This window comes from Sphingomonas sp. M1A8_2b (genome assembly GCF_053345535.1).
Window position 1 is genome coordinate 788,801 of record NZ_JBKFAH010000001.1, and the last position, 455,274, is coordinate 1,244,074.

Genomic DNA, 455,274 nt, shown 5'->3' on the forward strand with positions numbered 1-455,274 from the left:
GTGGCATCGGTCGCGGGCAGACGGCGGATCGCCTTGCGATGCTGCGCGGAGGCGAAATCGGTCCAGGCGCCGCCGGCTGTACGGATGCGGAGGTGGATGTCGCCGATATGGACATAGCCGTCGGCGGCACGCTCGGCTTCGCGGGCGCCGGGGACGAAGTCGAAGCTAGGTTCGGCGGCGGGGGACAGCCGGGCGAGCGTCTGCGTGTCGGTGCGGAGCGCGAGGCGGAAGGCGGGGGTGCGAAGCGTGGTCTGCACGATCGGACGGTAGCTTGGCTTGGCGGGCTTGGCAGGCTTAGGTTCCGCATACCCGGGCAGCGTCGCGGTGCCGAGCAGGAGGAGCGCGAGGAGGGGGCGGAATGCGGTCATGAATGGCTCGCTCGGGCTCGACGGTGGGTGCGAAATGGCACTTGCGCCACTCCTCTCGACGTATAGTATACGATATCCGAATGGAGATAAAGATGTTCGCAAACCGCCGGGATGTATTGATGGGGACGACGGCGGTGGCGCTGTTGTCGGTGGGCGAGCAGGCATTTGGCGAGGGGGCGGCAACGCTGCCGGCTAGCGCGAAACCTTTGCCGCTGTCCGCCGTGCGGCTGCTCCCTTCCGCTTACGCGAACGCGGTCGAGGTCAATCGCGCGTATCTCCTACGGTTGAGCGCGGATCGGCTGCTGCACAATTTCATGGTCTATGCCGGGCTGCCCGCGAAGGCGCCGATCTATGGCGGGTGGGAAAGCGACACGATCGCCGGGCATACGCTCGGTCACTATCTGACCGCGCTGGTGCTGATGCATGCGCAGACCGGAGATGCGGAGTGTCGCGCGCGAGCCGATTACATCGTTGCAGAACTGGCGCGGGCGCAGGCGAAGCGCGGCACCGGCTATGTCGGCGCGCTGGGGCGCAAGCGGAAGGACGGGACGATCGTCGACGGCGAGGAGATCTTCCCCGAAGTGATGCGCGGCGAGATCAAGTCGGGCGGGTTCGATCTCAACGGCTCGTGGTCGCCGCTCTATACCGTGCACAAGGTATTCGCAGGGCTGCTCGACGTGCATGCTGCGTGGGGCAACACGCAGGCGCTGAGCGTCGCGACCGGGCTCGCGACGTATTTCGCGAAGGTGTTCGCGGCGCTCGACGACGCGCAGATGCAGACATTGCTCGGGTGCGAATATGGTGGGCTGAACGAGAGCTATGCCGAGCTGTCGGCGCGGACCGGGAACAAGCAATGGCTCGACGTGGCGGAGCGGCTGTACGATCGGAAAATGCTAGATCCGATGGTCGCGGGCGAGGACAGACTGGCGAACTTCCACGCCAATACGCAGGTACCGAAACTGGTCGGGCTGGCGCGGATCCACGAGCTCAACGGCAAGCCCGCGCCCGCCAACGCCGCGCGGTTCTTCTGGAACACCGTCACGCAGCATCACAGCTACGTGATCGGTGGCAATGCCGACCGCGAGTATTTCTCCGGGCCCGACACCATCGCGACCCACATCACCGAGCAGACGTGCGAGCATTGCAACAGCTACAACATGCTGAAGCTGACGCAGCAGCTTTATGGCTGGGCGCCGGACGGCGCGATGTTCGACTATTACGAGCGCGCGCATCTGAACCACATCATGGCGGCACAGAATCCGAAGACCGCCGGCTTCACCTATATGACGCCGCTGATGACGGGCACCGCGCGCGAATATTCGACGCCGAAGGACGACGCGTTCTGGTGCTGCGTCGGCACGGGGATGGAGAGTCATGCCAAGCACGGCGAGGCGATCTTCTGGGAGGGCGACGGCACGCTGCTGGTCAACCTCTACATCCCGGCGGAGGCGCGGTGGCAGGCGCGGGGTGCAGTGCTCAGGCTCGACACACGCTATCCGTTCGAGCCGGAGTCACGGCTGACACTGACCAAGCTGGCAAGGCCGGGGCGATTTCCGATCGCCTTGCGCGTTCCGGGCTGGGCGAATGGGCGTGCGACGGTGACGGTCAACGGTGCCGCGGTCGAGCCGGTTCTGGCGAAGGGCTATGCGATCGTCGAGCGGCGGTGGAAGGCGAGCGACGTGGTTGCGATCACCGTACCGCTCGACCTGCGGCTGGAGAGTGCGCCAGGCGATGTCGATACGGTCGCGGTGCTGCGCGGGCCGATGGTGATGGCCGCCGATCTCGGCTCGACCGAGGCGAAATGGGAGCAGGCCGATCCGGCGATGGTGGGGGCGGATCTGCTCGCCGCGTTTACGCCGACGGCTGGCGCGGGCTATGCGACGAAGGGGATCATCCGGCCCGCCGACCTCAACTTCGTGCCGTTCTACAGCCAGTATGATCGACGCAGCGCGGTGTATTTCAAGCGCTTCAGCGAGGCCGCGTGGAAGACCGAGGAAGCGGCGTTCCTGACCGAGCAGGCGCGGCTGAAGGATCTCGCCACGCGGTCGGTCGACGTGATGCACCTCGGCGAGATGCAGCCGGAGCGCGATCATGCGCTGACGTCGGAAATCTCGTATCCGGTCAGCTATCGCGGGCGGAACGGGCGCGATGCGCGGTCGGGCGGATTCTTCGAGTTCGCGATGAAGACGCGGCCGGGGCCGCTGGTGGTGCAGGCGACCTATTGGGGCGACGAGCGTGCGCGCGATTTCGACATCCTCGTCGACAACGTGAAGGTCGCCACGCAGCATCTTGAGGCGGACCAGCCGGGCAAGTTCTTCGATGTCGAGTATCCGCTGCCGATCGGGCTGACCAAGGACAAGGCGACCGTGAAGATCCGCTTCGTCCCGCATGATCGGTCGTCGGCGGGGCCGGTGTTCGGGGTGCGGATGGTCGCTGCCAAGCCGGGTGGGGTCGCGTGAGCGGCGTGGCAAGGTTGGTCCGCAATCCGGCGGCAGCGCTCCCTTCCTTGTTCTCCCGCGAAGGCGGGAGCCCAGTCTGGATCCCCGCCTTCGCGGGGAAACAAGTCTTGCGCGCTGAGGGTGGATGCAACCGCGGAGCCTTTGCATGACCGACGCGCAGGCAGACGGCGTTCGCCTATCGCTCGACGAGGTGCGGGCGTTGGCGCGGAAGGTTTTGCTCGGGGCTGGCCTGTCTCGCGCGCATGCCGAGGCGGTCGCGGAGACGATGGTCGCGGGCGAGCGCGACGGTTGCGCGAGCCACGGCATCTACCGGCTGCTGATTGCGGCGAACAGCATCGCCAAGGGTGTCGTGGCGGTCGATGCGGAGCCGGTGGTGAGCGAGCCGGCGCGCGCGCTCGTCCGGGTCGATGGCGGCGGCGGGTTTGCGCAACTCGCGTTTGAGCGGGGCCGGCAACGGTTGGCGGAGAAGGCGCGCGCGTATGGGATAGCTGCTCTCGCGTTGAACAACGTGGTGCATTTCGCGGCGTTGTGGCCTGAGGTCGAGGCGCTGGCGGAGGACGGACTGGTCGCGCTCGCGGTAACGCCGAGCCATGCCTGGGTCGCGCCGGCGGGGGGCACCGAACCCGTGTTCGGGACCAATCCGATCGCGTTCGGCTGGCCGCGGCCCGGCCGCGAACCGTTCGTGTTCGACTTCGCGACCAGCGCGGTCGCGCGCGGTGAGATCGAGTTGCATCGGCGCGCGGGGAAGGCGGTGCCCGACGACTGGGGTTATGATGCAGACGGGCAGCCGACGACCGACGCGGCGGCGGTGCTGAATGGCGCGATGCGGACGTTCGGCGGGCATAAGGGGTCGGCGCTGGCGGCGATGGTCGAGCTGCTCGCGGGGCCGTTGATCGGCGACATGACCAGCCGGGAGTCGCTGGAGGCCGACGCCGCGCGTGGCGGATCGCCGATCGGTGGGGAGTTGATCATCGCGATCGATCCTGCCGGGTTCCTCGGCGATGCGGTCGCCGAGCACCTTGCCCGCGCGGAAGCGATGTTCGGGGCGATCGAGGGGCAGGGCGCGCGCCTGCCGTCGCAGCGGCGGTACGCGGCGCGGGCGCGGGGTGTGATCGAGGGTGTGGTTATACCCGCCGCACTGTACCGCGACATCATGGCGCTGGTTCCAGGAGAATGACGATGAAGGCTTTGATCCTGTTGCTGGCGCTGGGCTCGACTGCGGTGGGGGCAATGCCTCCAAAAACTCCGAAATCGGCGGCGGCGACGTCGGCGGACGCGCGGTTCAAGGCGCTCTACACGGCGGAATATGCGTGGCGGCAGCTCCAGTTCGCGCAGGGCGAGGACAACCCGACCGCCGCGGCGCGCCTCCCCGATGTCGGCCCTAAGGCGCAGGCGGAGCGGCTCGCGCGGTGGACCGACGTGTCGCGGCGACTGGCGGCGATCTCACCGGCGACACTCTCGCCTGCCAATCGCGTCAATTATGCGGTCTATGCGCAGCAGATCGACGCCTTGCTCGCCGAGCAACGCTATCGCGATTACGAAAAGCCGCTGACTGCCGATACGAGCTTCTGGGGTGACGTCGCGGAGAGTGCGCGCGGCACTTTCAAGTCGGTGAAGGACTATCGCGACTATATCGCGGTGATGCGCCAGATCCCGCGCTATTTCGATCAGCAGACCGGCAACATGCGCGCCGGGCTCGCGCGCGGGTTCACGCCGGCGCGGGTGACGCTGACGGGGCGTGACAATGGCGTCGCGCAGGTCGCCGAGGCGAAGACGCCGCAGGACTCGCCGTTCTACGAACCGTTCAAGAGCTTCCCGTCGACGATCCCCACCGCCGATCAGGCCGCGCTCAGGGCCGAGGGGGCCGCGGCGATCTCGCAGGCGGTCGTCCCCGCCTATGCGACGCTGCTGAACTTCCTGCGCACCGAGTATATCCCGCATGCCCGCGAGGGGCTGGCGGCGTACGACCTGCCCGACGGCAAGGCCTATTACCTGTCGAAGGTCCGCGAATACACCACGCAGGATATCACGCCCGAGCAGATCCACGCGCTTGGGCTCGCCGAGATCGCCAAGATCCGCGGCCGGATGGACGGCGTGATGCGGAGCGTGAAGTTCCAGGGCGATCTGCAGGCGTTCTTCAATCACCTGCGGACCGATCCGCAATTCTATCCCAAGACGCCGAACGAGCTGCTGTACCGCGCCGCGTGGATCGCCAAGACGTTCGACGGCAAGGCATCGTCGTGGTTCGGGCACCTTCCGCGCAGCCGGTTTGCGATCAAGCCGGTGCCCGCGGACATCGCGCCGTTCTACACCGGCGGGCGCGGCGGGCCGGGGATCTATCTGGTCAACACCTACGACCTTCCGTCGCGGCCCTTCTATTCGCAGGTCGCGTTGACGCTGCATGAGAGCGCGCCCGGCCATGCGTTCCAGATGCCGCTCGCGTCCGAGAACAAGACGCTCCCGGCGTTCCGGCGCGACACGTATCTGTCGGTCTATGGCGAGGGCTGGGCGCTGTATTGCGAGACGCTCGGCGAGGACATGGGGATGTACGAGACGCCGTACGACCTGTTCGGGATGCTGAGCTATCAGGCGTGGCGCGCGGCGCGATTGGTGGTCGATACCGGGATCCATGCCAAGGGCTGGAGCCGGAAGCAGGCGCAGGACTATCTGCACGACAATACCGCGCTGTCGAACCACGAGATCGAAACCGAGGTCGACCGCTACATCGCGTGGCCGGGGCAGGCGCTGTCCTATTACATGGGGCAGATTGCGTTCCAGACCGCGCGGAAAAAGGCGCAGGACACGCTCGGCGCGAAGTTCAACATCCGCGCATTCCACGATGCGATGCTGGAGATGGGATCGGTGCCGGTGCCGGTGATCGAGGCGCGGACCGACCAGTTGATCGCGGCAGGCGGCAAGGGGCCCTATCCTGACGAAGAGTAAGCGCTGGCTCGCGGCGCTCGGGCTGATCGCCTCGGCCGGGCTGGCGCAGGATGTGCCGCGGGGGACGCGCGTCCATGCGCCGGGCAATCCGATCCTCGCCGACGGGTATTACTCGACCGATCCGGCGCCGGTGGTGATCGGCGATACGCTTTGGATACTTGCCGGGCGCGATGAGGCGGCGGCGGACGTCAACGACTTCGTGATGAAGGAGTGGCAGCTGCTGTCGACCCAGGATCCCGCGTCGGGCGACTGGATCCATTATCCGGCGATCGCGCGGCCCGAAACCGTGTTCGGCTGGGCCGAGCCGGCGCGTGCCTATGCCGGGCAGATCGTGCAGGCGCGGAACGGGCGGTTGTATCTGTACGCGCCGGTGGTCGAGAAAGGCAGCGATGCCGAGGACCGGTTCGCGATCGGCGTTGCGGTCGCCGACAGCCCGACCGGGCCGTGGCGCGACGCGCATCCGTCGGGCCCGATCGTGTCGCAGCGCGTGCCGGTACGCAACGATATCCAGAACATCGATCCGACCGTGCTGATCGACGATGGCGGCCGCGTGTATCTCTATTGGGGAACGTTCGGCGAACTGCGCGGCGTCGAACTCGCGCGCGACATGGTGACGCCGATCGGCCCCGAGCGGCGGATCACCGGGCTGACCGGGTTCTTCGAGGCACCGTGGATCATGACGCGACGCGGCGTCTATTACATGCTGTACGCCGGCAACACCGCGGGCCCGGGATCGGACTGTACGGCGGCTATCTATCACGCATGCATCGCTTACGGGACCGCGCCGTCGCCGATGGGGCCGTGGACGTATCGCGGCGTGGTGCTGAAGCCGGTGTCGTCGACCACCTCGCATCCAGGCGCGGTGGCGTTCAAAGGGCGCTGGTATCTGGCGTATCATACCGCCGATGCGGTCGGCGGCGGGCATTTCCGGCGCAGCGTCGCGATCGATCCGATGACGTTCGACGACAGCGTGACGCCCGCCGCGATCCTGCCGGTGGTGGCGACGCGACGCGCTCGGCCGGCGCCGCTGCCGTCGCGCAATATCGCCGGTGCGGCGACGGTCGAGGCGTCGAACGAGCCGGTGGCGGTGCGCTACTGGCTGGCGGCGCTGAACGACGGGATCGTGCGGGCGAATCCGCTGCCGCCGGATATGTGGGGGAGCCGGGCGGGGCCTGCACGGCAGTGGATCGCGTATCGTTGGGACAAGCCGGTGTCGCTCGATGGCGTGCGTGTGCGCTTCTGGGGGGATCGGGCGGCGGGGTCGCGGACTGGAATCGCGCCGCCGAAGCGCTGGTGGCTGGAATATTGGGATCGCGGCTGGAAACCGGTGCGGGGAGCGCGTGGGTTCGGTACCAGGGTGGAGGGGTTCCAGCCTGCGAGCTTTGCGCGGGTTACGACACGCTGCTTGCGTGCGATATTCGAGACGTCGGGCGATGCCCGCGGTCATGCCGGCGTCGCGGTGCAGGAATGGGAGGCGCTGGCCCCGCATTCACAGGCGGTTGCGGCACGCGACCCGGCTACCAAGCCTGCGCCACCCTGCGACTGATCCCCGACTAGGCAATCCACCCCCGCCAGGGGGGGGCGCCGTAGGCGACGGAGGGGGAGGGCACGGAACAGCCGTTACCCTTTCCTCCCCCTCCGTCTGGCAAGCGCCAGCCACCTCCCCCTGGCGGGGGAGGATTGCGCCTCAGTCGAACGGGCGGTCGATCGAGCGTTGCGGGTCGGTGAACCAGGCGGCGCCGGTGTCGGTGACGTGGAAATGATCCTCCAGCCGGATTCCGAAGCGGTCCGGTACGACGATCATCGGCTCGTTCGAGAAACACATCCCCGGTGCCAGCGGCGTGCGGTCGCCGCGGACCAGATAGGCGGGTTCGTGGATCGACAGGCCGATGCCGTGGCCGGTGCGGTGCGGCAGGCCGGGCAGGCGGTAGTCGGGGCCGAGGCCGGCTTTCTCCAGTACCGCGCGGGCCGCATAGTCGATCGCCTCGCACGGCACGCCGGGCTCGACCGCGGCGAACGCGGCGGCTTGCGCCTCATGCTCGATGTCCCAGATCGCGCGCACCTCGTCGCCGACATTGCCGAACGCATAGGTCCGCGTGATGTCGGAATGATAGCCCTCGACCTGGCAGCCGGTGTCGATCAAGACGAGCTGGTCCTCTTCGAGCAGCTGGTCGCCGGGGATGCCGTGCGGGAACGCGGTCGCGTGGCCGAACTGGACGGCGCAGAAATACGAGCCGGCGGATCCGATCGCGCGGTGCGCCTCGTCGATGAAGCGGATCACCGCGCTGGCGGCGATGCCGGGGTGGAGGATTCGCGCGGCGCGGCGCTGGATTTCCAGCGTCATCGCCTTGGCCTGGCGCAGCAATGCGAGTTCGGCAGGGCTCTTGATCATCCGGCATGCGTCGATCACCGACGCGCCATCGGCAACATCGAGCCGGGTGGCGGCGAGCGCGCTGGCCATGCCGTAGGGAAGCTGCGGGTCGAGCAGCAGACGGCCGCCGACCGCGTCGGCTACCAACGCATACGGGCTCTCGTCCTCTTCCCAGAGCCGCAGGTCGGCGTCGATCTCGACCGCGGCCTCCAGCGAACCCTGTTCGAAGCGTGGGCAGATCAGCATCGGCTGCCCCTTCACCGGCAGCAGCAGCGCGACCAGCCGCTCGGTCGCGCCCCACGGCACACCCGCGAAATAGCGCAGGCTCGCCCCCGCGCCGATCAGCAGCGCGTCGGCGCCCGCCGCCTCGGTCAGCGCGCGCGCCTTGTCGAGCCGCGCAGTGCGTTCGGCCAGCGTGATCGGTGGTGCACGGTCCGCCCAGAGGGCGATGGCCGCCAGCTCTTCGGGTATCGATGATCCGCCGATGGTCATGCGTCAGGTCCTTTTTTACCGAAGCGGTCGAGGTCGAATGGCGCGAGCGGCACCGCCGGGGTCTCCCCCGCCAGCATCGCCGCGACGAGCGTCGCGGTCACCGGCGCGAGCGTCAGCCCGAGATGTTGGTGGCCAAAGGCATAAGCGAGATTTGCGTGGCGCGTCGAGCGGCCGATCGCGGGGAGATAGTCGGGCAGCGTCGGCCTTGCCCCCATCCAGCGCGTGAACGGCCCCTCGATCGGCAGGCCGAGCGTGCGGACGTGATGCTCCAGTCGGTCCCATTTGCGCGGATCGGGCGGACCGTCGGGATCGCCGAGCTCGACGAAGCTCGCCGCCTGGACGTACTCCGCATAGCGCGTGACGATCATCGAGCGATCCTCGAACACGACCGGCGGCAGGTCGGCCGGCCAGCCATCGGCACGCGCGCGGATATGATAGCCGCGCTCGGCGATCATCGGCACGCGGTAGCCGAGCGGTTCGAGCAGTGCGCGGGAGCGGACGCCAGCCGTGACCAGTACCCCATCGAAATCATGCCCGGCGATCGCGACCCGGTCGCCGTCTTCCACCAGCTGAGCGGCCTGGCGAACGATGCGACCGCCGCGCGCCTCGACCGCGGCTTCGAGCGTCGTCGCCAGCCGACGCAGGTCGGCGATCTGCCCGCTGCCCGAGAAGCGGATCGCGCCCCCGACCGGATCGGCGATGAAGCCGAGCCGACGCAGCAATTCGGGTTTGACGTCGGCGATCCGCGCGGTGCCGATCGCGGCGCGCGACCAGCGCTCGCGGCCACTCTGCGCGCTCGCGGGGGTGTCCCAGACGACGATATGCCCGTCCTCACGAAGCAGCTCGCGCGCGCCGAGCATCCCGACCAGATCGCGCCACGCCGGCATCGCCCCCGCCAGCAACGGCGTGAGGGCTGCGGTTCCCGCCGCGAAGCGCGACGGCGTGGAGGCCGCGACCAGGCGTGCGGCGAACGGCAGCCAATGCCCGGCCATCGACGCCGGCAACGCGAGCGCGCCGCCCGCGCTGAACACGCGCTTCGGCACCGAGCGCAGCGCAGCGGGCGACGCGAGCGGCTCGACCTGCTCGACCGCGATATGCCCGGCATTGCCCCAGGATGCGGCGTTGTAATCAGAGTCGCGTTCGAACACACTCACGCCGTGCCCGCGATCGAGCAGCGCGAGGGCACAGCACAGCCCGACCACGCCGCCGCCCACTATCCCTGTCGTGGGTCCGATCATTTCCAACCCATTTCTCCTGTTGCACCGCATTACGCTTTTCGTATACGGTATATATATTGAAACGCAGGAAGGTCGATACAGAATGTCTGTCGAGTGGAAGGGTGTATTTCCGGCCGTAACGACTCAGATCCGCGAGGACATGACCGTCGATCTCGCCGATACGCAACGGGTCGTCGACGATCTCATCCGCGACGGTGTGACCGGGGTAATCGCGCTCGGCACGGTCGGCGAGAACAACTCGTTCGACTATGACGAAAAGGTCGAGGTGCTGACCGCGATCGTCGAGGCGGTCGACGGCCGCGTGCCGGTCATCACCGGCGTCTCCGAATATGATACGCGCCGCGCGGTGCGCTATGCGCAGGCGGCGGAGAAGGCCGGCGCGGACGGCCTGATGCTGTTGCCGCCGATGGTCTATGTGCCGAAGCCGCATGAACTGGTGGCGCATTTCAAGGGCGTGGCGGAGCAGGTCGGTCTGCCGATCATGCTCTATAACAACCCGCCTGCGTACCGGACGTTGATCGACAACGAGGTGCTCGCGGCGCTGGTCGACGTGACGAACATCGTCGCGGTCAAGGAATCGGCGCCCGACACGCGGCGTTTCACCGACGTGAAGACCGCGTTCGGCGACCGCTACGTGCTGTTCGCCGGGCTCGACGACGTCGCACTCGAGGGGCTGTATCTGGGCGCGCAGGGCTGGGTCTCCGGACTTACCAACGCATTCCCGCGGGAATCGGTCGAGCTGGTCAACGCGTTCGCGCGCGGCGATCATGCCAAGGCGATGGAGATCTATCGCTGGTTCATGCCGCTGCTTCATCTCGATGCCGAGCATGACCTGGTCCAGTCGATCAAGCTCGCCGAGCAGGTCATGGGGCGCGGTTCCGAGCGCGTCCTGCCGCCGCGCTATCCGCTGATCGGCGAACGCCGTGCCGAGGTGATCGCGATGGTCGAGCACGCCGCGGCGACGCGCCCGACGCTCTCGCCGGCCGCACCGATCCTCGCGACGGCCTGATGCGCCACACCTTCTTCTGCATCGACGGCCACACCGCCGGAAACCCCGTCCGCCTCGTCGCGGGCGGGGCGCCGTTGCTCAAGGGCGCGTCGATGTCGGAGCGGCGGCAGGATTTCCTAAACCGGTTCGACTGGATCCGCACCGGGCTCTGCTTCGAACCGCGCGGGCACGACATGATGTCGGGCGGGTTCCTCTATCCGCCGACGCGCGACGACAGCGACATCGGCATCCTGTTCATCGAGACGAGCGGGTGCCTGCCGATGTGCGGGCACGGCACGATCGGGATGGTGACGTTCGGGCTTGAGCACGGCCTGATCCAGCCCGCCGTCCCGGGGCGGTTGCGGATCGAGGTGCCGGCGGGCGTGATCGATGTGGCTTACGAGACTGAGGGTGCAAAGGTAACCTCGGTGCGGATCACCAACGTGCCGGCGTATGTCGCGGCCCGCGGAATCGAGGTGGACGTCGACGGGATCGGCCCGCTGAGCATCGACGTCGCCTATGGCGGCAATTACTACGCGATCGTCGAGCCGCAGGGGCGGTATACCGGGCTCGACGACTTAGGCGCGGCGGAGATTATCGCGCTCAGCGGCCGCGTTCGCGAGGCGGTGCGGGCACAGTTCGAGCCGGTCCATCCCCTCGACCCGACGATCCGTGGCGTCAGTCATGTGCTGTGGGCGGACGTGCCGCGCGGCGCCTCCGACCCTGGGGCGGCGGACGGGCGCAACGCGGTATTCTACGGCGACAAGGCGATCGACCGCAGTCCATGCGGCACCGGCACCTCCGCCCGGCTCGCGCATCTCGCCGACAAGCGGCGTCTGTCGGTTGGAGACCGGTTCGTTCACGAAAGCTATATCGGCAGCCGTTTCGTCGGGCGCGTCGAGGCGGAGACGATGCTGGGCGAGACCCCGGCGATCATTCCGTCGATCGAAGGATCGGCGATCGCGACCGGATTCAACACGATCTGGATCGATCGCGCGGATAGTTTCTGGGAAGGTTTCCAAGTTTCGTGAATTACCGGCTATGCAGGTCCGGTATTCCCGTTTCCGGAGCCTTCCAACAATGAGTATCGTCGTCCGCACGCTGTCCGAGCAAGTGTTCGAGATCGTCCGCGAACAGATCGTCACCGGCAAACTCGCCGGCCATACTGCGATCCGCCAGGATGCGCTGGCAACTGAACTCGGCGTCAGCAAGATCCCTCTCCGCGAGGCATTGGCGCGGCTGGAGCAGGAAGGTTTGCTGACCAGCCACGCAAACCGGGGCTATTCGGTGCAACCGATGTCGGCGGACGAGGCCGACGACATCTTCGCATTGCGGCTTGCGATCGAACCGCAGGCGGCCGCCTACGCGTCGACCGTCGCCAACGACGACGACCGCAACGCCGCGATCCTGGCGTTCGAGGAACTCGACAGCGCGGCGAGCGAGCGGCTGGCCGAGGTCGCGATCCGCAACCGCGTGTTCCACACCGCACTGGTCCGGCCGGGCCGCCGCCTGCTCACCACGCAGATGGTCGAGCGGCTGGCGATCCTCGCCGAGCGTTACGTCGTCGCGCATCTGCGACCGGCGGGGCGCGAGGATCGTGCGCATCTCGAGCATCGCCAGTTGCTCGACGCATGGCTCGCGCGCGACGACGATCGCATGCTGGTGCTGCTGACCAGTCATATTCAATCGACGCTGACCGATCTGCGCGCGCAGTTCGACACAGCGCGCGACTAGAGATCACAACCGGGGATGGGCATGTTTGGACCGCGTAAATCGTTCGAATCGTCTGCCCATAACCGCGAACACAGCCTCGCCAAGACGCTGAGCTGGCCGCATCTGATCGCGCTCGGGGTGGGGGCGATCGTCGGCACCGGGATCTATACTTTGGTCGGCGTCGGGGCGGAGCGCGCCGGGCCGGGCGTCATTCTCGCCTTCGTGATCTGCGGGGTGATCTGTGCGTGCGCGGCCCTCGCCTATACCGAGCTCGCGACGCTGATCCCGGCCGCGGGGAGCGCCTATACGTTCAGCTATACAGCACTCGGCGAGACCGTCGCCTGGGTGGTCGGCTGGAGCCTGATCCTCGAATATTCGCTGGCGTGCTCGACCGTTGCGGTCGGCTGGTCGGGCTATCTGGTCGGCTGGATCGAGGCGGCGGGGATTCATCTGCCGCATGCGCTGCTGGTCGGTCCGCATGGCGGCGGGATCGTCAACATGCCCGCCGTGCTGGTGTCGCTGGCGGTGATGGGGATGCTGATCCTCGGCACGCGGCAGAGCGCGACGCTGAACATCGTCCTCGTGCTGATCAAGCTGGTCGCGCTGACGATCTTCGTCGTCTACGCGGCGCCCGCGTTCAAGGCCGACAACCTTCACCCGTTCATGCCCTACGGCTTCGGCTCGACCGAGATCGGCGGGCACAAGAGGGGCGTGATGGCGGCGGCGGCGATCGTGTTCTTCGCCTTCTACGGCTTCGACGCGGTCGCGACCTCGGCGGAGGAGACCAAGAACCCCAAGCGCGACCTGACGATCGGCATCGTCGGCTCGATGCTGGTCTGCACGGTGATCTACATGGCCGTCGCGGTCAGCGCGATCGGCGCGCTGCCGTTCACGCAGCTCGCCAATTCGCCCGAACCGCTCGCGCTGGTGCTGCGCCAGTTAAGCCAGCCGTTCGCCGCGCAGCTGATCGCGCTGGCCGCAGTGATCGCGCTGCCGTCGGTGATCCTGGTGATGATGTACGGGCAGAGCCGGATCTTCTTCGTGATGGCGCGTGACGGGTTGCTCCCGCGCGGTCTCGCCAAGGTCAGCAAGCGAACCGGATCGCCGACGTTGATCACGCTGCTGACGGGCCTGTCGATCGCCGCGGTCGCGGGGTTCTTCCGGCTCGACGAGATCGCCGAACTCGCCAATGCGGGGACGCTGATCGCGTTCATCTCGGTCGGTGTGTGCCTGATGGTGCTGCGCCGGACCGCGCCGCATCTGCCGCGGCTGTTCCGTTGCCCGGCGGCCTATGTCGTCGGCACCGTGACCGTGCTCGGCTGCCTGTATCTGCTCGCGAGCCTGCCGACCTCGACGCTCGTCCGGTTCGTGATCTGGAACGGCATCGGGCTCGCGCTGTACGCGGCCTATGGGCGACGGAAGAGCGATGCGGGACAGGCCGCGCCCCGATAGGGCGATAGCGCTTTCCACCTGCGCATCGACGGACTAAGCGAGGCTATCCCCGGGGGGCCGCTGACGCGCGGCTGAGAGGTGGGCAGCAGCCCATGACCCGCTGAACCTGATCCGGCTTATACCGGCGTAGGGAGGGTCCGCGGCTGGCCCGTCGTCCCTCCGATTGGAGTGGACGTGAGCGTTTTCGGTACTGGTTTTCCGTTTTTGAACTCCGCCTCGCCGTCCTGGCGATCGCGTGTCCGGTCGGGCCGCGTCGCGTTGAGCCTGTCAGTGACGATGGTCTCTGCGCCTGCGTTCACGCAAATCGCCCCCGATCCGGCCGAACCCGCGGAGATCCGCGTCGTCGGCACGCCCGATCCGGCTGGGCTGCTGCCCGACCAGCGCACGCCGAAGGCGCAGAGCGCGATTTCCGCCGACTTCATCGTCAAGCAGGCGCCGACGCTCAACGCGTTCCAGCTGGTGACGCTGCTGCCCGGCGCGAACGTCGCGTCGAGCGATCCGTACGGCCTCTCGACCAGTTCGAGCCTCACCGTCCGCGGGCTCGGGCAGGACGAGATCGGCGTGCTGATGGAAGGCGCGCCGCAGAACGACATCGGTTATTATTATGCCTATCCGTCGCAGTTCGCCGACCCCGAGAATCTGCGGCGGATCACGCTGGCACAAGGCGCGGTCGATATCGATTCGCCGACGCTGGGCGGTGCCGGCGGGCTGTTGTCGCTGGCGCTCGACGATCCCAAGGCGCGTCCCGGCGGGCTGGTCGACCTGTCGCTCGGCAGCTACGCGGCGCGGCGTGCGTTCGTGCGCGTCGACACCGGCACGATCGGCAACACCGGACTAAAGGCGTTCCTGTCCTATTCGAACACCCGCGCGGACAATTGGCGCGGCGCGGGCTACGACACGCGCCAGCATATCGACGCGAAGCTGCTCGAGGAATGGGGCGCCGGCAACCGCGCCAGCCTCGCGCTGTCGTATAACGATGCGGACTCGTCGAGCTACCCGAGCCCGACGCTGGCGGAGTGGAACGCGCAGGGGCGCGGCTTCAACTACGACAAGCGCTATACTGCGGGGAACACCAACTATTGGCGGCTGTACCGCGCGCCGTTCCGCAACCTCTATGCCGCGGCGCCGGTGCATCTGGTGCTGACCGACCGGCTCGCGCTGGACACCACGAGCTATCTCCAGTTCGGCTATGGCAACTCGCCCTATGGCACGCAGCTCGCCACCACCGGCAATTTTCTCGGCACCGAAGAGCTGGCCCAGCCGATCGCGCTGCCCGGTGCGGTCGACGGCGTGGCGACCGTGCTCGGCAATTATACCGGCGACCAGATGCGGACCGGCAACGTCAGCAAGCTGACGCTGAAGACCGGCGTGCACACGCTTACCGCCGGGCTCTGGTTCGATTACGGCACCGACCGCGTCACGCAGTCGTACACGTCGATCGATGCGGACGGGCAGCCGACCGATCGTTGGGGGTATCGCGCGAAGGCGATCCGCACCGCCGACGGTCGCCTGCTCGCCTATGAGAACCAGCGGACCGTCACCGTCACGAAGGGGTTCTTCGTCGCCGACAGCATCGCGCTGACGCCGCGGCTGACGATCGACGCGGGGTTCAAGGGCGTCGACGTGCTGCGCAACGGCCGCAATTACCTGCCGGGGCCGCAGACCGACGTGCGGCTCGACAGCTTCGCGGCGCTGCCGCGCGCCGCGGTTCATTACCGGCTCGACGATCGCCAGCAGGTGTTCGCCAACATCACCACCAATTTCCGCACGCCCAACGAGTTCACGCTCTACAACAGCTATTTCGGCGGGGTCGTCGCGACGCAGGGCACGACCGCGCTGGAGAACGAATATTCGATCTCGCAGGAGCTCGGCTATCGCTTCATCGGCGAACAGCTCTCGGCGTCGGTTACCGGCTTCCACTACAAGTTCCGCAACCGCCAGTTGGCGACCGTCATCGACCAGGGCGGTGCGCTGATCAGCGGGACGCTCAACGCCGGCGGGCAGACCTCGTACGGGGTCGATGCGGAGGTCGATTACCGGCCGGTCGCGGGCGTCAGCCTGTATCTCTCGGGGGAATATCTGCACGCGCGGATCGACGACGATCTGCCGGTCGGCGGGGACTTTCTCGCGACGCGCGGCAAGCATGCGGTGTCGAGCCCGACCGTCCAGTTCGGCGCGGGCGGGACGTATGACGACGGCCGGTTCTTCGGCAGCGTCGCGTCGAAATATCTCGGGCGGCAATATGCGACCTTCGTCAACGACGAGCGCATCAAGGGCTATGCGACGCTCGACCTGTCGGTCGGTGTGCATCTGGCCGAGTGGCTCGACGGCAAGCGCACCGATTTGCGCGTCAATGCGATCAACGTCACCGATCCGCATGTCCTGGCCGGCGTGCAGGCGGTCACCACCAACGCGCAGGACTCGATCGGCCGCAACGGCACGGTGATCGCGGGCACCGCGCCCGCCTATTATATTGGCAGCGGCAGGGCGGTGATGGCGACGGTGTCGCGTGCGTTCTGAGATGACGTCGCTCGCTTCGCCCGCAGGCCATCTCGTCCACGGGATGGGCACGGAGTGGGAGGTGCCGACCTGGCCCGCGATCACCGCTGACGACGCGGAAAAGGCGCTCGCGCTGTTCCCGAGCGTAGGCGCGCTGACGGACTTGCGCTGGCACTCCCCGCGACCGTTTTCCGCCGCCGCGCTGGTGCAGACGACGCGCGGTGTATTTTTCCTGAAACGGCACGATTATCGTCTGCGCTCGCTCGACGGGCTGGCCGAGGAGCATGCGTTCATCGCGCATCTGGCGGCCAACGGCGTATCGGTGCCGGACCTCGTGCGCACCATCGACGGGGCGACTGCGGTCGCGGTCGGCGATTGGCGGTACGAACTGCATCGCACTGCGCCGGGGGCGGATCTGTACCGCGACCGGATGTCGTGGACGCCGTTCCTGTCGCTCGACCATGCGCATGCCGCCGGCGTCGCGCTCGCGACATTGCACCGGGCGGCGCGTGGCTTCGAGGCGCCGGCGCGGCGTCGGCAACCGCTCGTCGCCAGCTTCACGATCATCCCGGCGCGCGATCCAATGGCGGCGACCGAAGACTATGTCGCGGCGCGTCCCGTGATGGCGGCATTTCTGGCGGATCGGGATTGGCGGCGGCAACTCGCACCGTTGTTCGCGACCTTGGGTGAGGGGCTGTCGACCCTGTTGGCCGAGCAGGCGCCGTTGTGGACGCACAACGACTGGCATCCGTCCAACCTGCTCTGGGCGGAAGACGACAGCGTGGCGACGATTTTCGATTTCGGACTCGCCGACCGGACCTGTGCGGTCCACGATATCGCGACCGCGATCGAACGTACCGCGATCCGCTGGCTCGACCTAGGGCAAGGCGTGGATAACGCGATTGGCGATCCGGCAGCGGCGCGCGCGCTGCTGGCGGGCTATGCCACGATCGCGCCGCTGAGCCGTGCCGACCTGACCGCGATTCTGCGCCTCGTGCCGCTGGTCCATCTCGAGTTCGCGTTGTCGGAGATCGACTACTTCACGAGCGTCGTCGCCGATCCTGCCTCCGCCGCGCTGGCGTGGGACGGCTATCTGATCGGCCATGCCGAGTGGTTTCGCTCGGCTGCGGGGCAGGACTTCCTGCGGGCCATCGACGTCGCGGCGAACGATCGATGACGGTGCTCGAGATCGTCGCGGTCGTGGTCAGCTTCGCGGGCATCTGGCTGACCGCGACACGCCGGATGCTATGCTGGCCGGTCAGCCTGGTCGCCTGCGCGCTGTATTTCAAACTGTTCCTCGACGTCCGGCTGTATGCCGACATGGTGCTCCAGGCGCTGTTCGGCCTGGCCATCGTCTATGGCTGGATCGCCTGGACGAAGGGTCAGGACGATGCGGGCGAAGTCGTCGTCGCGCCGCTACGTCCAGGGCGATTGGCCGCGGGGCTGGCGGCTGGCGCGGTCGGTGCGATCGCGATCGGCTGGTTCACGAGCCGCTATACCGATGCGGCGCTCCCGTGGATGGACTCGGGTCTGACCAGCTTCAGTCTGGTCGCGCAATATTGGACCGCACGCCGCCACGCCGCCAGCTGGCTGCTGTGGATCGCGGTCGACAGCCTCTATGTTGGGATGTTCGTGTTCAAGGGGTTGCTGCCGACTGCGGGGCTTTATGCGGCGATGATCGTGCTGGCGGTGGTCGGCTATCGGCGTTGGCGCGCGGCGGGCCGTAAGGACGCCTCAATAGCCATAGCCTAAGGTCGCGGTTCCGTTCGACGGCACGGTCGATGTCCACGTCTGGACACCGTCGACGCGGCGGAGTGCGGCGGTCGGCGCTGCGAACGCCTTCTGCCCGGCACCGCCGATCCCGATCTCAACCGCAACGGGGAACGGATTGGCGTTGCTCAGCGTGACGACGGCGTGGCCCGTGCGGTCACCGACCTGGCGCACCAGGACCCCCGGGCTCGTGCCTGCCGCTAGCGTGAAGCGCTGGCCGGTGGGGGTATCGGCAGCGCGACCGAGGCCGATCAGCCTGCGCGCGCCGTCACGCTCGACGTACAACGCGGTCGAGCCGGCGGGGAGGGGCAGGCCGAGCCCGGCGCGCGTTTCGTTGTGCATGCGCAGTTCGATCCGGACCGGCGTCTCCGCGATCGTCTGGCCTGGCTGCACCTGGCTGCGATAGCGCCGCTCGAACGGGACGTGGGTTTTGCTCAGCAAGGCGACCTGTTTCATCTGGTTCGCGGCGACCGTGACGGGCTCCGGCACGCGGTAGAGTTTCAGATCGCCAAGGTCTTCCGGCGGGGGTGGCGGCGGCGGCGGCGGAGGCGGAGGTGCTGGCGGGGCCATCATCATCACCGGCGCTCCCATCAGCGACCCGGTCACGACGATCTCGTCGCGCTCGGGGGCGCCTAAGGTCTGGAGATCCGACGTCGTGGTTCCGAGCGGATAGCAGTCGAGCCGGAGACGCGCGACGGCGGCGCGGTAGGCGCGGATCTCGCGGCGTTCGAGCCGACCCGCGACGACCTGGACATCGGCGTTCGCGAAGCTCTCCGCATTGCCGTTGGCGAGCGTCATCCACGCGAACAGATCGAGCGTGCCGCCATCGGCGGCGATCGTCGCGACATAGCTCGCCGCCCAGTCGAATTCGGACGCCAGATACGAGACGGTGACCGTCGCGGTCGTCGCGCGAGGACTGCGGGTCGTCACGCTGAGCACGGGTTGCGCCGACAGGCCCGCTGGAATCTTCGCGTACACCGGTCTCTCGGGCAGACCCGAACAGCCAAGAGCCTCGACGCCCTGCGCGGTCCGCACGACGACCCCGCCCGCCGGCCCGGCGACGATCACCGCATCCTCGCTACGCACCGCGCCGGTCGCGCGCGAGGTGCGGGTCAGTGTGACGTGGCGGCCGAGCGATCCGTCGATCAGCGCGGCCGGCGACAACAGCCGCGCGTCGCGGTTCTTCTCGACCGTGCCGCCGGGCAGCCCGGTGACGATCGCGCTGGCGGGGACGATCCCGCCCGCGACCCCTGCGAACGTCACGATCGCTTCGCCCGCCGGCAGTCGTATCGTCCGGGTCTCGGTCACCACCGCGAAACCGCCGAGATACCGCAGGTCGGGTGCCTGACCGCGCTCGCGCTGCGGGTTGCGATAGACCGTGACGGAGACGTGCCGCGGGGGCGACGCGGCGACGGTCTTCGAGGTCGGTATGGCCGCTTGCGCCGTGAAGGGCATGACCGGAACGCCGACCAGCATCGCCAGCAGGGCGACGACACCGCGCATCAGTTGCGGGTGTCGAAGCTGGCCGTAACGACCGCAGTTCCGTTGGCGGGCACCATCACATGCCAGAGGGCGCTGTCCGCATTCTGGCGCTCGCTCTTCTGGCTCTCGGCCTGAACGCGCGTATCGGTCCACGACCAGTCGAGCCCGGCCTGGATCAGGTCGACCACGACCGGCTTCGCGCGCGCGTTGCTGAGCGTGTAGCGCATCGTCGTGCGCCAGTGATATTCGGACAACCTGGTATGGGCTTCCACGACCGGCAGCACCTTCACGTCGAACGCGTCGCCGGTACGCAGGCTGATATCCGAGCCTTGCGGGGTATGCTCGATGCGGTTCTCGCCGGTGAATTGCGGCTGGCCGCGCTGATCGCGGACATAGACGCGTACCGTCCCCGCGGGCAGCGCATCGCCGAGGCCGCCGGCCGCCGAATTGGCGAACCGCAGCATGCTGTCCGCGCTTTGCGGTTCGGTCTGCGTGCCGAGCCAGGCGTTGCGATATTCGTAGCCCGCGCTGGCCTTCGCGCCTTTGACGTCGAGAAAGCTGACCTGCTTGGTCTGCTTGTCGGCGATCGTGGTGCGCTCCTTGAGCGGATAGAGGTAGAAATCGCCGAGCTGTTCGCGGTTCGCGCTTTCGGTGCCTGCGCGTCGCATCGGCGCAGGGCGGCGGTTGGGGCGGAAGGTCTGGTTGTCGTCATCGGAGGCGACCTCGCCCGCGACGAGCAGTGTCTTGGCGCTGTCGAAACTGGTGCCGGTCGCGTTGCGCAGCGTGATCCATCCCTGCACGTCGATCGTGCCCGTCTTGTCGTCGAACAGCGTAACATAGTCCGCCTGCCAGCCGAGCCCGCGCGTCAGGTACGACAGCGTCGCCAGCCGCGACCCGGCGCGGGTGCTCGCCAGCGTCACCGACAGCGTCGGCCGCGCGCGCAGATTCGTCGGGATCTTGTCGAAGATCGCGCGGACCGGCAGGCCGTCGTCGCGCAGCACTTCGATATGGTCGGCGATCTGCAGCACCACACCGCCGTTGACCGCGAGCACCTTCGCCCGTTCGCGCGTTTCGGCACCGGTCGCGGGATTGGTCCGAACGAGCGTGATCGTCTCGCCGACCGCCTTTTCCATCAGGCTCGACGGGGTCAGCAGGTCGTAGTCGAAATTCTGTTCGACGACGGCCGTGTCGGGCGCGCTCAGCGATACCGTTTCGGGGCGGATCGTCGCGCTGACGTCGGGGAACGACTGGCGCGTGCGACCGGCCGGGAGATCGAGGCGCCGGATGTCCTGGATGAGCGCGATATCGTTCGTGTAGATCGTCGCGGACACATCCCCTTGCGCAGACCCGCTGGCCGGCACCGGGGGATCGGATTGCGCGATCGCGGACGCCGATGTCGAGACAGCCAGCAACAAGACTGCGATGCGTACCGTGACCATGTGATCGTCCCCTTTGGCGGCAGCATGACGGAGCGGCGGGACGACGACAATGCATAGCTTAGCCCAACGTTGCGAAACCAACGCAGCGGTTCGACCGGATAAGATGTACGATATGGCGAAACATTGCCGTGCGTAACGAGACTGTAGCAAAGCCTTCGCGAAACTGACCCCGAACGAACCTAGTGGCGCCGGTGGTGGCACACTGGCCGCAGGGGACGTCTTTCAATGCGTAGTTTCAAAGGCCTGCTTCGGGCATCGGTTTCGCTCATCCTGGTCGCGGGTGCCGCTACGGCACAGGCGCAAACATCACCTGCAACAACGCAGGACCAGGCAGCGGTCGCTCCGCAGACGGGCACGACCGCGGGCAGCGACGACGCTGGCGAGATCGTCGTCACCGGCACCTATGCGCGCAGCCTGAAGGCGGCGACCGAGACCAAGCGCCGCGCCGATTACGGCGTGGATTCGATCAGCTCGACCGACATCGGCAAGTTCCCGACGCAGAACGTCGCCGAGGCGCTGCAGCTGGTGCCGGGTGTGACGATCACCCGGCCGCGCGGCGAGGGGCTGTACGTCAGCGTCCGTGGCCTCGGGCCGCAGTTCCAGAGCACGTTGCTCAACGGCAGCACGGTCGCGCTGAACGACCTGATCGAGAATGGCGGCGCGAACGGTCGTCAGTTCCGCTTCGAGATGCTGCCCGCCGAATTCACGTCGAGCATCGATGTCGTCAAGACGCCGACCGCGAACATGACCGAGGGCGCCCTGGGCGGCAATATCGACGTGAAGACGTTCCACCCGCTCGACGTCGGCACGAAGACGACGGTCAATCTGCGCGGCACGTATACGAGCCAGACCGACAAGGTGAAGCCGAACGCGACGCTGATCACCAGCTTCGCGAATTCGGCGGGCACGTTCGGTATCCTCGCGGGCGCGCAATATTGGGCGAAGTCGGTCCGCAACGATCGCTTCATCAACTTCGGCTGGAACCTGGACAAGTTCACGTCGGCCGCCTCGGGCGGGCTGCCCGCCGGGCTGTATACGCCGACGCGGACCCGGCCAACGGTCGAGACCGAGGATCGCAAGCGGATCTCGGGCATGCTGTCCGCGCAATGGAAGCCGAATGCGGAATTCGAGACGACGTTCGACGTCCTCGCGACCCGGCTCGACGTCGCCTATGACGAGTTCGGTCTCGACGTGTATCCCGATGATTCCAGCGTGTCGGGGCACCGGCCCGTCATCGTGCCGTCCAGCGTGAAGCTCGACGGCGATACGGTGATCGCCGCGACGATCAACGACGTGCGGTTCATGGCGTCGCGCGAATACAGCCTCAACCGCCACGACCTGCTCAACATCGGTCTGCGCCAGACCTGGGACTCCGATGCCTGGCACGCATCGGGTGCGGTCAACTGGTCGAGCGCGCACAGCTATCACCCGAACTACGACGAGGGCACGGTGCGCAGCCGGGCGATGTTCTTCGCGCCGCTGACCTATGATGCGTCGGCCGGCTACAAGGCGATCCCGACCTTCACCACGACGGTCGATCCGACCAACCCGGCGAACTACCAGCTGTACCAGTTCAACATCGCGCCGAAGAACAGCAAGGACTGGGATTTCTTCACGCGCGCCGATCTCGCGCATGATTTCGACGGCTTCATCACCAAGCTGGCGGCGGGCGGCGAGTATCACTGGCGCAAGCGCGACTATGCGCGGCGCGACTTCATCGTCAATCCGGCGCCCAACACCCCGCTATCGAGCCTCGGCACCGGCGCGTACGAGCAATTGCCGTACGACGATTTCCTGAAAGGCGTCCCCGGCAACACGCTGCGCAATTTCCTGGTGCCGGTGACGCAGGCCTATCTCGACAAATTCTTCACCCCCGCGGTGCAGGCGTCGGCGTTGACCCCCGCGGATCTGCGCTCGTCGTTCGTCGTCACCGAGAAGGTGCTGGGCGCCTATGCGCGCGCCGATTACGGATTCGATGCCGGAAGCGTGCCGGTCACCGGCAACATCGGCATCCGCTATGTCCATACCGATCAGGTCGCGAGCGGCACGTTGACGACGGGCAACGTCGCGACGCCGGCAAGCTTTCCCAAGACGTTCAACAACTGGCTGCCGAGCTTCAACCTGCGCGCCGAACTGACGCACGATCTGGTCGGCCGTCTCGCCGCCAGCCGCGTGCTGACCCGGCCCAACGTCACCGACAGCGCGCCGCGCATCACCGTCTCGACCGATGCGCCGACCGCGAGCGGCGGCAATCCGCAGCTGGTGCCGTTCCTGGCGACGCAGTTCGACGGATCGCTCGAATGGTATTTCAACCGTGCGGGGTCGCTGACGGGGGCGGTGTTCTACAAGGCGATGGACGATTACATCACGCAGCAGAACGTCAACATCGACATTCCCGGCCGCGGCTCCGTGCTGCTGTCGACGCAGGTGAATGGCGGCGATGCCAAGGTGTACGGCGTCGAAGCGGCGTACAATCAGGTCTTCACGTTCCTGCCGGCGCCGTTCGACGGCTTCGGCGTCCAGACCTCGTATACGCACACCTCGGTCAAGGCGAGCTACACCGCGGGTGCGCGCCCGATCCGCGACGAGCTGATCGGACTGTCGAAGAACAGCTTCAACATCGTCGGGTTCTACGACAAGGGCCCGCTGTCAACGCGGCTGTCCTATGTCTGGCGCGACCGCTATCTGTCGGGCACCGGCAGCACGACGCAGGCGCCCGTCTACACCGCGCCGTTCGGGTCGCTCGACGGTAACATCTCGGTCAAGGCCAACGACTCGGTGACGTTCAGCCTGGAGGGGATCAACCTGTCTGGCGCGCATCTCTACACCTATAACGACGACGAGAACCGCTTCGGCGAGATCAACTATTGGGGCCGAACGATCCTGTTCGGCGTGCGGGCGCAGTTCTGATGCGCGCCCGTCATGCCATGCTCGCCGCTCTCGTCCTCGCCAGCGGCGTCGGTGCGCAGACCGCTAAACCGCTGCGGATGAACGACATCCAGGTCGTCGGGTCGCACAACAGCTTCAAGGCGCAGATCCCGGCGGCGGTGATGGCCGCGCTGCGCCAGCGCGATCCGAAGACCGCGGCGGCGCTCGATTATTATCACCTGCCGCTGTCGGCGCAGCTCGATCACGGCTTGCGGCAGATCGAGATCGACATCTTCGCCGACCCCCAGGGCGGGCGATATGCGAACCCGAAGGGCGAGCAGATCGCCAAAGCGGCGGGCGAGAAGACCGCGTTCGACCGCGCGGCGATGCTGCGACCGGGCTACAAGTCGTTTCACGTTCCCGACATCGACTATATCTCGACCTGCGTGACGCTGCAGCGCTGCCTTGGCGAGGTGACCGCGTGGTCGCGCGCGCATCCGCGGCATCTGCCGATCATGATCACGATCAACGCCGCCGATACGCCGCAGTCGCCGTTGGTGGCGGCGCCGTTGCCGCTCGACGACGCGACTTTGCTCGACTCGCTCGATCGCGAGATCCGCCAGGCGATACCGGGACGGCGGCTGATCGTGCCCGATGAGGTCCGGGGGAATGCGGCGACGCTGGCGGGCGCGGTGCACGACAAGGGCTGGCCGACGCTGGAGGCTGCGCGGGGGCGCATCTACATCCTGTTCGACGTGCGGCCCGCGGTGTCGAATGCGTACCGGGTGGGCCATACTTCGCTGCGCGGACGGGCGATGTTCGGCTGGTATCCCGACGGCGAGCCAGAGAGCGCGATCCAGATCGTCCAGGATCCGCTGGTCGACGGCGCGCGGATTCGCGATCTGGTCAAGGCGGGCGTGATCGTGCGGACGCGGACCGACGCCAACACCGTCGAGGCACGGGCGCATGACCTGGCCAAGGCGAAGGCGGCCGCGGACAGCGGCGCGCAGGCGGTCAGCACCGATTATTATCCGGGCGCGCCCGATCCGGCGGGGCTGAAGTTCGCGGTGACGTTGCCCGGCGGCGCGATGGCGCGGTGCAATCCGGTGCTGGTCACCACGCCGTGCAAGGTTGCGCCCTGACATGAAGCTTTCGGTACTGTTCGCCGTGGTGCTCGGCACCGGGTTCGCGCTCACGGGCAGCACGGCGCAATCGCCGACGCGCCCGGCCTTCGTCACCGAGCGCGCGGTGCTGGTCATGCGCCACGGCATCCGCGCGCCGCTGTCGGGTGAAGTGCCGGACGGGACGCGCACCGCGACGCCCTGGCCGAAATGGAGCGTCGCCGAAAGCCGGGTCACCCCGCACGGGGCGCGCGCGCTCGAGATCGTCGCGGGCGAGGACCGCAAATGGCTCGCCGCGAAGGGCCTGCTCGACACGCAGGGCTGTCCGACGGCGGGAGCGGTGCGGATCGCCAGCAACAGTTCGGAGCGAACGATCGACAGTGGCGTGGATTACGCGAAGGGCTTCGCGCCAGGTTGCGCGATCACCGTCGAGCATCGCCCGGTAGGGACGGTCGATCCGATGTTCGAGCCCTTGCGCGCGCACGCGACCGCCTTCGATGCGAAGGCGGCGATCGCCGGTATCGAACGCTCCACCGGTGGCATGACCGCATTGGTACAGCGGCACGCACGCGAGATCGCCGAGCTCGACCGCGTGCTGGGCTGTGGCAGCGGGTGCGTACCGGGCGGGCCACCGCGCGTGTCGGCCGAGGACGACGGGCACGGCATCGCGTTGGAGGGGCCAATCCGCGGCACGTCCGGCGTCGCGCAGGTCCTGCTGCTGCAATATGTCGAGGGTCTGCGCGCGCGCGATGTCGGTTGGGGGCGTGTCGATGCCGCCGGGCTGAAGCGGCTGGGCGCGCTGCACGCCGCATTGTTCGCCGTCTTCACGCGGCCGCCGTACATGGCGGCGCATCAGGCGGCTCTGCTCGGCAGGCGCGTGCTCCAGTCGCTCGAGCGCGGACCCAAGCTTGACGTGCTGATGGGGCATGACACCAACGTTACCGCGGTCGCGGCGGCGCTCGACGTCGATCTCGTCACCGCGGGCTATGCGACCAACGACGTTCCGCCGGGTGGTGCGCTGCTGATCGAGCGCGTCCGCGAGACGCGGAGCGGGCGGGCGTTCGTCCGCGTGTCCTACCGCACGCAGTCTCCCGAGGCGCTGCGATCGGGCGGCCATGCGATGACCGTCGCGCCGCTGCGGGTCCCCGGATGCGGCGGCGAGCTTTGCCCGGTCGCAGCGTTCGAACGCGTGTTGTCGGCGCGCCTGGCTGCGGTCCGCTAGAAGTCGTACACGCCCCCCGGCACCGCGGCAACGAACCGGTCCGGGGGAATGTCGGATGCCGCCAACGCCGTCGCGAGCGCACGCGGCGGCGCATCGCGCGCCTCGTCGGTGAGCTGGAACGTCCCCCAGTGGATGCCGAGCGCACGACGCGCGCCCACATCGCGGAAGATGTCGACCGCTTCGGCCGGATCGACATGCTGCGCCGCCATGAACCAGCGCGGTTCGTACGCGCCGATCGGGATCAGCGCGACGTCGGGCGATCCCAGCCGCGCGCGCACCTCGCGGAAGATCGCGCCATCGCCGTACGCGGTATCGCCGACGAACCAGATCGTGCCGGCGGGGGTGGCGAGGTGATGACCCGCCCATAGCGCCATCCGCACGTCGTTCGGCCAGCGGTTCGCCCAGTGGCTCGCGGGCGTCAGCGTCGTCGCGATGCCGTCGCCGATCGGCAGCCGGTCCCACCAGTCGCCGACGACGCACTTGGCATCAGGGATCGCGGCGCGGACGATCGTGTCGTTGCCGAGCGGCATCGCCATCAGCGGCGCGTGGACCGCCTGGATGCGCCGAAGCGTCGCGATATCGAGATGGTCGTAATGGCAGTGGCTGAGCAGCACGACGTCGATCGGCGGCAGGTCGTCGAACGCGATCCCCGTCGCGGCGACGCGCCTGGGTCCGGCGAACGAGACCGGGCTGACCCGCTCCGACCAGACCGGATCGGTCAGGATGTTGCGGCCGGCAACCTGGACCAGCAGCGAGGCGTGCCCGACCATCGTGATCCGCAGGCCATCGACCCGCGGCGATGGCTTGGCCGGGGTGACGGGTACCGAGCTCGGCCACCGCGCCGCACCCCCCGCCAGCTTCCACCGAAGCACGTCGCCGAGACCGCGATCGGTCGGCGATTGCCCGGGATTGAAGAACCGCACACCGTCGAAATGGTCGCTCGGCGGGCCCTGATAATAGCGGTTGCGCGGCATGATCGCGTGGTAGCGGGAAAGCGGCACGAACGCGATCCTTCGCACGAATGCTACGCTTGCCCGGTCCGGATTTTCGCGCGGATGTTGGGTCCGAAGTGCGTGGCCCCTGCGCAACGTGATCGAGGTTATTCGCAGCAAACATGTTTCAAATTGCAATATTGTCTTGCTTGATTGCGGCAATGCGGCATCATTTGGTCATAATAGAACACCTGGGGAGGTGGCGTCAGGTTTCACACGGGGGGATTTATGCGAACATCGAAGAGTTTTTTGCGTCTGGGTAGCGGCGGATTCGCGCTCGCGGCGATGCTGGCCGGACCCTCGGTCTATGCGCAGTCGGTCACGACCGTTCCGACCGACCAAGCCGCAGCGGCGACCGACGAGGCGCCCGGCGAGGATATCGTCGTCACCGGATCGCGCATCCGTCGCAGCCCGCTCGATCAGCCCTCACCGGTCGTGACGGTCGATGCGGAATCGATCCAGCGGACCGGACTGTCGTCGGTGGCGGACGTACTCCAGCGGCTGCCGAGCGCGGCCGGCGGTCTCAATTCGAAGGTCAACAATTCGGGTAACATCGGCAATCCGCCCGACGGCGGCGGCGTCGGTGCAGGCTCGGCCGAGATCGATCTGCGCTATCTCACCGCCAAGCGGACGCTGGTGCTGGTCGACGGCCTGCGGTTCGTCAACGGCGCGTCGGCGAGCGGTATCCCCTCGACCGTCGATCTCAACACGATCCAGGTCGGCTCGATCGAGCGGATCGAGATCCTCCAGTCGGGCCAGTCGCCGCTCTACGGCTCGGATGCGCTCGCGGGCGTCGTCAACATCATCACCAAGTCGCAGCAGAAGGGCCTGAAGGCGTCCGCGCAGTTCGGCACGTTCCGCCAGGGCGATGGCCATACGCAGGACTATAACGTCAGCTACGGCATCCAGGCGCCGCGCACGAGCGTGGTGTTCGGCGGCAGCTATGTGAAGCAGGAATCGGTCAGCACGCGCGACCGCGCGATCTCGCAGTTTCCCAACCCCGGCCAGACGTCGTGCAGTGACCCGATCGGCGGGTGTTCGGGCGCGACCCCCAATGGTTTCTTCCAGGTCGGCGGCCGGAACCTGACATTGAAGTCGGCCCCTATCCTCGGACGGCCACGCTACGACGCCGCCAACCCGACCGGCCCGAACAGCGATTTCAAGGAGTTCACCTCCGCCGACCGCTTCAACTTCGCACCCTTCAACTATTTCCTGACTCCGTCCGAGCGCTACGGCTTCTTCGTCAGCGCCAAGCAGGAACTCACCGATACCGTGAACCTGCGCGTGAAGATGAACTACACGCGCCGCAATTCACAGAACCAGGCGGCGTTCCTGCCGCTGGTGATCGGGCCGGATGCGGGCAACGGCAATCTGCTCGACACGATCTCGGTGGACGCCACCAATCCGTACAACCCGTTCGGCTACACGCTGTCGGCTGGGGGTGCCGGCAACGGTCCGGCAAACTATTCGACGGTCCGCCGTCGTCTGGTGGAAGCCGGCCAGCGCACCTATTCGCAGACCGTCGATACGATGTCGGCGACCGCCACCTTGGATGGCTCTTTCCATCTCGGCGAGCGTAAATTCTATTGGGACGTCAACGCGGTCTTCGGCTTCAACGACGCCAAGCAGCTGTTCACCGGCAACATCAACGCCGCCAATCTTGCCCAGGCCCTAGGTCCGGTCGCGAACTGCACCGGGGCGTGCGTACCGTTCAACATCTTCGGTGGCGCAGGCTCGGTCACGCCGGCCATGCTCGGCTATATCGCGTTCGACGAGCGTGCGCGCAGCGCGCAGAGTCTCGAGGACTATACCGCCAACATCTCGGGCGAACTGTTCGACCTGCCCGCCGGCGCCGTCGGCCTCGCCGCAGGCTATGAGCACCGCGTCCAGTATGGCAGCTTCACGCCCGATCCCCTGATCACCGCCGGACTTGGCGCCGACATCCCGGCGCAACCGGCGCGCGGGCATTTCAATTCGGACGAGGTCTATGCCGAGTTGCGCGTACCCTTGATCCACAACACGCCGCTCATCCAGTCGCTCGAAGTGGGCGGAGCGGTGCGGCATTCGAACTATTCGATCAGCGGCAGCAACACGACCTATACCGGCAGCGGCCTGTGGAAACCGTTTAGCGACCTGCTGTTGCGCGCGTCCTATGCGCAAGGCTTCCGCGCGCCGAGCATCGGCGAATTGTTCGGCGCCGAATCGCGGAACGATGCGTCGATCGACGATCCCTGCACCAATGTCGCCGGCTCGCCCTACCAGTCGTCGGCGACCGTTCGCACCAACTGCATCGCCAACGGCGTCCCCGCGAACGGCAGCTATCAGGAGCCCAATGGCGGTCAGCTCAGCGTTCTGACCGGCGGGAACCAGGCGTTGAAGCCCGAGACGTCGCGGACCTGGCTGTTCGGTGCGGTCTATGCGCCGAGCTGGGCACGGACCAGCGGGATCGCCAGCCAGCTGAGCATCGAGGGCAATTACTACGACATCAAGGTCGACGACGCGATCGCGGCGACCGATGCGACGCTGACGCTCAGCCGTTGCGCGCAGGCCGCGGACGCACTCAGCTGCGCGGCGATCACCCGGACGCCGAACGGCCTGATCTCGCGGATCAACGCGCAGTTGCAGAATATCGGCGGCATCCGCACCCGCGGCGTCGACGTGACCGCGGTCTACCGCTCGCCGCAGACGTCGGCCGGGACGTTCGGGCTTTCGCTCAACGGCAACATCCTGCTGAAATACGCCGAAAGCTTCCCCGCGACGGTCGGCTTCACCACCACCAACTACCAGGGTACGACGCGTGGGTCGCCCGAGCAGTCCTATCCGAAGTTCAAGGGCAATGCGGTCGTCGACTGGGACATCGGCCTGGCCCGCGCCTCGTTCACCGGCCGCTACATCAAGAGCGTGAAGGAAGCCGACGGCAAAAAGCTCGACAACACCTTCTACGGCGACGTCCAGCTGACGCTGGCGCCGGGCTGGCTGGAGAACCGGCTGGGGCTGACGATCGGCGTGAACAACGTCTTCAACCAGGATCCACCCGCCTGCTTCAGCTGCACCGGGCCGAACTATGATCCGACCACCTACGACGTGCCGGGGCAGTTCGGTTATGTCCGGTTGTCCTGGGGGCTCTGACCGAGTCCGTCAGCGACGCAGGCGAGGGGGGCGGGCGTGGAGCGATCCACGCTCGCCCTTTACCGTTCGGCCCGTCGTCTTCGGGACACGAAGCAGGCCGCGCGCTGCCGGGTGCTGCACACCGCGCATGGTAATCCGCGCCATCGCCCCCATCTGGCGCACTCGATAGAGTGAGCGATGGAGAACGACATGAACATCCTGATGGTGCTGACCTCGCATGATCGCCTCGGCGATACCGGCGAGAAGACCGGCTTCTGGCTCGAGGAATTCGCAGCGCCCTATTACGTGCTGAAGGAAGCGGGCGCGGCGATCACGCTGGCGTCGCCGAAGGGCGGCCAGCCGCCGCTCGATCCCAAGAGCAACGACGAGAGCGCGAAAACCGCCGAGACGCGCCGGTTCGAAGCCGACGACGAGGCCAAGGCGCTGCTCGCGACGACTCACCGTCTCGATACGGTGTCGATCGCGGATTTCGATGCGGTCTTCTATCCGGGTGGTCACGGCCCGTTGTGGGATCTGGCGGAGGACGCAACGTCGCGCGCGCTGATCGAGGGGGCGATCGCCGCCAACAAGCCCGTGGCCGCGGTCTGTCATGCGCCGGGTGTCTTCCGTCACGTCAAGAACGCGGACGGCAGCGCGCTCGTGGCGGGTAAGACAGTCACCGGGTTCACCAACACCGAGGAAGCCGCGGTCGGGCTGACCGAGGTCGTACCGTTCCTGGTCGAGGATATGCTCAAGGAGCAGGGCGGCATCTATTCGAAGACCGGCGATTGGGGCGTCCATGTCCTGCGCGACGGCCTGCTGATCACCGGGCAGAACCCGGCGTCGTCTGCTGCTGCGGCGCAGGAGCTGGTGAAGGCGCTGGGGTAAGTATCGGGCGGTCTTCGCGCCGCTCGTGATAATCTGAGTACGGCCCCCTGTAATGATCGCTGTTCTCCGCTGAGGCGGGGACATTCTCGGAGGCCTGCAATCATCGCGTCTCCCCTCCCTGAAAGGGAGGGGCAGGGGGTGGGTAGGCCCGCTCGTGCCGCCGGCGGTCGACGATGCGGAACCCGACCCACCCCCGCCCCCCCTTTCAGGGAGGGGGAAGTGCAGAGGCCGGCGCGTCGGATATAGGTCGTTCAAGCTGGTAGAGACTCCTGCCTGCACGGGAGCAAAGGTTGTGGGCAGCGCCCGATCGCAGGAATCCGGTATTCGCCTGCTGCGCAACCGATTAAGGCCCTCACGGTAACTCCGTTCGAGGATCGACCCTGCACGCTTCCGTCCTTCTGAAATGGGTCCGTCGGCGTGTCCGGGCGAGCGAAGTCGCGTTCATCGTCCTCGCAACCGTGGTCGGCGCCGGGGCCGGGCTGTTCAGCGTCCTCCAGGGGGCGATCGCGCGGACCATGCAACGCGTCCTGTTCGACCTGCCGCTCGGCGCGCGTCTGAGCGCGGTGCCAGCGTTGCCGCTGACGGCGCTTCTCGTTCTACCGATCGGCGGCGCGATCCTTGCCGCATTCTCCTGGGCGACGCGCGCGCGAACGCGGCGGATGGTCGATGCGGTCGAGGCGAATGCGCTCCACGGTGGCAGGATGTCGGTGCGCGACAGCCTGATCATATCCGGACAAACGATCCTGTCGAACGGCTTCGGCGCCTCGGTCGGGCTGGAGGCCGCGTATGCGCAGCTCGGCGGTGCAGTGGCCTCCGTCGTCGGCAACGCCTCGACGCTGCGGCGTGCCGATCTGCGCAATCTGGTCGGGGCGGGCACAGGCGCAGCGATCGCGGCGGCGTTCGGCGCGCCGCTCGCCGGCGCCTTCTATGCGTTCGAGATCGTCATCGGCGCCTACACGCCGACTGCACTGGCGCCAGTCATCGCCGCTGCACTGGCCGGCACGCTGGTCGCGCAGCAGCTCGGCATCCAGCCCTATGTGATCGATGCGGCCTCGACCATGTCGACCGAGTCGCATCATTATCTGATCTATGCGGGGTTAGGCGCGATCTGTGCCGGGGTCGGTATCGCGCTGATGCGCGCGGTCGGCTTCGTCGAGGCGGGAACGCGGCGGCTGCGCCTGCCCGAGTGGGTGCGACCCGCGATCGGCGGGATGCTGCTGATCCCGATCGCGCTGATGTCGCCGCAGGTCCTGTCGGCCGGACATGGCGCGCTTCACGCCGATCTCGCAGTCGGCGCGCCGTTGCTGTTCATCCTGACGATCTTCCTCGCGAAATGCGCGGCGTCGATCGTCTCGCTTGGCTTCGGCTTTCGCGGCGGGCTGTTCTTCGCGTCGCTGTTCCTCGGCACGCTGGTCGGGCATCTCTTCGCCGGCAGTATGGCCGCATTCGCCGGGCATGACGTGATCGATCCGCGCAACGCAGCGCTCGTCGGGATGGCGGCACTGGCGGTCGCGGTGGTCGGCGGGCCAATGACGATGGTGATGCTCGTGCTGGAGGCGACGCATGACTTTGCGGTGACCGGCGCGGTGCTGGCGGCGGTGCTGGTGTCGTCGACGATCGTGCGCGAGGCGTTCGGCTACAGCTTCTCGACGTGGCGGCTTCACCTGCGCGGCGAGACGATCAAGAGCGCGCGCGACGTCGGCTGGGTCAAGACGCTGACCGCGGGGCGGATGATGCGCCGCGAGACCAAGGTGATGCGCGCCGACCTGACGATGGCGGAGTTCCGTCGGCAGGTGCCGCTTGGCGCGACCAGCCGCGCGGTGCTGGTCGACGATGCCGCGCGCTATGCCGGGATCGTCCAGACGCCCACCGCCTATGCCGAGGGCCATGATCCACAGGCCCCGGTCGGCGGGCTGGCGATCAACAAAGACGCCGCGCTCGCACCGGCGATGGACATCACCGAGGTCATGGCGCGGTTCGACGCGTCGGGTGCGGACGAACTGGCGGTGCTCGACGACGACCGGCGCGTGCTCGGGCTGTTGTCCGAATCGTTCGTCCGCCGGCGCTATGCCGAAGAACTGGAAAAGGCGCAGCGCGAACTGTTCGGCGAGCGGTAAGCGCGCGCCGCGAGGTGCCGAGACGCCCGCCCGCGCGTTGTTCCTGTACTCTCAATCAGGAGCGAGCCCATGGCCGAAGACCGCGTCACCATCGACAGCAAGACCATCGACGACAATACCGACCTGCGCCGCGTCGAGTTCGACGGCGAACTCAGCGGCGAGCGTTATCCGTTCGCGGTGCTCTACGACGTGCTCGAGGCATTGAGCGCGATCTCGCCCGAGACGGGTGCGGTTGCGCTGTTCCGGCAGCATTCGGACGCGATCGCCGCGATGGGCGCCACCGCGCTCGCGCGCGATCCCGATCAGGATATCGTCGTAATCAGCGAGAACGATCTGGACTAGCGGCGGCGGTGGTACGATCGTGCGCACGGGCCCGGCGATGGCGTCGGCCGCGAGGAGACGGATGATGAAGGCCATTTGGATGGGCGCGGTCGTGGCGATCGCAGCCGTTGCCGGACCGGCGGGCGCGCAGAAGGCGAGCGCGGTCGTGACCAAGGCGCTGGCGAACCCCGCACGCGCCGACCAGCAGGGCGACGACGCGCGGCGCAAGGCCGCCGACGTGCTGGCGTTCTCGGGCGTGAAACCGGGCGACGTGGTGGTCGATTACCTGCCGGGCGCGGGATATTGGACGCGGATCTTCACCGGCATCGTCGGTCCCAAGGGTCATGTCTATGCGCTGTGGCCGGCCGAAGGCGCGAAATACGCCGAGAAGTCGCTGCCGGCGTTGCAGGCGCGCGGGCTCGGCAACGTCACCGCCGAGGTCCAGGCGACCAACCTGCCGACCTCGCCCAAGCCCGTCGACCTGTTCTGGACGGTGCAGAACTATCACGACGTCGCCAACGACGGCGGCGCATCGGCGTTGCGCGCGTTCGATACCGCGGTGTTCCGGATGCTCAAGCGCGGCGGCACCTATGTGGTGATCGACCACGCCGACGCGCCGGGCAGCGGCATAAGCGGCACCAGCACACGGCACCGCATCGATCCGGCGGCGGTCAAGACGCAGGTCGAGGCGGCAGGATTCAGGTTCGTCGGCCAGTCGCCGGTGCTGCGCAACTCGGCGGACGATCACAGCAAGGCGGTGTTCGACCCCGCCATCCGCGGCAAGACCGACCAGTTCGTCTACAAGTTCAGGAAGCCGTAAGCGGCGCTGTCATGGGTGGTCCGCGCTGGTCGACGTCGCTTGGGATACGTCGACCAGCCGGGGAATACTGGTGCTGCCGGTGAGGATTGAACTCACGACCTCAGCCTTACCAAGAGCCAGCCGACTACTTCGACGGGTTCCGACGACACCCGAAAACCCTAGCTTTTCCGCGGCTCCCAGCTAAATCCGGTTCCGAGAGATCACGGTTTGTTCTCACCCCAACCGGACTGTCCCGCTACCCCGGGGCTACCCCGGGTAGCGAGGAACTCGGAATGGCGACGGCAGCAGAGACGGTCAAGGTAGGGCATCAGTCGGCCCGGGAGCGACTGACGGACAAGCGGGTCGAGAAGCTCAGCGCACCATCCGGCAAGCGCATTGAGATAGGCGACACCATCGTCCGTGAGTTGAGGATGCGCGTCAGCGACAAGGGCGCGAAGAGCTGGTCGCTGCTCTACCGGGTGGCGGGCGCCGGGGACGGCGAGACGCGCGGGGCGATGAAGCGAATGACACTCGGCGCCTACCCACTGGTGAGTCTTGAGAAGGCGCGCGACAAAGCCCGCGAGGCGCTCGACGCGGCTGATCGGGGGATCGACCCGGCCGCCCAACGCGACGACGAGCTCGTCCAGCGCAAGGTGCGGACATTCGCGGCGGTGTTCGAGCGGTTCGTCGACCTGCACGTCAAGCAGAACACGAAGGAGGGGCGCTTCGCGAAGGATCGCGCCGCCGCCCTCGTCGCCGCGCAGGAGGGTAAGGCGAGGCCCAAGGGGCCGACGAGCAAGCTCGGCCGTGTCGCCGCCGAGCGCATCATCGCCGACCACGCGCTGCCGCTGTGGCGGGACCGGCTGGTCGAGACGATCACCCGCGCCGAGGTGCACGACCTGCTCGACGACATCGTCACTGACAAGGGCGAGGCGCTCGCCCGCGAGCTCCGCAAGCACCTGACCAAGATGTTCAACTGGGCCGCCGACCGCGGCCACCTCATCGCCAGCCCGCTCGCTGGCATGCGCCGCCCGGAGCTCGGCTACGTCGCGCGCGAGCGCGTGCTGTCGATGGAAGAACTCCGCCGCATATGGGACGCGGCCGGCTCCGGCGACGCCGGTCTGGGCTACCCATTCGGCCCGATGTACCGGCTGCTCATCCTCACCGGGCAGCGCCGGTCCGAGGTCGCGGAGCTTGAGCGCGGCTGGATCGACGCCCAACACCGCGCCATCGAGATACCGGCCTCCCGCTACAAGACGAAGCGGCCCCACGTCTTCCCGCTCTCGGCCCCGGCTTGGGCGCTCGTCGACGCCCTCCCGCACTGGAATGAGGGGGACTGCATGTTCACGACGACCAGCGGCGTGCGCCCGGTGAGTGGCTTCTCGAAGGCGAAGGTTCGGCTGGATGAGTTGGTCGCAGAGGCCGGCGCGAAGCAGGGCCTGCCCCCGCTCGCTGAGTGGACTGTCCACGACATCCGCCGGTCCGTCGCGACACACATGGCGCGGCTCGGCGTCCAGCAGGAGCACATCGAGCGTGTCCTAGGGCACGTCGTGCAGGGTGTCGCTGGGACGTACAACCGTTACAGCTACCTCGATGAGAAGCGCGTCGCGCTGGAACTGTGGGGAAAGTCGTGGAGCTAAGCGAAGCCCAGCGCGCCGCACTAACGGCGGTCGTCGAGCGCCACGTCGGCATCGCCTACGCCCGGGCAAGCCGCCCGTCGACAAAGATGGCCTACAGGGCGCAGCGCACGCGATTGAAGGCGCTCCGCGACGCTTGGGCGGCCATCGACCACGACACGCAGATGCACCTGCTCGTCGCTGTCCGACTGATGTGGGAGGATGACCGAGACGATGCCCCGGTGCCGGACCTCTATCACGCCATAGGCGACCTACTCGACGGGATGGAACTGTCCGCGCACAGGCCCGAAGAGCTCCCGGGCCTGAACGAGGTCGTTCTCCTTCTCTGGTCAAATTGGTGTGCTGAGCAGCCACCCGGGGAGGTCCCCATCGGACAAGCCGCCCAGCAGGCCATCGGCGCCGAAGTCGCCGTCCTGTTCGGTGTTCCCGCCGATGATGCGCGACGTCGGGTCAACACCGTCCTGCGCGGCCTTGACCAGCAACTCAGGCTCCCCAATCGGGAAGGATACGCGCCTGAGACCCTTCCCGTAAGTCCGTAGCTGAGGCTGCACGACTTAGCCGAAACCCCGCGTGACCGCTCGAAAGGCGGCGGACCACCGGAGGCAAGTATGAACACCGACGACAAGATTGTCCTCGACATCAAGGGCGTGATCGAGCTGACCACGCTGTCACAGACGACGATCTACGACATGGCGAAGCGCGGCGAGTTCCCCAAGCAGGTTCGCATCGGGCCGAACCGCGTGGTTTGGCGTCGCGCCGATGTGTTGGGGTGGTTGGAGCGGAAGCTCGAAGCAGCCTGAAAGTGGTCCCACCCCCGGGAGAATAGGGGCGGGACCGAGTTCCGACTGACGGCACCACAGAGACCAATCAATGGGGCCGGGCGTAGGATAGCCGCCCGGCGTGGCGGGGCCGAGGCCCTTCCATTGATCGAATTGCCGCAGTCCTGATCGGACCGCTCCGGCCCCCGGGCAAGAGCGAGTATTTGATTATGAGCGATGAGCTCAAGACCAACCTAGACGAGGCCGCGCGCTTCCTCCTCTGGGCCCACCCCCGGGGTCCGTGGGTCCTCACGTCGATCCCGGTCGAGGGCGGCCGCACGACCACGGAGACGTTTTTCGACATCGGCGCGGCGCGCGGCTGGATTGACCAGAAGTCGGGCAAGGAGAACGTCTACTGGACCGTCAACCGGGTCCGCGGCTCGATGGACAGCAAGCCGAAGAAGGAGCACATTGAGGAGGCGGTCATGCTCCACGTCGACCTCGACCCGCGCAAGGGCGAGGACGTCGCCTCGGAGCAGGCCCGGATCATTAAGCTGCTCAACGACTTCAGCCCGAGCCCATCCGCCGTCGTCTACTCGGGCGGCGGCTATCAGGGCTTCTGGCGTCTCGACGAGCCGCTCTACGTCGGCGGCGACCCCAACCGGATCGCGGACCTGGAGGCGTACAACCGCCAGCTCGGGATCGTCCTGCTGGGCGATAACACCTGGAACATCGACCGCATCATGCGGCTCCCGGGCACGATCAACCTTCCCGACAAGAAGAAGCGGGACAAGGGACGCGTCACTGCCCTCGCCTCGATTGTCGAGCTGAGCGACGCCGCCCACCCCCTCGCCGACTTCACGCCGGCCGCCGAGGTCCAGTCGAGCTCGGGCGGCTCGGGCGTTAAGGTCCAGATCAGCGGCAACCTTCCCCGGCTCAAGGACCTCGACGAGCTGCCGGAGGCCGTGACGCAAAGGACGCGGATGCTCATCGTCCAGGGCGACGATCCCGACGACCCGACGAAGTACGGCTCCCGGTCCGAGGTGATGTGGGCGGTTACGTGCGAGCTCATCCGGGCCGGCTGCGAAGACGACATGATTGCGGCCGTCCTGCTCGACCCCGACTTCGGCGTCAGCGACCACCCTCTGCGCCAGAAGCGCTCGGTGGAGTACGTCGCTCGCCAGATTGAGAGGGCGCGGGAGGAGGTCAGCGAGCCGATGCTGGCGCGGTTGAATGCTGACCACGCGGTGATCGAAATGTACGGCGGCAAGTGCCGCGTCGTGTCTTGGCGGTCGAGCGAGATTGATCCCAGCAGGCAGGAGTTGGTGCATCAGTCGTTCGAGGACTTCCGCAACCGTTACATGAATATTCGGGTCCAGACTGGCACGACTAAGGAAGGAAACCCAGTCTACTCGCCAGCCGGAAAGTGGTGGTTGGAAAACCCGATGCGCCGTCAATATCGCAGCATCGTGTTTCGGCCCGACGCCAACGGCGAGGACGGGAACGAGTACAACATCTGGCGTGGTCTCGCTGTGAAGCCTGCGCCGGGTCCGTGGCCGCTTCTTCGTCAATTAATCGAGGAGGTCCTCGCCGCGGGTGATTTCGCCGGGGCGGACTACATTCTCCGCTGGGCCGCCTATGCGGTCCAGTATCCCGAGCGGCAAGCGGAGGTCGCGCTCGCCCTCCTAGGCGGCAAGGGCACGGGCAAGAGTACCTTTGGCCACATCATGCGGCGCATCTTCGGTCAGCACGGCACCAGCATCGCGAGCTCGAACAGCATGACCAACAACTTCAACAAGCCGCTGCATGACTGCTGCTTACTGTTCGCGGACGAGGCTGTCGCCCGAGGTGACGCGAAGGCCGAGGGCATCGTGAAGAGCCTCATCACCGAGCCGACCATCATGATCGAGCCAAAGGGCGTCGACGCCTTCCCGGCGACGAACCGCGTCAAGGTCATCATTGCGTCGAACGATGACTGGGTGGTGTCGGCCAGCGCGGACGAGCGCCGTTTCGCTGTCTTCAACGTCTCGCCACATCTCGCTGCACCCCCGGGCAGTCCCGTCGATGACGAACGCGTGCAATGGTGGAAGGCCCTCAATGCCGAGATTAATGGCGGCGGCCTTGAGGCGTTCCTGCACGACTTGCTCGCGCTTGATCTTGGAGACTGGCACCCGCGCTACAGCGTCCCGCAGAATGATGGCCTGATCGGGCAGAAGGCGGCGTCGCTTCGTGGGCTGGAACGCGTCTGGTATGATATTCTAAGTGCCGGTACGCCGCCAATCGGGGCGGGCGCGATCCGCCTCGGGGATGACTCCTACGTCCTGCCGACAGAGGGGATGCAGAGATACTGCACTAACTTGGCGAGACGGTTTGACGTGTCACCGAACGCCATCGCCGACCTGTTCGGCACGGGTCGCAAGGTGCGTAACGGCTGCATTCCGCGCCGGGGCATGGGCTTCGACAAGCGGGATCATCCTCGGCCGCGGGGGTGGATCGTTCCGACGCTGGGGGAGGCTCGGCGCCGATGGGACGTCGCGCGCTGGCCGGGGGAGTGGGACGCGTCCGACAATTGGGCGTTTGATGAAGAGGAGCGGCCAACCGGCGACGGCTCACGTCTCTGGGGTGACGACCCCTACTGAACCGACCCATTGGCGAGGCTACCGGCCCATCGCCGACCCATCGTGCGCGTAAGCCCACAGAACGTGGCGATTACCGACCTAACCGACGCAACCGGCCCAAACCAGTCAGGCGGCAGCGTCGTCGGACGGAGGCGAAGGGGCCAGCTTCCCGGATGACTGTGAATAGGTCGGTTAGGTCGGTTAGGTCGGTAAACCGGCGGAAAAGATGGAGTTAGAGACTACCGACCTAAAGCCGACCCGACCGGCCTATCTCTGCTGTGTTGGGCTATGTCGGTGGGACGAACGGCGTCAACCGTCCAAACCGGTGTGCCTTCGCGCGCGGGCGCGCGACAGGTCGGAACAAAGCTGGCCCTATGCTAGGATGGGGTCGGCGGTGGCCAAGCCACGTCTTCTTGGGCGTTAGCCGCTAACCGATGACTCGGGGTAGCGGCCGGGGACGCGGACATAGGTAGGAGGCGCGGACCTCGATGCCGAAAATCCGCGCCCGCTCGATTATCAGCGCTTCTTCGGCGCCTGCCCCGAGGTCTGGTCCTGCCCGAGGGCAGTGGCCGCGAGGCTGTTGATCTGGGCCTTCGTCGGGGTGACGCGGCCGGCGAGCACGTTGGATGCCAGGGTCGAGACCTTGCTGGAGGTCTGACGCGGCGGGGTCGGCTTGGACATAGCGGTAAGCTCCGTTTTTGACTTGGTAACTCGTGAAGGATAGACGGAGCCCGGAGGCGCGCCGCTTGCGACGCGCCCCTCGGGCATCAGCTAACCGCTCTTGTTCGGGCCATGAACCGCATGGCGCACCTCCTTTCCTCCGGGAAGGACATCCGCACGCATCCGGCCAAGGTTCGCCGTGCGGTGTCAGGGAGCTTGTGACGGCGGCTGGTCATCCGATCAGCCGCCGTTGTCTTGTGCGGGAGGCAAGGGAGCGGCCGGGGCCGCATCACCGCCGGACACCTTGATGGTGCCCTCTCCCGAGTAAATGAGCTTGAACATCGTTGCCGCAGCCGTCAGCCAGTCAACGCGCTTGTCTACGGACCAAGCCGTCTTGGCGGGCGGCAGTTCGTGGAGGAGGCCGACGATGAAAGGATGCAAGCCCGGCGGGAGTTCCGAACCAATGCCTCCCCCCTGACTGGGTCCACTACCGTTGTTGCCGTTACCGTTGTTGCCGTTCCCGTTGCCCTCGCTCTGTCGGTCTTCGATGCGCTCAGGCGGGGGCGATGGTGCAGCGAACGCCGGCTTGGTCAACCGACCGGTCTGCGCGTCGATGTAGCCCGAGTACTGCGCCGACTTCGTGAAGGTCTGCCGGGCGCGATCCTTCTGCTTGGGCGCGACGCCCATGCCCTCCATCTGACTCTCGATGGCTTGTGGCGGCGGCAGAGCGTAGCCTTTGTACTTCTCGTACATCTGCCGAAAGAGCGGGACCCGGAGGAAGGCCTCGGCGAGCGCTGGCGCCGCGCGGTCGCCGTCGATGGCATCTAGGCCCATAGACGTCACCGTGACATGCGGTCCGTTCGTCTCGATCAGGCCGTACATGCGACCGGCGGAGAGGCGCGACCGGAACCCGCCGCCAGATGCCGTCTGGTTCATCCACGCGGCAAGCTGGACATCCTCGCACTGGGTACCGGCCTTGGCGTGGAGGGTGCGGACCATCTCCACCGTCGACTCAAGATCGCTGTAGGGGAACTCAATCGTGGAGCGCTCGCGAGTCCTCTTGGCCGGTGCCTCATCGGGGCCACAGCCTAGCAACTCGTCGAAATCGTCTCCAACCTGATCGGTCATTGTGACCCCCTACTGATTCGCGGTTTTTCTTCCGCCGCAACCTTCATATGCGACTCCGCAGACGCCCTGTCAACACTGACAGCTATTTTCGCATTATGGCGCAGACAAAGACGCGGCCGCTCGGGTCTGGCTGACCAGTTGAGACGGCAAGCGGGGATAGCGCAATCCTTAACCGTCGGGTTCTGACCGGTCGCCAGCTATCGTCGTCGGCATGGACCGGATGCCCCTCAACGCCGACCGCAAGGCGACTTTCCTAGCGGAGCTGTCGCGGCACGGCATCACGATGCGCGCCGCCCGGGCGGCCTCGCCACACAGCGCGACGGGGTGCCTGTCGACGTTCGCCGACGAGCGCCAGCGCGACCCCGAGTTCGCGCTCGCGTGGGACGACGCCATCGACAGTGCGCGCGCCGAGGTCGAGCACGAACTCTACCGCCGAGCGCAGGAGGGCGTCGAGGAGCCGGTCTTCGGCGGCAAGTACAAGGAGACCGTCGTCGGCACGGTCCGCCGCTACAGCGACCGCCTCCTCGAAATGCGCGCCCGCGCCATGCTGCCGGCATACCGCGACACGAGCGCGGTGCACGTCGCCGGCCGCGTCTCGCACAGCCTCGACGTCGGCTTGTTGGGCGACGCCGTCGCCAGCGTCGCCATGAAGCTCGCGCAGACGTTCCGGCCCCCGGCGCAGCTGGTCGAGGCGTCGCCGACGGTGACCACGGATGAATAGCGACGCCGCCCTCGACGAGCTGGCGTTCAGCGTCGGCCTCCGCCTGATCGGCCCGGACGAGCGCCGCCGCCTGCGCATCGCGCTCGGCCGGGACCCGTCGTTCGGCGGCAACCCGGGCTTCGAGGTCGAGGCCATCGAGCGGCTGGACGATCTGGCCTCGGGCCGACGCCTGCCGGACACGCTGCAAGACCGCATGGACCTCAAGCGCATCGAGCGCGAGCGATCGGAGCCGCCATTCTCGGCGGCCTTCTGGGCGTCGCGCGGTGCCGACCTGATGCGGTCCGGTTTCGACGCGAACACGTCGAGTCAGATCATCGCCGAGGTCCGGCGGCGCGTCGAGGCGGTCAACATCACCATCACCGAGGGAGACGAAGATGCTGGGCAGTTTGAAGCGGCGTAAGATCATGCGCGAGCGTGAGGAGGCGGTCGGGTTGCGCGAGACCGCGGCGCGCGACTTCGTGGCGGCGCTCCGCGAGGCCGAGGCCGCCCTCAATGCGCTCCGCGGCGCCAACGACAAGTTCTACCGGTCCGACGTGGCGGCCGAGCAGGTGGGGCTTCAGGAACTGCGGGGCAGTCGTGAGCGCATGTTCGCATTCCACGCCGCGCGCGACGTCGTCGCCGAGGCGCCGCACCTCGCCCGCGTGCTGAACGTCAAGGTCACGCCGGTCCAGACGATGCCGCTCGTCGACTGGATTCAACACACGTCGAGCCTCGACCTGAAGCTGGTCGAGCCCGCCAATCAGGGAGACCGTCAATGACCCACGCCTCGAAGCGCTTCCGCGTCACCAACCTCAAGCTGCGCGAGATCAGCACCGTCGACCACCCCGCACAGGCCGGCGCGCTTGCCGTCCTCATCAAGTCAGCAGGAGCATTAAGCATGACCGACATCGACATCCGCAAGAACGCCGCCGCGGTCGCGAAGGGCGAGCCGGCGACCTTCACCCGCCTCCAGTACGAGGACGCCTTGCTCAAGCGCGCCGAGGAGCTCGCCGACAAGCAGGGCGTCACGCCCGAGCAGGCGCTGTCCGCGAACCTGACGACCGACAGCACGATCCGGGACCTGACCAACGCCTACGAGGTCGCGAACGCCGCGGAGTACGGCTCGACGATCCGCAAGCGCTACGCGGGCGCCGGGGCGTGACCGAGGAGCCGACTTCGGCCGAGCGGATGGTGGGCGGGTACGACGTCCTGTTCCCGCCGCTCGTCCGCGCCGCGCATCGGGCCTGCCTCGAACACGCGCGGCTGACCCGGGAGGAGGCTTGGCCCACCATCGAGTCCTGCCTCGCCTTCGCGACGCTCTACGGTGTCCCGGGGGCGGAGCTCGCCGCGTTTTTCGGCTACCTCAGCTACCGCGAGGCCGGCCGCACGGTCTGGGTCGACGCCCTGCGTGGGCCGATACCGAGTTGGACCGCGCGGCAGCAATCGACGCGCGAACAGGCCATCGCCTACGGCTTCGTTTGCGCGTTCACCGAGACCGGGGCCGAAGGCGCGACACATTGAGCAACGCGGGCAATCGGGGCTTCGCCGGGCGGGAGCTCCGCGACGAGGACCGGCCTGCGCCGGTGACGCGGTCGTGCTTGCGGTGCCAGAAGGCCTTCGCGTCCGCGGGGATCGGGAACCGGCTCTGCACGCCGTGCCGGGCTAGGTCATCGGAGCTAAGCCCGTACGCCGTTTGAGACTCTCGCCTCAAAGTCGTTGGCCGTAGGCTCGCATCGGCCTATATTCGCAACATGGCAAAAACGACCTCCAAGAGCTGGCTTCCCAAACGCAGCGGGTCTTCCGGCCGGTTCCTCACCGCCAAGGAGGGGAGTGACAGCCCACGAACAACGATGGTGGAGAAGAGCGGCGGTAGCAGTGGTACCCATTACCGCAGCAGCGTGTCGGGCCGCATTGATCTTCCAAACGGTCAGTTCATCACCACGGTGCGTAAAGACGTGATGGATCGGGCGTTAGGCCGCGGCGAATTCAAGAAAAAATGAGCGACGTTGCGCCGGATCAGGAGGCGCAAGCCCCCGCACATAGCCGAGCCTTCGAGGCACTCGTCCAAGGGGCCGACGATGTTGTCGGTCTCCTCGCGTATGCGACCTATAAGCAATCGCTTCGAGAGGCCGCTCTTGCTGGGCAGGCTCTTCCCGACCGCGCTTCGCGGAGCCTACCACCCGCACTTGTGACGGCTCTCCGCTCGTCTGCTGAGCAGACCCTTACGAGAGTGGTAGGTGACGGTATCGCGCAGGCTACGCCCGACATCCAGAACACCGCCACGATTGCAATCCTGGGCACCAATCAGGCGGAACTCTTAACCGCCTTACAAGGCGAACGTCAGCGAATTGAGGGCCATATCACCGCACGTACCGGGGTATTGTCTTCATTCCTGACGAACCTAGCCGCTTGGGCTGTTACCTTGGTGATCGCGGTCGCCATCCTGTACCTTGCTAACCGTCCGTCAGTGGAGTCAACCATCCTAAAGTCGATGGACAAGCCTGCAGCTTCCCCGCCGCGGCAAGGTGAACTTCCGCCGCCGCCTCCTAAGAAGGGATAATCGCGTGTTACTGGGCATCGAACGTGTAATCGCCAACCACGAGATAGAGCCCGGGCGGTTCTACCTCGCGCCGCACTACGACGGTGAGCCTGTGTTGTTTCAGTGCATCCGGATCGGGGAAACGAGCGAAGGTCAACCTGACCTCAAGGCGTTGAGGTTCTCGCCCGGCACGCAGTACCCAATATCACTCGAAAGCATCCCCCACGACGGCCCGCTGGTCGCCCTTCCTGAGGTCCACGTCCGGATAGATGCGCCCTCGCTCACTGCGACGAACCACACGTCCAGTGTCCGCTCCGGCATGTTCCTTGTTGCTGGCAACGAAGCGTTCGTCGCCGCTCCTCAGGGGTTCCGGGAGTGGGCCCTAATAAACATCTCGACCGGTCGCCCGGCCGTTGGACGCTGGCGAGAAGATTGGGCAGCGTTCTCACGCTGGCTGCTCGTAATCGAAGACAACGGCGAAGAGATACCTATCGCCGATTTCACGGGGACCGAGACCACCTGAATCCGGCTGCTAACAGGCCGGGCTTATCCGCCGAGGTATATTCGGCGGGGCGCGTTTCTCATATTACCCCGGGAGCTACCCCGGCTAAGGCCGCCCCGAGGGGCGGCCCTACAAACTAGCTGATCTTCTGGAAGAAAATGGTGCTGCCGGTGAGGATTGAACTCACGACCTCAGCCTTACCAAGGATGCGCTCTACCACTGAGCTACGGCAGCACTCGCTGGCATCGCTGCCGGCGGAGTGGGGCTAAGAGACGAGGGCGGCGCGGTTGTCAAGCTGTCGTGCCGCGATGTAGGGCGGATTTATGGATGATCGGGATCGAAAGGCGGCGGAAAAAGCAGAGCGGATGGCCGCCGCGCTGCGCGAGAATCTGCGCCGCCGGAAGGCGCAGGCGCGGGCGGTGAGCGCCGCGCCCGCGACCGGGGACGAGCCGGTCAAGTAAGCGGCGCGCATTTGACGGCGAGCCAGGCGAGGTCCGCCTCGTCGGTCATTTCCGGGGTCAGAACCGCCAGCACCTTCGCATGATAGTCGTCGACCCACGCACGCTCCTGCGGGGTCAGCAGCGCGCGCTCGATCAGGGTGCGCTCGATCGGGCAGACGGTGAGCGTCTCGAAGCCGAGCATCGCGCGGTCGGCGCCGGGGATATCGCGGGGCTCGATCAGGATCAGGTTCTCGATGCGGATGCCGTATTCGCCGGCCTTGTAATAGCCGGGCTCGTTCGACAGCATCATGCCGGCGCGTAAGGGCTCCATCGCCGCGCCGCCGGGATAGTTGGGCGCGGCGATCCGCTGCGGGCCTTCGTGGACCGCGAGATACGCACCGACGCCGTGGCCGGTGCCGTGGCCGAAATCGAGGCCGGCTTCCCAGAGCGGACGGCGGGCGAAGGCGTCGATCTGGCCGCCCATCGTGCCGTCGGGGAAGACCGCCGTGGCGATGCCGATGTGACCCTTGAGGACGCGGGTGAAGCGGTCGCGCATCTCGGCGGTCGGTTCGCCGATCGGCATCACGCGCGTGACGTCGGTGGTGCCGTCCGCATATTGGCCGCCGGAGTCGATCAGGTAGAGCTGGCCGGGTTCGATCGGCGCGCTCGATTCCTCGGTGACGTGGTAGTGCGGGATCGCGCCGTGGGGGCCGGTGGCGGAGATCGTGTCGAACGACGTGTCCTTGAGGAGTCGGGTCTGTTCGCGGAAGGCGAGCAGCTTGGCGGCCGCGCTGAGTTCGGTCTGGCCGCCCTTCACGCATTCGGTTTCGACCCAGCGCAGGAAGCGGGTGAGCGCGGCGCCGTCGCGGGCAGAGGCTGCGCGGTGGCCGGCGATCTCGACGGGGTTCTTGATGGCTTTGGCGAGGACGACGGGGTCGCGGAGGGGGAGGATCTTGGCGCCGCCGGCTTGTAGGGCTTGCGTGATCGCGGCGACGGCGCGTTCGGGATCGGCGGCGACGCGCTTGCCGGCATAGGTGCCGAGGGCCGCTGAGAACGCGCTGCGATCATGAAGGCGGACCGCGTTGCCGAGATGCTGGCGGACCGCGTCGTCGAGCTTGTCGGGGGCGACGAACAGGTCGGTGGTGCCGTCAGCGCCGACGATCGCATAGGATAGCGCGACGGGGGTGTGATCGACGTCGCCGCCGCGGATGTTGAGCGCCCACGCGATCGAATCGAGCGCGGTGAGGACGACCGCGTCGGTGTTGTGCTCGGACAGCCAGTCGGCGATTTTTGCGCGCTTTTCAGCGGAGGAGGCACCAGTGAACGCGTCGGGCTGGACGGTGAGCTTGGCGGACGAGGGGGCGGGGCGGTCGACCCAGATCGCGTCGACCGGGTTGGCATCGACCGCGACCAGCGTGGCGCCGCGATCGGCGAGCGCGGCGGTCGTGTCGGCCACCCAGCCGCCGGTGTGGAGCCACGGATCGTAGCCGATCCGACCGCCCTCGGGTGCGTGCTGGCCGAGCCAGGCGGCGGGGCTGGTCTGCGGCACGTCGGCATATTCCCACAGCGCGCCGTCGACCTGCTCACGGACCTGGATCGTGTAGCGGCCATCGGTGAAGATCGCGGCGCAATCGGCGAGGACCACGGCGGTTCCGGCGGACCCGCCGAACCCCGTGAGCCAGCCTAGCCGCTGCGCATACCCGCCGACATATTCGCTCATATGCTCGTCGGTCAGCGGGATCACGAAGCCGTCGAGGCGGTCGGTCGCGAGCTGTACGCGCAGGGCGGCAAGGCGGTCGGTCGGGGTCGGCATGGTCGGGGATCTCTGGTCTGAAATGGCGTGTGGTGATCGGAAGACAGCGATAGCAGGTAGCGTGGTTCCGGGCGACAGCTACGGGAAACGGCAGCGAGACCGATCCACAGTAGCGGGGCGGTTCGGGCATCGATCCGTATCTTCTGCCATCATCGGGGTGCCTGCGCGGCGCATAGCTCGGCCCGCGCAAATACCGCCGAACGGAACCCGTGGCATCGCGCGCGAGGCGCGTCGCCAGACTGCGGGATTGTTCAACCCGGTCAAGGCGATCCCCCCGCAACCGATGGTTCGCCTGCGAAATAGTCGAGTATAGCGGCGCAACGCAGTCGATATGCAAAACTCCGTCCGACCGTGATAGGGGCGTGAAGGAGACCGTCGTCACGCGAGATATCTATGCCACGTATGCACACGAGTGAAATCGACCGATACGTCCAGGCGGTCGATGATCGTGGCGGCGATCTCGAGTGCTCAGCAGTTCGAGAAGAGTTTTATCCGATCGATCTCGCCTTCGACACGGTCGTCGATCAATCTCTCGATCCGTTTTCGGCGGACTATTTTGCGCAGCAGGTGGATCTCTATCGTGAAATAGCGGCCCGTGATCTCGATCAATGTTCGGGCGAATTGCACGACGATGATCTTCAGCCGTTATGGATTGCCGCAAATCCTACCGGCATCACCAACGTCGCGGTGATGGCGGAGAATGTGCGTGCGTTGACGACCATGCTTTCGCTGTCGATCCTAGGGGTCAGTCCGCGCATACTCGACCTGGGCGCAGGCCATGGACTTAGCTCCGAAATATACGCGTATGCGGGCTGCAAGGTCCACGCGATCGATATCGATCCGGCGTTAGGGGAGTTGAGCCGGCGTCGTTCATCAGCACACAATCTGGATATCACCCGGGATGAGATGAATTTCGACGATCTCGGCGGGATTTCCGACAGCGCCTACGATGCTGCGTTTTTCTTCCAGTCTTTCCACCATTGTTTACGTCCATGGGATCTGATCGAGCAGCTCAAAGCCAAGATTCTCCCGGGTGGAATTATCGGTTTCGTCGGAGAACCCGTTCAGAAGAATTGGTGGGATAATTGGGGTATCAGACTGGATCCGGAGTCGATCTACGTCGCGCGCAAGCGGGGCTGGTTCGAGAATGGATGGTCGCACGGGTTCATCAGGGAGTGCTTCGCGCGCAATGGGCTGGCGCTCGCGTTTTTCACTGGAGGATTGGTGGGCGGAGCAATCGGTATCGCAACGGATAGTCCAGAACGACTCGATGCCGTGCGCCAGCAGGCACGCGGGTTGGGTTTGTCGGAAATCTACCGTGTCGACGACCTCGCGATCCCGGATACGTTGTTTCTGTCGCGATCGGGCGCACCCACATCCTTGATGGGCCGCTCGGCGTTTGTTCAACTCCCGGATCGGAAAGGCGCATTGATCCACGGTCCGTACGTCGATCTGGAGCCGGGGCTATATCAGGTCTCATTGATCGCGCAGCGATCGACGGTGCGTAGCGGGCCGGGCATACCGATGGTGACGCTCGATGTCCGAGCCGAGGGTGCTCCTGCCCCCTTGTTCAAGCGCCGGCACCTGAGACTGTTCTCCGCTGAACCGATGCTCGTTCACCACCAATTCGAGATCAAGACGTTGGCCCCGCGCGTGGAGATCAGGGTTTTCGTCACCGGGAAAGATTGGACTGCAACCTTGCCCGTCATCAAAAAGCTTCGCTGACGACGGCCTGCCGATTCTGGACCCGGCACAGCGGCGAGGGGGGACGAACGTTGGCTTCCGTCGGCTGCCCGGCTAACACACCGGCATGACCACGCCCCCCATCGCCGAACAGCGCCCGCACAGCTTCACCACGCACGGCGTGACGATCGAGGATCCCTATGCGTGGCTGAAGGATCCGAACTATCCGGAGGTCGATGACGCCGACGTGCTGGCGTATCTTGCCGCCGAGAACGCATATTTCGAAGAGCAGATGGCGCCGCACACTGCGCTGGTCGATACGATCTACGAAGAGATGAAGGCGCGCATCAAGGAGGACGAATCCTCGGTGCCGCAGAAGGATGGCGACTGGCTCTATTGGACCGCGTACGAGACTGGCGGGCAGTACAAGAAATGGTGGCGGAAACCTATCACCGGTGGTGACGACGAGCTGTTGCTCGACGAGCCGGCGCTGGCGGAGGGGCATGAGTATTTCCGGCTCGGGGCGTTCTCGGTCAGCAATGACGGGCGCTATCTCGCCTATGCGATCGACGACAATGGGAGCGAGCGGTTCGAGGTTCGGGTCAAGGACCTGGATACCGGCGAGCATCTGCCCGACGTGATTCCGGGGATGCTCAGCGAGATCGTCTGGACCGCGGACGATGCGGGCTTCTTGTACGGGCTGGCGAACGAGCAGTGGCGGACGGACAATGCGCGGTTCCACCGGTTGGGGACGCCGATTTCCGAGGACGTCGTGCTGTTCCACGAGGAAGACGAGGGCTTTCGCGTCGGCGTCGGCGAGACGAGTTCGCGCAAGTGGATTGTGATTGCGACCAGCGATCATGTGACGAGCGAACTGTATCTGCTGCCCGCGCATGAGCCGCTGGCGGTGCCGATCCTCGTTTCGGCGCGGAAGGTGGGCCGCGAATATGATGTAGACGAGCATGACGGGACGCTGTTCATCCATACCAACGACGTCGATCCCAATTTCCGGCTTTGCACCGCGCTGGTCGAGGAGCCGGATGCGTGGAGCGAACTGATCCCGGCGAGCCCGACGTTCTACATGACCGGCGTGGAGTGTTATCAGGACTTCTTCGTGGTCGACGGGCGCGAGGACGGGCTCGATCAGATCGCGATCCACCGGTACGAGACGCCGACCGAGGGCAAGCGGATCGACTTTCCCGAGGCGAGCTACGTCGCGGGGCTGGGGGACAATCCCGAGTACGACATGACGGTGTTGCGGCTTGGGTATGAGTCGATGGTCACGCCTGGCACCGTGTACGACTATGACGTCGATACCGGTGAGCGGACGATGCTCAAGGTGCAGGAAATCCCGAGCGGGTACGACCCGGCGAAATACGCGACCGAGCGGCTCAAGATTACCGCGCGGGACGGGACGGAGATTCCGGTTTCGATCGTGTATCCGGCGGGGTTCGTTCGCGATGGGTCGGCGCCTTTGTTCCTCTATGCGTATGGCGCGTACGGCTATGCGATCCCGCCGGGCTTCTCGACGGGGCGGATGAGCCTGCTCGATCGCGGGTTCGCCTATGCGATCGCGCATATCCGCGGTGGCGATGATCTCGGCCAGCAATGGTATCTGGACGGCAAGCTCGAGAAGCGCGCGAACACCTTCAACGATTTCGTGGATGTGGCGAAGGCGTTGGTCGACGCGCAGTGGACGTCGGCGGGGAAGATCGCGATCGCGGGGCGGTCCGCGGGCGGCGAGCTGATGGGGGCGGTAGTCAATTCCGATCCCGAGCTGTGGGGCGCGGTGATCGCGGATGTGCCGTTCGTCGACGTGCTGAATACGATGCTCGACGAGAGCCTGCCGCTGACGCCGGGCGAGTGGCCGGAGTGGGGTAATCCGATCGAGGACGAGGCTGCGTTCCAGCTGATCCGGTCGTATTCGCCGTACGACAACGTGAAGGCGCAGGCTTATCCGCCGATGTTCATCAGCGGCGGGCTGAACGATCCGCGCGTGACCTATTGGGAGCCGGCGAAGTGGGCGGCGAAGCTGCGGTTGATGAAGACCGACGACAATGTGCTGCTGCTCAAGACCAACATGGGCGCGGGGCATGGCGGCAAGTCGGGACGGTTCGAATCGCTGCGTGAGGGTGCGGAGGAACACGCGTTCGTGCTGTGGCAGCTGGGCGTCGCGGGGTGAGCCGGTTCACGCTCTCGATTACGGCGCAGGACGCGGATATCGACGAGCTTGGGCATGTGAACAATGCGGTCTGGGTGCAGTGGATCCAGGCCATCGCCACCGCGCATTGGGACGCTGTCGCGCCGAGGGAGCACAAGCTGGCCTATATGTGGGTCGTGACGCGGCATGAGATCGATTACCGCGCGAGTGTCGTTTCGGGGGAGACGGTCGTTGGCGAGACTTGGGTCGAGACGCCGCCGAAGGGGGCTCGGTTCGACCGGCATGTTCGGTTTTTGGGCGGTGACGGGAAGGTGAAGCTGGAGGCGGTGACGACCTGGGCTTTGCTCGACCGCGAGACCGGGCGGCTGATGCGCGTGCGCGAGGATGTGGCCGCGCCGTTTTACTCATAATTCCCCTCCCGCTTGCGGGAGGGGTTAGGGGAGGGCGCGACGTACGTACTGGCGTCCGGTCTCTTGGACACGCCCCTCCCCCGACCCCTCCCGCAGGCGGGAGGGGAGCAGATTTAGCCGCTGTTTCTTAGGGCCGTCGCGATGGCGTTGATGGATAGGAGGATGCCTTCGCCTATCCGCGGGTCGTCCTCGCCGGCGCGGCGGCGTTTGATAAGTTCGATCTGGAGGAGATTTAGCGGCTCGATATACGGCAGGCGGAGGCGGATCGAGGCGTCTAGGGCGGGGTGCTTTTCGAGGAGGCGGGACTGGCCTGTTACCGCGAGCAGGCCGTCGTGGGTCTGGTGCCAGCCGTCGCGGATCGTGGTGAAGATCTCGCGGAGCTTGTCGTCTTCCACGAGCCCGGCATAGCGTTCGGCGATGCCGATGTCGGACTTGGCCAGCACCATCTCGAGGTTGGCCAGCGCGGAGGCGAAGAGCGGCCAGCCTTGCGCCATGTCCTTCAGCAGCGCCTTGTCCTCGAAATCGGCGATCGCACGGCCTACCCCGTACCAGCCGGGGAGCATGACGCGCGCCTGCGCCCAGCTAAATACCCAGGGGATCGCGCGGAGGTCTTCGATGCGGTCGGACTTGGTGCGGCTGGCGGGGCGGCTGCCGATCTTGAGGCCGGCGATCTCGGCGATCGGCGTCATCTGGCGGAAGAAGGTGCGGAAGCCCTCCGTACCGTAAACCAGGTCGCGGTAGTTGTGGAATGCGGTGTCGCTGAGCGTGTCCATTGCGGCGGAGAAGCTCGCGTTGTCGGCGTTTGACAGGCGTTCGGGTTCGAGGCTGGCGAGCAACGTGGCCGACGCGATCGCTTCGAGATTGGTCATCGCGGCGTCGCGCGTGCCGTATTTGGCGGCGATGACCTCGCCCTGTTCGGTGATGCGGATGCGGCCCTGGACGGTGCCCGAGGGCTGCGCGCGGATCGCACGGAACGCCGAGCCGCCGCCCCGCCCGACCGCGCCGCCGCGGCCGTGGAACAGCTGCATGCCGACGCCGGCCGCCGCGAAGACGGGTTTTAGCGCGGTCGAGGCTTTCGAGAGTTGCCAGGTGGAGGTGAGGTACCCGCCGTCCTTGTTGCTGTCCGAATAGCCGATCATCACTTCCTGATGGCCGCGCGCCTTGGAGATGGTCGCGATCTCGGGGAGTGCGAACCACGCGGTCATGACGGCGGGCGCGGCTTCGAGATCGCCGATCGTCTCGAACAGCGGGACCGCCATGATCGCGGCGGTCGGGGTTTCACCGGGGCGGTACAGGCCGACTTCCTTGAGCAGGAGGTTCACTTCGAGCAGGTCGCTGACCGACTGCGCCATCGAGACGATGTAGTTGGTGATGCACGCCGGGCCGTAGGCGGCGTGCGCGTCGGCGGCGGCCTGGACGATTGCGAGTTCGCCGGCGGTTTCCTCCGAATATTCGGCGAAGCGCGAGGTGAGCGGGCGGGCGTTGGCGAGTTCGCGGCGGAGGAGCGCGACGCGGGCATCTTCGTTGAGCGACAGGTAATCGGCTTCGACGCCTGCGACTTTCAGCAGTTCGGCGACGACGCGTTGGTGGACTGCGCTGTTCTGGCGCAGGTCCAATGTGGCGAGGTGGAAGCCGAACGTCTCGACCGCGCGGATCAGCCGGCCGAGCGCGCCGCCGGTCTTCAGCGCGATGCCGAGGCCGTGCGCGAGCGTGACGAGGTCGGCGCGGAAGTCGGCGGGGTTGGCATAGGGCTCGCCGACGAGGCGGCCGGGGCGGGGGGCGTGCTTGCCCGTGAGCGCGTCGTGCGTCGCGGACAGGCGGGCGTAGATGCCGGAGAGCGCGCGGCGATAGGGCTCGTCGCTGCGGCTAGCGGCATCGTCGCCGCTGGCGTCGGCAAGCGCCTGGACCGCAGCATCGGCGGGGGCGTGCTCGGTCGAGATCGAGAGTTCGGCGCCAAGTGCGTGCACTGCGTCGCAATAATAGCCGAGCACCGCTTCGCTGGCCTTCGACAGCGCAGCCTTCAGCGAGTCGGCGGTGACATAGGGGTTGCCGTCGCGGTCGCCGCCGATCCAGCTGCCGGGACGCAGGAAGCTGGGCGTGCGTTCGCCGAGTGCGCGGTCCCAGCGCTGGTAGAGCGCGGGGAGCGCGGGGAGAAACACGTCGCGCAGATAGCTGAGCGCGGTGTCGACCTCGTCGGTGACGTAGAGCCGGTCGCGGCGGAGGACGCGGGTTTGCCAGAGCAGCGCGATCTGGCGGAGGATCGCGTCGTCGACGGCGTCACCATCGGGCGTGGTGTCGCGGCCGAGATCGCGCAACGCCATCAGTTCGGCGATGCGGTTGCGATGGTCGATCATGCTTTTGCGCCGCACTTCGGTCGGGTGCGCGGTGAGGACGGGGGCGATCAGCGCGTGGTCGAGCAGCGCTCGGATCTGCGTGCGCGCGATGCCTTCGGATTCGAGCTGGGCGATCGCGGAGGCGAGATCGGCGCCATCTTCCGCGGCGATACCCTGGCGGTCCTCGGCGAGGTTGGCGAGCATCGAGAACAACATGAAGCCGCGGACGAAATCGAGCGTCTCGTCGAGGCTGAGCTTTTCGAGGCTGAGATCGACGGCGCGGTCGTCACCCGCCTTGCCCTCGGAGGCGTCGCGGTGGCGCTCCACCGATGCCTTGCGGATCGTCTCGGTCGCTTCGAACAGCGCGTCGCCGCCATAGGCGCGGATGACGTCGCCGAGCAGTTTGCCGAGGAAGCGGATGTCGGAATTGTTCGCGATTGCGGGAAGGCTAGCCATGACTCCCTGCTGCGCTGCGGCAGGGATCAGGTCAACCTCATACAGTAGATTTGTCGCGTTGGTCCGACTATCGCCGACACATAATTACACCGCTTAGCGCTTGCGCGACTCCGCACGCTCTTCGGACGTGACGGTGCCGTCGTGGTTCAGGTCCATCCGGTCGAACCAGGCGAGCGTGCCTTCGCTCCATTCGATCGCGGTGATGACGCCGTCGTTGTTGCGGTCGAACGCCTTGATCCGCGCGTTGGGGGCGGGCAGCTCGTCCTTGGTGATACGGTCGTCGGCGTTGCGATCGAGCGTGCGGAAGCGGCGTTCCATGCTCGCGCCGAAGTCGAGCCGCGACGTCACCGACGGTGGCACGAAGCCGGACGCATTGGCGTCGGCCTGCGCGCGCTGCTCGTCCTTGTCGCCGCATGCGGACAGCATCAATCCTGTCGCGACGAGTGCCGCTCCGACCATTACGCGCATAGTATCTCCCGTCGTATCGAAACAATCCGGTGGCGCCCGTTACGGCTCCAGTTCGATGTCCCAATACAACCAGTCGTGCCATGTGTCGTGCAGGTAGTTGGGCGGAAAACTGCGGCCGTGTTCCTGGAGATGCCAGTTGGTCGGCCGGATCGCCTCGATGTGCAGCGGCATGCCCGCCTGCTTCGGCGTGCGGCCACCTTTCTTGAGGTTGCAGGGCGAGCAGGCGGTGACGACGTTCTCCCACGTGGTACGCCCGCCTTGCGCACGGGGGACGACATGGTCGAAGGTGAGATCGCGCAGCTTGCCGCAATATTGGCAGGTGAACTTGTCGCGCAGGAACAGGTTGAAGCGGGTGAAGGCGGGAAATTGCGACGGTCGGACGAACTGCTTGAGCGCGATCACCGAGGGCAGCTTCAGCGCGAAATTGGCGCTGCGGACTTCGCGTTCATAGGTGGCGACGATGTCGACACGGTCGAGGAAGACAGCCTTGACCGCGGTTTGCCACGGCCAGACGCTGAGCGGATAGTAGGAAAGCGGCGTGTAATCGGCATTGAGCACAAGCGCCGGACAACCATCCGGGTGACGCATCAGATCGGGGTGAAACACGGCTCCTCCCACTCAGGCTTCGCAGAGCGCCCTATGGACGACAGCGATGACATTGGCATGACAGCACGGCGCGTGTCGTCAGGTCAAGCGCGGTGAGCGGCGAGACGGTTGTTACCCGGTTCGCGCCGAGCCCGACCGGGCGGCTGCATCTGGGGCATGCGGTGTCGGCGATCCGGTCGCATGATTTCGCGCGCGCGCGCGGCGGGCGGTTCGTGCTGCGGATCGAGGATATCGACGGGACGCGGAGCCGGGCCGAATTCGTCCACGGCATTCTCGAGGATCTGGCGTGGCTCGGGTTGCGGTGGGACGCGCTCGTGTTTCAGTCGGCGCGGCTGGCGACGTACGAGGCGGCGCTCGATCGGCTGAAGGCGCGCGGGCTGGTTTATCCGTGTTTCTGCACGCGCGCGGAGATCGCGGCGAGTGCGTCTGCGCCGCAGGGGGATGTCGGGCCAGCGTATCCCGGGACGTGTCGCGGGCTGTCGGCGGCGGAGATCGACGCGCGGACGGGGGCGTGCTGCTGGCGGCTGGATATGGCGAAGGCGTTGCACTCGACGGGCGCGCTGACGTGGCACGATGCGACGGCGGGGGACGTGGTTGCCGATCCTATGCCGCAGGGCGATGTCGTGCTGTCGCGCAAAGATGCGCCGGCAAGCTATCACCTGGCGGTGACGCTCGACGATGCCGCGCAAGGGGTGACGGACGTGGTGCGCGGGGAGGACCTGTTCGCTGCGACGCACGTCCACCGGGTGCTGCAGGCGCTGCTCGGCTTGCCGGTGCCGGCCTATCATCACCATCCGCTGGTGCTGGACGCGAGCGGGCGGCGGCTGGCCAAGCGCGATGGGGCGAAGTCGTTGGCGGAGATGCGGGTTGGTGGAGAGGATGGGGTGGCCTTGGCGGCGCGGTTGCGGGGGCAGTTTAGGTAGCGCCCGAAGCAACGACCGCGCCCACTATCGATTCCCACCACCCCGGCCTGCGCCGGGGTGGTGCTCTCTGTTTGAGGTGGTGCGCTAAAGCTCGATCCCCAGTCTCGGCGGCGCCCACGTCATCGCCGCGTACAGCGCGATCGTCAGCACGCAGCCTGCGAGCAACGACAGCCAGAACGGCGCACCATGTCGCAACATCACCGGGATCAGCAGGAACATCGGCAACGACGGCAGCACGTACCAGAAGGTCGCGCCGGCGTGCGCGGCCATGGTTCGCGGATCGGGTTTGTCGTGCCAGAGCCAGATCATGCCCAGCACCGAAACCAGCGGCAGCGAGGCCACCAAAGCGCCGAAACCGGGATAACGTTTCGCCAGTTCCGACGCCGCGGCGATCAGGATGCCGGAAATCAGGGCCTTGAGTGCGAGGTAGAGCATGCGCCATGTGCGCGTATCGAACGCCGTTCCGCAATATCGGATGGCGCGCGGCATCGGCAGTTTCACGATATCGATACGTGGTAACATCGGTCATTTCGGGTCCGTGGGTATGCCATTGCTACCCCGCCGGTGCGCGCTTACACTCGACCCATGAACACGTTCCTCGTCATCCTCCTGATCGCGGCCATGATCGCGACCGTCGTGGCTCTCGTGCGGGGCGTCGTGTCGTTCCTGCAGGAGGGCAGCGCGCAGGTCCGCGACGGCAACGGGCCGAGCGCGGCCTCGCTCAAATCGAACCGGATGATGCAACAGCGCATCTTCTTCCAGGCGCTCGCGATCCTGATCGTCGTCGTCATCCTGTTCGCGGCGGGTCGGACCTAGGTCGGGAGCAACGACCGATGGTCAAGCTGAACAAGATCTACACGCGGACCGGCGACGACGGCACGACCGGCCTGGTTGACGGATCGCGCGTGTCGAAGTCGAGCGCGCTGATGCAGGCGATCGGCGATGTCGACGAAGCGAACTCGGCGATCGGGCTCGCGGTGATCGCGCTCGGCGACCAGCCGATGGCGGCGGCGTTGACCCGGATCCAGAACGACCTGTTCGATCTCGGCGCGGATCTCGCGACCCCCGCGGGCGCGGACGAAGCCGGCGCGGAGGACTTCACGCCGTCGGAGATGGTGTTGCGGATCGTGCCCTCGCAGGTTGAGCGGCTGGAGCGCGAGATCGATGCGATGAACGCGCACCTCGCCCCGTTGCGCAGTTTCATCCTGCCGGGTGGTTCGGCCGAAGCCGCCGCGCTGCACCTGGCGCGTGCGATCAGCCGGCGCGCGGAGCGATCCGCGGTCGGTGCGAGCGAGACGCAGCCGCTCAATCCCGCCGCATTAGCGTATGTTAACCGGTTATCGGATTTCCTGTTCGTGGCATCGCGCGCGGTGAACCAAAACGGCGCCGGAGACGTTCTTTGGCGACCGGGGGCTACGCGCGACTAGGCGCGTATCGTCGCTCGCGTTCCAACGTCGCATCGGTCGACGTAGAACTGAGGAGAGATCGATGCCCAGTCCCGTCCGTCCCGATCGCGCCGCGGCGTCGCAAGCATCCCATCTAGCCGAACGGTTTGCAGCAGTCCGCGATCTGACGCTCTCACTCGCCGCGCCGCTATCGGATGCCGATGCGACGGTGCAGTCGATGCCCGACGCATCGCCGACCAAATGGCACATGGCGCACACGACGTGGTTCTTCGAAACGTTTGTCCTGCGCGATCATGTCACAGGCTATGCGCTGCACGACGAGCGGTTCCCGTTCCTGTTCAACAGCTATTACGAGGCCGAAGGGCGTCGCCATGCGCGCGATCGGCGCGGAATGGTGACGAGGCCATCGCTCGACGAAGTGCGGGCGTACCGCGCGCATGTCGATGCGGCGCTGCTTGCGGCGCTGCCGACGCTGTCCGAGGACGCGCAGGCGCTGGTGGCACTCGGCTGCCACCACGAGGAGCAGCACCAGGAATTGCTGGTGACCGATATCCTCCACATGTTTTCTGAGAATCCGCTCGAGCCGGCGATGTGGCCGGCCCCGCGAAAGGTGCCGGTGGCGATGCCAGGTCCGATCGGCTGGATCGAGCGTGGCAGCGAGATCGTCGAGATTGGCCATGACGGCGAAGGCTTTGCGTTCGATTGCGAGGGGCCACGTCATGCCGCTCTGGTGCCGCCGCACGCGATCGCCGACCGGACCGTGACCAATGGCGAATGGGCGGCGTTCATCGCCGATGGCGGCTACCGCGACGCACGGCACTGGCTCGCGGATGGTTGGGCCTGGGTGAAGGCGGAAGCGATTATCGCGCCGCTCTATTGGGAGGAGCGGGACGGCGGCTGGACCCGGTTCGGGCTCGATGGTCGCCGCGCGATCGATCCGGCCGCCCCGGTAACGCATGTGAGCTTCTTCGAGGCGGACGCGTATGCGAGCTGGGCTGGCGCACGGTTGCCGACCGAGTTCGAATGGGAGGCGGCGGCGTCGTCGCATGATGCGCGCGGCGGCAACCAGATGGACGTGGCGGGGCCGGTCGAACCTCGGCCTTCGGCAGGCGGTCCGGCGTTCTTCGGCGATGTCTGGGAATGGACCGGCAGCGCGTATCGACCCTATCCGAAGTTCGCCAAGGTCGACGGCGCGGTCGGCGAATACAACGGCAAGTTCATGAGTTCGCAATTCATCCTGCGGGGCGGCAGCTGCGCGACGCCGCGCGGTCACGTGCGCGCCAGCTACCGCAATTTCTTCTATCCGCACCAACGGTGGCAGTTCACCGGCGTGCGCCTCGCGAAAGATATCTGATGTTGAAGCCTGAAATCGAGGACGGCCAGCAGACGCTCGCCGATCCGCAATTCCGTGCCGACGTGCTGGACGGCCTCGCCCGCCGCCCGCGCGCGATCCCGGCGCGGTGGTTCTACGACCGGCGCGGCTCGGAACTGTTCGAGAAGATCACCGACCTGCCGGAATATTACCCGACGCGGACCGAGCGCTCGATCCTCGAGACCGCGTGTCCGGAGGTCGCCAGGATCGCCGGCGAGGGCCGTGCGGTGGTCGAGTTCGGGTCGGGATCGTCGACCAAGACGCCGATCCTGCTCGATGCGGTCGCACCGTCGGTCTATGTGCCGATCGACATTTCGGGCGATTTCCTGCGGGAATCGTCGAAGGTGCTGGGCGACCAGTTCCCCGACCTGCTGGTGCTGCCGTTCGAGGCCGACTTCATGCGGCCGTTGAGCCTGCCCAAGACTATCGCCGACACGCCCAAGCTCGGGTTCTTTCCGGGCTCGACGATCGGCAACATGATCCCGCTGATGGCCGTCGATCTGTTGCGGGCGATGCGGACATCGCTCGGCGTTGGCGCGATGCTGTTGATCGGGATGGACCGCATCAAGGGCGAGGACGTGCTGGTCCCGGCGTATGACGACGCACAGGGCGTGACCGCTGCGTTCAACCTCAACCTGCTCGAGCGGATCAACCGCGAACTGGACGGCGATATCCCGGTCGAGGCATTCCGCCACAAGGCAGTCTGGAACGACGATCGCGCGCGAGTGGAAATGCATTTGGCGGCGACGCGCGACGTCGCGTTCGAGGTGGATGGGCGGTCGTTCGAAATGACCGAGGGCGAGACGATCCACACCGAGAACTCGCACAAATACGGCGCGCGCGATGCGCGGATCCTGCTGCGGTCGGGCGGGTGGACGCCAGTGGCGGCGTGGACCGATCCCGAGGGGCTGTTCGGCGTGTATCTGGCCGAGGCTCAGGTGGAGCGGCCGGCGCCTTGAGCGGCGCGGAGCACGACCACGAAGATCGCCAGTCCGACCAGGATCGCTGACAGTGACGCCTCGGGACCAAACGCCCCGCCGCTGAGGATCGCGGGCGAACCGGCTATGGGGGCACTGGCAAACAGGCTGCCGGCATCCGTGCCGCCTGAGACGCGGGCACCGAAGATCGGGCCTTGTGCAAAATTCCATGCGGCATGCACACCGATCGCCGTCCAGATACGCCCCGTGAGCAGATAGAATGCCGCGAGCATCAGCCCCGCCTCGACCGCGATGGCGATTGCCGCAAAGACGCTCGCATTGGGGTTGGCAAGATGCAGCGCACCGAAGAGCAGCGCCGATATGACCAGCGCCACCGACACGCCGAACGCACGGATCAACAGGCGGAACGCGATCAGTCGCAACAGCAGTTCTTCGGCGAACCCGGTGCGTAGCGCATCGACGATATCGTCCTGCCAATCCGTCCAGTTGCCCGCCGTCATGGTATAGACCCCAAGCAGCCTCAGGCTGGCGAAGACCAGTGCGAACATGCCCAGCCCGATCGCGATCCCGAGCAACAGTTCGGGTAACAGCGGGCGTGGCGCGATCTCGACGGGTCGCCGCCGCTCGCCCAAATGCACCGCGGCCGCATACCCGAGATAGGCAAGCAGCACCGCCACCACGCCGAGTATTCTCCGGTCGACGCCCGGCAGTTTGAGCCATCCGGGATAGAGCAGGAAGGAGGTGGCGACGAACAGCGCTACCATCCAACCCAGCGCGCGCAACCAGCGCAACCGTCCGGGCGCGAGCAGCCCCGCGTTCCCGATGACGATCGATGAGGTCATTGCTTGACCACGTTCGCGCGCCAGGTCGTGATGTAGTCGACGTTGCCGCGGCACTCGCCCATCTCGGATTGTTCAGACAGGCGCAGTCGGGTGCCGTCCCAGACGAAGCGCTGCGTGACGCCGCAATCGCCGAGTCCGCGCCCCTTGGCGTAGCTGGTCAGGACGCCGTCCTTGAAGACGCCATTGATCACGCTCGCCACCGCCGAACCCGAGTCGGCGCCGGTTTCGGCGAAGCCGGCCGGGGCGTCCGTCTGTGCCGGGGTGATTGTCGTGCCGTCGACCACGAACAGCGCGGCGATCATGTTGTACGCCCCGGTCGAGCACGGGAGCAGCACGAGCGTCTTGCCGCCGCCGAGCGCATGCGTTTCGGGGTCGAAGGTCGCGGCATCGGTACCGGTGGCGACATCGTTCAGCGAGCAGGTGGCGCGTTTGCTCATCGTCACGATTTGCGCCTTGGTCAGCTTGGCGGGGACACCCGAGGGAGCGACCGCGGCGATGACCGGAAGCGGTGGGCGCGCCGCGGTGGAGGCGGCGGGGCCTTTCGCGACGATCGCGTCGATGCTGCCCGCGCGGCCCTGTTGTGCGTCGATGTAGCGGAGTGCGGCGGCGGCGCCCTTCAGCGACAAGGTCGCGAGGCTGTGGCTGTTGGCGGCGCGCACCGTCAGCGTCGTGCCGTTGGCGATCGCCGAAGCGAGCCCGGCGGCATCGGTCAAGCCGATCGACTTGCCATCGACGGCGAAGCTCGCGGGCGGGGCTGCCTTCGCCGCCCCGTCGAACGCATCGACCTTCACGGAGAGCGCGCCGGCCGGACCGGACTCGCGCGTGATGTTGAGCGTGACCGTCGACTGGTTGCCGGCTGCAGGGAAGCCGTCCTCGGGCAACAACGCGCCCAGCGTGCATCGCAGGCCGTTATCGCAACCGACCGTCCAGTCGCCGAACGTCTTGAGCGTGCCCGGCGTCGGTTTGACATGGGTATCGGCGGCCGCTGTGGGGGCGGACGGTGTGGCCGATACCCCTGGCGGTGCCGGCGGCGACGTCGGCGCGCTCGCGTTGCCCGCGTCCTTCGCTTCGGGCTGCGACGGGGACGAACAGCCGGCGAGCGCCGCGACGATCATCGAGCAGGGCAGCAGGATCGATTTTTTCATCATGCGTCGACGATAGCGCTCCAAGGGCGCCCCGCAAACCCATGCGGAGGACAGCGTCATGTCAGGCCGCCACGATCGACGGGTCATGCCGTCCGTCGAGCAACAGGTGGATGACGCCCGGCGCGGGGCGGGCGACAGCGTGGATGCCGAGCGCTTCCAGCGCCGCGATCGAGGCGCGGTCCGCGTCGTCCAGCCGGATCCGGACGCGCGTGCCGTGGCGGCTCGCGCCCTGGACATTGCCGGCACCGCCGAGCGCCGCGATCGTGGCGGGGGTCAGCTGGATGTCGGCGACACCGGGCAGGTCGGGCGCGACGGCTGCCGGAGCGGGTCCGCCCCCGGCGATCGCATCGCGGATCTCGACCGCGACCGAGTCCGCGATCGGGCCCAGGACGATCTGGAGCGCCTTGTCGGACGGACGGATCAGGCCGCGCGCGCCCAGTGCCTTCAACCGTGGCTCGTCGACCAGCGACTGGTCGGCGACGATCAGGCGCAGGCGAGTCGTGCAAGCGCCGACGCTGGTCAAGTTGGCGGCGCCGCCGAGCGCTTCGGCAAACGCTGCCCCACGCTCGCTCTTGGCGACCGCCGCAGCGGCGACCGGCGCATCGCGCTCGCGACCGGGGGTCGGCAGGTCGAGGCGCTTGATGACGGTGCGGAACAGGACGTAATAGACCGCCGCATAGGCGAGCCCGACCGGGAGCAGCAGCAGCGGCTTGGTCGCCTTGCCGTAGTTCAGCACATAGTCGAACAGCCCGGCCGAGAAGCCGAATCCGAGCTTGACGCCGAGCGCGTTCATCAGCGCCATCGACAGCCCGGTCAGCACCGCGTGGATCGCGTAGAGCACCGGTGCCAGGAACATGAAGCTGAACTCGATCGGCTCGGTCACGCCGGTCAGCGCCGAGGTCAGCGCGAGGCTCAGCAGCATCCCGCCGACCGCTTTCCGGCGCTCCGGCAACGCGGCATGGTACATCGCGAGGCAGGCGGCGGGCAGGCCGAACATCATGACGGGGAAGAACCCGGCCATGAAGGCACCCGCGGTCGGATCGCCCGCGAAGAAGCGCCGGAGATCACCGGTCGTCCCCTGGTAATCGCCGGCGACGAACCAGACGATGTTGTTGAGCAGATGGTGCAGCCCGGTGACGAGCAGCAGGCGGTTGAGCAACCCGAAGACGAACAGGCCGAAACCACCCGAACCGCTGATCCCGTAGCTGAGGCCGTCGATCCCCGTGCTGAGCGCCCCGAAGCCGAGCCCGACGATCAGCCCGAGCGCGAGCCCGGCAACACCGCTGACGATCGGCACGAACCGGCGACCGCCGAAGAAGGCAAGGTATTCGGGCAGCGCGATGGTCGAGAAACGGTTGTAGAAACTGCCGCCGATCAGCCCGGAGAGGATGCCGATCGGCACGTCGAGCCGGGCGATCGCCTTGGCTTTCCACGCCGCGGAGGCGAGCGCGATGGTGTCGCCGGTCAGGCCCTTCAGCGCATCGGCGGGGACGGTCATCAGCGCCTGCGCGCCCTGCGTCGAGACGAGGTAGCAGACCACCCCGGCGAGACACGCGGCACCGTTGCCGTCGCGCGCGAAGCCGGTGGCGACGCCGATCGCGAACAACAGGCCGAGGTGCGAAAAGATCGCGTCGCCGGCGGCGCTGAGCACCGCGATGTCGAGCAGATCGGGCTGGCCGAGCCGCAGCAACAGCCCGGCGACGGGGAGCACCGCGATCGGCAGCATGAGCGCGCGGCCGAGCGGCTGGAGGGCTTCGAGCAGCGACTTCATGGGCGAAACTCCCGGGCGAGCGTTCGCACGTCCGCGGCTGAAATGCAGTTCATGGCGGCGGCGGCATGCGCGCGGCAGGCGTCGATCGTGAGCGTCGCGACCAGCGCCTTGATCTCTGGCACGAGCGCAGGCGCGGACGACAATTCGGTGACGCCGAGCCCGATCAGGATCGGTACCGCCAGCGGATCGGAGGCGAGGCCGCCGCACACGCCGGTCCATTTGCCGTGAACCGCACCGCCTTCGCAGGTGCGCGCGATCAGGCGGAGGACGGCGGGATGAAGCCCGTCGAGGTCGCTCGCCACCGCCGGATTGCCGCGGTCCATCGCGAGCGCATATTGCGTCAGGTCGTTGGTGCCGATCGAGAGGAAGTCGGCTTCCTGTGCGAGCAGGTCGGCGGTGACCGCGGCGGCGGGCGTCTCGATCATGATGCCGAGCGCGACGGGATCGGTGTGGCCGGTTGCGGTGGCTGCGGCGTCGAGTGCTTTGCGAACTGCGCGGAGTTCGGCGAGGCTCGCGATCATCGGCACCATGATCCGGCACTGGCCGGCGGGGCGAACCGCCAGGATCGCGCGCAGCTGGGCGTCGAGCATCTCGGGATGCGCGAGGCCGACGCGGATGCCGCGCAGGCCTAGCGCCGGGTTCTCCTCCGCGGCGATCGGGAGGTAGGGCGCGGGCTTGTCGCCGCCGATGTCGAGCAGGCGGACGATCAGCGGGCGGCCGGCGAGCGTGTCGGCGATGCGCTGGTAGTCGGCGGTCTGTTCCTCGACGCTGGGCGCGCTGTCGCGTTCGAGGAACAGGAATTCGGTGCGAAGCAGCCCGCAGCCCTCGGCGCCGTTACGGACCGCGGCTTCGGCATCGTCCGCCGAGCCGAGATTGGCGAACGCTTCGATTCGCACACCGTCCTGCGTGCGGCATTCGCGCGCGGCGTTGGCGAGCGCGGCGCGGCGGCGTTCGATTTGCGCGTCGTACGCAGTTTGCGCGGTTGCGCGCGTGTCTGCATCGGGGGCGACGTGCAGCAGGCCGGCACCGGCGTCGAGGATCAGCGGGGTGCCCGCGGCGATCTCGGCGAGGGCTGGGCCGACCGCGACCAGGGCAGGCAGCCCCATCGTCGCGGCGAGGATCGCGACGTGCGAGGTGGGGCCGCCGCGCTCGACGCAGAAACCGACGATCGTCGCGGTGTCGAGCCCGAGCAGATGCGACGGGAGCAGGTCGTCCGCCAACAATATCGTGCCGGGCGGGAAGCTCAGGCGCTCGTCGAGGTCTTCGCCGGCGAGCGCGCGGAGCAGCTGGCGTTCGAGGTCGAGCATGTCGTCGGCGCGCTCGGCCAGCCGCGCGTCACCGGTGGCGTGGAGCGCGTCCGCCTGCGCACGAATCGCGATGCGCCAAGCGTAGGCGGCGCTGTCGCCTTGCGCGATCGCGGCATACGCGGCGTCAGTGAGCGTGGGATCGTCGAGAAGCGCGGCGTGTGCCGACAGGATCGCGCGCTCGGCGCCGGTCGCGGTGGCCGATTTGGTGGCAAGGCGGGTGGCGACGGTGGCGAGCGCCTCGTCGAGCGCGGCGCGTTCGCTGGTCGGGTCGGCGCCTTCGCGGACGACGGCGATCTCGGCGAGGCGGAAGAGGCCCGCCTGGCCGATCGCGATGCCGGGGGACGCGGTGACACCGGGCAGGCGGCCGTCGGCGGGTAGGGTCGCAACCTTCGCAACGGCTCCAGCCGGTTCCCCCGCGGAGGCGGGGGGCCAGGACCCAGCAGTGCCATCGTTTTTGGCTCCTGGGCCCCCGCCTTCGCGGGGGAACACGGAGGGGGAGGGGGATGCGGCGGATACGTTGACGCCCGCTTCCGCCTTCTCGCCCATGCCGCCGAGGATCAGGTCGCCGATCGCGGCGAGCGCGTCGGCGGCGTCGGGGCCGGTGGCGGCGAGCGTGATCTCGTCGCCGAGCTTCACGCCGAGCGCCATCAAGGCGACCGGGCTGCGAACATTGCCGTCGCGCTCGTCCTTAGTGATCTTCACCTCGGACACGAACTTCCGCGCGATCTCGCCGATCCGGGCCGCCGGCCGCGCGTGGATGCCGTGGACCAGCGGCACGACGATCGTGCGTCGGACCGTGTCGCCCTCGATCACCGCCACGTCGGCGGCATCGCGGGGTTCGAGCGTCATCATCGCCTCGCCGACGCCGACCAGCTTGCCGGTTTCGCGCCGGACGATCGTGAAGCGCTCGGGGTTGGTGACGATCACCGGCGTGATTACCGCGCGCGCCTCGCAGACCAGCAGATCGAGATCGAAGCGGATCAGCGGATCGAGCCGCTGGACGCTCGCGCCCTCGGCCACGCAGGGCGTGAACCCGCGCCCGCCGAGCGCCACCGTGTCGAGCCCGATATGCATCAGGATTTCGGCGCCCTCGGGGGTGCGCAGCGTGATCGCATGGCCGCTGGTATGGACGCTCAGCACGACCGCGTCGCACGGCGCGTGCAGGCAGTCGCCGGTCGGATCGACCGCGATCCCGTCGCCCATCATCCGTTCGGCGAAGACCGGGTCGGGGACCGCCTCGAGAGGCGATGCCCAGCCCTGGAGGGGCGACGTCAGGATGATCGGCTTCATGGACTAAATTCCGTCTGCGATCTTGAGGCCACCGATCCAGGTGCCTGCTGGCCTCAGGTCGGCGGTGAGCGCGACCCAGTCGGCGCGCAGGCCGGGGGCGAGCGCGCCGCGTTCGTGCGACAAGCCTAGGAACGCCGCGGGGTTGGTCGCCGCCATCGCCGCCGCGGCAGGCACGTCGGCCTGCGTGCGCGCGACGAAGTTGCGGACCGCGCCGGCCATGTCGAGGTCGGAACCGGCGAGCGTCCCGTCCTCGCCGAAGCACTTGCCGTCCTCGACATGGATCAGGCGGCCTTGCAGGCGGAAATCCTTGTCGATCGCGCCGACCGACGGCATCGCGTCGCTGACCAGCATCAGCCGGTCGTGCGGACGCGCGTTGAGCGCGAGGCGCAGCGCGGCGTCATGGACGTGCAAGCCGTCGGCGATCAGCCCGCAATAGACGTGGCGGTCGTCGAGCGCGGCACCGACCACGCCGGGCGCGCGGTGCAGCAGCGGCGACATCGCGTTGAACAGATGCGTGATTCCGGTCAGGCCTGCGCCGACCGCCTCGATGATCGTCTCGTAATCCGCGTCGGTATGCCCGGCACTGACGATCACGCCGCCCGCGACCAGTCGCGCGATCGACGCTGCATCGGTCAATTCGGGCGCCAGCGTCACCATCACGCGGCCCTTGCGAGGCCGGATCAACAGCTCGATCATGTCGTCGTCGAGCAGCCGGAACTTGGCGGGATCGTGGATGCCCTTGCGCGACGGGTTGATCCACGGTCCTTCGATATGCGCGCCGACTACGCCTGGCACCCCCGCCAGAATCGCGGCGTCCATCGCGTCGAGCGTCGTGGCGATCACCGCGGGCGTGTCGCTTATCAGCGTCGGCATGAAGGCGGTCGTGCCGTAGGGCATATGCGCAGCGCCGATCGCGGCGATGCCATCGACGGTCGGCTGGTCGTTGAGCAGGACGCCGCCGCCGCCGTTGACCTGCGTGTCGATGAAACCGGGCAGCAGCCAGCCGCCGTCCAGATCGATCGCTTCGGACGGGATCCGTTCGAGCGGGGTGATCAACGCGATCCGGTCACCGACGATCCGAATCGTCGCGCCGTTCATCAGGCCATCGCGGGTTACGACGATGCCGTTGGCGACGTGCAACTGGGACTCGGTCCTGTCCTGCGCGCTCATACTGTCTTCGTCACCTTGCTGAGGTGGAGCGGCGCATCGGGATCGAGCCCGCGCCGGAGCGACAGCGCGTTGGCCATCCGGTAGAAGCTCTGGATCATCAGGATCGGCTCGATCGCCGGGTGCGCGGTGAACGCGACCGGCGTCCCGGCGGCATCCGCCTTCGCATCCGCCAGGCACACGACCGCACCCCGTGCGCGAAACTCCGCCGCCGCCTCGCGCACGCCGTCACCGGCCGCGTCGGAGGTCGCGAAGGCGATCACCGGGAAGCCCTTGTTGACGATCGCCATCGGCCCGTGGCGGACCTCCGCGGCGCTGAACGCCTCGGCATGGAGCGCGCAGGTTTCCTTCAGCTTCAGCGCGGCTTCCTGTGCGATCCCGTAGCCATAGCCGCGGCCGATCACGAACAGGTTGTTGGCGTTGGCGAGCGCATCGACGATCGGCGACCAGTCCGCGCCGAATGCGAGCGTCAGGAGGTCGGGCAGCGTGTCGACGGCGTTCGCCAGCGCCTCGTTCTGCGACCACGCCGCGGTCAGCGCCGCGAACGCCGCCAGCGCGCAGATATAGGATTTGGTCGCGGCGACCGATTTCTCCGGTCCTGCCTTCAGCGCGATCAGCGTGTCGGCCATCTCGGCCAGCGGCGACGCCTCGTCGTTGACGAACGCGACGACATAGGCGCCGGCATTCTGATAGGCGGTGACGGTCGCCAGCAGATCGGGGCTGCGGCCGCTCTGCGATACCGCGACGACCAGCGCGGTGCCGGGCGCCATCGGCGCGGCATAGACCGACGATACCGACGGCGCGGCGGACGCGACCGGCACGCCGAGCAGCGTCTCGATCAGATATTTGCCGTAGGTGGCGGCGTGATCGGACGAGCCGCGCGCGCAGGTCACGACGACCGCCGGCGGTGCGGCCCGCAGCCGTTCGCCAAGCGCGGCGAGCGCATCGCGATTGGCGGACAGCAGCCGTGCGACCGCGTCCGCGGCCTCGGCGGCCTCGCTGAACATCAGCGTCTGGGTTTCGTCATGCGGCGTTTTGTTTTTCAGCGTGGACGCGCGGTCCTGGATAGTATCGTTCACTTCTTGCCCCCCGGCCGACGCGCGTGCGCCGACGTCAGATGTCGTTCAGTTCGGCGACGAGGTCGTACGCGTCGCCACGGTAATAGGATTGGGTAAATTCGGCCGCCCGGCCGTCGCGGAGGAACCCGCGGCGTTCGATGAACAGGCCCGCATGGCCGGCATCGACGCCGAGCATCTTGGCATGTTCGGCGCTGAAATGGACCGCACGCAGGCGCTGCAAGGCGCGAACCTGGCGATTGCCGGCGGCTTCGAGCGCCTCGTAGAGCGAATCTTCGACCGAATCGATCGACGGCAGGCAATAGCCGGCGATGGTGGTGTATTCGAGCGCCATCGGCACGTCGTCGGCGTAGCGGATGCGCTGGAACCGGTAGACCGCGGAGCCCGGCGAGAGCCCCAGCGACAGCGATTCCTCGGGCGTGACCATGCCCATCGTCCGGCTGACCCAGGCGCTGCTCGGCGTGCGGCCGCGCGAGATCATGTCCTCCGAAAACGACGAGAGTTTCGAGAAGCTCTTCTCGACGCGCGTCGCGACGAACGTCCCGGCGCCGCGACGTCGCGTGAGCAGGCCTTCCTCGACCAGTCCGCCGATCGCCTTGCGCACCGTGATGCGCGACACGTCATATTCCACCGCGAGATCGCGCTCGGCGGGAATCGCGTCGTCCTTGGCCAGCACGTTGCGGTTGATCGCGTCGCGGATCAGCTGCTGAAGCTGGACATAGAGCGGGGCGGGGTTGCCTTCCCGGAATCGGCCGATGCTTGTGGAAAAGGACATGAAGGCGACTTTCGCTGATGCCGGAGCGGGCCCCCGATAGATGCGGCCCGGCAACCGATCTGGGATACGTTATGTATTGGTATTGTTCAAGCGTGTTGACGCATCCTGCCGCTCAATACCGTCTTGAGAGCGCGAACGCGCGTCACGTCGGTGCGGCGTTGCCGCGTGGTCGTGAAACCGAACAGGCGTTCGCGGTCGGTTGCATCGGCCCCCGGAATGGCTTCCGTCACTGGCACGGGGGAACCGCACGAGGCGTGGATTTCGACGATGCCGAGCGCCAGGAACGCGGCGACGTTGTCGGCATCGATGCCGCTGCCTGCAAGGATGACGATCCGTCCCGCGGCGCTGCGGTGCAAGGTGGCCAGCCTGTCTAGGCCGTCGATGGCCTTCGGTTCGCCGCCCGACGTCAGGACCCGGTCGAACCCGAGCGCGATCGCATCCTCGAGCGCCGCCGGCATGTCGGGGCACAGATCGATCGCGCGGTGCAGCGTCAGCGACACCGGGCGACCGCGCGCTTCGCCCGCCGATCTTGCGTGGGAAACGAGCGATCCCAGCGTCTTGGTGTCGAGTGCGTGGTTCGCGAGGCTCGCACCGATCACGACTCCGGCAAGCCCGGCTTCGGCTGCCGCGGTAATATCGTCGGCGATCATCGCGACCTCGCGCGCGCTATAGTGGAACCCGCCCTCGCGGGGCCTGGCCAGCAAATGGACCGGGATTGGCGCGTTTGCGGCCGCGGTAATCAGCGAGGGTGGCGGCGTCAGTCCGCCCAACGCGAGCGCGGCGCAGAGTTCGACGCGGTCGGCTCCACCGGCGACAGCGGCATCCAACCCGGCGATATCGTCGACGCAGATCTCCAGCGTCATGGAAGCTCTCCCGGCCATCGTAATTATATTACGTTTGGCCGATCGAATCGCTGCGTTCAATCCCGAAGCGACAGTTTCTTGTAAGAAGTGGTATTACAATAACTTGGCCGCAGCGCTCCGCGCGCCCGCCGTAGAAGTGGGTCCGATTCGGCTAGGTCATTGAAACCGCAGGATATTATACGATCGCAAATCAGGCAATCGTGCCGGGTAACCAAACTGTAATTTCCGATGGATTCTCAAATTGAATTGGTTATACATTCTGCCGACCAAGCCACGTAAATAGTAACCAAAACAGTACCAGGTGGCGGGTGATCGAAACGGCGCCGAGGGCGTCGGGGGAAGGCGCTGCGGCGTCGATTGGGAAGGGGTTTCGACAATGAATTTCCGTAAGCAGATTTTGTTGGCGTCGAGCGCGATGGTATGTGTCGCGGTGGTTCCGGCGGCGTTCGCGCAGACCGATCCCGCCCCGTCGACGACGGCCGCCGCTCCAGTCACAACGCCCGCCACCCAAGCCGCGGCACCCGCCGCGTCCGGCGACGATATCGTCGTCACCGGCATCCGCGGCAGCCTGCGCAGCGCGATCGCGGTCAAGCGCAACGCCAACGCGGTCGTCGACGTGATCTCGGCCGAGGACATCGGCAAGTTCCCCGATCGCAACGTCGCGGAATCGCTCTCGCACATTCCCGGCGTCAGCATCGACCGTCGCTTCGGCGAGGGCGAGAAGGTCGCGATCCTCGGTACCGACCCGGCGCTCAACCGCATGCTGCTCGATGGCCACGCGCTCGCGTCGGCCGATTGGGGCGGCAACGACAACGATCCGTCGAGCCGCACCTTCAACTATTCGCTGCTCGCACCCGAGCTCGTCGATCGGCTCGAGGTCTACAAGTCGCCCGAGCCGCGCATCGAAGAGGGCAGCCTCGGCGGTACCGTCATCGTGCGCACGCGTCGCCCGCTCGACCTGAAGGCCAATGCGGTCTTCGGCTCGGGCGGCTACACGTACAATGACCGGTCCGATAAGGGCAATTTCCGCGGCTCGGGGCTGTACAGCTGGAAGAACAAGGACGAGACGTTCGGCTTCCTGGTCGCGGCCACCTACGACAAGCAGAGCCTGACGCGCGCTGGCGTCGAGTTCTTCGGCTACGACAACGTCGCGCCGAACGCGGACGGCACCTACAACAGCCCGTTCGTCAACCGCGCCGCCGACGGCACGCTGAGCCTCAAGAGCCCCGGCGCGACGATCACCGGCGGGACGATCGCCGATCTCTACAAGGCGGCGTCGCCGTTCGGCATCAACTACGCCTATTTCCAGCAGACCCGCGAGCGCAAGAGCGTGTCGGGCACGATGCAGTATCGCCCGACGTCGGAGCTGACCTTCACGCTCAACGCGCTGCACATCAACGGCAACTACAACAACTACAGCCAGTCGATGTACACGATCCCCGGCGCGTGGACCGGCGACGTGCTGCAGTCGGCGAACATCAGCAACGGCGTGGTCAACGCGGCCTCGTTCGGCGCGGCCAAGAACCAGGCCGCGCAGCTCGACACGCTCGTGCGGAAAACCAAGCTGAAGACCGACAACATCAACTTCTTCGCCGATTACGAAGGCGACGGCGGCGCCAAGGTGTCGTTCGCGGGCGGCTGGAGCAAGGCGGTCGGCGGGCGTAACCCCGAATATCTGTTCAACGTGCAGACCAAGCTGCCGTACAGCTATGCGTTCACCAACACGACCTCGACGGTGAACTTCGTCGGCGACCAGACCAACCCGGCGAACTATTTCACCAACCCGAACAACAACCCGGCGCAGATCGAAGGGCGCCCGGTGATCGTCAACGGGACTCAGCTGAACGCGGCGCAGATCGGCGGGCAGGACTTCAGCGTCACTACCGACCGCGACATCTTCGGCGGCTACGACGCGACGATTCCCGTCGACTTCGGTCCGTTCAAGGAGATCCTGCTCGGCAGCCGCGTGACCGACCACGTCAACCGGATCGATGCGCGCGGCATCAACACGTACCTCCAGTCGTCGCAGACGATCGCGCAGCTCGGTGTGCCCGCGCTCGTCACGCCCGACGGCACGTTCGACGGCAGCGGCGGCCTCGGCAACGCGACGTCGTATCTGAACCTGCCGCAGCAGTCGGTGATCGATATCCTGTCGGGGGCGATCAACACGCCGCTGGTGACCAAGGTCGGCGCGTCGACCAAGGTGCAGGAGACGGTCGTCGCCTCCTATGCGCAGGCCAATTTCGACCAGGGCGGGTTCCGCGGCAACATCGGTGGCCGGATGGTCTATACCCGCGACATCTCGAACTACGCGACCACGCCGAGCGCGCAGGTCAACCCGCAGCCGGTGCCGACGCGGACCTCGACCGATTACCTGAAGTTCCTGCCAAGCCTCAACATCGCCTATTCGGTGTCGCCGACGGTGATCGTCCGTGGCGCGGTGGCCAAGGTGATCTCGCGGCCGCGCTACCAGGATCTGGCCGCGGCGACCACGCTCAACGACGTCACGCTCGACGGCGGTGGCGGCAACCCGAACCTGAAACCGTATGAATCGACCAACTACGAACTGACCGCGGAATGGTACCCGCGCTCGGGCACGCTGCTGGCGGTCGAGCTGTTCCGTCGCGACATCAAGAACTACATCATCAGCTTCCGCCAGAACGTCGATTACTTCAACGCGCTGCAGAACCGGATCACGACCTACAATGTCAGCCAGCCGGTCAACGGCGCCAAGGCCAAGGTCAACGGCGTGCTGGTATCGGGCCAGACCGAGATCTGGGGCGGGTTCGGGCTCCAGGCGAACTATTCGTACCAGGACAGCAGCACCTCGTCGGTCGATGTCAGCGGTGCGGCGCTCAACCTGCCGTACCTGTCGAAGCATACGGTCAACGTGATCCCGTATTTCGAGAGCGGGCCGTTCCAGGCACGACTGAGCTACAACTACCGGACCGCATATTTCCGGACGATCGGTCGTCTCGGCTCGCGCGAGATGGTGGCGCCGTACAACCAGCTCGACTTCTCGGCCGGGTTCAACGTGACTCCGGCGGTAACGCTGTCGGTCAACGCGCAGAACCTGCTCGACGAGACGTATCTCCAGTATAACGCTACGCCGGATCGTCCGACCGCGTTCTACAAGAACGGCCGTACCTTCTCGGCATCGCTCTCGTTCAGGATGTAGCATTACCGGGTGGCGCGCCCTCGCGGTGCGCCACCCCCGTCCAAAGGGGGCACGATATCGCCGCATGACATCGGAATGGATCAAGGCAGTGCGCAAGCGGATGAGGCATCTCGGTGTCCTGTCCGCGTTTCTCGTTCCGATGGGTCTGGCGACGCCGGCCGCGGCCGAGCGGATCGATCTGGATGCGGGGTGGACGTTCTGGCTGGCGAAGGACGCGCCGGCCGATCCGACGTGGCTGAAGTCCGATCCCGCAAAGGTCGAAAGCGTCAGCGTCCCGCATAGCTGGCCGCTGTCGCGCGGTGCCAATTCCGAAGGCGTCGGCTGGTACGCGCGGACCTTGGTGGTGCCAGAGGCGATTGTCGGCAAGCATCTCGAACTGCATTTCGACGCGGTGTTCTACGCGGCGCGCGTTTGGGTGAACGGGACGCTCGTCGGCACCCATGAGGGCGGGCATACCGCGTTCGATCTCGACGTCTCGAAGGTGTTGAAACCCGGCGCGAACCGAATCGTCGTTGCTGCCGACGATCGACCGGGGTTCGCGACGATTCCGGGCTATGCGATGCGCCTCCAGGCGTCGGAGAACGTCTGGTACGACTGGTGGCATAGCGGCGGGATCACGCGCGACGTGTCGCTGCGGATCGCCGAGGGCGGGCTGATCCGCCGCCAGCGTATCCGCCAGGTCCTGAAGCCCGACAGCGCGACCGTCACGAGTGGCGTCGCGATCGAGAATGTCGATGCCCAGCCACACACATATTCCCTGACGTCCGTCGCGATCGATCCCGATGGTCGCGAGGTCGCGCGTAGCGAAAAGAGCGTGTCGGTGGCCGCGTCGTCCGCCGCGACGCCCGACGCTGCGCTGACGATCACCAAGCCGCAACTGTGGCAGATCGGCGCAGGCAAGCTGTACCGGATCGTCGCCGAACTGCGCGACGAGCAAGGCGTGGTGCTCGACCGGCGCGAGGACACCGTCGGTCTGCGCACGCTCGCGCTCCGCGACCGGAAACTCTACGTCAACGGTGTCGCGGTGCGGCTGACCGGGGTGACGCGGCATGAGGATTCGCCGTGGGAAGGCGCCGCCGAAACGCGCGGCACGATCCTCCACGACATGCGCGATCTGAACGCATTGCACGTCACGCTGACGCGGCCGGTGCATTACCCGCAGCCGAAGAGCGTATTCGACGCCGCCGACCGCGCGGGGATGCTGCTCGTGCCTGAAATCCCGATCTGGCAGATGACCGCGGCGCAACTGGGCGATCCCCGGCTGCTGGTGCGTGCCAAGGCGATGATGGCCGAGATGATCGCCGAAAGCGGCAACCATCCGAGCGTGCTCGCGTGGAGCGTGATGAACGAGAGCGAGGCCGCGACGCCGCAGGGGCTCGCGTTCGTGAAGGCGATGAAGGCGCATATCAACGCAATCGATCCGGGCCGGTTCGTGACGTTCGCGGATTCGAAGATCGCGGAGCGTGCCGTACGCGTACCCGCCCTGGTCGAGGCGGACTTCGTCATGGCCAATGCCTATTTCGGAACCTGGAGCGGGGGCGCGGATAAAGTCGGGCCGTGGCTCGACGCGTTCGACAAGGCGTATCCCGACCGGATGTTGGTGATCTCCGAATTCGGCTGGCCGGGGCCGTTCTCGCACGATTCCGCGAGCGCGGACGTCGCGCGTACCGAAAACCTGAAGGACCAGCTCGCGGCGTTCGCGACGCGGCCCTGGGTCGGTGGCGCGATCTTCTGGAGCTATGCGGACTATCGCTCGAACAAGAACCTCTTCGCCGGCATGGCCGATGGCTATGTCGATCACGGTCTCGTCGATGCAGATCGCCAGCGCCGACCGAGCTATTTCGCGTGGGAAGCCGCCAACCGCGACGTTTCCGCGAAGGTCGATCTGACGATGGCGGGCGAGACGCCGACCGGCTTCATCGCCACCGTCATGGGCGCGGCCAAGGCTGCATTGCCCTCCTATCCGCTGGTCGGCGCGCGGCTGCACTGGCGCGCGATCGGCGGCGATCGCGTCGTGCTCGGCGAGGGCGAACAGGCGCTTCCGGTCATCGCGCCGGGCGGCACCGCGACCGTGTCCGCGGCCTGGACCGGTCGTCTTACGCCCGTCACGGTGACCGTCGATATCCTCACCGCGGAGGGTGCGCGCGCAGGCGGCGTCGTCCGCGACTACGAACCGTTCAAGGCCGGCTCCGCCGTCTATCCACCCGATCCAGCGCAATTGCCGAAGGACCCTAAATGATCCGTTTCCGCCCTCTGGTGCTCGCGCTGCTGATGTCCTCGACCGCGGCGGTGGCCGAAGGGCCGAAGCTGATCCCGATGCCCGCGTCGATCGAGCCTCACGCGGGCACGCTGACGATCGGCGAGGGGGCAGGGATCGTCGCTGGCGACGCGGGCGCGAAGACCGCAGCCAAGCTGCTCGCGCAACAGGTCAAGGTCGTGCGCGGGCTCTCGCTCGCGAGCGACGCCGGCAACGGCCCGATCCGCTTCGTGCGCGACGCGAGCGTGGCGGGTGACGAGGCCTACACGCTGACCGTCGATGCGAAGGGCGTGACGATCGCGGCGAGCGGCGATGCAGGCCTCGTCCACGGCGCGATGACCTTGGCGCAGTTGCTCAGCCCCGATGCGGCGGTCGGCAAGCCCGTGACGCTCGCGGCGATGACGATCCGCGATGCGCCGCGCTTCAAATGGCGCGGGCTGATGATCGATCCGGCGCGGCATTTCGTGCCGATAGCGACGTTGTACGCCATGGTCGATCAGCTCGCCGCACAGAAGATGAACGTGCTGCATCTCCACCTGACCGACGATCAGGGCTGGCGCGTCGAGATCAAGCGCTATCCTGACCTGACCCGGATCGGCGCGTGGCGGACGCCGCCGTCTGCGGGCGGTGCGCCGGGCGAGAAGGTCGGCGGGTTCTACACGCAGGCCGAGCTGAAGGCGCTGGTCGCGTATGCGCAGGAGCGCGCGATCACGATCATGCCGGAGATCGACTTGCCCGGCCATGCGCAGGCGGCGGTGGCGTCGTATCCGGCTGAAGTCGGCGTGCTCGGCGATCGGCCCGCGGTCGGTCACGACTGGGGCGTGAACCCGTGGCTGTTCAGCCCCGAGGATCGCAGCATGACCTTCATCAAGCACGTGCTCGACGAGCTGATGGAGGTGTTCCCGTCGCAGTTCATCCATCTCGGCGGCGACGAGGCGGTCAAGGACCAGTGGGAGCGTTCGCCCGCGGTGCAGGCCAAGATGAAGGCGCTCGGGCTGAAGACCGAGATGCAGATGCAGAGCTGGATGATCGACCAGCTCGGCGAGTATCTCGCCAAGCACGGCCGCCGCCTGATCGGCTGGGACGAGATCCTCGAGGGTGGGCTGCCGCCATCGGCGTCGGTGATGTCGTGGCGCGGCGAGAAGGGGGCTGTCGATGCGGCGAACCAGGGGCATGACGTCGTGCTGAGCCCCGCGCCGATCCTGTATCTCGACAGCCTGCAGAGCAATCGCAGCGACGAGCCGCCGGGCCGCATCGCGAACGGCGATGCGATCGTGCCGCTCGCGCGACTTTATGCGTACGAACCCGAGCCGGCGGGACTGGCGCCCGACAAGGCCAAGCATGTGCTGGGCGCGCAGATCAACGCGTTCAGTGAATATCTGGTGACGCCCGAGCAGCTTCAGCACGCGACCTTCCCGCGGCTGTCGGCGCTCGCCGAGCGGACCTGGTCGCCGAAGTCCGCGCGTAATTTCGACGACTTCGTGGCGCGGCTCGAGCCGCAGATGGGCCGCTATGCCCGCGCTGGTATCGCCGCGGCGGACAGCGCGTTCGCGGTCGACTTCGCGATCCAGGGCACGCGCGGCGATGCGTTGCGTCGCGGCAAGGTCCCGGTGACGTTGGCGACGCAGACGGGCTACGGCACGATCCGCTACACGCTCGACGGCAAGGCGCCGACCGCGCGATCGAAGGCCTATGCCACGCCGTTGTCGGTGAAGCCCGGCGTCACCATCCGTGCCGCCGCCTTCACCAGCGACGGTCGCCCGACCGCGGAACCGCGTCTGTTCGAGACGAGCCGGGTCGCGCTGCTGCGCCGGTCGAGTTCGGAGCTGGTCGCGTGCCCCGATGGCGCGATCGGGCTGCGCGTGCCGCTGACGTCGGAGGCGACGGGGAATACGCCGGTATTCAACGTCAACATCTTCGACACGTGCACGATGTATCCCGCCGCCCCGCTGGATGTGGCGCGGAGCTTCACCGTCGATGTCGCGCGGTTGCCGCGGCATTACGGGCTCGCGCATGACGAGAAGGCGCTGCGGCGGCATTATGCGGTGACGACGTATGGCGAGCTCGTGGTCCGCACCGGCGGGTGCACGGGCACGATCGCGGCGACCTTCCCGCTGCCGAACCCGGCGACGAGCCCGAACCGCATGAGCTTCCGCGGCACATTGCCCGAGGGGAAGGGCGATGCGGATATCTGCCTGTTGTTCACGGCGTCGATGGAGTCGCCGTTCTACGCGGTCGAATCGATGCAGCTGTCGGAGAAGAAGTGATGCGGCGCACAGCTGTTCTGCTGCTCGCCGCGATCGTTGCGACGCCCGCCTGGGCGGCACCGCGAACGAGCGTCGTGCTCGACAAGGGCTGGTCGATGCGGATCGATCCGGCCGATGCCGCTGTGGCGAAGGCGCACCCCAAGGCCGCACGCTGGCTTCGCGCGACCGTGCCGGGCAGCGCGCAGACCGACCTGATGGCCGCGAAGATCGTCCCCGATCCGTACAAGGGCCTGAACGAGGCGAAGATCCAGTGGGTGGGTCTGACCGACTGGCAATATCACAGCGTCGTGCGTGCGACGCCCGAACTGCTCGCGCGCGATCATATCGACTTGGTGTTCGACGGGCTCGACACCTTCGCCGAGGTGCGGCTGAACGGGACCCGGCTGCTCGCCGCGGACAATGCGCACCGGCGCTGGCGCGTGCCGGTCAAGGCGGTGCTCAAGCCTGGCGCGAACGAGCTGCTCGTCACGTTCCGATCGCCGATCCGCACGTTGCAGCCGATGGTGCTGAAGGCGAAGAATCCGCTGCCCGGCGAATATGATTCGATCTACGGCGACGAGCCGATGGGCAAGCAGACCTCGCCCTATATCCGCAAGCCGAAATACCAGTATGGCTGGGACTGGGGTCCCCGGATCGTCACGCAGGGGATCTGGCGTCCGGCGCGGATCGAGGCGTGGGACGACGCGCGGATCGAGGCGTTTCGCGTAACGCAGGAAGGGCTGACCAAGTCCGAAGCGCGGTTGTCCGCCGAACTCGACGTGGTGGCTGGCGAGGAGCGGCCGGTTACTGTGCAGGTCGCGGTCACCGGTCCCGATGGTCGCGTGACGCAGGCGGCGCGGACCGTCACCGTCGCGGCGGGCGCGAGCCATGTCGCGGTGCCGGTGAGCGTTGCCAATCCGCAACGCTGGTTCCCCGCGGGCTACGGTGCGCAACCGCTCTACACCGTCAAGGCTACTCTGACCGACGGTACCGCGACGATCGACACCGCGCAGCGCCGCACTGGCCTGCGCACCGTCGAACTGCGTCGCGACAAGGACGCGCAGGGGCGGGGATTCGCGTTCGTCGTCAACGGCATCCCGGTGTTCGCCAAGGGCGCGAACCTGATCCCGTTCGACATGTTTCCCGCGCGCGTGCCCGAGAGCCAGATCCGGACCGTCATGGCCGGCGCGCGCGACGCCAACATGAACATGATCCGCGTGTGGGGCGGCGGCTATTATCTCGACGACGCGTTCTACGACCTTGCCGACCAGATGGGCTTGATGGTGTGGCAGGACTTCATGTTTGGCGGCGCCGTCACGCCCCCCGATCGCGACTTCCGCGAGACCGTCCGCATCGAGGCGGAGGAACAGGTCGACCGGCTCCAGGCGCATCCCTCGATCGTGCTGTGGTCGGGCAACAACGAAGTGCTCAGCGGCTGGGCGAACTGGTCCGACCGGATCGCCTTCAAGAAGGCGGTCGGCGCGGACGAGCAGGAGCGGATCGGCGTCGGCATGGCAGTGATCTTCGACCGCGTGCTGCGCGATGCCGCCGAACGCCGCGATCCCGATGCGGTTTATTGGCCGGGTTCGCCGAGCAACAATTACGAGGACAAGCCCGACATCGATGGCGATGGCGACCGGCATTACTGGGACGTGTGGGGCGGCAAGAAGCCGGTCGAGGCGTATCTCGACAGCTGCCCGCGGTTCATGTCCGAATACGGCCTGCAGTCGATGCCCGAGATGAAGACGATCCGGACGTTTGAGACCGACGCCGACTTCTCGCCGACCTCGCCAGTGATGAAGGCGCACCAGAAGTTCCTGAAAGGCGAGGGCAACGACCGGCTGCTGTTCTACATCCGCGAGAAATACCGCGAGCCGCGCGACTTCGCCGAGTTCGTGTATCTGAGCCAGGTGATGCAGGCCGAGGGGATCGAACTCGCCGCGCTGCATCACCGCGCGTGCCGGCCGGTGACGATGGGATCGCTGTTCTGGCAGATCAACGACGTCTGGCCGGGCGCGTCATGGGCCAGCATCGATTATTACGGTCGCTGGAAGGCGCTGCAATTCCGCGCGCGGCATTTCTACGCGCCGCTGGCGATCGCCGCCGAGCGCAAGGATGGCGCCACCAAGGTCAGCCTGATTTCCGACGCGACGGTGCCAACCGAGGCGGTGTGGCGGATGCGGACGCTCGACGTCGACGGCAAGGTTCTTGCGACGACCGAGACGCCGGCGACGTTGGCGCCGTTGTCCGCCACGCCGGTCGCGACGTTGCCCGATGCGACGCTGTTCGCGGGCGGCGATCCGGCGCGCACGATCGCGGTGGCGGAGTTGCTCGTCGATGGCCGCGTGACGTCGCGCGTGCTGGTGTCGGCAGCCCCCAAGACGATGACGCTGCCTGATCCAGGACTGGCCGCGACGTGGGCGGGCGATCGGCTGACGCTGTCCGCGACCAGGCTGGCGCGCGCGGTGTGGCTCGACTTCGGCAAGGTCGAGGCGACGCCATCGGACAATGCGTTCGATATACTGCCGGGGGAGAGTGTTACGGTGACTGTAGCATCGAAGGGTTCCGAGGCGGCGCTGAAACGCGCGCTGACGATCCGGACACTGGCCGGGCAAGTCGTTCCCAAGTGATCCGCGTCGGTCGAATCCTGCTGGTCGTGATCGGCCTGGCGATCGCGGCCCCGGCGCTGGCGGAACCCGCGGCGGGGCCCGCGGCCGAGCCTGCGGCGGCGCCGATCACGCGCACGCTGGACACCGGATGGGAGGTTCGCCTCGCACCGGGCGATGCCAACGCGGCCGCGCACAAGGCGGCGACGCGCTGGCTGCCCGCGCGCGTGCCGGGATCGGTGCAGACCGACCTGCTCGCCGCGCACCTGCTCGCCGATCCGTGGGTCGGCGAGGGCGAGCGTGCCGCGCAATGGGTCGGGCTGTCCGACTGGCAGTATCGCACCGTCTTCACGCTGGATGCGGCGACGCTGGCGCGCGCGAATGTCGATCTCGCGTTCGACGGGCTCGACACGTTCGCGACCGTCCGCGTCAACGGGACGGCCGTGCTCCGCGCCGACAACATGTTCCGCAACTGGCGGGTCGCGGCCAAGGCGCTGCTGAAGCCGGGTCGCAACGTCATCGAGATCGATTTCGAATCGCCGATCCGCAAGCTCCTGCCGCGCGCGCTGGCCGAGAAGGTGCCGTTGCCGGGGGCCTATGACAGCGCGTTCGGCGACGAGCCCAAGGGGCGCCAGACCGCCAATTACGTGCGCAAGGCGGCCTATCATTATGGCTGGGACTTCGCGCCGCGGATCGTCACGATCGGCGTCGGCAAGCCGGTCCGGATCGAGGCATATGACGGTCTGCGCCTGAGCGACTTCCATGTCGCGCAGGTGCATCTCGACGACAGCGTCGCGGTGCTCGATGCGGCCGTGGAGATCGACGCTGCGACACCGCGCACGGTCGATGTGCGCGTGGATATCGCCGGCCCCGATGGCAGCACGCAGCATCTCGACCGTCGCGTGACTTTGTTTGCGGGGCTGAACCCGGTCGTGCTGCCGGTCCGGATCGAACGTCCGCGACGCTGGTGGCCGGTCGGATACGGCAAGCCCGATCTGTACGCGGTCACCGCGACCGTCACCGAAGCGGGGCGTGTGCTCGGCACCGCGACGCACGATATCGGCCTGCGTACCGTCGAACTGCGCCGCGAGCCGGATCGCTGGGGGCGCGGCATGGCGTTCGTGATCAACGGCGTGCCGATCTTCGCCAAGGGCGCGAATCTCGAGCCTGCCGACAGCATCGCGTCGCGCGTCCCCGCGGCGCGCACCGATGCGGTGCTGGAGGCGGCGGTCGCAGCGAACATGAACATGCTGCGGATCTGGGGCGGGGGCTATTATCCCGACGATGCGGTGTTCGCCAAGGCCGACCGGCTGGGGCTGATGCTGTGGCAGGATTTCATGTTCGGCAACGCGCTGCCCGCCAACGACGCCGCGCTGCGCGAGAGCACGCGGCTGGAGGCGATCGACCAGGTCCGGCGGCTGCGCGATCACCCCTCGCTGGTGATCTGGAACGGCAATAACGAAGTCCAGACCGGGTGGGATAACTGGAGCGACCGCAAGGCGTTCGCGCGCGCGCTCGGGCCGGACGGGCAGGAGGCGTTCGGCGCGCACCTCCGCCGATTGTTCGACAAGGATCTGCGCGCGGTCGTCAACACGCTGTCGCCGACCACGCCTTATTGGGGCGGTTCGCCGACCACCGATTATGACGGCATCTCCGAAGTGAAGACCGATGGCGACGTGCATTACTGGGATGTCTGGGCACGCGCGCCGCTCGAGGAGTACCTGACCACCGAAAACCGCTTCATGTCCGAATTCGGGCTGCAGTCGATGCCCGGCTTGCGCACCACGCGCGAGATGCTGGGCGCGCGTCGCCCGGAGGACATGCCGGTCCAGATCGTCGGCAGCGCGTATGACAGCGGCAAGGGCAATGGCCGCATCCTCGGCTATATCCGCGCCGATTACGGCGAGCCGAAATCGTTCGTCGACTATATCTATCTGTCGCAACTGCTCCAGGCGGAAGGGCTGGAGATGGCGGTGATCCACCAGCGCGCATCGCGTCCGCAGAACATGGGCACGCTGTACTGGACGCTCAACGACAGCTGGCCGGGACTGATCAATTCGATCTGGGCGGGGCAGGCCTGGGGCAGCATCGACTTCCACAATCGCTGGAAGGCGAGCCATTACCGCGCCCGGCGTTTCTATGCGCCGGTCACGATGGGCGCGCAGCACATCAAGGGCACTACCGTCGTCACGCTGATCTCCGACAAGCGCGAGGCGTTCCCCGCGCGCTGGCGGCTGCGGGTGATCGACCGCGACGGCACGCAGCTGTCGGAACGCGGTGGGACGGTCGACGCGGCGCCGCTCTCGGCGATGCCGCTGGGCAAGTTCGCCGATGCCGACCTGCTCGGCAAGGCGGATCCGTCGCGGACCTTCGCGGTGGCGGACGTGACCGTGGATGGCACGGTCGTCGCGCGGCAGTTCGTCTATTTCGCCAAGGCGAAAGACGTCGCGCTGGCCGATCCCGCGTTGAAGGCGACCATCGTCGCAAGCCCTGGCGGCTATACGCTGACCGTATCGGCCAGATCACTTGCCCGCGGAGTGTGGATCGACTTCGGCGATTGCGACGCGACGCTGTCCGACAATGCCTTCGACCTCGCCGCCGGCGACACCGTAACGATCTCGGTCCGCTCCGATGCATCGCTCGCGACGCTCCAACATGCCCTCTCGGTCCGCAGCCTGTTCGGCGCGACCGTCCCGACCAAGGCTACATCATGATCCGCACCGCGCTGTTCGCTTCCCCGCTCGCCGCCCTGCTCGCCACGTCCGCGCTTGCGCAGACGGTCGATCCGGCGGTCCGCAGCATGACGCTCGACGAGAAGGCGGCGCAGTTGCAGAGCGTCGCGCCGGCGATCCCGCGGTTGAATTTGCCCGCGTATGATTACTGGAACGAGGGGCTGCACGGGCTTGCGCGTAACGGCGTGGCGACGGTGTTTCCGCAGGCGATCGGGCTGGCCGCAACATGGGATGAGGCGCTGCTCAGGCGCGTCGGCGACGTGGTTTCCACCGAGGCACGCGCGAAGTCGAACGCGCTGCCAGCGGGCGATCGGACGCGCTATCAGGGGCTGACGATCTGGTCGCCCAACATCAACATCTTCCGCGATCCGCGTTGGGGGCGTGGGCAGGAGACGTATGGCGAGGACCCGTATCTGACGGGGCGGCTCGGCGTCGCGTTCATCGGCGGGTTGCAGGGCCCCGACCTCGCGCATCCGAAGGTGATCGCGACGCCCAAGCATCTCGCCGCGCATAGCGGGCCCGAGGCGGGACGCGACGGGTTCGACGTCGATATCTCGCCGCACGACCGCGAGGCGACGTTCCTGCCTGCGTTCCGGATGGCGCTGACCGAGGGCAAGGCGCTGTCGACGATGTGCGCGTACAACGCGATCCACGGCGTGCCGGTGTGTGCGTCGGAGCCGTTGCTGACCGAGACCGTGCGCAAGCAATGGGGCTTCAAGGGGCTGATCGTGTCCGACTGCGATGCGGTCGGGAATATCTCGAACTACCATTATTATCGGCCCGATACTGCGAGCGGGTCGGCGGCGGCGATTGCCGCAGGCATGGATTTCAATTGCGGGCGTACGTACGCGGCGCTCGGCGATGCGGTGCGGCGGGGGCTCGTGCCCGAGGCGACGCTCGATGCGAGCCTGACGCGGACGTTCGCGGTGCGGCGGATGCTCGGCGGGGCGTTCGGGACGACCAGCCCGTGGGACAGGATCAAGCCGACCGAGTTCGACACGCCTGCGCACCGTGCGCTGGCGCTGGAGGCGGCGCGGAAGGCGATGGTGCTGGTCCAGAACAACGGCGTGCTGCCGCTGAAACCGTCGGCGAAGATCGCGGTGATCGGGCCGAATGCGGACAGCGTCGATGTGCTGGAGGCGAACTATCACGGCACCGCCGCGGCGCCGATCACGCCGTTGGCGGCGCTGCGCACATCGTTCGGGGGCGTGCGGTACGCGCAAGGGTCGAGCATCGCCGAGGGCGTGCCCGTGCCGGTACCCGATACCGCGCTGTCCTTGCGTGGCGAGTATTTCCGGGCGACTGATTTCACCGGGACGCCGGTGGTGCGCGCCGACCGGCTGATCGACTTCGACTGGGATCGCACCGCGCCTGCACCCGGGATCGATCCGGCCGCGTTCTCGGTGCGCTGGACCGGCACAGTCACCGCGCCCGCCGCGGGCGAGTATGTGTTCCGGCTCGACGTGCCGCGCTGTTTCGACTGCAAGGGGCATGATCCCTCGCGGTTGTGGATCGACGGCAAGCCGGTCGCTGACGACGATGGCAGCGGGAAGAACGTCGAGGCGGCGGTGACGCTGGCGGCGGGCCCCCATGCGATCCGCGTCGAGCTTGCGCATAGCGGCGAGGATCAGGGGCTGCGGCTGACCTGGACCGCGCCGGCCGACGCGCAGGTCGCGGAGGCGGTTGCGGCCGCCAAGGATGCCGATGCGATCGTCGCGTTCGTCGGGCTGTCGCCCGCGGTCGAGGGCGAGGCGTTGCAGATCGAGGTGGCCGGGTTCTCGGGCGGCGATCGGACCGATATCGGGCTTCCCGCCGCGCAGGTGCGGTTGCTCGAAGCGGCCAAGGCGACCGGCAAGCCGCTGGTCGTCGTGCTGGTGACCGGCAGCGCGGTCGCGATGACCTGGGCGAAGGCGCATGCCGATGCGATCCTGGTCGGCTGGTATCCGGGGCAGGCTGGCGGGCAGGCGATCGCCGACACGCTGGTTGGCAGGAGCAATCCGGGCGGGCGACTGCCGGTGACGTTCTACGCGAAGACGAGCGATCTGCCGGCGTTCATCGATTACAACATGCGCGAGCGGACCTATCGCTACTTCACCGGCACGCCGCTCTGGGGGTTCGGGCACGGGCTAAGCTATACGCAGTTCGCCTATGCCGCGCCCAAGCTCGCGCGCGCCACAATTACGGCGGGGGGAAGCTTCACCGTCGAGGTGCCGGTGCGCAATGTCGGCAAGGTTGCTGGCGACGAGGTGGTGCAGGCGTATCTCGTGCCGCCCGAGCCGGCTGTGAAGCCGCGCTTCAACGATCCCATCCTCCAACGCCAGCTCGTCGGGTTCAGGCGCCAGACAGTGAAGCCGGGGCAGACGGCACGCGTGGCCTTTACGATCGATCCTCGCGGCATGAGCAGCGTCGATGCGGCGGGAACGCGCCGTGTCGTACCGGGCGAATACCGGCTGCATATCGGTGGCGGCCAGCCGGGCGACGGGCCGGGTGTCGATACCGTCTTTACCGTGACGGGAACGCAGGATTTGCCGAAATGATCGACCGCCGTTCGCTGATTGCCGGTGCTGCGGCACTCGGGTTCGCGGGACCGCTGCGGGCGGCCGCACCGTCGTTCGTCAGCAAGCGCCCGAAGCTTGGCGATCGTCGCTACACCAGCCGCGCGGTCGAGGCGGAGATCGCGCGCGTGTCGGCGAAGATCGCCGATCCCGAACTCGCCTGGATGTTCGGGAATTGCTATCCGAACACGCTCGACACGACGGTGTTCATGGGCCCGGTGGACGGCAAGCCCGATGCGTTCGTGATCACCGGCGACATCGACTGCATGTGGCTGCGCGACAGCTCGGCGCAGGTCCATCCGTACCTCCCGCTGGCGAAGCGCGATCCGGCGTTGCGCACCCTGTTCCGCGGGCTGATCGCGCGGCAGGCGCGGTGCATCCTGATCGACCCCTATGCCAATGCGTTCATGCACGACCCGTCCGCGAAGACCAATCTGAGCTGGTCGCTCAACGACGATACGGTGATGAAGCCGGGCGTCGGCGAGCGGAAATGGGAGATCGATTCGCTCTGCTACCCGATGTGGATCGCGCACGCCTATTGGCAGGCGACGGGCGACGTCGCGCCGTTCGACGCGCTGTGGGCGGACGGCGCGCGTGCGTCGATCCGGACGTTCCGCGAGCAGCAGCGCAAGGACGGGCCGGGGCCGTATCGCTTCCGCCGGTCGTCGCCGATCGTCGGGGAGAGCATGCCGCTCGACGGCTATGGTCCGCCGTCGCAACCGGTCGGGCTGATCCATTGCGGGTTCCGGCCTTCGGACGATGCGTGCGTGCTCCCGTTCCTGATCCCGTCGAACATCTTCGCGGTCCGCGCGCTGCGCCAGTTGGCGGAACTCGCGACGCGCGCCCGGCCCGACGCGGCGCTGGCGGCGGATGCGTCTGCGCTGGCGGACGAGGTCGAGGCGGCGCTGCGGTTGCACGGGCTGACCAAGGGTCCCGACGGCCAGCCGGTCTGGGCATACGAGGTCGATGGTTACGGCAACGCGATCTTCATGGACGACGCCAACGTGCCTAGCCTGTCGGGGCTGGCGTACCTCGGCGCGGTGAAGGCCGACGATCCGCTGTGGCGGCGCACCGCGGCGCGCGCGTGGAGCAAGGACAACGCGTATTTCTTCACCGGCAAGGCGGCGGAGGGGATCGGGAGTCCGCATACGGGCTTGCGCGAGATCTGGCCGATGTCGATCGTGATGCACGCGCTGAACGCGCTCGAGATCGGCGACGACGCGACCGTCGCGCGGTCGCTGGCGGCGCTGAAGGCGACGCATGGCGGTACCGGGTTCATGCATGAATCCTTCAACCAGGACGACGGCGCGAAATTCACCCGCGCCTGGTTCGCCTGGGCCAACGGGCTGTTCGGCGAGCTGATCGTCGACGTCGCCGCCAAAAATCCCGCCCTTCTCGGAGTCCGCGCATGACCATCTCCCGCCGTATGCTCCTAGCCGGGAGCGGTGCGCTCGCACTGACCGCCCGCGCGACGTTTGCCGCCACGCCGCGCTCGACCACCGCGCCTGACCTGTTCGTTGGCACGGGCGGCCACGGCCACACCTATCCGGGTGCGACGTTGCCGTTCGGGATGGTGCAGCTCAGCCCCGATACCGATGTCGAGCGCTGGGATGCGTGCTCGGGGTATCACCGCACCGATACGTCCATCATGGGGTTCAGCCACACGCACCTTTCGGGCACTGGGATCGGCGACATGCTCGACGTGCTGGTGGTGCCGAACCGGGGGCCGGTGCAGCTGACGCCGGGTACGCTCGCCGATCCCGATGCGGGGTATCGCCAGCGCTTTTCCGCCGAGCATGCCGAGCCCGGCTATTACCGCGTAACGCTCGAATCGGGCGTGCGCGCGGAACTGACCGCGACCGAGCGGACCGGCATCCAGCGGCATGTCTTCCCGGCGGGCGCGGGGCATATCCTCGTCAACCTGTCGCACCTGATCCTCGACAAGTCCGATCAGGGCGTGCTGATCGACGACGCATCGCTCAATGTCGACGAGACCGGCATGCTCACCGGCAGCCGGCGCGTGTTCCGCTGGGCGAAGGGGCGGCGGATCCACTTCGCGATGCAGCTTTCGCGGAAACCTGACCGGATCGTGTTCTACGGCGATGGCGACGCTCTGCAGCCAGCGGGCGCGAAGGGCGTCGCGGGGAAGCGCGTCAAGGCGGTGCTGCACTATGACGACGCGGGTGCTGCGCCGATCGTGATCCGTACCGGTATCTCCGCGATCGACGTCGCGGGTGCGCGCGCGAACCTCGCCGCCGAGGCGCGGCATTGGGATTTCGACCGCTACCGTGCCGATGCGACCAAGCGCTGGGCGCCCGCGCTCGAGGCCGTCCGCGTCGAGGGTGGCACGCCCGCCCAGCGCACGATCATGGCGAGCGCGCTGTACCACGCACAGCTCGCGCCGACGCTCTTTTCCGATGTCGACGGGCGCTATGTCGGGCTCGACCGGCAGGTGCACAGGGTGACGGGCAAGGACCGCGCGTATAGTTCCTATTCGATGTGGGACACGTATCGTGCGCTGCATCCGCTGCTCACGCTGATCGAGCCGGAGCGCACCGCGGAGTTGGTCGGCGATCTGATCCGGCAGACTCAGCAGAGCCCGTACGGCCCGCCGGTCTGGCCGCTTCAGGGCGTCGAGACGGGCTGCATGATCGGCTGGCATTCGGTGTCGGTGATGGCCGAGGCGCGCGCGAAGGGCGTGCCCGCGAACTACGCCGCGGCGTGGCCGAACGTGCGGCGCCGCTCGTTCGATTTCGCGATGCCGAACCTCGACAACAGCCTCGGTATCAAGCCGTACGACACGATGGGCTACATCCCCGCCGACACGGTGTTCGAGTCTGTCTCGCGCACGCTCGAATATGCGTATGACGATTACGCGTCTGCGCATCTGGCCGATGCGGCGGGCGCGAGTGCGGATGCCGCGCGGTTGCGCAAGCGGAGCGGCAATTGGCGCAACGTGTTCGATGCGTCGATCGGGTTCGCGCGGCCGAAGCTCGCGGACGGGACATGGACCACGCCGTACGACCCGATCGCGCTCGGCCATTCGAGCAAGTGGCGCGATTATACCGAGAGCAATGGCTGGCAGGCGACGTTCCTGAACCAGCACGACGTCTATGGACTGATCGCGGCAATGGGCGGCGATGCGAAGTTCGAGGCCAAGCTCGACGGGCTGTTCAACGCGCCGTCGATCCTGCCGAAGGATGCGCCGCCCGACATCTCCGGGCTGGTCGGCCAGTATGCGCACGGCAACGAGCCGAGCCATCATGTCGCGTATATGTACGCGTATTGTGGTGCTGCGTGGAAGACGCAGGCGATGGTCCGCCGGCTGCTGACCGAGATGTACAAGGACGATCCAGACGGCATCATCGGCAACGACGATTGCGGGCAGATGAGCGCGTGGTTCGTGCTGAGCGCGCTCGGGCTGTATCCGGTCGATCCGGTGAGCGCGAATTATGTGCTCGGCTCGCCGCTGTTCGACCGGGCCGAGATGCGCGTCGGCAACGGCAGGACTCTGGTCGTCGAGGCGCGCGGCAATGCGCCCGACCGGCCGTATGTCCAGTCGGTGACGTGGAACGGCAAGCCTTGGACGAAGAGCTGGATCGCGCATGCCGATATCGTTCGCGGCGGGCGGCTCGTGTTCGAGATGGGCGACACGCCCAACCGCAATTTTGGCCGCGCGCCTGCCGATCGGCCGCCAGCAACCACCGGAGTTTCGCGATGACGTTAGACTTGAACCGCCGCGCGTTGATCGCCGGCACGCTCGCTACCGCTGCTGCTGGCCGGGCCAGTGCGGCGGCCCCGGTCGGTGCGCCCGCCCCGTGGGGTGCGACGCCGAGCGTCCGCCAGCTCGCCTGGCACAAGCGCGAGCGCTACGGCTTCGTCCACTTCACGCTGAACACCTGGACCGACAAGGAATGGGGCTATGGCGACGAAGATCCCAAGCTCTTCAACCCGACTGCGTTCGACCCCGACCAGATCGTCGCGGCGGCGAAAAGCGCGGGGCTGACCGGGCTCGTCCTGACCGCCAAGCACCATGACGGCTTTTGCCTCTGGCCCACAAAACTGACCGAGCATTGCATCCGCAACAGCCCGTACAAGGGCGGCAAGGGCGATATCGTCCGCGAACTGGGCGATGCGTGCCGGCGTGGCGGGATCTCCTACGGACTGTATCTGTCGCCCTGGGATCGCAACCGCGCCGACTATGGGAAGCCGTCGTACGTCGAGTATTTCCGCGCGCAGCTGACCGATCTCTGCACCAATTACGGCGAGCTGTTCGAAGTCTGGTTCGACGGCGCGAACGGCGGTGACGGCTATTATGGCGGCGCACGCGAGGCGCGGAAGATCGATGCGCCGAAATATTACAACTGGCCGTCGATCATCGCGCTGGTCCACGAATTGCAGCCGATGGCGTGCACCTTCGATCCGCTCGGCGCGGATATCCGCTGGGTGGGGAACGAGGACGGTCACGCGGGCGATCCGTGCTGGCCGACGATGCCGAACCATCCCTATGTCCAGTCCGAGGGCAATTCGGGCGTGCGCGGCGCGCCACTCTGGTGGCCGGCGGAGACCAACACGTCGATCCGTCCCGGCTGGTTCTATCATGCCGACGAGGATCTCCAGGTGAAGTCGCCGCAGCGACTGATGCAGTTCCACGACGAGTCGGTCGGGCGCGGCACCAACATGATGCTCAACCTGCCACCCGATCGCCGCGGGCTGATCGCGGAGCCCGATCTCGCGTCGCTGAAGTCGTTCGGCGACGCGTTGCGCGCGAGCTTCAAGACCGATCTCGCCAAGGGCGCGGTGGCGACGGCCTCGTCGGTGCGCGGGCGCCAGTTTGCGGCGGCAAACGTGCTCGACGGCAATCGCGAAACCTATTGGAGCACGCCCGATGCGGTGAAGACGCCGTCGCTGGTGCTCGACCTGCCGCCGGGGCGCCGGTTCGACCTGATCCGGATTCGCGAGGCGCTCGATCTCGGTGTCCGCGTAACGAAGTTCGCGATCGATGTGGCCGATGCCAAGGGCGCATGGCGCGAGGTGGCGGTGCACGAGTGCATCGGTGCGCAGCGGATCATCCGCCTGCCCGAGCCGGTGACCGCGCGGCGCGTGCGGCTGCGGATCGTCGAGGCGCCGGCGTGCCCGGCGATCACCGAGCTGTCGCTGTTCCTGAGTGTTCCGCCGGTCGCCATCGTGGCCTCGCAGGCGACGGGCAACAAGATCATCTCGAAGACCGGGTGGACGATCGTCAGCGCGATCCAGCACACTATGGCGATGAAGGCGGGCAAGCCGGATTTCGCGGCCGAGACGTCGCTGGCAGGTGTGGTGAAGCCCGGATTGTCCGGGGCGGAGGCGGTGCTCGACGACGATCTCGCGACCGTCTGGACGACGCCCGCGCCGACCCCGACGAGCATCGTGATGCTGATGATCGACATGGGCAAGGCGGAGCAGGTCGCCGGGTTCAGCCTGACGCCGACCCGGCAGGCGCTGCCCGACGCAGGACCGCCGGGGCGCTACCGCGTCGAGACGAGCGAAGACGGCAGGACCTGGACGCCGGCGGACGAGGGCGAGTTCGGCAACATCGCCTACGCCCGGGCGACGCAGCGCATCACCTTCGCGAAGGCTCGGCAGGCGCGGTACCTGATGCTCGGCTTCACGACGGTCGCGACCGCTCAGCCGAAAATGGCGATCGCGGGAATCGGTGCCTTCCGGCCGTAAGACGGGCGTCGAAAGGACGCGCCACCCCGGCGAAGGCCGGGGCCCAATTGGGGAACGCAGGTAACGACAGGCTGTCCTTCGTTATGCTGACCTTGCCAATTGGGCCCCGGCCTTCGCCGGGGTAGGAATGTTCGATCGAGCGACATCCTTCGCCGTCACCCCGGACCTGTTCCGGGGCCACCGTTCCGCGACCTCGACAGACTTGACCCAGTGCAACGGTGTATGCCGGAACAGGCCCGGCATGACGGGGGACTGGGTGTTTCTGCCAATCCCGTCATCCTGACGAAAGTCAGGATCCAGGGTAACGGACGGCACGCTTGCGGCTCTGGGTCCTGACTTTCGTCAGGATGACGTAGGTTGCAGGGGACGGGCCTTTTGGTACCGGGGCTGGGCTAGCCGCGCCGGATCGGGCATGGCCTCCCGCGATAGAACGGGTGAGCGAACAGATGGACCAAACAGTAACCATAGCGCGGATCGCGGGTCCCGAGGATCATGTCGTCGTGGTCGGCGGCGGCTTTTCCGGCGCGTTGTTCGCGGTCAATCTGATGCGGCACGAGGGCCCGCGCGTGACGCTGATCGAGCGGCGCGATCGGCAGCTTGCGCGCGGCGTCGCCTACAGCGCGGCGCATCCGGATCACCTGCTCAACGTCCGCGCGGGCAACATGAGCGCGCTGCCCGACGATCCCGATCACTTCGTCCGCTGGCTGGAGGCGCACGGCAAGGGCGACCGCAAGACCTTCGTCCCGCGCACCACCTACGGCGCGTATCTGCGCGAACTGCTCGATGCGGCGATCGCGGACTCGAACGGCCGGCTGGTGCATGTCGAGGGCGAGGTCTGCGCGATCGAGCCGGTGACCGGCGACGGCGTCACACTCAAGATGGCCGACGGGCGGAAAATCGCCGCCGATACCGCGGTGCTCGCGCTCGGCAATCTGCCGCCGCACACCCCGCCGGGCCTCAAGCCCGAGGCACTGCCCGCGGGCGTGTATTGCGCCGATCCGTGGGCGGCCGATCTCGCGGAAGGGCTGGGCGCGGACGACACGGTCGTGCTGGTCGGCACCGGGCTGACCGCGATCGACGCGGCGTTGCTGCTCGATGCGCAAGGGTTCGCCGGCCAGATCCTCGCCATGTCGCGTCGCGGATTGTCGCCGCGCCGCCACGTCGACGGCGCGCCCGCGCATCGCGGTGTCGCCGAGAAGCCGCAGGGCGGGCTGACCGATCTCGTCCGTCACGTCCGCGCGCGCGCCGCGGAGGAGGGCTGGCGCTGCGCGGTCGACGAGCTTCGGCCGGTCACGCAGATGCTGTGGGCCGCCGCCTCGCAGGAGGTGCGCGGGCGGTTCCTCCGCCATCTGCGGCCCTATTGGGACGTCCACCGCCATCGCCTCGCGCCGCGTGTCGCCGAGCGCGTCGAGGCCCTGGTCGCCAGCGGACAACTTACATTCGCGGCCGGCAAGATCGTCTCCGCCGAAGCCGACGGGCGGGATGCGAAACTGACCTGGCGACCCCGCGGCACCACCGAACCCGTCGTCACGCACGCCGCGCGGATCGTCAATTGCACTGGTCCGCAGGGCGACCTGTTGCGCTCGGAGGAACCGCTCGTGAAGCACCTGCTCGCGGCGGGCGCGATCAGGCCGGATCCGCTCCGGCTCGGGGTCGACGTCGATTCGCAGTCGCGCGCGATCCGGGCTGATGGCACGCCGGACGACCGCATTCACTGCATCGGCCCGATGACCCGCGGCGGGCTGTGGGAAGTCGTCGCGGTGCCCGATATCCGCGTCCAGAGCTGGGATCTCGCGCGGCGCCTGTCGAACGCGCAATGGGTCGGCGGCGAGGGCCTCTGAGCGCCTGAGGCCCGAGCTGGAGCCTCGGGCGCGGCAGGGTGCGCCTCAACCACGGCCTGTCGACGCGCGCGCGCGCCCGCTATATGTTACCGCGTCGCAACATGATGATTTTTCAAGGGAGCCACGGCATGATCGGTCGACGCGAAGTGATGACCGCGCTTGGTCTGTTGGGCTTCGCCCCCCAGGCGGGCGCCGCGCTGGCACGCACCGCTACCGGCAAGACGACCCCGTTCTCGTGGGAGGCGCTGCAGGCGCGCGCCGCGACTCTCGCCACCGCGCCGTACCGCGCGCCGGCCAAGGTCGCAGCCGCCGCGGCGATCGATTACGACAAGGTCGGCAGCATCCGCTTCCGCGCCGACAAGACGCTCGCCGACGGCATCCGCCTGTTCCCGCTCGGCCGCTATGCGCCGATGCCGGTCGCGATCAACGTCGTCGAAGCGGGGCAAGCGCAACGCATCGAATTCTCGCGCGCGTTGTTCGAGGCCGAAGAAGGCCACGCCGCCGCGCTCGGCATCGCCGGTTTCCGGGCGATGGCGCCGGGCGGCACCAGCGACTGGATGGCGTTCCAGGGCGCGTCCTATTTCCGCACCGCCGGGTCGCAGGACCAGTACGGCCTGTCCGCGCGCGGGCTCGCGATCAACACCGGGCTGCCCGGCCGCGAGGAGTTCCCCGACTTCACCGAATTCTGGATCGAGCGCACCGGCAACGATGCCTATACGATCTATGCGTTGATGGACGGCGTCAGCGTCACCGGTGCGTACCGGTTCCAGTCGCGCCACGTCGCCGGCATGGGGGTCGAGCAGCAGGTCTCGTCCGTGCTCCACCTGCGCCGCGATATCGAACGGCTCGGCGTCGCACCCGCCACCAGCATGTTCTGGTACGGCGAAGGCAATCGCGCCGCCGCGGTCGACTGGCGGCCCGAGATCCACGATTCGGACGGCCTCGCGCTCCTCACCGGCGCGGGCGAGCGCATCTGGCGGCCGCTCAACAACCCGCCGCACGACACGCTGGACAGTTTCGCGGATCAGGCGCCGAAGGGTTTCGGCCTGATCCAGCGCGACCGCAATTTCGATCACTACCAGGACGACGGCGCGTTCTACGATCGTCGCCCGAACCTTTGGATTCAGCCACAGGGTGACTGGGGCAAGGGCGCGGTGATGCTCTATGCGTTCCCGACCAACAGCGAGACCGTCGACAACGTCGTCTCGTTCTGGACGCCCGCCGCGCCCGCCAAGGCCGGGCAACGGTTGCAGTTCGATTATACGCTGTCCTGGAAATCGGCCGATCCGACCGCCGTGGCGAGCGCGGCGCATGTCGTCGACTGCTGGCAGGGTATCGCGGGCAGGCCAGGCGCGGAGCCGGTCAAGGGCGCGCGCAAACTGGTCGTCGATTTCGTCGGCACCGGCCTCGCCGGGCTCGACCGGCAGAGCGGCGTGACCGCCAAGATCGACGTCGTCCGCGGGAAGGTGCTCGCCAACGCGGCCTATCCGGTGGTCGGCCAGAAGAATCGCTGGCGCGTGACCGCGGACGTCGCCCCCGACGCGCAGGGGCCCGCCGATGTGAGGCTGTTCCTGACCCGCGGTGACCGCGCGTTGAGCGAAACCGTCCTGACGCCGATCTTTTGATGTCGTCGCTACCCGCTACGCTGCCGCCGATGATGCCGGGCGAGTCGCCGATCGAGATGCTCCCGCAGCGTTTCGACGGCCCGCCGCCGCCCTGGTCCGCGCCCGAGCCCGGGCCGGGGATGGTCGTGTCGTCCGACGACATGCTCGCGCGCCGAATCATCCTCGTGCTGATGACCGGGCTGCTCGCGACCGCGGCGTCTTCGGCGGTGCAGGAGTCCCTGCTCGCCGACGGGCTCAGCCTGTGGGACGCGGCGCTGCTGGCGTTGTTCTTCCCGCTGTTCGCGTGGATTTCGTTCGGGTTCATGAACGCCGCGATCGGCTTCGTGCTGTTGATGACCGGCGGCCATCCGGGCTTCGTCCCGACGCCGCGCCAGTCCGAACCGCTCGAAGGGCGCACCGCGATCCTGATGCCGGTCCACAACGAGGACATCGACGCGGTGTTCGGGCGGATCGCGTGGATGGCGCGCGCGATCGCCGCGGGTGGTGTCGCCGACCGGTTCGATATCTTCATCCTGAGCGATTCGGGCGAAGCCGCCGAAGCGGCCGAGCTGGCTGCGTGGCGCAGACTCGCGCCGACGCTCGACTGCGCGCTCTATTATCGTCGCCGTACCGAGAATGTCGGCCGCAAGCCAGGCAATGTGGCGGAGTGGATCCGGCGGTTCGGCGGCGGCTATCGCTACATGCTGATGCTCGACGCCGACAGCCTGATGGGCGGCAACACGATCATCGGCATGGCGCAGGTGCTCGAACGCCGCCCGGCGGTGGCGCTGCTCCAGACCGTGCCCGCGGTGATCAACGGCGTCACCTTCTTCCAGCGGTGGATGCAGTTCGCCAGCCGCCTGTACGGGCCGATCTCGACCGCGGGCCTCGTCTGGTGGTCGGGCTCGGAGGCGACCTTCTGGGGGCATAATGCGCTGATCCGGATCGAGGCGTTCGCCGCGAGCTGTGGGCTGCCCGACCTCCCCGGCCGCGCGCCGTTCGGCGGCGTCATCATGAGCCATGACATGGTCGAGGCGGCGTTGCTCAGGCGGCGCGGCTGGCGCGTCCACATGATCATGACCGACGAGACGTTCGAGGAATATCCGCCGACGCTGATCGACGCGGCGGTGCGCGACCGGCGCTGGGCGCAGGGCAATATCCAGCATCTCAGCCTGCTGACGTCGTCGGGGTTCCACTGGGTCAGCCGGCTGCAATTGCTGATGGGCGCGTCGGCGTTCATCACCTCGCCGGTCTGGCTGCTGATGATCGCGACGAGTGTCGTGCAGGCGCTGATCGGCGAGCGCAACATCGTCGAGGCGCAGACCTCGCTCGAGGTGCTGGCGGTGACTCTGCTGCTGCTGTTCGGGCCCAAGTTGCTTAGCGTGATCTGGGCGTTCTCGAACGCCGAGCGTCGCGCGGGGTTCGGCGGGCGGCGCGGGATCGTCCGCTCGGTGCTGGTCGACGTGCCGCTGTCGATGCTGTCCGCGCCGGTGATCGCGCTGACGCAGACGATCGATCTCGCCGGGATCCTGATGGGGCGCAAGTCCGGCTGGGCGCCGCAGAACCGCGATGCGCATGAGCTGTCGCTGGCGGACGTGATGCCGCGGTATCGCTGGCATGTCGGGGTGGGGGTGACGTTGCTGCTGGTGACGCCGTTTGCGCCGATCACCGCGGCGTGGCTCGCGCCGGTGACGCTGGGGTTGTTGCTCAGTCCGTTCCTGACGATGCTGACGGCGAGCGAGAAGGCGGGCAAGTGGGCGGAGTCGCACGGCATGTTCGTCGAGCCCGGCGAGCATGTCTCGGTGTTGTCGCGGCCCTCGCTGCCGGCGCATAGCGGCTGATACGTCCTCCCCTAGAAGGGGAGGTGGCTGGCTCTTGCCAGACGGAGGGGTGATACGCTCTTGATAGGGCGTCACCCCTCCGTCAGTCCTGCGGACTGCCACCTCCCCTTGCAGGGGAGGAAATTATGCGGCTCGGTGGCCGCTTAGCTCCGCGCCTGCATTTGCCTTGAACTTTCGGTTCCAGATCGTCGCCGACGCCGACACCGCCGTCACCACCAGGAACGCCAGCGTGAAGTTCGCCAGCGCCGGCCGGGTCGCGCCGGTGGCCAGCATCCCGACATGCAGCGATGCCGCCCCCACGCAGATGCCGAGCGACAGCATCAACTGCTGGAACGTCGCGTAGAAGCTCGTCGCGCTGCTCATCCGCGACGACGGGATCTCGTCATAGGCGATCGTGTTGTACGCCGAGAACTGGAACGACATGAAGAAGCCCGAGATCATCAGCACGCCGAAGATCACCGGGATCGGCCAATCGGGGCGGAACAGGCCTGCGACCGCATAGCCCGAGCTCGCGCAGAGTCCGCCGACGACCAGGCTCCTGCGGAACCCGAAGCGCCGGAGCACACGCGGTGCGAGGCTCTTCATCATCAGCGACCCGATCGCGCCAGCAATCGTGATCGCGCCGCTCGCCGCCGCGGTCATGCCGAAGCCCAATTGGAGCATCATCGGCAGCAGGAACGGCTGCGCGCCCTGCGTGATGCGCGTCAGCGAGCCGCCGATCACCGAGAGCCGGAAGGTGGGGATGCGCATCAGCGACAGGTCCAGGATCGGGTCGCTGCGATGTTTCGCGTGGCGGATATACGCGACGCCCGCGATCAGCCCGACCGCGATCAGGACGATCGCGCGCGACAACTCGCCGGTGCGGCTGGTCATCTCGAACCCGAACAGCAGGCAGCCGAGCGAGACGCCCGACAGGATGAAGCCGGGCACGTCGAAGCGCGCCGGCTTGTCCTCGCGGACCTCGCCGATGAAGCGCGTCACGAGCACCACCCCGAGCAGGCCGATCGGGACGTTCAGATAGAAGATCCAGCGCCAGTCGAGATAGGTGACGATCGCGCCGCCGACCGGAGGCCCCAGGATCGGGCCGATCAGCGCGGGCATGATCAGCCACGACATCGCCTGGACCATGTCCTCCTTGGCGACGCTGCGGAGCAGGACGAGGCGGCCGATCGGGATCATCATCGCACCACCCAGCCCTTGCAGGAAGCGCGCGACCATCATGAACGGCAGGCTGGTCGCCTGGCCGCACAGCATCGATCCGCCGACGAAGATGAGGATCGCCGCGCGGAAAATGGTGCGCGAGCCGAACCGGTCCGCGAGGCGTCCGCTGGCGGGAATGAAGATCGCGAGTGCCAGCAGATACGAGGTCAGCGCCGAACTCATGCTGGTCGCGGGCACGCCGAAATCGCGCGCCATCGTCGGCAGCGCGGTCGCCAGCACGGTCGAGTCCATCTGCTCCATGAACAGCGCGCAGGCGATGATCAGCGCGGTGACGCGGTAGTTGCTCGGCGTGTGCGGCAGCGCATCCGGGTCCTTCGCCACCCGCGCGATGGTGTCGGCGGCGGGCATGATGCCGTCGCGCACTTCGCTGTTGATCGACGCCAGCCCGCGGCGACGCAGCCTCAAGTCTGCCACCCCCCGCCGAGCGCCTTGAAGACGTCGACCTGGCGATCGACCAGCAACGCATCGGACGCGGCGAGGTTGGCCTGCGCGGTGGTCAGCGCGGCCTGCGCGGTCAGCAGCGAGAGGAAATCGGTGCGGCCGAACCGGTAGAGCGTGCCGGCCTGATCCGCGGCACGCGCGGCGCTGGCCTGCGCACGGCGGAGCGCGGCGTTGCGGTCGGCTTCGCGGGCATAGGCGGACAGCGTGGTCTCGGTCTGGCGCAACGCCTCGAGCGTGGTCGAATCGAACTGCGCGAGCGCCTGGTCCGCGCTGGCGCCGGCCTGGGCGATCTGCGCGCGGATCACCGGGCGGTTGGGGAAGCTCCAGCTGATCAACGGCCCCAGCCCGAGATGGAACGCATCGGTCGAGCCGAACGACGAGACGGGGCCGGTCAGCCCGACCGACCCGCCGAGGCTGACCTGCGGATAGAGGTTGGCGGTGGCGACCCCGATCCGCGCGGTCGCGGCGGCGAGCGAGCGTTCGGCCGCGCGGATATCGGGACGCCGCAGGATCAGCGCGCTGCCGTCGCCGATCGGCAGCGGCCGGTTGAGCGCTGGCGGCTTGGCGCAGGTTTCTACGTCCCTCGGATAATCGGCGGGCGCGCGGCCCATCAGCGTGGCGAGGCGGTAGAGCGCGGCGGTGCGGGTCGCGACCTGTGCGGGGATCAGCGCTTCGCTCTGGTCTACCGCGGTCCTGGCGCGCGTCACGTCGAACGCGGTGCCGCGGCCGCCGCGCTGCAGCCGCTGCGTCACGTTCAGCGTCTGGCGTTGCAGCGTGAGGATGCGGGTGTTCGCGGCCAGCACCATGTTGGCGGTGCAGGCGGTGGCGTAGCTGCGCGCGGTTTCGGCGGCGACGGTCACGCGGACATTGTCACGCGCGGCGGCGACCGCCTCGGCATCGCCTTGGGCCGCCTCGATCGCGCGGCGGATCCGGCCCGACAGATCGAGCGGATAGGCCAGCGTGATGCCGAGATTATAGTCGAGCGTGCCGGGCAGGCTGCCGCCGGTCGCGTAGGGGCGGTCGAGCGAGGCGCCGCCGCCGATCACGGTCGACAGCGTCCGGCCCGCGGCGACTTCGGCGACGACCGCGTCGGCGCGGCGCAGGTTCGCGTCGGCGGCGCGCAGGTCGGCATTGGCGGCGAGCGCTTCGGTGACGAACCCGTCGAGGCGGGGGTTGCCGTAGAGTTGCCACCAACGGTCGGGGAGGGGGGCGTTGGCGAAGACCTTCTCGCGGCCGCTGTCGAAATTGCCTTGCGCGGACGGGCGGTTGACGACGGCGCCGTCGGGGAGCGTGTAGTTCGGGCCGGCGGTGGTGCAGGCGGCGAGCGCGAGTGAGACGATGACCGTTGCGAGACCGCGGCGACCGACGTGCCTAGTGCCCACTCTTCCGTCATCCTGACGAAAGTCAGGATCCAGAGCCACGCAGGACATCGCTTTTAACCCTGGGTCCTGACTTTCGTCAGGATGACGGCGGGGGGTGTGGCAGATGGAGGCGATCATCATGCCGTCGTCCCCGGAGCCACCCGCGGTTGGACCGTTACCGTCGCGGTGCGTCCGACGATCAGCTGCACGCCCTTCGGCACCTGCGTCAGCTTCACGCGCACCGGAATACGCTGCGCCAGCCTTACCCAGCTGAAGGTCGGGTTGACGTTGGGGAGCAGGTTCGTCGTATTCGTCCGCTCGCTGTCGTTGATCCCCGCGGCGATGCTGTCGACGCGGCCGTGCAGCGCCCGCGGTTCGCCCATCAGGTGGACGATCACCGGGTCGCCGACGCGAATGCTGCCAAGCTTGGTTTCCTCGAAATAGCCCTCGACGCGGAGCGAATCGGTGTCGACCAGCGCCATCGCCTGCGCGCCCGTCGCGATATAGTCGCCGGGGTGGAGATCGAGGTTGGTGACGATCCCGTGCACCGTCGCGCGCACCGTCGTCCGCGCGAGATTGAGCGCCGCGGTCGATCGCGCGCTCTGCGCCTGCGCGAGCGCGGCGGAGGCGGTGGCGACGCGCGCGACGTTCTGCTCGTGGGTTTCCTTTGCCACCAAGTCGCCAAGCGCCAGATCGCGCTGTGCTTCACGGCGCGCCTGCAACAACGTCGCGCGCGCGCTCGCGATCGACGCGTCGGACTGCGCCAGCGTCAGCTGGAAGCGCGGGCGATCGACCACGAACAGCACGTCGCCGGGCTTCACCGCCTGGTTGTCGCGCACCGCGACCTGCGTGACGAGCCCGGCGACGTCGGGCGTCACGCGGACGATATCGGCGCGGATCTTGCCGTCGCGCGTCCACGGATCGGTCTCGTAGTGCTTCCACAGCCAGATCCCGACCAGCACCGCCAGCAGGACGATCACCAGCGTGACCGCGGAACGGCCGAGCGGGGCGAGCAGCGATTTGAAACGGGAAGAGGTCATGCGGAAGGTCCGGTCAGCAGGGCGAGCAGCCCGAGGATGAGGATGAACAATGCGAGGTCGACGAGCGGGCGATAGGTCACGACGCGGTAGAAACCGGCGAATGCGAGCAACCGCGTCGCCAGTCCGGTGAGCAGGACGGCGGCGACCGCGAGCAGGAGGATACTCGGCAGGAAGACGCCGCCGATCGAGATTTCGCCGGTCATGTGGTTGCTCCATACGCGGCGGCGCCATAGGGCAGGGCTTGGGGGAACAGGTTGCGCCGGAGCGAAGTCAAAGCCAAGACGCCGGTGCGGTGGCGATCAGGCGTGCTGGTCGCGAACCCGGCCATCGCGGTGTCGATCCCGGCGAGCAGATCGGGCTCGGGCGGGGCGGGCTCTTCGGGCCGCAGCGCGCGGTAGTGCCTGCCGACCCCGCGCAACACGGGCGTGATCATCGCGGCTTCGTCCGGCGTGCCGTCGAGCCGCAACTGGCGCAGTTCACCGACCGCCACGCCGACGCGCAGATCGGTCAGCGCGTCGAGCAACGGCTTGCCGGGGTCCTCGCCCTGCAACGCGAGTCGTGGCGCGAGTAGCCCGATCCGGTCGAGCATCCGCGCGATCCAGCCCGCGGGGTCGGGGCGACCCGGCGAGTCGCTGCGCGCCGCCAGTTCGCGCCACCCCGCGCGGATTAGCCGCCGCGCGCTGGTGTCCGAGCCGATCGTCTGGAACAGTCCGACCGTGACGACCGCAAACAATGTGCCGACGAGCTGGGCGATGCCACCGTTGATGAAGCCGCTGAAATCGCTGCCGAAGCGGTCGTTCAACCCGACCGTGTTCAGCCCGCCGAGCAGCGCGCCGAGCGTGACCAGCAACGTCGCCGGCCGCGCGAGGAACATCCCGCCGATCAGCATCGGTGGCGCGAGCACCGCTGCCAATGTTACGAAATCGGTCACCCGCGGCAGGATCGCGAATGCGTAGACCGCCGAGACGACGAGGCCGATGACGGTGCCGTAGAAGAATGCCATGATCGACGGCGCCGGATCGTCGCTGTTGCCGAACAGCGCGCAACACACGCCGGCGATCAGCACCGCGCCCGCGCCGTCCGCCCAGCCGGTGCCGATCCAGAAGATGCAGCCGAGCAGGATCGTCGCGATCGTGCCGAGCGCCGCCCGAAGCGCGATGCCGCGGTCGCGGTGAAGCGGGCGCTTTGTCGTGCGCGCCAGCAGCCGCGCGACGGCTGGCGTGACCGGCGTGCGCGAGGGTGACCGCATCTGGTCGCGCAGGTCGCGCGCGTTGCGGTGCGCGTCGACCAGTTCGCCGAGCCGGGCGAGCAGGCTCAGGCGCAACGCGTCGCGCCAGATCCGCGTATCGCCGACCGGCGGTTCGAGTGCCTTGGCGCGGGCGATCAGCGCATCCGCGGTCTCGCGTCGTTCCGCGAGCGGGAGCGGTTCGCGTAGCCATTCGCGGACGTCCTCGATCAGCGCGATCGCTTCGGGGCGCGGGGCGTCGGCGCCGCGCCGCAGCTCGACGATCCGATCGTCGACCGCGCTGGCGAGCGGGAGCAGCATCGACAGCTCGGCCTGGAGCGCGCGCAGCGTGCGGACGCGTGGCAACAGCCGCGCGGTATCGAACGGCAGGTGGATGGAGAGCTGATGCAGCTCGTTGATGTCGAGCGCGAGGCGGCGTCGGTCGCGACCGAGCTGTGCGTCGGACTCGCCCGCGAGCGAATCGCGCGACCAGCGTTCGGCATCACCCAGGATCGCGTCGATCCGCGCCAGCAACGTCGCGGTGACCGTCTGCGGAAAGACGAAGCCGTGGATCAGGCTGCCGCACAGGATCCCGATCGTGATCTCCTGGACGCGCAACGCCGCCGTCGTGAACACCGCGCCGGGCGCCGCCACCGACGGAAAGCCGATGATGCTCGCGGTATAGCCCGCCAGCAGGAACAGATACGCGCGGGGGGTGCGGTCGAGCAGCGAGATGTAGAGGCACAGGCCGAGCCACAGCGCGAGGCCGAGCGACAGGAGTTCGGGCGCGTTGACCAGATTGGGCACCAGCACCACCGCCGCGACCGCGCCGAGCACCGTGCCGGCGACGCGGAACACCGCCTTCGACAGTACCGCGCCCGCCAGCGGCTGCGCGACGATGTACGACGTCGTGACCGCCCAATAGGGGCGAGTCAGGCCGATCCTGAGCGCGATGTAATAGGCCAGCATCGCCGCGACGAAGCATTTGATCGTGAACAGTGCCTCCTTGCTGCCGAACCGCGTGAGCATCATCGCGCGCGATCCGCCTGGAAGCGCGCACCGAGCCGTTCGGCGACGCGCAACGCGGTCGCGAGATCGTCGTCCGAAACCCCGTCGAGCATCGCGTGGCGCAAAGTCGCGAACTTCGACTCGATCGTGGTGACCAGCGCGCGGCCGTGGGCGGTCAGGCGGATGCGGCTGACGCGCGCGTCGTCGGCGTCGCGGTGCCGCTCGACCAGTCCGGCGGCGGTCATCTGGTCGATCGAGCGGACCAGCGAGGCCTGCGTCACGTCGAGTTGGACGGCGAGATCGGTCTGGCGGACATCGTCGCCGAGCCGCCCGACCTGGACCAGCGCCCACCCGGTCGACGCCGACACGCACATGTCGCTGAGCGCACGATCCGCCGCCTGCCGCCACAGACGCGCGAGCGGCATCAGCGTGCGGGCATAGGAGGATTCGAGACGGGCACGGGCAGAAGTCATTAGCGTGCTAAGTAATGACGTTTGCCGATGCTGCAATGCGGAATTTGCGGCAGGAAGGAAAAAACGTGGTGGCGCGCGGGTTTAAGCACCACCCCGGCGGAGGCCGGGGCCCAATTGGCAAGGTGGTCGTCACGGTGCGCGGCACGTAGTTATCACTGTCCCCCAATTGGGCCCCGGCCTTCGCCGGGGTGGTATGTGGGGCCCGGGGCGCGACGGACGGGGAGTTAGTCGAGCAGCGCGACGATCTCTGCGGCGATCTCTGCCGGCAATCGCGATTCCCCGGCCTCCACCGTCGACACAGTCGCCCAGCGCCCGAGCAACCCGGCCTGCGCCATCGCCGCGTAGTTCGTCCGGACGCGGTCCTGCAGCCCGCTATCGGCCTCGTACGCATCGAACGCATCGTCGGTGTACGACCGTTTGCGCTTCTTCAGGATCAACCCGCGGGCGATCGCGGCGGGGGTATCAAGATACACCGACAGATCGGGGGTCGGCAGCGCGAACGATCCTGTCTCGAGGTCGGCGATCCACGCCATCATCGCATCGGCCTCGTCCGCGGGCACCTGCGCTGCCTGGTACGCCATGTTCGAGGCGATGTAGCGATCGAACACGACCACGTCGTTCGCCGCGATCGTCGCGAGCAGGTGATCGCGCGACTCCATCCGGTCGAGCGCGTAGAGCACCGCCGCTGCCTTGGGCGAGGTGCCGCGCGGCAGGGTGCCCGCGAGCATCGCACCGAGCGCCCAGCCGCCGACCGTCTCGGTATAGCGCGGAAACGACACGACCTCGGCGGTGCGGCCGGCGGCGCGCAACTGCTCGACCACCAATGCCGAAGCGGTGGCCTTGCCCGCGCCGTCCGCGCCTTCGATTGCCAAGAGAAAACTCATAGGCGGGCCCTAGCAAGCCTTACCGGCTCACCAAAGCCTGCAAATCGATCAGCCCGCGCAACAACGACGTGCCGCCCGGCGAGGCGATGTAGCGCGGCGTCCAATTCGGCCTGAACTTCTCCTTGTACGCGCGCAGGCCCGCGAACCCGTAGAAGCGCTCGCCGTGGCGGAAGAGAAAAGCCGCGACCTTCGACCAGGTCGGCGACAGCCGCCGCGCCTCGATCCCCGACAGCGGCGCCATTCCGAGCGAGAAATTGCGATAGCCGTGCTCGTGGCCCCAAAGCATCAGTCGGGTGAACAGGAAATCCATGCCCCCCTGCGGCATGTCCTCGGCGTGACGCATCAGGTCGACCGACAATTCCTGGCCGTTCGGGGTCGCCCAGATATTGGCGAAGGCGACGATCCGCCCCTCGATCCGGACCACCGCGCAATCGAACGTCGTCAGATAGCCGGGTTCGAACCGGCCGACGCTGAAGCTCTTCTCGGCATGATCCTTGTCGGCCAGCCACCAGTCCGAGATCGCCTGCAATTCGGGCAGGATCGCGGGCATGTCGGCCGCCCGCACGACCGCGAACTCGGCGCCCGCCCGCTCGGCGACTCGGCTCGCCTTGCGCACGCTGCGCATGTCGGGCGTCTCGAGCGTGAAACCGCCGAGTTCGACCGTCGCCTCCTCGCCGTATTTGACGAGCTTCAGCCCCATCTCGATCGCGATCGGGACGATGCGAAGGCCGATCTGGTACAGCAGCAGCCGCCCTTGCGCGGCATCGGCCCGCGCGCGGATCGCCCAGAGCAGTTCGGACCACGCCTCGGCCGGGCCGACCGGATCGCCGATCACGATCCAGCTCGCGCCCTTGACCTGATACATCAGGAACGCGTCGCGGCTGTCCGACACCAGGAAGCGCTTGTCGCCGGTGAAGGCGAGCATCGCGTCGGTCCGGTCGGCATGCGCCAGCGCGGCCTCCGCCACGTCGTCGGGCAGCACGTCGTGAACCATCGGCACGGGCGCCGCCGCGAACAGCCGCCAGATCGCTGCGCCGATCAGCAGCAGGCCGACCGCGAGGCTGGTGCGCAGGAACCGCGACGCGTTGGCGTTGGTCTCGAACTGCCACCACAGGTCGCTCGAATAGCCGACGCGGCGATAGGCGAAGAAGCCGATCAGCACCGACAGGCCGATCGCCGCGCCGACGCCGACCAGCCATTCGGGCGACAGCGGCTCGGCGGTCAGCCGCGTCCGCCGGTAGAATGCACCGCGCGTCCATTGCAGCGCGGCGGCGGTGAGCAGCAGGACGGTCGCTTCCTCGTAATCGAAGCCCTTGGCGATCGACAGCAGCGCGCCCGCGATCAGCAGCAGCCGCGCCGCCCAGAACGCTCCGTCCAGCCGCCGGTACAGCCCGAGCGCGACGAACAGCAGCATGACGCCGACGAGACTCGCCGCGACATGCGCCATCTCGCTGACCGGCAGCGGCAGGATCATCGCCAGCGCGTCCATCCGACCGGGCGCGGCAGGCAGCGCGCCCGAGACGAGCAGCATCGCGCCGCCCAGGAACACGAGCACGCCGAGCAGGAGCGGCGCGAGGGGAAGCGCGATCGCCAGCGGATCGGGGCCGCCGCGTTCCTGATCCGGCGCGCGCGCCCGCTTGCGCCATTGCCGGCCCTCGTGGAACGCGAGCAGCACCGCCGCCAGGATCAGCGGCGCGACGTAATAGATGATGCGGTACGCCAGCAGCGCGGCGAGGATGGTCGCGTTGTTCTGCGGCATGGTCGCGATGATCACCGCCTCGAACACGCCGAGCCCGCCCGGCACATGGCTGATCAGCGCGACGACGATCGCGACCGCATAGCCGAGGAAGAGCACCGGATAGAGATCGGGCGACGCGTTCGGGAGCAGCACGAACAGCGCCGCGCTCGCCGCCGCGAGGTCGACCGTCGAGACGAGGACCAGCGCCAGCGCCTGGCGCGCGTTCGGCAGCGGCAGCCGCCAGCCGAACAATCCGATCGATCCGCCCTGCCGATAGCACAGCACGATCACCAGCATCGCCAGCGGAATGCCGATCCCGATCGCGCGCTCCAGCAGCGGCGGCATCGTCCAGTGGACGATCGGCAGCATCCCCGGATGGATCGCCATCGACAGGCAGGCGACGCTGATCACCCCCGCCCAGAACGTCACGCCCGCGATCAGGACGACGCGCGCCACCGCGGCTTCGTCGAGGCCCGCGCGACTGTAGACGCGGTAGCGCGCCGATCCGCCGGTCAGCATCGCCAACCCGAGATTGTGGCTGATCGTGTAGCTGGTGAACGACGCGACCGCCGCGGTCCGCCAGCGCAAAGGATGGCCGATCACGCGCAGCGCGATCGTGTCGTAGAAGGTCAGCGCGATATAGCTGACGACGGTCAGCGCGATCGATGCCGACAGTTGCGGCCAGCCGAGTGCCGCGAACGCCGCGCGTACTTCCGACAGGCGGATTTCCGCGGTCAGCTTGTGGATCGCGGCAAAGCCGAGCACCGCGACGACCAGCACCGCGAGCGCGATCAGCGTGCCGCGGCGATGCGCGATCCAGTCGCGGATCTTTAGGAGGGGCGGGCGAGTCGTCATGCCGCCGTGCACAGACCGCGTCGCCAAACTTGGGTCGCGCAGGTCTGCGCCGGAATGGCCCCGACCACAAATAGGCGTGGCTGATCCCCCGCACGGCTGTCGCCCGGCATTGGCACGCTCATCGTTTCCCCCTCAACGCGCAAACACGAACCGCGCCAGCACATCGTAGAGCGCATCGGTGTCGCGGTGAAGCGGATGTCCACCCGGCAACGCCACGCGCCATACATTGGCGTGTGTCAACAGCGGACACAGGCTGCCGGTTTCCTCCTCGCCGTGCACGCACAGCACCGGCACCCAGGTCAGGCGGCGCGCGGTCGGCAGCGCGTCGGTGGTCGGCGTCCAGAAATCGAAGATCTCGCTCGGAGAGGCGCGAAACTGGACATTGTCCTCGGGCACGATCAGCGCGACCTTGAGAATTTTCGCGCGCAGTTGCGGGGGCAGCCCGACCAAACCGACATGGAGCATGTCCGCGCCGAACGACTGGCCGATCAGGATAACCCGGTCGGTATGGCCGAGCCGCAACGCGCGGCGTTCGGCGTCGGCGATCAGCGTGGTGATCTCCGCCGGGGTCCGGGTCTTGCGCAGATAGGTCAGCGTGTTGATCGCGACCACGGGCACGCCGTGCGCCGCCAGCCGCGCGGCGATCTGCGGCGCCATGCCGACCTTGTAGCCGAGATCGCCGGTCAGCAGGACGGCGGCGAACCGGGGCCGGGTCGCTGCGGATTCCGCGGGTACGTCGGTGAACACCGGCCCGCCGAAATAGCCGAGCCAGGCCATGCTCCCCGTCGCGACCGCCGCCAGGACCACCAGGCCGATCAGAGCACGCCGAAGAGCCGTCATCGATCGGGGCCTAGCGATCGCGGAATGATCGCCGGATGGAGCGGCCATGACGTTTTCGTCACGTCCTGACGTCTGACCGCCAGTGCGAACCGGGACGGCTCAGGCCGGATCGTGCACCATCTGTTCGTGATGGCGGATCACCTCGTCGATGATGAACCGCAGGAATTTTTCGGAGAACTCAGGATCGAGCTGCGCGTCGGTGGCCAACCGCCGGAGCCGGGCGATCTGGCGCTCCTCGCGCCCTGGATCGGCGGCGGGCAGGCCGTGCGTCGCCTTGTGCCGACCGACCGCCTGCGTCACCTTGAAGCGCTCGGCGAGCATGTGGATCAGGGCGGCATCGATATTGTCGATGCTCTGGCGATATCCGTTCAGCAGTTCGTCGGCCACGCACGCACCTTTCGCTGGTTCGGCGCGCCTTTTGCTGCGTTGCGTCATGATGAGCAAGCGCAGAACGGACGAGGCGACCGGTACCAAGGGTTGCTTTGCAGGGGCATAGGCGGCAGAGGCTCGGGCAGATGAGCGCCACTGTCCACCGCCTCGACTCCCCTCGTTCGAATCCCGGGCCCCAGCCGTCGCTGGATCCGATGGTCAAGCTCGTGTCCAGCGACATGGACCAGGTCAACGCGGTGATCCGCGGCCGGATGCAGTCGGAGATCCCGCTGATCCCCGAACTCGCGGGGCACCTGATCGCCGGTGGCGGCAAGCGGATGCGGCCGATGCTGACGCTCGCGAGCGCGCAGCTGATCGGCTATGCGGGCACGCAGCACCACCTGCTCGCCGCCGCGGTCGAATTCATCCACACCGCGACGCTGCTCCATGACGACGTCGTCGACGGCTCCGACCTGCGCCGGGGAAAGCGCACCGCCAACATCATCTGGGGCAACCCGGCGAGCGTGCTGGTCGGCGATTTCCTGTTCAGCCGCAGCTTCGAGCTGATGGTCGAGGCGGGCAGCCTCAAGGCGCTCAAGATCCTGTCCTCGACCAGCGCGGTGATCGCCGAGGGCGAGGTCAACCAGCTCACCGCCGCGCGCCGCGTCGATCTCGGCGAGGAGCGCTATCTCGACATCATCGGCGCGAAGACCGCGGCACTGTTCGCGGCCGCCTGCCGGATTTCGGCGGTCGTTGCCGATCGGCCCGAAGCCGAGGAAGCTGCACTCGACGCGTATGGCCGTAACCTCGGCATCGCCTTCCAGCTGGTCGACGATGCGATCGACTATGTCTCGGACGCGGACACGATGGGCAAGGACGCGGGCGACGATTTCCGTGAAGGCAAGATGACGCTGCCGGTGATCCTCGCCTACGCGCGCGGCTCGGCCGAGGATCGTGCGTTCTGGAAGGACGCGGTCGAGGGGCGTCGCGACAGCGATGCCGATCTCCAGCACGCGATCCGCCTGATCCGTTCGACCCGCGCGGTCGACGACACGTTCGCGAGAGCCCGGCATTACGGCCAGCGCGCGATCGACTCGATCACCGGCTTTCCCAACGGCGCTGCCAAGGACGCGATGATCGAGGCGGTCGAATTCGCGGTCGCCCGGGCTTACTGATCCGGTCGCGCCGACGGCGGACATGAAAACGGCGGCCGATCGCTCGGCCGCCGCTTTCCGTTCCAGCCTTGGCTAGAGGCTCAACGGCACTTCACGTTGCCGCGATCGACCGAACGACCGAGCAGGGCGCCGCCACCGGCACCCGCCAGCGTGCCGAGCGTACCGCCACCGATCAGGTTGGCGAGCACGCCGCCGCCGACGGCACCGATCACCAGACCGGTCGTGCCGTCGCTGCGCTTGCAATAGGCGCGCCCGTCACGGCCGCGATAGATGCGGTCGTTGCGGCTGAGACGACGCTCGCGGTAGTTCCCGTTTTGATAGCTGCGCGAAGGGTCCCAGTTACGATCGTTGTCGCCGCGCCAGTTACGGTCGGCACGACGGTCGTCCCGACGATCATCGCGATCACGATGGTCGTCCTGTGCGCGACGATAGTCGTTGTTCTGTGCCGCGACCGGCGTCGAAATCATGGCGGGGGCCGCAACGGCAACCGACATTAGTGCGGCGATGAGATGCTTCTTCATAGGTAAAGACTCCTGATCTATGGAAGCCCAACCCGCACCGACCCGGAAAAGTTCAAACCGTCCGTGTATCGGCCATCGAGCAGTCGTGATCTCCGCCCGTCTCGACCTGCAACGTCGCGTGACCGATCCCGAATGTGTCGTGGAGCATCGTCCTCGCATCGCTGAGGAATTGGTCGCCCGGATGGCCCCCCGGCATGACAAGATGCGCGGTCAGGACGGGCTCCGTCGTGCTCATCGGCCAGATGTGCAGATCGTGGATCTCGGTGACGCCGGGCAGGCTACAAAGGGCTTCGTCGACATGGTCGAACTCGATCCCGCGCGGGACCGCGGACAGCGACATTTCGACGGTCTCACGGAGCAGGCCCCAGGTCTGCCAGAAGATGAGGATGGCAATCACGATGCTGACCGCCGGGTCGATCCAAGTGAGACCGGTGCGCCAGATCACGAGGCCCGCGATCACCACGCCGGCCGAGACGAGCGCGTCGGCCGCCATATGGAGATAGGCGCCGCGGATGTTGACATCGCCCTTGCGGCCGCGCGCGAACATCCAGGCGGTGACGGCGTTGACCGCGATGCCGACGCCCGCGACCATCGACACGGTGAGCCCGGCGGTCGGGGCAGGATCGGAGAAACGCTGCGACGCCTCCAGCACGATCGCGCCGAGCGCGACCAGCAGCAGCAGCGCATTGGTCAGCGCCGCGAGGATGGTCGAGCCCTTCAGCCCGTAGGTGAAGCGCTTGGTCGGTGCGGTGCGCGCGAGCATCGTTCCGCCCCACGCGACGACCAGCCCGAGCACGTCGGACAGGTTGTGACCGGCGTCGGCGAGCAATGCGACCGAATCGATCCGCAGGCCGACCACGGCCTCGACCGCGACGAAGACGATGTTGAGGCCGATGCCGATCGCGAAGGCGCGGTCGAACGCGGCCGGCGCGTGGCTGTGGCCGCCGTGCGAGTGGCCTCCGCCATGCCCATGTCCGCCGTGACCCTGTCCGCCGTGGCCCTGCGAAGGACCATGCGCATGGTCATGTCCGTGATGATGTCCACCCAACGCTCGGCACTCCGTCGATTCGTCCGCCGCCTAGCATCGACGTATCGTGTGATACTAGGACGCCGAGTTTAGGGGGTCGTTCCCAGGGACAGAAGGCCGAACTGCCCGTACCGATCGGCCGCTCCGACCCTCCTTCCAGAGAGGCCCTCCTTCCAGAGAGGCCCTCCTCCAGAGAGGCCCTCCTTCCAAAGAGGAAAGCGTAGTACCACGCCCTCATGCTACCACCCCGGCGAAGGCCGGGGCCCAATTGGCAAGGTTGAAGTAACGACGCGCGCACGGTTATCAGCAAGGGTACCCAGTTGGGCCCCGGCCTTCGCCGGGGTGGAAAAAAGGGGGATCACCCCTCGTTCGCAAGCGCCTTCAACCGGTACAGTGCCTCTAGCGCCTCCCGCGGGCTCATCGCATCGATATCGAGTTTCGCCAGATCCTCGCGCAACACATCGCACGCGACCTCCTCGACCTGCGCCGCCGCCGCAAACAACGGCAGGTCGTCCAGCCCAGCCGCGATCCCCCCCGTCTTCGCGCGCCCGGCCTCGAGTTTCGCCAGCACAGCCTTCGCGCGCGCCACCGTCACCGGCGACATCCCGGCCAGCCGCGCGACCGCAAGCCCGTAGCTCCGATCCGCCGGCCCATCGGCAAGCTCGTGGAGCAGCACCAGCTCCCCCTTCCACTCTCGCGCGCGGACATGATGCAGCGACAGTGCCTCGCACCGCTCCGCCAGCCGCGTGAGCTCGTGATAATGCGTCGCGAACAGACACCTGCACCGGTTGTCTTCGTGGATCGCCTCGACCACCGCCCACGCGATCGCCAGCCCGTCATAGGTCGACGTGCCGCGCCCGACCTCGTCGAGGATCACGAACGACCGCGGGGTCGCCTGCGCCAGGATCGCCGCGGTCTCGACCATCTCGACCATGAACGTGGAGCGGCCACGCGCGAGATTGTCCGACGCGCCGACGCGGCTGAACAGCCGATCGACCAGCCCCAGGGTGGCCTTGGTCGCGGGCACATACGATCCCGCCTGCGCCAGCACGGCGATCAGTGCGTTCTGACGGAGGAAGGTCGATTTACCGCCCATGTTCGGGCCGGTGACGAGCCACAATCGCGAACTTTCCGACAGGTTGCAGTCGTTGGCGACGAACCGGTCGCCCGACTTGGCCACCGCCGCCTCGACCACCGGATGCCGCCCGCCCTCGATCTCGAAGCACGCGTGATCGACCAGCGAAGGCCGCGTCCAGGCGCCTTCCGCCGCGCGCTCCGCCAACCCCGCCGCGACGTCGAGCCGCGCGAGCGCATCCGCCGTTGCCGCAATCGCCTCGCGCGACGCCAGAGCCTGCGCGGTCAACTCCTCCAGATGCGCTGCCTCCGCCGCCAACGCATGCGCGCCCGACTGCGACACCTTCGCCGCGACCTCGTGCAGGGCGGGCGTGTTGAACCGCACGACGCCCGCAAGAGTCTGTCGGTGCGTGAACCCGCTGTCCGCCTTCATCAACGGGTCCGCCGCGCGCGCCGGGACCTCGACATGATAGCCGAGGACGCCGTTGTGGCGGATCTTCAACGCGGTGACGCCGGTGGCGGTGCGGAACTCCGCCTCCAGCGCGGCGATCGCCCGCCGCCCGCCAGCACCCGCATCGCGCAAGTCGTCGAGCGCGGCGTCATAGCCTGCCGCGATATAGCCGCCGTCCGATGCCTCGATCGGTGGCGACGGCACCAGCGCCCGCTTGAGCAGGTCGATCAGCGCGCCATGTCCGCGCAATCTCGGCGCGATGTCCCGCAACAGCACCGGCGGCTCGACGATCCCGTCGAGCCGCTCGCCAAGGCTCCACGCCCCGTCCAGCCCATCGCGCAACTGGCCCAGATCGCGCGGGCCACCACGCCCCGCCGCAAGTCGCCCGAGTGCGCGTCCGATGTCCGGCAAAGCCCGCAGAGTCGAGCGCAACCGCTCGCGCGCCGCCTGGTCGTCATGGAACAGCCGCACCAGATCGAGCCGCGCATCAATCGCCGCCTTGTCCATCAACGGCGCGCCGAGATCCGCGCCCAGCAACCGCGCGCCGGCGCCCGTCACCGTCCGGTCGACCGCATCGAGCAGGCTCCCTTTCCGCACGCCACCGGTGGTGCAGGTCAGCTCGAGGCTCTCGCGCGTCGCGGCGTCGATCGCCATCGTCTCCGCCGCTCGCCCGATCCGCGGCGGGCGGAGGAAGGGCATCGTGCCCTTCGCATTATGCTCCAGATACGCGACCAGGCCTCCGGCTGCGGCCAACCCCGCGCGGCCGAACTGCCCGAACCCGTCGAGCGTCGCCACGCCGTACACCCGCTTCAGCCGCGCCTCGCCAGCCCCGCTGTCGAAGTCGGTCTTCGGCCGCAGCGTGGTCGCCGCCTCTTCGAAAGCGCTCGCCTCCGAAGCCACGACCTCGGCCGCGGCAAACCGCGCCAGTTCCGCCTCGACCGCGTCGCCCGCAACCTCGACGATCTCGAACCGCCCGGTCGACACGTCCGCCGCCGCGATCGCCACCGACCCGCCAGCCTCGCCGATCGCCACGCACCAATTGTCCGAGCGCGCGTCGAGCAACGCCTCCTCGGTCAGCGTCCCCGCCGTCACGACACGGACGATCGCGCGCGCGACGAGCGCCTTCGAGCCGCCGCGCGCCTTCGCCTCCGCCGGGCTCTCGACCTGCTCGGCGATCGCCACGCGGTGGCCCGCCTTGATCAGGCGTTGGAGGTACACCGTCGCCGCATGCACGGGCACGCCGCACATCGGGATCGGCTTGCCCTCATGCTCGCCGCGCGATGTCAGCGCGATGTCGAGCACCCCCGCCGCGATCCGCGCATCGTCCATGAACAGTTCGAAGAAATCGCCCATCCGGTAGAACAACAGGCAATCCTGCGCCTCCGCCTTCAGGCCGAGATACTGCGTCATCATGGGGGTAGGGGCGGGGCTCGACATCAAGCGCGGGTAGCGAAAAGCGGCCGTCCATAAAACCCCTCTCCCCTCGGGGAGAGGGAGGGGCCCGCGCGAAGCGTGGGAGGGTGAGGGGGAGTGAGGCTCGGGCGCGCACCCCAACCGCCCCTCATCCGGCGCATCCGCGCCACCTTCTCCCCGAGGGGGAGAAGGATGTTGAGGGCACCACCCCCGCATCACCACCACCCCGGCGGAGGCCGGACCCCAATTGGAGGACGGCAATAACGGAGCGGGGTCCGTCGTTACTCCGGCCTTTCCAATTGGGCCCCGGCCTTCGCCGGGGTGGTATCTAACCCAGTAGGGCGAAGTGTCCGGGGTGACGGATGCCGGCCACCTGCCTAGAAGGTCTCCCAGATCCTAACGACCGCGCGAGGCCCCATGTCCGACGAAACGCTGCAATTCTCCGAACGCGAAGCCTTGCTCTTCCACTCGGAAGGCCGTCCGGGGAAGATCGAGATCATCGCGTCGAAGCCGATGGCGACGCAGCGCGATCTGGCGCTCGCCTATTCGCCCGGCGTCGCGGTACCGGTGCAGGCGATCTACGACGATCCCGCCACCGTCTACGACTATACCGCCAAGGGGAACCTCGTCGCGGTGATCTCGAACGGCACCGCGATCCTCGGCATGGGCAATCTCGGGCCGCTCGCCAGCAAGCCGGTGATGGAGGGCAAGGCGGTGCTGTTCAAGCGCTTCGCCGACGTCGACGCGATCGACATCGAGCTGAAGACCGAGGACGTGAACCGCTTCATCGACGCGGTCGAGCTGATGGAGCCGACCTTCGGCGGGATCAATCTCGAGGACATCAAGGCGCCCGAATGCTTCATCATCGAGCAGGCGTTGCGCGAGCGGATGAACATCCCGGTCTTCCATGACGACCAGCACGGCACCGCGATCATCACCGCCGCCGGCTTGATCAACGCGTGTCTGCTCACGGGGCGCAAGCTCTCCGAGGTCAAGATCGTCGTCAACGGCGCCGGCGCCGCGGCGATCGCCTGCACCGAACTCGTCAAGGCGATGGGCGTGCGCGGCGACAACGTCATTCTCTGCGATCGCAAGGGCGTGATCTACCAGGGGCGCGAGGGCGTCGACCAGTGGAAGTCGGCGCACGCCGCGGTCACCGAAACGCGCACGTTGACCGAGGCGCTGGTCGGCGCCGACGTGTTCCTGGGGCTCTCCGCGGCCGGATCGCTGACGCCTGAGATGGTCAAGGACATGGCCCCCGCGCCGATCATCTTCGCGATGGCCAACCCCGAGCCCGAAATTCGCCCCGAACTGGCGATGGCCGCGCGCCCCGATGCGATCGTCGCGACCGGGCGCTCGGATTATCCGAACCAGGTGAACAACGTGCTCGGCTTCCCGTTCATCTTCCGCGGTGCGCTGGACGTCCGTGCGACCGGTATCAACGACGCGATGAAGATCGCCGCCGCCAACGCCATCGCGGAATTGGCGCGCGAACGTGTCCCCGAGGAAGTCGCGGCGGCGTACGGCGTCAGCCACAGCTTCGGCCCAGCGTACATCATCCCCGCGCCGTTCGATCCGCGGCTGATGGAAGTCGTCCCCGTCGCGGTCGCCAAGGCGGCGATGGCCTCGGGCGTGGCGACCAAGCCGATCCTCGACATCGAAGCGTATCGCCATTCGCTCCGTGCCCGCCTCAACCCGACCACCTCGGTCCTGTCGATGGCGTATGAAGGCGCCCGCGCGCATCCCAAGCGTGTGATCTTCGCGGAGGGCGAGGAGGAAGTCGTCCTGCGCGCCGCGATCGCGTTCAAGGAAGGCGGCTACGGCACGCCCGTCCTAGTCGGCCGCGACGACGTGCCCGACCGGTTGCGCGCGCTCGGCGTCACCGATCCCGAGAGCTTCGAACTCCACAACAGCCGCGTCTCGCCGCTTGTGCCGCGGATGGTCGACTTCCTGTATTCGCGGCTCCAGCGTCGCGGCTATCTGCGCCGCGATTGCGAGCGGATGGTCAACCAGGACCGCAACATTTTCGGCGCGCTGCTGCTCCAGCTCGGCGAGGGCGATGCGATGATCACCGGCATCACGCGCACCTACGGCGAGACGATGCGCCAGATTTATCGCGTGATCGATCCGGCGGCGGGGAAGACCCCGTTCGGGATTCATCTGCTCGTTGGCCAGAGCCACACGGTGTTCATCGCCGACACCACGGTCAACGAACGCCCGACCGCCGAGCAACTCGCGGACTTCGCCGAGCAGACCGCGGCGGTCGCGCGGCGGATGGGGCATGAGCCTCGCGTGGCGTTCCTGAGCTACTCGAACTTCGGCAATCCGAAGGGGGAGTGGCTCGATAACATCCGCGACGCGGTGACGGTGCTCGACGGGCGCAAGGTCGGGTTCGAGTATGAGGGCGAGATGGCGCCCGACGTCGCGCTGAACCCGAAGCAGCTGGCGAACTACCCGTTTGCGCGGCTGTCTGGGCCCGCGAATGTCTTGATCATGCCGGGGCTCCAGTCGGCGCATATCTCGGCGAAACTGTTGCGGGAACTAGGCGGGGATTCAGTAATCGGCCCGATGTTGATAGGCATGGAAAAGCCGGTCCAGGTCGCGCCGATGACCAGCACGGCAAGTGAACTGGTTACGCTGGCCGTCCTCGCAGCCGGTGGTATCGCGCGCTAACTCCCTCGCCCCTACGGGGAGAGGGAAGGGGCCCGCGGCACTTGCCGTGGGAAGGGAGAGGGGCGTTAGGCTCGGGACGGTTCATCCCAACGGCCCCTCTCCCTTCCGTCGCAAGTGCTCCTCCCTCCCTCTCCCCGGAGGGGCGAGGGAATTGGCTTACGCGTCGATCGACGTCCCTAGCGATGCATGTACCAGGCCGCCGTCCACGGTGATCGTCTCCCCGATCACATAATCCCCCGCGCGGCTGGCGAGGTAGATCGCCGCGCCCGCCATATCCTCGTCCACCCCAACCCGCTTCGCTGGAATCCCCTGCGCCACCGCATCACCGTGATCCCGCGCCGCCTTGTTCATGTCGCTCGCAAACGCGCCCGGCGCGATCGAGGTCACGTTGATCGAGTCCGTCACCAGCCGCGCCGCCATCCGCTTGGTCAGGTAGATCAGCGCCGACTTCGACGCGTGGTAGCTGTACGTCTCCCACGGGTTCAGCCGCTGCCCGTCGATCGAAGTGATGTTGATCACCTTTGCCGGCCGCTCCCGCGATCCCGAAGCCTTCAACGCAGCATGCAAAGCCTGTGTCAGGAAGAACGGCGACTTCACGTTCAGGTCCATGACCTTGTCCCAGCCGACTTCTGAAAACTCCTCGAACGGCACGCCCCACGCCGCCCCCGCATTGTTCACCAGGATATCGAGTTTGCCCTCATGCTCGGCGAACTGCGCCGCCAGCGCCTTGCACCCCGCCACCGTCGAGACGTCCTGCGGCAGCGCGATGCAGTTCGGCCCGAGCTCCGCCGCCGCTGCCTCGCAGACATCGGCCTTGCGCGACGAGATATACACCTTCGCCCCTTGCGCGATGAAGCCGGCGGCGATCATCTTACCGATCCCGCGGCTGCCGCCGGTGATCAGCGCGACGCGGCCGTCGAGCCGGAACAGGGTGGTCGTATCCATTGCGCATCCTCCAGAAGTTTGGCCGCTTGGTATCCCCGCGCGCCGTCCTCTGCAAACCCGTTATTCTAAATCGTCGACTTTGACGGTGTATGGCTGCGTACTGTGCCGGTTAAAATCGGCCGGACCGGGCAGGATTCCATTGCGGCGATTGTGATAGGCGCGCGCTTCGGTAAGAAGGCTTTACCCAACCGGGCCCCGGTCTTTTCCGGGCGCCGGTCACCTCGGAGTTCGCATGCGTATCGCCCCCTTAGCCACCGCCCTGGCCCTCGTCCTCGCCGCCCCCGCGTCGGCGCAGATGGTCGCGCCGATCCTCATCACGCCCGATGCGCGCGATCCGCACAGCTATGCCCGCCCCGCCGAAGCGCGCGTCACGCATGTCGCGCTCGATCTCGCCGCCGACTTCGACACCCACGTCCTCCGCGGGATTGCGACGCTCGACATTCTCGCAAAGCCGGGCGCGAAGCAGGTCGTGCTCGACGACAACGGGCTGAAGATCGTCAACATCACCGACGCCGCCGGCAAGCCGCTCCCCTACGAAGTTGGCGCGGTCGACAAGATTCACGGCGCGCCACTGACCGTCACGCTCAACGGCGCGAAGAAGATCCGCATCGCCTATGCCTCGTCCCCCGATGCGAAGGCACTCCAATGGCTGACCCCTGCGCAGACCGCGGGCAAGAAACAGCCGTTCCTATTCAGCCAGGGCGAGGCGATCCTTAACCGCAGCTGGATCCCGACGCAGGACTCCCCCGGCATCCGCCAGACCTGGGAAGCGAAGATCGCCGTCCCCAAGCAACTCACCGCGGTGATGAGCGGGCTCTCGGCAGGCGAGCCGACCTGCGCCGCGGATCGCTGCACATTCCAGTACAAGATGGACAAGCCCGTCGCGCCCTATCTGATCGCGCTCGCGGTCGGCGATATCGCGTTCAAGTCGACCGGGCCGCGCACCGGCATCTGGGCCGAGCCCGCGACCCTGCCCAAGGCCGCGTACGAGTTCGGCGAGCTCGAGAAGTTCGTCGCCGCCGCCGAAGGGCTGTACGGCCCGTATCGCTGGGGCCGCTACGACGTGCTGGTCCTGCCGCCGTCGTTCCCGTTCGGCGGCATGGAGAACCCGACGCTCACCTTCGCCACGCCGACCGCGATCGCCGGCGACCGCAGCCTCGTCTCGCTGATCGCGCACGAACTCGCGCACAGCTGGTCGGGTAATCTCGTCACCAACGCGACCTGGGACGATTTCTGGCTCAACGAAGGCTTCACCAGCTATTTCGAGAACCGGATCATGGAGGCGCTCTACGGCAAGCGCCGCGCCGACATGGAGGCCGACCTCGCCTGGACCGACATGCTCGCCGCGGTAAAGGAGGCCGGTGGCCCCACCGCGAAGGATACGCAACTCCACCTCGATCTCGACGCCGCGCGCGATCCCGACGACGGCATGACGCAGATCGCCTATGACAAGGGCGCAGCGTTCCTGCGGACGATCGAGAAGCAGGTCGGTCGCGCGCGGTGGGATGCTTATCTCCGCAGCTATTTCGACCGCCACGCCTTCCAACCGCAGACCAGCGCCGGCTTCCTCGCCGACCTCAAGTCGAAGTTGCTGACGCCCGCCGAGGCGAGGACGATCGGCGTCGACGCGTGGGTCTACCAGCCCGGCATCCCGGCGAACGCGGTTCACATAACGTCCGCCGCGTTCCCCGCGGTCGATGCTGCGGCCAAGGCCTATGCGGCAGGTGGTCCCGTCTCGGGCGTTCCCGGCAAGGCAACCACGCAGGAAATCACGCGGTTCATCACCCAGCTCCCCCGGCAGCTCCCGGCCGAGCGGTTGAAGACGCTCGACGATGCGTTCGGCTTGAATACGACCGGCAACGCCGAGATCCGCTTCGCCTGGCTGCAACTCGCGCTCGCCAATCACTATGTGCCCGCCGATGCGTCGGCCGAGCAGTTTTTGACTTCGCAGGGTCGGCGGAAATTCGTCGCGCCGCTGTTCCAGCAGATGATGGACTCGGGCGACTGGGGCCACAAGCTCGCGATGGAGATCTACGGCAAGGCACGGCCGGGGTATCACGCGGTCACGCAGGTCACCGTGGACCGCATAACCGGTTGGAAACTCATGAACTGAGCCTGACTTTGCCCGATTTCGGGCGTTGGTCGGCGCGGCAACACGCTTCGTCGGATATGGTTCCCCAGCCGCTTTCAATTAAATCGAACCTCCCGTAGCCAGACTGTGACGAACGGGTTTTGGCCGGGGGGTCTCGATGAATTTCAAGGCGTTAACAGCGCGTTTTGCGCTGGTGGTATCGTGCGGCCTGATGACGGCCACACCGGCAGCGGCCCAGTTCTGGCAGTGTGTCACGTTCGCCCGCTCGGTTTCGGGGATCGAAATCCGCGGCAACGCGAACACCTGGTGGGACCAGGCAGCAGGGCGCTACGACCGCGGTCATACGCCGAAGGCCGGCTCGGTCCTTGCCTTCTCGCCGACCTCACGGATGCGCGTCGGCCATGTCGCGATGGTCTCGAAGGTCGTCAGCGACCGCGAAGTGCTCCTCACCCACGCCAACTGGTCGCGTCCCGGCGCGATCGAGACCAACGTCCGCGCGGTCGATGTCTCGCCGGCCGGTGACTGGAGCAAGGTCAAGGTCTGGTACGGTCCGCAAGGCGACCTCGGCACCTCGGTCTATCCGACCAAGGGGTTCATCTACTCGGATCACGCGCCCCGCAGCGACATGCTCGATGCGCCTGAGCAGCCGTCGTTCCATATGGCCAGCGCAACCAGCACGCTGACCGCCGCGCAGCGCGCCAACGCCGCCCTGCTCGCGACGATCCAGCACGGCCCGACCGATCCCCGCGGCATCTTCACGCTGGTCAACGAGGCGAACTGAGGGCCGTCTTTGGGGCAGGATGCTCTCCGTATCCACGGCCTGATTGCTACTTCAGCAGTCTGATTTTTCAGCAGTCTGATTTTCGCTGCTGATCGCCCCTGACAATTCAGCGCATCAAACCGTCCCTGACAGCACCACCCCGGCGAAGGCCGGGGGCCAATTGGGAAACGTTGCTGATCGAGCGCTGCGATACGTTACCGCGACTTCACCAATTGGGCCCCGGCCTTCGCCGGGGAGGCAAAAATAGCGCGCCAGCCATCTAGCTTCTCTTGTTCTCCCGCGAAGGCGGGAGCCCAGTCAGGACTCCCGCCCTCGCGGGAGAACAAGTTTACGCGCTCAGCATTGATCCGCGACGGCCGCCTAATAGCAGAGCGCCCTCAAGCCGGCCGGAACGTCAGCCCGGCGCCATTCATGCAATAGCGCTTCCCCGTCGGCTTCGGCCCATCGTCGAACACGTGCCCCAGATGTCCGCCGCACCGCCGGCAATGCACCTCGGTCCGCGCCATCCCCAGCGTCGAATCCACCCGGGTCCGCACCGCGTTCGGCAAAGGCTGCCAGAAACTCGGCCAGCCCGTCCCGCTCTCGAACTTGGTCTTCGACGAGAATGCGGGCAACGCACACCCGGCGCACGAGAAGATCCCCGCGCGATGCTCGCCGTTTAGCGGACTTGAATAGGGCCGCTCCGTCCCCTCCTTGCGCAGGATATCGTACGCAGCCGGCGACAGCTTCTTGCGCCACTGCGCGTCGGTCAGCGTCACCTCGAACCGTTCGGCGGCTTGCGCGGGCTGCGACGAGCACCCCCAGAGCGCGAAGCCGGCGACGCCTGCTCCGGCAAGCGTGAGGAAAGCGCGGCGGTCGGGGGGCGTGTCGGTCATGAACATGATATAAGTACGAATTCGTTTTCGAACAGGATGCAGCCTCAAACGCCCCGTCATCCTGACGAACGTCAGGATCCAGAGTATCAGGCGGGCCGTGCGTGGCCCTGGATCCTGGGTCGAGCCCAGGATGACGGGGGCGGGCGTCAGTATTTGCTGATTTCGACCGGCAGCGTGCGATAGCCGTGAACGAAACATGCGTTCACCCGCGTCGGCTCTTCCAGCACGTTCACGCGCATCCGCCGCGCCGCCATTTCCTCCAGCAATATCTGGATCTGCATTTCCGCCAGCCGCGCGCCGACGCAGCGGTGGATGCCGTGCCCGAACGCCAGATGCCGTCGCGCGTTCGGCCGATCCACCGCGATGTCGTCCGCATCGTCGCCGAACACGCTCTCGTCGCGATTGGCGGACAGATACCAGAGGATCAGCTTGTCGCCCGCCTTGATCTGCTGGCCCATCAGTTCGGTGTCGGCGGTCGCAGTGCGGCGCATGTGTGCGAGCGGGGTCTGCCAGCGCAGGATCTCGCTCACCGCGTTCGGGATCAGCCCCGGATCCGCCTCCAGCTTCGCACGCGAGTCCGGAAACTTGTCGAGGCCATAGGCGAGCGCCGACATCGAATTGCGCGTCGTGTCGTTGCCGCCGACGATCAGCAGGATGAGATTCCCGATGAACTCGTTGTGATCCATGTGACTCATCGCATCCGAATGGATCATCATCGAGATCAGGTCGGGCGTCGGTTCCTTGTCGATCTTCGCGTCCCACAGATTTTTGAAATACGACCCACATTCGAACATGTGCGCGAGCCGCTGACCGCGCAGCTCCTCGTTCTTGACGATCTCGATATCGCCTGCCCAATCCGACCACAGGGTCAGCTTGCGTCGGTCCGCCCACGGAAAGTCGAACAGGATCGCGAGCATCTGCGTGGTCAGCTCGATCGCGACGGTGTCGACCCAATCGAACGGCGTGTTCCACGGCAGGCTGTCGAGCATCGCGGCAGTACGCCTGCGGATATCGCCGGACATCCGCGTCATCTCGCTGGGCGTGAAGGCGGGCGCGACGGTGCGGCGCTGGCCGGTGTGCACCGGGCGGTCGCGCGCGATGAACATCGGCATGCGAACATCGCGCTCGGCGACAAAATCCGCGATCGTGATCCCGCCCGCCTCGGAGGAGTAGAGATCGGGGAGCGATTCGACCTCGACGATGCCCTTGTAGGAGGAGACCGACCAGTAAGGGCCGTAGTCGGAATTTTCGACATAGTGGACGGGGGATTCGGCGCGGAGCCGGGCGAACGGCGCCTGCCACAAATCGTCGCGGTAGAGTTCGGCACGGCTCACGTCGAGCGGGTCGACTGTCTGTTGCGCCACGTCTCTTACCAGAGTCGCCATCGTCTCTCTCCCGTATTTTGCCACAGGAAAGGCTTTGCTGACACTTATGTCAATAGGGTTGGGCCGTGACCGAGAGATCCTCCCCCGCAAGGGGGAGGTGGCGCCGAAGGCGACGGAGGGGGAGGATACGGAACAGAGGTTTCCCTTACCGCCCCCTCCGTCTGGCAAGCGCCAGCCACCTCCCCCTGGCGGGGGAGGATTTGCAAAACCTCAAGCCGCTACCTTGGCCTTCCGCCGCCAGAACGGCCTAGCGCTTCCCGACTGCAGCACCCCGCGCCGGAACAGCCGCGCGCCGACGGTGATGAAGATCGTCACCCACAACGCCTGCCACGCCAGCGCCGCGACATGCGGCCACAGTTCCGGCGAGTTCGCCGCATGCCCGGCCATCGCGAAAGGCGACGAGAGCGGGAACAGCTCGGCGGCGGTCGCGATCCAGGTGCCGGGATGCGAGACCGCCGCCGAGGACAGCCCGAACATCGCGACCTGCAGGATCGTGATCGGCAGCGACAGCATCTGGATCTCGCGCATCGTCGACGCCTGCGCCCCGACGCCGAGAAACACCGAGCCCAGCAGCAGATACGCCATGCTGAAATACGCCGCGAACAGCACCGCGAACATCGGTGCACCGACCGCCGGCGTCAGGTCGCCCAATGCCGCAGCGGCGGCAGGCGGCATCAGGCTGGCGATCTGCGTGACGACGGTGCCCCAGAACGCGACGAACAGCACCGCCACGCCGAACATCCCGATCAGCTTGCCGAAGAACACCGACTCCAGCGGCACCGCGGCGGCGAGCACCTCGATCACCTTGTTGTTGCGCTCCTCGGCCATCGTGCCGACGACCTGGCCCGACAGGAACAGCGTCAGGAAGAAGATCCCGAACACGGCGAAGAACGCCGACTGGTGCTGCCCGCCGACCGAGGTGGTCGAGCGCGTGATCTGCGTCTTGGTCGCGGCGACCGTGGGCAGCGTGCCGCCCAGTTTTTGCGCCGCCAGAGTCGTCTGTGCGAGCGTCGCCAGATAGTCCGCCGACCTCGCGCCGCGCGGCCCGTACAGGATCTGTGGCGCGTTGAGCGGACCGAAGAGAACTGCGGATGCGTCGATATTCTTGGTCTCGAACGCCGCGCGGGCCTGCGCCGCCGGATCCGCGGTCGGCGCGACGGTGGTCAGCCCCGGTGGGGCTTCGTCGTCACGAAACATGCCGCGCAGCCGTGTATCGGCTTCCGCGATCGGGCGTGTGACGGTGGCAGGGACGATCGCGATGATCCGCGTCTTGTCCTGTGCGCCACCGCTGACGCTCGCCGCGCCCATCCCGCCGATCGCGCCGAACGACCCCATGATCACCGGCGCGAACAGGAACAGCAGGAAGATCGGCGTGAACACCGTGGCGATGAAGTCCCGCCGCGCGATCGTGAAGGTCTGGCGCAGTGTCCGGCGGAAGCGGGTCATGCCGCGTACTCCTTCGGCACGGCAGCGTGTGGCCCGACGATCCGCACGAACGCCTCGTGTAAGCCGGGCCGCTCGATCGACAGCCCCGAAATCCCGTACCCCGCGTCGATCAGCCTCACGAGCAACGTCTCGATTCCCTCGCTTGGCAGCTCGAACCGCCAGCCCCCCTCGGCATTGGCGCCATCAGGCACCGCATCCGACGGGAGCACGCCGCGAATGGCAGGATCGGGCCGATGCGGCGTATAATGCACCCGCTGCGGCAGGATTCCGCGCGCGTCCGCGACCGTGCCCTCGAACCGCCGCTTGCCGCCGGCGATGATCGCCAGCCGGTCGCACAGCCGCTCGGCATGGCTCATGATATGCGTCGAGAACAGGATCGTCGCACCGCGGTCGCGCTCGTTGAGGATCAGCTTTTCGAGCCGCTCCTGGTTGACCGGATCGAGCCCGGAAAACGGTTCGTCGAGCACCAGCAGATCGGGCTGATGCACCACCGAGCCGAGCAACTGCACCAGCTGCGCCATGCCCTTCGACAGTTTCCGGATCTTCTCGTCGACCGCATGACCCAGCCCGGCGGCTTCCATCAACTCGCCCGCCCGTGCGCGCCCGGTCTTCCAGTCGAGCCCGCGGAGTGCCCCCATGAACGCGATCGCTTCCTTGGCCTTCATCGCCGGATACAGCCCGCGCTCCTCGGGCAGATAGCCGACCCGGTCGCTCGCATCGCGCGGATTGTCGTAGCCGAGCAGCGTGCGGTTACCCTCGTCGGGCTCGATGATCCCGAGCAGCATCCGCAGTGTCGTCGTCTTGCCGGCGCCATTGGGCCCGAGCACACCGTACACCGAGCCGCGCGGCACCATGATGTCGACCCCGTCGACCACGCGCCGATCGCCGAACCGCTTCACGATCCCGCTCGCGGTGACCGCCCATTCATCGTTCACGCGCAATCTTCCTATCGAGGGTGACGTCGTGGTAGCGGTCGGACGTGGCGCAAGACAAGCTGGAACACCGACTTAAGGCCAAGGCGGCCGCATTGGGTTTTGTCGCCTGCGGAATCGCGCATGCCGACGCCGCGCCACGGGCGGGCAAACGCCTCCACCAATGGCTCGCGGATGGCCGCCACGGCGACATGATCTGGATGGAGGAGCGCAAGCACCACCGCGAGAGCCCCGCCGGCCTGTGGCCCGAAGTGCGCAGCGTGATCGCGCTCGGCATGAGCTATGCGCCGAAGGACGATCCGTTGCGATTGGCGGACGAGGGTGGGGTAGGGCGCATCTCGGTCTACGCGCAGGGCTCGGATTATCACGACGTCGTGAAGCGACAGTTGAAGGCGCTGGGGCGGTGGCTGGCGGCGGAGGCCGGGCGCGACCTGCCGCCGTTCGACCTGCCCCCCTTCGACCTGCCCCCCTTCGACCTGAAAGTGTTCGTCGACACCGCGCCGGTGATGGAGAAGCCGCTCGCCGAAGCCGCCGGGTTGGGCTGGCAGGGCAAGCACACCAATCTCGTCAGCCGGGAGCATGGGAGCTGGCTGTTCCTCGGCGCGATCTACACGACGCTGGACCTGGAACCGGACCGCGGCGGCGTCGACACCTGCGGCAATTGCGACGCGTGCCAGACCGCCTGCCCGACCGACGCCTTCCCGCGGCCATACCAGCTCGACGCCCGCCGCTGCATTTCCTACCTCACGATCGAGCATGCCGGCCCGATCCCGCACGAGTTCCGCGCCGCGATCGGCAACCGCATCTACGGCTGCGACGACTGCTTGGCGGTGTGCCCCTGGAACAAGTTCGCCGCCGCCGCCAACGCGAACCTAGCCTTCCACCCCCGCGCGGAACTGGTCGCGCCGGAGTTGGCCGACATCCTCGCGCTCGACGACGCCGGCTTCCGGCAGGTCTTCGCCGGCTCGCCGATCAAGCGCATCGGCCGCGACAGGATGGTCCGCAATGCGCTGATCGCCGCAGGCAACAGCAGTGATCGGGCGCTGGTCGCACCGGTGACAAGGATGTTGGATGATCCCGCCCCGGTCCTCCGCGATGCGGCGATCTGGGCGTTGGCGCAGCTGGACCCGGTGCGCTTCGGTGAAGAGCGAACTGTTCGCGAGCCGCTGGAACTCGAAGGCTCGATTACCGCCGCTTGGGTGAAATCAGGCTCGCCGGACGTCTAGCCAAGCAGCTTAGACAGGCAGCGGGCGAATGCTGCCGACGTCACCGCCGGCAGCATCCCTGTCTATCAGGCAACGTCGCGATCGCCCTCCGACGTGGCGATCCGGTCGTTGGCCGCGGCGCCGGCGATCTCGATCCGGCGCGGCTTCATCGCCTCGGGCACCTCACGCTTCAACGAGATGCTGAGCAGCCCGTTGTCGAAGCGCGCATGCTGGACCTGGACGAAGTCGGCCAGCTGGAAGCGGCGCTCGAAGGCGCGCGTCGCGATCCCGCGGTGCAGGAAGCGGCTCTCGTCGCGATCGTCGGGGCGTCGTCCCGTCACCGTCAGCTGGTTGTTCTGCGCGACGATCTCGATGTCGTCGGGGCGGAACCCCGCGACCGCCAGCGTGATCTGATAGCTGTCCTCGCTCTCGCGCTCGATGTCGAACGGCGGGTAGCCCTCTGGCGCCTCGGTCCGTGCGGTGGTTTCGAGCAGGTCGAACAGCCGATCGAAGCCGACCGTCGAGCGGCGATAGGGGGTGAAATCGAAGTTGGTCCTCATATCCAAATCCTCCTCATGAGCAATCTGAGCACAAGGAACACCGGATACCGAGCCGGTGCCCTCAGGTGTGCCGGACCGAAAATCGCGCCCGGCGACGGCAAAAATAATTTTGCCGGGACGCCGTTCAAGAGGGTCGATAATTTTTTTCGGAGGTCCGTTTGCGTGGTCTGAAATCGACCGGAAATCGCGCGGAAATGGCCGCTATCTACCGCCCTTATCTACCGCCCTCGCGCCGGGTCAGCGCGGCTACGCAACTGGCGCGGTCGATCGTGCTGCCGTCGGGTTCGCGCGCGTCGATATAGGTGACGCGCGGGGCGTCCGAGCCCTTGGGATAGAGATAGGCGTCGAGCACGCAGATCCCGCTCTGGAACTGGAGTTTGCGCGCGGTGCCTTCGCGGACATCGGCGTCGGGCTGGCCGAACAGCTTGGTCAGGCCGGCGGCGTCCTGGCCGAGGACGCGCTCGAGCCCGACGCTGGTATACGGGATCGCCGGGCGTCCGACCACCGGCTTGGCGACCGGTGCCGCGCAGCCGGCGAGGCCAGCGCTCAGCGCCAGCGCCAGTCCCGTTGTCGTCAATCGCGTCATGCTCGGGCCTTACGGTAATATTGGCTGTGGAAATAATGCGTCGCCATCGCGGCGCCCAGCACGGGTGCGGCGATGTTGACGATCGGAACCACGAACAGCCCGGTGTTCGCAAGCCCCAGCGTAAATCGCCCCCCCCTGGTCGTCGCACGCCAGCCCCGCATCGCCGCGGCATCCATATGCCGCGCCGCCACCATGTCGCCGAGATCGCGCCCGAGCAGCCAGCCGTTGACGACGAAGAAGGCGGCGGCCGTGCCTACTCCGGTGACGAGCAGCGCTATGTAGATTGGAAGCATGAGAAGATTGAAGAGCACGACGCGCGCGGCCGAGCGGAGGCCCATCGCGAGGCTGCGGGCGAACGGCACGGGGCGGGCGGTCTTCAGCGCGTCGGGATAATGTCGCGCCTCGACCGCTTCGACGACCTCGTCGGCGAAGATCCCGACGACCGCGATCGCGACCGCGCGGAACAGCAGCCATAATGCGAGGATCGTGACGAACAGCGCGAACGCTGCGGCAAGTCCGTCGGCGTGCCAGCCGAGCCACGCGGCGAGCGCAGCTTGCGTCCCCCACCACGTCCCGACGCCGAGCAGTGCGAAGACGAGCAGCGTGACCGCCATCGACTTGGCGAACACGCGGAGGACCGGCGGATCGGTCAATTGGCGGAGTGAGAGGAGGAGCGCGCGGATCATCGGCTCGGGATGACGCTGGGGGTGCCGCAGGTCAACGCGCCTTCGTTTCGACAGGTAGCCGTCCATCCACCCGTTCCCCCGCGGAAGCGGGGGCCCAGCTAAACCAAAGGCACCGCCCGAGATCCTGGACCCCCGCGTTCGCGAGGGAACAGAAGGGTGGGGAAGGGGGTATCTACGTCTTAAGCACCGCGAGAACCGCTGGAGCCGCCCTAACCATAATCACCACCCCGGCGGAGGCCGGGGCCCAATTGGGGGACGGCGGTAACGACGGGCTGCGCATCATTACGACGACCTTTCCAATTGGGCCCCGGCCTTCGCCGGGGTGGTCCACCTCTGCCCGCCACCCAGGCAGCGACCCGCACAACCACCCGCGCCAGTTGCACCAATCCCCCCCGCCATTTACGGCAAGCGTTTTCCCGTCCGCCCGGAGTTGCCCCTTGTCCAATCCCACCTACGACGTCGTCGCGATCGGCAATGCCATCGTCGACATCCTCAGCACCGCCACCGACGCGTTCATCGAGGAAATCGGTGTCGCCAAGGGCTCGATGCAGCTGATGTTCTCGTCCGAGGAAGCCGACGCGCTCTACGCCAAGATGGGCCCGGGCATGGAAATCTCCGGCGGCTCGGCTGCCAACACCGTTGCCGGCATCGCCGCGCTCGGTGGCAAATGCGGGTTCATCGGCCAGGTCGCCGACGACCAGCTCGGCCAGGTCTTCGCGCACGACGTCCGCAGCATCGGCATCGAGTTCGCCACCCCCGTCCGCGCCGGCGACCCGACCACCGGCCGCTGCCTGATCTTCGTGACGCCCGACGGCCAGCGCACGATGAACACCTTCCTCGGCGCGGGTCAGTTCCTGCCTGCCGCCGCGATCGACACCGCGATGATCGCCGACAGCGCGATCCTGTATCTCGAGGGCTATCTCTGGGATCCCGAAGAGCCGCGCGCCGCGATGCGCGCCGCGATCGACTGCGCGCGCGACGCAGGGCGGAAGGTCGCCTTCACGCTCAGCGACGTGTTCTGCATCTCGCGCCACGGCGGCGATTTCCGCCAGCTGCTCAGCGACGGCCTGATCGACATCCTGTTCGCCAACGAGAGCGAACTCGCCGCGCTCGCCGAGACCGACGACTTCGACGCCGCCGTCGCCAAGATCTCCGCCCAGGTCCCGACCCTGGTCGTCACCCGCGGCGAGCACGGTGCCTGCGCGCTCCAGAACGGCACCCGCGCCGAAGTGAAGGCCGAGCCGATCGCCAAGGTCGTCGACACCACCGGCGCCGGCGACCTCTTTGCGGCGGGCTTCCTCCACGGCCAGGCCCAGGGCTACGACCTGCACGCGTCGCTGAAGCTCGGCGCGGTCTGCGCGGCCGAGATCATCAGCCATGTCGGCGCCCGCCCGATGGTCGACCTGAAGGCGCTCGCCGCCAAGCACATCGGCTGATCTCCTCGGTCATCCCGGACCTGTTCCGGAGTCCACCGTTCCGCAAATTCACGAACCTGTGAGTACGCGGAGCGGTGGATGCCGGAACGAGCCCGGCATGACGGAAGCAAAAAAAGGGCCGCGGGAGTTTCCTCCCGCGGCCCTTTTTATTGGCCTCGATCAGTGGCTGCTATCGACGTCCCCATCGTCGATCCCCAGCCCGACATGGCTGCGCGAGCGGCTGTAGAGGAAATAGATCAGCAACCCGATCGCGCCCCAGCCCGGCAGGACCAGCTTGGCAGTCAGTGGCAGCGACAAATACAGCCCGACGCAGCCGATGATCGCGAGCGGCGCGACGATCCACACCGCAGGGGTGCGGAACGGACGCTTGCGGCCCGGATCGGTCTTGCGCAGCACCATCACCGAGATTGCCACCATCATGAACGCGAACAGCGTGCCAGCGTTCGAATAATCGGCGAGCTTGCCGACCGGCAGGATCGCCGCCGCGATCGCCGCGGCGATGCCGGTGACGATCGTGACGACGTGCGGCGTCCGGAACTTCGGGTGGATCGAGGCAAGCCGGGCCGGCAACAGGCCGTCGCGCGCCATCGTGAAGAACACGCGGGTCTGGCCGAACATCATCATCAGCACCACCGACGGCAGCGCCAGCACCGCGGCAAGCCCGACCAGCCGGCCCATGATCGGCCAGTGAATTTCTTGGAGCACATGCACGAGCGCTTCCTTCGAGCAAACCAGCGGCTCCATCACGCCGGATTTGACGATCGCGGCGCAACGCCCCGCCATCTCGGCCGAGCCCGGTGCCAGGATCCCGCCATCGGCAGTCGTCACCGGGTTGGCGCCGATCGCACCGATCGCGCCCGACGCGACCAGCAGGTAGAACAACGTACAGATGCCGAGGCTGGCGATCAGCCCGATCGGCACGTTGCGCTGCGGGTTCTTGGTCTCTTCCGCCGCGGTCGAGACCGCGTCGAAGCCGACATAGGCGAAGAAGATCGACGCCGCGGCACCCAGCACGCCGACGCCCGACGAGCTCAGCGGGTTGCCGACGCCGTAGGGCAGGAACGGATGGAAATTATCCGCCTTGAGCACGGGAATCGTCAGCGCGATGAACGCGGTCAGCGCGGCGATCTTGATCAGCACCAGCACCGCGTTGACGCGTGCGCTCTCGGTCGTGCCGACCACCAGCAGCCACGTGACGAGCCCGATGATGATCACCGCCGGGAGGTTCATGAAGCCGCCGACCGTCATCGCGGTCTGCAGATCGGCGTTGGGCGTGGCACCGAACGCGACCTGGACGTGCGCCATCAGTGCGTCGGCGTTGCGTAAGGCATTGGGGATGTGGAAGCCGATCCCGTCGAGCAGCCCGGCCAGATGGTTCGACCAGCCGACCGCGACCGCGCTCGCGCCGACCGCATATTCGAGGATCAGTGCCCAGCCGACCATCCAGGCGAGCAGCTCGCCGGTCACGGCATAGGTGTAGGTGTAGGCCGAGCCGGAGACCGGCACCATCGACGCCAGCTCGGAATAACACAGCGCGGCGACCGCGCAGACAAAGCCCGCGACGACGAAGCTCAGCAACATGCCCGGCCCCGCCTTCTGCGCGGCCTCGGACGTCAGCACGAAGATACCCGTGCCGATCACCGCGCCGACGCCCAGCAGGGTCAGCTGGAACGCACTCAGCGTTCGCGAAAGCCCCTTTTTCTCTGCCGTCGCCAGAATGGCATCCAGCGATTTTACGCGACCAAAAATCAATTCGGTACCCCCCGGGGATTGCTAGGGCCGGGTCAATAAGGCCCCTTGCTCAAGCGCCGGAGCCTAATGGCAATTTTATTACGTGCAATCCTTTAGTGGCGGAAAGCTGCGCTATTGCGCGAGCATCGGCCCGAGCGGACGCCCGCCGAAGACATGAACGTGCAGGTGCGGCACCTCCTGGTGCCCGTCCCGACCGATGTTCGCGAGCAGGCGATAACCCGGTTCGACCAGACCCGCGGCGCGCGCGACAGCACCGACCGCGCGGACGAACCCGCCGATCTCCGCATCCGATCCGCGCGCGGAGAAATCGTCCCACGACACATAGGCGCCCTTGGGGATCACGAGCAGATGCGTCGGCGCCTGCGGGTTGATGTCGTGGAACGCAATCGCGAAGTCGTCCTCGTAGACGCGCTTCGACGGGATCTCGCCGCGCAGGATCTTAGCGAAGATATTCTGGTCGTCATACGGCTGGGTGGCGTCGATCGGCATAAATCCCCCTTCCGCTTGCGGGAGGGGTTAGGGGAGGGGCGTGCCTTCCCGATCCCGGCGGAGCGTGTGGGTCATGCCCTCCCCCGACCCCTCCCGCAAGCGCAACGGGAGAAGATCAGCTCGTCCGCCCGGCCTTCTCGACCAGCCCGCCGACACCCTCGCGCCGCTCCAGTTCTGCGCGAACGTCGTCGAGACTCAGCCCCGCATCCGCCAGCAGCACCGCCAGATGGAACATCAGGTCCGCCGCTTCCGGCACGATGCTCGCCTCGTCGCCCGAGCACGCCGCGATCACCGTCTCGACGGCTTCCTCGCCGAGCTTCTGCGCGATCTTGGGGCGGCCCTTGGCGAACAGGCTCGCGGTGTAGCTGGTGTCGGCGGGCGCATCGCGACGGGCGCGGATGGTCGCTTCGAGGCGGTCGAATACGGGGTCCATGCGCGGCGTGCTGACGCAGCCGGGCAGGCGGGTCAATCCTTCTTGGGCGGCCCCGCATCGCGGCGGCGCGATTTGATGAACCGCTTCCGCAACGCCCGGCGCACGAGCCAGACCCCGATCGCCGCAAACCCGAACAGCGCAATGTCCGACATTTCGGGCCCGGTTCGCGGATGGACCACGCCGCTATGCCCCGACTGGACCGCGAGGATGGCGAGCACCGGCATGCTCTAGTCCGCCGCGCGAACCGGCGTCCGCACCGGGATCCCCGCCGCCGCCAGCGCCGCATGTGCGTCGCCGATCGACGCCTGCCCGAAATGGAAGATCGACGCCGCCAGTACCGCGCTCGCATGCCCGTCGCGGATGCCCGCCACCAGATCGTCGAGCCCGCCGACCCCGCCGCTTGCCACCACCGGCACGCTGACGCGGTCGGAAATCGCGCGGATCAGGTCGAGGTCGTAGCCGCTGCGTGTCCCGTCGCGGTCCATCGATGTGACGAGCAACTCGCCCGCGCCCAGTTCGGCGAGCTTCAAGGCATGCGCGATCGCATCGATCCCGGTCGCGCGCCGACCGCCATGCGTGAACACTTCCCAGCCTTCACCCGACCGCCGCGCATCGACGCTCGCTACGCAGCACTGGCTGCCAAACCGCTCGGCGATATCCGCCACCAGTTCCGGCCGCTCGACCGCCGCCGAATTGACCGCAACCTTGTCCGCCCCCGCCAGCAACAGCGCGCGCGCATCGTCCGCCGTCCTTACGCCCCCGCCGACGGTTAACGGCATGAAGCATACCGCCGCCGTCCGCCGCACGACGTCGAGAATCGTCCCCCGACCTTCATGGGAGGCGCCGATATCCAGGAAACACAGTTCGTCCGCCCCGGCGGCATCATAGGCGCGCGCCTGCTCGACCGGATCGCCGGCGTCGCGCAGTTCGACGAAGTTCACGCCCTTCACCACGCGCCCATCGGCAACGTCGAGACACGGAATGACGCGCGCGCGGACTGTCATGCGCTGTGCCGAACTTTTTGTTCACGCGGAGACGCGGAGACGCGGAGACGCGGCGGAGCCGCTAAGAAAAATATTTCGCGCAGAGGCGCAGAGGCGCGGAGAGAGAGGAAGGGAGCAAGGCCTAACTTCTTACTCTCCGCGCCTCTGCGCCTCTGCGCGAACAAGTTTCTGCCTGCGGCGCTAGCCGACTCTCCGCGTCTCCGCGTCTCCGCGTGAATCATCATGCAGCCTTCGCCACACTCAATGCCGCCGCGAGATCGAGCCGGCCATCGTACAACGCCCGCCCGGTAATCACGCCTTCGACCCCGTCCCGCACATGCAAAGCCAGCACGTGGATCTCGGCAATCCCCTTGACCCCGCCGCTGGCGATCACCGGGATATCGACCGAGCGCGCAAGGTCGACCGTTGCGTCGACGTTGCACCCCTTCAGCATCCCATCACGGCCCACGTCGGTGAACAGCAAAGACGCCACCCCCGCATCCTCGAACCGCCGCGCGAGATCGACCGCGCTGGTTGTCGACACGTCCGCCCAGCCCTTGGTCGCGACCATGCCGTCCTTCGCGTCGACTGCGACGACGATCCCGCCGGGGAAATCCTTCGCCACGCCGCGCACGAACTCGGGGTCCTCCAGCGCCGCCGTGCCGATCACGACTCGGGAGACGCCCAGATCGAACCAGCCCTCGACGCTGGCCCGAGTCCGGATGCCGCCGCCAAGCTGCACATGCCCCGGAAACTGCGCGACGATCGACCGCACCGCATCGCCGTTGACCGAAGCCCCCGCGAACGCGCCGTCGAGATCGACCACATGCAGATGCTCCGCGCCCGCCTCGGCGAACAGCATCGCCTGCGCCGCGGGATCGTCGCCATAGACGGTCGCGCGGTCCATATCACCCTCGGCGAGACGCACGACCTGACCGGCCTTCAGGTCGATCGCGGGGAAAATGATAAGGCTCACGGCCGCCACTCCAGGAAACGTTCGAGCAAGGCCAAGCCGTAGCGCTGGCTCTTCTCAGGATGAAACTGCACGCCGATCATCGTGTCACGACCGATCGCCGCGGTGACCGCGCCAGCATGGTCGGTGGTCGCAAGCACGTCGGCGCCTTCGAAGGCGAAGCTATGCAGGAAATATGCCTCGCCCGGCTCGATCAGCGGATGCGCGACGGAGGGAACGACGTCGTTCCACCCCATATGCGGCACCTTCGCCTCCATCGTCCCCGGTTCCAGCCGTCGCACGCGCCCCGAAACCCAGCCGAGCCCGGCATGTGTCCCCATCTCTTCGCCCGCATCGGCCATCAACTGCATGCCGACGCAGATCCCGAGAAACGGCGCACCCTCGGCGCGCACCCGCCGGTTCAACGCCTCGACCATCCCCGGCACCGCGCGCAACGCCGCCGCGCACGCGCCGTATGCGCCGACGCCCGGCAACACGATCCGGTCAGCCTTCGCAACGGCATCAGCGTCCGAAGTCACGACGAGATCGACACACCCGGCCGTCCGCAACGCGTTCTCGACCGAATGCAGGTTCCCCGCACCGTAATCGATCAGCGCGAGCGTCACATTCCCCTCCCGCTTGCGGGAGGGGTTAGGGGAGGGAGTGACATAGCCGCGAGTCCGACGATCGAGGCCAGGCCCTCCCCCGACCCCTCCCGCAAGCGGGAGGGGAGCATCAGAGTATCCCCTTGGTCGACGGGATCGCATCGGCCTTGCGCGGATCGATCTCGATCGCCGTCCGCAGTGCCCGCGCGACACCCTTGAACGCCGCCTCGGCGATGTGGTGGTTGTTCGACCCGTACAGCGTCTCGACGTGCAGCGTGATGCCGGCCGCCTGCGCGAAGCTGTGGAAGAAATGCTCGAACATCTCGGTGTCCATGCCGCCCAGCCGCTTCTGCGAGAACAGGTCCTTCCACACCAGCCACGGCCGCCCGGAAATATCCAGCGCTACCCGAGTCAACGTCTCGTCCATCGGCGACAGCGCATCGCCGTACCGCGCAATCCCGCGTTTATCGCCGAGCGCCTGCGCGAACGCCTGGCCGATCGCGATCCCGGTATCCTCGACGGTGTGGTGCTCGTCGATATGCAGATCGCCCTTGGTCCGCACGCGCAAGTCGATCAGCGAGTGGCGCGATAATTGTTCGAGCATGTGATCGAAGAAACCGACCCCGGTCTCGACGTCGTATACGCCGGTCCCATCGAGGTTCACGGTGACGTCGATCGCCGTCTCGGCGGTGGAGCGGGTGATCGTGGCGGTGCGCATGCCACCTCCCATAACGTCCGCCACGACGCATGCAATCTTGACCGGCATCCGAATGGCGCTACCCAAGGGATATGACCGATGGACTGCCCGATAGCCTGATTCCGTACGACGAGATCGTACAAGAAGCCCTGCGTGCCGTGGTCGGCCGCGTGCTCGGTTCGGTCGCGGAGGCCGGCGGGCTTCCCGGCGAGCATCATTTCTACATTACCTTCAAGACGCAGGCCCCCGGCGTCGACATCCCCAAGCGGCTGATCGAGCGTTTCCCGGACGAGATGACGATCGTCATGCAGAACCGCTATTGGGACCTCATCGTCGACGACGAGCGCTTCTCGATCGGGCTTTCGTTCAACCAGGTCCCGTCGAAGCTGGTGATCCCGTATTCGGCGATCACCGCCTTCCAGGATCCCGCGGTAAGCTTCGAACTCCGCTTCCAGGCGCAGGAAGGTGCGGACGATGCACTCGGCGACCACGACGAAGCCGAAAACGACGGCCCGACCGCGGTCCCGATCGAAGACGGCTCGAACGTCGTGGCCGTGGATTTCAAGCGGAAGAAGTAACCCAAACTCCCTCGCCCCTACGGGGAGAGGGAAGGGGCCCGCTGCACTTGCGGTGGGAAGGGAGAGGGGAGTGAGGCTAAGGCCGCTTCCTCCCAAAACCACGCGCCCTTCCGTCGCCTGCGGCTCCTCCCTCTCCCCGAAGGGGCGAGGGATCCCGAGCACGCTACGGAAGGTTGACCCAGCATGACCCAAACCCGCACAGAAACCGACACGATCGGCCCGATCGAAGTCCCCGCCGCCGCCTATTGGGGTGCGCAGACCGAACGCTCGATCGAGAATTTCCCCTTCGCCACCCGCGAACGCATGCCGATCGAGATCGTCCACGCGCTCGCCCTCGTCAAACAAGCCGCCGCCCGCGTAAACCGCTCGCACGGCCTCGACGAAAAAATCGCCACCGCGATCGACGCCGCCGCGCAGGAAATCATCGACGGCAAGCTCGACGACCAGTTCCCGCTCGTCATCTGGCAGACCGGCAGCGGCACGCAGTCGAACATGAACGCCAACGAGGTCATCGCCGGCCGCGCCAACGAGGTCCTCACCGGCACCCGCGGCGGCAAGTCCCCCGTCCACCCCAACGACCACGTCAACATGAGCCAGTCGTCCAACGACAGCTTCCCGACCGCACTCCACATCGCCGCGGCGATCGCCACCACCCACCGCCTGATCCCCGCGCTCGACAAGCTGCACGCCGCGCTCGACGCCAAAGCCAACGCCTGGGACGACATCGTCAAGATCGGCCGCACCCACCTCCAGGACGCGACGCCGCTGACGCTCGGCCAGGAATTCTCCGGCTACGCAAACCAGCTCTACCGCTGCCGACACCGCATCGAGCCCGCGATCAGCCACGGCATGGTGATCCTTGCACAGGGCGGCACCGCGGTCGGCACCGGTCTCAACGCCCCGGTCGGCTTCGGCGACGCGATCGCGGCGGAACTTGCCGAGATCACCGGCCTGCCGTTCGTCAGCGCGCGCAACAAGTTCGAGGCGCTCGCGTCGAACGATCCGCTCGTCCACCTCTCGGGCACGCTCAACACGCTGGCGGTCGCGCTCACCAAGATCGCCAACGACATCCGCCTTTTGGGCTCGGGCCCCCGCTGCGGCTTCGGCGAGATCGACCTCCCCGCGAACGAGCCCGGCAGCTCGATCATGCCGGGCAAGGTCAACCCCACCCAGTGCGAGATGCTGACGATGGTCGCCGGCCAGGTAATGGGCAACCACGTCGCGGTCACCGTCGGCGGGATGCAGGGCCATCTCGAGCTGAACGTCTTCAAGCCGCTGATCGGCGCCAACGTGCTGCGCTCGATCGACCTGCTCGCGACCGCGATGGAAGGATTCGCGGAGCGCTGCGTCGCCGGCATCGAACCCAACCGTGGCCGCATCGCCGAGCTGCTCGACCGCTCGCTGATGCTGGTGACCGCGCTCGCCCCCGAGATCGGCTACGACGCGGCGGCGAAGATCGCCAAATACGCCCACGCCGAAGGGCTAACGCTGAAGGAAGCAGGCCTCGCTTTGGGACTGGTCGACGCCGAAACGTTCGACCGAGTCGTCAAACCCGAATCGATGCTCGGCCGATAACCTCCCGTTCTCCTGCGTGCGCAGGAGAACACGTGGGCGGATGGGAACCCAAACGCCTTTCGCGCGCTAACCCGCCACACGGACAGGAGAAATTACGTGGGCGTAACGACCATAGGCGCGCTGATCGGCGCAGGTATCGATTCGCTGAGTGGCGACGACGGCAACGCGGATGGCGCGATCATCGGCGCCATCACCGCCAACGTACTCAAGCTCGTCGTGCCGATGGCCGTAACCTACGCGATCGGCTGGGCGGTGCTGCGTGGTGCAGCGGAACTCAAGGACCAGGTTTTCGGGGAGAATAAGGCATGATCGGACGTATCATCAGTGCATTGGTTGGCCGCGAGCTGGGCCGTCGCGACGGCAGCGGCGGCACGGCTGGCGCCGTTAAGGGCGTCGTGGCGATGAGCCTGATGCGCCGCATGGGCCCGCTCGGCATGATCCTCGGCGGCGGTTACGCAGCCAAGAAGGCCTATGACCGCAACAAGGCGCGCAAGGCCGGCTATTAATCCGCCTTCGTAATTCCACGCGCGGGCCGCGCATGGGTTGACGCCCATATGCGGTCCGCGGCAAGGGCGCGCATGCCCCACACACTTCCGTCCGACCCGCATGGTTTCCGTCGTCGCGGAGTCCTGTTCGTCCTGTCCTCGCCGTCCGGCGCCGGCAAGTCGACGATCGCGCGCAGATTGCTCGCGGACGAGCACGAACTCGAGATGTCGGTCTCGGTCACGACCCGGTCGGTGCGACCCGGCGAAGTCGACGGCAAGGATTACCATTTCACCGACCTCGAAGGCTTTCGCGACATGGTCGCGAAGGACGAGTTCCTCGAATGGGCGCACGTCTTCAACCACCGCTACGGCACGCCGCGCGCGCAGGTCGAAGAACTGCTCGCGGCGGGCAAGGACGTGCTGTTCGACATCGACTGGCAGGGCGCGCAACAGCTGTTCCAGATCGCCGGCGGCGACGTCGTCCGCGTCTTCATCTTCCCGCCCTCGATGGAAGAACTCCACCGCCGCCTCACCAGCCGCGGCACCGATTCGGAAGAGGTGATCGAAGCCCGCATGTCGCGCGCGGCCAACGAGGTCAGCCACTGGGACGGCTATGATTACGTACTGGTCAACGACGACGTCGACAGCTGCATCCGCGGCGTGAAGACGATCCTGGCGGCGGAGCGGTTGAAGCGTTCGCGCCAGACCGGCCTGATCGGCTTCATCCGCAGGCTGACGCGGTAACCCGCCAACCCGTTCTCCTGCGAACGCAGGAGTCCAGGGTTACAGGCCCTAGCGTTTGGTATCCTGGGCTCCTGCGTTCGCAGGAGAACGGTTAGAGCAGCCCCAGAAACTCTACCCCGACCCCAAACTCCTTGCGCTTCAACTCGCGCAACTGAGTCGCCTGCCAGTCCTCGCCCCACATCTCGACAGACCAGTCCTCGTCGATCCCCGCGGCAGCCCAGGCCGCATCCGCGTCGATCTCGCCCTCGATCAACGCCAGCCCGATCACCAGCGACCCGGTCAACGTCACCACCGGCGACAACCCCGCCAGCCGGAAATCGTCATACGCCGCGACCGCCTCGTGCAGCCGCGCGACCGTCGCGTCCGGTTGCGCAACGTGCATCACGCCCGCCGTCACCGCGAACGTCACGTCATACCGCCCCCGCGCCCACGCCAGCAGCGGATCCCACGCCGCCGCTTGCCGCTCGACCAGCGGCGGCGGGCCATCGGCGCGGTAGCAGAGCAAGTCGCTCTCCCCATACGCCGCCAGCCGCACGGCGAACTGCGCAGGATCGTTCGCGATCGGATCGGTCGCCGCATTGGCGAGCCCGGTCAGCGGCATCGTCCGCGGGTCGATCGTCTCGCCGACAGCGCGCCATTCCTCCGCGACAGCCTCGGCCAGCGCATCGCTCGGCAGCGCGAGCGGCCGCCGCCCGGGCGTCCGCACCGGCTTGCCATCGAGTGTCACCACCCGGTCAGCATCGATCGCCACGTCTTTCCAGAACCGCTTCATGCGCCCATTCCGTTCATTCGGGTGTCCGCCAACGGTGCGCGAGACTACGCGGCACGGTGGCGATCATCGCCATCGCCGACAAGACGATCGCCGTCCCGAGGATCTTCGGTGCCCAGTCATGCGCGCGCGCGATCAGGATCAGCCCGAGCAGCGCGCCCGCAACCCCCGCCAGCCGCACTGCGACCAGCATGAACCAGCGCCGCTGCGCCAATTTGTCGGCATCGGTCATCGTGCAGCCACCATGTGCAGCAGTTCCGGCACCGCCGTCGCAACCACATCCGCCCCCGCGTCTGAAAGCTCGTGCACGTCGTGATACCCCCACGCGACCCCGACGGCGCGCGCACCGGCCGCGTGCGCCATCGCCATGTCGAAGCTCGTATCGCCGATCATCGCGGTCGTCTCCACGGTAGCACCTGCTTCCGCGATCGCCGCGAACAGCATCGCGGGATCGGGCTTCGACGGATGCCGGTCCGCGGTCTGCAACGTCACGAACCGCTCGGCGATTCCGTGCGCGGCCAGAATATGCGCGAGCCCGCGATCGGACTTACCCGTCGCCACACCAAGCGCCCAGCCGTCGTCGGCGAGCGTCGCCAGCACTTCCGCAATCCCCTCGAACAACGGTTCGTCCGCCAGTTCGCCACTCGCGCGCATCGCATGGAACGCGTTCTTGTAGTCGGTGGCAAGCGACCGGTGCAGCGCCTCGTCCGCCTCCGGCAGCAAGACCTGCATCGCCTCGACGAGACTCAAGCCGACGATTCGCCGGATGTCCGCACGCGGCGGCGGGATCATCCCGGCGCCCTCGAACGCACGCTCGCACGCGACACAGATATTCGCCTGGCTATCGACGAGCGTCCCATCGCAATCGAACACGGCAAGACGGATCATGAGATTTTCCAACGCATCGCCGCCTCGTAGATCACGCGTGCACGCGAGGGAACGCCAAACCGGAACGCGCGCGCCTGCGAACGGTTCGTGTCGGATATCTCTGGAGACTCAACGATGGCGCACGCACAGACCGACACCCCGAACATCTGGGCCGCCGCCGCCGCCGGCCTGGTGGCAGGGCTCGCCGCCTCGTTCGTGATGGACCGCTTCCAGGCCGGCGTCGCCGCGCTGTCCTCGTCGAAGAGCGATGCCGAGCCTGCGACGGAGAAGGCGGCGGACAAGGTGTCGCAAATGGTGGTCGGCCACGACATCCCCGATGACCGCAAGCCGCTCGCCGGACAGGTCGTGCACTACGCGCTCGGGGCCGGGCTGGGGATCGCCTACGCGGTGGCGGCGGAATACCGGCCTTCGGTGACCGCGGGCTACGGCACCGCGTTTGCGGCCGCGACGACGGCGTTGCTAGATGAGGCGGCGGTGCCAGCGGCGGGGCTTGGTGAGGCTCCGTGGAACACCGCGCCGACGACGCATCTGTATGGCGCGGCGTCGCACATCGTGTTCGGGACGGTGACCGAGGGCATGCGGCGGTTGTTGCTGGGGTGGCTGAAGTAGCGCGCTACCTGCCTCCACCTAGTTCCCCCGCGAAGGCGGGGGCCCAGGAATCAAGCAGCGCCGACGATCGTGGCCGCTGGACCCCCGCCTTCGCGGGGGAACGGCTTGGGGGTAAGGTGCCGCCAACCACCCCAAACCCCACCCCGGCGCAGGCCGGGGCCCAGTTGGCAAGGTGGCAATAATGGAGCGCCGCCCTTCGTTAACAACGTCCCCCAACTGGGCCCCGGCCTCCGCCGGGGTGGGGCAATGGTTAGACCTGAGCGCTCAGTCCGATCACTTCACCCTCTCCGCTCGGGGGAGAGGGAAGGGGCCCGCGGCCGCTTGGCCGTGGGAAGGGTGAGGGCACGCCTCAGCCGACAGCCATCGACTACCGAGTCCCAGGCCCACTCCGCGGCCCAGTCCTCGGACCACTCGGCTTCCCAGCCCCACCCGGACGCCCACGCCCCGCCGGCTTGGTCCCCTCAACCCGAGGCCCACTCCGGGGCGCTCCGAACTTCGACCCAGCCCCGGTCCGAGGTCCACCCGTCTTCGGCGCAGGCTTGCCCGTCGCCTTCTCCTCGACAACCCCACGCCCACGCCGCTCACCCTTACGGTCTTTCCGCACCGACTTCGCATGCGCCCTAGCCCGCGACTTCATCTGCTCGCGCGTCGGCGCGGTCTTCTCGTCGAGCACCAGGTCGTCGCCCAGCTTCTCCTCGAAACCCAATTGCTTGAGGCTCTCGGCGAAATGCGTCGGCAGTTCGGCGGTCACGTCGATCGACCCGCCATCGGGATGATCCACCTTGATCCGCCGCGCATGCAGATGCATTTTCCGCGAGATCCCGCCGGTCAGAAACGCTGCGGCCCCGCCGTACTTGCCATCGCCGACGATCGGATGCCCGATCGCCGCCATATGCACGCGCAACTGATGCGTGCGCCCCGTAAACGGCTGCAACTCGACCCACGCCGCACGGTTGCCCGCGCGCTCGATCACGCGGTAGCGCGTCCGCGCCGGTGCGCCTTCGGCCTCGTCGACGTGCATCTTCTCGCCGCCGGTGCCCGGCTGCTTGGCGATCGGCAGTTCGATCATGCCGTCCTCGATCGACGGCACGTCGACCACCAGCGCCCAATAGACTTTTCGCGCCGTCCGCCCCGAAAACGCCTTCGCGAAGAACGCCGCCGCGCGCGACGTCCGCGCCACCAGCAAGGCGCCGGACGTGTCCTTGTCGAGCCGGTGGACCAGCTTCGGCCGACCCTCGTTGTCGTACTGCAACCCGTCGAGCAGCCCGTCGACATGCTGCGTCGTCTTGGTGCCGCCCTGCGTCGCCAGCCCCGGCGGCTTGTTCAGCACGAACGCCTGGAAATCCTTGTGGATGACCATCGACTGCGCGAGTTCTGTCTCCTCGTCCGACAGGATCACGCGTTCGCGGACGCGCCTGGGCTTGTCGACGTCGGCGGCGGCCTTGTCGGCTTCGGGCGGCGGCACGCGGAGCATCTGGCCCGCCGCGATCCGGTCGCCCGGCGTCGCACGCGCGCCATCGACGCGGAGCTGCCCGGTGCGCGCCCACATCGCCACCGTCGTGAAGCTCGTGTCGGGCAGATGCCGCTTGAACCACCGGTCGAGCCGGATGCCGTCATCGTCGAACCCGACGTTGAACTCGCGGAAACCCGTATCGCTATCGCTTTTGCCCGCAGTCATGCGACGGCCCTTACTGCGGAGAGACCCGCGAACAACGCGGCGACCGAACCGATCACCGACACCAAAACATACCCCAACGCGACGCCGAATGCGCCTCGTTCGATCATCGTGACGACCTCCAGCGAGAACGCCGAAAAGGTCGTGAATCCCCCCAGCACGCCCACCGCGAGCAGCAGGCGCCAGTTCTCTGACGCGCTGTCCCGCGCCAGCACGCCGACCAGCACGCCCATCAGCAACCCGCCGACGATGTTCACGGCCAGCGTCCCGAAGGGATAGTCTGGCCCGAGCAGCGCGGTCGTCGCGCGACCCGTCAGATAGCGCGCGCCGGAACCGACCGCACCACCGACCATGACGTAGAGAAGGGGAAGCATCCCCGTGCCCTAGCGCGAATCGGGGCGAACGGAAAGGTGCGGTTGGGAGGGGCAATGCGGCATCCGCCCTTATGTGAGATCACGGGCAAAACCTGTCCGAATTGTTTCCCCGCGAAGGCGGGGACCCAGTCTGGGCTCCCGCCTTCGCGGGAGAACAAGGAGGGAAGTACGATGTTAGCCCTAATACGCTACCACCCCGGCGAAGGCCGGGGCCCAGTTGGAAAGGTGGCAATAACGAAGGACCGCGCTCAGTTAGCGACGTCCCCCAACTGGACCCCGGCCTTCGCCGGGGAGGTGCACTTGCTGGTCGCTTGCTCCAGGTGCGTGCCGTTCAGTAGTGTCGAGACACCACGCTTTCACCGCCCGGCGTTGGACACCATATCCACATCGCTCCCACCACCAGCCCGCGCCGTCACATAAACAACGTAAGCGTCGTCCCCCCGAACCCCGCCCAGCACATGCTGCTTGCCGTCGGTGCTGTGCCCCGCCGAATACCCCGCGCCGCTCGCCTTCGTGTAATAATAATCGAGCATCTTCTGCACGCCCGCGCTGCTCGAAAAACTCACGACCCGCAGCCGACAGCCGTCCTTGTCCGCCCCCGCCGCCTCGGTCAGCCGCGCGGCCGGATACAGCGGCAGGTCCGCCGGCAACCGGTTCGCCCATTCCGCCGAATAGCCGATCTTCTGCGCGCACACCGACGCGTCCGGCGTCTTTTGCCGTTCCGCCAAAGCCCCAAGCGTCAGCGCACCGTCCGCGGACTTGCACTCGGGGCAGTCGTTCGACGCCGCCGGCGCGTGCTTCAGCGTGGCCGGATCGACCGGATCCTTGCGCAACGCCACGTCCGGCACCGCCCCCGTCTCGGGACCCGGCGGTGGGCGCACCGCGTCGGTGTTCGACGATTGCGCGAGCCGCGGGTCGACCATGATCTGCGCGCCGAGTGACTGTGCCACCGCCGGATCGCGCGTTCCGTTGGTCAGTTCGGCATCGAGGCTGTTGAGATCCTGCTGGTCGGTCGAAGACCGATTGCAGGCGGCCAGCGCGAACGGCAGAAGCAAGGCGGAGCGCAAGGATAAAGTCATCACGGGCATCCTATGCGCGAAAGACGGTGAAGAAAGCGTTTTCCGCACGCCATCGATCCTCCCCCGCCAGGGGGAGGTGGCTGGCGCTTGCCAGACGGAGGGGGAGGCAAGGGAAACCGCTGTTCCGTGTCCTCCCCCTCCGTCACCTTCGGCGCCACCTCCCCCTGGCGGGGGAGGAACGTAAAAACGCGCTACACCCCCCCGACCGCCAAGCCTTGCCCGAACCCATCCGACTCGCCATGTTCCAGGCATGCTGAACATCGTCTCGATCCTCATCGGCCTCGTCACCCTTGTGCTCGGCCTCGTCGCCTTCATCCCGCTGCTCGGCTGGATGAACTGGCTCGTCATTCCGATCGGGATCGTCGGCGCCGCGGTCGGCGCGCTGTCGTCGAGCACCGGCGGACGCAACCTCAACATCGTCCTGATCATCATCTTCGCGCTCCGCCTCAGCCTCGGCGGCGGCATCATCTGACGCAAAAAGGGCCCGGCGTTACCACCGGGCCGTCTCAATCTTAGATCCTCCCCCGCCAGGGGAGGTGACTGGCCCCTGCCAGACGGAGGGGGAGGGCAGCGAAACGTCTATTGCGTGTCCTCTCCCTCCGTCACCTTCGATGCCACCTCCCCCTGGCGGGGGAGGATCACACGCCTCAACGGCAGCGCACGTTGCCGCGGTCGATAGACTGGCCGAGCAGCGCACCACCGCCCGCGCCAACCAGTGTGCCGAGCAGCTGCGACCCACCGCTCGAGATGACGTTGCCCAGCGCACCGCCCGCCAACCCACCGACGATCAGCCCCGTCGTGCCGTCGCTGCGGCGGCAGTAATATCGCCCGTTGCCCCCGCGATAGATGCGGTCGTTCCGGCCCAGGCGACGCTCCTGATAATAGCGTCCGTCGCGGTAATAGCGGTCCGCGAAATAGCCGCGCTGGCCGCGCTCGTAACGGTTATAGTCGTAGCCGCGATACTGCTGCCAGTTGCGGTCCTGGCGGATGTCGCGAATGTCGCCGCGGCGATCCCGGCGCGCATCGCGCACCTCCTCACGATAGTCGCGGCGAGCATCGCGGACGTCGCCGCGCGAGTCCGCGTTGCGCAGGTCGCGGCGATAGTCGCGCTGGGCGTCGCGGACCTCGTTATTGTATTCGCGGTTGGCGCCCCGAATCGTCGACTGCGCGCCGACGGGAATCGCACTGAACGCGGTGGCGGCAAGGGCGGCCGATAGAATGGCGATACGCATGATCTCTCTCCCAGATGCTGTGCGTACAGAACGGCCGGCCGATGCGGGGGTTGCGTGAACCGCAAACTACCTCGCATTCAGCCGGCCGACAGGTTCTTGAGATCAGGCGTTTTTACGCGGCGAGATTATGCTCCAGCGTGATCTCGGCGTTCATCAGCTTCGAGATCGGGCAGTTCGCCTTGGCGTCCGCAGCGATCGCCTCGAACTCGTCCTTCGAGATGCCGTCGACCTTGGCGTTCAGCGTCAGTGCCGACTTGGTCACCTTGAAGCCGTCGCCGTCCTTGTCGAGCGTCACCTTCGCCGACGTCTCGAGCGTGCCCGCCTCATAGCCCTTGCCGGCGAGCGCGAAGCTCAGCGCCATCGTGAAGCAGGACGCATGCGCCGCCGCGATCAGTTCCTCGGGGTTGGTGCCCGGCTCGTTCTCGAACCGCGTGTTGAAACCGTAGGGGGTGTCGGACAGCACGCCCGACTGGGTCGAGACATGGCCCTTGCCGGTCTTGCCGAGGCCTTCGTATTTTGCCGATCCGCTGCGTGTGGTCATCGTGTAATCCTTTGATTGAAGGAGGAAATGGGGTCGGGACAGGAAAAAAGGCGCCGTGGTTGCCCACGACGCCCTTCCCCAACGCGCAGCTACCGAAATAGCGGCATTGATTTAGCCGATAAGTGTCAGCGGCAACGATTGTTGGTCGAGCCCTTGTCGATCGCGCGACCGGCGAGACCGCCGAGGACCGCGCCGCCGAGCGTACCGACCGTGCGGTCGCCGCGGGTGTCGACCGTGCGGCCGAGCAGGGCGCCGCCGACGCCGCCGATGATCGTGCCGGTCGTGCCGTTGTTCTTCTTGCAATAGACGCGGCCGTCACGACCACGCCATTCGCGGCGATGGCGCGCATCGGCAGCCGAAACCGGGATCAGCAGCGTCGGCAGGACCATCGCGCTGCAGCCGAGGGCCAGAATGAACTTACGCATGAAATATACTCCCTAGTGAATTGATCTGATGCCGTAACGAGGGGACCATAGCGCGGGTTGCATGAACCAAAAACAACGTCGCGTTCATCGTTGCGTTTGGTTCCGCGACGATAGGCGGTGGAGCGTGGAAAAGCCCCGGATCGCCCTTTGAGGAACGGCAATATCGCCGCCCTGAAAAAGCCGGGTTACCGATCCGCGATGTTTCGCTAAGCCGCTGGGGATGCTTCCGCACACGCTGATCCCGCCCGTCCTGCCCGCGACCGGGCCGTGGTTCGATATCGCGGGGCTCGCGGTGTTCGCCGCCTCGGGCGCGCTGGCGGCGGCCAAACGCGACCAGACCTTCGTGACGGTCGTCTTCTTCGCGCTGATCACCGGCGTCGGCGGCGGCACGGTGCGCGATCTGCTGATCGGTGCGCCGGTGTTCTGGATCCGCGATGCGCGCGCCGCCAGCGTATGCCTGGTGATGGCGTTGCTGATCTGGACGACGCCCGGCCGCTGGTGGCGCGAGGAGGCGCTCGGCTGGTTCGACGCGGTCGGCTTGGCGGCGTACGCGGTCTATGGTGCGGCGAAGGCGCTCGGCTACGGCGTGCCCCCGGTCCCCGCCGCGCTGATGGGCGTGATGACCGCCTGTGTCGGCGGCATCATCCGCGACGTGCTGGCCGGTGAACCCTCGATCCTGATGCGCCCGGAACTGTACGTCACGGCGGCGGCACTGGCGGCGGCGAGTTACGTCGGTCTCGACCTGCTCGGCGTCCCCAACGCCTGGTCCGCCGTGATCGCCGCCAGCGCCGGCTTCACACTCCGCGCCGCCGCGATCCGCTACCATCTGGCGCTGCCCTCCTACGGCGGCCGCCGCTAACCCGCATCATGTGTCTCCGCGAAGGCGGGCACCCGGACTGGCCTCCCGCCTTCGCGGGAGAACAGGGGTGGGGCTGCCCAACCCGCATCCACCCCGGCGAAGGCCGGGGCCCAATTGGGTACGGTCGCCAAACGAAGGGCGATGCCAAGTTACGCCGGACCTACCAATTGGGCCCCGGCCTTCGCCGGGGTGGCGATCCCGTCCGGCATTGCACTGCTAATCAGCTAACAATCAGGAGAGCAGGCTACCCTCGCACCACGCCTACATCGGCGAACCGCTTCGGCTCGACCGGCGGCACCGTCGCCTCGTTCAGCTCGCATTGCCAGTGCCCGACGTCGATCCACTGGCCGTTCTTGTATCCCACCTCGCGGTACACCCCCGCGCGGCGAAACCCGACCGCTTCGTGCAGCTTGATCGAGCCATCGTTGGGCAAGGCGATCGCGCCGATCGCCTGGGTGAAGCCCTGCGCGCGCAACGTATCGATCAGCGCCTCGTAGACCAGCCGCCCTGCGCCCTGCCGTTGCGCGGCATCCGCGACATAGACGGTGGTTTCGCACACGAAGCGGTACGCCTCGCGCTTGTGGAACGGCGCGGCATAGGCATAGGCCAGCACGCCGCCTTCAGACCCGATCGTCGCGACCAGCCACGGATACAGCCCGTCCGACGCGGCCATCCGCGTCCGCATCTGCCGCGCATCCGGCGCGACGGTCTCGAACGACACTGTCCCGACCAGCACGTGCGGCGCATAGATCGCCGCGATCGATCCAGCATCCTCGGGGACCGCGGCGCGAATCACGATGCCGCCGGCGTTGCCCGATACCGGCCCCGATACCGGCCCCGATACTGGCCCCGATACCGGCATCATCAGAACCCGATCCGTGCCAGCAGCAGGTCGAGCAGCTTCGCGTCGCCGATGTCGGCGGTCGTCGGCCCCATTCCGCCGCACTCGAGGCACCGCGCCTGGATCGAGCCCGACGTCGCCAGCCGCTTCATGTCGCCGACGGCGCGCGCAAGCATCTGGCGGCGATCCGCGGCGACATGCGCGAAGGCGTCGCCCCCACCTGCATCATCGTCGCTGCCGTCATTGCCGAAGTCCTGTACGATCGTCGCAAGGAAGCCGGGCTTCTTCTCGAGATACTCGGCATGGACCTTCGCGGGATCGAGCTTGGCGCGCTTGGCAGCCTCGTCGATCGCGTCCTGCAACGTGCCGAAGCGGTCGACCAGGCCGATCTGGCGCGCGGTGCCGCCGTCCCAGACGCGGCCCTGGCCGATCTCGTTGACGCGCGCCGGCGTCATCTTGCGCGATGCGGCGACCCGCGCGAGGAACTCGCGATAGCCGTTCTCGATTCCCGACTGGGCGATCGCGTCGAACATCGGCGTGGTGCCGCCGACGATATCGGGCTGGCCCGACAGCGGCGTGGTCTTCACCCCGTCGCTCGTCACGCCGATCTTCGCGAGCGTCGCCTCGAACGTCGGCACCACGCCGAAGATGCCGATCGAGCCGGTGATCGTGCCGGGCTCGGCGAAGATCACGTCGGCGGGGGTCGACACCCAATAGCCGCCGCTCGCCGCCATGCCGCCCATCGACACCACCACGGGCAGCTTCTGACGCTTGGCCTCGAGGATCGCGAGCCGGATCTGCTCCGAGGCGAGTACCGAGCCGCCCGGCGAATCGACGCGCACCACCAGCGCCTTCAGCGTCTTCTTGGCGAGCCCGTCGAGCACCGCCTTCTCGATCGTCTTGCCCGCCGCCTTGCCGGGGCCGCCTTCGCCATCGACGATATCGCCCGCGATCGTCAGCACGCCGATCGCGTCGCCGGTGGTCGGCAACGGGTTCGCCTTGACCCAGGCGTCGTATTTGATCGTCGTGAAATTGCCCGCCGGCTTCTTGTCGTCGGACCCGGCATATTCCGCCACGCGGCGCCCGAACGCGATCCGGTCGCCGAGCTTGTCGACGATCCCGGCGCGCAGATTGGCCTGCGCGATATTGCCATTGGCCGCGAGGATGACCTTGTCCGGGGCGCTCATGAACTGCGCGATCTGTGCCTTGGGCCGCGCCTTGGCGACCGCCTCCTGCCACTGCGAGAAAAGCGTGCCGTACAGCGCGGTGCTCGCCGCCTTGGCGTCGTCGCTCTGGTTCGCCCGCGTATAGGGTTCGACGAACGACTTGTAGCGGCCGACCCGGTAGACGTGCGCGTTGACGCCGAGCTTGTCGATCAGGCCCTTGTAATAGAGCTGGTTGCCGCCCGGGCCCATGAAGATCGTGCCGCCGATCGGGTTGACCCAGATCTCGCTCGCGTTCGCGGCGAGACGATAGCCGCCATCGGTGTAGGCAGTCGCATAGGCGAGCACCGGCTTGCCGCTAGCGCGCACCCGCGCCAGCGCGTCGCCGACTTCGCCCAGCGCTGCGGGATACGCGCCACCGAAGCTGTCGAGGTCGAGCACCAGCACTTTCACGCGCGAATCGGTGCGCGCAGTGTCGATCGAACGGACCACGTCGCGCAGGCGGAACTGGCGCGCCGCGGGCTGCCCGGACAGCGCGGCGAATGCCGCCTGCTCCTCGGGCTGCTCGACGATCGAGCCGTTGAGGTCGAGCACCAGCGCGCCATCCTTGATCGCGGTCGTGCTCTGCCGCGCGTTGAGCGCCGCGAAGATCAGCCCGAAGAACAACAGCATCGCGATCAGGACGAGCGCATCCTTGATCGCGACGAGGAACTTCCACACGCCCCGGACGAGCCGCCATTTCCGCCGCGGCGGACGGGCAGGGTCGACATAGGAGGGGCCCGGGGAGGGGGCGTAGGACGGCGCTGCGGTATCGGTCATGGCACGAGAGCTAGAGCATGCGCGGACGCAGGTAAATGGCCTGTGTTACGGGGCCAACACAGACGTGTTCGAGCTCACGCACCTGAGTCCGGGCGCTACAGCGTTCCCCTCCCGCTTGCGGGAGGGGTTAGGGGAGGGGTTAGGGGAGGGGCGTCCCCCAAACGCTCCGCCCGAGAACCCCTCCCCCGACCCCTCCCGCAAGCGGAAGGGGAGCAGAAGGAAAGAGCCACTTGGCTCCTACGTTCTCCTGCGAACGCAGGAGCCCAGGATCACAAGCGCCGCCCTCGGTAACCCTGGACTCCTGCGTGCGCAGGAGAACGGCAGCGCGTTAGCAGTGCGGTTTACCACCCCTTCCGCCACGACGCCCGAAACCCACGCCCGCCCGAAAAAATTTCATTCCGGGAACCTTTGACATGGGCCACCACGAGGCACATATGCCGTCCGTTGGCACTCGGGTCCCCTGAGTGCCAGAAATCTGTCACAATCCAAAAGGACATGGATCCCATGAACTTTCGTCCGTTGCATGATCGCGTGCTGGTGAAGCGCCTCGAAGCCGAAGAGAAGACGGCTGGCGGCATCATCATCCCCGACACCGCCAAGGAAAAGCCGCAGGAAGGCGAAGTCGTCGCCATCGGCACCGGGACCCGCGCCGAGAACGGCACGATCACCCCGCTCGACGTCAAGACCGGCGACAAGATCCTGTTCGGCAAATGGTCGGGCACCGAGGTCAAGGTCGACGGTGAGGACCTCCTCATCATGAAGGAATCGGACATTCTCGGCATCGTCGGCTGACCCCGACGGGCTCGGGATCGTCGGCGACTGCTGACGTGAACGAGCCGAGAATTGCTGGCTGCGAACTCTGCGCCAGCGTCTGCACTTCCTGTACTTCACTCAATCGAAAGGGCAGCTGACATGGCTTCCAAGGACGTAAAATTCGGTCGTGACGCGCGTGAGCGCATCCTCCGCGGCGTCGACATCCTCGCCGACGCGGTCAAGGTGACCTTGGGCCCCAAGGGCCGCAACGTCGTCATCGACAAGAGCTTCGGCGCACCGCGCATCACCAAGGACGGCGTCACCGTCGCCAAGGAGATCGAACTCAAGGACAAGTTCGAGAACATGGGTGCGCAGATGTTGCGCGAAGTGGCCTCGAAGACCAACGACATCGCCGGTGACGGCACCACCACCGCGACGGTTCTGGCGCAGGCCATCGTCCGCGAGGGCATGAAGTCGGTCGCAGCGGGCATGAACCCGATGGACCTGAAGCGCGGCATCGATCTCGCCGTCGTCAAGGTCGTCGAGGACGTCAAGGCGCGTTCGAAGCCGGTTTCGGGTTCGAAGGAAGTGGCGCAGGTCGGCATCATCTCGGCCAATGGCGACCGTGAAGTCGGCGAGAAGATCGCCGAAGCCATGGAGAAGGTCGGCAAGGAAGGCGTGATCACCGTCGAGGAAGCGAAGGGTCTCGAATTCGAGCTCGACGTCGTCGAGGGCATGCAGTTCGACCGCGGCTATCTGTCGCCGTACTTCATCACCAACCCCGAGAAGATGACCGTCGAGCTTCAGGATCCCTACATCCTGATCCACGAGAAGAAGCTGTCGAACCTGCAGGCGATGCTCCCGATCCTGGAAGCCGTCGTCCAGTCGGGTCGTCCGCTCCTGATCATCGCCGAGGACATCGAGGGTGAGGCTCTGGCCACGCTCGTCGTCAACAAGCTGCGCGGCGGCCTCAAGGTCGCAGCGGTCAAGGCACCGGGCTTCGGCGATCGTCGCAAGGCGATGCTCGAGGACATCGCGATCCTGACCAAGGGCGAGATGATCTCGGAAGACCTCGGCATCAAGCTTGAGACCGTCACGCTCGGCATGCTCGGCACCGCCAAGCGCGTCACGATCGACAAGGACAACACCGTCATCGTCGATGGTGCCGGCGATCACGACGCGATCAAGGGCCGCACCGAGGCGATCCGCCAGCAGATCGAGAACACGACGTCGGATTACGACAAGGAGAAGCTCCAGGAGCGTCTCGCCAAGCTGGCCGGCGGCGTTGCCGTCATCAAGGTCGGCGGGTCGTCGGAAGTCGAAGTCAAGGAGCGCAAGGACCGCGTCGACGACGCGCTGCACGCAACCCGCGCAGCCGTCGAAGAGGGCATCGTTCCCGGTGGTGGTACGGCGTTGCTGTACGCGACCAAGGCACTCGACGGCCTGACCGGTGCGAACGAGGACCAGACGCGCGGTATCGACATCGTCCGCAAGTCGCTGACGGCGCTGGTTCGCCAGATCGCGCAGAACGCAGGTCATGACGGTGCAGTGGTTTCGGGCAAGCTGCTCGATGGCAACGACACGTCGATCGGCTTCAACGCCGCGACCGACACGTACGAGAACCTGGTGGAAGCCGGCGTGATCGATCCGACCAAGGTCGTCCGCACCGCGTTGCAGAACGCAGCATCGGTCGCAGGCCTCCTGATCACGACCGAAGCGGCCGTGAGCGAAATGGCCGAAGACAAGCCTGCCATGCCCATGGGCGGCGGCGGCATGGGCGGCATGGGCGGCATGGACTTCTGATTGCGGACGGGGCCAGCGCGAGCTGGTCCCGACACGCAATCAGAACGGCCGGCGGGTCGGCGGCGCAAGCCACCGATCCCGTCCGACGAAAAGGGCTGGCTTCGCCGGTCCTCCGTTCCAACCAGAACGACCAGGAAAACGGGTCGGGGAGCAATCCCCGGCCCTTTTTCTTTGCCACGCCAAAACCGCGCTCACTGCCCTAACATCCTCCACCAAAGCGACATAAATCCTGACCAAACCCGCGCAGGCCGCCAGCGTGGTCCGAATCTCTGCCCGCGCCCTGCGATCGGACACTCGGGAGGTGCAACGCTGCCATGATAGCGCTACGACTCGCCCATGACCGTCGACCGCATCGACCAATTGACCGAAGCCCAGCGCGCCTGCCTGCGGCTGGTGTTGACGCATCACAACTCGAAGGAGATCGCGGCGATCTTCGGCGTGTCGCCGTCCGCGATCGACAAGCGGATCGAGCGGGCGATCCAGATCCTCGGCGTCGGCACGCGGTTCGAAGCCGCGCGACGTCTCCAGGAGCACGAGGCCGGTAGCCGCGAGGAGGGTGCGGTGCTGACGAGGGAGCGCCCGGCGGAGGACGCTCCCCCGCCGGTCGCCCCGCCGGTCGATAGCCCCATTTTGACATACGAACGGCTACCATCCGAACCAATCGACGTTCCCACACCCCCCCGCCAGCCCCCAGAGAATGGCCAGATCGAGCCGTGGGGGTTCGTTCGCCGTTTTCTGGGATTGTCCCGGCACGACGGCTCGACAGGAGTTGCGCGGAACCGGGTTTCGAAGGGCGACAGGATCGTCAGACTGATCGCTCTCATGGGCCTGATCGCCGTCACCTCGATGGCGCTCGTGAACATGGCGATGACGCTGACCAGCCTGCTGCGATCGAGCCGGGACCACAATGCTCCGATACACGGCGCCGCTTCGGTGGTGCCCCGGGGGAGAATTACCGTGTTGAAAGAACGTCGCAACGCCACCGACAGGGTGACGATCGAATTTCTGAAGGCAGAGGCCGCGGTCGACCAGGCAGCGATGCTTGCCGCATCGTGCGTCTCGACCCTGCTGCAACAGCGCATCGCCGCCAACCTGCCGGTCGGCACCGGCGTCGCCGCGCTGCAGATGATCTCGCAGGCGTCGCTCGACATCATCAACGCCCGCCAGCGCTTCGTCGAAGCGCATCAGGCCCTGGTCCAGGTGCGGACGGATATCGGGCTGGGTCAGTTCTACGACTATGGCGACACCGCCGAGTGCCCGCCGAACGAAGGTGCGTTGCGCGCCGATACGCCGCTCCGTCTGGCTGCGGTGGCCTGATCGGCCGTTTTCGGTCCTGCTTCGGAGGGTAAAGTTGGATCGGGTCTGGATCTTCTATTCGATACAGTTGGCGGCGTCGGCCTATGCCATCCTTCGGGGTGGCGCACCGGAGCGGCTTACGGGTCTGGCACTGCTGCTTGCGGCCGTGTCGACGGGTATCGTCGAACGCAACGTTCCCTCCCTGTTTTCGGGGCTGGAACTGGGCGTCATGATCGTCGACCTGATGCTGCTTGCGGTGATGATCGGGATCACGCTGAGCGCCGATCGGTTCTGGCCGGCCTGGGTTACCGCGCTACATGCGCTGGGCACCGGGGCACATCTGGCCAGGGCGATCAGCCCCGACGTGATCCGGCTCGTCTACGCGCTGCTCTCCGCGGCCTGGAGTTATCCCATCGTTCTGCTTCTCGTGATCGGGACAGCCAGGCACTCGCAACGAATCCGGGCAAGGGGCTGGGATCTCGATTGGAGCCGGCAGGATCCGACGATGCGCTGAAGCGTAATCGGACACAGGTTTCATGACCTACGTTAGCTCCATCGTTTCCGGCGTCGCGCTGAAACACAGCCCGCCGCTTGTCCTGCATGACCCGGCTCTGGTCGAGGTTGCGCGGCGCCTTTACGCGATGCGGAAGGTCCGCGACGACCTGCTCGGCACGAGCCTGTTCTCCGAACCGGCCTGGGATATCCTGCTCGACCTGTTCATCTCAGACGACGACGGCCTCCGGCTCAGCGTTTCGGCGGTCTGCATCGGCGCACGCGCGCCATCGGCGACGGCGTTGCGGTATCTGACGATGCTGCAGGATTCGGGGCTGATCGAGCGTACCCGCGACGAACGCGACGGTCGCCGTTCGCACGTCCAGCTCACGCCGCTGGGCCGCCGACGGATGGCGAACCTGCTCGCGCGGATGGTCGAGACGTGACGCCGACACCGTAATGGAATGCTGGAGCGGATGACGGGAATCGAACCCGTGTATTCAGCTTGGAAGGCTGCTGTACTACCATTGTACTACACCCGCTCGGCGCGCCGAAGCGAAGTCCCAAACTAGCGTCGCAGTGCGACCGGCGCAAGACCGACATGATACGACAGGGTGCAACGCCTTGCCCGCCCCGCGCCAAGATGGTTCACGCGTTGCTTACCAATCCGCGCTACGAACGATGGCCATGGATCACGACGCCGCGCCTTCCGATCGGGCCACACCCAAATCCGACCCCCGGCCGCGATCGGCAGTCAGCGGTGGCGCAGGCTTTTGCGGCCTCGTCGGCATCGCGCTCTGGCTGGCTGTCGCCCATCACTACGGCATGGACGGCCCGTATTCGGCGCTGATCAACGTCCTCGCCTGCGCGGTGCCGATGGTCGCCTGGTCGCTGCTCGTCGACAAGGTCCACCGCAATCCCAGCACCGGAATCGACTGGGCGGCGGGCAGGCCGTCGCGGGAGACGCTCGATACCAGCCTGACCAAGCTTGCCGGGCTCTGGGCGACATGGGCCGCGATCGCAGTGATCTACGGCACCGTGCGCTCCTATTGGGAGGGCAATTTCGCGTTCGCGATGTGGTGCTTCACCAACGCCGCGCCGATCCTGTTCGTCGCCTCGATCCCCTACGTACTCTGGATCGACCGTTATCTGATCGAACCTCGCGATGGCGCCTGGCATCTCGGCGCCTGGATGACCGGGCAGGCGGGGGTCGAGCCCGAACTCATCTACGCCCATTTCCGTGCCTGGGGCGTGAAGACGTTCTTCCTCGCCTTCATGCTGGCGATCGTCCCGCCGGGGTTCGCGACGTTCGTGCGGGGCGATCTGCGGTCGGTGCTGCATGATCCGGTCGCGTTGGCGAACTGGTTGATCACGCTGATGTTCCTGATCGACGTGGCGTTCGCGACGGTCGGGTATATCCTCACGTGCCGCCCGCTCGATTCGCACATCCGCAGCGCCAACCCGTTCGCGGCGGCGTGGATGGCGGCGCTGATGTGCTACCCCCCGTTCATCCTGATGAACGCGGGCGGGCCGCTCGATTACCATCCGGGCACGTCGGATTGGGCCTACTGGTTCCAGGGGCATCCGGTGCTGTTGTGGCTGATCGGGACGGTGCTGGTCGCGCTGACCGCGATCTATGCCTGGGCGACGATGGCGTTCGGCTTCCGCTTCTCGAACCTCACCAATCGCGGCATCCTGACGCACGGCCCCTACGCGATCTCCCGGCATCCGGCGTATCTGTCGAAGAACATCTTCTGGTGGATCTCGACGATCCCCGTCCTGACCACCGGCAGCATCGTCGATGCGGCACGGGCGACGCTGTTGCTGGCCGCGGTCGGCGGTGTATATTTCTGGCGCGCGAAGACTGAGGAGCGCCATCTGAAGCTCGACCCGGATTACCGCGCCTATTTCGACTGGATGACACGCAACGGACTGGTGCCGCGCCTGTTCGCGAGGTTGCGCGGCTGATTCCCCTTCCGCTTGCGGGAGGGGTTAGGGGAGGGGCCGACCTGCGCCTCTCGCGCAACGTTCGCGGCCAAGCCCTCCCCCGACCCCTCCCGCAAGCGGGAGGGGAGCAGTCAGAAGCTTGATTCGTCGTACACCTTCGAGACGTCGCCGCCCCAGACGCCGTGATACTTCTCGAGCAACACTTCGGCAGGCACCTTGCCGCTGCGGACGATCTCCCGCAGCGGATCAAGGAAGCCGCTTTCGTTATCGCCCGCCCGGTTGAACCGCGCCCGCGCCGTCAGCCCGGCCCCGGCGATGTCGAGCGCTTCGCCCGCGATGTCGCGCAGCGTGCCGCCGCCCGCGATCGGCGCATCCAGCCCCAGCTTCGGCACCGCATCGCGCAACGCCTGGCGCTCGTCGATCGTCCAGTCCTTGACCAGATCCCACGCCGCATCGAGCGCACCCTGATCGTAGAGCAACCCGACCCACAAAGCCGGCAGCGCACAGATCCGGTTCCACGGGCCCCCATCGGCGCCACGCATCTCGAGGAACGTCTTCAGGCGTACCTCGGGGAAGGCGGTCGACAGATGATCGGTCCAGTCGTCGAGCGTCGGCTTCTCGCCCGGCAGCACCGACAACTCCCCCTTCAGGAAATCGCGGAACGACAGCCCGGCGGCATCGATATACTTGCCCTCGCGGTAGACGAAGTACATCGGCACATCGAGCGCGTACTCGGCGTAGCGCTCGTAGCCGAAGCCATTCTCGAACACGAACGGCAGCATGCCGGTGCGATGCGGATCGGTGTCTGACCAGATATGGCTGCGATACGACAGCATGCCGTTGGGCTTGCCCTCGGTGAACGGCGAGTTCGCGAACAGCGCGGTCGCCAGCGGCTGGAGCGCCAGCCCGACGCGGAACTTCTTCACCATGTCCGCCTCGGACGCGTAATCCAGGTTCACCTGGATCGTGCAGGTCCGCAGCATCATGTCGAGCCCCATGCTCCCAACGCGCGGCATGTGCCGCAGCATGATCGCATAGCGCCCCTTCGGCATGATCGGCAGTTCCGCGCGCGTCTTGTCCGGCCACATGCCAAGCCCGAGAAAGCCGATGCCGAGCTTCTCGCCCGCGGCCTTCACCTGCTCAAGGTGCCGCCCGGTCTCGGCGCAGGTCTCGTGCAGCGAATCGAGCGGCGCGCCCGACAGTTCGAACTGGCCCGCCGGCTCCAGGCTGATGCTGCCGTCCGGCCCCGACATGGCGATGGCGTTGCCGCCCTCCATGACCGGCTTCCAGCCATATTGCTCGAGCTCGCCGAGCAACGCACGAATCCCGCTTGGCTCGTCGTACGACGGCGCGTGGTGATCGCCGTTCGCATAGACGAACTTCTCGTGCTCGGTGCCGATCCGCCACGCGTCCTTCGGCTTTTCGCCGCGCGCGAAGCTGGCGATCAACTGGTCGCGCGACTCGATCGTCGGGCTGGTCTTCGGCGGAGTTGGAATCGTCGTCATCGCCGCGCCTTACGCGCCGATGAACGAGGGGGCTAGGGGGATCCGAACCGATCGGTAGCAATATCGCGCGGTCTGCCCTTGGTTCAGTCGCCCGCCCAGTCGCGCGACCAGTCGCCCGCCGCCGCCATCCACAGCGCGACCGCCGCGCCGGCCGCGGTTTCCGCGCGGAGAATGCGCGGTCCCAGTCCGATCCCCACCGCGCCCGGATGCGAACGAATCGCCTCGCGCTCGTCCGCGTCGAAGCCGCCTTCCGGGCCGATCAGGATCGCCGCCGGTCCGGGTCGCGCGCGCATCGCCTCCAGTGCGGGCACGCCGCCCGTCTCATCGGCGAAGAACAGCGCACGATCCTGCGGCCAGTCGCGGAGCAACGCCGCCAGCTTCACCGGCTCGGCGACCTCGGGCAACGCGGTGCGCCCGCATTGCTCGGCCGCCTCGATCATCTGCGTGCGCAGCCGCTCGGTATTGGGCTTGTCGACGATCGTCCGCCGCGTGACCACCGGGACCAGCCGCGCGACGCCAAGCTCGCACGCTTTCTCAGCCATCCAGTCGACCCGGCCCTTTTTGAGCGGCGCGGCGCACAGCCACAGATCGGGCACGTCCTCGCGCGGCCGCAGCAGTTCGGTGACGTCGAGCGTCAGGTCGCGCTTGCCGACGCTCGACGCCACCCCGAGCCATTCGCCGGTCCGATCGTCGAACAGCTTCACCGGATCGCCGACCTTCATCCGCATCACGCCAACGAGATAATGCGCCGCCGGCCCATCGACGTGGAGCGGACCGACGACAAGCGGCGTATCGACAAAGAGGCGCGGCGTGGACTGCGGCGGCCAGGCTGGGGTTGCAGGCATAAGCGCGGCCCTAGCAAATCCTCCCCGGCACGGGGAGGGGGACCAGCGCAGCTGGTGGAGGGGGGCTTGCGCAAACGTTACACTCGCGTCAGGTCTTGCCGTTCCGACGCCCGCGCGGCGGTCTTTCACCGCCGGCGTCACGCACGCGGCGATCCTCCTCCACCCTTCGCCGATGGCGAACGGTCCCCCTCCCCGTGCCGGGGAGGATTTGAGGATGCGCCTTTGCTGGCAGCGGCGTTCACCGTTTCCGCCGCGCCCACATCTTTCGAGCTACCACCCAAGCCACAACCACAATCACCACGCCAAGGATCAAAACCCCCGCGACCGCCCCGGCGACGCGGAAGATCCCCCAGAACAGCGCTTCGACAAAGCGGCCGACCGCGACCGACAGGCCGATCATGCGAGAGGGTCCGAACGCGCCACTCCTTCGACCCTAGCCGGCAAAGGCTTGCGCGCCAAACCCCGTCTTCCTACGCCTCCGCCATGCAGACCAAGCCGAGCCACGCGGAAATCGTCCCCGACAGCGAGCATCGCGGTCTCGTCGGCCTTCTCCCGCCGACACTGCGCGGTCTGGCATTGCTCGCGCGGTTCGATCGCCCGATCGGCTGGTGGCTGTTGTTCTGGCCCGGCGCCTGGGGCGTCGCGCTCGCCGGTGGAGCGGTGGCGCGCTGGGACCTGATCCTCTGGCTCCTCCTCGGCAGCATCGCGATGCGCGGCGCCGGCTGTGTATTCAATGACATCGTCGACCGCGATCTCGACGCGCAGGTCGCGCGCACCCGCGCCCGGCCGATCCCGAGCGGCCTGGTGTCGATGACGCTCGCCTGGGTCTGGCTGGTCGCGCTCTGCCTGATCGGCTTCGTCGTCCTGCTCCAACTGACGTTCCTCGCCGCGATCGTCGCACTCGCCAGCCTCGCGCCGGTCGCCGCCTACCCGTTCATGAAGCGCATCACCTGGTGGCCGCAGGCATGGCTGGGCATCGTCTTTTCTTGGGCGCTGCTGGTCGGCTGGAGCGACATCGCTGGTGCGCTCGATACGCCGATGTGGCTGCTCTACGCCGGGTCGATCGCCTGGGTGATCGGCTACGACACGATCTACGCGCTGCAGGACCGCGAGGACGACGCGATGATCGGCATCCGCTCGTCCGCGCTCCGCATGGGCACGCATGTGAAGGCCGGCGTCGGGACCTTCTACGTCGTCGCCGTCGCCTTATGGGCCGCGGCGTTCTGGACCGTCCGGCCCGATCCGCTCGCCATCGCCGCGCTCGCCCCCGCCGCGCTCCATCTCGGCTGGCAAGTCGCCACCCTCAGACCGGGCACCAGTCCCGAAGCAGGCACCGCCGCACTTGCGCGCTTCCGATCGAACCGTTTCGCCGGACTGCTGATGTTCCTCGCCTGCGTGGTTGTCGGCACGAGCCTGCATCCTTAAGTCGCTGCTATGCTGACTTCAGACCAAGCTCGCGACCGCGCCCACGACATCGTCCAGCGCGCGAGGGCGGCGGGCGCCGACGCCGCCGACGCGGTCTTTGCCGCCGACGCCGCGCTCGACGTGTCGATCCGCCTCGGCAAACTCGAGGATATCGGCCGCTCCGAAAGCGAAGACCTCGGCCTGCGCGTGTTCGTCGGCCAGCGCTCCGCCAGCGTCTCCACCTCGGACCTGTCGACCGCCGCGATGGACGCGCTGGTCGAACGCGCGGTCGCGATGGCACGTGAAGCTCCCGAAGACCCTTGGGCCGGGCTCGCTCCGCAGGATCGCCTGCTCCACGGCGCGCCGCCCATGCTCGGCCTCGACGACGGCGGCGAGGTCAGCCCTGAACAACTCCGCGATGCAGCGCTCGAAGCCGAGGATGCAGCCCGCGCTGTCCCCGGCGTCTCGAACAGCGAAGGCGGCGGCGCCAGCGCCTCGCGCAGCGTCTGGGCGCTCGCCACCAGCCACGGCTTCGCCGGCGCCTATACCGCGACCGGTTACGGGGTTTCGGCCAGCGTGCTCGCCGGAGAGGGCGGCGCCATGCAGCGCGATTATGCGCACAGCAGCGCCCGCCTCCGCGCGCATCTCGAATCGCCCGAAGCAATCGGCCGCCGCGCCGGCGAGCAGGCCGTCGCCCGGCTCAACCCCGGCCGCCTCGTCAGCGGACCGACCACGATCGTCTACGACCGCCGCGTCGGCGGATCGCTGGTCGGCCACATGCTCGGCGCGATCTCCGGCCAGGCGATCACGCGGAAGACCAGCTTCCTGCTCGATTCGCTCGGCAGCCAGGTCTTCGCGCACGGCATCACCATCCGCGACGATCCGCACCGCCCGCACGGCCTGCGCTCGCGCCCGTTCGATGGCGAAGGCCTGCCCGTCTCGCCGAGCGACATCATCGAGAACGGTATGCTCGAACGCTGGTTGCTCGACTCCGCCTCGGCGCGCCAGCTCGGCCTCGAACCGACCGGCCACGCCGCGCGCGGTGTCGGTGGCGGGCCCGGCGTATCGACCAGCAACGTGTTCATGGAGCCGGGCCATGTGCCGCTCGAAACGCTGATCGCCGACATCGAATCGGGCGTCTACGTCACCGAACTCATGGGCGGCGGCGCGAACGGCGTGACCGGCGACTACAGCCGTGGCGCGGCGGGCTTCCGCATCGAGAACGGCCAGATCACCGCGCCGGTCGCCGAGTTCACGATCGCCGGCAACGTCAAGGATATGTTCCTCGCGATGACCCCCGCCAACGATCTCGAATTCCGCTACGGCGTCAACGTGCCGACCTTGCGCGTGGAGGGCATGACGGTGGCGAGTGGCTGACCGGCGCCGCCGCGGGCCGGAACGGTCGCCCGAATGGCTGCGCGCTATGGCCGACGCCGTCGCGACGATCGCCATGGAGGCCGGCGCGATGGCGCACGACCGCTTCGACACCGATTTCCAGCGCTGGGAAAAGACTCCCGGCAGCCCGGTCTGCGAACTCGACATCGCGATCGACCGGATGCTCAAGTCCCGCCTGTCGACGTTGCTCCCCGAAGCCGGCTGGCTGTCCGAGGAAACCGCCGACAATGCCGACCGCCTCGCGCACGACCTGCTCTGGGTCGTCGACCCGATCGACGGAACGCGCGACTATATCCGCGCACGCCCCGGCTGGTGCGTCTCGATCGGCTTGGTCGACCGGGGCCGCCCGGTGATTGGCATTCTAGACGCCCCGACCCGCGGCGAACACTGGCGCGCCGTCGCCGGGCAGGGCGCGACCCGCAATGGCGTCATGCTGAAGGCCGGCAACCGCACCGACTTCCCCGGCAGCCGCACCCCCGTCGACGCGCTCCCCAAAGCCGACCGCGACCTGGTCATGGTCCACAAACCCAACTCGATCGCCCTCCGCATAGCCATGGTAGCCGCCGACGAAGCCGACCTCGTAGCCACCCTCCGCTGGGGCAACGAATGGGACATCGCCGCCGCTGTCCTGATCGCGAGCGAAGCGGGTGCCGTGGTGAGCGATGCATTGGGGGCGCCGTTGGTGTTCAACAAGCCACGGCCACAAGCGTTCGGCGTGCTGACGTCTACGCCGGGAATACATGTGGCCGCAGTCGAGCGGCTGGCCGATCGTGCGCAATCGTTGCTGCAGGGGTGACCAGTCGCGGCTATCCTGCTTCGTCTGCAGATCGCCATGTGTAGCGCGTAACTCTGGATGGATTATCGGCGGGGCTCTCCGAGTTCAGGATTCATTTGATCGATTTTGATGCACCAATCGATTATTTCGTTGCAAGACGGCGTTTCTAAGACCGATAGTTCCCACATATGTGAACCGAGATCGATGCCGCGCGGAGTGTAAACCATGATCAGGATAGTCGGCGTCATAGTAGCAGCCATGGTGACCATGCCTGCCAGCGCCCAGACGACGATCGACGGCGTTGGGATGAATTCGCCCAATTACAGTACGTACCAGTCGTCCATCGAAGGACTTGGCCATTTCGGGTCAACGGAGACGCCGACGATGCGCGCGCGCAAGATGGACCAGGCGATAGCGCTCCGAATCGAGGCTGCGATGTTGCTGAAGCAGGATGGTGGCAAGTTCACGCCGGCGCACGAGGCCTATATCCGTGACAAGGCGTGCGGCATCCTCGGCGCAGGACGGACGAGTATGGGGAGCCTCGTTCCCCGTCGTCGTTGCGGATCGTAAGAAACGGCTGACCCCGAACGCTTCGACGCGCTTCGTGAACGGTGGTGTTTTGGATCCAGATCCACGGCTGGGAACTGTGATCGGATTACGATACCCGACTTACGACGCTCACCGATTTGCCCTTGGTCCGGCTGGTAAGATGGAAGTGCAGGCACCGGTCGCACCGATACGTCCTAAGCGGTACGCGCCCGGTCTGTGCGACGACGAGCGCGTCCGCTTCTGACATGAAGCGCGCCTTTCGTCGGCAGACGCTGAGCCGGGTACGCTTCACCCGCTCACTCCTTGTACTTCATCTCCAGGAAGCGGCCGCGGGTCGACAGATTGTCGAGGTCGCTCTGCGCCAGCCGCGCGGTCATTTCGCCGATCTCCTGTTCGATCAGCTTCAGGCCGTCGACCAGTTCGGCATCGGGCGTGCGGCCGTTTCGCGGCGTGGTGCGAAGCGACGCTGGGACCTTCTCGTAACCCTTGACGAAGGCGGGGAGTTGTTCGCCGATCAGTTTGCGCACGTCGACCGCTTCCTGCGTGTTCGCGTCGAGCGTCGCGAGCTGCGGCGTCAGCGTTTCGAGGCGCAGGCCGATCCGGTCGACCAGCGTCATCGCCGGTGCGGGGAGGGCGGGGCGCTGCGCTTCGAGCCAGCGTTCGGTCTGCGCGGGGAGGGCACGGATGTCGACCGCCGCGAGGCGCTCGGGCGTCGGCGCGCGTTCCGCCGGCCAGACCGCGAACAGAACCGTTGCTGCCACCAAAAGCGCCATGACCAGCATCGCGCCGCCGATCCCGAGCGGCACGATCCAGCCGATCACCATCGCCGCGATCAGGATCGACACGTCGGCGACCGCGATCCGGGTCAGCCGCTTGCCGATCGCCTGCGTCTGTCGTGCCCGTCCCCGCGATGGCGAGCGTGCGATGACGGTGCTTGTCCGGTCGTCGGAAATGCGCGACCACGAGGCGCGGGCGCTGGCGATGGCGTCGTCGACTTCGCTCACGAGGGTTACATCGCCTCCAGCTTGAACGGGCTGGCGGAAGGTCCGCCGAGCTTGCCTTGCGTCGCGCCTTCAGCCCGCGCGATATAGCCACGGGACTTATCGACCTCGTTCGACAGCGCGCCGACGGTCACCTTCATCGAGTCGAGCGCCTTCAGCTTGAACACGTCGATCGCGTCCATCGTGTCGTAGATGTTCTGGAACGCGCGTTGCAGCGTCTCCAGCGGGATCGTCGCCGACGCGGCCTGTTCGTGGATCTGCGCGGTCTGCGATTTGAGCAGCTTGCCGGTCGAATCGATGATGTTCGCGGTCGTCGTGTTGAGCGCGGTGATCTGCTCCAGCACCAGTTTCTGGTTGGTCAGCGCCTGCGCCACCGTCACCGCAGTGCGCAGCGCGGACACGGTCGTGGTCGAGGCGCGATCGACGCCCTTCACCAGCTCGACATTGTTCTTCTTGACCAGATCGAGCGCCAGATAGCCCTGCACGGTCACCGCCATCTGCGTCAGCAGGTCCTGCGTGCGCTGGCGCGTGTAGAACAGCGCCGTCTCGCGGATCGCCTTCGCCTTGGCGGGATCGGTGTGATCGAGGTCGTTGGCGACGTCCTCCAGCTTGGCGTCCATCGTCTTCGACAGATGGATCATCTGCTCGAGCCGCCCCATCGCCGCCCACAAATTCGCGCGCTCGGTATCGATCGCGGCATTGTCCATCAGCAGTTCGTCCTTGCCCGAACCGAGGCTCTTCAGGATCTGCGCGATGTGCGTCTGCGACGATTTATAGCCGTCGAAATAATTGCGCATCTTGCCACCGAACGGGATGATCCCGAACAGCTTCTGCGGCGCGGTGAGGTTGCCCTTCTTGCCGGGATCGAGATCCTCGACGACGCGGCGCAGCTCGGCGAGATCCTTGCCGACACCGGTCTCCTGATCCATCGCCTTGACCGGGCGATCGAGGAAGCGGTTCGACTGGCCGGCGGCGTCGCGGATTTCCTTCGCGCCCATCGCGGTGATCGCGTCGACGCGCTTTCCGAACTCCGGCGAATTGACGTCCTGCGCGACGAGATCGGTGACGAAGCCCGACACGCGCTCCTCCAGCTGCGACTTCACGCCGGCATCGACGGGGACGAGGCCGGCGGCCTTGGCAGGGGCAACCGTGGGCACGGGATCGGGCGGGGTCAGAACCAGGCCTGGCTCGTCGGTCAGCGTTTCGGGTGTCGTCGCCATGCGTCAATCTCCGTTCGGTGGGGCATCGTGGCTGCAACCCGCCCCGCGTTCAAGTGGCGTATATAGATAACACACCGGACTTGCCAAGCGCGCCTTGAAACCGATGGGACGCATGGACAGCTTGGCAACCACATCACAGGAGTTCCAGCATGCGCGCCATCGGCTATACCCAGTCGCTCCCGATCGACGATCCGCAGTCGCTCGTCGATCTCGACCTCCCCAAGCCCGAAGCGAACGGCCGCGACCTGCTGGTCGAGGTGAAGGCGGTTTCGGTCAACCCGGTCGACACCAAGATCCGCCAGCGTCGCACGGATCCCAACGGCGAGCCGCAGGTGCTCGGCTGGGACGCCTCGGGCGTGGTCGTCGGGGTCGGCCCGAACGTGACCCGGTTCGCGGTCGGCGACGCGGTATTCTACGCCGGCGCGATCGACCGGCCCGGCACCAATTCGGAATATCACCTCGTCGACGAGCGCATCGTGGGACACAAGCCGCAGTCGCTGGATTGGGCGCAGGCGGCGGCGCTCCCGCTCACCTCAATTACCGCGTGGGAGACGCTGTTCGACCGGCTCGACGTGCGCAAACCCGTCCCCGGTGCGGCCAACGCGATTCTGATCATCGGCGGTGCCGGCGGGGTAGGGTCGATCACGATTCAGCTCGCCCGCAAGCTCACGGACCTGACGATCATCGCCACCGCCTCGCGCGACGAGACGCGGGGCTGGGTCGAGGATCTCGGCACGCATCACGTGATCGATCACCGCAAGCCGCTTGCCGCAGAGGTCGAGGCACTCGGGCTCGGCGCGCCGGCCTATGTGTTCTCGACGACGCATACGGACGAGCACATCGCCGAGATCGCCACGCTGCTCGCGCCGCAGGGCCGCCTCGCGCTAATCGACGACCCCAAGACTCTCGACATCGCGCCGCTGAAGCAGAAGTCGATTTCGGTCCACTGGGAGCTGATGTACACGCGCTCGCTATTCCAGACGCCGGATATGGGCGAGCAGGGGCGGTTGCTCGACGAGGTCGCGGCGTTGGTCGATGCGGGGACGATCCGGACGACGCTCGCGGAGAATTTCGGGACGATCGACGCGGCGAATTTGCGGCGAGCGCACAAGCGGATCGAGAGCCATACGGCCAAGGGGAAGATCGTGCTGGAGGGGTTCTGAGGTCCCCCGTCATGCCGGGCTTGTTCCGGCATCCACGGTTCCGCGCGCTCGCCGTCTATAGAGTGCGCGGAACCGTGGACCCCGGAACAGGTCCGGGGTGACGGAGTGGGTGGTAGGGGGCGAAGCAAAGTATCAGGTGGGGGAATCCGAGACGGGCTACTCGATCATAAGTGCCCCTCAAGCTTCGGCCGCCACCCCGGCGAAGGCCGGGGCCCAGTTGGGGGACGTTGCTAATGGATCGCGGCACGTCGTTACTGCCACCTTTCCAACTGGGCCCCGGCCTCCGCCGGGGTGGTGTGTAAGTGGCTTTCCGATCGCCGCCACCTCACGATTCTCCCCCGCAAGGGGGAGGTGGCAGGCTCTTGCCTGCCGGAGGGGGCGGCACGCGCCAACCTCTGCTCCGTGTCCTCCCCCTCCGTCCCCTTCGGCGACACCTCCCCCTGGCGGGGGAGGATCGTAATATCCGCTCTGGCGTCCCCGCAAACACGCGATACTCTACACCATGCTCCGCCCGCTGATCCTCGCGCTCGCCCTCATCCCCGCGGTCGCCACGAATCGTCCCCCACCAGCCGACCCACTAACCGCCACGATCCACACCGAAGACGCCGACCGCTTCGCGACCCTCTTCGCCAAAACAAAGGGCAAACCCACCGCCGCGCAACTCAAGCGCGAGTATCTCGACAAGGGCAGCTTCGGCATCGGCGTCTTCACCCCCGGCCGGATCGTCGACGCGGACAATCTCGCGCGCGCCATTGCCGCCAACCCGACGCGGTATGCACAGGCGATCAAGACCTGTCTCCCCGCCGCCAAGGCTGCGACCGCCGATCTCCGGTCGATCTATCTCGGCCTCCACGGCGCGCTCCCCGATGTGAAGCTCCCACAAGTCTATATAGTCTTCGGCGCGAACACGTCCGGTGGCACCGCCAAGCCCGGCGCGCAGGTGCTCGGCCTCGAAGTGCTTTGCCGCATGTCGCCAACCCCGGACAAGCTCCGCCAGACGCTCCGCCATTTTTTCGCACACGAGACGGTGCACTCCTTCCAGCAGGACGCCGGAATGACGCTCGCCCGCGACCCCCTGCTCACCGCGATCCTCGTGGAGGGCGCGGCCGACTTCATCGCGCAACTCGTCACCGGCGAGGAGCCCGACGCCGCCCGCGCCGCCTGGGCCACCCCTCGCGAAGCCGAACTCTGGCGCCAGATGCAGGCCGACATCGCGCTCACCCGCAAGCTCACCGACAAGGACGACCCGGAAGAAGGCTCGCCCGAAGCCAAGGCCTACGCCCGCTGGATCGGCAACTACTCCACGCCGCCCGCCGGCTGGCCGCCCGAACTCGGCTATTGGATGGGGCTGAGGATCTGGCAGCGTTACTATGCCGCCGCACCCGACAAACACGCCGCGCTAAGGGCAATGCTGGCGGTCCGCGATCCCCGTGCTATTCTCGCCGCCGGAACATACAAGCGTCGCACTCCGTCATCTTGACGAGCGCTCCGTCATCCTGACGAAAGTCAGGACCCAGAGCCAAGAAGAGCTGCGTCCTGGCACCCTGGGTCCCGACTTTCGTCAGGATGACGGGAGGGCTCGTAGGTGCCCAAATACCGCCCACTCTTCCCGCGGCGCAACAATTACGCTATGGCGCGCGCCAACCCCGTTCCTCGATTAAGAGAATACATTCATGAGCCTCCGCAACGTGGCGATCATTGCGCACGTCGATCACGGCAAGACGACGCTGGTCGACCAGCTCTTCCGCCAGTCCGGCACCTTCCGCGACAACCAGCGCGTCGAAGAGCGCGCAATGGATTCGAACGACCTCGAAAAAGAGCGTGGCATCACCATTCTCGCCAAGCCGACCTCGGTCGACTGGACCCCTCCCGGCGAAACCGAGAGCATCCGCATCAACATCGTCGACACGCCCGGCCACGCCGATTTCGGCGGCGAAGTCGAGCGCATCCTGTCGATGGTCGACGGCGTCGTCCTGCTGGTCGATTCGTCGGAAGGCGCGATGCCGCAGACCAAGTTTGTCACCGGCAAGGCTCTTGCGCTCGGTCTCAAGCCGATCGTCGTCGTCAACAAGGTCGATCGCAACGACGCGCGCATCCAGGAAGTGCTCGACGAAGTGTTCGACCTGTTCGTGTCGCTCGACGCGAACGACGACCAGCTCGACTTCCCCGTGCTCTACGCATCGGGTCGCAATGGCTATGCCTCGACCGACATGGACGCGCGCGAAGGCACGCTGATCCCGATGTTCGAGACGATCGTGAAGCACGTGCCGCCGCCCGCCGTGGAAGTCGCCGGTGTGCCGTTCACCTTCCTCGTCACGCTGCTCGACCGCGATCCGTTCCTCGGCCGCGTCCTCACCGGCCGCGTCAATTCGGGTACCGTGAAGACCAACCAGCCGATCCACGCGCTGAACAACGACGGCAAGATCATCGAGACGGGTCGCGCCTCGAAGATCATGTCGTTCCGCGGGCTCGACCGCGTGCCGGTCGACGAAGCCAAGGCCGGCGACATCATCTCGCTCGCCGGGCTTTCGGTTGCGACCGTGGCCGACACGATCGCCGACATCACGGTGACCGAGCCGCTGCACGCGCAGCCGATCGATCCCCCCACGCTGTCGATGCGTTTTGCCGTGAACGATTCGCCGATGGCGGGCCGCGAGGGCACCAAGGTGACGTCGCGCATGATCCGCGAGCGCCTGTTCCGCGAAGCCGAGTCGAACGTTGCCGTTAAGGTGACCGAGGCGGCCGACAAGGACAGCTTCGAAGTCGCCGGCCGCGGCGAGCTTCAGCTGGGCGTACTGATCGAGACGATGCGCCGCGAGGGCTTCGAACTCGGCATCTCGCGCCCGCGCGTGCTGTTCGGCGAAGACGAGAACGGCAAGAAGACCGAGCCGTACGAGACCGTCATCATCGACGTCGACGAGGAGCATTCGGGCACCGTCGTCGAGAAGATGAACACGCGTAAGGCCGAGCTGACCGACATGCGTCCGTCGACCGGCGGCAAGACCCGCATCACCTTCTCGGCACCGAGCCGTGGGATGATCGGCTATCATGGCGAGTTCCTGTCCGACACGCGCGGCACGGGGATCATGAACCGGCTGTTCGAGAAATACGGTCCGCACAAGGGCGCGATCGAGGGCCGCAAGAACGGCGTGCTGATCTCGAACGGTTCGGGCGAGGCGAACAACTACGCACTGGGCCCGCTCGAAGAACGCGGCATCCTGTTCGTGGGCCACGGCGAGGCTCTCTATGAGGGCATGATCGTCGGCGAGAACGCCAAGCCGGACGACCTCGAGGTCAACCCGATGAAGACCAAGGCGCTGACCAACTTCCGCGCCTCGGGCGGCAAGGACGACCAGGTCCGCCTGTCCCCGCCAAAGCGCGCGACGCTGGAGCAGGCGATCGCGTACATCGACGACGACGAGATGGTCGAAGTCACGCCGAAGTCGATCCGCCTGCGCAAGCGCTTCCTGGACGCCAATGAGCGCAAGCGCGCGAGCCGGGCTAAGCAAAGCGCGTAAGCCTGGCACGGCGAGGCCGGCCAAGCTTACAAGCTCGGCCGGCCTCGCTCAGGCGAGGTCCGACGACGCGGCTTTGCCGTGTCGCACTGGCTAGGAAATGCAGAAGGGCCGGGGGGAAACCTCCGGCCTTTTTCGTTTGCTTGGCCCGATTCGATCACCCAGCCACACGCCGTCATTCCCGCGAAGGCGGGAACCCATATTGGCTAGCCTAACGGGTAACTTGCGGACGTCTGAGGATATGGATCCCCGCCTGCGCGGGGATGACGGACGTTGGTTATGGGGGGAAGGGCGGCACGAAGCAGCAGTCGACGCGGTAGCGATCATGCGCGCTACCGTCATCCTGACGAAAGTCAGGATCCAGAGTAACAGCTGGCAACCTTCGTGGCCCTGGATCCTGACTTTCGTCAGGATGACGGAGGAGACGATCCGCGGCATCACCCCGCACCACGACCCAAAACCGCCCACCCTCAGGCAGCAGTAATCCGCCCACCCCGCGTCAACATCTCGCCACTCGTAACGATCACCCGATCCCCCAGCTTGACCTGCTCGAAGATCAGCTTCGCAAACGCCGTAGGCACCCCAACGCATCCATGCGTAGCGTACTTCCCATCCATCAGCTTACTGCCATGGATCGAAACCCCATCATTGGTCAGCCGCATCATGTAAGGCATCGGCGCCCCGTACAGGTTCGACACATGATGCGCGTCCTTCTGCGTGATCTTGAACACGCCCAGCGGGGTCGGCTTCTCGTCCGCGCCATAGATCACGGCCGCCGTCCCGATCTCGTACCCGCTGCGAAAGATCGACAAGGTCTGCGCCACCAGATCGATCGTGATCACGATCGGCCCCTCGGGCACACCCTCGGTATCCCAGTAATACGCGCCATGCCGCAAAGGCTCCGGCACGTTCAGCACCCGCTTCACGACATACGCGTCGGCCGGGTCCTCGGCAGCGACCGCAACGGGCTGCGGCGCCGCCTTCGCAACCGGCACAGCGACCTGAGCCACCCGAGCAGGCGCCTCGACCGCCCGCACCTTCACCGGCGACCCGGACAAGGCCAGCCCCCCGATCAGCACCGCACTCCCGCCGAGCACGCCAAAGGCGATCGCTCGCGTCGTCATCATCCTGCGCATCGCCGCACCCTATCCGATATTCGTGAACAATGCCCGGCCTGCCGCGCCGGCAACGTCCCCGCCCGGGACTGCTCCAGCTATACCGTGGGTTAACAAGCCGTTCCGAACCAGTTCAGACCGAATCGCCTAAATCCTGAAACACGGTCGGACACTTATGCGTTTGTCCCAAGCGGACCGGGCGTAACTAGTAACGGAGTTCGGAAGATGAACGGGTTTTTCAAGAAGGCAGGTTTGGGCGTCGCTTTGGCGGCTACGGCACTTACTGCCGCCGCACCGGCCGATGCGCAGCGCTGGGGTGGGTATGGCCGTGGCTACGGCGGCGGCTGGGGCGGCTACCACCATCGTGGCGGCGGCAATGTCGCGGGCGCAGCGGTGCTCGGCGGTATCCTCGGCCTCGGCGTCGGTGCAGCGATCGCCAGCAGCAACCGGCCGCGCTATTACGACCGCGGCTATTACGACGCGCCCCCGCCGCCCCCGCGGGTCTATTACGAGGCACCGGTGGCGACCTATTATGCGCCGCGGTGCTGGAACGAATGGCGGGTCGACCCCTATTATGGCGACCGGGTTTCGGTGCGGGTCTGCAACTGATCCGACCACAAGATCGACAGGCGGCGTCGGGAGCAATCCCGGCGCCGCTTTTTCGTCAGGTGCCTTTTTTGTGGCGCGCGCCCGGTGCTTGCCGCTAGACGCGCGACCATGACCGATACGCCCAACACGCCCGAGACCGAAGCCGCCGCCACCCCGGCCGCAACCGGCGACACGCCCCCCGATCGCCTGTCGATCAACCAGCGCAGCCCGTTCTTCCAGCAGGAGCTGCTGGAGCGCGGCATCGGCATCCGCTTCAAGGACAAGGTGCGCCACGACGTCGAGGAATATTGCATCTCGGAAGGCTGGATCCGAGTCGCGCTCGGCAAGAAGGTCGACCGCAACGGCAACCCGCTGACGCTGAAGCTGGTCGGCCCGGTCGAGGCCTGGTTCGAGCGTCCGGCGGCGACGGACGAAGCTGAGGGCTGAGCCAACCCGTCACCCCGGACTTGTTCCGGGGTCCACCGTGCCGCAAACCAAAATCTATCGATCGTGCGGCTCCGTGGATGCCGGAACAAGTCCGGCATGACGGAGGCATTTGGGCGGCTTTCGCCTTCCCGGAGCTAGCTAGTGGTCTTGTCCGCTTAAGCCTCCACGCCCTCCAGCGCCTCGCTAGCCTCCAGCCACTTCGCCTCGCTAGCCTCGAGCTTCGCATGCACCTCAGCGCGACGCTTGCTCAGGTCCCCCATCGACATCCGCGAGAACCGCGGCTCCGCATTCGCCGGATCGACCATCGCGCGATCCAGAGCATTGCGCTCCTTGGTGAACTTCGCGGTCTGCTCCTCGATCTCGCGCAGAGCTTTCCGCAACGCCGCGTCGTTGCTCTTCGCCTCGGCCGCAGCCTTCTTGCCGGCCTTCTTGTCCGCCTTCGACGCCGCATCGCCCTTGCCGCCATCGCCCTTCAGGACGAACGCGATATAGTCGTCGAGGCTGCCGTCGAATTCCTTCGCCGTCCCGTCGTCGACCAGCACGAGCCGGTCCGCGGTCAGCTCCAGCATGTGCCGGTCATGGCTGACCAGCACCACGGCGCCAGTGTACGCATTGAGCGCCTGCACCAGAGCCTCGCGCGCATCGACGTCGAGATGGTTGGTAGGCTCATCGAGGATCAGCAGATGCGGCGCATCGCGCGTGATCAGCGCGAGCGCCAGACGCGCCCGCTCGCCACCCGACAGCTTGCCGACCCGAGTCGTCGCCTTGTCGCCCGAGAAGCCGAACCGCCCCAATTGCGCGCGCACCGCGGCCGGGGTCGCGCCCTTCATCAGGTGCGACATATGCTCGATCGGCGAATCGGTCGGATCGAGTTCCTCGACTTGATACTGCGTGAAATACCCGACCTTCATCTTGCCCGACGACGACATTTCGCCGTCCATCGGCGTCAACTGCGCCGCCAGCAGCCGCGCGAGCGTGGTCTTGCCGTTGCCGTTGCGCCCGAGCAGCGCGACCCGGTCGTCGGGATCGAGCCGCATGTTGAGCCGCTTCAGAATCGGCACGTCGGCATAGCCCACCGTCGCCATGTCGAGCGTGATCAAAGGCGGCCGCAGCTCGGTCGGGTTGGGGAAGCCGAACGACAGCGTCGGATCGTTATAGCTTTCGGCGATCGGCTGCATCTTCGACAGCATCTTCTGTCGCGACTGCGCCTGCTTCGCGGTCGAGGCGCGCGCGGAATTCTTGGCGATATACTCCTGCAGCTTCTCGCGCTGGACCGCCTGGTTGGCGCGCGCCGCCTCGATCTGCGCGAGGCGCTCGGCGCGCTGCCGCTCGAACGCGTCATAGCCGCCCGGATACAGCGTGATCTTGCCGCCCTGCAGATGCAGGATGTGGTCGACCACGTTGTTGAGGAAATCGCGCTCGTGGCTGACCACCACGATCGTCGCCTTGTAGCCCTTGAGAAAATCCTCGAGCCACATCACCGCTTCGAGATCGAGATGGTTCGAAGGCTCGTCGAGCAGCAGCAGGTCCGGCTGAGAGAACAGCAAAGCGGCGAGCGCCACGCGCATCTTCCAACCACCCGAAAAGCTGTCGAGCGTGCGCGCCTGCATGTCCTCGTCGAACCCGAGCCCGAGCAGGATCTGCGCGGCGCGTGCGGGCGCGGTGTAGGCGTCGATCGCGATCAGCCGCTCGTACACGTCGCCGAGCCGGTCGGGATCCTCGCTTGTCTCACTCTCGATCATCAGCGCGGCACGCTCCAGATCGGCTTCGAGCACGGTCTCGAACGGAGTCTTCACGCCGTGCGGCGCTTCCTGCGCGAGATACCCGATCCGCGCGCCCTTCGGCATGTCGGCCGAGCCATCGTCCGGCTCCAACTGCCCCGCGATCACGCGCACCATCGTCGACTTGCCCGCGCCGTTGCGCCCGATCAGCCCGACGCGCGAGCCCGGCGGCAACGCGGCGGTGGCGCCATCGAGGATAACGCGTCCGCCCAGGCGCACCGTGATATTGTTCAGGTTCAGCATGCGCGTCCCGTTAGCAGATGCAGCATGGTTTTGCGAGGGGAGGGGTAGGGGGGCGCTTGCGGCCAGATTCCCAAGTCGATGCGCTCTCGATCCTCCCCCGCCAGGGGGAGGTGGCGCCGAAGGCGACGGAGGGGGAGGACCACGCAACAAACGTTTCGCATGCCTCCCCCTCCGTCTGGCAAGCGCCAGCCACCTCCCCCTTGCGGGGGAGGATCGAGCGCCGGTCCGTCATCGATAGAAGACCACCGCATCGAAAGGCCACCACCCCGGCAGAGGCCACTACCCCGAAAGAGGCCACCATCCCGGCGGAGGCCGGGGCCCAGTTGTAAAGGTGGTCGTAACGAAGCGCGGTTCGCAGTTGGCAACGTAGCCCAACTGGGCCCCGGCCTTCGCCGGGGTGGTGCAGGTATTGGAATCGGGAACCTCTAAAACTCCCTCCCCTTTAGGGGAGGGCTGGGGTGGGGCTTGTCCGCGAACGTGTTGCTCGGGGCAGTGCCCCACCCCGACCCTCCCCAAAAGGGGAGGGAGCTATCAGGTTTCGTCCGACACTACCGCGTCGGCGGCGTTACCACTGCCGATCATCGCAGACGCCCGCCCACCGACATGAACCCGCACCCCAGAAACCAGCCGCGTAGGCACGATCGCCGCACCCGCCATCGTAGAGCCAGAGCGCGACACCCCCCGGTGCACCGTCACCCCATGCGGCGCATCGGCCGTTTCCGCACTTGAGTCCGCAACGTCTTCCCGGTTACCATAATGCACCGAAACGCCAGCAACCTGCGCCGCAACCGCCGCCACGCCACCACCGCTCGCCAAACCAACACCCCGAACCCCAGGCTCGACCCCAGCATAAGCCTGCCGAAACGTCAGCGCCCGTTCCAACGCCCCCTGCCAGCGATAGAACACATGCGCCCCCACCGTCGTGATCCGCGCCAGGCTCGAAGCCCACCACGGCAGGATGCTGGTCGTATGAAACGACGTCGCCGCCCCGACCGGCGCATACACGCTCCCCCCAAGCGCCGCGCTGGCCACCGCCCGCGCCCGATCCCAAGCCCCCGGCTCTCGCGCACGGTTCATCGAGCCGTCGCACGTGAAGCTGAACTGGCACCCGGTCCGCCGCTCGGACCCCTGATACACGACCCCGCAAACGCTGTTCGGAAAGGCCCGGTCGCGCACCCGGTTCAGCACCACCTGCGCCACCGCCCGCTGCCCATCCTCCGACTGCGACCGCGCCTCGTAATACACGGCGGCGGTCAGGCAGTCGGCCGCACGGCGAGCGTCATCGACAGAGTTCGAGGTCAAAAAGGGCGGGGCAACGAACGGCGCCGCAGCCGCAAACGGCGCATCAGGTGCGGCCGTCGCGATCTTTGCGGAGATGTCGTCCGGCACATGCAGCGCCATCCGACTCAGCAGCGCGCGTGAGTTACGCTCCGGCTGAACCCGAGCGATCGTCGCCGGCCGATCCGCCGGCACGCACGACGTCGCCATCACCAGAGCGGGCAGGCTGATCAGCGCATGCGGATAAAGGCCGTAACCCGACGTCTTCATCCCCCCGCTCTAGGCCGCGGGGTTTAGGGACTGGTTAATGGCCACGGGAAACGGGGGAAGCGCCCGCTAAGGGAGCGCACCCCCGTCATCCCGACGAAAGTCGGGACCTCGATCGGCAAGGACGGACGTGGAAGGACGCGCATACGAAGCTCGCGCCAACCACAGCTCCCCCCGCGTCCGTCATCCTGACGAAAGTCAGGATCCAGAGTAACGGGCGTTGCCCTCAATGGCTCTGGATCCTGACTTTCGTCAGGATGACGGGAAGGGGACTAGGATAAGGGGAAGGCCCCCTTACCTCAATGAACGAACCGCGCGACCACATCACGGTACGACCGCGAGACCTTTACGCTCGCACCCGAATTCAGCACCAGGAAGCATTCCCCATTGGTATGCGGCTTAACCTGCTTCACCAGATCCAGGTTCACGATCGTCGACCGATGCACCCGCTGGAACCGCCGCGGATCCAGCCGCTTCTCCAGATCCTTCATCGTCTCGCGCAAAATCAGCGTGTTATCGCCGGTATAGATGCACATATAATCGCCGGCAGCGTCGATCCGCTCGATCGTATCGACATCGACGCGGAAGATCTGCCCGCGATCCTTGATGTTGATGAGCTTCTCGAACCGGTTCGACGACACGGCATCGCCGTCCGGCATGTCCGCCGCCGCATCCGGCGCGACATCGGCGAGCACTTCGCGCAACCGATCGACCTCCTCGACACCGCGCTTCTCGCTCAAACGCTGGCGAACCCGCTCGATCGTGTCGGCCAGTCGCGATTCCTCGACCGGCTTCATCAGGTAATCGACCGCCTGCGCCTCGAACGCGCGCAAGGCATGGTCCGAATACGCGGTGACGAACACGAACAACGGCGGCTCGACCTCCATCAGGCCCTGCACGACGGAGAACCCGTCGAACCCCGGCATCTGGATATCGAGGAAGACGAGGTCGGGCTTGTGCGTCTTGATCGCACGAATGGCCTCGCGGCCGTTCGAGCATTTTTCGATGATCTCGACGTCTTCATGCGCCTGGAGGCGGAGTTCCAGCCCCTGGATCGCCAGCGGCTCGTCGTCGACGAGAATGGTACGGATGGTCATGCGGCCTCTCTGTTCACGTCTTCCAGCTGATACGGTATCTCGATTTCCACCGAGAAGCCGCCAGCCGGCGTGGAGCGGGTTTCGAAACGGTGGTCGGGGCCGTATGCCTGAGCCAACCTGTCTCTAATATTAGCGAGCCCCACGCCGGTCGAATGGCTTGAACTGATCCGGCCCTCGATCAAGCCCGGACCGGTATCGGATACGGCGATCTGCACCCGTTCCCCGGCAAGGCGCACTTCGACGCGGATTTCGGCGCCTTCCTCTTGCGGCGTGACGGCATATTTGATCGCGTTCTCGACCAGCGGTTGCAGCAGCAGCGACGGCAGGCGCGCACGTTCGGCGCGGGGGTCGATCTCGAACTTCGGCCGCATCCGATCCTCGAAGCGCATCTTCTCGATCTCGAGATACAGCTTCAGCTGGTCCACCTCCTGCGCGACGGTGACGTGCGCGGTGGGTTCGTTCGCCAGCGTATAGCGGAGGAACGACGACAGCCGGCTCAGCATCGCATTCGCCCGCTCGGTCTGCTTCAGAAGCACCAGCGTCGAGATCGAGTTGAGCGTGTTGAACAGGAAATGCGGGTTCAACTGATAGCGCAGCATCGCCAGCTGCGCGGTCGAGGCCTGGTTCTCGAGATGCTCCATCTGGTCGATCTGCGCCTCGACGATCAGGTAGAAATTGATCCCGAAATACAGCGCCGACCAGCCGAACAGCACGGTGAAGGTGATGTAGATCGACACCAGCAGCCGGCCCAGCGTCACGCCGGGCGTTGCGCTGGCGATGAACGAGAAGGTGAACGCGTCGAGCACCGCGTACAGGAAGGTCGCCGCCGCCAGCGTCGCGATCGTCAGGAATATCCCGACCAGCCGCGGCAGCTGCCGGTACATCCCGTAGAAGGTCGAGAGCAGCAGCGTGATGCAATAGCCCAGGATCGCCTCGACGATCACCGGGATCACCACGTCGAGCGTCACCCCGTTCGAGATCGACACGACGCCGCGCAGCAGCAGGTATCCGCTCCACCCGACCGCCTGCAACGTCCAGAACGCACGGCTTTTATTCTCGAAGAACGGCCGCGCGGTGAAGGGCAGCGGACGGGTGCTACGGACGGATCCGGCCGCGCTCGATCCGTGCGTGTTGGGTCCGGTCGGCGGGGCAGGGACGGGGAGCGTGGCCATGATGGCAACGGCTCTTACACGCCGACGCTAGCCCACGCAAAACCAGGCGATCGGTTGGCGGAAGATCGTCTGTCCATCCTCCGCTGCTGCGTCGCCTCGGCCGCCTGCCGATCGGTCGCCATCAGGAGCGGCACCATTCGCACAAAAAAGGCCGCCGCTTCCGGTGGGAAGCGGCGGCCTCGTCAATTTCACCCGTAAGACGCGGATCAGAACGTGAAGCGTGCACCGATACGGATCGAGTAGAGCGACTGGTTGACGTAGATCTGGTCGGTCGGCGTCGAGAACGACGCACTGCCGCCCGCCGGCGAGTAGCGGTACTGCGCACAACCCTGACCGGCCGTGGCCGCAGTGACGCCGGCGATCGACGCGCCGGTCGCGGTCGGCGCCGTCAGGCACTGAACGCGGACGACCGCGGTGTTGTACGGGAACGCGTATTCGCGCTGCTGACCCCAGTTCTTGTTCAAAAAGTTGGTGAAGTTCTCGATGTCGGCGAAGATCGTCACGCGCGATCCGCCCAGGAACGTCGGGATTTCCTGCGCCACGTGAAGGTCGAGACGCGTGAACCACTTCGAGTGGAAGGCGTTACGCGGAGCAACCTTGCCGCGGTACTTGGCTAGGCCCGAGGCGTCGATGAACGCGTTTACCGCATTCTCCACCGCGGTGCTGCTATAGGACACGCGCGGATCGTTCACGGTCGGGACGTACATCAGATAGCGGTTGCCGCCGGTGCCGGTGCCCGAGCTGACGCCGGTGGTGCCGAAGACCGACGAACGGTTGCTGCCGAAATCCTGGAACGTGTAGCTGAACGGATGGCCGATACGCGATTCGCCGAACAGCGCGAACGTGGTCTTGTAATCACCGAAGAACGCGTGGTCGTAGTTCACGCCGTACTTGAAGAAGTACTTAACCTGGTCGTTCGAGATGCCATAGGCGACGTTGTTCGGATCGACGAACGCGCCGTTGCTATAGTTCGACCCGGCGGTCGACGAGGTCGCGGGGGCCGCGTCCTTGACGTCCTGATAGGTGAAGCTGCCGTTGATGTTCAGACCGAAGTCAAACGTCTTGTCGATCCGCGCGACCGCGATGTAGGCGCGGCCCTTGTCGGTGTTGGTCAACAGGATGTCGGTGTTTGTGTTGGTGCTGTTCGGGCCGTCGATCAGGTTCTGGTAACGCTGGCGGCCATCCGGCGTCAGCGAACCGGCGATCGGCACCGAGCGGATGTCGGTGAAATAGACCTGCTCGCGCACCTTCGAATACAGGAAGTCCGCACCGAACACCCAGTTGTCGCCGAGCGGCCCGAGGTTGGCGGTGTATTCGCCGGTCAGCGTGGCACGCCACTGCGACGGGATCTTGAAGTTCGGATCGAGCGCGTTGGTCGTCGAGGCGGTCGAGACCGTGGCGTTGGTGAGCAGCGTGTTCACCGCGGTCGGGATGCTGGTCCCCGTTACGCCGTTGAGCGCGGCGTTGCCGATCGCCGCGTTGGTGGTCGCACCGGTGAAGCCGGTCGCCGAGCGGTTGATCGAGACCGAGTTGCTCAGCACGCCGGTGTTGGAGAAGCTGTTCGACACATAGACGTCGGGGGTGCCGCCGCCGAAGATGCCGCCGCCGCCGCGGATGCTGACGCGGTTGGCAGGCTTCCAGTCGAACCCGGCACGCGGCTGGAACAGGCCGAAGCCCGAGATGTTGGCGGTGTTGGTACCGATCTGGACACGCTTGCCGTTGACGATCGCCCCGTTTGCATAGCGCGCTGCAAACGCGGTGTTGAGCGCCGGATTGTCGTCCATCGCGTAAAGGTCGTAGCGCGCGCCATAGCTGATATTCAGCGTCGGCGTGACCTTCCACGAGTCCATCACGCCGAACGTGTAGCTCTGGTAGCCGAAGTTCGCGGCCGCATCCTCGGGCACCAGCGACGGGATCGCGTTGCCATACGCGATCGAGTTCGCGCGCTGCGCCTGGAAGTCGGCGATCGAGTCGAAGTAATAATTGCCCGACGAGTTCTGCAGGAACGAGTTGAAGATCGAGACGCTGGAAATTTCGGTGAACACCCGCACGTCGTGGTCGTTCATCGTTAGGCGCGCCTGTGCCAGGCCGCCCCAGGTCTCGGTCTTGAGCGCGTTGGTCTGGCGCGAGCTGTCCGGGCCGAACGACACGACGCCGGCGTTGTTATCGCATGCGGTCAGCGAACCGCCGGTCGGGTTAGTCGGGTTGGTGCAGACGCGGAACTGCGCGAAGCCGCGGCCGAGCACCGGATCCTGGATCCGCGTGTAGTTCTTGTAGAACCCGCGGACCTCGGTCGAGAAGCTGTCGCTCCAGTTCGAGTTCAACTGCGCGACGCCGGTGTGCAGCCGGTTGCCCTGGATATACGCGTTCGACGCGAGACCGAGGCCGGTCGGCGCGTTGAGGAACGTGTTGTTCAGCAGGTTGATCGCGTCGTTGGCGTAGGTGTAGGTCAGCGACAGGCGCTGGCTGTCGGTGATGTTCGCATCGATCTTCGCGACGACGCGGTCGTCCTTGTCGCCGAGATTCCGCAGCACGCCGCCGGTGTCGTAATTATAGACCGACTTGGCGAGCGCGCTGATCTGGTCGACCGACGACTGGGTGATGCCGGGAACGCCGTTGCCGACGTTGTTGTCGATCGGGCCTTCCGCGATCGGACGACCGCCGCGCAGGCGCTCGCCGGCGACCATGAAGAACACCTTGTCCTTGATGATCGGACCCGACAGCTCGGCGCCGAAATTCTCGACCTTGAAATTGGGGACGCTGACCTTCAGGTCCTTGGTCTTCTTGCCGACGAACTCGTCGCGCGACTGCGAATAGAAGCCGGTGCCATGGAAGTCGTTGGTGCCCGACTTCAGCACGATGTTGACCGCGCCGCCCTGGAAATTGCCCTGGCGGACGTCGTACGGCGCGACCTGCGCCTGGAACTGGCCGATTGCATCGAGCGGAATCGGCGAGCGGCGGCTGGGAAGGCCATCGCTGTTCAGGCCGAAATTGTCGCTGACCGACACGCCGTCGACGGTGAACCGGTTGTAGCGCGCGTTCTGACCGGCGAACGACACCGAACGGCCGCCCGAGGGGCTGTCGTCGAGGCGGGCGAACGGATCGCGGCGCTCGAGGTCGCGGATGTCGCGGTTGACGGTCGCAATGTTGGCGATCTGCGCCGCGTTCAGCACGGTCGTCGGACCCTGTGAGATCGAGCGGGCGTTGGGCAGGCGCGCTGCGGTCACGACGATCTCGTTGCCGCCACCGGCTTCCGAATTCAGTTCGATCGGAACATCGAACGCCTGGGCGACGGTCGTGGTGATGTCGGTGACCTGCGTGGACGAATAGCCGGCTGCGTTGACCGTCACGGTGTAGGGACCGCCGGCGCGCAGGCCGTTGACGTTGAACGCGCCCGAGGCGTCGGTCGTCGCGGTCGAGCGGCTGCCCGCCAGCGTGTTCGTGATCACGATGTCAGCGCCAGCGACAGGGGCGCCGGCGGAGGTCACGGTGCCGCGGATCGACGACGTCGTCTCCTGCGCAGAGGCCGCCATCGGTGCGACCAGCGCAATCGCTGCCGCACCCAGGAAAAGGTTGTTCCGCATCAGTAATACCCCTTTTGAGCCTTCGGCTCTGGATTTCGCGACTTCATGTCGTGTTAATCCGGCCCTGCACGCGGAATATTTCGGATATGTGACATTGGCGAGTCGTCAATTGTCACAGACACACTCGGTCATGCCGCGTTGCAAAAAAGCCACGCAGTGAAACCGTTTCTGTCGCGATGGAACCGATCGAAAACTAAGCGCGAGGCTCAGCTCGCGGCGACGATTTCCGCCCACTCCGCCTCGGTGATCACGCGGATCCCGAGCTCGGTCGCCTTCTTGAGTTTCGAGCCCGCGCCCGGTCCCGCGATCACAAGTCCGGTTTTGCTCGACACCGACGCCGCGACTCGCGCGCCCAGGGCTTCCGCCTGCGCCTTGGCTTCGTCGCGGCTGAGTGTTTCCAGGCTGCCGGTGAAGACCAGAATCTGCCCCGTCACCGGCGACTCACGCGTCTCATGCACCACATCCGCGGGCTTCACCTCGCGCAACAGATCGAACACGACTCGGCGGTTGTGCGGTTCGGCGCAGAAGCCGATCAGCGCGCTCGCAACCTCCGGGCCGATCCCAGCGGTCTCGATCGCACCGACCAGCAGCTTGTCGCGGCGGAGCACGAACTTCCGCTCGGGTTCGCCGATCACCGGTTCGATCCGGCTGCGCAGGAACACGGCATGGCGCAGTACCGCACCGAGCGCCTTTGCCGAGACATAGCGTCGCGCAAGGTCGCGCGCGGTAATCTCGCCCACGTGGCGGATGCCGAGCGAGAACAGGAATCGGTCGAGCGGGATCGTCCGCTTGGTCTCGATCGCCGCGATGACCTTCGCCGCCCACACGCGCCCGTCCTTCTTCCGTGCGGCGAGCTGTTCCTCGGTCAGGCGGAAGATGTCGGCGGGCGATTCGATCAGCCCGTCACGGAAGAACGCTTCGATCAGCGTTTGGCCGAGCCCGCCGATGTCGAACGCATGGCGCGAGGCGAAATGGATCAGCCGCTCGACTCGCTGCGCCGGGCAGATAAGCCCGCCGGTGCAGCGATAGACGACCTCGCCTTCCTCGCGCTCGGCGGCGGACCCGCATTCGGGGCAAATGTGGGGAAAGACGTACGCTTCGCGCGTCGCGTCCGGTGTCAGGTTCTCGACGATCTGCGGGATCACGTCGCCGGCGCGCTGGACGAGGACGCGGTCGCCAGGCCGCACGCCGAGCCGCTCGATCTCGTCGGCATTGTGCAGCGTCGCGTTGGTCACGACGACGCCGCCGACCGTGACGGGGGAGAGGCGCGCGACCGGAGTCATCGCGCCGGTCCGCCCGACCTGGATGTCGATCTTTTCGAGCAATGTCTGCGCGCGCTCGGCGGGAAATTTGTGCGCGATCGCCCAGCGTGGGGCTTTCGCGACCTGGCCCAGCCGCGCCTGCCAGTCGAGCCGGTCGACCTTGTAGACCACGCCGTCGATATCGAAGGGCAGGTCGGCGCGCTCGGCTTCGATTTTCCGATACACATCGAGCGCCGCCGCTGTCCCTTCGACCCGCGCGAACCCGTCGGCGATCGGGAAGCCCCAGCCGCGCAGCGTGTCCACGACCTCGGCCTGCGTTTCGCCCGGCACGACGCTCGCCTCGCCCCAGCCATGCGCGAGGAACCGGAGCGTCCGGCTCGCGGTGACGCTCGCGTCCTTCTGGCGCAGCGATCCGGCGGCGGCATTGCGCGGGTTGGCGAACTGCCGCGCGTCCTTGCCGCTCTCCTCCGCCTCGGCGAGAAGGCGCGCGTTGAGCGCGGCAAAGTCGTCCTTCGCCATATACACCTCGCCCCGAACCTCGAAGATCGCGGGGGCCTCACCCTGCAAGGTCTGCGGGATGTCGTTGATGGTGCGGACATTGGCGGTGACGTCCTCGCCGACCTGTCCGTCACCCCGCGTCAGCGCCTGCACGAGCCGCCCGTCCTCATACCGCAGCGAACACGACAGCCCGTCGATCTTCGGCTCCGCGGTCAGCGCCACCGGCGCGTCCTCCGCCAGCTTCAGGAAGCGGCGCACGCGCGCGACGAACTCCTCGACCTCCTCGTCCGCGAACGCGTTGTCGAGGCTCATCATCGCCTTGGCATGCGCGACCTTCGCCAGGTGTCCCGCAGGCGCCGCACCCACCGTCCGGCTCGGCGAATCGCTCCGAACCGCAGCCGGAAACGCAGCCTCGATCGCCGCATTGCGCCGCACCAGCGCATCATACTCCGCATCGCTGATCTCGGGCGCATCGTCGGTGTGATAGCGCGCGTTGTGATACGCGATCTGCGCGGCGAGCGTCTCCAGTTCGGCGGCGGCTTCGATCTCGGTCGCGGGAAGGTCGGTCATCGCGACGGGTTAGGGGAGGGGGGCGTCTTTCGACAAGACCTGGATCAAGATGGCGTGAACATTCGCCCGACTTGCGCGCTGACATTCCAGGACAATTTTTCGCAGGACCCGCCATCATGACCGACACCAGCCGCCGAGATCTCTTCAAGGGCGCCGCCGTCACCGGCCTCGCCGCTGCCGCCGTGCCTGCTTTCGCACAGGGGCAGGGGGCGGGGCAGGCGCCACTCGCCGATCCGCAGACGCGCTTCGTTTCCACGCCGTTCCCCGAACAGCGCCAGAAATGGCCGGCGCTCCAGCGCGACATGCGCCCGGTACCCGATTGCGGTGAGGCGAGCTATCGCGGGTCGGGACGGCTGGCAGGGCGGAAGGCGCTGGTCACCGGCGGCGACTCCGGGATCGGCCGCGCGGCGGTGATCGCGTTCTCGCGCGAAGGCGCCGACGTCGCGATCAACTATTACCCGACCGAGGAGCCCGATGCGCAGGACGTCGCGAAGCTGCTCCGAGCCGAGGGGCGCAAGGTGGTGCTGATCCCTGGCGACCTGACCGATGCGAAATTCTGCAACGACCTGATCGCGCGCGCCGCGCGTGAACTCGGCGGCCTAGACATCCTCGTCAACAACGCCGCGTACCAGCAGTCGAAGGCGTCGATCGCCGAAATCAGCTTCGAGCAGTTCGATCGCACGATGAAGACCAACGTCTATGCGATGTTCCACCTGTGCAAGGCGGCGATCCCGCTGATGAAGCCGGGCGCGTCGATCATCAACACGGGGTCGGTGAACTCGGTGAGTCCGGGCGAGGAGCTGCTCGATTATGCGACCACCAAGGGCGCGATCCTGATCTTCACCAAGGGGCTCGCCAAGCAGCTCGGCAAGCAGGGCATCCGCGTGAACATGGTCGCGCCGGGGCCGGTCTGGACGCCGCTGCAGGTCGCGGGCGGGCAGCTGCCGGGCAAGATGGGCGAGTTCGGGCAGGATACGCCGCTCGGTCGCGCGGGGCAGCCTGCGGAGCTGGCCTCGCTGTTCGTGACGCTGGCGGAGACGGGGACCAGCTTTACGAGTGGTAGCGCGTTTGCGGCCACGGGCGGCAGCGGGGTGCTGTAGGGCGCACAGCGCCACCTCTCCATCCTTTCAACTCCACCCCGGCGAAGGCCGGGGCCCAAATGGAAAGGTCGCAGTAACGGAGCAATGCGCATCGTTATCACCGTCTACCAATTGGGCCCCGGCCTTCGCCGGGGGGGTGTTCTGTGAAAGTTTGCGAGAACGACTCACCCCGCTCCCAACCGCCGCAGCCCCTCCGCATCCACAACCGTGATCCGCGCATAGTCCAGCGCGATCACGCCCTCGCGCTCCATCGCCTTCAACGCCTTGTTGAGCGTCTGCCGCGACACCCCGATCATCGCCGCGACGTCCGCCTGCCGGATCTCGACGCTGCTTCCGCCGGCCGCGCGCACCATCCCCGCCAATGTCCGCGCCAGCCGTACCGGGATCGGCTGCGACAGGCCGTTCATCATGAACGCCAGCGACGCACGTTGGTGCGCGCACGCCAGCAGCGCGATGTCCCACCACAATTCGGGCGTGTCGCTAGCCAATCGCCGGAACGCCTCCATCCCGATATGCAGCACGCGCGTCGGCCCGAACGCAACCGCGTCATGCGGCCGGGGCCCCGCGTCGAGCGTCGACAGCTCGCCGAACCACGTCCCCGGTCCCATGATCAGCACCACCAGCTCGGCGCCGACCGCGGGATAGCCGATCAGCCGGACCTGCCCGTCGAGCACCGCCCACAAGCCGTCGGGTGGATCGCCGACGCCGTACAGCCGCGTCCCCGCCGCCACCGACCGCACGCTCGCCTGCTCCAGCAACAGCGCACGCCGCGCGGGCGGCACCGCGCCGAACCACTGGTCCGCCTCGAGCCGGGCATGATCGATCGCTCCCATCGCGCAAGTGTCTGCGGATCCGCCAGATTGTCAATCCGGCGACAGTCTCGCGCAGGGGGGCGTGTTACAACTCTGTAACAATAATAGGAGATGGATGATGGCGACCGCACTCAGGACCGAACCGACGATACGCGATCTCGTGTCGCCCGAGGAATGGGCGCTCCGAGTCGACCTCGCTGCCGCTTATCGGCTGGTCGCGCATTACGGCTGGGACGACCTGATCTTCACGCATCTGTCGGCGCGCGTGCCCGGTCCCGAGCATCATTTCCTGATCAACCCCTACACGCATATGTTCGAGGAGATCACCGCGTCGTCGCTGGTCAAGATCGACATCGACGGCAACAAGGTCATGGACACGCCCGCGCCGGTAAACCGCGCGGGCTTCGTGATCCACTCGGCGGTCCATGCCGCGCGCGAGGACGCGGTCGCGGTGCTGCATCTCCATACGCCGCACGGCCAGGCGGTGTCGGCGATGGCGGAGGGGCTGCTCCCGCACACGCAGACCGCGATGATCGCCGGGCACGACGTCGCGTATCACGACTTCGAGGGCATCGCGACCGAGCTCGACGAGCGCGAGCGGCTGGTCGCGGATCTCGGCACCAAGCACAGCATGATCCTGCGCAACCACGGCACGCTGACGGTCGGCGAGTCGATCCCGCAGGCGTTCCTGCGAATGTATTTTCTCGAACGCGCGTGTGAGGCGCAGGTGCTGATGCTCAGTGCCGGCCGCGAGAATCTCAACACGCCGAACCAGGGCGTCGCGGAGAAGGTCGAGGGCCAGTCGAGCGGTCCCGGCATGCGAATGCTCGCGGATGGGCTGGCGTGGCCGGCGTTGCTGCGCAAGCTCGACCGGATCGACCCGAGCTATCGCGACTGAGGTCTGGATTCGGGGCGGAGGCCACCACCCCGGCGAAGGCCGGGGCCCAATTGGCAAGGCCATTGTAACGAAGTATTGCGCTCGCCAACGGCTGTGTCCCGATCGGGCCCCGGCCTCCGCCGGGGTGGGACGCGGGGAGGACGCAATGAAGACGGCGGTATTAGTGGCGGCCATCCTCTGCGCGACGCCCGCGACAGCCCAGCAGACTAAGGTCACGCCAAAGCCGGCCCCCGCCCCGGCGATCGGCTACGACTGGAACGACGACTCGTCCGCCGACGACCGGGTCCAGCAATCGCTCTGGCCACGCTCGGACGCCAGCGCGGCTGGGCTCGACGACATGATCCACACCGAGCAGACGCCGTTCCACGCCACGATCCGCGACGACGGCGGCCTCGGCAGCCGCGCGTTCCACGGCATCCGCAAGGTCGGCGGCGACTACCGCGTCGTGCCCGTGCTCAAACTCCACTTCGGCCACGCGAAGCCAGCGACGCCCTGAGCGGAGCGGTCGCGCGACCGGCCGTTCTCCTGCGAACGCAGGAGTCCAGGGTTTCTAACGCGACGACCTGTAACCCCGGACTCCCGCATTCGCGGGAGAACCGCAATACCGCGTGGTGCGTCCCAACCCTCAAGCCCGCTCGAGCAACCGCTCCGCCTGCGCACGCGCCTCATCCGTAATCTGTGCGCCCGACAGCATCCGCGCGATCTCCTCGCGCCGTTCGTGCTCGGTCAGTGCGCGGACGCCGGTCCGCGTGACCGTGCCGTCGCTGCTCTTGGCGATCAACAGGTGCTTCGCCCCCCGCGCCGCGACCTGCGGGCTGTGCGTCACCACCAGCAGCTGCGTGCTTCGCGCGAGTCGGGCCAGGCGTTCGCCGATCGCGCTCGCCACCGCGCCGCCGACGCCGCGGTCGATCTCGTCGAACACCATCGTCGACGCGCCGCCTTCCTCCGCCAGCGCCACCTTCAGCGCGAGGATGAAGCGCGACAATTCGCCGCCCGACGCGATCTTGGTCAGCGCCGCGAACGGCGCGCCCGGATTGGTCGAGATCTCGAACTCGACGCGATCCTTGCCTGCCGCCGACCAGCCCTCTTCGCCGAGCGGCGCCACCACCGTCTGGAACCGCGCCGCATCCAGCTTCAGCGGCGCCAGTTCCCCCGCCACCGCCACGTCGAGCCGCTTGGCGGCCGCCAGCCGCCGCTTCGTCAGCGCGTCCGAGGCCGTATCATACGCCTTCCGCGCCGCCGCGACCCGAGCCTCGATCACCGCAATCCCGCCTTCGCCCGCATCGAGCCGCTCCAGCCGCGCGCGCATCTCGTCCGCCAGCGCCGCCAGATCATCCGGCTGCACCCGGTGTTTGCGCGCCATCGCCCGCAACTCGAACAACCGCGCCTCGTCATCCTCCAGCGCGCGCGGGTCATAGGCCAGCTCCGCGCGCGCATCGCGCAACTGCTCTTCCGCCACCGACGCCTCGATCACCGCGCGGTCGACCGCGGCCAGCGCCTCGCCCAGCGCGACATGATCCTCCGCGATTCGCTCGAGTACCCGCGCCGCCTGGCGCAACTTCGCCAGCCCGCCGTCCTTGCCCTCGAGAAAGTCATCGATCGCGGCCAGATCGTCGGCGATCTTCTCCGCACGCTGCATCGAGCGCCGCGTGTCCGCCAGAGTCTCTTCCTCGCCCGCGACAGGCGCCAGCGCGGTCAGTTCGGCAACGGTATGCTCGAGCCATTCGCGATCCCGCGCCGCCGTCTCGATGTCCGCGCGCGCCGCCGCCAGTTCAGCCTCGGCAGCACGAAACGCCGCGTAAGCCTTGCCCGTCGCGCCCGGTTCGGTCCGCCCAAAGATGTCGAGCAAGGCCCGATGCCCGCGCGCGTTGAGCAGTCCGCGCTCGTCATGCTGCCCGTGGATCTCGACGAGGTGCGGCGCCATCTCGCGCAGCAGCCCCGCCGACGCCGGCTGGTCGTTGACGAACCCGCGGCTGCCGCCGTCCGCCTTGACGATCCGCTTCACGACCAGCGGCTCGCCACGCTCGATCTCCACCCCGTTCTCGTCGAACAGCAACGCGAGCGGCGAATCGGGGGCGGGGGCGTCGAACGTCGCGGTTACCACCGCTTGGTTCGCCCCATGCCGGACCAGCCCGCTATCGCCGCGACCACCCAGCGCGAGGCCCAACGCATCGAGCAAAATCGACTTGCCCGCCCCGGTCTCACCAGTGAGCACGCCGAGCCCCTCGCCGAATCCCAGATCCAGCGCCTCGATCAGCACCACGTCGCGAATGGAAAGCTCGGTCAGCATAGTCGGTCCGCCTTAGACGAACGGGCGCGTAAAGCGATCCCCCTATGTTCCAACCTCGCGCGCCGCGTCCGGGTCAGCTTCCGGTGTTGGACGGCTGGCCCGCCGAGCGCGGCTTCTCGGGCGCGCGGCCGGCCGGACCGGTCGGGGTCGAGCCCGGCTCGTCCAGCTCGACCATCACTGACGGCGTCCCCTTGGTGCCGACGGGGACGACCTGTTCGCCGGGCTTCAGCGGCGGTACGGCGGGCACCTGGTGCTTCTTCAGCAGGTCGTACGCATGCTGGTACCAGTCGGTGCCGGGATAATTGCGCCCCAGCACCGCGCCGGCCTTCTCGGCCTCGACAGGCACGCCGAGCGCCAGATACGTCTCGGTCAACCGCATCAGCGCCTCAGGCGTGTGCGTCGTCTGCTGGAACTTGTCGATCACGGTGCGGAACCGGCCGTTCGCCGCGAGCCACTGGCCGCGCGTCTCGTAGAACCGCCCAATCTCCATCTCCTTGCCCGCGAGATGGTCGTTGACCAGATCGATCTTGAGCCGCGCATCCGATGCGTAACGCGTGTTCGGATAGCGGCGCATCAGCTCACCCAGCGAATCGAGCGCCTGCCGCGTGATCTTCTGGTCGCGCGTGACGTCGGTGATCTGCTCGTAATAGCCGAGTGCGATCAGGTAATAGGCATAGGGCGCATCGCGGTTGCCCGGATGGACCGCGAGAAAGCGCTGCGCCGAGCTGATCGACGCGGTGTAGTCGCGCGCCAGATAATAGCTGAAGGCGGACATGATCTGCGCGCGCCGCGCCCAGATCGAATAGGGATGCTGGCGCTCGACCTCGTCGAACAGCTGGGCTGCTTCCTTGTAGCGCGCCTGATCGAGCCGCCGCTTGGCGGTGGAGTACAGCGTCCCCACGTCGCGCGCGACATAGGGCAGGTCGCCCTTGCCGGCGCGCGCGCCTGCACAGCCAGCCATGGGGAGCGCAAGCGCGGCGACGAGCGTGACCACGAGGGCACGTGGCATGCTCGGAAAAGACTGGGGGATACGCATTGGCGTTGTCCTTAGCGTAAGCGGGGCTTCGCGAACAATCCCTTTCGCCAAACACGCTCGGCGACTCTTTTGATCGGGCAGGTGATCGGGCAGGGGGGCTTTCGCTGGCACGGATCGCACGGCAAAGGTCGTGCGTTGGCGAAACGCCATTCAATTTGAGGATCATGTCATGCCGGCTACATTGTTGCACACCCACCGCGTCGAAAAGCCCTGGGGTCGCGACACGCTCTGGCCCGGCTTCGACGATCCCGCGCCCGGCTCGCCGCCGATCGGCGAAGTGTGGTTCCAAGAGCCCGGCAACACGACGCCCGACCTGCTGATCAAATACCTGTTCACCAGCGAAAAGCTGTCGGTCCAGGTCCACCCGAACGACGAACAGGCGCACGCCCGCGGTCTGCCACGTGGCAAGGACGAATGCTGGACGATCCTCGCCGCCGAGCCGACCTCGACGATCGCGGTCGGCACGAAGGCGCCGATGGCGAAGGACGACCTGCGCGCATCGGCGATCGACGGCACGATCGAAGACAAGCTCGACTGGAAGCCCGTCAAGCCGGGCGACTTCATGTATTGCGCGTCGGACACGATCCACGCGATCGGCGGGGGGCTGACGGTGATCGAGGTCCAGCAGAACTCCGAGACCACCTACCGCCTCTACGATTACGGCAGCGACCGCGAACTGCACCTGAAGGACGGCATGGATGTCGCCGACCCCAATCCGTACGTCCCCGTCGCACCGCCGATCGAGATCGAGACCGGCCGGACGATCATGGTCGAGGGCCCGAAGTTCGTGCTCGAGCGCTGGAAGGGCGGCGACCACGTCGTCAACCTGCCCGAGGGCACGACCGGCTGGGTGATCCCGATCACCGGCTCGGGCGATGTCGCAGGCGTTGCGTTCAAGGCGGGCGAATGCGCGACGATGACGGGCAGCGAGACCGTGTCGACCAGCGCGGATGCGGACGTGCTGTTCGCGTATCCTTTGGCCAAGCGGATTTGAGCAAGGGGTAGATCGAGGGAGGGAGGGGGAGGAGAGCGCTTTCTACCCTGCCTTGTTCTCCCGCGAAGGCAAGAGCCCAGTCTGGGTCCCCGCCTTCGCGGGGAAACATGATGGTTCAGACGAGCGCCATTCCCAGAAGCAACCACCCCGGCGAAGGCCGGGGCCCAATTGGGGAACGTTTCTAATGAAGCGTGGCACACTGTTATTGCCACCTTTCCAATTGGGCCCCGGCCTCCGCCGGGGTGGCAGGCGAAGTAACCGTCGCACCCCACTCACCACCCATTAACCGCCGCGCTATACCCCCGCGCAATGCTGCGCGTTCTCACCCTCTCCACGCTGTTTCCCGACGCGACCCGTCCGAACTTCGGCGGCTTCGTCGAACGGCAGACGCTGGGGCTCGCCGCGCATCCCGATGTCGACCTGACGGTGGTCGCGCCGATCGGTCTTCCGCCCGGCATCCTGCGCAACGTCCGCCATTACGCGCCGCTCGCCAAGCTGCCGCACCGCGAAAGCTGGAAGGGCCTCGACGTCCACCGCCCGCGCTTCACCGCGCTCCCGTTGACCAAGGGCCGCCACCACGCCGCCGCGCTCGAACGCGCGCTCGTGCCGCTGCTCGACTCGATCCGCGAGACCTTCGCGTTCGACGTCATCGACGTGTCGTTCTTCTTCCCCGACGGCCCCGCCGCGGTCGCGCTCGGCAAACGCTACGGCGTCCCCGTCTCGATCAAGGCGCGCGGCTCCGACATCCATCATTGGGGTGAAGCGTCCGCGACGGCGGCGCAGGTCCGCAAGGCAGGGCAGGGCGCCGCCGGGCTGCTCGCGGTCAGCGCGGCGATGAAGGCCGATATGGTCGCGCTCGGCATGCCGGCCGCGCGGATCATGGTGCATCATACCGGAGTCGACCAGGACCGCTTCCGCCCCATCGACGACCGCGTCGCCGCCAAGGCGAAGCTCGGCGTACGCGGGCCGCTGGTCATCGCGATCGGCGGGCTCCTGCCGCGAAAGGGGCACGACATCGTCATCGACGCGGTCGCGGCGTTGCCCGGCGTCAACCTCCTGATCGCGGGGCACGGACCGGCGCGCGCAACGCTTGAGGCGCGGATCGCGCGACTCGGTGTCGGCGACCGTATCCGCCTGCTGGGCGGCGTCCCGCATGCCGACGTGCCCGGACTGATCGCCGCCGCCGACGTCAGCGCGCTCGCCTCCAGTTCGGAAGGCCTCGCCAACGTCTGGGTCGAATCGCTCGCCTGCGGGACGCCGATCGTCATCACCGATGCCGGCGGCGCGCATGAAGTGGTGACATCCCCCGACGCCGGCCGTGTGACGATCGGCGATCCGCTGGCGTTCGCCGCGGCGATCGGTGAACTGCTGGCCGACCCGCCGACCCAGACGGCAACGCGCGCCGTCGCCGCCCGGTTCACCTGGGAAGCCAACACCGCCGCACTCCACGGGCACCTCGCGAAGCTAGTCGCGGATCACCGATAATCCAATCCTCCCCCGCCAGGGGGAGGTGGCTGGCACTTGCCAGACGGAGGGGGAGGCAAGTACCACGTCCGTTCCGTGTCCTCCCCCTCCGTCACCTCCGGTGACACCTCCCCCTTGCGGGGGAGGATAGGGAGGCCCGGCTCACCCCTCGAGCGGGTACAACGCCGCGACGATCCAGCGCCCTTCGCCGCGCAGCACCGCCCACGCGCGAGCGGCGGCGCGGCTGTCCATCGCCTCGATCCCGAACCCGCGCGCCTCGACCGCACGCTTGAATGCAAGCGGCGGCTGGCGCAGCGCATTGCCCGTCCCGAGCAACAGGAACTCGGGCGGCGGATCGAGCGCCAGTAACGCCGCCACATCCGCCTCGCCGAGCGCCTCGAACGCGGGCGGCTCCCAGCCATCCGCGCGCTCGGGGCTGATCGCCAGCGCGGTGTAATAGCCGTCGTCGACCTTGAACCCGCCGCGACCGAACGCCGAGATCATCGGCCCATCGGTCTTCTCGCGGTCCATCCTCAACGCTCGACCTTCGGACCCACCCGCTCGGCGCCGTCCTGCACGCCGCCCTTGCGCGGTGCAGGATCGGCCCGCAGACCCAGCGTTATCAGCAGCGACGACGACACGTAGATCGACGAGTACGTCCCGACCACGATACCGAGGATCATCGCCGCGGTGAACCCGCGCAGCACGTGGCCGCCCAGCACCAGCATCGCGACCAGCGCGAGCAGGATCGTCACCGACGTCATCACGGTCCGCGGCAGCGTCTCGTTCACCGACAGGTCGATGATCTCGCGCATGTCCATCTTCCGGTACCGACGCATGTTCTCGCGGATACGGTCGTCGATCACGATCTTGTCGTTGATCGAGTATGAGATGATCGTCAGCACCGCCGCGACGATGTTGAGGTCGAACTCGAACTGCGTCAGCGCGAAGAAGCCGAGCGTCATCAGCAGATCGTGGACGATCGCGACGACGGTCGACACGCCGAACTGCCACTCGAACCGCACCACCGCGAACAGCGCGATGCCGAGAATCGCGAGGCCGACCGCGAGCAGGCCCTTGCTGATCAGTTCGTCCGAGACCTTGCCCGAAATCGTATCGTACTTCGAGAAGGTCGCGCCGGGGAATTTCGCGGCGAGATCGTCGGACACCTTCTTGACGAGGCGGTTGGTCGCGCCTTCGTCACCCGCGGGCACGGGCAGGCGGATCGACAGCGTCTTGGGATCGCTGAACGACTGGATCGAGGCTTCGCCGACGCCGAGCCGGTCGACTTCGGTGCGGACCGCGTCGATCGACGGGGTGGTCGCGAACTTTTCCTCGATCAGGACGCCGCCGACGAAGTCGACGCCCATGTTGAGGCCTTTCGTGACGACGAGTCCGATCGCCAGCAGCGATAGCAGCAGGGTCAGCCCGAACGCCCATTTGCGGAGCGAGACGAACTTGAGGTTCGTGTTGTCGGGTACGAGTTTCAGCAGGCGCATGGTTATCTCCCGCCTCAAATATTGATCGTGGTGGGGCGGTTCTTCCGCAGCCACAGCGCGACCATCATCCGGGTGAACGTAACGGCGGTGAACACCGACGTGCAGATTCCGATCAGCAGCACGACCGCGAAGCCCTTCACCGGACCCGAGCCGAGCAGCAGCATGATCACGCCGGTGATGGCGTGGGTCACGTTGGCCTCGAAGATCGTCCGCGATGCTTCCTTATAGCCGAGTTCGACCGACTGGATCACGCTACGCCCGCGCCGTCGCTCCTCGCGAATACGCTCGTTGATCAGCACGTTGGCATCCACCGCGGTACCGATCGTCAGCACGAACCCGGCGATACCGGGCAGCGTCAGCGTCGCGTTCAGCATCGCCATGACCGCGACGATGACCAGGATGTTGATGATCACGGCCAGGTTCGCATACAGGCCGAACCGGCCATAGGTGACGAACATGAACACGATCACGAGCAGCGCGGCGACGATCGACGCCAGCACGCCGGCGCGGATCGAATCCTTGCCGAGATCGGGGCTGACGGTGCTTTCCGCAATCGTCTTCAGCGCGACCGGCAGCTTGCCCGAGCGCAGCGAAATCGCCAGCGAGTTCGCCGACTCGACGGTGAAATTGCCCGAGATCGACGCGCGACCACCAAGGATGGGCTCGTTGATGTTGGGCGCGGAGATCACCGAATTGTCGAGGATGATCGCGAACGGTTTACCCGTGTTCTCGGTCGTGACCTTGGCGAAGCGACGCCCGCCGACCGCATCGAACGTGATCGCCACCTGCGGCGCGTTGGTCTGCGGCTCGAACTCCTGGCGCGCATCGGCGAGCTGGTCGCCCGAGATGATCACCGAGCGCTTGACCGCGATGAACGGTACGCCGCGTGGGTTGCCTGGGTAGGGGAGGACCTGGCTGCCGATCGGCGCGATGCCCTTGACCAGATCGGCGGGGTTCGCGGTCTCGTCGACCAGTTTGAATTCGAGCTTGGCGGTCTTGCCGAGCAAATCCTTCAGCGCCTGCGGGTTCTTCAGCCCCGGCACCTGGACGACGATCCGGGTCGCGCCCTGGCGGACGATCGTCGGCTCCTTGGTGCCAAGTTCGTCGATGCGGCGGCGGACGACTTCGGTCGCGTCCTTCATCGCCGTGTCGACCGCCTGGGTCAGGCCCGCCTCGGTCGGCTTGAGCACGAACCGGCTCGTGTCGACGACATTGATGTCCCATTCGCGCTGGCCGCTCATGCCCGCGCCACCGCCGGTGATCGCGAGCAGGCGCTCGCGCGCCGCATCGACCTGCGAAGGATCACGCAGCAGGAAGCTCAGCTGACCGCCCCGCGTCGAAATGTCGCCGATCTCGATCCGCGGCGTGCCGTTGCGCATCGTCCCCGCGACGCTGTCGCGCATCGCCTCGATCCGCGTCGCGGCGAGGTCGGCGGTATCCGCCTCGAGCAGCAGGTAGCTGCCGCCCGCGAGATCGAGCCCGAGGTTGATGTGCGGATGCGGGATCCGCCCCCATTGGCTCGTGGTGCTCTCGGGGAGGAAGCTCGGGATCGCCAGCAGGCACAATGCCGCCAGCAGCCCGATGATCGATCCGATTTTCCAGCGCGGGAAATCGAGCATCAGTCGTTCGCCGGCTTCGTGTTCGGGCTGGTGATGTCGGTCAGCGTCGCCTTGACGACGCGCACGCGGACATTCGGCGCGATCTCGACCTCGACGACGTTATCCTCGACCTTGGTCACCTTGCCGAGGATCCCGCCCGAGGTGACGACGCTGTCGTTCTTCTTCACCGCGGCGACCGACGCCTGCAGCGCCTTCATGCGCTTTTGCTGCGGGCGGATCATCAGGAAATAGAACACGACGAACACGAGGAAGAGCGGCGCGAGGCTCAGGAACGAGGCGATCCCGCCCCCCGCCGTCGTGGCGCCGTCTGCGGCCTGGGCATAAGCTGGTGAGATGAACATGAAGGTCCGTATCTGGCTGGGCCGTGGAAGGCGCAAGGTTGGGTCGGGCCGGACGTCGCGCGTCGCGCCCGCATTGGTCCGCCCGCTATCATCGCTTGGAACCTCGCGCAACAGATCGCCACAGGATGAGACGTGGGCGTCACGCGACCGGGCGCATCCGACATGGCTGCCGACATCGCTGCGGTGTTCGGGCTTGCATCGGGCGCGGACCCTGCGTAGAGCGCCCCCCTCGGGTCGCCTTGCGGCCCGTTCGGTCGGAGCGTAGCGCAGCCTGGTAGCGCACCACACTGGGGGTGTGGGGGTCGCAGGTTCGAATCCTGTCGCTCCGACCATTTTCTTGCATCGATGATGTGCGGTGACGATCAGTCGTCCTGCCGTTCTGGGCAAACCTTGCTGTTCCCTCGCGAACGCGGGGGCCCAGGACCACGAACGCTGCCGCCCGTAAACCTGGACTCCCGCCTTCGCAGGAGAACGGCAGCCGCAAAACATACTCCGTCATGCCGGGCTCGTTCGGGCATCCACCGTGCCGCGTATCAGCGGCCTGAGGTTTTGCGGAACCGTGGATGCCGGAACGAGCCCGGCATGACGGGGGGCAAGCTTACGCAGTCTCGCGCACCGTCGCCGCATGCCCCACCGCAATCGCGCTCAAATTCACGATCCCGCGCGCGGTCACGCTCGGCACCAGCATCTGCAGCGGCTTGGCCAGCCCCAGCAGCATCGGCCCCAGCGGTGCCGATTCGGTCGACGCCGACAGCAGCGACACCGCGATGTTCGCCGCGTCGATATTCGGCATCACCAGCAAATTTGCCGACCCGGTCAACGGGCTGTCGTCGACCAGCCGCCGCCGCAGCGCCTCCGACAACGCCGCATCGCCGTGCATCTCGCCGTCGAACTCGAACTCCGGCGCCATCTCCTTCAGCAACGCATGCCCCGCGCGCATCTTCTGCGCCGAGGGCGACCGCGACGCGCCGAAGCTCGAATGCGACAGCAACGCCGCCTTCGGCTCGATCGCGAACGCGCGCACTGCCTCCGCCGCCAGCATCGTCATCTCCGCGATCTGCTCGGCGGTTGGATCGACCGTCACATGCGTATCGCAGAAGAACAGGCTGCCGGTGCGCAGGATCACCGCCGACATCGCGTACAGCCGCGACACGCCCGGCATCCGCGGCAGCAGCGGCATGACGTACGTCATCTGCGTCCACCAGTCGCCGATCCCGCCGCACAAGGCCGCATCGACTCGCCCCTCGCGCAGCAGCATCGCCGCGGCCACGCTCGGCCGCGTCCGCAGCGCACGCTCGGCGCTGTCGGGCGGCGTGCCGCGCCGGCCGACCAGCGTGCTGTAGCCCTTGAGCAGCGGGTCGAACACCTCGCGGTCGGTGCCCGGATCGAGTACCTCGACATCGGTGCCGATCGTCATGCGCAGCCCGCTCGCTTCGATCCGCTCGGCGATCACCTCTCGCCGCCCGATCAGCACCGGCCGCCCGATGCCCTCGTCGATCACCGTCTGCACCGCGCGCAGCGTCCGCGGGTCCTCGCCCTCGCCATACGCGATCGAGCGCCCGGCCTGCTTGGCGCGCGCGAAGACGGGTCGCATCAGCTGGCCCGAGCGATACACGAACAGCTCGAGGTCGCGCAGATACGCGTCGAAATCCTCGATCGGCCGCGTCGCCACGCCCGACTCCATCGCCGCCTTCGCCACTGCCGGCGCCACGTGCAGGATCAGCCGTGGATCGAACGGCTTGGGAATGATGTAGGTCGGCCCGAACACCGGCGTCGCGCCGCCGTAGGCGCTGACCACCACGTCCGACGCGGTCGCACGCGCCAGGGCTGCGATCGCGTCAACCGCCGCGACCTTCATCGCCTCGTTGATCTCGGTCGCGCCGACGTCCAACGCCCCGCGGAAGATGAACGGGAAGCACAGCACGTTGTTGACCTGGTTCGGAAAGTCCGAGCGGCCGGTGGCGATGATCGCATCGGGCCGGGTCGCATGGACGAGCGCCGGCTGGATCTCCGGCTCGGGGTTCGCCAGCGCGAGGATCAGCGGATCGGGCGCGAGCAGGTGCAGCCATTCCTGCTTCAGCACGCGTGGCGCCGACAGGCCGAGGAAGATGTCCGCCCCCTCCAGCACGTCCGGCAGGGTTCGCGCATTGGTCGTCCGAGCATAGCGCGCCATGTTCGGCGGCATGTTCTCGTCACGCCCGGCGTGGACGACGCCCTTGATATCGGTGAGCGTCACATTCTCGGGGTTGAGCCCCATCGACACCAGCAGGTCGACTGTCGCCAGCGCCGCCGCGCCTGCGCCCGACGTCACCAGCTTCATCTGGTCGAGCCGCTTGCCACGCAGTTCGAGCACGTTGCGCACTGCGGCGGCGCACACGATCGCGGTGCCGTGCTGGTCGTCGTGGAACACCGGGATGTTCATGACCTCGCGCAGCTTCGTCTCGATCTCGAAGCATTCGGGCGCCTTGATATCCTCGAGATTGATCCCGCCGAACGTCGGCTCGAGCACGCGGACCGCCTCGATGAACGCCTGCGGATCGAGCTGGTCGATCTCGATGTCGAAACAGTCGATCCCAGCGAACTTCTTGAAGAGCACCGCCTTGCCCTCCATCACCGGCTTCGACGCGAGCGCGCCGATCGCGCCGAGCCCGAGCACCGCGGTGCCGTTGGTGATGACCGCCACGAGATTGCCCCGCGCGGTGTAGTCGCGCGCCTTGTCCGGATCCGCGGCGATTTCCTCGCAAGCGGCGGCAACGCCGGGCGAATAGGCGAGCGCCAGATCGCGCTGCGTCGCCATCCGCTTGGTCGCCTCGACCGAGAGCTTTCCGGGTTTTGGATAGCGGTGATAATCGAGCGCGGCTTTGCGGAAATCGTCTTCCATGGTCTTCCTAACCTGTCGGCCGCGGCGGCGACCGGGTGGGCGCGGGCAAGGCCCGCGGCGAATGTTCAACGCAGCGCATAGCCTTAGGGGCACCAATCCGCCAACCCCGCGCGGACGTAGCGTCGGTTTGGGCGGGGGCGGCGACCGCGACCCGGCACCCCACACCACAGCACCACCCCGGCGAAGGCCGGGGCCCAATTGGAACGTCGGACCTAACGAAGCGCGGTCCTCCGTTACAACCGTCCCCCAATTGGACCCCGGCCTCCGCCGGGGTGGTGCACGCCCTAAGGATCCTCCCCCGCAAGGGGGAGGTGGCACCGAAGGTGACGGAGGGGGAGGCAAGCGGTCACCTCCGTTGCGTGTCCTCCCCCTCCGTCTGGCAACCGCCAGCCACCTCCCCCTGGCGGGGGAGGATTGAGAATCAGCGAATCCCCTGTCCTACAGCGAACCAATATGGTTCGCTCCACCCCCAAACAGGGCGGGAGCCACATCATGACCATCGACCACCTAATCGACGCCGTCATCGACCGCGAAGGCGGCTATACCAACCACCCGGCAGACCGAGGCGGCCCCACCCGCTACGGCATCACGCAACAAGTAGCCCGCACCAACGGCTACCCCGGAGACATGCGCGATTTCCCCCGCGAGCAAGCGGAAGACATCTACCGCCGCCTCTACTGGACCCGCCCCGCCTTCGACCAGATCGCCCCCCGAGCCCCCAAAATCGCCGAAGAACTCTTCGACACCGGCGTCAACATGGGGCCCGCGGTCGCCGCCGCCTTCCTCCAGCGCGCGCTCAACGCGCTCAACCGCGGCGCCACCGACTACCCCGACATGACCCTCGACGGCCGCATCGGCCCGGCCACGCTTACCGCGCTCGACGCCTTCCTCGCCCGCCGCAAACCCGGCGGCGAAACCGTGCTCCTGAAGGCGATCGAGGCACTGCAAGGCGAACGGTACGTCGCGCTCGCCGAGACCCGCCCCGCCAACGAAGCCTTCCTCTACGGCTGGCTGGCGAACCGCACCTGATGCGCGGAACGAACCGCTCCCAGCGTCTGCACTTTCTGCACTTCACTTTTGCCGGAGACCGCCCATGACCCCGCAACCCCTTGATCCAGCACCAGACCCCTGGATCACCCGAGCCCGCCCGACGTTCCTCTACGTGATGTACACCTTGCTGCTCGGCGCGATCCCCGCCGGTCTGATCGCCGCGGTCCGCCCGCAAATGGCGCAGGCGATCGCGGCGGGGATGGCGGCATATCTCAACGCGATCCCCGAACCGCTCTACGCACTCTTCGGCACTGGCTATCTAGGCTACACGGTGGCGCGGGAATGGGGGAAGGGGCGGTAGTCCCGCCCGCCCGCGTCATCCGTCATCCTCTCCCCCCGTCATCCTGACGAAAGTCAGGACCCAAAGCCACGGGCGGGCCGTCTGGAACCCTGGGTCCTGACTTTCGTCAGGATGACGGAGGGGGCGGCAGGGCGTTGCACCCCCAAAACCAAACCCTACATCGCTGCCATGAGCAACGACCCCCACGCCATGCCGACCTGGCACGGCACCACCATCCTCTCGGTCCGCCGCGGCGGCAAGGTCGTCGTGATCGGCGATGGCCAGGTCTCGATGGGCCAGACCGTCATGAAACCCAACGCGCGCAAGGTCCGCCGTCTTGGTGACGGCAGCGTCATCGGCGGGTTCGCCGGCGCGACCGCGGACGCCTTCACGCTGTTCGAACGCCTGGAACGCAAGCTTGAAGCGCACCAAGGCCAGCTGCTCCGCGCTGCGGTCGAGCTCGCCAAGGACTGGCGCACCGACAAGTTCCTCCGCAACCTCGAAGCGATGATGATCGTCGCCGACAAGGACGTGACGCTGATCCTCACCGGCAACGGCGACGTCCTCGAACCCGAGAACGGCGTCGCCGCGATCGGCTCCGGCGGCAACTACGCGTTGGCGGCGGCCCGAGCGCTGGTAGAATACGAGACCGACGCGGAGGTGTTGTGCCGCAAGGCGATGCACATAGCGTCCGAACTCTGCGTCTACACCAACGACCGCCTCACGGTCGAAACGATGGATTCGACGACGTAATCCCCCTCCCGCTTGCGGGAGGGGTCAGGGGAGGGGCTGAAATACACCCCACCCACGCCTTCCGCTGCGGCCACGCCCTCCCCCGACCCCTCCCGAGCGGGAGGGGAGAAGGTAACAAAATGAACGACCAGCTCACCCCGAAGGCAATCGTCGCCGCGCTCGACGCTCACATCATCGGCCAGGCCGCCGCGAAACGCGCGGTCGCGGTCGCGATGCGCAACCGCTGGCGCCGCCAGCAGCTCAGCGAGGACCTCCGCGACGAGGTCACGCCGAAGAACATCCTGATGATCGGACCGACCGGCTGCGGCAAGACCGAGATCAGCCGCCGCCTGGCCAAGCTCGCCGACGCGCCGTTCGTGAAGGTCGAGGCGACCAAGTTCACCGAGGTCGGCTATGTCGGCCGCGACGTCGAGCAGATCGCCCGCGACCTCGTCGAGGAAGCCATCCGCCTCGAAAAGGAACGCCGCCGCGTCGCCGTAAAGGACAAGGCGGAAGAGGCCGCGATGTCGCGCCTGCTCGACGCGCTCACCGGCAAGAACGCGAGTGAAGCGACGCGCGAGAGCTTCAAGCAGCGCTTCCTCGACGGCCACCTCAACAATGCCGAAGTCGAGATCGAGATCGAGCAGGCCCCGGCGATGCCGTTCGACATCCCCGGCGGCGCGCCGCAGATGATCAATCTCGGCGAGATGATGAAGTCGTTCGGCGGCGGCCAGCAGTTGAAGCGCCGCAAGCTTACCGTCCACGCCGCGTGGGACAAGCTCGTCGAGGAAGAGGCCGACAAGCGCCTCGACCAGGACGAGGTCAGCCGCGCGGCCTTGGCCGACGCGGAAGCCAACGGCATCGTCTTCCTCGACGAGATCGACAAGATCGCGGTCTCCGACGGCCGCGGCGGTTCGATCAGCCGCGAGGGCGTCCAGCGCGACCTGCTGCCCTTGATCGAGGGCACGACGGTGGCGACGAAGTACGGCCCGATGAAGACCGACCACATCCTCTTCATCGCATCGGGCGCGTTCCACGTCGCCAAGCCGAGCGACCTGCTCCCCGAATTGCAGGGCCGCCTGCCGATCCGCGTCGAACTGAAGGGCCTCACCGAAGCCGATTTCGTCGCGATCCTGTCGGACACCAAGGCGTCGCTGCCGCTGCAATACAAGGCGCTGATCGCCACCGAAGGCGTCGGCATCGAGTTCACCGAAGACGGCATCGCCGCGATCGCGCGCATCGCCGCCGAAGTGAACTCCGAGATCGAGAACATCGGCGCCCGGCGTCTGCAGACGGTGATGGAAAAGCTGCTGGAGGAGGTAAGCTACAATGCGGAGGACCGCGGCGGCTCGAACCTCGTCATCGACGGCGCGTACGTCGACAGCCAGCTCAAGGAAATCGCCCGCAACACCGACCTGAGCCGGTTCGTGCTGTAGGGATGCCGGTCGGTTTTGCATCCTCCCCCGCAAGGGGGAGGTGGCGCCGAAGGTGACGGAGCGGGAGGACACACAACGGACGTAATCCCTTTCCTCCCCCTCTGTCTGGCAAGGGCCAGCCACCTCCCTCTGGCGGGGGAGGATTGATTGGGTAAGGTCTTCGTATGGGGGCTATCAGGAGAACATCCATGGACGTGACCGAAGCCATCGCCGCTCGCCGTTCCGTCCGGGGCTTTCTCGACACCGCCGTCGACCCGGCCCTGCTTCACGACTTGGCCGTAAAAGCATCCCGAGCCGCAACCGGCGGTAACCTCCAGCCTTGGCACATCGCGATCGTCCAAGGCGACAGGATGGCTGGCCTTAAGGCAATAATGGCCAAGAAGATCTCCACCGGCGCCACCGAAACCCCAGCCTACGACATCTATCCCAAGGACTTGGTCGCCCCCTACAGAGACCGCCGTTTCGCCGTCGGCGAAGCGATGTACGCCCATCTCGGCATCCCCCGCGACGACAAGGCTGCGCGACAGGAATGGTTCGCCCGTAATTTCGAATTCTTCGGCGCGCCCGCCGCCTATTTCTGCACGGTCGACAGGCGAATGGGCCCCCCGCAATGGTCGGACCTCGGCATGTACCTGCAAAACCTGATGCTGCTTGCGGTGGACGCCGGCCTCGCCACCTGCCCGCAGGAATGCTGGGCGATGTATCCGGAGACGGTCGGAAGGGTATTGGACATGCCCGATGACCGCATGCTCTTCTGCGGCATGGCGATCGGTTATGAGGACAAGACCGCCCCGGCCAACCAACTCCGCACCGAGCGAGCGGACGAAGCGGAATGGCTAACGACGATCCGCTGATTCAGGCCATCGAAGCCTACCAAGACACCACCCCGGCGAAGGCCGGGGCCCAGTTGGGTGACGATGGCAACGGAGCGAAGCGCCTCGTCACGCCGGCCTTGCCAATTGGGCCCCGGCCTCCGCCGGGGTGGTGGCGTTTGCGGCAATGTTCACCCGCGAAGGCGGGTGCCCGGACTGGGTCCCCGCCTTCGCGGGGAAACAAGAATTAGAGGATTACCGTCTGGGGCCTGGCGCCCTTGATCCCGGCGAGGATCATAGCCTCCCAAACCGCCGGATCACCCGCCGCAGCCATCGCCTTGTCCGGCTCGCGCAGAGTCTTCAGCACCGCCAGCGCATCGGGCAGATAATCCGCCCAGGCCGCGTCGATCAGCCGCGACGCCGACTCGGCATCGCCGCCGGCGTTGCAGCTGATCCGCTGTCCCGCCAGCACGCGTGCGACGCGTTCGGCGACAGGTGTAGTGGAAACGTCCATGAGCATTCTCCTCGCGGGACCGGTCTATACCAAACCCGCGAGGCGAACGAATGCTCCTTTAGCGTGCCGGGCCTGAACCCGCGCCACGGCTCGGACCACGGCCACCGCCGCCGGCTGGACGACCGCCGCCCTGACCACCGGGACGACCGCCGCCCTGCGGACGACCGCCGCCACCTTGGCCGCCGCCGCCGCCCTGGCCACCACGGCTCGCACCCGCATAGTTGCGACCGGTGCTACCCGTCGCCCGCGGCGAATGCGTCGCACGCGGCCGTGCCGGATCGCGCGGACGATCGATCCGGACCTCGGGATCGGCACCCATCGTCTTCACGCGAGTCTGCTTGATCTGGTTCGACAGGTTGACGAAATCGTCCGGCAGCGACCGGACCTGGACCTTCTGGCGGGTGATCCGCTCGATGTCGCGCAGGTAGGCCTTCTCGTCATCCGCGCAGAACGCGACGGCGATGCCGCTTGCGCCCGCACGCGCGGTACGGCCGATGCGGTGGACATACTGCTCGGCGACGTTCGGCAGCTCGAAGTTGATGACGTGCGAAACGCCCGAGACGTCGATGCCGCGTGCGGCGATGTCGGTCGCGATCAGGACCTTGACCTTGCCCTGCTTGAACTCGCCAAGTGCGCGCTCGCGCTGGCCTTGGCTCTTGTTGCCGTGGATCGCGTTCGAGGCGATGCCGTTGCCCGCGAGCAGCTTCACGACGCGGTCGGCGCCATGCTTGGTGCGCGTGAAGACAAGCGCGCGGTCGATTGCCGGATCGGCCAGCGTGATCGTCAGCAGCGCCTGCTTCTCCGACTGGTTACAGAAGGTGACATACTGGTCGACGCGCTCGGCGGTCGTCGCGGCCGGCTTCACCGACACCGTCTTCGGGTCGAGCAGGAACTGCGACGCCAGCTCGCGGATCGCGACCGGCATCGTCGCCGAGAAGAACAGCGTCTGGCGCTTCTTCGGCAGCATGCGGACGATCTTCTTCAGCGCGTGGATGAAGCCGAGATCCATCATCTGGTCGGCTTCGTCGAGCACGAGGATCTCGATCATCGACAGGTTGCAGAAGCCCTGCTCGATCAGGTCGATCAGGCGGCCCGGCGTGGCGACGAGGATGTCGACGCCGCGGCTCAGGTCCTGGCGGTTCTTGTTGATGCTGGTGCCGCCGAACACGGTCGTCACCGACATCTTGCTGAACTGGCCGTACGCGCGGGCGCTGTCTGCAATCTGGCTCGCCAGCTCACGGGTAGGTGCGAGCACCAGCATGCGGCAATGCGTCGGCAGGACGCGCTTCTGGGTTTCGGTCAGGCGCTGGATCGACGGCAGCACGAACGCCGCGGTCTTGCCGGTGCCGGTCTGCGCGATGCCGAGTAGATCGCCGCCCTCGAGCAGGATCGGGATCGACTGCGCCTGGATCGGCGTCGGCTCGGTATAGCCCTTGGCTTCGAGCGCACGGACGAGCGGCTCGGCAAGGCCGAGGTTTGCAAATGACATGTAGAGTCTCTCAAATAGATGCCGGGCTCGCGAATCCACACGAGGACGCGCGAGGGGCGGTGGTGTTTTGACACCCCGCGTGAAAAGGGAAGCCCGTTGGAAACGACCGAGGCGGAGCTAAGACCCTGAGGTCCAATCACGCTGCATTACGCCTCGATAGCGGCCATCTGGCGTATCGCGGTCGAAAAGTCAACCTGCGGCGCTGATCGGCGGCCCGCCCCCGGGTCAGCTGCGGATCTGGCCGAGGTGCAGATAGCGCTCGTTGAACTCTGCCGCATCGCGCAGCCGAGGCCAGTCGGTCACGCTGACCTGACGCTTCTTGCGTGCGATCAGGCCATCCGACTCGAGCGATTTCAGCACGCGGTTGACGTGTACCGGAGTCAGCCCGAGCGCGTCGCCGAGCTGCTCCTGCGTCATCGGCAACTCGTACGCCATACCGCCGACCAGCGCGGAGTTCCTGAACCGAACGGAGAATTCGCACAGCAGATGCGCCAGCCGGCTGCGCGCGTTGCGCCGTCCGACGTTGAGCAACCATTCACGGTGGATCGACGCCTCGACCAGCGCATCGATCCACAGCGCCTGACCCGCTGCCGGGCACGTCTCGACGAACTGCCGCAACGCCACGATCGGCACCTCGGCCAGCGTCAGCCGGGTCAGCGCCTGGATATCGTGATCGGATTCATCGAGGAACAGGTTCTGCAGGTCGACGAATTCGCCGGGCATCAGGATCGACACGATCTCGCGTTCGCCATTGGGCGTCAGCTTCTGGCGATAGGCGAGGCCGTCGAGGATGAACGCGCACCGCGTCGGGCGCTGGCCCTCGCGCAGCATATAGGTCGACGCGTCGATCGTCCGTACCTTGAAGGGCAGGGCGGCAATTTTCGCGCGGTCGTCCGCGCGCAGTGCCATCCGCGACTCGAACTTCCGAATAACCTGTTCAGTCACGGTGGACATATCCACGTGCACTCTCCGCATCCAGGGCAGGAGCACTCGTTTCTCGCTGTCACCCTCTCTGGGATAGCGCGTCGCCGCGACACGCACCTTATCCCAGGATTGAACGGACTGACAAAACCCATGTTATGACAGATTATTGAATTCCTGGCCGTTTCCTGTCGCCGGCCGGATCCAACTCGTCCGCCATTACAGCGCTTAGGCGTGCGGTCGGGGAGGCTCCTCGATCGTGACGACGGTGGTGAGCAGCACATGGCCCTGACCGTCACGAACCGCGACACGAAAACGCGCGCCGTCGCGGACGATCGCTGGATGATCGCTGAGATAATCGCCTGCGAAGATTACCGCCTGGACGCGGGCTTCTTCGTCGTCGGCCAGATCGGTGCCGTCGTCGTCGCTGACATGTTTGTGGTCGTCGATGTCGAAGAAGTATCTGGGCATGCTCGACTTCCTCAACCGCTACGCAAGCCCGTTCATAACAGGCCGGAAATCGCCCCGCTCTTACCAAAATCAGTTTTGTCGCGCGCGGCATGCTCGACTTGAGCCGCGCCGCGGGCGTAGGATGCGTGCAAACACAAAGAGGATCCGCTGCATGAAACTGGCCAGTCTGAAGCATCCCGATGCCATCAAAGGACGAGACGGGAAGCTCGTCGTCGTCTCGAACGATCTCGCCTGGTATGCCGATGCGAGCCACATCGCGCCGACGCTGCAGGCCGCGCTCGACGATTGGGACCGATTGTCGCTCGATCTGAAGAACCTTTCGACCGATCTCGAGCACGAGATGATCCCGATGCGGCGCTTCCACGAGCATGACGCCGAGTCGCCGCTGCCGCGTGCGTATCAGTGGGCCGACGGTTCGGCGTACGTGAACCACGTCGCGCTGGTCCGCCAGGCGCGGGCGGCGGAAATGCCCGATAGCTTCTGGCATGATCCGCTAATGTATCAGGGCGGCTCCGACGGCTTCCTGGGCCCGCGCGATCCGATCCCGCTCGGCGACGAGGCGTGGGGTTGCGACATGGAGGGCGAGGTCGTCGTCGTCACCGGCGACGTCCCGATGGGCGCGACTCGCGACGAGGCGCTGGCCAGCATCTTGCTCGTCGGTCTCACCAACGACGTTAGCTTGCGCAACCTGATCCCCGGCGAACTCGGCAAGGGCTTCGGCTTCTTCCAGTCGAAGCCCGCGAGCGCGTTTTCGCCGGTATTCGTCACGCCCGACGCGCTCGGCGACTGGTGGCAGGACGGCAAGCTGCACCGCAAGCTGATGGTCGATCTCAACGGCCAGCCATTGGGTCGCGCCGAGGCCGGTGAGGACATGACGTTCGATTTCGGCACGCTGGTCGCTCACGCCGCCAAGACGCGGAAACTCGGCGCAGGCACGATCGTCGGCTCGGGCACCGTCTCGAACCGTGGACCCGATGGCGGCCCGGGCAAGTCGATCGCCGAGGGCGGCGTTGGCTATTCCTGTCTCGCCGAAGTCCGGACGATCGAGACGATCACCGGCGGCAAGCCCGTCACGCCGTTCCTGAAGAAGGGCGATACCGTCCGCATCTGGGCGGAAGACGACAAGCACCACCCGATCTTCGGCGTGATCGAACAGACGGTCGAGTAACGCCAGCGTTCCGCCCGTCGATCACCTACCACCCCGTCGATCACCTACCACCCCGGCGAAGGCCGGGGCCCAATTGGGGAACCAAGATAACGACGCATCGACCTCCGTTACATCGACCTTTGCAATTGGGCCCCGGCCTTCGCCGGGGTGGGACGCCTTACGGAGCGGTGTTTTCCAAGTCGTTCCGGCGGGCCAGCGGACTGCACCCCATTCGCTCCACCCAGGAAATCCACCCGATCGCCGCCGACTGGAAAATCCCCTCGCAATCGCCGTTGAAATTTAATAACAAGCCTCGGTAAGAGTGTTCCGCGGTCACAGCGGCCTCATGGAGATGGAATCACGATGGCAAGCGAGCACCCGCGCGCCAATTTGCGGCCCCTTACGCTGCATATCCCCGAGCCGAAGTTCCGCCCCGGCGACGCGGTGGACTTCGCCGAAGTCGACGTGCCGCCCGCCGGCGAGGCGCGCCGCCCCGACACCGCGGACAAGGCGTCCGACTTCACCGATCTCGCCTATACGCTGGTTCGCGTGCTCGACGACGACGGAAATGCGGTCGGCCCGTGGGACCCCAAGCTCTCGCCCGACGTGATGCGCCGCATGTTGCGCAGCATGGCGCTGCTCCGCGCGTTCGACGAGCGCATGTTTCGCGCACAGCGGCAGGGCAAGACGAGCTTCTACATGAAGGCGCTCGGCGAGGAGGCGGTCGCAGTCGCGGCGGCATACGCGCTCGATTACGAGGACATGTGCTTCCCCTCGTACCGCCAGCAGGGGCTGTTGATCGCGCGGGGCTGGAGCCTCGTCGACATGATGAACCAGATCTATTCGAACACGGCCGATAGGCTTGGCGGCAAGCAGCTGCCGATCATGTATTCGGTTAAGGAAGCCGGGTTCTTCTCGATCTCGGGCAACCTAACGACGCAATACCCGCAGGCGGTCGGCTGGGCGATGGCCTCCGCCGCGAAGGGCGACACGCGGATCGCCGCGACATGGTGCGGCGAGGGCTCGACCGCGGAGGGCGACTTCCACTCGGCCTGCACGTTCGCCGCGGTCTACCGTGCGCCGGTGATCTTCAACGTCGTCAACAACCAGTGGGCCATCTCCAGCTTCTCCGGGTTCGCCGGCGCCGAGGCGACGACGTTCGCGGCGCGCGCGGTCGGCTACGGCATCGCCGGGCTCCGGGTCGACGGCAACGATGCGCTCGCCGTGTACGCCGCGACCGAATGGGCTGCCGAGCGCGCGCGCACCAATCAGGGCCCGACGCTGATCGAGCACTTCACCTACCGCGCGGAAGGCCATTCGACCTCCGACGATCCCGGCCAGTATCGCAGCGAGGGCGAGCCCAACGCCTGGCCGCTCGGCGATCCGATCAAGCGCCTGAAGGACCACCTGATCGCGATCGGCGAATGGGATGAGGAACGCCACGCCGCACAGGACAAGGAACTCGCCGAACAGGTCAAGGCCGCGCAGAAGGAAGCCGAGAAGAACGGCATCCTCGGCCACGGCCTCCATCAGCCGCTCGAATCGCTGTTCGACGGCGTGTTCGAGGAAATGCCATGGCATCTGAAGGAGCAACGCCAGCAGATGCTCGACGAAGAGTCCGCGAGCGGCCGCCCATGGGATCACAAGGCATGAGCGACATGATCGAGGCACCCGAGTCCGAGGCGACGGACGCCGAACCCACCACCCGCATGAACATGATCCAGGCGATCAACTCCGCCATGGACATCATGATGGAGCGCGACCCCGACGTGATCGTCATGGGCGAGGATGTCGGCTATTTCGGCGGCGTCTTCCGCGCGACCGCCGGACTTCAGGCCAAGCACGGCAAGACCCGGGTGTTCGACACCCCGATCACCGAATGCGGCATCATCGGCGTCGCGGTCGGGATGGGCGCGTACGGCCTGCGCCCCGTCCCCGAGATTCAGTTCGCAGACTATATCTATCCCGCGCTCGACCAGCTGGTCTCCGAAGCCGCGCGGCTGCGCTATCGTTCGGCCGGCGAGTTCACCTCGCCGATCACGGTCCGCTCCCCGTTCGGCGGCGGCATCTTCGGCGGCCAGACTCACAGCCAGTCGCCCGAGGGGCTCTTCACTCATATGTCGGGGATCAAGACGGTGATCCCGTCGACGCCTTACGACGCCAAGGGCCTGCTGATCGCCGCGATCGAGGACAATGACCCGACGCTCTTCTTCGAGCCCAAGCGCATCTACAACGGTCCGTTCGACGGCTATTGGGATCGCCCGTCGCAGAACTGGTCGAAGCATCCGGCCGGCGAAGTCCCGACCGGCTATTACAAGATCGAGCTCGGCAAGGCGAAGATCGTCCGCGCGGGCGAGGCGCTTACGATCCTCGCCTACGGCACGATGGTCCATGTCTGCGCTGCCGTCGTTGCCGACGCCGGGATCGACGCCGAGATCGTCGACCTGCGCACGCTCGTGCCGCTCGACATCGAGACGATCGAGGCATCGGTGAAAAAAACCGGTCGCTGCATGATCGTCCACGAGGCGACGCGCACCAGCGGCTTCGGCGCGGAGCTGTCGGCGATCGTTCAGGAACGCTGTTTCTACCATCTCGAGGCGCCGATCGAGCGCGTGACCGGGTTCGACACGCCGTACCCGCACAGCCTCGAATGGGCGTATTTCCCGGGGCCGGTTCGCATCGGCGAAGCCCTGAAAAAGATCATGAAGGACGCATAATGGCCCGCTTCACCTTCAAGCTGCCGGACATCGGCGAAGGCATCTCCGAGGCCGAGATCGTCGCGTGGCACGTCGCCATCGGCGACCGCGTCGAAGAGGATTCGCCGATCGCCGACATGATGACCGACAAGGCCACCGTCGAGATGGAATCGCCGGTGACCGGCGTGGTCGTCGAACTCGCGGGTGAAGTCGGCGACCAGGTGTCGATCGGCGCCGCGCTGGTGGTGATCGAGACGGACGCGGTCGATGCCGCGGACGAAGTCGTCGCCGCCCCGCTTACGTCGGCGCAGGCGGAAACAGCCGAACAATACGAAGCCGAGAACCCAGGCGTCGAAGAGGTGGTTGAGACACCTCCCTCTCCCCTCCGGGGAGAGGGTCGGGGTGAGGGGCAGCCCCAAGCGGAAACGCCAGCAACTGCCTCAGCCCCTCACCCCAACCCTCTCCCCACAGGGGAGAGGGAGCAGAAGGGCGCCACTCAGGCAGGCGACGCCTCCAAGCCCCACGCCCTCGCATCCCCCGCAGTCCGCGCCCGCGCCCGCGATCTCGGCATCGACCTCGCCTCGGTAAAATCCGACTCCGACCGCGTCCGCCACGCCGACCTCGACGCCTACCTCCGCTACGGCTCCGGCGAAGGCTACCACCCCCCGCACGCCAGCCGCGTCCGCGAGGACCAGCCCATCAAGGTCATCGGCATGCGCCGCCGCATCGCCGAGAACATGGCCGCGTCGAAGCGCGCGATCCCGCACTTCACCTATGTCGACGAGATCGACGTCACCGCCTTGGAGGCAATGCGCGCCGACCTAAACGCCAACCGCGGCCGCCGCCCCAAGCTCACCATGCTGCCGCTGATGATCGTCGCGATCTGCAAGACGATCCCCGACTTCCCGATGCTCAACGCGCGCTACGACGACGAAGCGGGCGTGGTCACGCGCCACGGCGCCATCCATCTCGGCATGGCCGCACAGACCGATGCGGGCCTCACCGTCCCCGTGATCCGCGACGCGCAGGACCGCAACGTCTGGCAGCTCGCCACCGAGATCACGCGCCTTGCCGAAGCCGCCCGCGCCGGCAAGCTCGCCCCCAGCGAAATGGGCGGCGGCACGATTACGGTGACCTCGCTGGGTCCGCTCGGCGGCATCGCCACGACCCCGGTCATCAACCGCCCCGAAGTCGCGATCATCGGCCCCAACAAGATCGTCGAACGCCCCGTCTTCAAGGGTGACGAGGTGGTCCGCGCGAAACTGATGAACCTGTCGATCAGCTGCGACCACCGCGTCGTCGACGGCTGGGATGCGGCAAGCTTCGTGCAAGGGTTGAAGAAGTACCTCGAAACCCCGGTCCTGCTCTTCGCGGACTAAGTCCGGAAATTGATCGCTCTCCCTTCCCTGCAAGGGGCGGGCCGGGGGTAGGTTGGCTGCTGGGCGAACAAGACGCCTGCCAACTGGGCGACCCACCCCAACCCCTCCCTTCCAGGGAGGGGCGAAGAAGCTCAGACGATCTCGAACAACCCCGCCGCGCCCATCCCCCCGGCGGTGCACATCGACACCACGACATAGCGCACGCCGCGCTTGCGCCCCTCGATCAGCGCATGCCCGACCAGCCGCGACCCAGTCATCCCGAACGGGTGCCCGACCGCGATCGCACCACCGTTGACGTTGTACTTTTCCGGATCGATCCCGAGGAAATCACGGCAATACAGGCACTGCGACGCGAACGCCTCGTTCAACTCCCACAGCCCGATGTCGCCGACCGACAACCCCGCGCGATCGAGCAGTTTCGGAATCGCGAAGATCGGCCCGATGCCCATTTCCGCCGGGCTGCACCCCGCAGCCTGGAACCCGCGATAGATTCCCAGGATGTCCTTGCCCTCGGCCTCCGCGGTTCTGCGATCCATCAGCAGTTGCGCCGACGCGCCGTCGGAAAGTTGGCTCGCATTGCCCGCGGTCACGCTCGATCCCGGCCCCGAGAATTCACCCCCCGGCCACACCGTCTTCAACCCACGCAACCCTTCCAGTGTCGTCCCCGCGCGAATGCCCTCGTCCTGCGACAAGGTGACGCTCTCGATCCCGGCATGCGCGCCTTGCTTGTCGTAGAGCGCCTTCTCGACCGTGATCGGCACGATCTCCTCGGTAAACGCCCCACTCGCCAGCCCGGCGGCAGCACGCTGCTGGCTCATCGCGGCGTATTCGTCCTGCGCCTCGCGGCTGATACCGTATTTCTCCGCGACGATCTCGGCGGTCTCGATCATCGGGATATATGCCGCCGGCTCCTTAGCGATCACGCTCGCATTGACGTAGCGCGGCGCGTCCTTGGTCACCGTGAAGCTGATCGACTCCATCCCGCCCGCGAGCGCGACATCCGCCTCGTCGCACATGATCGTTCGCGCAGCGAGCGCCACGGCGGTCAGCCCAGAACCACACTTCCGGTCGAGCGTGAACGCCGGCACCGACTCCGGGAGCCCGCCCGCGAAGATCGCCATCCGCCCCGCATTCCCCCCTTGCGTGCCATGCTGGTTACCGACGCCCCAGAACACCTCGTCGATTTGGGTAGGATCAATCCCCGCGCGCTCGACCACCGCGTTCATCACATGGCCCGCGAGCACCGGCGCCTCGGTCGCGTTGAACGCGCCGCGATACGCCTTGCCGATGGCGGTACGGGCGGTCGAGACGATAGCGGCTTCACGCATGCTGGAACCTTTCGAGGATCGGGTATGCCATTCCTCTAGGCGGTCCGGCGTAGCGGGGAAACCCCTCAGGGGACGCGGGCGAGCCATCCTCCAGTGAATCCGGCACGATCCAGCCCGCGACGGATATGCGGGTTCTTCCGCATCGTGTTCCACACCATGCCGGTCCGCCAATTCTCGATCATCGCGACGATCGGCCCCTGGTCGATGCCGAGATAGTCGTTGTCGACCCAGCCGACGTCGGGGACGATCCGGCCGTGCTTTAAGGGTTCGCCCATCTCGGTGAGCGTCGGGTTGAACGCGTCGAAGAACCCGTATTTGCCGTAGATGCCCTTGCCGTAGCGATCGTGCATCGCGGTGATCGCCGGGATGACGAGATCGGGTGCGAACACGATCGACCCGACCGCGGCGGTCGGTGCGAGCGTCCCGTCGTCGCGCGCGCCAGGGCCACGCTCGGAATAGCTGAAGAACTCGCGTGGGCGCCCGCCGATCGTCGCCTTGAAATCGCCCGGCCCGTCGCACGCGGTCAGCCCCCAGATGTCTGGCCCATAGCCCGCGAACCCGGCGCCGTTGGTGCCGCCGTTGGCGATCGCATAGTCGCGCTGCGCGATCGTCGCGCGTTTGCTGTTCTCGAAATAATCGATGCCCTTGGTGGCGATATATGCGTCGCTGATGCCGCGGAAATCGACCCAGACATGGCTGTACTGGTGCACGAACAGCGGTGGGTAATGGAGATAGGCCGGGCCGTAGCGATCGGTCCAGCTCGGCTCGAACTTCGCGGTCAGCGCGGTCCAGGTCGACGGTGGCAGCGGATGCGTCGGCGAGCCCAGCGCGAGGAGGTACATCAGCATCCCCTCGTTGTAGATGTTCCAGTCGCTCGGGATGAACCCGCTCTCGGGGTGCCAGCCCATCGACAGGAACGGCGCGCGCGGCGTGATCCAGGTCCAGTCGACCGCACCATAGATCTGGTCGGCCAGCGCGCGGATCCGCTGTTCCTCGGGATGATCCGCATCGAACCAGCTCTGCGCGAACAGCATGCCGGCGAGCATCAGCGCGGTGTCGATCGTCGACACTTCCGCGCGCGCGAACCGCTGGCCCTTGGTGATGCCGAGGAAGTGGTAGAAGAAGCCCTTGTAGCCGCTGTTGCCGGTCGGTTCGGGACCCATCCGCGCGTCGGCGAAGAACGACAAGGTGGCGAGCGTTCGCTTGCGCGCCTGTTCGCGCGTGATCCAGCCGTTGACGACGCCGATCGGATACGCGGTGAGCGCGAAGCCGACCGCGGCGATCGACGAGAAGGACGGCGTCGGCCAGCGATCGAGCGCCAGCCCGGTCACCGGATTCGTCGTATCCCAGAAATACAGGAACGCGCGCTCCTGCAGATTGTCGATGAGAGGGTTGGCGGACGGGGCCGGGGTCGGCGTGAAGCCCGTAACCTCTTGAAACGCTTTGACGATCGGTCGTCCGACCGATGTACACCCTGCTGTCAGTCCGCCAAGTGATAGTGCGCCGGTGCCCAGAAACTGCCGTCTGTCGAGCATGGATACTCCTGATCGGGGACCGCCGATGGCGGCAGGCGACCAACATGGCCGCCCGCCGATGAACGCATCAGAAACGATATCCGACCCTGAACTGGAAGCGACGGGGCAGGGTCAGGAGGTTCGCGGGTATGTTGGACGCAGGGTCGAACGTATAGCTCTGACCGACGCCGATGTAGCTCGCATAGCCGTCATAGTTCTTGTTGTTGAAGGCGTTGAGCAGGTCGACCGCGACGTTGATGTTGTGCGTGTTGAACACCTTGATGTTGTTCTGGAGCGTCAGATTGACCTCGCAGAACGCGAACACGCTGCCCAGGCAGTTCTTCGGACGGTACAGCGACCGCGTTACCTGCTGGTTGACGCTGGTGCCGGCCGACTGGTCGAACACCTGGAACGCGGTACCGCTGCCCAGCGTCGTCAGCGTCGAGAACTGGAAGCCCAGCGGCAGATCGGCGATGCCCGAAATCACGAACCGGTGGCGCTCGTCCTGGCCCGCGATCGGGCGCCAGCCATAGGCGCGCGGCGTGACCTCATCGAGGCTGAACAGATCGCCGCCATCCTGCTCCGCCTTCGACAGCGTATAGGCCAGGTTGAAGCCCCAGCCCGACGACACGGTGTAGTCCTTGTCGATCGTCACCAGCAGCGCCTTGTAGCGAGTCCGCAGGCCGTCATAGCCGATCAGCACGTTGCTGAAGCCATTTGCGCGCGGGATCGTCGTGTCGCAGCACGATCCGTCCGCATTACGCGTCGCGAACAGGTGCGTGTAGCCGTTCTGCCCGCGCACGTACGACCCCGTGACCGACGCGCGGAAAACGCCGAACTTCTGGCGCAGGCCAAGGCTGAACTGGTCGGTCGACGGCGCCTTCGCATCGTTCTTCACGGCGAACAGCTCGGGCTGGCCGGTCTGTGCGGTCTGGCGCAGCGCGAGCAGGCCGTCGCGGGTCAGATAGCTGTCGTTCCACACCACCGTCGGGTTGCCGTCGCGCGGCTGGCCGTCGCGCGAGAAGTAGAAGACGCCGGTCTGGTATTGCAGGCGGAATTGCTCGTCGAGCGTGTTGTTGAACACGTTGCGGTCGAAATATTTGCCGTAACCGCCGAACAGGACGGTGCGCTGATCGTCGTTGAAGTCGTAGCTGAACCCGATCCGCGGCTGGAACATGTCCTTGCGCGTCGGGCGATCGGTGCCATCGGTGATATAGTCCGCCGGATCGAAATAATCGGTCTTGGGCAGCGCGCTCAACGTCGCGACTGCGGCAGCCGGCGTTCGATACTTGTTGTTGAACAGGTTGCTTTCGTAATCCCAGCGCAGGCCGAGGTTCAGCTGCAACTTGCTCGTGATGTCCCAGTCGTCCTGCAGATACATGCCGAGCTGCGAATTGGAGGCGATGATCCGCGGGTTGCCGACGCCGATCTGCGCGGTCGCCGGGAAGCTGAAATCGAGCCCCTTGGTGGGATCGTTCTGGTAGAAGTAGCGCGGCTGCACGAAGAAGTTCTTGGTGAAGTCGTAATCCTGGAAGGCGAAGCGGATGCCACCCTTGATGACGTGGTTGGCAAGGCCGTTATACGTCAGGTCGTCGCGCAGCGTGTAGCTTTGCTGGCTGATCCGCTGCGTCGAGTCCTTGCCGCCGAAGGTGATCACGCCCTGATATTCGAAGCTCGGGTCGTCGGGGTTGAGCGACGACGGGTTGTAGACCGTGTCGAGATAGGTCGCGTTGAATTCGTTGACGAAACTGTCGCCGGTATAGGTCCATTTGTACGTGTAGGTGTCGGTCTTGTTGATCTTGTTGACCGCCGCCGAATACGCGATGTTGGGCGAGCCGAAATTGGCGCCGAACCCCGACACGTCGGTTTCCTCGCGGCGGCTGAACGACAGGTCAAACACCTGGCGCTCGTCGGGCGTGAAGGTCAGCTTGCCGAAGTAGAAATCGCCGCGATACGGGCTGATATACGTGCCCTCATACTGGCCGAACCGCGCGAGGTTCGCGGGGTTGCGATTGCCGACCGTCACGCTCGATGCGCGATCCTGGTCGTTGCCTTCGTACGCGCCGAAGAAGAACAGCTTGTCCTTGATGATCGGGCCGCCGAGCGAGATGCCGTATTGCTTGCGCTCGAACTTGGGTTTGCCGCGACCGGCGCGCTCGTCGATGATGCTGGCGGCGGTCAGGCTGCGGTCGGTATATTGGCCGAACATCTCGCCGTGGAAATCGTTGGTGCCCGACTTGGTGATCGCGGTGATGATCGCCGACCCGGCCTGTTCATATTCGGCCTTGTAGTTCTGAGTCAGGACGCGGAACTCGCCGACCGCGAGCTGCCCGAACGGGTTGCCGCGGCTGTCGGTCTGGCCGGCGATGCCGCCGAGCGTCTGGCTCTTCAGGCTGGTACCGTCGATGAAGACGTTGACCTGGCTCGCGGGTGATGCACCCGCGGTGATGCCCTTGTTGGTCTCGCTGTCGTTGTAGCGGACGCCGGGCGCCAGCGCGGCGAACGTCAGGAAGTTGCGATCGCCCTGCGGCAGGATGCGGATCTGGTTCTGGCTGACGTTGGTCGCGACTTCGGAGGTCTTGGTCTCGACCAGCTTCCCCGCGGTGACGACGATCTCGCCGCCTTCGTTAGCCCCGCCGGTGGTTGTGCCGGTGGTCGCGCCATCCTCGGCGGTCGCGCCGGCGGCAGGGGCCGCCGCGGTCGGTGCCGCGAGCACCGCGTCGAGCGTCGCGGACTGGCCGACGCCGACCGAGATACGCTGCGCCGAAATCTTGCCGTCGGCACCGGTGAACGTGATCGTGTAGGTGGCGGGGCGCAGGCCGTTCAGCACATAGCTGCCGGTCGCGCTGGTGGTCGCGCGGAACGTCTGGTTGGTGCCGTCATTGACCGCGACCACGGTCGCGCCCGCGACCGTCGCCCCGGTCGCATCGCGCACCTGGCCGCGGATCGCCGCGGTCGTGGTCTGCGCCGATGCGGGCGCGATCAGCGCTGCGGTCGAGCCGAGTATCGTCGTCGTCGCCAGTGCGGCGCGCAACGCCGTGGCCATCATCGTCTTCATGTCCCAAAGTCCCCTGTTGGGAAGGCGCATCGGGACAGACGGTACGCGCATCGCACCGTCAGGTCGGGCTGTGCGCCGACCGTCGGTATCCTGCGTCGCGATTTCCCGCGCTTCCATGCCCTGATCCACTCCCGCGACCCGCTCCTCGTGGAGACGGTCCCGGCGACGCGCATGTTTGCGTATGGTGCCGGGACGGGGGGCTTACGCCGCGTTTCTGCCGGCATCCACCCTTCTGCCGGGTGCAGTGCTCATTGCGCGACAAGACGTGTCTTTTCCGCAACAATGCATGTGTCGCAGGTATTTATATCGCGCCTCCGACGATCAGGGTGGTGATGAGCCTCGAGTTCGATCGCCGAAAAACAGAAAATCCCTTATTTCATAAGGACTAATTCTTCCGCCATCGTCGGATGCAGTGCGACGGTCGCGTCGAAATCGGCCTTGGTCAGCCCCGCCTTCACCGCCACCGCGGCCGACTGCAGGATTTCGGGGCAGTCGGGTCCGATCATGTGGATTCCGACCACCCGGTCGGTCTCGCCATCGCAGATCATCTTGTAGAGCGAGCGCTCGTTGCGGCCGGCCAGCACGTTCTTCATCGGGCGGAAGTCGGACGTGTAGACCTTCACCGAGCCCAGCGCCTGCTTGGCCTGCGATTCGGTCATGCCGACGCCGGCCATCGGCGGGTGGCTGAACACCGCGGCGGGGACGTTGGCGTAATCGACGCGCGTCGGCTTGCCGCCGAAGAACGTGTCCGCAAACGCCTGCCCCTCGCGGATCGCGACCGGGGTCAGCTGGATTCGGTTGGTGACGTCGCCGACCGCGAAGATCGAGTCGCAGGTCGACGTGTTGTCCTCGTCGACGATCACCGCGCCCGCCGCGTCCATCTCGACGCCTGCGGTTTCGAGCCCGAGGCCCTTGGTGTTCGGCAGGCGCCCGGTCGCGAACATCACGAGGTCGACGGTGATTGGCTCATGGCCGCTCATGCGGACGGTCAGACACCCGTTCGCATCCTTCTCGATGCTCTCGAACGCGGCGTTGAACCGAAAATCGATGCCCTTGCTCATCGAGATCTGGAGCAGACGGTCGCGGATCGACTCGTCATAGCCACGCAGGATCACGTCGGTCCGGTTGACCAGAGTCACGTGCGAACCGAACTGGTGGAAGATCCCGGCGAACTCGTTGGCAATATACCCTGCGCCCGCGATCAGCACGCGCTTCGGTACGTCGTCGAGATGGAAGACTTCGTTCGAGGTGATGCCGTGCTCGGAACCGGGGAACTCAGGCACCAGCGGATGAGCGCCGACCGCGATCAGGATTTTCGCGGCGGTCTTCGTGGTGCCGTCGGCGAGCGTGACTTCGTTCGGCCCGGAGACGACCGCGCGCTGGTGGATGATGTCGACGTGATTGTTCTGCAGCGTGGTGGTGTAGGCGCCGTTGATCCGGTCGACCTCCTCCATGACGTTGTCGCGCAATGTCGGCCAACTGAACGCGCAATCGTCGGGCACCTGCCAGCCGAACCGCTTGGCGTCCTTCAGGTCCTCGGCGAAATGCGCGCCATAGATCAGCAGCTTCTTCGGCACGCAGCCGCGGATCACGCAGGTGCCGCCGACCCGATATTCCTCGGCGACCGCAACGCGCGCGCCATGCGCGGCGGCGACGCGCGAGGCGCGCGTCCCGCCCGAGCCTGCGCCGATGACGAAAAGGTCATAGTCGAATTGGGTATCGGTCGCGGATGTGGTCTTGGTCACGGGCAGTCCTCGTAGGTCGCGTGCCGCTGGCGAGCGGCTTTGCATGCCATCTGGGGCAGGGGGCGCGAGGCGGCAACCCCGGCGCGGCGATCACGCTGATCGGCTCAGCCTATCGCTGGCCCGCCTTACGCATCGGCATCGCATCGATAGTCGCCTCCAGCGCGGCGGCGGGGAAGGGCTTGGCACTACGCAGTTTCTCGCCACCGTCCTTGCCGATCAGGATCGCGGTGAAGGTCGCAGGCAGGTTGTATTTGCGGCGGAGCGCTGCGGCTGGGTCGCTTGCTCCGCGGACCGTTTCACCGACGATTTCGACAATCGTGAGGTCGCGGGCGGCGGCGTTAGTCTTCCAAGCGGCCAGAATACGACGTTGCACGGCGATCTCTGCGTCTCCGGCAGTCGGAGCAGAGACGATCAACACGCGCCGCTCCCACGTCATCTGCGCGACGGTGGGGGAGGCGGCGAGTGCGACGGCGAGGAATAGGGACATGAGGATGTAACGCGGTACGTTGGAGAGTGCTCCATACCACCAACCACCACCCCGGCGAAGGCCGGGGCCCAGTTGGTAAGGCTTCCGTGTGGCAAACTGCGGTTCACCCAACTGGGCCCCGGCCTTCGCCGGGGTGGTGCACCTTTGGGTGGGGTAATCGGATTAGATGAAGGGGGAGGAGGCGCCCTCCCCAAAACCTCACCCAAATGCTCGCTTGATCAGATCATCCGTCGAGGGATCGAACGTCTGTCCGCCCTTCTCAGCGGCCTTCGCCATTTCCTTCCCCAGCTCCACCCCGAACTGGTCGAACGAATTGATCCCCAACAGCACCCCGTTCACGAACACCCGGTGCTCGTAGAACGCGATCAGCGCGCCCAGCGTCCGCGCATCCAGATCGTCGAGCAGTATTGTCGAAGACGGCCGATCGCCCGAATAGCTCCGCGCCGGATCCTCGACCTGCTTGCCCGCCATCAACGCCGCCCCTTGCGCAAACGCATTCAGCAGCAGCGCCCGATGATGCTCCTCAGGCAACGTATCGCCCGGCTCGATCGCCGCGACGAACTCGACCGGCACCAGATGCGTGCCCTGATGGAGCAGCTGGAACACCGCGTGCTGCGCCTCGGTGCCGACCCCGCCCCAGGTGATCGCCGCCGACGGCCGTCCGAGCGCCTCGCCCTCGACCGTCACCGCCTTGCCGTTCGACTCCATCTCCAGCTGCTGGAGATAGCTCGGCAACAACCGCAACCGCTCGTCATACGCGAACGTCGCACGCGTCTCGGCCCCGCGGACCTGCGTGTAATACAGGTCGGCGAACGCAGCGAGCGCAGGCGCGTTCTCGTGCAGCGCGGCAAGACGGAAATGGCGATCCATCTCCGCGGCACCCTCCAGCAGTTCCTCGAACTTGTCCCAGCCAAGCGCGATCGCCGCCGGGAAACCGATCGTCGACCACAGCGAATACCGCCCGCCAACGCTCTCCGCGAACGGCAGGATGCGCGTCTCGTCGACGCCCCATTCCATCGCCTTCTCGGGCGACGCGGTCAGCGCGATCACGCGGCCATAGGGATCCTCGACATTATGCTCTGTCATCCACTGCAGCACGCTTTCGGCGTTCATCAGCGTCTCGGTCGTGGTGAACGTCTTCGATGCGACCACGAGCAGCGTCGCCGCCGGATCGAACTTCGCGAACACGTCCTCAAGCGCGACGCCGTCGACGTTGGCGACGATCGCCACGTCGTAGCGCTTGTCCTCACGCCCCAGCGCATCGACCAGCAACTGCGGCCCCAGCGCCGACCCACCGATACCGACGTGCAGCACATGCCGCACCGGACCCAGCGCATCGGCCTCGATCGCGTCGATCAGCGTCCGCATCCGCTGGTGGCTCGCCTGCGCGATCGCGACGCTCTCGGGCTTGCCCTCGCCGCGCTCGGCGGTGTGCTCGACCGCGCGGCCTTCGGTCACGTTGACGATCTCGCCCGAGAACATCGCCTGACGCTTGCCCGACAGATCCTGTGCCTTCGCCATCTCTTCGAACGCGGTGATCATGTCCGTGGTCAGATGCGTCTTCGACCAGTCGAAGTGGATCCCCGCGACATCGAGGCTCAGCTTCGAGAGCCGCTCCGAGTCCGCTGCGAACAGGTCGGTCAGCTTGGTGGCGGGCAGGGCTTCGATCTTGGACCAGTCGGCGGTCATGCTACTTCTCCGAATAGACGTGCGCGCCGGTCATGCTGCAAGCGCGAGACGGCGACAACGCTCTTTCGGTGACAGGTATCCCGCATACGCTTGACGATAGGCGCAGGTTGAGCAAACCCGCGCACATGGCAAATGACGTGAAGACACCCGCGCGGTCCAAGACACCCCGTTCGGAAACGAGCGAGACCTTCCGCTTCCTGCTGAAGCTGGCCGTGGTCGTCCTTATCCTGCGCAGCTTCATCTTCGCGCCGTTCAGCATCCCGTCCGAATCGATGCTCCCGCGGCTGCTGATCGGCGACTATCTGTTCGTCTCGAAGTGGAACTACGGCTACTCCCGCTGGTCGCTCCCCGCCGGCATACCGCTGATCCCCGGCCGTATCTTCGGCAGCACGCCAACCCGCGGCGACGTCGTCGTCTTCCGCGCGCCCGAAGTGCTCGACCACGACGTCATCAAGCGCGTCATCGGCCTTCCCGGCGAGACCATCCAAATGCGTCAGGGCACCGTCTACCTCAACGGCAAGCCGATCCCTAAGCAGCGCATCGCCGACTTCACGATCCCGCTCACCGCCAATTTCGACGCCGCCAAATGCGGCGCACCGTTCGTCGACGTCGTGGCCAACGTCCAGATCTGCCGCTACCATCGCTTCCGCGAGACGCTGCCGAACGGCCGCAGCTACGAAGTGCTCGACCAGGCCGAACTCCCCGACCGCGACGATACCGGGCTCTACACGATCCCGGCCGGCCACATCTTCGTGATGGGCGACAACCGCGACGACAGCGGCGACAGCCGGTTCCCCGCGCCGCAGGGCATGGGCTACGTCCCGCTCGAGAACGTCGAGGGCAAGGCGGTCGTCAACTTCTTCTCGACCGACGGCGACGCCGAATGGCTGAAGCCGTGGACCTGGGTCAGTGCCGCGCGCTGGAGCCGTATCGGGGAAGGCTTTTGAGCGACCTCGCCGGCTGGCTGAAGACGCTCTTCGGCCGCGCACCGACCAACCTCGCCCCCTATGAGCGCGCGCTGACGCACGGTAGCCAGGCCGCGGCGAACTACGAGCGTCTCGAGTTCCTGGGCGACCGCGTCCTAGGGCTGATCATCGCCGAGTGGCTGTACGAACTGTTCGCAACCGACCCCGAAGGCTCGCTGTCGAAGCGCCTCAACGCGCTCGTCACCGGCCCCGTCTGCGCCGACGTCGCGCGCCAACTAGGGGTGCGCGCCCATCTCAAACTCGGCAAGCAGGCGCGCGACGACGGTGCCAGCGACAGCGACAACGTACTCGGCGACGTGATGGAGGCACTGATCGGCGCCTGGTACCAGGAAGCCGGCCTCGACGCCGCCCGCGCCTTCGTCCGCGGCGCCTGGGGGGATCGCGTCCAGGCCGGTGCAAAAGCCCCGCAACACCCCAAGTCCGCGCTCCAGGAATGGGCGGCCGCGCACAACCGCAAGCCCCCCGAATACACGATCGTCGAACGCACCGGCCCCGGCCACGCTCCAAAATTCACGATGCTCGTCTCGGTCGGCAAGCTCGCCGAAGCCACCGCGACGGGCTCCAGCAAACAGGAAGCCGAGACGGCGGCGGCCAAGGCGCTGCTGGAGAAGCTCGGCTAAGAAGAATGGTTCACGCGGAGGCGCGGAGCCGCGGAGGCGGTGCGATTGGAACTCCGGCCTTGCCTCGAACGCCTCCGAGATAATCGGCGGCGCATGATCGCAGACGGCGCGAGCCCCATGCACACCATCTCCGCGGCTCCGCGCCTCCGCGTGAACCAATTTCTCTTTCTTAAACTGTGAATCGCGCGACGATGGGCAGGGCCGCAGTTCGGCAGGAATGACGCGAGAGCGTTTTGTCTGTATGACCGTCCCTGAATATCCCGATGCCGAAAAGAGCCTAAGTGACCGAACCTGCTACTCCTGAAATCTCCGCCCCCAAGCATTGCGGCCTCGTCGCCATCGTCGGCGCGCCGAATGCGGGCAAGTCGACGCTCGTCAACGCGCTCGTCGGCCAGAAGGTCGCGATCGTCAGCCCCAAGGCGCAGACGACGCGCGCGAAACTAATGGGCGTCGCGATCGAGGGCGACACGCAGATCCTGCTCGTCGACACCCCCGGCATCTTCGAGCCCAAGCGCCGCTTCGACCGCGCGATGGTCGCCGCCGCCTGGGGTGGCGCGGAGGGTTCCGACATCATCGCGCTGGTGGTCGACGCCAAGGGCGGCATCGGCGGCAAGGTCACCACGATCGTCGAGTCGCTGGTCGGTCGCACCGAGCCGATCTGGCTGATCCTCAACAAGGTCGATCTCGCCGACAAGACCAAGCTGCTGATCCACGCCGAGAAACTGAACGCGCTGCTCCCGTTCGCGGAGACGTTCTTCATCAGCGCCGGCACCGGCGACGGCCTCGCCCACTTCAAGACCGAGCTCGCCAAGGCGATGCCCGAAAGTCCGTGGCACTACCCCGAGGGCCAGGTCTCCGACTCGACCGAGCGCGCGCTGGCGTCCGAGGTCACGCGCGAGCAGCTCTATCTCCAGCTCCACGCGGAACTCCCCTACGCGAGCACGATCGAGACCGAGCAGTATATCGAGCGCCAGGACGGCAGCCTCGAGATCCACCAGCAGATCCTCGTCGAGCGCCCGACGCAGCGCGCGATCGTCCTCGGCAAGGGCGGCGTCCGCATCAAGGAAATCGGCGCCCGCTCACGGATCGAACTCGCCTCGATCACCGGCAAGCCCGTCCACCTATACCTGCACGTAAAGGTAAAACCCGGCTGGGACGAAGACCGCGAAGTCTACCGCGACATGGGCCTCGACTGGGTCGACTGATCCTCTCCCAAAAGACTGTTCCCCCGCGAAGGCGGGGGCCCAGACTGGACTCCCGCCTTCGCGGGAGAACAACCTTGCGCGCTCGGTCAGCGCCAATCCACCCCCACCTAGCACCACCCCGGCGAAGGCCGGGGCCCAGTTGGGAGGCGGTCGTTACGACGGACAGCCCTCCGTTACTCAGGCCTTCCCACCTGGGCCCCGGCCTCCGCCGGGGTGGAAGAAGATAAGATCCCCTCGACCCACTCCGGCACCAGCACCCCCGCCGCCCCGATCCGCGTCTCGCCAAAGAACACGCTGCCCATCGAAGGGTCCAGGTTCAGCTCCAGCGTCCGCGCGCCATGATACGCCGCGGTCTGCACGAACCCCGCCGCCGGATACACCGCCCCCGAAGTCCCCACCGAAACGAACAGGTCGGCCTTCGCCAACGCCGCCTCGATCCGCTCCATCTGGTACGGCATCTCCCCAAAGAACACGATGTCGGGCCGAAGTGCCGCCGCACCGCAAGCGCTACACACCGACCCCTCCGGCAAAGCCCCCGTCCAAGCCTCCCGCGCCCCACAAACAGCACACAGCGCCGACAACAGCTCCCCATGCATATGCAGCATCCGCGTCGCCCCCGCGCGCTCATGCAGGTCGTCGACATTCTGCGTGACGATCAGCAACTCGCCGTCCCAACCCGCATCCAGCCGCGCCAGCGCCCGGTGCGCCGGATTGGGCTCCACCCCCGCCAAAGCCGCCCGCCGCAAATCATAAAACCGGTGCACCAGCTCCGGATCCGCCGCGAGCGCCTCGGGCGTGCAGACATCCTCGACCCGGTGCCCCTCCCAAAGCCCACCCGGCCCCCGAAACGTCGCAATCCCGCTCTCCGCCGAAATCCCGGCCCCGGTTAGAACGACGATGTTTTTCATGTCATGCATGATCGCAGCATAAGCAGCCCGGCTCTGGACTGAAAGTGGAGGTCCCAGGGCATCCGGGCGCATTGGCGTCGGCGCGATCGTGTGGGAAGACATCGGGTGGGAGAACAGGCCGATGAGTAGGCATAGCGTGAAGTTTCTGTTCCTGTTTGCAGGCGGCGTCCTCTACTGGCAGTGCGTATCGCGCATAACCGGTGCAAAGGAACCCTGGGACGCGGACAGCTATTGGCACGTCTGGTATCCCGTGGCTTTTGGATTGGCGGCGATCAGCGGCACCGTGCTGAGGCGGCACGGCTGGGCAGTAGGCGTCGGTCTTTCGTTGGCTCAACTTCCGGTCATGTGGTGGAATATCGGGACTGCGGCATCCTGGGCGATCGGGTTGGCGATGGCGTGCATGTTGAGCATCCCTCTCGCAGCGGTGTCTGCGTTGACCGCTCTGTTGGCCGCACGTGCTCGGGAAGCCTGACGCGAGCCGGGTGATCGCCGATCGTCGGCCGCTCGCCCGCGGCCGTCTTCATAAATCGTCCGAACGGGGCTAAGACGCGGGCATCCCCGCATCCGCAAAGGCGCTGCATGACCGTCATTACCGAAGCCGACCTGATCGAAAGCGTCGCCGACGCACTCCAGTTCATCAGCTACTACCACCCGATGGATTACATCCGCGCCTTGGGCGTCGCGTACGAGGCCGAGCAGAGCCCCGCCGCCAAGGACGCGATCGCGCAGATCCTCACCAACAGCCGGATGTGCGCGGAGGGCCATCGGCCGATCTGCCAAGACACCGGGATCGTCACGATCTTTGTCAAATGGGGCCAAGATTGCCGGCTCGAGTCGACTCGCAGCTTGCAGGAGGTCGTCGATGAGGGTGTCCGAAAAGCCTATCTGAATCCTGAGAACAAGTTGCGCGCGTCGATCCTCGCCGACCCCGCCTTCACGCGCCGCAACACCAAGGACAACACGCCGAGCGTCATGCATGTCGAAATGGTGCCCGGCAACACCGTCTCGATCGACGTCGCGGCGAAGGGCGGCGGCAGCGAGAACAAGTCGAAGTTCAAGATGATGAACCCGAGCGATTCGATCGTCGACTGGGTGCTCGAGATGATCCCGCAGATGGGCGCCGGCTGGTGCCCGCCCGGCATGCTCGGCATCGGCATCGGTGGCACCGCGGAAAAGTCGATGATCCTCGCCAAGCAGTCGCTGATGGGCTCGATCGACATGGCGCAGCTGAAGGCGCGCGGGCCGAAGAACGACATCGAGGCGCTGCGGATCGAGATCTACGACAAGGTCAATGCGCTCGGCATCGGCGCGCAGGGGCTGGGCGGACTTTCGACCATCCTCGACGTGAAGATCTTCGACTGGCCGACGCACGCCGCGTCGAAGCCGGTTGCGATGATTCCCAACTGCGCCGCCACGCGCCACGCGCATTTCGTGCTCGACGGCTCGGGCCCTGTGTATCTGGAGGCGCCGAAGCTGGAGGAATGGCCCGACGTCGACTGGACGCCCGACAAGGCCGCGATCCGCGTCGATCTCGACACGCTGACGCCCGAAGTCGTGCAGACCTGGAAGCACGGCGACCGCCTACTGCTCAACGGCAAGATGCTCACCGGGCGCGATGCGGCGCACAAGCGGATCGCCGACATGCTCGCCAGGGGCGAACCGCTCCCCGTCGATTTCGCCGGTCGCGTGATCTATTATGTCGGCCCGGTCGATCCGGTCGGCGACGAGGTGGTCGGCCCGGCCGGTCCGACGACCGCCACCCGCATGGACAAGTTCACCCGCATGATGCTCGACCAGGGCCTGCTCGCGATGGTCGGCAAGGCCGAGCGCGGCGGGGATGCGACCAAGGCGATTGCCGAGCGCAAGTCGGCCTATCTGATGGCGGTCGGCGGTGCGGCGTATCTCGTCGCGCGCGCGATCAAGGGCAGCAAGGTCGTCGGGTTCGAGGATCTGGGCATGGAAGCGATCTACGAGTTCGAGGTCGCCGATTTCCCGGTGACTGTCGCGGTCGATTCCGCGGGCGAGAACGTCCACCAGCTCGCGCCTCTGGTGTGGCGCGAGAAGATCAAGCGTGAGGGGCTGCTGACACCGGCCTGATCCGGGATCCGGAACGGGCAGGGGGCTGTACCGTTGGACGGGGGTTGTACAGGAGTTCTTGCATGTCCCGTTTCTTCGTCAAGCCCGTCGCCCTGCTCCTCGCGGCCTGTCTCGCCTCGAGCGCGGCCGCACAGACCCAGCCGTCGGCCGAGCCTCAGTCGGGCGGGCTGATGGGCAGCCTCGGCGGCCTGCTCGGCGGGGGGATGCCGAGCGTGGGCTCGATCGGTGCGGGTAACGCGGCGGGGCTGCTCGGCTATTGCCTCAAGAACAAGCTGCTCGGCCAGGGCGGTGCGCTCGGCGCGTTGACGGGATCGCAGCGCGCAACGTCGCCGGCGGCCCCGCGGGCCTCGGGTGCGCAATCGATCCTCCAGCGCCTGACCAACCGCCAGGGCGTCCAGACCTCGCCGGGGTTCGCAGCAGGGCAGGCCGGCGAGATTCAGGCACCGAACGGACAGGGTCTGTCGCTCGACGATCTCGGTGGCCAGATCAAGACACGAATGTGCAGCCTGGTCCTCAACCGCGCGAAGTCGTTCCTGTGAGCGGGTAACACCACCCCGGCGAAGGCCGGGGCCCCATTGGGGAGCGCAGTTTATGTAAGACGGCGCGTCGTAACCCAAGCATTCCCAATTGGGCGCCGGCCTCCGCCGAGGTCGGGCTTAGAGGTACCAACACAATTATACCGCGTCATTCCCGCGGAGGCGGGAACCTAGATTGGCTTGCCTCACGGCAAACCACCGGCGTCTCCGGCTAAGCCGGGATGAGGTATTAAGAAATCGGGAAGCGATGTTCGGCGCCAGCGGAGGCAGATGCCTCACGATCGGGATGTATCGAGACTCGGGACGTCGCCAATCCGATACCGCGCGTAACTAAGGATCTTCTCAAACCTACAAATGAAAAGAGGTTGCCGAATCGTCTCCCGACGACCCGACAACCCCCTGACATGGTCAGCGGCCGGAGAGCTCCAGCCCGGAGGACCATGCGTACCACCTAGCCTATGACACACGCGTTGACTGGGAGAGGATACTCCCCACGCATGTCGGCGGCGTTAGCGGTGCGTCCCCCGAACGAACCGAACCGAACTCACTGCTGAACCATGAGACATCGGATCACCTCCTTTCGCTTGTTGAAACAACGCGGCCAAGCCCGACCGCGCCCGCAATGTGTGTCGATTGCGGGTGCGATACAAGCCTTGTTTTTCCGGAGATTTCGGACGATCCTCTTTGGCTGTCGTCCTGCCGAAATCAGCCGCGACAATCCTCGGTCACGCGTTCGATCTCGGCCCAGGCGGGCACGACCAGCGGCGCCGATCCGGCCTGCTGCACCACGAACCGTCCGCGACTGAACCCCATCGCCTCGAGAAGAGAGTCGTTCGGCATCAGCGCCGCCGCGACATAGGGCGGCGTGCCACCGGTCGGCTGCACCGGGAGCGCGCGTGTCGCGCTCGACGTGCGGATCGTGAGCGGGGTCGTGGTTGTGCCGGCGCGCGAAAGATACACCTGCCGCGTCGCGGTATCGCAGCGCAGCGTCAGCGACGCATCAGCATTGGCTGGACCGAACAACGCGATCGATCCCCGCGCATCCCGGCGATACACCCACGTGCCTGGCGAATACGGCCAGTCGCGCCAGTCCGCCGCGATCGGGGCAGGGCGCGGCGCGGGGGCGGGCGCCGCGACGCGTGGCGGCGGTAGCGGAGGCGGCGTTTCGGCGCGCGGCGGCGCGACACAACCGGCGACCAGCGCGAGCAAAACAAGGCCGGCAAGCGATCGACCGCGGCTGACGAGAGGGGAAATAACGCGCATAGCCCAGCGTATGGGGCAGCACTGAAGCACGCTCAAGCCGCGACCGCGCATCGGTAGCGGGAACCGCCGCGCGCTGCTACCGGTTCAGCGTCCAACCATCGTTCAAGATCCTTGGAGACCATGTATGTCCGATACCGCCGCCCAGACCCCGACGCAGCTGCTCGTCCAGTCGAACATCTCCGGCACGATGAAGGTCGAGAGCCGCGACGGCGACAATGTCGGTTCGGTCCACGCTTTCATGGTCCACAAGGGCACCGGCCGCGTCACGCACGCCGTGCTCAGCCTCGGCGGCTTTCTCGGCATGGGCAAGAGCTTCTACCCGCTGCCCTTCTCGCTGCTCCAGTTCGATGCCGTCCGCGACCTTTATGTCGTCACGATCGACAAGCGCGTCCTCGAAGGCGGCCCCAGCTGGGCGAACAACGCACCGGTCTTCGACCAGGCCTATGCCGACCGCGTCGCAAGCTATTACGGGTCGAGCAGCGAGGACCTCGTCGTCGGTTAAGCTGCGCGTGGAACGATCCGGTCAAGCGCGCCATTCAAGGCGCGCTTGGCCTCTAAAAGATCATACTGATTCTGCAGTCGGAGAAAAAACCCCTCCGAGAGTCTGAAGTACCGCGTCAGTCGCAGGTCAAGTTCGCCGTCGACCGGGACGTTTCCATTAATCAGCGCTTCAATCCGCGACTGCGAAACGTCGATGGCAGCTGCCAGATCTATCGATCTAAGGCCTAGCGGCTCCATAAATTCACTGGCCAGCATTTCCCCGGCGTGATCGTTCTCGATCCAGGCACTCTCAGTGATAGTCTGTGATTTCGACACGCTCGGCACCTCCATCGCGCCAGACAAAGCATACACGCCATTGCATATTGATGGAAATGGAATGCTGGCCGGTGCGGTCGTCAGTCAAGGCATGAAGGCGATTGCCTGGCGGAAAGCGGACATCGTCGAGCGTTTCTGCAGCATCAAGCAACCTTAATCGGTTAACGGCTCGATGCAGGATATCTGTAGGGAACCGACGACTTCGCTGCCGGAGCCAGACGCGCTCAGCTTCGTTGTCGTGAAAGCTGCGGATCATAAGGCACCATCAATTAGGCATAGGCGATCCGTTAGTGTCCAGCGGCAAGCACAAGCATGCAAGGCTACCGCGACCGCGATCCACCCATCCGCATCTTCTGGCTTTTGCCGTAGCGCGTTTTCCGCGTGCCCGGCTTGCCCTCGTTAGAGCGTCCCATGACCGGCGCCTTCTGCTGGTCGACCGGCAGGCCTAGTTCCTCGTTCTCCAGCTGGCGGATTTCGTCACGCAAACGCCCGGCAGTCTCGAATTCCAAATCGCTCGCGGCCTTGCGCATCTGCTTCTCAAGATCCTCGATATACGCACGCAGGTTGTGGCCGACCATATGAGGCCGGTCCTCGTCGATCGGGATCGTCACCTGATCCTGGCTCGCGACGTGCGCGATGATGTCGCCGATGTTGCGGCGGATCGTCGTCGGGGTGATGCCGTGTTCTGTATTGTACGCGACCTGCTTCTCGCGGCGGCGCGACGTTTCGTTCATCGCGCGCTCCATCGATCCGGTGACGCGGTCGGCATACAGGATCACGCGGCCGTCGACGTTGCGTGCGGCGCGCCCGATCGTCTGGATCAGCGACGTCTCGGAGCGCAGGAAGCCCTCCTTGTCCGCATCGAGGATCGCGACCAGCCCGCATTCGGGGATATCGAGCCCCTCGCGCAACAGGTTGATCCCGATCAGCACGTCGTACACGCCGAGCCGCAAGTCGCGGATCAGTTCGATGCGTTCCAGCGTCTCGACGTCGCTGTGCATGTAGCGGACCTTGATCCCCGCCTCGTGCATGTATTCGGTCAGATCCTCCGCCATCCGCTTGGTCAGCGTGGTGACCAGGGTGCGGTAGCCGAGCGCCGTCGTCTTGCCGACCTCGACGATCAGGTCCTGGACCTGTTCCTCGACCGGCTTGATCTCGACGGGGGGATCGATCAGCCCGGTCGGGCGGATGACCTGTTCGGCGAACACGCCGCCGGTCTGTTCCATCTCCCAGCTGCCCGGAGTGGCCGAGACATAGGTCGTCGGCGGACGCATCGCGTCCCATTCGTTGAAGCGCAGCGGCCGGTTGTCGATCGCACTCGGCAGGCGGAAGCCATATTCGGCGAGCGTCAGTTTGCGACGGTGATCGCCGCGCGACATGCCGTTGATCTGGCCGATCGTGACGTGGCTCTCGTCGACGAACAGCAAAGCGTTGTCGGGGAGATATTCGAACAAAGTGGGTGGCGGTTCGCCCGGCATGCGACCGGTCAGGAAGCGACTGTAATTTTCGATCCCCGCGCAGGACCCGGTGGCGGCGATCATCTCCAGGTCGAAGTTCGTCCGCTGCTCGAGCCGCTGCGCCTCCAAAAGCTTGCCCTCCAGCACCAGCTCCTTCAGCCGCTCGGCCAGCTCGTGTTTGATCGCCTCGCCCGCCTGCTTGAGCGTCGGGCCGGGCGTCACGTAATGCGAGTTCGCATAGACGCGCACCGAGTTCAGCGATGCGACCTTCTTGCCGGTCAGCGGATCGAATTCGGTGATCTCCTCGATATCGTCGCCGAAGAACGAGATGCGCCACGCGCTGTCCTCGTAATGCGACGGGAAGATCTCGAGCGTGTCGCCCTTCACGCGGAAATTGCCGCGCTGGAACGCCGCGTCGTTGCGCTTGTACTGCAGCGCGACGAGCTTGCGCACGATCTCGCGCTGGTCGACCGTCGTGCCCTTTTTCAGGTCGAAGATCATCGCCGAATAGGTCTCGACCGAGCCGATGCCGTACAGGCACGACACCGACGCGACGATGATGACGTCGTCGCGTTCGAGCAACGCGCGCGTCGCCGAATGCCGCATCCGGTCGATCGATTCGTTGGTCGACGATTCCTTCTCGATGTACGTGTCCGAGCGCGCGACATACGCCTCGGGCTGGTAATAATCGTAATAGCTGACGAAATATTCGACTGCGTTCTCGGGGAAGAACGACTTCATCTCGCCGTACAGCTGTGCGGCCAAAATCTTGTTCGGGGCGAGGATCAGCGCGGGACGCTGGACGCGTTCGATGACGCTGGCCATCGTGAAGGTCTTGCCCGAGCCGGTGACGCCGAGCAGCACCTGGTCCTTCTCGCCCTCGCCGATCCCGGAGACGAGTTCGGCGATCGCGGTCGGCTGGTCGCCGGCGGGTTCGTATTCGCTGACGAGCTTGAACGGCTTGCCGCCCTCGACCTTGTCGGGGCGCGCGGTCGGGCGGTGCGGCACGAAGGTGTCGCCGGTTTCGGGCTCGGCGAGGCTGGTGCGGATCTGAATGGCCATCGAGGGGGAATATGGGGAACATGGCCTGGGTCGGCAACGGCCAGTCATCATGGCGATGGCCAACTCCGTTCTCCTGCGAACGCAGGAGTCCAGGATTACAGGGGACGCCGTTCGTAAACCCTAGACTCCTGCGTTCGCAGGAGAACCGCAGTAGGAAGGGCCCGGTTTGGGCAAGGCCAAGTTTAGCTGTTGTTGACCCGTCCGGCGCACGCTCATAATGCGACCGTTTCGCAAGCCATCGATCCGCCAACGCCCGCGCGAAGGCCAAGGAATAGACGCATGACCGCCCCGACCGTCGAAGCAACCCGCGCGCCCGCGCTGATCCCCGAGACCCCGGCGTTCCTCAACGCCAAGGTGCTGTGGGTGCGTCACTGGAACGAACATCTGTTCAGCTTCGCGATCGAGCGTTCCTCAACCTTCCGCTTCCGCTCGGGCGAGTTCGTGATGATCGGTCTTCCGCAGGAAGGCGGCAAGCCGATCATGCGGGCCTATTCGATCGCGTCCCCGCATTATTCGGAAGAACTCGAGTTCCTGTCGATCAAGGTCGAGGACGGCCCGCTGACCTCGAAGCTCCAGCTGATCCAACCGGGCGACGAAGTGTATCTCGGCAAGAAGCCGACCGGCACGCTGGTGCTCGACGCGTTGCTGCCGGGGAAGCGGTTGTTCATGTTCTCGACCGGCACCGGCCTCGCGCCGTTCCTCAGCCTGATGCGCGATCCCGACGTCTATGCCGCGTACGAGCAGGTCATCGTCGTGCACAGCGTGCGCCGCGTGAGCGATCTCGCGTATCACGACGAGATGGTCGGGCTGCTGGCGGACGACCCGCTGATCGCGGAAGAAGCGCAGACCCAGTTCCACTATATTCCGACCGTGACGCGCGAGCCGTTCCGCACCACGCGGCGGATCGGCGCGCTGATCGAGGATGCGTCGCTGTTCGGCCATCCGGTCCGCGGCGAGCAGAAGCTCAACCCCGAGACCGACCGCGCGATGCTGTGCGGCTCGACCGAGATGATCAAGGAATTTGCCGTGATGCTCGAGGCTAACGGCTTCGAAGAGGGTGCGAACTCGAAGCCGGGTACGTTCGTGATCGAGCGCGCGTTCGTCGGCTGACGGCTTTGAGCTTTGGGTTCCCCGCGAACGCGGGGGCCCAGGGATTACATCACCTTCGAATGCCGGGAGGGTTTGGGCCTGGACCCCCGCCTACGCGGGGGAACAGCTAGTTGCGTCCCCCGCTCAACCCGCGGATACTCGCCTCAAACATCAAGAGGAGAGACCCATGATCGGTTACGCGACGCTCGGCACCAACGACCTCGATACCGCGCTGACCTTCTATGACGCGCTGTTCGCGACGGTCGGCGGCAAGCGGCTCATGCAGATGCCCGACGATCGGAAGCTGACCTTCTACGGCGCCGGCGTAGGGAAACCGATGCTGGCGATCGGCAAGCCGTATGACGGGCAGGACGCGACCGCCGGCAACGGCACGATGGTCGCCCTGTCGGCCGATACGCGCGAGCAGGTCGATCAGGTCTACGCCAAGGCGATCGAACTCGGCGGTGCGGACGAGGGTGGTCCGGGGTCGCGCGGGCCCGAGCAGATGGGGTTCTACGGCGCCTATTTTCGCGATCCGGACGGTAACAAGCTCTGCGTGTTCAAGATGGGGTGAGGGGCGGGCACGATTGAGGGAAATACCACCCCGGCGAAGGCCCGGGGCCCAATTGGAAAGGTGGCGGTAACGAGGGGCTGTCCACCATTAGCAGCCTTCCCCAGTTGGGCCCCGGCCTTCGCCGGGGTGGTGTGTTTGCCATTGCGGCGAAGGCGCCAGCTTCTTTGAGGTCTACCGCAACGCACGAACCTGCGGCGTATCGAGACACTTGAGCAACGCCGTCCGAGGCATCGGCGTTACCGCCGCCGGCTTCCCATAAGCCCCGACCTCGACCGGCCGGCCGATCGCCACCGGCGCAAACCCGGTCTGCCCGGTACAGCGCATCGCCGCCGCCAGCAGTTTCGGCGGCGTGTCATACCCCTCGAACGACAGCCGGAACGTCCCCCAGTGGATCGGGATCGCGTGCGCGGCGCCCAACCGCCGATACACCTCGACCGCATCGACCGGCCCGATATGGCTCCCCGACTCCATCTGCCCGTCGACGAACCGGAATGCACCGATCGGGATCAGCGCCAGCCGGATCGGCCCGAGCGCGGCGGCCTCGACCGGCCATTGGCCGTCGCCCATCCCGGTATCACCCGCGAAAAACACGTTGCCGCCCGGCAGCGTCACGACGAAGCTCGACCACAAGGCGCGGTTGCGATCGGTGAACCAGCGGCTGCCCCAATGATGATTCCGCGTCACGACGACATCGACGCCGGGCTTGATCGCCACGCGCTGTCCCCAGTCCAGCGCGGTAGCCTGCGCCCCGGTCTGGCCGATCACGCTATCGTTGCCCAAACTCGTGACGATCCGTGGCCGATCGCGCTGCCAGAGGCGTTGCAGCGTCGCCTTGTCGAGATGATCGTAGTGATTGTGGCTGACCAGTACGAGGTCGATCTTGGGCAGCGCCTCGAACGCGATTCCTGGCTCGGCGACACGGCGAGGCCCAGTCCCGAGCGGCCCGGCCTTTTCCGCCCAGACCGGATCGGTGAGGATGTTGAGCCCCTGCGTCTGGATCAGCACGCTCGCATGGCCGATCCACGTCACCACCATCCGCTCGCCCTCGACACGCGCGGGCGGCGCGACGCGGTTCACCGCGACCGATTTCGGCCATTCGGGCCGGCCATCGCTGCCCGTGAAATAGCGCCAGAAGAAGCCCGCGCGACCGCCGCCTGTTGGCTGGATCTGCTGCGTATCGGCGTCGTTGTCGGGATTGGCGAACCTCGCGCCGTCGAAATGGCCGGTCGTCGGTCCGCGGTAATAGATTCGATCGAGGAAACGCGGGACGATCGTCACCGCCAGCGCCAGAACCACGATCGCCAGCAGCACGACGCCCCCGACGATCTTCAACACCAGACGCACGCCATTCCCCTATCCGTTGCCGATCCGTAACGCATCGTGCCGAGCATCGTTCAGACTGCTTGGCGCGGGTCCGCAACCTCGATAGCCTTCCGCGAAAGGGGAATCGGAAAATGCGCAAGTTTATCATCGGGCTGTCGCTAGCGACCGCCCTCCCAGGCGTAGCGGAAGCAAAGACTGTCGCGGTCGAGGAGCAGTCGATCGACCAGCTCCAGGCGGCGATGACCGCGGGCAAAGCGAGCAGCGTCGATCTCGTCCGCGCCTATCTCGCGCGGATCGCGGCGATGGATCGGACCGGCCCGACGCTGCGTGCCGTCATCGCGCTCAACCCAGATGCGCTCGCGCAGGCGAAGGCGCTCGATGCCGAACGCAAGGCCGGGCGCATTCGGGGGCCGCTCCACGGCGTGCCCGTGCTGATCAAGGACAATGTCGAGACCGCTGACGCGATACCGACGACGGCCGGCAGCCTTGCGCTGAAGGACAATCTCACGCGTCGGGACGCGCCCGTGGTGGCGCAGCTTCGCGCCGCGGGGGCGGTGATCCTGGGGAAGACCAACCTCAGCGAATGGGCGAACATCCGCTCGACCCGGTCGATGAGCGGCTGGAGCGCGGTCGGCGGACTGGTCCGCAATCCCTATGCGCTCGACCGCACCGCGTGCGGCTCGTCGAGCGGCTCGGGTGCGGCGATCGCGGCGAGCTTCGCGGCGGCGGCGATCGGCACGGAGACCGATGGCTCGGTGGTGTGTCCGTCGTCGCTCAACGGGCTGGTTGGGTTGAAGCCTACGCTCGGCCTCGTCAGCCGCACGCACGTCGTCCCGATCAGCCACAGCCAGGATACGCCTGGCCCGATGGCGCGCGGCGTGCGCGATGTCGCGACGCTGTTTTCGGCGATGATCGCGGCCGATCCGGCGGACGCGGCGACCGCCGGGGCAGGGGCGTACAAGCGCGACTATGCGGCGGGGCTGTCGACCAGCGCGCTGTCGGGCCTGCGCATCGGCGTGATCCGGCCGGAGATGACTGCGGACCTCGCGGCGAAATACCAGGCGGCGCTCGATGTGCTGAAGGCGGCGGGCGCGGTGCTGGTCGAGGTCAAGCAGCCCAAGCTCGACGGGCTCGGCGAGGCGGAACTGCTGGTGCTCCAGACGGAATTGAAGGCAGACCTCGACACCTATCTCGCGACCACTCCGGGCGCAGTCCGCACGCGCACGCTAGATCAGGTCATCGCGTTCAACACCGCGAACGCGATGACCGAAATGCCGTTCTTCGCGCAAGAGACCTTCGAGGCTGCGGCCAAGACCAAGGGGCTGGGCGACCCGGCCTACAAGGCGGCGCGCGCGAAATCGCTGCGGCTGGCGGGCGCGGAAGGGATCGATGCGATGTTGAAGGCGGCAGGGGCGACCATATTGGTCGAGCCGAGCTATGGTGCGGCCTGGCTCAGCGACCCTGTGTACGGTGATCAATATGGCGGCCCGAGTTCGAGCGAACTGCCGGCGGTCGCCGGCTATCCGAACCTGACCGTGCCGATGGGGCTGGTGCGCGGGTTACCGGTCGGCCTGTCGTTCATCGCCACGAAGTACGGCGACGCGGCGGTTCTGGGTGCGGGCTATGCGTATGAGCAAAGGGCCAAGGCCCGCGTGGCACCAAGGTATTTGGCGACGGCCGAAGTAGGCCCCGGTGTGGACGCTGCTCGCTGACCTAAAGATCCTCCCCCCTGGCGGGGGAGGATCGTCAGGCTATGGCAGCCCGTTTCGCGAAATTGCATTGCCACAGCATCAGCAACGGCACGACCACCGTCTCCATCACCAGCCCGAGCACATGCCCCTGCGACGGCACGCCCACCGCCAGCAGAGAAATCCCGCGCGAAATCCCGCCGACGAAAATCAACCCGCCCAGCAACCGGAACCGCGGCCCCTTCCGCTCGATATCCGGAATGCAGCTCACGAACCCCAATCCCGTCGCGAAGAATATCCCCGAGATATACCGGAAATGGCTGTCCAGATCGCGCGGCACCTCCGCGAGATGCCCGAACGGCGCGGGCCCATGCAGCACGCCCTGGCCGCCGACGACCAGCGGCAACAGACAGGCAACCGCGATTACGGCCTGCAACAGGCGCTTCTCGATCATGGCAGGTCCCTCAGCAGTTCCGGTCGGATCCGGAACGCGCGCAACGACATCCTGACCTCGAAGATGAACGACACCAGCGCCGCGATCAGCAGGATCATCGCGAGGATGAAGCACAGCGCCACCGCCGTCCCGAAATGCAGCTTGGCGAGTTCGGCGATGAACAGCAGTGCGATCAGCACGCAGGTCATGATTGCGCTCGACACCGCCAGGAACAGCGCGGCGTTGATGATCGTCATCCGCCGGTCGAGCAACCGCAGTTCCCAGCCATAGCGGGTCCGCTCGGCGGCGGAGAAATTGGGGTGCAGCTGCTCCAGTTTCCGTGCCCGGTCGATCACCCGCGACAGCCGTCCCGCCAGCACGTTGAGCAACTGGCCGATGCCGGCGAGCATGAACACCGGGGCGAGCGAGAGCTGGATCGTCTGGGCGATCGTCGAAATGGCGGGGATCGTCGGCATGCGCGTCACCATGCTGGCGAATGTTCCTAATTGCAAAAGAGGTGATCGCAAAAGAGCATGCAATCGTAACCTTCTGCGGGGTATCGACGGCGAATGTCCAAGCCGATGCCCCTGGCCGACTTCGTCCGGCTGCCGCCGATCGTGCGCGGCGACGTGGTCGAGGGACTCGCTGCGGCGATCGACAGCGTCGCCGAAAACGCCGCCCCGAGCCACCGGTTCCTGCGCTTCGGCTGGTACGCCGCGGCGATCGCGGCCTATGGCGGTACCGCGCGCACGCTCGTCGTCGAGGAGGACGACGCCCCGGTTTTGACGCTCCCGTTCGTCCCGCTCGGCCCGCGCGCGTTGCAAATTGCGGCGATCCCCGGTTGCTACTGGCCCTTCCGCAGCTTCGGGCTCGCGCTCGAAGCGAGCGACGCCGCGGTGAAGACGGCGCTCTCGACACTCGCGATCCACGTAAACGGCCTGCGCATCGGCCCGGTCTACGACACCGACCCTGCCGTCACCGCACTGATCGCGACGGCCCGCGCGAACAATTGGATCGCTATCGATCGCCCGGTCGGCACCAGCTGGGCGCTCGACCTGAACCCGATTGCCGATGGCCAACCCTGGCCGCGCAATTCGACGCTGCGGAAGAACCGCTTCCACGAAAAGCATCTGGCGGAGCACGGTACGCCAGAATGGCACTTTCTGTCCGACGGCGATTGGCCGGCCGCGTTCGATGCCCTCGGAACGATCGAGCAGACGAGCTGGATCGCGCACGCGACCGATCGCACCGGCATGAAGTTCACGCCCGATGGCCATCTCGCCTTCTGGCAGGCGGCGGTCGCGGACCCGGTGCTGGCGCAGATGTTCCGCGCCGCGCTTCTGACCATCGACGGCGCGCCCGCCGCCTTTTCGTTCGACCTCGACACCGGCGACCTGTTGTACGCGATCGCCAACAGCTACGATCCGCGTTTCGCCAAGCATTCGCCCGGCAAGCTGCTCCACTGGCGGAATATCACCGCCGCGCTCGCCCGCGGCACGCGCCGGATCGATTGGGGGGCGGGAGACAGCGGCTACAAGCGCGTGATCGGCGCACACCCGGACGCGCCCATCCGCGATTGGCTACTGCTCAGGCCCGGGCTACCCGCGCGCGCCGGTCGCGCGGTCGGCTGGCGCTGGCGCCGCAGCGGGCATCACACCCGCAAGTAACGGTAATACCAGACCTCATGACCCTGCCGCCGGGCTTTCCGCTCATAGCGGGTCTCGGGCCAGTCGTCGGGGCGCGTCAGGAAGTCGTGCGGGGTCTTCGCCTGCCATTCGAAATCGCGGCGCGCGTTCATGATCATCATCGACCAGCGGCAATAGGTCGGGTCGTCTGTGCCGAGCCGGAACTCGGCGCCGGGCTTCAGTTTGGCGGCGATCGTGTCGAGCGGACCGTGATTGACCATGCGGCGCTTGGCGTGCCGCGCCTTCCGCCAGGGATCGGGGTGGAGCAGGTACAGCCGGTCCAGGCTCGCATCGGGCAGGCGCTCGATCACTTCCAGCGCATCGCCCATATAGAGCCGGACGTTGGTCAGGCCGCCGTCGCGGATATGCGCGAGGGCGCCGACGACGCCATTGAGAAACGGTTCGCAGCCGATGAAACCGATATCCGGGTTTGCCTTGGCCTGGCCGGCGAGATGCTCGCCCGCGCCGAAGCCGATCTCGACGTGGAGCGGGCGGTCGTCGCCGAACAGCGTCATCGCATCGATCGGGCCTTCGTCGGGCACCGACAGGTCGGCGAGCGTTTCCTCGACGAGCGCGGCTTGGCCCAGGCGTAGTTTATGGCCCTGGCGACGGCCATAGAGGCGGCGGATAACAGAAGGATCGTTCATCGCCGCGCGCTCTAGCGGGCGATTGCCCCGGAGCAAAGCGCGGCGCGGACCGTTGCACTCTCGTAATGGTCGACACCGCATCCAATCCGCCCGGCGAAAACGTCGAAGACCTCAAGGCCGCCGATGCGCAGGACCTGCACAAGGCCGTCCGCGAAGCTGGCGAGGACGAGCTCGATCGCCCGGTATCGTCGCTGTTTTTCTCCGGGCTTGCAGCGGGCATGGCGATCGCCAGTTCGCTGATCGCGGAGGGGGCGCTCCACGCGGCGCTGCCCGATACGCCGTGGCGATCGATCGTCGTGTCGCTCGGCTACCCGATCGGCTTCCTGGTCGTCGTCCTCGGCCGGATGCAGTTGTTCACCGAGAGCACGATCACCGCGATGCTGCCGTTGGTGACCAAGCCCTCGGGATGGGCATTGCGGCGAACCCTGCGGCTCTGGGGTGTCGTGCTGGGCGCCAATCTTATCGGGACGGCGCTGGCCGGCGGGATGATCGCGGCAGGTCTGCTCGGCGGCAGCGAGCTTCGTACCGCGATGATCGAGGTGTCGATGCGGATTACCGAACTCTCGCCGGGCGCGACGTTCGTCAACGCGATCCCCGCCGGATTCATGATCGCGATCCTAGCCTGGTCGCTGCCGAATGCGCGCGAACAGTCGTTCCTCGTGATCTTCGCGATCACCTATGTCGTCGCGATCGGCGCGTTCAGCCATTCGATCGTCGGATCGGTGGAGGCTTGGCTGCTGCTGTTTTCGGGTAAGGTCGGTGCAGGCGAGGCATTGGGCGATCTCATGCTGCCGGCGATCCTCGGCAACTTGCTGGGCGGTGCGGGGTTGTTCGCGCTGTTGGCGCATGCGCAGGTGCGTGGTGAAATGGACGGACAGGGCGAAACGTGATGGGCAAGACCAAGGACGCCGCAAAGGCCGTCGAAAAGGCGGACCGCAAGGCGACGCACAAGGCCGCCGAGCACCGCGACGCGCCGGTGGTCAAGGCGACCGGATTGCTCGCCGAGATCGGCGACCAGCCACAGCTCGTGGCGACGTCGATCGGCACGGTCGTGATCGGCCTGATCGCGCGGCGGCCCGAGGTGATCCGTGGCGGGATCCGGATGCTGGCGGCGCATGCAGCGGCGACGTTCGTCAAGTCGGCGATCAAGGCGTCGGTCGACCGCACCCGCCCCGAAAAGGCGATCGAGGACGGCAAGGCGCGGTTCGAGCCGGGCAAAAGCGACGATCACGACCAGACCTCGTTTCCGTCGGGCCACACCGCCGGCGCGGTGGCGGTCGCGCGCGCCGCGTCGCGTGATATTGGTGGGGCGGGCGCGCCGGCCGCGCTGATCACCGGCGTCGTCGCGGTCGCACAACCGCTCAACGGCAAGCACTACCTGTCCGACCTCGTTGTCGGTGCCGCGGTCGGCTGGATTACCGAGGCGCTGGTCAGCGCGATCTTCGACCGGATCGCGCCGGCGGTCGAAACCACGATCACCGACCGTGCGCCATTGCTGCTCGAACATAGCGCTACAGCCGCCTAAGCTACCCTTCTGCGACGATAAATTGCACCGTCGCGGAACCGTTTCGCGACCGTGACGGTTTGCGACCTCGATACCAGAGGGAAACACGACATGAAGAAACTTGCCATTGCAACGATGATCGCCGCCATCGCACTCCCGCTCGCAGCCTGCGGCGGCAAGGGTGACGACAAGCTCGGCAGCCAGGTCGAAAAGGCCGCGGACAACCGCGCCGATGCGCTCGAAGCCGCTGCAGACAATCTCGAGGACCAGGCCAAGGCGGTCCGCAAGGACGGCGACCAGCAGGCGGACGCGATCGACGACGCCGATGTGAACGCGCAGGCGATGCCGCAGGCGCAGAAGGATGCGCTGGTCAACGGTAGCGAGAAGCTGCGCTGACAGCGATCGGCGCCTAACCGCGCCAGAGGCTGGGCCGCTCCCTGGTGAAGACCGGGGGGCGGCTTTTATAGTATGGGCGCCGACGAATCTCGGTGCCGCGCTGAAAACAGGGGCAGAACATGATCGACCGGCGTCGACTGGAAACGGGGGGCTTCATCGTCTTCCTGGTGGCGATCACGGTGGCGCTGTGCGTCGTCGTCTCGACGTTCGCGGTGGCGTTGTTGTGGAGCGGGCTGGCGGCGATCCTGTTCCAGTCGCTGTACCAGTGGCTGCTGAAGCGCTGGCCCGGCCGGCGCAATCTGGCCGCGGCGATGACGCTGCTGATCATCTTCGTCGCGGTGATCGTGCCGACGCTGATCATCGGCAGCCTGATGATCGACCAGTCCGCCTCGGTCTACGCGCGTCTGCAAAGCGGGCAGATCAACTTCGGCGCATATTTTCAGCAGATCCACGACGCGCTGCCCCGCCGTATCCAGGGCGCGCTCGACAAGGCCGGGCTCAACAGCTTCGAGCAGGCCCAGTCGCGCGTATCGACGATCCTCGGCAACAGCGTCCGCTCGATCGCGGGCCAGGCCTTGTCGATCGGCCGCAACGCGGCGGCGTTCGTGCTGTCGTTCGGGATCGGGCTGTACGTGACTTTCTTTCTGCTGCGGGACGGCGACAAGGTGGGGCCGGCGATCCGGCGTGCGCTGCCGTTGGAGCACTCGGTCGCCAAGACGCTGGTCGAGAAGTTCGTCGCGGTGGTCCGCGCGACGATCAAGGGGTCCGTCATCGTCGGGCTCGCGCAGGGTGCGCTCGGCGCGGTGACGTTCTGGATCGTCGGGTTGCCGGCAGCGCTGCTCTGGGGGCTGTTGATGGCGCTGACGTCGTTGCTGCCCGCATTGGGGCCGGCGCTCGTCTGGGTCCCGGTCGCGGTATATCTGCTGGCGACCGGCGCGATCTGGCAGGGCGTGGTGGTGATCGTGTCTGGCGTCGTGGTGATCGGCTTGGCGGACAATATCCTGCGCCCGATCCTGGTCGGTCGGGATACCGGGATCCCGGATTACATCGTGCTGGTGTCGACGCTCGGCGGGATCGAGGCGGTCGGGATCAGCGGCATCGTCGTCGGGCCGGTGGTCGCCGCGCTGTTCCTGACCGCGTGGGAGGTGCTGACCGAGCAGCGGCATGCTCAGCCGGTTGACTCATCCAAGTCCGTTCGTCCTGAGTAGCGGCTGAGCCTGCCGACGCGGCGTATCGGAGGATAGGCCGGGGATAGGCCCGCGCGGGTGAACCTGCTTCGATACGAGCTTCCCCCTCGTTTTCCCTCTCCCCTAGGGGAGAGGGAGGGGCCCGCACGGCGAAGCCGGGCGGGAGGGTGGGGGGGAGTGAGGTTCGGACCCTCTCCCCAACGCCCCTCTCCCTTCCGTCGCCAAGCGGCTCCTCCCTCCCTCTCCCCGGAGGGGCGAGGGAACGAAAAAGCCTCCCGCGGATCGGTCCGCGGGAGGCTTTTTCACATCACCAAGGCGTCGCTATCAGGCGACGGCAGCCTTAAGCGCGTCGACCAGATCGGTCTTTTCCCAGGTGAAGGTGTTGCCTTCAGGCTCACGGCCGAAGTGACCATACGCAGCGGTCTTCTTGTAGATCGGCGCGTTGAGCTTGAGGTGCTCGCGGATACCCTTCGGCGTCAGGCGAACGAGCTGCGGCAGGACCGCCTCCAGCTTGGCCTCGTCGACCGTGCCGGTGCCGTGCAGGTCGACATAGACCGACAGCGGCTCGGCGATGCCGATCGCGTAGCTGAGCTGGATCGTGCAGCGGCGCGCGAGGCCCGCCGCGACGACGTTCTTCGCCAGATACCGCGAGACGTACGCAGCCGAGCGATCGACCTTGGTCGGATCCTTGCCGCTGAACGCGCCGCCGCCATGCGGCGCTGCGCCGCCGTAGGTGTCGACGATGATCTTGCGGCCCGTGACGCCCGCGTCGCCGTCGGGGCCGCCGATCTCGAACGCGCCAGTCGGGTTGATGTAGATCTTGGTCGCATCGGAAATGAAGCCGTCGGGCAGCACGTCCTTGAACACGCCCATGACGTAGTCACGCAGCTCGGCATACTTCTTCGGATCGGGGTTAGTGCCCTTTTCCGAATAGCCCGGCGCATGCTGCGTCGAGACGACGAGCGCGGTCGCGGCGACCGGGGCTTCGTTCTCGTACGACAGCGTGACCTGGCTCTTGGCGTCGGGCTGCAGGAACGGCGCCACGCCCGAATGGCGGTCGGCGGCCATCCGCTCCAGGATCTTGTGGCTGTAGTACAGCGTCGCGGGCATCAGGCCGGGCGTCTCGTCGGTCGCGTAACCGAACATGATGCCCTGGTCGCCGGCGCCTTCGTCCTTGTTGCCGCTCTCGTCGACGCCCATCGCGATTTCCGCGGACTGCGCGTGGAGGTTGTTCTCGAAGCGGAAGGTCTGCCAGTGGAAGCCGGTCTGCTCGTAGCCGATTTCCTTGACGGTGTTGCGCACCGCGGCCTCGATCTCCTCGAGCACGCCCGGCGCCCACTCGCCATTCTCGTAGATGCCCTTGCCGCGGATTTCACCGGCGAGGACGACGAGCTGCGTGGTGGTCAGCGTCTCGCACGCGATCCGCGCCTGCGGGTCCTTGGCGAGGAACAGGTCGACGACGGTATCGCTGATCTGGTCGGCGACCTTGTCGGGATGACCTTCGGAGACCGATTCGGACGTGAAGAGAAAGGATTTGCGCATGAAACCTCTTCGCAAGGGCTCGCCGCAAAAAGCACGGGAGCGTCATATAAGGAAAGCTTTATATGACCTTCTAGCGGCGCCGACGACGCAGGGCAACCGCGCTTGCAAGCATTAGCCCCGCGACGATCGCCGCCATCGCATTGCCGACGCGCGAGAAGAGCGTGGGCGGCAAAGCGGCCGGCATCGGCTGTTCGATCGCGCCTGCGGTTTCGTGCGGCACGGTCGCGACCAGACGACCATCGGCGGCGATGATCGCGGAAATGCCGGTCGGCGTCGCACGGACGATCGGCAGGCCTTCCTCGATCGCACGCATCCGGGCTTGCGCGAGATGCTGCGGCGGACCCCACGTGCCGAACCAGGCATCGTTCGACGGGTTGAACAGCAATCGCGGGCGATGCGCGCGGTCGACGGTGTCGCCCGAGAAGATGATCTCGTAGCAGATCTGCACGCCGATCGATCCGAAGCCCGGGAACGTCAGGTTGCCGGGAGCCTTGCCCGAAGTGAAGTCGAGATCGCCGGGCACGAGACGCGCGAGCCCGAGCGGTTTCAGCAGCCACGGCATCGGCAGGTATTCGCCATAGGGCACGAGGTGCGCCTTGTCGTAGCGCCCGCGCAACCGCGCCTGCGCATCGACCGCGAACACCGAGTTGGCAGCGCCGGAGATCTTGTCCTTGGCGTCGAACTCGAGCGCGGTTCCGCCGGTCAGCAGGATGTCGTCGGGGCCGAGTAGGCGGGCGATGCGGCGGCGCAAATAGAGCGGGCTCGACCAGCCATAGGCATAGAACGGATAGCCATCCTCGAGATAATCGCGGACCACGCCTTCGGGCCAGACGACGAGGCGGGGGACGGCGCCGCCTTTCCCGGAGAGCTTTTCGAGCGCCGATAGCACGCGTTCGCCATCGGATTCGCTGCGGTCCTCCTGGCCGATATCGGGCTGGACCACGCGGACCAGCGGCGTGCCGGGGGCCGGCGCCGGGGCGTTGGTCCACACGGCCGATAGCGCAGCGAGGCTCAACGCCGGGATCACGATCGCGGGCAGCGTCCAGCGGCGGAGCGCCAGCATCAGCAGCGCCCCGGCGGCGACGATCGTCACGCCCGACAGCGCATAGGTGCCGATCCAGCCGGACAGCCGCGCGACACCGATCGCGGGCAGCCAGACGACGCCCAGTGGATCCCACGCATAGCCGGTGAACAGCGTCGCGCGGAGCCACTCGGTGGTGATCCAGGCGGTGGCGAAGGCCAGCACGAATGCCGCATCCGCGCCACCGGGTCGTCGCGCGATCCGCCACGCCAGCGCGGCGGCGAGCATCGGATACACGGCGAGATACAGGCCGAGGCCGACTGCTGCGAAATAGCCGAGCACCGGCGGCATCGCGTCCTGGAAGTCGAACGCGTGCTGGACCCAGTTGCTGTTGATCGTGAAATGCCCAAGCCCGAACAGCCAGCCGCGCCAGAGGACGCTGCGCAGCGTCGGAGCATCGTGGACGAGCGTCATCCAGAGCGCGAACGCGACGAGGGTCAGCGGCCACAGATCGAGCGGGGCGAAGCCGGTAGCGGCGATCGCGCCGAGGATCAGGCAGGCGAGGGCGGGGAAACGGGTCACGCTGGCGCTATGCCGTGGTGGGGAAGGGGGGGCAATGTTTTCGGTGTGATGGAGTGGCGGCATGAAGAGCGCCTCCCATGCTTCCAGCACCACCCCGGCGAAGGCCGGGGCCCAATTGGAAGGTGGTCGTGACGAAGCGCTCCCCTTCATTGGCTGTGCTGCCCAATTGGGCCCCGGCCTTCGCCGGGGTGGTGCGGTATGGCTAGGTGAGGTGTCCCCTCCCAAACTTGTTTCCCCGCGAAGGCGGGGACCCAGACTGTGCTCCCGCCTTCGCGAGAGAACAAGGTTTTGGGCTTGTCACCCGTTATTGCGGTGGGTGAAATTGCCCACGCAATCCTCGGGTCGACGAACCCGCCATCCCACCGTATCCTCGCCCGATGACCCTACGCCCGTTCCACCTCGCCTTCCCGGTCCACGACCTCGCCGCCGCTCGCACCTTCTACGGCGCCACCCTCGGCTGTCCCGAAGGCCGCTCCAGCGACCAGTGGATCGACTTCGACCTGTTCGGCCACCAGATCGTCGCGCATCTCGACCCTTCGGCCAAACCCGTCGCGGTCGCCAATGCGGTCGACGGCCACGCCGTCCCGGTCCCGCATTTCGGCGTCGTGCTGTCGATGGACGACTGGACGATGCTGTCCGAGCGCGTCACCGCCGCCGGCGTCACGTTCGGGATCGCGCCGTACGTGCGCTTCAAGGGCCAGCCCGGCGAGCAGGCGACGATGTTCTTTTACGACCCGTCGGGCAACGCTCTCGAGTTCAAGGCGTTCGCCAACGACGACATGATTTTCGCCACGTAAGGCCAATACTCAATTCAAGGATTATCCATGGCCACTCCAGTTACCGTCGACATCCCGCACAATCTCGGCAAGGCGGCGGTCCGCGCACGGCTCGATGGCGGCATCGACAAGATCAGCGCGAGCATTCCCGGCGGGTCGGTCACCGATCATCGCTGGGAGGGCGACACGCTGCACTTCACCGCCAAGGCGATGGGCCAGACGATCGCCAGCGCGGTCACGGTCTACGAAACAAATGTCCATGCGGTCGTCGACCTGCCCGGAATCTTGGGTCTCTTCGCCAGCAAGATCCAGGAATATATCGGCAAGGAAGCCCCCAAGCTCCTGCGCTGATATCAGGCGCCCAAATCAGACGGCGGGCGCGCTCCGGTAGAGCGCGAACGCCGCCTTGGCGCCGACGATAGCCTGCTCGACCCAGGCTTCGTCGGAAGACTCGCTATCGAGCGCAGCGAGTAAAGCGCGCCACTCGCCCGAAAGATGTTTCGCGCCAAGATACGCTTTCGGCATGCCATCGGGCACCGATCGCGACAGCATGATGCCGCCGAGCCGCGAGCCTTCGACGACGTACATCGCACCCCAGCCGGCCGCCTCGCTCGGCGTAACGTCGAACGCCATCGGCGCCGGCATGTCTTCACCCAGCGCGGCGAGATCCTCGGCCAGCGCCGTCTCCCGCGACCGAACTGCACCCAGTCCCGGAATCGCGGCAAGCCAGGCCTCGACCGCCGGTAACGCTTTGGCATGCGCGATCAGAAACGCGCGGTAATCGTCGGCGTCGCTCAGGTCATAGCGTCCAAACCCGGCATCGACCGCGTCGTGATCGCTCACCGTCGCGGCCCGGAGCCGGGCGACGGTCGAAGGCGCGTCGGTCAACAGCAGCGTCCCCCGCCCTTGCTGCCATACCGCGACTCCTGCCGATCGCGGAAGAACGCGCGTTCGTCCATCGGCGCGTGGTCAGGATGGCGCTCGGCCATGTGCTGGCGATAGGCGGCGTAGGACGGCACGCCGACCATCAGCAGCGCGGTCTCGCGCGCCTTCGCATAGATCGCGCGGATCATTCCGCGGCCACCAGCTGCGGCGGGACTTCGGTCACCGTCGGCCGGTCGATCTTCAGCGCCGCCAGACACGTCCGCACACCAAAGAAGACGATCGACAGCACCACCGCAAGGAACAGCGCGCACAACCCCGCGTCGATCCGGTCGTTGAGCACGATCCGCTGCATCTCCGCCATCGTCTTGGCCGGCGCGAGCAGTTGACCCCGCGCCGCCGCGTCCGCGAACTTCGACGCATGTGCGAGGAAGCCGACCTTCGGATCGCTCGCGAAGAGCTTCATCAGCCCGGCGGTGATCGTGCACAGGCACAGCCACGTGGCGGGCAGGATCGTCACCCACGCGTAACGCTGGCGCTTCATCCGGAACAGCACGACCGTGGCGAGCACCAGCGCGACCGCCGCGAGCATCTGGTTCGAGATTCCGAACAGCGGCCATAGCGTGTTCACCCCGCCGAGCGGATCGGTGACGCCTTGGTACAGGAAGAATCCCCAAGCAACGACACAGAGCGCAGTCGCGATCAGCCCCGGCACGATCGCCGACGCATTGCGGAACGACGGCACCGCGAGCCCGATCAGGTCCTGCAACATGAACCGCCCGGCGCGCGTCCCCGCGTCGACTGCGGTGAGGATGAACAGCGCCTCGAACAGGATCGCGAAGTGATACCAGAACGCCTTCATCGCCTGCCCGCCGATCAGGTGGCTGAAGATCTCCGACATCGCCACCGCCAGCGTCGGCGCGCCGCCGGTGCGCGAGACGATCGTGGTCTCGCCGACGTCCTTCGCAGTCTGCGCGAGCAGTTCGGGCGTGATCGGGAAGCCCATTGCCGTCACCGCAGTTGCAGCGGAGGCGAAGTCGGTACCGACCACCGCCGCCGGACTGTTCATCGCGAAATACACGCCGGGATCGAGGATCGACGCACCGACCAGCGCCATGATCGCGACGAAGCTCTCCATCAGCATCGCGCCATAGCCGATGAACTGCGCGTCGCCTTCGCTGGCGATCAGCTTCGGCGTCGTGCCGCTGGCGATCAGCGCGTGGAAGCCCGACACCGCGCCGCACGCGATCGTGATGAACAGGAACGGGAAGAGCCCACCCGACCAGACCGGGCCGGATCCGTCGATGAACGGGGTGAGCGCAGGCATCCGCAGCGGCGGTGCGACGACCGCGATGCCGATCGCCAGCGCGACGATCGCGCCGATCTTGAGGAAGGTCGACAGGTAGTCGCGGGGGGCTAGCAGCAGCCACACGGGGAGGACGGAGGCGACTGCGCCGTAGCCGACCATCAGCACACAGAGCTGCACCGGGGTCAGCGTGAACAGCGGCGCTAGCGTCGGCGAGGCGGCAACGGAGCCGCCATAGACGATCGCGGCGAGCAGGCCGATGACGCCGAGCACGGAGACTTCGCCGACCTTTCCGGGGCGGATCCAGCGGGTGTAGATGCCCATCAGGAATGCGAGCGGGATCGTCGCGGCGACGGTGAACAGCCCCCATGGGCTGCCGGCGAGCGCACGCACGACGATCAGCGCGAGCACGGCGAGGATAATGACCATGATCGCGAACGCGCCGATCAGCGCGATCACGCCGGGGATCGCGCCCATTTCCATGCGGATCAGTTCGCCCAGCGACCGCCCGTCGCGGCGCATCGAGATGAACAGGATCATGAAATCCTGTACTGCGCCGGCGAGGACGACACCGGCGAGGATCCAGAGCGTGCCGGGGAGATAGCCCATCTGCGCGGCGAGCACCGGGCCGACCAGCGGTCCGGCACCGGCGATCGCGGCGAAGTGATGCCCAAACAGGACGTTGCGGTCGGTCGCGACGTAGTCGAGGCCATCGGCTCGGCGCAGCGCCGGGGTTTGCCGCGACGGGTCGAGCTGCATCACATGCCGCGCGATGTAGCGTGCGTAGAAGCGGTACGCGATCAGCTGGACGGAAACGGCCGCGGTGACGATCCACAGCGCGTTGACATGCTCGCCGCGCTCGAACGCGACGACCGCGAGTGCGCAGGCTCCGAGCAGGGCAAGCGCGCCCCAACCGATCTTATCGCGTAATGTCATGCGTGCGCCCTCCCGTGCGGTCCGTTGTGCGCGGCATCGCGTATTCGGGGAGCGAGCGCTAGCCTAGATTAGCTAGCGTACCCGCCTCACAGCACCACCCCGGCGAAGGCCGGGGCCCAATTGGGGGGACGGGAGTGGCGACGCTCCCCGCTCCGTTACGGCAACGTTACGGCAACCTTTCCAATTGGGCCCCGGCCTCCGCCGGGGTGGGGCACTGGTTAAGAACGATACGATCCCGGCAAACGTGGCTGGATAGCATGATCGGTTAGCGTGCTGCGATCTCGGGGCACCCCACCTGAAACCCGGCGCGCCCCTCTCTTCCGTCACCCCGGCGGAGGCCGGGGCCCACCGTTCCGCATACTCCACGGACCGCGAGTATGCGGAACGGTGGATGCCGGAACGAGCCCGGCATGACGGGGCAGGGCGCGCTCGCGTGACGGGTTCCTGCTTGGACGATCCGCACACACTTCGCTCCCCTCCCTTCCAGGGAGGGGGGAAGAGGGCATTTCAGCCCATCAGCCGAACTTCAGCCCCGCAACTCAAACCTGCGAGTGATGCCCCTTCAGCTCGTCCCCGACGATCCGCACCACATGCAGCACGTTGGTCGACCCGGGCGTCCGGAACGGCACGCCCGCGAGCACGATCACGCGGTCGCCAGCCTTCGCCATCCCATGCCGCAACGCCATCCGCTTCGACTTGGCGACCATGTCCTCGAACGATTCGACGTCACGCGTGTGCACCGCATGCGTCCCCCACAGCAGACCGAGCCGTCGCGCAGTCTCCTGGCTCGGGGTCAGCACCAGCAGCGGCACCGAAGGCCGCTCGCGCGCGATCCGCCGGGCGGTCGAGCCCGAGGTCGTGAAGCAGATGATCGCCACTGCCGACACGGTCGCGGCGATGTTCTTCGCCGCCTCGGCCAGCGCATCCGCCGTCGTCGGGTCGGGCTTCATCACGGTGAAGTGCATGCGGTCGCCGTGTTCCGGGTCCGCCTCGACCGACACGCCGATCGCATCCATCATCGCCACCGATTCGACCGGCCACGCCCCCGCAGCGCTCTCCGCCGACAGCATGATCGCATCCGCGCCATCATAGACCGCGGTCGCGACGTCGGACACTTCCGCGCGCGTCGGCGACGGCGAGGTGATCATCGATTCGAGCATCTGCGTCGCGACGACGACGGGGCGGCCCATCCGGCGCGAGACCTCGACGATGCGCTTCTGCAAAGGCGGCACCTGCTGCGGCGGCAGTTCGACGCCGAGATCACCGCGCGCGACCATCACGCCGTCGCAGGCCTCGACGATCTCCTCAAGCCGCTCGATCGCCGCGGGCTTCTCGATCTTCGCCATCAGCGCCGCCTTGCCGCCGATCAGTTTGCGCGCTTCCCAGAGATCCTCGGGGCGCTGGACGAACGACAGCGCGATCCAGTCGACGCCCTGGTCGACCGCGAAATCCAGATCGCTGCGATCCTTCTCGGTCAGCGCGGCCATCGGCAGCACGACGTCGGGAACGTTCAGCCCCTTGCTGTTCGACAGCGCGCCGCCGACCTCGACCCGCGTCGTGATCTGGCGCGGGCCGTGCGACACGACGCGCAGCACCAGCTTGCCGTCGTCGAGCAGCAGGCGTGCGCCCGGCTCGATCGCCGCGAAGATCTCGTCATGCGGCAGTTCGACGCGTGTCGCATCGCCCGGTGTCGGGTCGCGGTCGAGCAGGAAGGTCGATCCCGTTTCCAGCACGGTGCGCCCGCCCTCGAACTTGCCGACGCGCAGTTTCGGCCCCTGCAAATCGGCGAGGATCGTCGAAGGGCGACCAAATTCCTTTTCGAGCGCGCGAATCGCCTGGATCACGGCGATCTTCGACTGCTGGTCGCCGTGGCTCATGTTGACGCGGAATGCGTCGGCGCCGGTGCGGAAAAGCGTTGCGATCATCTCGGGCGTGCTGCTGGCAGGGCCTAGCGTCGCGAGGATGCGGACTTTGCGCGAACGGGGTGCGATGGCCTTGGTCATGCGATGCGTTTCCTGGGGGAGGTCTTTGCCGCGACGGGCCTTAAACCCTATCTCCGCCGGATCAACCACGGAGCATAGCAATGACCCCCGATCGCCTCGATACTTTGGACGATGCCGTAGCGGCGAACGCGTTCCGCCGCCTGATCCGCCACCTCCGCCACCGCGAGGACGCGCAGAACGTCGACCTGATGGGGCTGGCCGGTTTCTGCCGCAACTGCCTGTCCGACTGGGTCGAGGAGGCCGGCGGCCTGTCGAAGGACGACGCGCGCGAGACGGTGTACGGGATGCCGTACGCGGAGTGGAAGGCGCATCATCAGGGCGATGCGAGCCCCGAGCAGCTCGAACGGATGAAGGCGAGCGTCGCGAAGAACGCGGTGGCCTGAGCTTAGCCGTCGCTTGAGCCGAACACGGTAAACGCCTAGACGCAGCCCCGCACCCCGCAGCGGTCTGATTCACGACGTCATTCGACGGCGATGATCTGCGCGGGGTTTCTCGATTGGCTTTGGGCCGGCGCGTGGCGCTGGCGAGTGGGGAATTTTCGATGTCTGACGAACGGCAACACGGCATGGGCGGCGGCGCGGTCGCTGCGGACGAACTGCGCCTGCTGATCGAGCGCGCCGAGCGTCTCGAAGAAGAGAAGAAGGGTATCTCGGACGACATCAAGGACGTGATGGCCGAAGCCAAGGGCCGCGGCTACGACCCCAAGGCGATCCGCAAGATCCTGTCGATCCGGAAGAAAAAGAAGGAAGAATATCAGGAGGAGGAAGCGATCCTCGAAGTGTATCTCCAGGCGTTGGGGATGATCTGAGAATCGTCCGTCCCGTTTAAGCCGTCATCCTGAGTTTGCCGTCATCCCAGCGAAAGCTGGGATATTCCGCGGCGAGGAGCGTTTCCTAGTCACGCAGCGCTGGTTGTTTGACCGGCCGCGTTCCTCCTCGCCGCAGGAGATCTCAGCTTTCGCTGGGATGACGGCTAAATTGGGATGACGGCTAAATTGGGATGACGGTTTAAGCTGGGGGTTGGGCTGGCGAGGCAGCCTCAGTGCAGATGGTCGTAAAGATCCAGCCACTCCGGATTGATCGTCGCGATCAAATCATCCTTCCACGACCGTTTCCACGCCTTGAGCATCTTCTCGCGAGCTATCGCATCCTGGATTGTCTCGTGTCGCTCGGCGAAAACGAGGATATTAAGTCCGTACCGCCGGCAGTAGGCCGACCCGGTATCGTTCCGATGCTGATGCACGCGCGACGCCAGATATGCGGTGACACCGATGTACAGCATGCCAAACGGCTTGTTCGCCATCATGTAGACCCAACCGCCATGCGCCATGTCGAGCCTCCAGCCCCCCTCCGTCATCCCAGCGAAAGCTGGGATCTCCTGCGGCGAGGAGGAACGCGCCCGCCTAACAGCCCGTATTGTGTGGGACGGGCGCACTCCTCGCCGCGGAATATCCCAGCTTTCGCTGGGACGACGGGGGAGTCAATCTAGTGACGCGCGAGCGAGACCTTATGCCGCTTCCGCCGGCAACGTCGTCCACCCCAGCCCGGGTATCGTGATCGAGCGTTTACCGGCCAGATCAGTCCGGCACACGATCAACTCCCGGCTCTCGATATAGCCGATCAGACGCTTCACTCGGCCTAGCGAACTCGTGCCGTACGTCGCCGCGATCCGCGCGTCAGACGGGCAGGGTTCGCCCTCGCGCGCAGCCCGCGCCACCAGCAGGAACGCGCCCAGCATGTCGTCGGGCAGGCCGCTCGCCACGTCGAGCGCCGCCGTCCACGCCTCGTCGGTCATGTCGAAGATTCCCGCACGCGCGCAACTCAGACGCCGTACGAAGCCCGGCAGGTCGAGCGGCGGCTTGGCGAGCCCCCCCATCCGACACCGCACCTGGAAATCCTGGAACAGCACCGACGGCGGCCGCAACGTCGACTCCGGATCCTCGACGATCGCGCGGAAGACGTCGGCGTAGACCGCCTCGATCTCGTCGTCGGTCTTCTCGGGCGGCGGCGGCGCAGCGGTGCGTGGCTCGGGTGGGCGGGCGATGCCGTCGAGCAGTTCCTCCGCGGGCACGCGACGCGGGCGCGAATCGAACATCAGGCCGAGTTCGGGAGCGTCGACCACCGGCTCGGACAGTAGGTCCTGCAGATCCATCGGTGCGGCGCTGGGGAGGGGGGTGAGCTTCGGGCTGCCGCTGCGCGCGGACGTCGCCACGTCGCCGATTTTCACGGTAATCGGCCGCCGCGACACTGCGGGCCCGAGCGCCATGAACGTCCCACGCTGGAGATCGCGAATCGCCTCCGCCTGGCGTCGCTCCATCCCGAGCAGGTCGGCGGCGCGCGCCATGTCGATGTCGAGGAAGGTGCGCCCCATCAGGAAGTTCGAGGCCTCCGCCGCGACGTTCTTGGCGAGCTTCGCCAGACGCTGCGTCGCGATCACGCCGGCGAGCCCGCGCTTGCGCCCGCGGCACATCAGGTTGGTCATCGCCGCCAGCGACGCGCGCCGCACCTCTTCCGACACCTCGCCACCGGTGACGGGCGCGAACATCTGCGCTTCGTCGACCACCACCAGCACCGGATACCAATGCTCGCGCGGCGCATCGAACAGCGCGGATAGGAACGACGCGGCGCACCGCATCTGCCCCTCGACCTCGAGTCCTTCGAGGCTCAGCACCGCCGACGTCCGGTGTTCGCGCAACCTCGTGGCAATCCGCGCGATCTCGCGTTCGCTATAGTCGCCGGCCTCGATCACGACGTGCCCGTGCGGCCCCGCGAGCGTCACGAAATCGCCTTCGGGATCGATCACGATCTGCTGGACATGCCCCGCCGATCGCTCGAGCAGCCGGCGCAGCAGATGCGACTTTCCCGAGCCCGAATTGCCCTGCACCAACAGGCGGGTGGCGAGAAGTTCCTCCAGGTCGACGCCGACGGCAGTACCATTGCCGTCGGTGCCCATATTCACGCTAACCGTCATGCCGCGCGTTTGGCAGGTGCGGACGTGTGGGGGCAAGGAGTCTTTGTGGCTTCGGTGGCAAGCCGGCCTTTGCGCGCTGGAATAATCCGCAATCCCGGCTAGGCATCCGGATATGGCCACACATTCCCCGCTCGCCGATCTCGCGCAACGCCTCCTTGGCAAGACGCCGGGCGAGCTCGACGAGGAGGAGCGTCGCGTCCTCGCGGGGATCGAATCGGGCACCACCGTCAGTCGCGATGCGGCAGACGTGTCGGACGAGCGTGCCACCTTCGGCGAGCGGCTGTCGGACCGGGTCGCGGCGATCGGTGGGTCGTGGGGATTCATCATCGCCTTCACCGCGGTGCTGATCGGCTGGATGCTGCTGAACTCGGACATCCTCGCGCATTTCGGGCGCGCGTTCGATCCGTATCCCTACATCTTCCTCAACCTGCTCCTGTCGACCGTCGCGGCGATCCAGGCGCCCGTGATCATGATGAGCCAGAACCGGCAATCGGCGAAGGATCGCCTGGCGGCCAGTCTCGATTACGAGACCAATCTGCGCGCCGAACTCGACATTCTCCGCGTGCATCACAAGATCGACCATCTGGTGCTGGCCCGGCTGGACGCGATCGAGCAGAAGATAGACGGTCTGGCGAAAAGCGCCCCCGGAGCCTAAGAGCGGCGCATCAGGCTATTAGAGGCACCGATGGCAGGCCATTCCAAATACAAGAATATCATGTACCGCAAGGGCGCGCAGGACAAGAAGCGCTCGTCGGCGTTCAGCAAGCTCAGCCGGGAAATTACGGTCGCGGCCAAGATGGGCCTGCCCGACGTCGACATGAACCCGCGCCTGCGCGCGGCGGTCAACGCGGCCAAGGCGGCGTCGCTGCCCAAGGAGAACATCCAGCGCTCGATCGACAAGGCGAGCCGCGGCGATGCCGAGAATTACGAAGAGATCCGCTATGAGGGCTTCGGTCCCGGCGGCGTGTCGCTGATCATCGAGGCGCTGACCGACAACCGCAACCGCACCGCGACCAACGTGCGCGTCGCGGTCGGCAAGAACGGCGGCAACCTCGGCGCGGGCGGTTCGGTCAGCCACGCGTTCGACCGCGTCGGGCTGATCTCGTACCCGGCGAGCGCAGGCGATGCCGACACGGTGTTCGAAGCGGCGCTCGAAGCGGGTGCCGAGGATGTCACATCAAGCGAGGACGGCCATGAGGTCTGGACCGCGCAGGGCGACCTGCATGAGGTGGCCAAGGCGCTTGAGGCCAAGCTTGGCGAAGCGGAAGGCGCCAAGCTCGCCTGGCGTCCGCAAGTGATGGTCGCGGTCGGTGCGGACGATGCGGCGACGTTGTTCAAGCTGATCGACGCGCTCGACGACGACGACGACGTGCAGACGGTGTGGGGCAATTACGAAATCTCCGACGAGATCATGGAGTCGCTGGGTTGAGATGAAGAAGGTGGGTTCACGCGGAGACGCGGAGGCGCGGAGAGTTGTCCTTCGCGGCTACGTCCTCCGCGCCAGCGGCCTCGCATGGTTCGGCCAGCCCGGAGAATTGAAAGTCCCGCTTACGCGAGACGACAGCCAGGAGCGCACCCCCTCCGCGTCTCCGCGTCTCCGCGTGAACCCACCTTTTACTTACTTATGATCATCCTAGGACTAGACCCCGGCCTCGGTACCACCGGCTGGGGCGTCATTCGCGCCGATGGCAACCGCCTGAGTCATATCGCCAACGGCCAGATCAAGACCGATCCGTCGATGGCGCTCCCCCGCCGCCTCACCGCTTTGTACAACGCGCTGATCGACGTCATCCGCACCGAACGCCCGGATGGGGCGGCGGTCGAGGAAGTGCTCGGCAACACCAACGCGCAGTCGACGCTGAAGCTCGGCCAGGCGCGCGGCGTCGTGCTCCTGGCTGCGGCGGGGGCGGGGCTGCATATCGGCGAATACCACCCGTCGACCGTCAAGAAGGGCGTCGTCGGCACCGGCGGCGCGGACAAGAAACAGATCCAGGCGATGATGGCGGTGCTCCTGCCCGGTGCGAAACTGGCCGGGCCCGATGCTGCCGATGCACTGGCCGTCGCGATCACCCACGCGCATCACGTCGCCAGCGCAGCCGCCCTGTCGCGCCGGAGCGGCATCGGCGCCTGACCCGTCTCCGGCGCCTGATCCGTCCCCGGCGCGCAGCCGCCGATACACCGGCAAGTCGTTAAGCCAGTTCCGCAATATCAACCGAGGCTGGGTGCCGATTGCCCCCGTCAGGGGCCGCATCCGGGGTTGCAAACTCAACCTAGCGCAAGTTTCGCTCGCACCGTCGCCCTTTCGAATGCTAAGGATCGTTCACGGTTCGGTGGTAACGCTCATTTTGCTGTGGCTGACGCGGTCGCATTGAAATCTTGTTACATCCACCAAGGGGGGATGATGCGTCCAGATCAAGTCCGCGGCGGCACGAATAGCGCGACCGTTCCCGATGCCGCGTTCGCGATGCCGCCGGGCATGCGGATGCGCTACGACCTGCCCGATCCGGCCCTCGCGGAATTCGTCACCGGCTACGCGATCTATGCCAGCGCCAGTCCCGCGCCGATGATCAACTGGTACCTGCCCGCGCCGGCGATGATCTCGGTGCTCGTCGATGCCGGCCCGCTGGAGGTCAGCATCGGCAACCACCGGTTCGGTCCACTCGACCGCGCCAGCCTGTACGGTCCTACCAGCCGCGCGTTCCGCACCGAAACGCATGGCGGCATCGCCGTCGGCATCGGTCTGACGGCGCTCGGCTGGGCGCGCATGACCGCGCGCTCGGCAGGCGATTTCCACAACCGCGTCGTGCCGCTCGCCGGCGTTGCCGGACCCGCCATTTCGACCCGGCTGACCGAGGGGCTCGACCTGCTGGACGACGACGCCAAGATCAAACCGCTGCTCGATTCGATCCTCCCCTCTGTGTTCCGCCGGGCGCACCCGCGCGAAGCCCTGATCCGCGCGTTCGGCGCGCTCACCGTGACCGATGGCGTGATCGAGATGAAGGACGTCGCGGAGCGGCTCGATATCCCGACGCACGAACTCCGCCGCATGGCGACGCGGTATTTCGGCATGCCGCCCAAGCTCCTGCTGCGGCGGGCGCGGTTCCTGCGCTCGTTCATCCGGTTGATCACCGACGCGGGACTGAACGATTATTCGAAGATCGACAGCAGCTATTTCGACGCCTCGCACTTCCTGCGCGATGCCGGCACGTTTCTCGGCACGACGCCGCGGCGGTTCGTGGCATCGGAGACGGTGTTCCTGAAGGCGAGCCTGCGCGCGCGCGCAGCGGTCATCGGCGCGCCGACCCAGGCGCTCCACGGCGTGCCGAAGCCGACGCAGCCGTCGCTGCCGCGCGCGCAGTCGAGCGAACCGATGCTGCACCAACTGCCCGGCTGAACCGATCGCGGCGGCCGCATCATCGCGTCCGCCGCGGTTTTGCCGGGATGACGCGCCCGCGGCTTTGTTCTACCGCTCTTCACCATGATCGCGCATCTCAAAGGACGTCTCGACTCAACGGGGATCGATCATGCGGTGATCGATGTCGGCGGCGTCGGTTATCTGGTCGGCGCGTCGGCGCGGACGCTGTCGACGCTCGGTCCGATCGGCGAGGCGGCGACCGTGTTCACCGAGATGCTGGTGTCGGAGGATTCGATCCGCCTCGTCGGGTTTGCGAGCGGCGCAGAACGCGACTGGTTCCGCCTGCTGACCGGCGTGCAGGGGGTTGGCGCGCGCGTTGCGCTGGCGATCCTGTCCGCGCTCGAACCCAATGATCTCAGCCGGGCGATTGCCAGCGGCGACAAGGCGATGGTCGCACGCGCCAACGGCGTCGGCCCCAAGCTCGCCCAGCGCATCGTCATGGAACTGAAGGACAAGACTGGCGGGATCGTGCTCGGGCCGGGCGGTACGACGATGGCTCCGGTCGTCGGCGCCGGCGCGGATGCGGTGTCGGCACTGCTCAACCTCGGCTTCCGCCCCGCCGAAGCCTCCACCGCCGTCGCCGCGGCGGAAGAGGAATTGGGCGCCGACGCCACGCTCGACGCCCTGGTGCGACTGGCGCTGCGCAAGGCGTCGCGGTAGAGCCGGGTCGTCGAAAAAGGAATGAGTCATGCAGGTCACTGCTGTTCTTACCGCTGCGGAAGAAGGCGGGTTCGTCGCCTATAATCCGGAAACCGGCACGACGAGCCAGGGTGAAACGGTGGAGGAGGCGATCGGCAACTTGCGCGAGGCGGTCGAACTGTATCTCGACGTGTTTCCGATGCGGATCGTCGGGGCGCCGTTGGTGACGAGCTTCACCGTGGCCGAACATGCCTGAGCTTCCCGTTCTTTCCGGCGCGGAAATGATCAAGAGGCTGGAGCGGCTCGGGTTCGAACAGGTGCGGCAACGGGGTAGTCACGTCATTTTGCGCCGCGGTGCCGTCGGTTGCGTCGTACCGATGCATGATCCGCTCAAAAGGGGGACGATGGCCGCCATTCTGCGACAGGCACAACTGACCCGTGAAGAATTTATCGAGGCGATACGGTGACCATCCCCTTCGTCCTTGGTTCGGCGACCAGAAGTCTCTTCGTCACGTATTGCATCACTAGGGATTATATCATCATCGACACAAGTTTGGATGCCTTCCGCGTATGCGGTGACATGCCGCGACCTGAAGCTTTTTCGCAGTGACAGACGACCGCATCCTGACCGCCGCCAAGCGTCCCGAAGACGTCGATGCCGCACTCCGCCCGAAGAGCCTCGACGATTTCGTCGGGCAGAAGGCTGCGCGCGAGAATCTGCGGATCTTCATCCAGGCGGCGAAGTCGCGCGGCGATGCGCTCGACCATGTGCTATTCTTCGGCCCGCCCGGGCTCGGCAAGACCACGCTGGCGCAGATCGTCGCGCGCGAGATGGGGGTAGGCTTCCGCGCCACCTCGGGGCCGGTGATCGCGAAGTCTGGTGATCTCGCCGCGCTGCTTACCAATCTCGAAGATGGCGACGTGCTGTTCATCGACGAGATCCACCGGCTGCAACCCGCGGTCGAGGAGGTGCTGTACCCGGCGATGGAGGATCGTGCGCTCGATCTGATGATCGGCGAGGGTCCCTCGGCGCGGTCGGTGCGCATCGACCTGCCGCGGTTCACGCTGATCGGCGCGACGACCCGGCAGGGGTTGCTGACCACGCCGTTGCGGGACCGCTTCGGCATTCCCGTGCGGCTGCAATTCTATTCGGTCGAGGAGCTCGAGCGCGTGGTGACGCGCGCCGCCGGGCTGCTCGGGCTCGGCATCGCCAAGGACGGTGCGATGGAAATCGCCCGCCGTGCCCGCGGGACGCCGCGGATCGCCGGGCGGCTGCTGCGTCGGGTGCGCGATTTCGCCAATGTCGCGGGGCACGAGATGGTCGATGCGCGGGCGGCGGATGCGGCGCTCAACCGGCTGGAGGTCGACGCACTCGGGCTCGATGCGATGGACCGTCGCTATCTGCTGATGATCGCCGATATCTATCGCGGTGGTCCGGTCGGGGTGGAGACGCTCGCGGCAGGGCTCAGCGAACCGCGCGATACGATCGAGGAAGTGATCGAGCCGTATCTCATCCAGCTCGGCCTGATCGCGCGCACCGCTCGCGGGCGGTTCCTGAATGCGGGCGGCTGGAAACACCTCGGCCTCAACCCACCAACCGGCAGCCAGGACGGCCTGTTCGACGCGTAATGTCTTTCGTCACCCCGGACTCGTTCCGGGGTCCACCGTCCCGCAAATTCAAGTCTCTGGATTTTGCGGAAAGGTGGATGCCGGAACGAGCCCGGCATGACGGCATGGGAAATGTTGTAAGAATCCACCCAGAGATCGATCGAACTTGGGTGCGACACTGCTTTTGTTGCGTGGCACCCAAGCGCTTCATCTGATAGCCAACCCGTATGCCCCTTTCGGCCGCCGCCTCCGCCCGCGAAATCCTCACCAGCCTTCACGATGTGATGGCCTCGCGCACGTCCGCGCAAGCCAAGCTTAATTCGGTCGTCGGCATCATCGCCACCGCGATCGATAGCGAGGTCTGCTCGATCTACCTCCTGCGCGAAGGCGTGCTCGAACTCTTCGCCACGCGGGGCCTCGACCAGGCCGCGGTCCATGTCACCAAACTGGCGATGGGCGAAGGTCTGGTCGGCACGATCGCCGAGGATGTCGAGGTACTCAACCTCGACGAAGCCGCCAGCCATCCCGATTTCGCCTACAAGCCCGAGACCGGCGAGGATCGCTTCCACAGTTTCGCCGGCGTGCCCATCATCCGCCGCGAGCGTTCGGTGGGGGTGCTGGCCGTCCAGCACACCGACCGTCGCAAATATGCCGACGTCGAGATCGAGGCGTTGCAGACGGTCGCGATGGTGCTGTCCGAACTCATCGCCAATGCCGGGCTCATCGACACCACCGGCGGCGGCGCGGATCGGCCGCAGTCGACCGCGGCGATGCGCATCCCCGGCCAGAAGCTGGTCGACGGCATGGGCGCCGGCTTTGCGGTCTATCACCAGCCGCGCATCACGATCGAGCACACCGTCGCCGAGGACACCGACGCCGAGCGCCACCGCGTCTATGCGGCGTTCGACAAGATGCGCGAAGGCATCGATCGGATGACCCGCGAGGCCGAATTCGGCGTCGGCGGCGAGCATGTCGAGGTGCTGCAGACCTACAAGATGTTCGCCTATGACGAGGGTTGGGCGCGGCGCATCAACGAGGCGATCGACTCCGGCCTGACCGCCGAGGCGGCGATCGAGCGCGTCCAGCAACGCACCCGCCAGCGCATGCGCCAGATCGACGATCCGCTGCTGGCCGACCGGATGCACGACCTAGAGGACCTGTCGAACCGGCTGCTCCGGATCGTCTCGGGCCAGATGGGTACCGCCGCACAGCTCGGCCTGCGGCAGGACACCATTCTCATCGCGCGCAACCTCGGTCCCGCCGAACTGCTCGAATACGATAAGCGGCGGCTGAAGGGCGTGATCCTGGAGGAGGGCTCGCTCACCGCGCACGTCACGATCGTCGCCCGTGCGATGGGCGTGCCCGTGCTCGGCCGCGTCCGCGATATCCGTCGGCTGGTCGCTGAAGGCGACATGCTGTTGCTCGACAGTGCCGAAAGCAACGTCTTCGCACGCCCGTCGGCGGCGATGGAGGAAGCGTTCGAGGCGCGGCTGGCGATGCGGCAGAAGCGCAAAGCGGCGTTCGCGGCGCTGCGCGACGTGCCGCCGATCACCAGGGACGGCCACCGCCTGACCTTAATGGTCAACGCCGGCCTGCGCGACGACGTGGCCGCGCTCGACGTCACCGGCGCCGACGGGATCGGCCTGTTCCGTACCGAATTCCAGTTTCTCGTCTCCGCCACACTGCCGCAACGCGAGCGCCAGCAGCGACTGTACCGCGAAGTGCTCGACGCGGCCGGCGATCGCCCGGTGATCTTCCGCACCGTCGATATCGGCGGTGACAAGGCGCTGCCCTATCTCAACAAGGAAGACGCCGACGAGGAGAACCCGGCAATGGGCTGGCGCGCCTTGCGCCTGGGCCTGGAACGCGACGGGTTGATGAAGGTGCAGGCGCGCGCGTTGCTGGAGGCTGCGGCCGGTCGCACGCTCAACGTGATGTTCCCGATGGTCAGCGAGCCGTGGGAATTCGATGAGGCGCGTGCGCTCTTCGAGGCGCAACGCCACTGGCTTGAGGGCAGGGGGCGCAAACTGCCGCTCGCAATCCGCTACGGTGCGATGCTCGAAGTGCCGGCGCTTGCCGAGATGCTCGACCTGCTGCTGCCCAACATCGATTTCCTGTCGATCGGCACCAACGACCTCACCCAGTTCCTGTTCGCCGCCGATCGCGCCAATCCCAAGCTCGCCGAGCGCTACGACTGGCTGAGCCCGTCGATCCTGCGCTTCATCGCCCGGCTGATCGCGCCGGTCCGTGCGGCGGGCGTCGATCTCGCGGTCTGCGGCGAGATGGGCGGGTTGCCGCTCGAGGCGATGGCGCTGATCGGGCTCGGGATCGAGCGGCTGTCGATCACCCCGGCCGCCGTAGGCCCGATCAAGGCGATGACGCGCTCACTCGATCGGTCGGCGTTGGCGCCGATCATGACAGCGCTGCTCGCCGACCCGCCGCGCGACATGCGCGCCGCACTGACCGCCTGGGCCGGGGAAAATGGCGTCGAACTCACCTGAACCGCGATTGCTCGGGCACTGCGCGTTGACAGGACCCAGAGCGTCGTAGAAACGGAAACCATAGCGGGCGACGCTGTGAGAGCCCGGTTTCGGAGATAAGAATGGACGAGGTCGAACCCGGCCAGAACGCTGTGCCCGCTCCGACCGAGCGTGCTGGCGACATTCTTCGTACCGCACGCGAGGCGCAGGGGCTCAGCGTCGCCGATATCGCGACGCGGACCCGGGTGCCGGTCCGCCATCTCGAGGCGATCGAGGCTTCGGACTACAGCCTGTTGCCGTCGTCGACCTATGCGGTCGGTTTCGCGCGCGCCTATGCGCGGGCGGTCGGCGTCGACGAAGTATCGATCGCGCAGATGGTCCGCGGCGACGTCGCCAAGCTCGGTCGCCGGACGCCCGAGTACGAACCCTATGAGATGACCGATCCGTCGCGCGTGCCGTCGCGCGGGATCACGATCGTCGCGCTGGGGATCGCGATCGCGGTGCTGGTGCTGGTCGGTCTGTGGTACGGGACCGACATGTTCCGCGGCGCCAGGACGTCGCCCGCCGATGTGCCGGTCGCGGAAACGCCGGTCGCGCCCGCCGCCAAGACCGCGCAGTCGGTGCCCGCCGCGCCGTCTCCCGCCAATGGTCAGGTCACGCTGACCGCGTCGGACGATGTGTGGATGCGGGTCTACGACGCCGACAACAAGACGCTGTACCTCGGAACGATGAAGCCGGGCGACAAGTTCGACGTGCCGCGCGACGCGAAGGATCCGATGATCAACATCGGCCGTGCCGACAAGCTCGCGGTGACGCTCAACGGCGCCACTGTGCCCCCGCTGGGCACCGGCGAACGCGCGATCAAGGACGTGCGGATCGGTGCCCCGGCGATCGCGGCGCGTCTTGCGGCGGCGCCCGAACCGGCGACGTCGGCATCGTCGACCGCGTCCCCGTCGCGCCCGACGTCGGAGGCCCGCCGCGCGAGCCGTCCGCGACCTGCGCGTCGCCTGACCGAGACGCAGCGCGCCAATCTCGTCTCCGCTGCCAATCCGCCCCCGGGTGACTAAGCGCCTTAAGGCTGGCGACAGGATCGATGATACAGGTATACCTGCCCGATTAACCACTTCACCGGGGGGTGAACCCAATGCGTAAATCCATTCTGATCGGCGTCAGCGCCCTGGCCGTTCTCTCGGCAGGTCCCGCACAGGCGCAAAACGTCGAAGGCCGCGTCGGCAAGCTCGAAAGCGAAATGCGCGCGGTCCAGCGCAAGGTGTTCCCCGGCGGTGCCGGCCAGATGCTCCAGCCCGAAGTCCGTGCGCCGCAAGCCGAGCAAGGCCCCGGACCCGGCTCGCCCGCGACTAGCGCGATCGTCGACCTGTCGCAACGCGTCACGTCGCTGGAACAGCAGATGACCTCGCTCACCGAGCAGATCGAGCAGAACCAGAACCGGACGCGTCAGTTGCAGGATGCGTTCGACACCTATCGTCGCACCAACGACGCACGGGTGAAGTCGCTCGAGACCGGCCCCGCGCCGATCGCGACGGGGTCTGGCGGTCCGATCGAATCCGACGATTCGTCGAGCGGCCCGTCGCGTCCGTCCAACCGGCCCGATTCGGCATCCAGGCCCGACGCCGCCACGCCGACGCCGACCAAGGTCGCGGTCGAGAAGCCGTCGACCGGCGACCCCGCCGAGGACGAGTATATGTACGGCTACCGGCTGTGGGCGGCCAAGCAATACCCGCAGGCCGAGGCGCAGTTGAAGAAGGTCGTCGCCGACTATCCCAAGAGCAAGCGCGCCAGCTATGCGCAGAACCTGCTCGGTCGCGCGTATCTCGACGAGGGCAAGCCGAGCCTCGCCTCGATGGCGTTCTACGACAATTACAAGAAGATGCCCGATGGCGAGCGTGCGCCCGACAGCCTGCTGTACCTCGGCCAGGCCCTGACCAAGCTCAATAAGCCGGCCGATGCCTGCAAGGTGTATGACGAGCTGAACGACGTCTACGGCGCGAAGATGGCGGCGGCGATGAAGGGCCAGGTCGCCGCCGGGCGCAGTGCGGCGAAGTGCAAGTAAGCGACCCGAAGTGCAGGTAACTGATCCTCTAACGCTTGTGTGTGATCCCTTGTTCGTGACTTCACGTCGCACACCAGCACCACCCCGGCGGAGGCCGGGGCTCAATTGGGAAGGTCAGCGTAACAGGGGAGCGTACTCGGTCATCATCGTCCCCCAATTCGGCCCCGGCCTCCGCCGGGGTGACCGCTCTACTCGCAGGATGCTCTTCGCATGACCGAAGAAGGCCGCCGCTTCGCCGCCGACTTCGCGCGGCTAGCCAGCGACATCACCAACCCGCTGTTCGCCGTCTCGGGCGGTCCCGACAGCATGGCGATGCTCACACTCGCACACGAAGCGCTCCCCCCCGGCTTCACGGTCGCCAGCATCGACCACCGCCTCCGCCCCGAAGCGGTGGAAGAGTCCGCGATGGTCGCCGCGCACTGCGCGATGCTCGGCATTCCCCACGCCACGCTCGCCCCCAGCGAACCGATCACCGGCGCCAGCATCCAGGCACAGGCGCGCACCACCCGGTACGCGCTGCTCACCGATCACGCCCGCGCGATCGGGGCAGGGGCGCTGGTCACCGGGCATCACGCCGACGACCAGGCCGAGACGTTCCTCATGCGCGCCGCCCGCGGTTCCGGCCTCGCCGGCCTCGCCGGAGTCCGCGCGCGTACGGAGATCCACGGAGTCATCGTGATCCGCCCGCTGCTCGACTGGCGGCGCGCCGAACTCCGCGCGATCGTCCGCCGCGGCGAAGTGCCGTTCTTCGACGATCCATCGAACCATGACGATCGGCACGATCGCACGCGGTTCCGCCGGTTGCTCGGCGAGAACGAATGGCTCGGCACCCCCAATCTTGCGCGCGCCGCCGCCGCGCTCGCCGAAACCGACACCGATGTCCGCGCGATGGTCGACTGGATCTGGACCGAACGCGCCAAGCTCGGCGGCGGCGAGGTCAAGCTGTCGGTGGAACACCTGCCGCGTGAAATCCTCCGCCGGCTGGCTCGTCGCGCGATTGGCATGGTTCGCGCCGACGCCGGCATCGCGACCCCCGACTGGAGCGATGCCGCCAACATCGAAAAGCTGCTGGACTCGCTTATGGCCGGCAAGCGCAGCACCCAGGCCGGGATCATCGCCAGCGTCCGCGGCACTGTCTGGCGGTTCCGCGAGGCGCCACCTCGCAGCATCGCCGTCTAGGGACCACGTCGGGTAACGTGACCGTCCGTTCACACTGATCAACGCAAGTCGCGCGTTGTTCCATTGCCATTAACCTGCGCACGCTTATCTTGTGCGCTGAAAGGTATCGTGCACCCATGAGCGACAACGACAACCGCGGTCAGAAGCCACAGGGACCCGGAAACGGCGGCCCCGAGAACGGCGGCGGCAATCCCTGGATGAAAAGCCTCTTGATCTGGGTCGGCATCCTGCTGGCGCTGGCGCTGTTCGTGACCATGTTCGATGGCCGCACGGCGACGACGGGTGGTAACACGATCGCGTATTCGGCCTTCCTCGATAAGGTCGATGAGGGCACCGTCAAGGACGTCAACATCTCACGGGACATGATCTCGGGTACCTTGTCGTCGGGCGAGAAGTTCAAGGCGTATCCGATCCCCGATTCGACGCTCGTGCCGAAGCTGCGTGAGAAGGGCGTATCGATCAGCGCAAAGCCCGAGGAGGGCCCGTCGATGCTGGCGCTGCTGCTGTATCAGTCGCTGCCGTTCCTGCTGTTCCTCGGTATCGCGTTTTTCGTCCTGAAACAGATGCAGAAGAATTCGGGCTCCGGCGCGATGGGTTTCGGCAAGAGCCGCGCGAAGATGCTGACGCAGAAGGAAGGCAAGGTCACCTTCCAGGACGTTGCTGGCATCGACGAAGCGCGCGAAGAGCTCGAAGAGATCGTCGAGTTCCTCAAGGACCCGACCAAGTTCGCTCGCCTCGGCGGCAAGATCCCCAAGGGCGCGTTGCTGGTGGGCTCGCCGGGTACCGGCAAGACGCTGCTCGCGCGCGCGATCGCGGGTGAGGCTGGCGTGCCGTTCTTCACGATCTCGGGTTCCGATTTCGTCGAGATGTTCGTCGGCGTCGGCGCGAGCCGTGTCCGCGACATGTTCGAGCAGGCCAAGAAGTCCGCACCCTGCATCGTATTCATCGACGAGATCGACGCGGTCGGTCGTCATCGCGGTGCCGGCCTCGGCAACGGCAACGATGAGCGCGAGCAGACGCTGAACCAGCTGCTGGTCGAGATGGACGGCTTCGAGGCGAACGAAGGCATCATCATCATCGCCGCGACCAACCGTCCGGACGTGCTCGATCCTGCGCTGCTGCGTCCGGGCCGCTTCGATCGCCAGGTCACCGTGCCGCGGCCGGATATCGAGGGTCGCATCAAGATCCTCGAAGTGCACATGAAGAAGGTGCCGCTCGCCCCCGACGTCGACGCTCGCGTCATTGCACGCGGCACGCCCGGCTTCTCGGGTGCCGATCTCGCCAACCTCGTCAACGAGGCGGCGCTGCACGCGGCGCGCAAGGGCAAGCGTCTGGTGGCGATGGCCGAGTTCGAGGAGGCCAAGGACAAGGTCATGATGGGCGCCGAGCGTCGCAGCATGGTCATGACCGACGACGAGAAGCGGATGACCGCGTATCACGAGGCCGGCCACGCCGTCGTCGCGATGCACGAGGCTGCCTCGGATCCGATCCACAAGGCGACGATCATCCCGCGCGGTCGTGCGCTGGGCATGGTCATGCGGCTGCCGGAGCGCGACTCGTACAGCTATCACCGCGACAAGATGTACGCGAACCTCGCGGTGTCGATGGGTGGCCGCGTCGCCGAGGAAGTCATCTTCGGCTACGACAAGGTCTCGTCGGGCGCGTCCGGCGACATCCAGTACGCCACGGGTCTTGCCCGCGACATGGTCACGCGCTGGGGCATGTCGGACAAGGTTGGCCCGCTCGAATATGGCGAGCCGGAGGGTGAGTCGTTCCTCGGTTACTCGTCGAGCCGTCCGTCGCGCATGTCGAATCAGACCGCGCAGCTGATAGACGACGAGATCAAGCGGATCGTCGAAGGTGGTCTTGACCGTGCCAAGCAGGTGCTGAGCGACCACGTGGATCAGCTCCACACCGTCGCTGGTGCGCTACTCGAATTCGAGACGCTGACCGGCGACGAGATCAAGAAGCTGATCGCTGGCGAGGATCTCGATCGTCCGGACCCTGGTGCGAAGGCATCGACTGTCCCGCGTGCGGGTACGTCGATCCCCAAGACACGGCGCCCGAGCGGACCGTTCGGGACGCCGTCTCCGCTAGGGGCGTGATCCGGTTCACCCGGCAGTCACCTAAGTAACTCTATGGGCGGTCTTTTCTCGGAAAGGCCGCCCATGTCGTATTCGCGTTCCAAGGCTGTAGTCGCAGCGGTTCTTATGGTTAGCGTGGCGATGCCGGCGAGCGCAGCGATGACCGTCGGCGCCTTCCTCGCCCGCGCCAATGCTTTACGTGACCAGGGCCCGATGGCGCTGATGTCGCCCGATCTGCCTGTGCTGAAGGCCGAAGCCAAGGCTGCAACCAACCAGCTCAAGGCCGAACGCGCCGCCCGCGCGGCTGCCGGCAAGCCCCCGATCGCGTGCGTTCCCGAGGGCGAGACAGTCGGCATCATGGATATGCTCGACGGACTGGCGCAGCTGCCCGCCGCCGATCAGAAGCGCCCGCTCAAGGACGGGTACGCGCGTGTGCTGGCGAAGCGTTTTCCCTGCAGCTGAGCCGCCCGGCATGCTGCCGTGTTGATAACCGACGTATCTGGCCATACCGTCGATTAATGTTTTGCTCGCCTTGGCTTTTTACCATCCGCTTTTGCTGTGCCGGGATTTGACCCACGTCGGCATTCTCGGCGGGTCGTTCAATCCCGCGCATCGCGGTCATCGCGGCATCACGCTCTCGGCGATCAATGCGCTCGCACTCGACGAGGCGTGGTGGCTGGTGTCTCCCGGCAACCCGCTCAAGGATGCCGCCAACGACATGGCGCCGCTGCCCGCGCGCCTCGCGTCCGCCCGGCGCATGGCGCGCCGCGCGCCGATCCGCGCGACCGACATTGAGGCCCGGCTCCATACCCGCTACACGCTCGACACGATCCGCAAGCTCAAGCGGCGCTACCCGAAAATCCGGTTCATCTGGCTGATGGGGGCGGACAATCTCGCCGACTTTCACCGCTGGAAGAACTGGCGGCAGATCGCCCGCGAGGTTCCGATTGCGGTAATCGCGCGGCCGGGATATGACGGGCGCGCCCTCGCGGCCCCCGCGATGGGTTGGCTGCGGCGCTTCCAACGGCGCACAGACCATGCGAAGAGCTGGACGACGTGGAGATTGCCGGCCCTCGTGCTGTTGCGCTTCCGACCCGACCCGACCTCCGCAACCGGCCTGCGTGCCAAAAATCCCGACTGGGTTCAGCATGTTGCTGGTCCGGTAGTCTTACCCAGGAGCTGACTTGGCCACTTCCCCTACTGCCCCTCGCGCGACCGACCCCGAAGAGGTTGAGGCGCTGCATCGCCTGATCCTCGCGTCGCTCGACGACGACCAGGCGGTCGAGACCATCTCGATCCCGCTCGCGGGCAAGACCAGCATCGCCGATTACATGGTGATCGCCAGCGGTCGCTCGACCCGCCAGGTCGCCTCGATGGCGCAGAAGCTGGCCGAGCGGATCAAGGCCGAGTTCAAGCGTCCGGTGAAGATCGAGGGGCTCCCCACGGCTGACTGGGTGTTGATCGACGCGACTGACGTCATCGTCCACCTGTTCCGCCCCGAAGTCCGCAGCTTCTACAATCTGGAGCGGATGTGGGCGTTTGGCGACGCACCGGCGCCGCCACCCGTGCCGACCTTCACCGACGAAGACTAAACCGACCTAGAGGCGGCGGTGCTGCTCCACATCGTCGCCCGCGGTCGGATCGGGCGCTCGCCCGAGGCCGATCTCGTCGACCGCTATCTGAAGCGGATCGCCTGGCCGACCAAGGTCAGCGAGCTCCCCGACACCGGCGGCAAGATCCCACTCGTCGGCGAGCAGACCAAGCGCGTCCTGCTCGACGAGAAGGGCGAGACACTGTCCTCGACGCAGTTCGCGCAAAAGCTCGAGCGATGGCGCGACGACGGCGTGCGCGAGGCGCGGTTCATGATCGGGGCTGCTGACGGCTTCGACGACGCGGCGCGCGACGAGGCGGACCTGCTCTTCTCGTTCGGCCGCGCGACCTGGCCGCATCTGCTCGCCCGCGCGATGCTTGCCGAACAACTCTTCCGTGCGACCAGCATCCTTGCCAACCACCCCTATCACCGCGAAGGGTGATGCATGAGGGCAGGGGGCGTCATGGCGATCGCGGCGCTGTTCGCGGCGGCGGGCGTAACCGCGCAGACTGACGCGCCCGAACTGGCGACCGAGCAGCAACGCCTCGTCGCGGCGAAACGCGACGCCGCGCTCGCCGCCGCCCGCGCCGCCAAACTCGCCGCCGCGGCCACCCAGGAACGCAACGCCGCCGACAAGGCGCGCCGTGAGGAGCAGGCGCTGGCTGCGCGCGTCGCTGCTGCCGAAGCGAACCTTGCCACCGCTAGTGCCCGTGTGACCCTGGTCGAACGCTTGCTAACCGATCAGCGCGCCAGGCTCGGTCGCGCGCAGGCCCCCGTCGCGCGTCTGCTCGCGGCGCTGGAGTCGCTTGCCCGTCGCCCGACGATCGTCGCGGTCGCCCAGCCGGGATCGGTCGACGACCTCGTCCATGTCCGTGCGGTGCTGGGCAGCGCGCTCCCCGTCGTCCGCCAGCGTACCGAGGCGGTCCACACCGAACTCGCCGAGACCCGACGTTTGCAGGCGAGCGCGACGCTCGCCGCCAAGGCGCTTTCCGACAGCCGCGCGCGTCTGGAGAACGACCGCGTCGCGTTGGCTACCCTCGAAGCCCATCATCGCCAGCGTAGCCGGACGCTCGGCCGAGGGGCGCTCAGCGAGTCGGACCGCGCGCTGGCGCTCGGCGAACGCGCGCGCGATCTCGTCGACGGGATGGCCGCCACCACCAACGCCAAGGCGACCGCCGCCGCCCTGATCGCGCTTGCCGGCCCGATCCCGCGCCCGATCGCGCCGGATACGACGCCGCCCCCGCCCCCGAGCGGCGTGTATCGGGCGCCGGTAGCGGGCAAGCTCGTCACCGGTTTCGACGAAATCTCGGACTCCGGCGTCCGATCACGCGGGCTGACGTTCGCCACCGTTCCAAGCGCGCGCGTCGTCGCCCCCGCCGCAGGGACGATCCGCTACGCGCGTCGCTTCCGCGATTACGGTGTCATCGTCATCATCGACCACGCCGACGGTTGGACGAGCCTCATCACCGGTCTGGCTGCAACCGCGGCCAAACCCGGAGACCGCGTCGCGATGGGCGCGCCTCTTGGCATCGCCCCCCGCGAAGACCCGCGCATCATCGTCGAACTCCGTCGCCAGGGCCGCCCGGTCGATGCGGCATCGCTGATAGGGCCGCGCTGATCGGCTGATAGGACGGGCGCCGCGTTTCGATCCTCCCCCGCCAGGGGGAGGTGTCGCCGAAGGTGACGGAGGGGGAGGACACGGAACCTCTGTTTCGCTTACCTCCCCCTCCGTCTGGCAAGCGCCAGCCACCTCCCCCTGGCGGGGGAGGATCGAAAAGGACGCCCCGGTCAGCCCCCGTTAACCCCCACGCGCCTTCACTCCGCGCGCGCGTTGCCGCCAGCGTTCCGCTACGCTACGCCGTCACGACCGTACGACACGTCTTTTCTCAGGTTGCAGGACTATCGATGCCTCGTCCTATACTGCGTACCCCGATCCTTACCGCGACGGCGATTGTCGGCGCGCTGACGCTGATCCCGCTCGCCACCTCTGCGATGGCGGCGGTCGACACCGACACGTACCGCGAGTTCGACCAGTTCCTCGACGTGTTCAACCGCGTGAAGGCGGAATATGTCGACAAGGTCGATGACAAGACGCTGATCAAGGGCGCGATCCAGGGCATGCTCGCCAGCCTCGATCCGCACTCCAGCTATGTCGACGCGCTCGACTACGAAAACCTGCGGATCATGACCGAAGGCAATTACGGCGGCCTGGGGCTCACGGTGCAGATGGAGGACGGCGCGATCAAGGTCGTCTCCCCGCAGGAAGACTCCCCCGCCGCCCGCGCCGGCGTCAAGTCCGGCGACTACATCACGCATATCGACGGCAAGCTGATCTACGGCGATTCGCTCGACGAAGCGGTCGGCAAGATGCGCGGCAAGCCCGGCAGCAAGATCACGCTCGGCCTCGTCCGTCCCGGCCGCGACAAGCCGCTCGACGTGACGATGACGCGCGAGATCATCGTCCAGAAGCCGGTGAAGTGGGAAGTCCGCGGCGACGTCGGTTACATCAACATCAACACCTTCAGCGAGAACACCGGCGCCGACACCCGCGCGGCGATCATGGCGATCGACAAGTCGCTCGGCCACCGCCCGCTCGGCTATGTCGTCGACCTCCGCGAGAATGGCGGCGGGCTCCTGACCCAGGCGATCGAAGTCAGCGACGCGTTCCTCGACCACGGCGAGATCGTCTCGCAGCGCGGTCGCGAGAAGACCGATATCGAGCGTTATTACGCCAAGCCCGGCGACGACGCGCACGGCCTGCCGGTCGTCGTCCTCACCGATCCCGGCACCGCGTCCGCGTCCGAGATCGTCGCCGGCGCGCTCCAGGATCACCACCGCGCGCTGATCATGGGCGAGCGCAGCTTCGGCAAGGGCTCGGTCCAGACCGTGCTCCAGCTCGGCCCTGAGACCGCGCTCCGCCTGACCACCGCACGCTACTTCACGCCATCCGGTCGGTCGGTGCAGGAGGGCGGGATCGAGCCCGACATCAAGGTGCCGCAGCTCACCGATCCCGACTACAAGTCGCGCCCGGTGTTCCGCGAGGCCGATCTCCGGAAACATCTGATCAACGAGGTGAAAGCGGACAACGCGGTGCTCGAGGAGGATACCAAGACCGATCCCCGCTTCTCGCAGACGCCCGACCAGTTGAAGAAGCAGGGCATCGACGACTTCCAGCTCTATTACGCGCTGAAGACCGTCGCGCGCCTCGGCGGGGCAACGCAGGTCGCCGCCGCCACCAAGCCGCGCCCGATCAAGCCCGATCCCACTGACGCCACCAAGGCGCCCACCAAGTGAGCGTGCGTCGCGGGTTGGGCATGACCAAGAACGAAGAGATCGCGCGCGCCATCGCGCTGCTGCTGCCGGCATTCCTCCTGCTCGGCGCGCTCGGCTCGCAGTATCTCGGCGGGCTGTATCCGTGCGAGATGTGCCATTGGCAGCGCTGGCCGCATTACGCGGCTGTGCTCGTCGCCGGCGCGACCTTCCTGGTACCGGGTCGCTCGCTACGCGCCACGCTGGTCATCATCGCCGGGTTGCTGATCGGCCTCAGCGGGCTGATCGGCGTCGCGCATGCCGGCGTCGAATATCACTGGTGGAACGGCTTCACCGCCTGCACCACGACCGTCTCGATGGCCGGCACCACCGCGGCCGAACGCCTCGCCGCGATCATGAACGCGCCGATGGTCCGCTGTGATTCACCACAATGGAAATTGCTCGGGATCTCGCTCGCCGGCTTCAACGCCATCTTTTCCCTCGCCGGTGCGGTCACCATATTCGCACTCATGAGGAAGACGAGATGAGCTGGAAGCCAGGAGACGCCAAGCGGGCCACCGATTCGATGATCCGGGTCGACCAGGCCGGCGAATACGGCGCGATCCGCATCTATGCGGGCCAGTTGGCCGTGCTCGGCGACCGTCACCCGGCCTCGCGCTCGATCCACCACATGGCGCAGCAGGAGGAACGCCACCGCGCGTTTTTCGACAAGATGATCGTCGAGCGCCGCGTGCGGCCCACGGTGTTGCAGCCGATCTGGAAGGTGGCCGGCTTCGCGCTCGGCGCGGTAACCGCCGCGATCAGCCCGCGGGCTGCGATGGCGTGCACCGCGGCGGTCGAGACCGAGATCGACAAGCATTACGAAGAACAGCTCGTTCAGCTTGGCGCCAGCGATCCGGAGCTATCCGCAGCGATTATCGATTTCCAGGCCGAGGAACTCGAACACAAGGCCACCGCGATCGCCGCGGGGGCGGAAGAGACGCCGGGGTATCCGGTGCTCAGCGCGGTGATCCGGCTCGGCTGCAAGGTCGCTATCGCGACAGCCAAACGAATATAACAAGCGTAGCAGGCGCGTGGGAGTGATGCGTATGAAGATGCTTTTTGCGGCGGCATTGCTCGTCGCCGGACCCGCGGTCGCTCAAACGGCCAAGCCGATGTCGACGCCGAACGCCGGTCCGACGCTCGCACAGCTGCCCGCCAAGGCGTCTGCTCAAGCGCCGGCGCTTCCGGGTGTGATCGCCAAGCCCAAACCGGTTGAAGCGCCACCACAGGTATCGCGCAATGCGCCGATCAACGGGGTCCTCACGCTGTTCGGCAACGAGCGCTGCCCGACCAACGCCAATGGCGACGAGATCGTCGTCTGCGTCCGCCGCAGCGCGCAGGAGCAATACCGCGTCCCCAAGGAACTCCGCGAGTTCGTCGTGACGCCGGAAAATGCCAGCTGGGCGACCAAGGCACAGGGCACGATGGATGCAGGCTCGGGCGTCAACACGATCGGCAGCTGCTCCGCCGTCGGCGCTGGCGGCGCCACCGGCTGCTTCGGCCAGCGCGTGAGGGAGTCCCGCCTGGAGAACAAGACGCGGGCAGCGGAAGTACCCGTCCTCCCGTAAAGTCATCGCAAGAGAGAGCGCCCTACCTCCCTCCCTGCAAGGGAGGGGCGGGGGGTGGGTCGGCGTCCGCCAGCGGCACCGTTGGTATCACGAGCAGGCCAACCCACCCCCAACCCCTCCCTTCCAGGGAGGGGAGGACGTTCAGAAGTTGGCTATGCCTCAAGCACGCGCCACCAGGATGTCCCCCTGGCGTCCGCTCTGCGCTCCCCGTACCGTCCCATGGGACATAAGGGGCAAACGCATGGCGCTAACACTCGGAAAACGAAAAACCCGTCCGCGACCGATCGCTGCCGACGGCTACGAAAAGCTCCTAGGCTACGCCGCGATCCTCCTCCTCGCCGCCGTCATGACCGCGCTGGTCCGCGGCCGCCCGCACTGGCCCGAGGTCCCGACGATCGTCTGGTTCCACCTCGCCACGATCATCGTCGCGCTGGCGCTCACCCCGATCATGCTGCTGCGTAAACGCGGCGACCGCCCGCACCGCGCGCTCGGCACGATCTGGGTCGTTGCGATGCTCGCCACCGCGCTCGCCTCGTTCGGCATCCGGACCAGCACCGGCGGCTTCGGCATCATCCACCTCCTGTCGATCTTCACGCTAGTCCAGGTCCCGATCATCTGGTGGTCGGCCCGTAGCCACGACCTCGCACGGCACCGTACCAGCGTACGCGGTATGGTCACCGGCGCATTGCTGATCGCGGGCGTGTTCACCTTCCCGTTCGGGCGCATGCTCGGTACGTGGTTGTTCGCCTGACACCCGCGCCCGCCGTTTCAGACCTAACTGTCCTACAGGCAGAGGGGGTGGCATGATGCGCGAATGATGACGGCAGCCACCCGCAGCGCATTCGCCAGAACCGTCCCCTACAGGGCGCCGGGCGTAGGGGAAAATGCTGCACCAGCGTCTGCACTTTCTGCACTTCACTCGCGCGCGCGCCTCGGACGTTGCTGGACTCGCCTTGGTATTCAGCGAGTTAAGCTAATCCGGAGCGCTGTCGCGATTCTCGATCGTGAGAGCCTATCACAGGGAGCAACGGCATGACCGAACCGCTGAGCATCGCCTTCCTGCTGTTTCCGAACGTGACCCAGCTCGACCTGACCGGCCCCGCACAGGTCTTGTCGCGGCTCGGCAACGCCCGGCTAGATCTGGTGTGGAAGACGCTCGACCCGGTCCCGACCGATGCCGGCTTCTCGATCCTGCCGACCGCAACCTTTGCCGATGTTCCGCGCGCCGACATCCTGTGCGTTCCAGGCGGCTTCGGGATCAACGCCGTGATCGCCGACGACGAAGCGATGGCGTGGGTCGAGGCGATCGGCGCCGACGCGACCTGGGTGACGAGCGTGTGCACCGGCTCGCTGATCCTCGGCGCGGCGGGGCTGCTCGACGGCTACCGCGCCGGGTGTCACTGGGCGCAACGCGAGATGCTGCCGCTGTTCGGCGCGATCCCGGTCGACGCGCGCGTCGTGGTCGATCGCAACCGCGTCACCGGCGGCGGGGTCACCGCGGGGATCGACTTCGCGCTTACGCTGACCGCGATCATCCGCGGCGAGGCGCATGCCAAGGCTGTCCAGCTAAGTCTCGAATATGATCCCGCACCGCCGTTCGACAGCGGCTCGCCTGAGAAGGCCGACGCCGAGATCGTCGCGGGCTATCAGCGTCGCGTTCAAGCCCTCGCTCCGACCCGCGACGACGACCTCCGCGCGCTGGCAAAGCGCCGGGGTTACCCCCGAAATACTTAAGGGTGACGCTTCAGCCCGCGGACCCGATGCCAGATGTAGAAGGCGACGAGCGCGATCAGGACCACGCCGATCAGCAGGTCGGCGCTATGGAATGCCGCCTTCACGCGCGGATCGCTGTCCCATTTGTCGCCGAGCTTCATGCCGACCCAGGCGAGCCCGAAGCACCACGGCCACGATCCGAGGAACGTGTAGACGTGGAACGGCACCAGCTTCATCCGCGCGACGCCGGCGGGGAAGGCGATGAACGAGCGGATCACCGGCAGGAGGCGCCCGATCAGTACCGCTATGCTGCCCCAGCGTCCGAAGAACCGGTCGGCGGCATCGAGTTCGCCCGGACCGATCAGCAGGTATTTGCCCCAGCGCTCGGCCATCGGCCGGCCGCCACGCTTGCCAATCTCATACGCGACGATCGAGCCGAGATTGCACCCGATCGCGCCCGCGGTGGCGGCGAGATACAGATCGAACCGACCGGTCGAGACGAGATAGCCGGCGAACGGCATGATGATCTCGGACGGCAGCGGGATGCACGCGCTTTCGATCGCCATCAACAGCGCGATGCCGACATAGCCACCGGACGAGATCACGCCGATCGTGAAGGTGGCGAGGGTCGCCAGAATCTTTTCGAACATGGATCGGCCGATTGCGCGAACCGGGCGCGGAAGGGAAGAGGCAATCGGAACCGCCGGCCGTGTCGTGCGCTGTTTGCGGCATGACAGATCTTACACTCAACGACGGCCGCACGATGCCGCAACTCGGTATGGGCACATGGCAGATCCCCGACAGCCAGGCCGCAGCGATCGTTCGCGCCGGGCTCGATATCGGCTTCCGGCTGGTCGACACCGCCGCGATCTACGAGAACGAACGCGGGGTCGGTGACGGCTACAAGGGCTCGGACGCGTTCCTCACGACCAAGCTGTGGAACGACCGGCAGGGCGACGCCGAAGCGGCGATGGACGAGAGTCTCGCTCTGCTCGGTGTCGAGTCGGTCGACCTGTACCTGATGCATTGGCCGGTCCCGAGCGAGGGCAAGTTTGTCGATGCGTGGAAGGCGATGATCGTCCTGCGCGATGCCGGAAAGGCCAAGTCGATCGGCGTGTCGAACTTCCTCCCCGAGCACATCGACGCGATCGTCGCTGCGACCGGCGTGACGCCCGCGGTCAACCAGATCGAACTTCACCCGAACTTCCAGCAGCGTAATCAGCGCAAGTATCACGAAGCCCACGGCATCGTGACGCAGAGCTGGAGCCCACTGGGCCAGGGCAAGACCTTGTTGCAGGACGAAGCGATCGTCCGCATCGCCGACAAGCATGGCCGCAGCGCCGCGCAGGTGATCCTCGCATGGCATCTGGCGAACGGCTTCTCGGTCATCCCGAAAGCCTCGGACGCAGAGCATCTCGCGGACAATTTCGCAGCGCTCGACCTGACGCTGGACGACGAAGACATGGCCGCGATCGAGGCCCTTGACGATCCAGCAGGCCGCCTTGGCCCCGAACCGAACAGCATGTGACACCAAGCGGGTGGGCGGATCAGGCGATCCGTCCGCCCACCGTCCGCAGATCCTCGACGAACCGCGCATATTCCTCCGCCGCCTGTGCCGGGTCCGGTAGCCGGAGCAGATAGCTCGGATGGACCGTGATCCAGGCCTCGCCACCATCCGGCAGCTGTAACGCCCGGCCTCGCTCCCGCCCGATCGTCATAACCCTCCCGAACAACGACCGCGCTGCGGTCGCGCCCAAAGCCACTGTTACCTTGGGCCTAATGAGCATCTGCTCCTGCTCGATCCACCAGCGGCACGCGTCGATCTCGCCCGCGCCCGGCTTTGCATGGATCCGCCGCTTGCCGCGCTGCTCGAACTTGAAATGCTTCACCGCGTTGGTGACGTAGGCGCGCGATCGGTCGACACCGGCCTCCGCCATCGCCTTGTCGAACATCTGGCCGGCGGGGCCGACGAACGGGCGTCCGGCGATGTCCTCCTGGTCGCCAGGCTGCTCGCCGACGAACATTAGCGGCGCGTCGACGGGACCCTCGCCGAACACGGTCTGCGTCGCCGGCTTGTAGAGTGGGCACCGGGTGCAGCCAGCCGCTTCGTCGCGCAAAGCTTCCCATGCGATCAGGCTGTTGCCACCGACCGTGTCGCGCGCCTTTGCAATCATCCCGCTCTCCCGCGCCTGTGCCGCCGCGAGCAGACCCGGCACCAGCGCGGTCTCGGGCATGTTCTTCCAGTATTTCTTCGGCATTTCCTTCAGCATCGCACCGATCTTGACGCGCGCCGGGTTGAAGATGCTGGCGTAATAGGTCTTCCACACCTCCTCGGTCGGATCGCCGTCGGGGGCATCGGCCTTGCTCGCGCCGGGGCCTTCGCTGAGCGCCTTGCCGTCCCAGTGGATCGACACCTCGGGGGTCAGGATCGACCAGCGCATGCTGGCGAATCGGTTGACGAAGAACGCGGCGTTGGCGCGGACGATGTGGTGGTCCGGCTCGAACCACGCGACGAAGCGCGTGCCGACGTCTTCCTCGACTTCGCGGAATCGGAGGAAGGCGCGCATCTTGTGGATGTCGCGGCGGACGTCCTTGACGATCCGGTCGAGCCGGCGGACGAGCGGATCGGCGCGGTCTTCGATCAGTTTCGGCTCGCGGCGAAGGCGGGCGAGCAGCGTGTACAGCAGCGCGAACCGCTCGGGATCGCTGCCGAGGATGGCGCTGCGGGCAAGGTCGAGGAAGGCGCGGGGGACGGAGAACGCACCAGGAGCCGGGGTCGGCGCGGCTTCCGCGACGGTGGCGAAGAGATCGACCGGATCGTCACCGACCTGCCAGACAACATCGTCGGGCGGCACGTCTTCGGCGATCAGTCCTCGAGCGGCATCGCGCCAACCGTCGAAGTCGTCGGGTTCGGCAAGGGTTACGACGCGCATGTGTTCGCCGGGCTCACGCGAACATTTCCATCTGCTTGGGTTTCGGCGCGACGATCGGGCGGAGTTCGGCGCGGTCGGACAGGACGACCGGACGCCAATCTTCGGCGATAATGAACGGGCGGATCTTTGCGACCGACACTGTCAGTCGGGCGATATCGGCAAGGTGGAGCCGACGCCAACGCCGGCTCGTAAGGATGCCGTTGACTGCTTTCACTCCCAGCCCCGGGACCCGAAGCAGCATCTCGCGCGGAGCGCGGTTCACGTCGACGGGGAACGAGCCGCGGAATTTCAACGCCCAGGCGAGTTTGGGATCGATGTCGAGCGGGAGCATACCCGTGGCGTCGTCGGCGGCGGCGACCACCTCGTGCGGCTGGAACTCGTAGAAGCGCATCAGCCAGTCGGACTGGTACAGCCGGTGCTCGCGCATCAAGGGCGGGCGTTGCAGCGGTAGCACCGCACTCGCATCCGGGATCGGGCTGAACGCCGAATAATACACGCGCCGCAGGCCGAACCGGTCGTACAGCGTCGATGCCTTCCGGACGATATCGCCGTCCGTCGCTGCGTCCGCGCCGACGATCATCTGCGTCGACTGGCCGGCGGGGGCGAACTTGGGCGCGGACTTATACTTTGCCTTGGCGTCCCTGCCGTCGATGATCGAGGCCTTCACCTCGGCCATGGCGGTCTCGATGCGGACGCCGTCCTTCTCGGGAGCTAGCCGCTTCAGGCCGTTGGCGGTCGGCAGCTCGACGTTGATCGAAACGCGGTCGGCATACAGCCCGGCCTGGTGGACGAGTTCGGGATCGGCATCGGGGATCGTCTTGAGGTGGATGTAGCCGCGGAAATGGTGGTCCTCGCGCAACGACCGCGCGACCTCGACCATCTGCTCCATCGTGTAGTTGGACGAGGCGATGATGCCCGACGAGAGGAACAGACCCTCGATGTAATTGCGCTTGTAGAAGGCGATGGTCAGATCGACGACTTCCTTGGCCGTGAAGCGGGCGCGGCGGACGTTCGAGCTCTTGCGGTTGATGCAGTAATGGCAGTCGAAGATGCAGCTGTTGGTCAGCAGAATTTTGAGTAGCGAGATGCATCGGCCGTCGGGCGCATAGGCGTGGCAGATGCCCATGCCTTCGGTCGACCCCAAACCCTTGCCGTCGCGCGAGTTGCGCTTGGTCGTGCCGGACGATGCACACGATGCATCGTATTTGGCGGCATCGGCCAGAATCTCGAGTTTCTCACGGGTATCGAGTTGCGCCATGTGTTCGTCTTACGTTCCGGTGAAGGCGGCGTCGAGTGATCGAGATCAATATATAGGCCGCTGTTCCGGCTTGCTTTTCTTCGGAACCGAAAAGTGAAGTGCAGGAAGTGCAGACGCTGGCGCGGGTTTTACAGCGCCCGAGATTGACGAGCATAACCGTATGAAGACGGATGGGTGCGCCGAACGATGACAGGGTCGTGTCGTGTAGGACAGCGCCTCTTCAATCGAAGAGATAGCGGACCAGGTCGACCACGCCGCCCAGGCTGACGGGCAGGATCAGCAGCAGGAACAGATAGACCAGCAGGATCCGCGTCAGCGCCTTCTCGTGCTTGAACACGGGCTTGCGCGGCGGAAGCTCTTCCTTGCGCGGCCAGATGCTGGATTCGTCGAAGAACATAGTCCTGTTATACCGCAATTCGGCGCCGTAATCGGGCAAAATAATGCGAAAATATCGATCTGTATCATTCAGCCGCCAGCAGTCCGGTGGCGGCCTGCAGGTCGACCGAGACCAGCCGGCTGATGCCGCGTTCGATCATCGTCACGCCGAACAGGCGGTGCATGCGGCTCATCGTGACGGCGTTGTGCGTGACGACGAGGTAACGCGTGTCGGTGTCGCGCGCCATGCGGTCGAGCAGGTCGCAGAAGCGCTCGATATTGGCGTCGTCGAGTGGCGCGTCGACCTCGTCGAGCACGCAGATCGGCGCGGGGTTCGTCAGGAACAGGCCGAAGATCAGCGCGACCGCGGTGAGCGCCTGTTCGCCGCCTGACAGCAGGGTGAGCGACTGAAGGCGCTTGCCGGGCGGTTGCACCATGATCTCGAGTCCGGCCTCCAGCGGATCGTCCGAATCGATCAGTTCGAGATGCGCGCTGCCGCCGTCGAACAGCGTGGTGAAGAGCCGCTGGAAATGGCCGTTCACCGCCTCGAACGCGGCGAGCAGGCGCTGGCGGCCCTCGCGGTTGAGCGTGCCGATCGAGCCTCGGAGCCGGTTGACCGCCTGGCCGAGTTCCTCGCGCTCGACGGCGTTGCCGCGCGAGGCGTCTTCGAGCGCGGCGAGTTCGGTTTCGGCGACCAGGTTGACCGGGCCGATGCGTTCGCGATCCGCGGTCAGCCTGTCGTGCGTGGCGGATTCCTCGGCCGGAGCTCGGATGTCGGCAACCGCGAAGCCGAGCCGCTCGGGGAGGACGGGGGCGGGGCATTGGAAGCGCTCGCCCGAGAGCTTGCCGAGTTCGAGGCGGCGCGCCTCGTGGTTTTCGACTCGGGCGACCGCGCCGGCGCGTGCTTCGCGGGCTTGGGCGAGTGCCTCGTTGGCGAGGCGGTGGGCGTCGTCGGCGGTGCGGCCAGCGGCTTCGGCGGCGCGCTCGGTGGCGAGGAACGCGTCGGCGGTGGCGCGGGCTTCGCGGTGTTCGGCGTCCAGCGTGGCGATTTCCGCTTCGAGTGCAGCGGGGCGGTCGGCGATCGCGGCGAGGTCGCTATCCAGGGCGGTTTCGCGTGTGTCCATGTTGGCGATGCGCTTGGCAGCCTCACCAGCGCGGGCGCGCCAACTGCGGGTGTCGGCTTGGGCGGCGGACAAGCGTTCGCGGTGGGTGGCGATGGCGCGGTCGAGCGTGGTGCGATCGGCGCGTGCCTGCGCGACGGCGGCGCGGCTGCGTTCGGCGTCGTATTGGAGTGTGGCGACCTGGCGGGCGTTGGCGGTGCCATCGGGGACGGCGGCCATCGCTTCCTCGGCGCGGATGCGTTCCGCCTGCGCGTCGGCGACGTCGTCGGCGATGCGGTGGGCGCGGGCGTCGAGGTCGGCGCGCTGGGTGGCGAGGCGTTCGAGCGCTGCGGTGGCGCGGTCTTCCTGACGGGTCGCATCGCGCGCGTCGGTTTCGGCACGTTGGAGCGCGGCGCGCGCGATTTGCGACTGGCGGCGGGCGTCGGCGATCTGCTGGTCGACCGCGGCGCGGGTTTGTTCGGCTTTTTCGAGAGCGGTGGCTGCGCCGGGCCGTGCACCTTGGAGCGCGGCCAAGCGGTTGCGGCGGACTAGCCGTTCGGCCGCGGCGGCGCCGGTGCCGGTCGCGGTGAACCCGTCCCAACGGCGGAGTTGGCCGTCCCGGGTGACGATGCGCTGGCCTGCTGCGAGGTGTTGGTTGGTGTCGGTGTCGACGACGAATACCTGTGCGAGCCTCCGGGCGAGCGCGGGAGGTGTCTCGACATGCTTTGCTAGCGGTTCGGCGTCGGCGGGCGCTTTGGGATCTTCGTCTTGGAGCTCGGCGCCGGTCCATGCGTCGAGGCTGGTGTCGAGATCGTCGCCGAGTGCCGCCGCCAGCGCACGTTCGTAGCCTGTGCTGACCGAGACGTGGTCGAGCAGTCGGTTGCGGCCTGAGCTTTGCGTGGCTTTGGTGAGTGCGGCGGCTTCGCTGTCGATCGCGGCGAGGTCTGCGCGGACGGTGGCTCGGGTGGTTTCTGCGACGTCTCGCGAAGCGGTTGCAGTGGCTTCGTCGGTGTCTGCTTGGGTAAGGGCCTGGCGGGCGGATTCTGCTGCTGCCGCGGCAGTCCGTCGGGTTTCGGCGGCGGCGTCGCGGTCGGCGATCAGCGGCGCGGTGTCGCCGAGCGCGCGGAGGGCCGCCGAGATCTGTGCGGCGTCGCGGTCGGCACGGTCAGCGCGGGTGCGGGCGGCGGCGAGCGCGGCGCTGGCAACCCGGACTTCGGCGGCGTCGCGCGCCTGGGTGGCGAGCGCTTGAGCCAGCGCGACTTCGGCATCGCGCGCTGCGCGCTCTGCGTCTGTTAGCACGGTGTCGAGATCGGGAATCGCGGCGCTGGCGTCGGCGAGCGCTGTGTCGAGCGTCTTGGCTTCGTCGGCGAGGCGGGCGAGCGCTGCGGCGGCGTCGCTGGCGAGCGATCCTTCGCGGGCGCGGTCGTCGGCGATCCGGGCGCACGCGTCGACGAGGTCGGCGATCCTGCGTTCGATGGCGGTCTTTTCGGTCTTGAGCGAGACGAGACGGTGGGCAAGGTCGCCGACCAAGTCGCGCGCGGCGAGCGCCGCGGTACGGGCGGTAGCGACGGCTTCGATGGCGGTGTGCTGGTCTTTCGCCGCGGTGCGTTCGGCGTCGGTGGCGGCGCGGACTTGCGATTGGGCAGCGGCCGCTTCGGCCTTGGCGGCATCGGCGGCGGTGGCGGCATCGCGCCAGCGGGCGAAGAGCGTGCGTGCCTCGGCGACACGGATCTGCGCGGAGATCTGCCGGTAGCGTTCGGCGGCGCGCGCCTGGCGCTTGAGCGTCGCGGCGCGCGCGTCCTGGTCCGAGATGATTTCGTCGAGCTTGGCGAGATTGGCTTCGGTGGCGCGGAGCTTGCCCTCGGCGTCTTTCCGCCGGACGTGGAGCCCGGCGATTCCGGCGGCGTCCTCCAGCATCGCGCGGCGGTCGGCGGGCTTGGCGGCGATGACCGCGCCGATCCGGCCCTGGCTGACGAGCGCGGGGCTGTGCGCGCCGGTGGCGGCGTCGGCGAAGAGCAGGCCGACGTCCTTGGCGCGGACGTCGCGGCCGTCGATCCGGTAGGCGGAACCGGCGCCGCGCTCGATTCGGCGGACGATCTCTCTCTCGTCCCCGCTTATTTCAGCCAGGATCGAGACTTCGGCGAAGTCGCGCGGCGGGCGGGTCGCGGTGCCGGCGAAGATGACGTCTTCCATGCCGGCGCCGCGCAGGGATTTCGCGCTCGCCTCGCCCATCGTCCAGCGGAGGGCTTCGAGGAGGTTGGATTTACCGCAGCCGTTCGGGCCGACGACGCCGGTGAGGCCGGGTTCGATGCGGAGATCGGCGGGGTCGACGAAGCTCTTGAAGCCGGTGATGCGGAGGCGCTTGATCTGCATGTGTTGCGCCCCCCGACGACTAGTGTTGCTGTTATCCCGAACCGCAAAGCGTGTGTCCCCGCGAAGGCGGGGACCCAGGCTGGGCTTCCGCCTTCGCGGGAGAACACGGCCACATTCGCACCACCCCGGCGGAGGCCGGGGCCCAATTGGGGGACGGCGCTAACGAAGGTGGTGCTTCGTTATTTCCACCTTTCCAATTGGGCCCCGGCCTTCGCCGGGGTGGTAGGCCCCCCCGGGAGGGTTAGCTTACGCCCCCGCCGCCTTCAGCGCCTTCTCCATCTGGTCCCAGGTCACCACCTGATCGAGCTTCTTATCGTTGATCAGGAAGGTCGGCGTGCCTGTCACGGTGCCGGCCTGCATCGCGGTTTCGGTGGGCTTGGCCATGATCTCGAGCTGCTTCTGATCCGCCAGGCACGCGCGCGCCTTCGCTTCCGGAATACCGCGCTGCTTGACGAAGTCGATCGCGCCCATCTGCTCGGCGAGCTTGGTCGCGACCACCGTCGGCGGCTGGTTGGCGAGCGCCTGCTGCTGCGCGGGGGTCATCGCCTGGAGCTTGTCGAGGAAGGCGATCTGGTTGCCGTACATCTGCTCGAGGATCGGGAAGAACGGCGCGACGCCGCCGCACTGGCCGAGCAGCGTCAGCGCGACGTCGGGCGCGCCGTGGACGAGGAAGTCGCGGAATTCGAAGCTGACTTTCCCGGTCGAGACGTATTTCTCGGTCAGCGGCTTGTAGGCCTCGCGGCCGAACGCGCCGCAGGTCGGGCACGAGCGCGCGCCGTATTCGACGAGCTTGATCGGCGCGTTCGGGTTGCCCATCAGATAGCCCTCGGGGGTCTTCACGACCGTCTCGGTCCAGTTCTGGCCGTCGGGGGCGGCAGCAGCGGCGACGGGCGCGGCGGCGGGCTGGTCGACGTTACCGGTCGAGTCGTTCTTCGAGCAGGCGGCGAGCGCGAGCGGCAGGACGGCGAGCGTGGTCAGGAACTTCATCGGGTTACTCCAGTGGATCACGTGAATTTAGCGGGCGCCGGCCTTGCGGAGCGCGGGTTCGAGCTGTTCCCAGCCGACGTGGGGCACGATCTTGCCGTTGAGGTAGAAGGTCGGGGTGGAATCGATTTCCTTGGGCGCGTCGGCGGTCAGTTTGACGATGCGGTCGATCTCGGGCTGGTTGGCGAAGCACGCGTCGATCGCCGCGTCGGACAGCCCGCGCGCCTTGACCAGCGCGGTCAGGCCCGAGCCATCGGCGTTGGCGCGGATCTGTGCGGCGGCGGGGTACATGGCGAGCCGCGCGGCGTTGCCCTGCTGGTATTCGATCCCGCGTTCCAGCCATTGCGGTTGCGCGGCGAAGATCGCCGACGAGGTGGCGGCGAACCCCTTGGGGCCGGCGCACCGCGCTAGGATCGCCGCGGCGAGATCGAGCCGGTCGCGGATGAAGCTGTGGAATTCGAGGCTGGTCGAACCCGAGGCGATCATCTGGCGCTTCAGCACGGGTTCGGATTTCACCGAGAAATCGGCGCAGTGCGAACAGGTGTAGCTGCCATATTCTACTAGCTTCACGCGGGCTGCGGGGTTGCCGATCAGGTAGGCGCCCGAGGGAAGGATGCGCGCGGTTTGCGACCAGTCGCGCGTGGGGGCGGCGCCGGTGAGCAGGCACAGAGTGAGGAAAGCGAAGAGGACGCGCATCAGGTGATCCTGGGAAGGCCGTGCGTCGAGGCGACTCCGGCGGCGAGGGATTCGAGGACGGCGCGCAGTTCCGGATCGGCGATGCCCTTGAGGCTCTGGCCGAGATCGACGGGGACCGGGCGGACCGAGGGCGGCGCCTTGCGCGGCACGGGGGCGGCGACCTCGCCCTGGCGGATCGCGACCTTCACGATGGCTGCGTAGCCGAAGAAGCGGTTGACGCGCTCGATGATCTCGGGGGCGATGTGCTGCATCATCGGGGCGTGCGCGCCGCGGACGGTGAGGGTGAGGACGCCGTCCTGCTTCTTGCCGACCGGGAACCGGATCGATTCGGGGATGCTCGCGCCCGCCAGTTTCGCGCCGACGATCTCGGGCCAGCGGCTGACGATCGACGACTGGACGAAGCCGAATCGCCGGAACGCCGCGCCGCCGATCGCGGGCAACAGCTCGGCGACCGCGCGCGAGCGATTCTCGCGCGGGGCGTCGGGATCGGTCTTGCCTTTCGCGCGCCGTGTCGCAGGCGGTTTCGGCAGAGAACTCGGCGGCTTGCTCATCCGTAATCCCATGCCATAGGCAACGTGTGAACGCCAAGCGCTCTTCGGTCTCCGCGGCCCTTCTCGACTGGTATGACGCGCATCGCCGCGACCTGCCGTGGCGGGCGAAGCGGGGCGAGCGCGTCGATCCGTACCGGGTGTGGCTGTCCGAGGTGATGTTGCAGCAGACGACGGTGGCCGCGGTGACGCCGCGGTTTCTGGCGTGGACCGCGCGGTGGCCGGATTTCGCGAGTCTGGCGGCGGCGGATGATGCCGATGTGATGGCGGCGTGGGCGGGGCTTGGATATTATGCGCGGGCCCGCAATCTTGTGAAGGCGGCGAAGGCCGTGGTGGCGGAGCATGGCGGCGTGTTTCCGCGGACCGAAGCCGAGTTGCGCGCGCTGCCAGGCCTGGGCGCCTATACCGCGGCGGCGGTGGCGGCGATCGCGTTTGGCGAGCGCGCGGTGGTGGTCGATGCGAATGTCGAGCGGGTGGTCGCGCGGTTGTTCGCGATTCAGACGCCTTTGCCGGCTGCGCGGCCTGCGATTCGGGTGGCGGCGGACTCGATCACGCCGGATGATCGGGCGGGGGATTTCGCGCAGGCTATGATGGATCTCGGGTCGGGGATCTGCACGACGCGCGCGCCGAAGTGCTTGCTGTGCCCGATCCGCACGTTTTGCGAGGGCTTTGCTCAGGGCGCGCCCGAGCGGTTGCCGGTGAAGGCGAAGAAGGCGGTCAAGCCCCAGCGCTATGGGACGATCTTCTGGCTGGAACGCGATGGGCAGGTGTTGCTGGTGCGGCGGCCGGATAAAGGTTTGCTCGGCGGGATGCGCGCGTTTCCGACCGGGCCTTGGGGTGAGGTTCCCCCCGGTTTCGAGGATGCGCCGGCGCAGGCGGATTGGCGGATGCTGGACGTCACCGTCGCGCACGGATTTACGCATTTCGATCTGCAACTGACGCTTGCGGTGGCGACGGTCGAGGCGCATCAACCGCGCGTTCCAACGGCAAGCGAATGGTGGCCGATCGACGACCTGGATACCGCCGGGCTCCCGACCGTTTTCGCCAAAGCCGGTAAGGCCATACGGAGAGCTGCATGAAACTGGTGCACTGGATTTCGACGGGCGGCCTCGCCGCGCTGGCCGCCGCCACGGCCTACGCACAGCAGGCGCAGCCTTCGCCGCAGCCGACACCGCAGCGCCGGGCGGCGCCGCGGGCGACGATCCCGGTGAGCGCGTTGCTGCCCGCCACCACCAGGTTGTTCGACAGCCTCGTCGCGCAGGACAAGATGCCGGGGATCGTCGGGGCGTTCGGCGCGGGCGATGGCCCGACCTTGTTCCCTGCGGCGGGCAAGATCAGCGACGATCCGAATGCGCCGCCCGCCGGTCCAGATTCGCTGTGGCGCGTGTATTCGATGACCAAGCCGATCACCGGCATGGCGGCGATGATGCTGGTCGAGGACGGCAAGCTCAATCTCGACGATCCGGTCAGTAAATATATCCCGGCGTTCAAGGACATGAAGGTCGCGACCAGCCCCGACACGTCGCTCGCCACGCGCCCGGCGACGCGGCCGATCACGATCCGCAACCTGCTGACGCATACCGCGGGGCTCGGCTACACGATCGTCACCAAGGGGCCGCTGCTCAAGGAATATGAGCGGCTCGGCATCCTGCCGCTGTCGGTCAGCGCGGCGATGGAAGAGAAGATGCGGCCCGTCCGGCCGAAATCGCTCGAGGAATTCGCCAACCGCGTCGCGACGCTGCCGCTGATCGCAGACCCCGGGACCAAGTGGAGCTATTCGATCGGGCTCGACGTGATGGGCCGTGTAATCGAGGTCGCCAGCGGTATGAACTTCGAGCGGTTCGTCCAGACGCGGTTGTTCGATCCGCTCAAGATGAAGTCGAGCTTCTGGCAGGTGCCGCAGAGCGAGATCGGGCGACTCGCTACCAACTACGCGTTCGTCGGCGATACGCGGACCCCGCTCGATCCGGCGGCGAACTCGGTGTTCCTCCAGAAGCCGAGCTTTCCGTACGGCGGCGCTGGCCTCGTGATGTCGGCGCGCGATTACGACCGGTTCCTGCACATGATCCAGGACGGCGGCACGCTCGACGGCGTGCGCGTGATGAAGCCCGAGACGATCGCGCTGGCGACGTCAAACCTGCTGCCGCCGGGCGTCGTGTTCGGCGGGATCGGCGGCGGCACCGGCGGCACGCAGGGGAGCAACATGGGCTTCGGCGCGGGCGGATCGGTGGTGCTGTCGGATACGCCGAACGGGCCGGGCAAGGGCACCTATGCCTGGGGCGGCGCGGCGGGAACGATCGCCTGGGTCGATCCGGCCAAGCATTCGCGCGGCAATGTGATGGTCAATTACTTCCCGGCGGACCGCATTCCGCTGCGCCAACAGGTGGTCGCGGCGCTGCTGCAGGATGCGGCGAGGTTGCGCCGATGAGCGTGATCGAGGCACCTGGGTTTACCGGTGGGACGCTCGACCGGTCCGATGCGCTGCGGCACGATCCGGAGGGGCTGGCGGCGGCGCAGCGCGACTGGCGTGCGCGGTTGCTGGTGCTCGACGGGTTGCTGCCGGGCACGACCGATGACGGGCATCTCGCCTGGACGTCGATGGCGGACATGCCCGACGATGCCGAGCCGATCCTGCTCGGGCTCGACGAGAGCGGGCGGCCGCATTTCGCGGCGCTGCTGAACGGGATGCGGGTCGACAACGCGCCGGCGATGCGCTCGCCTGCGCTGATGGCGGTGCTGGCCGCACTCGCGCCCGGTGAGGCAGCGACGTACGCTGGTGCGCGGAGCGTGATCGACTGGCATGTCCGGCATGGGTTCTGCGCAAAATGCGGTTCGCCGACCGAAATGTTCCGCGCCGGGTGGGCGCGGAAATGTCCAAACTGCGCGACCGAGCATTTCCCGCGCGTCGATCCGGTGGTGATCATGATCGCCGAGCATGACGGGCGGGCGCTGCTCGGGCGCGGCAAGGGGTGGCCGGCGGGGCGGTATTCGGCGCTGGCCGGTTTCGTCGAGCCTGCCGAGTCGATCGAGGAGGCGGTTGCGCGCGAGATTCTCGAGGAGTCGGGCGTCCGGGTCGGCAGGGTGCGGTATGTCGCGAGCCAGCCCTGGCCGTTTCCGTCTTCGTTGATGATGGCATGCGTCGCCGAGGCCGAGGACGATGCGATCACGCTCGATGTGAACGAGCTCGAGGATGCGATGTGGGTGCCGCGCGAAATGGTGCGCGCGGTGTTGCGCGGGGAGGAGGGGCCGTTCCTGCCGCCGCCGCCCTATGCGATTGCGTATACGCTGTTGAAGGAATGGGCGGGGGCGTAGGGTTCGCCATTACCTAGCACAACCCCGGCGAAGGCCGGGGCCCAATTGGAGAGGTTGCAGTAACGACGCACTGCCCTCCGTTACCACCGTCTCCCAATTGGGCCCCGGCCTTCGCCGGGGTGGTGCCTTTCGGCAGGGGCGGTAGCAGACTGCTTAAGCCGCGATCTTTAGTTCCTGCATCACGTCGGCGGTGATCGACAGGCTCCGCTTGCGTGCTTCGTGGTCGTAGATGGCGCTGGTCACCATCACCTCATCGACACCTGTACGGGCGACGAAGTCGGCGATGCCGCGCGCCACCTTGGCGGGGCTGCCGACCGCCGAGCATTGCAGGACGTGACCCAGGATCTGGTTGCCCTGTGCGCCAAGCGAATCGCGATAGCCTGCGACCGGCGGCGGCAACTGGCGCGGATTGCCGGTGCGGAGTGCTACGAACGACTGTTGCTGCGAGCTGGCGAGTAGTTCGGCTTCCGCGTCGGTTTCGGCCGCGAACACGTTGAAGCCGGCCATTGCGTGAGGCTTGGCGAGGCGCGCCGACGGGCGGAAATCGCGGCGATAGATCGCCAGCGCCGCATCGAGCGCGTCGGGCGCGAAATGCGAGGCGAAGGCGTAGGGCAGGCCGAGTGCCGCCGCTAACTGCGCGCCGAACGTGCTGGAGCCGAGGATCCACATATCGACATCCGCACCCGCGCCGGGCGTGGCGACGATACCCGTCTGGCCATCGTTCGCGAAATAGCTTTGCAGCTCCATCACGTCCTGCGGGAAGGCATTGGCGTCGGTTTCCAGCGTGCGGCGCATCGCGCGGGCGACGCGCTGGTCCGAACCGGGCGCGCGGCCGAGGCCGAGATCGATGCGGCCGGGGAACAGTGCGTCGAGCGTGCCGAACTGCTCGGCGATCGTCAGCGGCGCATGGTTGGGAAGCATGATGCCGCCCGAACCAACGCGGATCGTGCTGGTCGCTGCGGCGATGTGCGCGATCACGACCGCAGTCGCGGCAGACGCAATGCCGGTCATGCCGTGATGTTCGGCGACCCAGTAGCGCTGAAATCCGACGCGCTCGGCGTGGCGCGCGAGGTCGGCGGCGTTGGCAAGCGCCTGGGAAACGGTGCCGCCTTCGACGACGGGGACGAGATCGAGCAGGGAATAGCGTGTCATGCGGTAGAGATAGGTACCGAGCGGTAGCTTATCCAGTGCTTGTGGGAATCGCTTCTTAATCCTCCCCCGCAAGGGGGAGGTGGCGCCGAAGGCGACGGAGTGGGAGGACCACGCAACATAGGTCGTCGCTACCTCCCCCTCCGCCTGGCAAGCGCCAGCCACCTCCCCCTGGCGGGGGAGGATCGCAGTGACCGCTCTCAGAACCCCAGGCTGTAGCGCATTGCCATGCCGTAGTCGCTCGGCAGCGCGGCGAAGTTGCCGGGGTCGCGGCGATAGAACAGGTTCGTGTCGAGCCCGCCACCGAATGCGGGCAGGCCGTAGCGCATCTCGACATCGAGTTCGCGGCCTTGCGGGGCGAGGTTGAGACGTTGCGTGGTCCAGTCGGTGACGGTGCCGCTGACGTAATCGAAATAGGTCGGGAGGCGGAGGTCGACGCCGCCGCGCGCGACGCGCAAGGGTTGGGCGATGCGGAGGCCGAAACTGTCGTGGCCGAAGATGCCGTCCTTGCCGATGTCGGCGGCAAACGCGTTGGTGCGGATCAGGCCGTCGCCGCCGAGCCCGCCGCGGACCGCCGCCTGCGTCCAGCCCTGACGCATTGATCCGCCGATGCTCCAGCCGGCCCCGGCGTCGAATCGCGCCTTGGTATCGACGAACCATGTCGCCGCGCGCGTCGCGCCGAGCGCGGCGTCGAATCGCGCGCCGATCACCGTGTCGCGCTCGTCCATGCGGGTGGCGGAGACCATCGTCGACAGGCTGCCGAACCGTCGATCGACCGCGAGCGAGGTGCGGTTGTAGCCGGACCGCTGCCACCGGTCGCGCAGGCGGAGGTCGCCGTCGCGCTGCGACAGGACGTCGCCGCTCTCGATGCCGGCGGTGAAGCCGAACCCGGCGATGCTCTGCCGCATCGCGCTCGAGGCTCGCGTGGTGCTGTCGAAGCCCATGCCGCCGGTGTTGGCGATCAGGAAGGCGGGTTCGGACTGTCCCGATAGCTGTGCGCTCAGCGCCCCCGAGCCTTGCGCGAAGCCGAAGCCGAAGGACAGCGTGCTGCCGAGCGTCTGCGTCACCATCCCGGCGATCGCCCGCGCGCCGGTCGCATCCGCGGTCGACAGTGTCGTCCGGTCGAGCGCGATGGCGCCGTTTGCGCGCGGCGCGAGCGTCATCGAGACGGTCATCCCGCCCTGCGCCAGCGCGACAGTCCGAAATCGCGACTGGAGCGCGCCGCCGAGCGAGCGGTCGGGGCTGCGGCGGGCGATCGTCTTGGCAAGGTCGATCGCGAAGGCGCGACTGTAGCCGTCGAGGATCACGGCGCCGAGTTCGCCTTGAGTCGCGTCGCCCATCGGCGCGGAAAGGGTGGCGTTGCTGGTGGTCGACACCACCGCCTTGGAGCCTGCGACCGAGGTGGCGCCGAGCGGCTGGAACGCGCGCGTCAGGTCGAGCACGCCGTTGCCGTATACCGCGTCGATGCCGGGCGCGCCGGCATCGCGCGCGCTCTTGAACAGGATGTCGACGATCTGCGCGCCGGTGAGGTTGGGGAAGGCTTGCGCGAGCAACGCGACCGCGCCCGAGATCTGCGGGGCGGCGAACGACGTGCCGGACCAGATATAGGCGGTGTCGGTCTGGTCCGGGGCGCGGACGCTTTCGCCGACCGCTGTGAGAAAGTGCGCGGCGCCGCTGCCCGCCTTGTCGCTGAAGCTCGAGAGGGCGTCGCCCGCGCCGACCGAGCCGGCGATGATGACCTGATTGCGACCCTGCGCCTCGCTGGCGACGTTGGTGAACGGATCGGGATTGGTCGAGCCGTCGTTGCCCGCCGCGATCACGACGACGAGACCGGCGGCAGTGGCGCGGCCGACCGCGTCCTTCAGGCTTTGCGGCATGTCGGAACCGCCGAGCGAGATGTTGACGACCTTCGCGCCCGCGACACGCGCCGCATCGAGGCCCTTGGTGATCGCGTCGGTGCCGAACTTGCAGCCCGAATCCTCGTCGTCCTTGCTCGCGGTGGCGCAGGTGCCGGGGCGGTCGGCGCGCAGTACGATCAGTGTCGCGTCGAACGCTACGCCGTGCGAGCCCGCGCCGTTCCTCCGGCCGGCGAGCGTGAACGCGACCGCGGTGCCGTGGCCGCCTTCGTCGTCGATCGAGGCATTGCCGGCGACGTCCTGTGAGGCGGACGAGACGCGGGTGCCGAACTCCTGGCTTTGCAGGTCGATGCCGCTGTCGATGACGCCGACGTTCACCCCCTTGCCGGTCGCGCCGACATTATAGGCTGCGAGCGCATTCATCGACACCGCGCCGACGGTCGCGCGATATTCGGCGGTGTCGTTGCTGGAGGGGGTCGGCGTTGGCGTCGGAGCGGGGGCCGGAGTCGGAGTCGGAGTCGGAGTCGGAGTGGGCGCTGGAGTGGGCGTCGGCGTCGGTACCGTCGCCGAGGGCGGAGTCGGCGTGCTGTTGATGCCGCCGCCACCTCCACCGCCACACGCGGCGAGGAGAAATCCTGTCGCCAGGGTCGCCGATCGCAACAGGTCGGCCTTGATGCGTCGCATGAGTCCCACCTCTGTTGCCCCGCCAAGCTACTGGATTACAAAGCGTTACGCGATCGTAAAGAGTGCGGTGGGCGGAGCTGGCTTGCCCGCTCGGTGTGGGGTGCCTAGAGGTTCGCGCGATGCTTGCCAGCCTTGACCATGTCCGCACCTGGATCTTCGATCTCGACAACACGCTGTATCCGGCGAGCGCGGACCTGTTTGCGCAGGTCGATGCGCGGATGACCGGCTTCATCCAGGATTTGCTCGGGCTCGACCATGACGAGGCGCGGCGTGTGCAGAAGGGGTATTTCCACAATCACGGCACGACGCTGTCGGGGCTGATGACCGAACATCATGTCGATCCGCACGCGTTCCTGGCGCACGTCCACGACATCGAGATGGACGTGATCGAGCATGACGCGCCGCTGGTTGCGGCGATCGCGAAGCTGCCGGGGCGCAAGCTGGTCTTCACCAATGGCGATAGGCCGTACGCGACGCGGATCCTCGAGCGGCTCGGGCTGAGCGAGAGCTTCGAGGCGATCCACGATATCCACGCGATGGACCTCATGCCGAAGCCGCATGCGTCCGCCTATGCCGGCCTCTGCGCGGCGTTTGACATCGACCCGACGCAGGCGCTGTTCGCCGACGACATGGCGCGCAACCTGACGCCGGCCAAGGCGATCGGCATGACGACAGTGTGGATCGACAACGGCTCCGAGCAGTCGCCCGATGCGGCGCGCGATCATATCGATTTCACCGTGCCGGTGCTCGCGCCGTGGCTCGAAACCATTTTGGAGACATCATGACCCTGCAGACAATCATCATGACCTTGCAGACAATCATCGACGCCGCCTGGGACGACCGCGCGAACCTCGGTCTGGATACAAAGGGCGAAGTGCGCGACGCCGTCGAGTCCGCGCTGGCGATGCTGGACGCGGGTACCGCGCGCGTTGCCGAGCCGACCACGGATGGCTGGCAGGTCAACCAGTGGTTGAAGAAGGCGGTGCTGCTCTCGTTCCGGCTCAACGACAACGTCGTGATCGACGGCGGGTCGGCGGGCGCTCCGGGGTTCGACAAGGTGCCGTCGAAGTTCGCGGGCTGGGGTGAGGCGGAATTCCGCGCGGCGGGGATCCGCGTCGTGCCGGGTGCGGTCGCCCGGCGCGGGAGCTTCATCGCCAAGGGCGCGATCCTTATGCCGAGCTTCGTCAACATCGGCGCCTATGTCGGTGAGGGCACGATGGTCGACGCCTGGGCGACGGTCGGGTCGTGCGCGCAGATCGGCAGGAACGTGCATCTGTCGGGCGGTGCGGGCATCGGCGGCGTGCTCGAGCCGTTGCAGGCCGATCCCGTCATCATCGGCGACGGCGCCTTCATCGGCGCGCGCGCAGAAGTGGCCGAGGGGGTCCGCGTCGGCGAGGGCGCGGTGCTCTCGATGGGTGTGTATCTCGGCGCGTCGACCAAGATCATCGACCGCGCGACCGGCGAAGTCTTCAAGGGCGAAGTGCCACCCTACGCGGTAGTAGTGCCGGGCTCGATCGGCGGCGGCGACGGCAAGCCCGCTCTGTATTGCGCCGTAATCGTCAAACGGGTCGACGCACAAACCCGCTCCAAGACCAGCATCAACGACCTGCTCAGGGACTGACCGGGTCGACAATGCTGCGGCTGCTGCCTATCCCCGCCGAAACATTCCGAGGAGAAATATTTTGACCGCTGCTGCCAGCCAGGTTCTCGACCGCGTACTCGTCCTCGAAATGGTCCGCGTGACCGAAGCGGCGGCGATCGCCGCCTCCACGCTCGTCGGGCGCGGCGACGAGAAGGCAGCGGATGCGGCGGCGGTCGAAGCGATGCGCGAGGCGCTCAACTCGCTGTACATGGACGGCACCGTCGTGATCGGCGAGGGCGAGCGCGACGAGGCGCCGATGCTGTTCATCGGCGAGAAGGTGGGATCCGCGATCGGCAAGGGCCCGAAGATCGACATCGCGCTCGATCCGCTCGAAGGCACGACGATCTGCGCGACCGCGGGGCCGAACAGCCTCGCCGTGCTGGCGATTGCGGAGGAGGGCGGGCTGCTCAACGCGCCCGACGTCTACATGGACAAGATCGCGGTCGGGCCGGGCTATCCCGAGGGCATCATCGATCTCGACAAGACGCCGACCGAGAACATCATGGCGGTCGCCGCCGCCAAGGGTGTGCCGGCGCGCGACCTGATCGTGTGCGTGCTCGATCGTCCGCGTCATGAAAAGCTGATCGCCGAACTGCGGCAGGTCGGTTGCGGGATCATGCTGATCGGTGACGGCGACGTCGCCGGCGTGATCGCGACGTCCGATCCCGAGACCACGATCGACGTCTACATGGGCTCCGGCGGTGCGCCCGAGGGCGTGCTGGCGTGCGCGGCGCTGCGCTGCGTCGGCGGTCAGTTCAAGGGCCGGCTGCTGTTCCGCAACGACGACGAGCGCGGCCGTGCGGCGAAGTGGGGCATCACCGATCTCGACAAGCAGTATGACCTGTCCGAGCTGGCGAAGGGGGACTGCATCTTTGCGGCGACCGGGGTTACGGATGGCTCGCTGCTGGCGGGCGTGAAGCGGAAGAAGGGCAAGATGACCACCGAGAGCGTGGTGATGCGCGCGTCGTCGGGGACGGTGCGCTGGGTCAAGGGCGAGCATCGGACTGATTGATTTGGGCGACGTTCCCAGCTGAAAAGTAAGCCCCACCCCGGCGAAGGCCGGGGCCCAATTGGAACGTCCAGAGTAATGAAGCGGATCGCTCCGTTAGCGACGTTTCCCAATTGGGCCCCGGCCTTCGCCGGGGTGGTGTTCCGGGGAATACCCGGACTACCCAAAAGAGTGTTTCCCCGCGAAGGCGGGGACCCAGACTGGGCTCCCGCCTTCGCGGGAGAACAAGGGCGACTGAACTTACGCTACCGACGTGGTCGGCCTTCGCCCGATCAGTTCTTCATCCGCCAGCCGGTCTTGAAGATCCACGCGATCGCGATCAGGCACACCGCGAGGAAGCCTGCCGTCACCGCCAGGCTCACCCCGACCGCGACATCGCCGACGCCGAAGAAACTCCAGCGGAAGCCGCTCACCAGATAGACGACCGGGTTGAACAGGCTGACCGTCCGCCACGGCTGGGGCAACATGTCGATCGAGTAGAACGCGCCGCCCAGGAACGTCAACGGCGTGATCAGCAGCGCGGGGACGAAGTTCAGCTGCTCGAACCCGTTCGCCCAGACGCCGATGATGAACCCGAACAGGCTGAACGCCATCGCGGTCAGGATCAGGAACGCGATCATCGCGAGCGGGTGCTCGATCCTGAGCGGCACGAAGCACGCCGCGGTGGCGAGGATGATCAGACCGAGGATCACCGACTTGGTCATCGCCGCGCCGACATAGCCGACCACCATCTCCATCGCCGAGACGGGTGCCGACAACAGCTCGTAGATCGTGCCGGTGAATTTGGGGAAGTAGATGCCGATCGACGCGTTCGAGATGCTCTGCGTGAGCAGCGACAGCATAATCAGGCCGGGGACGATGAAGCTCCCGTAGCCGACGCCGCCGACCTGTTGCATGCGGCTGCCGATCGCCCCGCCGAAGACGATGAAATACAGCGACGTGGTGAGCACGGGGGTGACGAGGCTCTGCCACAAGGTGCGCAGCGCGCGCGCCATTTCGAAGCGATAGATCGCCCAGATGCCGTGGGTGTTGATCAGCAATGGGGTCATGCGCGCTCTCCGACGAGATCGACGAAGATGTCTTCGAGGCTCGATTTGCTGGTTTCGAGGTCCTTGAAGCCGATCCCGAGGTCGCTGAGCTTGCGCAGCAACGACGGGATGCCGGTATGGTCGGCCTGTGCGTCGAACACGTAGCGGAGGCGCTTGCCGTCGTCCTCGAGCGACACGTCCCACTCGGCGAGTTCGGGCGGAATCGCGGTCATCGGATCCTGGAGCGACACGTCCAGCTCGCGCTTGCCGAGCTGTTTCATCAGCGCCGCCTTCTCGTCGACCAGCAGCAGCTTGCCCTTGTTTATGACGCCGACGCGGTCGGCCATTTCCTCGGCTTCCTCGATATAGTGCGTCGTGAGGATGATCGTGGTGCCGCCCTCGCGCAGGCGGTGGACGAGCTTCCACATGTCGCGGCGCAGCGCCACGTCGACGCCTGCGGTGGGTTCGTCGAGGAACAGGATCTCGGGTTCGTGCGCGAGCGCTTTCGCGATGAGTACGCGGCGTTTCATGCCGCCGGACAGCTCGCGGATCTTCGCGTCGCGCTTGTCCCAGAGCGAGAGGTCGCGGAGCACCTGTTCGATATAGTCGCTGTGGCCCGAGCGGCCGAACAGGCGGCGGCTGAAGGTGACGGTGGCGAGCACCGTCTCGAACATGTCGACGTTGAGTTCCTGCGGCACGAGGCCGATGCGGCTGCGCGCCTGCTTATAGTCGCGGATCGCGTCGTAGCCGGCGACGGTGATGGTGCCGGTGGTCGGCGTGACGATGCCGCAGATGATGCTGATGAGCGTGGTCTTGCCCGCGCCGTTGGGGCCGAGGAGCGCGAATATCTCGCCCTTGCGGATGTCGAGGTCGACGGGGTGGAGGGCTGTGGTGCCGCTCTTGTAGGTTTTACTGACGCCCGCGATGGACAGGATCGGTTCGGTCATTGGCACCCCTTTTTGTGAGGGAAAGATGGGGGTGGGGAGAGGGGAATGATAGGGGCGGCTAACCGTTCTCCTGCGCACGCAGGAGCCCAGGATACCGGGCGTTGCGCTTTGTAACCCTGGGCTCCTGCGTGCGCAGGAGAACGGTTAGCCGGCGCGCGCTGCCGCTACCGCCTTTTGCAGGTCCTCCAGCGGCAGGGCACCGGACAGGACGCGGTCGCCTACTACCCAACTCGGCGTGCCGGTCATGCCGAGCTTGGCGGCGGTTTCCATGTTCTTGGCGATTTCCGCGTCGGCCGTTTTGACGAATGCCGCTTGATTGGTGTCGACACCAGTCTTGCTTGCTGCCGCGGCGATCGAGGCGTCGCTGACCGGGCCGCCGGCGTAGAGCGCGTTGTGGAACGCGCCGAACTTGCCTTGTTGCGCGGCGGCGAGGCTGGCGCGGGCGGCGATGCGGCTTTCGGCGCTGAGGATCGGCAATTCGCGGAAGACCACGCGGACGTTCGGGTCGGCGGCGATCAGCTTGGCGATCATCGGCAGGCTCGCGCGGCAATAGCCGCAATTATAGTCGAAATACTCGACCAGCGTGACGTCGCCCTTGGGGTTTCCCGCCCAGGCGCTGCCGAACGGCGTGACGATCGCGTCGTGGTTGGCGGTGACGGTCTTGCCCGACTCGCGGTCGCGCAGTTTGTCCATCGCCTCTGGCAGGATCTCGGGGTGTGCGAGGACATAGTCGTGGACGATCGACTCGACCTGCGCGCGCTCGACGCCGCCTCCCTGGCGGTCGAAACCCCAGACCGTGAGGCCGCCGATGACCGCGCCGGCAACTGCGATCGCCGGAAATGTAAATTTGCTCATTTGCGCCGCTTATACTGCTTGGGATTGTCGTCCATCTCGTTCTGCGCGGCCATCGCGATATCCTGTGCGCGGATCCAGTCCGTCGTGTTCGCCGGGATGTTCGCCAGCGCATATTGCGCGCTTGCCGACGCGGTGCGCATGTCGCCGCCCATGCTCGCGCGCTCCGCCGTCGCCAGGGCGGCGCGTGCAGTATCCCCGGTCAGTTCGTAGACGGTGCCGAGCTGCATCCAGGCGAACGGGTTCTGGTCGTCGCGGCCGACCGCGGTGCGCAACACCTTGGTCGCCTCAGGATAGTTCGCCTTGTTTTCGGTCGCGATCAGCGCGTGGCCGAAGGTGGTGGCAATCAGCGGGTTGTTGTTCGAGCCCTCCGTCGCCTCGCGCAAGGGGACCAGCGACTCGGTGGGCTTGCCGGCTTCGAGCAGGATCTGCCCCTTGATCTCGAGGAAATACGGGTCGGTCGGCTCGGCCTTCACCAGTGCGTTGGCCTCGGCGTCGGCTTTGTCGGGGTAGCCCGCCTTGTGATAGGCGTAGGCGCGGGCGTAGTGCGCGTAGATCGACTGGTCGCTCGGCGGGTAGGCCTGCAGCGTCTGGTCGGCGGGCATGACGTAGCCGGCGAGCTTCGCCTTCACGCGGCGGAAGCGCTCCTCGAGCGCGGCGTCGGGCTTGTTTCCCCAGGCCGGCGAGGCTTGCAGATCGGCGGTGAGGGTGGCGACGCGCTCGCCCGACAGCGGATGCGATTGCATGAACGGATCGATGTTGGCGGTGCCGAAGCGGTATTCCTGCTGCTGCAATTTCTTGAAGAAGCTCAGCATGCCGCGGCCCGAGATGTTCGCCTCGCGCAGGAATTTCGCGCCGGTCGCGTCGGCGGTCGACTCCTGCGTGCGGCTGAACGCGAGGTAGGTGCCCATTGCCGCCTGCTGACCTGCCGCCATGATGCCCGCGCCCGCTTCACCGCTGCCGGCCGCCATTGCGGCGAGGCCGAGGACCATCGACAGCAGGTACATGCCCATGGCGGGCTTGGTGCCGCGGTCGGCGAGGACGACATGGCCGTCGGCGATGTGGCCGAGCTCGTGCGCGATGACGCCCTGGACTTCGTTGGCGTTGTCGGCGGCCTGGATCAGGCCTGAATGGACGTAGACGGTCTGGCCGCCGGCGACGAACGCGTTGATCGACTCGTCGTTGATGAGGACGACCTTGACGTCGCGCGTCGAGAGTCCTGCCGCCTTGATCAGCGGGTTCGACATCTCCGCGAACATGGTTTCGGTCTCGGCGTCGCGGAGGATCGACTGGGCCTGGAGGGGCGTCGTCCAGAGGAGGAGGGCGGTGGCTGCGGCGGCTACTAGGCGCTTCATAATGCGGGGTATCGTCGATTGGGGGCGGGGGGGCAATGGTCGTGCGGTCGGGTGTGCGGTTGAGTGAAGTGCAGGAAGTGCAGACGCTGGGAGCGGTTTTGCGGGGGTGCGGGGATGGGGGTTTGGCATTGGGGGAGGGGAGCAGGGTTTGGGTGTGTAGGACAGGGGTTTGAGGAGGGGCGCGCCCTAAGAGGTTGCTGCGCCGGCTATCGGCCACTTACCCGGCTATTGGTTTCCTCCCTGGCTATCAGACCACCTCCCCGGCGGAGGCCGGGGTCCAATTGGGGGACCGGGCTAACTGAGGGTGGCGCTTCGTTATTGCCACCTTTCCACTTGGGCCCCGGCCTTCGCCGGGGTGGTGTTGGGTGGGGGAGGGCGGGAGTGTCGCACTTTGCCCGCTAGAACCCAAACCTCGCATCTCCCCCTGGTCTTGTTCACCCGCGAAGGCGGGTGCCCAGTCTGGGTCCCCGCCTTCGCGGGGATACAAGCTTTCGTGGTTCGCCGTCGCCACGGGAGGCGTTGGGCACTGACGGATATCGTTCGGCCGGACGATCGCTACGCTTCCCCACAAACGAAAACGGGCGCGGCCTTTCGGTCGCGCCCGTTTTTTGGTCACGGCGTCCGGGGTTAGCCGAAGGTGCGCTGCCACCAGCCGCGGCGGGGGGCGCCGTCTGGGTCGTCGTTGGTGTCCGAAGTCGCGACGTCCTGGGGTTGGACTTCGGCCTTGGGCGGGGTGGTCGCGATCGGCTCGGCGAGCGGTTCGCTGGTCGGGGCGGCGTCGCCGGCTTCGACTACGGCTGCCTTGCGCGGACGACCGCGGGGCTTGGCTGCCTTGGCGGGTGCTTCCTCGACGACCGCCTCTTCAACCGCTGGCGCTTCGACCGCTATGTCCGACGCCTTGCGGCGCGCACGCTTGGGCTTCGGCGCCGAGGCTTCGATGGTCTCGGCGGGCGTTGCGCTCACCTCCTCCATCGTCGCGTCGGCAACCGCCGCGCGGCGACGACGGCCGCCCTTGGGGGCGGCTTCGGCAGCGACCGGCTCGGCCGCGACCGGCTCGGCGACAACCGGCTCCGGCGCGACCTGTGCTGCCACGTCGGCTTCCGCTGCGCGCGGCTTGCGACCACGACGCGACTTCGGCGCGGCCTCGGCCACTGCTTCCGCAATGTTCGTCGCGGCGGCTGCAGCGCGGGCCCGTGGACGGCGACGCAGCTTCGGCGCATCCGCCACAGCAGCGACCACCGGGGCGGGGGGCCTGTCGAAGTCCGGGTCGAAGTCCGGTTCGGCATAGGTCGACTCGACCGGCTCGTACGGCTCCGGCTCGGGGGCCTCGGCGATCAGCTGGGCGTCGTCGATGCTGCTGACCGCGATCGACTGGCCGTTCTCCGCACCCTGCTCGTTACGACGACCGCCACGACGACCGCGACGACCACGACGACGACGGCCTTCGCCCTCTGCGCCATTCGCCTGCTCGGAGGGTGCGCCAGCCTCGACCGCTTCGCCACCGCCGACTTCGACAATCTCGCCCTCGACTTCGTCGATTTCCTCGACATTGGTGGCGGTGTCCTCGAACGAACCATCCTCGTTGCCGCCCTCTGCGGCACCTTCTTCACCGGGACGCGCGCGACCACGGCGACCGCGACGACGACGACGCTTCTTGCCGCCTTCACCATCCGCATCGCGAGCCTCACGCGGCGCACGCTGCTCGCCATTTCCCTCACGACCGCCTTCACGACGACGCGGCTGCTCGGCTTCGGCCTCCTCGACTTCTTCTTCCTCGATCTCGTCCTCGATCTCCTCGGGGAGGTCGTCCTCGTCTTCCTCGATGATCTGGACGAACTTCGGCGGATGCGCGGGCGGCGGGCCGCTGGCCTCGACCGTCATGTGCGCGCCTTCCTCGTCCTGGCCGGGGATGATCTCGACGATCACGCCGTAGCGATCCTCTATCTCGGCGATGTCGGCGCGCTTGCGGTTGAGGATGTAGACCGCGGCTTCCTGGCTCGCGCGCAGGGTGAGCAGCGAACCGCGACCGCGGGCGGCCTCGTCCTCGATCAGGCGGAGTGCCGAAATGCCCGACGACGATGCGGTGCGAACGAGGCCGGTGCCCTCGCAATGCGGGCAGGCGCGCGTGGACGCTTCGAGCACGCCGGTGCGCAGCCGCTGGCGGCTCATTTCCATGAGGCCGAACGACGAGATGCGACCGATCTGGATGCGCGCGCGATCGTTCTTGAGCGCCTCCTTCATCGCCTTCTCGACCTTACGAACGTTGGAATTGTTATCCATGTCGATGAAGTCGATGACGACGAGCCCGGCCATGTCGCGCAGGCGGAGCTGGCGGCCGATTTCCTGGGCTGCCTCAAGGTTGGTCGCGGTCGCGGTCTGCTCAATGCTATGCTCGCGCGTCGACCTCCCCGAGTTGATGTCGATCGAGACGAGCGCCTCGGTCGGGTTGATGACCAGATAGCCGCCCGACTTTAGCTGGACGACGGGGTGGTACATCGCGGCAAGCTGATCCTCGACGCCGGCGCGCTGGAACAGCGGCACGGGGTCGGCGTAATGCTTGATGCGCCGCGCGTGCGTCGGCATCAGCAGGCGCATGAACTCGCGCGCCTGGCGATAGCCGTCCTCGCCCTCGACGATGACCTCTTCGATTTCCTTGTTGTAGATGTCGCGGATCGCGCGCTTGATCAGGTCGCTGTCGCCGTAGACGAGCGCGGGGGCCGACGCCTTGAGCGTGGCTTCGCGGATGCCGTCCCAGAGGCGGGCGAGGTAATCGAAGTCGCGCTTGATCTCGACCTTCGAGCGCTGGAGGCCCGCGGTGCGGACGATGCAGCCCATCGAGGGCGGCAGCTGCATGTCGGCCATGATCGTCTTGAGACGCTTGCGATCGCCCGCGTTGCTGATCTTCCGCGAGATGCCGCCGCCGTGCGACGTGTTGGGCATCAGCACGCAGTAGCGGCCGGCGAGGCTCAGATACGTGGTCAGCGCCGCGCCCTTGTTGCCGCGCTCCTCCTTGACGACCTGGACGAGCAGCACCTGGCGGCGATGGATCACGTCCTGGATCTTGTAGCGGCGGCGCAGGTTCATGCGACGCTCGCGCAGGTCCTCGACCGCAGCATCGTCGGCGCTCGGCTTGCGTTTCCGTCGCGGGGCTTCGCCGGATTCGCCGCCCTCGAGTTCTTCGGCGACGTCGGGATCTACTCCGCCATCGTCCTCGAAGCGCTCGATGTCGTCCTCGTCGTCACCCTCGTCTTCGTCCGAGTCGTAGTCGGCGCGCAGCGCGGCTTCCTCGGCGGCGTGCTCGGCTTCCTCACGGAGCAGCGCGTCGCGATCTTCCTTGGGGATCTGGTAGTAATCGGGGTGGATCTCGCTGAACGCGAGGAAGCCGTGGCGATTGCCGCCGTAATCGATGAACGCCGCCTGGAGCGACGGCTCGACCCGCGTGACCTTGGCGAGGTAGATATTGCCCTTGAGCTGCTTGCGTTCGGCACTCTCGAAATCGAATTCCTCGATCCGGTTACCCTTGACGACTGCGATCCGGGTCTCTTCCCGGTGGCGTGCGTCGATCAGCATGCGCGTTGTCATTATAGATTCTCCGCGCGCGCGCCGGGCCTGTCGGCAGCCGTCGCGCGCTTGATGGTGGTGCGGTCGGGCACGGACGCCCGGACTCGCGGATGGTGTGCGAAACTGCCTCTGCGCGAAGTGCATGCCGCGGGAACTCTCCCTGCGGCGCCCGCACGACCGCGAGTCCGTCGGCGAAGGCCGGTCGGAGTGCGGGGCGGGGGGAATGCGTCATTCGAGCGTCAACCTGAAGTGCCGCGCCGGCGAAGGATCCGCAGGCGGGCGTGAAGACCGGCGCGTCGCTGGTAAAATCCAGGCGACACACGGCTGTACGACACGACTAGCACTGCATACCCGAACTCGCAATGCGCCACATAATGTCGGCAAACCGCCCGCAAACGCGCGCGCTTCACCGCGAAACGAGGGCGGCGAGGCGCAGAATTGCCGGGTCGGCAGCGCCTTGCCGGCAAATCTATGGCAAACGGCAAATTAACTGCACCCTGCAACGCGCTCTTGGGACGTGGGGGCTTACCGATCGCTGCGGTGATCGGATGTATCGATCCAAGGGGCATGTTATGGCTTTTCGCTGGACCGGCGGTAGTTCCGCACGGCATGGACGCGGGGTGTTCGCGGTAATCGCCCTCATGGCCGGCTGGCTGACGAGCGTCCCCGCCTGGGCAGCGACCGTGCAGAGCGTCGCGATTCGGGGTGGGCAGATCGTCATCCGGTTCGACGAAGCCGTCGGCAATGCCGCCAGCCAAATTCTGACCGGGCCGCAGCAGATCGCGGTCGACGTGTCGGGCCTGACGCCCGGGCGCGATTTCGCGGGGCGCGGCGTGATTACCAGCGTGACGCAGATGCGCCGCGGCGCGGGTGCGCGGATCGTGTTCGATCTGGCCGCGCCCGCGATCGTCACCGATGGCGGGTTCGACTCGGAGGGTCGCGAGCTGACGCTGGCGCTTAGGAACGTCGACGACGACCAGTTCGCGGAAGCCGGGATTGCCGGGCCGCTGAACTTCTTCCCGTTCAATTTCGGGGCGGCTTCGCGGCCCAAGTACAAGGTGTCGGTCGCGGTGCCGCCCAAGGCGCGGGGGATGAAACTGCCGCGTGTGCAGGGCGACGACACGCGGCCGCTGGTGGTGATCGATGCGGGGCATGGCGGCGTCGATCCGGGTGCGATCGGGCCTAACGGCCTGCGCGAGAAGGACGTGACGCTGAAGGTCGCGAAAGCGATCCGCGACGAATTGCTGGCATCTGGGCGCGTGCGGGTGGCGCTGACGCGGAGTGACGATCGGTATCTGGTGCTGCGCGAGCGGTATGGGATCGCGCGGCGGCTGAAGGGTGACCTGTTCATCTCGATCCACTGCGACAGCACCGGATCGGAGACCGCGACCGGCGCGACCGCCTACACACTGTCCGAGGTGGCATCGGACAAGGAAGCGGCGCGGCTGGCGGCGCGCGAGAACAAGGCGGACGTGATCTCGGGCGTAAACCTCGGCGAGGCGCCCGCGGACGTGTCGTCGATCCTGATCGACCTGACGCAGCGCGAGACGATGAACGCCTCGGCGACGTTCGCGCGGCTGCTCGGGCGCGAGGCCAGGCCGTTGATGCCGCTCAAGGCGAACTTCCACCGGATGGCGTCGCTGATGGTGCTGAAGGCGCCGGACATGCCGTCGATCCTGTTCGAGACGGGCTATATCTCGAACCCGCAGGACGCGGCATTTCTCGACAGCGAGGAAGGGCGTCACCGGATCGCGGAGAGCGTGACGCGGGCGGTCGAGGTGAATTTCGCGCGGCGGATGGCGGCGCGGTAAGGGGCAGGGTGGGTCGGGTCTGCCCGCCCGTCCTTACTATATGTTTTCCTGCGCACGCAGGAATCCAGGACCAAGCAGAACAACGCCGTCTGGCATCCGAGAATCCTGGGCTCCTGCTTTCGCAGGAGAACGATGGGTTTTGAGAAACACGCTCGTCACGGTCGATACGGTTTCCTCACGCCCCACATCATGTCACAAGTCGCCCGAATTGCTTTGAGGCTGACCAGATGACCGACGCGACGCGGGGCGTATCCGACACGGGCCCCGAGACCAGCATGCGCGAACTGACGTTTCGCGGGATCGTGCTCGGCGGGATCATCACGCTGCTGTTCACCGCGGCGAACGTCTATCTCGGGCTCAAGATCGGGCTGACGTTCGCGACGTCGATCCCGGCGGCAGTGATCTCGATGGCGGTGCTGCGGTTGTTCAAGGATTCGACGATCCTCGAGAACAACATCGTCCAGACGATCGCGTCCGCCGCGGGTACGCTGGCGGCGATCATCTTCGTGTTGCCGGGGCTGGTGATGATCGGCTGGTGGCAGGGCTTTCCGTTCTTCACCACCGCGGCGATCACGATGTTCGGCGGCGTGCTCGGCGTGCTGTTCTCGGTGCCGCTGCGCCGTGCGCTCGTCGTCGACACCGTGCTGCCGTATCCGGAGGGCCGCGCGGCCGCCGAAGTGCTGAAGGTCGGCGCAGGCAGTCGCGAAGGTGGCGAGGAGAGTGCGCGCGGGCTCGGCATCATCGTCGCCAACGCGGTCGTCTCGGCCGGGTTCGCGATCCTGACGCAGACCAAGCTCGCCGCCGCCGAAGCCGCGACGTGGTTCCGCGTCGGTGCGGGCGCGACCGGGATCTCGGGCGGGCTGTCGTTCGCGTTGCTCGGCGCGGGGCATCTGGTCGGCATCTCGGTCGGCATGGCGATGTTCGCGGGGGTCGTGATCGGCTGGTGGATCCTGCTGCCGATCCTGACCTCGGGCGGGAGCGTCACCGGGACCGCGGAGGTGATCGCCAACACCGTGTTCCGCTCGGACGTCCGCTTCTTCGGCGCGGGCGTGATCGGCGTCGCGGCGATCTGGACGTTGCTGAAGATCGCCGGGCCCGTCGTGGGTGGCGTCCGTTCGGCGCTGGCGGCTTCGGCGGCCAAGCGTGGCGGTGAGGTGTTGGCGCTGGAAGAGCGCGACATTCCGATCGGGATCGTCGGGATCGGGTCGCTGGCGATGCTGGTGCCGATCGGCATCTTGCTGTGGACCGTGCTTCAGGGCGGGCCGCTGGAGGCGTCGGCGATCGGGCTGATCGCGGGTAGCCTGGTGTTCATCCTCGTCATCGGCCTCGTGATCGCGGCGGTCTGCGGGTACATGGCGGGGCTGATCGGCGCGTCGAATTCGCCGGTGTCCGGGATCGGCATCCTCGCCATCCTCGCCGCGTCGATCCTGCTGGTGTCGTGGTTCGGCCGCGCGGTCGAGCCGGGGACGACGCAGGCGCTGGTCGCCTATGGGCTGATCGTGACGGGCATCGTGTTCGGGATCGCGACGATCTCGAACGACAATCTGCAGGATCTGAAGACGGGCCAGCTGGTCGGTGCGACGCCGTGGAAACAGCAGGTCGCGTTGCTGATCGGCGTGGTGTTCGGGTCGATCGTGGTGCCGCCGGTGCTGAACTTGCTCGGGAGCACGCTCGGGTTTGCGGGTGCGCCGGGAGCGGGGCCGAATGCGCTGGCGGCGCCTCAGGCGGCGTTGATCTCGGCGCTGGCGAAGGGTGTGCTGGGGGGCAATCTGAACTGGGCGATGATCGGCTATGGCGCGCTGACTGGCATGGTTGTCATCGCGGTCGACGAGTTGCTCGGCAAGGCGGGGAAGCTGCGCTTGCCGCCGCTTGGCGTCGGGCTCGGCGTGTATTTGCCGATGTCGGTGACGTTGCCGGTGACGATCGGGGCTGTCGTCGGATTTGCGTATGATCGCTGGGCGGACCGGGCGCGCGATCCTGAACTGGCCAAGCGGATGGGGGTGCTGACCGCGACGGGGATGATCGTCGGGGAGTCGCTGTGGGGCGTTGGCTTTGCGGGGATCGTGTACCTGACCAACAAGGAGACGCCGTTGGCGCTGGTCGGGAATGGGTTTGCGAGCGTGGCGCTGGTCGGCGGGACGCTGTTGTTCGCGGTGCTGACGTGGGTGATGTACCGGCGGACGATGGCGGCTTCGCGGTAACGCGCGTGCCCTCACCCTTCCCACCCGGCAAGCGCCGGGCGGGCCCCTTCCCTCTCCCCGGGGGGAGAGGGGGTAGGGAAGCGTGTTTCCCCGCGAAGGCGGGGATACAGACTGGGCTCCCGCCTTCGCGGGAGAACAAGAAGCGGGAGATGCGCTCGGTTCTAGCGTACCACCCCGGCGGAGGCCGGGGCCCAATTGGAAAGGTGGAAATAACGGAGCGCGGTCCGCCGTTATCTGCGTTCCCCAATTGGGCCCCGGCCTTCGCCGGGGTGGTGCTTACGCGGGGGTGGTGCTTACAGGCGGGAGAAGGATGGCGTCCGTGGGGACGCCCCCCTCACTTCATCGCAGCAAGCATGTCCTTGATCGGCACGAACGCGAACCCGACCGAACTATCCGCGATCCCGTACGGCATGAAGATCGTGTCGCCATGCTTCAGCGCGCCGCAGCTATAGACGACGTTGGGCACGTACCCCTCGCGGTCCTGGTCCTTCGCGGCCAGGATCGGCTGGCTCGTCCGGCCGATCACCTTCGACGGATCGTTCTTGTCGAGCAGCACCGCGCCGATCGAATATTTGCGCATCGCACCGACGCCGTGAGTCAGCAACAGCCAGCCCTCGTCGAGTTCGATCGGCGGGCCGCAATTGCCGATCTGCACCAGCTCCCACGGATATTCCGGCGTCAGGATCTTTTCGCCGTCGTCCCAGTCGGTCAGCGTGTCGGACTTGAGCAGGAACAGATTCTCGCCGTCCTGCCGGCCGATCATCATGTACTGGCCGTTCACCTTTCGCGGGAACAGCGCCATGCCCTTGTTGCGCGCGGCGGGGCCGGTCATCGGCACGAGGTCGAACGCGCGGAAATCGCGGGTCCGCATCAGTTCGGACTGGATCACCGAGCCGTTATACGCGGTGTAGGTGCCGATCCACTCGTACTCGCCGTTCTCGTGCTGGAACCGGACGATCCGCAGATCCTCGAGGCCTTTCGACTGCGCCTGCGTGATCGGGAAGATCACCGTGCCGCTCAGCGTGCTGTCGCGGTGGCGATAGACGGTGACGGGGCCCTCGGGCATCTCGTCCTCGCCGCTGCCGACCGCATCGGTCGCGGTCGCGAACGGCGGCTCGGGCGCGAGCTTCATCTGGTTTTCGCAGGTAATGATGCCTTCGCGGAAGGCGACCGACGAGATGTGGCCCTCGCCGACTGCACGCAAGCTCATCAGGATGCGCATCGACCCCGGCGGCATGCCCGACTGGTCGAAATGTGGCACCGCGCTGGGGTTCATCAGCGCCGCGGCGGCATAACTGTATTCGTGGCAGAAATACGCGCCGATCAGCTGGCGCTTCTCGTCGCCGATCTCCGCGCCGTTCAGCCCGAGCATGTCCTCGATCTGATCGTAGCGAGTCATGAACACGCGCCGCGTCTGCCAGTGGCGCGCCTCGAAATCCTTCAGCACGACCTCGAGCTGCGCACGCGCCTGTGCAGACGACATTTCCAGCACTTCGCCGACCAGTCGCTCGGTCCGGCTCGGCGCGCCGCCCTGGCCGCCCCACGCGATGTGGAACGGGCGGACGACGACACGCGAAGGATCCGCGTGCAGCCGCAGCTGGTGGTTGAACAGATCCATCGTAGCAGTGCCCCGCGTCGTTCCACTCAGCGCGTCGTCGCCTGCAAGGCTTTCGCTAGCGAACTAGGCGACGACGCGGGTCGCTCCTGCCACGCTTTGCGCTGCCTTTGATACCCCCGAAATCGCGCAATTCGCGAGTTGCAGGGCCAAAATCGACTCGGCGCCCTGGTTTCGGTTGAGCCCGCTCGGCATCAGGCCATCGAAACAGCCGCCGTCGAGCACACTCGCGAGCGGCAGATCGAGGTCGTTCGCGCCGAGGAACCAGCCGTAGGCGCGCTGTGCCTCGTCATACCAGCGCAGGTCGCCGGTCGCCTCGAACGCGGCGATGCAGGCATCGACCGTCGCCTGCGCTTCGAGCGGCTGCTGGTCGAACTGCAACGGCTCCGCATACGGCCGGTTGAAGCTTTCCGACCCGACCGCACGGAAACGACCCTCGGGTGAGGTCTGCTTGGCGACGATCCAGTCGAGCGTGGCGATGCCGCAGTCGATCAGGTCCTGGCGACCCAGTGCCTGACCCGCGCGGATGAGCGCCTGCGGAAGGCGCGCATTATCGTAGGCGAGGACGATCTCGAACCACTGCCATTCGGGGCGACGCGCTGCCGCAAGGAGATCAAGGTGAATCTTCGGGAAGGCCTCGAGGATCGACAGCGACAGCTGGTGGCCGGGCTTGGCCTCCAGCATCGCCGCCGCACCGAGCATCGCGAACGACTGCGCACGGAGGCTGCCGAGTTCGAGCGCCATCGTCGCCGTCGAATCGAACATCGCGGTCGCCCAGTCGCGGTGCTTGCCGGCCTGCGCATCGCGCGCGGTGACGCCAAGCGACCACAGCGTACGACCGTTCGAATCCTCCGACCCCGACTCCTCGCACCAAGTGCGGTCGAAGTTCATGAAGTTGCGGAAGCGGCGCGTGTCCGGGTTCCAGGCGTACTGCACGAACGACGCATAAATCGTCATCCACTTGTCGCGCGTGACGTCATCGAGGTCCGGCAGCGCGCTCATCAGCATCAGCGCCCGGCAATTATCGTCGATGCAATAGCCATGACGACGATCGGGGATCGAGAAGATCGAATGCTGGAGCATGCCGGTCGAATCGCTCATCCGCTCGACCGCGGCGAAGTCCGGCGACAATTGCTTCAGATGCGTCTGTACCTTGGGAAGCCTGAACGGGCGTGCGGCGACGATCGCGTTGATCTCCGCCATCGTTGCCTCGGCGAGCTTCGGCCAGATCATCGTGCGGCCACGCGCATAGGCGCGCTCGGCGAGACGGAGGCGATCGCGGTCGCTCGACAGCAGCGTGTCGATCTCGCGCGCGAACGCATCGACATCGCCGAACGGGACGAGCACGCCGTGACCGTCCGCCAGGATCTCGGTCGCATGGACGTAGGGGGTCGAGATGACGGGCTTGCCGACGCCGATCGCGTAGCTGAGCGTGCCCGACGTGATCTGCGCAGGGTTGGTGTAGGGCGTTACATAGACGTCCGCCGCCTGCAGATAATCGATGAGCTCGCCATGCTCCAGGAAGGCGTCGACGAAGGCGACGTTGTCCGCCACGCCCTTGTCGGCGGCGAGCGCCTTCAGCTTGTCGCGATACTTCTCACCCTCGTGCGCGACGAGGTTCGGATGCGTAGCGCCGAGAACGACGTAGAGCAGGTCGGGATGCTTTTCGATCACCGCGGGCAGCGCGTTGATGACCGTCTCGATCCCCTTGTTGGGTGCGAGCAGGCCGAATGTCAGCATGACCTTGTGGCCATCCCAGCCGAACTTGCCCTTCACGGCCGCGGTATCAAGCAGGGCGCGATCTGGCACGCCGTGCGGGATCATCACGATCTGGCGCGCATTGGCGCCGTACACGCGTTGGAGGATGTCACGGCCACGCTCGGCCATGACGATCACGCGGGCGGCGCGACGCAACAGGCCCTCTAGCACGCGGCGCTCGTCGGCATTGGGCTTTTCGAGGATTGTGTGCAGCGTGACGATGACCGGCAGCGTCGTGCGGTCTAGCAGCGCAAGGATGTGCTCGCCCGCGGGACCGCCATAGATGCCGTATTCATGCTGCACCCAGATCGCCTGTGCGCCGCTGGCCTCGATCTTCCGCGCGGTGTCGATATACGCCGAAAGGTCGGGCTGCGGGATCGTGCCGGTCACCTCGGGCGGATAGTCGTATTTGCCGGGATGATCGTCCATCGCATAGACGTCGACCGCGATCTCGGGAAAGCGCGCGCGCATGGCCGTGAAAACGTCGGTCGTGAAGGTGGCGATGCCACACTGTCTCGGCAGGAAATTACCGATCAGCGCCAGTCGCGCGATATTCCCACCGTCCGCCGGTTTCACCATACCCTGTCCCTCGTTTGAGCGCGTGGCCGGGGCAAACCCCAGGTCGCGTATCTATTCGAACGGTTCAGGTAGCATAAAGTTTCACCGCATACTGCAGTGCAGCATGCGATTCATCGTAATCTCCATCAATATTGCATTTTCAGCGACTTAGCTGCGCCTTAGCCACGTCCGCGATACGAGGCGACGCCCTGGTCGGGGAGCCATAGATCGTGCGGCGGTGCACCCGATTGCCAGAACACGTCGATCGGGATTCCGCCGCGCGGATACCAGTACCCACCGATCCGCAGCCACACCGGTTTCATCTCGTCGAACAGGCGTTCGCCGATGCCGACGGTGCAGTCCTCATGGAACCCGGCGTGATTGCGGAAGCTGCTCAGGAACAGTTTCAGCGACTTCGATTCGACGATCGTATCGCCGGGGACATAGTCGATCACGAGGTGCGCGAAGTCGGGCTGGCCCGTGACCGGGCAGAGCGACGTGAACTCGGGCGCCGCGAACCGCACCAGATACGTCCGGCCCGGCCGCGGGTTCGGAACATAATCGAGCACGGCTTCTTCCGGAGAGGCGGGGAGGGCGCTGTTCTGGCCCAGATGCAATGGGTTGGCGGGTGCGGTCATAGTGCGCCATGTAGGACGCGATTCGGATGACGCAAAGTGGGTGATCCTTCTTCCCGTCATGCCGGGCTCGTTCCGGCATCCACCCGTCCGCGGACTCCACGGGCGGCGAGTGTGCGGAACGGTGGACGCCGGAACAGGTCCGGGGTGACGGAGAGATTTGGGCAATGACGATCACGACACTCGTACCGATCCTTGGCGACCAGCTGACGATCGACCTCGCCTCGTTGCGCGACTGCGACCCGACGACCACGATCGTGCTGATGATGGAGGTCGCCGAGGAGACGACCTACGTCCGCCACCACAAACGCAAGATCGCCTATATCCTCTCGGCGATGCGGCATCATGCGGAAGCGCTGCGCGAGGCTGGGTGGACGGTCGAATACATGCGGCTCGACGACCCCGACAATGCGGGCAGCTTCACAGGCGAGATCGCGCGCGCGGTCGAGCGGCATGATCCCGAACGCATCGTCGTTACCGAGGGCGGCGAGTGGCGCGTGATGGCGATGCTCGAAAGCTGGGAGACGCTGTTCGGCATCCCCGTCGATATCCGCAGCGACGTCCGCTTCCTCGCCAGCCATGCCGATTTCGAGACTTGGGCCGCCGAGCGGAAGACGCTGACGATGGAATGGTTCTATCGCCAGATGCGGACGCGCACCGGGCTGTTGATGACCGACGGCAAGCCCGAGGGCGAACGCTGGAACTTCGACAAGGAGAACCGCAAGCCCGCCAAGAACGACCTGCTGATGCCGCGCCCGCTGGTCTTCGCGCCGGACGCAATCACGCAAGGTGTGCTGGCGCTGGTGACGGAGCGGTTCGCCGAGCATCCGGGGAGCCTCGACGGGTTCGAGTACGCCGTGACCGTGAAGGATGCCGAGCGGCAGGCGGCGAACTTCTTCAAGCACGCGCTGCCGCAGTTCGGCGATTACGAGGATGCGATGCTCACAGGCGAGCGGCATCTGTGGCACTCGATCCTGTCGCCGTACATCAATTCGGGGCTGCTCGATCCGCTCGACCTGTGCCGGCGCGCGGAGGCGGAATATCGCGCCGGTCGCGCGCCGCTCAACGCGGTCGAGGGCTATATCCGCCAGATCATCGGCTGGCGCGAATATATGCGCGGTATCTACTGGCGCGAGGGGCCGCAGTATGTCGAGCGCAACTTCCTCGATCATCACCGCGAGCTCCCCCGCTGGTACTGGACCGGCGAGACCGACATGCTGTGCCTGCGCGAGGCGATCGGCCAGACGCTGGAGACCGCGCACGCACACCATATCCAGCGGCTGATGGTGACGGGCAATTTCGCGCTGCTGATCGGCGCGGACCCGGCGAAGGTCCACCAATGGTATCTGGAGGTGTATGTCGACGCGTACGAGTGGGTCGAGCTGCCCAACACGCTGGGCATGAGCCAGTTCGGCGATGGCGGCTTGTTGGGGTCTAAGCCGTATATTTCGTCGGGCGCGTATATCGACCGGATGTCCGATTATTGCGGGACCTGCCGCTACAAGGTGAAGCAGCGGATCGGGCCGGATGCGTGCCCGTTCAACGCGCTATACTGGGATTTCCTCGACCGGCACGAGGACAAGCTCGGGCGCAACAACCGGCTGGCGATGCCGTATCGCAACTGGGCGAAACAGTCCGAGGCGGACCGCGAGGCGACGCGCAAGCAGGCGGCGGGGTTCCTCGCCTCCCTCGACGCGAGCGGCCCGGCTGGCTACTGACGCGGGCGACATCACGGAGGACTTGGCATGGACGCGTTGGTGACCACCGAATGGCTGGCGAACGAACTGGGCGCGAGTGATCTGAGGATCGTCGACGCGACCTACGCGGAGGGACGGGATGCAGCGGCGGAGTATGAGGCGGCGCATATCCCGGGCGCGGTGTTCATGAACCTGAGCGAGTTGCGCGATACCGACAGCGACCTGCCTAACATGCTGCCCTCGGCGGAGAAGTTCGCGAGCCGGATGCAGACGCTGGGCCTCGGCGATGGCAGCCGCATCGTGCTGTACGACAGTTCGCCCTGGCACACGTCGGCGCGCGCGTGGTGGATGCTGCGGCTGTTCGGCGCGCACAACGTGGCGATTCTCGATGGCGGGCTGACCAAGTGGCAGGCCGAGGGGCGCGAGATCGCAACCGGCAAGGAGACGCCACGGCATCGTCACTTCACGACCTGGGCGGACCTGAAAGGCGTGCGCGATCTCGACCATATGAAGGCGAACGTCGAGAGCGGTGCGGAGCAGGTGCTCGACGCACGCTCGGCGGCGCGCTTCACCGGCGCGGAGGAAGACCCGCGGCCGGGCACCGCACCGGGGCATATTCCGGGGTCGAAGAACCTGCCGCAGGGCGCGGTGTTCAACGCGGACGGCACGTGGAAGACCGGCGACGCGCTGAAGACCGAGTTCGATAAGGCCGGCGTCGATCTGGCGAAACCGCTGGTGATGACCTGCGGCTCGGGCATCACCGCATCGGTGCTCGCATTCGGCGCGCATCTGCTTGGCAACGAGGCGGCGCTGTACGACGGCAGCTGGTCCGAATGGGGCGGCGATCCCGAGACACCCAAGGCGACAGGCACAGCATGAGCGATACGAACAAGCCGGTCGGCAACGCGACCAAGGTCGTTCTCGCCGGCCGTCGCAAGGAATGGACGCGCGGTGTTGGAGAGGGGGGCATCGTCAGCCCGCCGGTCTGGCGCGCCTCGACGATCCTGTACGATTCGGTCGGCCACCTCCGCGACAGCGCGACGCGCGATACGCATCACCGGCTGTTCTACGGGCGCAAGGGCACGCCGACGCAGTGGAGCCTCGCCGACGCGCTGACCTCGCTCGAGCCGGGCGCAGAGGGGACGTTCCTCTATTGCTCGGGCGTCGCGGCGGTCGCGGCGGCGTTGCTGTCGGTGCTGTCGCCGGGCGACGAGCTGCTGCTGGTCGACAGCGCCTATGATCCGACGCGCGGCCTCGCCAACGGGCTGCTCAAGCGGTTCGGGATCACCACGCGCTATTACGACCCGCTGATCGGCGCGGGCATCGCCGACCTGATCGGCGAGAATACGCGGGCGATCTTTATGGAAAGCCCGGGTTCGCTCAGTTTCGAGGTGCAGGACGTCCCCGCGATCGTCGCCGCCGCCAAGGCGCGCGGCGTAACGACGTTGCTCGACAACACCTGGGCCACACCGCTGTTTTTCCCTGCGATCGAACACGGCGTCGATCTGACGATCCTCGCCTGCACCAAATACGTCGTCGGCCATTCGGACGTGATGCTGGGATCGGTCACCACCGGCCCCGGCCATTTCAAGACATTGCGCGAGACGAGTTTCCAACTCGGCCAGGTCGCCAGCCCCGACGATTGCTGGCTCGGCAGCCGTGGCCTGCGGACGATGGCGGTCCGCCTCGCGCAGCATCAGTCGAGCGCGCTCCAGATCGCCAAGTGGCTGCAATTGCATCCCGAAGTCGCGCAGGTGCTCCACCCGGCGCTCCCCGATTGCCCCGGCCACGACCTGTTCGTCCGCGACTTCAAGGGCTCCAGCGGCCTCTTCTCTTTTGCCCTCAATGGTGGAGACGAAGCCTCGCGCGCCGCGCTGATCGACACGCTGCAATTGTTCGGCATTGGCTATAGCTGGGGCGGCTTCGAAAGCCTCGCCATCCCCGCCGACCCGCAACGCCACCGCAGCGTGACCAAGCGCGCCGCCGCCGGCCCGATGGTCCGCCTCCAGATCGGCCTTGAAGACCCCGCCGACCTGATCGCCGATCTCGAAGCCGGGCTCGCCGCCTTCACCGCCGCGAAGGGCTAGACGATTTCCGATCGAGGCGGGTCCGAACGCGCAGCCACCGAAGCACCCATCTTCGATGCGGCGTTCCAGGCCGAGTTGGATACGCTGTTTCGATGGCGCCGTGACGTGCGGCATTTTCGGCGCGACGCGTTGCCGGCCGGGTTGCTCGACCGGTTGCTGGCAACTGCCGATGCCGCACCGTCGGTCGGGCTCAGTCAGCCGTGGCGGTTCGTCACAGTCGACGACCCCGCCCGCCGCGATGCGGTGCGCGCCGACTTCGAAGCGTGCAACGCCGCGGCGCTGACGACGCAGGACGGGGCGAAGGCGGCCACCTACGCCCGGCTCAAACTCGCGGGGCTCACACAGGCGCCCTGTCATGTCGCGGTGTTCGTCGAGCCCGATCCGGACCAGGGCCACGGGCTTGGCCGTCGGACGATGCCCGAAACCGTCGCCTATTCCGCGGTCATCGCGGTCCACACGCTGTGGTTGGCGGCGCGGGCGCACGGGGTCGGCCTCGGCTGGGTCTCGATCCTCGACCCGCCCCGGATCCGGGCGATCCTCGACGTGCCCGAAGCCTGGCACCTCGTCGCGTATCTGTGCATCGGCTATCCTGAGATCGACGCGCTTGCGCCAGAACTCGAACGCGAGGGCTGGGAACATCGACGCTCGATCACCGTCGTGACGCGCTGAATCGACGAACGGAACCGGCGAACGAAACCGTAGCGCGCCCTGCTCGGGTGTGGCGCTTGCGCAACATGCGTGCTGTCAAAGCCCGATTGTACGCAAGATTCGCTTGTGCGCTGCAACAGGCACTGTCATCCCGGTGTCACCGTTGGAAAGACCGCGCTGGGGTTCGGCCCCGATAGATGCGGCGTCTCACGGATGCAGGGCGGACATCGACTTCCAGTATCGAAAGGGAAACGATGCGCTTCACCACACTTCTCCTCGGCGGCATCGCATTGGCCGCCGCTACGCCCGCGTTCGCGCAGGATACCGCGCCGCCCAAGGAGGTCACCGTCTCGGGCTCGGTCGGTCTCGTCAGCGACTATCGCTTCCGCGGCGTGTCGCAGTCGGACGAGAACCTCGCGGTGCAGGGCGGCATCACGATCGCGCACAAGAGCGGCGTGTATATCGGCACCTGGGGTTCGAACCTCGCGGGCTGGGGCACGTTCGGCGGCGCCAACATGGAGCTCGACCTGATCGCGGGCTACAAGGTCCCGGTCGGTGGTGGTGCGGTCGATGTCGGCGCGACCTGGTACATGTATCCGGGCGGCTTCGACAACACCGACTTCATCGAGCCCTATGTCAAGGTGTCGGGCACCGCCGGCCCGGTCGCACTGCTCGGTGGTGTCGCCTATGCGCCCAAGCAACAGGCGCTCGGCCCCTGGTATAGCAACGGTACGTCGGCGGCGAACGGCGTCTACGACCGCGTCAATGCCAAGGACGACAATCTGTATCTCTGGGGCGACATCAGCAGCGGGATTCCTAATACCGGGCTGACCGTGAAGGCGCATGTCGGCCATTCGAACGGCAACAAGGGCCTTGGGCCGTTCGCGACCAGCGTGTCGCCGACCGGCGAATATTGGGACTGGCTGTTCGGTGCGGACTACGTGATCCCGACGACGCCGCTGACGCTGGGCGTGGCGTATGTCGACACCGACATTTCGAAGCGCGAATCGGCGTATCTGCAGCCGAGCTTCAGCCGGGGCCAGGACGGCACCGGCTCGATCGCCGGCGGCAAGGTGCTGGTGTCGCTGACCGCGGCGTTCTGATCTGGCCGGGGAGAGGGCGTCCCTGAACCCTGTTTCCCCGCGAAGGCGGGAAAACAGGCTGGGCTCCCGCCTCTGCGGAGAACGAGACGGGTAGAGGTTCCGCAATACCCAAACCGTCATCCTGGGCTTGACCCAGGATCCAGAGCCGCAGGCGTTCTGCTGATGGCTCTGAATCCTGACTTTCGTCAGGAGGACGGGGCGGATGGTGCTGGAACGAGACCGGCGGATACGAAAAAGGGCGGCCCCGCGAGGAGCCGCCCTTTTTTCGTACATCGGGAGCGCCCGGTCAGTTCGCCTTGGCGCGTGCGTCCTGGCCGTCGCCTTCGGGAGCGGCGACGATGTCGCGCGTGGTGGTGCCCTTGTCGACGACCGTCGTGTCGGGGTCGCCGGCGCTGGAGCGGATGCCGGGATCGTCGGAATCGGCGCCGGCGTCGTTCAGCACGCCGGTCTCGGCAGGACTGCGCGCCGCGGTGCCGCCGAACAGCGCATCGAGCGTCTGCGCGTTGGCCGCGGTATCCTGCGGGCGGGCGGCGCCGGGCTGCGGCGGGACCAGCGCGAAGTCAGGTGGGATCACGAGCGGCGCCTGGCGCGCGACCGCGAACTCGTCGGGACGCGCGCGATCGAGGCTCTTGCTCGTCGCACAGCCGGACAGGAGGACGACGACGCTCGCCATACCGGCAGCCAGGGGCACAAACTTACGCATGGGAATTCTCCACAGGGGGCTTCTCGCGCACGAGGAGCGCCCGAACAAGCAGGACGAGCACACCGACAGTAATCGCTGCATCGGCGACATTGAAGACCAAAAACGGACGCCACTCGCCGATATGCAGGTCGCAGAAATCGACGACGTAGCCGAGCCGGATCCGGTCGAGGATATTGCCGATCGCGCCGCCGAGCACGAAGCCCAAGGCGACCTGATCGGCCGGGTTCTTCTCGCGCGTCATCCACACCGCGACGCCGACCGCGATCGCGCCGGTCAGCAGCACCAGCGCCCAGCGGGTCAGGTGCCCATCGGCGGGAAGCAGCCCGAGCGAGATGCCGATGTTGGGGACGAAGCGCAGGTCGAAGAACGAGGTGATCGTCTGCGAATCGCCAAGCGAGTCGATCCCGAGCGGCTTGGTCACCGCCCATTTACTGAGCTGGTCGGCGAGGAACAGCGCGATCGCCGCGCCGAACCCGGCCTTTGGCAGGTTACGCATCGGCCACTACCTCGTCGCATCGGTTGCAGAGTTCGCCGTCGACGGTCACCTCGGGGAGGTGGCGCCAGCAGCGGCCGCATTTGTGGAATTCGGTGCGCGTTACGGTGACAGCGTCGCCCGGCGTGACCTTGGCGACGATGAAGGCTTCGGTCAGTTCCGCAGCTTCAGCCGGTGCGAGAGGCGACATCGATTTGATCGTGACCTCTGCCTCCAAACTCGAACGCACGGTCTTTTCGCGACGCATGGGTTCGATCGCTTCGGTAACCGTTTCGCGAAGTGCGCGGATTTGCGTCCACTTCTTCCCGACTTCGACGCCATCCTCCACCTCGGGCAGCGACGGCCATTCGAGGTAGTGCACCGAGCTGTCGTCGTTGGGAAAGCGCGACTGCCACACTTCTTCTGCGGTGAAGCAGAGCACCGGCGCGGCGTAGCGGACGAGTGCGTGGAACAGCACGTCCAGCACCGTGCGGTACGACCGACGCTTGATGTCGTCGGCCGCGTCGCAATAGAGCGAATCCTTGCGGATATCGAAGAAGAACGCGGACAGGTCCTCGTTCGCGAAGTCGGTCAGCAGGCGCGTGTAGCGGTTGAACTCGTACGCTTCGGCGGCCTGGCGCAGTTCGGTGTCGATCATGGCTAACTTGTGGAGCACGTAGCGCTCCAGCTCGGGCATGTCGGACACCGCGACGCGCTCCGACTCGTCGAAGTCTTCGAGCGCGCCGAGCATGTAGCGGAACGTGTTGCGCAGCTTCCGATACGCGTCGGAGGCGGTGGCGAGCACTTCCTTGCCGATCTTCACGTCGTCGAAATAGTCGGTCGAGGCGACCCACATGCGCAGGATGTCCGCGCCGGACTCGCCGATGATCTTGAGCGGATCGACGACGTTGCCGAGCGACTTCGACATCTTCCGGCCCTGGCCGTCGAGCGCGAAACCGTGCGTGAGGACCGCGTCGTAGGGTGCGCGACCGCGTGTGCCGCAGCTTTCGAGCAGCGACGACTGGAACCAGCCGCGATGCTGGTCCGAACCTTCGAGGTAGAGGTTCGCGCGCGTTCCTTCGCCGTAGCGTGCTTCGACGGTGAAGACGTGCGTGCAGCCGGAGTCGAACCAGACGTCGAGAATGTCCTTCACCACCTCATAGTCGGCGAGGTCGTAGTCGGGGCCGAGCAACGCCTGGTGGCCGTCGGCGTACCACGCGTCCGCGCCGTTCTGGCGGAAGGCTTCCACGATGCGCGCGTTGACGTTCGCGTCGTTGAGGTACTGGCCGGTGGCGCGGTTGACGAACAGCGCGATCGGCACGCCCCAGGCACGCTGGCGCGAGATGACCCAGTCGGGGCGGCCCTGCACCATCGACGTGATCCGGTTTTCCGCGCGCGCGGGGATCCAGGTGGTCGCGGCGATCGCGTCGAGTGCGATTTCGCGGAGAGTGGCGCCGTTGCCTGGCCCCCTCTCCCCGTCGGGGAGAGGGCTGGGGTGAGGGGCTGTTCCGGGCGCGGCATTGCTGGGCTGCCCCTCACCCCGACCCTCTCCCCGCAGGGGAGAGGGAGCAGGAGTGGAGGCATCCATCGGGATGAACCATTGCGGGGTCGCGCGGAAGATCACTTTCGCCTTCGAACGCCACGAATGCGGGTAGCTGTGCTTGAAGTCGTCGCTCGCCGCGAGCAACGCGCCGGCCTCGCGCAGGTCGGTGCAGATCGGGCCGTCGGCGCTCACGAACTTCTTGTTGATGACGCTCCCTTGCCCGCCGAGCCATGCCCAGTCGGCGCGGTACATCCCCGCACCGTCGATCGCGAAGACCGGGTCGATGCCGTATTGCTTGCAGAGTTCGAAATCGTCCTCGCCGTGGTCCGGCGCCATGTGGACGAGCCCGGTGCCGGCGTCGGTCGTGACGAACTCGCCCGGGAGGAACGGGCGGGGCTTTGCGAAGAACCCGCCGAGTGCGTGCATCGGGTGCCGTGCGGTCGCGTCGGCTAGGTCGGAGCCTTTGCCGCGCCAGACGATCGCAGCGCCACCCTCCTCTCCGTCACCCCGGCGGAGGCCGGGGCCCACCTCACCGCGGTCTCCCCCGTTGGTAAGTGGGTCCCGGCCTCCGCCGGGATGACGGGAGGGGAGGGTACGGGCAAAAAAACTCCCGATGAGCGCGTCGGCGACCAAGTATCGACGATCGCCGTCCGCCAGCAGAACATACTCGATCTCAGGCCCATAGCTCAGCGCCTGGTTCACCGGGATCGTCCACGGCGTGGTCGTCCAGATCACCGCATGCGCGCCGACCAGTTCGGGCGCGTTCGGCGCCTCGACGATCTCGAACGCGACATCGATCTGCGTCGAGACGATGTCCTCATACTCGACCTCGGCCTCGGCGAGCGCGGTCTTTTCGACTGGCGACCACATCACCGGCTTGGCGCCGCGGTACAGCTGGCCGCTCTCGGCGAACTTCAGCAGCTCGCCGACTATGGCGGCTTCCGCCTCATATTTCATCGTCAGATACGGATCGGCCCAGTCGCCCATCACGCCGAGCCGTTCGAACTCGGCCTTCTGCACCGCCACCCATTTCTCGGCATAGGCGCGGCATTCGGCGCGGAACTGGTCGACGGGGACGTCGTCCTTGTTGAGCTTCTTCGCGCGATACGCTTCCTCGACCTTCCACTCGATCGGCAGGCCGTGGCAGTCCCAGCCGGGGACGTAGGGCGCGTCCTTGCCCATCAGCGACTGCGAGCGGACGATGATGTCCTTCAGGACCTTGTTCATCGCGTGGCCCATGTGGATGTCGCCGTTCGCGTAGGGCGGGCCATCGTGCAGGATGAACCGCTCGCGCCCGAGCCGCTGTTCGCGCAACCGGTCGTAGATGCCGAGCTTGGCCCAGCGCTCGAGGATCGCCGGCTCCTTGGCGGCGAGACCCGCCTTCATCGGGAAGTCGGTCTTCGGCAGGAAGACGGTATCGCGGTAATCGCGGGCGGGCGCAGGAGTATCGGTCATAAGTGGGCCGGGCTGTAGCGGGTAGCGGCTCGTGTTGCCATCCCTCTCCCTCGCGGAGAGGGGCGCGGTTATGCCAGGATCGTCCGCGCGCGCGCGCAGTCGGCGTCCATCTGCGTGATGAGCGCATTGAGGTTGGCGAACTTCGCCTCGGGGCGGAGATACTCGATCAGCGCAACCTCGATCCGCTGGCCGTACAGGTCCTCGCCGAAATCGAAGAAATGCGGTTCGAGCAATTCCTTTGGCGGATCGAAGCTCGGGCGGATGCCGAGGTTGGCGGCGCCCTTGAGCACGCGACCGTCCTCCCGCCGCCCGGTCACTGCGTAGATCCCGTAGGCGGGGCGCAGGTAATTGCCCATGTCGAGATTGGCGGTCGGATAGCCGATCGTGCGGCCGACCTTGTCGCCGTGCTGGACGAAGCCCTGGATCGCGAACGGCCGCGTCAGCAGGCGGGTGGCGGTGGCCATGTCTCCGGCGCGGAGGGCTTCGCGGATGCGGGTCGACGAGACGGTCTCGCCGTCGAGCGATACCGCGCCGACGGTTTCCGCGCGAAACCCGTGGGCGGGGCCGCGGCCGGCGAGCGTGCGGACGGTGCCCGCCTTGCCCTTGCCGAAGGTGAAGTCCTCGCCGGTGACGACGCCCGCCACGCGCAGATTGCGTTCGAGCCGTTCGGTAATGAAGCGCTCGGCGGTCAGCGCGGCAAGATCGCCGTCGAAATTGAAGACGACCATCGCATCCGCGCCGGCCTCGGCGAACAGGCGTTGCCGCTGGTCGAGCGAGGTGATCCTGAACGGCGGCGTGTCGGGGCGGAAATGGCGCACCGGATGCGGATCGAACGTCGCGACCAGCGCGGGACGGCCTTCCGATTTCGCCCACGCGACCGCGCGCGCGACGACCGCCTGGTGGCCGAGATGGAATCCATCGAAATTACCCAGCGCCATGATCCCGTTCGCCAGATACGAAGGGAGGGATGCGCCACCGTCGAGCCGTTGCATGCGCGGTTCAGTAACCAGCCGCCGCGAACGGCGATAGTCCTTCCGTAACCTTGTCCGCCCGCACTTTCTTGTTCTCCCGCGAAGGCGGGAGTCCAGTCTGGGCTCCCGCCTTCGCGCGAGAACAGCTCAGGGGCGGGTGAGCGTGACGAAGCTATAGGCCGGGCGGTCGTTTTCGGCGGGGTGGTCTTCGCGCGCGATCTCGTGCCAGCCGTCGAAGACGGGGACGGTCGCGTCGCCATCGGGGGCGGCGTGGACTTCGGTCAGCTCGATGCGATCCGCGTGGGAAAGGAACTGCGCGTAAATCTGCGCGCCACCGATCACCGCCACGTCGTCGCCGGCCATCGCCAGCGCCTCGTCGACCGAGTGCGAGACCTCTGCCCCGTCCGCGCTCCAGTCGCCCCGCGTCAGGACGATATGGCGGCGACCGGGGAGGGGACTCGGGAAACTCTCGAACGTTTTCCGGCCCATCACCATCGGCTTGCCCATCGTCAGCGCCTTGAAACGCTTCAGGTCGGCGGGGAGGCGCCAGGGGAGTTGCCCGTCGCGGCCGATGACGCCGTTGCTGGCGCGGGCGAGGTAGAAGGTGATCATGTGGCGGTCATGCCGGAATGGGGGGCGGAGAGCTACTCTCCGGTTTACGTCGGCACCCCGCCGTTAACTCCACCCCGGCGAAGGCCGGGGCCCAATTGGGGAACGTCATTGATGAGCGCTGCGCTCCGGTACTCCGGCCTTGCCAATTGGGCCCCGGCCTTCGCCGGGGTGGTAGATAAACGGTGTGGTTCAGCTCGGCGCATGCTCCTTCACATACGCCTCAGGGTCCTTCTCGACGACCTTCACGCCGTTCAGATGATTCGCCTCGAACGCCGCGAACCGCACGCCAAGCTCGTGCCGCTCTTCCAGCGTCGCGTGCTTGCGGAAATCGGTCAGGCCCTGGCGTTCCTCCTCCGCCAAGTGATCGCTGTTCGCCTTGTTGCACTCGCCGACGGCCTCGAACCACGCGTCCGAGCCGACCGGATGCTTGTCGACCGCCTCGCCGGTTTCGCGAATGTCGTTGTGATCCTCGATCGCGTCCTCGGTCTCTTCGGCGGCCGAATCGGCGTCGTTGCCGCCGGTGCCGATCTTCATCAGCCGCGGGTAGAAGAAGCGCTCCTCGGCCTCGGCATGCGCGTCGAGCAGGTTCTTGAGGCGGGTCCAGAGCGCCGACAACGCCTCGGTATCCTTCGCGTCGATCGAATCGATCTGCGCGAACAGCGCGCGCTGCTGCGCATGTTCGTCGAGAATGAGCTGCGTGATGTCCATGATGGGCCTTCCGAATGGGTTCGGACGGTCAACCATGCGCGCAATCCGCGGTTCCTATTGCGATTCGCTCTCTCTGTCAGACCGCGACGGGCGCCTTTATATGCGGCTGCGCATCGTAGCCATGAAGCACGAAGTCCTCATACTCGTATGCATCGATCGAGTCTGGCTTCCGGACGACCTCGAGCCTCGGCAATGGACCCGGCACGCGCGTCAGTTGCAGCCGCGCCTGCTCCAGATGGTTCGAATAGAGGTGGCAGTCGCCGCCAGTCCAGATGAACTCGCCGACTTCCAGCCCGCATTGCTGCGCGAGGATATGCGTGAGCAGTGCGTAGCTGGCGATGTTGAACGGCACGCCGAGGAAGATGTCGCCCGAGCGCTGGTAGAGCTGGAGCGACAGCTTGCCGTTCGCGACATGCGTCTGGAACAGGCAGTGGCATGGCGCGAGCGCCATCGCGTGCAGGTCGCCGGGGTTCCATGCGCTGACGATCTGGCGGCGCGACGCGGGGTTGGTCCTGATCTGGTCGATCAGCTCGGCGATCTGGTCGATGTGGCGGCCATCGGCGGCGACCCAGTCGCGCCACTGCTTGCCATAGACCGGGCCTAGATCGCCGTTGTCGTCCGCCCACTCGTCCCAGATCGCGACCTTCCGGTCCTGCAACCAGCGCACGTTGGTGTCGCCGCGCAGGAACCACAAAAGCTCGACGATGATCGAGCGAAGGTGAAGCTTCTTGGTGGTGAGCACGGGGAAGCCCTGTGCGAGATCGAAGCGCATCTGCGCGCCGAACACGCTGAGCGTGCCGGTGCCGGTGCGGTCCATCGTCTCGACGCCGGTCGAGAGCACGCGGTCCATGAGGTCTAGATATTGGCGCATCGAGGTTGCGTAGCGGCGCGGGGGCGGGGGCTCAAGCGGATGCAGTTGCGCGTGCGGTCGCGGATGCGGTGGGGCAGGCGGGTCTGTGCTGCCGTTGCCCGTGCCTTCTCCTCGTATCGCCGACCTCGCGGCGGCTCGCGCGCTGTTCACGGCGTTGCGTAATGCCACGATCGAGATGGTGGCGGTGGCCTATCTTGATCCGAACCGGAGGCTTCTCGGGATGCGGCATGTCGTCGGCGGACGGGATCGAGTGGCGATTTCGATCCGGACGATCGCGGCGGATGCGTTGGGATTTGGTGCGGTCGGCGTGGTGATGGCGCACAACCATCCGAGCGGCGACGCAACGCCGAGTGCGCGCGATGTGGCATTTACCCAGGCGCTCGCGGCGGGGTTGCGGACGTTGGAAATGGTGTTGCTCGATCATCTGGTGATCGCGGGAGACGAGGTGGCGAGCCTGCGGGCGATGGGTGTGGTGTGAGGACTGTTTCCCCAATTCTACTACCCCGGCGAAGGCCGGGGCCCAATTGGGGGACGTTGCTAACGAAGCGCAGGACACCGTTACTGCGACCTCTCCAATTGGGCCCCGGCCTCCGCCGGGGTGGTGCAGTTGGTTGGGTTAGCAATTCGGATCGAAGTCGAAGCCAAAGCCAAAGCCAAAGCCAAAGCCAACGCCAACATCGCGCCTCACCCCAACCGGCAAGCCCGGATCGCTTCCGGCGCCGGCCGCGGGCCAGTCGCGCGGAAGGTCGCCAGATACCCACCTGCCGACGGCATGTCGTCCATGTCCACTTGGGTATACCCGACCGCCGCGAACTCGCACTTCAGCAAGGCAGGCGGCGTGCCGTGATCGCGGGTCGGGCGGTTGGCGTCGACCACCACCACCAGCCCGTCGGGCTTCAGCGACGGCCGCAACCGCCACAGGAACTCGTAGGGCTGCTCGATCTCGTGATACATGTGGACCATCACGACCCGGTCGAAGCTCGCATCGGGCAGCTTGGGATCATTCGCTTCGCCCAGCTTCACGCTGACGTTCGCCAGATCCTCGCGCGCGACGCGTTCGGCGAGCTGATCGCGCACTGCGGGCAGGATGTCCTCGGCCAGCACGCGCCCGTCCTTGCCGACGCGCGCGGCCATGCGGATCGTGTAATAGCCTTCGCCCGCGCCGATGTCGGCGACCGTCATGCCCTTGCGGATCTTGGCCTTGTTCATCACCTCGCCGGCCTCGTTCAGCCGGTCGCGCGCTTCCTCGTTCGACCAGCGCGCCGAGACGATCGACGCGACCGGACGATCGGCGGCCGGGAACACCGGCTCCTTGGTCTCGCGCTTGATCAGCGGCTTGCTGCCGTCACACGCCGCGAGCAGGAAAACCGGCGACAGCATCAGGGCGAAGATCCCCTTCAGTCTCAATCGACGTCCTCCACCTCGACGGCCTCGCCGGTCACGCGCTGCGACAGGGCCGCCGCCATGAACATCTCGAGATCGCCGTCGAGTACGTCGGACGGGCTGGTCGAGACGACACCGGTGCGCAGGTCCTTCACCATCTGGTACGGCTGGAGCACGTAGCTGCGGATCTGGTGGCCCCAGCCGATGTCGGTCTTGCCGGCATTCTCGGCATTCGCTGCAGTCTCGCGAATCGCCAGTTCGCGCTCGTACAGACGCGCGCGGAGCTGGTTGTACGCCTCGGCCTTGTTCTTGTGCTGCGAACGCTGGTTCTGGCACTGCACGACGATGCCGGTCGGAATGTGCGTGATGCGCACCGCCGAATCGGTCGTGTTGATGTGCTGGCCGCCGGCACCCGACGCACGATAGGTGTCGATGCGCAGGTCGCTCTCGTTATACTCGACCTCGATATTGTCGTCGACGACCGGATACACCCAGACGCTGGCGAACGACGTATGCCGCCGTGCCGCCGAGTCGTATGGGCTGATCCGGACGAGCCGGTGGACGCCGCTTTCGGTCTTGGCATAGCCGTACGCGTTCTCGCCCTTGAGCAGCAGCGTAGCGGACTTGATCCCCGCCTGCTCGCCCGAATGCTGGTCGATCAACTCTACCTTCAGGCCGTGGCGCTCGCCCCAGCGCGAATACATCCGGCTGAGCATGCCCGCCCAGTCCTGGCTCTCGGTCCCGCCGGCGCCGGCGTTGACCTCGATATAGGTATCGTTCGCGTCGGCTTCGCCGGCCAGTAGCGCCCTGATCTTGTCCCGGTCGGCCCGCGCGGCGAGTTCGGCGAGCGCGGCGACGCCGTCCGCCTCCATCGCGGTATCGCCCTCGGCCTCGGCCATCTCGATCAGCTCGGCGGTGTCGCTGAGCTCGCTCTGGATCGCCCGCGTCGCGCTGATCGCCTCGTCGAGACGACGACGCTCGCGCATCACCTCCTGCGCAGCCTTGGGATCGGACCAGAGCGCCTGATCCTCGACGCGCGCGTTCAGCTCGTCGAGACGACGCAGCGCGCGGTCCCAGTCGAGGAAGCGGCGCAGCAGCGCCAGCGCGTCGTTGATGGTGTCTACGTGAGCCTGCGCTTCGGCGCGCATGGGTATTCTCCAAAAATTCCGTCTTCCCAGCGGAGGCCGGGATCGCCGTCCCAAGCGAGCGGGGCGGGTCTCCGGCGGGTGCCGGGATGACGTCTATATAAGCGCGCTAGTAGATTCCGCCTTGTCTTTGCAAGAAATCGCTGTCGCGCGGCGCTTCGGCCTTCTTCACCGCGGTCGTCGTCGTAGCAGCCGTGGGCGCGACATCGGAGCGGCGCGCGGCACGCCGCGGTTCGCTCTCCGGCTTGAACGCTTCCCAGATCACTGCGGGTTTCGGATCGCTGGTATCCGGCCAGGTGCCATAGACCGGGCGGCCGCTCGCGCGATCGATCCGGACCATACGGATCCCCGCGGGCGCGCGGAACGGCAGCTTGGGCAGGTCCTCATAGGCCTTGACCGCGAACTGCTTGAAGATCGGCGCGGCGAGCGTCCCGCCCTGTGCAGCGCCGCCGAGATTCCGCGGCGTATCGAAGCCGATATACAGCCCACCGACGAACTGCGGCGTGCCACCGACGAACCACACGTCGGTCGGGCCATTGTTCGTGCCGGTCTTGCCGAACATCGGCCGATCGAGATCGCGCAGCGTCACCGCGGTACCGCGCTGGACGACGCCTTCGGTGATATGGACCATCTGGTACGCGGTCATAGCATCGAGCACCTGGCGCTGGCGCGTGATCGGCCGCGGCATCGGCTTGCCGTCCCAGTCGGGCGCGTTGCAGTGATCGCAGGGCCGCCAGTTCTCCGGCCAGATCACCTTGCCGTGACGGTCCTGGACGAAGTCGATCAGCGACGGTGGCCCGCCCTTGCCGTTGTTCGCGAGGATCGAATACGCGTTGACCATCCGCCCGACGGTCGTCTCGCCCGCGCCGAGCGCGTAGGAAAGATACGGCGCGTAATCGCCGACGCCCATCTTCTTGATCGTCGCGACGACCTTCGGCATGCCGGTCTGCGCGGCGGCGCGCACCGTCATCAGGTTGCGCGACTGCTCGATACCCCAGCGCATCGTATGCGGACCGGACCCGCGCGAATTGCCGAAGTTGCGGAAGCATTTCTGCCCAAGGCGCGCGCCTTGATAGACGCAGAACGGCCCGTCGACGATAATCGAGGCCGGCGTCATCCCGTTGTCGAGCGCGGCGGAATAGACGATCGGCTTGATCGTCGAACCCGGCTGGCGCATCGCCTGCGTCGCGCGGTTGAACGCCTGCAAGCGGTCGTCGAAGCCGCCCTGCATCGCCAGAACGCGGCCCGACGCGGGCTCCTCGACGACGAACGCGCCCGAGACCTTGGGGATCGCCCGCAGCGAGAATTCGCCGCCGTCCGGCGCCACCGCGATGATGTCGCCGACCTTGATCGCGCCGAACGCGTTGCCGCCTTTGCCCCGCACGGGAATCTGCGCGGCATAGCGCGGCAGCGTGCCGGTCTTGCCGGTGCGGAAGCCGAGGCTCCAGGCATTGCCGTCCTTGCCCGTCACGATCGCCGCGACCCAATCGCGGTAATCCAGCGCGATGTTGCTGTTGAGCAAAGGCTGGAGCCAGTTGTCGTCCTCGATCTCGACATGGCGGATGGGGCCGTTCCAGCCACGCCCGCTGTCAAACCGCACCAGACCATCACGCAAGGCCTGCTGCGCCAGATCCTGCAGCTTCGCGTCGAACGACGTCCGCACCCACAGCCCGCCCGAATAGACGCTGTAGGGGCCGTCCTTCGCGTTCTCGCCAAACTTCGCCATCAGCTGGCGACGGACTTCCTCGACGAAATAACCGCCGACGCTCTCGAACTTCGGCGTCCGCCGCATTACCGCGCCGAGCGGCTCGGCATTCGCCTGGTCATGCTGCGCGCGCGTGATGAAGCCGTTGTCGAGCATCCGGTTGAGCACATAGTTGCGCCGGATCATCGCGCGCTCGGTGTTGCGCACTGGATCGTAGTTCGACGGGCCCTTGGGCAGGATCGCGAGATACGCCATCTGCGCGAGATCGAGCTGGTCGAGCTCCTTGTCGAAATACGCATGGCTCGCCGCCTCGACGCCGAACGCGTTACGCCCGAGCGCGATCTGGTTGAGGTACAGCTCGAGGATCTGCTCCTTGGTCAACGTATCCTCGATCTTGTACGCCAGCACCGCCTCGCGGAGCTTCCGCGATGGCGAATAGGCGTTGCCGATCAACAGGTTCTTGGCGACCTGCTGCGTGATCGTCGAGCCGCCCTTGGCGCGCTTGCCTGTGCCGAGCTTGGTCGCATAATCATACACCGCGCCGGCGAGGCCGGGATAATCGACGCCGTGATGCTCGAAGAACGACTTGTCCTCGGCGGCGAGGAACGCCTTCACCAGCAGCGGCGGATATTCGGCGTAGCTCAGCTCGACGCGGCGTTCGCGCGCGTAGGAATGGATCGGCTCGCCGTCGATGCCACGGACGTTGGTCGGCAGCGGCGGCTCGTAGGTGCGCAGCGTATCCACCGAGGGCAGGTCGCGCATGACCGTAAACCAGAACGCGAAGATCGCGATTAGGCCGAGCCCGACCAGTACGAGTGCCGCCTTGGTCCACCGACTCGCCCAAGCGCGAGCGAGACCACCGCGTAACCGGTCGGAGGTGCGGCCTGTCGCCGTCGTCGAGGTGGGGAAGGGATCGGACGCCATGATTACTGGCGGAGCGTCTAGCAGGTTAGCGCGCGCTTGCCAGCCTCCGGTGCGATGGGGGGGCGGGGCGAGGTTTGGTAACGCGTCCGGCAGAGGTTCGCTGCTCTAAGCGCGTTCGGTGCCCACTCCGTTCGCATATGCGCACCACCCCGGCGAAGGCCGGGGCCCAATTGGAGAGGTGGCAATAACGGAGCGCAACAGCAGTCAGCGACGGTTCCCAATTGGACCCCGGCCTTCGCCGGGGTGGTGCCGTTGGCGGGTGGGTAGGCCATCGACCCTCCCGAAGGCCTAACGATCCTCCCCCGCCAGGGGGAGGTGGCACCGAAGGTGACGGAGGGGGAGGATATGGAGCCGAGGTCGTCGCGTACCTCCCCCTCCGTCTGGCAAGCGCCAGCCACCTCCCCCTGGCGGGGGAGGATCGCAAAACCGCCACATTCGCTTTGGCCCTAATCGGTACCTGAACGACGCGCACGTGCGCGCACAAAACCTGTCACCCAACCCCCCGTTGTGGCAGCAGGCGCGCATGACCCCGCCGCCGCTCCCGATCCTGACCGTACTCCCCGACCTCCTCGCCACTCTCCGCGACCGCACCTCCGCGGTGCTCGTCGCCCCCCCGGGCGCCGGCAAAACCACGGCCGTCGCCCCAGCGCTCCTCACCGAACCCTGGTGCACCGGCGAGATTCTCCTCCTCTCCCCCCGCCGTCTCGCCGCCCGTGCTGCCGCCGAACGCATGGCCTCCACCGCCAGCGAGCCCGTCGGCCAGACCTTCGGCTACGCCACCCGGATGGACAGCAAGCGCTCCGCCGCCACCCGCGTCACAGTCATCACGGAAGGTATCTTCGTCGCGCGCATCCAGGCCGACCCCGAACTCGCCGGCGTGTCGGCAGTCCTGTTCGACGAAGTCCACGAACGCAGCCTTGACGGCGATTTCGGCCTCGCGCTGGCGCTCGACGTGCAAGCCGGTTTCCGCCCCGACCTCCGCATCGTCGCGATGTCCGCAACGCTCGACGGCGCGCGGTTTGCAGCATTGATGGACGACGCTCCCGTCATCGAAAGCGAAGGCCGAAGCTATCCGCTGACACTCCGCCACATCGGCCGCCAAGCCGAACTCCGCATCGAGGACTCGGTCGCCGCCGCCATCCGCCGCGCACTCGGCGAAGCGGAGGGAGGCGTGCTCGCCTTCCTCCCCGGCGTCGCGGAGATCGAACGCACCGCCGACCGCCTCGCCAATCTGCCCGACGACATCGTCTTGCACGAACTCCACGGCAGCCTCGATCCCGCCGCGCAACGTGCCGCGATCCTCCCGGAGCCAGACGCTCGGCGCAAAGTCGTGCTCGCCACCAGTATTGCCGAGACCAGCCTGACGCTCGACGGCATCCGCATCGTCGTCGACTCCGGGCTGGCGAGGCGCCCCCGTTACGACCGCGCCGCCGGCATGACGCGTTTGGTCACCGAGCGCGCGAGCCAAGCGGCGGTCACGCAACGCGCCGGCCGCGCGGCGCGCCTCGGGCCGGGCATCGCGTATCGCTTGTGGGAGGAAGCGGCCACCGCCGGCCTTCCGCGCTACGACCCGCCAGAAATTCTGGAGGCGGACCTGTCCGCGCTAGTGCTGGCGTGCGCATTATGGGGTGTCGGCGATCCGCGCGACCTCCGCTGGATCGACCCGCCCCCCGCCGCCGCGATCGACGAGGCGATGGCGAGACTGACGACGCTGGAAGCGATCGAGGATGGTCGCCCGACGGCACACGGCCGCGCCATCGCCAAACTCCCGATGCCGCCAAGACTCGCGCACATGCTCCTGCGAGCGGGCGAACGCGTCTTGGCGCCGGTCGCAGCCCAGATCGCCGTCCTGCTCGGCGAACGCGGCATCGGCGGACAGGACGTCGACCTCGAAACCCGCCTCCGCCGCTGGAAAACCGAACGCGGGGCCAAAGCTAATGCAGCGCGAGCAATGGCGGAGAGATGGGCGAAACTTGCCCCCCTCCCGCTTGCGGGAGGGGTCGGGGGAGGGCGCGACATACCCCAAGCGCGCGGCACTGCTGGGTCAGCCCCTCCCCCGACCCCTCCCGCAAGCGGGAGGGGAGCAGAAGTGTGCGTCGCGCTGGGCTTCCCCGATCGCGTCGCACGCCGCCGCGACGCGTCCGGCGAGACCTGGGCCTCGGTCGGCGGACGCGGGTTCAAGCTCGACCCGACCTCGCCGCTCGCCCGCTCCGAATGGCTCGCGGTCGCCGACACGCAAGGCTCGGCTGCCGGCGCTCGCATTCTCTCCGCCGTGGCGATCGACCAGGCCACTGTCGAAACCCTCTTCGCCGACCGCATCGAATCCCGCCGCACCGTCACGTTCGACCCCACAACCGGCGGCATCCAGACCCTCCGCGAACGCCGCCTCGGCGCGATCCGCCTGTCGAGCGGCCCCGACAGCGGCGCCGATCCCGACGCGATCCTCGCCGCGCTCATCGACGGCGTCCGCGAGCAAGGCCTCGCGCTGCTCCCATGGAGCGACGGCGCCCAAGCCCTGCGCGACCGCGCCGCCTATGCGGGCGTACCGCTCGATGACGCGACCCTGCTCGACCGCGTCGACGAATGGCTCGCACCGCTCCTGGCCGGAAAACGCCGACTCGACGCGATCGCCCCCGGCGCGCTTGCCGAAGCGCTGCGCAACCTGCTTGGCTGGGACGCAATGCAGACGATCAACCGCTTAGCCCCGCCCGATTTCACCAGCCCCGCCGGCAGCACGCACGCGATCGACTACGCAGCCGAAGGCGGCCCCCGCGTAGAGCTCCGCGTGCAAGCCCTGTTCGGCCTCGCGGTGCATCCGACGATCGGCGAAGCGCGCGTACCGCTGGTGCTGAGCCTCACATCCCCCGCTGGCCGCCCGATCCAGACGACGCGCGACCTGCCCGGTTTCTGGGCCGGCAGCTGGACCGCGGTGGCGAAGGAAATGCGCGGTCGTTACCCCAAGCATCCCTGGCCCGACGACCCCGCCGCGGCGTCCGCGACGCTCCGCACGAAAAAGGCGGATGCAAGGGCCGCCGGTTCGCGATAAGGGGGCTCATGCCAACCGCCCGTATCTTCCAGCGCCCCAAGAACGCCATGCAGTCCGGCAAGCACCGGACCGACGCCTGGCAACTTGAATTCGAACCCTCGGAGCCGAAACGCCCCGACCCGCTCACCGGCTGGGCCGGCAGCGGCGACACCCGTGACCAGGTGCGCCTGCTGTTCCCGACGGCGGAAGCGGCGATCGCGCACTGCGAGCGGGAAGGGGTCGGCTACACCGTCGTCCCCGCGCCGCAGAAGACGCTGAAGCTGCAGAGCTACGCGGATAATTTCAAGTAAGCGGTGCGGGGGAATTACCCCGCTTTCCTTCAGCTGACCGCCTCCCGAACACCCCGTCATGCCGGACTCGTTCCGGCATCCACCCTTCCACACACTCGCAGGCCCTAGACTACGCGAATCCGTAGATCCCGGAACAAGCCCGGGGTGACGGAGTGGCTGAGGGACTGGGAAAACACCAATCGCCGCCTCCGGCGTCTCACTCTCTCCCAACGGGGAGAGGGAAGGGGCCCGCGGCGACTTCGCCGTGGGAAGGGTGAGGGGGTGGGGCGGGCGCGCCACCAGACCCTAGAGTATCGATCCCGCCAGGATCAGCAGCATCTTGGTATCGATCGCCACGCCAGCAGCCCGCTTCTCCGCCACGAACGCCGGCACGTCCGCCAGCGGCACGCGGTGCACGGTGATGTTCTCGTCACCATCGCCGCCCCCATCGCCGACCTTCGTCAGCCCGGTCGCGCGCACCAGTGTGAAGCATTCCGACGTCATCCCCGGCGACGAATAGAACACGCCCAGATCCTCGATCGCGTCTGCGCGGTAGCCGGTCTCCTCCTCCAGCTCGCGACCGGCCGCCACCGCGACGCTTTCGCCCGCGGTTTCGTCACCGACCAGTCCCGCCGGCAGTTCGAGACATGCGCGGCCCAGCGGCACGCGGAACTGCTCTACCAGGATCACGTCGCCCTCGTCGATCGCGACGATCACCGCCGCCGCGATCTGGCCTTGGCGCGCGGCGAATTCCCAGGTGCCTTCGGTCTGTACGGTGATGTATTTACCGGCCCATGCGGTCGTGCTCATAGTTCGATCAGCCTGTCGGGAAGTTCGTTGACCGGCGCACCGGTCCGCGGGAAATGTTCCGCCAATACCGCGCCGATCTGCGCCACCGCATCGGCCATGCCGTCGGCGGGACGATCGTCGCGGACGCCGGCGAGAACCGCCGCCATCGCCGCGCCCCAGGTCTCGTTCTGCACGCGCGAGTGGATCGCATCGTCGGCGATGATCTCGGCACGGTGCTCGGCCAGCGACAGATACAGCAGCACCCCGGTCGAGCCTTTGGTGCGCTTCTCGGCCCCCGCGCGAAACAGGAGTAAAGCCCGCCGCCGCACGCGCCGCGCCTTGGTCGCACCCGGCGTCAGCGCCACCCGTGCCGCCGTCGCCGCCAGCATCAGCCGCACCGCCAGGAACACCAGGGTCGCCAGCACCAGCGCGACCACGTACAGCGCACCCTGCGGTGCCGCCTGCCAGGGATCGACCAGCGCGTAGATGTGGTCCGCCGTGACCGGGTGGAACGCGAGCAGCGCCAGCGTCAGCAGCATCGCGAGCACCGCCCAGTGCAGCGACACGTCGTGATAGGCGTCGGACTGGTTCGCGACGATCGTGACGATCTCGCCGGTCGTCGCGGTCTCCGCCTTGGTGACCGCCGCCGTCACGCGGTCGTGGTCGGTGTCGCTCAGCCGCATCTTACCATCCCCCCGAGGCGCCGCCGCCGCCGCCGGATCCCCCGCCGCCGCCACCGAAACCACCGCCGCCCCAGCCGCCACCGCCGCTATCACCGCTGCCCCAGCTTCCGCCGCCACCGCCACCGCCACGGGTCATCGCGTCGGCAATGCTCCACAACACGATCGGCAAGGCACCGCTGCCGCCGGCACGCCCGCCATCGGTATAGCGCTGTCCGCTGACCCGCCGCGAAATCATTGGGATGACGATCGCTGCCATGACTATGCCGAAGAAGATCAGCCCGATCGGCACACCGCCGCCGCCGGTCTTGCGCGCATGCGTCCTGTCGTATTCCGCCGCCGCCGCCGTCACCTTCGCGCGTGCCTCGGCATCGGGCAACGCGAGCTGGTCCGCGACCGCGTTCGTCCCCGCAACGATGCCGCCGGGAATGTCGCCCGCCTTGAAGCGCGGCAGGATCTGCTGGTTGATGACGACGCTGGAGAACGCGTCGGTGAGCACCGGCTCCAGGCCATAGCCGACCTCGATCCGCACCTTTCGGTCGTTCGGCGCGACCAGCAGGATCGCGCCGTTGTTCGCGTCCTTCAGCCCGACGCCCCAGCTTCGCAGCAGCCGATTGCCGTAATCCTCGATCGGATAGCCTTCGAGATCGGGGACGGTCGCTACGACCAGCTGGTTGCCGGTCGTCCTTTGCAGGTCGTCGAGCCGCTTGGTGAGCGCCGCTTCCTGATCGGGTGGGATCACGTTCGCCGCATCGACGACGAAGCCGGTGAACTTGGGGAAGGTCTGCGCGGTCGCGGCGCTGCTACCCAGCAGCACCGCGAACGCCAGCGTGACGAGATAGCGGATCATCGCGCAGACCCCGATATCAGCTCGCGTTGCCGAAGTTCACCGTCGGCGCGGTCTCGGCACCCGGCGTGGTCGCCGCGAACGGCACCATCGGCTTGGCACCGTAGAAGATCTTCGCGCCGACCGCGTCGGGGAAGGTGCGGATCTTGGTGTTATAGGCCTGCACCGCACCGTTGTAATCGCGTCGCGCGATCGTGATGCGGTTCTCGGTGCCTTCGAGCTGGCTCATCAGCGTGGTGTAGTTGGCCTGGCTCTTCAGCTCGGGATACGCCTCCTGCAAACGCTGCAACGACAGCCCGACGGCACCCTGCACGCGCGAGAACTGCGCGATCTTGGCGGGATCGGTCAGGTCGTCGCCCGACACCTGGACGGTGTTCGCGGCGGCACGGGCCTGCGTGACTTCGACGAGGATGCTCTTCTCCTGCGCGCCCGCCGCCTTCACCGTCGCGACGAGGTTGGGGATCAGGTCGGCGCGGCGCTGATAGTCGTTCTGGACGTCGGCCCAGCGCGCCTTCACGTTTTCCTCGGCGGTCGGGATGCTGTTGATGCCGCACCCGGCCAGCGCCGATGCGAGCAGGATCGCGGCGGTACCGCGGACGATTGGGGCACGTGACATCGGGGCTCTCCTGAATACCTGTGTCACCCTCATAGGACAGTCGGCAGGGTTGGCGAAACCGAAATCGGTGGCTAGCCTCGGCCGGGCAACGGAAGGGGGCGCGGATGCTCAAGGAATTCAAGACGTTCATCATGCGCGGCAACGTGCTCGACCTGGCGATCGCGGTGATCATCGGTGCGGCGTTCGGCAAGATCGTGACGTCGCTGACCGACGACGTGCTGATGCCGATCATCGGCAAGATCTTCGGCGGGCTCGATTTCTCGAGCTATTTCTGGCGGATGGGACCAGTGCCGGCGGGCTATGTCGGCTCGCTCACCGATTACGCGGCGCTCAAGAAGGCGGGCGTGCCGCTGCTCGGCTATGGCGAATTCGCGACGCAGATCGTCAATTTCGTGATCGTCGCGTTCATCATCTTCATGGTGCTGCGCGTGGTGAACCGTGCGGCGGCGATGCTGGAGCGCGAGAAGGCGACCGTGGCGGCCGCGCCTGCGCCGGAGCCGGTCGAGATCGCGCTGCTGCGTGAGATCCGTGACGAGTTGAAGGCGCGCGGGTGACCGCCTTGTCCCTCTCCCCTGTGGGGAGAGGGAGGGAGGAGCCGTTAGGCGACGGAAGGGTGAGGGGCTTGAGGCTCGGGAGCGTATCCCAACGCCCCCTCATCCGACGCTGCCGCGCCACCTTCTCCCCGAGGGGAGAAGGACAGGGTCACGCCGCTACCAGATCCTCGGCGTTGGCGTCCGCCAAGCTCGTCCCATCCAGGATTCGCGCGGTTTCGTCGCGCACGCGCATCATCGCATGGCGGATCGCGCAGTCGGCTTCGCTCTTGCAGTCGGGGCAGGGGCGGTATGCAGTGCGGCTCACGCAGGGCACCAGCGCGAGCGGCCCCTCAATGATCCGGATGACTTCGCCGAGCGAGATCAGATGGCTCGGCCGCGACAGGCAATAGCCGCCCATCTTGCCGCGATGGCTGATCAAAAGCCCGGACTCGCGCAGATCGGCGAGGATCAGCTCAAGGAATTTTCGCGGCACGTTCGCCTCGGCGGCGATCCGCGTCATCGGGATGGGAGGGCCACCGGCGGGGGCACCGCCAAGGAAGATCATCGCGCGGAGCGCGTAGCGGGAGCGCTGCGTCAACATAATGCAGGTTGCTATGCACGCGCTTTGTGGCGAGCGGAAGGCGGTTTGGCACGTTGCGTGCTAGTCATCGCGGCTTGATGATAAAAAAGCCGTCTGCCACGGCCTTTTCATCGTGCTGCGCCTCCCCTATATCGGGTTTGCCGTCGGGGGAATCTTCTCTTGGCGGCTATGGCGATAAACCGTGGCGTGTCATAGACACAGCGGACCCGGGGGCAGTACCCGGCGACTCCACCACCGCCCTCTTCGCGAGAGGGGGACGATGACGGGGTCGAACTAGGATCGACGTGTGTTCAACGACGCTATGTTTCGCTCGGAATGGGACCACCGCAACGGCCCATACACAAGTGCCAACGATAACGAAGCACTCGCAATTGCCGCATAACTGACGGTCTAACGACCTAAGTTATACGGACGAAAGCGCGGTTCGGGCCACACCGGGCAACAGAAGTGGACACCGGCGGTACGGGGGGCACCGAGCAACAGAAGCTCCCCACTTTCCCACATCACGCAGCGAGGCGCGACACGAGGCTGAGCACCGGCGGGCTCATTCCGAGCGGCCCGATGACGACCTGCGTAATGACCAGCACGGCGGCGCCCCACCAGTAGGCAGGATGTACCCGGCCACGCGATTTCAGGTCGAAGATCATGCCGGCGATAACGTAGAGGGCCATCACCGCGAAGACGCCGAGCCCCGCGAACTTGCCCAGCAACGGCATCGGCAGGATCCGCCCGATCGCGGGCGACATCACCAGGATCGTCCCGCACAGCATCAGCCGCTTGTGCCACGCCGCCTGTCTGCGCAGTGCGATCGCCGAGGCCGTGAGCATGCCAAAGCCGAGCACCCCGACGACGTCGAGCACCAGGAATATGCCGGGCGGAAAGAAAAAGGGCACGCGGTGGTCGCGGATCGCCAGAACGGTGGTGAGGATACCGACCACGACCATTGCCGTCGCGATCACCGCCCCCAAAACCCCAAGCCCGCGGTGGAGCGCGAGCGATCCCCGCACGATCAGCGTGTTCTGCACCGCATAAAGAACAATCCATGATGAGAAGATCGCGGCGTGGAGGTGGACTTGGAACGGCAGCGTCAGAAACGACCAGTGCATCCGCCAGGCGTTGAGCGTGAAGCCGAAGATCACCGTAGCGGCGATCACCAGCGCCATGACCAGAAAGAACCGGCGCTCGTTGCGCAACACCGATCGACGATCGGTCGGGCCATCCGTTGAAACTGCCATCTTCGTCCCCGACTCGGAAGGTCTCGAACCTAAGCGTGCGCCATTTTTTAGTAACCTGCCAAGTATTTCACTGATGAGATACGCGTGGTGTTTAATCGCGACGGATCTCAAGCAATTAATCGACTATTATCGAGATCGAGTCTCTATACGTTAGCACAACCTTCAACATCGCGGTTCTTGACGGATGGTGCAGCTTATGTTGCAGAAGCGATGTTAATCCCGCTCAGAATTCCGATCTTGTTATGGGATATCGCACGGCGATCAAATGCCTCGACTAGGGCGAACACCTCATCGACGGTGTAAATGCCTTCGTCGGATTCTATGCCGATGGCGTGTTGATCCGCCTCGAGCCTGAGCCGACCCTCGACGCCCGGCTACGTCACTTGCTGCCAAGTATCGCGTTTGACGGGATCCCGTCTCTTCTGACGATAAAATTCGTTAGGCGGAAAGATCGGCGTGAACGGGCTGTGGATGAACCATCGTCAGCATATTCAGCAACTGTATGCCCGTATAGGGCTTCCGAACGAACCGGATATCCTTCGGCAGGTCCAGCGCAGCGACGTCATCGGTGCCGGACGTGACCAGGATGGAGATGCCAGGCCGTTCGCTGCGGACCTTGCTTGCCAAGCCGACGCCATCGAGGTCGCCGGGCATTCGCACGTCGGTGAGCATCGCCGAGATGTCGGAGCGCACCTCGAGATGCGCGAGCGCCTCGGCGGCGTCCTCGGCTTCGATTACCTCGAAACCCGCATCTTCGAGTGCGAGAAAGGAGTGGACGCGGACAAGCGCGTCGTCGTCCACCAACAATACTACCGGCTTGAGAATGCTTGTCATAGCGGATCGAACTGTCGAGCGATCCGACCGTTCCCGCGTTTGTCACAATCGGGGCTCGACCCGGCGCAAACCCTTGTCATCGCCGAATTTGGTATCCGAAAAGGGGCTCGAATACGGGGGAGCGCACGAAAAAGGGGCCCGGTTGCCCGAGCCCCTTCACCGCGTGCCGTGAGGCAGCGCGTATCAGTCGCGATCGCCCGTCAGGAACGCCGGAGCGAATTCGGGGGCCTTGTCGCCCTCGGAACGCTCGGCGCGGGGAGCGCGCTCGCCACCGCCGCCATCACGACGCGGGCCACGGCCACCGCCGGCATCACGGCCGCCATCGCCGTCACGACGCGGGCCACGCGAGCCACGATCGCCGCCGCCGCCTTCGCCGCGCGGACCACGGCCACCGCCGTTGCCACCAGCATCACGGCCGCCATCGCCATCACGACGCGGACCGCGCGGACCACGATCACCGCCTTCACGGGGCTCACGGGCAGGACGCGTGTCCTCCAGCTCTTCGCCGGTCGTCTGGTCGACGACACGCATCGACAGGCGCACCTTGCCGCGCGGATCGATCTCGAGAACCTTGACCTTGACCTCCTGGCCTTCGGTCAGGGCGTCGGACACCTTCTCGACGCGCTCGTTCTTGATTTCGGACACGTGGACGAGACCGTCCTTGCCACCCATGAAGTTCACGAACGCCCCGAAATCGACCAGGTTGACGACCTTGCCGTCATAGACCTTGCCGACTTCGGCTTCCTCGACGAGGCCCTTGATCCACTTGATCGCGGCTTCGATCTGCGCGGGGTCGGACGACGACACCTTGATCACGCCCTCGTCGTCGATGTCGACCTTGGCGCCGGTCTGCGCGACGATCTCGCGGATCACCTTGCCGCCGGTGCCGATGACTTCACGGATCTTCGACTTGTCGATCTGGAAGCTCTCGATGCGCGGTGCGTGCGCCGACAGTTCCTCACGCGTGTGGTCGAGTGCCTTGGCCATCTCGCCCAGGATGTGCGCGCGGCCTTCCTTGGCCTGCGCCAGTGCCTTGCCCATGATCTCTTCGGTGATGCCGGCGATCTTGATGTCCATCTGCATCGTGGTGATGCCCTCGGACGTGCCCGCAACCTTGAAGTCCATGTCGCCGAGGTGATCCTCGTCGCCGAGGATGTCGCTGAGAACCGCGAAGTTCTTGCCCTCGAGGATCAGGCCCATCGCGATGCCCGACACCGGACGCTTCAGCGGAACGCCCGCATCCATCATCGACAGCGAACCGCCGCAGACCGTCGCCATCGACGACGAACCGTTGCTCTCGGTGATGTCCGACAGCACGCGGATCGTGTACGGGAACTCTTCCTTGGTCGGCAGCACCGGGTGCAGCGCGCGCCAGGCGAGCTTGCCGTGACCGACTTCGCGACGACCCGGCGCACCGAAGCGACCGACTTCACCGACCGAGTAGGGCGGGAAGTTGTAGTGCAGCATGAAGTTTTCGTACGAAAGCCCGTTGAGGCCGTCGATCATCTGCTCCGCATCGCGCGTACCGAGCGTGGTGGTGCAGATCGACTGCGTCTCGCCGCGCGTGAACAGCGCAGAGCCGTGCGTACGCGGGAGGAAGTGGACCATCGCCTCGATCGGACGGATCTGCGTGGTGGTGCGGCCGTCGATGCGGGTGCCGTCCTTGAGGATGGCGCCGCGGACGATCTCCGCCTCCAGCTTCTTCATCAGCTTGCCGGCTGCCATCTGGTCCTGCGGGGACGCGTCCGCAAATGCGGTCTTGCCCTTTGCACGAGCGGCATTCAGCAGGTCGGAGCGCTTGGACTTGTCGGTCACCTTGTAGGCGGCCGCGATGTCCTTGCCGATCAGCTTCTTCAGCTTGTCCTTGGCGGTCGAGAGATCAGCCTGCTCGGCCATTTCCCAAGGATCTTTGGCAGCCATCTCGGCCAGATCGATGATCAGGTTGGCGGCTTCGCGGCACGCCTTGTGGGCGAACTGCACGGCGCCGAGCATGATCTCTTCCGAAAGCTCCTTGGCTTCCGATTCGACCATCATCACGGCCTGGCCGGTGGCGGCGACGACGAGGTCGAGATCGCCAGCCTTGGCTTCTTCCAGCGTCGGGTTGAGGATGTACGCGCCATCGACGTAACCGACGCGTGCTGCGCCGATCGGGCCCATGAACGGCACGCCCGAGATCGTCAGGGCTGCGGAGGCCGCGACCATTGCGAGGACGTCCGGCTCGTTCTCGCCGTCATACGACAGAACCTGGCAGATCACGTTGATCTCGTTGTAGAAACCCTCTGGGAAGAGGGGACGGATCGGGCGATCGATGAGACGGCTGGTCAGCGTCTCCTTCTCGGTCGCGCCGCGCTCACGCTTGAAGAAGCCGCCGGGGATGCGGCCGCTCGCGGAGAACTTCTCCTGGTAATGGACGGTGAGCGGGAAGAAATCCTGCCCTTCCTTGACGGTCCGTGCAGCCGTCACGGCGCACAGAACGACGGTCTCGCCGAGGGTGGCGAGCACTGCGCCATTGGCCTGGCGCGCAACGCGGCCGGTCTCGAGCGTCAGCGTCTTGCCGCCCCACTGGGCGCTTACGGTCTTGGTATCGAACATTCTTTTTCCTTCACTCCGGTCGCCAGATGCGAACGGGGCCTATGTGCGGGCTTAGCCGGCCCGCGGCGGTGTGGAGCGAGTTGTCGCTCCTTGCCAGTGCACCGAATTGTGTCCTGGCGTTTGCCTCCGCGCGAAATGCGCGGAATCAAAACCCTATATACGAAAACGGCCCCCCGAGGGGAGCCGTCTAGGTTACTTGCGGAGACCGAGCTTCGCGATCAGATCCAGATAGCGCTGGCCGTCCTTGTGACGGAGATAATCCAGCAGCGTCCGGCGCTTGTTGACCATCATGAGAAGACCACGACGCGAGTGGTTGTCCTTCTTGTGGCCCTTGAAATGCTCGGTCAGGTTCTTGATGCGCTCGGTCAGGATCGCGACCTGGACTTCCGGCGAACCGGTGTCACCCTCGGCGCGCGAATGCTCCTTGACGAGCTCGGTCTTGCGTTCAGCGGTAATCGTCATGAATTCATGTCCTCGACATCACAGATTGAAACCGCGAACGACCCGGACGTTTCCGTCCTCGACCTCGACCAGCGCGACCGGGACAGCGTCCAGTTCGGCGAAGTATTGGCCATCGTCTGCGGCGATCCCGGCCAAGATACGCCCCTGTCGGAGCGCCCCTGCCTGGTCGGGGGTGAGGGAGAGAGCCGGGATGTCGTCCAGCGCCACCCTCAAGGGCAGAAGTACATCTTCAAGCGCGTTGCCTCTAGCGAGTTCGTCCAGTTTGTCCAGCGATATCGCGGACGTGAGGTCGAACGGGCCGGCCTTGGTGCGGCGCAGCATGGTAACGTGGCCGACGGTGCCGAGCGCGATCGCGATGTCGCGGGCTAGGCTGCGGATGTAGGTGCCCTTGGAGACATGCGCAGTGAGCGTGACCTCTTCGAGGGAGGAGTGGGGCAGGGTGGGCTGCAATTCCTCCCCGGCACGGGGAGGGGGACCGCCGTCCGCTTGGACGGTGGTGGAGGGGGGGGCGCCACCAGCGGAACGCTCGCGGAAGCCCCCCTCCACCAGCTGCGCTGGTCCCCCTCCCCGTACCGGGGAGGATAGCGAATGAATCGTCACATCCCGGCTCGCGAGCACCACCTCATGCCCGGCGCGCGCCAGATCATAAGCCCGCTCCCCATCCACCTTCAGCGCCGAATACGCCGGCGGCACCTGAGAAATCGGCCCGGTAAACTGCGCGAGCACCGCCTCCACCGCCGCCAGAGTCGGCCGAACATCGGACGTAGCGATGCTCACGCCTTCAGCATCCAGCGTATCCGTCTGAACCCCGAACATCACCGTAAAATCATAGATCTTGTCGCTATCGAGCATCCGCCCGGCCAGCTTGGTCGCCTCCCCAACCGCAATCGGCAGCACGCCGGTAGCGAGCGGATCGAGCGTCCCCCCATGCCCCACCTTGAACTTCCCATACCCGCCGCTGCGCAAGGCACGCTTCACCGCCGACACGCCCTGCGTCGAGCCAAGCCCCAGCGGCTTGTCGAGAATGATCCAGCCATGCATGCGCGTAAGTCCTAAAATTCAATTGAGGCGGGAGCGGCCACCCATCTACGGGGAGGGGTGAAGCCTACCCCAAAGCCTCACAAAAATGCCGCCGACACAGCGCGACATAGCGGTCATTCCCGCCAATCTCGGTCTGCTGCCCTTCGGCAATCGCCCGCCCGTTCCCGTCGACCCGCAGGTTCATCGTAGCTTTCCGCCCACACCCGCAAACCGACTTGATCTCTACCAACGAGTCCGCCAGCGCCAACAACCGCGCCGACCCCGGAAACAGCGCCCCCTGAAAATCGGTCCGCAACCCGTACGCCAGCACCGGTATCCCAACCACGTCGCAGACATACGCGAGCTGATCCACCTGTGCAGAGGTCAGAAACTGCGCCTCGTCGACCAACACGCAGGAAATCGCATCCTCGCCGTGCTGCCTCGCCACGCAGGCCCCGATATCCGTCCCCGCATCGAACGCGATCGCCGGCGCCTCCAGCCCGATCCGCGACGTGATCGTCCCCGCCGCGAACCGGTCGTCGATCGCGGCTGTAAACAACATAGTCCGCATCCCCCGCTCACGGTAGTTGAAGTCCGCCTGCAACAGGTTCGTCGACTTCCCCGCGTTCATCGAGGCGTAGTAGAAATACAGCTTGGCCATGAGGGCAAAGAGCGGGAAGCTGGGCGGATGTCCAGACCCGTAGCGCGCTACGGCCCGGTATTCCGAGACCAGAAACCTGCTCCCGTCCCACCGTCATCCACCAGGTTCGGCCGTCGCTACATCATCTCCCCCGACCTTGGTCCCACCATCCGTTCGTCCCGAGTAGCTGCTGAGCTTGTCGAAGCGGCGTATCTAAGGATGGGTGGCGCGCGGAACCTGTGCTTCGATGCGAGCCCTCGATACGCTCCTTAGGGAGCTACTCGGTTTCTACTCAGCACGAACGGAAGGGGGCGGGGCGCTCGGGGCGGAGGGGGCAGGGAACGGGATGGGGCGGGCGAGGCATTAGACTCGATCCGCCGTCAGTCCTGACGTCCTGCAACTGGAGCACTAGCGGCCCAGCAAAATCAATCTTCTGTCAGATCCCGCGCAACATGCGGATCACGCAACAACTGGTCGATGTGCGTGCCCTCGTCAAAGCTCTCGTCCGCGAGAAACTTCAACTTCGCCGCATATCGCATCTGCACCCGGTTCGCGACTTCGCGCTGGAGGTAGGCTGTGTTGGTGCGGAGCGCCTTCAGCACCTTTTCCTCGTCCTTGCCGAGCAACGGCTTCACGAAGACGGTGGCGTGGCGGAGGTCGGGGGACATGCGGACTTCGGTGATCGTCACGAGGTGCTTTTCGAGCACCGGATCGTGGACGTCGCCGCGCGCGAGGATGTCTGACAGCGCATGACGCGCCTGTTCGCCGACTCGCAACGAGCGGACGGCCTTCGCTTCTGGGGTATCGGTCTTCATTCTTCTAACTCCCTCGCCCCTCCGGGGAGAGGGTGGGGGTGAGGGGCGGCCACAAGCGCAAACGCCTAGAACAGCCCCTCACCCAACCCTCTCCCCGCAGGGGAGAGGGCTCTAGCGCATCAAAGCGTACGTTCGCGCATCTCGACTTCGAACGTCTCGAGGACGTCGCCCGCCTTGATGTCGACGAAGTTCGACGTGAACGTCACGCCGCACTCGAGCCCCGCACGGACCTCGGCGACATCATCCTTGAAGCGACGCAGCGATGCGATTTCGCCCTGGTAGATGATGACGTCGTTGCGCGTGATACGCGCCTTGAGCGCCTTGCGGATGTTGCCCTCGGTGACGAGCAGACCTGCCGCCTTGCCGTGCTTGCCCGCCGAGAAGACCTCGCGAATATCGGCACGACCGACGACCGTCTCGAACGCTTCCGGCCCAAGCTCGCCTGCCATCCCTGCCCGGATCTCGTCGATCAGGTCGTAGATGACATCGTAGTACTTGAACGCGACCTTCTGGCGCTCCGCGATCTCGCGTGCCTTGGCGTTCGGACGAACGTTGAAGCCGATGATCGGTGCCCCCGAAGCGGCCGCCAGGGTGACGTCCGATTCGGTGATGCCACCAACGCCCGAGCTCAGCACGCGCGCCTTGATCAGGTCGGTGGAGATCTTGTTGATCGCCCCGACGATCGCCTCGACCGTGCCCTGCGTATCCGCCTTCACGACCAGCGGATATTCGATCGCCTGCTTTTCCTTCAGCGCCGAGAACATGCTCTCGAGGCTGGCAGGAACCGAGGCGGTCCGCTTGTCGGTCTTCACGCTGCGACGATATTCCGCGACTTCGCGGGCCCGTGCCTCGTTCTCGACCACCTGGAACGGATCGCCCGCCTGCGGAACACCCGACAGACCGAGGACCTCGACCGGCATCGCCGGACCCGCTTCCTTGATCTGCTTGCCCTTGTCGTCGACCAGCGCACGGACCTTGCCGCTCTCGCCGCCGACCACGAAAATGTCGCCGACCCGCAGCGTACCGCGGTTGACGAGGATCGTCGCGACCGGGCCACGGCCCTTGTCGAGCTTGGCTTCGATCACCGTACCCTCGGCGGCGCGATCCGGATTGGCGCGCAGTTCGAGCAGTTCGGCCTGGAGCTGGATCTTCTCGATCAACGCATCGAGACCGATCTTCTTGGTCGCGGAGACTTCGACGTCCTGGACGTCGCCGCCCATGTCCTCGACCACGATCTCCTCGCTCAGCAGGCGCTCGCGCACCTTCTGGGCATTGGCGCCTTCCTTGTCGATCTTGTTGATCGCGACGATCATCGGCACGCCCGCCGCCTTGGTGTGGGCGATCGCCTCCACCGTCTGCGGCATCAGGCCGTCGTCCGCCGCCACCACCAGGATGACGATGTCGGTGACGTCCGCGCCACGCGCACGCATCTGCGTGAACGCTTCGTGGCCCGGGGTGTCGAGGAAGGTGATCTTCGACTTGTCCTTCAGCGTGACCTGGTAGGCGCCGATATGCTGGGTGATGCCACCCGCCTCGCCGCGCACCACGTCGGTGCCGCGCAGGGCATCGAGCAGCGACGTCTTGCCGTGATCGACGTGACCCATGATCGTGACGACCGGCGCGCGTGGCTTCAGCGTCTCCTCAGCATCGTCGATCGTGTCGTTGGCCAGATCCTGGTCGACATCGCTGACGCGCGTCAGGTTGTGGCCGAACTCGGTGACGAGCAACTCGGCGGTATCCTGGTCGATCGTCTGCGTCATCGTGACGGGCATGCCCATCTTGAACAGCGCCTTGACGAGGTCGGCACCCTTCTCGGCCATGCGGTTGGCGAGTTCCTGCACCGTGATCGCCTCTGGGACGACGACGTCGCGGATCTGCTTGGCCTGCGCCTCGCGCGGACCACCGGTGCCACGACGCTCCTTCTCACGCGCACGCTTCAGTGCGGCGAGCGAGCGAGCGCGTGCACCATCCCCATCGCCGAGCGCGCGGTTGACGGTGAGCTTGCCCGAGGTGCGACGATCGTCACCCTTGCGGTCGCGCTGTTGCGGACGTGCAGGCACTGCGTCGCGACGGACGCCACCAGCCGGAGCATTGACGCCGGTCGCGCCCGGGCGCGCCGCGGTCGTGCCGGCATTCGCAGCCGTGGTCGGCGCTGCGGCAGCGGGAGCTGCAACAGGCTTTGGCGGCGGCGGAGGACGCTCTGGACGCGCCACCGGCGAGAACCGACGCGGCGCCGGGAACGCCGGATCGCGGGTCAGTTCGATGACGGGCGGCGGTGCCGGCGGAGCGACAGGGGCCGGCGCAGGCTTGGGAGCCGGAGCCGCCACGACCGGCGCGGGCGCAGGCTTTGGTGCAGCAACCGGAGCCGGGGCAGGCGCCGCAGCAACGGGAGCTTCGACCGGAGCCGGCGCAGGCGCTGGCGTCGGTGCCGCGACCGGAGCGGGAGTCGCTTCGACCACAGGGGCGGGAGCGGGCGCAGGCGCCTCGACCGGCTTCGGCGCCTTGGCTTCCGCCTCGGCACGCGCACGCTCGGCGACGCGGTTACGCTCGTCTTCGATCGCCTTGGCGCGTTCGGCTTCCTGGCGACGACGCCCTTCTTCCAGCGTGTTCATGCGCTGCTCTTCGGCCTCGCGGAGCAGCTTGGCCTGGCGCTCCTGCGGCGACAGATTGCTCTGCTGCTGACGCACGGGGGCGGGCGCAGGCTGCGGCGCGCGCGCCTGCGGTGCCGGGGCTGCGGGGGCAGCCGCCGGGGCGGGCGCGGCAACCGGTGCGGCATCCGCGACCTGCACGTCGGGCTCGCCCGGACGGCGCAGGACGCGCGCGCGCTTAGTTTCCACGATCACCGTATTCGATCGGCCGTGGCTGAAGCTCTGCTTCACCTGGCCGGTCTCGACCGTGCGCTTCACACCCAAAGGCGCGCGCATGCCAAGTTTCGGCTTCTCGTTGTCCGTGTCGCTCACTCAAATTCCTCAGTCATGTCCACGGCCGGGCGTTGTCCGGTCGATCCGGACGCCCCTATATTTTGTGACGCCGATGCGCCCTGCGAGGCCGTTTCGCAAGACACGGAAGAAGGTTCGGGGCCGATAAAATGCAGCCAACGGTCGAGCGCTTCGCTCACCCGCTTTGCTGCAGCGCGGTCTGTCAGGCCGATGTGTACCACATTTTCCCGTCCCAGCGCCAACGCCAATATGGTGCGCGACACAGGGAGTGCCAACCCCCGCAAACCCGAGCCTTCTTCATCGTTGCCGATGCGCCAGGCCTGGTCGAGCTTGCGGTTGCCGTCCTCGGCAGCATCCGACGCATGATAGAGCGTCTTCAGCTTCCCCTGACGTGCGTTTTGCTCGATCCGGTCGGAGCCGATCAGCACCGTACCGGACCGCGATTCGAGCCCCAGCCGGTCGAGCGCGTTACGCTCCAGCGCGGCTTCGATCTTGGCTGGAAGCTCGGGATCGATGGTGAACTCGCCGGTCTTGAACGCGCGGGAAAGAGCGCCCTTGAGCTTGCCCTTCTTGATCGCGGCTTCGAGCTCGATTCGCGTGACACCGATCCAAGCGCCGCGGCCGGGGGCCTTGGCACGCACGTCGGGAAGGATTTGGCCATCGGGCGACAGCGCGAGTCGCACGAGGTGCGGCCGCACGTCGCGTTCACCTGAGAGGATGCACTTGCGCACTGGCTCATTCCCCTCCCGCTCGCGGGAGGGGTCAGGGGAGGGGCTATCCGCAGGGGCGGCAGCCGTGACTGCCCTCCCCCGACCCCTCCCGCGAGCGGGAGGGGAGTTTAGCGGCGCAGTGTCATCGGGAGGGTTCCGCATGTGCGTCCTCCTGCGCCGGAGTTACTTTCGCGGCGTCGCGGTCGACCAGCAACTGGCCGCCCGCGCCATAATTCTCGGTCGAGACCTCTTCGATCACGATCTGCACCGCAGCCGGGTTCTTTCCCAGCCGCTGCACGAGCGACTGGGTGACGTCGGCGACGATGCCGGCTTTCTGGTCCTTGGTGGCGGACCCCGAGATGCGGATGCTGACGAAGGGCATCAGGCCTTGTCGCCCTCGCTCTTCGAGTCGGTCTTGTCCGCAGCGTCTTCAGCCGAGGCGTCATCCGCAGCGTCCTCGACCGAAGCGTCATCAGCCGAAGCCTCTTCCACCGGAGTCTCGTCCGCTTCGACTTCGTCAGCCGAAGCCTCGGGAGCCTCGTCCTCGAACCAGTGCGCGCGCGCGGCCATGATGATCTCGTTGCCCTGCTCGTCGCTAAGGCCATATTCCGCGAGAATCCCGCCCTTAGGCTCAGGCCGCTTCGGCGCGTCCTCGTTGCGACGACGCGGCTCGACGCGCTTCTTCTCGACCAGCTCGTCGGTCGCCAGATCGGCGAGATCGTCGAGCGTCTTGATGCCCGCCTTGCCGAGCGTGACCAGCATCGCCTCGGTCAGATACGGCATGCCGGCCAGCGCGTCCTCGACGCCGAGCGCGGTACGCTCCTCGCGGCTCGCCGCGTCGCGACGCTCCAAGGCCTCGGTCGCGCGGTTCTGCAATTCGCCCGCCAGATCCTCGTCGAAGCCCTCGATGCCGGCGATCTCCTCGACCTCGACATAGGCGACCTCTTCGAGGTTGGTGAACCCTTCGGCGACCAGCAGCTGCGCGAGCGTCTCGTCGACATCGAGCTCCTTCTCGAACATCGCCGAACGCTCGACGAAGTCCTTCTGGCGCTTCTCCGACGCATCGGCTTCGGTGAGGATGTCGATCGCCTTGCCGGTGAGCTGCGATGCAAGCCGCACGTTCTGGCCACGACGGCCGATCGCCAGCGAAAGCTGGTCATCGGGAACGACCACCTCGATACGCTCTTCTTCCTCGTCGATCACGACGCGGCTGACCGAAGCCGGCTGCAACGCATTGACGACGAAGGTCGCGATGTCGGGCGACCAGGGGATGATGTCGATCTTCTCGCCCTGCATTTCCTGCACGACGGCCTGGACTCGCGAGCCCTTCATGCCGACGCACGCGCCGACTGGATCGATCGACGAGTCATGCGAGATGACGCCGATCTTCGCGCGCGAACCGGGATCGCGGGCCGCGGCCTTGATCTCGATGATGCCGTCGTAGATCTCGGGTACTTCCTGCGCGAACAGCTTCTTCATGAAGTCGGGATGCGCGCGGCTGAGGAAAATCTGCGGCCCGCGGTTCTCGCGGCGGACGTTCAGGATCAGCGAACGGATGCGGTCGTTGACGCGCACCACTTCGCGCGGGATCTGCGCGTCGCGGCGGATGACGCCTTCTGCGCGGCCCAGGTCGACGACGACATGGCCGAACTCGACGCGCTTGACGACGCCGGTGATGATCTCGCCCGCGCGGTCCTTATACTCTTCGAACTGGCGCTCGCGCTCGGCGTCGCGGACCTTCTGGAAGATGACCTGCTTGGCGGCCTGTGCGGCGATGCGGCCGAACTCGATCGGCGGCAGCGGATCGACGATATAGTCGCCGATCACCGCGCCGGGCTGCAGCTTCTGCGCGCCCTTGACGTCGACCTGCTTGAAATAATCGTCGACCGCCTCGACCACTTCGACGACGCGCCACAAGCGCAGATCGCCGGTGTTCGGATCGAGCTTGGCGCGGATGTCGTTCTCGGCGCCGTAGCGTGAGCGGGCGGCACGCTGGATCGCGTCCTCCATCGCCTCGATTACGATCGCCTTGTCGATCATCTTCTCCGACGCGACCGAATTCGCGATCGCGATCAGTTCCGCGCGGTTTGCGGTGACTGCCGTGGCCATCAATGCTGTCCTTCTTCGGTCTCGGTGCCCTGAGCATCAGGCTCGGCCACGTCTTGATAGAAAACTTCGTCCGCGCCTTCGGTGGAAAGCGGCGCGGTCGCGGCGATGAGTCGGTCGGTCATGACGAGCTTGGCGTCGGCGACCTGCGAAAAGTCGATCGTCATGATCTTGTGCTTGTTGACGTCGACGGTGATCTTGGTCCCCTCGACGCCCATCAGATTGCCCGAGATTTGTTTGCGATCCTCGAACGGCTCGACGAGGCGGATACGCGCCTCCTGGCCTTCCCAGTCGGCAAAGTCCTGCAACCGGGTCAGCGGGCGATCGATACCGGGGCTCGACACTTCGAGACGGTACGCGTCCTCGCCGACCGGATCCTTGCCCTCGGCCTCGAGCGCATCGAACTTGTCCGAGATGCGGCGCGACAGCTCGGCGCAGTCGTCGATCAGCAACTGGCGCGTGTCGGGGCGCTCGGCCATCACCTGCAACGTCGGATCGGACTTGCCGCCCTGCATGCGCACGCGCACGAGGCTGAGGCCGAGCGCGGTCGCCTCGGGTTCGATCAGGTCGGTCAGCAGGGCGATATTCGCCATCGAAATTCCAAACAGGGCCAAAGCACAGGTGATTGCCGCCGCGGAGCAAGCCCCGCAGCCTCTTCATCTGGCGATGTAGAGAAGTGGTGCCTCTATACGCGGGGTGGCGCTGCTCCGCAAGCGGGAGCAACCTTCGTTTAGTACGCTGCGTTAGCGCAGGGATTTCCGGGAGAAGATCATGATTCGCAAAACGCTGTTCGCCACTGGGTTGCTGACAACCACGCTACTCGCCTCGACCGCCTGTTCCGCGCAACCGGCCGCGGCGGGGAAGCCGTTCAAGGAGACGGTGGTCGCCGATTTCGATTCGCCCTGGGCAATGACGGTCCTGCCCGACAAGCGCATGCTGGTGACGGAAAAGAAGGGCGAGATGCTGCTAGTCTCCGCCGATGGCAAATCACGCCAGACGGTCGCGACGATCACCGTCGATTCGGCAGGGCAGGGCGGCTTGATGGACGTCGTCCTTGCCCCCGATTTTGCGACCAGCAACCGCGTGTATTTCAGCTATTCGACCGCAGGCGAGGGCGGCAAGGGCGTCGTCCTCGCGCGTGGTCGCCTGCGCCCGAACGGTGGCGGCGGCGAGCGTCTCGGCGAGATCGAAGTGATCTTCAGCGCGCGGCCCTTCGTAGAGGGCAACGGCCATTACTCCGGCCGCATCGCCTTCTCGCCCGACGGCAAATATCTGTTCTTCACCAATGGCGAGCGCCAGAAGTTCACCCCCGCGCAGGACCCGAAGATGACGCTCGGCAAGGTTTTGCGTCTTACCCTCGACGGCAAACCCGCCCCCGGCAACCCGCTGGTCTCGAAGGGCTTCGCACCCGAGATCTGGTCTTACGGCCATCGCAACCTGCTCGGCATCGCGTTCGACGCGCAGGGCAATCTCTGGGAGCAGGAGATGGGCCCCAAGGGCGGCGACGAGGTCAATTTGATCAAGCCCGGCCTGAACTATGGCTGGCCCAACGCCTCGAACGGCAGCAACTACGACGGCACCGACATCCCCGATCACAAGCCCGGTGACGGCTACGAGCCGCCCAAAGTGTTCTGGAATCCGGTGATCTCGCCCGGCGGGTTGATGATCTATTCGGGCAGCATGTTCCCACAGTGGAAGGGCGATGCGTTCATCGGCGGGTTGTCGTCGAAGTCGCTGGTCCGCGTGCACCTAACCGGCACGAACGCGGCGAAGGGTGACCAATGGGACATGGGCGCGAGAATCCGCGAAGTCGAACAAGGCCCCGACGGCGCGATCTGGCTCCTGGAAGACGGCGGCGACTCCCAAGGTCGCCTGATAAAACTGACCGCAAAGTAACCCAAATTCCCCTCCCGCTTGCGGGAGGGGTTAGGGGAGGGTGCGACGTACGTACTGGCGTCCGGTCTGTGAGGGGCGCCCCTCCCCCGACCCCTCCCGCAAGCGGGAGGGGAGCAGAGATCAGTCCCGCACGATCAGGTAGTTCATCCGCGCCGCGGCGATCGGCTTCTCCCGCTCGTCCTGCCAAGCGGTCGCCTCGACATTAGCCACCCGGTTTCCCAACCGAGTCACCACCCCTGCCGCCCGCGTCGGCTTATCCCGACCACCCCGCATGAAATCGACGGTAACATTCACCGGCTTGATCCGCGCGTCGGCGCCACCTTCCGCCTCCAATGCATGCTGCAAGGCCGCAATTGCCGCCATCTCCAGCAACCCCGAGATTGCACCCCCATGCAAAAACCCCGGCCGTCCCAGCACGTCGTCCGCAAACGGCATAAGCAGCACCGGTGGCGCGCCGTCCTCGGCCTCGACCGACACGCGAAGGATCTCCGCATAGGGCGGCAAGCCGATCGTCATGCCTCGATCCTTCTGTTGAGACCCATGCCGGCGACGTCGCCCACCACCATGAACGTCCCCGCGACATGCGCCAGCGGATCGCTCGGATCGCCGTCATGCGCCTGCCCCCGCACGAACGCGATCGAGCGCGTGATCCGGTAGCATTCGCCGCGCCCGATCACCGTCTTTCCCGGCGTCGCCGGCCGCAGATAATCCACCCGCAGGTCGAGCGTCGCATGCGGCACGAACGCATTCCGCTTGATCCAGATCGCCAGACTCGTCGCCATGTCCATCATCGTGATGATCGGCCCCGACGCGATCACGCCGCTCGCCGGATCGCCGATCAGCCGTTCGTCATAAGGCAGCGCAAGCTCCGCCCAGTCGTCGCCATGCGCGTGATAGCGCATCCCCAGCGCGGCGCCGTGCCCGCCGAACCCGCGCGTCGCAAACCATTGTGGATCAAAACCAGCCATGTCCGAGCCTCTACACGCCGTGTGAGCGCGCGCAACATTGCGGGGGAGGGCAGGGGCGTTTAGCGTTCCGGCAAAGATCGAGAGGATCGCCACTATGAACGACCGGGTTACCATCACCGTCACGGACGGCATCGCCGACGTCCGCCTAGCGCGCGCCGACAAGATGAACGCGATCGACCCCGCGATGTTCGAGGGCATCGCCGCCGCTATCGATCGGCTCAAGGGGATGACGGACGTCCGCTGCGTCGTCCTGTCTGGCGAGGGCAAGGCGTTCTGCGCCGGCCTCGACATGGCCTCGATGGCGAGCGGCGGCTCGGGGTTGTCGCTCGGCGACCGGACCGACGAGGGCGCCAACCTCGTCCAGCAGGTCGCCTGGGGCTGGCGCACCTTGCCGATGCCGGTGATCGCCGCGGTCCACGGCGTCGCGTTCGGCGGCGGCTTTCAGATCATGTCGGGCGCGGACATCCGCATCGCGCATCCGCAAGCCCGCTTCGCGATCCGCGAAAGCTACTGGGGCCTGGTCCCCGACATGGCCGGCATCGCGCTCTGGCGAACACTCGCGCGCGACGACGTACTCCGCGAACTGACCTACACCGCGCGCGAGTTCGATGGCGCGGAGGCGTTGCGGCACGGCTTCATCACGCGCCTGTCCGAAGACCCGCTCGGCGAGGCGATGATGCTCGCGCGCGAGATCGCGGCGCGGAACCCCCACGCGATTCAGGGCACGAAGCGACTCTATAATTTCGCGACGGATGCTGATGTCGCCGCGATTCTGCTCGCCGAGACGGAAGAGCAACTGAAGGTCATCCGTACCCCCAACCAGATCGAACAGGTTCGGGCCAATATGGAGAAGCGGGCCGCGGTGTTCGAGGACTGAGCTCTCCCGTCGTCCGCACGAGAGTAACCCGTATCCGTCATCCTGACGAACGTCAGGACCCAGAGTACCACGTGCCGTCCTCAGTAATCCTGGGGCCTGACTTTCGTCAGGATGACGGGCAAGGGACGATAATCGAGAGACGCCACCCCACTACCCACCACCCCGGCGAAGGCCGGGGCCCAATTGGCAAGGCCAATGTAACGGAGCGCCGTCCTCCGTCAGCACCGTCTCCCAATTGGGCCCCGGCCTCCGCCGGGGGGGGGACACCAAACGGGGGGCACATTGAGGTGGAACGAGCCCCCTATTTCATCTTGTCATACGGCGTGAAATCCCGAAACCGGCAATATCCCGACGGGATCGACATACCCGCCGATACCGTCCGGAACCGATCGTTCCGACACAGTTGCCCACCGTAAACATCGACGATCAGCGTATCTAAAGGCCTCAGCGAAGGGCACTCCCCGACCGGGCCGGTCTTCCAGATCCGCTTGCCCGACTGCCGGTACAGGATCGTCTGCGAGTCGACGATTTGCGGCCCACCGCTCTGCTGGATGTCGATGCACCGCACCGGCTTGCCCGCCACCCGGTCCGCCAGCGGATCGGATTTTCCCGCCACCAGCGTCAAACCCAGCGCCGCAATAGCCGCGACGCGCATCACGGCTTCCGATACGGAATGAAGTCGCCGAAGCTGCAACTGCCGGTCGGGAACCGCGATACCTGGTCGAAGGTCTGCGCAATGTCGCCGCGGCACAACTGCCCGCTCGGCGTCCGAGTCACAAGGATATCCCCCCGGGCAATCCCCTCGCACCCGCCGACGGTATCGCTGCGATAGACCAGCCCGCTGTTCACCCGGTACAGGATCGTCGCGCCGTATCCCGAGCTCTGCTTCTGTGGGAATTGGCTGATACACGTCTCGGGTTTGCCCGGCACGAGCCCGGCGAGTTCCTTCGCCAGCTTTGCCTGCATGTCGGAGTCGCGGACCTGCGCGCGCTCGACCTCCGCCTGGGTCGGCGTACACGCGCCCAGCAATACAGCCGGGAGCATCAAGAGTGGCAGAGTCCGCATACGCATCGAAACGCTCCTCAAAATCCCCTCCACCCTCATGCGCCCTTTATCCGCGAAACGCATCCTTGGCCGCACGATAGCCCGCAAGCTGCTCGACCGACGTCGCCCGCAGGAACGGGTTGGTCGCCCGCTCGCGCCCGATCGTCGTCGGCACGGTAGGCTCACCCTTCGCGCGCGCCGCATCAACCTCGACCATACGCGCGACGATGTCGGCATTGTCCGGCTCGGCAACCAGCGCATAGCGTCCGTTGCTCTGCGTATATTCATGCCCGCAGAACACCTCGGTCTCGTCCGACAGCACCGCGTACCGCTGCATGTTCGCGAACATGTCCGCCGGCGTGCCCTCGAACAGCCGCCCACACCCCATCGCGAACAACGTGTCGCCGGTGAAGATTGCCGCGTCGTTGGCGAAGTGGAACGCGATATGCCCCTGCGTGTGGCCGGGCACGGTCATCACGGTCGCCGCATGATCGCCGATCCGCACGACATCGCCCTCGCCAACCTGTTCGTCGAGCGTCGGGATCTTGTCCGCCTCCGCCGCCGGGCCGACGACCGTCGCGCCATAGGCCTTCATCTCGGCATTCCCGCCGGTGTGGTCGGGATGCCAGTGCGTCGTCCACACCCGGTCGATCCGCCAGTCGCGCATCTTCGCGGCCGCCATCACCGGCGCGGCCTCGCCCGGATCGACCACCACCGTCTCGCCCGAGACGGTGTCGTGGATCAGCCAGGCGTAATTGTCGGAAAGGACCGGCACGCGGACGATATCGAGCATCAGTGCGTCACCACTTGCCGGTGTTCGGCATCGACGCCCAGGGCTCGGCGGGATCAAGCGCGCCGTCGGCCTGCAACAGCTCGATCGAGATGTTGTCGGGCGTCCGCACGAACGCCATGTGCCCGTCGCGCGGCGGCCGGTTGATCGTCACGCCCGAGTCCATCAGCCGCTGGCAGGTGTCGTAGATATTGTCGACGCGATAGGCGAGATGGCCGAAATTGCGTCCCTCGCCATACTCTTCCGGATCCCAATTGTGCGTCAGTTCGACCTCTGCGCTCTCGTCGCCGGGCGCCGAGAGGAAGATCAGCGTAAACCGCCCCTTCTCGTTCTCCATCCGCCGGACCTCCTTCAGCCCGAGCAGTTCGAAGAACGCGATGGTCTTCGCCGGATCGGTAACGCGGATCATCGTGTGGAGATATTTCATGCTGGCTCCGAGGGTTGTTCGGAACCGCAGATAGGGACGGGCTCGGGGCCGTGAAAGGGCTGCAACTGCTGGAGGGCGTAAAGCCACCACCCCGGCGAAGGCCGGGGCCCAGGTGGGGGACGTTGCTAATTAAGGACGGCGCTTCGTTACAACCACCTTTCAAACTGGGCCCCGGCCTCCGCCGGGGTGGTGGCGCTAGCGGCCGATCGGAGCGCCGCTGTTCGGAGCGCTAGGACGAGGAGCCGTACTTTGCCCGTCGAACTGCCGCAAAGCCGTAACCGCACTCCGTCCCACCGGCGTATCCGGCGCCAGCCGTGCCGCCTGTCCCCAAGCCGCCCGTGCGCCGTCCTCGTCGCCCGCCAGCGCGGCGATGTTTCCCGCCTCCAGCTGCACCGAAGCATCGTCCGCCGACCGCCGCAACGCCTCGCCGATATCCTTCTTCGCCCGCGCCGGGTTCCCCTCGCGCCGCGCCAAGGTCGCCGACAACAGCCACGCCAGCGGATCGTCCGCGGCATTGGTCAGCGCCAGATCGATGTCGGTGCGCGCCGACTCCAGATCCCCCGTCGCCACCAGCGCGCGCGCATGATCGAGCTGCGCCTCGCCCAGCGGCAGGCCGGTCAGTGTCCCCGCGGTCAACGCCGAATCGAGCGCCACACGTGCCTTGGCCGGGTCTGCCGCCGCCAGCCACGCATTTCCCGCCTGCGCCCAATAGGTCGCGGCGCCCGCGTTCTTGGCAAGTTGCGCTGCGCGCGCGGCCTCCTCGAACTCGCCCGCCGCCGCCGGCCACGCCTTCTCCGCCGCATAGGCGAGCCCGGCACATTCGCGCGCCGCGAAGCGCCCGCCCGCGATCCGCCACCGTGCCGCCTCGGCCCGCGCCGCCGCCGGATCGGTCTGCGCGAGCGCGATACAACGCTGCAACCGATCCGTCCGGATATCGAGCGGACCGGCGGGGGCTTGGCCGGCGATCTGAGCGGCGGCGAGAGCGAGCAAAATCGAGATCATAAGGCGGCGATCACATCCTCGACCGCCCGGATGATGAGGGAGATGTCGCTGTCGCGCGACAGGCGGTGGTCGCCGTCCTTGACCAGCCATGTCTGCACATCGGCTGAACGCAACAGTTCGGCGAGGCGCGCAGTGCGGTGCCACGGCACGTCCGGATCGCGCTGCCCCTGCACCAGCCGGACCGGGCCGTCGAACGCGATCTCGCCGAACATCAGCCGGTTCGCCTCGCCCGACGACCAGAACGCGCGGGTGTAGACCGTCGGTTCGGGGCCGTAGGGGTTCTTGCGCTCGAGCCGCCCGTTGCTGAGCAGCGCCATCTTCTCGTCGGTGGTAAAGCCCCAGTCGGTGAAGTCGGGCGCCGGCGCGATCCCGACCAGCCCCTTGACCAGATCGGGGCGCAACTTTGCTGCCAGCAGCATCAGCCACCCGCCCATCGACGACCCGACCAGAATCGATGACTCGCCGGCGAGCGCATCGATCATCGCCAGCACGTCGTCGCGCCAGTCGACCAGTGTCTGATCCTCGAACGCCCCCTCGCTCTGCCCGCACCCACCATAATCGAACCGCAGGAACGCCCGCCCCTCGGACTTCGCCCAGGCTTCGAGCGTGACCGCCTTGGTCCCGGTCATGTCCGAGGCATAGCCCGACAGGAATACCAGAGTCGGACCTGTCCCGGGCGTGTGATGATAGGCGAGGCGAGGGCGCTCCTTGGCGGGAGGCGTCTCGGCAGACGGGGCGGCGGCGGGAGCGATATCGGTCATGCCGCCAGCTTTAGACCGTCTTCGACGGGCTGGTGAAGATGTCTTCGATGGCGAGATCGAACAGTTCGGCGATCTTGAACGCCAGCGGCAGCGACGGGTCATAGCGCCCCGTCTCGATCGCATTGACGCTCTGCCGCGAGACGTCGAGCCGCTCGGCCAGGTCGCCCTGGCTCCAGTTGCGCTCGGCACGGAGTATCTTGAGGCGGTTCTTCATACCCCGCGGCGCATCGTGGCGATGTTGTAGCCCCATCCGATCCACAACCCGGCAAACCACAGCACCGCCGCGTAATAGGCGGGGATATGCGGTACCAGTCCGAAGCCTTCGAGAAATCCCCATGCGGTCATGACGCTCAGCATGAAGCCACTGGCGACCAGCGACTGCCGGATCATCAGCATGCGCAGATATTCGTCGGTCTCTTCGACGATGTAGCGGCCGAGCACGAGGAAGGTGCCGATCAGCGGCAGGGCCGGCAGCAGCGCCGCGACATAGGCGATTGGTCCGTGCACCGTGCCATGCACGAACAGATGGATCGTCGCGAACAACAAGGCTGCGTAGACGAGACTGAGCAGCATGACGCGGCGGTTGTAGCGGCGGATGGCGGGATTCGTGAGCATGGAAAGCGTCCTTTCGAATCGGTAAAGGAAGCTTGTCATTGGTAGTGTCAGGAGTCAACGACACTTTACAGCTCATCTCGATCCCCCCCGCCAGGGGGCGGTGGCACCGAAGGTGACGGAGGGGGAGGACACGGAGCCGAGGTTATCCCTTACCGCCCCCTCCGTCTGGCAAGCGCCAGCCACCTCCCCCTGGCGGGGGAGGATCGCAGAACGACCTTGCGCCGCGCCTCAGATGATAAACTCGACCGTTTTCATCTGCGTCTGGTCCGCCGCGACCGCGCCGCGTTTCAGGACCATCTGGCGGTGGAGTTCGGCGACCGTGTCGCTGCCGCGCGTCTTGCAGAGCGCGGGAATGAACGCGTGGACCAGCGCGCCGAGGCCACCCTTGATCATCGTCACACCGAAGCGGCCGGCGACGCCGAAATGCTCGGTGTAGCTCTCGCCGACGGTGGCGGGGTGGTCGAGGAACAGGCGGCGGAACATCGGCGGTCTCCTTGGCGCCGAGCGTATCACCGCGCGGCCAAGGCGTCGACCATCCCCGCCGCCAGCATGCTCAGCGTGTCGTCACGCGCGCCCATCACGACGATCCGGTCGCCCGGCCGCACTTCCGTCACCAGGGCCGCGGCGGCGTCCGCCCGGTCGGCGACATGGCGCGCGTCGCGCCCGCCCGCGACGATCTGCGCGACGATGTCGGCGCTCGTAACCTCCCGCGTGACGGTGCCGCCGTAATAGGCCGGGTCGGGCAGGACGAGCACGTCGTCCGCCGCCATCCGCTCGACGAACGTCGCGACGAGTTCGCGGCCCATGACTTTGAGCGGGCCGTAGCCATGCGGCTGGAACAGCAGCAGCAGGCGGCCGGGGAAGGCGTGCAGCGTCTCGAGCGTGGCGGCGATCTTGTCGGGGTTGTGACCGAAATCGTCGATCACCGCGACGCCGCCCGCCTCGCCGACGAAGTCGAAGCGGCGGCGCAGGCCCGTGAAACCGGCGATCGCCTTCACCGCATCGGCCAGCGGCACGTCCGCCGCCATCGCCGCACCGATCGCGGCGAGCGCATTGGCGACGTTATGCCGTCCCGGCACCGCGAGCGTCACCGGCGTCCGCACCCCGCGCGAGACGAGGTCGAAGCGGATCGCGAACGGCTCGGGCTTGAGGTTCTCGGCGCGCAGGTCGGCCGACGCGTCGATCGCGAACGTCGTCACCTGACCGCGCGGCAAGCGGGCGGTGAGTGCGATGGCGTCGGGATCATTGGCATTCACCACCGCCGTCTCGGCCTTCGCGACGAAGTCCCCGAACAACACACGCAGTTCCTCAAGCGACTTGTGGTCGAGGCTGACGTTGTTGAGCACTGCGATCTTCGGCGCATAGCCCGCGATCGAGCCGTCGCTCTCGTCGACTTCGCTGACGAACGCGTCGCCCTCTCCGACCAGCGCGCTGGCGAACGGTGCATCGGGGGTCGCGAAGTTCTTCATCACCGCGCCGTTCATTACCGTCGGATCGCGCCCGACGACATGCAGTATCCAGCCGATCATGCCCGTGACGGTCGACTTGCCGCTGGTGCCGGCGACACCGATCGGCAACCGGCTGTCGTTAAACAGTGACGCCAGCATCGCCGCGCGGGTCGAGCGGGTGCAGCCGAGCGCGTCCGCCGCGATCATGTCCGGCACGCTCGCCTCGATCGCCGCCGAGGCAATGACGAGCTGATCCGCCGAGACGATCCCGCTGCCATCCTGCGGGAACAGCGCGACGCCCTTGGCGGCAAGGTCGTCGAACTTGGCGGGAACGCGGCCCTGGTCGAGGTTGCGGTCGGAGCCGGCGACGGTCGCGCCGCGGCCGGCGAGGATCATCGCGAGCGGCATCATGCCGGAGCCACCGATGCCGACGAAGAAACAGGGCCCGAATGAAGATTTGCTGATATCCATCGCCCCGCGATATGGGCGGTTTGGTAACGGGGCAAGGTCGGGAACACGAACAATGCGCATCGGTGTGCTCGCCGCGTCGAGCCGGGCCAATCCCGCGGCAATTGCGAAGATGACCGCTTACGCGGCGACCGCGTTCCCCGAGGTCGAGCTGGTCTTCCACCCGCAATGCCTGGAGACCGACGGCCATTTCGCGGGCTCGGACTTCGCGCGGGCGGCGGCGTTCCTCGAATATGCCAACGACCCGGCGTTCGATGCGATCTGGTTCCTGCGCGGCGGCTATGGGGCGAACCGCATCCTGGCGATGGTCATGCCCGAACTCGGCCGCGCGGCGCGGCACAAGACGTATCTTGGTTATTCGGACGTCGGCTTTCTGCTCGGTGCGCTGTACGCTCGGCGGATCGGGCGGCCGGTGCACGGGCCGATGGTCAGTGACATCAATCGCCACGACGGCGAGGCTACGGTCGCGCGGTCGCTCGGCTGGATGGTACGCGGCGATCGGGCCGGGCTCGAGCCGGGGCTGGACGGGCGGCCGTCGGCGGCGTTCAATCTCAGCATCCTGACGTCGCTGATCGGCACGCCGTGGCTACCCGACCTCACCGACCACGTGCTGATCGTCGAGGAGGTGTCGGAGCCGCTATACGCGATCGACCGGATGCTGTTCAAAGTCGCCAACGCGACGCAGCTCAAGGGCATTGCCGGGTTGCGGCTGGGCGCGGTGACCGCGGTGCAGGAGAACGATCCGCCATGGGGCGAGACGCTCGACTACATGATGATCCGCTGGTCGCGCGACATGGGCGTGTCGTATCTCGGGCGGGCGGAGATCGGGCATACGCAGGCAAATCGGGTGGTGCCGTTCGGGGTGGTTTGAGCTGTGTGGGTATCAGATAACATTTGACATTGCTCCACCCCGGCGGAGGCCGGGGCCCAATTGGAAAGTTTGGAGTAGTTGAACGCATCTCTCCGTTAGCGACGTTTCCCAATTGGGCCCCGGCCTCCGCCGGGGTGGTAGTTTGGGTGCAACCCCCTTCTATTGTGCTGCAGTCGGACTATTGTGCCGCCGTCGGATCGATCACCTGCATCCCGCCAAATCGCACCTTCGGCTGCCCCGGCACCGTGTAGCTCCCCGCCACCTGATCGACCGCCCAGGCGCGCAGATTCGCCACCACCTCGACGCGCCGCAACCGATCCCGCTCGCGCATGAACACGATCAGGTCGTCGCGCCGGTTGCAGTCGCGCATGTCGGCGGTCGCGCACGGCGAATACAGGATCCCCAGCGCTACGATTGTCCCGGTCGGATCGAGTACCGCCGCGCCCTTCTCCGGGCAGCTATGCGCGCGACATGCGGTGAAGCGGTACAGGCTCCCGATCCGCGTCGGTTCGTCGGGTGGCCCGTGAAGCACCTCGATCTGCTGATCCGCGACGTCGCCGTTCGCATACAGATACGACGCCTTGCGCTTGCCGATGAACCGCCGGACCGCAGCCGTGAACGCCGGCGTCACGATCAACTGGTTCGTATCGTGGCACGCCGCCAACCGCGTCGGCGCGCATCTTGCAGTGGGGGCCGCAACAGGACCCGCAGCGGCGGACAGCATCATCACCACACCCAGCATCGCACTCTCCCAAACCGCCCAGACGGCCCCCAATCCGGCGCATGTCCGTCTGGAGTAGCCCTGTGCGCGTATCACCTTATATACACGCCGTGCGCGGATCGGTCCGCGCGCGTCATCCCGAGAGAAAGTCTCCCATGTCTGCAATGTTCCGAATCACGCTGCCCGACGGTTCCGTCCGCGAGGTTGCGCCCGGGACTACCCCCGCGGATGTCGCCGCCGCGATCGGGCCGGGCCTCGCCAAGGCCGCGCTCGCCGCGCGTATCGACGGGCAGGTGCGCGATCTCAACCGGCCGTTCGAGGGCGACACCGCGCTCGCGCTGGTGACCGCGCGCGACGAGGCCGATGCGCTCGAACTGGTCCGCCACGATCTCGCGCACGTGATGGCGGAGGCGGTCCAGCACCTGTTCCCCGGCACGCAGATCACCTTCGGCCCCGCGACCGACGACGGCTTTTACTACGACTTCGCGCCAAAAGACCGCCCGTTCACCGACGAAGACCTCCCCGCGATCGAGGCCGAGATGCGCGCGATCATCGCTCGCAACGAGCCGTTCGTGCGGGAGGTCTGGTCGCGCCAGCAGCTGATCGACCGCTGGACGCAGCAGGGCGAGAGCTTCAAGGCCGAATGGGCCGCCGAACTCCCCGAGGGCGAGGAACTGACGATCTACCGGCAGGGCGAGTGGCTCGACATGTGCCGCGGGCCGCACATGGCCTCGACCGGCAAGCTCGACCCCGCCGCCTTCAAGCTGACGCGCGTCAGCGGTGCGTATTGGCGCGGCGACCAGAAGAACGCGATGCTCAGCCGCATCTACGGCACCGGCTGGCTCAACAAGAAGCAGCTCGACCAGCATCTCTTCCGCCTCGAGGAAGCCGCCAAGCGCGATCACCGGAAGATCGGCGCGGAGATGGACCTGTTCCACCTCCAGTCCGAGGCGCAGGGCTCGGTGTTCTGGCATCCCAAGGGCTTCGTGCTCTGGCGCCAGATGGAGGCGTATATGCGCCGCCGTCTCGACGCGGCCGACTATGCCGAGGTGAAGACCCCGCAGCTGATGGACGCCAAGCAGTGGGAGCAGTCGGGCCATTGGGGCAAGTACCGCGAGAACATGTTCGTCGTTCCCGACGCAGTAGTTGAAGGCGATGACGAAGCCCCCGTTGGTTTCGGTGTTGTACCTGACTGGATGGCGTTGAAGCCGATGAACTGCCCCGCGCACGTCCTGATCTTCAAGCAGGGGATCAAGTCGTACCGCGACCTGCCGATCCGGATGGCCGAGTTCGGCTGCTGCCACCGCAACGAGCCGCACGGCGCGCTGCACGGCATCATGCGCGTCCGCCAGTTCACGCAGGACGACGCGCATATCTTTGTCCGCGAGGACCAGCTGGTCGAGGAAGTCCGCAAGTTCTGCGAGCTGCTCGACAGCGTCTACAAGGACCTCGGCTTCGAGGACTATGCCGTGAAGCTCGCGCTGCGCCCCGAGAAGCGGTTCGGCGAAGATTCGATGTGGGACAAGGCCGAGGCGGAACTGCGCGAGGCGGTGATGCAATCGGGCCTGAGCGACACGATCAAGGCGAACTTCGAGGAACTGCCGGGCGAGGGGGCGTTCTATGCGCCCAAGCTCGAATTCCACCTGACCGACGCGATCGGGCGGACGTGGCAGGTCGGCACGATCCAGTCCGACCGCGTGCTGCCCGAACGACTCGACGCGTCGTATGTGGGCGCGGACGGCGAGCGACATCGCCCGGTGATGCTTCACCGCGCGATCCTCGGCACGTTCGAGCGCTTCATCGGCATCCTGATCGAGCATCATGCCGGCCGCTTCCCGCTCTGGCTCGCGCCGGTACAGGTCGTGGTCGCGACGATCGTCTCGGACGCCGACGACTATGCGCATGAGGTCGCCGCGACCTTGCGCAAGGCCGGAATCCGCGTCGAGACCGACCTGCGCAACGAGAAGATCAACTACAAGGTGCGCGAGCATTCGCTGGCCAAGGTGCCGCTGCTGTTCGTAGTCGGCAAGCGTGAGGCGGACGAGAATACCGTCGCGATCCGGCGTCTCGGCAGCCAGGGCCAGGAGATGATGGCGCTCGCCGATGCGGCGGCACGGGTTGCGGACGAGGCGCGCGCTCCCGATATGTAAGCTCTAGCGGGTCGGCTTTCCGCGCGCGTGTTTCTGCGCTATATGCCGACCCAAATACTTTGTCATAAACTTCAGGAGCAACCCCCATACGTCCTCCCACGATACGCCGGCCGATGCAGACGCCCGCGATGAACGGTCCGCGATTCAACGAATTCATCCAGAGCCAGAAGGTCCGCGTGATCGATCACGAGGGCGAGAATCTGGGCGTGATGTTCACGCGCGAAGCGATCGAGCAGGCCGCCGAGCATGGCCTGGACCTGGTCGAGGTATCGCCTAACGCCGATCCGCCCGTCGCCAAGTTCCTCGATGTCGGCAAGTTCAAGTACGAGGCGCAGAAGAAGGCGAACCTCGCACGCAAGTCGCAGAAGACGCAGGAGATCAAGGAGATCAAGATGCGTCCGAACATCGACGACCATGACTACGACACGAAGATGAAGAAGGTGAACGACTTCATCGGCGAAGGCGACAAGGTCAAGATCACGCTGCGCTTCCGTGGCCGCGAGTTGAGCCACGGCCAGCTCGGCATGAACCTGTTGAAGCGCGTGCAGGACGACGTCGCGGAGATCGCCAAGATCGAGGCGTATCCCCGCATGGAAGGCCGTCAGATGCTGATGGTGCTCGCCCCGAAGTAACGACGCGAGCGGCACACGCCGTCGCGATGCGCGTTGAAAGGCTGGTCGGTCCCGAGGGGCTGGCCGGCCTTTTTTGTGTCTGAGGCAGTAGGACGGAGCGGGGTCGAGAGAAAGGGCGTGCGCTCCCGCTCTTGTTGCAGCCGTCCTTCCCGCGGCGGCAGGAACCCATAGTGGCTGACTTCGCCCGGGGATCGCAAACCTCCGAGGATATCGAGTCCCCCCTGCGCGGGATGACGGCAGAGACCACGTCCGGGAGCGCGCCACCCACGGCGAGCGCAGGGCGGCGCCCATGAGCCAACCCCGCGCATCATCCTCTCCGATCGATCAAACGGTTGCAATTCGAAACTAGGGTTTGGTGTCTGTCACTCTGTGACGATTTGGAGACACGTTATTCAAAAATCCGTTGCCGTATGCGGAAATCACTAGACGTTCGTCACTATCTATCTCTACCTAACGTCCAAACCATAAGTTCGAAAACATTCGGACACGTCCAGGGAGAGAATGCCGATGCGTATGACCGCATATCTGTTGTCCGCCGTTGCAACCGCGGCGATCGTCACGCCGGCCTTCGCTCAGCAGGCGACCTCCACCGTCGAGGCGCAGGCGACACCGTCGCAGGGAACTGCCAACGCGTCGGTCGCCGGTCAGACCAACGGCGCAACGGATGCGGACACGACGCGTGCGGCCAGTGCCGCCGCGGATACGGGCGGTAACGCCAGTGACATCGTCATCACCGCGACCCGCCGCTCCGAGCGTCTGTCGAACGTACCGATCGCGGTGTCGGCGGTCGGTCAGGAAGCGTTGCAGAATTCGGGCGGCAGCGACATCCGCTCGCTCAACCAGCTTGCGCCGTCGCTGCTGATCTCGTCGACCGGCAGCGAATCGAACGCGTCCGCGCGTATTCGTGGTATCGGTACGGTCGGCGACAACCCCGGCCTGGAAAGCTCGGTCGCGGTGTTCATCGACGGCGTCTATCGCAGCCGCACCGGCGTCGGCCTCAACGAACTCGGCGAGATCGACCGGGTCGAGGTGCTGCGCGGCCCGCAGGGCACGCTGTTCGGCCGCAACGCGTCGGCGGGCCTGATTAACATCATCACCCGCTCGCCCGAGTTCGACTGGCACGGCAACGCCGAGGCGACCTACGGCAATTACGACCAGAAGCGCGTCGCCGGCGGTATCACCGGGCCGCTGATCGCCGACAAGCTCGCGTTCCGCGTCGACGGCGTCTATGTGAAGCGCGACGGTTTCTACAAGAACATCACGGCAGCCAACGGCTCGGAAAGCCGCGTCAACGACCGCGATCGCTATTTCGTCCGCGGCCAGCTGCTGTTCAAGCCGACCGATCGCCTGAGCTTCCGCCTGATCGGCGATTATTCGCATCGCAAGGAAAGCTGCTGCGGCGCGGTCTATTACAGCCAGGTCGAAACGACCGATCCAACGCCGAACGCGGCCGGCGTCGCGCCGTTCTTCGGCACGGTCAATGCCGATGGCGCGGTCACCAACAATGCCAGCAATCGGATCGTCGATATCCTGCGTCGGCAGGGCGCGGTGTTGCCGCTCGCGGGCAATATGACCGATCCGTACAGCCGGCAGATCGCGGTCACGCCCGGCCAGACCTATCGCAACACGACCAAGGATTATGGCGGGTCGCTGCAGGCCGATTGGGATCTCGGCGGCGCGACCTTCACGTCGATCACTGCGTACCGCGAGTATAAGTCGGGCAATGCGAGCGACATCGATTATACCAACGTCGACCTGACCCACCGTGCCGACGACGGCAACGCCTATCGCCAGTTCCACACCTTCACGCAGGAAGCGCGCCTGCAGGGCTCGCTGTTCAACGACAAGCTCGACTGGCTGGTCGGCGGCTTCTACTCGAAGGAGAATCTGAAGCTCGTCGACAACGCGTCGTTCGGTGCGCAGTACGGGCAATTCGCCGCCTGCCGCCTCGTCGCGACGGTCAGCCCGAATGTCGCCCTACAGAATCAGAACAATCCGGGCTGCATGAGCGCGCTTGGCCGCGCAACGATCCGCGGTGCGTTCGGTGCCGCAGGCGGTCTGATCACATCCGCGCTCGATCGTCTGACCGGCGGTCCCGGCCTTGGCGGCGGCGTCAACAGTGTCGGCGATTCGGGCTCGATCTACCGCCAGAAGAGCGAGAACTACGCGTTCTTCACGCACAACATCCTGCACCTGACGGACACATTGTCGCTGACCGGCGGTCTCCGCTACACGCACGAGACGAAGACGTTCAACGCCAAGTTCAACAACAACAACACGGTCTGCCCGATCCAGCAGGCGGCCCTCGCGCCGCTGACGCAGACGCAGAGCGGCGCCACCGCCTATGCGCAGGGCATCGTCACGCTGACCTGCACGGGCAATTCGAGCACCGCACTCAACGGCCTCAACCTCAACGACAGCTTCGGCGACGGTGAATTCACCGGCACCGCGGTCCTCTCGTGGAAGCCGTTCACCAAGTTGCTGACCTATGCGTCGTACGCAAAGGGCTACAAGGCGGGCGGCTACAACCTCGACCGCTCGGATCTCGGCGGCGTCAACGGCGTGCTTTCGCCGCGCAGCAATGCCGATGCCTCGGGGCTGCGGTTCAATGCCGAGAAGGTAAACAATTACGAGATCGGTGCGAAGTTCAACACGCGCGGCTTCACCTTCAACGTGGCGGCGTTCCGCGAGGAATTCACCGACTTCCAGCTCAACACGTTCAACGGCTCGATCTTCGTCGTGCAGAACATCGAAGCGTGTAAGGACAACCTCAACGGGCTCGATTCGGACAACGGCTTCAACCCCGTCACCGGTGCGCAGACCGGCACCTGCCCCACCAACCGCTCGAAGAAGCCGGGCGTGATCTCACAGGGTGTCGAGCTCGAAGCGACGATGTCGCCGATCAAGCAGGTCACGTTCACCGCGGGCTACACGTATGCCGACACGCATTTCCGCAAGAACCTGATCGGCAGCTCGACGACTGGCGAGGCGCTCGACCGCGCGCTCTTCCTGCTCCCGGGCAGCCAGCTGTCGAACGCGCCCAAGAACGTCGTCACGACGTCATTCGCCTGGACGCCGGATCTCGGCGCGAACGGCTTGTCGGGTCTGCTCTACGTCGATAGCCGCCTGTCGTCCGACTACAACACCGGCTCCGATCTGGCGCCCGAGAAGAAGCAGGATGGCTTTGCCGTCGTCAACGCCCGCGTCGGTCTGCGCGGCAAGGACCAGGTCTGGGCGCTCGAGTTCTGGGCACAGAACGTGTTCAACAAGAACTACATCCAGGTCGCGTTCAACACGCCGTTCCAGGGTGCAGGCTCGTCGGCCAACGTCGCGGCGTACGGCGGCACCGGCAACGCGCTCTACTCGGCCTTCCTCGCCGAGCCACGCACCTACGGCCTGACGCTCCGCTCGCGGTTCTGATCGGGTGATTGCGTGAGGAGCCGGCCCGCAGTTCGCTGCGGGCCGGCTTTTCCGTGCCAGAGCCTTTGCTCGGAAAATCCCCCCGAAAACTCCTTGTTCTCCTGCGAACGCAGGAGCCCAGGATCACAGGCGCCCCGCTTGGTTACCCTGGGCTCCCGCTTTCGCGGGAGAACGCAGTGGCGCTAAGCCGCCAGATCGATCTCTTCGCCCGCCGCCGCCGCGAGCAACCGTCGCTCCAGTGTCTTCAACCGAGCCGGCTGCGTGATCCGATCCCCCGTCAGATCGGTGATGTAGAACGTATCCACGGCCCGCTCGCCATACGTCGCGACATGCGCGGAGTGGATCGTGACCTTCGACTGGAACAGCGCGTTGGCAAGCTGGTTCAACAGTGCCGGACGGTCCCGCGCGTTCACCTCGACCACGGTGAAGCGGTTCGACGCCTTGTTGTCGACGAGCGCATTGGGAACGATGTCGAACGCCTCCGCCCGGGTCCGGGGCAGGGGTTTGGCGACCAACCGATCCGCCAGCTTGCCGCGGTTGGCGAGCGCGTCCTCGATCGCGGTCTTCAGCCGTGACAACTGGCCGGACTCGTCGAATGGCCGCCCGAACGGATCCTGCACCAGGAAATTGTCGACCGCCATCCCGTCGCGCGTGGTGTGGATCCGCGCATCGATGATGTTGCCGCCCGCGACGTGGATCGCGCCGGCAATGCGGTAGAACAGCCCTGGATGATCCGCCGCGTAGATCGTCACCAGCGTCGCACCGCGCCCCGGATAGACGTGCGCGTCAATCGCGAGTTGTGCGTCGAAAGTGGTCGCGAGGAAGCGGGCATTGTGCGCGAGCACGTCTTCCGGCTCCGCGATCCAATACGCTTCGGGCAGCCGGTGAACGAGCGTCGCAAAGCTGTCCTCGTCCCAGCCGAGCGCATCGCGCAGATGTTCCTGCTTGGCGGCGATCCGTTCGGCCCGGCCCTTCTGCTTGTGGCCGAGGCGCAGCACCTCCTCGGCGGACTCGTACAGGTCGCCGAGCAACTGCCGCTTCCAGCCGTTCCACACACCCGGTCCGACCGCGCGGATGTCGACGATCGTCAGCGTCAGCAACAGGCGGAGACGTTCGGGGCTCTGCACCACGTCGCAGAAATCGAGGATCGTCTTGAAGTCGCTGAGGTCGCGCTTGAACGCGGTCGCGGACATCAACAGATGCCAGCGCACCAGCCACGCGACGGTTTCGGTCTCCGCCGCGGTCAGCCCGAAGCGCGGACAAAGCCGCTGCGCCACCTCCGCACCGAGGATCGAATGGTCCCCGCCGCGGCCCTTGGCGATGTCGTGGAGCAGCACCGCGACATACAGCGCACGCCGCGACACGATCTGTTCGAAGATCGCGCTGGCGAGCGGATGCTCCTCCTTCAGCACACCGCTCTCGATCCGCGCGAGCAGGCCGATCGCGCGGATGGTGTGCTCGTCTACGGTGTAGTGATGGTACATGTCGAACTGCATCTGCGCGACGACGCGCGCGAAATCGGGCACGAACCGGCCGAATACGCCCGTCTCGTTCATCCATCGCAGTACGAGTTCGGGATCGCGCGGGGAGGTCAGCACGTCGAGGAACAGCGCGTTGGCGGACGGGCTGTTGCGGACGTCGTCGACCAGCTTGGCATCACGCGCGGCGGCGCGCATCGCCAGCGGATGGATCTCGACGCCATGCTTGTCGGCGAGCTGGAAGATCTCGATCAGGCGACCGGGGTCGGCCTGGAAAAAGTCGTCGCTCGGTAGCGCCAACCGCCCGCGATCGAGCACGAAGCCGTTCAACTTGCGCGGCGAGCGACGGATCGTCGGCAGGCCGAACCGCCGTCCCCGCGCTGCGAACTTCTCGTCGAGATGCGCGAGGAAGACGCCGCTGAGCGTGCCGACGGTTTTCGCCTGCAGGAAATAGAACTGCATAAACCGCTCGACCTTCGACTTGCCCGGTCGGTCGGAGAACCGCATCCGGTCGGCGATCTCGCGTTGCAGGTCGAACGTCAGGCGATCTTCCGCGCGGCCGGTGATGCTGTGCAGGTGGCAGCGCACCGCCTGGAAGAAATTGTCGGCGCGGTGGAACAGGCGGTACTCGGCCTTGGTGAACAGCCCGACGCCGACCAGTTCGGCGGCGCGCTGGACGTCGTAGATGTACTTGCCGATCCAGAACAACGCGTGGAGATCGCGCAGCCCGCCCTTGCCCTCCTTGACGTTGGGCTCGACCACATAGCGCGTGTCGCCCATCTTGCGATGGCGCGCGTCGCGTTCGGCGAGCTTGTCGGCGATGAAGGTCCGCGCGGTGTCCGCCTGGACCTCGGCCTTGAAGCGGTGCGACGCCTGTTCGTAAAGCTCGGTATCGCCGCACACGTAGCGCGCTTCGAGCAGCGCGGTACGGACGGTCACGTCGGCCTTGGCCTGGCGGACCATCTCGTCGAGCGAGCGGCTGGACTGGCCGAGCTTCAGCCCGAGATCCCACAGCGCATACAGCATCGATTCGATCACGCGCTCGGCCCAGGGCGTCTGCTTGCCGGGGGTCAGGAAGCCGATATCGACATCGGAATGCGGCGCCATTTCCGCGCGGCCATAGCCGCCGACCGCGATGATCGTCAGCCGCTCGCCGATCGTCGGGTTGGGAAGCGGGTAGAGCCGCTGCGTGGTGAAATCGAACAGGATGCGGAGCAGCGCGTCGATCAGATAGGCCTGCGCACCGGCGGCTTCGAGCCCACGCGAGGGATGTTCGACGAGGCGCCGTTCGACCTCGACCCGGCCGGCGTCGAGCGCAGCCTTCAGCAGCACCGTCGCGTCGCGGCGGAGCGCAGTGGCGTCCCCGCCGTGCAGCGCTGCGATGGTTTCGGCGACGGCGCGGCGATCGATGATCGTGCGGCGGTTGGGGAGGTGGTCGAAGCGGCCGGTCATCGCTTGCAGATAGGGGCGCGACGCGCGTGCGTCATCAGGATTGCGCAAACCGCCCGCGAAACGTAACCGGACGCGCGAGTGGAGGACGAAAATGAGCGAACCATTGCGCGTGGCCCCGTTGAAAGTGGCCCTGGCCGGGCTGGGGACTGTCGGCGGCGGGGTGATCCGGCTGCTCGATGCGAACCGCGAGCTGATCGCGCGGCGTGCCGGGCGCGAGATCGAGATCGTCGCGGTCTCGGCGCGTGATCGCGGCAAGGATCGCGGGGTCGATCTGTCGCGCTTCGCCTGGGTGGACGACACGACGGCGCTGGCGAAACAGCCGGGCGCGGACGTCGTGGTCGAGCTGATCGGCGGCTCGGACGGCCCGGCGCTGACCCTCGCGCGCAGCACGCTGGCGGCGGGGCGGAGTTTCGTCACCGCGAACAAGGCGATGATCGCGCATCACGGGCTCGAGCTCGCGCAGGCCGCCGAGTCAGCGGGCGTCGCGCTGAAGTTCGAGGCGGCGGTCGCGGGCGGCATCCCGGTCATCAAGGGGCTTCGCGAAGGCGCGGCGGCGAACGAGATCGCCCGCGTCTACGGAATCCTCAACGGCACCTGCAATTTCATCCTGTCGAAGATGGAGTCGGAAGGTCGCGATTTCGCCGAGGTGCTGGCCGAGGCGCAGGCGCTGGGGTTCGCCGAATCCGATCCGAGCTTCGACATCGACGGCGTGGATGCGGCGCACAAGCTGTCGATCCTCGCCGCGGTCGCATTCGGGACGCAGCCGGCGTTCGACGACGTCGCGATCAGCGGCATCCGGCATCTGCTCGGCGCGGATATCGCCGAGGCGGCGGCGCTCGGCTACCGCGTACGGCTGCTGGGGCTAGCCGAGGCGGGCAGGGACGGGCTGTTCCAGCGCGTGCATCCGCATCTGGTACCGGTCGACCATCCGCTGGCGCATGTGACGGGCTCGCTCAATGCAGTCGTGGCAGAGGGGAATTTCGTCGGCAGGTTGCTGTTCCAGGGCGCCGGCGCGGGCGATGGCCCGACCGCGAGCGCGGTAGTGGCCGACCTGATCGACATCGCGCGCGGTGAGTTCGGGCCGCCGTTCGCGATGCCGGTGGTGTCGCTGACGGCGGCGCCCAAGGCGGACAGCGGCGAGCGGCGCGGGCGGGCGTATCTGCGCTTCACGGTCGCCGACCGGGTCGGCGTGCTGGCGGAGATCGCGGCGGCGATGCGCGATGCCGGCGTTTCGATCGAGAGCCTGATCCAGCGCGGCGCGATCGCCGACGGCAGCGTACTGGTGGCGATCGTCACGCACGAGAGCCCAGAACGCTCGATCGCGCAGGCGCTCGAGAAACTGCGCGGGTCGCAGAGCCTCGTCGGGCAGCCGATGTGGATGCATATTCTCGATTGAGGGAGCGGTCGCTACCACAGGACGCAACCACCCCGGCGAAGGCCGGGGCCCAATTGGGGGGCGGTTGCAACGGCGGACTGTGCGCTGTCACTGCAGCCTTTCCAATGGGGCCCCGGCCTTCGCCGGGGTGGTGGCAGGCTGAAGATCAGGCACCACCTTAGTTCTCCCGCGAGGGCGGGAGCCCAGACTGGGTCCCCGCCTTCGCGGGGAAACACGTGGAGAGCGTTCGTGCTGAACTGATACGCCGAGCGACCTTATTTCACCGGCTCATCCAGCACGATCGGCACGCGGTTGGATTTATCCGGTTTTTTGCGGAATTTGCTTCCGATGTCCCGCACCAACGCCATCGCGTCGTGCCCTTCGTCGTTCTCGCAACAGCTGTGCGGATCGATCAGCGCGCCGACGCCGCGGATCAGGACGACCGGGACCGTCAGCAGGTTCACGCCGGTGCAGCCGCCGGGCGGGCAGGCCGGACCGGCATTGTCGAGTGCCGCGCGTGGGTCGCCGGTGGGTTGGCGCGGTCGATCCTGCGGCGGGCGTTCGCCGGGCAGGGGCAACCGTTGCTCCGACGACCCGTTGCTGCCGCAGACGATGATCTCGGTCGGGCTCGAACCGGGGCAGGCCGGTGGATTGAGGATAGACCAGCTCGGTGGCGGCGGCGCGACGATCGGCCTGGTGGGAATGCCCGACGTGGCGGCTTGCAGCAGTAGGGACAGGGCAAGGATCGACACCGCCGCTTTTCCCGCTAGTTCACAGTGCCGACGGGACCATCGAGGTCGATCGGCACGCGGCCGGTCTTGTCGGGCTTTTTGGCGAGCGCGCTTTTGATCAAGCCGACCGCGGCCTTGGCGATCGGCGCGATCGGTGGGCCGAAGCCGACCTGGCACCCGCCCTGCCGCACGGCGCACGGCGCGTCCGACAGATCGAGCGCACGAACCGCGCTGAGGTGCGGGTTGGAGGCGACCGGGTGATCGGATGGCCCGCGGTCGTCGCGCATCGGCAGGCGGGGGCTGTTTTTGGCGGTCGCCCCGCAGACGATGATCTCGTTACCGTCCTTCGATGCGGCGGCACAGGGATCGACTAGAATCGAGAAGCGCTCGAGTGCCGCCGCCGGTTTCGTGGCCGCCTGGCCGGACGTGACGGCCGCAACCTGAAGCAGCGCGCCCGTGACCATGGTTGTTACAGCACTCATGGGGCTGGCTTGCGGATCGAGGTTCCGCCTTCACCGCCGACCCTCACGCTGACCCCCGCCAAACCGCCCCCGACCTGGAACGGACTCAGATCGGCGAGTGGCGAGGTGCGGTGCAGCAGGCGGGTGCGTTCCGCGCTGACGCTTTCATGCGCGGGATCGCCGGGATCGTGCTCGACGAACGGCACCCGGTAGCGATCGGCCTTGCGGAGGCCGCAGACGGTGATGTCGGTTTCGTTGGCGCTGGGCAGGCACGGCTGTTCCGCAGACATGCGCGACTTGGCGGCGGCCATCAGCGGGTCTTCGATCAGTATCGACAGCAGCACAGCCAACATGAACGCCTCCGGAGATACTGGAAGATGGCGGCATTAGTCTTGCGGGGCAAGCATCATTCGGTGAGCGTCACTCGTCGGCGACTGCCCCGATCTTTGCGACGCCGAGCCGCGGGATGTCGATTGCCGGGCAGCGATCCATCACGACCTGCAAGCCGGCCGCTTCGGCGCGCGCGGCCGCCGCGTCGTTGACGACGCCGAGTTGCATCCACACCGCCTTGGCACCAGCCGCGATCGCCTGGTCGACGGCTTCGCCCGCTGCGGCGGAATTGCGGAAGATGTCGACGATATCGATCGGATCGCCGAGTTGCGCCAGATCGCGGAACACGAATTCGCCGTGGACATGCTCGCCGGTGATCTGTGGATTGACCGGGATCACGCGGTAGCCGTGCGCCTGGAGCTTCGCCATCACGCCGTAGGAGGGGCGGTCGGGACGGTCGGACGCGCCGATCATCGCGATCGTCCGCGCGTTTTCGAGCAGCGCCTTGATGTCGGCATCGGCGGTCAACGGCATCGATGCCTCCTATTGGGGGAAACTGGTCCGCTCGTACCGCAACTCTACGCGTCGGGTACGACCGGTAATTGAACAACGCCGACCCGGTCCGCCGGTTTCACAGCGTTCCCAGCCATGCGACGACCTGAGCCGCAATCGGCATGAATACCGTTTCGCCGGGCTCGTAGGCGGGCGGCGTGCCCGCATCGGACGCGGTACGGATGGAGATCGTCAGCGGCACGCGGCCGAGAAACGGGATGCCGAGCTCGCGCGCCGCCGCTTCCGCACCGCCATTGCCGAACGGGTCCGACGCCTCGCCGCAATGCGGGCAGATATAGCCGGCCATGTTCTCGACGAGGCCGATGATCGGAATGCCCGCCTTCTCGAACAGGTCGATCGCGCGGCGTGCATCGATCAGCGCGAGATCCTGCGGGGTCGAGACGATCACCGCGCCCGCCGGCCGGTATTTCTGGACCATCGTCAGCTGGACGTCGCCGGTGCCGGGCGGCAGATCGAGCACCAGCGTGTCGGTTGCGCCCCAGTCCGCCTCGACCAACTGGCCGAGCGCGCCCGCCGCCATCGGCCCGCGCCACGCGATCGCCTTGCCCGGCTCGACGAGCTGGCCCATCGACAGAAGCGGTACGCCGTAGGGAGTCGGGACGGGGTCGAGCACTTTGTCCTTGGCGGTCGGGCGGGTGCCCTCGACGTTCATCAGGCGCGGCTGCGACGGGCCATAGATATCGGCGTCGACCAGCCCCACGCGGCGGCCCGCACGCGACATTGCGATGGCGAGATTGGCGGCGAGCGTCGATTTGCCGACGCCGCCCTTGCCGCTGGCGACCGCGATCAGGCGGCGGGTCGAGCGCTCGGCGGTGACCGCGATGCGAACTTCGGAGACTCCGGGCTGAGTCGCCGCCATCTTCACGGTCGCCTCCAGCGCGTCGCGCGCCTGCGGGTCGAGCCCGGTCGCGTCGAGGATGATGCCAACGCGCGTGCCCTCGAGGCGCACGGTCGCGCGTTTGCCGGAGACTGCGGCGACTGCCGACTTTACCGCTTCGATGTCGATCATGCGCGGCAGATAGGGCCGGTCGGGGCGCTTGGCACTGTTTTTCCTCAGGCGCCTACCTATAAAGGTGACATGACGATCTTTTCGCGCTGGTTCGGGCGCCCCACTATCCTCGCAACCGAAACACCGAAGGGCCCCTGGGGCGGCTCGGGCGATGACGGCAAAAGCGGCCCACGCAATCCCTGGGCGCAGCCGCCCGGTGGGCGAAAACCCTCCGCCAAACCAACCGCGCTCGACGAGTTTCTGCGCAAGGCGCGTGGCTCGGGAGGGGGAGGTGACGGCTCGGGTGGATTCGGCGGTCTGCCATCGGGCGCCAACGCGCGCGCGCTCTGGGCGATCGGCGTCGCGATCATCGCAGTCGTCTGGATTCTGTTTACCTCGATCCACCAGATCGGCCCGCAGCAGCGCGGCGTGGTCACCTATTTCGGTAAATATGCGGGCACGCTCGATCCGGGCCTGCGCCTGACGATGCCCGCGCCGATCGCCGATGTGACGGTGGTCGACGTCCAGAAGATCCGCACCGACAATTTCCCGACCGGCGACGGCGAGAACCTGACGCTGACCGGCGATCAGAACATCATCGACCTCGCCTATTCGGTGCGCTGGGATATCTCCGATCCGCGCGATTTCGTGTTCCAGCTTGCCGACCCGAGCGATACGGTTCGCGCCGCCGCCGAGAGCGCGATGCGTGCGGTGGTCGCGACGACCACGCTCGACCAGGCGATCGGCACCGGCCGCACCGTGATCGAACAGCGTGTCGCCGAACTGACCCAGCAGATCCTCAACGACTACAAGTCCGGCGTTCGCATCCAGGGCGTCGCGATCAAGCAGGCTGCGGCGCCTGCGCGGATCGTGGAGGATTTCAACGCGGTCACCGCTGCGCAGCAGGAGGCGATCGCCAATCTCAACCAGTCGCGGTCGTATGCGCAGCAGGTCGTGGCGCGCGCGCAGGGCGAGGCGGCATCGTTCGACAAGGTGTACGAGCAATACAAGCTCGCGCCCGAAGTGACCCGCCGCCGCATGTATTACGAGACGATGGAGGCGGTGCTCGCCAAGAGCGACAAGACGATCGTCGAGACGCCGGGCGGTGTCGTGCCCTATCTGCCGCTGTCGAACGCCAAGCGTTTGCCAAATCCGGAAGCGACCACGCCAGCGCCGGCGGCTGCCGCTGCGGCACCCCAAGCCCAGTCGGGAGCCGCCCAGTGAACGCCGTGAGTTTCCGCAACCCGATCGTCGCCGGGATCGTCGCGCTGCTGCTCGTGATCGTTGCTGCGGCGACCTTCGCGATCGTGCCAGAGACCAAGCAGGCGGTGATCCTGCGCTTCGGCCAGCCGATCCGCACCGTCAACGCATGGCAGCCGAACACCCCGTTCGGCCAGACCGGCGCAGGCCTGATCGCGCGGATTCCGTTCGTCGACCGGATCGTCTGGATCGACAAGCGTGTGCAGGACCTGGAGCTCGACAACACGCTCGTGCTGTCGACCGACCAGCTGCGGCTCGAGGTCGATGCCTATGCGCGCTACCGGATCGTCGATCCGCGGAAAATGCGGAACGCGGTCGGCAGCGAGGACCGGATCCCCGATCAGCTTCGCCCGATCCTAGGGTCTGCGCTGCGCAACGAACTCGGCAAGCGGCGCTTCGTCGAATTGCTGAGCCCCGAGCGGACCGAGCTGATGGACAACATCCAGACCGGTCTCCAGCGCGTCGCCAGCCAGTACGGCGTCGAGATCGTCGATGTCCGTATCAAGCAGGCCAACCTGCCCGTCGGCCTGCCGCTCGAAAGCGCGCTCAAGCGGATGTCGAGCGCGCGTCAGCAGGAAGCGATCACGATCCGTGCAGAAGGTCAGAAGCAGGCGCAGATCGTGCGTGCGCAGGCCGATGCCGATGCAGCCAAAATCTATGCCGAGAGTTTTGGCAAGGATGCGGACTTCTACGACTTCTACCGGGCGATGCAGTCGTATCGCCATACGTTCGGTGCCGATGGTGGCCCGGCGCCCGAAGGATCGACCTCGATCATTCTGTCGCCGAACAACAGCTATCTGCGGGAATTCGAGGGACGCGGGCGTTGAGCCTGCGTACCTTCGCCTGATCCCGCGCTTAACCACCGTTCATATTCAAGCGTCGTTCAGCCGCATGCGGCGATGAAACACCTGTTTCGAACGATGAAACGAGAGGACAACATCTAGTGCGTTACGCCTACGCCATTACCAGCGCCCTTCTCCTCGGTGGCGCGACCGCGACTCTCGCGCTCCAGCCCAGCGGCGCACAGGTCGCGCAGAACGAACCCGGTGCGATCCAGGCCGTATCTCCGAAGCCCGGCGCGCCGATGAGCTTCGCCGACATGGTCGCCCGGCTCCAGCCCGCGGTCGTCAACATCTCGACCAAGCAGACGATCGTGCAGAAGCAGCAGGCCAACCCGTTCGCGGGCACGCCGTTCGGCGACCTGTTCGGTGGCATGGGCGGTGGCGGTGCGCCGGGCGCTCCCCCAGTGAAGCGTGAGGGGGCCTCGCTTGGCTCGGGCTTCCTGATTTCGCCGGATGGTTATGTCGTCACCAACAACCACGTGATCTCGCCGGGCGCACAGGGCGCGACGGTCGATTCGATCACCGTGACGCTCAGCGACAAGAAGGAATATGTCGCCAAGGTCATCGGCAAGGACCAGGAATCCGATCTCGCACTGCTGAAGATCGACGCGAAGAACCTGCCATTCGTGAAGTTCGGCGATTCGAACGGCGCGCGCGTCGGCGACTGGGTGGTCGCGATCGGCGAGCCGTTCGGCCTCGGCGGCACCGTGACCGCGGGCATCGTCTCGGCGATCAACCGCGTCACCGGTCAGGGCGGCGCGTATGACCGCTTCATCCAGACCGACGCCTCGATCAACCAGGGCAATTCGGGCGGCCCGATGTTCGACCTCAACGGCAACGTGATCGGCGTGAACTCGCAGATCTTCAGCCAGTCGGGCGGCAATATCGGTATCGGCTTCGCGATCCCCGCGGCCGTCGCCAAGCCGATCATCGCCACCTTCATGAAGGGCGGCACGATCGAGCGCGGCTATATCGGCGTCCAGCTGCAGCCGGGCGGCACGATCAACGAGGATACCGCCGCGGCCCTCGGCATCCCCAAGAATCAGGGCGAGCTGATCAACGATGTGACCGCGGGCGGCCCGGCGGCCAAGGCTGGCGTCCGCGCGGGCGATGTCGTGACCAAGGTGAACGGCCAGCCGGTGACGGTCGACCAGTCGCTGTCGTACCTCGTCTCGAACGTGAAGCCCGGCCAGACCGCGCGTCTCGACATCCTGCGCAACGGCAAGCCGACGACGGCCAACGTGGTCGTCGTGCCGCGTCCGAGCCCGGACAAGCTGGCGGCGACGCTCGGCGGCGATGCGCAGGGGTTCGGCACCGACGACGGCGATGACGGCGACGATTCCGCCACCCCCGCCGCACCGGTGGCAGGCGCGGCGCTCGGCATCGGCGTCCAGCCGCTGACGCCGGCGATCGCACAGGCGGTCGGCGTCGAGCCGAGCACGCAGGGCGTCGTCATCGCCGTGGTCGCGCCGACCAGCGATGCGTACGGCAAGCTCAAGCGCGGCGACGTCATCATCTCGGTCAACGGCACGCCCGTTCGCGCCGCGGCCGACGTCCAGAACGCGGTCAACGTCGCCAAGTCGGCCGGACGCCCGCAGGTCCTTCTGCAGGTGAAGCGCGGCCGTGGCCCGGCGCAGTTCCTGCCGGTCAAGATCAAGTAAGACACGACCGACCCTGCTGACTTCAAAGGACCGTCGCTCCCCCGAGCGGCGGTCCTTTTTCTTTGTGGCGCGCGGGGTTAGGGTCGGCGGCAGGTAAAAAGGACGAGACCCATGAGCGACGGCATCTTCATCGGCGCGAGCGTGGACGGCAAGCCGCAGACGCTCGAATTGAAGCGCGCCAACCGGCACGGCCTGATCGCGGGCGCGACCGGTACCGGCAAGACGGTGACGTTGCAGGGAATCATCGAGGGCTTCTCCGCGAACGGCGTGCCGTGCTTCGTCGCCGACGTGAAGGGCGACCTGTCGGGCCTCGCGATGGCCGGCTCGCCGACTGCGAAGACGCATGCGAGCTTCGCCGAGCGTGCGAAAGCGATCGGCGATGCAAGCTGGGCCTATGCCGACAATCCCGTCCAGTTCTGGGACCTGTTCGGCGAGCAGGGCCATCCGATCCGCACCACGATCAGCGAGATGGGCCCGCTGCTGCTGTCGCGGCTGATGGACCTCAACGAGGTGCAGGAGGGCGTGCTGACGATCGCCTTCCACGTCGCCGACAAGGAAGGGCTGCTGCTGATCGACCTCGACGATCTCCAGGCGATGCTGACCGAATGCGCCGGCCGTGCGGACGAGCTGACGGTGACCTATGGCAACGTCTCGAAGCAGTCGATCGGCGCGATCCAGCGCTCGCTGCTCCAGTTGCGCACGCAAGGCGCGGAGAATTTCTTCGGCGAGCCCGCGCTCGAAATGAACGACTTCATCGGCGTCGACGATAAGGGGAGGGGGATCGTCAACATCCTCGCCGCCGACAGACTGATGGCATCGCCGAAGCTGTACGCGACGTTCCTGCTGTGGCTGATGAGCGAGCTGTTCGAGCATCTCCCGGAGGTCGGCGATCCCGACAAGCCGGTGCTGTGCTTCTTCTTCGACGAGGCGCATCTGCTGTTCGACGAGGCCCCGAAGGCGCTGCTGGAGAAGATCGAACAGGTCGTCCGCCTGATCCGTTCGAAGGGGGTGGGCGTGTATTTCATCACGCAGAACCCGATCGACATCCCCGACACGGTGGCGGGGCAGCTCGGCAACCGCGTCCAGCATGCCTTGCGCGCGTTCACCCCGCGCGATCAGGCCGCGGTGAAGTCGGCGGCGGAGACGTTCCGCGCGAACCCCGGCGTCGACGTCGCGACGATCATCACCGAGTTGAAGGTGGGCGAGGCGCTGGTGTCGCTGCTTCAGGCGGACGGCGCGCCGACCCCGGTCGAGCGCACGCTGATCAAGCCCCCCGCCTCGCGCGTAGGGCCGATTACCCCGGCCGAGCGGAAAGTGATGATCGAGACCGATGCGATCGGTGCGAAATACGACACGCTGGTCGATCGCGAGTCGGCGGAGGAATTGCTCGCCGCGAAGACGCAGGAGGCGAGCGCCGCCGCTGCCGAGGCGAAGGCGACGACCGAGGCGGAGAAGGCTGCGGCGGCGCAGGCGAAGCTCGATGCGAAGACCGCGAAAGAGGCGGAGCGCGCTCGGGTTGCGGATCAGCGCGAGGCGGATCGCCAGCAGCGAGAAGCTGACCGCGAGGCAGCGAACTCGCCCTGGACCAAGATGGCGACCTCCGCGACCCGCGCGGCGAGTTCGTCGATCGGCCGGCAGGTTGCCAACGAGATCGGCAAGCAGGTCTTCGGCACCAAGTCGCGCCGCTCGTCGTCCAGCGGTGGCTTGGTAGGCACGGTTCTGCGCGGGGTTTTAGGTGGGCTGTTCCGGGGGTAGACTGCCTCCATAGCCGGGGGCGAGCTGCCCCCGCCCGAACAAAAACACCACCCCGGCGAAGGCCGGGGCCCAATTGGGGAACGGAGGTAACGTCGGACGGCGCTCCGTTACATCGACCTTCCCAATTGGGCCCCGGCCTCCGCCGGGGTGGTGATCAAGCCATTCAAGGAGTCAGACGATGTCCCTCGATTTCGAATCCGCCACGGACTGGGCCCCTACCGACTGGACCGCCGTCGGCGAGGACAGCCTCGACGACGCGATCACGCTCCGCCGCGCGATCCACGCCGATCCCGAAGTCGGCCTCCACTGCCCGCGTACCTCGGGCAAGGTGAAAGCCGCGCTCGCCGGCCTCCCGCTCGAAATCCGCGAAGGCACTTCGACCACCGGCTTCGTCGCGATCCTCCGCGGTGGCCGTGCAGGCAATGCCGGCGGCAACGGCCGCACGGTGCTGCTCCGCGGCGACATGGACGCGCTGCCGATGCAGGAGGAAACCGGCCTGCCGTTCGCGTCGAAGATCGACGGCGCGATGCACGCCTGCGGTCATGATTCGCACACCGCGATGCTCGTCGGCGCGGCCAAGGCGCTGTGTGCCCGCCGCGAAGACCTCCCCGGCACGGTCGTCTTCATGTTCCAGCCCGGCGAGGAGGGGCACCACGGTGCCCGCCACATGATCGCCGACGGCCTGCTCGATTCGCCGCTGCCCGAGGCGGGCTTCGCGCTGCACATCTCGCCCAACATGCCGATGGGTCATGTCGTCAGCCGGGCGGGCACGCTGATGGCCTCGACCGACACGCTGCGCGCGACGATCACTGGCCGCGGTGGCCATGCGGCGATGCCGCACGACTGCCTCGACCCGCTACCGATCGCCTGCGAGATCGTCACCGCCTTGCAGACCTACGTCGCGCGCCAGGTGCCGGTCACCGACCCGGCGGTCCTGTCGATCACCAAGCTCAACGCCGGCAGCGCGCACAACGTGATCCCGTCGACCGTCGAGATGCTGGGCACGATGCGGACGCTGTCGGAGCGGACGCGCGAACAGGTCCGCGCAGCGTTCATCCGCATGGTCGAGGGCATCGCCGCTGCTCACGGCGCGGTCGGTACGCCGACGATCGAGGAAGGCTATCCGGTCACCGTCAACGACGCGCGCGCGACCGATCTGATGAAGGCGTGCGCGACCGAGATCGGCGGGGAGGGCGCGTATCAGGTGATGCCGCCGATGATGGGCGCGGAGGACTTCTCGTACGTCCTCCAGAAGCTGCCCGGCGCGATGGCGTTCATCGGCGCGGCGCCAGAGGGGAGCGATCCGCGTACCAACCCGCCGCTCCACAACACGAAGATGACGATCGACGAGCGCGTCATGGCGCACGGCATCGCGATGCACTGCGCGGTGGCGGAGCGGTTCCTGGCGAACGGGTTCGATTGATATCGTTTGGAAGATCGCGCCTACTATCCCGTCATCCTGACGAAAGTCAGGACCCAGAGCCAGATACGGTATCGCCCGTGATCCTGGGTCCTGACTTTCGTCAGGATGACGTCAGGGGGGACCCTTCAAGGCCGCATAACCGCCGGACGTCAGTTCGAAGATCGCGTGGTCCGCGCATATTTCGCCACCGCCGCCGCGGCCGCCTGGATCAGCCGCTGCCGCTCCGGCATCGGCCTGATCGTATCCCCGATCATTACCGCGATCGCATAACGACGTCCGTCCGGAGCGGTCAGCAGGCCGACGTCGTTGAACCCGGCGTTGCGGCGGCCGAGATCCTGCCCCGTGCCGGTCTTGTGCGCGATCTCCCAGCCGCCGGGGAGCGCCGCGCGCAGGCGGGCGCGGCCGGTGACCGAGCGGCCCATGGTGTCCAGGAGGATCTTGGTCGAGGTTTCCGACAACAGGTCGCCCTTCGCCAGCCGTGCGATCGCATCGGCGATCGCGATCGGCGCGGCGCCGTCGGGCGGATTGCGAACATACGCATTCAGCGCCGCCTCGCGCACGGCCGGGGACAACCGGTTGCGCGCGGTCATGAAGCCGCCGTTGACCGCATAGGACGGCTGCCAGACCAGCCCCGCCGTGCCACTCTGCAACAGGCGCTCGCCCGGCCCGAACCGGATCGCGCCCAGCTGCTTGCGGCGGATCATCGACCGCACCGCCGCCGGCCCGCCGACGCGCGTCAGCAGCCGGTCGTTGGCCGTATTGTCGCTGTGGGTCAGCGCCCGCGTGAGCAATTCGCCGACCGTGGTGCGATAGCCGTCGCCCTTGACCAGCATCGCGATCGGCTGGTGGAACAGGGTCAGGTCCTGCGGTCGCACGACGATCGGTTCGTCGAGGCGAATCTTGCCCTGATCGCGCAGGTCCATGACGGTCATCGCGACCCAGAGCTTGCTGACCGATTGCTGCGGCAACAACTGGCGCCCGCCAGCCTCGACCGTCCAGCCATCGTCCACCGCGCGGATGGCGATTCCCGCCTTGCCGAGAAAACCGCTGTGCAGTTCGGAGATCGCGTTGACCAGGCTGGCGGGCGCCGGGCGTAACGCGCGGGGCAGGGGTGGCGGGACCGGGATCGAGACGATGTCCTGGGCCTGATGCGCTGGGGTGAGCGCGGTGGCGCCGGGCCGCGAGGCCGATCCGCATCCCGCCACCGCCATCCCGCATAGGGCGGTTGCCAGAAGACGCTTTAACGCACTCGCCGATGTCATGATGCTTTGAACGCCCTGCACTGAAGCATCGACCCTTATCCGTTGATCCACCGGGTGAAACAGGACGCACGTGCGACTGCGACGAAGCGCGCCGGTGCCGCGCCGAATCGCGCGACGATCAGGGAACGAGTACCGTATCGACCGCCTCCGGCAGCGTGTCGGGATAATCGAGCGTGAAATGCAGTCCGCGACTTTCATGTCGGTGCAGCGCGGACCGGACGATCAACTCGGCGGTCTGGAGCAGGTTGCGCAGCTCGATCAGGTCGGGCGTGACGCGGAAATGCTGGTAATATTCGGCGACCTCGTCGTTCAGCAGCTCGATCCGGTGCTGCGCGCGTTCGAGCCGCTTGGTGGTGCGGACGATGCCGACATAATTCCACATGAACCGCCGGATCTCGGTCCAGGTCTGCTTGATCACGACCTCTTCGTCGGAATCGGTGACCCGGCTTTCGTCCCAGGGCCGGATTGGTGGCGGCGGCGGCAGGCTGTCCCACGCCGCGGCGATGCTCTTGGCGGCCGCTTCGCCGAACACGAAGCACTCCAGCAACGAATTGGATGCGAGCCGGTTGGCGCCGTGCAATCCGGATTCGGTGCATTCGCCCGCCGCATACAGCCCCGGCAGATCGGTCTTGCCATGCTCGTCGATGACGATCCCGCCGCACGTGTAATGCTGCGCCGGCACGACCGGGATCGGCTGCGTCGTCATGTCGATGCCGACCGTCAGCAGCTTCTCGTGGATGTTCGGGAAGTGATGGCGGATGAAGTCGGCGGGCATGTGGCTGATGTCGAGATGGACGAAGTCGAGGCCGTAGCGCTTGATCTCCGCATCGATCGCCCGTGCGACGATGTCACGGGGCGCGAGCTCCATCCGCGCCGGGTCGTAATAGGTCATGAAGCGCTTGCCGGTGGTCGGATTGATCAGCCGACCGCCTTCGCCGCGCACCGCCTCGGTAATCAGGAAATTCTTGACCTCCAGATTGTAGAGGCAGGTCGGGTGGAACTGCATCATCTCCATGTTCGAAACGCGTGCGCCGGCGCGCCATGCCATCGCGATGCCGTCGCCGGTCGCGCCGCGCGGCGCGGTCGAGAACAGATAGGTACGGCCCGCGCCGCCGGTCGCCAGGATGGTCGCTCGAGCAGTATAGAGCGCGACGCGTTCGCTGTGGCGGTCGACCGCGTAGACGCCCCAGACGTTGCCCGCGCCCGAATAGCGTTCCTCGTGGCGCGAGGTCGCAAGGTCGATCGCGATCTGATCGGGGACGAGGCGAATGTTCGGATGGGCCTCGGCGGCCTTTTGCAGCGCCTCCTGCACCGCCCAGCCGGTCGCATCGGCGACATGGACGATGCGGCGATGCGAGTGGCCGCCCTCGCGCGTCAGGTGCAGCACGTTGCCCTCGGTTTCGAACGGTACACCGAGCCGCGTCAGCCGTTCGATCGCGGCGGGGGCGCCCTCGACCACCATCTCGACGATCGCGCGGTCGTTCAGGCCGGCGCCGGCGACCATCGTGTCCTCGACATGGTTCTCGAACGTGTCGCCCGGTTCGAGCACCGCGGCGATGCCGCCCTGCGCCCACGCGGTCGACCCCTCGTTCAGCGCGCCTTTGGCAAGCACCGTGACGGTGAATCGCTCGGCCAGGTTGAGCGCCGCGGTCAGCCCGGCCGCGCCCGAGCCAATGATCAGCACATCGCTATTCATACGGGTAGACCCTCGGAAAATGGTGATCGAGCCGGGCCGGCGAAGTGACGGTCGGGTTGCGGCGGCATGCCGCCGATCCTCCCTCCACGGCGTGACGATAGGCGCGCGCTACGGCACGGCGCGGAGAGACGATCCTGCATTTGCCGGATGTGGCACAAAAGACCGGGTGCGGGACAGTACATAGGAGGGGCCGCGCGATAAAACTGTGACGGCTCAACCGATTGAAACGTCCGTATGCTGCATCTGCCGCGATTTTTGGCGGTGCGGAGAAGAGTACCGCTTTGACCCGGTGCCGATTGCGCGTCAGTAACGGTCTACGATCAGCACAGGCCGGGGCGCGATCAGTCGCGAAACCGGCCGGAATGGGCGAAGCATGTGACGAAGAACGATGGATCGGGTTCGGTTGTGCCGGGGAAGTCGACGGCGATCGACCGCGGCGCGCGGCTTGGTATCAGTCTGTCCGGGACCAATCTGGAACGCGCGGGCGATTACAACCAGCGGACCGTGCTGCAGGCGATCCGCGTCAGCGGCGAAGCGAGCCGGACCGATCTCGCCACGATCACCGGACTGACCGCGCCGACGATCGCCAACATCACGCGGCGGCTGCTCGACGCCGGGTTGATCAGCGAGGCGGGGCGTCGGCAGGGCGCGCGGGGCCAGCCGGCCGCGCAATTGGTGATCAATCCCGCGGGCGGCTTTTCCGTCGGAATCAACATCGACCGCGATCACATCACGATCGTCTCGCTCGATCTCGCTGGTACGGTCCTGACCCGGGCGACGCGCGAAGTGGCGTTCGCGTTGCCCGACGAGGTTTCCGAATGGTTGCGCGAGGAGATCGCCAACATCCGGTCGTCCGATCTGATCGACGAGCGGCGGCTGCTGGGCGTCGGGGTCGCGATGCCCGACGACCTCGGCCGTGTCACATTGCCGCATCGCCCGTCGTCGTATGCGGGGTGGAACGACGTCGACGTCACCGCGCTGGTCGGGGCGATCGTCCCGTGGCCGGTCTATGTCGACAATGATGCCGCGGCGGCGGCGATCGGCGAGGCGCAGTTCGGATCGGGCATGGTCCTGCCGAGCTTCTTCTATGTGCTGGTCAGCGCAGGCCTTGGCGGCGGACTGGTGATCGATGGGAATTATTTCCGGGGGGCGGGCGCGCGCAGCGGCGAGATCGGGTTTATGCCCGACATGACGGCGCGCGCGCAGGGACGGACGGTGCAGGAAACCGTATCGCTGTCGGCGCTCTACGACAGGCTCGAGGCGGGCGGCTGCGACGTGGCGGGAGTCGGCGCGCTGACCGGCGACGATCCGGCGGTGGCGGCGATCGTCGGCGCGTGGGTGGAGGATGCGGCGCAATCGCTGATCGCGCCGCTGATCGCGGTCAGTTGTCTGGTCGACCCCGGCGCGGTGCTGATCGGCGGCCGCTTGCCCGGCCCGCTGGTCGATGCGCTGGTCGACCGGTTGAACGGGATGCTGGCGGACGCGGCGGTGCCGTCCGCCGCGCGGGTCATGCGTGCGGCGATGTCGGATGACGCGCCCGCGATCGGTGCGGCGATCCTGCCGTTCCTGCATCATATCCTGCCGTCCGACGCCATTCTGATGCAGGTCGGGCGCTCCGGCTGAGCGGATTAATGCAATTTACCTTTTTAATCTGACGATGCTTGGTTAGATTGGTCCCACACGTGCCGCTGCAACTGGCCGACGGTGGGATGATTGGCGGCGGCGGCTCTGATCGCGGCGAAGCCCGCTGTGCCTCGTATCCCGAGTGCCACAGCCCCATCCCATCCGGTCTTGATGTCGCTGACGGCGTGCGATGGGGAGAGGCGATCGATGGTTCAGATTGGTATTGATTTCGGCGGGACCAAGATCGAGGCGGCGGCGCTCGACGACGGCGGTAGCTTCCTGAGCCGGCTACGCGTCCCGAACCCGGGCGACTACGACCGCGCGGTGCGCGACGTCCGCGACCTGGTGCTCGCGGTCGAGGCGGAGGCGGGTGCGCACGGGACGATCGGGATCGGCACCCCGGGCTCGATCTCGCCGCGGACCGGGCTGATGCGCAACGCCAACTCGCTGTATCTCAACGGCCGCACGTTCCGCGAAGACCTGGAAACCGCGATGGGGCGGCCGGTGCGGATGGCGAACGACGCCAATTGCCTCGCGCTGTCCGAAGCAGTCGACGGCGCCGCGGCGGGTGCACGCGCGGCGTTCGCGGTCATCGTCGGCACCGGCTGCGGTGGCGGGCTGGTGATCGACGGGCGGATCGTCGAGGGCGCGAACGGGATCGCCGGCGAATGGGGGCATGTCCCGTTGCCGTGGCCGACCGGCGTCGAGGCGGCGGGGGAGGTACCGGGGCCGGCCTGCTGGTGCGGCCAGCACGGCTGCCTGGAAAGCTGGGTGTCGGGCACGGGGTTCCGCCGCGATCACGAGAGCGTGACCGGTCAAGCGCTCGACGGGGCGGCGATCATTGCTGCGGCGCGCGCCGGTGATGCGGACGCGACCGCGACCCTCGATCGCTACATCGACCGGCTGGGTCGTGCGCTCGCGCTGATCGCGAACCTGGTCGATCCGGATTGCTTCGTGCTGGGGGGCGGCATGTCCAACGTCGCCGAACTCTACGAGCGGCTTCCCGGAGTGGTGCGCCGCTATACCTTCTCGGATGGTTGGGACGCGAAGATCGTTCAGGCGGTCTGGGGCGACAGCAGCGGCGTCCGCGGTGCCGCCCGACTCTGGCCCGCGGAAGTGCCAGCCTAACGAGCGTACCGGATCAGGGCGCGGCGCGGAGTCCGCAGACGGTGGCGCGCAGGTCGGTGCCGGGCTGCGGGCCGCCGTTGACGAAGCCGAGATAGGTCTTGCTCGACAGATCGTAGCGTTGCCACGTCGGCAGTCCGGGCGCGTTCGGGTTGCCGGTGCGCGCGAAGGCCAGCCAATAGGCCTGCATCGGTGGCGCGCCGGGTTCGAGTTCGTCGCTGCCCGCCATCACGTAGCGGATCTCGCTGCCGTGCGTCACCGGCTTGGCGTCGGGGGCGCTGTAGTCGAACTGATACTGCCAGACCGGCTGGCCCGCGCGAGCGCGCGCCGCGGCGACGGTCGTCGTCGGGCAGCGGAAATTGATGTCGTTGGACAGGATCAGGTCGAGATCGCCCATCCGCGGATCGGCGACGGGGATGGCGTCGAGGCCATAGGCTTTCCGCGCGAGGGCGGCGTTGCTGCCGAAGGCGTCCGCGATCGCCTCGCTCGCGTGCGAAACGCCGCCATGGAGCGTCAGTTCGCGCGCGTTGCTGCCGACGATCAGCGGGGCGGGGTTGCCGCCTTTCGCCAAGGTCCGGGCAGGCGTTTCCTTGAGAACACGGCCGTCGACGATAGCCTGGAGCCAGATGAAGCTCTTGTCGGCGAGCCCCGGCACATCGACGGCCTCGGTCGCGGCGATCAGCTTGGCGACGGGGAGTGCGCGCAGGGCGGCGGCGGTCTGCGCGATGCCGGCTTTGGCGGCGATCATCGTGCCGATGCGTTCGTTCTCGGCGAGGCTGCGCGGGGCTGTGCCGAAGCCGGGCGTGCCACTTTCCTCGATCGCCTTGGCGAACAGTCCGCGCGAGCCGGGGCTGAGCAAATGCAGGCCGACGTCCATCGCGCCGGCGCTTTCCCCGAACAGAGTCACGTTGGCGGGATCGCCACCGAATGCGGCGATGTTGGCGCGGACCCAGCGCAGCGCCGCCTGCTGGTCCATCAGCCCGTAATTGCCCGAGGCGCCGCCGGCCTCGCGGGTCAGCGCAGGATGCGACAGGAAGCCCAGCGCGCCGAGCCGGTACTGGATGCTGACGAGCACGACGCCCTTGCGGACCATCCCCGACTGGATCGTGCCCGCGCCCCCGCCGGCGTAGTTCGAGCCGCCGTGGATCCAGACCATTACCGGCAATGGCCTCGCGGGCTTGGGATCGGGCGTGGCGACCTCGAGGTACAGGCAGTCCTCGCTCGCGAAGGTCGCCGCCTTGGTGTTCCAGCCGCGATCGACCTGCGGGCAGGACGGCGCCGATACGGTAGCGTCGCGGGTGGTCTGCCAGGCGCGGACCGGCTGCGGTGGCTTCCAGCGGAGCGGGCCCGTCGGCGGGGCGGCGTAGGGAATGCCGCGGTAGAGGTGGCGACCGTCCGCAGTCACCTCGCCGCGCACCGCGCCGTGGTCGGTGGAGACGATGGCTGTCGACAGGGCCAGCGCGGCGAGCAGCATCAGCGGGCGATCACCGCGTGGGTCGGGGCAGGGCGCGCCAGCGCCGCCTTGAACGCGCGCTCGGCGACCGGCGCCATCACCGCATACCCGGCCACCGTCGGGTGGACGTGATCCGACGACAGACCCTCGCGCATGCCCAGCGTGCCGGGCGCGACCAGTGCGGACCAGTAATCGGCATAGGTCGAGCCGGTCGCGGCGGCATAGGCCTTGAGCCACGTATTCATCGCGACGATCTTGCTGCCGGTATCGAGGCCCGGGCGCCACGGATACTGGTCGGCGGGCGGGATCGAGGCAAGGATGACGCGGATGCCGTTGGCCTGCGCGAGTTCGGTCATCGCGCGGATATTGGCCTTGCTCTCGTCGGGCGTCATCGGCCCGGTGTTGAAGGCGATATCGTTGGTGCCGGCCATGATCTGCACCACGGCGGGTTTGAGCGCGATCACGTCGGCGGGAAAGCGCACCAGCATCTGCGGGGTGGTCTGGCCGCCGATCCCGCGACCGATCCGGCCGGCGGAAAAGAACGCCGGCACCTTGTCGTACCAGCCCTGCGTGATCGAATCGCCGATCAGGACGATCCGGGGTTGCCCGGCGACGGGGACCGGAAGCACGGCGTTCGCCTCGCGGTACCGGCCGAGATACGCCCAGTCGGTGTGCAACCGTTCCTCGGCTTCCTTGGCCCATTGCGCCTTCTGCGCGGGTGTCGAATCCTGGGCGAGGACGGGAAATGCCACGGCAATGGCGAGCGCGGCGAGCAGCAGGCGGGTCGGTTTCATCACGGGTCTTCCTTATCGGATCGGGACGAGGCGGATCGTGCCACCGCCCGATCCTGCAAGAGTCAGGGAAATCGTGTCGCGCGCGGTGACGGTCCGGGTCGTGGTGACGACCTCGGTCGGTGACGCGCCGTCCTGCCAGATCGTCGCGGTGAAGCGTCCGTTGCCGAGAAAGTCGAGCGGTACGTCGAGCGTGCGGGGTGTCTCGTCGGTCATCGCGCCGACATACCAGTCCTTGCCCGATCGACGTGCAGTCACGATCCGCTCGCCGATCGCGCCCGACACGACGTGCGTCTCGTCCCAGCTGGCCGGGACCGCGCGCAGGAAATCGAACCCGGCGGCGCCCGCATAATTGTCGGGGCTGTCGGAGATCCCCATGAACGGGCTGTCGAACACGACGTACATCGCCAGCGCCTGGCCACGCGTCGTCTGGACCATCGGCGTCTTCGGCTCGATCCGGAACGTCGCCGGGGTCGCGTTGCGGAAGCCTCCGGGCGTGTAGTCGTATGGCCCGGCGAGCCCGCGCGTGAACGGCAGCGTGACGTTGTGGCGCGCGGTGATCCGCCGCGTCCATTTATTGTATTCGGCGCCGAGCACGCCTTCCTGCGTCAGGAAGTGTGGCCAGGTCCGCGTCGCGCCGGTCGGATGATAGGCGCCGTGCAGGTCGAGCATCAGATGGTGGTCGGCGCTGGCCTTGAAGATCCGCTGGTAGAAGTCGACGATCTGCTGATCGCTGCGATCCATGAAATCGACCTTGAAGCCCTTGATCCCCATCGCCGCATAGCGATCGAACGCGGCGTCCATCTTCGCATCGAGCACGCGCCAGTTGGCCCAGAGCCATAGCCCGACTTTCCGGTCCGCGGCGTACCGGACCAAGCCGGGAAGGTCGATCGTCGGGACCACGGACAGGATATCGGCGCCCTGATAGACCACCGGCCCGCCGCCGCTGTGGACGTACCAGCCCTCGTCGATCAGCATGTAGGGGAGGCGGTTGGCGGCGGCGAAATCGATATAGGCCATGATTGTCGCGTCGTTCATCCCCGCGCCGCCGGGTATCGCCTTCAGCGTCGGCCCGTTCCACCAGTCCCAGGCGGTCTTGCCAGGCTTCACCCACGAGAAGTCGCCCTTGGGCGCGGGGTTGAGGCCGGTCAGGATCGTCGACTCGATCAGCTTGCCGGGGGTGTCGCCGAGCATCACGACGCGCCACGGCGTGGTCAGGCCGGTGGTGCGGACGTCGGCCTTCACCGCGATACCCGGATCGTCGAGCCGCGGCGTCAGGCGCGTCGCGAAGCCGAGGGCACCGGTTTCACGCCCGGTCAGGTATGCGCCCGCATAGTCGTGCAGATCGGCATCGGTGATCGCGAAGCTCGTATCGCCCGTGCCGGTGAGGCAGGTGACCGGCATCTCGAACAGATTGTGCGGGCGGACCTGCGATGCCTGTACCGGGTCGTATTCGCCTTCGTGGCTGGTGTCGAAGCGCCCGAGGTTGAGGCCCCAGCAGCGATAATCGGCTGGGAACGCGAATTCTGTGAGTTCGCCCGCCAGCCTGAGGTCGGTGAAGGCGGGTTGGACTGGCAGGCGGTAGTGGAAGGCGACGCCGTCGTCATAGGCGCGAAACACGATCTCGAGCCGTCGCCGTGCGCCGCCCGTCTCGGTCAGGCCGAGCGTGAGTTCATTGTAGTGATCGCGCGCGGCGGACGTCTTTCCCGCGATCAGGCGATAGCGCGTGTCGCCGCTGGTCTGCACCGCGCCCGTGATCGCGGTATCGGGACCGAGCTTCTTGTACGCCTCGAACGCGAGGCCGAGCGGGGACGTGTCGATCACCGGGCGGCCGTGGAATGCAATCGCGTAGGTTGGCCCCCTGGTCGCCGGATCCTGGCCGATCGTGACGTCGATCGCGCCGTCGGGGGAGTGGAGATGACGATCCTGCGCCGCCGCGACCGTGGGTGCTGCAAGCAGGGCAAGGGCGGCGAGGATCTTCATGGCTCAGCGGACCTTGACGGCGGTCGGCGTCACGTTCCAGCCGCGCAGCGCGACCGTCGTCCTGCCCTTGGTCACGGAGGCGGGATAGCGGATTTCGATCCGACGCTTGGCGCCGGGCAGCAGCGAGACGTAATTGTCCGTGAAATACGCCGGCAGGACCTGCGTCCCGTCGGCGTTCATCACCGTCAGCTTGGTCGCCAGAGCGGCGACGTTGCCCGGATTGGACAGGTCGAGCGTGGTCGCGATCTCGTCGCCGTCGCGACGGCTGGTCGCGGTCGAGGTCAGTCGGACCTTCGCCATCTGTGTCATGCCGCGATAGGCGGCATCGTCGGCACCCTGCCAATAGACATTCTGCGACACGATCTTGCCCGCGGCATCGGTCACGTCGAGCGACACCAGCACCATGCCCTGCGCCAGCAACGGCGCGAGATCGAGCGTGAAGGCATCCGCGACCAGCCCGGCGCCCGCGCTGACCGTCACGCGCTGTTCGGCGAGCACGCGGTTGTCGAGCGACGTCACCTTGGCATGAACGACAGCGCCGGTCAGCGCGGGACCGTTGTTGACCAGTACCACCTTGTGATCGGGCAGATTCATCTGGACGTGGACCGGCTCCGACGCCTTCTTGGTGCCGTAGAACGCGGCGTGCGTGTCATAATCGGACGAGAAGATTTGCCACGCCGAGGACGGCCAGGCGGGCTGCGTCATCCACAGCATCCTTGCGGAGTTGGTGGTCCAGAGCCCCGCGTTGAACCCCTCGAAGATCGCGCGATAGGAGTCGTACTCCATCATCTGCGCCTTGCGCTCGAAGTCGGGCAGGCTGGTGCCCGCGCCATAGCGAGTCGCGAGCGCATCCATGTACGTCTTGACCGCGCCGTTCCCGGTCTGGTGCCAGTCGTGATACGCCCACGCATCGCCGATCGGCCAGAGGTCGGCCTTGGGCAGCGCGCGCGTCCAAGCCTCCAGCGTCGGGAAGCTGGGCGTGCCGAGTTCGACCGAGAAGCCCTTGGCGTGCTCGGTGAAATAGGTCGATTCGGGGCGCCAGTTATACGGCCCGCTGTTCTGCAGGTTCACGCGGTTCGACGAGCCCATGTAGAGGCGCGTGCCGTCGTCGCGGTTGATGATCCCCTGCAACGCCTCGTTGAGGATCGGTTGCGGCACGCCCTCGTTGCGGCCGAACCAGACGACGATCGAGGGATGGTTGCGGAACCGCTTCACCACGTCCTCGGCATTGGCGGCGAACAGCGGCACGTCCTGCGCCTCGATGTTGTAGTCCTGCGTCGATTCCCAGAAATCGTTGAGGATCATCAGCCCGTGTTCGTCGGCGAGATCGTAGAAGGTCTCCTCGGTATTCTGGCCGACCCAGTTGCGGATGATGTTGAGGTTGGCGTCCTGATGCAGCCGGAAAAACGGGAGCAGGCGCTCCCGCTCGGTCCGCTTCATGAAGTCGTCCATGCCGATATTGCCGCCGCGCGCGGCGATCCGCACGCCGTTGACCTTGATCAGGAGGTAGGGCGCGAGGCTGGCGTCACCGGCGATCGAGGTCACTGCGGGTGAGCTTTCGGCACCGGGGACGAGCGACGCGGCCCAGCCATTCTCGGTCTGGCGGATGCCCTGGTGCGTGCCGTCGACGATCTGCGTCCCGAGCGCGCGCGCCTTGGACAGGTCGATGCCGACGCGACGCAGCGTATCGGTCTTGTCCATCAGCGAGATTTCGTACGTCACCTGCCGCATGCCGAAGCGCAGCGTCTTGGTGTCGGAGACGGCGTTGTTGGCGGCAGTCGTCAGCGTCAGGTCGTGCAGCGCGGGCGCGCCGTAGCCGTTCGGCCACCATAGCTTCGGGTTGCGGACCGCCAGCACCGGGAACTCGGCGGGGGTCATCTTGACGTCGGCGCTGGCGCGCGGTGCGAGTGGGACCGACTTGCTGACTGTGACGTCGTCGAACTTCGCGGTGACGGTGGCGGTGGTCGGCTGGTCGGTGAGGTTGCGGACCGGTACGGTGATCTCGACGTTCGCGACGCTGTTGTCGGCGTTCGGCAAGGTCGTCACCACGTGGGCATCGCCGAGCGCCGTATCGCCGGTCGCGACCAGGTCGACGCCTTGCCATAGTCCGGTGTTGCGATCGCGGATCGACGGGATCCAGTCCCAGCCTTCGCTCGCGACGAAGGTCGGGCCGTCGAGCATCTGCATCCCGCCATTCTCGCCGACGCCCGCGGTCATCGACTCTTCGTGCGCGACGCCGGGATGCGGTGGCGGCGACACCTTGACCGCGATGACGTTGCGGCCCGCGGCGAGCTTGCCGGTGACGTCGAACCGGCCGCGGATGAACGCGCCCTTCATCGTGCCGAGCCGCGCGCCGTTCAGCCAGATCTCGGCGGCGTAGTTGACGCCCTTGAAATTCAGTTCGAGATGCTTGCCGGTGGTTTCGGCGGGGACATCGATCTCCGTGCGATACCAGTAATCCTGCCGCGCGAGGCTTTCGGGGATCGCCAGGTTGTTCAGACCGAACGCGGGATCGGCATAGACGCCGCGATCGACAAGCGTCGTCAGGACGGTGCCGGGGACGGTGGCGACGTACCAGGATTTCGCGTCATAGCCCGCGCGTGACAGCGCGGCGCCATCGGCCTGCACCTTGGGCGCTTCGGCGAGCCGCCAGCCGGCGACGGTCCACAGGCCAGGCGCGCGCTTGGCGAGTGCCGGACCGCGCGGGATCGGCTTGGCGACGGGCTTGGGCAGCGGCGCGCGGGTCCGCGGGATGGTTGCGGGATCCTGCGGCGTCACCTGTCCGGCCATCTGGCGGACCTGGACCGGCCACTGCGACTTCACGATTTCGCGATCGGCGTAACCCTTGGGCAACGCTGCGCTTGCCGCCGGCGTCTGGGCCGATGCGGTCGACGCCAGCATCAGCGCGAGGACGGAAACGCCGAGCATAGTGGCAGAGCGGTCGATCATCAGTCATCCCCCATATCGGCAGCCGGATCTGTGGCCGGGCTGCGCTATCGGTTCATCAGAGCATGACGGACCGAAAAAGCCAAATGATTTGGCGAATTACGTCTCATAAGGAAATTCGACGTCAGCCGAGCGGGCGGTGCGACCGCCCGCTCGGCCCGATCAATCGCCGCATTTCGTCATCGGCACCGGCGCGGAGTCGATCTTCACGTCGGAGATCGACACGCCGAGCTTGCCGTCGGTGGCGATCACGAACGGCGCGGTGACGTGCGCCATGTCGATGCCGCGCTTGGCGAAGCATTGCAGCGGGACGATCACCTGCTGCCAGTCGCCCGGCTTGCCGGCTGCGAGCGTTTTGGTGATCGCGACGGTCACCGCCTTGCCGTCGTTGCTGACCATGCCGAGACCGACCGGCGCGCTGCCGGCCCGATCGACGCGGACATCGACGACGAGGCTCAACTCGCCGTTGCTCTCGCGGGTGAGGTCGAGCGGGCCGGACGCTTCGACGCGGGTTTCGGCGGGACCGTTGCCAGCCCAGACGAACGCGCGCGCGTCCTCCTGGCGGCGACGGTCGACCGCGGAGGCGGTGAGGCGCTTGGTCGCGGTGGTCGCGTTGACCCCGAGCAGGCGAACCTTCGACTGGCCCTGTTCGACCAGCGCGAGCGACCAGCCATCGGGGACGCGGCCCTTGCCGAACACGATGCCGTTCGATGATGCGGCCATCCCGGCGGGGCGGGTCTCGTCGAGCTTGGGGACGGTGCCGGGCTTGGCGTAGCTCAGGCCGTAGCCGAACGCGAACAGCGGATCATAGCCGGGGTCGGAGCGATTGAGGACATACTGGTCGGGGCGCTTCGGCCAGGAGAAGCTCAACTTGCCGCGGAAGTCGTTGGCGACGCTGCCGTCCTTCTTGCGGAACAGCACGTCGGCGACACCGCCGCCCTCGCTGCCTGGCAGGAACGCCGCGACGAACGCATCCGAGGCGTTGAGTTCGGCGTTCACCCAGAGCGGGCGACCCGACAGGAACACAGTGACGACCGGCACGCCGGCTGCCTTCAGCTTGCGCAGAAGCTCGAGGTCGGACTTGTCGTCGGGGCTGTATTCGAGGTTGGGGCGATCGCCCTTGAACTCGGCATAAGGCTGTTCGCCGAACACGACGATCGCCGCGTCGGGCTTCTTGGCGAAACTGCCGTCCGCCGACAGCGTCGCGGTGCCGCCGGCCGCCTTGACCGCGGTGCTGATCCCCGACCAGATCGTCTCGGCATTGGGGAAGTTCGCGTTGGTGGTGCCGCCGCCCTGCCACGTCAGCGACCAGCCGCCCGCCTGTTGCGGGATGTTGTCCGCACCGCCGCCCGCGACGAGGATGTTGGCGGAGGGTTTCAGCGGGAGCAGGCCGCCCTCGTTCTTGAGCAGCACCATCGATTCGGCCACCGCACGCCGCGCGATCGCGCGGTGATCGGCAGCACCGATGAGGGTCATCTTGCCGGCAAGCGCGCGCGACGACGGACGACCGCGATCGAACGTACCGGCGCGGATTTTCACGCGCAGGATGCGGCGTACGGCGTCGTCGAGGCGCGCGGCGGGGATCTCTCCGGATTGCGCCTGCTTCAGCGTGTTGTCGTAGAGCGTCTTCCAGCCGCTGCCCGAATACATGAACATGTCGAGCCCGGCGTTGATCGCCGCGGCGCAACTCTCGTTCGAGCAGCCATCGACCTGGCCGTGGCCGTTCCAGTCGCCGACCACGAAGCCGTCGAAATGCAGGCGGTCCTTGAGGACGCCGGTCAGCAGACTCTTGTTGCCGTGCATCTTGGCGCCGTTCCAGCTCGAGAAGCTGGCCATCACCGACTGCGTGCCGGCCTCGATCGCGGCGGGGTAGCCGCCAAGGTGGATATCGCGCAGCGTGGTCTCGGGGATCAGCGCATCGCCCTGGTCGCGCCCGCCGGTACCGCCGTCGCCGAGGAAGTGCTTCGTCGTCGCGATCACGCGGTCGGGGGCGAGGAATTCCTTCGTGCCGACCTTGCCCTGGACGCCTTCGATCACCGCGCCGGCGTAGTCCGCCTGGATTTGCGGCTCCTCGGAATAGCTCTCGTACGTGCGGCCCCAGCGATCGTCGCGGACGACGGCGAGGGTGGGGGCGAAGGTCCAGTCGATCCCGGCGGCGGCGGTCTCGATCGCGGTGACGTGGCCGATCTCGCGCATCAGGTCGCGGTCGCGCGCTGCGCCGAGCCCGATATTGTGCGGGAAGAGCGTGGCGCCTGGGATGTTGTTGTTGCCGTGGACCGCGTCGGTACCCCAGATCACCGGGATCGCGGGACGGCCGTCGCTGCGGGCCATCGACGCGTCGTAGAAGTCGTCGGCGAGCTTCAGCCATTCGACGGGTGGCGCTAGGTCGTTGCCGTGCGGGCCGGCATTGCCGCCGTTGAGGATCGAGCCGAGCTTGTAGGTGCGCAGGTCGGCGGGCTCGATGCTGGCGATGTCGACCTGGATCAGCTGGCCGATCTTGTCCTCGACGGACATGCGTTTCATGATCGCGTCGATCCGTGCCTCGACCTTCGGGTCGCGCGAGGGACGCGCGTTGGCGGTCGGCCAGATCTCGGGGTGCGCGACGGCGGAGAGCTTGGTGTGGGCGGCTGGCTGGACGGGTGCGGGAGCCGGAGTCGCGGCCGATTGCAGAAGCAGCGCGATCGTGAACGTTGAAAAGCTTGCCGACATCATGGTCCCCCCGGATGGCACGCGACTTGGTATCGGTACCTTGCCGCGCGTCGTACCGGTTCAGCGCGGCAATACGCAAACAAATTGGTTATTTAGCGGAGATCGCGGGCCGACGAGGTCGCGTCAGAACCCGATCGACAGGCGCAGCGTGATCGCCCGGGGACGGATCGGGACGGTCTGCATCGTGGCCGCGAGCGTGAACGGGTTGCCGAAGCCGAAACTGTTGCCGCGTCCGTTCAAGAGATTGTCGACCGCGAGCGACCAGTGGCGCGGACCGTCGTCGATCGTCGCGCCGGCGGCGACCGCCACATAATCGCCTGCGCGGCGATCGAGCGTCGGGTCGAAGCTCAACCGGGTCTGGCCGATATAACGCGCGGTCAAATACGCGCTGGCCGGAAGCGCGTTCAGCGAGAACTTCCGCGTCAGGCCGAACCGCGCGGAAAAATCGGGGACGACGGGCAGGCGGCGGTCGTCGTCGTTGCCACGCTGGTATTCGCTGGGGGAGGTCAGTCGTGCACGCTGGATGGTGGTGCCGACGTCGATCGTCAGTGGTCGCGCGTCCAGACGCGCGCCGAATTCGATCCCGTAATTGGTGGCGTTGCCGACATCGATCGTGCCGAATAGTCCGTCCGAGTCGACGACGTCGCTGCGCAGATGCTCCCAGACCGACCCGAAGACCGCGCCGGTGAGGCTGACCCGGTCGTCGAACGCGCGGACCCGCCAGCCGAGTTCGAGGCTTTGCAGTTCGTCGCCCGGAATTTTCTGGTCGTTACCCGGCAGGTCGCGTGAGACTGCGGCAGGCCGGATCGCGCTCGCATAGCGCAGCCAGACCAGGCCGATCTCGTCGCGGTGCCAACTGAGCGTCGCGCTGGGCGTGACGCCGAGCTTGGTCGCGCTTTGCTCCTGCGGGCCCTGTTGTTCGATGTCGTTGGTGGTGATGAAGCCGCGCAGACCGAGCTTGAAGTCGAGCGCGGAGGACAGTCGCTCGGTTCCCTCGGCGAACAGCGCGGCCTCGAAGACCGCCTCCTTGTCGTCGCGCGCTGCGAGGGTGTCGTCGGTCGAGACGAAGCTACCCTTCAGCCGGGTGGTGCCCTTCAGCAGCGACGCACCGATGATCCACGGATGACGCGCCGACGGATCGCTCACTCGGAATTCCTGCGTCAGCAGTCGGATCGCGCGTTCTTCGTCATAGGCGAGCGGAGTCGTGGTGCCGAGGAGGCTTGCCCTGCTGCTCGCGTCGTAGGTGCTGGCGAAGTCGTGCGACACGATCGAGCTGGTCGATTGTACGTCCAGACGCCCGATCGATCCGCGTATGTCGAGCGATCCCGACACGAAATCATTGTCCTGCGGCTCGGCGATCGAGGTCGCGCGCGTCAGCCCTCGCGTGGCGTATTGGCTGTCGCGGGTGTCGATCCATTGGCCGACGCCGCTCGCGGTCGCGGTCCAGCCGTTGCCGATCGCCCAGCGCAGCGCCGCGCGGGCACCGGTCCGTCCGGTGCGATTGACGTTGCGCTTGGCGCGTTCGCTGTCGTCGATCCAGCCGGGCATCGTCTCGGCCCATACCGACGCGCGCAGCGCGACGCTGCCCGTGACGATCGGCAGGTTGATGGTCGCATCGAGTGCGCCGCCGAGCGCGCCGTCCTTGATCCCGGTGACCTCGGTCGACAGCGTCTCGGACACGGTGTTCAGGTCGGGCGGGGTGGTGACGATCCGGACGACGCCGCCCAGCGCGCCGGTGCCGTACAACGTCCCTTGCGGACCGCGCAGGATTTCGACCCGGTCGATATCGACCATTCTGAGATCGGGATCGGGCGAGGAATAGCCGATCCGCGCATCGTCGAGATACAGGCTGACGAGCGACTGGCTGGTGCCGTTGAACGCGCTGTCGGCGACGCCGCGCAGGAACACCCGGTCGCGGCCCGGCCCGAGATTGGTCGAGAAGGCCCCGTCCGTGGTCGCCAGCAGGTCAACCAGCCCGCGCTTGCCGCTCAGGCGGTCGAGCGCGGGGGCACCGAAGATGCCGATCGAGGCGGGAAGGTCTGACAGCCGTTCGTCGCGCTTGCTGGCGGTGACGATGATATCGCCACCGGTGTCGGTCGATGGCGCGGTCGCTGCCTTTTTCGACGCGGCGTCGTGGTGCGGGACGGGCTCGATCCGCCACGTCGTCGCATCGACGCGAACCGCGCGCAGGTGGGTGCCAGCGAGTAGCTTGCGCAACGCCTGCGCGATGTCGGAGACGCGATCGATGCGTTTGGTCTGCACCTGCGGCAGAGTCCCGGCCATGCCGATCGAAATGCCGGTCTGCTGTGCGAGTGAGTCGAGCGCGCTCCGCAGCGAACTCGGGGGGATGCTGATACCGCGCGGGCTCGCCTGGTTAGCGTGCGCTGCGTTCGATATGCACGACGCCATCAGCGCGGCGCAGGCGTACCGGTAGAACCGCGCGAAGCTGATCGAGGAGTCGCGATCCATCGCCAATCGTCAAAACCCCGGAAAAACGCAGCCCCGCGGCGGACGGATCGACCACCAGCGGGGCGGTCGCATACCGCGATATGTCGGCGACAACCAGCGGTAACGGCGTACCGTCATAGTTCAGCCGGCCATCGGTCCAGTCTGCGACCGAACCGGGCGCGATGGTGCGTCGCTCGGCGATCCGTGTCACGGTGTCGATATCGAGCCGTTGCCCGGCGGTCACCGTGGCTGGTGTCGACCCGTCGGCGGTGTGGGGCGTCACGCTGACCTCGCCTTCGGCAACGGCGACCGACAGCGTCCCACCGGTGTTGACCACCGAGAAGCGGGTGCCGACGTCGCGGATGTCGTAATCCCCCGCACGGACGATCAGCGTTCGCGATGGATCGTGACGGACGGCAAAGCTTGCGGCACCGCTCGCGAGCGTGATCCGCGGGGTCGTGCCGCCAGCGACCGAGAGCCGCGATCCGCGATCGATCCGCATCGCACTGCCGTCTGCGAGCGTCAGCGACCGCGTGGTGCCGGCGTTGGTCACATAGACCTGCGCGTCGTCGCCGCCGATCTGCGGGGCGACGAACAGCAGCGCGAGACCGGCTGCGAGCGCGCCGCCGGTGCCGGTCGCGGCCCAGCGCCAGCGCGATGCGCGAGCGGGGGGCACGAACGCCTCATGCTCGACCACCGCGTCGTCGTTCGCCGGTAACTGGGCGGCGATCGCGGGGGCGGCGTCGCGGATTTCGGCATCGAGCAGCGCGATCGAATCATACGCGGCGCGGTGTTTGGCATCGCGAGCGAGCCAGTCGCCGAAACCCTCCCAGTCCATGTCGGGCGCATCGATCCGCGCGTGCCAGGCCGCCGCTGCGTCGATCGGGTCTTGGGTCATTGCATCCATCTGGGCGCCCTCGTTCCAAGCGGATGCCCCCCGCTCGTACCATAGACGCCACCGGTCGTCAGGCACCGCAGTCGGGCGCGACGATCAATCGTCGTTTCGATCATCGAGTGCCTTTCTGAGATGCTTGAGCGCGACGGCGATGTGTTTTTCAACCGCGCTGCGGGTGATGCCGAATTCGGCCGCGACCTCGGCATGCGAGAGACCATCGATCTTGTGGCGGCGGAACACCCGCATCGCGCCCTCGGGCGGGCCGGCGAGCGCAACTGCCAGTTGCGCGATCCGCTGCTGCCCGAACACCGCGTCGAACGCGGAGGGCGCTTCGTCGACCGCCTCGTCGCCGACGATCGTCGTCATGGTTTCCGCATAGCCGGTATCGCGGCGTGCGCGTCTTCCGCTGGCGCGGACGCGGTCGAGCACGATGTTCAGGCCGATGCGGTGGAGATAGGCGAGGGGATTGGCGATCGGTCCTGTGATCGGCTCTGCGGTGCGCAACCAGATTTCCTGGACCACGTCTTCGGCTTCCGCAGCACTGCCGGTTCGCCCGGTGAAGAACCGGACGAGCTGCTGGCGATGGGCCGCAAGCACCGCCGAAAGCCCGGCAGGCTGAAAACTGTCCGCGTCGGCTACGACATTCCTCCGAACTTCAGGAACCGAAGCAGATACCGCGGATGGCGGCGTCTGTCGCTACCGAAGGACGGTCGGGAGTATCATAGGCTGTATCACAGGCTCTTTGACCGCGTGACGACCCGCCACACCAGCACGACGCCGACCGCGATCAGCAGGAAGATCGCGGCGACCGCGGCGAGATAGAACAGCGGCGAACGCCACGGCGTCTCTGCGGCGGGGGGCGCAGGGGGGCGGTCGTCCCAGACCGAGGGTCTCGGCATGGGCGTCGCGATCGGCAGCGCATCCTCGCGGGTGTCGGGCATCAGCGTCCGGGCGACGGCGGTCATCATGCGGCTCCCTGCTGGCGTAGATCGTGCGTTGCGGCATCGCCCGCGTAGAGCGCGAGCAGCGCGTCGAAATGATCGTCCATCGTCCGGATCGGCCGGTCGAGCGGACCAGGCACCGACGCGAGCCGCGTTTGTGCGAACGTCAGGATCGCATCGGCTGCGGCCTGCGTGTCGCCCGATCGATAGAGCACGCCGTCGCTGGTCCGCGCGAGATCGGCGGCGCCGCCGCGATCGGGAGCGATCAGGGTGAGGCCGGAGGCGATCGCCTCGGCCGCGACGAAGCAGAACGTCTCGGCTTCGCAACCGTGGATCAGCGCATCGGCGCTCGCCATCAGTCGAGCGAGTGCGGTGCGGTCGCGGATCGGCTCGAGCAGGCGGACATGCGGGTTGTCGCCGATCGCGTCGATCACGCGGCGCTGGCGCGACCCGCCGCCGATGATCAGGACGCCGACCGGGGTCTGCGTGCCCGCGACCGTCGCCGCCTGCGCGACCATGTCCCAGCGCTTTTCGGGGGCATGGCGACCGACGCCGATCAGCAGCAGCGCGTCCTCGCCAAGTCCGCACAGCGCGAGCATCTCGCGGCGGAGGTCGGCGTCGCGCAGCCGCGGCGAGAACTGGCCCGGGTCGACGCCCATCGGATCGGTCGTCACCTTGTTGAGACCGCCCTCGCGCAACCGTTGGGTCAGGCTGTCGCTGGCGCTGACGATATGGTCGAACTGTGCATCGAGCCGCCGCAGATGCCGCCAATACCAGTCGAACGCGCGGTCGATCGCCTGGGTCGAGGCGACGTTGCCGAACCAGCGATAGGCGTAGGCGGACAGCGGATCGGCATGTGCGATCAGCGACAGCCGCGCGCACGACCCCGACTGTGTGCGCCAGTCCGCGACCATCGATGCGCTGCGCCACGGCGACGACACCTCGACCACGTCGGCGTTTTCCTCGTCGAGCATCGCATGCAGGGCCGCGCGGTCGGCGAAGTAGCGATAGGAGCGGTCGAGCGGGAAGCGTGGCGATTTCAGCCAGCGCACGCGAGCGTTGGGGCCGCGCTGTTCTTCGCGGTTCTCCTCGCCGGGGGCGATGACGACGATCTCGTGCCCGCGCGCGCCGAGCGCGACGAGCTTGCGATCGATATAGGTCCGGACGCCGCCGCCGGTCGGCGTGTAGAACGCGCAGACGTCGACGATCTTCATGGCGCGATCTCCCGCGCCGGTTCGGTGGACATCTGATCGGCGACCAGGTCGGCGTAGCGCGAGACCGTGCGGCGCTCGGCGAGCGTGCGCAGAGTCCGGTCGATGCTGGTCAGCAGCGATTCCTTGGTCACGTCGCCGGGATGGACCGCGACTCGCATCGTCGGCATCCAGTCGGGCATCACGCGTGCCGCGGCGGCGACCGCGAGCGAACTGGCGGTCCGTGCGCGCGTCCGGCTGGCCCAGGTCACGACCGGGCCGCGCGAGACGATCGCGCCCGTGGCAGGCTGCCAGACGCGGAAATGGTCCTCGGCCAGCGCGAAGTCGCAGGCCTTCAGCGCGGCATGGGCGCCCGGTCCGTAGAGCCAGGCGGGCGCGATGAAGCCCGCGACCGACCGGCCGATCGCGTGCTCGACCATGTCGCGACCGGCGCGCATCCGGTATTCGGCTTCGACCGCGTCGAGCCCGAGAAATTCGCCCTCGCCGGCGGTCATATACCGCGCCTTCAGGGCAGTGGCCGCGTTGCGGTGATCGCTCGCGTCGCGGTGGAACCAGCCGTGCAGGAACATCTCGACGCCGGCGTCGGACCATGCGCGCAGCCGCCGCTCGAACGCCGGGGCACGATCGAGCCGCGCGGCGCCCCAGTGATCGGGGACCACCAGCATCGCGAACTTCGGTCCGCCGAGGATCGCGTCGATCCGCTCGGCGAGCAGGTCGATCGGCGCCACGAACGCGGGGGAGACGTCGTGGATCGAGACGACAAGGCGCCGTTGCGCCGGCGATGTCCGATCCGCCGGCCGGTTTGCATCGGCAGCGGGTGGGCGCTGCCCGCCACTCTGTTCGGATGTCACCATGGTGTTGCCTTCATACGTCGCGTACTGATGACGGGACGGCGCCGCGTCGATGCTTCCGCAGTCCGTCCCCATGGATAGGCGCAAATTATTTCACTGATGGGTCGGGCATGGCTGCGGCTGCGCGTTGCCGGCGGCGTCCTGTGGGCATGACCCCATTCGGCTCATCCGCTTCGGCGCCGCTCGGCACGGCACGCGCCGGCCTCCGCGGCGAGCCGCTGCCCAGATCCCGTTATTGCCGGAGCAATGTCGCATGACAGAGATGCCGTTGACGCTGACGCGCGCCGAGGTTTTTCCCGCGCTTACCCCGACGGTCGTCCGCAAGGGCTTCATCGGCCGCTGGCTCGCGCCCCTGCTGTCGGCCGCGATCCTGATCGCCGCGCTGTGGCAACTGCGCAGTCTCGACGTGCCGGGCATCCTGCGCATGGTGCCGATGTCGCCGCTGTTCTGGGCGATCTTCGCGCTCGGCTATCTGGTGACGCCGTTCAGCGAATGGGTGATCTACCGGCGGCTCTGGCGATTGCCGGCGGGCGGCATCCTCGCGCTGCTGCGCAAGCGGATCAGCAACGAGATCATCCTCGGCTATTCGGGCGAACTCTATTTCTACGGCTGGGCGCGCAAGCACGCGACGATGGTCGGCACGCCGTTCGGCGCGATCAAGGACGTCGCGATCCTGTCCGCGGTGGTCGCCAACGTCTGCACGCTCGCGCTGGCGGCGGCGAGCTGGCACGCGCTCGCCGCGCTGCATCTCGGTACCAGCGCGAAGGTCATGATCGTGTCGGCGGCGAGCATGGCGATCCCGTCGCTCGTCACGCTGGTGCTGCGCAAGCGGCTGCTGACTCTGCCGCGCCCGGAACTGACCCGGATCGCAGTCATCCATTTCCTGCGGATCGTCGCGACCACCGTGCTGGCCGCGTTGCTGTGGGCAGCCGTGATGCCCGCCGCGCCGCTCGCTTGGTGGCTCGCGTTGGCGACGTTGCGGATGCTCGTCTCGCGCCTGCCGCTGTTGCCGAACAAGGACATCGTGTTCGCCGGGCTGGTCGCGTTCACCGTCGGGCGGACGTCCGAAGTGACCGCGGTGCTGACGATGATCGCCGGGCTGTGGCTGGTCACGCATCTTCTGCTCGGCGCGGCGCTGACCGCGGTCGAACTCGCCACCATGGAGCGTAACAAGTGATCCTGTTTTCGATACTGGCGCTCGCCGCTACTTCAAACGCCGCGACCCCTATTCCCTCGACCCCGAGGCTCGGCACCGTCGAGGCGCGCTGTCGACCCAACGAACCCGGGCCTGCGCTGATCGTCGACGTCGACGGTCTCAAGGACCGCGTCGGCGTGCTGCGTGCCGAGCTTTATCCGGCGCGCGATGGCGATTTCCTAGCCGACGACAACGTGCTGATCGGCGCGGGCAAGACCTTCCGCCGGTCGGTGATCACCGTGCCCGCGAGCGGCGTGGTGTCGCTCTGCCTGCGCGTGCCCGCACCGGGGACCTACGCGCTCAGCGTCGTCCATGCGCGCGACGGTGGCCACGGCTTCAGCCTGCTCCACGACGGTATCGGCTTTGCCAGCAACCCCAAGCTCGGCCATTCCAAGCCGCATGCCGATCAGGCCAAGGTCGTCGTCCATGACGGCATCACCACCACGCACGTCGTCATGAACTATCGCAGCGGACTGTTCTCGTTCGCGCCGATCAAGCAATAGCCGCAGATTGGCCGGACCCGTCGCTCAGCGGGTCCGGTCCTTGACGGTTTCCATCGCCACGAAGGTCGATGTGCTCGCGACGTGCGGCAGGCTCGAGATCTTCTCGCCCAGCACCGCGCGGTAGCGGCGGATGTCGGCGGTGCGGACCTTCAGCAGATAATCGAAGCTGCTCGCGATCATGTGGCATTCCTCGACTTCGGGGATGCGACGCACCGCGGCGTTGAACGCCTTGAGCGCCTGCTCGCGCGTGTCGTCGAGCTTCACTTCGGCGAACGCGACGTGATCGAGACCCATCTTCTCGGCATCGACGATCGCGCAGAAGCCGCGGATCACGCCGCTCGCGATCAGTTTGCGCAGGCGAACCTGGCACGGCGTCTTCGAGAGCCCGACGGCGGCCGCGAGGTCGGTGACCGACATCCGGCCGTCCTCGATCAGCGCAGCGACGATCTTGTGGTCGAAACCATCCATTTCGACTGTTGCGGGCATCAAATCACTCCGATCGGTCCGCGAATGGCGCGTACAAAAGCGATATAGCCCGTCCGATGCCGATACATAAGTCGGATCGACTTTTGGAAGCGATCTATGGCGATTGCATGACCAGCCAGCCCTTCGCCGCCTTCGCCCCCGCTATCCGCGAGGCTACCCCGTTGCGATCGGCGATCACCGCCGCGTATCGGCTGGACGAGGCCGAGGCGCTCGCACCGTTGATCAAGTCCGCGACGCTCGACCCCGAAACGCACGCCGCGGTGCGCGAGACGGCGCGCGATCTGGTGACGCGGATGCGCGCCGAACATCGCGGTACCGGCGTCGAGGGGCTGGTGCAGGAATATTCGCTGTCGAGCCAGGAGGGCGTCGCGCTGATGTGCCTCGCCGAGGCGCTGCTGCGGATCCCCGACGATGCGACGCGCGATGCGCTGATCCGCGACAAGATCGCAGGCGGCGACTGGACCGCGCATCTCGGCGGCGGCAAGTCGCTGTTCGTCAACGCCGCGACCTGGGGGCTGGTGGTGACCGGGAAGCTGGTCGGCAGCGTCGACGATCGCGGGCTCGGCGCGGCGTTGTCGCGGCTGGTCGCGCGGGTCGGCGAGCCGGTCATCCGGCGCGGCGTCGATCTCGCGATGCGGATGATGGGCGAGCAGTTCGTCACCGGCGAGACGATCAAGCAGGCGCTCAAGCGCGCGCGCGAGCTGGAGGCCAAGGGGTTCGGCTACAGCTACGACATGCTCGGCGAGGCGGCGACGACCGCCGCCGACGCCGCGCGCTATTACGCCGATTACGAGACCGCGATCCACGCGATCGGCAAGGCGTCGGCGGGGCGCGGCGTCTATGCGGGGCCGGGCATCTCGATCAAGCTGTCTGCCTTGCACCCGCGCTACGTCCGCGGGCAGGCGGCGCGCGTCATGGACGAATTGCTGCCGATGGTGGCGCGTCTCGCCGCGCTGGCGAAGCGCTACGACATCGGCTTCAACATCGATGCGGAGGAGGCCGACCGGCTCGAACTGTCGCTCGACCTGCTCGAAAGCCTGGCGCTCGATCCCGATCTGGCGGGCTGGAACGGGCTCGGGTTCGTCGTCCAGGGCTATGGCAAGCGGTGCCCGTTCGTGATCGACTGGATCGTCGATCTCGCGCGGCGATCGGAGCGGCGGATCATGGTCCGGCTGGTCAAGGGCGCGTATTGGGATGCCGAGATCAAGCGCGCGCAGGTCGATGGTCTCGCGGACTTCCCGGTCTACACGCGCAAGCTCCACACCGACATCGCGTACATCGCGTGCGCGCGAAAACTGCTTGCCGCGCCGGATGCTGTCTTCCCGCAGTTCGCGACGCACAATGCGCAGACGCTGGCGACGATCTATCAGCTTGCCGGACCCGATTTCGCGATCGGCCAGTACGAGTTTCAGTGCCTGCACGGGATGGGCGAGCCGTTGTATCAACAGGTCGTCGGCAAGGATAAGCTCGACCGGCCGTGCCGGATCTATGCACCGGTCGGCACGCACGAGACGTTGCTCGCGTATCTGGTTCGCCGGCTGCTCGAGAATGGCGCGAACTCTTCGTTCGTCAACCGGATCGCCGATCCCGCGATTTCGATCGACGCGATGATCGCCGACCCGGTCGATATCGTGTCGGCGATGGCCAATCCGGGTGCGCGTCATGACGAGATCGCGCTGCCGGGCGGGCTGTTTCCCGATCGCCGCAATTCGGACGGCATCGATCTCAGCGACGAGACGGCGTTGGCGGCGTTAGGCGATGCTCTGCGGGAAAGCGCGGCGGTCGCGTGGCATGCCGGTTCCGAGGCCGGCGGCGAGACGCGCCCGGTGTGCAACCCGGCCGATCACCGCGACATCGTCGGTCACGTCGCCGAAGTCTCCGTCGAAGACGCGCGCGCTGTCGTGGCGGGGGCGGCCGCGAGCACCTGGTCCGCGACGCCGGTGGCCGATCGTGCCGCCGCGCTCGATCGTGCGGCCGACGCGATGCAGGCGAGGATGCCGATCCTGATCGGGTTGGTGATCCGCGAGGCGGGCAAGTCCGCGGCCAATGCGATCGGCGAAGTCCGCGAGGCGATCGATTTCCTGCGCTATTATGCGCAGCAGGCGCGGACGACGATGGGGCCGGCACAAGCCGCGCTGGGGCCGGTTGTCTGCATCAGCCCGTGGAATTTCCCGCTCGCGATCTTTGCGGGGCAGGTGGCCGCCGCGCTGGTCGCGGGCAATCCGGTGCTCGCCAAGCCCGCCGAGGAAACCCCGTTGATCGCGGCCGAAGCGGTGCGCTTGCTGCACGAGGCGGGGATCCCGGCGGATGCGTTGCATCTCGTTCCCGGCGACGGCGCGATCGGCGCGGCGCTGGTCGGCGCACCCGAGACGGCTGCGGTGATGTTCACGGGCTCGACCGACGTCGCGCGGCTGATCCAGCGCCAGTTGGCGACGCGGCTGTCCGCCACCGGCGCGCCGATCCCGTTGATCGCCGAAACCGGTGGCCAGAACGCGATGATCGTCGATTCGTCGGCGCTGGCGGAGCAGGTCGTGGCGGACGTGCTGGCCTCTGCTTTCGACAGTGCGGGACAGCGGTGCTCTGCGCTGCGCATCCTGTGCCTGCAGGACGAGGTCGCGGATCGGACGCTGGCGATGCTGAAGGGGGCGTTGCAGGAATTGCGGATCGGCCGTACCGACCGGCTCGCGGTCGATATCGGTCCGGTCATCACCGCCGAGGCGAAGGCGGGGATCGATTCGCATATCGTGCGGATGCGCGCGGCGGGGCACCGGGTCGACCAGCAGGAGCTGCCGGCCGAGTGCGCGCACGGCACGTTCGTCGCGCCGACGATCATCGAGATCGGTCATATCGGCGACGTCGAACGCGAGGTGTTCGGGCCGGTGCTCCACGTCATCCGGTTCAAGCGCGACAAGCTCGACGCGCTGATCGATGCGATCAATGCGACCGGGTATGGGCTGACCTTCGGGCTGCACACGCGGCTCGACGGGACCGTCGCGGATATCACCGCGCGGGTGAAGGCGGGTAATATCTACGTCAATCGCAACGTCATCGGCGCGATCGTCGGCGTGCAGCCGTTCGGTGGGCGCGGGCTGTCGGGCACTGGTCCGAAGGCGGGCGGTCCGCTGTATCTCGGGCGGCTCGTGACCGAGGCCGCGACCGCGCAGATCGGGTCCGGTACCGCGATGCCGCTGCTCGACTCGTTCATCGCGTGGCTGGGGCAACGTGGCCATCGCGCAACCGCCACCGCCGCGCGTCTCTATCGCGATGGGTCGGCGCTGGGTGTCGAGACGCTGCTGCCGGGCCCGGTCGGCGAACGCAACGTCTATGCGCTGCACCCGCGCGGGCGGGTGCTGTTGAAGCCCGCCACGCCAGCGGGGTTGCTCGAGCAGATGGCGGTCGTGTTGGCGACGGGCAATCGCGCGCAGGTCGAGGGCATGGCGCTGCCCGAGGGGATTCCTGCAGCAGTCGCTTCGGTGTTCGCAGATGACAGCGACGCGCCGTTCGCCGCGGTGCTGGTCGAGGGTGATGCGGCGGTGGTGGCGGAGATGGTCGAACGGGTGGCGGCGATGCCCGGGCCGATCGTCCTTGTCCATGCGGCCAAGGTCGGCGCGCCGCTCGCCTACACGCCCGACTGGCTGCTGGAGGAGGTGTCGACCTCGATCAACACGACCGCTGCGGGGGGCAATGCCAGCCTGATGATGATCGGCTGAGGCGGCGCCCAGGGTAGGCGGGCATGAAATTTATGCCGAAGCGCGTATTAATTGTAAAAATGTCGCTCGAACACGCGACCGACATATCCCTGCAACATATCGGCGCGAAAGGGAGAGCGTCGCCGCTCCCTCTCCCCCTGTGGACGGCGACTTCGACCGGGTCCCCCCTGTCCCGGTCTTCTCCCTGAACTACGGGGCGACCTTCACGGTCGCCCCGCCTTTTTGTTTTCGGGAGCGCGCTGGGCTCGGCGCTAGACGCGCGACAATAACCTGAGATGTTTGAAGTCTATCGATCCTCCCCCGCCAGGGGGAGGTGGCAGGCGCTTGCCTGACGGAGGGGGAGGTAAGGGAAACCTCTGTTCCGTGTCCTCCCCCTCCGTCGCCTTCGGCGCCACCTCCCCCTTGCGGGGGAGGATCGTAGGGCAGTCTTACGCGGCCAGCTTGCGCAGGACGTAGTGGAGGATGCCGCCGTTGAGGAAATATTCCAGCTCGTTGACGGTATCGATCCGGCACTTGGTCTGGAACATCTCGCTCGACCCGTCGGCGCGGGTCATCTTCACGGTGACGTCCTGGCGCGGACGGATGCTCGCGACGTCGAGGATCGTGAACGTCTCCGAGCCGTCGAGACCGAGCGTCTTGCGATCGGTGCCTTCGGCGAACTGCAACGGCAGCACGCCCATGCCGACCAGGTTCGAGCGGTGGATGCGCTCGAAGCTCTCTGTGATCACGGCGCGGACGCCCAGCAGGTTGGTGCCCTTAGCGGCCCAGTCGCGCGACGAGCCGGTGCCGTATTCCTTGCCGGCGACGATCACGAGCGGCGTGCCGTCCTGCTTGAAGCGCATCGCCGCGTCGTAGATCGCCATGACTTCGCCGTCGTACTTCGACATGCCGCCCTCGATGCCGGGCACCATCTCGTTCTTGATGCGGATGTTGGCGAAGGTGCCGCGCATCATCACGTCATGGTTGCCGCGGCGTGCGCCATAGCTGTTGAAGTCCGCCTTGCTGACCTGATGCTCCTGCAGGAAGCGGCCTGCGGGGCTGTCGGCCTTGATCGAACCAGCCGGCGAGATGTGATCGGTGGTGATCGAATCGCCGAGGATCGCGAGCGGCTTGGCGTCGATGATGTCCTGCACCGGCGACGGCGTCATGCTGAGGCCCTCGAAGTATGGCGGGTTGGCGACATAGGTCGACCCTGCGCGCCATGCGTAGGTGTCCGAGCCCGTCACGTCGATCTCGCGCCACTTGGCGTCGCCCGCATAGACGTCGCCATAGCGCGCGCCGAACATGCCGGCGTCGATGTTGGCGTCCATCGTCGTGCGGACTTCCTCGTTGGTCGGCCAGATATCGCGAAGATACACGTCCTGGCCGTCCGAACCCTGACCCAGCGGCGTCTCGATCATGTCGGTCGTGACGGTGCCCTTGATCGCATAGGCGACGACAAGCGGCGGCGAGGCGAGGAAGTTGGCGCGGACGTCCGGCGACACGCGGCCCTCGAAGTTGCGGTTGCCCGAGAGCACCGACGCGGCGACGAGGTCGTTCTCGTTGATCGCTGCCGAGATGGCGGGTGCCAGCGGGCCCGAGTTGCCGATGCAGGTGGTGCAGCCATAGCCGACTAGGTTGAAGCCGAGTGCGTTCAGGTCCGCGGTCAGGCCGGCCTTGTCGAGATAGTCGGTGACGACCTGCGAACCGGGGGCGAGCGAGGTTTTCACCCAAGGCTTGGACTTGAGGCCGAGTGCGTTCGCCTTGCGCGCGACGAGACCGGCGGCGACCAGCACCGACGGATTCGACGTGTTGGTGCAGCTGGTGATCGCTGCGATCACGACGTCGCCGTCGCCGATGTCATGCTCGCGACCTTCGACCGCGACGCGCGCGGGCTGCTCCTTGTGATAGAGCTTGTGGAGGTCGCTGTTGAACACCTCGTCGACCTTGTTGAGGCTGACGCGGTCCTGCGGGCGCTTCGGGCCGGCGAGCGAGGCGACGACGGTGCCCATGTCGAGCTCGAGCGTATCGGTGAAGACGGGGTCCTCGGCATTCTCGTCGCGCCAGAAGCCATTCGCCTTGGCATAGGCTTCGACCAGCTCGACATTCTCGTCCGAACGCGCGGTGAGGCGCATATAGTCGAGCGTCTTGTCGTCGATCGGGAAGAAGCCGCACGTTGCGCCATACTCAGGCGCCATGTTGGCGATCGTCGCGCGATCGGCGAGCGTCATCGACGACAGGCCGGGGCCGAAGAACTCGACGAAGCGGCCGACCACGCCCTTGGCGCGCAGCATCTGCGTGACGGTGAGCACGAGATCGGTGGCGGTGATGCCCTCGTTGAGCTTGCCGAGCAGCTTGAAGCCGACGACTTCGGGGATCAGCATCGACACGGGCTGGCCGAGCATCGCGGCCTCGGCCTCGATCCCGCCGACGCCCCAGCCGAGCACGCCAAGACCGTTGATCATCGTCGTGTGGCTGTCGGTGCCGACCAGCGTGTCAGGATACGCGATCATGGTGCCGTCGCCGTGGTCACCCGACGACGCCGACGACCAGACGGCCTGACCGATATATTCGAGGTTCACCTGGTGGCAGATGCCGGTGCCGGGGGGGACGACCTGGAAATTGTCGAGCGCCTTGCTGCCCCACTTCAGGAACTCGTAGCGCTCGATGTTGCGCTCATATTCGAGATCGACGTTGTCGTGGAACGCCTGGGGGGTGCCGAACTCGTCGACCATCACCGAGTGATCGATGACGAGATGGACGGGGACCTGCGGGTTGATCTTCTCGGGGTTGCCGCCGAGCTTGGTCATCGCGTCGCGCATCGCGGCGAGATCGACCACGCAAGGCACGCCGGTGAAATCCTGCATAAGTACGCGGGCGGGGCGATACTGGATCTCGCGGTCGCTGCGACGCTCCTTCTGCCAGTCGACGATCGCCTGGATATCCTCGCGCGTGACGGTCACGCCGTCCTCGAAGCGGAGCAGGTTCTCGAGAAGGACCTTCATCGAGAAGGGCAGACGGCTGATGTCGCCGAGCTGTTCGGAGGCCTTGGCGAGGCTGTAATAGTCGTACGACTTGCCGCCGGTCGACAGGCTGGTGCGGGTCTTGAGGGTATCCTGGCCAATGGCAGTCATAGGGGTCCTTCCCGTAGGCGTCGGGCCGCCGGGCGCCGAGGGGAAAGCAGCCGTATAGGCCACGCGGGCGCGTCGGGGACCGAGCGAAAATGCTGTTACCCGAGGGGCCTTAGCAAGGGGGAAGGCATCGGGGAAGGGTGGGGTTTTCGCAGTGCAAGGTATTCGACGAACCGGTGCTCTATGATAGCGCTACCCGGTTCGTGCCATCCGGCGCGACGGTTTCCACCGGCTGGTCAAGAAAAGCTCAGACATCGACCCAATCCGACCTGTGGCAAATTTAACGCGTCGTTACGGATAATTACAAAGCTGTCGATGTCGGCCGATCGCCGATTGCGTTCCCGAATTGGTCTGAATAGCTTCCTCATATCGTGCACGATCCGAATATGGGCGGCACGAACAGGGGACTGTGTCGATGACGAAGGTTTCTGCGTGCTCGCACGCCACGGCGTTCGGCGTGCGCCGCTCGCGGCTGAACTTGATGGCCTCCACCGCGCTGCTGGCCTCCACGATGATCGCGGGCATGATGCTACCGGGACTGGCGTCGGCGCAGGATCTTCCGACGCACGCACAGTCGACCGGCTATCGCAGCTCGCTGAACCCCGCCGACCTCGTCGACGCACCGAGTATTGTCATCAGCGCGCCCGGCACGCCGACCACGTCGCAGGATATCGCCGGCGGCGTCAACGGCGTCGGTCAGATGACGATCGATGCGGGCGGCGGCGGCCTCGGGATCTGCACCGGCTCGCTGATCAACCCGCGCACGGTTATCTTCGCGGCGCATTGCGTCAACGAGAACGGCGCCGGCACCGGTGCGCAGGACCCGTGGCAATATGGATCGCAGGGCGGCGGTATCCCAATCGCGTTTGGTTTCGCGCAGAACAACCGCCCCGCGGTGATCGACTGGTTCCTGCCGACCACCGCGACCGGCGCGGTCAACGGGCAGCAGTACAAGACCAACACCGCAAACTTCCTCTATAACGTCAACCAGGTCGTCTATCATGCGGACTCGCTGAAGCCCGGGCTCAGCCAGAACTTCATCCAGGGTGACGTCGCGATCGCGACGCTGGACACGCCCGCCGCCAACGTGCCGACCTGGGCGCTGCTGCTGTCGGCGCTGCCCGCACCTGCCACGATCGGCGCGACGACCGGCACCGGCTATCACGTGACGATCACCGGCTATGGTCGCAGCGGGCAGGGTGGAACGCTGGTCGGCGATACCAACGGCATCGACTATCGCCGTCGTATCGCCGAGAACACGATCGGCATCCTCGGCTCGTTCGACGATCGCAATGCGTTTCTGTTCGGATCGAGCAACGGCCAGCCGCAGAATCTGTACCAGCTCGATTTCGACGATCCTCGCCGCGGCACCGCCGCCGCGAGCCCGTACGACTTCAATCTCTTCAAGGACGATGCGCTGCCCAATGAGGGCACGACCGCAGGCGGCGATTCGGGCGGTCCGCTGATTCTCGACCGGACGTTCGCCAAGCAGGTCGTTATCGGCGTGTTGTCCGGAGGCAACCGCTTCTACAACCAGACTCCGTTCGGCGCGTATGGAACGGCGAGCTTCTATCAGCCACTCTATCTCTTCTCGGACTACATAACGGCGAACAATCCTTATCGTTACGCGCAGGCCAAGGCCGGCGACGGGGCGTGGACCGACGCGTCGCACTGGGTGACCGCGCTCGATCCGAACTATCAGATCATCGTTGGCGGCCAGCTCGTGAACGGCGTGCCGACCACGACGGGCGCGGGGATCGCCGGCGACAACAACAAGTTCGGCCAAGTATGTTTCGAAACCGATTGCGTCGATGTGAAGACCGGCGTCGAGACGATCGATGGCGTGCCGGTGTCGTCGGGGGAGGCGCCCGCAGCGTCGGCCCTGCAGGCGACGCTGTCGCCGACGCTCGCCAACGGCCTGCCGGGCGCGACCGATTTCGTGCCGAACAACATCGATCCTGATCGCACCACGCAGCGTAGCGCACGCTATTACGACGTCACGCTGGCGGCGGCGGGCACCACGACGCTCAGCTCGTCGGTGACCGTCGACAAGTTCACCGTTGCGGGCAGCGCGGCCAAGCTGGCGGTGACGTCGGCCGGGTCGCTGACCAGCCTGATGACGATCAACCAGGTGACCGGCACCGTCCAGAACGACGGTACGATCACGACGCCGGGCGATTACTTCATGCTTGCCGGCCTGCTGACCGGATCGGGGCGGATCAACACGCCGTTCTTCACCAGTGTCTCGGGCATGATCGCGCCCGGAACGATGGGGACGACCGGGACGCTGACGATCGCCGGCAACGCTATCCTGGCGTCGGGCACCAACCTGCTCGTCGATCTCGGCCCCAACGGCACGTCGGACAAGCTCGCCGTCGTCGCGACCACGTTCAACGCGAGTGGTGCCGCGACCAACGGGATCGTCAATCTCGGCGGCAGCGTCGGGTTCGCACCCGTCGCCGGGCAGACGATCCGCTCGAACGATATGTACACGATCGTCACTGCGCAGGGCGGGGTTTCGGGCGCGTTCAATGCGGCGACTCCGCTCAGCGCGATCCTGACGCCCAACTATGTCTACAGCACCAATGCGGTGCAGGTGCGGATCGTCGCGGGGCAATATAGCACCGTCGTCGCGTCGACGCCGATCCAGACCGCCTATGCCGGGCTGCTCGATCGCAACCGGTCGAACTATGCGGCGCTCAGCGGGCTGTACGGTACGCTCGATCTGCAGACCGCGGCGACGATCCGCTCGACGCTGGAGGGGCTTGCCCCGCGTACGGAAACGCTGAAGTCGAGCCTGGGCGTGGCGTCGGTCGACACGATGTCGCGGTTCTACCGCGATCGGATCGCGCAGATCGATACGCGTCACGGGCTTGGCGGTACGCTCGCGCTGATCGGCAGGCCGTTCCAGGTGGCGTCGCTGATGGCGAGCGACCTGCCGGGCGGGCAGGACATGATGAGCGACACCGGCGGTCCGGTCATGCAGTCGGGCAAGCTTCCCGACGACATGGGCGGCTTCATCGCCGGTGGCTATATCGACGGCCGCAGCCGCTCGATGCCGACCGCGATCCCGTTTGGCGGGCATGACGCGTTCGACGGCTATTTCATCGCCGGCGGTCTGGAGAAGCAGGCTGGCGAGGGCGCGGTGATCGGCCTGTCGGTCTCGTATACCAATACCGACGGCACCACCGGCGGGATCGCGCAGCGGGCCAAGGGCGAATTGTACCAGGGCACGGTGTACGGCAAGCTGGAGACGACGTCGGGGATCGTCCTGGATACGCAGGTCAGCGCGGGTGCGTTCGTCGCCAAGACCGATCGCACCGTCGGCTTCGTCGGCACCAGCTACCGGTTGCGCAGCACCGACAACGCGCTGACGCTGGTCGGCGAGGTCGGTCTGGGCAAGGCGTTCGACCTGTCGATGCTGAAGGTCGGCCCGCGCGTGTCGATCCGCGCCAGCCATATCGGCTTCGGCAAGTCGATCGAGACTGGCGGCCAGAACGGGAGCGGCCCGGCGTTGTACGTCGACCGCGACAGCTTCGATAGCGTGCAGGGGCGTGCCGGGCTGTTCCTGAGCGGCGGCGCATCGCTCAAGCCCTATGTCGCGGCCAACTACGTCCACGATTTCAACGCGACGCCGGGCGTGTTCGGCGCGAACTTCGTCGGCGGGATCGGTCCGAACGCGCTGTTCGCGCTTGCCGGGCAGGACAAGAACTGGGGTGAAGTCAGCGCCGGACTGACGTTGGTCGGCGACCGGGTCGACGTATCGGTCGGCGCCGACACCACGGTCGAGCGCAAGGACGTGTCGAACCAGACCTACAAGGGATCGATCAGCATTCGCTTCTGACCCTGCCGCCGGGCATCGCTGCGCGGCGTCGATACGCAAAGGGCCATCCGTTCAAGCGGGTGGCCCTTTTGTTTGTCCGTTGCGGTCGCAGTTCTCATCCGAAATGATCAAGGGTGCCAATTGCGGAGCGGGACGGCCGTGCCCTGAGCATGGGCGGATCGTGCGCGTTTGATCATCTTGATATTTGATCGGTTCAGATAACCTATCAAATATTAAAATTGATATTGCGATTATAAGCGGCCGTCAGTTCGGCTGGTCCAGCAATGCTTGATCGAAAGCCAACAATAATCGGGCTTGCTTCTGAACATCGATCAATTACTATGACAAGCATCAGACGCGGCGTGTTCGTACCATTGGGTAGCGGCCGAAAATCGCGTCATCGACCGTTCTCGACATCGTTGCCCGGCACGTGGCGATAGATGAGCGAATCCTGCGGAAGGGTGTGCCGACTATAAATGTCTGGTGGGGCCGGTTCGGGATCCGAGACATGGGCAAGCGAATAGGGGGAAGTCCGATGCGAAAAGCAGATCAAGCGATCGAACGCCTGACGGCCATCAGCCGGTTGATCAACGAGTCGCGCGATATTGCCGATTCCGAGCAGGAATTCATGCTGGGGGCTAAGCTGGACGATTGCCTGCTTTGTACGCAGGAACGGATCGCCAATCTCGAGGCGTGATCCGGCGCGTCGGCAATCGCAATCGTGTCGCGAGCTTGCCGGACCACAGGCGGGGTCATCACAGGCGGGGTCGATCGGAGGACGGTGGCATAACGCAGCGCGATGCCATCAGAAGATTTGATAATTGACTGCTCAGGCAATGGTTGCCATGGCAACCATATGACCTTTTTCACTCCCGCTGAATTCGGGCCGGAATGCTCGCTCGGCTATCTGGCGCGACGCGTCCACCAGATCGGCCAGAGCCTGATCGAGCCGATCTTCGTCGACGAAGGGCTGTCCGCCACGCAGTGGTCCGCGCTGATGTCGCTGCTCGCTGGACGGTCTGCGACCTGTGCGGATCTTGCGCGTGACCTGTCCTATGACAAGGGTGCCAGCACGCGGCTCGTCGACGCGATGGAGCAGCACGGCTGGGTCACGCGGTCGCGCGCGAACGACGACCGGAGGGTGCTCAATCTCGAGCTGACGCCGGAGGGCGAGGCCATCGCGATCCGGTGTCGCGACCGGATCGTCGCCTATTGGAACGTCCTCCTCGCGCAGGGGTGGTCCGCGGACGAGATCGAAACCTTGATCGGCCTGTTGAAGAAGCTCCGCACGACGCTCGACGATGCTCTTACGGAGGGCCGCCGGCCATGACCGCTCGACACCGAATTTTTACGACCGCGCTGCTCGCAGGGACGCTCGCGGGATGCGCGGTGCCTGCATCCGAAACGATCGTTACGCCGCTGTCGCCGGCGACGCTGGGGCTGTCGACAGGCCCAGCGCCGACCGTTGCAGCGGACTGGTGGCGTGGCTTCGGCGACCCGCAGCTCGATCGGCTGGTCCACGATGCGGTGGCGGGCAATCCGTCGCTTGATGCCGCGCTGGCGCGGGTCACGCAGGCTCAGGCGGTGCTGGCGACAAACCGCGCGGATAACGGCCCCGAGGTGACGTTCGACGCGCAGGAGCAATATGCGCGGCTGAGCGGACGCTACACGATCCCGCCACCCTATGCGGGATCGACTCGATTCGTCGGGACGGTGGCGGCGAACCTCAGCTGGAACCTCGATCTGTTCGGGCGGCAGAAGGCGGCGATCGCTGGCGCGCGCGCGTCGGTGCGTGCGGCGGCGCTCGACGTCGCGGCGGCGCGGCTGGAGCTCTCGGGGGCGGTCGTGCAGACCTATATCGACCTCGAGCGCGCCGAGGCACAGGCGGCGATCGCGCAGCGGACGATAGCGACGCGGCAGAACAGCTTGCGGCTGGTCAACGTGCGGATCCGCAACCAGCTCGGCAGCAAGCTCGATGCACAGGCGGCGACCACGTTGCTTGCGCAGGCGCAGCAGGCGTTGTTGCGCGCGCAGGCGGCGCAGGTTCTTGCCAGGAACGCGCTGGCGGCGCTTGCGGGGCGCGGCGTCGATTATCCCGCGACGATCGGCGCGACCGCGTTGAAGCTCGATGCGGTCTTGCCGTTGCCGACGACGGTGCCGGCCGATCTGCTCGCCCGTCGCGCGGACATCGCCGCGGCTCAGGCGCGGATCGACGCGGCGGCGGCGGGGCGTCAGGTTGCGCGACGGGCCTTCTATCCCAACGTCAACCTCGCTGCGATGGCGGGGTTTCAGGCGGTCGGGCTCGGCAATCTTGTCTCGTTCGATGCGGGCACCGTCGGCGCTGGGCCGGCGATCCATCTGCCGATCTTCGACAATGGCCGGTTGAAGGCCGGGCTGGCGGGGGCGACCGCGGCGCTCGACCTGGCGACCGCGGATTATAACGATCGCGTGATCGGCGCGGTCCGCGAGGCGGCCGATGCGGTCGCGCGGATCGGCGCGCTGGAGGCCGACCGCGCGCGACAACGCGAGGTGGTGCGCGGCTTTGCCGAGACCGGGCGGCTGAACGCGATCCGCGTCTCGAGCGGTCTCGATAACCGACTCGATCTCGTCGACAACGATGTGCGGTTGCTCGCCGCCGAACAGGCCGATGCCGATCTCGCCGCCAATGCCGCGCAACAGCGCGTGCAGCTGGTGCTGGCGCTGGGTGGCGGTTTCGATTTTCAGGATGTGACACGATGACCGATACCGAAACGCCCGCGCCCGCTTCGGCGCCTGCTGCCGCGCCTGCGGGCAATCCCAGAGGGCGCAGGCGGGGGCTGACGATCCTTGGCGTCGTCGTCGTCGTCGCCGCGATCGTGTGGGCGGTATTCCATTTCCTGCTCGCGGCGCCCGAGCAGGAAACCGACGACGCGTATGTCGCGGGCGATGTCGTCTCGATCACCGCGCGCGATCCGGGGCAGGTGACCGCGATCCACGCCGACAACACGCAGGTGGTGAAGGCGGGCCAGCCGCTGATCGATCTCGATGCGGCGACCGCTGACGTCGGCCTGGCGTCGGCAGAAGCCGAGCTCGCGCGGGTGGTACGTGCAACGCGGTCCGACTTTTCGAAGGTTAACGAGACCAAGGCGACCGTCGTCCAGGCGGAGGCGGAGCTGGCGCGTGCGCGGAACGACCTTGTGCGGCGTCGCGGCGCCGCCGCCGAAGGCGCGATCTCGGGCGAGGAACTGAGCCATGCCGCCGATCAGGTGAAGGTGGCGGCGGCGACGCTGCAGCTCGCGCGCAGTCAGCAGGCGCAGTCGCGGACCGGCGTTGCGGGCACCACCGTGTCGACCAACCCGGCGGTGATGGCGGCGATCGCGGCGTATCGGCGCGCGGCGATCACGCGCAGTCACATGCACGTCGTCGCGCCGATCGACGGCGTCGTGGCGCAACGTACCGTGCAGCTCGGGCAGCAGGTGTCGGCGGGGATGCCGCTGATGGCGGTCGTGCCGCTCGACCGGGTGTGGGTCGACGCGAACTTCCGCGAGACGCAGTTGCGCGATCTGCGGATCGGCCAGCCGGCGACGGTAACCGCGGATATGTATGGCGACGATCTGGTCTATCACGGTCACGTCGTCGGGCTGGGTGCCGGTAGCGGCAACGCGTTCGCGCTGTTGCCGCCGCAGAACGCCAGCGGCAATTGGATCAAGATCACCCAGCGCGTGCCGGTCCGGATCGCGCTGGACAAGGGCGAGCTGCGGCGCAATCCGTTGCGCGTGGGGCTTTCGGTGAACACGACCGTCTCGACCGCGGACAAGTCGGGGACGATGGTCGGGCGGCCTGCGACGGCGGCGTACAAGGGGCTGGCGACCGGCGGGGGCGACCCCGCGGTCGAGGCGAAGATCCGTCAGATCATTGCGGCTAACCGGTGATGTTGGGGCGGCTTCTATCCTCGGACTGCGAGATGAGCTCGCGTCTCGTTGTTCTCCCGCGAAGGCGGGAGCCCAGTCTGGGTCCCCGCCTTCGCGGGAGAACAAGGAGCGCACGCGCTACCGGCATCCATGAGGCACCACCCCGGCGGAGGCCGGGGCCCAATTGGGAAGTTGGTAGTAACGGAACACCGTCCCCTTTCATGAGCGTTCCTCAATTGGGCCCCGGCCTTCGCCGGGGAGGTGGTCTAGTTGGGATGTATTCTGCTCACCGGAGCGGCACCTGATGGCCGCCCCCTCGGGCCCCGGTCCCGCCCCCCTAGTCGGTGGTTCGCTCGCCCTCACCGCGTTCGCGCTCGCGCTCGGGACGTTCATGCAGGTGCTCGACACCACCATCGCCAACGTGTCGCTGCCGACGATCGCCGGCAACCTCGGCGTCAGCAGCGACAACTCGACGTGGATCGTCACGGCGTTTGCGGTCGCCAACGGCGTCGCGGTGCCGTTGACCGGGTGGCTGATGGGCCGGTTCGGCGTGGTGCGGACGTTCTGCGTTTCGGTGTTCCTGTTCACGATCGCGTCGTTCCTGTGCGGGATCGCGTGGGACCTGTCGTCGCTGATCGGCTTCCGTGTGCTCCAGGGCGCAGTGTCCGGGCCGATGATCCCGGGCAGCCAGGCGCTGCTGATCGCGATCTTCCCCCCGCACAAGCGATCGACCGCACTCGGCATCTGGTCGATGACGACGCTGGTCGCGCCGATCATGGGACCGATCCTCGGCGGGTACATCTCCGACAATTATCACTGGAGCTGGATTTTCCTGATCAACGTGCCGTTCGGGATGTTCTGCGCGTTCGTGTGCTGGAACAAGCTCGGCAAACGCGACACGCCGACGCGGAAACTGCCGATCGACCAGGTCGGGCTGATCATGCTGGTGGTGTGGGTCGGCGCGTTGCAGATCGTGCTCGATCTCGGCAAGAACGACGACTGGTTCGCCTCGGAGCGGATCGTGATCGCCGCGCTCGTCGCGGCGGTCGGGTTCGTCTTCTGGCTGATCTGGGAACTGACCGACGCCAATCCGGCGGTGAACCTGACGCTGTTCAAGAGCCGCAATTTCGCGATCGGCACGATCGCATTCTGCTTGGGCTATGCGGTGTTCTTCGCCAACACGCTGCTGCTGCCGCTCTGGTTGCAGACGCAGCTCGGCTATACTGCGACCTGGGCGGGTCTGGTCGCGGCGCCGTCGGGGGCGGTGGCGGTCATCCTGACGCCGTTCGTCGCGCGGCTCAGCGGCAAGATCGACGCGCGGATCCTGGCGACGGTGGCGTTCGCATCGTTCGGCTATTCCTATTACCTGCGCTCGGGCTACACGACCTATGCGAGCTTCTACGATTTGATGCTGCCGATGCTGGTGCAGGGGATCGCGATGAGCACGTTCTTCCTGGCGATGCTGACGATCTCGTTCGACCGGATCCCCGCCGAGCGCTTGCCGTCGGCGACCGGCATCTCGAACTTTGCGCGGATCACCGCGGGCAGCTTCGCGGCGTCGCTGATCACGACCGCCTGGGATCGCCGCGAGACGCTGCATCAGTCGCACTTGTCCGAAGCGGTCGGGGCGGGTTCGCCCTATCAGATGGCGCGAGGTGCGCTGACGCGGATGGGGTTGACCGATGTTCAGGCGGCGGGGGCGATCACGCGGCAGATGGTGGGGCAGGCGTATCTGCTGGCGTCGACCGACATTTTCCGCGTGTCGGCGTGGCTGTGCGTGGCGCTGATCGCGATCGTCTGGTTCACCCGCCGTCCGACCCCGCAAGAGGGACCGATCGCGGCGGACTGACGCACGACATTAAGTATGTTCGAAACACAATCGCAACGAGTTGTGTCCTATAGCGACGTCACGACTTCTGAAACGCCTGTGGGGGGCCAGACCAAATGACGATCAAGACAACCGCTTCGCGGCTCGCTGTGGCGTGCTTACTTTTCGCCGGCGCACCGGCCTGGGCCGGCGAGCGCGTGTCGTGCCTGTCGACTGTGAGCAAGCCACGGCTGGTCTGCGACGAGGGCGCCTGCGTCCGCGTCTCGATCCGCGACCTGTGCGACGCGGTGCGCGCCTCCTATCCCGGCAAGCGCCGTGTCGCGAAGCCGGCGCCGGTCAGCATCGATCCGGTGCGCAACGAACTGACGATGCTGATCGCCAGCGTCAGCTGACCAAGGCGAACGCCGCACCGGGGACGGTGACGGCGAGGTCGGTCGGGGCCAGGGTCCCGTCCGATCGCACGTCGAGGACGGTGACGCGGTGGTCGCGTTCGTGCGCGACGATCATCCGGCGTCCGTCTTCGATCAATGTGAAGAACCGCGGCGAGGCGCCACCGCTGGCGATATGCTGGACGAGCGTCGCGTAGCCGTTCGGGTCGAGCGCGAAGACCGCGATGCTGTCATGGCCGCGATTGGACACGTAGAGCCGATCGCCAGCGTCATTCCCGCCGACATGCGCGACGATGTTCGCGCCTTGCCAGTCTGCGGGGAGCGTCGAGAGGGTGTTCCGGGCGCGTAAGCCGGCACCGTCGATATCGAGTATCACCAGCGTGCTCGACAGCTCGCAGGCGAGATACGCCGTCCGAGGATGCGCGGCCGAAAACAGCATGTGCCGTGGGCCCGATCCGGGCGGCGCGGTGAACGCGGTGTGCGGCGTTCCGCGCTTTCCCCCTTGCACATCGGCGGCGAATGCGAGGACGACGTCCGCGCCGAGATCAGCGACGTACAGAAACCGGTTGTCGAGGCCGAACCCGACCCAATGCGCGTGGGGCGCGGTCTGGCGTTCGCGATCGGGGCCGTTGCCGATGTTGGCATAAATGTCGGGTGGAGCGATCGGGAGGCCTGCCGGATCGAGGCGGTAGAGCGCGGTGCTGCCGCTGGCGTAATTGGCGACGGCAAGGCAGGATTGCGTCGCGTCGAGCGCGAGGTGGCAAGGCGCCGCGCCGCCGCTGTCGACCACGGCGAGCAAGATCCAGGCGTCGTCTGCACGACGACAGGCCGCGATCGCGCCGTCATCCTGCTCGTCGACGAGATAATGGAGATCGAACCGCGAGGAATAGACGCCGAACGATGCGTTGCGCGCCGTTGGGTCTGCACGGCCGACCGAGAGGCGATCGACGCCGATCGAAAGCGGGTAGAGGCCCGCACCGCCGCCGCCGGCGTATGTGCCGATCCATAGCCCAGTCGATCGGGCGTCAGAGGTAGCGACTGGTGCGGGCGCGGTTTCGGAGGACGTCATTCCCGGAAGTTTATCGGCATTTGGCCACGCCGTCGCATCGAAATCAGACTTATCGAAATCAGAATTTGAGCAAGGCGATCAGCTGCTCGCGGTACAGCCTGGCGAGGTCCTCATGCATCTGCGCGATCCCGCGGTTAGGGGCGCGGCGGGCGAGGACGGATTGGTCGTCCATACGGCGTTCGATGATCGAGGGATGCGGGAGCAGATCCATTATTGTCCTGCTGGACCCGCGATGTTTCCGGCCGATGTCCCAAGACGGTTAATGCACCGAAATCCGCGATATTCCGCGAGGTCGCAGGCTGGTATTGGCGATGGTGTTGTCCTACCGCCAGCCGATGGGCGATCTTGACAGACTGGTCCCTTCGGGGATCATCGAGCAATGGGTGTATCACCTGCGACGCCAGCGATCGCGCGCGTCCGACGCGATATGGCTCATCGATCAGGGGTTCACGCTGCACGACGGGATGGACGGCGTGCCGCAGCACGACGCGACCGCGCGCTGGCGGGCCGAACAGGAAACCGTCGTCGAGGAAGTGACCGCGCTGCTCGCGCTGTACGACGGAATCAATCTCGGCAAGGTCGACCTGGACTGAACGCAGCCAGCGCGTCGGTCCGGCGCGCTCAGCCTGCGTCGCTGTAGCTCTCGCGGATCAGCCTGCCGGTATCGTGGAGCGAGGTGCTGCGCGGCAGTTCGGCGTCGGGCATGTCGGTTACCAGTTCGGCCGATGCCGCGAGTTGCAGATGACGATCGCTGAGCGCCTGGTGCGCGGCGCGCCCGGCGTCGGTCTGCGACCGACTGGCAAGGCGCTGTTCCTGCGCTGCGCGGTCGCGGTGATAGGCCACCTGCGCCTGCCAAGCCTGGGTGTTCGCGGTCTGCGTGCTCGTCGCCTGCGTACTCGTCATCGCATGATCCTCGGTCATGATTCCTCAGCCTCGTCCGTGACCTCGCTGAAGATCGGTTTATGGAGCGTTAACGCGCCGAGTTAATGCGGCGTACTGCAATCTGGATCAGGTCGGCCGTGGTACGGGCGCCTGCCAGCCACCGCCGAGTGCGCGGAACAGGTCGACTTGGGCGCCGGCGATGCGAGCGTCGGCGGCGGCGAGGTCCGTATCGGTATCCGCCAGCGTGCGTTCGGCGTCGAGGACGTCGAGGAAGTCGATCTGGCCTTCGCGCTGGCGGGCGCGGGTGATGCGGGCGGCCGTCGCCGCATTGTCGTGTGCGGACTGGAGTTGCGTGCGGCGATCGAGTTCGCGGGCGTAGTTCGACAGCGCAGTCTCGGTTTCCTCGAGTGCGGTGAGGACGCTGCCGTCGAAATTGGCGAGTGCGCCACGTGAGTCCGCCTCGGCGCCAGCGATCCGCGCGCGGGCCGCCGACTGGTTGAGCGACCAGTTCAGCAGCGGGCCAAGCAGCCAGCGGATCGGGCCGCCGGTGAAGATGTCGCCGACGCTGAGTGCGGTCGAGCCGATCGACCCGCCGAGCGAGATCTGCGGATAAAGCTGCGAGGTCTGCACGCCGATCCGTGCGGTCGCCGCCGCAAGCCGACGTTCGGCGGCGTGGACGTCGGGGCGGCGGGCTAGCAACGCGGCACCGTCGCCGATCGGGATCGGCTGGTCGAGGCGGGGCGTGGTGGTGCGCGCGCCGGCGGTTGCGGGCAGGTCCTGCGGGGTGCGGCCGGTGAGCGTGGCAAGGCGGAAGAGTGCGGCTTGGCGCTCGGCCTCGATCTGCGGGATGTTGGCGGCGCGCTGGTCGCGCAAGGCTGCGATCCGCACTTGGTCGAGGCGGGCCGCGCGACCGGCATCGACACGTTTGCCGGTCAGCGTGTTCGACTTGTCGAGCAGGTCGACGATCCGCCTGGCGACCGCGAGGCGTTCGGCGGACGACGCCGCATCGACATAGGCGCGCGTGGTGGCGGCGACGATTGAGACGCGGACGGCATCCGCATCGGCCTGCGCGGCGCCGACGTCGCCGCGGGCGGCTTCGACGTTGCGGCGGACCCGGCCGGCGAGATCGACCTCGTAGCTGACGTCCAGCCCTACGTCGTAGGTGGCACGCTCGCGGTCGAGACCGGGCAGGTTCTGGAGTTGCGAGCTGCGCGCATAATTGCCGCTCGCGCCCGCGTTTACCTGTGGCTCGCGGTCGGTCTTGGCGCCGCGCAGCGACGCGCGGGCGCTGTCGAGCCGCGCGACGGCAACGCGCAGGTCGGTGTTCGCTGCGAGCGCGTCCGCGACGAGGCCGTCGAGGACCGGGTCGCGGTACATCCGCCACCAGTCGTTGTCGGGCGCGGTCGTGACGGTGGCGGCATTCGCGGTGACGAACGATGCGGCCGCCTTGGGCGGAGTAATCGGCGCGACATAGTCGGGGCCGGCGGCGCAGGCGGCGAGCGTCAGCGCCGAGAGGCTCGCGAGGAGGGCGGACTTCATGATGCTGGTCCTATTCGGCTGGCTGGAGCGTCGCGGCGGGGGCGGGACGGCGGCGTTCGAACCGCAGCGCCAGCGCCCGTGCGACGACATAGAAGGTGGGGGTGAAGAGCAGGCCGAACCCGGTCACGCCGATCATCCCGAAGAACACCGCGGTCCCGAGCGCCTGACGGAGTTCCGCACCGGCACCCGTCGCGATCACCAGCGGCACTGCGCCGAGGATGAACGCGAAGCTCGTCATCAGGATCGGTCGCAACCGGTCCTTCGCCGCGCGCACTGCGGCCTCGACGGGGGTGAGGCCGTCCTGTTCCTCGGCCTGCTTGGCGAACTCGACCACCAGGATCGCGTTCTTCGCGGCGAGCGCAATCAGCACGACCAGGCCGATCTGCGTGAGGACGTTGTTGTCCATGCCCCGCAGGTTCACGCCGGTCATCGCGGCCAGCAGGCACATCGGCACGATCAGGATGATCGCGAGCGGCAACGTCAGGCTCTCATATTGCGCGGCGAGGACGAGGAAGACGAACACCACCGCCATGCCGAAGACGAGCGCGGCGGTGCTGCCGGCTGCTTTCTGCTGATAGGCGATGCCGGTCCATTCATGCGCGTAGCCGGCGGGCAGCGACGCATCGGCGAGCTTCTCCATCGCGACCAGCGACTGGCCCGACGAATAGCCCTTGGCAGTATCGCCATCGACCTCGACCGCGGGGAAGAGGTTGTAGCGGACCACGCGGTACGGGCCGGTCTTGTCCTTGAACGTCGAGACCGAGCCGACCGGGACCATCTGGCCCGAGTTGGAGCGCGTCTTGAGATTGGCGATGTCCGCGGTGGTGTTGCGGAACGGCGCGTCGGCCTGGGCTGTGACGCGGTAGGTGCGGCCGAGCAGGTTGAAGTCGTTGACGAACGCCGAGCCGAGATAGACCTGCAACGCCTCGAACACGCGCTCCGCGGGAACGCCGAGGAGGTTCGCCTTGGCGCGGTCGACATCGGCGAAGATGCGCGGGGTGGCGGTGTCGAAGAAGGTGTAGATCTGGGCGAGACCCTTGGTCTGGTTCGCCTGGCCGATCAGCGCGTAGCTGGTCTTGCCGAGGTCGGCGTAACCGTGGCCGCCCTGGTCCTGCACCATCAGGCGATAGCCGCCGGCCGAGCCGATACCCTGGATGAGCGGCGGTGGGACGATCAGCAGGCGCGCTTCGGTGATGTCGCCGGTCGCCTTCTGCGATTCCGCCATAATGCTGGCGAGCGTGACGCCGAGCTTCTTGCGTTCCTCGAAGCTTTTGAGCGGGATGTAGGCGGCGGCCGAGTTGGGGGCGAGCGTCTGCGACGGGCCGTCGAAACCGGCCAACATCACCGCGCCTTTGACGCCGGCGAGCGGCAGGATGCGTTTCGCGACCTTCTGCATGACCGCGTCAGTGCGCTCGACCGACGAGCCCGGCGGAAGCTGGATGACGGTCAGGAAATAGCCTTGGTCCTGTGCGGGAACGAAGCCCGACGGGGTGATCGTGAACACGCCGACCGTGACCGCGATCAGCGCGGCATAGGCGACCATCATCCGGCGGGGCGCGGTGACAAGGCGCGCGGTGAGGCGGGCATAGCTCTCGCTCATCCGCTCGAACCCGCGATTGAAGGCATCGCCGGCACGCCGCACGGTGCGGGTCAGGCGGTTGCCGGAATCGGCGGGAGCGGTCGGCTTGAGCAGCATCGCGGCGAGTGCCGGCGACAGCGTCAGCGAGATCAGCAGCGAGATGATCGTCGCGGTCGAGATCGTCACCGCGAACTGGCGGTAGAATGCGCCGGAGAGGCCGGTAAGGAACACGGTCGGGATGAACACCGCGCACAGCACGAGCACGATCGCGACCAGCGCGCCCGACACTTCGTCCATCGACGTACGCGCTGCCTCGAGCGGGGAGAGCCCGTGTTCGAGGTTGCGCTCGACATTCTCGACCACGACGATCGCATCATCGACGACGATGCCGATCGCGAGGACGAGGCCGAACAGTGACAAATTGTTGAGGCTGTACCCGGCGGCGGCCAGCACCGCGAAGGTGCCGATCAGCGAGACCGGGATCGCCACGATCGGGATGATCGCCGCGCGCCATTTCTGCAGGAACACGAGGATGACGAGCACGACGAGGACCATCGCCTCGAAGAGCGTGTGCTTCACCGCGTCGATCGACTGCGCGATGAACTCGGTCGGGTTGTAGATGACCTTGTATTCGAGGCCCTTGGGGAAGCGCTTCGACATGCTCTCCATCTCGGCGGTGACGGCCTGCGCCGCGCCGAGTGCGTTCGAGCCGGGACGCTGGAAGACCGCGGCGATGACCGTGGGCTTGCCGCTGAGATAGGTGTTGGCGCCGTAATCCTGCGCACCGAGTTCGACGCGCGCGACGTCCGAGACGCGGACCTGGCGGCCTTGCGCGTCGGTGCGGATGACGACGTCGGCGAACTGCTTGGGATCGGTCAGGCGGCCCTGCGTCTCGACGTTGAGCTGAAACGCGCTGTTGCCCTTGTCGTAAGGTGGCTGGCCGAGCGTACCCGCAGCGACCTGGACGTTCTGCGCACGCAAGGCCGCGACGATCTCGCCGGCGGTGAGGTCTAGCGCGGCGGCGCGGCCTGGGTCGATCCAGACGCGCATCGAATAATCGCGCGCGCCGAACAGCTGCACGTCGCCGACGCCGTCGATGCGGCTGAGGCGATCGCGGACCTGCGTCAGCGCGTAGTTGGAGATATAGCCGCGATCGAGCGAGTTGTCGGGCGAGACGAGGTTCACCACCATCAGGAAGTCGGGCGACGTCTTGCGCGTCACCACGCCGAGACGCTGGACGTCTTCGGGCAGGCGCGGGACGGCGACGGCGACGCGGTTCTGGACGAGCACCTGCGCGGCGTCGAGGTTGGTGCCGATCTTGAAGGTGACGGTGATCGTGACCTTGCCGTCACCGGTCGATTGCGACGACTGGTACAGCATGTTGTCGACGCCGTTGATCTCCTGCTCGATCGGCGCGGCGACGGTTTCGGCGACCGTCTCGGCGGAGGCGCCGGGATAGGTCGCGCTGACGGTGACGGTGGGGGGGACGATGTCGGGATATTGCGACACCGGGAGCGTCATATAGGCGATCGCACCGACGATCGTGATGATCACCGCGATCACGCCCGCGAAGATCGGCCGGGTGATGAAGAAGCGCGAGAAGCGCATGGGAATTTCCTCGGTAGAGGGAGGCGGACACACACCAACACCACCCCGGCGGCAGGGCCCCATCGAAGTATTACTTCGATGGGAACCCAGGCCGGGGCCCAGTTGGGCGAACCGCAGTGATTAAGTCGAAACGCTATCCCAATTGGGCCCCGGCCTTCGCCGGGGTGGACGCCTATCTCGCGAGCGTGGCCTCACCCGAGATGGGCTGGACCGAGGCTGGCGCCGTCGTACCCGACGCCACCACGATCCGGCCGACCTTCGGCGCAACGGTCGCGCCGGGCATCGCCATCTGCGTACCCTGGATGATGATCCGGTCGTTCGGCCCGATCCCCGAGCGCACGATCCGCAGGCCATCGACCACCGGGCCGAGCTCGACCGGCTTCTGGCTCACGACGTTCTTCGCATCGATCGTCAGCAGGACCTTCCGCGCCTGATCGGTCTGCACCGCATCGTCCGGCACCAGCAGCGCCTGCCGCGTCCCCGCACTCGCGAGGCGCATGTTGCCGAACATCCCCGGCGTCAGGAAATACCCCGGGTTGGCGAGCACCGCACGACCACGGATCGTCCCCGACCGCTGGTCGAGACCGTTGTCGGTGAAGTCGAGCTTGCCCTTCCAGCGATGCTCGGTCTCGTCCTGCAACTGGATCTCGACCGCCGCCGGCGTCGCGCCGGGCTGACGCGCGCGCTGCGTCTTGAGGTACAGCGCCTCGGACCCGTCGAACGTGAAGTAGATCGGGTCGAGCGCGTTGATCGTCGTCAGCACCGTACCGCCGGTGCCTTCGCCGCCCGCGACCTGATTGCCCGCGTCGACGCGGCGATCGGAGATGCGCCCGCCGATCGGCGCGCGAACCTGCGTAAAGCCGACGTCGAGCGCGCGGGCGCGTTCGCGCGCCTGCGCAGCGGCGAGTGCGGCTTGGGCTGCTTCGAGCTTGCCACGGAGTGCATCGACTTCACCGGCGGAAACCGCTTCGTCGGCGACCAGCCGTTGTGCGCGACCAAGATCGGTACGCGCCAGCGATAGCGCGCTCTTAGCGCTCGCCACATTGGCGTGCGCCTCAGCCAAGGCAGCCGCGAACGGCCGCGAATCGATCGTGAAAAGCAACTGCCCCTTGCTGACGATCTCGCCGTCGCGGAAGTGGATGCCGGTGACTTCGCCGGCAACACGCGGGCGGATCTCGACCGTACGGCTCGGTGCGAACCGGCCGACATAATCGTCCCACTCGCTGACCTGCCGCACCAGCGGCGACGCGACCGTGACGGAGGCGGGCGGGGGTGCCGCCATCGCCGCGTCGGGATGATCGAACATCTTCACGCCGACCGCACCAAGCAGCGCGATCGGCACGAGCACCATCGCGCCGCGCTGCCATGCCGGCCGTCGGTGACGGTCCGCGGGCGGCGACGCGACGACGTCGGCGTCGTTCGCGGCCGTGATCGTGGTAAGTTGGTTCACGCTGCGATGCTCCGCTTCTGCTGGATGCCGACGCGCATGCCGGTCACGCTCTCGACGAGCGTTTCGATCTGGGCCTCGGCAAAGCCGGCGGCGAGGAAGTTCTGAATCTCGGCCATCGGCAGCGCGAAACCGCGGCGCCAGGCGTACACGGCCATCCGCCGCAGCGCTTCGAGCCGGGGATCGGCGAGCCGCGACGCGGTGCTCAGGCCGAACAGGCTGCCCATCGCCCGCGAGACGCGGCTCGGGCCGGACAGGCTGCGCAACGTGTCGCGCTTGGCGAGCGCGATGACGCTCCATTCCAGCGCCGAGAAGCCGGTCGGCGCGGGCGCAGCTTCTAGTGCGCCGACGGTTTGCGTGCGGCTGGTAACCGGTGCGGCGAACATGTTGTCGAGGTCGAGATACGCCATGGGATTTCCCCCTTTTGATTTTGGACAAGCGCTGGCTCTCGTCGACGATAGGATCGTCGCCGTCGGCTGGCTGCGAGACGTGCGCGGGAGGCGCCGGCGCGTCATTGTGCCGGGGCTGTCCGCCTGAATGATGTGAAATGGGTCGACCGAAGTCGCCTGCTTCCGGTTAGATGTTAACCGTGGTCATAAGCATGTGTCCCCGGTTGCCCCTCCGAAGTAGGAGAGAGCTTCGATACCAGTCGGTATATAAACCTGGGGTTCATCTCGTCAACAGACTTTTGTACCGGCCGGTATTTTTTATTGCCACCGTAACAAAGCGTGGCTTTTATGTCGGCCCGTCTGAAACGTGGCACGCGGGAGGACCTACTTGGTCGGCCACACCGACAGGCTGGTCTCGACGAGCTGATTGAGCTCGGTGCAGGTCGCGCCCGAGCCGGCCTGGATCGACAGGCCCTGCATGATCGCGAAGAGGTACCGCATCAACGCATGCGACTCGAGACCGTCGGGGAACTCGCCCGCCGCCTTGGCCTCGTCGAAGCGCTTCATCAAAGCGGCCTCGGACGACGCGCGACGCTTGGCGACCTCCGCCTTGATCGGCTCGGCTTCGGCGCTGCACGCGACGCTGCTGATGACGCTCAGGCACCCCTTGGGATCGCACGTGCTCATCTGCATCTGAAGCGCCCCCCGGAGCAGCCTTTCCGCTACGGCACGCGCGGTCGGCGCCTCGAGCGCGGAGGTCATATAGGCCAGCTTCTCGCGCTCGTAGAGGTCGAGCGCCTTGTGGAACAGCGCTTCCTTGTTGCCGAACGCCGCGTAGAGACTGGGCTTGGTGATCCCCATCTCTGCGGTCAGTTCCGCCATCGACGCACCCTCGTAGCCGTTGCGCCAGAACACGCGCAACGCACCCGCCAGCGCTTCGTCGAGATCGAACTCGCGGGGGCGGCCCTTGGGGGCGGTGAGCGTGCAAAGCCTATTCATACCGGTCGGTATATAGGGTCGAGACACCAAAAGGTCCAGTAAGCGCAAGGCTCTACTCGTCGCTGGACTCGCGCCGGGCCGATTGCCTAGATTTGCCGGTGCAACCGCCTGTGCAATCGCCTGTGCAACCAATGTCGGATGTACCGGTTGAAAGGCTGAAGACGGGTCCATTCGAAAGGAACGAGATCATGGCCGATAAGGTGAAGAGCGCGATCGATCAGGGCGCCGATTATGCCAAGGCGACGACCGACCGGATGCGCGAAGGCGCCGAGAAGGCGCGCGACACGTTTTCCGAGAAGGTTGCCGAGCCCGCCAAGCGCGCCGGCGAAGCGATGAAGCAATCGGGCGAGAAGATCGCCGAGGGCGGCGCGACGATCGGCAAGACGATGATCGACCAGGCCGAGCAGAACGCCCGCGAGGCATTCACCGCGATGCGCGAGGCTGCCAGTGCCAAGGATCTGGCGCAGGTGATGAAGATCCAGGGCGATTATCTTCGCGAGCAGAGCCAGCGCAGCATGGCGCAGGCGCGCGAGATCGGCGAGATGATCATGCGCTTCGGCAAGGATGCGGTCGCGCCGCTGCGGCCCGACGACAAGGGTTGATCGCCGGATTTTCACCGACGACGTGTCCGAGACGGTATGGTCTCGGACGATATTGATCCGGGTCTGGGGCCCGTAAGGGAACTCTGGCCCAGTTCGGGGCAGTTTCGTGGCAGACTTGCAATCGCAACCCTTACAACCATCGGCATTTCTTGCGCGCGCGACACGGACCAGCGTGATGTTGAGCGCGGATGTGTTCCGGGCCGACCGCCCGGGCAGTACCGCGCACCGGATAACCAACATTTCCGAAACCGGGATCTGTATCGTCCAGCCGGCCGGATTGGCACCTGGGAATGTTGTCGTCTTGTCGATCGGCAGGGTCGAACATCTCCCGGCCGACGTGGTATGGGTGCGGGCCGGCTTAGCGGGGCTGCGGTTTCACGACCCGATTGATCTCGCGCTGGCCAGGACACGGCGGATGGCCGGACACGTCAGTGTTCCGCCATCCGCGGGCTGGCTCGCAGCGCTCAACGATCCCTACAAGCGATAAGTCGAACGACGCGGTGAGGAGCGTTCGATCCGAAGCTCGGCTTCGGTAGAAATTACCGACCTTGTAGCTTGCTCAGGATGCTCATCGACTGTTCCGATCCTGATTGGGGAACGATTTCCCCCGCGCGGTCGATGATCTCTTCCCAGTGTGCAGCGACACCTTCGACCGACAGGTCGTCGCCGGTCAGCAACTTGCCTTGGGTCAACGTTATATACGCAGCCTGGAACACGCCTGCGCCGGCACCAACGATCATGTTGGTCGGTGCGTCTTCCGACACGAGGAATACGGCGGCGGGCGCCACCTTGTCGGGGGAGAAGGCCTTGAACGCTTCCTCGGGGAAGATGTCCTGGGTCATGCGGGTGCCTGCGGTCGGCGCGATCGTGTTGACCCTGATGTTATTCTTGGCGCCCTCGATCGCGAGCGTCTTGGTCAGGCCGGCGAGCCCGAGCTTGGCGGCGCCGTAGTTCGCCTGGCCGAAATTGCCGTAAAGTCCGGTCGACGACGCGGTCATCAGTATGCGGCCGTAATTCTGCGCGCGCATCGTGTCCCAGACCGCCTTGGTGGCGTTGGCCGAGCCGTTCAGGTGAACGTCGACGACGAACTTGAAGTCGGCCGGGTCCATCTTGGCGAAGCTCTTGTCGCGCAGCACGCCGGCGTTGTTGATGAGGACGTGGACGCCGCCCCATTTTTCAGTGGCCTTGGCGACCATTTCGACCATCTGGTCGTAGTCGGTGACGCTGCCGCCGTTCGACATCGCCTCGCCGCCCGCTGCCTCGATTTCCTCGACGACGTTCAGCGCGGCGTCGGAATGGCCGGTGCCATCGCGCGAACCACCGAGATCGTTGACGACGACCTTCGCGCCGCGGCGGGCCAGTTCGAGGGCGTATTCGCGGCCGAGGCCACCGCCCGCTCCGGTGACGATCGCAACCCGGCCCTCAAAACGAATAGACATGGAAAAGGCGCCCCTCTCTTATGATTGGAGCGCCTTTCCTAGAACGTAAAGCGGTCTACGCAAGCGGCAGGATCACTGCCGCCTGCGCGAAGGGCTTACTTGCCGCCGCGGTTGCGGCAGCCATCCTTGACCGTCTTCGAGCACACCGGATACTCGGCCGGTGCCGGGGTCGGCGGCGTCACGGTCGGCTGACCGAAGACGATGCGGGCGCCGCCCGGTGCGGGTGCTGCCATCGGCGCGGCAGGCGCTGCAGCGGGATCGGCTGCCGGTGCCGCCGCGGGATCGGCGGGTGCCGCCGGAGCTGCCGGATCGGCGGGGGGAGCCTGCATCGCAGGATCGGCCGGTGCCGTCTGAGCAGCGGGATCGGCCGGCGCCGGGGTGGTCTGGGCGATCACGGGCGTCGCGAGAAGAGCGGCGGCGGCGAGAAGAATGGACTTCATACGAATCTCCTAAATGGGTGCACCATTTTGGTAGCGCGACGACTGAACGCACTAAGTCGCGCTTGGGTCCTTCGTTTCGCAACCGATTCCATTCGGCCCGTCGTTAGACCCACATCGGGACAGAGTCTTCAGCCGCCGGTATCGAGCGAATAGCCGGCCGAACGGACGGTCCGGATGATGTCCGGACGATCGCCGACGTTGATCGCTTTCCGTAACCGGCGGATGTGCACGTCGACCGTCCGGCTTTCGATATCGCTGTCATGACCCCACACTGCATCGAGCAGCCGTTCGCGCGAGAACACCCAGCCCGGATGCTCGAGGAAATGCTTCAGCAGCCGAAACTCGGTCGGTCCGAGCGACACGACTTCGCCCGAGCGACGAACCTTGTGGCCGACCGTATCCATCTCGATGTCTGCATAGCTCAGCGCTTCGCCGGCGAGGGCAGGGCGCACGCGGCGCAACACAGCCCCCACGCGGGCGACGAGTTCGCGCGGCGAGAACGGCTTGGTCACGTAATCGTCGGCGCCGGTTTCGAGCCCGCGCACGCGATCCTCTTCCTCACCCCGCGCGGTGAGCATGATGATCGGCACGTTCTGCGTCTCGGGCGCACGACGCAGGCGACGGCACACCTCGATCCCCGACAAACCCTCGACCATCCAGTCGAGCAGGACGATGTCGGGCACCTTCTCCTTGGCGAGCAGCAGCGCTTCCTCGCCATCGGGGGTGTGCGCGATCTCGAAATCCTCGCGCTTGAAATGCCAGACCAGCAATTCGGCGAGGGCGGCATCGTCCTCGACCAGCAGCATCTTCGCGCGTGCCATTATGCTTGCTCCTGCTTGATGCCGCGTTCGCGGTCGACCATCTGCGTGCCGGTCGCGGCGAAATAGACCATCTCGGCGACGTTGGTCGCGTGATCGCCGATCCGCTCGAGGTTCTTCGCGACGAACAGCAGATGCGCGACCTGGCTGATCGTCTTGGGGTTCTCGACCATGTAGGTGACGAGCGTGCGGAAGATGCTGTCGTAGAAATCGTCGAGCGCGGCGTCGCTTTCGACCACCCGGACGGCTTCCTCGGCATCGCGCGCGGCGAACGCGTCGAGCACGTCGTGGACCATCTCGCTCGCCATCCGGCCCATCGCCGGCAGGATCGAGATCGGCTCGATCCTATGCTCGCTCTCGATCATCGGCACGCGCTTGGCGATGTTCTTGGCGTAATCGCCGATCCGCTCGACAACGCCGGCGATCTTCAGCGCGGCGACCACCTCGCGCAGATCAACCGCCATCGGTGCGCGCAGCGCGATGATCCGCACCGCGAGCCGCTCGACCTCCGCCTCGATCACGTCGATCTGCTTGTCGGCGGCGCGGACTTGCTCGGCGAGCGCGATGTCGTTGCGTTGCAGCGCCAGCATCGCCTTGTCGATCGCGTCCTCGGCGAGCCCACCCATCTGCGAGATCAACCCGCGAAGCTCGCCGATGTCGTTGTCGAAGGCCTTGACCGTATGCGTGTTCATGGTCGTTTCCCGACTCAGCCGTAACGGCCGGTGATGTAATCCTTGGTCCGCTCTTCGCGGGGATTGGTGAAGATGTCCGAGGTGTCGCCGTATTCGACCAGCGATCCCAGGTGGAAGAACGCGGTCTTCTGGCTGACTCGCGCGGCCTGCTGCATGTTGTGCGTGACGATCACCATCGCGTAGCGGCCGCGCAGTTCGTGGATCAGCTCCTCGATCTTGGCGGTTGCGATGGGATCGAGCGCGCTGCACGGTTCGTCCATCAGGATGACCTCGGGATCGACCGCGATCGCGCGCGCGATACACAGCCGCTGCTGCTGGCCGCCCGACAAGGCCGTGCCGCTGTCGGAGAGGCGATCCTTGACCTCGTCCCAGAGACCCGCACGCCGCAGCGACTTCTCGACGATCCGGTCGAGATCCGCCTTGGCGCCCGCGAGCCCGTGGATGCGCGGGCCATAGGCGACGTTTTCGTAGATCGATTTCGGGAACGGGTTGGGCTTCTGGAACACCATGCCGACGCGGGCGCGGAGCTGCACCACGTCCATGTCGGGCGAATAGATGTCCTGGCCGTCGAGCTTGATCTCGCCGGTGACGCGCGCGCTGGCGACGGTGTCGTTCATGCGGTTGAGCGTGCGCAGGAACGTCGACTTGCCGCAGCCCGACGGGCCGATGAACGCGACCACCTCGTCCTGATCGACGTCGATCGAGACGTTGTCGATCGCCAGCTTGCTGCCGTAGGAGACGGAGACGTTGCGCGCGGTCATTTTCAGGACCGGCGTCTTGGGTTTGGAATTCATCACCAGCGTGTCTCGAATCGGTTGCGGAGGTAGATCGCGACGCCGTTCATCGCGAGCAGGAAGACGAGCAGGACGATGATCGCGGCGGAGGTCTTTTCGACGAAGCCGCGGCTGACCTGATCGGACCAGAGGAAGATCTGGACGGGCAGCACGGTCGCCGGATCGCGCAGCCCGCCGGGGGGCGCGGCGATGAACGCGCGCATGCCGATCATCAGCAGCGGCGCGGTCTCGCCCAGCGCACGCGCCATGCCGATGATCGTCCCGGTGAGGATGCCGGGCAGCGCGAGCGGCAGGACGTGGTGGAACACCACCTGGACCGGCGACGCGCCGACGCCGAGCGCGGCATCGCGGATCGACGGTGGGACCGCCTTGATCGCGTTGCGCCCGGCGATCACGATGACGGGCATCGTCATCAGCGCGAGCGTGAGCCCACCGACGATCGGCGCGGATCGGGGCATGCCGAACGTGCCGAGGAAGACGGCGAGACCGAGCAGGCCGAAGATGATCGAAGGGACCGCCGCAAGGTTGTTGATCGACACCTCGATCAGGTCGGTCCAGCGGTTCTTCGGCGCATATTCCTCGAGGTACAGCGCCGACAGCACGCCGATCGGGAAGGCGAGCAACAACGTGACCGCCATGGTGAGCAGCGATCCCTTGAACGCGCCCCAAATACCGACGCGGGTGGCGTCGGTCGAATCCGCCGAGGTCAGGAAGCCGGTGTTGAACCCGCGCGACAGTACGCCGCGGGCGGTGAGGCGCGCATAGGTGGCCTCCGCTTCGGGGGTGCCGTTGCCCTTGGCGGCAACGTCGATCGGGCTGGAGACGGGGACTTCGAAGACGGTCTTGCGCTGGAGCAGCGACGGGTCGGCCTTGATCGCGTCGCGCACCACCGCCCACGCGCCGTCGGACAGCAGGTTTGCGCCATCCTTGCCGTATGCGGTGCTCGCTGCGGCGAGGACGGTGCCTTCGAGGCCCGCGCCCGCCAGCGCGAGATCCGCGCCGCGTCCGGCCAGTCGCGACGGTTCGATCGGCAGCTTCGCGGCGGCGAGATCGACCGGGAGCGCGACACGAGTCTCGATGAATCCGCTCGCGCCCTGGCTCAGCATCGAGAACAGCAGGAAGGCGAGGAACGCCGCCGACATCCAAACCGCAGCGAGCCCGGCGAAACGGAAGCGGCGCTCGGACGCGTAGCGACGGCGGATCCGCGACTGCATCGCCTGCGTCGTCCAGTCGGTCGGCACGCGGCGCACCGGTTCTGCGCCGGTGGTCGGCAATGCGGGAACGAGCGTGTCAGTCATAGGCTTCGCGGTACCGTTTGACGACGCGGAGCGCGACGATGTTGAGGAGCAGCGTGACGACGAACAGCGTCAGGCCGAGCGCGAACGCGGCCAGCGTCTTGGGGCTGTCGAACTCCGCCTCGCCGGTCAGCAGGTCGACGATCTGCTTGGTCACCGTGGTGGTGCTGGCGAACGGGTTGAGCGTGAGTGTGGCGACGCCGGACGCGGCCATGACGACGATCATCGTCTCGCCGATCGCGCGCGACACGGCCAGCAACACGCCGCCGACGACGCCGGGGAGGGCGGCAGGGAGCAGCACGCGGCGGATCGTCTCGGACGAGGTCGCGCCCATTGCGAGGCTGCCGTCGCGCATCGACGAAGGAACGGCGGCGATCGAGTCATCCGCCATCGACGAGACAAACGGGATGATCATGATGCCCATCACGAGCCCCGCGGCGAGCGCGCTCTCGGACGAGGCCCAGCTGATTCCGATAGACACCGCGAGATCGCGCACTGCCGGCGCGACCGTCAGCGCGGCGAAATAGCCGTAGACGACGGTCGGCACGCCCGCGAGCATCTCGAGGATCGGCTTCATCCATTTGCGCGTGGTCGGCTTGGCGTATTGCGTGAGGTAGATCGCGCTCATCAAACCAAAGGGAATGGCGACGATCATCGCGATCACCGCGCCGATGAAGAACGTCCCCCAGAACAACGGCACCGCGCCGAGCGACGCGCCCGGATCGCGTGCGTCGATCACCTGCGGGCTCCAGTGCGTGCCGAACAGGAAGTCGGTGATCGGCACGACCGAGAAGAACCGCACGGATTCGTACAGAAGCGACGCGACGATCCCGACCGTGGTCAGGATCGCGATCAGCGACGCGCCGAGCAGCGCGAGCATGACGACGCGCTCGATCTGCGTCCGCGCGCCGAACCCGGGTTTGACGCGGGTGAACGCGAACGCGCCCCCGGCGAAGGCGAGCAGCAATGCGAGCGCGGTGGCGATCCAGTCGTAGCGCGATTGCGCCGCGGCGTAGGAGGGAGCGAGCGTCCGCGCGAGCCCGTGGAACGCGCCGAAGCTGCGCCCCTCGGCGAGGCTGCGTGCTTCGGACAGGATCGAGGCGCGATCGAAGCCGGGCGCGGGGAGCTGCATCGCCGCCGGCGTGGCGAGGACCGCGTCGGTGACGAGCGCGGGGGCGGTCATCGACCACACCACGAGAAACACGAGCGGCGGAATCGCGGTCCACAACGCGACGTACCAGCCGTGGTGCGCGGGGAGCGAACTGAACCGTGCGGTGCTGCCGGCGCGGAACCGCGTGGCGCGAACGCGCGCGGTGAGCCAGCCGATCAGACCGAGGCCGGCGACGAGGAAGAGGAGAGCGATGGCGGACATTATGAGCCTTGCCCGTCCATAAGTACCACCCCGGCGGAGGCCGGGGCCCAATTGGGAAGGTCGAGGTAACCGCTCGCAGCATCAGCCAACTGCGCGTTGCCCAATTGGGCCCCGGCCTTCGCCGGGGTGGTTGCGCGCGCCAGGGTCGTTGCGTTCTGGTGTGAGGCTGTCACCGCCAAACCCCCGTTCCCCCGCGGACGCGGGGGCCTAGCTAAGTTCCGATATCGAGCTTGGCTCCTGGGCCCCCGCGTGCGCGGGGGAACGGGGGAGGGGGTGCGGCTGTGCGAGAAACCCATCACGACAAAACCGCCGGATCCAGCACCGTCTCATTCGCGATGACCGCCGCCGAGCGCGCCTGGATCACCGCCGGCGCCGCGATCAGCCCGCGCTTCACCAGCGGCCCGGTCACGCCCCAGTTCGCGGCGTACAGCTTCAGCAAGTTTCGCAATCCCGGAATGGCGGTCAGATGCGCCTTCTTCACATAGATATACAGCGGCCGAGACCCCGGATACGCATTGTCCGCGATCGTCGCATAGGTCGGTGCGACGCCCGAGATCGATACCCCGTTCACGTCGTCCTTATTCTCTTCGAGATAGCTGTAGCCGAACACGCCGATCGCATTCGGGTTGGATTGAAGTTTCTGGACGATCAGATTGTCGTTCTCGCCCGCATCGACGTAGACGCCGTCCTCACGCACGCGCGTGCAGAGCGCCTTGTGTGCCTCGGCATCGGACTTCGCGAGCGCCTTGGCCGAAGGGTCGCTGGCCTCGCACCCCTTGGTCAGGATCAGCTCGGCGAGCGCATCGCGCGTCCCGCTCGTCGCGGGCGGCCCGTAGACCTGGATCGGCACCGCCGGCAGCGCCGGGTTCACGTCGCGCCAGACGCGCGCGGTGTTCGGCTTGCCGCCAGGATTGGCGGCCAGCGCCTTGTAGAGATCGCTTGGCGTGAGTTGCATCTTCGGGCCGTTCTTCGCCTCGGCAAAGGCGATGCCGTCGATGCCGACCTGGATCTCCATGATGTCGTGCACGCCGTTGGCCGCGCATTGCGCGTACTCGCTCGCCTTCATCCGCCGCGACGCGTCCTCGATATCGGGGTGTGCCGCGCCGATCCCGGCACAGAACAGCTTCATCCCCGCGCCGGTGCCGGTCGATTCGATCACCGGTGCCTTCGCATCGGGATCGTTGGCGACGAGCTGTTCGGCGATCATCGTCGTGAACGGATAGACCGTCGAGGATCCGACCGCGGTGATCTGGTCGCGCGAGCCTGCACCGCCGCCGTTCGCCTGATCGACGCACGCGGCCAGTGTTCCCACCACCATCAAAGGAAGAACCAACCGCTGCACCAAAGTTCCCGTCATCCACCGCCCATAGCGGCGCTGCGGTGATCCTGTGTGACAGTTGCGTTACCCTTTTATGACACCGCCCTTTGGCATCGTCCCGCTCGGCGGCAGGATTACCGACACGGTGGTCCCGACGCCGACTTGGCTGGCGATATCGAGCCGGCCGCGGTGGCGCTCGACGATGTGCTTGACGATCGCGAGGCCGAGACCGGTGCCACCGAGCGATCGGCTGCGCCCCGCGTCCGCGCGATAGAAGCGCTCGGTCAGCCGCGGGATGTGGACCGCGGCGATCCCGTCGCCCTCGTCGCGGATCGACAGCCGGATCATGTTCAGATCGTCGCGCTTCAGCTCGATCGACACCGGCGTGCCGGCGCGCCCGTATTTCATCGCATTTCCGATCAGATTGTGGAGCATCTGCGACAGCTGGGCCTTGTCGCCGGAAACCGGCGCGAGACGGGGATCGATCGTCGCGACCAGGTCGAGCCCGCGATCACCCGCCGCATCGGCCACCTCGGCGCAGACGTCGGTGAGCAATTGCGCGAGGTTGACCGCATTGTCGGGCAGCCGGAACTTCTCCGCCTCGATCCGGCTCAGCGAGATCAGGTCCTCGACCAGCCGCTGCATCCGCCGTGCCTCGTCGTCCATTACCTTCAGGAAGCGTGCGCGGACCTCGGCATCCTCGCCCGCCTCGTCGCGCAGCGTTTCGATGAAGCCGAGGATCGACGCGAGCGGCGTGCGGAGTTCATGGCTGGCATTGGCGACGAAATCGATCCGCATCCGCTCGGCGGCGTAATTGCCGGTCTGGTCGACGAGGTGGACGATCCGCTGGCCGTCCGACGCCTCGCCGAGCCGCATCTCCCAGCGCTGATCGCGGGTGCCGAGCCCGACCAGCTCGATCGGCCGCTCGCCATCGATCGGCCCGGGCGTCCCCAGCCGCTCGGCGGCGGCGGGATGGCGGATCGCGACGCGTGCGTCCTCGCCGAGGATATGCGCGCCGAGCAGCGTCCGCGCCGCGCGGTTGGCCAGCGTGACCCGCCCGTCCTCCACCAGCATCACCGGCGCGACGATCGCGTCGAGCACGTCGTCGAGGATCGAGGGGGCGACGGTGGCGCCGCCGTCCGTCGCGGGCGTTTCGTCGCCGGTCCCGGCGGCCACGAGCGCGGCGGCGATCCCGCCGACCACCGCGACGATCGCCCCCTGGATGTCGCGGGTGATCGCGAACACCGCGACCGCCGCGACGATGACGACGACGATCGCCCAGAACGTGCGCAGGCCAAATCCGGACAGCATCGTGATCTCCAAGGCGCGTGGACGTGGCGCACGGTCGTCCTAGTTCGGTACGAACAGCCGTCCTAGTTCGGTACGATCGGTGCGGCCTATATTGTCAGCGCTTCAGGATTGTGAAAGGGCTTGCGGATTACAGGGGCATCATGAGCGACGATACGCGACCAGATCAGGATCCTGCCAGGATCCCGGCGAGCAGCCCGGAACACGGAGCGGACGGCGTGCCGACGCGTCGCCGTGTGCTGGCGCTCGGCGCGGTGACGGCGGGGGCGGTCGTGTCGATCAGGCCCGCTCTCGCGCAGACCGCGGGTTCGGTGCTCAACTGCGAGATTCCGGTGCCCGATCCGGGCCGTGCGGGCAGCTATATCGATGCGAACGGCAGGGTCGTTCCGGCGCGGACCAAGGGTGCGTTTCCGTCCTCCTATCGGCCGTTCAAGGGCGAAGAGGTCCGGCGATCGATGGCGACCGGCAGCAGCCTGCCGGGCACAGACTCCGAACGCAGTCGCGCCTATGTGAATTATATCCGCCGGTTGCAGCGTGGCCAGGGCGGCTTCACCTGCTTCGCATCGTTGCAGATGCCGCGCGCCTGACGCCGTGCACGACGCGGTCTATCGAGCGCCGCCGACCGACGGTCTGCTGATTGCGCCGCTCGACGAATTCACCGCGGTCTATCATCGCGCGTCGGGGATCACGCATCTACTGACCGAACCTGCGCCGCAGATCCTGGTGGTGCTGGGCGAGGGTGGACTATCGCTCGATGCGCTGCTCGATCGGCTCGGGCGGGACTACGACCTGACCGACGGGACGCGCGAGGCGTTGGCGGCGCGGCTCGACGAACTGGTGGAGTCCGGGCTGGTGGAGTCCGGGCTGGTGGAGCCCGGGCTGGTCGAGGCGACGTGAGGCACACCTTTTCCGTGCGCATCGGCCCGGTCGGGTTCCGCATCGGCTCCGATTGGCGGTCGCCGATCGCGCACCTCGAAACGCTGTACCGCGATTACCCCAAGCCGAGCGACGGCGTGCCGGACTTCACCGTGCGGCTGTTCGCGCGCCGGCCTTGGCGGACAATACTTCGTCCCTCGGTCGAGATCGGCGGCGATTACATGCTGCCCGAGGCGGCGCCGCTGCCGTTGCGGCAGGGGCTGCTGGCCGCCGAGATGGCGATGAACCTGCAGATGGCGCTTGGTGCGCGGCGGTACCTGTTGCTCCACGCATCGGCGGTCGAGCGCGAGGGGCGCGCGCTGTTGATGACCGGCATTTCGGGGGCGGGGAAGTCAACGCTGGCGACGCTGCTGGCCGCGAGAGGCTGGCGGTTCATGGGCGACGAGTTTGCCTTGCTCGATCCCGCTACCGGCCTAGTCCATGCGTTTCCGCGCCTGATCAGCCTGAAGAACGAAGCGATCGCGGCGGCCGAAGCGGCGTGGCCGGACGCGCGGATAGGGCCGTTGCTGATGGCGACGCCGAAGGGCGACATCCGCCATATGGTCCCCGACGCGCGTGCGATCGCGGCGATGGACGTGCCCGCGCGGCCGGCGTTGCTGGTGTTCCCCCGCTATGGGTTCGAGCCGGAGACGCGATCGGTCCAGCCCGCGGAGGCATTCGTGCGGATGACGCAGGCGTCAACCAATTACGTCGCGCTGGGCGAGGCGGGGTTTCGCGCGCTGACCGGGTTGATCGCGGACGTGCCGTCGGTGGCGGTCGACTATCCGGACGGCGCGAGTGCGATCGCACAGGTCGAGGCGTTATGGGCCGCGTTGTGAGCGATGCCCGGTTGCTCGCGCGTGCGCTCGCCGATCCGGCCAGCGTCGTCGGGCTCGAGGCGGACGCGTGGACCGCGTTGCTGGCGATGGCGCGGGCGGAGCAGTTGATCGGGACGCTCGCGACCCGCCTCGACGGGTTGTCGATGCCGAACGCGGTGAAGACGATCCTGACGGACGCGCGCGCCTCTGCCGAGCAGGGCCGCCGCGTCGCGCTCTGGGAGGCGGAGATGGCGCGGCGGGCGCTCGTCGCAATCGACTGCCCGGTCGTGCTGCTGAAGGGGACCGCGTTCGTCGCGGCGGGGCTGTCGGCGGGGCAGGGGCGGTCGATCGGCGATCTCGACATCCTGGTGCCGCGCGCGTCGCTCGATGCGGTCGAGGCGGCGTTGCTGGCGGCGGGCTGGGAATGGGTGAAGCCCGATCCGTATGACGACGTCTATTACCGGCGCTGGATGCACGAACTCCCGCCGCTGATCCACCGCGAGCGCGACCGGATGATCGACGTGCATCACACGATCCTGCCGCTCACCGCACGAGTCACGCCCAATGCGGAGGCGCTGATCGCGGGCAGCCTGGCACTGGAGAATGGGCTGTGCACGCTGTCGCCGAACGGGATGATCGTCCATGCCGCGGCGCATCTGTTCGCGGACGGCGATCTGGCAGGCGGCCTGCGCAACCTATGGGACATCCGGTGCCTGCTCGAAGAGTTCGGGACCGATGGACTCGATGCTGATGCGCGTCGGCACGGTCTGCACGAACAGGTGGCGCGGTCGCTAAGGCTAGTCGAGGCGCTGTTCGAAGAGGGCATCGTGCGCGGTATCGACCGGGTCTACGCGCGCCGCCTAACCGCTCGCGATGGCTGGGGAAGGCCGACGCGACCGCTAACCCGATTGGCCTTCTACATCCGCTCGCACTGGCTGCGGATGCCGCCGGCGATGCTCGCGAGGCACCTCTGGACCAAGTTCCGCAAGGCTTAGGCTACAGAACCTACGGCAGTCGCGCACCACGTTGGCGCCGCACCGACCAGACGATCAGCAGCACGACCGTGATCGCAAACGTATCCGCGATCCAGTCGTGGATGTCGCAATCGCGGTGCAGCGACGGGATCGACTGCAGCACCTCGATCAGCGCGCCGAGGAACGAGAACCGCTCGCCGATCCGCGACAGCTTGGCGGTCGGATAGGCCAGCGCCGCCAGCAGCGCCATCGTCGCGAACGCGAGCATATGCTCGAACTTGTCGCCGAACTGGTCGATCGGCATGTGCGGCGGCTTGGGCAGCAGCGCCATCGTCACCGCGAACACCACCGCGACGACCAGCGCGATGCGGAGAGCCAGCGTCCGGTTCATGCGCCGAGCCTTTCGAGCGTCGGGAGCAATTCGGCAAAGCTGTCGATCACCGCGTCGGCACCAAGCTCGCCGACCGGCTGCATCAGGAAGCCGAAGCTGCACGCGATCGTCGGCAGCCCCGCCGCCTGCGCCGCCTGAATGTCGAAGATCGAATCGCCGACGAATGCCGCCCGTCCGCCAGCCCCGCTGGCCCCGCTGACATCGCCGTCACCGCCGCCGTTTTTCCGGCATAACCGCACCATCTCGTGGATCGGCATCGGCGACGGCTTCGATTCGGCCATCGTGTTGCCGCCGATGATGCACGCGAACCGATCGGTCAGGCCGAGCTGGTCGAGCACGGTCCGTGCGAACCGTTCGATCTTGTTCGTGACGATCCCGAGCGTCACGCCCTTCGCGGCGAGCGCGTCGAGCGCGTCGATCACCCCGGGATAGGGGACGGTCAGCACGCAGATGTTGGCCTCGTAATACGCGAGCAGCTCGGTGTGCAGCGTGTCGAGCATCGCCTCGTCATAGCCGCCGGTCGCGGTCAGGCCCTGTTTGAGCATATGGCGCGCGCCGCCGCCGATCATCGGCTTGACCTGTTCGACGGTCAGCGGCGCGCGATCGGCCGACGCCAGCGCGTGGTTGACCGCGGCGGCCAGGTCGCCGCTGGTATCGAGAAGCGTACCGTCGAGGTCGAAGCCTACGATATCGAAAGAAAAATGCGTCATTGCGTGGGTGCCTGCCAGCGGCGCTATGGAATTGGCAAGGCTTTCGTGGCAGCGATCCTTCCATGATGACGCATTCCAACGACCAACCGTTTTCGGCGCCGGCCTCCACAGACCCGATTGCGGTCGTGATTCTTGCCGCCGGCAAGGGCACGCGGATGAAATCGGACCTGCACAAGGTTCTGCATCCGATCGCCGGGCGGCCGATGTTGCTGCATCTGATTGCGAGTGCGGCAGCGTTGCAGCCGGCCAAGACGGTCGTCGTGACGGGGGCAGGGCGCGAGCAGGTCGAGGCGGCGGTCGCGCCGCTCGGCATCGCCACCGCGCTCCAGGCCGAGCAGCTTGGTACCGGTCATGCGGTCGCGCAGGCGCAGGCGGCGCTCGCCGGGTTCGAGGGCGACGTGCTGATCCTTTACGGCGACGTGCCGCTGGTCACCGCCGCGACGATGCAGCGGATGATCGACCGGCTGCACGGTGACGACACGCCCGCGGTCGTCGTGCTCGGCTTTCGTCCTGCGGATCCCGGTGCCTATGGCCGCGTTATAGCCGACGCCGAGGGCCGGATGGACCGGATCGTCGAGTATAAGGACGCGTCGGAGGCGGAACGCGCGGTGACGCTGTGCAATTCCGGACTGATGGCGGTGCGCGCGACCGACCTGTTCGCCCTGCTCGCCCAGCTCGGCAACGACAATGCGGCGGGCGAATATTACCTCACCGACATCGTCGAGCTCGCCGCCGCAGCCGGCCGCTCGTCTGCGGTCATTGAAACCGGCGCGGACGAGGTCGCGGGCGTCAACAGCCGCGGCGAACTCGCTGGCGTCGAAGCCTCATGGCAGGCCACGCGCCGCGCGCAGGCGATGGTCGACGGCGCGACATTGATCGCCCCGGACACCGTCTGGTTCTCGAACGACACGCAGCTAGGTCGCGACGTCGTGATCGAGCCCAACGTCGTCTTCGGTCCCGGCGTGCGCATCGCGGACGGCGCGACGATCCATGCGTTCAGCCATGTCGAGGGCGCAACCGTCGGCAAGGGCGCCAACGTCGGGCCTTTCGCGCGCCTCCGGCCCGGCGCGGAACTGCACGCGGATGCCAAGGTCGGCAATTTCGTCGAGGTCAAGAAAGCCGTAATCGGCGAAGGCGCGAAGATCAGCCATCTCACCTATATCGGCGACGCGGACATCGGCGCCGGCGCGAACATCGGCGCGGGTACGATCACCTGCAACTATGACGGCTATTTCAAATATCGCACGGTCGTCGGCGAAGGGGCGTTCATCGGTTCGAACTCCGCGCTGGTCGCACCGGTCACGATCGGCGCCGGCGCGATCGTCGCGGCAGGCTCTGTCGTGACGCAGGACGTCGAGAGCGATGCGCTGGCACTGGTCCGCCCGGACCAAGTCGCCAAACCCGGCTGGGCCAAGCGATTTCGAGAGCGGATGATCGCGCGCAAGGCTATAAAATAGAAACGTTTCTCGGGAGTAAGACGCAATGTGTGGCATCGTAGGAATCCTGAGTAACGAAGACGTCGCGGGCCGGTTGCTCGATGGGCTGAAGCGGCTCGAATATCGCGGGTATGATTCGGCGGGCATCGCGACCGACAATGACGGCGCGATCGAGCGTCGGCGGGCGTCGGGCAAGCTCGTCAATCTCGCCAACGAACTCGCCGCGCATCCGCTACCCGGCAAGACCGGCATCGCGCACACGCGCTGGGCGACGCATGGCGGCCCGACCACCAACAACGCGCATCCGCACGCGACCGGCGAGGTCGCGGTGGTCCACAACGGCATCATCGAGAACTTCAAGCCGCTGCGCGACGAGCTGATCGCGCGTGGCCGCACGTTCACCAGCGAGACCGACACCGAGGTCGTCGCGCATCTGGTCAGCGAGAAGGTCGAGGCGGGGATGGACCCGATCGCCGCCGTCCGCGACGTGCTGCCCCGCCTGCACGGAGCGTTCGCGCTCGCGATCCTGTTCCGCCAGCATCCCGACCTGCTGATCGGCGCCCGCCTCGGCTCGCCCCTGGTCGTCGGCCACGGCGACGGCGAGATGTATCTCGGCTCGGACGCGCTCGCACTCGCGCCGCTGACGCAGCGGATCGCCTATCTCGACGAGGGCGACTGGGTCGTGCTGACGCGCGACGGTGCGCAGGTCTATGACCGCGAGAACACGCCGGTCGAGCGCGCGATCACGCTGTCGGGGATCACCGGCGAGGTGATCTCGAAGGGCAACCACAAGCATTACATGCTCAAGGAGATCTACGAGCAGCCGATCGTCGTCGCGCAGACGCTCCGCTCGTACCTCAAGCGGATGGAAGGCGAGGTCTCGCTGCCGATCCCCGAGTTCGACCTGTCCACGATCAAGCGCGTGACGATCGTCGCGTGCGGGACGAGCTTCTATGCCGGCATGGTCGCCAAATACTGGTTCGAACAGTTCGCGCGTGTCCCCGTCGACCTTGATGTCGCGTCGGAGTTCCGCTACCGCGCGCCGGTGATGGAGGATGGCGGCCTCGCCCTCTTTATCTCGCAATCGGGCGAGACCGCCGACACGCTCGCGGCGCTGCGGCACGCCAAGGCCGAGGGGCAGAAGATTGCGGTCGTCGTCAACGTGCCCACCAGTTCGATGGCGCGCGAGGCGGATCTGCTGCTGCCGACGCACGCGGGCCCGGAGATCGGCGTGGCGTCGACCAAAGCGTTCACCTGCCAGCTCGCCGTGCTGGCCGCACTTGCCGCCAATCTAGCGCGCGCGAAGGGTTTGCTGTCGAAGGAGCAGGAGCGCGAGATCGTTCGGCATCTGTCGGAGGCGCCCGCTGCGCTCAACGGTGCGCTCGCGTATGACGAGGCGATCGAGGCGATGGCGCACAACATCGCCGGCGCGCGCGACGTGCTCTATCTCGGCCGCGGGACGGATTACCCGCTGGCGCTCGAGGGTGCGCTGAAGCTGAAGGAAATCAGCTACATCCACGCCGAGGGCTATGCCGCCGGCGAGATGAAGCACGGCCCGATCGCGCTGATCGACGAGCACGTCCCGGTCATCGTCATCGCACCGTCGGGGCCGCTGTTCGACAAGACGGTCAGCAACATGCAGGAAGTCATGGCACGCGGCGGCAAGGTCGTGCTGATCTCGGATTACGACGGCATCCAGGCGGCCGGCGAAGGCTGCATGGCGACGATCACCATGCCCAAGGTCCACCCACTGATCGCGCCGCTCGTGTATGCGGTACCGGTGCAGCTGCTCGCGTATCATGTGGCGGTGCTCAAGGGCACGGACGTCGACCAGCCGCGCAATCTCGCGAAGAGCGTGACGGTCGAATAACGCTCGGGATACTTGGGTCCATACCCAAACCAAAAATACCACCCCGGCGAAGGCCGGGGCCCAATTGGGGGACGGAGGTAACTGAGTCGCGCTCCTTGGTTACAGCGACCTTTCCAATTGGGCCCCGGCCTTCGCCGGGGTGGTGCTGATGGCGGGCTATCCACCGATTTCTTTCCGCCGCGCGCAACCCTCGATTGACTAAGATTGTGCGCCGCGTCACAACTCGCGGCGTCGATGTCGGGCAACCGGCATGGCACCGCGCGGGAGAGCGTTTCCGGTCCTTTCAGGGCTGGCCCTTGACTGGGCACGGAACCGCCGAAGGAGCAACCACCCCGGAATCTCTCAGGCACCAGAGACCGCGCAGGAGCAATCGACACTCTGGAAAGCGTCCTGACGTGAGTCGAGGGCCACCGAAGGGGTAAGCGCTGGACATATCCCGCGCGAAAGCTCTCAGGTCCCGTGACAGAGGGGGTTCGGATCGTTGCACCCATTGGTGCCGCGCGCCCCTTCGACGGAGACGAGCATGAGCGACCCAGAACTGCGCGATTACGCCAGCATCATCGACCAGGCCGACGATTACGTCGAGCCCGAGATCCTGCCATTGCCGCTCGACGCATGGCACCGCGCCCAGGGCGCGCGGATGGTCGAGTTCGCCGGCTACGAGATGCCGATCCAGTATGAAGGCATCATGGCCGAGCACGCCTGGACGCGCGACTCGGCGGGGCTGTTCGACGTCAGCCACATGGGCCAGCTCGTCTTCTCCGGCGAAGGCGTCGCGCACGCGCTCGAAACCGTCCTGCCGGGCGATATCGCAGGGCTCGGCGAGGGCAAGATGCGCTATTCGCTGCTGCTCGCACAGGACGGCGGCATCCTCGACGACCTGATGGCCACGCGCCTCCCCGACGACCAGCCGTCGCCCTTCTCCGCGCAGGACGTCGAGCCCGAGGCCTACGACCCGCTCCACCCGTCGCCGACTGCGAGCGGCAGCTTCTACGTCGTCGTCAACGGCGCGACCAAGTATGACGACATCAGCTACCTGATCGAGCATCTGCCCGACGACGTCACGATCAACATCCTCGAAGACCAGGCATTGCTCGCCGTGCAGGGTCCGAAAGCGGTCGAAGCCGTCGCGCGGATCGTCCCCGGCGTCGACGGCCTCGTGTTCATGACCGCGGGCGCGTTCCACTGGAACGACGTGCCGCTCTGGATCAGCCGCTCGGGCTACACCGGCGAAGACGGCGTCGAGATCTCGCTCCCCGCCGAACACGCGGTAGCGTTTGCCGACGCCTTGCTCGCGCTCGCAGAGATCAAGCCGATCGGCCTCGGCGCGCGCGATTCGCTGCGTCTCGAAGCCGGTCTGCCGCTCTACGGCCACGACCTCGATCCCGAGATCACGCCGGTGATGGCCGACCTCGGTTTCGCGCTGTCGAAGCGTCGCCGCGAAGCCGCCGACTTCCCCGGTGCCGAGCGTATCCTCACCCAGCGCGAACACGGCCCCGCCACCAAGCGTGTCGGCCTGATTGTCGAGGGCCGCCAGCCCGCGCGCGAGGGTGCCGAGGTAATCGACGACACCGGCGCGCCGATCGGCCGCCTCACCAGCGGTGGTTTCGCACCCACCCTCGGGAAGCCGATCGCGATGGCCTATGTGCCGCTCGCGCTCGCCGCGCCCGGCACCCGCATCGAGATCGCGCAACGCGGCAAGGTCCACACCGCCACCGTCACCGCGATGCCCTTCATTCCCCACCGCTACGTCCGCGCAGGAGCCAAGTGATATGAGCCGTTACTTCACGCAGGATCACGAATGGGTCGATGTCGATGGCGACGTCGGCACCGTCGGCATCTCCGAATACGCGCAGAGCCAGCTCGGCGACGTCGTGTTCGTCGACGTCCCCGAAGCCGGCAAGACGCTGAGCAAGGGCGACGAAGCCGCGGTCGTCGAGTCGGTCAAGGCCGCGTCCGACGTGTACTCCCCCGTCTCGGGCACCGTCACCGAGGGCAACGCTGCACTCACCGACGATTCCAGCCTGGTGAACTCCGACGCCGAAGCGGCCGGCTGGTTCTTCAAGCTGACGCTCAGCGACCCGAGCGAACTCGACAGCCTGATGGACGAAGCCGCCTACGCAGCCTTCGTCGAAGGACTGTAAGTCGCTGCTCCCCTCCCGCCTGCGGGAGGGGTCGGGGGAGGGGCTGATACAGTCGTTCCCCGCCTCATTCCCTCCCCCGACCCCTCCCGTAAACGGGAGGGGAGGAGACTAGAATGCGCTACCTTCCCCTGACCCAGCCCGACCGTGCGGACATGCTCGCCGTCATCGGCGCCGCAACCATCGACGACCTCTTCGTCGACGTGCCCGAAGCCGCCCGCCTCGACGGCCCGGTCCGCGACCTGCCGATGCACGCGTCCGAGATGGCGGTCGAACGCCACATGTCGGCGCTCGCCAAGAAGAACCTCACCGCCGGCGAAGCGCCGTTCTTCCTCGGCTGCGGCGCGTACAAGCATCACGTTCCCGCGTCGGTCGATCACCTGATCCAGCGCGGCGAGTTTCTCACCGCCTACACGCCGTACCAGCCCGAAATCGCGCAGGGCACGCTGCAGATGCTGTTCGAGTTCCAGACGCAGGTCGCACGGCTGCTCGGCACCGACGTCGCCAACGCCTCGATGTACGACGGCTCGACCGCGTGCTGGGAAGCGATCGTGATGGCGCGTCGCATCACCAAGCGGGGCAAGGCGATCCTGTCGTCGGGCCTCCACCCGCATTACGTCTCGGTCTCGAAGACGATGGCCAAGTTCACCGGCGACGTGCTCGACACCGCCGCGCCCGAGCTGGCCGCCGACATGGACCTCGACCAGCTGGTCGCGAAGATCGACGACGATACGTCGTGCGTCGTCGTCCAATACCCCGACATCCTCGGCCGCATCGCCGACCTGCGCCCGCTCGCAAACGCGTGCCACGCGAAGAAGGCGCTGCTGATCGCGGTCGTCACCGAGCCGGTCGCGCTCGGTGCGATCGCGTCGCCCGGCGAGATGGACGCGGACATCGTCGTCGGCGAAGGCCAGTCGCTCGGCGTCGGCCTCCAGTTCGGCGGGCCTTACGTGGGCCTGTTCGGCTGCAAGGACAAATACGTCCGCCAGATGCCCGGTCGCCTTTGCGGCGAGACTGTCGACGCGGACGGTCGCCGCGGTTTCGTCCTCACGCTGTCGACCCGCGAGCAGCACATCCGCCGCGAGAAGGCGACGTCGAACATCTGCACCAACTCGGGGCTCTGCGCGCTGGCGTTCTCGATCCACATGACGCTGCTCGGTGAAGCCGGCCTGCGCCAACTGGCCGAGGTGAACCACGCAGGCGCAGTCTCGGCGGCGGAACGCTTGTCGCAGATCCCCGGCGTGGAACTGGTCAACGACAGCTTCTTCAACGAGTTCACGCTGAAGTTACCCGTCGAAGCCCGCCCCGTCGTCCGCACGCTCGCCGATCGCGGCATCCTCGCCGGCGTATCGCTCGGGCGTTTGTACCCCGGCCAGGACGATCTCGCGAACGGCCTCGTCGTCGCCGTGACGGAAACGACCACCGCGGAGGACGTCGAAACGCTTG

General features: G+C 66.8%; 397 protein-coding genes, 3 tRNA genes, 1 other RNA gene, 1 pseudogene and 2 riboswitches (2 of these 404 only partly in view). Of the genes and pseudogenes, 194 read left to right on the forward strand and 208 right to left on the reverse strand.

Annotated features, from left to right (window positions below; translation table 11 throughout):
• On the reverse strand, window positions 1-368 hold the beginning of the coding sequence (locus ACLBWL_RS03745; RefSeq protein WP_447790345.1) for a DUF5695 domain-containing protein. The gene continues 2,371 nt to the left of window position 1, outside the view; 368 of the gene's 2,739 nt are visible here — the first part of the coding sequence; the start codon lies at window positions 366-368; its stop codon lies off the left edge, out of view.
• A gap of 92 nt (window positions 369-460) precedes the next feature.
• Between ACLBWL_RS03745 and ACLBWL_RS03750 the strand changes: the two genes are divergently transcribed.
• The 4 genes from ACLBWL_RS03750 to ACLBWL_RS03765 all read left to right on the forward strand — a co-directional run bounded on the left by ACLBWL_RS03750 (window position 461) and on the right by ACLBWL_RS03765 (window position 7,316).
• Window positions 461-2,827, forward strand: a complete 2,367-nt coding sequence (locus ACLBWL_RS03750; RefSeq protein WP_447790347.1) for a beta-L-arabinofuranosidase domain-containing protein — start codon at window positions 461-463, stop codon at window positions 2,825-2,827.
• A 145-nt stretch (window positions 2,828-2,972) separates the two neighbouring features.
• Window positions 2,973-4,004 carry an Ldh family oxidoreductase gene (locus tag ACLBWL_RS03755; RefSeq protein WP_447790349.1) on the forward strand — a complete coding sequence of 344 codons (1,032 nt, stop codon included), beginning with the start codon at window positions 2,973-2,975 and terminating at the stop codon, window positions 4,002-4,004.
• 2 nt (window positions 4,005-4,006) lie between these two features.
• Window positions 4,007-5,770 (forward strand): DUF885 domain-containing protein, encoded by a 1,764-nt coding sequence (locus ACLBWL_RS03760; protein ID WP_447790351.1) that lies wholly within the window; start codon window positions 4,007-4,009, stop codon window positions 5,768-5,770.
• Between the two features lie 52 nt (window positions 5,771-5,822).
• A complete protein-coding gene (locus tag ACLBWL_RS03765) occupies window positions 5,823-7,316 on the forward strand; it encodes a family 43 glycosylhydrolase (RefSeq protein ID WP_447790353.1) in 1,494 nt (497 codons plus the stop codon).
• A gap of 141 nt (window positions 7,317-7,457) precedes the next feature.
• On the opposite strand, the gene ACLBWL_RS03770 is transcribed toward ACLBWL_RS03765, so the two are convergent.
• Together ACLBWL_RS03770 and ACLBWL_RS03775 are read right to left on the reverse strand one after the other, a co-directional pair.
• Complete coding sequence (locus ACLBWL_RS03770; RefSeq protein ID WP_447790354.1) at window positions 7,458-8,633, reverse strand: M24 family metallopeptidase; 1,176 nt, start codon at window positions 8,631-8,633, stop codon at window positions 7,458-7,460.
• A complete protein-coding gene (locus ACLBWL_RS03775) occupies window positions 8,630-9,871 on the reverse strand; it encodes an NAD(P)/FAD-dependent oxidoreductase (RefSeq protein WP_447790356.1) in 1,242 nt (413 codons plus the stop codon). The genes ACLBWL_RS03770 and ACLBWL_RS03775 overlap by 4 nt, the downstream gene beginning before the upstream one ends.
• Window positions 9,872-9,953: 82 nt before the next feature.
• On the opposite strand from ACLBWL_RS03775, the gene ACLBWL_RS03780 reads away from it, so the two are divergent.
• The 7 genes from ACLBWL_RS03780 to pnuC all read left to right on the forward strand — a co-directional run bounded on the left by ACLBWL_RS03780 (window position 9,954) and on the right by pnuC (window position 18,275).
• Window positions 9,954-10,880 carry a dihydrodipicolinate synthase family protein gene (locus tag ACLBWL_RS03780; RefSeq protein ID WP_447790357.1) on the forward strand — a complete coding sequence of 309 codons (927 nt, stop codon included), beginning with the start codon at window positions 9,954-9,956 and terminating at the stop codon, window positions 10,878-10,880.
• Window positions 10,880-11,890, forward strand: a complete 1,011-nt coding sequence (locus tag ACLBWL_RS03785) for a 4-hydroxyproline epimerase (RefSeq protein ID WP_447790359.1) — start codon at window positions 10,880-10,882, stop codon at window positions 11,888-11,890. The genes ACLBWL_RS03780 and ACLBWL_RS03785 overlap by 1 nt, the downstream gene beginning before the upstream one ends.
• 49 nt (window positions 11,891-11,939) lie before the next feature.
• Window positions 11,940-12,593, forward strand: coding sequence for a GntR family transcriptional regulator (locus ACLBWL_RS03790; RefSeq protein ID WP_447790361.1), 654 nt, complete (start codon window positions 11,940-11,942; stop codon window positions 12,591-12,593).
• 15 nt (window positions 12,594-12,608) lie between these two features.
• Complete coding sequence (locus ACLBWL_RS03795; RefSeq protein ID WP_447790363.1) at window positions 12,609-14,024, forward strand: amino acid permease; 1,416 nt, start codon at window positions 12,609-12,611, stop codon at window positions 14,022-14,024.
• 40 nt (window positions 14,025-14,064) lie between these two features.
• A riboswitch (TPP riboswitch) is annotated at window positions 14,065-14,174 on the forward strand.
• Between the two features lie 126 nt (window positions 14,175-14,300).
• Window positions 14,301-16,544, forward strand: coding sequence for a TonB-dependent receptor (locus ACLBWL_RS03800; RefSeq protein WP_447791983.1), 2,244 nt, complete (start codon window positions 14,301-14,303; stop codon window positions 16,542-16,544).
• 1 nt (window position 16,545) lies between these two features.
• On the forward strand, window positions 16,546-17,700 hold the full coding sequence (locus ACLBWL_RS03805; RefSeq protein WP_447791985.1) for a phosphotransferase enzyme family protein: 1,155 nt from the start codon (window positions 16,546-16,548) through the stop codon (window positions 17,698-17,700).
• A complete protein-coding gene (gene pnuC / locus ACLBWL_RS03810) occupies window positions 17,697-18,275 on the forward strand; it encodes a nicotinamide riboside transporter PnuC (RefSeq protein WP_447790365.1) in 579 nt (192 codons plus the stop codon). Before ACLBWL_RS03805 ends, pnuC begins: the two co-directional genes overlap by 4 nt.
• Here pnuC and ACLBWL_RS03815 read toward each other — a convergent pair.
• Both ACLBWL_RS03815 and ACLBWL_RS03820 read right to left on the reverse strand, forming a co-directional pair.
• Window positions 18,258-19,796: a DUF4139 domain-containing protein gene (locus tag ACLBWL_RS03815; protein ID WP_447790366.1), complete on the reverse strand. Its 1,539-nt coding sequence runs from the start codon at window positions 19,794-19,796 to the stop codon at window positions 18,258-18,260. The two genes, pnuC and ACLBWL_RS03815, sit on opposite strands and share 18 nt — an antisense overlap.
• A complete protein-coding gene (locus ACLBWL_RS03820; protein ID WP_447790368.1) occupies window positions 19,796-21,214 on the reverse strand; it encodes a DUF4139 domain-containing protein in 1,419 nt (472 codons plus the stop codon). Before ACLBWL_RS03820 ends, ACLBWL_RS03815 begins: the two co-directional genes overlap by 1 nt.
• A 225-nt stretch (window positions 21,215-21,439) precedes the next feature.
• Between ACLBWL_RS03820 and ACLBWL_RS03825 the strand changes: the two genes are divergently transcribed.
• Genes ACLBWL_RS03825 through ACLBWL_RS03835 form a run of 3 tightly spaced genes read left to right on the forward strand, consistent with a single transcriptional unit; the run spans window position 21,440 to window position 26,425 of the window.
• On the forward strand, window positions 21,440-24,124 hold the full coding sequence (locus ACLBWL_RS03825; RefSeq protein ID WP_447790370.1) for a TonB-dependent receptor: 2,685 nt from the start codon (window positions 21,440-21,442) through the stop codon (window positions 24,122-24,124).
• Entirely contained in the window at window positions 24,124-25,224 is a 1,101-nt protein-coding gene (locus ACLBWL_RS03830) for a Ca2+-dependent phosphoinositide-specific phospholipase C (protein ID WP_447790372.1), read from the forward strand. Before ACLBWL_RS03825 ends, ACLBWL_RS03830 begins: the two co-directional genes overlap by 1 nt.
• Before the next feature lies 1 nt (window position 25,225).
• Window positions 25,226-26,425 (forward strand): histidine-type phosphatase, encoded by a 1,200-nt coding sequence (locus tag ACLBWL_RS03835; RefSeq protein WP_447790374.1) that lies wholly within the window; start codon window positions 25,226-25,228, stop codon window positions 26,423-26,425.
• Here ACLBWL_RS03835 and ACLBWL_RS03840 read toward each other — a convergent pair.
• Window positions 26,422-27,399 carry an MBL fold metallo-hydrolase gene (locus tag ACLBWL_RS03840; RefSeq protein ID WP_447791987.1) on the reverse strand — a complete coding sequence of 326 codons (978 nt, stop codon included), beginning with the start codon at window positions 27,397-27,399 and terminating at the stop codon, window positions 26,422-26,424. The two genes, ACLBWL_RS03835 and ACLBWL_RS03840, sit on opposite strands and share 4 nt — an antisense overlap.
• Window positions 27,400-27,645: 246 nt before the next feature.
• On the opposite strand from ACLBWL_RS03840, the gene ACLBWL_RS03845 reads away from it, so the two are divergent.
• From ACLBWL_RS03845 to ACLBWL_RS03885, 9 genes are all read left to right on the forward strand, one after another.
• On the forward strand, window positions 27,646-30,546 hold the full coding sequence (locus tag ACLBWL_RS03845; RefSeq protein ID WP_447790376.1) for a TonB-dependent receptor domain-containing protein: 2,901 nt from the start codon (window positions 27,646-27,648) through the stop codon (window positions 30,544-30,546).
• Between the two features lie 189 nt (window positions 30,547-30,735).
• On the forward strand, window positions 30,736-31,413 hold the full coding sequence (locus tag ACLBWL_RS03850) for a type 1 glutamine amidotransferase domain-containing protein (protein ID WP_447791989.1): 678 nt from the start codon (window positions 30,736-30,738) through the stop codon (window positions 31,411-31,413).
• A gap of 458 nt (window positions 31,414-31,871) precedes the next feature.
• Window positions 31,872-33,530 carry a chloride channel protein gene (locus tag ACLBWL_RS03855; RefSeq protein ID WP_447790378.1) on the forward strand — a complete coding sequence of 553 codons (1,659 nt, stop codon included), beginning with the start codon at window positions 31,872-31,874 and terminating at the stop codon, window positions 33,528-33,530.
• 69 nt (window positions 33,531-33,599) lie between these two features.
• Window positions 33,600-33,872, forward strand: a complete 273-nt coding sequence (locus tag ACLBWL_RS03860) for a hypothetical protein (protein ID WP_447790380.1) — start codon at window positions 33,600-33,602, stop codon at window positions 33,870-33,872.
• A 61-nt stretch (window positions 33,873-33,933) separates the two neighbouring features.
• Window positions 33,934-34,671, forward strand: a complete 738-nt coding sequence (locus ACLBWL_RS03865; protein ID WP_447790382.1) for a class I SAM-dependent methyltransferase — start codon at window positions 33,934-33,936, stop codon at window positions 34,669-34,671.
• A 272-nt stretch (window positions 34,672-34,943) separates the two neighbouring features.
• Window positions 34,944-36,290, forward strand: a complete 1,347-nt coding sequence (locus ACLBWL_RS03870; protein ID WP_447790383.1) for a tyrosine-type recombinase/integrase — start codon at window positions 34,944-34,946, stop codon at window positions 36,288-36,290.
• Entirely contained in the window at window positions 36,281-36,826 is a 546-nt protein-coding gene (locus ACLBWL_RS03875; protein WP_447790385.1) for a hypothetical protein, read from the forward strand. Before ACLBWL_RS03870 ends, ACLBWL_RS03875 begins: the two co-directional genes overlap by 10 nt.
• A gap of 69 nt (window positions 36,827-36,895) precedes the next feature.
• Window positions 36,896-37,087, forward strand: coding sequence for a helix-turn-helix transcriptional regulator (locus tag ACLBWL_RS03880; protein ID WP_447790387.1), 192 nt, complete (start codon window positions 36,896-36,898; stop codon window positions 37,085-37,087).
• A 188-nt stretch (window positions 37,088-37,275) separates the two neighbouring features.
• The gene (locus ACLBWL_RS03885) at window positions 37,276-39,684 is read left to right on the forward strand and encodes a primase-helicase family protein (RefSeq protein WP_447790389.1); all 2,409 of its coding nucleotides are present in this window, start codon (window positions 37,276-37,278) and stop codon (window positions 39,682-39,684) included.
• Between the two features lie 495 nt (window positions 39,685-40,179).
• On the opposite strand, the gene ACLBWL_RS03890 is transcribed toward ACLBWL_RS03885, so the two are convergent.
• A complete protein-coding gene (locus tag ACLBWL_RS03890; RefSeq protein WP_447790391.1) occupies window positions 40,180-40,344 on the reverse strand; it encodes a hypothetical protein in 165 nt (54 codons plus the stop codon).
• Between the two features lie 219 nt (window positions 40,345-40,563).
• Window positions 40,564-41,451, reverse strand: coding sequence for a hypothetical protein (locus ACLBWL_RS03895; protein ID WP_447790393.1), 888 nt, complete (start codon window positions 41,449-41,451; stop codon window positions 40,564-40,566).
• Between the two features lie 211 nt (window positions 41,452-41,662).
• On the opposite strand from ACLBWL_RS03895, the gene ACLBWL_RS03900 reads away from it, so the two are divergent.
• From ACLBWL_RS03900 to ACLBWL_RS03935, 8 genes are all read left to right on the forward strand, one after another.
• Window positions 41,663-42,172 (forward strand): hypothetical protein, encoded by a 510-nt coding sequence (locus ACLBWL_RS03900; protein ID WP_447790395.1) that lies wholly within the window; start codon window positions 41,663-41,665, stop codon window positions 42,170-42,172.
• Entirely contained in the window at window positions 42,165-42,572 is a 408-nt protein-coding gene (locus tag ACLBWL_RS03905) for a hypothetical protein (RefSeq protein WP_447790397.1), read from the forward strand. The genes ACLBWL_RS03900 and ACLBWL_RS03905 overlap by 8 nt, the downstream gene beginning before the upstream one ends.
• Window positions 42,547-42,930 (forward strand): hypothetical protein, encoded by a 384-nt coding sequence (locus ACLBWL_RS03910; RefSeq protein WP_447790399.1) that lies wholly within the window; start codon window positions 42,547-42,549, stop codon window positions 42,928-42,930. Before ACLBWL_RS03905 ends, ACLBWL_RS03910 begins: the two co-directional genes overlap by 26 nt.
• The gene (locus ACLBWL_RS03915) at window positions 42,927-43,313 is read left to right on the forward strand and encodes a hypothetical protein (protein ID WP_447790400.1); all 387 of its coding nucleotides are present in this window, start codon (window positions 42,927-42,929) and stop codon (window positions 43,311-43,313) included. Before ACLBWL_RS03910 ends, ACLBWL_RS03915 begins: the two co-directional genes overlap by 4 nt.
• Complete coding sequence (locus ACLBWL_RS03920) at window positions 43,310-43,672, forward strand: hypothetical protein (protein ID WP_447790401.1); 363 nt, start codon at window positions 43,310-43,312, stop codon at window positions 43,670-43,672. The genes ACLBWL_RS03915 and ACLBWL_RS03920 overlap by 4 nt, the downstream gene beginning before the upstream one ends.
• Window positions 43,673-43,902: 230 nt before the next feature.
• Window positions 43,903-44,151, forward strand: a complete 249-nt coding sequence (locus ACLBWL_RS03925; RefSeq protein WP_447790403.1) for a hypothetical protein — start codon at window positions 43,903-43,905, stop codon at window positions 44,149-44,151.
• Entirely contained in the window at window positions 44,148-44,711 is a 564-nt protein-coding gene (locus ACLBWL_RS03930) for a hypothetical protein (protein WP_447790405.1), read from the forward strand. Before ACLBWL_RS03925 ends, ACLBWL_RS03930 begins: the two co-directional genes overlap by 4 nt.
• A 4-nt stretch (window positions 44,712-44,715) precedes the next feature.
• The gene (locus ACLBWL_RS03935; RefSeq protein WP_447790407.1) at window positions 44,716-45,213 is read left to right on the forward strand and encodes a hypothetical protein; all 498 of its coding nucleotides are present in this window, start codon (window positions 44,716-44,718) and stop codon (window positions 45,211-45,213) included.
• Between the two features lie 138 nt (window positions 45,214-45,351).
• Here ACLBWL_RS03935 and ACLBWL_RS03940 read toward each other — a convergent pair.
• Window positions 45,352-45,426, reverse strand: a tRNA-Thr gene (locus tag ACLBWL_RS03940).
• A gap of 89 nt (window positions 45,427-45,515) precedes the next feature.
• On the opposite strand from ACLBWL_RS03940, the gene ACLBWL_RS03945 reads away from it, so the two are divergent.
• A complete protein-coding gene (locus tag ACLBWL_RS03945; RefSeq protein WP_277984110.1) occupies window positions 45,516-45,653 on the forward strand; it encodes a hypothetical protein in 138 nt (45 codons plus the stop codon).
• Here ACLBWL_RS03945 and ACLBWL_RS03950 read toward each other — a convergent pair.
• Window positions 45,646-47,445 carry an aminopeptidase P family protein gene (locus ACLBWL_RS03950; protein ID WP_447790409.1) on the reverse strand — a complete coding sequence of 600 codons (1,800 nt, stop codon included), beginning with the start codon at window positions 47,443-47,445 and terminating at the stop codon, window positions 45,646-45,648. The two genes, ACLBWL_RS03945 and ACLBWL_RS03950, sit on opposite strands and share 8 nt — an antisense overlap.
• 402 nt (window positions 47,446-47,847) lie before the next feature.
• On the opposite strand from ACLBWL_RS03950, the gene ACLBWL_RS03955 reads away from it, so the two are divergent.
• The 3 genes from ACLBWL_RS03955 (at window position 47,848) to ACLBWL_RS03965 (ending at window position 51,699) form a co-directional block, all read left to right on the forward strand.
• Complete coding sequence (locus ACLBWL_RS03955; RefSeq protein ID WP_447790411.1) at window positions 47,848-49,170, forward strand: class I SAM-dependent methyltransferase; 1,323 nt, start codon at window positions 47,848-47,850, stop codon at window positions 49,168-49,170.
• 85 nt (window positions 49,171-49,255) lie between these two features.
• Window positions 49,256-51,310, forward strand: a complete 2,055-nt coding sequence (locus ACLBWL_RS03960) for a S9 family peptidase (RefSeq protein WP_447790413.1) — start codon at window positions 49,256-49,258, stop codon at window positions 51,308-51,310.
• On the forward strand, window positions 51,307-51,699 hold the full coding sequence (locus ACLBWL_RS03965; RefSeq protein WP_447790415.1) for an acyl-CoA thioesterase: 393 nt from the start codon (window positions 51,307-51,309) through the stop codon (window positions 51,697-51,699). Before ACLBWL_RS03960 ends, ACLBWL_RS03965 begins: the two co-directional genes overlap by 4 nt.
• 113 nt (window positions 51,700-51,812) lie before the next feature.
• On the opposite strand, the gene ppc is transcribed toward ACLBWL_RS03965, so the two are convergent.
• The 3 genes from ppc to ACLBWL_RS03980 form a co-directional block, all read right to left on the reverse strand.
• Window positions 51,813-54,488, reverse strand: coding sequence for a phosphoenolpyruvate carboxylase (gene ppc, locus ACLBWL_RS03970; RefSeq protein WP_447790417.1), 2,676 nt, complete (start codon window positions 54,486-54,488; stop codon window positions 51,813-51,815).
• A gap of 93 nt (window positions 54,489-54,581) precedes the next feature.
• Entirely contained in the window at window positions 54,582-54,956 is a 375-nt protein-coding gene (locus tag ACLBWL_RS03975; protein WP_447790419.1) for a hypothetical protein, read from the reverse strand.
• A 39-nt stretch (window positions 54,957-54,995) separates the two neighbouring features.
• Window positions 54,996-55,562, reverse strand: a complete 567-nt coding sequence (locus ACLBWL_RS03980) for an HNH endonuclease (RefSeq protein WP_447790421.1) — start codon at window positions 55,560-55,562, stop codon at window positions 54,996-54,998.
• Between the two features lie 92 nt (window positions 55,563-55,654).
• Between ACLBWL_RS03980 and gluQRS the strand changes: the two genes are divergently transcribed.
• Window positions 55,655-56,485: a tRNA glutamyl-Q(34) synthetase GluQRS gene (gene gluQRS / locus ACLBWL_RS03985; RefSeq protein ID WP_447790423.1), complete on the forward strand. Its 831-nt coding sequence runs from the start codon at window positions 55,655-55,657 to the stop codon at window positions 56,483-56,485.
• Window positions 56,486-56,569: 84 nt separating this feature from the next.
• On the opposite strand, the gene ACLBWL_RS03990 is transcribed toward gluQRS, so the two are convergent.
• The gene (locus tag ACLBWL_RS03990; RefSeq protein ID WP_447791991.1) at window positions 56,570-56,920 is read right to left on the reverse strand and encodes a DUF3147 family protein; all 351 of its coding nucleotides are present in this window, start codon (window positions 56,918-56,920) and stop codon (window positions 56,570-56,572) included.
• 150 nt (window positions 56,921-57,070) lie between these two features.
• Here ACLBWL_RS03990 and ACLBWL_RS03995 point away from each other — a divergent pair, with 150 nt between their 5' ends.
• The 4 genes from ACLBWL_RS03995 (at window position 57,071) to egtD (ending at window position 60,222) form a co-directional block, all read left to right on the forward strand.
• Window positions 57,071-57,301 carry a twin transmembrane helix small protein gene (locus tag ACLBWL_RS03995; RefSeq protein ID WP_056418893.1) on the forward strand — a complete coding sequence of 77 codons (231 nt, stop codon included), beginning with the start codon at window positions 57,071-57,073 and terminating at the stop codon, window positions 57,299-57,301.
• A 17-nt stretch (window positions 57,302-57,318) separates the two neighbouring features.
• Window positions 57,319-57,912, forward strand: coding sequence for a cob(I)yrinic acid a,c-diamide adenosyltransferase (locus tag ACLBWL_RS04000; protein WP_447790425.1), 594 nt, complete (start codon window positions 57,319-57,321; stop codon window positions 57,910-57,912).
• Between the two features lie 61 nt (window positions 57,913-57,973).
• Entirely contained in the window at window positions 57,974-59,245 is a 1,272-nt protein-coding gene (gene egtB, locus ACLBWL_RS04005; protein WP_447790427.1) for an ergothioneine biosynthesis protein EgtB, read from the forward strand.
• Window positions 59,245-60,222: an L-histidine N(alpha)-methyltransferase gene (egtD, locus tag ACLBWL_RS04010; RefSeq protein WP_447790429.1), complete on the forward strand. Its 978-nt coding sequence runs from the start codon at window positions 59,245-59,247 to the stop codon at window positions 60,220-60,222. The genes egtB and egtD overlap by 1 nt, the downstream gene beginning before the upstream one ends.
• Here the strand turns inward: egtD and ACLBWL_RS04015 are convergent.
• From ACLBWL_RS04015 to ACLBWL_RS04050, 8 genes are all read right to left on the reverse strand, one after another.
• The gene (locus tag ACLBWL_RS04015) at window positions 60,198-61,043 is read right to left on the reverse strand and encodes a CPBP family intramembrane glutamic endopeptidase (protein ID WP_447790431.1); all 846 of its coding nucleotides are present in this window, start codon (window positions 61,041-61,043) and stop codon (window positions 60,198-60,200) included. The genes egtD and ACLBWL_RS04015 overlap by 25 nt on opposite strands.
• Window positions 61,040-62,191, reverse strand: a complete 1,152-nt coding sequence (locus ACLBWL_RS04020) for a DUF1176 domain-containing protein (protein ID WP_447790435.1) — start codon at window positions 62,189-62,191, stop codon at window positions 61,040-61,042. Before ACLBWL_RS04020 ends, ACLBWL_RS04015 begins: the two co-directional genes overlap by 4 nt.
• Before the next feature lie 58 nt (window positions 62,192-62,249).
• Entirely contained in the window at window positions 62,250-63,959 is a 1,710-nt protein-coding gene (nagE, locus tag ACLBWL_RS04025; RefSeq protein ID WP_447790437.1) for an N-acetylglucosamine-specific PTS transporter subunit IIBC, read from the reverse strand.
• The gene (ptsP, locus tag ACLBWL_RS04030; protein ID WP_447790439.1) at window positions 63,956-66,556 is read right to left on the reverse strand and encodes a phosphoenolpyruvate--protein phosphotransferase; all 2,601 of its coding nucleotides are present in this window, start codon (window positions 66,554-66,556) and stop codon (window positions 63,956-63,958) included. The genes nagE and ptsP (ACLBWL_RS04030) overlap by 4 nt, the downstream gene beginning before the upstream one ends.
• 3 nt (window positions 66,557-66,559) lie before the next feature.
• Entirely contained in the window at window positions 66,560-67,726 is a 1,167-nt protein-coding gene (nagA, locus tag ACLBWL_RS04035; protein ID WP_447790441.1) for an N-acetylglucosamine-6-phosphate deacetylase, read from the reverse strand.
• The gene (locus ACLBWL_RS04040; RefSeq protein WP_447791993.1) at window positions 67,723-68,730 is read right to left on the reverse strand and encodes an SIS domain-containing protein; all 1,008 of its coding nucleotides are present in this window, start codon (window positions 68,728-68,730) and stop codon (window positions 67,723-67,725) included. The genes nagA and ACLBWL_RS04040 overlap by 4 nt, the downstream gene beginning before the upstream one ends.
• Window positions 68,731-68,836: 106 nt before the next feature.
• Window positions 68,837-69,574: a GntR family transcriptional regulator gene (locus ACLBWL_RS04045; RefSeq protein ID WP_447790443.1), complete on the reverse strand. Its 738-nt coding sequence runs from the start codon at window positions 69,572-69,574 to the stop codon at window positions 68,837-68,839.
• An 86-nt stretch (window positions 69,575-69,660) separates the two neighbouring features.
• On the reverse strand, window positions 69,661-70,437 hold the full coding sequence (locus ACLBWL_RS04050; RefSeq protein WP_447790445.1) for a copper homeostasis protein CutC: 777 nt from the start codon (window positions 70,435-70,437) through the stop codon (window positions 69,661-69,663).
• A gap of 376 nt (window positions 70,438-70,813) precedes the next feature.
• Here ACLBWL_RS04050 and ACLBWL_RS04055 point away from each other — a divergent pair, with 376 nt between their 5' ends.
• The 12 genes from ACLBWL_RS04055 (at window position 70,814) to mdoH (ending at window position 97,009) form a co-directional block, all read left to right on the forward strand.
• The gene (locus tag ACLBWL_RS04055) at window positions 70,814-73,615 is read left to right on the forward strand and encodes a TonB-dependent receptor (protein WP_447790447.1); all 2,802 of its coding nucleotides are present in this window, start codon (window positions 70,814-70,816) and stop codon (window positions 73,613-73,615) included.
• Between the two features lie 64 nt (window positions 73,616-73,679).
• Window positions 73,680-75,854 carry a glycoside hydrolase family 2 protein gene (locus ACLBWL_RS04060; protein ID WP_447790449.1) on the forward strand — a complete coding sequence of 725 codons (2,175 nt, stop codon included), beginning with the start codon at window positions 73,680-73,682 and terminating at the stop codon, window positions 75,852-75,854.
• Complete coding sequence (locus ACLBWL_RS04065; RefSeq protein ID WP_447790451.1) at window positions 75,851-78,139, forward strand: beta-N-acetylhexosaminidase; 2,289 nt, start codon at window positions 75,851-75,853, stop codon at window positions 78,137-78,139. The genes ACLBWL_RS04060 and ACLBWL_RS04065 overlap by 4 nt, the downstream gene beginning before the upstream one ends.
• Window positions 78,139-80,748, forward strand: coding sequence for a beta-mannosidase (locus tag ACLBWL_RS04070; protein ID WP_447790453.1), 2,610 nt, complete (start codon window positions 78,139-78,141; stop codon window positions 80,746-80,748). The genes ACLBWL_RS04065 and ACLBWL_RS04070 overlap by 1 nt, the downstream gene beginning before the upstream one ends.
• A complete protein-coding gene (locus ACLBWL_RS04075) occupies window positions 80,745-83,438 on the forward strand; it encodes a beta-mannosidase (RefSeq protein WP_447790455.1) in 2,694 nt (897 codons plus the stop codon). Before ACLBWL_RS04070 ends, ACLBWL_RS04075 begins: the two co-directional genes overlap by 4 nt.
• On the forward strand, window positions 83,435-85,993 hold the full coding sequence (locus tag ACLBWL_RS04080; RefSeq protein WP_447790457.1) for a glycoside hydrolase family 3 C-terminal domain-containing protein: 2,559 nt from the start codon (window positions 83,435-83,437) through the stop codon (window positions 85,991-85,993). The genes ACLBWL_RS04075 and ACLBWL_RS04080 overlap by 4 nt, the downstream gene beginning before the upstream one ends.
• The gene (locus tag ACLBWL_RS04085; protein WP_447790459.1) at window positions 85,990-87,423 is read left to right on the forward strand and encodes a glycoside hydrolase family 125 protein; all 1,434 of its coding nucleotides are present in this window, start codon (window positions 85,990-85,992) and stop codon (window positions 87,421-87,423) included. The genes ACLBWL_RS04080 and ACLBWL_RS04085 overlap by 4 nt, the downstream gene beginning before the upstream one ends.
• Window positions 87,420-89,732, forward strand: a complete 2,313-nt coding sequence (locus tag ACLBWL_RS04090; protein WP_447790461.1) for a GH92 family glycosyl hydrolase — start codon at window positions 87,420-87,422, stop codon at window positions 89,730-89,732. The genes ACLBWL_RS04085 and ACLBWL_RS04090 overlap by 4 nt, the downstream gene beginning before the upstream one ends.
• Entirely contained in the window at window positions 89,729-91,723 is a 1,995-nt protein-coding gene (locus ACLBWL_RS04095; protein WP_447790463.1) for an alpha-L-fucosidase, read from the forward strand. Before ACLBWL_RS04090 ends, ACLBWL_RS04095 begins: the two co-directional genes overlap by 4 nt.
• A gap of 446 nt (window positions 91,724-92,169) precedes the next feature.
• Complete coding sequence (locus ACLBWL_RS04100) at window positions 92,170-93,564, forward strand: FAD/NAD(P)-binding protein (RefSeq protein WP_447790465.1); 1,395 nt, start codon at window positions 92,170-92,172, stop codon at window positions 93,562-93,564.
• 101 nt (window positions 93,565-93,665) lie between these two features.
• Window positions 93,666-95,189 (forward strand): glucan biosynthesis protein, encoded by a 1,524-nt coding sequence (locus tag ACLBWL_RS04105; RefSeq protein ID WP_447790467.1) that lies wholly within the window; start codon window positions 93,666-93,668, stop codon window positions 95,187-95,189.
• On the forward strand, window positions 95,189-97,009 hold the full coding sequence (gene mdoH / locus ACLBWL_RS04110) for a glucans biosynthesis glucosyltransferase MdoH (protein WP_447790469.1): 1,821 nt from the start codon (window positions 95,189-95,191) through the stop codon (window positions 97,007-97,009). The genes ACLBWL_RS04105 and mdoH overlap by 1 nt, the downstream gene beginning before the upstream one ends.
• A gap of 123 nt (window positions 97,010-97,132) precedes the next feature.
• On the opposite strand, the gene ACLBWL_RS04115 is transcribed toward mdoH, so the two are convergent.
• The 10 genes from ACLBWL_RS04115 to ACLBWL_RS04160 all read right to left on the reverse strand — a co-directional run bounded on the left by ACLBWL_RS04115 (window position 97,133) and on the right by ACLBWL_RS04160 (window position 108,482).
• Window positions 97,133-98,635, reverse strand: a complete 1,503-nt coding sequence (locus ACLBWL_RS04115) for a DHA2 family efflux MFS transporter permease subunit (RefSeq protein WP_447791995.1) — start codon at window positions 98,633-98,635, stop codon at window positions 97,133-97,135.
• Entirely contained in the window at window positions 98,632-100,053 is a 1,422-nt protein-coding gene (locus ACLBWL_RS04120) for an efflux transporter outer membrane subunit (RefSeq protein WP_447790471.1), read from the reverse strand. Before ACLBWL_RS04120 ends, ACLBWL_RS04115 begins: the two co-directional genes overlap by 4 nt.
• 116 nt (window positions 100,054-100,169) lie before the next feature.
• Window positions 100,170-101,072, reverse strand: coding sequence for an efflux RND transporter periplasmic adaptor subunit (locus ACLBWL_RS04125; RefSeq protein ID WP_447790473.1), 903 nt, complete (start codon window positions 101,070-101,072; stop codon window positions 100,170-100,172).
• A complete protein-coding gene (locus ACLBWL_RS04130) occupies window positions 101,069-101,275 on the reverse strand; it encodes a DUF1656 domain-containing protein (protein ID WP_056052175.1) in 207 nt (68 codons plus the stop codon). Before ACLBWL_RS04130 ends, ACLBWL_RS04125 begins: the two co-directional genes overlap by 4 nt.
• Window positions 101,272-103,329 carry an FUSC family protein gene (locus tag ACLBWL_RS04135; protein WP_447790475.1) on the reverse strand — a complete coding sequence of 686 codons (2,058 nt, stop codon included), beginning with the start codon at window positions 103,327-103,329 and terminating at the stop codon, window positions 101,272-101,274. The genes ACLBWL_RS04130 and ACLBWL_RS04135 overlap by 4 nt, the downstream gene beginning before the upstream one ends.
• The gene (locus ACLBWL_RS04140) at window positions 103,326-103,778 is read right to left on the reverse strand and encodes a MarR family winged helix-turn-helix transcriptional regulator (protein WP_447790477.1); all 453 of its coding nucleotides are present in this window, start codon (window positions 103,776-103,778) and stop codon (window positions 103,326-103,328) included. Before ACLBWL_RS04140 ends, ACLBWL_RS04135 begins: the two co-directional genes overlap by 4 nt.
• A gap of 224 nt (window positions 103,779-104,002) precedes the next feature.
• Entirely contained in the window at window positions 104,003-104,662 is a 660-nt protein-coding gene (locus ACLBWL_RS04145; protein WP_447790479.1) for a dTMP kinase, read from the reverse strand.
• Between the two features lie 19 nt (window positions 104,663-104,681).
• Window positions 104,682-107,255 (reverse strand): bifunctional lysylphosphatidylglycerol flippase/synthetase MprF, encoded by a 2,574-nt coding sequence (gene mprF, locus ACLBWL_RS04150; protein WP_447790481.1) that lies wholly within the window; start codon window positions 107,253-107,255, stop codon window positions 104,682-104,684.
• A gap of 132 nt (window positions 107,256-107,387) precedes the next feature.
• A complete protein-coding gene (locus ACLBWL_RS04155) occupies window positions 107,388-108,095 on the reverse strand; it encodes an AcvB/VirJ family lysyl-phosphatidylglycerol hydrolase (protein ID WP_447790483.1) in 708 nt (235 codons plus the stop codon).
• A gap of 99 nt (window positions 108,096-108,194) precedes the next feature.
• Window positions 108,195-108,482 carry a chorismate mutase gene (locus ACLBWL_RS04160; RefSeq protein ID WP_447790485.1) on the reverse strand — a complete coding sequence of 96 codons (288 nt, stop codon included), beginning with the start codon at window positions 108,480-108,482 and terminating at the stop codon, window positions 108,195-108,197.
• 128 nt (window positions 108,483-108,610) lie between these two features.
• Between ACLBWL_RS04160 and ACLBWL_RS04165 the strand changes: the two genes are divergently transcribed.
• On the forward strand, window positions 108,611-109,639 hold the full coding sequence (locus ACLBWL_RS04165; protein WP_447790487.1) for a polyprenyl synthetase family protein: 1,029 nt from the start codon (window positions 108,611-108,613) through the stop codon (window positions 109,637-109,639).
• Between the two features lie 80 nt (window positions 109,640-109,719).
• Here the strand turns inward: ACLBWL_RS04165 and ACLBWL_RS04170 are convergent, their stop codons facing one another.
• The 3 genes from ACLBWL_RS04170 to mutS all read right to left on the reverse strand — a co-directional run bounded on the left by ACLBWL_RS04170 (window position 109,720) and on the right by mutS (window position 114,125).
• Window positions 109,720-110,160, reverse strand: coding sequence for a hypothetical protein (locus ACLBWL_RS04170; RefSeq protein WP_447790489.1), 441 nt, complete (start codon window positions 110,158-110,160; stop codon window positions 109,720-109,722).
• A 52-nt stretch (window positions 110,161-110,212) separates the two neighbouring features.
• Window positions 110,213-111,208, reverse strand: coding sequence for a cation diffusion facilitator family transporter (locus ACLBWL_RS04175; protein ID WP_447790491.1), 996 nt, complete (start codon window positions 111,206-111,208; stop codon window positions 110,213-110,215).
• Window positions 111,209-111,545: 337 nt separating this feature from the next.
• Window positions 111,546-114,125 (reverse strand): DNA mismatch repair protein MutS, encoded by a 2,580-nt coding sequence (gene mutS / locus ACLBWL_RS04180; protein WP_447790493.1) that lies wholly within the window; start codon window positions 114,123-114,125, stop codon window positions 111,546-111,548.
• A 417-nt stretch (window positions 114,126-114,542) separates the two neighbouring features.
• Between mutS and ACLBWL_RS04185 the strand changes: the two genes are divergently transcribed.
• Window positions 114,543-116,798, forward strand: coding sequence for an NADP-dependent malic enzyme (locus ACLBWL_RS04185; RefSeq protein ID WP_056052149.1), 2,256 nt, complete (start codon window positions 114,543-114,545; stop codon window positions 116,796-116,798).
• Window positions 116,799-116,954: 156 nt separating this feature from the next.
• Here the strand turns inward: ACLBWL_RS04185 and ACLBWL_RS04190 are convergent, their stop codons facing one another.
• Window positions 116,955-117,743 (reverse strand): SDR family oxidoreductase, encoded by a 789-nt coding sequence (locus tag ACLBWL_RS04190; protein WP_447790495.1) that lies wholly within the window; start codon window positions 117,741-117,743, stop codon window positions 116,955-116,957.
• 232 nt (window positions 117,744-117,975) lie between these two features.
• Here ACLBWL_RS04190 and ACLBWL_RS04195 point away from each other — a divergent pair, with 232 nt between their 5' ends.
• Window positions 117,976-119,856: a M1 family metallopeptidase gene (locus ACLBWL_RS04195; RefSeq protein WP_447790497.1), complete on the forward strand. Its 1,881-nt coding sequence runs from the start codon at window positions 117,976-117,978 to the stop codon at window positions 119,854-119,856.
• 136 nt (window positions 119,857-119,992) lie between these two features.
• Complete coding sequence (locus ACLBWL_RS04200; protein ID WP_447790499.1) at window positions 119,993-120,616, forward strand: CHAP domain-containing protein; 624 nt, start codon at window positions 119,993-119,995, stop codon at window positions 120,614-120,616.
• A 377-nt stretch (window positions 120,617-120,993) separates the two neighbouring features.
• Here the strand turns inward: ACLBWL_RS04200 and msrB are convergent, their stop codons facing one another.
• The 4 genes from msrB to ACLBWL_RS04220 form a co-directional block, all read right to left on the reverse strand.
• Window positions 120,994-121,491 carry a peptide-methionine (R)-S-oxide reductase MsrB gene (msrB, locus tag ACLBWL_RS04205; RefSeq protein ID WP_447790501.1) on the reverse strand — a complete coding sequence of 166 codons (498 nt, stop codon included), beginning with the start codon at window positions 121,489-121,491 and terminating at the stop codon, window positions 120,994-120,996.
• 146 nt (window positions 121,492-121,637) lie between these two features.
• A complete protein-coding gene (locus ACLBWL_RS04210) occupies window positions 121,638-122,876 on the reverse strand; it encodes a cytochrome P450 (protein ID WP_447790503.1) in 1,239 nt (412 codons plus the stop codon).
• A 210-nt stretch (window positions 122,877-123,086) separates the two neighbouring features.
• On the reverse strand, window positions 123,087-124,322 hold the full coding sequence (locus ACLBWL_RS04215; protein WP_447790505.1) for an ABC transporter permease: 1,236 nt from the start codon (window positions 124,320-124,322) through the stop codon (window positions 123,087-123,089).
• A complete protein-coding gene (locus tag ACLBWL_RS04220) occupies window positions 124,319-125,257 on the reverse strand; it encodes an ABC transporter ATP-binding protein (RefSeq protein ID WP_447790507.1) in 939 nt (312 codons plus the stop codon). The genes ACLBWL_RS04215 and ACLBWL_RS04220 overlap by 4 nt, the downstream gene beginning before the upstream one ends.
• 44 nt (window positions 125,258-125,301) lie before the next feature.
• On the opposite strand from ACLBWL_RS04220, the gene queG reads away from it, so the two are divergent.
• On the forward strand, window positions 125,302-126,480 hold the full coding sequence (gene queG, locus ACLBWL_RS04225; RefSeq protein ID WP_447790509.1) for a tRNA epoxyqueuosine(34) reductase QueG: 1,179 nt from the start codon (window positions 125,302-125,304) through the stop codon (window positions 126,478-126,480).
• 65 nt (window positions 126,481-126,545) lie between these two features.
• Here the strand turns inward: queG and ACLBWL_RS04230 are convergent, their stop codons facing one another.
• The 3 genes from ACLBWL_RS04230 to ACLBWL_RS04240 form a co-directional block, all read right to left on the reverse strand.
• On the reverse strand, window positions 126,546-127,019 hold the full coding sequence (locus ACLBWL_RS04230) for an Hsp20 family protein (protein ID WP_447790511.1): 474 nt from the start codon (window positions 127,017-127,019) through the stop codon (window positions 126,546-126,548).
• A gap of 214 nt (window positions 127,020-127,233) precedes the next feature.
• Window positions 127,234-127,605, reverse strand: coding sequence for a hypothetical protein (locus ACLBWL_RS04235; RefSeq protein ID WP_447790513.1), 372 nt, complete (start codon window positions 127,603-127,605; stop codon window positions 127,234-127,236).
• Window positions 127,602-128,291: an EI24 domain-containing protein gene (locus ACLBWL_RS04240; protein ID WP_447790515.1), complete on the reverse strand. Its 690-nt coding sequence runs from the start codon at window positions 128,289-128,291 to the stop codon at window positions 127,602-127,604. The genes ACLBWL_RS04235 and ACLBWL_RS04240 overlap by 4 nt, the downstream gene beginning before the upstream one ends.
• Before the next feature lie 437 nt (window positions 128,292-128,728).
• Between ACLBWL_RS04240 and ACLBWL_RS04245 the strand changes: the two genes are divergently transcribed.
• On the forward strand, window positions 128,729-129,727 hold the full coding sequence (locus tag ACLBWL_RS04245; RefSeq protein ID WP_447790517.1) for an adenosine kinase: 999 nt from the start codon (window positions 128,729-128,731) through the stop codon (window positions 129,725-129,727).
• A gap of 159 nt (window positions 129,728-129,886) precedes the next feature.
• Here the strand turns inward: ACLBWL_RS04245 and ACLBWL_RS04250 are convergent, their stop codons facing one another.
• The 8 genes from ACLBWL_RS04250 to hisB all read right to left on the reverse strand — a co-directional run bounded on the left by ACLBWL_RS04250 (window position 129,887) and on the right by hisB (window position 135,659).
• A complete protein-coding gene (locus ACLBWL_RS04250; protein ID WP_447790519.1) occupies window positions 129,887-131,479 on the reverse strand; it encodes an amino acid permease in 1,593 nt (530 codons plus the stop codon).
• Window positions 131,480-131,590: 111 nt separating this feature from the next.
• Window positions 131,591-131,968, reverse strand: a complete 378-nt coding sequence (locus tag ACLBWL_RS04255) for an HIT domain-containing protein (protein WP_447790521.1) — start codon at window positions 131,966-131,968, stop codon at window positions 131,591-131,593.
• A gap of 115 nt (window positions 131,969-132,083) precedes the next feature.
• Window positions 132,084-132,401, reverse strand: coding sequence for a phosphoribosyl-ATP diphosphatase (locus ACLBWL_RS04260; RefSeq protein WP_447790523.1), 318 nt, complete (start codon window positions 132,399-132,401; stop codon window positions 132,084-132,086).
• A gap of 32 nt (window positions 132,402-132,433) precedes the next feature.
• Window positions 132,434-132,625, reverse strand: a complete 192-nt coding sequence (locus ACLBWL_RS04265) for a hypothetical protein (protein WP_060526383.1) — start codon at window positions 132,623-132,625, stop codon at window positions 132,434-132,436.
• Between the two features lie 3 nt (window positions 132,626-132,628).
• Entirely contained in the window at window positions 132,629-133,405 is a 777-nt protein-coding gene (gene hisF, locus ACLBWL_RS04270) for an imidazole glycerol phosphate synthase subunit HisF (RefSeq protein ID WP_447790525.1), read from the reverse strand.
• A gap of 220 nt (window positions 133,406-133,625) precedes the next feature.
• Complete coding sequence (gene hisA / locus ACLBWL_RS04275) at window positions 133,626-134,360, reverse strand: 1-(5-phosphoribosyl)-5-[(5-phosphoribosylamino)methylideneamino]imidazole-4-carboxamide isomerase (protein ID WP_120301399.1); 735 nt, start codon at window positions 134,358-134,360, stop codon at window positions 133,626-133,628.
• The gene (hisH, locus tag ACLBWL_RS04280) at window positions 134,357-134,962 is read right to left on the reverse strand and encodes an imidazole glycerol phosphate synthase subunit HisH (protein WP_447790528.1); all 606 of its coding nucleotides are present in this window, start codon (window positions 134,960-134,962) and stop codon (window positions 134,357-134,359) included. The genes hisA and hisH overlap by 4 nt, the downstream gene beginning before the upstream one ends.
• A 109-nt stretch (window positions 134,963-135,071) precedes the next feature.
• On the reverse strand, window positions 135,072-135,659 hold the full coding sequence (gene hisB, locus ACLBWL_RS04285) for an imidazoleglycerol-phosphate dehydratase HisB (protein WP_107954675.1): 588 nt from the start codon (window positions 135,657-135,659) through the stop codon (window positions 135,072-135,074).
• Between the two features lie 71 nt (window positions 135,660-135,730).
• Here hisB and ACLBWL_RS04290 point away from each other — a divergent pair, with 71 nt between their 5' ends.
• The 5 genes from ACLBWL_RS04290 to gmk all read left to right on the forward strand — a co-directional run bounded on the left by ACLBWL_RS04290 (window position 135,731) and on the right by gmk (window position 139,020).
• Window positions 135,731-136,216, forward strand: coding sequence for an SspB family protein (locus ACLBWL_RS04290; RefSeq protein ID WP_056052087.1), 486 nt, complete (start codon window positions 135,731-135,733; stop codon window positions 136,214-136,216).
• 183 nt (window positions 136,217-136,399) lie between these two features.
• Window positions 136,400-137,791, forward strand: coding sequence for a class II fumarate hydratase (fumC, locus tag ACLBWL_RS04295; RefSeq protein WP_447790530.1), 1,392 nt, complete (start codon window positions 136,400-136,402; stop codon window positions 137,789-137,791).
• 96 nt (window positions 137,792-137,887) lie between these two features.
• Window positions 137,888-138,100, forward strand: a complete 213-nt coding sequence (locus ACLBWL_RS04300) for a hypothetical protein (RefSeq protein ID WP_447790532.1) — start codon at window positions 137,888-137,890, stop codon at window positions 138,098-138,100.
• Window positions 138,097-138,297: a hypothetical protein gene (locus ACLBWL_RS04305; protein WP_447790534.1), complete on the forward strand. Its 201-nt coding sequence runs from the start codon at window positions 138,097-138,099 to the stop codon at window positions 138,295-138,297. The genes ACLBWL_RS04300 and ACLBWL_RS04305 overlap by 4 nt, the downstream gene beginning before the upstream one ends.
• A 72-nt stretch (window positions 138,298-138,369) precedes the next feature.
• Complete coding sequence (gene gmk / locus ACLBWL_RS04310; RefSeq protein WP_056489738.1) at window positions 138,370-139,020, forward strand: guanylate kinase; 651 nt, start codon at window positions 138,370-138,372, stop codon at window positions 139,018-139,020.
• A gap of 91 nt (window positions 139,021-139,111) precedes the next feature.
• Here gmk and ACLBWL_RS04315 read toward each other — a convergent pair whose 3' ends face one another.
• From ACLBWL_RS04315 to ACLBWL_RS04325, 3 genes are read right to left on the reverse strand one after another with little or no spacing between them, the layout of a single operon-like run.
• Window positions 139,112-139,792 carry an ATP12 family chaperone protein gene (locus ACLBWL_RS04315; RefSeq protein WP_447790536.1) on the reverse strand — a complete coding sequence of 227 codons (681 nt, stop codon included), beginning with the start codon at window positions 139,790-139,792 and terminating at the stop codon, window positions 139,112-139,114.
• Between the two features lie 13 nt (window positions 139,793-139,805).
• Window positions 139,806-140,021 carry a hypothetical protein gene (locus ACLBWL_RS04320; RefSeq protein ID WP_447790538.1) on the reverse strand — a complete coding sequence of 72 codons (216 nt, stop codon included), beginning with the start codon at window positions 140,019-140,021 and terminating at the stop codon, window positions 139,806-139,808.
• A complete protein-coding gene (locus ACLBWL_RS04325; protein ID WP_447790540.1) occupies window positions 140,018-140,677 on the reverse strand; it encodes an HAD-IA family hydrolase in 660 nt (219 codons plus the stop codon). The genes ACLBWL_RS04320 and ACLBWL_RS04325 overlap by 4 nt, the downstream gene beginning before the upstream one ends.
• Window positions 140,678-140,791: 114 nt before the next feature.
• On the opposite strand from ACLBWL_RS04325, the gene ACLBWL_RS04330 reads away from it, so the two are divergent.
• Window positions 140,792-141,286, forward strand: coding sequence for a DUF1440 domain-containing protein (locus tag ACLBWL_RS04330; RefSeq protein ID WP_447790542.1), 495 nt, complete (start codon window positions 140,792-140,794; stop codon window positions 141,284-141,286).
• Window positions 141,287-141,653: 367 nt separating this feature from the next.
• On the opposite strand, the gene ACLBWL_RS04335 is transcribed toward ACLBWL_RS04330, so the two are convergent.
• The 3 genes from ACLBWL_RS04335 to ACLBWL_RS04345 form a co-directional block, all read right to left on the reverse strand.
• Window positions 141,654-142,964 (reverse strand): RluA family pseudouridine synthase, encoded by a 1,311-nt coding sequence (locus tag ACLBWL_RS04335; protein ID WP_447790544.1) that lies wholly within the window; start codon window positions 142,962-142,964, stop codon window positions 141,654-141,656.
• Window positions 142,961-143,335 carry a fluoride efflux transporter CrcB gene (gene crcB, locus ACLBWL_RS04340; RefSeq protein ID WP_447790545.1) on the reverse strand — a complete coding sequence of 125 codons (375 nt, stop codon included), beginning with the start codon at window positions 143,333-143,335 and terminating at the stop codon, window positions 142,961-142,963. Before crcB ends, ACLBWL_RS04335 begins: the two co-directional genes overlap by 4 nt.
• A 356-nt stretch (window positions 143,336-143,691) precedes the next feature.
• The gene (locus tag ACLBWL_RS04345) at window positions 143,692-144,414 is read right to left on the reverse strand and encodes a hypothetical protein (RefSeq protein WP_447790547.1); all 723 of its coding nucleotides are present in this window, start codon (window positions 144,412-144,414) and stop codon (window positions 143,692-143,694) included.
• 250 nt (window positions 144,415-144,664) lie between these two features.
• On the opposite strand from ACLBWL_RS04345, the gene ACLBWL_RS04350 reads away from it, so the two are divergent.
• Entirely contained in the window at window positions 144,665-144,886 is a 222-nt protein-coding gene (locus ACLBWL_RS04350; protein ID WP_132737284.1) for a hypothetical protein, read from the forward strand.
• A 175-nt stretch (window positions 144,887-145,061) separates the two neighbouring features.
• On the opposite strand, the gene ACLBWL_RS04355 is transcribed toward ACLBWL_RS04350, so the two are convergent.
• The 3 genes from ACLBWL_RS04355 to ACLBWL_RS04365 all read right to left on the reverse strand — a co-directional run bounded on the left by ACLBWL_RS04355 (window position 145,062) and on the right by ACLBWL_RS04365 (window position 146,612).
• A complete protein-coding gene (locus ACLBWL_RS04355) occupies window positions 145,062-145,646 on the reverse strand; it encodes a glycine zipper 2TM domain-containing protein (RefSeq protein ID WP_447790549.1) in 585 nt (194 codons plus the stop codon).
• Between the two features lie 112 nt (window positions 145,647-145,758).
• On the reverse strand, window positions 145,759-146,187 hold the full coding sequence (locus ACLBWL_RS04360) for an OsmC family protein (protein WP_447790551.1): 429 nt from the start codon (window positions 146,185-146,187) through the stop codon (window positions 145,759-145,761).
• Between the two features lie 125 nt (window positions 146,188-146,312).
• Window positions 146,313-146,612, reverse strand: a complete 300-nt coding sequence (locus tag ACLBWL_RS04365) for a glycine zipper 2TM domain-containing protein (RefSeq protein WP_447790553.1) — start codon at window positions 146,610-146,612, stop codon at window positions 146,313-146,315.
• A 220-nt stretch (window positions 146,613-146,832) separates the two neighbouring features.
• Here ACLBWL_RS04365 and ACLBWL_RS04370 point away from each other — a divergent pair, with 220 nt between their 5' ends.
• The gene (locus ACLBWL_RS04370; protein ID WP_447790555.1) at window positions 146,833-147,471 is read left to right on the forward strand and encodes a trimeric intracellular cation channel family protein; all 639 of its coding nucleotides are present in this window, start codon (window positions 146,833-146,835) and stop codon (window positions 147,469-147,471) included.
• A gap of 244 nt (window positions 147,472-147,715) precedes the next feature.
• Here ACLBWL_RS04370 and ACLBWL_RS04375 read toward each other — a convergent pair whose 3' ends face one another.
• Complete coding sequence (locus tag ACLBWL_RS04375) at window positions 147,716-148,333, reverse strand: N-acetyltransferase family protein (RefSeq protein WP_447791997.1); 618 nt, start codon at window positions 148,331-148,333, stop codon at window positions 147,716-147,718.
• A 2-nt stretch (window positions 148,334-148,335) separates the two neighbouring features.
• On the reverse strand, window positions 148,336-150,294 hold the full coding sequence (gene sppA, locus ACLBWL_RS04380) for a signal peptide peptidase SppA (protein ID WP_447790557.1): 1,959 nt from the start codon (window positions 150,292-150,294) through the stop codon (window positions 148,336-148,338).
• A 504-nt stretch (window positions 150,295-150,798) separates the two neighbouring features.
• On the opposite strand from sppA, the gene groES reads away from it, so the two are divergent.
• The 5 genes from groES (at window position 150,799) to ACLBWL_RS04405 (ending at window position 155,084) form a co-directional block, all read left to right on the forward strand.
• A complete protein-coding gene (gene groES / locus ACLBWL_RS04385) occupies window positions 150,799-151,086 on the forward strand; it encodes a co-chaperone GroES (RefSeq protein ID WP_056052039.1) in 288 nt (95 codons plus the stop codon).
• Between the two features lie 120 nt (window positions 151,087-151,206).
• Window positions 151,207-152,850, forward strand: coding sequence for a chaperonin GroEL (gene groL / locus ACLBWL_RS04390; RefSeq protein WP_254685161.1), 1,644 nt, complete (start codon window positions 151,207-151,209; stop codon window positions 152,848-152,850).
• A gap of 336 nt (window positions 152,851-153,186) precedes the next feature.
• Window positions 153,187-154,167: a sigma factor-like helix-turn-helix DNA-binding protein gene (locus tag ACLBWL_RS04395; protein WP_447790560.1), complete on the forward strand. Its 981-nt coding sequence runs from the start codon at window positions 153,187-153,189 to the stop codon at window positions 154,165-154,167.
• 34 nt (window positions 154,168-154,201) lie between these two features.
• Complete coding sequence (locus ACLBWL_RS04400) at window positions 154,202-154,660, forward strand: hypothetical protein (protein WP_447790562.1); 459 nt, start codon at window positions 154,202-154,204, stop codon at window positions 154,658-154,660.
• Window positions 154,661-154,682: 22 nt separating this feature from the next.
• Complete coding sequence (locus tag ACLBWL_RS04405) at window positions 154,683-155,084, forward strand: winged helix DNA-binding protein (protein ID WP_447790564.1); 402 nt, start codon at window positions 154,683-154,685, stop codon at window positions 155,082-155,084.
• Between the two features lie 22 nt (window positions 155,085-155,106).
• On the opposite strand, the gene ACLBWL_RS04410 is transcribed toward ACLBWL_RS04405, so the two are convergent.
• Window positions 155,107-155,180 (reverse strand) — tRNA-Gly (locus ACLBWL_RS04410).
• Between the two features lie 145 nt (window positions 155,181-155,325).
• Between ACLBWL_RS04410 and ACLBWL_RS04415 the strand changes: the two genes are divergently transcribed.
• Window positions 155,326-156,606 (forward strand): methyltransferase family protein, encoded by a 1,281-nt coding sequence (locus ACLBWL_RS04415; RefSeq protein WP_447790566.1) that lies wholly within the window; start codon window positions 155,326-155,328, stop codon window positions 156,604-156,606.
• A 110-nt stretch (window positions 156,607-156,716) separates the two neighbouring features.
• On the opposite strand, the gene ACLBWL_RS04420 is transcribed toward ACLBWL_RS04415, so the two are convergent.
• The 3 genes from ACLBWL_RS04420 to ACLBWL_RS04430 all read right to left on the reverse strand — a co-directional run bounded on the left by ACLBWL_RS04420 (window position 156,717) and on the right by ACLBWL_RS04430 (window position 159,335).
• Window positions 156,717-158,090, reverse strand: a complete 1,374-nt coding sequence (locus ACLBWL_RS04420) for a glutamate--cysteine ligase (protein ID WP_447790568.1) — start codon at window positions 158,088-158,090, stop codon at window positions 156,717-156,719.
• 83 nt (window positions 158,091-158,173) lie between these two features.
• Window positions 158,174-158,935 carry a 16S rRNA (uracil(1498)-N(3))-methyltransferase gene (locus tag ACLBWL_RS04425; protein WP_447790570.1) on the reverse strand — a complete coding sequence of 254 codons (762 nt, stop codon included), beginning with the start codon at window positions 158,933-158,935 and terminating at the stop codon, window positions 158,174-158,176.
• A 238-nt stretch (window positions 158,936-159,173) separates the two neighbouring features.
• On the reverse strand, window positions 159,174-159,335 hold the full coding sequence (locus ACLBWL_RS04430; RefSeq protein WP_447790572.1) for a hypothetical protein: 162 nt from the start codon (window positions 159,333-159,335) through the stop codon (window positions 159,174-159,176).
• A gap of 83 nt (window positions 159,336-159,418) precedes the next feature.
• On the opposite strand from ACLBWL_RS04430, the gene ubiA reads away from it, so the two are divergent.
• The 4 genes from ubiA to ACLBWL_RS04450 all read left to right on the forward strand — a co-directional run bounded on the left by ubiA (window position 159,419) and on the right by ACLBWL_RS04450 (window position 163,079).
• Complete coding sequence (gene ubiA / locus ACLBWL_RS04435) at window positions 159,419-160,360, forward strand: 4-hydroxybenzoate octaprenyltransferase (protein ID WP_447790574.1); 942 nt, start codon at window positions 159,419-159,421, stop codon at window positions 160,358-160,360.
• A gap of 9 nt (window positions 160,361-160,369) precedes the next feature.
• The gene (locus ACLBWL_RS04440) at window positions 160,370-161,716 is read left to right on the forward strand and encodes a TldD/PmbA family protein (RefSeq protein WP_447790576.1); all 1,347 of its coding nucleotides are present in this window, start codon (window positions 160,370-160,372) and stop codon (window positions 161,714-161,716) included.
• A 46-nt stretch (window positions 161,717-161,762) separates the two neighbouring features.
• Window positions 161,763-162,530 (forward strand): 3'(2'),5'-bisphosphate nucleotidase CysQ, encoded by a 768-nt coding sequence (locus ACLBWL_RS04445; RefSeq protein ID WP_447790578.1) that lies wholly within the window; start codon window positions 161,763-161,765, stop codon window positions 162,528-162,530.
• A 204-nt stretch (window positions 162,531-162,734) separates the two neighbouring features.
• A complete protein-coding gene (locus tag ACLBWL_RS04450; RefSeq protein WP_447790580.1) occupies window positions 162,735-163,079 on the forward strand; it encodes a hypothetical protein in 345 nt (114 codons plus the stop codon).
• Between the two features lie 275 nt (window positions 163,080-163,354).
• Here ACLBWL_RS04450 and ACLBWL_RS04455 read toward each other — a convergent pair whose 3' ends face one another.
• Together ACLBWL_RS04455 and ACLBWL_RS04460 are read right to left on the reverse strand one after the other, a co-directional pair.
• A complete protein-coding gene (locus tag ACLBWL_RS04455; protein ID WP_447790582.1) occupies window positions 163,355-164,062 on the reverse strand; it encodes a hypothetical protein in 708 nt (235 codons plus the stop codon).
• 5 nt (window positions 164,063-164,067) lie between these two features.
• Window positions 164,068-165,279 (reverse strand): toxic anion resistance protein, encoded by a 1,212-nt coding sequence (locus ACLBWL_RS04460; RefSeq protein WP_447790584.1) that lies wholly within the window; start codon window positions 165,277-165,279, stop codon window positions 164,068-164,070.
• Between the two features lie 149 nt (window positions 165,280-165,428).
• On the opposite strand from ACLBWL_RS04460, the gene ACLBWL_RS04465 reads away from it, so the two are divergent.
• The 3 genes from ACLBWL_RS04465 (at window position 165,429) to typA (ending at window position 169,960) form a co-directional block, all read left to right on the forward strand.
• A complete protein-coding gene (locus ACLBWL_RS04465; RefSeq protein ID WP_447790586.1) occupies window positions 165,429-166,442 on the forward strand; it encodes a zinc-binding alcohol dehydrogenase family protein in 1,014 nt (337 codons plus the stop codon).
• Window positions 166,443-166,944: 502 nt separating this feature from the next.
• Complete coding sequence (locus ACLBWL_RS04470) at window positions 166,945-167,922, forward strand: DUF2268 domain-containing putative Zn-dependent protease (protein ID WP_447790588.1); 978 nt, start codon at window positions 166,945-166,947, stop codon at window positions 167,920-167,922.
• Window positions 167,923-168,115: 193 nt separating this feature from the next.
• Window positions 168,116-169,960 (forward strand): translational GTPase TypA, encoded by a 1,845-nt coding sequence (gene typA, locus ACLBWL_RS04475; protein WP_447790590.1) that lies wholly within the window; start codon window positions 168,116-168,118, stop codon window positions 169,958-169,960.
• A gap of 467 nt (window positions 169,961-170,427) precedes the next feature.
• Here the strand turns inward: typA and ACLBWL_RS04480 are convergent, their stop codons facing one another.
• A complete protein-coding gene (locus ACLBWL_RS04480) occupies window positions 170,428-171,093 on the reverse strand; it encodes a L,D-transpeptidase family protein (protein WP_447790592.1) in 666 nt (221 codons plus the stop codon).
• Window positions 171,094-171,297: 204 nt separating this feature from the next.
• On the opposite strand from ACLBWL_RS04480, the gene ACLBWL_RS04485 reads away from it, so the two are divergent.
• Both ACLBWL_RS04485 and ACLBWL_RS04490 read left to right on the forward strand, forming a co-directional pair.
• Window positions 171,298-171,681, forward strand: coding sequence for a hypothetical protein (locus ACLBWL_RS04485; RefSeq protein WP_056051987.1), 384 nt, complete (start codon window positions 171,298-171,300; stop codon window positions 171,679-171,681).
• Between the two features lie 108 nt (window positions 171,682-171,789).
• Window positions 171,790-172,107 carry a DUF3297 family protein gene (locus ACLBWL_RS04490; protein WP_447790594.1) on the forward strand — a complete coding sequence of 106 codons (318 nt, stop codon included), beginning with the start codon at window positions 171,790-171,792 and terminating at the stop codon, window positions 172,105-172,107.
• A gap of 155 nt (window positions 172,108-172,262) precedes the next feature.
• On the opposite strand, the gene ACLBWL_RS04495 is transcribed toward ACLBWL_RS04490, so the two are convergent.
• From ACLBWL_RS04495 to ligA, 6 genes are all read right to left on the reverse strand, one after another.
• Window positions 172,263-174,131 (reverse strand): ABC-F family ATP-binding cassette domain-containing protein, encoded by a 1,869-nt coding sequence (locus ACLBWL_RS04495; protein ID WP_056051982.1) that lies wholly within the window; start codon window positions 174,129-174,131, stop codon window positions 172,263-172,265.
• A gap of 531 nt (window positions 174,132-174,662) precedes the next feature.
• The gene (locus tag ACLBWL_RS04500; protein WP_447790596.1) at window positions 174,663-175,679 is read right to left on the reverse strand and encodes a cell wall hydrolase; all 1,017 of its coding nucleotides are present in this window, start codon (window positions 175,677-175,679) and stop codon (window positions 174,663-174,665) included.
• A gap of 296 nt (window positions 175,680-175,975) precedes the next feature.
• The gene (locus ACLBWL_RS04505; protein WP_447790598.1) at window positions 175,976-176,773 is read right to left on the reverse strand and encodes a LytR/AlgR family response regulator transcription factor; all 798 of its coding nucleotides are present in this window, start codon (window positions 176,771-176,773) and stop codon (window positions 175,976-175,978) included.
• Window positions 176,770-177,945, reverse strand: coding sequence for a sensor histidine kinase (locus tag ACLBWL_RS04510; RefSeq protein WP_447790600.1), 1,176 nt, complete (start codon window positions 177,943-177,945; stop codon window positions 176,770-176,772). Before ACLBWL_RS04510 ends, ACLBWL_RS04505 begins: the two co-directional genes overlap by 4 nt.
• A gap of 206 nt (window positions 177,946-178,151) precedes the next feature.
• Entirely contained in the window at window positions 178,152-181,529 is a 3,378-nt protein-coding gene (locus tag ACLBWL_RS04515; protein WP_447790602.1) for a TonB-dependent receptor, read from the reverse strand.
• Between the two features lie 206 nt (window positions 181,530-181,735).
• Entirely contained in the window at window positions 181,736-183,859 is a 2,124-nt protein-coding gene (ligA, locus tag ACLBWL_RS04520) for an NAD-dependent DNA ligase LigA (protein ID WP_447790604.1), read from the reverse strand.
• A 116-nt stretch (window positions 183,860-183,975) separates the two neighbouring features.
• Between ligA and ACLBWL_RS04525 the strand changes: the two genes are divergently transcribed.
• Window positions 183,976-184,959: an SDR family oxidoreductase gene (locus ACLBWL_RS04525; protein WP_447790606.1), complete on the forward strand. Its 984-nt coding sequence runs from the start codon at window positions 183,976-183,978 to the stop codon at window positions 184,957-184,959.
• Between the two features lie 164 nt (window positions 184,960-185,123).
• On the opposite strand, the gene ACLBWL_RS04530 is transcribed toward ACLBWL_RS04525, so the two are convergent.
• Window positions 185,124-185,792, reverse strand: coding sequence for a Crp/Fnr family transcriptional regulator (locus ACLBWL_RS04530; RefSeq protein ID WP_447790608.1), 669 nt, complete (start codon window positions 185,790-185,792; stop codon window positions 185,124-185,126).
• Window positions 185,793-185,889: 97 nt separating this feature from the next.
• Here ACLBWL_RS04530 and ACLBWL_RS04535 point away from each other — a divergent pair, with 97 nt between their 5' ends.
• Together ACLBWL_RS04535 and ACLBWL_RS04540 are read left to right on the forward strand one after the other, a co-directional pair.
• On the forward strand, window positions 185,890-186,669 hold the full coding sequence (locus ACLBWL_RS04535; protein ID WP_447791999.1) for a class II aldolase/adducin family protein: 780 nt from the start codon (window positions 185,890-185,892) through the stop codon (window positions 186,667-186,669).
• 145 nt (window positions 186,670-186,814) lie between these two features.
• Window positions 186,815-187,165, forward strand: a complete 351-nt coding sequence (locus ACLBWL_RS04540; protein WP_447790610.1) for a hypothetical protein — start codon at window positions 186,815-186,817, stop codon at window positions 187,163-187,165.
• Between the two features lie 129 nt (window positions 187,166-187,294).
• On the opposite strand, the gene recN is transcribed toward ACLBWL_RS04540, so the two are convergent.
• Both recN and ACLBWL_RS04550 read right to left on the reverse strand, forming a co-directional pair.
• Entirely contained in the window at window positions 187,295-188,959 is a 1,665-nt protein-coding gene (gene recN, locus ACLBWL_RS04545; protein WP_447790612.1) for a DNA repair protein RecN, read from the reverse strand.
• A 73-nt stretch (window positions 188,960-189,032) separates the two neighbouring features.
• The gene (locus ACLBWL_RS04550) at window positions 189,033-189,995 is read right to left on the reverse strand and encodes an outer membrane protein assembly factor BamD (RefSeq protein ID WP_447790614.1); all 963 of its coding nucleotides are present in this window, start codon (window positions 189,993-189,995) and stop codon (window positions 189,033-189,035) included.
• A gap of 169 nt (window positions 189,996-190,164) precedes the next feature.
• On the opposite strand from ACLBWL_RS04550, the gene ACLBWL_RS04555 reads away from it, so the two are divergent.
• Both ACLBWL_RS04555 and ACLBWL_RS04560 read left to right on the forward strand, forming a co-directional pair.
• The gene (locus ACLBWL_RS04555; RefSeq protein WP_447790616.1) at window positions 190,165-190,989 is read left to right on the forward strand and encodes a class I mannose-6-phosphate isomerase; all 825 of its coding nucleotides are present in this window, start codon (window positions 190,165-190,167) and stop codon (window positions 190,987-190,989) included.
• Window positions 190,990-191,298: 309 nt separating this feature from the next.
• Entirely contained in the window at window positions 191,299-192,474 is a 1,176-nt protein-coding gene (locus ACLBWL_RS04560; RefSeq protein ID WP_447790618.1) for a glycosyltransferase, read from the forward strand.
• A gap of 141 nt (window positions 192,475-192,615) precedes the next feature.
• Here the strand turns inward: ACLBWL_RS04560 and ACLBWL_RS04565 are convergent, their stop codons facing one another.
• Genes ACLBWL_RS04565 through yajC form a run of 4 tightly spaced genes read right to left on the reverse strand, consistent with a single transcriptional unit; the run spans window position 192,616 to window position 195,912 of the window.
• Window positions 192,616-192,984: an Mth938-like domain-containing protein gene (locus ACLBWL_RS04565; RefSeq protein ID WP_156364222.1), complete on the reverse strand. Its 369-nt coding sequence runs from the start codon at window positions 192,982-192,984 to the stop codon at window positions 192,616-192,618.
• A 2-nt stretch (window positions 192,985-192,986) separates the two neighbouring features.
• Window positions 192,987-193,952, reverse strand: coding sequence for a protein translocase subunit SecF (gene secF, locus ACLBWL_RS04570; RefSeq protein WP_121904384.1), 966 nt, complete (start codon window positions 193,950-193,952; stop codon window positions 192,987-192,989).
• A 14-nt stretch (window positions 193,953-193,966) separates the two neighbouring features.
• Entirely contained in the window at window positions 193,967-195,571 is a 1,605-nt protein-coding gene (gene secD, locus ACLBWL_RS04575; RefSeq protein ID WP_447790621.1) for a protein translocase subunit SecD, read from the reverse strand.
• Window positions 195,571-195,912, reverse strand: a complete 342-nt coding sequence (gene yajC, locus ACLBWL_RS04580; RefSeq protein ID WP_055875282.1) for a preprotein translocase subunit YajC — start codon at window positions 195,910-195,912, stop codon at window positions 195,571-195,573. Before yajC ends, secD begins: the two co-directional genes overlap by 1 nt.
• A gap of 255 nt (window positions 195,913-196,167) precedes the next feature.
• Here yajC and ACLBWL_RS04585 point away from each other — a divergent pair.
• A tRNA-Pro gene (locus tag ACLBWL_RS04585) sits at window positions 196,168-196,244 on the forward strand.
• A gap of 266 nt (window positions 196,245-196,510) precedes the next feature.
• Here the strand turns inward: ACLBWL_RS04585 and ACLBWL_RS04590 are convergent.
• Window positions 196,511-198,793, reverse strand: a complete 2,283-nt coding sequence (locus ACLBWL_RS04590) for an NADP-dependent malic enzyme (RefSeq protein ID WP_447790624.1) — start codon at window positions 198,791-198,793, stop codon at window positions 196,511-196,513.
• A gap of 492 nt (window positions 198,794-199,285) precedes the next feature.
• Here ACLBWL_RS04590 and ACLBWL_RS04595 point away from each other — a divergent pair, with 492 nt between their 5' ends.
• The 5 genes and pseudogenes from ACLBWL_RS04595 (at window position 199,286) to ACLBWL_RS04615 (ending at window position 203,145) form a co-directional block, all read left to right on the forward strand.
• On the forward strand, window positions 199,286-199,822 hold the full coding sequence (locus ACLBWL_RS04595) for a glycoside hydrolase family 108 protein (RefSeq protein ID WP_447790626.1): 537 nt from the start codon (window positions 199,286-199,288) through the stop codon (window positions 199,820-199,822).
• Window positions 199,823-199,910: 88 nt separating this feature from the next.
• A pseudogene (locus ACLBWL_RS04600) lies at window positions 199,911-200,144 on the forward strand (3TM-type holin); the annotation flags it as partial.
• Between the two features lie 189 nt (window positions 200,145-200,333).
• A complete protein-coding gene (gene hslV / locus ACLBWL_RS04605) occupies window positions 200,334-200,876 on the forward strand; it encodes an ATP-dependent protease subunit HslV (RefSeq protein ID WP_056053053.1) in 543 nt (180 codons plus the stop codon).
• A gap of 119 nt (window positions 200,877-200,995) precedes the next feature.
• On the forward strand, window positions 200,996-202,291 hold the full coding sequence (gene hslU, locus ACLBWL_RS04610) for an ATP-dependent protease ATPase subunit HslU (RefSeq protein WP_132896049.1): 1,296 nt from the start codon (window positions 200,996-200,998) through the stop codon (window positions 202,289-202,291).
• Between the two features lie 188 nt (window positions 202,292-202,479).
• Window positions 202,480-203,145, forward strand: coding sequence for a nitroreductase (locus ACLBWL_RS04615; RefSeq protein WP_447790629.1), 666 nt, complete (start codon window positions 202,480-202,482; stop codon window positions 203,143-203,145).
• A gap of 205 nt (window positions 203,146-203,350) precedes the next feature.
• Here the strand turns inward: ACLBWL_RS04615 and ACLBWL_RS04620 are convergent, their stop codons facing one another.
• The 4 genes from ACLBWL_RS04620 to ACLBWL_RS04635 all read right to left on the reverse strand — a co-directional run bounded on the left by ACLBWL_RS04620 (window position 203,351) and on the right by ACLBWL_RS04635 (window position 206,498).
• Window positions 203,351-203,617: a hypothetical protein gene (locus ACLBWL_RS04620; protein WP_447790631.1), complete on the reverse strand. Its 267-nt coding sequence runs from the start codon at window positions 203,615-203,617 to the stop codon at window positions 203,351-203,353.
• A 58-nt stretch (window positions 203,618-203,675) separates the two neighbouring features.
• Entirely contained in the window at window positions 203,676-205,106 is a 1,431-nt protein-coding gene (locus ACLBWL_RS04625; RefSeq protein WP_447790633.1) for a DEAD/DEAH box helicase, read from the reverse strand.
• Window positions 205,107-205,331: 225 nt separating this feature from the next.
• On the reverse strand, window positions 205,332-206,060 hold the full coding sequence (locus ACLBWL_RS04630; RefSeq protein ID WP_447792001.1) for a Crp/Fnr family transcriptional regulator: 729 nt from the start codon (window positions 206,058-206,060) through the stop codon (window positions 205,332-205,334).
• Between the two features lie 195 nt (window positions 206,061-206,255).
• Entirely contained in the window at window positions 206,256-206,498 is a 243-nt protein-coding gene (locus tag ACLBWL_RS04635; protein WP_447790635.1) for a DUF6894 family protein, read from the reverse strand.
• Between the two features lie 151 nt (window positions 206,499-206,649).
• On the opposite strand from ACLBWL_RS04635, the gene ACLBWL_RS04640 reads away from it, so the two are divergent.
• From ACLBWL_RS04640 to ACLBWL_RS04655, 4 genes are all read left to right on the forward strand, one after another.
• Window positions 206,650-207,666 (forward strand): fumarylacetoacetate hydrolase family protein, encoded by a 1,017-nt coding sequence (locus ACLBWL_RS04640; RefSeq protein ID WP_447790636.1) that lies wholly within the window; start codon window positions 206,650-206,652, stop codon window positions 207,664-207,666.
• 342 nt (window positions 207,667-208,008) lie between these two features.
• Window positions 208,009-209,298, forward strand: coding sequence for a thiamine pyrophosphate-dependent enzyme (locus tag ACLBWL_RS04645; protein WP_447790638.1), 1,290 nt, complete (start codon window positions 208,009-208,011; stop codon window positions 209,296-209,298).
• A 56-nt stretch (window positions 209,299-209,354) separates the two neighbouring features.
• Window positions 209,355-210,362 carry an alpha-ketoacid dehydrogenase subunit beta gene (locus ACLBWL_RS04650; RefSeq protein WP_447792003.1) on the forward strand — a complete coding sequence of 336 codons (1,008 nt, stop codon included), beginning with the start codon at window positions 209,355-209,357 and terminating at the stop codon, window positions 210,360-210,362.
• The gene (locus ACLBWL_RS04655; RefSeq protein ID WP_447790640.1) at window positions 210,362-211,720 is read left to right on the forward strand and encodes a dihydrolipoamide acetyltransferase family protein; all 1,359 of its coding nucleotides are present in this window, start codon (window positions 210,362-210,364) and stop codon (window positions 211,718-211,720) included. Before ACLBWL_RS04650 ends, ACLBWL_RS04655 begins: the two co-directional genes overlap by 1 nt.
• A 131-nt stretch (window positions 211,721-211,851) precedes the next feature.
• On the opposite strand, the gene ACLBWL_RS04660 is transcribed toward ACLBWL_RS04655, so the two are convergent.
• The 6 genes from ACLBWL_RS04660 to pgi all read right to left on the reverse strand — a co-directional run bounded on the left by ACLBWL_RS04660 (window position 211,852) and on the right by pgi (window position 221,541).
• On the reverse strand, window positions 211,852-213,048 hold the full coding sequence (locus ACLBWL_RS04660; protein WP_447790642.1) for a thiolase family protein: 1,197 nt from the start codon (window positions 213,046-213,048) through the stop codon (window positions 211,852-211,854).
• Between the two features lie 65 nt (window positions 213,049-213,113).
• Window positions 213,114-214,583 (reverse strand): glucoamylase family protein, encoded by a 1,470-nt coding sequence (locus ACLBWL_RS04665; protein WP_447790644.1) that lies wholly within the window; start codon window positions 214,581-214,583, stop codon window positions 213,114-213,116.
• Between the two features lie 67 nt (window positions 214,584-214,650).
• Entirely contained in the window at window positions 214,651-217,620 is a 2,970-nt protein-coding gene (locus ACLBWL_RS04670) for a TonB-dependent receptor (RefSeq protein ID WP_447790646.1), read from the reverse strand.
• A 371-nt stretch (window positions 217,621-217,991) separates the two neighbouring features.
• Window positions 217,992-219,365: a glutathione-disulfide reductase gene (gene gorA, locus ACLBWL_RS04675; RefSeq protein ID WP_447790648.1), complete on the reverse strand. Its 1,374-nt coding sequence runs from the start codon at window positions 219,363-219,365 to the stop codon at window positions 217,992-217,994.
• A gap of 109 nt (window positions 219,366-219,474) precedes the next feature.
• Window positions 219,475-219,852, reverse strand: a complete 378-nt coding sequence (locus ACLBWL_RS04680; RefSeq protein WP_447790650.1) for a DUF4174 domain-containing protein — start codon at window positions 219,850-219,852, stop codon at window positions 219,475-219,477.
• Window positions 219,853-220,050: 198 nt separating this feature from the next.
• Window positions 220,051-221,541 (reverse strand): glucose-6-phosphate isomerase, encoded by a 1,491-nt coding sequence (gene pgi, locus ACLBWL_RS04685; protein WP_447790651.1) that lies wholly within the window; start codon window positions 221,539-221,541, stop codon window positions 220,051-220,053.
• A gap of 125 nt (window positions 221,542-221,666) precedes the next feature.
• Between pgi and lepB the strand changes: the two genes are divergently transcribed.
• The 3 genes from lepB to era all read left to right on the forward strand — a co-directional run bounded on the left by lepB (window position 221,667) and on the right by era (window position 224,352).
• Window positions 221,667-222,488, forward strand: coding sequence for a signal peptidase I (gene lepB / locus ACLBWL_RS04690; protein WP_447790653.1), 822 nt, complete (start codon window positions 221,667-221,669; stop codon window positions 222,486-222,488).
• Window positions 222,485-223,147, forward strand: coding sequence for a ribonuclease III (rnc, locus tag ACLBWL_RS04695; RefSeq protein WP_447790655.1), 663 nt, complete (start codon window positions 222,485-222,487; stop codon window positions 223,145-223,147). Before lepB ends, rnc begins: the two co-directional genes overlap by 4 nt.
• A gap of 281 nt (window positions 223,148-223,428) precedes the next feature.
• Window positions 223,429-224,352: a GTPase Era gene (gene era / locus ACLBWL_RS04700; RefSeq protein ID WP_447790657.1), complete on the forward strand. Its 924-nt coding sequence runs from the start codon at window positions 223,429-223,431 to the stop codon at window positions 224,350-224,352.
• Between the two features lie 173 nt (window positions 224,353-224,525).
• Here the strand turns inward: era and ACLBWL_RS04705 are convergent, their stop codons facing one another.
• The gene (locus ACLBWL_RS04705; RefSeq protein ID WP_447790659.1) at window positions 224,526-225,269 is read right to left on the reverse strand and encodes an NAD-dependent deacylase; all 744 of its coding nucleotides are present in this window, start codon (window positions 225,267-225,269) and stop codon (window positions 224,526-224,528) included.
• Window positions 225,270-225,381: 112 nt separating this feature from the next.
• Between ACLBWL_RS04705 and ACLBWL_RS04710 the strand changes: the two genes are divergently transcribed.
• The 3 genes from ACLBWL_RS04710 to ACLBWL_RS04720 all read left to right on the forward strand — a co-directional run bounded on the left by ACLBWL_RS04710 (window position 225,382) and on the right by ACLBWL_RS04720 (window position 227,896).
• Window positions 225,382-225,732: a hypothetical protein gene (locus ACLBWL_RS04710; protein ID WP_447790661.1), complete on the forward strand. Its 351-nt coding sequence runs from the start codon at window positions 225,382-225,384 to the stop codon at window positions 225,730-225,732.
• A gap of 107 nt (window positions 225,733-225,839) precedes the next feature.
• The gene (locus ACLBWL_RS04715; protein WP_447790662.1) at window positions 225,840-227,357 is read left to right on the forward strand and encodes a fumarate hydratase; all 1,518 of its coding nucleotides are present in this window, start codon (window positions 225,840-225,842) and stop codon (window positions 227,355-227,357) included.
• Between the two features lie 62 nt (window positions 227,358-227,419).
• Window positions 227,420-227,896, forward strand: a complete 477-nt coding sequence (locus ACLBWL_RS04720; RefSeq protein ID WP_447790664.1) for a DUF2501 domain-containing protein — start codon at window positions 227,420-227,422, stop codon at window positions 227,894-227,896.
• A gap of 702 nt (window positions 227,897-228,598) precedes the next feature.
• On the opposite strand, the gene ACLBWL_RS04725 is transcribed toward ACLBWL_RS04720, so the two are convergent.
• Window positions 228,599-229,156: a hypothetical protein gene (locus tag ACLBWL_RS04725; protein ID WP_447790666.1), complete on the reverse strand. Its 558-nt coding sequence runs from the start codon at window positions 229,154-229,156 to the stop codon at window positions 228,599-228,601.
• 124 nt (window positions 229,157-229,280) lie between these two features.
• On the opposite strand from ACLBWL_RS04725, the gene ACLBWL_RS04730 reads away from it, so the two are divergent.
• The gene (locus tag ACLBWL_RS04730; RefSeq protein ID WP_056051762.1) at window positions 229,281-229,658 is read left to right on the forward strand and encodes a PRC-barrel domain-containing protein; all 378 of its coding nucleotides are present in this window, start codon (window positions 229,281-229,283) and stop codon (window positions 229,656-229,658) included.
• Here the strand turns inward: ACLBWL_RS04730 and ACLBWL_RS04735 are convergent.
• The 3 genes from ACLBWL_RS04735 to uvrB form a co-directional block, all read right to left on the reverse strand.
• Window positions 229,655-229,972 (reverse strand): HigA family addiction module antitoxin, encoded by a 318-nt coding sequence (locus ACLBWL_RS04735; protein ID WP_447790668.1) that lies wholly within the window; start codon window positions 229,970-229,972, stop codon window positions 229,655-229,657. The genes ACLBWL_RS04730 and ACLBWL_RS04735 overlap by 4 nt on opposite strands.
• Window positions 229,947-230,228, reverse strand: coding sequence for a type II toxin-antitoxin system RelE/ParE family toxin (locus ACLBWL_RS04740; RefSeq protein ID WP_447790670.1), 282 nt, complete (start codon window positions 230,226-230,228; stop codon window positions 229,947-229,949). Before ACLBWL_RS04740 ends, ACLBWL_RS04735 begins: the two co-directional genes overlap by 26 nt.
• A 64-nt stretch (window positions 230,229-230,292) precedes the next feature.
• Window positions 230,293-232,491, reverse strand: a complete 2,199-nt coding sequence (gene uvrB, locus ACLBWL_RS04745; protein ID WP_447790672.1) for an excinuclease ABC subunit UvrB — start codon at window positions 232,489-232,491, stop codon at window positions 230,293-230,295.
• 279 nt (window positions 232,492-232,770) lie between these two features.
• Between uvrB and ACLBWL_RS04750 the strand changes: the two genes are divergently transcribed.
• Both ACLBWL_RS04750 and ACLBWL_RS04755 read left to right on the forward strand, forming a co-directional pair.
• Window positions 232,771-233,601 carry a ferredoxin--NADP reductase gene (locus ACLBWL_RS04750; protein ID WP_447790674.1) on the forward strand — a complete coding sequence of 277 codons (831 nt, stop codon included), beginning with the start codon at window positions 232,771-232,773 and terminating at the stop codon, window positions 233,599-233,601.
• Window positions 233,602-233,767: 166 nt separating this feature from the next.
• Window positions 233,768-234,154 (forward strand): VOC family protein, encoded by a 387-nt coding sequence (locus ACLBWL_RS04755; protein ID WP_447790676.1) that lies wholly within the window; start codon window positions 233,768-233,770, stop codon window positions 234,152-234,154.
• A 171-nt stretch (window positions 234,155-234,325) separates the two neighbouring features.
• Here the strand turns inward: ACLBWL_RS04755 and ACLBWL_RS04760 are convergent, their stop codons facing one another.
• On the reverse strand, window positions 234,326-235,498 hold the full coding sequence (locus ACLBWL_RS04760; protein ID WP_447790678.1) for an MBL fold metallo-hydrolase: 1,173 nt from the start codon (window positions 235,496-235,498) through the stop codon (window positions 234,326-234,328).
• Window positions 235,499-235,608: 110 nt separating this feature from the next.
• Here ACLBWL_RS04760 and ACLBWL_RS04765 point away from each other — a divergent pair, with 110 nt between their 5' ends.
• A complete protein-coding gene (locus ACLBWL_RS04765; RefSeq protein ID WP_447790680.1) occupies window positions 235,609-237,189 on the forward strand; it encodes an amidase in 1,581 nt (526 codons plus the stop codon).
• A gap of 34 nt (window positions 237,190-237,223) precedes the next feature.
• Here ACLBWL_RS04765 and ACLBWL_RS04770 read toward each other — a convergent pair whose 3' ends face one another.
• Entirely contained in the window at window positions 237,224-237,619 is a 396-nt protein-coding gene (locus ACLBWL_RS04770) for a DUF4345 domain-containing protein (protein ID WP_447790682.1), read from the reverse strand.
• Window positions 237,616-238,074, reverse strand: coding sequence for a DUF2721 domain-containing protein (locus ACLBWL_RS04775; RefSeq protein WP_187503865.1), 459 nt, complete (start codon window positions 238,072-238,074; stop codon window positions 237,616-237,618). Before ACLBWL_RS04775 ends, ACLBWL_RS04770 begins: the two co-directional genes overlap by 4 nt.
• A 93-nt stretch (window positions 238,075-238,167) precedes the next feature.
• Between ACLBWL_RS04775 and ACLBWL_RS04780 the strand changes: the two genes are divergently transcribed.
• Window positions 238,168-239,265: a GNAT family N-acetyltransferase gene (locus ACLBWL_RS04780; protein WP_447790684.1), complete on the forward strand. Its 1,098-nt coding sequence runs from the start codon at window positions 238,168-238,170 to the stop codon at window positions 239,263-239,265.
• Here ACLBWL_RS04780 and trmB read toward each other — a convergent pair.
• Window positions 239,250-239,930, reverse strand: coding sequence for a tRNA (guanosine(46)-N7)-methyltransferase TrmB (gene trmB, locus ACLBWL_RS04785; RefSeq protein WP_447790686.1), 681 nt, complete (start codon window positions 239,928-239,930; stop codon window positions 239,250-239,252). The genes ACLBWL_RS04780 and trmB overlap by 16 nt on opposite strands.
• A 65-nt stretch (window positions 239,931-239,995) precedes the next feature.
• On the opposite strand from trmB, the gene ACLBWL_RS04790 reads away from it, so the two are divergent.
• From ACLBWL_RS04790 to ACLBWL_RS04805, 4 genes are all read left to right on the forward strand, one after another.
• The gene (locus tag ACLBWL_RS04790) at window positions 239,996-240,820 is read left to right on the forward strand and encodes a formate/nitrite transporter family protein (RefSeq protein ID WP_447790688.1); all 825 of its coding nucleotides are present in this window, start codon (window positions 239,996-239,998) and stop codon (window positions 240,818-240,820) included.
• On the forward strand, window positions 240,820-241,455 hold the full coding sequence (locus tag ACLBWL_RS04795; protein WP_447790690.1) for a phosphatase PAP2 family protein: 636 nt from the start codon (window positions 240,820-240,822) through the stop codon (window positions 241,453-241,455). The genes ACLBWL_RS04790 and ACLBWL_RS04795 overlap by 1 nt, the downstream gene beginning before the upstream one ends.
• 90 nt (window positions 241,456-241,545) lie before the next feature.
• Window positions 241,546-241,830 carry a hypothetical protein gene (locus ACLBWL_RS04800; RefSeq protein WP_447790692.1) on the forward strand — a complete coding sequence of 95 codons (285 nt, stop codon included), beginning with the start codon at window positions 241,546-241,548 and terminating at the stop codon, window positions 241,828-241,830.
• 119 nt (window positions 241,831-241,949) lie between these two features.
• Window positions 241,950-243,038 carry an AI-2E family transporter gene (locus tag ACLBWL_RS04805; protein ID WP_447790694.1) on the forward strand — a complete coding sequence of 363 codons (1,089 nt, stop codon included), beginning with the start codon at window positions 241,950-241,952 and terminating at the stop codon, window positions 243,036-243,038.
• 303 nt (window positions 243,039-243,341) lie between these two features.
• Here ACLBWL_RS04805 and metK read toward each other — a convergent pair whose 3' ends face one another.
• Both metK and lnt read right to left on the reverse strand, forming a co-directional pair.
• Complete coding sequence (gene metK / locus ACLBWL_RS04810) at window positions 243,342-244,559, reverse strand: methionine adenosyltransferase (protein ID WP_447790696.1); 1,218 nt, start codon at window positions 244,557-244,559, stop codon at window positions 243,342-243,344.
• A gap of 70 nt (window positions 244,560-244,629) precedes the next feature.
• Window positions 244,630-246,162 carry an apolipoprotein N-acyltransferase gene (gene lnt, locus ACLBWL_RS04815; RefSeq protein ID WP_447790698.1) on the reverse strand — a complete coding sequence of 511 codons (1,533 nt, stop codon included), beginning with the start codon at window positions 246,160-246,162 and terminating at the stop codon, window positions 244,630-244,632.
• Window positions 246,163-246,539: 377 nt separating this feature from the next.
• On the opposite strand from lnt, the gene ACLBWL_RS04820 reads away from it, so the two are divergent.
• Complete coding sequence (locus ACLBWL_RS04820) at window positions 246,540-246,959, forward strand: VOC family protein (protein ID WP_447790700.1); 420 nt, start codon at window positions 246,540-246,542, stop codon at window positions 246,957-246,959.
• Between the two features lie 27 nt (window positions 246,960-246,986).
• Complete coding sequence (locus ACLBWL_RS04825) at window positions 246,987-247,289, forward strand: polyhydroxyalkanoic acid system family protein (protein WP_447790702.1); 303 nt, start codon at window positions 246,987-246,989, stop codon at window positions 247,287-247,289.
• A gap of 15 nt (window positions 247,290-247,304) precedes the next feature.
• Here the strand turns inward: ACLBWL_RS04825 and ACLBWL_RS04830 are convergent, their stop codons facing one another.
• The 4 genes from ACLBWL_RS04830 to pyk form a co-directional block, all read right to left on the reverse strand.
• Window positions 247,305-247,826 (reverse strand): biliverdin-producing heme oxygenase, encoded by a 522-nt coding sequence (locus tag ACLBWL_RS04830; RefSeq protein ID WP_447790704.1) that lies wholly within the window; start codon window positions 247,824-247,826, stop codon window positions 247,305-247,307.
• Complete coding sequence (locus ACLBWL_RS04835) at window positions 247,823-248,011, reverse strand: YbdD/YjiX family protein (protein WP_447790706.1); 189 nt, start codon at window positions 248,009-248,011, stop codon at window positions 247,823-247,825. Before ACLBWL_RS04835 ends, ACLBWL_RS04830 begins: the two co-directional genes overlap by 4 nt.
• Window positions 248,008-250,062, reverse strand: a complete 2,055-nt coding sequence (locus tag ACLBWL_RS04840) for a carbon starvation CstA family protein (RefSeq protein WP_447790708.1) — start codon at window positions 250,060-250,062, stop codon at window positions 248,008-248,010. Before ACLBWL_RS04840 ends, ACLBWL_RS04835 begins: the two co-directional genes overlap by 4 nt.
• 539 nt (window positions 250,063-250,601) lie before the next feature.
• Entirely contained in the window at window positions 250,602-252,065 is a 1,464-nt protein-coding gene (pyk, locus tag ACLBWL_RS04845; protein WP_447790710.1) for a pyruvate kinase, read from the reverse strand.
• A gap of 80 nt (window positions 252,066-252,145) precedes the next feature.
• On the opposite strand from pyk, the gene ACLBWL_RS04850 reads away from it, so the two are divergent.
• Window positions 252,146-252,448 (forward strand): DUF1244 domain-containing protein, encoded by a 303-nt coding sequence (locus ACLBWL_RS04850; RefSeq protein ID WP_447790712.1) that lies wholly within the window; start codon window positions 252,146-252,148, stop codon window positions 252,446-252,448.
• A gap of 182 nt (window positions 252,449-252,630) precedes the next feature.
• Window positions 252,631-252,873: a DUF2312 domain-containing protein gene (locus ACLBWL_RS04855; RefSeq protein WP_197942503.1), complete on the forward strand. Its 243-nt coding sequence runs from the start codon at window positions 252,631-252,633 to the stop codon at window positions 252,871-252,873.
• Between the two features lie 230 nt (window positions 252,874-253,103).
• Here the strand turns inward: ACLBWL_RS04855 and ACLBWL_RS04860 are convergent, their stop codons facing one another.
• Entirely contained in the window at window positions 253,104-253,394 is a 291-nt protein-coding gene (locus tag ACLBWL_RS04860) for a GIY-YIG nuclease family protein (protein WP_447790714.1), read from the reverse strand.
• 177 nt (window positions 253,395-253,571) lie between these two features.
• A complete protein-coding gene (locus ACLBWL_RS04865; RefSeq protein WP_447790716.1) occupies window positions 253,572-255,035 on the reverse strand; it encodes a helicase HerA domain-containing protein in 1,464 nt (487 codons plus the stop codon).
• Between the two features lie 112 nt (window positions 255,036-255,147).
• On the opposite strand from ACLBWL_RS04865, the gene ACLBWL_RS04870 reads away from it, so the two are divergent.
• The 24 genes from ACLBWL_RS04870 to ACLBWL_RS04985 all read left to right on the forward strand — a co-directional run bounded on the left by ACLBWL_RS04870 (window position 255,148) and on the right by ACLBWL_RS04985 (window position 276,716).
• A complete protein-coding gene (locus tag ACLBWL_RS04870) occupies window positions 255,148-255,690 on the forward strand; it encodes a DUF1003 domain-containing protein (RefSeq protein ID WP_447790717.1) in 543 nt (180 codons plus the stop codon).
• A 30-nt stretch (window positions 255,691-255,720) separates the two neighbouring features.
• Window positions 255,721-256,464 carry a YebC/PmpR family DNA-binding transcriptional regulator gene (locus ACLBWL_RS04875; protein ID WP_056477859.1) on the forward strand — a complete coding sequence of 248 codons (744 nt, stop codon included), beginning with the start codon at window positions 255,721-255,723 and terminating at the stop codon, window positions 256,462-256,464.
• Between the two features lie 195 nt (window positions 256,465-256,659).
• Window positions 256,660-257,166, forward strand: a complete 507-nt coding sequence (gene ruvC / locus ACLBWL_RS04880; RefSeq protein WP_131583635.1) for a crossover junction endodeoxyribonuclease RuvC — start codon at window positions 256,660-256,662, stop codon at window positions 257,164-257,166.
• Between the two features lie 267 nt (window positions 257,167-257,433).
• On the forward strand, window positions 257,434-258,429 hold the full coding sequence (locus tag ACLBWL_RS04885; protein WP_447790720.1) for a hypothetical protein: 996 nt from the start codon (window positions 257,434-257,436) through the stop codon (window positions 258,427-258,429).
• An 84-nt stretch (window positions 258,430-258,513) separates the two neighbouring features.
• A complete protein-coding gene (ruvA, locus tag ACLBWL_RS04890) occupies window positions 258,514-259,110 on the forward strand; it encodes a Holliday junction branch migration protein RuvA (RefSeq protein ID WP_447790722.1) in 597 nt (198 codons plus the stop codon).
• A gap of 28 nt (window positions 259,111-259,138) precedes the next feature.
• Window positions 259,139-259,345, forward strand: a complete 207-nt coding sequence (locus tag ACLBWL_RS04895; protein WP_447790724.1) for a type II toxin-antitoxin system HicB family antitoxin — start codon at window positions 259,139-259,141, stop codon at window positions 259,343-259,345.
• Window positions 259,338-259,556 (forward strand): type II toxin-antitoxin system HicA family toxin, encoded by a 219-nt coding sequence (locus ACLBWL_RS04900; protein ID WP_447790726.1) that lies wholly within the window; start codon window positions 259,338-259,340, stop codon window positions 259,554-259,556. The genes ACLBWL_RS04895 and ACLBWL_RS04900 overlap by 8 nt, the downstream gene beginning before the upstream one ends.
• Window positions 259,557-259,695: 139 nt before the next feature.
• Complete coding sequence (gene ruvB / locus ACLBWL_RS04905; RefSeq protein ID WP_447790728.1) at window positions 259,696-260,718, forward strand: Holliday junction branch migration DNA helicase RuvB; 1,023 nt, start codon at window positions 259,696-259,698, stop codon at window positions 260,716-260,718.
• A 206-nt stretch (window positions 260,719-260,924) separates the two neighbouring features.
• Window positions 260,925-263,198, forward strand: coding sequence for a phosphoenolpyruvate--protein phosphotransferase (gene ptsP / locus ACLBWL_RS04910; RefSeq protein WP_447790730.1), 2,274 nt, complete (start codon window positions 260,925-260,927; stop codon window positions 263,196-263,198).
• 101 nt (window positions 263,199-263,299) lie between these two features.
• Window positions 263,300-264,244, forward strand: a complete 945-nt coding sequence (locus tag ACLBWL_RS04915) for a helix-turn-helix domain-containing protein (RefSeq protein WP_447790732.1) — start codon at window positions 263,300-263,302, stop codon at window positions 264,242-264,244.
• Between the two features lie 77 nt (window positions 264,245-264,321).
• Window positions 264,322-265,248: a hypothetical protein gene (locus ACLBWL_RS04920; RefSeq protein WP_447790734.1), complete on the forward strand. Its 927-nt coding sequence runs from the start codon at window positions 264,322-264,324 to the stop codon at window positions 265,246-265,248.
• A 210-nt stretch (window positions 265,249-265,458) separates the two neighbouring features.
• Window positions 265,459-266,427 carry a tRNA lysidine(34) synthetase TilS gene (gene tilS / locus ACLBWL_RS04925; RefSeq protein ID WP_447790736.1) on the forward strand — a complete coding sequence of 323 codons (969 nt, stop codon included), beginning with the start codon at window positions 265,459-265,461 and terminating at the stop codon, window positions 266,425-266,427.
• Between the two features lie 116 nt (window positions 266,428-266,543).
• Window positions 266,544-268,532 carry an ATP-dependent zinc metalloprotease FtsH gene (ftsH, locus tag ACLBWL_RS04930; RefSeq protein ID WP_447790738.1) on the forward strand — a complete coding sequence of 663 codons (1,989 nt, stop codon included), beginning with the start codon at window positions 266,544-266,546 and terminating at the stop codon, window positions 268,530-268,532.
• Window positions 268,533-268,670: 138 nt separating this feature from the next.
• Window positions 268,671-268,973: a hypothetical protein gene (locus tag ACLBWL_RS04935; RefSeq protein WP_447790740.1), complete on the forward strand. Its 303-nt coding sequence runs from the start codon at window positions 268,671-268,673 to the stop codon at window positions 268,971-268,973.
• A gap of 61 nt (window positions 268,974-269,034) precedes the next feature.
• Window positions 269,035-269,694 (forward strand): nicotinate-nucleotide adenylyltransferase, encoded by a 660-nt coding sequence (locus tag ACLBWL_RS04940; RefSeq protein WP_447790742.1) that lies wholly within the window; start codon window positions 269,035-269,037, stop codon window positions 269,692-269,694.
• Window position 269,695: 1 nt separating this feature from the next.
• On the forward strand, window positions 269,696-270,103 hold the full coding sequence (gene rsfS / locus ACLBWL_RS04945; protein WP_056061225.1) for a ribosome silencing factor: 408 nt from the start codon (window positions 269,696-269,698) through the stop codon (window positions 270,101-270,103).
• 18 nt (window positions 270,104-270,121) lie between these two features.
• Window positions 270,122-270,544, forward strand: a complete 423-nt coding sequence (locus ACLBWL_RS04950) for a 23S rRNA (pseudouridine(1915)-N(3))-methyltransferase RlmH (protein WP_447790744.1) — start codon at window positions 270,122-270,124, stop codon at window positions 270,542-270,544.
• Window positions 270,545-270,547: 3 nt separating this feature from the next.
• Window positions 270,548-271,720 (forward strand): murein hydrolase activator EnvC family protein, encoded by a 1,173-nt coding sequence (locus ACLBWL_RS04955; protein WP_447790746.1) that lies wholly within the window; start codon window positions 270,548-270,550, stop codon window positions 271,718-271,720.
• A gap of 287 nt (window positions 271,721-272,007) precedes the next feature.
• Complete coding sequence (locus tag ACLBWL_RS04960) at window positions 272,008-273,396, forward strand: S41 family peptidase (protein WP_447790748.1); 1,389 nt, start codon at window positions 272,008-272,010, stop codon at window positions 273,394-273,396.
• Between the two features lie 20 nt (window positions 273,397-273,416).
• Window positions 273,417-273,899, forward strand: a complete 483-nt coding sequence (locus ACLBWL_RS04965) for a disulfide bond formation protein B (RefSeq protein ID WP_447790750.1) — start codon at window positions 273,417-273,419, stop codon at window positions 273,897-273,899.
• Window positions 273,896-274,429 carry a demethoxyubiquinone hydroxylase family protein gene (locus ACLBWL_RS04970; RefSeq protein WP_447790752.1) on the forward strand — a complete coding sequence of 178 codons (534 nt, stop codon included), beginning with the start codon at window positions 273,896-273,898 and terminating at the stop codon, window positions 274,427-274,429. The genes ACLBWL_RS04965 and ACLBWL_RS04970 overlap by 4 nt, the downstream gene beginning before the upstream one ends.
• A 31-nt stretch (window positions 274,430-274,460) precedes the next feature.
• The gene (locus ACLBWL_RS04975; RefSeq protein WP_447790754.1) at window positions 274,461-274,982 is read left to right on the forward strand and encodes a hypothetical protein; all 522 of its coding nucleotides are present in this window, start codon (window positions 274,461-274,463) and stop codon (window positions 274,980-274,982) included.
• 241 nt (window positions 274,983-275,223) lie between these two features.
• Window positions 275,224-275,733, forward strand: a complete 510-nt coding sequence (locus ACLBWL_RS04980; RefSeq protein WP_447790756.1) for a DUF2306 domain-containing protein — start codon at window positions 275,224-275,226, stop codon at window positions 275,731-275,733.
• 281 nt (window positions 275,734-276,014) lie between these two features.
• Window positions 276,015-276,716, forward strand: coding sequence for a DJ-1/PfpI family protein (locus tag ACLBWL_RS04985; protein WP_447790758.1), 702 nt, complete (start codon window positions 276,015-276,017; stop codon window positions 276,714-276,716).
• Here ACLBWL_RS04985 and ACLBWL_RS04990 read toward each other — a convergent pair.
• Window positions 276,713-277,345 carry a DedA family protein gene (locus ACLBWL_RS04990; protein ID WP_447790760.1) on the reverse strand — a complete coding sequence of 211 codons (633 nt, stop codon included), beginning with the start codon at window positions 277,343-277,345 and terminating at the stop codon, window positions 276,713-276,715. The two genes, ACLBWL_RS04985 and ACLBWL_RS04990, sit on opposite strands and share 4 nt — an antisense overlap.
• An 80-nt stretch (window positions 277,346-277,425) precedes the next feature.
• Between ACLBWL_RS04990 and ACLBWL_RS04995 the strand changes: the two genes are divergently transcribed.
• Window positions 277,426-278,223, forward strand: coding sequence for an aldo/keto reductase (locus tag ACLBWL_RS04995; protein ID WP_447790762.1), 798 nt, complete (start codon window positions 277,426-277,428; stop codon window positions 278,221-278,223).
• A 19-nt stretch (window positions 278,224-278,242) separates the two neighbouring features.
• Here ACLBWL_RS04995 and ACLBWL_RS05000 read toward each other — a convergent pair whose 3' ends face one another.
• The 7 genes from ACLBWL_RS05000 to ACLBWL_RS05030 all read right to left on the reverse strand — a co-directional run bounded on the left by ACLBWL_RS05000 (window position 278,243) and on the right by ACLBWL_RS05030 (window position 286,965).
• Window positions 278,243-279,628, reverse strand: coding sequence for a UdgX family uracil-DNA binding protein (locus ACLBWL_RS05000; protein WP_447790763.1), 1,386 nt, complete (start codon window positions 279,626-279,628; stop codon window positions 278,243-278,245).
• Between the two features lie 13 nt (window positions 279,629-279,641).
• Window positions 279,642-280,886: a putative DNA modification/repair radical SAM protein gene (locus tag ACLBWL_RS05005; protein WP_447790765.1), complete on the reverse strand. Its 1,245-nt coding sequence runs from the start codon at window positions 280,884-280,886 to the stop codon at window positions 279,642-279,644.
• 220 nt (window positions 280,887-281,106) lie between these two features.
• The gene (locus tag ACLBWL_RS05010) at window positions 281,107-281,283 is read right to left on the reverse strand and encodes a hypothetical protein (RefSeq protein WP_447790767.1); all 177 of its coding nucleotides are present in this window, start codon (window positions 281,281-281,283) and stop codon (window positions 281,107-281,109) included.
• 64 nt (window positions 281,284-281,347) lie between these two features.
• Window positions 281,348-284,734: a chromosome segregation protein SMC gene (gene smc, locus ACLBWL_RS05015; RefSeq protein WP_447790769.1), complete on the reverse strand. Its 3,387-nt coding sequence runs from the start codon at window positions 284,732-284,734 to the stop codon at window positions 281,348-281,350.
• A gap of 246 nt (window positions 284,735-284,980) precedes the next feature.
• The gene (locus ACLBWL_RS05020) at window positions 284,981-285,721 is read right to left on the reverse strand and encodes a thioredoxin domain-containing protein (protein WP_447790771.1); all 741 of its coding nucleotides are present in this window, start codon (window positions 285,719-285,721) and stop codon (window positions 284,981-284,983) included.
• Window positions 285,722-285,748: 27 nt separating this feature from the next.
• A complete protein-coding gene (locus ACLBWL_RS05025) occupies window positions 285,749-286,414 on the reverse strand; it encodes a thioredoxin domain-containing protein (RefSeq protein WP_447790773.1) in 666 nt (221 codons plus the stop codon).
• Entirely contained in the window at window positions 286,414-286,965 is a 552-nt protein-coding gene (locus ACLBWL_RS05030) for a DUF721 domain-containing protein (RefSeq protein ID WP_447790775.1), read from the reverse strand. The genes ACLBWL_RS05025 and ACLBWL_RS05030 overlap by 1 nt, the downstream gene beginning before the upstream one ends.
• A gap of 26 nt (window positions 286,966-286,991) precedes the next feature.
• Between ACLBWL_RS05030 and mutY the strand changes: the two genes are divergently transcribed.
• The 3 genes from mutY to nudC are packed head-to-tail and all read left to right on the forward strand — an operon-like array spanning window position 286,992 to window position 290,274.
• Window positions 286,992-288,041 (forward strand): A/G-specific adenine glycosylase, encoded by a 1,050-nt coding sequence (gene mutY / locus ACLBWL_RS05035; protein ID WP_447790777.1) that lies wholly within the window; start codon window positions 286,992-286,994, stop codon window positions 288,039-288,041.
• Window positions 288,038-289,390, forward strand: a complete 1,353-nt coding sequence (locus tag ACLBWL_RS05040; RefSeq protein WP_447790779.1) for a serine hydrolase domain-containing protein — start codon at window positions 288,038-288,040, stop codon at window positions 289,388-289,390. The genes mutY and ACLBWL_RS05040 overlap by 4 nt, the downstream gene beginning before the upstream one ends.
• Complete coding sequence (gene nudC / locus ACLBWL_RS05045) at window positions 289,387-290,274, forward strand: NAD(+) diphosphatase (protein ID WP_447790781.1); 888 nt, start codon at window positions 289,387-289,389, stop codon at window positions 290,272-290,274. Before ACLBWL_RS05040 ends, nudC begins: the two co-directional genes overlap by 4 nt.
• Before the next feature lie 153 nt (window positions 290,275-290,427).
• Here the strand turns inward: nudC and ACLBWL_RS05050 are convergent, their stop codons facing one another.
• Together ACLBWL_RS05050 and ACLBWL_RS05055 are read right to left on the reverse strand one after the other, a co-directional pair.
• Window positions 290,428-291,426 (reverse strand): LLM class flavin-dependent oxidoreductase, encoded by a 999-nt coding sequence (locus ACLBWL_RS05050; protein ID WP_447790783.1) that lies wholly within the window; start codon window positions 291,424-291,426, stop codon window positions 290,428-290,430.
• A 197-nt stretch (window positions 291,427-291,623) separates the two neighbouring features.
• Window positions 291,624-293,963, reverse strand: a complete 2,340-nt coding sequence (locus ACLBWL_RS05055; protein WP_447790785.1) for a S8 family peptidase — start codon at window positions 293,961-293,963, stop codon at window positions 291,624-291,626.
• A gap of 119 nt (window positions 293,964-294,082) precedes the next feature.
• On the opposite strand from ACLBWL_RS05055, the gene ACLBWL_RS05060 reads away from it, so the two are divergent.
• From ACLBWL_RS05060 to glpX, 3 genes are all read left to right on the forward strand, one after another.
• Window positions 294,083-294,748 (forward strand): pyrimidine 5'-nucleotidase, encoded by a 666-nt coding sequence (locus ACLBWL_RS05060; RefSeq protein ID WP_447790787.1) that lies wholly within the window; start codon window positions 294,083-294,085, stop codon window positions 294,746-294,748.
• Window positions 294,745-295,584, forward strand: a complete 840-nt coding sequence (gene dapD / locus ACLBWL_RS05065) for a 2,3,4,5-tetrahydropyridine-2,6-dicarboxylate N-succinyltransferase (protein WP_447790789.1) — start codon at window positions 294,745-294,747, stop codon at window positions 295,582-295,584. The genes ACLBWL_RS05060 and dapD overlap by 4 nt, the downstream gene beginning before the upstream one ends.
• 61 nt (window positions 295,585-295,645) lie before the next feature.
• A complete protein-coding gene (glpX, locus tag ACLBWL_RS05070; protein WP_248524475.1) occupies window positions 295,646-296,617 on the forward strand; it encodes a class II fructose-bisphosphatase in 972 nt (323 codons plus the stop codon).
• A 269-nt stretch (window positions 296,618-296,886) separates the two neighbouring features.
• Here the strand turns inward: glpX and ACLBWL_RS05075 are convergent, their stop codons facing one another.
• From ACLBWL_RS05075 to ACLBWL_RS05095, 5 genes are all read right to left on the reverse strand, one after another.
• Complete coding sequence (locus tag ACLBWL_RS05075; protein WP_447790792.1) at window positions 296,887-297,663, reverse strand: ABC transporter permease; 777 nt, start codon at window positions 297,661-297,663, stop codon at window positions 296,887-296,889.
• Entirely contained in the window at window positions 297,660-298,589 is a 930-nt protein-coding gene (locus ACLBWL_RS05080; RefSeq protein ID WP_447790794.1) for an ABC transporter ATP-binding protein, read from the reverse strand. Before ACLBWL_RS05080 ends, ACLBWL_RS05075 begins: the two co-directional genes overlap by 4 nt.
• Window positions 298,590-298,733: 144 nt before the next feature.
• Window positions 298,734-299,444 (reverse strand): DsbA family protein, encoded by a 711-nt coding sequence (locus ACLBWL_RS05085; RefSeq protein ID WP_447790796.1) that lies wholly within the window; start codon window positions 299,442-299,444, stop codon window positions 298,734-298,736.
• Window positions 299,441-300,796 (reverse strand): M48 family metalloprotease, encoded by a 1,356-nt coding sequence (locus ACLBWL_RS05090; protein ID WP_447790798.1) that lies wholly within the window; start codon window positions 300,794-300,796, stop codon window positions 299,441-299,443. Before ACLBWL_RS05090 ends, ACLBWL_RS05085 begins: the two co-directional genes overlap by 4 nt.
• A 627-nt stretch (window positions 300,797-301,423) precedes the next feature.
• Window positions 301,424-304,366, reverse strand: a complete 2,943-nt coding sequence (locus ACLBWL_RS05095) for an Rne/Rng family ribonuclease (protein WP_447792006.1) — start codon at window positions 304,364-304,366, stop codon at window positions 301,424-301,426.
• A gap of 563 nt (window positions 304,367-304,929) precedes the next feature.
• Here ACLBWL_RS05095 and ACLBWL_RS05100 point away from each other — a divergent pair.
• Together ACLBWL_RS05100 and ACLBWL_RS05105 are read left to right on the forward strand one after the other, a co-directional pair.
• Window positions 304,930-306,168, forward strand: coding sequence for an N-acetylmuramoyl-L-alanine amidase family protein (locus tag ACLBWL_RS05100; RefSeq protein ID WP_447790800.1), 1,239 nt, complete (start codon window positions 304,930-304,932; stop codon window positions 306,166-306,168).
• Window positions 306,169-306,395: 227 nt separating this feature from the next.
• Window positions 306,396-308,369, forward strand: coding sequence for an OPT family oligopeptide transporter (locus tag ACLBWL_RS05105; RefSeq protein ID WP_447790802.1), 1,974 nt, complete (start codon window positions 306,396-306,398; stop codon window positions 308,367-308,369).
• A 334-nt stretch (window positions 308,370-308,703) separates the two neighbouring features.
• Here the strand turns inward: ACLBWL_RS05105 and ACLBWL_RS05110 are convergent, their stop codons facing one another.
• From ACLBWL_RS05110 to queF, 3 genes are all read right to left on the reverse strand, one after another.
• A complete protein-coding gene (locus tag ACLBWL_RS05110; protein WP_447790804.1) occupies window positions 308,704-309,987 on the reverse strand; it encodes a glycoside hydrolase family 130 protein in 1,284 nt (427 codons plus the stop codon).
• 63 nt (window positions 309,988-310,050) lie between these two features.
• A complete protein-coding gene (locus ACLBWL_RS05115; RefSeq protein ID WP_447790806.1) occupies window positions 310,051-312,321 on the reverse strand; it encodes a glycosyltransferase in 2,271 nt (756 codons plus the stop codon).
• A gap of 158 nt (window positions 312,322-312,479) precedes the next feature.
• The gene (queF, locus tag ACLBWL_RS05120) at window positions 312,480-312,938 is read right to left on the reverse strand and encodes a preQ(1) synthase (protein WP_447790808.1); all 459 of its coding nucleotides are present in this window, start codon (window positions 312,936-312,938) and stop codon (window positions 312,480-312,482) included.
• A 164-nt stretch (window positions 312,939-313,102) separates the two neighbouring features.
• Here queF and ACLBWL_RS05125 point away from each other — a divergent pair, with 164 nt between their 5' ends.
• From ACLBWL_RS05125 to ACLBWL_RS05145, 5 genes are all read left to right on the forward strand, one after another.
• Complete coding sequence (locus tag ACLBWL_RS05125) at window positions 313,103-314,653, forward strand: cryptochrome/photolyase family protein (RefSeq protein WP_447790810.1); 1,551 nt, start codon at window positions 313,103-313,105, stop codon at window positions 314,651-314,653.
• 27 nt (window positions 314,654-314,680) lie between these two features.
• Window positions 314,681-315,511 carry a sulfurtransferase gene (locus ACLBWL_RS05130; RefSeq protein WP_447790812.1) on the forward strand — a complete coding sequence of 277 codons (831 nt, stop codon included), beginning with the start codon at window positions 314,681-314,683 and terminating at the stop codon, window positions 315,509-315,511.
• The gene (gene metC, locus ACLBWL_RS05135) at window positions 315,508-316,719 is read left to right on the forward strand and encodes a cystathionine beta-lyase (RefSeq protein ID WP_447790814.1); all 1,212 of its coding nucleotides are present in this window, start codon (window positions 315,508-315,510) and stop codon (window positions 316,717-316,719) included. The genes ACLBWL_RS05130 and metC overlap by 4 nt, the downstream gene beginning before the upstream one ends.
• A gap of 48 nt (window positions 316,720-316,767) precedes the next feature.
• Complete coding sequence (gene bluB / locus ACLBWL_RS05140) at window positions 316,768-317,388, forward strand: 5,6-dimethylbenzimidazole synthase (RefSeq protein WP_447792008.1); 621 nt, start codon at window positions 316,768-316,770, stop codon at window positions 317,386-317,388.
• A 233-nt stretch (window positions 317,389-317,621) separates the two neighbouring features.
• Complete coding sequence (locus ACLBWL_RS05145) at window positions 317,622-318,470, forward strand: TorF family putative porin (RefSeq protein WP_447790816.1); 849 nt, start codon at window positions 317,622-317,624, stop codon at window positions 318,468-318,470.
• 286 nt (window positions 318,471-318,756) lie between these two features.
• Here the strand turns inward: ACLBWL_RS05145 and ACLBWL_RS05150 are convergent, their stop codons facing one another.
• The 7 genes from ACLBWL_RS05150 to ACLBWL_RS05180 form a co-directional block, all read right to left on the reverse strand.
• Window positions 318,757-319,173, reverse strand: a complete 417-nt coding sequence (locus tag ACLBWL_RS05150) for a DUF3035 domain-containing protein (protein ID WP_447790818.1) — start codon at window positions 319,171-319,173, stop codon at window positions 318,757-318,759.
• Window positions 319,166-319,669, reverse strand: a complete 504-nt coding sequence (gene lspA, locus ACLBWL_RS05155) for a signal peptidase II (RefSeq protein WP_056065859.1) — start codon at window positions 319,667-319,669, stop codon at window positions 319,166-319,168. Before lspA ends, ACLBWL_RS05150 begins: the two co-directional genes overlap by 8 nt.
• Entirely contained in the window at window positions 319,662-322,643 is a 2,982-nt protein-coding gene (locus tag ACLBWL_RS05160; RefSeq protein WP_447790821.1) for an isoleucine--tRNA ligase, read from the reverse strand. The genes lspA and ACLBWL_RS05160 overlap by 8 nt, the downstream gene beginning before the upstream one ends.
• A 68-nt stretch (window positions 322,644-322,711) precedes the next feature.
• Complete coding sequence (locus ACLBWL_RS05165) at window positions 322,712-323,635, reverse strand: bifunctional riboflavin kinase/FAD synthetase (protein WP_447790823.1); 924 nt, start codon at window positions 323,633-323,635, stop codon at window positions 322,712-322,714.
• Between the two features lie 126 nt (window positions 323,636-323,761).
• Complete coding sequence (locus ACLBWL_RS05170) at window positions 323,762-324,226, reverse strand: dihydrofolate reductase (protein WP_447790825.1); 465 nt, start codon at window positions 324,224-324,226, stop codon at window positions 323,762-323,764.
• Between the two features lie 189 nt (window positions 324,227-324,415).
• Window positions 324,416-324,934, reverse strand: a complete 519-nt coding sequence (locus tag ACLBWL_RS05175; RefSeq protein ID WP_056411702.1) for a hemerythrin domain-containing protein — start codon at window positions 324,932-324,934, stop codon at window positions 324,416-324,418.
• A gap of 76 nt (window positions 324,935-325,010) precedes the next feature.
• Window positions 325,011-325,805, reverse strand: a complete 795-nt coding sequence (locus tag ACLBWL_RS05180; RefSeq protein WP_447790828.1) for a thymidylate synthase — start codon at window positions 325,803-325,805, stop codon at window positions 325,011-325,013.
• A 100-nt stretch (window positions 325,806-325,905) separates the two neighbouring features.
• Here ACLBWL_RS05180 and ACLBWL_RS05185 point away from each other — a divergent pair, with 100 nt between their 5' ends.
• Window positions 325,906-326,283 (forward strand): JAB domain-containing protein, encoded by a 378-nt coding sequence (locus ACLBWL_RS05185; RefSeq protein WP_447790830.1) that lies wholly within the window; start codon window positions 325,906-325,908, stop codon window positions 326,281-326,283.
• 206 nt (window positions 326,284-326,489) lie between these two features.
• Here ACLBWL_RS05185 and ACLBWL_RS05190 read toward each other — a convergent pair whose 3' ends face one another.
• From ACLBWL_RS05190 to ACLBWL_RS05200, 3 genes are all read right to left on the reverse strand, one after another.
• A complete protein-coding gene (locus tag ACLBWL_RS05190) occupies window positions 326,490-327,185 on the reverse strand; it encodes a class I SAM-dependent methyltransferase (RefSeq protein WP_447790832.1) in 696 nt (231 codons plus the stop codon).
• A gap of 23 nt (window positions 327,186-327,208) precedes the next feature.
• Window positions 327,209-328,336, reverse strand: a complete 1,128-nt coding sequence (gene prfB / locus ACLBWL_RS05195) for a peptide chain release factor 2 (RefSeq protein ID WP_447790834.1) — start codon at window positions 328,334-328,336, stop codon at window positions 327,209-327,211.
• Between the two features lie 106 nt (window positions 328,337-328,442).
• The gene (locus ACLBWL_RS05200; protein WP_447790836.1) at window positions 328,443-330,962 is read right to left on the reverse strand and encodes a penicillin-binding protein 1A; all 2,520 of its coding nucleotides are present in this window, start codon (window positions 330,960-330,962) and stop codon (window positions 328,443-328,445) included.
• 523 nt (window positions 330,963-331,485) lie between these two features.
• Here ACLBWL_RS05200 and hrpB point away from each other — a divergent pair.
• Window positions 331,486-334,008: an ATP-dependent helicase HrpB gene (gene hrpB / locus ACLBWL_RS05205; protein WP_447792010.1), complete on the forward strand. Its 2,523-nt coding sequence runs from the start codon at window positions 331,486-331,488 to the stop codon at window positions 334,006-334,008.
• An 8-nt stretch (window positions 334,009-334,016) separates the two neighbouring features.
• Window positions 334,017-334,298 carry an ETC complex I subunit gene (locus ACLBWL_RS05210; protein WP_447790838.1) on the forward strand — a complete coding sequence of 94 codons (282 nt, stop codon included), beginning with the start codon at window positions 334,017-334,019 and terminating at the stop codon, window positions 334,296-334,298.
• A 285-nt stretch (window positions 334,299-334,583) separates the two neighbouring features.
• On the opposite strand, the gene ACLBWL_RS05215 is transcribed toward ACLBWL_RS05210, so the two are convergent.
• The 4 genes from ACLBWL_RS05215 to ACLBWL_RS05230 are packed head-to-tail and all read right to left on the reverse strand — an operon-like array spanning window position 334,584 to window position 337,209.
• Complete coding sequence (locus ACLBWL_RS05215) at window positions 334,584-335,087, reverse strand: NUDIX hydrolase (protein ID WP_447790840.1); 504 nt, start codon at window positions 335,085-335,087, stop codon at window positions 334,584-334,586.
• A complete protein-coding gene (locus ACLBWL_RS05220) occupies window positions 335,084-335,749 on the reverse strand; it encodes a TPM domain-containing protein (RefSeq protein ID WP_447790842.1) in 666 nt (221 codons plus the stop codon). Before ACLBWL_RS05220 ends, ACLBWL_RS05215 begins: the two co-directional genes overlap by 4 nt.
• A gap of 1 nt (window position 335,750) precedes the next feature.
• The gene (locus tag ACLBWL_RS05225) at window positions 335,751-336,596 is read right to left on the reverse strand and encodes a TPM domain-containing protein (RefSeq protein WP_447790844.1); all 846 of its coding nucleotides are present in this window, start codon (window positions 336,594-336,596) and stop codon (window positions 335,751-335,753) included.
• 16 nt (window positions 336,597-336,612) lie between these two features.
• Window positions 336,613-337,209, reverse strand: coding sequence for a LemA family protein (locus ACLBWL_RS05230; protein ID WP_447790846.1), 597 nt, complete (start codon window positions 337,207-337,209; stop codon window positions 336,613-336,615).
• 104 nt (window positions 337,210-337,313) lie between these two features.
• Here ACLBWL_RS05230 and mscL point away from each other — a divergent pair, with 104 nt between their 5' ends.
• Window positions 337,314-337,763: a large conductance mechanosensitive channel protein MscL gene (mscL, locus tag ACLBWL_RS05235; RefSeq protein WP_447790848.1), complete on the forward strand. Its 450-nt coding sequence runs from the start codon at window positions 337,314-337,316 to the stop codon at window positions 337,761-337,763.
• Window positions 337,764-337,911: 148 nt separating this feature from the next.
• Here mscL and ACLBWL_RS05240 read toward each other — a convergent pair whose 3' ends face one another.
• The gene (locus tag ACLBWL_RS05240; protein WP_447790851.1) at window positions 337,912-338,343 is read right to left on the reverse strand and encodes an RrF2 family transcriptional regulator; all 432 of its coding nucleotides are present in this window, start codon (window positions 338,341-338,343) and stop codon (window positions 337,912-337,914) included.
• Between the two features lie 100 nt (window positions 338,344-338,443).
• Here ACLBWL_RS05240 and ssrA point away from each other — a divergent pair.
• Window positions 338,444-338,799: a transfer-messenger RNA gene (gene ssrA, locus ACLBWL_RS05245) on the forward strand.
• A 47-nt stretch (window positions 338,800-338,846) separates the two neighbouring features.
• Here ssrA and ACLBWL_RS05250 read toward each other — a convergent pair.
• The 12 genes from ACLBWL_RS05250 to rimP all read right to left on the reverse strand — a co-directional run bounded on the left by ACLBWL_RS05250 (window position 338,847) and on the right by rimP (window position 352,289).
• Window positions 338,847-339,578 carry a hypothetical protein gene (locus ACLBWL_RS05250; RefSeq protein WP_447790853.1) on the reverse strand — a complete coding sequence of 244 codons (732 nt, stop codon included), beginning with the start codon at window positions 339,576-339,578 and terminating at the stop codon, window positions 338,847-338,849.
• 438 nt (window positions 339,579-340,016) lie between these two features.
• Window positions 340,017-340,379, reverse strand: coding sequence for a response regulator (locus tag ACLBWL_RS05255; protein ID WP_447790855.1), 363 nt, complete (start codon window positions 340,377-340,379; stop codon window positions 340,017-340,019).
• Between the two features lie 216 nt (window positions 340,380-340,595).
• Window positions 340,596-343,004: a polyribonucleotide nucleotidyltransferase gene (gene pnp, locus ACLBWL_RS05260; RefSeq protein WP_447790857.1), complete on the reverse strand. Its 2,409-nt coding sequence runs from the start codon at window positions 343,002-343,004 to the stop codon at window positions 340,596-340,598.
• Window positions 343,005-343,196: 192 nt separating this feature from the next.
• Window positions 343,197-343,466, reverse strand: coding sequence for a 30S ribosomal protein S15 (rpsO, locus tag ACLBWL_RS05265; protein WP_055881152.1), 270 nt, complete (start codon window positions 343,464-343,466; stop codon window positions 343,197-343,199).
• Window positions 343,467-343,484: 18 nt separating this feature from the next.
• Entirely contained in the window at window positions 343,485-344,507 is a 1,023-nt protein-coding gene (gene truB / locus ACLBWL_RS05270) for a tRNA pseudouridine(55) synthase TruB (protein ID WP_447790860.1), read from the reverse strand.
• Between the two features lie 64 nt (window positions 344,508-344,571).
• The gene (locus tag ACLBWL_RS05275; protein WP_447790862.1) at window positions 344,572-345,147 is read right to left on the reverse strand and encodes a thymidine kinase; all 576 of its coding nucleotides are present in this window, start codon (window positions 345,145-345,147) and stop codon (window positions 344,572-344,574) included.
• Between the two features lie 404 nt (window positions 345,148-345,551).
• A complete protein-coding gene (rbfA, locus tag ACLBWL_RS05280) occupies window positions 345,552-345,941 on the reverse strand; it encodes a 30S ribosome-binding factor RbfA (protein ID WP_056051571.1) in 390 nt (129 codons plus the stop codon).
• Window positions 345,942-346,060: 119 nt separating this feature from the next.
• Window positions 346,061-348,901, reverse strand: a complete 2,841-nt coding sequence (infB, locus tag ACLBWL_RS05285; RefSeq protein WP_447790864.1) for a translation initiation factor IF-2 — start codon at window positions 348,899-348,901, stop codon at window positions 346,061-346,063.
• Window positions 348,898-349,752 (reverse strand): DUF448 domain-containing protein, encoded by an 855-nt coding sequence (locus ACLBWL_RS05290; RefSeq protein ID WP_447790866.1) that lies wholly within the window; start codon window positions 349,750-349,752, stop codon window positions 348,898-348,900. The genes infB and ACLBWL_RS05290 overlap by 4 nt, the downstream gene beginning before the upstream one ends.
• On the reverse strand, window positions 349,733-349,972 hold the full coding sequence (locus tag ACLBWL_RS05295) for a tautomerase family protein (RefSeq protein ID WP_447790868.1): 240 nt from the start codon (window positions 349,970-349,972) through the stop codon (window positions 349,733-349,735). Before ACLBWL_RS05295 ends, ACLBWL_RS05290 begins: the two co-directional genes overlap by 20 nt.
• Window positions 349,972-351,699: a transcription termination factor NusA gene (gene nusA, locus ACLBWL_RS05300; protein ID WP_447790870.1), complete on the reverse strand. Its 1,728-nt coding sequence runs from the start codon at window positions 351,697-351,699 to the stop codon at window positions 349,972-349,974. Before nusA ends, ACLBWL_RS05295 begins: the two co-directional genes overlap by 1 nt.
• Window positions 351,699-352,289 (reverse strand): ribosome maturation protein RimP, encoded by a 591-nt coding sequence (gene rimP / locus ACLBWL_RS05305; RefSeq protein ID WP_332795937.1) that lies wholly within the window; start codon window positions 352,287-352,289, stop codon window positions 351,699-351,701. Before rimP ends, nusA begins: the two co-directional genes overlap by 1 nt.
• Before the next feature lie 178 nt (window positions 352,290-352,467).
• Here rimP and ACLBWL_RS05310 point away from each other — a divergent pair, with 178 nt between their 5' ends.
• Complete coding sequence (locus tag ACLBWL_RS05310) at window positions 352,468-353,592, forward strand: PQQ-dependent sugar dehydrogenase (protein ID WP_447790873.1); 1,125 nt, start codon at window positions 352,468-352,470, stop codon at window positions 353,590-353,592.
• A 120-nt stretch (window positions 353,593-353,712) separates the two neighbouring features.
• On the opposite strand, the gene ACLBWL_RS05315 is transcribed toward ACLBWL_RS05310, so the two are convergent.
• Entirely contained in the window at window positions 353,713-354,108 is a 396-nt protein-coding gene (locus ACLBWL_RS05315; protein WP_056065922.1) for a PaaI family thioesterase, read from the reverse strand.
• Window positions 354,105-354,560 (reverse strand): PaaI family thioesterase, encoded by a 456-nt coding sequence (locus ACLBWL_RS05320; RefSeq protein WP_132735829.1) that lies wholly within the window; start codon window positions 354,558-354,560, stop codon window positions 354,105-354,107. The genes ACLBWL_RS05315 and ACLBWL_RS05320 overlap by 4 nt, the downstream gene beginning before the upstream one ends.
• A gap of 94 nt (window positions 354,561-354,654) precedes the next feature.
• On the opposite strand from ACLBWL_RS05320, the gene ACLBWL_RS05325 reads away from it, so the two are divergent.
• Window positions 354,655-355,437, forward strand: a complete 783-nt coding sequence (locus tag ACLBWL_RS05325) for a crotonase/enoyl-CoA hydratase family protein (RefSeq protein WP_447790876.1) — start codon at window positions 354,655-354,657, stop codon at window positions 355,435-355,437.
• A gap of 301 nt (window positions 355,438-355,738) precedes the next feature.
• Here ACLBWL_RS05325 and ACLBWL_RS05330 read toward each other — a convergent pair whose 3' ends face one another.
• The 10 genes from ACLBWL_RS05330 to ACLBWL_RS05375 form a co-directional block, all read right to left on the reverse strand.
• A complete protein-coding gene (locus tag ACLBWL_RS05330) occupies window positions 355,739-356,092 on the reverse strand; it encodes a hypothetical protein (protein WP_447790878.1) in 354 nt (117 codons plus the stop codon).
• Window positions 356,092-356,508 (reverse strand): hypothetical protein, encoded by a 417-nt coding sequence (locus ACLBWL_RS05335; RefSeq protein WP_447790880.1) that lies wholly within the window; start codon window positions 356,506-356,508, stop codon window positions 356,092-356,094. The genes ACLBWL_RS05330 and ACLBWL_RS05335 overlap by 1 nt, the downstream gene beginning before the upstream one ends.
• 40 nt (window positions 356,509-356,548) lie before the next feature.
• Complete coding sequence (gloB, locus tag ACLBWL_RS05340; RefSeq protein ID WP_447790882.1) at window positions 356,549-357,274, reverse strand: hydroxyacylglutathione hydrolase; 726 nt, start codon at window positions 357,272-357,274, stop codon at window positions 356,549-356,551.
• A 7-nt stretch (window positions 357,275-357,281) separates the two neighbouring features.
• The gene (locus tag ACLBWL_RS05345; RefSeq protein WP_332746172.1) at window positions 357,282-357,698 is read right to left on the reverse strand and encodes a VOC family protein; all 417 of its coding nucleotides are present in this window, start codon (window positions 357,696-357,698) and stop codon (window positions 357,282-357,284) included.
• A 195-nt stretch (window positions 357,699-357,893) separates the two neighbouring features.
• A complete protein-coding gene (locus ACLBWL_RS05350) occupies window positions 357,894-358,700 on the reverse strand; it encodes a hypothetical protein (protein ID WP_447790884.1) in 807 nt (268 codons plus the stop codon).
• Window positions 358,697-359,461 (reverse strand): alpha/beta fold hydrolase, encoded by a 765-nt coding sequence (locus ACLBWL_RS05355; RefSeq protein WP_447790886.1) that lies wholly within the window; start codon window positions 359,459-359,461, stop codon window positions 358,697-358,699. The genes ACLBWL_RS05350 and ACLBWL_RS05355 overlap by 4 nt, the downstream gene beginning before the upstream one ends.
• Before the next feature lie 10 nt (window positions 359,462-359,471).
• Window positions 359,472-359,675, reverse strand: a complete 204-nt coding sequence (locus tag ACLBWL_RS05360) for a helix-turn-helix transcriptional regulator (RefSeq protein WP_447790888.1) — start codon at window positions 359,673-359,675, stop codon at window positions 359,472-359,474.
• Window positions 359,672-360,076, reverse strand: coding sequence for a hypothetical protein (locus ACLBWL_RS05365; RefSeq protein WP_447790890.1), 405 nt, complete (start codon window positions 360,074-360,076; stop codon window positions 359,672-359,674). Before ACLBWL_RS05365 ends, ACLBWL_RS05360 begins: the two co-directional genes overlap by 4 nt.
• A 228-nt stretch (window positions 360,077-360,304) precedes the next feature.
• Window positions 360,305-360,559: a DUF6356 family protein gene (locus ACLBWL_RS05370; RefSeq protein WP_447790892.1), complete on the reverse strand. Its 255-nt coding sequence runs from the start codon at window positions 360,557-360,559 to the stop codon at window positions 360,305-360,307.
• 26 nt (window positions 360,560-360,585) lie between these two features.
• Window positions 360,586-361,995, reverse strand: coding sequence for a UDP-N-acetylmuramate--L-alanine ligase (locus tag ACLBWL_RS05375; protein ID WP_447790894.1), 1,410 nt, complete (start codon window positions 361,993-361,995; stop codon window positions 360,586-360,588).
• Window positions 361,996-362,047: 52 nt separating this feature from the next.
• Between ACLBWL_RS05375 and ACLBWL_RS05380 the strand changes: the two genes are divergently transcribed.
• Window positions 362,048-362,863 carry an LD-carboxypeptidase gene (locus tag ACLBWL_RS05380; protein ID WP_447790896.1) on the forward strand — a complete coding sequence of 272 codons (816 nt, stop codon included), beginning with the start codon at window positions 362,048-362,050 and terminating at the stop codon, window positions 362,861-362,863.
• A gap of 178 nt (window positions 362,864-363,041) precedes the next feature.
• Here ACLBWL_RS05380 and ACLBWL_RS05385 read toward each other — a convergent pair whose 3' ends face one another.
• Entirely contained in the window at window positions 363,042-363,605 is a 564-nt protein-coding gene (locus tag ACLBWL_RS05385) for a hypothetical protein (protein WP_447790898.1), read from the reverse strand.
• A gap of 134 nt (window positions 363,606-363,739) precedes the next feature.
• Between ACLBWL_RS05385 and thrS the strand changes: the two genes are divergently transcribed.
• The 3 genes from thrS (at window position 363,740) to ACLBWL_RS05400 (ending at window position 369,786) form a co-directional block, all read left to right on the forward strand.
• The gene (gene thrS, locus ACLBWL_RS05390; protein WP_447790900.1) at window positions 363,740-365,734 is read left to right on the forward strand and encodes a threonine--tRNA ligase; all 1,995 of its coding nucleotides are present in this window, start codon (window positions 363,740-363,742) and stop codon (window positions 365,732-365,734) included.
• 113 nt (window positions 365,735-365,847) lie between these two features.
• A complete protein-coding gene (infC, locus tag ACLBWL_RS05395; RefSeq protein WP_307086256.1) occupies window positions 365,848-366,366 on the forward strand; it encodes a translation initiation factor IF-3 in 519 nt (172 codons plus the stop codon).
• Between the two features lie 507 nt (window positions 366,367-366,873).
• On the forward strand, window positions 366,874-369,786 hold the full coding sequence (locus tag ACLBWL_RS05400) for a TonB-dependent receptor (RefSeq protein WP_447790902.1): 2,913 nt from the start codon (window positions 366,874-366,876) through the stop codon (window positions 369,784-369,786).
• A gap of 182 nt (window positions 369,787-369,968) precedes the next feature.
• Here ACLBWL_RS05400 and ACLBWL_RS05405 read toward each other — a convergent pair whose 3' ends face one another.
• A complete protein-coding gene (locus ACLBWL_RS05405; RefSeq protein WP_447790904.1) occupies window positions 369,969-372,716 on the reverse strand; it encodes a [protein-PII] uridylyltransferase in 2,748 nt (915 codons plus the stop codon).
• A 91-nt stretch (window positions 372,717-372,807) separates the two neighbouring features.
• Here ACLBWL_RS05405 and ACLBWL_RS05410 point away from each other — a divergent pair, with 91 nt between their 5' ends.
• On the forward strand, window positions 372,808-374,112 hold the full coding sequence (locus tag ACLBWL_RS05410) for a homoserine dehydrogenase (protein ID WP_447790906.1): 1,305 nt from the start codon (window positions 372,808-372,810) through the stop codon (window positions 374,110-374,112).
• Between the two features lie 254 nt (window positions 374,113-374,366).
• On the opposite strand, the gene ACLBWL_RS05415 is transcribed toward ACLBWL_RS05410, so the two are convergent.
• The 5 genes from ACLBWL_RS05415 to ACLBWL_RS05435 all read right to left on the reverse strand — a co-directional run bounded on the left by ACLBWL_RS05415 (window position 374,367) and on the right by ACLBWL_RS05435 (window position 377,195).
• The gene (locus ACLBWL_RS05415; protein ID WP_447790908.1) at window positions 374,367-374,843 is read right to left on the reverse strand and encodes a hypothetical protein; all 477 of its coding nucleotides are present in this window, start codon (window positions 374,841-374,843) and stop codon (window positions 374,367-374,369) included.
• 14 nt (window positions 374,844-374,857) lie between these two features.
• Window positions 374,858-375,304, reverse strand: coding sequence for a hypothetical protein (locus ACLBWL_RS05420; protein ID WP_447790910.1), 447 nt, complete (start codon window positions 375,302-375,304; stop codon window positions 374,858-374,860).
• Entirely contained in the window at window positions 375,301-375,636 is a 336-nt protein-coding gene (locus ACLBWL_RS05425; protein WP_447790912.1) for a hypothetical protein, read from the reverse strand. Before ACLBWL_RS05425 ends, ACLBWL_RS05420 begins: the two co-directional genes overlap by 4 nt.
• A 67-nt stretch (window positions 375,637-375,703) precedes the next feature.
• On the reverse strand, window positions 375,704-376,147 hold the full coding sequence (locus ACLBWL_RS05430) for a CoA-binding protein (protein ID WP_447790914.1): 444 nt from the start codon (window positions 376,145-376,147) through the stop codon (window positions 375,704-375,706).
• Window positions 376,148-376,244: 97 nt separating this feature from the next.
• On the reverse strand, window positions 376,245-377,195 hold the full coding sequence (locus ACLBWL_RS05435; protein WP_447790916.1) for an Mrp/NBP35 family ATP-binding protein: 951 nt from the start codon (window positions 377,193-377,195) through the stop codon (window positions 376,245-376,247).
• Window positions 377,196-377,264: 69 nt separating this feature from the next.
• Between ACLBWL_RS05435 and hflK the strand changes: the two genes are divergently transcribed.
• The 5 genes from hflK to ACLBWL_RS05460 all read left to right on the forward strand — a co-directional run bounded on the left by hflK (window position 377,265) and on the right by ACLBWL_RS05460 (window position 384,115).
• Window positions 377,265-378,398, forward strand: coding sequence for a protease modulator HflK (hflK, locus tag ACLBWL_RS05440; protein ID WP_447790918.1), 1,134 nt, complete (start codon window positions 377,265-377,267; stop codon window positions 378,396-378,398).
• The gene (hflC, locus tag ACLBWL_RS05445) at window positions 378,395-379,261 is read left to right on the forward strand and encodes a protease modulator HflC (protein ID WP_447790920.1); all 867 of its coding nucleotides are present in this window, start codon (window positions 378,395-378,397) and stop codon (window positions 379,259-379,261) included. The genes hflK and hflC overlap by 4 nt, the downstream gene beginning before the upstream one ends.
• Window positions 379,262-379,377: 116 nt before the next feature.
• On the forward strand, window positions 379,378-380,937 hold the full coding sequence (locus tag ACLBWL_RS05450; RefSeq protein ID WP_447790922.1) for a Do family serine endopeptidase: 1,560 nt from the start codon (window positions 379,378-379,380) through the stop codon (window positions 380,935-380,937).
• 111 nt (window positions 380,938-381,048) lie between these two features.
• Window positions 381,049-382,692: a helicase HerA-like domain-containing protein gene (locus ACLBWL_RS05455; RefSeq protein ID WP_447790924.1), complete on the forward strand. Its 1,644-nt coding sequence runs from the start codon at window positions 381,049-381,051 to the stop codon at window positions 382,690-382,692.
• 178 nt (window positions 382,693-382,870) lie between these two features.
• Window positions 382,871-384,115: a M20 metallopeptidase family protein gene (locus tag ACLBWL_RS05460; RefSeq protein WP_447790926.1), complete on the forward strand. Its 1,245-nt coding sequence runs from the start codon at window positions 382,871-382,873 to the stop codon at window positions 384,113-384,115.
• A 149-nt stretch (window positions 384,116-384,264) separates the two neighbouring features.
• On the opposite strand, the gene ACLBWL_RS05465 is transcribed toward ACLBWL_RS05460, so the two are convergent.
• Window positions 384,265-385,377: a serine hydrolase gene (locus tag ACLBWL_RS05465; RefSeq protein ID WP_447790928.1), complete on the reverse strand. Its 1,113-nt coding sequence runs from the start codon at window positions 385,375-385,377 to the stop codon at window positions 384,265-384,267.
• A gap of 118 nt (window positions 385,378-385,495) precedes the next feature.
• Window positions 385,496-387,073, reverse strand: a complete 1,578-nt coding sequence (gene nadB, locus ACLBWL_RS05470) for an L-aspartate oxidase (protein ID WP_447790930.1) — start codon at window positions 387,071-387,073, stop codon at window positions 385,496-385,498.
• A 375-nt stretch (window positions 387,074-387,448) separates the two neighbouring features.
• Between nadB and ACLBWL_RS05475 the strand changes: the two genes are divergently transcribed.
• Both ACLBWL_RS05475 and ACLBWL_RS05480 read left to right on the forward strand, forming a co-directional pair.
• Complete coding sequence (locus ACLBWL_RS05475) at window positions 387,449-388,696, forward strand: ROK family transcriptional regulator (protein ID WP_447790931.1); 1,248 nt, start codon at window positions 387,449-387,451, stop codon at window positions 388,694-388,696.
• Window positions 388,697-388,903: 207 nt separating this feature from the next.
• Entirely contained in the window at window positions 388,904-389,824 is a 921-nt protein-coding gene (locus ACLBWL_RS05480; protein ID WP_447790932.1) for an ROK family protein, read from the forward strand.
• A 13-nt stretch (window positions 389,825-389,837) separates the two neighbouring features.
• Here ACLBWL_RS05480 and ACLBWL_RS05485 read toward each other — a convergent pair whose 3' ends face one another.
• From ACLBWL_RS05485 to ACLBWL_RS05535, 11 genes are all read right to left on the reverse strand, one after another.
• The gene (locus tag ACLBWL_RS05485; protein WP_447790934.1) at window positions 389,838-391,295 is read right to left on the reverse strand and encodes a carboxylesterase/lipase family protein; all 1,458 of its coding nucleotides are present in this window, start codon (window positions 391,293-391,295) and stop codon (window positions 389,838-389,840) included.
• On the reverse strand, window positions 391,295-392,068 hold the full coding sequence (locus tag ACLBWL_RS05490; RefSeq protein ID WP_447790936.1) for a GDSL-type esterase/lipase family protein: 774 nt from the start codon (window positions 392,066-392,068) through the stop codon (window positions 391,295-391,297). The genes ACLBWL_RS05485 and ACLBWL_RS05490 overlap by 1 nt, the downstream gene beginning before the upstream one ends.
• A gap of 12 nt (window positions 392,069-392,080) precedes the next feature.
• Entirely contained in the window at window positions 392,081-394,048 is a 1,968-nt protein-coding gene (locus ACLBWL_RS05495; RefSeq protein ID WP_447790937.1) for a glycoside hydrolase family 97 protein, read from the reverse strand.
• Window positions 394,049-394,051: 3 nt separating this feature from the next.
• Window positions 394,052-396,997 (reverse strand): glycoside hydrolase family 2 protein, encoded by a 2,946-nt coding sequence (locus ACLBWL_RS05500; RefSeq protein ID WP_447790939.1) that lies wholly within the window; start codon window positions 396,995-396,997, stop codon window positions 394,052-394,054.
• A gap of 159 nt (window positions 396,998-397,156) precedes the next feature.
• Entirely contained in the window at window positions 397,157-399,703 is a 2,547-nt protein-coding gene (locus ACLBWL_RS05505; protein WP_447792012.1) for a glycoside hydrolase family 3 protein, read from the reverse strand.
• A 123-nt stretch (window positions 399,704-399,826) separates the two neighbouring features.
• A complete protein-coding gene (locus ACLBWL_RS05510; RefSeq protein WP_447790941.1) occupies window positions 399,827-402,172 on the reverse strand; it encodes a TonB-dependent receptor in 2,346 nt (781 codons plus the stop codon).
• Window positions 402,078-403,049, reverse strand: coding sequence for a FecR family protein (locus ACLBWL_RS05515; protein ID WP_447790943.1), 972 nt, complete (start codon window positions 403,047-403,049; stop codon window positions 402,078-402,080). The genes ACLBWL_RS05510 and ACLBWL_RS05515 overlap by 95 nt, the downstream gene beginning before the upstream one ends.
• A 93-nt stretch (window positions 403,050-403,142) precedes the next feature.
• A complete protein-coding gene (locus ACLBWL_RS05520; RefSeq protein ID WP_447790945.1) occupies window positions 403,143-403,643 on the reverse strand; it encodes an RNA polymerase sigma factor in 501 nt (166 codons plus the stop codon).
• A 134-nt stretch (window positions 403,644-403,777) separates the two neighbouring features.
• On the reverse strand, window positions 403,778-404,014 hold the full coding sequence (locus ACLBWL_RS05525) for a hypothetical protein (protein WP_447790947.1): 237 nt from the start codon (window positions 404,012-404,014) through the stop codon (window positions 403,778-403,780).
• Window positions 404,011-405,201 carry a glycosyltransferase gene (locus ACLBWL_RS05530; RefSeq protein WP_447790949.1) on the reverse strand — a complete coding sequence of 397 codons (1,191 nt, stop codon included), beginning with the start codon at window positions 405,199-405,201 and terminating at the stop codon, window positions 404,011-404,013. The genes ACLBWL_RS05525 and ACLBWL_RS05530 overlap by 4 nt, the downstream gene beginning before the upstream one ends.
• Window positions 405,198-406,052 carry a DUF2334 domain-containing protein gene (locus tag ACLBWL_RS05535; protein WP_447790951.1) on the reverse strand — a complete coding sequence of 285 codons (855 nt, stop codon included), beginning with the start codon at window positions 406,050-406,052 and terminating at the stop codon, window positions 405,198-405,200. The genes ACLBWL_RS05530 and ACLBWL_RS05535 overlap by 4 nt, the downstream gene beginning before the upstream one ends.
• A gap of 250 nt (window positions 406,053-406,302) precedes the next feature.
• On the opposite strand from ACLBWL_RS05535, the gene ACLBWL_RS05540 reads away from it, so the two are divergent.
• Together ACLBWL_RS05540 and ACLBWL_RS05545 are read left to right on the forward strand one after the other, a co-directional pair.
• Complete coding sequence (locus ACLBWL_RS05540) at window positions 406,303-407,226, forward strand: hypothetical protein (RefSeq protein ID WP_447790953.1); 924 nt, start codon at window positions 406,303-406,305, stop codon at window positions 407,224-407,226.
• The gene (locus ACLBWL_RS05545; protein WP_447790955.1) at window positions 407,223-407,747 is read left to right on the forward strand and encodes a DUF2141 domain-containing protein; all 525 of its coding nucleotides are present in this window, start codon (window positions 407,223-407,225) and stop codon (window positions 407,745-407,747) included. The genes ACLBWL_RS05540 and ACLBWL_RS05545 overlap by 4 nt, the downstream gene beginning before the upstream one ends.
• A gap of 24 nt (window positions 407,748-407,771) precedes the next feature.
• Here ACLBWL_RS05545 and ACLBWL_RS05550 read toward each other — a convergent pair whose 3' ends face one another.
• A complete protein-coding gene (locus ACLBWL_RS05550; protein WP_447790957.1) occupies window positions 407,772-408,233 on the reverse strand; it encodes an Lrp/AsnC family transcriptional regulator in 462 nt (153 codons plus the stop codon).
• Between the two features lie 107 nt (window positions 408,234-408,340).
• On the opposite strand from ACLBWL_RS05550, the gene putA reads away from it, so the two are divergent.
• Window positions 408,341-411,943, forward strand: coding sequence for a trifunctional transcriptional regulator/proline dehydrogenase/L-glutamate gamma-semialdehyde dehydrogenase (putA, locus tag ACLBWL_RS05555; RefSeq protein WP_447792014.1), 3,603 nt, complete (start codon window positions 408,341-408,343; stop codon window positions 411,941-411,943).
• A 428-nt stretch (window positions 411,944-412,371) separates the two neighbouring features.
• Here putA and acnA read toward each other — a convergent pair whose 3' ends face one another.
• The gene (gene acnA / locus ACLBWL_RS05560) at window positions 412,372-415,056 is read right to left on the reverse strand and encodes an aconitate hydratase AcnA (protein ID WP_447790959.1); all 2,685 of its coding nucleotides are present in this window, start codon (window positions 415,054-415,056) and stop codon (window positions 412,372-412,374) included.
• A 412-nt stretch (window positions 415,057-415,468) separates the two neighbouring features.
• Here acnA and ACLBWL_RS05565 point away from each other — a divergent pair, with 412 nt between their 5' ends.
• The 7 genes from ACLBWL_RS05565 (at window position 415,469) to ACLBWL_RS05595 (ending at window position 424,986) form a co-directional block, all read left to right on the forward strand.
• Entirely contained in the window at window positions 415,469-418,897 is a 3,429-nt protein-coding gene (locus ACLBWL_RS05565) for an autotransporter domain-containing protein (protein ID WP_447790961.1), read from the forward strand.
• A 487-nt stretch (window positions 418,898-419,384) separates the two neighbouring features.
• Window positions 419,385-419,573, forward strand: a complete 189-nt coding sequence (locus tag ACLBWL_RS05570) for a hypothetical protein (protein ID WP_447790963.1) — start codon at window positions 419,385-419,387, stop codon at window positions 419,571-419,573.
• A 159-nt stretch (window positions 419,574-419,732) separates the two neighbouring features.
• Window positions 419,733-420,206 (forward strand): MarR family winged helix-turn-helix transcriptional regulator, encoded by a 474-nt coding sequence (locus ACLBWL_RS05575; protein WP_447790965.1) that lies wholly within the window; start codon window positions 419,733-419,735, stop codon window positions 420,204-420,206.
• Window positions 420,203-421,615 (forward strand): efflux transporter outer membrane subunit, encoded by a 1,413-nt coding sequence (locus ACLBWL_RS05580; RefSeq protein ID WP_447790967.1) that lies wholly within the window; start codon window positions 420,203-420,205, stop codon window positions 421,613-421,615. The genes ACLBWL_RS05575 and ACLBWL_RS05580 overlap by 4 nt, the downstream gene beginning before the upstream one ends.
• Window positions 421,612-422,787 carry an efflux RND transporter periplasmic adaptor subunit gene (locus ACLBWL_RS05585; RefSeq protein WP_447790969.1) on the forward strand — a complete coding sequence of 392 codons (1,176 nt, stop codon included), beginning with the start codon at window positions 421,612-421,614 and terminating at the stop codon, window positions 422,785-422,787. The genes ACLBWL_RS05580 and ACLBWL_RS05585 overlap by 4 nt, the downstream gene beginning before the upstream one ends.
• Before the next feature lie 283 nt (window positions 422,788-423,070).
• Window positions 423,071-424,615, forward strand: a complete 1,545-nt coding sequence (locus ACLBWL_RS05590) for a DHA2 family efflux MFS transporter permease subunit (protein ID WP_447790971.1) — start codon at window positions 423,071-423,073, stop codon at window positions 424,613-424,615.
• Between the two features lie 95 nt (window positions 424,616-424,710).
• Window positions 424,711-424,986 (forward strand): hypothetical protein, encoded by a 276-nt coding sequence (locus tag ACLBWL_RS05595; RefSeq protein ID WP_447790973.1) that lies wholly within the window; start codon window positions 424,711-424,713, stop codon window positions 424,984-424,986.
• Here ACLBWL_RS05595 and ACLBWL_RS05600 read toward each other — a convergent pair.
• Together ACLBWL_RS05600 and ACLBWL_RS05605 are read right to left on the reverse strand one after the other, a co-directional pair.
• Complete coding sequence (locus ACLBWL_RS05600; protein WP_447790975.1) at window positions 424,979-426,052, reverse strand: lactonase family protein; 1,074 nt, start codon at window positions 426,050-426,052, stop codon at window positions 424,979-424,981. The two genes, ACLBWL_RS05595 and ACLBWL_RS05600, sit on opposite strands and share 8 nt — an antisense overlap.
• Before the next feature lie 58 nt (window positions 426,053-426,110).
• Window positions 426,111-426,263 (reverse strand): hypothetical protein, encoded by a 153-nt coding sequence (locus tag ACLBWL_RS05605; protein ID WP_447790977.1) that lies wholly within the window; start codon window positions 426,261-426,263, stop codon window positions 426,111-426,113.
• Between the two features lie 124 nt (window positions 426,264-426,387).
• Here ACLBWL_RS05605 and ACLBWL_RS05610 point away from each other — a divergent pair, with 124 nt between their 5' ends.
• Window positions 426,388-426,645: a hypothetical protein gene (locus ACLBWL_RS05610; protein WP_447790979.1), complete on the forward strand. Its 258-nt coding sequence runs from the start codon at window positions 426,388-426,390 to the stop codon at window positions 426,643-426,645.
• A 28-nt stretch (window positions 426,646-426,673) separates the two neighbouring features.
• On the opposite strand, the gene ACLBWL_RS05615 is transcribed toward ACLBWL_RS05610, so the two are convergent.
• The 6 genes from ACLBWL_RS05615 to ACLBWL_RS05640 form a co-directional block, all read right to left on the reverse strand.
• The gene (locus ACLBWL_RS05615) at window positions 426,674-426,973 is read right to left on the reverse strand and encodes a hypothetical protein (protein ID WP_447790981.1); all 300 of its coding nucleotides are present in this window, start codon (window positions 426,971-426,973) and stop codon (window positions 426,674-426,676) included.
• Window positions 426,974-427,060: 87 nt separating this feature from the next.
• The gene (locus tag ACLBWL_RS05620) at window positions 427,061-428,473 is read right to left on the reverse strand and encodes an efflux transporter outer membrane subunit (RefSeq protein WP_447790983.1); all 1,413 of its coding nucleotides are present in this window, start codon (window positions 428,471-428,473) and stop codon (window positions 427,061-427,063) included.
• Window positions 428,474-428,483: 10 nt separating this feature from the next.
• On the reverse strand, window positions 428,484-431,660 hold the full coding sequence (locus tag ACLBWL_RS05625; RefSeq protein ID WP_447790985.1) for an efflux RND transporter permease subunit: 3,177 nt from the start codon (window positions 431,658-431,660) through the stop codon (window positions 428,484-428,486).
• Between the two features lie 172 nt (window positions 431,661-431,832).
• A complete protein-coding gene (locus ACLBWL_RS05630; RefSeq protein ID WP_447790987.1) occupies window positions 431,833-433,110 on the reverse strand; it encodes an efflux RND transporter periplasmic adaptor subunit in 1,278 nt (425 codons plus the stop codon).
• Window positions 433,107-433,517 (reverse strand): hypothetical protein, encoded by a 411-nt coding sequence (locus ACLBWL_RS05635; protein WP_447790989.1) that lies wholly within the window; start codon window positions 433,515-433,517, stop codon window positions 433,107-433,109. Before ACLBWL_RS05635 ends, ACLBWL_RS05630 begins: the two co-directional genes overlap by 4 nt.
• Before the next feature lie 363 nt (window positions 433,518-433,880).
• Window positions 433,881-434,495, reverse strand: a complete 615-nt coding sequence (locus tag ACLBWL_RS05640) for a TetR/AcrR family transcriptional regulator (protein ID WP_248522854.1) — start codon at window positions 434,493-434,495, stop codon at window positions 433,881-433,883.
• A gap of 188 nt (window positions 434,496-434,683) precedes the next feature.
• Here ACLBWL_RS05640 and ACLBWL_RS05645 point away from each other — a divergent pair, with 188 nt between their 5' ends.
• A complete protein-coding gene (locus ACLBWL_RS05645) occupies window positions 434,684-435,097 on the forward strand; it encodes a phasin family protein (RefSeq protein ID WP_447790991.1) in 414 nt (137 codons plus the stop codon).
• Between the two features lie 106 nt (window positions 435,098-435,203).
• Window positions 435,204-435,584 (forward strand): PilZ domain-containing protein, encoded by a 381-nt coding sequence (locus tag ACLBWL_RS05650; RefSeq protein WP_447790993.1) that lies wholly within the window; start codon window positions 435,204-435,206, stop codon window positions 435,582-435,584.
• Window positions 435,585-435,636: 52 nt separating this feature from the next.
• Here the strand turns inward: ACLBWL_RS05650 and ACLBWL_RS05655 are convergent, their stop codons facing one another.
• From ACLBWL_RS05655 to ACLBWL_RS05695, 9 genes are all read right to left on the reverse strand, one after another.
• Window positions 435,637-436,536 carry an SDR family NAD(P)-dependent oxidoreductase gene (locus ACLBWL_RS05655; RefSeq protein ID WP_447790995.1) on the reverse strand — a complete coding sequence of 300 codons (900 nt, stop codon included), beginning with the start codon at window positions 436,534-436,536 and terminating at the stop codon, window positions 435,637-435,639.
• A gap of 95 nt (window positions 436,537-436,631) precedes the next feature.
• Entirely contained in the window at window positions 436,632-436,976 is a 345-nt protein-coding gene (locus tag ACLBWL_RS05660; RefSeq protein ID WP_447790997.1) for a hypothetical protein, read from the reverse strand.
• 128 nt (window positions 436,977-437,104) lie between these two features.
• Window positions 437,105-437,797 (reverse strand): phosphate regulon transcriptional regulator PhoB, encoded by a 693-nt coding sequence (gene phoB / locus ACLBWL_RS05665; protein ID WP_447790999.1) that lies wholly within the window; start codon window positions 437,795-437,797, stop codon window positions 437,105-437,107.
• On the reverse strand, window positions 437,797-438,486 hold the full coding sequence (gene phoU / locus ACLBWL_RS05670) for a phosphate signaling complex protein PhoU (RefSeq protein WP_248522860.1): 690 nt from the start codon (window positions 438,484-438,486) through the stop codon (window positions 437,797-437,799). The genes phoB and phoU overlap by 1 nt, the downstream gene beginning before the upstream one ends.
• Window positions 438,487-438,500: 14 nt before the next feature.
• Window positions 438,501-439,280, reverse strand: coding sequence for a phosphate ABC transporter ATP-binding protein PstB (gene pstB / locus ACLBWL_RS05675; protein ID WP_447791002.1), 780 nt, complete (start codon window positions 439,278-439,280; stop codon window positions 438,501-438,503).
• Window positions 439,280-440,494 carry a phosphate ABC transporter permease PstA gene (pstA, locus tag ACLBWL_RS05680; protein ID WP_447792016.1) on the reverse strand — a complete coding sequence of 405 codons (1,215 nt, stop codon included), beginning with the start codon at window positions 440,492-440,494 and terminating at the stop codon, window positions 439,280-439,282. The genes pstB and pstA overlap by 1 nt, the downstream gene beginning before the upstream one ends.
• Before the next feature lie 76 nt (window positions 440,495-440,570).
• Window positions 440,571-441,947, reverse strand: a complete 1,377-nt coding sequence (pstC, locus tag ACLBWL_RS05685) for a phosphate ABC transporter permease subunit PstC (RefSeq protein ID WP_447791004.1) — start codon at window positions 441,945-441,947, stop codon at window positions 440,571-440,573.
• Window positions 441,948-442,242: 295 nt separating this feature from the next.
• Window positions 442,243-443,304: a substrate-binding domain-containing protein gene (locus tag ACLBWL_RS05690; RefSeq protein WP_447791006.1), complete on the reverse strand. Its 1,062-nt coding sequence runs from the start codon at window positions 443,302-443,304 to the stop codon at window positions 442,243-442,245.
• Window positions 443,305-443,349: 45 nt separating this feature from the next.
• Complete coding sequence (locus ACLBWL_RS05695) at window positions 443,350-444,576, reverse strand: ATP-binding protein (RefSeq protein WP_447791008.1); 1,227 nt, start codon at window positions 444,574-444,576, stop codon at window positions 443,350-443,352.
• 140 nt (window positions 444,577-444,716) lie between these two features.
• Here ACLBWL_RS05695 and ACLBWL_RS05700 point away from each other — a divergent pair, with 140 nt between their 5' ends.
• The 4 genes from ACLBWL_RS05700 to ACLBWL_RS05715 are packed head-to-tail and all read left to right on the forward strand — an operon-like array spanning window position 444,717 to window position 447,301.
• Entirely contained in the window at window positions 444,717-445,160 is a 444-nt protein-coding gene (locus tag ACLBWL_RS05700) for a hypothetical protein (protein ID WP_447791010.1), read from the forward strand.
• Between the two features lie 4 nt (window positions 445,161-445,164).
• Window positions 445,165-445,470 (forward strand): HPr-rel-A system PqqD family peptide chaperone, encoded by a 306-nt coding sequence (locus ACLBWL_RS05705; protein ID WP_447791012.1) that lies wholly within the window; start codon window positions 445,165-445,167, stop codon window positions 445,468-445,470.
• Complete coding sequence (locus ACLBWL_RS05710) at window positions 445,467-446,327, forward strand: HprK-related kinase A (RefSeq protein WP_447791014.1); 861 nt, start codon at window positions 445,467-445,469, stop codon at window positions 446,325-446,327. Before ACLBWL_RS05705 ends, ACLBWL_RS05710 begins: the two co-directional genes overlap by 4 nt.
• Entirely contained in the window at window positions 446,312-447,301 is a 990-nt protein-coding gene (locus ACLBWL_RS05715; protein ID WP_447791016.1) for a nucleotidyltransferase domain-containing protein, read from the forward strand. Before ACLBWL_RS05710 ends, ACLBWL_RS05715 begins: the two co-directional genes overlap by 16 nt.
• A gap of 10 nt (window positions 447,302-447,311) precedes the next feature.
• On the opposite strand, the gene ACLBWL_RS05720 is transcribed toward ACLBWL_RS05715, so the two are convergent.
• Together ACLBWL_RS05720 and ACLBWL_RS05725 are read right to left on the reverse strand one after the other, a co-directional pair.
• Entirely contained in the window at window positions 447,312-447,671 is a 360-nt protein-coding gene (locus tag ACLBWL_RS05720) for a hypothetical protein (RefSeq protein ID WP_447791018.1), read from the reverse strand.
• A complete protein-coding gene (locus ACLBWL_RS05725; RefSeq protein WP_447791020.1) occupies window positions 447,668-448,381 on the reverse strand; it encodes an HAD hydrolase-like protein in 714 nt (237 codons plus the stop codon). Before ACLBWL_RS05725 ends, ACLBWL_RS05720 begins: the two co-directional genes overlap by 4 nt.
• Window positions 448,382-448,443: 62 nt before the next feature.
• Between ACLBWL_RS05725 and glmU the strand changes: the two genes are divergently transcribed.
• From glmU to gcvPA, 5 genes are all read left to right on the forward strand, one after another.
• Complete coding sequence (gene glmU / locus ACLBWL_RS05730; protein WP_447791022.1) at window positions 448,444-449,838, forward strand: bifunctional UDP-N-acetylglucosamine diphosphorylase/glucosamine-1-phosphate N-acetyltransferase GlmU; 1,395 nt, start codon at window positions 448,444-448,446, stop codon at window positions 449,836-449,838.
• 25 nt (window positions 449,839-449,863) lie between these two features.
• Window positions 449,864-451,687 (forward strand): glutamine--fructose-6-phosphate transaminase (isomerizing), encoded by a 1,824-nt coding sequence (gene glmS / locus ACLBWL_RS05735; protein ID WP_447791024.1) that lies wholly within the window; start codon window positions 449,864-449,866, stop codon window positions 451,685-451,687.
• Between the two features lie 251 nt (window positions 451,688-451,938).
• Window positions 451,939-452,056: riboswitch (glycine riboswitch) on the forward strand.
• 154 nt (window positions 452,057-452,210) lie between these two features.
• On the forward strand, window positions 452,211-453,458 hold the full coding sequence (gene gcvT / locus ACLBWL_RS05740; protein ID WP_447791026.1) for a glycine cleavage system aminomethyltransferase GcvT: 1,248 nt from the start codon (window positions 452,211-452,213) through the stop codon (window positions 453,456-453,458).
• A gap of 1 nt (window position 453,459) precedes the next feature.
• Window positions 453,460-453,831, forward strand: coding sequence for a glycine cleavage system protein GcvH (gene gcvH / locus ACLBWL_RS05745; protein ID WP_132735659.1), 372 nt, complete (start codon window positions 453,460-453,462; stop codon window positions 453,829-453,831).
• 113 nt (window positions 453,832-453,944) lie between these two features.
• Window positions 453,945-455,274, forward strand: partial view of an aminomethyl-transferring glycine dehydrogenase subunit GcvPA gene (gene gcvPA, locus ACLBWL_RS05750; protein ID WP_447791028.1) — the 5' portion only. The gene runs 29 nt beyond the window's last position; the window shows 1,330 of its 1,359 coding nt (coding positions 1-1,330); its start codon is at window positions 453,945-453,947; its stop codon lies off the right edge, out of view.

What these genes read in the sequence shown, in the direction of transcription:
- ACLBWL_RS05210 (WP_447790838.1), top strand. Translation starts at nt 334,017, where the DNA reads ATGCCAACCGCCCGTATCTTCCAGCGCCCCAAGAACGCCATGCAGTCC.
- ACLBWL_RS04395 (WP_447790560.1), top strand. Translation starts at nt 153,187, where the DNA reads ATGACCGTCGACCGCATCGACCAATTGACCGAAGCCCAGCGCGCCTGC.
- ACLBWL_RS04460 (WP_447790584.1), bottom strand. Translation starts at nt 165,279, where the DNA reads ATGGCGACGACACCCGAAACGCTGACCGACGAGCCAGGCCTGGTTCTG.
- ACLBWL_RS05505 (WP_447792012.1), bottom strand. Translation starts at nt 399,703, where the DNA reads ATGTCGGCAAGCTTTTCAACGTTCACGATCGCGCTGCTTCTGCAATCG.
- ACLBWL_RS05240 (WP_447790851.1), bottom strand. Translation starts at nt 338,343, where the DNA reads ATGTTGACGCAGCGCTCCCGCTACGCGCTCCGCGCGATGATCTTCCTT.
- ptsP (WP_447790439.1), bottom strand. Translation starts at nt 66,556, where the DNA reads ATGAAGCCGATCATCCTGACGTCGCCCCTCCAGGGCTGGGCATCGCCT.
- ACLBWL_RS04415 (WP_447790566.1), top strand. Translation starts at nt 155,326, where the DNA reads ATGGATCACGACGCCGCGCCTTCCGATCGGGCCACACCCAAATCCGAC.
- queF (WP_447790808.1), bottom strand. Translation starts at nt 312,938, where the DNA reads ATGACCGCACCCGCCAACCCATTGCATCTGGGCCAGAACAGCGCCCTC.
- phoB (WP_447790999.1), bottom strand. Translation starts at nt 437,797, where the DNA reads ATGGCACGCGCGAAGATGCTGCTGGTCGAGGACGATGCCGCCCTCGCC.
- infC (WP_307086256.1), top strand. Translation starts at nt 365,848, where the DNA reads ATGCAGACGCCCGCGATGAACGGTCCGCGATTCAACGAATTCATCCAG.
- ACLBWL_RS03870 (WP_447790383.1), top strand. Translation starts at nt 34,944, where the DNA reads ATGGCGACGGCAGCAGAGACGGTCAAGGTAGGGCATCAGTCGGCCCGG.
- ACLBWL_RS04540 (WP_447790610.1), top strand. Translation starts at nt 186,815, where the DNA reads ATGAAGACGGCGGTATTAGTGGCGGCCATCCTCTGCGCGACGCCCGCG.
- pnp (WP_447790857.1), bottom strand. Translation starts at nt 343,004, where the DNA reads ATGTTCGATACCAAGACCGTAAGCGCCCAGTGGGGCGGCAAGACGCTG.
- ACLBWL_RS04630 (WP_447792001.1), bottom strand. Translation starts at nt 206,060, where the DNA reads ATGTCCACCGTGACTGAACAGGTTATTCGGAAGTTCGAGTCGCGGATG.
- ACLBWL_RS05025 (WP_447790773.1), bottom strand. Translation starts at nt 286,414, where the DNA reads ATGCGCGTCCTCTTCGCTTTCCTCACTCTGTGCCTGCTCACCGGCGCC.
- ACLBWL_RS05030 (WP_447790775.1), bottom strand. Translation starts at nt 286,965, where the DNA reads ATGAGCAAGCCGCCGAGTTCTCTGCCGAAACCGCCTGCGACACGGCGC.
- ACLBWL_RS04730 (WP_056051762.1), top strand. Translation starts at nt 229,281, where the DNA reads ATGTCCGATACCGCCGCCCAGACCCCGACGCAGCTGCTCGTCCAGTCG.
- ACLBWL_RS03755 (WP_447790349.1), top strand. Translation starts at nt 2,973, where the DNA reads ATGACCGACGCGCAGGCAGACGGCGTTCGCCTATCGCTCGACGAGGTG.
- ACLBWL_RS04355 (WP_447790549.1), bottom strand. Translation starts at nt 145,646, where the DNA reads ATGCGTATCGCCATTCTATCGGCCGCCCTTGCCGCCACCGCGTTCAGT.
- ACLBWL_RS05095 (WP_447792006.1), bottom strand. Translation starts at nt 304,366, where the DNA reads ATGCTGATCGACGCACGCCACCGGGAAGAGACCCGGATCGCAGTCGTC.
- ACLBWL_RS04875 (WP_056477859.1), top strand. Translation starts at nt 255,721, where the DNA reads ATGGCAGGCCATTCCAAATACAAGAATATCATGTACCGCAAGGGCGCG.
- ACLBWL_RS05625 (WP_447790985.1), bottom strand. Translation starts at nt 431,660, where the DNA reads ATGCGCTTCTCGCGCTTCTTCATCACCCGGCCGATCTTCGCGGGCGTG.
- ACLBWL_RS05115 (WP_447790806.1), bottom strand. Translation starts at nt 312,321, where the DNA reads ATGGTGAAACCGGCGGACGGTGGGAATATCGCGCGACTGGCGCTGATC.
- ACLBWL_RS04015 (WP_447790431.1), bottom strand. Translation starts at nt 61,043, where the DNA reads ATGACCTCATCGATCGTCATCGGGAACGCGGGGCTGCTCGCGCCCGGA.
- ACLBWL_RS03930 (WP_447790405.1), top strand. Translation starts at nt 44,148, where the DNA reads ATGAGCGACGTTGCGCCGGATCAGGAGGCGCAAGCCCCCGCACATAGC.
- ligA (WP_447790604.1), bottom strand. Translation starts at nt 183,859, where the DNA reads ATGACCGACCTTCCCGCGACCGAGATCGAAGCCGCCGCCGAACTGGAG.
- egtD (WP_447790429.1), top strand. Translation starts at nt 59,245, where the DNA reads ATGTTGAAGCCTGAAATCGAGGACGGCCAGCAGACGCTCGCCGATCCG.
- ACLBWL_RS03840 (WP_447791987.1), bottom strand. Translation starts at nt 27,399, where the DNA reads ATGCCGCGCAACCGCTATTATCAGGGCCCGCCGAGCGACCATTTCGAC.
- ACLBWL_RS04135 (WP_447790475.1), bottom strand. Translation starts at nt 103,329, where the DNA reads ATGATGCTCACGCGGTTCGGCAGCAAGGAGGCACTGTTCACGATCAAA.
- ACLBWL_RS04420 (WP_447790568.1), bottom strand. Translation starts at nt 158,090, where the DNA reads ATGACGACGATTCCAACTCCGCCGAAGACCAGCCCGACGATCGAGTCG.
- ACLBWL_RS04995 (WP_447790762.1), top strand. Translation starts at nt 277,426, where the DNA reads ATGACAGATCTTACACTCAACGACGGCCGCACGATGCCGCAACTCGGT.
- gloB (WP_447790882.1), bottom strand. Translation starts at nt 357,274, where the DNA reads ATGCTCGATATCGTCCGCGTGCCGGTCCTTTCCGACAATTACGCCTGG.
- ACLBWL_RS05645 (WP_447790991.1), top strand. Translation starts at nt 434,684, where the DNA reads ATGGCCGATAAGGTGAAGAGCGCGATCGATCAGGGCGCCGATTATGCC.
- ACLBWL_RS04140 (WP_447790477.1), bottom strand. Translation starts at nt 103,778, where the DNA reads ATGACTTCTGCCCGTGCCCGTCTCGAATCCTCCTATGCCCGCACGCTG.
- ACLBWL_RS04895 (WP_447790724.1), top strand. Translation starts at nt 259,139, where the DNA reads ATGCAGGTCACTGCTGTTCTTACCGCTGCGGAAGAAGGCGGGTTCGTC.
- ACLBWL_RS05360 (WP_447790888.1), bottom strand. Translation starts at nt 359,675, where the DNA reads ATGAAGAACCGCCTCAAGATACTCCGTGCCGAGCGCAACTGGAGCCAG.
- ACLBWL_RS05290 (WP_447790866.1), bottom strand. Translation starts at nt 349,752, where the DNA reads ATGCGGAACCCTCCCGATGACACTGCGCCGCTAAACTCCCCTCCCGCT.
- ACLBWL_RS04060 (WP_447790449.1), top strand. Translation starts at nt 73,680, where the DNA reads ATGACATCGGAATGGATCAAGGCAGTGCGCAAGCGGATGAGGCATCTC.
- ACLBWL_RS05605 (WP_447790977.1), bottom strand. Translation starts at nt 426,263, where the DNA reads ATGGATCTGCTCCCGCATCCCTCGATCATCGAACGCCGTATGGACGAC.
- lspA (WP_056065859.1), bottom strand. Translation starts at nt 319,669, where the DNA reads ATGCGTAACCTGCCAAAGGCCGGGTTCGGCGCGGCGATCGCGCTGTTC.
- rimP (WP_332795937.1), bottom strand. Translation starts at nt 352,289, where the DNA reads ATGGCGAATATCGCCCTGCTGACCGACCTGATCGAACCCGAGGCGACC.
- ACLBWL_RS04070 (WP_447790453.1), top strand. Translation starts at nt 78,139, where the DNA reads ATGCGGCGCACAGCTGTTCTGCTGCTCGCCGCGATCGTTGCGACGCCC.
- ACLBWL_RS05145 (WP_447790816.1), top strand. Translation starts at nt 317,622, where the DNA reads ATGCGCTTCACCACACTTCTCCTCGGCGGCATCGCATTGGCCGCCGCT.
- gmk (WP_056489738.1), top strand. Translation starts at nt 138,370, where the DNA reads ATGCCCCACACACTTCCGTCCGACCCGCATGGTTTCCGTCGTCGCGGA.
- trmB (WP_447790686.1), bottom strand. Translation starts at nt 239,930, where the DNA reads ATGAACGATCCTTCTGTTATCCGCCGCCTCTATGGCCGTCGCCAGGGC.
- ACLBWL_RS05165 (WP_447790823.1), bottom strand. Translation starts at nt 323,635, where the DNA reads ATGCAACGGCTCGACGGTGGCGCATCCCTCCCTTCGTATCTGGCGAAC.
- ACLBWL_RS04490 (WP_447790594.1), top strand. Translation starts at nt 171,790, where the DNA reads ATGACCGATACGCCCAACACGCCCGAGACCGAAGCCGCCGCCACCCCG.
- ACLBWL_RS05525 (WP_447790947.1), bottom strand. Translation starts at nt 404,014, where the DNA reads ATGATGACCGCCGTCGCCCGGACGCTGATGCCCGACACCCGCGAGGAT.
- ACLBWL_RS05720 (WP_447791018.1), bottom strand. Translation starts at nt 447,671, where the DNA reads ATGAACCGGACGCTGGCTCTCCGCATCGCGCTGGTCGTCGCGGTGGTG.
- egtB (WP_447790427.1), top strand. Translation starts at nt 57,974, where the DNA reads ATGCCCAGTCCCGTCCGTCCCGATCGCGCCGCGGCGTCGCAAGCATCC.
- ppc (WP_447790417.1), bottom strand. Translation starts at nt 54,488, where the DNA reads ATGGCTAGCCTTCCCGCAATCGCGAACAATTCCGACATCCGCTTCCTC.
- ACLBWL_RS04935 (WP_447790740.1), top strand. Translation starts at nt 268,671, where the DNA reads ATGACCGTCGGCGCCTTCCTCGCCCGCGCCAATGCTTTACGTGACCAG.
- ACLBWL_RS04350 (WP_132737284.1), top strand. Translation starts at nt 144,665, where the DNA reads ATGCTGAACATCGTCTCGATCCTCATCGGCCTCGTCACCCTTGTGCTC.
- ACLBWL_RS05325 (WP_447790876.1), top strand. Translation starts at nt 354,655, where the DNA reads ATGAACGACCGGGTTACCATCACCGTCACGGACGGCATCGCCGACGTC.
- ACLBWL_RS05060 (WP_447790787.1), top strand. Translation starts at nt 294,083, where the DNA reads ATGCTTGCCAGCCTTGACCATGTCCGCACCTGGATCTTCGATCTCGAC.
- ACLBWL_RS04155 (WP_447790483.1), bottom strand. Translation starts at nt 108,095, where the DNA reads ATGACGGCTCTTCGGCGTGCTCTGATCGGCCTGGTGGTCCTGGCGGCG.
- ACLBWL_RS05055 (WP_447790785.1), bottom strand. Translation starts at nt 293,963, where the DNA reads ATGCGACGCATCAAGGCCGACCTGTTGCGATCGGCGACCCTGGCGACA.
- ACLBWL_RS04230 (WP_447790511.1), bottom strand. Translation starts at nt 127,019, where the DNA reads ATGAGGACCAACTTCGATTTCACCCCCTATCGCCGCTCGACGGTCGGC.
- ACLBWL_RS03915 (WP_447790400.1), top strand. Translation starts at nt 42,927, where the DNA reads ATGACCCACGCCTCGAAGCGCTTCCGCGTCACCAACCTCAAGCTGCGC.
- hisB (WP_107954675.1), bottom strand. Translation starts at nt 135,659, where the DNA reads ATGCGCACCGCCACGATCACCCGCTCCACCGCCGAGACGGCGATCGAC.
- ACLBWL_RS05080 (WP_447790794.1), bottom strand. Translation starts at nt 298,589, where the DNA reads ATGACCGAACCGATCCTGTCCATCGCGGGCGTCAGTAAAACCTACAAG.
- rbfA (WP_056051571.1), bottom strand. Translation starts at nt 345,941, where the DNA reads ATGAAGACCGATACCCCAGAAGCGAAGGCCGTCCGCTCGTTGCGAGTC.
- ACLBWL_RS04305 (WP_447790534.1), top strand. Translation starts at nt 138,097, where the DNA reads ATGATCGGACGTATCATCAGTGCATTGGTTGGCCGCGAGCTGGGCCGT.
- ACLBWL_RS04105 (WP_447790467.1), top strand. Translation starts at nt 93,666, where the DNA reads ATGATGATTTTTCAAGGGAGCCACGGCATGATCGGTCGACGCGAAGTG.
- ACLBWL_RS05005 (WP_447790765.1), bottom strand. Translation starts at nt 280,886, where the DNA reads ATGGCGCAACTCGATACCCGTGAGAAACTCGAGATTCTGGCCGATGCC.
- ACLBWL_RS05700 (WP_447791010.1), top strand. Translation starts at nt 444,717, where the DNA reads ATGAGCGACGATACGCGACCAGATCAGGATCCTGCCAGGATCCCGGCG.
- ACLBWL_RS05100 (WP_447790800.1), top strand. Translation starts at nt 304,930, where the DNA reads ATGGCTTTTCGCTGGACCGGCGGTAGTTCCGCACGGCATGGACGCGGG.
- ACLBWL_RS05535 (WP_447790951.1), bottom strand. Translation starts at nt 406,052, where the DNA reads ATGGTGACATCCGAACAGAGTGGCGGGCAGCGCCCACCCGCTGCCGAT.
- glmU (WP_447791022.1), top strand. Translation starts at nt 448,444, where the DNA reads ATGATGACGCATTCCAACGACCAACCGTTTTCGGCGCCGGCCTCCACA.
- ACLBWL_RS04765 (WP_447790680.1), top strand. Translation starts at nt 235,609, where the DNA reads ATGCGCAAGTTTATCATCGGGCTGTCGCTAGCGACCGCCCTCCCAGGC.
- ACLBWL_RS04445 (WP_447790578.1), top strand. Translation starts at nt 161,763, where the DNA reads ATGGCCGACGCCGTCGCGACGATCGCCATGGAGGCCGGCGCGATGGCG.
- ACLBWL_RS05295 (WP_447790868.1), bottom strand. Translation starts at nt 349,972, where the DNA reads ATGCCCTTCGTCAGCATCCGCATCTCGGGGTCCGCCACCAAGGACCAG.
- ACLBWL_RS04870 (WP_447790717.1), top strand. Translation starts at nt 255,148, where the DNA reads ATGGCCACACATTCCCCGCTCGCCGATCTCGCGCAACGCCTCCTTGGC.
- ACLBWL_RS05200 (WP_447790836.1), bottom strand. Translation starts at nt 330,962, where the DNA reads ATGGCGTCCGATCCCTTCCCCACCTCGACGACGGCGACAGGCCGCACC.
- ACLBWL_RS05660 (WP_447790997.1), bottom strand. Translation starts at nt 436,976, where the DNA reads ATGAAGTCCATTCTTCTCGCCGCCGCCGCTCTTCTCGCGACGCCCGTG.
- ACLBWL_RS05570 (WP_447790963.1), top strand. Translation starts at nt 419,385, where the DNA reads ATGGGCAAGCGAATAGGGGGAAGTCCGATGCGAAAAGCAGATCAAGCG.
- ACLBWL_RS04000 (WP_447790425.1), top strand. Translation starts at nt 57,319, where the DNA reads ATGGTCAAGCTGAACAAGATCTACACGCGGACCGGCGACGACGGCACG.
- ACLBWL_RS04085 (WP_447790459.1), top strand. Translation starts at nt 85,990, where the DNA reads ATGATCGACCGCCGTTCGCTGATTGCCGGTGCTGCGGCACTCGGGTTC.
- nagA (WP_447790441.1), bottom strand. Translation starts at nt 67,726, where the DNA reads ATGAGCGCGCAGGACAGGACCGAGTCCCAGTTGCACGTCGCCAACGGC.
- ACLBWL_RS04555 (WP_447790616.1), top strand. Translation starts at nt 190,165, where the DNA reads ATGCCGGCTACATTGTTGCACACCCACCGCGTCGAAAAGCCCTGGGGT.
- ACLBWL_RS05250 (WP_447790853.1), bottom strand. Translation starts at nt 339,578, where the DNA reads ATGGCAGTTTCAACGGATGGCCCGACCGATCGTCGATCGGTGTTGCGC.
- ACLBWL_RS04825 (WP_447790702.1), top strand. Translation starts at nt 246,987, where the DNA reads ATGGCCACTCCAGTTACCGTCGACATCCCGCACAATCTCGGCAAGGCG.
- ACLBWL_RS04290 (WP_056052087.1), top strand. Translation starts at nt 135,731, where the DNA reads ATGACCGATGGACTGCCCGATAGCCTGATTCCGTACGACGAGATCGTA.
- ACLBWL_RS05125 (WP_447790810.1), top strand. Translation starts at nt 313,103, where the DNA reads ATGACGATCACGACACTCGTACCGATCCTTGGCGACCAGCTGACGATC.
- ACLBWL_RS05455 (WP_447790924.1), top strand. Translation starts at nt 381,049, where the DNA reads ATGAGCGACGGCATCTTCATCGGCGCGAGCGTGGACGGCAAGCCGCAG.
- ACLBWL_RS04790 (WP_447790688.1), top strand. Translation starts at nt 239,996, where the DNA reads ATGGTCGACACCGCATCCAATCCGCCCGGCGAAAACGTCGAAGACCTC.
- ACLBWL_RS05400 (WP_447790902.1), top strand. Translation starts at nt 366,874, where the DNA reads ATGCGTATGACCGCATATCTGTTGTCCGCCGTTGCAACCGCGGCGATC.
- ACLBWL_RS05485 (WP_447790934.1), bottom strand. Translation starts at nt 391,295, where the DNA reads ATGCTGCTCGCCGCGCTGGCCCTGTCGACAGCCATCGTCTCCACCGAC.
- ACLBWL_RS04850 (WP_447790712.1), top strand. Translation starts at nt 252,146, where the DNA reads ATGACCCCCGATCGCCTCGATACTTTGGACGATGCCGTAGCGGCGAAC.
- ACLBWL_RS03805 (WP_447791985.1), top strand. Translation starts at nt 16,546, where the DNA reads ATGACGTCGCTCGCTTCGCCCGCAGGCCATCTCGTCCACGGGATGGGC.
- ACLBWL_RS04915 (WP_447790732.1), top strand. Translation starts at nt 263,300, where the DNA reads ATGGACGAGGTCGAACCCGGCCAGAACGCTGTGCCCGCTCCGACCGAG.
- ACLBWL_RS05725 (WP_447791020.1), bottom strand. Translation starts at nt 448,381, where the DNA reads ATGACGCATTTTTCTTTCGATATCGTAGGCTTCGACCTCGACGGTACG.
- ACLBWL_RS04095 (WP_447790463.1), top strand. Translation starts at nt 89,729, where the DNA reads ATGACGTTAGACTTGAACCGCCGCGCGTTGATCGCCGGCACGCTCGCT.
- ACLBWL_RS03885 (WP_447790389.1), top strand. Translation starts at nt 37,276, where the DNA reads ATGAGCGATGAGCTCAAGACCAACCTAGACGAGGCCGCGCGCTTCCTC.
- secD (WP_447790621.1), bottom strand. Translation starts at nt 195,571, where the DNA reads ATGCTCGATTTCCCGCGCTGGAAAATCGGATCGATCATCGGGCTGCTG.
- ACLBWL_RS04405 (WP_447790564.1), top strand. Translation starts at nt 154,683, where the DNA reads ATGACCTACGTTAGCTCCATCGTTTCCGGCGTCGCGCTGAAACACAGC.
- ACLBWL_RS04335 (WP_447790544.1), bottom strand. Translation starts at nt 142,964, where the DNA reads ATGACTGCGGGCAAAAGCGATAGCGATACGGGTTTCCGCGAGTTCAAC.
- ACLBWL_RS05330 (WP_447790878.1), bottom strand. Translation starts at nt 356,092, where the DNA reads ATGCGCGTCGCGGCTATTGCGGCGCTGGGTTTGACGCTGGTGGCGGGA.
- ACLBWL_RS05635 (WP_447790989.1), bottom strand. Translation starts at nt 433,517, where the DNA reads ATGGCGTATCTCGACCTCGACAACATGTTCGCCGCACCGGTTACCAGC.
- ACLBWL_RS03825 (WP_447790370.1), top strand. Translation starts at nt 21,440, where the DNA reads ATGCGTAGTTTCAAAGGCCTGCTTCGGGCATCGGTTTCGCTCATCCTG.
- ACLBWL_RS04665 (WP_447790644.1), bottom strand. Translation starts at nt 214,583, where the DNA reads ATGCTCGACAGACGGCAGTTTCTGGGCACCGGCGCACTATCACTTGGC.
- ACLBWL_RS03820 (WP_447790368.1), bottom strand. Translation starts at nt 21,214, where the DNA reads ATGGTCACGGTACGCATCGCAGTCTTGTTGCTGGCTGTCTCGACATCG.
- ACLBWL_RS04260 (WP_447790523.1), bottom strand. Translation starts at nt 132,401, where the DNA reads ATGGACCCCGTATTCGACCGCCTCGAAGCGACCATCCGCGCCCGTCGC.
- ACLBWL_RS04185 (WP_056052149.1), top strand. Translation starts at nt 114,543, where the DNA reads ATGTCCGACGAAACGCTGCAATTCTCCGAACGCGAAGCCTTGCTCTTC.
- ACLBWL_RS03990 (WP_447791991.1), bottom strand. Translation starts at nt 56,920, where the DNA reads ATGCTCTACCTCGCACTCAAGGCCCTGATTTCCGGCATCCTGATCGCC.
- ACLBWL_RS04670 (WP_447790646.1), bottom strand. Translation starts at nt 217,620, where the DNA reads ATGAAGACGATGATGGCCACGGCGTTGCGCGCCGCACTGGCGACGACG.
- ACLBWL_RS04660 (WP_447790642.1), bottom strand. Translation starts at nt 213,048, where the DNA reads ATGCGTGAAGCCGCTATCGTCTCGACCGCCCGTACCGCCATCGGCAAG.
- pgi (WP_447790651.1), bottom strand. Translation starts at nt 221,541, where the DNA reads ATGACCGCCGACTGGTCCAAGATCGAAGCCCTGCCCGCCACCAAGCTG.
- ACLBWL_RS05150 (WP_447790818.1), bottom strand. Translation starts at nt 319,173, where the DNA reads ATGCGTAAGTTTGTGCCCCTGGCTGCCGGTATGGCGAGCGTCGTCGTC.
- crcB (WP_447790545.1), bottom strand. Translation starts at nt 143,335, where the DNA reads ATGCTTCCCCTTCTCTACGTCATGGTCGGTGGTGCGGTCGGTTCCGGC.
- ACLBWL_RS05310 (WP_447790873.1), top strand. Translation starts at nt 352,468, where the DNA reads ATGATTCGCAAAACGCTGTTCGCCACTGGGTTGCTGACAACCACGCTA.
- ACLBWL_RS04430 (WP_447790572.1), bottom strand. Translation starts at nt 159,335, where the DNA reads ATGATCGGCCTGTCGGTCGCGGTCGGCCGCTTTGTCGAAGCGCTGTTC.
- ACLBWL_RS04965 (WP_447790750.1), top strand. Translation starts at nt 273,417, where the DNA reads ATGACCAAGAACGAAGAGATCGCGCGCGCCATCGCGCTGCTGCTGCCG.
- ACLBWL_RS04820 (WP_447790700.1), top strand. Translation starts at nt 246,540, where the DNA reads ATGACCCTACGCCCGTTCCACCTCGCCTTCCCGGTCCACGACCTCGCC.
- yajC (WP_055875282.1), bottom strand. Translation starts at nt 195,912, where the DNA reads ATGTTCATCTCACCAGCTTATGCCCAGGCCGCAGACGGCGCCACGACG.
- ACLBWL_RS03795 (WP_447790363.1), top strand. Translation starts at nt 12,609, where the DNA reads ATGGGCATGTTTGGACCGCGTAAATCGTTCGAATCGTCTGCCCATAAC.
- nadB (WP_447790930.1), bottom strand. Translation starts at nt 387,073, where the DNA reads ATGAATAGCGATGTGCTGATCATTGGCTCGGGCGCGGCCGGGCTGACC.
- hslV (WP_056053053.1), top strand. Translation starts at nt 200,334, where the DNA reads ATGCCGACCTGGCACGGCACCACCATCCTCTCGGTCCGCCGCGGCGGC.
- acnA (WP_447790959.1), bottom strand. Translation starts at nt 415,056, where the DNA reads ATGACTGCCATTGGCCAGGATACCCTCAAGACCCGCACCAGCCTGTCG.
- ACLBWL_RS03835 (WP_447790374.1), top strand. Translation starts at nt 25,226, where the DNA reads ATGAAGCTTTCGGTACTGTTCGCCGTGGTGCTCGGCACCGGGTTCGCG.
- ACLBWL_RS04835 (WP_447790706.1), bottom strand. Translation starts at nt 248,011, where the DNA reads ATGATCCGCGCGATCTATGCGAAGGCGCGCGAGACCGCGCTGCTGATG.
- ACLBWL_RS04525 (WP_447790606.1), top strand. Translation starts at nt 183,976, where the DNA reads ATGACCGACACCAGCCGCCGAGATCTCTTCAAGGGCGCCGCCGTCACC.
- ACLBWL_RS05355 (WP_447790886.1), bottom strand. Translation starts at nt 359,461, where the DNA reads ATGACCGATATCGCTCCCGCCGCCGCCCCGTCTGCCGAGACGCCTCCC.
- ACLBWL_RS04680 (WP_447790650.1), bottom strand. Translation starts at nt 219,852, where the DNA reads ATGTCCCTATTCCTCGCCGTCGCACTCGCCGCCTCCCCCACCGTCGCG.
- ACLBWL_RS04775 (WP_187503865.1), bottom strand. Translation starts at nt 238,074, where the DNA reads ATGCCGACGATCCCCGCCATTTCGACGATCGCCCAGACGATCCAGCTC.
- ACLBWL_RS04725 (WP_447790666.1), bottom strand. Translation starts at nt 229,156, where the DNA reads ATGCGCGTTATTTCCCCTCTCGTCAGCCGCGGTCGATCGCTTGCCGGC.
- ACLBWL_RS04515 (WP_447790602.1), bottom strand. Translation starts at nt 181,529, where the DNA reads ATGCGGAACAACCTTTTCCTGGGTGCGGCAGCGATTGCGCTGGTCGCA.
- putA (WP_447792014.1), top strand. Translation starts at nt 408,341, where the DNA reads ATGACCAGCCAGCCCTTCGCCGCCTTCGCCCCCGCTATCCGCGAGGCT.
- ACLBWL_RS05655 (WP_447790995.1), bottom strand. Translation starts at nt 436,536, where the DNA reads ATGTCTATTCGTTTTGAGGGCCGGGTTGCGATCGTCACCGGAGCGGGC.
- ACLBWL_RS05345 (WP_332746172.1), bottom strand. Translation starts at nt 357,698, where the DNA reads ATGAAATATCTCCACACGATGATCCGCGTTACCGATCCGGCGAAGACC.
- ACLBWL_RS05085 (WP_447790796.1), bottom strand. Translation starts at nt 299,444, where the DNA reads ATGAGCAAATTTACATTTCCGGCGATCGCAGTTGCCGGCGCGGTCATC.
- ACLBWL_RS04215 (WP_447790505.1), bottom strand. Translation starts at nt 124,322, where the DNA reads ATGACCCGCTTCCGCCGGACACTGCGCCAGACCTTCACGATCGCGCGG.
- ACLBWL_RS03975 (WP_447790419.1), bottom strand. Translation starts at nt 54,956, where the DNA reads ATGCGCGTAATGGTCGGAGCGGCACTCGTCGCGACAGGATTGATGCTG.
- ACLBWL_RS04635 (WP_447790635.1), bottom strand. Translation starts at nt 206,498, where the DNA reads ATGCCCAGATACTTCTTCGACATCGACGACCACAAACATGTCAGCGAC.
- ACLBWL_RS04780 (WP_447790684.1), top strand. Translation starts at nt 238,168, where the DNA reads ATGTCCAAGCCGATGCCCCTGGCCGACTTCGTCCGGCTGCCGCCGATC.
- ACLBWL_RS05515 (WP_447790943.1), bottom strand. Translation starts at nt 403,049, where the DNA reads ATGACCCAAGACCCGATCGACGCAGCGGCGGCCTGGCACGCGCGGATC.
- ubiA (WP_447790574.1), top strand. Translation starts at nt 159,419, where the DNA reads ATGCAGACCAAGCCGAGCCACGCGGAAATCGTCCCCGACAGCGAGCAT.
- ACLBWL_RS05190 (WP_447790832.1), bottom strand. Translation starts at nt 327,185, where the DNA reads ATGCTGTCGCCGGTTTTCCTGCTCGCGGCGTGTGACGGCAGCAAGCCG.
- ACLBWL_RS04065 (WP_447790451.1), top strand. Translation starts at nt 75,851, where the DNA reads ATGATCCGTTTCCGCCCTCTGGTGCTCGCGCTGCTGATGTCCTCGACC.
- ACLBWL_RS04705 (WP_447790659.1), bottom strand. Translation starts at nt 225,269, where the DNA reads ATGCATGACATGAAAAACATCGTCGTTCTAACCGGGGCCGGGATTTCG.
- ACLBWL_RS03910 (WP_447790399.1), top strand. Translation starts at nt 42,547, where the DNA reads ATGCTGGGCAGTTTGAAGCGGCGTAAGATCATGCGCGAGCGTGAGGAG.
- ACLBWL_RS03895 (WP_447790393.1), bottom strand. Translation starts at nt 41,451, where the DNA reads ATGACCGATCAGGTTGGAGACGATTTCGACGAGTTGCTAGGCTGTGGC.
- ACLBWL_RS04500 (WP_447790596.1), bottom strand. Translation starts at nt 175,679, where the DNA reads ATGAAGACGTCGGGTTACGGCCTTTATCCGCATGCGCTGATCAGCCTG.
- nagE (WP_447790437.1), bottom strand. Translation starts at nt 63,959, where the DNA reads ATGAAGTCGCTGCTCGAAGCCCTCCAGCCGCTCGGCCGCGCGCTCATG.
- ACLBWL_RS03780 (WP_447790357.1), top strand. Translation starts at nt 9,954, where the DNA reads ATGTCTGTCGAGTGGAAGGGTGTATTTCCGGCCGTAACGACTCAGATC.
- smc (WP_447790769.1), bottom strand. Translation starts at nt 284,734, where the DNA reads ATGCAGATCAAGCGCCTCCGCATCACCGGCTTCAAGAGCTTCGTCGAC.
- ACLBWL_RS04625 (WP_447790633.1), bottom strand. Translation starts at nt 205,106, where the DNA reads ATGTCATTTGCAAACCTCGGCCTTGCCGAGCCGCTCGTCCGTGCGCTC.
- ACLBWL_RS04900 (WP_447790726.1), top strand. Translation starts at nt 259,338, where the DNA reads ATGCCTGAGCTTCCCGTTCTTTCCGGCGCGGAAATGATCAAGAGGCTG.
- ACLBWL_RS03890 (WP_447790391.1), bottom strand. Translation starts at nt 40,344, where the DNA reads ATGTCCAAGCCGACCCCGCCGCGTCAGACCTCCAGCAAGGTCTCGACC.
- ACLBWL_RS04125 (WP_447790473.1), bottom strand. Translation starts at nt 101,072, where the DNA reads ATGACCTCTTCCCGTTTCAAATCGCTGCTCGCCCCGCTCGGCCGTTCC.
- glmS (WP_447791024.1), top strand. Translation starts at nt 449,864, where the DNA reads ATGTGTGGCATCGTAGGAATCCTGAGTAACGAAGACGTCGCGGGCCGG.
- ACLBWL_RS05585 (WP_447790969.1), top strand. Translation starts at nt 421,612, where the DNA reads ATGACCGATACCGAAACGCCCGCGCCCGCTTCGGCGCCTGCTGCCGCG.
- lepB (WP_447790653.1), top strand. Translation starts at nt 221,667, where the DNA reads ATGGCAAATGACGTGAAGACACCCGCGCGGTCCAAGACACCCCGTTCG.
- ACLBWL_RS04495 (WP_056051982.1), bottom strand. Translation starts at nt 174,131, where the DNA reads ATGCTGAACCTGAACAATATCACGGTGCGCCTGGGCGGACGCGTTATC.
- typA (WP_447790590.1), top strand. Translation starts at nt 168,116, where the DNA reads ATGAGCCTCCGCAACGTGGCGATCATTGCGCACGTCGATCACGGCAAG.
- tilS (WP_447790736.1), top strand. Translation starts at nt 265,459, where the DNA reads ATGACCGAAGAAGGCCGCCGCTTCGCCGCCGACTTCGCGCGGCTAGCC.
- ACLBWL_RS03750 (WP_447790347.1), top strand. Translation starts at nt 461, where the DNA reads ATGTTCGCAAACCGCCGGGATGTATTGATGGGGACGACGGCGGTGGCG.
- ACLBWL_RS05690 (WP_447791006.1), bottom strand. Translation starts at nt 443,304, where the DNA reads ATGACGGGAACTTTGGTGCAGCGGTTGGTTCTTCCTTTGATGGTGGTG.
- fumC (WP_447790530.1), top strand. Translation starts at nt 136,400, where the DNA reads ATGACCCAAACCCGCACAGAAACCGACACGATCGGCCCGATCGAAGTC.
- ACLBWL_RS04590 (WP_447790624.1), bottom strand. Translation starts at nt 198,793, where the DNA reads ATGGAAGACGATTTCCGCAAAGCCGCGCTCGATTATCACCGCTATCCA.
- ACLBWL_RS04090 (WP_447790461.1), top strand. Translation starts at nt 87,420, where the DNA reads ATGACCATCTCCCGCCGTATGCTCCTAGCCGGGAGCGGTGCGCTCGCA.
- uvrB (WP_447790672.1), bottom strand. Translation starts at nt 232,491, where the DNA reads ATGGCCATTCAGATCCGCACCAGCCTCGCCGAGCCCGAAACCGGCGAC.
- ACLBWL_RS04240 (WP_447790515.1), bottom strand. Translation starts at nt 128,291, where the DNA reads ATGATCCGCGCGCTCCTCCTCTCACTCCGCCAATTGACCGATCCGCCG.
- ACLBWL_RS04960 (WP_447790748.1), top strand. Translation starts at nt 272,008, where the DNA reads ATGCCTCGTCCTATACTGCGTACCCCGATCCTTACCGCGACGGCGATT.
- groES (WP_056052039.1), top strand. Translation starts at nt 150,799, where the DNA reads ATGAACTTTCGTCCGTTGCATGATCGCGTGCTGGTGAAGCGCCTCGAA.
- ACLBWL_RS05550 (WP_447790957.1), bottom strand. Translation starts at nt 408,233, where the DNA reads ATGCCCGCAACAGTCGAAATGGATGGTTTCGACCACAAGATCGTCGCT.
- truB (WP_447790860.1), bottom strand. Translation starts at nt 344,507, where the DNA reads ATGCATGGCTGGATCATTCTCGACAAGCCGCTGGGGCTTGGCTCGACG.
- ACLBWL_RS05430 (WP_447790914.1), bottom strand. Translation starts at nt 376,147, where the DNA reads ATGCCGTTGACCGCCGATGCCGACATCAAGGCGCTGCTCGAAAACGCG.
- ACLBWL_RS05370 (WP_447790892.1), bottom strand. Translation starts at nt 360,559, where the DNA reads ATGTTCCGCCGCCTGTTCCTCGACCACCCCGCCACCGTCGGCGAGAGC.
- ACLBWL_RS04425 (WP_447790570.1), bottom strand. Translation starts at nt 158,935, where the DNA reads ATGCCTGCAACCCCAGCCTGGCCGCCGCAGTCCACGCCGCGCCTCTTT.
- ACLBWL_RS04480 (WP_447790592.1), bottom strand. Translation starts at nt 171,093, where the DNA reads ATGCGCAGGATGATGACGACGCGAGCGATCGCCTTTGGCGTGCTCGGC.
- rpsO (WP_055881152.1), bottom strand. Translation starts at nt 343,466, where the DNA reads ATGACGATTACCGCTGAACGCAAGACCGAGCTCGTCAAGGAGCATTCG.
- mdoH (WP_447790469.1), top strand. Translation starts at nt 95,189, where the DNA reads ATGTCGTCGCTACCCGCTACGCTGCCGCCGATGATGCCGGGCGAGTCG.
- ACLBWL_RS04040 (WP_447791993.1), bottom strand. Translation starts at nt 68,730, where the DNA reads ATGTTCAGCGAGGCCGCCGAGGCCGCGGACGCGGTCGCACGGCTGCTG.
- ACLBWL_RS04145 (WP_447790479.1), bottom strand. Translation starts at nt 104,662, where the DNA reads ATGAGTTTTCTCTTGGCAATCGAAGGCGCGGACGGCGCGGGCAAGGCC.
- ACLBWL_RS04970 (WP_447790752.1), top strand. Translation starts at nt 273,896, where the DNA reads ATGAGCTGGAAGCCAGGAGACGCCAAGCGGGCCACCGATTCGATGATC.
- ACLBWL_RS04860 (WP_447790714.1), bottom strand. Translation starts at nt 253,394, where the DNA reads ATGGCGCATGGCGGTTGGGTCTACATGATGGCGAACAAGCCGTTTGGC.
- ACLBWL_RS03860 (WP_447790380.1), top strand. Translation starts at nt 33,600, where the DNA reads ATGGCCGAAGACCGCGTCACCATCGACAGCAAGACCATCGACGACAAT.
- ACLBWL_RS05425 (WP_447790912.1), bottom strand. Translation starts at nt 375,636, where the DNA reads ATGTTGGCTGTGCTGCTGTCGATACTGATCGAAGACCCGCTGATGGCC.
- ftsH (WP_447790738.1), top strand. Translation starts at nt 266,544, where the DNA reads ATGAGCGACAACGACAACCGCGGTCAGAAGCCACAGGGACCCGGAAAC.
- prfB (WP_447790834.1), bottom strand. Translation starts at nt 328,336, where the DNA reads ATGCGCGCCGAAGCGCAGGCTCACGTAGACACCATCAACGACGCGCTG.
- ACLBWL_RS04265 (WP_060526383.1), bottom strand. Translation starts at nt 132,625, where the DNA reads ATGCCGGTGCTCGCCATCCTCGCGGTCCAGTCGGGGCATAGCGGCGTG.
- ruvA (WP_447790722.1), top strand. Translation starts at nt 258,514, where the DNA reads ATGATCGCGCATCTCAAAGGACGTCTCGACTCAACGGGGATCGATCAT.
- ACLBWL_RS04485 (WP_056051987.1), top strand. Translation starts at nt 171,298, where the DNA reads ATGAACGGGTTTTTCAAGAAGGCAGGTTTGGGCGTCGCTTTGGCGGCT.
- ACLBWL_RS05105 (WP_447790802.1), top strand. Translation starts at nt 306,396, where the DNA reads ATGACCGACGCGACGCGGGGCGTATCCGACACGGGCCCCGAGACCAGC.
- ACLBWL_RS04750 (WP_447790674.1), top strand. Translation starts at nt 232,771, where the DNA reads ATGACCGCCCCGACCGTCGAAGCAACCCGCGCGCCCGCGCTGATCCCC.
- ACLBWL_RS03790 (WP_447790361.1), top strand. Translation starts at nt 11,940, where the DNA reads ATGAGTATCGTCGTCCGCACGCTGTCCGAGCAAGTGTTCGAGATCGTC.
- ACLBWL_RS05500 (WP_447790939.1), bottom strand. Translation starts at nt 396,997, where the DNA reads ATGATCGACCGCTCTGCCACTATGCTCGGCGTTTCCGTCCTCGCGCTG.
- ACLBWL_RS04080 (WP_447790457.1), top strand. Translation starts at nt 83,435, where the DNA reads ATGATCCGCACCGCGCTGTTCGCTTCCCCGCTCGCCGCCCTGCTCGCC.
- ACLBWL_RS04975 (WP_447790754.1), top strand. Translation starts at nt 274,461, where the DNA reads ATGAAGATGCTTTTTGCGGCGGCATTGCTCGTCGCCGGACCCGCGGTC.
- ptsP (WP_447790730.1), top strand. Translation starts at nt 260,925, where the DNA reads ATGCCCCTTTCGGCCGCCGCCTCCGCCCGCGAAATCCTCACCAGCCTT.
- ACLBWL_RS05495 (WP_447790937.1), bottom strand. Translation starts at nt 394,048, where the DNA reads ATGAAGATCCTCGCCGCCCTTGCCCTGCTTGCAGCACCCACGGTCGCG.
- thrS (WP_447790900.1), top strand. Translation starts at nt 363,740, where the DNA reads ATGTCTGCAATGTTCCGAATCACGCTGCCCGACGGTTCCGTCCGCGAG.
- ACLBWL_RS04655 (WP_447790640.1), top strand. Translation starts at nt 210,362, where the DNA reads ATGGCCCGCTTCACCTTCAAGCTGCCGGACATCGGCGAAGGCATCTCC.
- ACLBWL_RS03760 (WP_447790351.1), top strand. Translation starts at nt 4,007, where the DNA reads ATGAAGGCTTTGATCCTGTTGCTGGCGCTGGGCTCGACTGCGGTGGGG.
- ACLBWL_RS05175 (WP_056411702.1), bottom strand. Translation starts at nt 324,934, where the DNA reads ATGGACATCACGCAGCTCATTCTCGACGAACATGCGCAGCAGCGCGCG.
- ACLBWL_RS04100 (WP_447790465.1), top strand. Translation starts at nt 92,170, where the DNA reads ATGGACCAAACAGTAACCATAGCGCGGATCGCGGGTCCCGAGGATCAT.
- ACLBWL_RS05365 (WP_447790890.1), bottom strand. Translation starts at nt 360,076, where the DNA reads ATGCTCACGAATCCCGCCATCCGCCGCTACAACCGCCGCGTCATGCTG.
- ACLBWL_RS05160 (WP_447790821.1), bottom strand. Translation starts at nt 322,643, where the DNA reads ATGACCGATACTCCTGCGCCCGCCCGCGATTACCGCGATACCGTCTTC.
- ACLBWL_RS03995 (WP_056418893.1), top strand. Translation starts at nt 57,071, where the DNA reads ATGAACACGTTCCTCGTCATCCTCCTGATCGCGGCCATGATCGCGACC.
- ACLBWL_RS04770 (WP_447790682.1), bottom strand. Translation starts at nt 237,619, where the DNA reads ATGATCGAGAAGCGCCTGTTGCAGGCCGTAATCGCGGTTGCCTGTCTG.
- ACLBWL_RS04720 (WP_447790664.1), top strand. Translation starts at nt 227,420, where the DNA reads ATGTCCCGTTTCTTCGTCAAGCCCGTCGCCCTGCTCCTCGCGGCCTGT.
- ACLBWL_RS05385 (WP_447790898.1), bottom strand. Translation starts at nt 363,605, where the DNA reads ATGCTGGGTGTGGTGATGATGCTGTCCGCCGCTGCGGGTCCTGTTGCG.
- phoU (WP_248522860.1), bottom strand. Translation starts at nt 438,486, where the DNA reads ATGAACACGCATACGGTCAAGGCCTTCGACAACGACATCGGCGAGCTT.
- gcvH (WP_132735659.1), top strand. Translation starts at nt 453,460, where the DNA reads ATGAGCCGTTACTTCACGCAGGATCACGAATGGGTCGATGTCGATGGC.
- ACLBWL_RS05410 (WP_447790906.1), top strand. Translation starts at nt 372,808, where the DNA reads ATGAGCGAACCATTGCGCGTGGCCCCGTTGAAAGTGGCCCTGGCCGGG.
- ACLBWL_RS05050 (WP_447790783.1), bottom strand. Translation starts at nt 291,426, where the DNA reads ATGACACGCTATTCCCTGCTCGATCTCGTCCCCGTCGTCGAAGGCGGC.
- ACLBWL_RS03905 (WP_447790397.1), top strand. Translation starts at nt 42,165, where the DNA reads ATGAATAGCGACGCCGCCCTCGACGAGCTGGCGTTCAGCGTCGGCCTC.
- nudC (WP_447790781.1), top strand. Translation starts at nt 289,387, where the DNA reads ATGAGCGTGATCGAGGCACCTGGGTTTACCGGTGGGACGCTCGACCGG.
- ACLBWL_RS03925 (WP_447790403.1), top strand. Translation starts at nt 43,903, where the DNA reads ATGGCAAAAACGACCTCCAAGAGCTGGCTTCCCAAACGCAGCGGGTCT.
- ACLBWL_RS03960 (WP_447790413.1), top strand. Translation starts at nt 49,256, where the DNA reads ATGACCACGCCCCCCATCGCCGAACAGCGCCCGCACAGCTTCACCACG.
- ACLBWL_RS04800 (WP_447790692.1), top strand. Translation starts at nt 241,546, where the DNA reads ATGAAGAAACTTGCCATTGCAACGATGATCGCCGCCATCGCACTCCCG.
- ACLBWL_RS04920 (WP_447790734.1), top strand. Translation starts at nt 264,322, where the DNA reads ATGCGTAAATCCATTCTGATCGGCGTCAGCGCCCTGGCCGTTCTCTCG.
- ACLBWL_RS05170 (WP_447790825.1), bottom strand. Translation starts at nt 324,226, where the DNA reads ATGATCACCTTCTACCTCGCCCGCGCCAGCAACGGCGTCATCGGCCGC.
- ACLBWL_RS05420 (WP_447790910.1), bottom strand. Translation starts at nt 375,304, where the DNA reads ATGAGTGCTGTAACAACCATGGTCACGGGCGCGCTGCTTCAGGTTGCG.
- ACLBWL_RS04440 (WP_447790576.1), top strand. Translation starts at nt 160,370, where the DNA reads ATGCTGACTTCAGACCAAGCTCGCGACCGCGCCCACGACATCGTCCAG.
- ACLBWL_RS04055 (WP_447790447.1), top strand. Translation starts at nt 70,814, where the DNA reads ATGAATTTCCGTAAGCAGATTTTGTTGGCGTCGAGCGCGATGGTATGT.
- ACLBWL_RS04315 (WP_447790536.1), bottom strand. Translation starts at nt 139,792, where the DNA reads ATGAAGCGGTTCTGGAAAGACGTGGCGATCGATGCTGACCGGGTGGTG.
- ACLBWL_RS04615 (WP_447790629.1), top strand. Translation starts at nt 202,480, where the DNA reads ATGGACGTGACCGAAGCCATCGCCGCTCGCCGTTCCGTCCGGGGCTTT.
- ACLBWL_RS04130 (WP_056052175.1), bottom strand. Translation starts at nt 101,275, where the DNA reads ATGACCGGCGAAATCTCGATCGGCGGCGTCTTCCTGCCGAGTATCCTC.
- ACLBWL_RS04375 (WP_447791997.1), bottom strand. Translation starts at nt 148,333, where the DNA reads ATGCCGGTATCGGGGCCAGTATCGGGGCCGGTATCGGGGCCGGTATCG.
- ruvC (WP_131583635.1), top strand. Translation starts at nt 256,660, where the DNA reads ATGATCATCCTAGGACTAGACCCCGGCCTCGGTACCACCGGCTGGGGC.
- ACLBWL_RS05275 (WP_447790862.1), bottom strand. Translation starts at nt 345,147, where the DNA reads ATGGCCAAGCTGTATTTCTACTACGCCTCGATGAACGCGGGGAAGTCG.
- ACLBWL_RS03955 (WP_447790411.1), top strand. Translation starts at nt 47,848, where the DNA reads ATGCACACGAGTGAAATCGACCGATACGTCCAGGCGGTCGATGATCGT.
- ACLBWL_RS04505 (WP_447790598.1), bottom strand. Translation starts at nt 176,773, where the DNA reads ATGACCATCCGTACCATTCTCGTCGACGACGAGCCGCTGGCGATCCAG.
- ACLBWL_RS05565 (WP_447790961.1), top strand. Translation starts at nt 415,469, where the DNA reads ATGACGAAGGTTTCTGCGTGCTCGCACGCCACGGCGTTCGGCGTGCGC.
- ACLBWL_RS04330 (WP_447790542.1), top strand. Translation starts at nt 140,792, where the DNA reads ATGGCGCACGCACAGACCGACACCCCGAACATCTGGGCCGCCGCCGCC.
- ACLBWL_RS04885 (WP_447790720.1), top strand. Translation starts at nt 257,434, where the DNA reads ATGATGCGTCCAGATCAAGTCCGCGGCGGCACGAATAGCGCGACCGTT.
- ACLBWL_RS04865 (WP_447790716.1), bottom strand. Translation starts at nt 255,035, where the DNA reads ATGACGGTTAGCGTGAATATGGGCACCGACGGCAATGGTACTGCCGTC.
- ACLBWL_RS05695 (WP_447791008.1), bottom strand. Translation starts at nt 444,576, where the DNA reads ATGCTGTCCGGATTTGGCCTGCGCACGTTCTGGGCGATCGTCGTCGTC.
- ACLBWL_RS04840 (WP_447790708.1), bottom strand. Translation starts at nt 250,062, where the DNA reads ATGACATTACGCGATAAGATCGGTTGGGGCGCGCTTGCCCTGCTCGGA.
- ACLBWL_RS05320 (WP_132735829.1), bottom strand. Translation starts at nt 354,560, where the DNA reads ATGGCTGGTTTTGATCCACAATGGTTTGCGACGCGCGGGTTCGGCGGG.
- ACLBWL_RS04195 (WP_447790497.1), top strand. Translation starts at nt 117,976, where the DNA reads ATGCGTATCGCCCCCTTAGCCACCGCCCTGGCCCTCGTCCTCGCCGCC.
- hflK (WP_447790918.1), top strand. Translation starts at nt 377,265, where the DNA reads ATGACGATCTTTTCGCGCTGGTTCGGGCGCCCCACTATCCTCGCAACC.
- ACLBWL_RS03950 (WP_447790409.1), bottom strand. Translation starts at nt 47,445, where the DNA reads ATGCCGACCCCGACCGACCGCCTTGCCGCCCTGCGCGTACAGCTCGCG.
- ACLBWL_RS04955 (WP_447790746.1), top strand. Translation starts at nt 270,548, where the DNA reads ATGAGGGCAGGGGGCGTCATGGCGATCGCGGCGCTGTTCGCGGCGGCG.
- ACLBWL_RS03775 (WP_447790356.1), bottom strand. Translation starts at nt 9,871, where the DNA reads ATGATCGGACCCACGACAGGGATAGTGGGCGGCGGCGTGGTCGGGCTG.
- metC (WP_447790814.1), top strand. Translation starts at nt 315,508, where the DNA reads ATGAGCGATACGAACAAGCCGGTCGGCAACGCGACCAAGGTCGTTCTC.
- sppA (WP_447790557.1), bottom strand. Translation starts at nt 150,294, where the DNA reads ATGACCGATACCGCAGCGCCGTCCTACGCCCCCTCCCCGGGCCCCTCC.
- ACLBWL_RS05040 (WP_447790779.1), top strand. Translation starts at nt 288,038, where the DNA reads ATGAAACTGGTGCACTGGATTTCGACGGGCGGCCTCGCCGCGCTGGCC.
- ACLBWL_RS04565 (WP_156364222.1), bottom strand. Translation starts at nt 192,984, where the DNA reads ATGGACCGCGAGAAGACCGATGGGCCGATGATCTCGGCGTTCGGTCGC.
- ACLBWL_RS05380 (WP_447790896.1), top strand. Translation starts at nt 362,048, where the DNA reads ATGCGCATCGGTGTGCTCGCCGCGTCGAGCCGGGCCAATCCCGCGGCA.
- ACLBWL_RS05000 (WP_447790763.1), bottom strand. Translation starts at nt 279,628, where the DNA reads ATGCGCGTCGTAACCCTTGCCGAACCCGACGACTTCGACGGTTGGCGC.
- ACLBWL_RS04560 (WP_447790618.1), top strand. Translation starts at nt 191,299, where the DNA reads ATGCTGCGCGTTCTCACCCTCTCCACGCTGTTTCCCGACGCGACCCGT.
- ACLBWL_RS04465 (WP_447790586.1), top strand. Translation starts at nt 165,429, where the DNA reads ATGCGCGCCATCGGCTATACCCAGTCGCTCCCGATCGACGATCCGCAG.
- ACLBWL_RS04985 (WP_447790758.1), top strand. Translation starts at nt 276,015, where the DNA reads ATGACCGAACCGCTGAGCATCGCCTTCCTGCTGTTTCCGAACGTGACC.
- ACLBWL_RS04255 (WP_447790521.1), bottom strand. Translation starts at nt 131,968, where the DNA reads ATGCCGATCGACGCCACCCAGCCGTATGACGACCAGAATATCTTCGCT.
- hslU (WP_132896049.1), top strand. Translation starts at nt 200,996, where the DNA reads ATGAACGACCAGCTCACCCCGAAGGCAATCGTCGCCGCGCTCGACGCT.
- ACLBWL_RS04795 (WP_447790690.1), top strand. Translation starts at nt 240,820, where the DNA reads ATGGGCAAGACCAAGGACGCCGCAAAGGCCGTCGAAAAGGCGGACCGC.
- recN (WP_447790612.1), bottom strand. Translation starts at nt 188,959, where the DNA reads ATGCTGACCGAGCTTTCCATTCGCGACGTGGTGCTGATCGAGGCGCTG.
- metK (WP_447790696.1), bottom strand. Translation starts at nt 244,559, where the DNA reads ATGCGCAAATCCTTTCTCTTCACGTCCGAATCGGTCTCCGAAGGTCAT.
- ACLBWL_RS05375 (WP_447790894.1), bottom strand. Translation starts at nt 361,995, where the DNA reads ATGGATATCAGCAAATCTTCATTCGGGCCCTGTTTCTTCGTCGGCATC.
- pstC (WP_447791004.1), bottom strand. Translation starts at nt 441,947, where the DNA reads ATGTCCGCCATCGCTCTCCTCTTCCTCGTCGCCGGCCTCGGTCTGATC.
- secF (WP_121904384.1), bottom strand. Translation starts at nt 193,952, where the DNA reads ATGCGCCTGCTGAAACTCGTACCCGACAACACGAACCTCAAGTTCGTC.
- ACLBWL_RS05465 (WP_447790928.1), bottom strand. Translation starts at nt 385,377, where the DNA reads ATGACATCGGCGAGTGCGTTAAAGCGTCTTCTGGCAACCGCCCTATGC.
- ACLBWL_RS03770 (WP_447790354.1), bottom strand. Translation starts at nt 8,633, where the DNA reads ATGACCATCGGCGGATCATCGATACCCGAAGAGCTGGCGGCCATCGCC.
- ACLBWL_RS03850 (WP_447791989.1), top strand. Translation starts at nt 30,736, where the DNA reads ATGAACATCCTGATGGTGCTGACCTCGCATGATCGCCTCGGCGATACC.
- ACLBWL_RS05010 (WP_447790767.1), bottom strand. Translation starts at nt 281,283, where the DNA reads ATGTTCTTCGACGAATCCAGCATCTGGCCGCGCAAGGAAGAGCTTCCG.
- ACLBWL_RS05590 (WP_447790971.1), top strand. Translation starts at nt 423,071, where the DNA reads ATGGCCGCCCCCTCGGGCCCCGGTCCCGCCCCCCTAGTCGGTGGTTCG.
- ACLBWL_RS05220 (WP_447790842.1), bottom strand. Translation starts at nt 335,749, where the DNA reads ATGCGGCTGAGCGACACCGACCACGACCGCGTGACGGCGGCGGTCACC.
- ACLBWL_RS04550 (WP_447790614.1), bottom strand. Translation starts at nt 189,995, where the DNA reads ATGCGTATCCCCCAGTCTTTTCCGAGCATGCCACGTGCCCTCGTGGTC.
- ACLBWL_RS03830 (WP_447790372.1), top strand. Translation starts at nt 24,124, where the DNA reads ATGCGCGCCCGTCATGCCATGCTCGCCGCTCTCGTCCTCGCCAGCGGC.
- pstA (WP_447792016.1), bottom strand. Translation starts at nt 440,494, where the DNA reads ATGCAGTCGCGGATCCGCCGTCGCTACGCGTCCGAGCGCCGCTTCCGT.
- ACLBWL_RS04320 (WP_447790538.1), bottom strand. Translation starts at nt 140,021, where the DNA reads ATGACCGATGCCGACAAATTGGCGCAGCGGCGCTGGTTCATGCTGGTC.
- ACLBWL_RS04190 (WP_447790495.1), bottom strand. Translation starts at nt 117,743, where the DNA reads ATGGATACGACCACCCTGTTCCGGCTCGACGGCCGCGTCGCGCTGATC.
- msrB (WP_447790501.1), bottom strand. Translation starts at nt 121,491, where the DNA reads ATGACCGACACGCCCCCCGACCGCCGCGCTTTCCTCACGCTTGCCGGA.
- ACLBWL_RS05540 (WP_447790953.1), top strand. Translation starts at nt 406,303, where the DNA reads ATGACAGAGATGCCGTTGACGCTGACGCGCGCCGAGGTTTTTCCCGCG.
- ACLBWL_RS05595 (WP_447790973.1), top strand. Translation starts at nt 424,711, where the DNA reads ATGACGATCAAGACAACCGCTTCGCGGCTCGCTGTGGCGTGCTTACTT.
- ACLBWL_RS05480 (WP_447790932.1), top strand. Translation starts at nt 388,904, where the DNA reads ATGGTTCAGATTGGTATTGATTTCGGCGGGACCAAGATCGAGGCGGCG.
- ACLBWL_RS05715 (WP_447791016.1), top strand. Translation starts at nt 446,312, where the DNA reads ATGGGCCGCGTTGTGAGCGATGCCCGGTTGCTCGCGCGTGCGCTCGCC.
- ACLBWL_RS03900 (WP_447790395.1), top strand. Translation starts at nt 41,663, where the DNA reads ATGGACCGGATGCCCCTCAACGCCGACCGCAAGGCGACTTTCCTAGCG.
- ACLBWL_RS03815 (WP_447790366.1), bottom strand. Translation starts at nt 19,796, where the DNA reads ATGCGCGGTGTCGTCGCCCTGCTGGCGATGCTGGTCGGCGTTCCGGTC.
- ACLBWL_RS05180 (WP_447790828.1), bottom strand. Translation starts at nt 325,805, where the DNA reads ATGCGCCAATATCTAGACCTCATGGACCGCGTGCTCTCGACCGGCGTC.
- ACLBWL_RS05130 (WP_447790812.1), top strand. Translation starts at nt 314,681, where the DNA reads ATGGACGCGTTGGTGACCACCGAATGGCTGGCGAACGAACTGGGCGCG.
- ACLBWL_RS04365 (WP_447790553.1), bottom strand. Translation starts at nt 146,612, where the DNA reads ATGCGTAAGTTCATTCTGGCCCTCGGCTGCAGCGCGATGGTCCTGCCG.
- ACLBWL_RS04530 (WP_447790608.1), bottom strand. Translation starts at nt 185,792, where the DNA reads ATGGGAGCGATCGATCATGCCCGGCTCGAGGCGGACCAGTGGTTCGGC.
- hrpB (WP_447792010.1), top strand. Translation starts at nt 331,486, where the DNA reads ATGACCCCGCCGCCGCTCCCGATCCTGACCGTACTCCCCGACCTCCTC.
- ACLBWL_RS05460 (WP_447790926.1), top strand. Translation starts at nt 382,871, where the DNA reads ATGTCCCTCGATTTCGAATCCGCCACGGACTGGGCCCCTACCGACTGG.
- ACLBWL_RS05580 (WP_447790967.1), top strand. Translation starts at nt 420,203, where the DNA reads ATGACCGCTCGACACCGAATTTTTACGACCGCGCTGCTCGCAGGGACG.
- hisF (WP_447790525.1), bottom strand. Translation starts at nt 133,405, where the DNA reads ATGACAGTCCGCGCGCGCGTCATTCCGTGTCTCGACGTTGCCGATGGG.
- ACLBWL_RS04645 (WP_447790638.1), top strand. Translation starts at nt 208,009, where the DNA reads ATGGCAAGCGAGCACCCGCGCGCCAATTTGCGGCCCCTTACGCTGCAT.
- ACLBWL_RS04165 (WP_447790487.1), top strand. Translation starts at nt 108,611, where the DNA reads ATGAGCGCCACTGTCCACCGCCTCGACTCCCCTCGTTCGAATCCCGGG.
- ACLBWL_RS05615 (WP_447790981.1), bottom strand. Translation starts at nt 426,973, where the DNA reads ATGACCGAGGATCATGCGATGACGAGTACGCAGGCGACGAGCACGCAG.
- pnuC (WP_447790365.1), top strand. Translation starts at nt 17,697, where the DNA reads ATGACGGTGCTCGAGATCGTCGCGGTCGTGGTCAGCTTCGCGGGCATC.
- ACLBWL_RS05575 (WP_447790965.1), top strand. Translation starts at nt 419,733, where the DNA reads ATGACCTTTTTCACTCCCGCTGAATTCGGGCCGGAATGCTCGCTCGGC.
- ACLBWL_RS05350 (WP_447790884.1), bottom strand. Translation starts at nt 358,700, where the DNA reads ATGATCTCGATTTTGCTCGCTCTCGCCGCCGCTCAGATCGCCGGCCAA.
- ACLBWL_RS04325 (WP_447790540.1), bottom strand. Translation starts at nt 140,677, where the DNA reads ATGATCCGTCTTGCCGTGTTCGATTGCGATGGGACGCTCGTCGATAGC.
- ACLBWL_RS05640 (WP_248522854.1), bottom strand. Translation starts at nt 434,495, where the DNA reads ATGAATAGGCTTTGCACGCTCACCGCCCCCAAGGGCCGCCCCCGCGAG.
- ACLBWL_RS03785 (WP_447790359.1), top strand. Translation starts at nt 10,880, where the DNA reads ATGCGCCACACCTTCTTCTGCATCGACGGCCACACCGCCGGAAACCCC.
- ACLBWL_RS05490 (WP_447790936.1), bottom strand. Translation starts at nt 392,068, where the DNA reads ATGAAACCGACCCGCCTGCTGCTCGCCGCGCTCGCCATTGCCGTGGCA.
- ACLBWL_RS05610 (WP_447790979.1), top strand. Translation starts at nt 426,388, where the DNA reads ATGGGCGATCTTGACAGACTGGTCCCTTCGGGGATCATCGAGCAATGG.
- ACLBWL_RS04345 (WP_447790547.1), bottom strand. Translation starts at nt 144,414, where the DNA reads ATGACTTTATCCTTGCGCTCCGCCTTGCTTCTGCCGTTCGCGCTGGCC.
- ACLBWL_RS05075 (WP_447790792.1), bottom strand. Translation starts at nt 297,663, where the DNA reads ATGACCCCATTGCTGATCAACACCCACGGCATCTGGGCGATCTATCGC.
- ACLBWL_RS05215 (WP_447790840.1), bottom strand. Translation starts at nt 335,087, where the DNA reads ATGAGCACGACCGCATGGGCCGGTAAATACATCACCGTACAGACCGAA.
- ACLBWL_RS04370 (WP_447790555.1), top strand. Translation starts at nt 146,833, where the DNA reads ATGCTTCCGCACACGCTGATCCCGCCCGTCCTGCCCGCGACCGGGCCG.
- ACLBWL_RS05620 (WP_447790983.1), bottom strand. Translation starts at nt 428,473, where the DNA reads ATGAAGTCCGCCCTCCTCGCGAGCCTCTCGGCGCTGACGCTCGCCGCC.
- mutS (WP_447790493.1), bottom strand. Translation starts at nt 114,125, where the DNA reads ATGATGACGCAGTATCTCGGCCTGAAGGCGGAGGCGCAGGATTGCCTG.
- ACLBWL_RS05110 (WP_447790804.1), bottom strand. Translation starts at nt 309,987, where the DNA reads ATGGATCTGTTCAACCACCAGCTGCGGCTGCACGCGGATCCTTCGCGT.
- ACLBWL_RS04210 (WP_447790503.1), bottom strand. Translation starts at nt 122,876, where the DNA reads ATGGCGACTCTGGTAAGAGACGTGGCGCAACAGACAGTCGACCCGCTC.
- ACLBWL_RS05435 (WP_447790916.1), bottom strand. Translation starts at nt 377,195, where the DNA reads ATGATCGACATCGAAGCGGTAAAGTCGGCAGTCGCCGCAGTCTCCGGC.
- ACLBWL_RS04450 (WP_447790580.1), top strand. Translation starts at nt 162,735, where the DNA reads ATGATCAGGATAGTCGGCGTCATAGTAGCAGCCATGGTGACCATGCCT.
- pstB (WP_447791002.1), bottom strand. Translation starts at nt 439,280, where the DNA reads ATGAATTCCAAACCCAAGACGCCGGTCCTGAAAATGACCGCGCGCAAC.
- ACLBWL_RS04360 (WP_447790551.1), bottom strand. Translation starts at nt 146,187, where the DNA reads ATGACCACACGCAGCGGATCGGCAAAATACGAAGGCCTCGGCAAGACC.
- ACLBWL_RS04805 (WP_447790694.1), top strand. Translation starts at nt 241,950, where the DNA reads ATGATCGACCGGCGTCGACTGGAAACGGGGGGCTTCATCGTCTTCCTG.
- ACLBWL_RS03800 (WP_447791983.1), top strand. Translation starts at nt 14,301, where the DNA reads ATGGTCTCTGCGCCTGCGTTCACGCAAATCGCCCCCGATCCGGCCGAA.
- groL (WP_254685161.1), top strand. Translation starts at nt 151,207, where the DNA reads ATGGCTTCCAAGGACGTAAAATTCGGTCGTGACGCGCGTGAGCGCATC.
- ACLBWL_RS05405 (WP_447790904.1), bottom strand. Translation starts at nt 372,716, where the DNA reads ATGACCGGCCGCTTCGACCACCTCCCCAACCGCCGCACGATCATCGAT.
- ACLBWL_RS04990 (WP_447790760.1), bottom strand. Translation starts at nt 277,345, where the DNA reads ATGTTCGAAAAGATTCTGGCGACCCTCGCCACCTTCACGATCGGCGTG.
- ACLBWL_RS03845 (WP_447790376.1), top strand. Translation starts at nt 27,646, where the DNA reads ATGCGAACATCGAAGAGTTTTTTGCGTCTGGGTAGCGGCGGATTCGCG.
- ACLBWL_RS05230 (WP_447790846.1), bottom strand. Translation starts at nt 337,209, where the DNA reads ATGTCACGTGCCCCAATCGTCCGCGGTACCGCCGCGATCCTGCTCGCA.
- mprF (WP_447790481.1), bottom strand. Translation starts at nt 107,255, where the DNA reads ATGACGACTCGCCCGCCCCTCCTAAAGATCCGCGACTGGATCGCGCAT.
- dapD (WP_447790789.1), top strand. Translation starts at nt 294,745, where the DNA reads ATGACCCTGCAGACAATCATCATGACCTTGCAGACAATCATCGACGCC.
- mscL (WP_447790848.1), top strand. Translation starts at nt 337,314, where the DNA reads ATGCTCAAGGAATTCAAGACGTTCATCATGCGCGGCAACGTGCTCGAC.
- ACLBWL_RS04470 (WP_447790588.1), top strand. Translation starts at nt 166,945, where the DNA reads ATGCTCCGCCCGCTGATCCTCGCGCTCGCCCTCATCCCCGCGGTCGCC.
- ACLBWL_RS04535 (WP_447791999.1), top strand. Translation starts at nt 185,890, where the DNA reads ATGGCGACCGCACTCAGGACCGAACCGACGATACGCGATCTCGTGTCG.
- ACLBWL_RS05225 (WP_447790844.1), bottom strand. Translation starts at nt 336,596, where the DNA reads ATGATCCGCTATCTCGTCACGCTGGCGTTCGCGGTGCTGCTGGGTAGC.
- ACLBWL_RS05020 (WP_447790771.1), bottom strand. Translation starts at nt 285,721, where the DNA reads ATGAAGTTCCTGACCACGCTCGCCGTCCTGCCGCTCGCGCTCGCCGCC.
- ACLBWL_RS05600 (WP_447790975.1), bottom strand. Translation starts at nt 426,052, where the DNA reads ATGACGTCCTCCGAAACCGCGCCCGCACCAGTCGCTACCTCTGACGCC.
- ACLBWL_RS04170 (WP_447790489.1), bottom strand. Translation starts at nt 110,160, where the DNA reads ATGAAGAAGCATCTCATCGCCGCACTAATGTCGGTTGCCGTTGCGGCC.
- ACLBWL_RS04620 (WP_447790631.1), bottom strand. Translation starts at nt 203,617, where the DNA reads ATGGACGTTTCCACTACACCTGTCGCCGAACGCGTCGCACGCGTGCTG.
- ACLBWL_RS04755 (WP_447790676.1), top strand. Translation starts at nt 233,768, where the DNA reads ATGATCGGTTACGCGACGCTCGGCACCAACGACCTCGATACCGCGCTG.
- ACLBWL_RS04715 (WP_447790662.1), top strand. Translation starts at nt 225,840, where the DNA reads ATGACCGTCATTACCGAAGCCGACCTGATCGAAAGCGTCGCCGACGCA.
- ACLBWL_RS03945 (WP_277984110.1), top strand. Translation starts at nt 45,516, where the DNA reads ATGGATGATCGGGATCGAAAGGCGGCGGAAAAAGCAGAGCGGATGGCC.
- ACLBWL_RS04650 (WP_447792003.1), top strand. Translation starts at nt 209,355, where the DNA reads ATGAACATGATCCAGGCGATCAACTCCGCCATGGACATCATGATGGAG.
- ACLBWL_RS03880 (WP_447790387.1), top strand. Translation starts at nt 36,896, where the DNA reads ATGAACACCGACGACAAGATTGTCCTCGACATCAAGGGCGTGATCGAG.
- ACLBWL_RS03865 (WP_447790382.1), top strand. Translation starts at nt 33,934, where the DNA reads ATGATGAAGGCCATTTGGATGGGCGCGGTCGTGGCGATCGCAGCCGTT.
- ACLBWL_RS05090 (WP_447790798.1), bottom strand. Translation starts at nt 300,796, where the DNA reads ATGAAGCGCCTAGTAGCCGCCGCAGCCACCGCCCTCCTCCTCTGGACG.
- ACLBWL_RS05530 (WP_447790949.1), bottom strand. Translation starts at nt 405,201, where the DNA reads ATGAAGATCGTCGACGTCTGCGCGTTCTACACGCCGACCGGCGGCGGC.
- ACLBWL_RS04050 (WP_447790445.1), bottom strand. Translation starts at nt 70,437, where the DNA reads ATGACGCTGGAGATCTGCGTCGACGATATCGCCGGGTTGGATGCCGCT.
- ACLBWL_RS04980 (WP_447790756.1), top strand. Translation starts at nt 275,224, where the DNA reads ATGGCGCTAACACTCGGAAAACGAAAAACCCGTCCGCGACCGATCGCT.
- gcvT (WP_447791026.1), top strand. Translation starts at nt 452,211, where the DNA reads ATGAGCGACCCAGAACTGCGCGATTACGCCAGCATCATCGACCAGGCC.
- ACLBWL_RS04200 (WP_447790499.1), top strand. Translation starts at nt 119,993, where the DNA reads ATGAATTTCAAGGCGTTAACAGCGCGTTTTGCGCTGGTGGTATCGTGC.
- ACLBWL_RS04045 (WP_447790443.1), bottom strand. Translation starts at nt 69,574, where the DNA reads ATGTCCTTTTCCACAAGCATCGGCCGATTCCGGGAAGGCAACCCCGCC.
- ACLBWL_RS04640 (WP_447790636.1), top strand. Translation starts at nt 206,650, where the DNA reads ATGAAACTGGCCAGTCTGAAGCATCCCGATGCCATCAAAGGACGAGAC.
- ACLBWL_RS04855 (WP_197942503.1), top strand. Translation starts at nt 252,631, where the DNA reads ATGGGCGGCGGCGCGGTCGCTGCGGACGAACTGCGCCTGCTGATCGAG.
- ACLBWL_RS04235 (WP_447790513.1), bottom strand. Translation starts at nt 127,605, where the DNA reads ATGACGCGATTGACGACAACGGGACTGGCGCTGGCGCTGAGCGCTGGC.
- ACLBWL_RS05335 (WP_447790880.1), bottom strand. Translation starts at nt 356,508, where the DNA reads ATGCGTATGCGGACTCTGCCACTCTTGATGCTCCCGGCTGTATTGCTG.
- ACLBWL_RS05510 (WP_447790941.1), bottom strand. Translation starts at nt 402,172, where the DNA reads ATGGATCGCGACTCCTCGATCAGCTTCGCGCGGTTCTACCGGTACGCC.
- ACLBWL_RS04510 (WP_447790600.1), bottom strand. Translation starts at nt 177,945, where the DNA reads ATGGCCACGCTCCCCGTCCCTGCCCCGCCGACCGGACCCAACACGCAC.
- pyk (WP_447790710.1), bottom strand. Translation starts at nt 252,065, where the DNA reads ATGACCAAGGCCATCGCACCCCGTTCGCGCAAAGTCCGCATCCTCGCG.
- ACLBWL_RS04020 (WP_447790435.1), bottom strand. Translation starts at nt 62,191, where the DNA reads ATGATGAAAAAATCGATCCTGCTGCCCTGCTCGATGATCGTCGCGGCG.
- nusA (WP_447790870.1), bottom strand. Translation starts at nt 351,699, where the DNA reads ATGGCCACGGCAGTCACCGCAAACCGCGCGGAACTGATCGCGATCGCG.
- ACLBWL_RS04595 (WP_447790626.1), top strand. Translation starts at nt 199,286, where the DNA reads ATGACCATCGACCACCTAATCGACGCCGTCATCGACCGCGAAGGCGGC.
- ACLBWL_RS04740 (WP_447790670.1), bottom strand. Translation starts at nt 230,228, where the DNA reads ATGATCCGCAGCTTTCACGACAACGAAGCTGAGCGCGTCTGGCTCCGG.
- ACLBWL_RS05315 (WP_056065922.1), bottom strand. Translation starts at nt 354,108, where the DNA reads ATGACGATCGGCTTGCCGCCCTATGCGGAGATCCTTCGCGTGTCGGTC.
- ACLBWL_RS04710 (WP_447790661.1), top strand. Translation starts at nt 225,382, where the DNA reads ATGAGTAGGCATAGCGTGAAGTTTCTGTTCCTGTTTGCAGGCGGCGTC.